Annotated in this window: 388 protein-coding genes, 1 tRNA gene, 3 pseudogenes and 1 riboswitch (1 of these 393 only partly in view); of the genes and pseudogenes, 219 read left to right on the plus strand and 173 right to left on the minus strand. The window is 70.2% G+C overall.

Translation table 11 applies throughout. The annotated features are described in order from the left end of the window. Window positions 1–119: 119 nt before the first annotated feature. Window positions 120–821: a B-4DMT family transporter gene (locus ACWDUM_RS19510; protein WP_450135227.1), complete on the minus strand. Its 702-nt coding sequence runs from the start codon at window positions 819–821 to the stop codon at window positions 120–122. Window positions 822–945: 124 nt separating this feature from the next. On the opposite strand from ACWDUM_RS19510, the gene ACWDUM_RS19515 reads away from it, so the two are divergent. The 20 genes from ACWDUM_RS19515 (at window position 946) to ACWDUM_RS19610 (ending at window position 22,835) form a co-directional block, all read left to right on the plus strand. Continuing rightward, window positions 946–2,052: an aminopeptidase P family protein gene (locus ACWDUM_RS19515; protein WP_450135228.1), complete on the plus strand. Its 1,107-nt coding sequence runs from the start codon at window positions 946–948 to the stop codon at window positions 2,050–2,052. Between the two features lie 16 nt (window positions 2,053–2,068). Then, window positions 2,069–2,632 carry an elongation factor P gene (gene efp, locus ACWDUM_RS19520; protein ID WP_450135229.1) on the plus strand — a complete coding sequence of 188 codons (564 nt, stop codon included), beginning with the start codon at window positions 2,069–2,071 and terminating at the stop codon, window positions 2,630–2,632. A gap of 1 nt (window position 2,633) precedes the next feature. After that, complete coding sequence (gene nusB / locus ACWDUM_RS19525; protein WP_450115632.1) at window positions 2,634–3,140, plus strand: transcription antitermination factor NusB; 507 nt, start codon at window positions 2,634–2,636, stop codon at window positions 3,138–3,140. Window positions 3,141–3,338: 198 nt separating this feature from the next. Then, the gene (gene pyrR, locus ACWDUM_RS19530) at window positions 3,339–3,959 is read left to right on the plus strand and encodes a bifunctional pyr operon transcriptional regulator/uracil phosphoribosyltransferase PyrR (protein WP_450135230.1); all 621 of its coding nucleotides are present in this window, start codon (window positions 3,339–3,341) and stop codon (window positions 3,957–3,959) included. Next, window positions 3,956–4,900, plus strand: a complete 945-nt coding sequence (locus ACWDUM_RS19535; RefSeq protein WP_450115634.1) for an aspartate carbamoyltransferase catalytic subunit — start codon at window positions 3,956–3,958, stop codon at window positions 4,898–4,900. The genes pyrR and ACWDUM_RS19535 overlap by 4 nt, the downstream gene beginning before the upstream one ends. Further along, window positions 4,897–6,198 carry a dihydroorotase gene (locus ACWDUM_RS19540; protein WP_450135231.1) on the plus strand — a complete coding sequence of 434 codons (1,302 nt, stop codon included), beginning with the start codon at window positions 4,897–4,899 and terminating at the stop codon, window positions 6,196–6,198. Before ACWDUM_RS19535 ends, ACWDUM_RS19540 begins: the two co-directional genes overlap by 4 nt. Beyond that, window positions 6,195–6,680, plus strand: coding sequence for a PH-like domain-containing protein (locus ACWDUM_RS19545; protein ID WP_450115636.1), 486 nt, complete (start codon window positions 6,195–6,197; stop codon window positions 6,678–6,680). Before ACWDUM_RS19540 ends, ACWDUM_RS19545 begins: the two co-directional genes overlap by 4 nt. Window positions 6,681–6,703: 23 nt before the next feature. Then, entirely contained in the window at window positions 6,704–7,870 is a 1,167-nt protein-coding gene (carA, locus tag ACWDUM_RS19550) for a glutamine-hydrolyzing carbamoyl-phosphate synthase small subunit (RefSeq protein ID WP_450115637.1), read from the plus strand. Beyond that, complete coding sequence (gene carB / locus ACWDUM_RS19555; RefSeq protein ID WP_450135232.1) at window positions 7,870–11,217, plus strand: carbamoyl-phosphate synthase large subunit; 3,348 nt, start codon at window positions 7,870–7,872, stop codon at window positions 11,215–11,217. Before carA ends, carB begins: the two co-directional genes overlap by 1 nt. Further along, entirely contained in the window at window positions 11,214–12,083 is an 870-nt protein-coding gene (pyrF, locus tag ACWDUM_RS19560) for an orotidine-5'-phosphate decarboxylase (RefSeq protein ID WP_450135233.1), read from the plus strand. The genes carB and pyrF overlap by 4 nt, the downstream gene beginning before the upstream one ends. 125 nt (window positions 12,084–12,208) lie before the next feature. Continuing rightward, complete coding sequence (gene mihF, locus ACWDUM_RS19565) at window positions 12,209–12,529, plus strand: integration host factor, actinobacterial type (RefSeq protein ID WP_050066004.1); 321 nt, start codon at window positions 12,209–12,211, stop codon at window positions 12,527–12,529. 74 nt (window positions 12,530–12,603) lie between these two features. Further along, window positions 12,604–13,170 (plus strand): guanylate kinase, encoded by a 567-nt coding sequence (gmk, locus tag ACWDUM_RS19570; RefSeq protein WP_450135663.1) that lies wholly within the window; start codon window positions 12,604–12,606, stop codon window positions 13,168–13,170. A gap of 51 nt (window positions 13,171–13,221) precedes the next feature. Continuing rightward, entirely contained in the window at window positions 13,222–13,515 is a 294-nt protein-coding gene (gene rpoZ, locus ACWDUM_RS19575; RefSeq protein ID WP_378506277.1) for a DNA-directed RNA polymerase subunit omega, read from the plus strand. Between the two features lie 58 nt (window positions 13,516–13,573). Then, window positions 13,574–14,869, plus strand: coding sequence for a bifunctional phosphopantothenoylcysteine decarboxylase/phosphopantothenate--cysteine ligase CoaBC (gene coaBC, locus ACWDUM_RS19580; RefSeq protein ID WP_450135234.1), 1,296 nt, complete (start codon window positions 13,574–13,576; stop codon window positions 14,867–14,869). A 158-nt stretch (window positions 14,870–15,027) separates the two neighbouring features. Continuing rightward, complete coding sequence (gene metK / locus ACWDUM_RS19585; RefSeq protein ID WP_450115641.1) at window positions 15,028–16,242, plus strand: methionine adenosyltransferase; 1,215 nt, start codon at window positions 15,028–15,030, stop codon at window positions 16,240–16,242. Between the two features lie 122 nt (window positions 16,243–16,364). After that, window positions 16,365–18,329: a primosomal protein N' gene (locus ACWDUM_RS19590; RefSeq protein ID WP_450135664.1), complete on the plus strand. Its 1,965-nt coding sequence runs from the start codon at window positions 16,365–16,367 to the stop codon at window positions 18,327–18,329. A 27-nt stretch (window positions 18,330–18,356) separates the two neighbouring features. Further along, window positions 18,357–20,054, plus strand: coding sequence for an alpha/beta hydrolase (locus ACWDUM_RS19595; RefSeq protein ID WP_450135235.1), 1,698 nt, complete (start codon window positions 18,357–18,359; stop codon window positions 20,052–20,054). Window positions 20,055–20,130: 76 nt separating this feature from the next. Then, a complete protein-coding gene (locus ACWDUM_RS19600) occupies window positions 20,131–20,769 on the plus strand; it encodes a pentapeptide repeat-containing protein (protein WP_450135236.1) in 639 nt (212 codons plus the stop codon). A 126-nt stretch (window positions 20,770–20,895) separates the two neighbouring features. Beyond that, window positions 20,896–21,744: a helix-turn-helix transcriptional regulator gene (locus ACWDUM_RS19605; RefSeq protein ID WP_450135237.1), complete on the plus strand. Its 849-nt coding sequence runs from the start codon at window positions 20,896–20,898 to the stop codon at window positions 21,742–21,744. 74 nt (window positions 21,745–21,818) lie between these two features. Further along, window positions 21,819–22,835 (plus strand): esterase/lipase family protein, encoded by a 1,017-nt coding sequence (locus ACWDUM_RS19610; RefSeq protein ID WP_450135238.1) that lies wholly within the window; start codon window positions 21,819–21,821, stop codon window positions 22,833–22,835. 41 nt (window positions 22,836–22,876) lie between these two features. Here ACWDUM_RS19610 and ACWDUM_RS19615 read toward each other — a convergent pair whose 3' ends face one another. Next, window positions 22,877–23,689, minus strand: coding sequence for a matrixin family metalloprotease (locus ACWDUM_RS19615; RefSeq protein WP_450135239.1), 813 nt, complete (start codon window positions 23,687–23,689; stop codon window positions 22,877–22,879). 350 nt (window positions 23,690–24,039) lie between these two features. On the opposite strand from ACWDUM_RS19615, the gene def reads away from it, so the two are divergent. Genes def through ACWDUM_RS19635 form a run of 4 tightly spaced genes read left to right on the plus strand, consistent with a single transcriptional unit; the run spans window position 24,040 to window position 27,406 of the window. Beyond that, window positions 24,040–24,558 (plus strand): peptide deformylase, encoded by a 519-nt coding sequence (gene def / locus ACWDUM_RS19620; RefSeq protein ID WP_450135240.1) that lies wholly within the window; start codon window positions 24,040–24,042, stop codon window positions 24,556–24,558. 1 nt (window position 24,559) lies between these two features. After that, window positions 24,560–25,498: a methionyl-tRNA formyltransferase gene (gene fmt / locus ACWDUM_RS19625; protein WP_450115648.1), complete on the plus strand. Its 939-nt coding sequence runs from the start codon at window positions 24,560–24,562 to the stop codon at window positions 25,496–25,498. Next, entirely contained in the window at window positions 25,495–26,979 is a 1,485-nt protein-coding gene (locus ACWDUM_RS19630; protein WP_450135241.1) for an RsmB/NOP family class I SAM-dependent RNA methyltransferase, read from the plus strand. Before fmt ends, ACWDUM_RS19630 begins: the two co-directional genes overlap by 4 nt. 55 nt (window positions 26,980–27,034) lie before the next feature. Continuing rightward, entirely contained in the window at window positions 27,035–27,406 is a 372-nt protein-coding gene (locus ACWDUM_RS19635; protein WP_450115650.1) for a hypothetical protein, read from the plus strand. 21 nt (window positions 27,407–27,427) lie between these two features. Here the strand turns inward: ACWDUM_RS19635 and ACWDUM_RS19640 are convergent, their stop codons facing one another. The 7 genes from ACWDUM_RS19640 to ACWDUM_RS19670 all read right to left on the minus strand — a co-directional run bounded on the left by ACWDUM_RS19640 (window position 27,428) and on the right by ACWDUM_RS19670 (window position 34,438). Further along, entirely contained in the window at window positions 27,428–27,796 is a 369-nt protein-coding gene (locus ACWDUM_RS19640) for a hypothetical protein (protein ID WP_450135242.1), read from the minus strand. Between the two features lie 107 nt (window positions 27,797–27,903). Next, window positions 27,904–29,088 (minus strand): MFS transporter, encoded by a 1,185-nt coding sequence (locus ACWDUM_RS19645; RefSeq protein ID WP_450135243.1) that lies wholly within the window; start codon window positions 29,086–29,088, stop codon window positions 27,904–27,906. Continuing rightward, window positions 29,085–29,672, minus strand: a complete 588-nt coding sequence (locus tag ACWDUM_RS19650; RefSeq protein ID WP_450135665.1) for a Chromate resistance protein ChrB — start codon at window positions 29,670–29,672, stop codon at window positions 29,085–29,087. The genes ACWDUM_RS19645 and ACWDUM_RS19650 overlap by 4 nt, the downstream gene beginning before the upstream one ends. A 23-nt stretch (window positions 29,673–29,695) precedes the next feature. Further along, a complete protein-coding gene (locus ACWDUM_RS19655; protein ID WP_450135244.1) occupies window positions 29,696–31,054 on the minus strand; it encodes a hemolysin family protein in 1,359 nt (452 codons plus the stop codon). Between the two features lie 174 nt (window positions 31,055–31,228). Next, window positions 31,229–32,245, minus strand: coding sequence for a hemolysin family protein (locus ACWDUM_RS19660; RefSeq protein WP_450135245.1), 1,017 nt, complete (start codon window positions 32,243–32,245; stop codon window positions 31,229–31,231). Continuing rightward, on the minus strand, window positions 32,242–33,609 hold the full coding sequence (locus ACWDUM_RS19665) for a hemolysin family protein (protein WP_450135246.1): 1,368 nt from the start codon (window positions 33,607–33,609) through the stop codon (window positions 32,242–32,244). The genes ACWDUM_RS19660 and ACWDUM_RS19665 overlap by 4 nt, the downstream gene beginning before the upstream one ends. A 178-nt stretch (window positions 33,610–33,787) precedes the next feature. After that, complete coding sequence (locus tag ACWDUM_RS19670; protein WP_450135247.1) at window positions 33,788–34,438, minus strand: hypothetical protein; 651 nt, start codon at window positions 34,436–34,438, stop codon at window positions 33,788–33,790. An 86-nt stretch (window positions 34,439–34,524) separates the two neighbouring features. Between ACWDUM_RS19670 and ACWDUM_RS19675 the strand changes: the two genes are divergently transcribed. The 14 genes from ACWDUM_RS19675 to tpiA all read left to right on the plus strand — a co-directional run bounded on the left by ACWDUM_RS19675 (window position 34,525) and on the right by tpiA (window position 47,978). After that, complete coding sequence (locus ACWDUM_RS19675) at window positions 34,525–34,881, plus strand: MmcQ/YjbR family DNA-binding protein (protein WP_450115657.1); 357 nt, start codon at window positions 34,525–34,527, stop codon at window positions 34,879–34,881. A 10-nt stretch (window positions 34,882–34,891) separates the two neighbouring features. Further along, a complete protein-coding gene (gene rpe / locus ACWDUM_RS19680; RefSeq protein WP_450135248.1) occupies window positions 34,892–35,575 on the plus strand; it encodes a ribulose-phosphate 3-epimerase in 684 nt (227 codons plus the stop codon). A gap of 1 nt (window position 35,576) precedes the next feature. Next, window positions 35,577–36,614: a bifunctional diaminohydroxyphosphoribosylaminopyrimidine deaminase/5-amino-6-(5-phosphoribosylamino)uracil reductase RibD gene (gene ribD / locus ACWDUM_RS19685; RefSeq protein WP_450135249.1), complete on the plus strand. Its 1,038-nt coding sequence runs from the start codon at window positions 35,577–35,579 to the stop codon at window positions 36,612–36,614. Between the two features lie 60 nt (window positions 36,615–36,674). Further along, window positions 36,675–37,283: a riboflavin synthase gene (locus tag ACWDUM_RS19690; protein WP_450135250.1), complete on the plus strand. Its 609-nt coding sequence runs from the start codon at window positions 36,675–36,677 to the stop codon at window positions 37,281–37,283. A 115-nt stretch (window positions 37,284–37,398) separates the two neighbouring features. Beyond that, on the plus strand, window positions 37,399–38,652 hold the full coding sequence (locus ACWDUM_RS19695) for a bifunctional 3,4-dihydroxy-2-butanone-4-phosphate synthase/GTP cyclohydrolase II (RefSeq protein WP_450115661.1): 1,254 nt from the start codon (window positions 37,399–37,401) through the stop codon (window positions 38,650–38,652). Beyond that, a complete protein-coding gene (gene ribH / locus ACWDUM_RS19700; protein ID WP_450115662.1) occupies window positions 38,649–39,134 on the plus strand; it encodes a 6,7-dimethyl-8-ribityllumazine synthase in 486 nt (161 codons plus the stop codon). The genes ACWDUM_RS19695 and ribH overlap by 4 nt, the downstream gene beginning before the upstream one ends. Before the next feature lie 51 nt (window positions 39,135–39,185). After that, window positions 39,186–39,584: a PH domain-containing protein gene (locus ACWDUM_RS19705; RefSeq protein ID WP_450135666.1), complete on the plus strand. Its 399-nt coding sequence runs from the start codon at window positions 39,186–39,188 to the stop codon at window positions 39,582–39,584. A gap of 64 nt (window positions 39,585–39,648) precedes the next feature. Next, the gene (gene uvrC / locus ACWDUM_RS19710) at window positions 39,649–41,859 is read left to right on the plus strand and encodes an excinuclease ABC subunit UvrC (RefSeq protein ID WP_450135251.1); all 2,211 of its coding nucleotides are present in this window, start codon (window positions 39,649–39,651) and stop codon (window positions 41,857–41,859) included. Next, window positions 41,856–42,752, plus strand: a complete 897-nt coding sequence (rapZ, locus tag ACWDUM_RS19715) for an RNase adapter RapZ (RefSeq protein WP_450135252.1) — start codon at window positions 41,856–41,858, stop codon at window positions 42,750–42,752. Before uvrC ends, rapZ begins: the two co-directional genes overlap by 4 nt. After that, complete coding sequence (locus ACWDUM_RS19720; protein ID WP_450135253.1) at window positions 42,749–43,813, plus strand: gluconeogenesis factor YvcK family protein; 1,065 nt, start codon at window positions 42,749–42,751, stop codon at window positions 43,811–43,813. Before rapZ ends, ACWDUM_RS19720 begins: the two co-directional genes overlap by 4 nt. Then, on the plus strand, window positions 43,804–44,787 hold the full coding sequence (whiA, locus tag ACWDUM_RS19725; protein WP_450115666.1) for a DNA-binding protein WhiA: 984 nt from the start codon (window positions 43,804–43,806) through the stop codon (window positions 44,785–44,787). The genes ACWDUM_RS19720 and whiA overlap by 10 nt, the downstream gene beginning before the upstream one ends. A 166-nt stretch (window positions 44,788–44,953) precedes the next feature. Beyond that, complete coding sequence (gene gap / locus ACWDUM_RS19730) at window positions 44,954–45,973, plus strand: type I glyceraldehyde-3-phosphate dehydrogenase (RefSeq protein WP_450115667.1); 1,020 nt, start codon at window positions 44,954–44,956, stop codon at window positions 45,971–45,973. 5 nt (window positions 45,974–45,978) lie between these two features. Beyond that, a complete protein-coding gene (locus tag ACWDUM_RS19735) occupies window positions 45,979–47,190 on the plus strand; it encodes a phosphoglycerate kinase (protein WP_450135254.1) in 1,212 nt (403 codons plus the stop codon). A 2-nt stretch (window positions 47,191–47,192) separates the two neighbouring features. Then, complete coding sequence (gene tpiA / locus ACWDUM_RS19740) at window positions 47,193–47,978, plus strand: triose-phosphate isomerase (RefSeq protein WP_450135255.1); 786 nt, start codon at window positions 47,193–47,195, stop codon at window positions 47,976–47,978. A 78-nt stretch (window positions 47,979–48,056) separates the two neighbouring features. Here tpiA and ACWDUM_RS19745 read toward each other — a convergent pair whose 3' ends face one another. Both ACWDUM_RS19745 and ACWDUM_RS19750 read right to left on the minus strand, forming a co-directional pair. Then, window positions 48,057–48,539 carry a nuclear transport factor 2 family protein gene (locus ACWDUM_RS19745; protein WP_450135256.1) on the minus strand — a complete coding sequence of 161 codons (483 nt, stop codon included), beginning with the start codon at window positions 48,537–48,539 and terminating at the stop codon, window positions 48,057–48,059. 103 nt (window positions 48,540–48,642) lie between these two features. Then, window positions 48,643–49,548, minus strand: a complete 906-nt coding sequence (locus ACWDUM_RS19750) for a tyrosine-protein phosphatase (RefSeq protein WP_450135257.1) — start codon at window positions 49,546–49,548, stop codon at window positions 48,643–48,645. 165 nt (window positions 49,549–49,713) lie between these two features. Between ACWDUM_RS19750 and ACWDUM_RS19755 the strand changes: the two genes are divergently transcribed. Continuing rightward, entirely contained in the window at window positions 49,714–50,157 is a 444-nt protein-coding gene (locus ACWDUM_RS19755) for a nitroreductase family deazaflavin-dependent oxidoreductase (RefSeq protein ID WP_450135667.1), read from the plus strand. An 18-nt stretch (window positions 50,158–50,175) separates the two neighbouring features. Here the strand turns inward: ACWDUM_RS19755 and speG are convergent, their stop codons facing one another. Beyond that, on the minus strand, window positions 50,176–50,697 hold the full coding sequence (speG, locus tag ACWDUM_RS19760; RefSeq protein WP_450135258.1) for a spermidine N1-acetyltransferase: 522 nt from the start codon (window positions 50,695–50,697) through the stop codon (window positions 50,176–50,178). Between the two features lie 118 nt (window positions 50,698–50,815). On the opposite strand from speG, the gene ACWDUM_RS19765 reads away from it, so the two are divergent. Both ACWDUM_RS19765 and ACWDUM_RS19770 read left to right on the plus strand, forming a co-directional pair. After that, window positions 50,816–51,418, plus strand: a complete 603-nt coding sequence (locus tag ACWDUM_RS19765) for a TetR/AcrR family transcriptional regulator (RefSeq protein WP_450135259.1) — start codon at window positions 50,816–50,818, stop codon at window positions 51,416–51,418. A 7-nt stretch (window positions 51,419–51,425) separates the two neighbouring features. Then, the gene (locus ACWDUM_RS19770) at window positions 51,426–53,084 is read left to right on the plus strand and encodes an FAD-binding dehydrogenase (protein WP_450135260.1); all 1,659 of its coding nucleotides are present in this window, start codon (window positions 51,426–51,428) and stop codon (window positions 53,082–53,084) included. Between the two features lie 69 nt (window positions 53,085–53,153). Here ACWDUM_RS19770 and ACWDUM_RS19775 read toward each other — a convergent pair whose 3' ends face one another. Then, a complete protein-coding gene (locus tag ACWDUM_RS19775) occupies window positions 53,154–54,077 on the minus strand; it encodes a tyrosine-protein phosphatase (RefSeq protein WP_450135261.1) in 924 nt (307 codons plus the stop codon). 297 nt (window positions 54,078–54,374) lie between these two features. On the opposite strand from ACWDUM_RS19775, the gene secG reads away from it, so the two are divergent. From secG to ppc, 3 genes are read left to right on the plus strand one after another with little or no spacing between them, the layout of a single operon-like run. After that, a complete protein-coding gene (gene secG, locus ACWDUM_RS19780; protein ID WP_450115676.1) occupies window positions 54,375–54,608 on the plus strand; it encodes a preprotein translocase subunit SecG in 234 nt (77 codons plus the stop codon). A 1-nt stretch (window position 54,609) separates the two neighbouring features. Next, a complete protein-coding gene (locus ACWDUM_RS19785; RefSeq protein WP_450135262.1) occupies window positions 54,610–55,020 on the plus strand; it encodes a PPOX class F420-dependent oxidoreductase in 411 nt (136 codons plus the stop codon). A 43-nt stretch (window positions 55,021–55,063) separates the two neighbouring features. Further along, window positions 55,064–57,922, plus strand: a complete 2,859-nt coding sequence (ppc, locus tag ACWDUM_RS19790; protein ID WP_450135263.1) for a phosphoenolpyruvate carboxylase — start codon at window positions 55,064–55,066, stop codon at window positions 57,920–57,922. Window positions 57,923–57,932: 10 nt separating this feature from the next. On the opposite strand, the gene ACWDUM_RS19795 is transcribed toward ppc, so the two are convergent. Beyond that, a complete protein-coding gene (locus ACWDUM_RS19795) occupies window positions 57,933–58,826 on the minus strand; it encodes a glycoside hydrolase family 25 protein (protein ID WP_450135264.1) in 894 nt (297 codons plus the stop codon). 88 nt (window positions 58,827–58,914) lie between these two features. Between ACWDUM_RS19795 and ACWDUM_RS19800 the strand changes: the two genes are divergently transcribed. Then, a complete protein-coding gene (locus ACWDUM_RS19800; RefSeq protein ID WP_450135265.1) occupies window positions 58,915–60,108 on the plus strand; it encodes a DUF4185 domain-containing protein in 1,194 nt (397 codons plus the stop codon). Beyond that, window positions 60,105–60,275 carry a hypothetical protein gene (locus ACWDUM_RS19805; protein ID WP_450135266.1) on the plus strand — a complete coding sequence of 57 codons (171 nt, stop codon included), beginning with the start codon at window positions 60,105–60,107 and terminating at the stop codon, window positions 60,273–60,275. Before ACWDUM_RS19800 ends, ACWDUM_RS19805 begins: the two co-directional genes overlap by 4 nt. 267 nt (window positions 60,276–60,542) lie before the next feature. Here ACWDUM_RS19805 and pgl read toward each other — a convergent pair whose 3' ends face one another. The 5 genes from pgl to tkt all read right to left on the minus strand — a co-directional run bounded on the left by pgl (window position 60,543) and on the right by tkt (window position 67,134). Beyond that, a complete protein-coding gene (gene pgl / locus ACWDUM_RS19810; RefSeq protein WP_450115682.1) occupies window positions 60,543–61,289 on the minus strand; it encodes a 6-phosphogluconolactonase in 747 nt (248 codons plus the stop codon). 76 nt (window positions 61,290–61,365) lie between these two features. Next, window positions 61,366–62,274 (minus strand): glucose-6-phosphate dehydrogenase assembly protein OpcA, encoded by a 909-nt coding sequence (gene opcA / locus ACWDUM_RS19815; protein WP_450135267.1) that lies wholly within the window; start codon window positions 62,272–62,274, stop codon window positions 61,366–61,368. A 67-nt stretch (window positions 62,275–62,341) separates the two neighbouring features. Further along, the gene (gene zwf / locus ACWDUM_RS19820; protein WP_450115684.1) at window positions 62,342–63,910 is read right to left on the minus strand and encodes a glucose-6-phosphate dehydrogenase; all 1,569 of its coding nucleotides are present in this window, start codon (window positions 63,908–63,910) and stop codon (window positions 62,342–62,344) included. A 3-nt stretch (window positions 63,911–63,913) separates the two neighbouring features. Beyond that, window positions 63,914–65,026, minus strand: a complete 1,113-nt coding sequence (tal, locus tag ACWDUM_RS19825; protein WP_450135268.1) for a transaldolase — start codon at window positions 65,024–65,026, stop codon at window positions 63,914–63,916. Between the two features lie 5 nt (window positions 65,027–65,031). Then, window positions 65,032–67,134 carry a transketolase gene (tkt, locus tag ACWDUM_RS19830; RefSeq protein WP_450135269.1) on the minus strand — a complete coding sequence of 701 codons (2,103 nt, stop codon included), beginning with the start codon at window positions 67,132–67,134 and terminating at the stop codon, window positions 65,032–65,034. 404 nt (window positions 67,135–67,538) lie between these two features. Between tkt and ACWDUM_RS19835 the strand changes: the two genes are divergently transcribed. Next, a complete protein-coding gene (locus ACWDUM_RS19835) occupies window positions 67,539–68,519 on the plus strand; it encodes a heme o synthase (RefSeq protein ID WP_450135270.1) in 981 nt (326 codons plus the stop codon). Window positions 68,520–68,594: 75 nt separating this feature from the next. Here the strand turns inward: ACWDUM_RS19835 and ACWDUM_RS19840 are convergent, their stop codons facing one another. After that, complete coding sequence (locus ACWDUM_RS19840) at window positions 68,595–69,560, minus strand: quinone oxidoreductase family protein (protein WP_450135271.1); 966 nt, start codon at window positions 69,558–69,560, stop codon at window positions 68,595–68,597. 33 nt (window positions 69,561–69,593) lie between these two features. Between ACWDUM_RS19840 and ACWDUM_RS19845 the strand changes: the two genes are divergently transcribed. Continuing rightward, the gene (locus tag ACWDUM_RS19845) at window positions 69,594–69,959 is read left to right on the plus strand and encodes a hypothetical protein (RefSeq protein WP_450135272.1); all 366 of its coding nucleotides are present in this window, start codon (window positions 69,594–69,596) and stop codon (window positions 69,957–69,959) included. 84 nt (window positions 69,960–70,043) lie between these two features. On the opposite strand, the gene ACWDUM_RS19850 is transcribed toward ACWDUM_RS19845, so the two are convergent. The 6 genes from ACWDUM_RS19850 to mptB form a co-directional block, all read right to left on the minus strand. Further along, window positions 70,044–70,532, minus strand: coding sequence for an SRPBCC family protein (locus ACWDUM_RS19850; protein WP_450113796.1), 489 nt, complete (start codon window positions 70,530–70,532; stop codon window positions 70,044–70,046). 84 nt (window positions 70,533–70,616) lie between these two features. Further along, window positions 70,617–71,597, minus strand: a complete 981-nt coding sequence (locus tag ACWDUM_RS19855) for a COX15/CtaA family protein (protein ID WP_450113795.1) — start codon at window positions 71,595–71,597, stop codon at window positions 70,617–70,619. Window positions 71,598–71,690: 93 nt separating this feature from the next. Continuing rightward, window positions 71,691–73,121 (minus strand): hypothetical protein, encoded by a 1,431-nt coding sequence (locus tag ACWDUM_RS19860; protein WP_450135668.1) that lies wholly within the window; start codon window positions 73,119–73,121, stop codon window positions 71,691–71,693. Between the two features lie 54 nt (window positions 73,122–73,175). After that, the gene (locus ACWDUM_RS19865) at window positions 73,176–73,970 is read right to left on the minus strand and encodes an ABC transporter permease (protein WP_450135273.1); all 795 of its coding nucleotides are present in this window, start codon (window positions 73,968–73,970) and stop codon (window positions 73,176–73,178) included. Between the two features lie 2 nt (window positions 73,971–73,972). Beyond that, entirely contained in the window at window positions 73,973–74,911 is a 939-nt protein-coding gene (locus tag ACWDUM_RS19870; protein ID WP_450135274.1) for an ABC transporter ATP-binding protein, read from the minus strand. Beyond that, window positions 74,908–76,632 (minus strand): polyprenol phosphomannose-dependent alpha 1,6 mannosyltransferase MptB, encoded by a 1,725-nt coding sequence (gene mptB, locus ACWDUM_RS19875; protein ID WP_450135669.1) that lies wholly within the window; start codon window positions 76,630–76,632, stop codon window positions 74,908–74,910. Before mptB ends, ACWDUM_RS19870 begins: the two co-directional genes overlap by 4 nt. 220 nt (window positions 76,633–76,852) lie before the next feature. On the opposite strand from mptB, the gene ACWDUM_RS19880 reads away from it, so the two are divergent. The 9 genes from ACWDUM_RS19880 to ACWDUM_RS19920 all read left to right on the plus strand — a co-directional run bounded on the left by ACWDUM_RS19880 (window position 76,853) and on the right by ACWDUM_RS19920 (window position 85,147). Then, window positions 76,853–77,521 carry a helix-turn-helix transcriptional regulator gene (locus ACWDUM_RS19880; protein ID WP_450113802.1) on the plus strand — a complete coding sequence of 223 codons (669 nt, stop codon included), beginning with the start codon at window positions 76,853–76,855 and terminating at the stop codon, window positions 77,519–77,521. 107 nt (window positions 77,522–77,628) lie between these two features. After that, window positions 77,629–79,083, plus strand: a complete 1,455-nt coding sequence (gene sufB / locus ACWDUM_RS19885) for a Fe-S cluster assembly protein SufB (protein ID WP_450113792.1) — start codon at window positions 77,629–77,631, stop codon at window positions 79,081–79,083. Continuing rightward, on the plus strand, window positions 79,083–80,303 hold the full coding sequence (sufD, locus tag ACWDUM_RS19890; RefSeq protein WP_450113791.1) for a Fe-S cluster assembly protein SufD: 1,221 nt from the start codon (window positions 79,083–79,085) through the stop codon (window positions 80,301–80,303). Before sufB ends, sufD begins: the two co-directional genes overlap by 1 nt. A gap of 49 nt (window positions 80,304–80,352) precedes the next feature. Then, window positions 80,353–81,159, plus strand: coding sequence for a Fe-S cluster assembly ATPase SufC (gene sufC, locus ACWDUM_RS19895; protein ID WP_450113790.1), 807 nt, complete (start codon window positions 80,353–80,355; stop codon window positions 81,157–81,159). A 4-nt stretch (window positions 81,160–81,163) separates the two neighbouring features. Next, window positions 81,164–82,468, plus strand: a complete 1,305-nt coding sequence (locus ACWDUM_RS19900; protein ID WP_450135275.1) for a cysteine desulfurase — start codon at window positions 81,164–81,166, stop codon at window positions 82,466–82,468. Between the two features lies 1 nt (window position 82,469). Further along, complete coding sequence (gene sufU / locus ACWDUM_RS19905) at window positions 82,470–83,039, plus strand: Fe-S cluster assembly sulfur transfer protein SufU (RefSeq protein ID WP_450135276.1); 570 nt, start codon at window positions 82,470–82,472, stop codon at window positions 83,037–83,039. Further along, window positions 83,036–83,440 carry a metal-sulfur cluster assembly factor gene (locus ACWDUM_RS19910; protein WP_450113787.1) on the plus strand — a complete coding sequence of 135 codons (405 nt, stop codon included), beginning with the start codon at window positions 83,036–83,038 and terminating at the stop codon, window positions 83,438–83,440. The genes sufU and ACWDUM_RS19910 overlap by 4 nt, the downstream gene beginning before the upstream one ends. 133 nt (window positions 83,441–83,573) lie before the next feature. Then, the gene (locus tag ACWDUM_RS19915; protein ID WP_450135277.1) at window positions 83,574–84,692 is read left to right on the plus strand and encodes an NAD(P)-dependent alcohol dehydrogenase; all 1,119 of its coding nucleotides are present in this window, start codon (window positions 83,574–83,576) and stop codon (window positions 84,690–84,692) included. After that, window positions 84,689–85,147: a DUF4334 domain-containing protein gene (locus ACWDUM_RS19920; protein ID WP_450135278.1), complete on the plus strand. Its 459-nt coding sequence runs from the start codon at window positions 84,689–84,691 to the stop codon at window positions 85,145–85,147. Before ACWDUM_RS19915 ends, ACWDUM_RS19920 begins: the two co-directional genes overlap by 4 nt. Before the next feature lie 52 nt (window positions 85,148–85,199). Here the strand turns inward: ACWDUM_RS19920 and ku (ACWDUM_RS19925) are convergent, their stop codons facing one another. Then, on the minus strand, window positions 85,200–86,042 hold the full coding sequence (ku, locus tag ACWDUM_RS19925; RefSeq protein WP_450135279.1) for a non-homologous end joining protein Ku: 843 nt from the start codon (window positions 86,040–86,042) through the stop codon (window positions 85,200–85,202). A gap of 59 nt (window positions 86,043–86,101) precedes the next feature. On the opposite strand from ku (ACWDUM_RS19925), the gene ligD reads away from it, so the two are divergent. Both ligD and ACWDUM_RS19935 read left to right on the plus strand, forming a co-directional pair. After that, on the plus strand, window positions 86,102–87,988 hold the full coding sequence (gene ligD, locus ACWDUM_RS19930; protein WP_450135280.1) for a non-homologous end-joining DNA ligase: 1,887 nt from the start codon (window positions 86,102–86,104) through the stop codon (window positions 87,986–87,988). Window positions 87,989–88,115: 127 nt separating this feature from the next. Further along, the gene (locus tag ACWDUM_RS19935; protein WP_450113783.1) at window positions 88,116–88,925 is read left to right on the plus strand and encodes a metal-dependent hydrolase; all 810 of its coding nucleotides are present in this window, start codon (window positions 88,116–88,118) and stop codon (window positions 88,923–88,925) included. Here ACWDUM_RS19935 and ACWDUM_RS19940 read toward each other — a convergent pair. Then, window positions 88,888–89,940 (minus strand): TIGR03617 family F420-dependent LLM class oxidoreductase, encoded by a 1,053-nt coding sequence (locus ACWDUM_RS19940; protein ID WP_450135281.1) that lies wholly within the window; start codon window positions 89,938–89,940, stop codon window positions 88,888–88,890. The two genes, ACWDUM_RS19935 and ACWDUM_RS19940, sit on opposite strands and share 38 nt — an antisense overlap. Beyond that, a complete protein-coding gene (locus ACWDUM_RS19945) occupies window positions 89,937–91,076 on the minus strand; it encodes a lycopene cyclase family protein (protein WP_450135282.1) in 1,140 nt (379 codons plus the stop codon). The genes ACWDUM_RS19940 and ACWDUM_RS19945 overlap by 4 nt, the downstream gene beginning before the upstream one ends. A gap of 85 nt (window positions 91,077–91,161) precedes the next feature. On the opposite strand from ACWDUM_RS19945, the gene ACWDUM_RS19950 reads away from it, so the two are divergent. The 3 genes from ACWDUM_RS19950 (at window position 91,162) to ACWDUM_RS19960 (ending at window position 93,535) form a co-directional block, all read left to right on the plus strand. Beyond that, on the plus strand, window positions 91,162–91,512 hold the full coding sequence (locus ACWDUM_RS19950; protein WP_450113780.1) for a DUF1622 domain-containing protein: 351 nt from the start codon (window positions 91,162–91,164) through the stop codon (window positions 91,510–91,512). Between the two features lie 66 nt (window positions 91,513–91,578). Further along, on the plus strand, window positions 91,579–93,210 hold the full coding sequence (locus ACWDUM_RS19955) for an ABC-F family ATP-binding cassette domain-containing protein (RefSeq protein WP_450113779.1): 1,632 nt from the start codon (window positions 91,579–91,581) through the stop codon (window positions 93,208–93,210). 97 nt (window positions 93,211–93,307) lie between these two features. Further along, window positions 93,308–93,535 carry a helix-turn-helix domain-containing protein gene (locus ACWDUM_RS19960; protein ID WP_450135283.1) on the plus strand — a complete coding sequence of 76 codons (228 nt, stop codon included), beginning with the start codon at window positions 93,308–93,310 and terminating at the stop codon, window positions 93,533–93,535. Window positions 93,536–93,588: 53 nt separating this feature from the next. Here ACWDUM_RS19960 and ACWDUM_RS19965 read toward each other — a convergent pair whose 3' ends face one another. The 3 genes from ACWDUM_RS19965 to acnA all read right to left on the minus strand — a co-directional run bounded on the left by ACWDUM_RS19965 (window position 93,589) and on the right by acnA (window position 98,781). Then, window positions 93,589–95,229 carry an NAD(P)-binding protein gene (locus ACWDUM_RS19965; protein ID WP_450135284.1) on the minus strand — a complete coding sequence of 547 codons (1,641 nt, stop codon included), beginning with the start codon at window positions 95,227–95,229 and terminating at the stop codon, window positions 93,589–93,591. Between the two features lie 87 nt (window positions 95,230–95,316). Next, window positions 95,317–95,883, minus strand: a complete 567-nt coding sequence (locus tag ACWDUM_RS19970) for a TetR/AcrR family transcriptional regulator (protein ID WP_450113776.1) — start codon at window positions 95,881–95,883, stop codon at window positions 95,317–95,319. A gap of 99 nt (window positions 95,884–95,982) precedes the next feature. After that, window positions 95,983–98,781: an aconitate hydratase AcnA gene (gene acnA, locus ACWDUM_RS19975; RefSeq protein ID WP_450113775.1), complete on the minus strand. Its 2,799-nt coding sequence runs from the start codon at window positions 98,779–98,781 to the stop codon at window positions 95,983–95,985. Window positions 98,782–99,137: 356 nt separating this feature from the next. Between acnA and ACWDUM_RS19980 the strand changes: the two genes are divergently transcribed. The 11 genes from ACWDUM_RS19980 to ACWDUM_RS20030 all read left to right on the plus strand — a co-directional run bounded on the left by ACWDUM_RS19980 (window position 99,138) and on the right by ACWDUM_RS20030 (window position 110,839). Next, window positions 99,138–99,653 (plus strand): Rv1476 family membrane protein, encoded by a 516-nt coding sequence (locus tag ACWDUM_RS19980; protein WP_450135285.1) that lies wholly within the window; start codon window positions 99,138–99,140, stop codon window positions 99,651–99,653. 369 nt (window positions 99,654–100,022) lie between these two features. After that, on the plus strand, window positions 100,023–101,687 hold the full coding sequence (locus ACWDUM_RS19985; RefSeq protein WP_450135286.1) for an NlpC/P60 family protein: 1,665 nt from the start codon (window positions 100,023–100,025) through the stop codon (window positions 101,685–101,687). Between the two features lie 49 nt (window positions 101,688–101,736). Next, window positions 101,737–102,891 (plus strand): AAA family ATPase, encoded by a 1,155-nt coding sequence (locus tag ACWDUM_RS19990; RefSeq protein ID WP_450135287.1) that lies wholly within the window; start codon window positions 101,737–101,739, stop codon window positions 102,889–102,891. Beyond that, complete coding sequence (locus tag ACWDUM_RS19995; protein ID WP_450135288.1) at window positions 102,888–103,868, plus strand: DUF58 domain-containing protein; 981 nt, start codon at window positions 102,888–102,890, stop codon at window positions 103,866–103,868. Before ACWDUM_RS19990 ends, ACWDUM_RS19995 begins: the two co-directional genes overlap by 4 nt. Next, window positions 103,865–104,845: a VWA domain-containing protein gene (locus ACWDUM_RS20000; RefSeq protein ID WP_450135289.1), complete on the plus strand. Its 981-nt coding sequence runs from the start codon at window positions 103,865–103,867 to the stop codon at window positions 104,843–104,845. Before ACWDUM_RS19995 ends, ACWDUM_RS20000 begins: the two co-directional genes overlap by 4 nt. Window positions 104,846–104,942: 97 nt before the next feature. Next, entirely contained in the window at window positions 104,943–105,665 is a 723-nt protein-coding gene (gene fabG1 / locus ACWDUM_RS20005) for a 3-oxoacyl-ACP reductase FabG1 (RefSeq protein ID WP_450135290.1), read from the plus strand. A 55-nt stretch (window positions 105,666–105,720) separates the two neighbouring features. Continuing rightward, window positions 105,721–106,545: an NADH-dependent enoyl-ACP reductase InhA gene (gene inhA, locus ACWDUM_RS20010; protein WP_450135291.1), complete on the plus strand. Its 825-nt coding sequence runs from the start codon at window positions 105,721–105,723 to the stop codon at window positions 106,543–106,545. 16 nt (window positions 106,546–106,561) lie between these two features. Continuing rightward, window positions 106,562–107,632, plus strand: coding sequence for a ferrochelatase (locus tag ACWDUM_RS20015; RefSeq protein ID WP_450135292.1), 1,071 nt, complete (start codon window positions 106,562–106,564; stop codon window positions 107,630–107,632). Between the two features lie 137 nt (window positions 107,633–107,769). After that, window positions 107,770–109,047: a PucR family transcriptional regulator gene (locus ACWDUM_RS20020; RefSeq protein ID WP_450135293.1), complete on the plus strand. Its 1,278-nt coding sequence runs from the start codon at window positions 107,770–107,772 to the stop codon at window positions 109,045–109,047. Between the two features lie 98 nt (window positions 109,048–109,145). Further along, window positions 109,146–110,423, plus strand: a complete 1,278-nt coding sequence (locus ACWDUM_RS20025) for a cytochrome P450 (protein ID WP_450135670.1) — start codon at window positions 109,146–109,148, stop codon at window positions 110,421–110,423. 116 nt (window positions 110,424–110,539) lie between these two features. Continuing rightward, entirely contained in the window at window positions 110,540–110,839 is a 300-nt protein-coding gene (locus ACWDUM_RS20030; RefSeq protein WP_450135294.1) for a hypothetical protein, read from the plus strand. Between the two features lies 1 nt (window position 110,840). Here ACWDUM_RS20030 and ACWDUM_RS20035 read toward each other — a convergent pair whose 3' ends face one another. Next, the gene (locus tag ACWDUM_RS20035) at window positions 110,841–112,139 is read right to left on the minus strand and encodes a glutamine synthetase family protein (RefSeq protein WP_450135295.1); all 1,299 of its coding nucleotides are present in this window, start codon (window positions 112,137–112,139) and stop codon (window positions 110,841–110,843) included. Between the two features lie 139 nt (window positions 112,140–112,278). On the opposite strand from ACWDUM_RS20035, the gene ACWDUM_RS20040 reads away from it, so the two are divergent. The 6 genes from ACWDUM_RS20040 (at window position 112,279) to ACWDUM_RS20065 (ending at window position 118,768) form a co-directional block, all read left to right on the plus strand. After that, window positions 112,279–112,614, plus strand: coding sequence for an acyl-CoA thioesterase domain-containing protein (locus ACWDUM_RS20040; RefSeq protein WP_450135296.1), 336 nt, complete (start codon window positions 112,279–112,281; stop codon window positions 112,612–112,614). Beyond that, window positions 112,587–113,027, plus strand: a complete 441-nt coding sequence (locus ACWDUM_RS20045) for a hypothetical protein (RefSeq protein ID WP_450135297.1) — start codon at window positions 112,587–112,589, stop codon at window positions 113,025–113,027. Before ACWDUM_RS20040 ends, ACWDUM_RS20045 begins: the two co-directional genes overlap by 28 nt. Before the next feature lie 118 nt (window positions 113,028–113,145). Then, on the plus strand, window positions 113,146–115,611 hold the full coding sequence (locus tag ACWDUM_RS20050; RefSeq protein ID WP_450135298.1) for an ATP-dependent Clp protease ATP-binding subunit: 2,466 nt from the start codon (window positions 113,146–113,148) through the stop codon (window positions 115,609–115,611). Window positions 115,612–115,744: 133 nt separating this feature from the next. Then, a complete protein-coding gene (locus ACWDUM_RS20055) occupies window positions 115,745–116,983 on the plus strand; it encodes a DUF2235 domain-containing protein (protein WP_450135299.1) in 1,239 nt (412 codons plus the stop codon). Window positions 116,984–117,150: 167 nt separating this feature from the next. Further along, the gene (locus tag ACWDUM_RS20060) at window positions 117,151–118,041 is read left to right on the plus strand and encodes a class I SAM-dependent methyltransferase (RefSeq protein ID WP_450135300.1); all 891 of its coding nucleotides are present in this window, start codon (window positions 117,151–117,153) and stop codon (window positions 118,039–118,041) included. Window positions 118,042–118,126: 85 nt separating this feature from the next. Further along, a complete protein-coding gene (locus ACWDUM_RS20065) occupies window positions 118,127–118,768 on the plus strand; it encodes a dihydrofolate reductase family protein (protein ID WP_450135301.1) in 642 nt (213 codons plus the stop codon). Between the two features lie 28 nt (window positions 118,769–118,796). Here the strand turns inward: ACWDUM_RS20065 and ACWDUM_RS20070 are convergent, their stop codons facing one another. Further along, window positions 118,797–119,609: a hypothetical protein gene (locus ACWDUM_RS20070; protein ID WP_450135671.1), complete on the minus strand. Its 813-nt coding sequence runs from the start codon at window positions 119,607–119,609 to the stop codon at window positions 118,797–118,799. Window positions 119,610–119,661: 52 nt separating this feature from the next. Between ACWDUM_RS20070 and ACWDUM_RS20075 the strand changes: the two genes are divergently transcribed. Genes ACWDUM_RS20075 through ACWDUM_RS20085 form a run of 3 tightly spaced genes read left to right on the plus strand, consistent with a single transcriptional unit; the run spans window position 119,662 to window position 122,203 of the window. Beyond that, window positions 119,662–120,486, plus strand: coding sequence for a DUF3097 domain-containing protein (locus ACWDUM_RS20075; protein WP_450113756.1), 825 nt, complete (start codon window positions 119,662–119,664; stop codon window positions 120,484–120,486). Between the two features lie 51 nt (window positions 120,487–120,537). Continuing rightward, window positions 120,538–120,969: an NfeD family protein gene (locus ACWDUM_RS20080; protein WP_450113755.1), complete on the plus strand. Its 432-nt coding sequence runs from the start codon at window positions 120,538–120,540 to the stop codon at window positions 120,967–120,969. A gap of 52 nt (window positions 120,970–121,021) precedes the next feature. Next, window positions 121,022–122,203 (plus strand): SPFH domain-containing protein, encoded by a 1,182-nt coding sequence (locus ACWDUM_RS20085; protein ID WP_450113754.1) that lies wholly within the window; start codon window positions 121,022–121,024, stop codon window positions 122,201–122,203. Window positions 122,204–122,237: 34 nt separating this feature from the next. On the opposite strand, the gene ACWDUM_RS20090 is transcribed toward ACWDUM_RS20085, so the two are convergent. Next, window positions 122,238–122,963 carry a TVP38/TMEM64 family protein gene (locus tag ACWDUM_RS20090; protein ID WP_450135302.1) on the minus strand — a complete coding sequence of 242 codons (726 nt, stop codon included), beginning with the start codon at window positions 122,961–122,963 and terminating at the stop codon, window positions 122,238–122,240. Then, window positions 122,957–123,790 (minus strand): PaaI family thioesterase, encoded by an 834-nt coding sequence (locus ACWDUM_RS20095; RefSeq protein WP_450135303.1) that lies wholly within the window; start codon window positions 123,788–123,790, stop codon window positions 122,957–122,959. The genes ACWDUM_RS20090 and ACWDUM_RS20095 overlap by 7 nt, the downstream gene beginning before the upstream one ends. Window positions 123,791–123,914: 124 nt before the next feature. Between ACWDUM_RS20095 and ACWDUM_RS20100 the strand changes: the two genes are divergently transcribed. The 3 genes from ACWDUM_RS20100 to meaB are packed head-to-tail and all read left to right on the plus strand — an operon-like array spanning window position 123,915 to window position 129,027. Further along, a complete protein-coding gene (locus tag ACWDUM_RS20100; protein WP_450135304.1) occupies window positions 123,915–125,795 on the plus strand; it encodes a methylmalonyl-CoA mutase family protein in 1,881 nt (626 codons plus the stop codon). Continuing rightward, window positions 125,792–128,026, plus strand: a complete 2,235-nt coding sequence (gene scpA / locus ACWDUM_RS20105) for a methylmalonyl-CoA mutase (RefSeq protein ID WP_450135305.1) — start codon at window positions 125,792–125,794, stop codon at window positions 128,024–128,026. The genes ACWDUM_RS20100 and scpA overlap by 4 nt, the downstream gene beginning before the upstream one ends. Before the next feature lie 5 nt (window positions 128,027–128,031). Next, entirely contained in the window at window positions 128,032–129,027 is a 996-nt protein-coding gene (gene meaB / locus ACWDUM_RS20110) for a methylmalonyl Co-A mutase-associated GTPase MeaB (RefSeq protein WP_450135306.1), read from the plus strand. Window positions 129,028–129,078: 51 nt separating this feature from the next. On the opposite strand, the gene ACWDUM_RS20115 is transcribed toward meaB, so the two are convergent. The 8 genes from ACWDUM_RS20115 to ACWDUM_RS20150 form a co-directional block, all read right to left on the minus strand. Next, window positions 129,079–129,855, minus strand: a complete 777-nt coding sequence (locus ACWDUM_RS20115) for a BPL-N domain-containing protein (RefSeq protein ID WP_450135307.1) — start codon at window positions 129,853–129,855, stop codon at window positions 129,079–129,081. Continuing rightward, the gene (locus tag ACWDUM_RS20120; RefSeq protein WP_450135308.1) at window positions 129,852–131,078 is read right to left on the minus strand and encodes a heparan-alpha-glucosaminide N-acetyltransferase domain-containing protein; all 1,227 of its coding nucleotides are present in this window, start codon (window positions 131,076–131,078) and stop codon (window positions 129,852–129,854) included. The genes ACWDUM_RS20115 and ACWDUM_RS20120 overlap by 4 nt, the downstream gene beginning before the upstream one ends. Then, the gene (locus ACWDUM_RS20125) at window positions 131,075–131,761 is read right to left on the minus strand and encodes a BPL-N domain-containing protein (RefSeq protein WP_450135309.1); all 687 of its coding nucleotides are present in this window, start codon (window positions 131,759–131,761) and stop codon (window positions 131,075–131,077) included. Before ACWDUM_RS20125 ends, ACWDUM_RS20120 begins: the two co-directional genes overlap by 4 nt. Next, window positions 131,758–135,753: a Pls/PosA family non-ribosomal peptide synthetase gene (locus tag ACWDUM_RS20130; RefSeq protein ID WP_450135310.1), complete on the minus strand. Its 3,996-nt coding sequence runs from the start codon at window positions 135,751–135,753 to the stop codon at window positions 131,758–131,760. The genes ACWDUM_RS20125 and ACWDUM_RS20130 overlap by 4 nt, the downstream gene beginning before the upstream one ends. A gap of 569 nt (window positions 135,754–136,322) precedes the next feature. Then, on the minus strand, window positions 136,323–137,456 hold the full coding sequence (locus ACWDUM_RS20135) for a BPL-N domain-containing protein (protein ID WP_450135311.1): 1,134 nt from the start codon (window positions 137,454–137,456) through the stop codon (window positions 136,323–136,325). Between the two features lie 74 nt (window positions 137,457–137,530). Then, on the minus strand, window positions 137,531–138,568 hold the full coding sequence (locus ACWDUM_RS20140; protein WP_450135312.1) for a nucleoside hydrolase: 1,038 nt from the start codon (window positions 138,566–138,568) through the stop codon (window positions 137,531–137,533). Between the two features lies 1 nt (window position 138,569). After that, window positions 138,570–139,055: an OsmC family protein gene (locus ACWDUM_RS20145; protein WP_450135313.1), complete on the minus strand. Its 486-nt coding sequence runs from the start codon at window positions 139,053–139,055 to the stop codon at window positions 138,570–138,572. Between the two features lie 21 nt (window positions 139,056–139,076). After that, window positions 139,077–140,411 (minus strand): CoA transferase, encoded by a 1,335-nt coding sequence (locus ACWDUM_RS20150; protein ID WP_450135314.1) that lies wholly within the window; start codon window positions 140,409–140,411, stop codon window positions 139,077–139,079. A gap of 34 nt (window positions 140,412–140,445) precedes the next feature. Here ACWDUM_RS20150 and ACWDUM_RS20155 point away from each other — a divergent pair, with 34 nt between their 5' ends. Then, window positions 140,446–141,261 (plus strand): lysoplasmalogenase, encoded by an 816-nt coding sequence (locus ACWDUM_RS20155; RefSeq protein WP_450135315.1) that lies wholly within the window; start codon window positions 140,446–140,448, stop codon window positions 141,259–141,261. Here the strand turns inward: ACWDUM_RS20155 and ACWDUM_RS20160 are convergent. The 3 genes from ACWDUM_RS20160 to ACWDUM_RS20170 form a co-directional block, all read right to left on the minus strand. Beyond that, window positions 141,220–142,455 carry a saccharopine dehydrogenase family protein gene (locus ACWDUM_RS20160; protein ID WP_450135316.1) on the minus strand — a complete coding sequence of 412 codons (1,236 nt, stop codon included), beginning with the start codon at window positions 142,453–142,455 and terminating at the stop codon, window positions 141,220–141,222. The two genes, ACWDUM_RS20155 and ACWDUM_RS20160, sit on opposite strands and share 42 nt — an antisense overlap. 35 nt (window positions 142,456–142,490) lie before the next feature. After that, on the minus strand, window positions 142,491–143,984 hold the full coding sequence (locus ACWDUM_RS20165) for a glutamate-cysteine ligase family protein (protein ID WP_450113737.1): 1,494 nt from the start codon (window positions 143,982–143,984) through the stop codon (window positions 142,491–142,493). Between the two features lie 99 nt (window positions 143,985–144,083). After that, window positions 144,084–145,526 carry an SDR family NAD(P)-dependent oxidoreductase gene (locus ACWDUM_RS20170; RefSeq protein ID WP_450113736.1) on the minus strand — a complete coding sequence of 481 codons (1,443 nt, stop codon included), beginning with the start codon at window positions 145,524–145,526 and terminating at the stop codon, window positions 144,084–144,086. A gap of 224 nt (window positions 145,527–145,750) precedes the next feature. Between ACWDUM_RS20170 and ACWDUM_RS20175 the strand changes: the two genes are divergently transcribed. Next, window positions 145,751–146,893 carry a S8 family peptidase gene (locus ACWDUM_RS20175; RefSeq protein WP_450113735.1) on the plus strand — a complete coding sequence of 381 codons (1,143 nt, stop codon included), beginning with the start codon at window positions 145,751–145,753 and terminating at the stop codon, window positions 146,891–146,893. Between the two features lie 96 nt (window positions 146,894–146,989). Here the strand turns inward: ACWDUM_RS20175 and ACWDUM_RS20180 are convergent. Next, a tRNA-Leu gene (locus ACWDUM_RS20180) sits at window positions 146,990–147,075 on the minus strand. Window positions 147,076–147,255: 180 nt separating this feature from the next. Here ACWDUM_RS20180 and ACWDUM_RS20185 point away from each other — a divergent pair. Continuing rightward, on the plus strand, window positions 147,256–148,626 hold the full coding sequence (locus ACWDUM_RS20185) for a M20/M25/M40 family metallo-hydrolase (RefSeq protein ID WP_450135672.1): 1,371 nt from the start codon (window positions 147,256–147,258) through the stop codon (window positions 148,624–148,626). A 21-nt stretch (window positions 148,627–148,647) separates the two neighbouring features. Continuing rightward, window positions 148,648–149,187, plus strand: a complete 540-nt coding sequence (locus tag ACWDUM_RS20190) for a YbhB/YbcL family Raf kinase inhibitor-like protein (RefSeq protein ID WP_450113734.1) — start codon at window positions 148,648–148,650, stop codon at window positions 149,185–149,187. Window positions 149,188–149,281: 94 nt separating this feature from the next. Here the strand turns inward: ACWDUM_RS20190 and ACWDUM_RS20195 are convergent, their stop codons facing one another. From ACWDUM_RS20195 to ACWDUM_RS20230, 8 genes are all read right to left on the minus strand, one after another. Continuing rightward, the gene (locus ACWDUM_RS20195; RefSeq protein WP_450113733.1) at window positions 149,282–150,352 is read right to left on the minus strand and encodes a quinone-dependent dihydroorotate dehydrogenase; all 1,071 of its coding nucleotides are present in this window, start codon (window positions 150,350–150,352) and stop codon (window positions 149,282–149,284) included. Window positions 150,353–150,405: 53 nt separating this feature from the next. Further along, window positions 150,406–151,440 carry a YncE family protein gene (locus ACWDUM_RS20200; protein WP_450135317.1) on the minus strand — a complete coding sequence of 345 codons (1,035 nt, stop codon included), beginning with the start codon at window positions 151,438–151,440 and terminating at the stop codon, window positions 150,406–150,408. Between the two features lie 130 nt (window positions 151,441–151,570). Further along, entirely contained in the window at window positions 151,571–152,419 is an 849-nt protein-coding gene (locus ACWDUM_RS20205; RefSeq protein ID WP_450135318.1) for a heme ABC transporter ATP-binding protein, read from the minus strand. After that, the gene (locus ACWDUM_RS20210) at window positions 152,416–153,426 is read right to left on the minus strand and encodes a FecCD family ABC transporter permease (RefSeq protein WP_450113799.1); all 1,011 of its coding nucleotides are present in this window, start codon (window positions 153,424–153,426) and stop codon (window positions 152,416–152,418) included. The genes ACWDUM_RS20205 and ACWDUM_RS20210 overlap by 4 nt, the downstream gene beginning before the upstream one ends. A 59-nt stretch (window positions 153,427–153,485) precedes the next feature. Further along, the gene (locus tag ACWDUM_RS20215; protein WP_450135319.1) at window positions 153,486–154,493 is read right to left on the minus strand and encodes a heme/hemin ABC transporter substrate-binding protein; all 1,008 of its coding nucleotides are present in this window, start codon (window positions 154,491–154,493) and stop codon (window positions 153,486–153,488) included. Between the two features lie 20 nt (window positions 154,494–154,513). Next, window positions 154,514–155,197 (minus strand): biliverdin-producing heme oxygenase, encoded by a 684-nt coding sequence (locus ACWDUM_RS20220; RefSeq protein ID WP_450135320.1) that lies wholly within the window; start codon window positions 155,195–155,197, stop codon window positions 154,514–154,516. A 51-nt stretch (window positions 155,198–155,248) separates the two neighbouring features. Further along, entirely contained in the window at window positions 155,249–155,686 is a 438-nt protein-coding gene (locus ACWDUM_RS20225) for a TIGR03668 family PPOX class F420-dependent oxidoreductase (RefSeq protein WP_450135321.1), read from the minus strand. 33 nt (window positions 155,687–155,719) lie between these two features. After that, the gene (locus tag ACWDUM_RS20230) at window positions 155,720–156,637 is read right to left on the minus strand and encodes an aldo/keto reductase (RefSeq protein ID WP_450135322.1); all 918 of its coding nucleotides are present in this window, start codon (window positions 156,635–156,637) and stop codon (window positions 155,720–155,722) included. A gap of 228 nt (window positions 156,638–156,865) precedes the next feature. Here ACWDUM_RS20230 and ACWDUM_RS20235 point away from each other — a divergent pair, with 228 nt between their 5' ends. The 8 genes from ACWDUM_RS20235 (at window position 156,866) to ACWDUM_RS20270 (ending at window position 162,686) form a co-directional block, all read left to right on the plus strand. Further along, window positions 156,866–157,708: an undecaprenyl-diphosphate phosphatase gene (locus tag ACWDUM_RS20235; RefSeq protein WP_450135673.1), complete on the plus strand. Its 843-nt coding sequence runs from the start codon at window positions 156,866–156,868 to the stop codon at window positions 157,706–157,708. A 24-nt stretch (window positions 157,709–157,732) separates the two neighbouring features. Next, entirely contained in the window at window positions 157,733–158,443 is a 711-nt protein-coding gene (locus ACWDUM_RS20240) for a histidine phosphatase family protein (RefSeq protein ID WP_450113726.1), read from the plus strand. Window positions 158,444–158,508: 65 nt separating this feature from the next. After that, window positions 158,509–159,096: a DUF3090 domain-containing protein gene (locus tag ACWDUM_RS20245; RefSeq protein WP_450113725.1), complete on the plus strand. Its 588-nt coding sequence runs from the start codon at window positions 158,509–158,511 to the stop codon at window positions 159,094–159,096. Window positions 159,097–159,099: 3 nt separating this feature from the next. Beyond that, on the plus strand, window positions 159,100–159,933 hold the full coding sequence (locus ACWDUM_RS20250) for an SCO1664 family protein (RefSeq protein ID WP_450113724.1): 834 nt from the start codon (window positions 159,100–159,102) through the stop codon (window positions 159,931–159,933). A 62-nt stretch (window positions 159,934–159,995) separates the two neighbouring features. Then, complete coding sequence (gene mshC, locus ACWDUM_RS20255) at window positions 159,996–161,237, plus strand: cysteine--1-D-myo-inosityl 2-amino-2-deoxy-alpha-D-glucopyranoside ligase (RefSeq protein ID WP_450135323.1); 1,242 nt, start codon at window positions 159,996–159,998, stop codon at window positions 161,235–161,237. 144 nt (window positions 161,238–161,381) lie between these two features. Then, window positions 161,382–161,660 carry a hypothetical protein gene (locus ACWDUM_RS20260; protein ID WP_450113722.1) on the plus strand — a complete coding sequence of 93 codons (279 nt, stop codon included), beginning with the start codon at window positions 161,382–161,384 and terminating at the stop codon, window positions 161,658–161,660. A 161-nt stretch (window positions 161,661–161,821) separates the two neighbouring features. Continuing rightward, window positions 161,822–162,391: a type 1 glutamine amidotransferase domain-containing protein gene (locus ACWDUM_RS20265; protein ID WP_450135324.1), complete on the plus strand. Its 570-nt coding sequence runs from the start codon at window positions 161,822–161,824 to the stop codon at window positions 162,389–162,391. A 55-nt stretch (window positions 162,392–162,446) separates the two neighbouring features. Then, window positions 162,447–162,686, plus strand: coding sequence for a hypothetical protein (locus tag ACWDUM_RS20270; protein ID WP_450135325.1), 240 nt, complete (start codon window positions 162,447–162,449; stop codon window positions 162,684–162,686). 34 nt (window positions 162,687–162,720) lie between these two features. Here ACWDUM_RS20270 and ACWDUM_RS20275 read toward each other — a convergent pair whose 3' ends face one another. Then, the gene (locus ACWDUM_RS20275) at window positions 162,721–163,155 is read right to left on the minus strand and encodes a hypothetical protein (RefSeq protein ID WP_450135326.1); all 435 of its coding nucleotides are present in this window, start codon (window positions 163,153–163,155) and stop codon (window positions 162,721–162,723) included. Between the two features lie 161 nt (window positions 163,156–163,316). Continuing rightward, window positions 163,317–163,787 carry a DUF4383 domain-containing protein gene (locus ACWDUM_RS20280; protein ID WP_450135327.1) on the minus strand — a complete coding sequence of 157 codons (471 nt, stop codon included), beginning with the start codon at window positions 163,785–163,787 and terminating at the stop codon, window positions 163,317–163,319. A gap of 243 nt (window positions 163,788–164,030) precedes the next feature. Here ACWDUM_RS20280 and ACWDUM_RS20285 point away from each other — a divergent pair, with 243 nt between their 5' ends. Next, complete coding sequence (locus ACWDUM_RS20285) at window positions 164,031–191,132, plus strand: non-ribosomal peptide synthase/polyketide synthase (protein WP_450135328.1); 27,102 nt, start codon at window positions 164,031–164,033, stop codon at window positions 191,130–191,132. Window positions 191,133–191,154: 22 nt separating this feature from the next. On the opposite strand, the gene ACWDUM_RS20290 is transcribed toward ACWDUM_RS20285, so the two are convergent. From ACWDUM_RS20290 to ACWDUM_RS20360, 15 genes are all read right to left on the minus strand, one after another. Continuing rightward, window positions 191,155–192,528: a flavin-containing monooxygenase gene (locus tag ACWDUM_RS20290; RefSeq protein WP_450135329.1), complete on the minus strand. Its 1,374-nt coding sequence runs from the start codon at window positions 192,526–192,528 to the stop codon at window positions 191,155–191,157. Between the two features lie 139 nt (window positions 192,529–192,667). Then, complete coding sequence (locus ACWDUM_RS20295) at window positions 192,668–194,059, minus strand: FAD-binding oxidoreductase (protein ID WP_450135330.1); 1,392 nt, start codon at window positions 194,057–194,059, stop codon at window positions 192,668–192,670. A 90-nt stretch (window positions 194,060–194,149) separates the two neighbouring features. Then, window positions 194,150–197,116: an ATP-binding protein gene (locus tag ACWDUM_RS20300; RefSeq protein WP_450135331.1), complete on the minus strand. Its 2,967-nt coding sequence runs from the start codon at window positions 197,114–197,116 to the stop codon at window positions 194,150–194,152. Window positions 197,117–197,192: 76 nt separating this feature from the next. Continuing rightward, entirely contained in the window at window positions 197,193–198,818 is a 1,626-nt protein-coding gene (locus tag ACWDUM_RS20305; protein ID WP_450135332.1) for an ABC-F family ATP-binding cassette domain-containing protein, read from the minus strand. A 407-nt stretch (window positions 198,819–199,225) separates the two neighbouring features. Continuing rightward, the gene (locus ACWDUM_RS20310; protein ID WP_450135333.1) at window positions 199,226–203,380 is read right to left on the minus strand and encodes a TIGR02680 family protein; all 4,155 of its coding nucleotides are present in this window, start codon (window positions 203,378–203,380) and stop codon (window positions 199,226–199,228) included. 13 nt (window positions 203,381–203,393) lie between these two features. Next, window positions 203,394–204,764 (minus strand): TIGR02678 family protein, encoded by a 1,371-nt coding sequence (locus ACWDUM_RS20315; protein ID WP_450135334.1) that lies wholly within the window; start codon window positions 204,762–204,764, stop codon window positions 203,394–203,396. Further along, a complete protein-coding gene (locus ACWDUM_RS20320; RefSeq protein ID WP_450135674.1) occupies window positions 204,761–206,221 on the minus strand; it encodes a TIGR02677 family protein in 1,461 nt (486 codons plus the stop codon). Before ACWDUM_RS20320 ends, ACWDUM_RS20315 begins: the two co-directional genes overlap by 4 nt. 209 nt (window positions 206,222–206,430) lie before the next feature. Then, on the minus strand, window positions 206,431–207,162 hold the full coding sequence (locus ACWDUM_RS20325; protein ID WP_450135335.1) for an MspA family porin: 732 nt from the start codon (window positions 207,160–207,162) through the stop codon (window positions 206,431–206,433). A 219-nt stretch (window positions 207,163–207,381) separates the two neighbouring features. Next, window positions 207,382–208,116, minus strand: coding sequence for a respiratory nitrate reductase subunit gamma (gene narI / locus ACWDUM_RS20330; protein WP_450135336.1), 735 nt, complete (start codon window positions 208,114–208,116; stop codon window positions 207,382–207,384). Then, window positions 208,113–208,820 carry a nitrate reductase molybdenum cofactor assembly chaperone gene (gene narJ / locus ACWDUM_RS20335; RefSeq protein ID WP_450135337.1) on the minus strand — a complete coding sequence of 236 codons (708 nt, stop codon included), beginning with the start codon at window positions 208,818–208,820 and terminating at the stop codon, window positions 208,113–208,115. Before narJ ends, narI begins: the two co-directional genes overlap by 4 nt. Then, window positions 208,820–210,451: a nitrate reductase subunit beta gene (narH, locus tag ACWDUM_RS20340; RefSeq protein WP_450135338.1), complete on the minus strand. Its 1,632-nt coding sequence runs from the start codon at window positions 210,449–210,451 to the stop codon at window positions 208,820–208,822. Before narH ends, narJ begins: the two co-directional genes overlap by 1 nt. Window position 210,452: 1 nt before the next feature. Further along, entirely contained in the window at window positions 210,453–214,154 is a 3,702-nt protein-coding gene (locus ACWDUM_RS20345) for a nitrate reductase subunit alpha (protein ID WP_450135339.1), read from the minus strand. A 47-nt stretch (window positions 214,155–214,201) separates the two neighbouring features. Next, the gene (locus tag ACWDUM_RS20350) at window positions 214,202–214,522 is read right to left on the minus strand and encodes a Rieske (2Fe-2S) protein (protein ID WP_450116667.1); all 321 of its coding nucleotides are present in this window, start codon (window positions 214,520–214,522) and stop codon (window positions 214,202–214,204) included. After that, window positions 214,519–217,017, minus strand: a complete 2,499-nt coding sequence (nirB, locus tag ACWDUM_RS20355; protein WP_450135340.1) for a nitrite reductase large subunit NirB — start codon at window positions 217,015–217,017, stop codon at window positions 214,519–214,521. Before nirB ends, ACWDUM_RS20350 begins: the two co-directional genes overlap by 4 nt. Window positions 217,018–217,224: 207 nt before the next feature. Next, a complete protein-coding gene (locus ACWDUM_RS20360) occupies window positions 217,225–217,572 on the minus strand; it encodes a YidH family protein (RefSeq protein WP_450135341.1) in 348 nt (115 codons plus the stop codon). A gap of 196 nt (window positions 217,573–217,768) precedes the next feature. Here ACWDUM_RS20360 and ACWDUM_RS20365 point away from each other — a divergent pair, with 196 nt between their 5' ends. After that, window positions 217,769–217,954: a hypothetical protein gene (locus ACWDUM_RS20365; protein ID WP_450135342.1), complete on the plus strand. Its 186-nt coding sequence runs from the start codon at window positions 217,769–217,771 to the stop codon at window positions 217,952–217,954. Window positions 217,955–218,051: 97 nt separating this feature from the next. On the opposite strand, the gene ACWDUM_RS20370 is transcribed toward ACWDUM_RS20365, so the two are convergent. Continuing rightward, window positions 218,052–218,726 (minus strand): hypothetical protein, encoded by a 675-nt coding sequence (locus tag ACWDUM_RS20370; RefSeq protein WP_450135343.1) that lies wholly within the window; start codon window positions 218,724–218,726, stop codon window positions 218,052–218,054. 119 nt (window positions 218,727–218,845) lie between these two features. Here ACWDUM_RS20370 and ACWDUM_RS20375 point away from each other — a divergent pair. The 3 genes and pseudogenes from ACWDUM_RS20375 (at window position 218,846) to ACWDUM_RS20385 (ending at window position 222,096) form a co-directional block, all read left to right on the plus strand. Then, window positions 218,846–220,326: pseudogene (locus tag ACWDUM_RS20375) on the plus strand (FAD-dependent oxidoreductase). After that, complete coding sequence (locus ACWDUM_RS20380) at window positions 220,323–221,756, plus strand: ATP-binding protein (protein ID WP_450135344.1); 1,434 nt, start codon at window positions 220,323–220,325, stop codon at window positions 221,754–221,756. Before ACWDUM_RS20375 ends, ACWDUM_RS20380 begins: the two are co-directional and overlap by 4 nt. Beyond that, window positions 221,749–222,096, plus strand: coding sequence for a UBP-type zinc finger domain-containing protein (locus tag ACWDUM_RS20385; protein WP_450135345.1), 348 nt, complete (start codon window positions 221,749–221,751; stop codon window positions 222,094–222,096). Before ACWDUM_RS20380 ends, ACWDUM_RS20385 begins: the two co-directional genes overlap by 8 nt. A gap of 77 nt (window positions 222,097–222,173) precedes the next feature. On the opposite strand, the gene ACWDUM_RS20390 is transcribed toward ACWDUM_RS20385, so the two are convergent. Genes ACWDUM_RS20390 through ACWDUM_RS20400 form a run of 3 tightly spaced genes read right to left on the minus strand, consistent with a single transcriptional unit; the run spans window position 222,174 to window position 225,161 of the window. Continuing rightward, complete coding sequence (locus tag ACWDUM_RS20390) at window positions 222,174–222,992, minus strand: alpha/beta fold hydrolase (RefSeq protein ID WP_450135346.1); 819 nt, start codon at window positions 222,990–222,992, stop codon at window positions 222,174–222,176. Beyond that, a complete protein-coding gene (locus tag ACWDUM_RS20395) occupies window positions 222,989–223,429 on the minus strand; it encodes a MaoC family dehydratase (protein WP_450135675.1) in 441 nt (146 codons plus the stop codon). Before ACWDUM_RS20395 ends, ACWDUM_RS20390 begins: the two co-directional genes overlap by 4 nt. Before the next feature lie 55 nt (window positions 223,430–223,484). Then, a complete protein-coding gene (locus tag ACWDUM_RS20400) occupies window positions 223,485–225,161 on the minus strand; it encodes a PHA/PHB synthase family protein (RefSeq protein ID WP_450135347.1) in 1,677 nt (558 codons plus the stop codon). Between the two features lie 218 nt (window positions 225,162–225,379). Here ACWDUM_RS20400 and ACWDUM_RS20405 point away from each other — a divergent pair, with 218 nt between their 5' ends. Together ACWDUM_RS20405 and ACWDUM_RS20410 are read left to right on the plus strand one after the other, a co-directional pair. Continuing rightward, window positions 225,380–226,720: a PucR family transcriptional regulator gene (locus ACWDUM_RS20405; protein WP_450135348.1), complete on the plus strand. Its 1,341-nt coding sequence runs from the start codon at window positions 225,380–225,382 to the stop codon at window positions 226,718–226,720. A 128-nt stretch (window positions 226,721–226,848) separates the two neighbouring features. Then, window positions 226,849–227,334, plus strand: coding sequence for a hypothetical protein (locus tag ACWDUM_RS20410; protein WP_450135349.1), 486 nt, complete (start codon window positions 226,849–226,851; stop codon window positions 227,332–227,334). Between the two features lie 33 nt (window positions 227,335–227,367). Here the strand turns inward: ACWDUM_RS20410 and ACWDUM_RS20415 are convergent, their stop codons facing one another. From ACWDUM_RS20415 to ACWDUM_RS20430, 4 genes are all read right to left on the minus strand, one after another. Next, complete coding sequence (locus ACWDUM_RS20415; RefSeq protein WP_450116678.1) at window positions 227,368–227,577, minus strand: three-helix bundle dimerization domain-containing protein; 210 nt, start codon at window positions 227,575–227,577, stop codon at window positions 227,368–227,370. Between the two features lie 124 nt (window positions 227,578–227,701). Next, window positions 227,702–228,448: a hypothetical protein gene (locus tag ACWDUM_RS20420; protein WP_450135350.1), complete on the minus strand. Its 747-nt coding sequence runs from the start codon at window positions 228,446–228,448 to the stop codon at window positions 227,702–227,704. 61 nt (window positions 228,449–228,509) lie between these two features. Next, window positions 228,510–229,625 carry an MFS transporter gene (locus tag ACWDUM_RS20425; protein ID WP_450135676.1) on the minus strand — a complete coding sequence of 372 codons (1,116 nt, stop codon included), beginning with the start codon at window positions 229,623–229,625 and terminating at the stop codon, window positions 228,510–228,512. Between the two features lie 59 nt (window positions 229,626–229,684). After that, a complete protein-coding gene (locus ACWDUM_RS20430) occupies window positions 229,685–230,581 on the minus strand; it encodes a PAC2 family protein (RefSeq protein ID WP_450116680.1) in 897 nt (298 codons plus the stop codon). Window positions 230,582–230,632: 51 nt separating this feature from the next. Here ACWDUM_RS20430 and metH point away from each other — a divergent pair, with 51 nt between their 5' ends. From metH to hisG, 10 genes are read left to right on the plus strand one after another with little or no spacing between them, the layout of a single operon-like run. Continuing rightward, window positions 230,633–234,202: a methionine synthase gene (gene metH, locus ACWDUM_RS20435; RefSeq protein ID WP_450135351.1), complete on the plus strand. Its 3,570-nt coding sequence runs from the start codon at window positions 230,633–230,635 to the stop codon at window positions 234,200–234,202. After that, complete coding sequence (locus ACWDUM_RS20440; protein WP_450135352.1) at window positions 234,195–234,893, plus strand: HAD family hydrolase; 699 nt, start codon at window positions 234,195–234,197, stop codon at window positions 234,891–234,893. Before metH ends, ACWDUM_RS20440 begins: the two co-directional genes overlap by 8 nt. A 4-nt stretch (window positions 234,894–234,897) precedes the next feature. Then, the gene (gene trhO, locus ACWDUM_RS20445) at window positions 234,898–235,749 is read left to right on the plus strand and encodes an oxygen-dependent tRNA uridine(34) hydroxylase TrhO (RefSeq protein ID WP_450135353.1); all 852 of its coding nucleotides are present in this window, start codon (window positions 234,898–234,900) and stop codon (window positions 235,747–235,749) included. A 6-nt stretch (window positions 235,750–235,755) separates the two neighbouring features. Continuing rightward, entirely contained in the window at window positions 235,756–236,688 is a 933-nt protein-coding gene (locus ACWDUM_RS20450; RefSeq protein WP_450135354.1) for a pseudouridine synthase, read from the plus strand. Beyond that, complete coding sequence (locus ACWDUM_RS20455; protein ID WP_450135355.1) at window positions 236,685–238,184, plus strand: ABC transporter substrate-binding protein; 1,500 nt, start codon at window positions 236,685–236,687, stop codon at window positions 238,182–238,184. Before ACWDUM_RS20450 ends, ACWDUM_RS20455 begins: the two co-directional genes overlap by 4 nt. A gap of 3 nt (window positions 238,185–238,187) precedes the next feature. Then, the gene (locus ACWDUM_RS20460; RefSeq protein WP_450135356.1) at window positions 238,188–239,135 is read left to right on the plus strand and encodes an ABC transporter permease; all 948 of its coding nucleotides are present in this window, start codon (window positions 238,188–238,190) and stop codon (window positions 239,133–239,135) included. Continuing rightward, window positions 239,132–239,983, plus strand: coding sequence for an ABC transporter permease (locus ACWDUM_RS20465; RefSeq protein ID WP_450135357.1), 852 nt, complete (start codon window positions 239,132–239,134; stop codon window positions 239,981–239,983). The genes ACWDUM_RS20460 and ACWDUM_RS20465 overlap by 4 nt, the downstream gene beginning before the upstream one ends. A 13-nt stretch (window positions 239,984–239,996) precedes the next feature. Further along, window positions 239,997–241,643: a dipeptide ABC transporter ATP-binding protein gene (locus tag ACWDUM_RS20470; protein WP_450135358.1), complete on the plus strand. Its 1,647-nt coding sequence runs from the start codon at window positions 239,997–239,999 to the stop codon at window positions 241,641–241,643. A 45-nt stretch (window positions 241,644–241,688) separates the two neighbouring features. Next, the gene (locus ACWDUM_RS20475; protein ID WP_450116689.1) at window positions 241,689–241,952 is read left to right on the plus strand and encodes a phosphoribosyl-ATP diphosphatase; all 264 of its coding nucleotides are present in this window, start codon (window positions 241,689–241,691) and stop codon (window positions 241,950–241,952) included. 52 nt (window positions 241,953–242,004) lie between these two features. Continuing rightward, window positions 242,005–242,856 carry an ATP phosphoribosyltransferase gene (hisG, locus tag ACWDUM_RS20480; RefSeq protein ID WP_450116690.1) on the plus strand — a complete coding sequence of 284 codons (852 nt, stop codon included), beginning with the start codon at window positions 242,005–242,007 and terminating at the stop codon, window positions 242,854–242,856. 73 nt (window positions 242,857–242,929) lie between these two features. Here hisG and ACWDUM_RS20485 read toward each other — a convergent pair whose 3' ends face one another. Together ACWDUM_RS20485 and ACWDUM_RS20490 are read right to left on the minus strand one after the other, a co-directional pair. Then, entirely contained in the window at window positions 242,930–243,739 is an 810-nt protein-coding gene (locus tag ACWDUM_RS20485) for a thioesterase family protein (protein WP_450135677.1), read from the minus strand. A gap of 7 nt (window positions 243,740–243,746) precedes the next feature. Beyond that, a complete protein-coding gene (locus tag ACWDUM_RS20490) occupies window positions 243,747–244,661 on the minus strand; it encodes a RecB family exonuclease (RefSeq protein WP_450135359.1) in 915 nt (304 codons plus the stop codon). Window positions 244,662–244,746: 85 nt separating this feature from the next. On the opposite strand from ACWDUM_RS20490, the gene ACWDUM_RS20495 reads away from it, so the two are divergent. After that, the gene (locus ACWDUM_RS20495) at window positions 244,747–245,598 is read left to right on the plus strand and encodes a tRNA (adenine-N1)-methyltransferase (protein WP_450116692.1); all 852 of its coding nucleotides are present in this window, start codon (window positions 244,747–244,749) and stop codon (window positions 245,596–245,598) included. Window positions 245,599–245,661: 63 nt separating this feature from the next. Here the strand turns inward: ACWDUM_RS20495 and ACWDUM_RS20500 are convergent, their stop codons facing one another. Then, entirely contained in the window at window positions 245,662–246,150 is a 489-nt protein-coding gene (locus tag ACWDUM_RS20500; RefSeq protein WP_450135360.1) for a nuclear transport factor 2 family protein, read from the minus strand. 168 nt (window positions 246,151–246,318) lie between these two features. On the opposite strand from ACWDUM_RS20500, the gene arc reads away from it, so the two are divergent. After that, complete coding sequence (arc, locus tag ACWDUM_RS20505; protein ID WP_450135361.1) at window positions 246,319–248,094, plus strand: proteasome ATPase; 1,776 nt, start codon at window positions 246,319–246,321, stop codon at window positions 248,092–248,094. Between the two features lie 99 nt (window positions 248,095–248,193). Here arc and ACWDUM_RS20510 read toward each other — a convergent pair whose 3' ends face one another. Then, complete coding sequence (locus tag ACWDUM_RS20510) at window positions 248,194–248,727, minus strand: NUDIX hydrolase (RefSeq protein WP_450135362.1); 534 nt, start codon at window positions 248,725–248,727, stop codon at window positions 248,194–248,196. A gap of 35 nt (window positions 248,728–248,762) precedes the next feature. Here ACWDUM_RS20510 and ACWDUM_RS20515 point away from each other — a divergent pair, with 35 nt between their 5' ends. From ACWDUM_RS20515 to ACWDUM_RS20575, 13 genes are all read left to right on the plus strand, one after another. Next, window positions 248,763–249,149, plus strand: coding sequence for a nitroreductase family deazaflavin-dependent oxidoreductase (locus ACWDUM_RS20515; RefSeq protein WP_450135363.1), 387 nt, complete (start codon window positions 248,763–248,765; stop codon window positions 249,147–249,149). A gap of 94 nt (window positions 249,150–249,243) precedes the next feature. Further along, complete coding sequence (locus tag ACWDUM_RS20520; RefSeq protein WP_450135364.1) at window positions 249,244–250,509, plus strand: hypothetical protein; 1,266 nt, start codon at window positions 249,244–249,246, stop codon at window positions 250,507–250,509. A 200-nt stretch (window positions 250,510–250,709) separates the two neighbouring features. Next, complete coding sequence (gene dop, locus ACWDUM_RS20525) at window positions 250,710–252,209, plus strand: depupylase/deamidase Dop (protein ID WP_450116349.1); 1,500 nt, start codon at window positions 250,710–250,712, stop codon at window positions 252,207–252,209. A gap of 151 nt (window positions 252,210–252,360) precedes the next feature. After that, window positions 252,361–252,555 carry a ubiquitin-like protein Pup gene (locus tag ACWDUM_RS20530; protein WP_450116350.1) on the plus strand — a complete coding sequence of 65 codons (195 nt, stop codon included), beginning with the start codon at window positions 252,361–252,363 and terminating at the stop codon, window positions 252,553–252,555. Further along, window positions 252,552–253,436: a proteasome subunit beta gene (gene prcB, locus ACWDUM_RS20535; protein ID WP_450116351.1), complete on the plus strand. Its 885-nt coding sequence runs from the start codon at window positions 252,552–252,554 to the stop codon at window positions 253,434–253,436. Before ACWDUM_RS20530 ends, prcB begins: the two co-directional genes overlap by 4 nt. Beyond that, the gene (gene prcA / locus ACWDUM_RS20540) at window positions 253,433–254,230 is read left to right on the plus strand and encodes a proteasome subunit alpha (protein WP_450135365.1); all 798 of its coding nucleotides are present in this window, start codon (window positions 253,433–253,435) and stop codon (window positions 254,228–254,230) included. The genes prcB and prcA overlap by 4 nt, the downstream gene beginning before the upstream one ends. Window positions 254,231–254,425: 195 nt before the next feature. Further along, window positions 254,426–255,784: a Pup--protein ligase gene (pafA, locus tag ACWDUM_RS20545; protein WP_450116353.1), complete on the plus strand. Its 1,359-nt coding sequence runs from the start codon at window positions 254,426–254,428 to the stop codon at window positions 255,782–255,784. Window positions 255,785–255,810: 26 nt separating this feature from the next. Beyond that, a complete protein-coding gene (locus ACWDUM_RS20550; RefSeq protein WP_450135366.1) occupies window positions 255,811–256,797 on the plus strand; it encodes a helix-turn-helix transcriptional regulator in 987 nt (328 codons plus the stop codon). Continuing rightward, window positions 256,794–257,762, plus strand: coding sequence for a helix-turn-helix transcriptional regulator (locus ACWDUM_RS20555; protein WP_450135367.1), 969 nt, complete (start codon window positions 256,794–256,796; stop codon window positions 257,760–257,762). Before ACWDUM_RS20550 ends, ACWDUM_RS20555 begins: the two co-directional genes overlap by 4 nt. Window positions 257,763–257,834: 72 nt before the next feature. After that, window positions 257,835–258,089 (plus strand): Sec-independent protein translocase subunit TatA, encoded by a 255-nt coding sequence (gene tatA, locus ACWDUM_RS20560; RefSeq protein WP_450135368.1) that lies wholly within the window; start codon window positions 257,835–257,837, stop codon window positions 258,087–258,089. Window positions 258,090–258,163: 74 nt separating this feature from the next. Beyond that, complete coding sequence (gene tatC, locus ACWDUM_RS20565) at window positions 258,164–259,087, plus strand: twin-arginine translocase subunit TatC (protein ID WP_450135369.1); 924 nt, start codon at window positions 258,164–258,166, stop codon at window positions 259,085–259,087. 110 nt (window positions 259,088–259,197) lie between these two features. Further along, the gene (locus ACWDUM_RS20570; protein ID WP_450135370.1) at window positions 259,198–261,888 is read left to right on the plus strand and encodes a DEAD/DEAH box helicase; all 2,691 of its coding nucleotides are present in this window, start codon (window positions 259,198–259,200) and stop codon (window positions 261,886–261,888) included. A 112-nt stretch (window positions 261,889–262,000) separates the two neighbouring features. Then, entirely contained in the window at window positions 262,001–262,879 is an 879-nt protein-coding gene (locus ACWDUM_RS20575; RefSeq protein ID WP_450135371.1) for a DUF4333 domain-containing protein, read from the plus strand. Between the two features lie 9 nt (window positions 262,880–262,888). On the opposite strand, the gene ACWDUM_RS20580 is transcribed toward ACWDUM_RS20575, so the two are convergent. Further along, window positions 262,889–263,836 carry a 5'-3' exonuclease gene (locus ACWDUM_RS20580; RefSeq protein ID WP_450135372.1) on the minus strand — a complete coding sequence of 316 codons (948 nt, stop codon included), beginning with the start codon at window positions 263,834–263,836 and terminating at the stop codon, window positions 262,889–262,891. A 38-nt stretch (window positions 263,837–263,874) separates the two neighbouring features. Between ACWDUM_RS20580 and ACWDUM_RS20585 the strand changes: the two genes are divergently transcribed. Beyond that, window positions 263,875–265,008 carry a M24 family metallopeptidase gene (locus ACWDUM_RS20585; RefSeq protein WP_450135373.1) on the plus strand — a complete coding sequence of 378 codons (1,134 nt, stop codon included), beginning with the start codon at window positions 263,875–263,877 and terminating at the stop codon, window positions 265,006–265,008. Window positions 265,009–265,084: 76 nt separating this feature from the next. Then, window positions 265,085–266,041, plus strand: coding sequence for a R2-like ligand-binding oxidase (locus ACWDUM_RS20590; protein WP_450135374.1), 957 nt, complete (start codon window positions 265,085–265,087; stop codon window positions 266,039–266,041). 7 nt (window positions 266,042–266,048) lie between these two features. Here the strand turns inward: ACWDUM_RS20590 and ACWDUM_RS20595 are convergent, their stop codons facing one another. Further along, complete coding sequence (locus ACWDUM_RS20595; RefSeq protein ID WP_450116363.1) at window positions 266,049–266,498, minus strand: hypothetical protein; 450 nt, start codon at window positions 266,496–266,498, stop codon at window positions 266,049–266,051. 79 nt (window positions 266,499–266,577) lie between these two features. Further along, window positions 266,578–266,991 carry a pyridoxamine 5'-phosphate oxidase family protein gene (locus ACWDUM_RS20600; protein ID WP_450135375.1) on the minus strand — a complete coding sequence of 138 codons (414 nt, stop codon included), beginning with the start codon at window positions 266,989–266,991 and terminating at the stop codon, window positions 266,578–266,580. A 45-nt stretch (window positions 266,992–267,036) separates the two neighbouring features. Here ACWDUM_RS20600 and ACWDUM_RS20605 point away from each other — a divergent pair, with 45 nt between their 5' ends. Genes ACWDUM_RS20605 through ACWDUM_RS20620 form a run of 4 tightly spaced genes read left to right on the plus strand, consistent with a single transcriptional unit; the run spans window position 267,037 to window position 270,537 of the window. Continuing rightward, window positions 267,037–267,774: an SDR family NAD(P)-dependent oxidoreductase gene (locus ACWDUM_RS20605; protein WP_450135376.1), complete on the plus strand. Its 738-nt coding sequence runs from the start codon at window positions 267,037–267,039 to the stop codon at window positions 267,772–267,774. Continuing rightward, window positions 267,774–269,048, plus strand: coding sequence for a precorrin-6y C5,15-methyltransferase (decarboxylating) subunit CbiE (gene cbiE, locus ACWDUM_RS20610; protein WP_450135377.1), 1,275 nt, complete (start codon window positions 267,774–267,776; stop codon window positions 269,046–269,048). The genes ACWDUM_RS20605 and cbiE overlap by 1 nt, the downstream gene beginning before the upstream one ends. Beyond that, window positions 269,045–269,794: a precorrin-4 C(11)-methyltransferase gene (gene cobM / locus ACWDUM_RS20615; protein WP_450135378.1), complete on the plus strand. Its 750-nt coding sequence runs from the start codon at window positions 269,045–269,047 to the stop codon at window positions 269,792–269,794. The genes cbiE and cobM overlap by 4 nt, the downstream gene beginning before the upstream one ends. Continuing rightward, complete coding sequence (locus ACWDUM_RS20620; protein ID WP_450135379.1) at window positions 269,794–270,537, plus strand: cobalt-precorrin-6A reductase; 744 nt, start codon at window positions 269,794–269,796, stop codon at window positions 270,535–270,537. Before cobM ends, ACWDUM_RS20620 begins: the two co-directional genes overlap by 1 nt. Here the strand turns inward: ACWDUM_RS20620 and ACWDUM_RS20625 are convergent. Both ACWDUM_RS20625 and ACWDUM_RS20630 read right to left on the minus strand, forming a co-directional pair. After that, on the minus strand, window positions 270,523–271,758 hold the full coding sequence (locus tag ACWDUM_RS20625) for an RNA polymerase sigma factor (RefSeq protein WP_450135380.1): 1,236 nt from the start codon (window positions 271,756–271,758) through the stop codon (window positions 270,523–270,525). The genes ACWDUM_RS20620 and ACWDUM_RS20625 overlap by 15 nt on opposite strands. A 109-nt stretch (window positions 271,759–271,867) precedes the next feature. Continuing rightward, window positions 271,868–272,224 carry a YciI family protein gene (locus tag ACWDUM_RS20630; RefSeq protein WP_450135381.1) on the minus strand — a complete coding sequence of 119 codons (357 nt, stop codon included), beginning with the start codon at window positions 272,222–272,224 and terminating at the stop codon, window positions 271,868–271,870. Between the two features lie 220 nt (window positions 272,225–272,444). Here ACWDUM_RS20630 and ACWDUM_RS20635 point away from each other — a divergent pair, with 220 nt between their 5' ends. Further along, complete coding sequence (locus tag ACWDUM_RS20635; protein WP_450135678.1) at window positions 272,445–275,762, plus strand: protein kinase domain-containing protein; 3,318 nt, start codon at window positions 272,445–272,447, stop codon at window positions 275,760–275,762. A 40-nt stretch (window positions 275,763–275,802) separates the two neighbouring features. On the opposite strand, the gene ACWDUM_RS20640 is transcribed toward ACWDUM_RS20635, so the two are convergent. After that, window positions 275,803–278,088: a TIM-barrel domain-containing protein gene (locus tag ACWDUM_RS20640; protein WP_450135382.1), complete on the minus strand. Its 2,286-nt coding sequence runs from the start codon at window positions 278,086–278,088 to the stop codon at window positions 275,803–275,805. Window positions 278,089–278,213: 125 nt separating this feature from the next. Here ACWDUM_RS20640 and ACWDUM_RS20645 point away from each other — a divergent pair, with 125 nt between their 5' ends. Continuing rightward, entirely contained in the window at window positions 278,214–279,539 is a 1,326-nt protein-coding gene (locus ACWDUM_RS20645) for a flavin-containing monooxygenase (protein WP_450135383.1), read from the plus strand. Continuing rightward, window positions 279,536–280,324 carry an SDR family NAD(P)-dependent oxidoreductase gene (locus ACWDUM_RS20650; RefSeq protein WP_450135384.1) on the plus strand — a complete coding sequence of 263 codons (789 nt, stop codon included), beginning with the start codon at window positions 279,536–279,538 and terminating at the stop codon, window positions 280,322–280,324. The genes ACWDUM_RS20645 and ACWDUM_RS20650 overlap by 4 nt, the downstream gene beginning before the upstream one ends. Window positions 280,325–280,484: 160 nt before the next feature. On the opposite strand, the gene ACWDUM_RS20655 is transcribed toward ACWDUM_RS20650, so the two are convergent. Both ACWDUM_RS20655 and ACWDUM_RS20660 read right to left on the minus strand, forming a co-directional pair. Beyond that, on the minus strand, window positions 280,485–280,835 hold the full coding sequence (locus ACWDUM_RS20655) for a zinc ribbon domain-containing protein YjdM (RefSeq protein WP_450135385.1): 351 nt from the start codon (window positions 280,833–280,835) through the stop codon (window positions 280,485–280,487). 214 nt (window positions 280,836–281,049) lie between these two features. Continuing rightward, entirely contained in the window at window positions 281,050–282,213 is a 1,164-nt protein-coding gene (locus ACWDUM_RS20660; RefSeq protein ID WP_450135386.1) for a steroid 3-ketoacyl-CoA thiolase, read from the minus strand. A gap of 295 nt (window positions 282,214–282,508) precedes the next feature. Between ACWDUM_RS20660 and ACWDUM_RS20665 the strand changes: the two genes are divergently transcribed. The 7 genes from ACWDUM_RS20665 (at window position 282,509) to ACWDUM_RS20695 (ending at window position 289,455) form a co-directional block, all read left to right on the plus strand. Further along, window positions 282,509–282,874 (plus strand): ArsR/SmtB family transcription factor, encoded by a 366-nt coding sequence (locus tag ACWDUM_RS20665; RefSeq protein WP_450135387.1) that lies wholly within the window; start codon window positions 282,509–282,511, stop codon window positions 282,872–282,874. An 84-nt stretch (window positions 282,875–282,958) separates the two neighbouring features. After that, entirely contained in the window at window positions 282,959–283,822 is an 864-nt protein-coding gene (locus ACWDUM_RS20670; RefSeq protein ID WP_450135388.1) for a hypothetical protein, read from the plus strand. An 86-nt stretch (window positions 283,823–283,908) separates the two neighbouring features. Continuing rightward, window positions 283,909–285,780, plus strand: a complete 1,872-nt coding sequence (locus ACWDUM_RS20675) for a phosphoenolpyruvate carboxykinase (GTP) (RefSeq protein WP_450135679.1) — start codon at window positions 283,909–283,911, stop codon at window positions 285,778–285,780. 183 nt (window positions 285,781–285,963) lie between these two features. Continuing rightward, complete coding sequence (locus tag ACWDUM_RS20680) at window positions 285,964–287,706, plus strand: SulP family inorganic anion transporter (protein ID WP_450135389.1); 1,743 nt, start codon at window positions 285,964–285,966, stop codon at window positions 287,704–287,706. A 3-nt stretch (window positions 287,707–287,709) separates the two neighbouring features. Continuing rightward, window positions 287,710–288,105: a DUF5313 family protein gene (locus ACWDUM_RS20685; RefSeq protein WP_450135390.1), complete on the plus strand. Its 396-nt coding sequence runs from the start codon at window positions 287,710–287,712 to the stop codon at window positions 288,103–288,105. A 44-nt stretch (window positions 288,106–288,149) separates the two neighbouring features. Beyond that, a complete protein-coding gene (locus ACWDUM_RS20690; RefSeq protein ID WP_450135391.1) occupies window positions 288,150–288,977 on the plus strand; it encodes an alpha/beta fold hydrolase in 828 nt (275 codons plus the stop codon). A 178-nt stretch (window positions 288,978–289,155) separates the two neighbouring features. Further along, on the plus strand, window positions 289,156–289,455 hold the full coding sequence (locus ACWDUM_RS20695; RefSeq protein ID WP_450116381.1) for a hypothetical protein: 300 nt from the start codon (window positions 289,156–289,158) through the stop codon (window positions 289,453–289,455). Window positions 289,456–289,481: 26 nt separating this feature from the next. Here ACWDUM_RS20695 and cobJ read toward each other — a convergent pair whose 3' ends face one another. The 3 genes from cobJ to cobG are packed head-to-tail and all read right to left on the minus strand — an operon-like array spanning window position 289,482 to window position 292,812. Next, window positions 289,482–290,999, minus strand: coding sequence for a precorrin-3B C(17)-methyltransferase (gene cobJ, locus ACWDUM_RS20700; protein ID WP_450135392.1), 1,518 nt, complete (start codon window positions 290,997–290,999; stop codon window positions 289,482–289,484). Continuing rightward, window positions 290,999–291,625, minus strand: a complete 627-nt coding sequence (locus ACWDUM_RS20705) for a precorrin-8X methylmutase (protein ID WP_450116383.1) — start codon at window positions 291,623–291,625, stop codon at window positions 290,999–291,001. The genes cobJ and ACWDUM_RS20705 overlap by 1 nt, the downstream gene beginning before the upstream one ends. Window positions 291,626–291,654: 29 nt before the next feature. Beyond that, window positions 291,655–292,812, minus strand: coding sequence for a precorrin-3B synthase (gene cobG, locus ACWDUM_RS20710; protein WP_450135393.1), 1,158 nt, complete (start codon window positions 292,810–292,812; stop codon window positions 291,655–291,657). 9 nt (window positions 292,813–292,821) lie between these two features. Beyond that, window positions 292,822–292,958, plus strand: a riboswitch (cobalamin riboswitch). A 35-nt stretch (window positions 292,959–292,993) separates the two neighbouring features. Between cobG and cobN the strand changes: the two genes are divergently transcribed. Beyond that, window positions 292,994–296,635 carry a cobaltochelatase subunit CobN gene (cobN, locus tag ACWDUM_RS20715; protein WP_450135394.1) on the plus strand — a complete coding sequence of 1,214 codons (3,642 nt, stop codon included), beginning with the start codon at window positions 292,994–292,996 and terminating at the stop codon, window positions 296,633–296,635. A gap of 53 nt (window positions 296,636–296,688) precedes the next feature. Here the strand turns inward: cobN and rox are convergent, their stop codons facing one another. Continuing rightward, window positions 296,689–298,116, minus strand: a complete 1,428-nt coding sequence (rox, locus tag ACWDUM_RS20720) for a rifampin monooxygenase (RefSeq protein ID WP_450135395.1) — start codon at window positions 298,114–298,116, stop codon at window positions 296,689–296,691. A 274-nt stretch (window positions 298,117–298,390) separates the two neighbouring features. Continuing rightward, complete coding sequence (locus ACWDUM_RS20725; RefSeq protein ID WP_450135680.1) at window positions 298,391–299,752, minus strand: MFS transporter; 1,362 nt, start codon at window positions 299,750–299,752, stop codon at window positions 298,391–298,393. Window positions 299,753–299,976: 224 nt separating this feature from the next. On the opposite strand from ACWDUM_RS20725, the gene ACWDUM_RS20730 reads away from it, so the two are divergent. Beyond that, window positions 299,977–300,357 (plus strand): PPOX class F420-dependent oxidoreductase, encoded by a 381-nt coding sequence (locus ACWDUM_RS20730; RefSeq protein ID WP_450115974.1) that lies wholly within the window; start codon window positions 299,977–299,979, stop codon window positions 300,355–300,357. 191 nt (window positions 300,358–300,548) lie between these two features. Then, a complete protein-coding gene (locus tag ACWDUM_RS20735) occupies window positions 300,549–301,475 on the plus strand; it encodes an esterase/lipase family protein (protein WP_450135396.1) in 927 nt (308 codons plus the stop codon). 78 nt (window positions 301,476–301,553) lie between these two features. Here ACWDUM_RS20735 and ACWDUM_RS20740 read toward each other — a convergent pair whose 3' ends face one another. The 14 genes from ACWDUM_RS20740 to ACWDUM_RS20805 all read right to left on the minus strand — a co-directional run bounded on the left by ACWDUM_RS20740 (window position 301,554) and on the right by ACWDUM_RS20805 (window position 313,669). Continuing rightward, window positions 301,554–302,459 (minus strand): hypothetical protein, encoded by a 906-nt coding sequence (locus tag ACWDUM_RS20740; RefSeq protein WP_450135397.1) that lies wholly within the window; start codon window positions 302,457–302,459, stop codon window positions 301,554–301,556. Between the two features lie 104 nt (window positions 302,460–302,563). Next, the gene (locus ACWDUM_RS20745) at window positions 302,564–302,944 is read right to left on the minus strand and encodes an RNA-binding S4 domain-containing protein (RefSeq protein ID WP_450135398.1); all 381 of its coding nucleotides are present in this window, start codon (window positions 302,942–302,944) and stop codon (window positions 302,564–302,566) included. Window positions 302,945–302,965: 21 nt separating this feature from the next. Beyond that, on the minus strand, window positions 302,966–304,396 hold the full coding sequence (locus tag ACWDUM_RS20750; RefSeq protein ID WP_450115978.1) for a lipase maturation factor family protein: 1,431 nt from the start codon (window positions 304,394–304,396) through the stop codon (window positions 302,966–302,968). 41 nt (window positions 304,397–304,437) lie between these two features. Next, window positions 304,438–305,055 (minus strand): AMIN-like domain-containing (lipo)protein, encoded by a 618-nt coding sequence (locus tag ACWDUM_RS20755; protein ID WP_450135399.1) that lies wholly within the window; start codon window positions 305,053–305,055, stop codon window positions 304,438–304,440. Beyond that, complete coding sequence (locus ACWDUM_RS20760; protein ID WP_450135400.1) at window positions 305,052–305,231, minus strand: hypothetical protein; 180 nt, start codon at window positions 305,229–305,231, stop codon at window positions 305,052–305,054. Before ACWDUM_RS20760 ends, ACWDUM_RS20755 begins: the two co-directional genes overlap by 4 nt. A gap of 199 nt (window positions 305,232–305,430) precedes the next feature. After that, a complete protein-coding gene (locus tag ACWDUM_RS20765) occupies window positions 305,431–305,976 on the minus strand; it encodes a putative immunity protein (RefSeq protein ID WP_450135401.1) in 546 nt (181 codons plus the stop codon). A 16-nt stretch (window positions 305,977–305,992) separates the two neighbouring features. Continuing rightward, window positions 305,993–306,382 (minus strand): YchJ family protein, encoded by a 390-nt coding sequence (locus tag ACWDUM_RS20770; RefSeq protein WP_450115982.1) that lies wholly within the window; start codon window positions 306,380–306,382, stop codon window positions 305,993–305,995. After that, window positions 306,379–307,743: a metallopeptidase TldD-related protein gene (locus ACWDUM_RS20775; protein ID WP_450135402.1), complete on the minus strand. Its 1,365-nt coding sequence runs from the start codon at window positions 307,741–307,743 to the stop codon at window positions 306,379–306,381. The genes ACWDUM_RS20770 and ACWDUM_RS20775 overlap by 4 nt, the downstream gene beginning before the upstream one ends. Then, entirely contained in the window at window positions 307,740–309,254 is a 1,515-nt protein-coding gene (locus ACWDUM_RS20780; RefSeq protein ID WP_450135403.1) for a TldD/PmbA family protein, read from the minus strand. The genes ACWDUM_RS20775 and ACWDUM_RS20780 overlap by 4 nt, the downstream gene beginning before the upstream one ends. Before the next feature lie 26 nt (window positions 309,255–309,280). Continuing rightward, complete coding sequence (locus ACWDUM_RS20785; RefSeq protein ID WP_450135404.1) at window positions 309,281–310,048, minus strand: TSUP family transporter; 768 nt, start codon at window positions 310,046–310,048, stop codon at window positions 309,281–309,283. A gap of 59 nt (window positions 310,049–310,107) precedes the next feature. Continuing rightward, on the minus strand, window positions 310,108–311,439 hold the full coding sequence (locus ACWDUM_RS20790) for a sensor histidine kinase (protein WP_450135405.1): 1,332 nt from the start codon (window positions 311,437–311,439) through the stop codon (window positions 310,108–310,110). Further along, window positions 311,436–312,146: a response regulator transcription factor gene (locus ACWDUM_RS20795; RefSeq protein ID WP_450135681.1), complete on the minus strand. Its 711-nt coding sequence runs from the start codon at window positions 312,144–312,146 to the stop codon at window positions 311,436–311,438. The genes ACWDUM_RS20790 and ACWDUM_RS20795 overlap by 4 nt, the downstream gene beginning before the upstream one ends. A 22-nt stretch (window positions 312,147–312,168) precedes the next feature. Next, a complete protein-coding gene (locus ACWDUM_RS20800) occupies window positions 312,169–312,468 on the minus strand; it encodes a hypothetical protein (protein ID WP_450135406.1) in 300 nt (99 codons plus the stop codon). Between the two features lie 136 nt (window positions 312,469–312,604). After that, window positions 312,605–313,669, minus strand: coding sequence for a tyrosine-type recombinase/integrase (locus tag ACWDUM_RS20805; RefSeq protein ID WP_450135682.1), 1,065 nt, complete (start codon window positions 313,667–313,669; stop codon window positions 312,605–312,607). 382 nt (window positions 313,670–314,051) lie between these two features. On the opposite strand from ACWDUM_RS20805, the gene ACWDUM_RS20810 reads away from it, so the two are divergent. From ACWDUM_RS20810 to msrA, 4 genes are all read left to right on the plus strand, one after another. Then, entirely contained in the window at window positions 314,052–314,804 is a 753-nt protein-coding gene (locus ACWDUM_RS20810) for an alpha/beta hydrolase (protein WP_450135407.1), read from the plus strand. Between the two features lie 505 nt (window positions 314,805–315,309). Continuing rightward, on the plus strand, window positions 315,310–316,371 hold the full coding sequence (locus ACWDUM_RS20815; protein WP_450135408.1) for a hypothetical protein: 1,062 nt from the start codon (window positions 315,310–315,312) through the stop codon (window positions 316,369–316,371). A gap of 140 nt (window positions 316,372–316,511) precedes the next feature. Beyond that, entirely contained in the window at window positions 316,512–316,886 is a 375-nt protein-coding gene (locus ACWDUM_RS20820; RefSeq protein WP_450135409.1) for a nuclear transport factor 2 family protein, read from the plus strand. Window positions 316,887–317,052: 166 nt separating this feature from the next. Next, on the plus strand, window positions 317,053–317,565 hold the full coding sequence (msrA, locus tag ACWDUM_RS20825; RefSeq protein WP_450115993.1) for a peptide-methionine (S)-S-oxide reductase MsrA: 513 nt from the start codon (window positions 317,053–317,055) through the stop codon (window positions 317,563–317,565). 3 nt (window positions 317,566–317,568) lie between these two features. Here msrA and ACWDUM_RS20830 read toward each other — a convergent pair whose 3' ends face one another. Further along, complete coding sequence (locus tag ACWDUM_RS20830) at window positions 317,569–318,195, minus strand: class I SAM-dependent methyltransferase (RefSeq protein WP_450135410.1); 627 nt, start codon at window positions 318,193–318,195, stop codon at window positions 317,569–317,571. Between the two features lie 219 nt (window positions 318,196–318,414). Here ACWDUM_RS20830 and ACWDUM_RS20835 point away from each other — a divergent pair, with 219 nt between their 5' ends. Then, window positions 318,415–318,930, plus strand: a complete 516-nt coding sequence (locus ACWDUM_RS20835) for a hypothetical protein (RefSeq protein WP_450135411.1) — start codon at window positions 318,415–318,417, stop codon at window positions 318,928–318,930. A gap of 12 nt (window positions 318,931–318,942) precedes the next feature. On the opposite strand, the gene ACWDUM_RS20840 is transcribed toward ACWDUM_RS20835, so the two are convergent. Both ACWDUM_RS20840 and ACWDUM_RS20845 read right to left on the minus strand, forming a co-directional pair. After that, window positions 318,943–320,130 (minus strand): NAD(P)/FAD-dependent oxidoreductase, encoded by a 1,188-nt coding sequence (locus tag ACWDUM_RS20840; RefSeq protein ID WP_450135412.1) that lies wholly within the window; start codon window positions 320,128–320,130, stop codon window positions 318,943–318,945. Between the two features lie 81 nt (window positions 320,131–320,211). Then, window positions 320,212–321,156: an RNA polymerase sigma-70 factor gene (locus ACWDUM_RS20845; RefSeq protein ID WP_450135413.1), complete on the minus strand. Its 945-nt coding sequence runs from the start codon at window positions 321,154–321,156 to the stop codon at window positions 320,212–320,214. 138 nt (window positions 321,157–321,294) lie between these two features. Between ACWDUM_RS20845 and ACWDUM_RS20850 the strand changes: the two genes are divergently transcribed. From ACWDUM_RS20850 to ACWDUM_RS20865, 4 genes are read left to right on the plus strand one after another with little or no spacing between them, the layout of a single operon-like run. Then, window positions 321,295–321,858 (plus strand): FxsA family protein, encoded by a 564-nt coding sequence (locus ACWDUM_RS20850; RefSeq protein ID WP_450115998.1) that lies wholly within the window; start codon window positions 321,295–321,297, stop codon window positions 321,856–321,858. Between the two features lie 6 nt (window positions 321,859–321,864). Next, window positions 321,865–323,442: an amidohydrolase gene (locus ACWDUM_RS20855; RefSeq protein ID WP_450135414.1), complete on the plus strand. Its 1,578-nt coding sequence runs from the start codon at window positions 321,865–321,867 to the stop codon at window positions 323,440–323,442. After that, a complete protein-coding gene (gene lnt / locus ACWDUM_RS20860) occupies window positions 323,432–325,090 on the plus strand; it encodes an apolipoprotein N-acyltransferase (protein WP_450135415.1) in 1,659 nt (552 codons plus the stop codon). The genes ACWDUM_RS20855 and lnt overlap by 11 nt, the downstream gene beginning before the upstream one ends. Then, complete coding sequence (locus ACWDUM_RS20865) at window positions 325,087–325,863, plus strand: polyprenol monophosphomannose synthase (protein ID WP_450116001.1); 777 nt, start codon at window positions 325,087–325,089, stop codon at window positions 325,861–325,863. Before lnt ends, ACWDUM_RS20865 begins: the two co-directional genes overlap by 4 nt. A 94-nt stretch (window positions 325,864–325,957) precedes the next feature. On the opposite strand, the gene ACWDUM_RS20870 is transcribed toward ACWDUM_RS20865, so the two are convergent. Next, the gene (locus tag ACWDUM_RS20870) at window positions 325,958–326,296 is read right to left on the minus strand and encodes an RNA polymerase-binding protein RbpA (protein WP_450116002.1); all 339 of its coding nucleotides are present in this window, start codon (window positions 326,294–326,296) and stop codon (window positions 325,958–325,960) included. Window positions 326,297–326,609: 313 nt separating this feature from the next. Between ACWDUM_RS20870 and ACWDUM_RS20875 the strand changes: the two genes are divergently transcribed. Both ACWDUM_RS20875 and ACWDUM_RS20880 read left to right on the plus strand, forming a co-directional pair. Further along, window positions 326,610–326,942 carry a hypothetical protein gene (locus tag ACWDUM_RS20875; RefSeq protein ID WP_450116003.1) on the plus strand — a complete coding sequence of 111 codons (333 nt, stop codon included), beginning with the start codon at window positions 326,610–326,612 and terminating at the stop codon, window positions 326,940–326,942. 321 nt (window positions 326,943–327,263) lie between these two features. After that, window positions 327,264–354,248, plus strand: coding sequence for a non-ribosomal peptide synthase/polyketide synthase (locus ACWDUM_RS20880; protein WP_450135416.1), 26,985 nt, complete (start codon window positions 327,264–327,266; stop codon window positions 354,246–354,248). Window positions 354,249–354,550: 302 nt separating this feature from the next. Here the strand turns inward: ACWDUM_RS20880 and ACWDUM_RS20885 are convergent, their stop codons facing one another. Beyond that, a complete protein-coding gene (locus tag ACWDUM_RS20885) occupies window positions 354,551–354,997 on the minus strand; it encodes a hypothetical protein (protein WP_450135417.1) in 447 nt (148 codons plus the stop codon). A 482-nt stretch (window positions 354,998–355,479) separates the two neighbouring features. Continuing rightward, window positions 355,480–356,148, minus strand: coding sequence for an SDR family NAD(P)-dependent oxidoreductase (locus tag ACWDUM_RS20890; protein WP_450135418.1), 669 nt, complete (start codon window positions 356,146–356,148; stop codon window positions 355,480–355,482). Between the two features lie 144 nt (window positions 356,149–356,292). Between ACWDUM_RS20890 and ACWDUM_RS20895 the strand changes: the two genes are divergently transcribed. The 4 genes from ACWDUM_RS20895 to ACWDUM_RS20910 all read left to right on the plus strand — a co-directional run bounded on the left by ACWDUM_RS20895 (window position 356,293) and on the right by ACWDUM_RS20910 (window position 358,731). Then, entirely contained in the window at window positions 356,293–356,679 is a 387-nt protein-coding gene (locus tag ACWDUM_RS20895) for a winged helix-turn-helix transcriptional regulator (protein WP_450135419.1), read from the plus strand. 133 nt (window positions 356,680–356,812) lie between these two features. Beyond that, window positions 356,813–357,433 (plus strand): hypothetical protein, encoded by a 621-nt coding sequence (locus ACWDUM_RS20900; protein WP_450135420.1) that lies wholly within the window; start codon window positions 356,813–356,815, stop codon window positions 357,431–357,433. 9 nt (window positions 357,434–357,442) lie between these two features. Next, entirely contained in the window at window positions 357,443–358,078 is a 636-nt protein-coding gene (locus ACWDUM_RS20905; protein WP_450135421.1) for an RES family NAD+ phosphorylase, read from the plus strand. Window positions 358,079–358,200: 122 nt separating this feature from the next. Continuing rightward, a complete protein-coding gene (locus ACWDUM_RS20910) occupies window positions 358,201–358,731 on the plus strand; it encodes a hypothetical protein (RefSeq protein WP_450135422.1) in 531 nt (176 codons plus the stop codon). Between the two features lie 140 nt (window positions 358,732–358,871). Here the strand turns inward: ACWDUM_RS20910 and ACWDUM_RS20915 are convergent, their stop codons facing one another. The 7 genes from ACWDUM_RS20915 to ACWDUM_RS20945 all read right to left on the minus strand — a co-directional run bounded on the left by ACWDUM_RS20915 (window position 358,872) and on the right by ACWDUM_RS20945 (window position 366,359). Next, window positions 358,872–359,702 (minus strand): oxidoreductase, encoded by an 831-nt coding sequence (locus tag ACWDUM_RS20915; protein WP_450135423.1) that lies wholly within the window; start codon window positions 359,700–359,702, stop codon window positions 358,872–358,874. 68 nt (window positions 359,703–359,770) lie between these two features. Next, window positions 359,771–360,718: a diiron oxygenase gene (locus ACWDUM_RS20920; protein WP_450135424.1), complete on the minus strand. Its 948-nt coding sequence runs from the start codon at window positions 360,716–360,718 to the stop codon at window positions 359,771–359,773. Next, window positions 360,715–361,560, minus strand: coding sequence for a prephenate dehydrogenase/arogenate dehydrogenase family protein (locus ACWDUM_RS20925; RefSeq protein ID WP_450135683.1), 846 nt, complete (start codon window positions 361,558–361,560; stop codon window positions 360,715–360,717). Before ACWDUM_RS20925 ends, ACWDUM_RS20920 begins: the two co-directional genes overlap by 4 nt. A gap of 17 nt (window positions 361,561–361,577) precedes the next feature. Beyond that, window positions 361,578–363,653, minus strand: a complete 2,076-nt coding sequence (gene pabB / locus ACWDUM_RS20930) for an aminodeoxychorismate synthase component I (RefSeq protein WP_450135425.1) — start codon at window positions 363,651–363,653, stop codon at window positions 361,578–361,580. A 9-nt stretch (window positions 363,654–363,662) separates the two neighbouring features. Further along, entirely contained in the window at window positions 363,663–364,040 is a 378-nt protein-coding gene (locus tag ACWDUM_RS20935) for a chorismate mutase family protein (protein WP_450113556.1), read from the minus strand. A gap of 101 nt (window positions 364,041–364,141) precedes the next feature. Next, the gene (locus ACWDUM_RS20940; RefSeq protein WP_450135426.1) at window positions 364,142–364,918 is read right to left on the minus strand and encodes an MBL fold metallo-hydrolase; all 777 of its coding nucleotides are present in this window, start codon (window positions 364,916–364,918) and stop codon (window positions 364,142–364,144) included. Continuing rightward, window positions 364,905–366,359, minus strand: a complete 1,455-nt coding sequence (locus ACWDUM_RS20945) for a flavin-containing monooxygenase (RefSeq protein WP_450135427.1) — start codon at window positions 366,357–366,359, stop codon at window positions 364,905–364,907. The genes ACWDUM_RS20940 and ACWDUM_RS20945 overlap by 14 nt, the downstream gene beginning before the upstream one ends. An 88-nt stretch (window positions 366,360–366,447) precedes the next feature. Here ACWDUM_RS20945 and ACWDUM_RS20950 point away from each other — a divergent pair, with 88 nt between their 5' ends. The 3 genes from ACWDUM_RS20950 (at window position 366,448) to ACWDUM_RS20960 (ending at window position 370,883) form a co-directional block, all read left to right on the plus strand. Then, a complete protein-coding gene (locus tag ACWDUM_RS20950) occupies window positions 366,448–368,478 on the plus strand; it encodes a phage holin family protein (protein ID WP_450135428.1) in 2,031 nt (676 codons plus the stop codon). A gap of 40 nt (window positions 368,479–368,518) precedes the next feature. Then, the gene (locus ACWDUM_RS20955; protein ID WP_450135429.1) at window positions 368,519–369,775 is read left to right on the plus strand and encodes a hypothetical protein; all 1,257 of its coding nucleotides are present in this window, start codon (window positions 368,519–368,521) and stop codon (window positions 369,773–369,775) included. A 94-nt stretch (window positions 369,776–369,869) separates the two neighbouring features. After that, window positions 369,870–370,883 (plus strand): iron-containing redox enzyme family protein, encoded by a 1,014-nt coding sequence (locus ACWDUM_RS20960; protein WP_450135430.1) that lies wholly within the window; start codon window positions 369,870–369,872, stop codon window positions 370,881–370,883. Here ACWDUM_RS20960 and ACWDUM_RS20965 read toward each other — a convergent pair. Both ACWDUM_RS20965 and ACWDUM_RS20970 read right to left on the minus strand, forming a co-directional pair. Beyond that, window positions 370,836–371,102 carry a CDGSH iron-sulfur domain-containing protein gene (locus ACWDUM_RS20965; protein ID WP_450135431.1) on the minus strand — a complete coding sequence of 89 codons (267 nt, stop codon included), beginning with the start codon at window positions 371,100–371,102 and terminating at the stop codon, window positions 370,836–370,838. The genes ACWDUM_RS20960 and ACWDUM_RS20965 overlap by 48 nt on opposite strands. After that, entirely contained in the window at window positions 371,086–371,778 is a 693-nt protein-coding gene (locus ACWDUM_RS20970; protein ID WP_450135432.1) for a methyltransferase, read from the minus strand. The genes ACWDUM_RS20965 and ACWDUM_RS20970 overlap by 17 nt, the downstream gene beginning before the upstream one ends. 141 nt (window positions 371,779–371,919) lie before the next feature. Between ACWDUM_RS20970 and ACWDUM_RS20975 the strand changes: the two genes are divergently transcribed. The 13 genes from ACWDUM_RS20975 to ACWDUM_RS21035 all read left to right on the plus strand — a co-directional run bounded on the left by ACWDUM_RS20975 (window position 371,920) and on the right by ACWDUM_RS21035 (window position 378,568). Then, window positions 371,920–372,297 carry a hypothetical protein gene (locus tag ACWDUM_RS20975; protein ID WP_450135433.1) on the plus strand — a complete coding sequence of 126 codons (378 nt, stop codon included), beginning with the start codon at window positions 371,920–371,922 and terminating at the stop codon, window positions 372,295–372,297. Between the two features lie 124 nt (window positions 372,298–372,421). Then, window positions 372,422–372,760: a DUF6292 family protein gene (locus ACWDUM_RS20980; protein WP_450135684.1), complete on the plus strand. Its 339-nt coding sequence runs from the start codon at window positions 372,422–372,424 to the stop codon at window positions 372,758–372,760. A gap of 204 nt (window positions 372,761–372,964) precedes the next feature. Further along, window positions 372,965–373,348: an STAS domain-containing protein gene (locus ACWDUM_RS20985; RefSeq protein ID WP_450135434.1), complete on the plus strand. Its 384-nt coding sequence runs from the start codon at window positions 372,965–372,967 to the stop codon at window positions 373,346–373,348. A gap of 105 nt (window positions 373,349–373,453) precedes the next feature. Next, window positions 373,454–374,101 (plus strand): hypothetical protein, encoded by a 648-nt coding sequence (locus ACWDUM_RS20990; RefSeq protein ID WP_450135435.1) that lies wholly within the window; start codon window positions 373,454–373,456, stop codon window positions 374,099–374,101. 95 nt (window positions 374,102–374,196) lie between these two features. Next, entirely contained in the window at window positions 374,197–375,180 is a 984-nt protein-coding gene (locus tag ACWDUM_RS20995) for an SRPBCC family protein (RefSeq protein WP_450135436.1), read from the plus strand. Next, complete coding sequence (gvpJ, locus tag ACWDUM_RS21000) at window positions 375,177–375,587, plus strand: gas vesicle protein GvpJ (protein ID WP_450135437.1); 411 nt, start codon at window positions 375,177–375,179, stop codon at window positions 375,585–375,587. The genes ACWDUM_RS20995 and gvpJ overlap by 4 nt, the downstream gene beginning before the upstream one ends. Then, complete coding sequence (locus ACWDUM_RS21005; RefSeq protein WP_450135438.1) at window positions 375,587–376,369, plus strand: GvpL/GvpF family gas vesicle protein; 783 nt, start codon at window positions 375,587–375,589, stop codon at window positions 376,367–376,369. Before gvpJ ends, ACWDUM_RS21005 begins: the two co-directional genes overlap by 1 nt. A 3-nt stretch (window positions 376,370–376,372) precedes the next feature. Beyond that, window positions 376,373–376,609 (plus strand): gas vesicle protein GvpG, encoded by a 237-nt coding sequence (locus tag ACWDUM_RS21010; RefSeq protein ID WP_450113570.1) that lies wholly within the window; start codon window positions 376,373–376,375, stop codon window positions 376,607–376,609. 6 nt (window positions 376,610–376,615) lie between these two features. Beyond that, window positions 376,616–376,906, plus strand: coding sequence for a gas vesicle protein GvpO (locus tag ACWDUM_RS21015; RefSeq protein WP_450135439.1), 291 nt, complete (start codon window positions 376,616–376,618; stop codon window positions 376,904–376,906). Beyond that, on the plus strand, window positions 376,903–377,283 hold the full coding sequence (locus tag ACWDUM_RS21020) for a gas vesicle protein (RefSeq protein ID WP_450135440.1): 381 nt from the start codon (window positions 376,903–376,905) through the stop codon (window positions 377,281–377,283). Before ACWDUM_RS21015 ends, ACWDUM_RS21020 begins: the two co-directional genes overlap by 4 nt. Next, the gene (locus ACWDUM_RS21025) at window positions 377,276–378,058 is read left to right on the plus strand and encodes a GvpL/GvpF family gas vesicle protein (RefSeq protein WP_450135441.1); all 783 of its coding nucleotides are present in this window, start codon (window positions 377,276–377,278) and stop codon (window positions 378,056–378,058) included. The genes ACWDUM_RS21020 and ACWDUM_RS21025 overlap by 8 nt, the downstream gene beginning before the upstream one ends. Further along, entirely contained in the window at window positions 378,055–378,264 is a 210-nt protein-coding gene (locus ACWDUM_RS21030; RefSeq protein ID WP_450113574.1) for a gas vesicle protein, read from the plus strand. The genes ACWDUM_RS21025 and ACWDUM_RS21030 overlap by 4 nt, the downstream gene beginning before the upstream one ends. After that, complete coding sequence (locus ACWDUM_RS21035; protein ID WP_450113575.1) at window positions 378,257–378,568, plus strand: gas vesicle protein K; 312 nt, start codon at window positions 378,257–378,259, stop codon at window positions 378,566–378,568. The genes ACWDUM_RS21030 and ACWDUM_RS21035 overlap by 8 nt, the downstream gene beginning before the upstream one ends. A 26-nt stretch (window positions 378,569–378,594) precedes the next feature. Here ACWDUM_RS21035 and ACWDUM_RS21040 read toward each other — a convergent pair whose 3' ends face one another. Further along, window positions 378,595–379,440, minus strand: coding sequence for an alpha/beta fold hydrolase (locus ACWDUM_RS21040; protein ID WP_450113694.1), 846 nt, complete (start codon window positions 379,438–379,440; stop codon window positions 378,595–378,597). A 394-nt stretch (window positions 379,441–379,834) separates the two neighbouring features. Here ACWDUM_RS21040 and ACWDUM_RS21045 point away from each other — a divergent pair, with 394 nt between their 5' ends. Continuing rightward, complete coding sequence (locus ACWDUM_RS21045; protein WP_450113576.1) at window positions 379,835–380,365, plus strand: hypothetical protein; 531 nt, start codon at window positions 379,835–379,837, stop codon at window positions 380,363–380,365. Then, complete coding sequence (locus ACWDUM_RS21050; protein WP_450135442.1) at window positions 380,362–380,985, plus strand: RES family NAD+ phosphorylase; 624 nt, start codon at window positions 380,362–380,364, stop codon at window positions 380,983–380,985. Before ACWDUM_RS21045 ends, ACWDUM_RS21050 begins: the two co-directional genes overlap by 4 nt. 238 nt (window positions 380,986–381,223) lie before the next feature. Here the strand turns inward: ACWDUM_RS21050 and ACWDUM_RS21055 are convergent, their stop codons facing one another. The 11 genes from ACWDUM_RS21055 to ACWDUM_RS21105 form a co-directional block, all read right to left on the minus strand. Next, window positions 381,224–381,832: a PAS and ANTAR domain-containing protein gene (locus ACWDUM_RS21055; RefSeq protein WP_450135685.1), complete on the minus strand. Its 609-nt coding sequence runs from the start codon at window positions 381,830–381,832 to the stop codon at window positions 381,224–381,226. A 39-nt stretch (window positions 381,833–381,871) separates the two neighbouring features. Next, the gene (locus ACWDUM_RS21060; protein WP_450135443.1) at window positions 381,872–382,270 is read right to left on the minus strand and encodes an ATP-binding protein; all 399 of its coding nucleotides are present in this window, start codon (window positions 382,268–382,270) and stop codon (window positions 381,872–381,874) included. 23 nt (window positions 382,271–382,293) lie between these two features. Beyond that, a complete protein-coding gene (locus ACWDUM_RS21065; RefSeq protein WP_450135444.1) occupies window positions 382,294–382,719 on the minus strand; it encodes an STAS domain-containing protein in 426 nt (141 codons plus the stop codon). Between the two features lie 145 nt (window positions 382,720–382,864). Then, complete coding sequence (locus ACWDUM_RS21070) at window positions 382,865–383,059, minus strand: CsbD family protein (protein ID WP_450135445.1); 195 nt, start codon at window positions 383,057–383,059, stop codon at window positions 382,865–382,867. 125 nt (window positions 383,060–383,184) lie between these two features. Beyond that, window positions 383,185–384,333, minus strand: coding sequence for a carboxylate-amine ligase (locus tag ACWDUM_RS21075; protein WP_450135446.1), 1,149 nt, complete (start codon window positions 384,331–384,333; stop codon window positions 383,185–383,187). 75 nt (window positions 384,334–384,408) lie between these two features. After that, window positions 384,409–384,963, minus strand: a complete 555-nt coding sequence (locus tag ACWDUM_RS21080; protein ID WP_450135447.1) for a DUF2231 domain-containing protein — start codon at window positions 384,961–384,963, stop codon at window positions 384,409–384,411. After that, window positions 384,944–385,213 (minus strand): DUF7218 family protein, encoded by a 270-nt coding sequence (locus ACWDUM_RS21085; RefSeq protein ID WP_450135448.1) that lies wholly within the window; start codon window positions 385,211–385,213, stop codon window positions 384,944–384,946. Before ACWDUM_RS21085 ends, ACWDUM_RS21080 begins: the two co-directional genes overlap by 20 nt. 74 nt (window positions 385,214–385,287) lie before the next feature. Next, window positions 385,288–385,806 (minus strand): DUF6328 family protein, encoded by a 519-nt coding sequence (locus tag ACWDUM_RS21090; protein WP_450135449.1) that lies wholly within the window; start codon window positions 385,804–385,806, stop codon window positions 385,288–385,290. 2 nt (window positions 385,807–385,808) lie between these two features. Next, window positions 385,809–386,009 carry a hypothetical protein gene (locus tag ACWDUM_RS21095; RefSeq protein WP_450135450.1) on the minus strand — a complete coding sequence of 67 codons (201 nt, stop codon included), beginning with the start codon at window positions 386,007–386,009 and terminating at the stop codon, window positions 385,809–385,811. A gap of 91 nt (window positions 386,010–386,100) precedes the next feature. Next, window positions 386,101–386,856, minus strand: a complete 756-nt coding sequence (gene surE, locus ACWDUM_RS21100) for a 5'/3'-nucleotidase SurE (protein WP_450135451.1) — start codon at window positions 386,854–386,856, stop codon at window positions 386,101–386,103. Then, the gene (locus ACWDUM_RS21105; RefSeq protein ID WP_450135452.1) at window positions 386,853–387,827 is read right to left on the minus strand and encodes a PfkB family carbohydrate kinase; all 975 of its coding nucleotides are present in this window, start codon (window positions 387,825–387,827) and stop codon (window positions 386,853–386,855) included. Before ACWDUM_RS21105 ends, surE begins: the two co-directional genes overlap by 4 nt. Before the next feature lie 82 nt (window positions 387,828–387,909). Here ACWDUM_RS21105 and ACWDUM_RS21110 point away from each other — a divergent pair, with 82 nt between their 5' ends. Together ACWDUM_RS21110 and ACWDUM_RS21115 are read left to right on the plus strand one after the other, a co-directional pair. Then, window positions 387,910–388,401 carry a CinA family protein gene (locus ACWDUM_RS21110; RefSeq protein ID WP_450135453.1) on the plus strand — a complete coding sequence of 164 codons (492 nt, stop codon included), beginning with the start codon at window positions 387,910–387,912 and terminating at the stop codon, window positions 388,399–388,401. A gap of 82 nt (window positions 388,402–388,483) precedes the next feature. Beyond that, window positions 388,484–388,915, plus strand: coding sequence for a cupredoxin domain-containing protein (locus tag ACWDUM_RS21115; protein WP_450135454.1), 432 nt, complete (start codon window positions 388,484–388,486; stop codon window positions 388,913–388,915). A gap of 261 nt (window positions 388,916–389,176) precedes the next feature. On the opposite strand, the gene ACWDUM_RS21120 is transcribed toward ACWDUM_RS21115, so the two are convergent. The 4 genes from ACWDUM_RS21120 to ku (ACWDUM_RS21135) form a co-directional block, all read right to left on the minus strand. After that, complete coding sequence (locus tag ACWDUM_RS21120; RefSeq protein ID WP_450135455.1) at window positions 389,177–389,605, minus strand: STAS domain-containing protein; 429 nt, start codon at window positions 389,603–389,605, stop codon at window positions 389,177–389,179. A 223-nt stretch (window positions 389,606–389,828) separates the two neighbouring features. Beyond that, the gene (locus tag ACWDUM_RS21125) at window positions 389,829–390,107 is read right to left on the minus strand and encodes a hypothetical protein (protein ID WP_450135456.1); all 279 of its coding nucleotides are present in this window, start codon (window positions 390,105–390,107) and stop codon (window positions 389,829–389,831) included. Window positions 390,108–390,162: 55 nt separating this feature from the next. Next, on the minus strand, window positions 390,163–392,292 hold the full coding sequence (locus ACWDUM_RS21130; RefSeq protein WP_450135457.1) for a catalase: 2,130 nt from the start codon (window positions 392,290–392,292) through the stop codon (window positions 390,163–390,165). Between the two features lie 142 nt (window positions 392,293–392,434). Beyond that, on the minus strand, window positions 392,435–393,385 hold the full coding sequence (gene ku, locus ACWDUM_RS21135) for a non-homologous end joining protein Ku (protein ID WP_450135458.1): 951 nt from the start codon (window positions 393,383–393,385) through the stop codon (window positions 392,435–392,437). 197 nt (window positions 393,386–393,582) lie between these two features. Here ku (ACWDUM_RS21135) and ACWDUM_RS21140 point away from each other — a divergent pair, with 197 nt between their 5' ends. After that, window positions 393,583–394,497: a universal stress protein gene (locus ACWDUM_RS21140; protein WP_450135459.1), complete on the plus strand. Its 915-nt coding sequence runs from the start codon at window positions 393,583–393,585 to the stop codon at window positions 394,495–394,497. Window positions 394,498–394,555: 58 nt separating this feature from the next. On the opposite strand, the gene ACWDUM_RS21145 is transcribed toward ACWDUM_RS21140, so the two are convergent. From ACWDUM_RS21145 to ACWDUM_RS21155, 3 genes are all read right to left on the minus strand, one after another. Beyond that, a complete protein-coding gene (locus ACWDUM_RS21145) occupies window positions 394,556–394,684 on the minus strand; it encodes a hypothetical protein (protein WP_450135460.1) in 129 nt (42 codons plus the stop codon). A 10-nt stretch (window positions 394,685–394,694) separates the two neighbouring features. Further along, entirely contained in the window at window positions 394,695–394,862 is a 168-nt protein-coding gene (locus tag ACWDUM_RS21150) for a hypothetical protein (protein WP_450135461.1), read from the minus strand. 106 nt (window positions 394,863–394,968) lie between these two features. After that, the gene (locus tag ACWDUM_RS21155; RefSeq protein ID WP_450135462.1) at window positions 394,969–397,251 is read right to left on the minus strand and encodes an APC family permease; all 2,283 of its coding nucleotides are present in this window, start codon (window positions 397,249–397,251) and stop codon (window positions 394,969–394,971) included. A 316-nt stretch (window positions 397,252–397,567) separates the two neighbouring features. Here ACWDUM_RS21155 and ACWDUM_RS21160 point away from each other — a divergent pair, with 316 nt between their 5' ends. Then, on the plus strand, window positions 397,568–397,849 hold the full coding sequence (locus ACWDUM_RS21160) for a DUF211 domain-containing protein (protein ID WP_450135463.1): 282 nt from the start codon (window positions 397,568–397,570) through the stop codon (window positions 397,847–397,849). Then, window positions 397,846–398,388: a hypothetical protein gene (locus ACWDUM_RS21165; protein WP_450135464.1), complete on the plus strand. Its 543-nt coding sequence runs from the start codon at window positions 397,846–397,848 to the stop codon at window positions 398,386–398,388. Before ACWDUM_RS21160 ends, ACWDUM_RS21165 begins: the two co-directional genes overlap by 4 nt. A gap of 1 nt (window position 398,389) precedes the next feature. Here ACWDUM_RS21165 and ACWDUM_RS21170 read toward each other — a convergent pair whose 3' ends face one another. From ACWDUM_RS21170 to ACWDUM_RS21180, 3 genes are all read right to left on the minus strand, one after another. Continuing rightward, window positions 398,390–399,046 carry an endonuclease gene (locus tag ACWDUM_RS21170; RefSeq protein WP_450135465.1) on the minus strand — a complete coding sequence of 219 codons (657 nt, stop codon included), beginning with the start codon at window positions 399,044–399,046 and terminating at the stop codon, window positions 398,390–398,392. A gap of 52 nt (window positions 399,047–399,098) precedes the next feature. After that, complete coding sequence (locus ACWDUM_RS21175; RefSeq protein ID WP_450135466.1) at window positions 399,099–399,857, minus strand: GAF and ANTAR domain-containing protein; 759 nt, start codon at window positions 399,855–399,857, stop codon at window positions 399,099–399,101. 74 nt (window positions 399,858–399,931) lie between these two features. Then, on the minus strand, window positions 399,932–400,648 hold the full coding sequence (locus tag ACWDUM_RS21180) for a GAF domain-containing protein (RefSeq protein ID WP_450135467.1): 717 nt from the start codon (window positions 400,646–400,648) through the stop codon (window positions 399,932–399,934). A gap of 256 nt (window positions 400,649–400,904) precedes the next feature. Between ACWDUM_RS21180 and ACWDUM_RS21185 the strand changes: the two genes are divergently transcribed. The 6 genes from ACWDUM_RS21185 to ACWDUM_RS21210 all read left to right on the plus strand — a co-directional run bounded on the left by ACWDUM_RS21185 (window position 400,905) and on the right by ACWDUM_RS21210 (window position 407,426). After that, window positions 400,905–401,276 (plus strand): cupredoxin domain-containing protein, encoded by a 372-nt coding sequence (locus ACWDUM_RS21185; RefSeq protein ID WP_450135468.1) that lies wholly within the window; start codon window positions 400,905–400,907, stop codon window positions 401,274–401,276. A gap of 27 nt (window positions 401,277–401,303) precedes the next feature. Next, entirely contained in the window at window positions 401,304–401,879 is a 576-nt protein-coding gene (locus tag ACWDUM_RS21190; protein WP_450135469.1) for a hemerythrin domain-containing protein, read from the plus strand. A gap of 96 nt (window positions 401,880–401,975) precedes the next feature. Beyond that, window positions 401,976–404,165, plus strand: coding sequence for an acyltransferase family protein (locus ACWDUM_RS21195; RefSeq protein ID WP_450135470.1), 2,190 nt, complete (start codon window positions 401,976–401,978; stop codon window positions 404,163–404,165). 108 nt (window positions 404,166–404,273) lie between these two features. Then, on the plus strand, window positions 404,274–404,516 hold the full coding sequence (locus ACWDUM_RS21200) for a hypothetical protein (protein WP_450135471.1): 243 nt from the start codon (window positions 404,274–404,276) through the stop codon (window positions 404,514–404,516). Window positions 404,517–404,573: 57 nt separating this feature from the next. Next, entirely contained in the window at window positions 404,574–406,382 is a 1,809-nt protein-coding gene (locus ACWDUM_RS21205) for a glycoside hydrolase family 15 protein (protein WP_450135472.1), read from the plus strand. A gap of 6 nt (window positions 406,383–406,388) precedes the next feature. Then, window positions 406,389–407,426, plus strand: a complete 1,038-nt coding sequence (locus tag ACWDUM_RS21210; protein WP_450135473.1) for an SDR family oxidoreductase — start codon at window positions 406,389–406,391, stop codon at window positions 407,424–407,426. 2 nt (window positions 407,427–407,428) lie between these two features. On the opposite strand, the gene ACWDUM_RS21215 is transcribed toward ACWDUM_RS21210, so the two are convergent. Then, entirely contained in the window at window positions 407,429–408,556 is a 1,128-nt protein-coding gene (locus ACWDUM_RS21215) for an enolase C-terminal domain-like protein (RefSeq protein WP_450135474.1), read from the minus strand. A gap of 82 nt (window positions 408,557–408,638) precedes the next feature. On the opposite strand from ACWDUM_RS21215, the gene ACWDUM_RS21220 reads away from it, so the two are divergent. Then, window positions 408,639–409,172 carry a hemerythrin domain-containing protein gene (locus ACWDUM_RS21220; protein WP_450135475.1) on the plus strand — a complete coding sequence of 178 codons (534 nt, stop codon included), beginning with the start codon at window positions 408,639–408,641 and terminating at the stop codon, window positions 409,170–409,172. A 38-nt stretch (window positions 409,173–409,210) separates the two neighbouring features. Here ACWDUM_RS21220 and ACWDUM_RS21225 read toward each other — a convergent pair whose 3' ends face one another. Further along, window positions 409,211–411,004: a thiamine pyrophosphate-requiring protein gene (locus tag ACWDUM_RS21225; RefSeq protein WP_450135476.1), complete on the minus strand. Its 1,794-nt coding sequence runs from the start codon at window positions 411,002–411,004 to the stop codon at window positions 409,211–409,213. A gap of 155 nt (window positions 411,005–411,159) precedes the next feature. Between ACWDUM_RS21225 and ACWDUM_RS21230 the strand changes: the two genes are divergently transcribed. The 4 genes from ACWDUM_RS21230 (at window position 411,160) to ACWDUM_RS21245 (ending at window position 416,895) form a co-directional block, all read left to right on the plus strand. Further along, window positions 411,160–414,138 (plus strand): FAD-binding and (Fe-S)-binding domain-containing protein, encoded by a 2,979-nt coding sequence (locus ACWDUM_RS21230; protein WP_450135477.1) that lies wholly within the window; start codon window positions 411,160–411,162, stop codon window positions 414,136–414,138. Beyond that, window positions 414,066–414,623 carry a type 1 glutamine amidotransferase domain-containing protein gene (locus ACWDUM_RS21235; RefSeq protein WP_450135478.1) on the plus strand — a complete coding sequence of 186 codons (558 nt, stop codon included), beginning with the start codon at window positions 414,066–414,068 and terminating at the stop codon, window positions 414,621–414,623. Before ACWDUM_RS21230 ends, ACWDUM_RS21235 begins: the two co-directional genes overlap by 73 nt. Window positions 414,624–414,694: 71 nt before the next feature. Next, window positions 414,695–415,858: an AI-2E family transporter gene (locus ACWDUM_RS21240; RefSeq protein WP_450135479.1), complete on the plus strand. Its 1,164-nt coding sequence runs from the start codon at window positions 414,695–414,697 to the stop codon at window positions 415,856–415,858. A 188-nt stretch (window positions 415,859–416,046) separates the two neighbouring features. After that, window positions 416,047–416,895, plus strand: a complete 849-nt coding sequence (locus ACWDUM_RS21245) for an SDR family oxidoreductase (protein ID WP_450135480.1) — start codon at window positions 416,047–416,049, stop codon at window positions 416,893–416,895. A 24-nt stretch (window positions 416,896–416,919) separates the two neighbouring features. On the opposite strand, the pseudogene ACWDUM_RS21250 reads toward ACWDUM_RS21245, so the two are convergent. Continuing rightward, a pseudogene (locus ACWDUM_RS21250) lies at window positions 416,920–418,382 on the minus strand (aminotransferase class I/II-fold pyridoxal phosphate-dependent enzyme). 74 nt (window positions 418,383–418,456) lie between these two features. Continuing rightward, window positions 418,457–419,071: a flavodoxin family protein gene (locus ACWDUM_RS21255; RefSeq protein WP_450135481.1), complete on the minus strand. Its 615-nt coding sequence runs from the start codon at window positions 419,069–419,071 to the stop codon at window positions 418,457–418,459. Window positions 419,072–419,228: 157 nt separating this feature from the next. Between ACWDUM_RS21255 and ACWDUM_RS21260 the strand changes: the two genes are divergently transcribed. Together ACWDUM_RS21260 and ACWDUM_RS21265 are read left to right on the plus strand one after the other, a co-directional pair. Next, on the plus strand, window positions 419,229–420,191 hold the full coding sequence (locus tag ACWDUM_RS21260; RefSeq protein WP_450135482.1) for a TIGR03557 family F420-dependent LLM class oxidoreductase: 963 nt from the start codon (window positions 419,229–419,231) through the stop codon (window positions 420,189–420,191). 70 nt (window positions 420,192–420,261) lie between these two features. Then, window positions 420,262–420,420, plus strand: a complete 159-nt coding sequence (locus ACWDUM_RS21265; RefSeq protein WP_450135483.1) for a hypothetical protein — start codon at window positions 420,262–420,264, stop codon at window positions 420,418–420,420. A gap of 40 nt (window positions 420,421–420,460) precedes the next feature. On the opposite strand, the gene ACWDUM_RS21270 is transcribed toward ACWDUM_RS21265, so the two are convergent. Next, on the minus strand, window positions 420,461–421,525 hold the full coding sequence (locus ACWDUM_RS21270) for an NAD-dependent epimerase/dehydratase family protein (protein WP_450135484.1): 1,065 nt from the start codon (window positions 421,523–421,525) through the stop codon (window positions 420,461–420,463). A 45-nt stretch (window positions 421,526–421,570) separates the two neighbouring features. Further along, entirely contained in the window at window positions 421,571–422,749 is a 1,179-nt protein-coding gene (locus ACWDUM_RS21275) for a zinc-dependent alcohol dehydrogenase (RefSeq protein ID WP_450135485.1), read from the minus strand. A 142-nt stretch (window positions 422,750–422,891) separates the two neighbouring features. Between ACWDUM_RS21275 and ACWDUM_RS21280 the strand changes: the two are divergent. After that, window positions 422,892–423,310, plus strand: a pseudogene (locus ACWDUM_RS21280) (ChaB family protein). A gap of 59 nt (window positions 423,311–423,369) precedes the next feature. Beyond that, window positions 423,370–424,308 (plus strand): glycosyltransferase family 2 protein, encoded by a 939-nt coding sequence (locus tag ACWDUM_RS21285; RefSeq protein ID WP_450135486.1) that lies wholly within the window; start codon window positions 423,370–423,372, stop codon window positions 424,306–424,308. A gap of 146 nt (window positions 424,309–424,454) precedes the next feature. Here the strand turns inward: ACWDUM_RS21285 and ACWDUM_RS21290 are convergent, their stop codons facing one another. Both ACWDUM_RS21290 and ACWDUM_RS21295 read right to left on the minus strand, forming a co-directional pair. Further along, window positions 424,455–424,895 (minus strand): STAS domain-containing protein, encoded by a 441-nt coding sequence (locus ACWDUM_RS21290; protein WP_450135487.1) that lies wholly within the window; start codon window positions 424,893–424,895, stop codon window positions 424,455–424,457. A gap of 900 nt (window positions 424,896–425,795) precedes the next feature. Further along, a complete protein-coding gene (locus ACWDUM_RS21295; protein ID WP_450135488.1) occupies window positions 425,796–426,215 on the minus strand; it encodes an Hsp20/alpha crystallin family protein in 420 nt (139 codons plus the stop codon). A gap of 149 nt (window positions 426,216–426,364) precedes the next feature. On the opposite strand from ACWDUM_RS21295, the gene ACWDUM_RS21300 reads away from it, so the two are divergent. The 5 genes from ACWDUM_RS21300 (at window position 426,365) to ACWDUM_RS21320 (ending at window position 428,327) form a co-directional block, all read left to right on the plus strand. Then, complete coding sequence (locus tag ACWDUM_RS21300) at window positions 426,365–426,823, plus strand: MerR family transcriptional regulator (protein ID WP_450135489.1); 459 nt, start codon at window positions 426,365–426,367, stop codon at window positions 426,821–426,823. Window positions 426,824–426,828: 5 nt separating this feature from the next. Next, entirely contained in the window at window positions 426,829–427,032 is a 204-nt protein-coding gene (locus tag ACWDUM_RS21305) for a hypothetical protein (protein ID WP_450135490.1), read from the plus strand. Window positions 427,033–427,087: 55 nt separating this feature from the next. Next, window positions 427,088–427,210, plus strand: coding sequence for a hypothetical protein (locus ACWDUM_RS21310; RefSeq protein ID WP_450113603.1), 123 nt, complete (start codon window positions 427,088–427,090; stop codon window positions 427,208–427,210). A 256-nt stretch (window positions 427,211–427,466) separates the two neighbouring features. Then, window positions 427,467–427,931, plus strand: a complete 465-nt coding sequence (locus tag ACWDUM_RS21315; protein WP_450135491.1) for an Hsp20/alpha crystallin family protein — start codon at window positions 427,467–427,469, stop codon at window positions 427,929–427,931. A 42-nt stretch (window positions 427,932–427,973) separates the two neighbouring features. Further along, window positions 427,974–428,327, plus strand: coding sequence for a J domain-containing protein (locus ACWDUM_RS21320; protein ID WP_450135686.1), 354 nt, complete (start codon window positions 427,974–427,976; stop codon window positions 428,325–428,327). 94 nt (window positions 428,328–428,421) lie between these two features. Here ACWDUM_RS21320 and ACWDUM_RS21325 read toward each other — a convergent pair whose 3' ends face one another. Both ACWDUM_RS21325 and ACWDUM_RS21330 read right to left on the minus strand, forming a co-directional pair. Further along, the gene (locus ACWDUM_RS21325; protein WP_450135492.1) at window positions 428,422–428,610 is read right to left on the minus strand and encodes a hypothetical protein; all 189 of its coding nucleotides are present in this window, start codon (window positions 428,608–428,610) and stop codon (window positions 428,422–428,424) included. Window positions 428,611–428,639: 29 nt separating this feature from the next. Continuing rightward, complete coding sequence (locus ACWDUM_RS21330; protein ID WP_450135493.1) at window positions 428,640–428,918, minus strand: hypothetical protein; 279 nt, start codon at window positions 428,916–428,918, stop codon at window positions 428,640–428,642. A 387-nt stretch (window positions 428,919–429,305) separates the two neighbouring features. Here ACWDUM_RS21330 and ACWDUM_RS21335 point away from each other — a divergent pair, with 387 nt between their 5' ends. Both ACWDUM_RS21335 and ACWDUM_RS21340 read left to right on the plus strand, forming a co-directional pair. Continuing rightward, on the plus strand, window positions 429,306–430,115 hold the full coding sequence (locus tag ACWDUM_RS21335; RefSeq protein ID WP_450135494.1) for an HAD family hydrolase: 810 nt from the start codon (window positions 429,306–429,308) through the stop codon (window positions 430,113–430,115). After that, on the plus strand, window positions 430,112–432,880 hold the full coding sequence (locus ACWDUM_RS21340; RefSeq protein ID WP_450135495.1) for a cation-translocating P-type ATPase: 2,769 nt from the start codon (window positions 430,112–430,114) through the stop codon (window positions 432,878–432,880). The genes ACWDUM_RS21335 and ACWDUM_RS21340 overlap by 4 nt, the downstream gene beginning before the upstream one ends. Here the strand turns inward: ACWDUM_RS21340 and ACWDUM_RS21345 are convergent. From ACWDUM_RS21345 to ACWDUM_RS21385, 9 genes are all read right to left on the minus strand, one after another. After that, window positions 432,867–433,358 carry a hydrogenase maturation protease gene (locus ACWDUM_RS21345; RefSeq protein WP_450135496.1) on the minus strand — a complete coding sequence of 164 codons (492 nt, stop codon included), beginning with the start codon at window positions 433,356–433,358 and terminating at the stop codon, window positions 432,867–432,869. The genes ACWDUM_RS21340 and ACWDUM_RS21345 overlap by 14 nt on opposite strands. Then, window positions 433,355–434,647, minus strand: coding sequence for a Ni/Fe hydrogenase subunit alpha (locus ACWDUM_RS21350; protein WP_450135497.1), 1,293 nt, complete (start codon window positions 434,645–434,647; stop codon window positions 433,355–433,357). The genes ACWDUM_RS21345 and ACWDUM_RS21350 overlap by 4 nt, the downstream gene beginning before the upstream one ends. Further along, a complete protein-coding gene (locus ACWDUM_RS21355) occupies window positions 434,640–435,431 on the minus strand; it encodes an NADH-quinone oxidoreductase subunit B family protein (RefSeq protein ID WP_450135498.1) in 792 nt (263 codons plus the stop codon). Before ACWDUM_RS21355 ends, ACWDUM_RS21350 begins: the two co-directional genes overlap by 8 nt. Continuing rightward, window positions 435,431–436,240: an FAD/NAD(P)-binding protein gene (locus ACWDUM_RS21360; RefSeq protein WP_450135687.1), complete on the minus strand. Its 810-nt coding sequence runs from the start codon at window positions 436,238–436,240 to the stop codon at window positions 435,431–435,433. Before ACWDUM_RS21360 ends, ACWDUM_RS21355 begins: the two co-directional genes overlap by 1 nt. Window positions 436,241–436,265: 25 nt before the next feature. After that, entirely contained in the window at window positions 436,266–436,754 is a 489-nt protein-coding gene (locus ACWDUM_RS21365) for a cyclic nucleotide-binding domain-containing protein (protein ID WP_450135499.1), read from the minus strand. Next, entirely contained in the window at window positions 436,751–437,923 is a 1,173-nt protein-coding gene (locus tag ACWDUM_RS21370; protein WP_450135500.1) for a 4Fe-4S dicluster domain-containing protein, read from the minus strand. The genes ACWDUM_RS21365 and ACWDUM_RS21370 overlap by 4 nt, the downstream gene beginning before the upstream one ends. A 276-nt stretch (window positions 437,924–438,199) precedes the next feature. Continuing rightward, window positions 438,200–441,856, minus strand: a complete 3,657-nt coding sequence (gene otsB / locus ACWDUM_RS21375; protein ID WP_450135688.1) for a trehalose-phosphatase — start codon at window positions 441,854–441,856, stop codon at window positions 438,200–438,202. 96 nt (window positions 441,857–441,952) lie between these two features. Next, window positions 441,953–443,671, minus strand: a complete 1,719-nt coding sequence (locus tag ACWDUM_RS21380; RefSeq protein WP_450135501.1) for a sensor histidine kinase — start codon at window positions 443,669–443,671, stop codon at window positions 441,953–441,955. 34 nt (window positions 443,672–443,705) lie between these two features. Next, window positions 443,706–444,350 carry a response regulator transcription factor gene (locus ACWDUM_RS21385; protein WP_450113615.1) on the minus strand — a complete coding sequence of 215 codons (645 nt, stop codon included), beginning with the start codon at window positions 444,348–444,350 and terminating at the stop codon, window positions 443,706–443,708. 110 nt (window positions 444,351–444,460) lie between these two features. Here ACWDUM_RS21385 and ACWDUM_RS21390 point away from each other — a divergent pair, with 110 nt between their 5' ends. The 3 genes from ACWDUM_RS21390 (at window position 444,461) to ACWDUM_RS21400 (ending at window position 446,413) form a co-directional block, all read left to right on the plus strand. Beyond that, window positions 444,461–444,955: an N-acetyltransferase family protein gene (locus ACWDUM_RS21390; RefSeq protein ID WP_450135502.1), complete on the plus strand. Its 495-nt coding sequence runs from the start codon at window positions 444,461–444,463 to the stop codon at window positions 444,953–444,955. Between the two features lie 10 nt (window positions 444,956–444,965). Then, on the plus strand, window positions 444,966–445,844 hold the full coding sequence (locus tag ACWDUM_RS21395; protein WP_450135503.1) for a universal stress protein: 879 nt from the start codon (window positions 444,966–444,968) through the stop codon (window positions 445,842–445,844). 113 nt (window positions 445,845–445,957) lie between these two features. Then, window positions 445,958–446,413, plus strand: coding sequence for an Hsp20/alpha crystallin family protein (locus tag ACWDUM_RS21400; protein WP_450113618.1), 456 nt, complete (start codon window positions 445,958–445,960; stop codon window positions 446,411–446,413). A gap of 51 nt (window positions 446,414–446,464) precedes the next feature. Here ACWDUM_RS21400 and ACWDUM_RS21405 read toward each other — a convergent pair whose 3' ends face one another. Beyond that, on the minus strand, window positions 446,465–448,057 hold the full coding sequence (locus ACWDUM_RS21405) for an MBL fold metallo-hydrolase (protein WP_450135504.1): 1,593 nt from the start codon (window positions 448,055–448,057) through the stop codon (window positions 446,465–446,467). Between the two features lie 24 nt (window positions 448,058–448,081). Further along, the gene (locus tag ACWDUM_RS21410) at window positions 448,082–448,600 is read right to left on the minus strand and encodes a flavodoxin family protein (protein WP_450135505.1); all 519 of its coding nucleotides are present in this window, start codon (window positions 448,598–448,600) and stop codon (window positions 448,082–448,084) included. 275 nt (window positions 448,601–448,875) lie between these two features. Between ACWDUM_RS21410 and ACWDUM_RS21415 the strand changes: the two genes are divergently transcribed. Continuing rightward, window positions 448,876–449,133, plus strand: coding sequence for an SHOCT domain-containing protein (locus tag ACWDUM_RS21415; RefSeq protein WP_450135506.1), 258 nt, complete (start codon window positions 448,876–448,878; stop codon window positions 449,131–449,133). Between the two features lie 47 nt (window positions 449,134–449,180). Further along, window positions 449,181–450,629, plus strand: a complete 1,449-nt coding sequence (locus ACWDUM_RS21420; protein WP_450135507.1) for a wax ester/triacylglycerol synthase domain-containing protein — start codon at window positions 449,181–449,183, stop codon at window positions 450,627–450,629. Here ACWDUM_RS21420 and ACWDUM_RS21425 read toward each other — a convergent pair. Then, on the minus strand, window positions 450,601–451,164 hold the full coding sequence (locus tag ACWDUM_RS21425) for a CBS domain-containing protein (protein WP_450135508.1): 564 nt from the start codon (window positions 451,162–451,164) through the stop codon (window positions 450,601–450,603). The two genes, ACWDUM_RS21420 and ACWDUM_RS21425, sit on opposite strands and share 29 nt — an antisense overlap. 191 nt (window positions 451,165–451,355) lie before the next feature. On the opposite strand from ACWDUM_RS21425, the gene ppsA reads away from it, so the two are divergent. Then, window positions 451,356–453,677 carry a phosphoenolpyruvate synthase gene (gene ppsA / locus ACWDUM_RS21430; protein WP_450135509.1) on the plus strand — a complete coding sequence of 774 codons (2,322 nt, stop codon included), beginning with the start codon at window positions 451,356–451,358 and terminating at the stop codon, window positions 453,675–453,677. A 22-nt stretch (window positions 453,678–453,699) separates the two neighbouring features. Here the strand turns inward: ppsA and ACWDUM_RS21435 are convergent, their stop codons facing one another. Both ACWDUM_RS21435 and ACWDUM_RS21440 read right to left on the minus strand, forming a co-directional pair. Next, window positions 453,700–454,656 (minus strand): 1-phosphofructokinase family hexose kinase, encoded by a 957-nt coding sequence (locus ACWDUM_RS21435; protein WP_450135510.1) that lies wholly within the window; start codon window positions 454,654–454,656, stop codon window positions 453,700–453,702. Then, window positions 454,653–456,179 (minus strand): bifunctional aminoglycoside phosphotransferase/ATP-binding protein, encoded by a 1,527-nt coding sequence (locus ACWDUM_RS21440; protein ID WP_450135511.1) that lies wholly within the window; start codon window positions 456,177–456,179, stop codon window positions 454,653–454,655. The genes ACWDUM_RS21435 and ACWDUM_RS21440 overlap by 4 nt, the downstream gene beginning before the upstream one ends. A 168-nt stretch (window positions 456,180–456,347) precedes the next feature. Between ACWDUM_RS21440 and acsA the strand changes: the two genes are divergently transcribed. The 5 genes in view from acsA to ACWDUM_RS21465 are tightly spaced (at most 12 nt apart) and all read left to right on the plus strand, a layout consistent with a single transcriptional unit that may run on beyond the window. Then, window positions 456,348–458,132 (plus strand): acetate--CoA ligase, encoded by a 1,785-nt coding sequence (acsA, locus tag ACWDUM_RS21445; protein ID WP_450135512.1) that lies wholly within the window; start codon window positions 456,348–456,350, stop codon window positions 458,130–458,132. Then, complete coding sequence (gene pdhA, locus ACWDUM_RS21450; RefSeq protein WP_450135513.1) at window positions 458,129–459,130, plus strand: pyruvate dehydrogenase (acetyl-transferring) E1 component subunit alpha; 1,002 nt, start codon at window positions 458,129–458,131, stop codon at window positions 459,128–459,130. Before acsA ends, pdhA begins: the two co-directional genes overlap by 4 nt. Continuing rightward, on the plus strand, window positions 459,127–460,101 hold the full coding sequence (locus ACWDUM_RS21455) for an alpha-ketoacid dehydrogenase subunit beta (RefSeq protein WP_450135514.1): 975 nt from the start codon (window positions 459,127–459,129) through the stop codon (window positions 460,099–460,101). Before pdhA ends, ACWDUM_RS21455 begins: the two co-directional genes overlap by 4 nt. A 12-nt stretch (window positions 460,102–460,113) precedes the next feature. Next, entirely contained in the window at window positions 460,114–461,217 is a 1,104-nt protein-coding gene (locus tag ACWDUM_RS21460) for a dihydrolipoamide acetyltransferase family protein (protein ID WP_450135515.1), read from the plus strand. 10 nt (window positions 461,218–461,227) lie between these two features. Beyond that, window positions 461,228–461,373, plus strand: partial view of an acyl carrier protein gene (locus ACWDUM_RS21465; protein WP_450113631.1) — the 5' portion only. It continues 103 nt past the right edge of the window; 146 of the gene's 249 nt are visible here — the first part of the coding sequence; the start codon lies at window positions 461,228–461,230; the stop codon falls past the right edge of the window.

Below are 461,373 nucleotides of genomic sequence, written 5' to 3' on the forward strand. Positions count from 1 at the left end.
ATGCCCTGCTGGCCGACGGCGAGAGGGGCGTCCTGGTCGGGGCGGAGGGCGAGTGCGCGTGGATGTGTGCCCCGCAATGGGCCCGCGGGGGAAGGTCGCTCACGACGGCGTGGTTCTCGTTACTCCTTCGGGGGCTGGACGGCGCGGAACACCTCGGTGTCGGCGGACGCGTCGTCTGTGTGATGGCGGCCCTGCTCGTCGCCATGGCCGGCCGGCCGGAAGATCTCCGTCGGGTTGTCGTCCGAGTAGGGGCCCTCGGCAAACCCGTACCCGTCGCCGCTCTCGTCCGACCACTGATCCTCGTGCGCCCACTGATCGGTCGCCTCGGCGGCACCCGCCGCGCCGACCGCGACCGGCACCTGGGCCGGGGCGGCGACGGCCGCCCGCTCGCCCTTCTCCGCGTCCCGGTGGGCGATGAACCGGCCCACGGCGACCGCGAGCATCGCGGGTACGAACACGAGCAGCAGGGTGAACGCGGCGCCGGAGGTCAGCTCGAAGAACAGCGAGTTCTCGCCGAGCGCGATGTCCGAGACGGCGCCGACGAGCCAGCAGACCGCGCCCGAGAGCAGTCCGGCGACCGCCGCGGCCTTGAGCCACCGCATCGTCAGGTCCGCCTCGTCGCCCTCGGCCGGATGCGCCCGGGCGTCGCGGATGCCGTCGATGCCCGCCCAGACGAGGGCCGCGAGAACGACGACGATGATGCCGAGCCACCGCATCAGGGAGCCGTGCAGGGGCCACGCGGTGATGGCGATTCCGAGCACGACGCGCGTCACGACGTGCACGAAAGCCATACCGAGACCACGAACAATCCAGGGGTTCATGCGGACAGCGTAACGAGCATCACGTTCGCGTTGTGACCCAACCGACACTCGAGGTGACAGACATCCGGCGAATCGGACGATCGCCCTCGTCCGGATCGGGCTCGACCTGTCGTACGTTGAACACATGTCCTCTGCCGACCATGCGGCGCGACGTGCCGCCCTGCGCCACCTGCTCGCCGACCGCGACCTCGACGTTCTGCTGGTCACCGACCTGCTCAACATCCGCTACCTGACCGGGTTCACCGGCTCGAACGCGGCGCTGATCGTCGACCGCGGCGACGAGCGGGGCGCGGAGGACGGCACGATCATCTGCACCGACGGTCGCTACGTCACCCAGGTCGGTGAGCAGGTGCCGGACCTGCGTGCCCTGATCGACCGGTCGAGCGCCGGCGCGCTGGTCCGCAGCCTCGCCGAGCGGGACGGGGTGCGGGTCGGTTTCGAGAGTCACGTGGTGACCGTCGACGCCCTCGCGGCGTGGCAGTCCGCGGCGCCCGACCTGACCCTGACCCGCAGCCCGGGCCTGGTCGAACGGCTGCGTGAGGTGAAGGACGAACACGAGATCGGTCTGCTGCGTCGGGCCTGCGCAGCGGCGGACCTGGCCCTGGCGGTGCTGATCGAGCGCGGGGGCCTCCGGCCGGGTCGGACCGAGCGGGAGGTCGGCCGGGAGCTCGAGTTCCTGATGCTCGAACACGGCGCCGACGGCATCTCGTTCGAGACGATCGTCGCGGCCGGGGCGAACTCGGCGATCCCGCACCACCGGCCCACCGACGCGGTGCTGGCGTCGGGGGACTTCGTCAAACTCGACTTCGGTGCGACCGTCGCGGGGTACCACTCCGACATGACCCGTACCTTCGTGCTCGAGTCGGCGGCGGCCTGGCAGCGCGACGTGTACGACCTGGTGCTGCGCTCGCAGGCGGCAGGCCGGGCGGCGTTGGCGCCGGGCATCGAGGTGGGCGCGGTGGACGCTGCGTCCCGTGCGGTGATCGAGGAGGCGGGCTACGGGGAGCTGTTCCTGCACGGTCTCGGACACGGCGTCGGCCTCGAGATCCACGAAGCGCCGGGGATCGGCAAGGGCGGCACCGGTACACTGCTAGCCGGTGCTGCGGTGACCGTGGAGCCGGGGGTGTACTTCTCCGGGCGCGGAGGCGTCCGGATCGAGGACACCCTCGTGGTTCGCGAGCAGGAGCCGGAGCTCCTCACGCTCACCAGCAAAGATTTGACAATCGTCTAAAGGAGACGCGAAGCCAGTGGCTGACACCAGTGATTTCAAGAACGGGCTCGTGCTGAAGATCGAGGGCCAGCTCTGGCAGATCATCGAGTTCCAGCACGTCAAGCCGGGTAAGGGCCCCGCGTTCGTCCGCACCAAGCTCAAGAACGTGCTCTCCGGCAAGAACGTGGACAAGACCTTCAACGCCGGCGTCAAGGTCGAGACCGCGACCGTCGACCGCCGCGACATGACGTACCTGTACCACGACGGCAGCGACTACGTCTTCATGGACGGCGACACCTACGACCAGATCTCGATCGGCGAGGCCACCGTCGGTGACGGCCACCGCTTCCTGCTGGAGAACATGCAGGTCCAGGTCGCCACGCACGAGGGCGAGCCGCTGTTCGTCGAGCTCCCGGTCACCGTCGAGCTGCTGGTCCAGCACACCGATCCCGGACTGCAGGGCGACCGCTCCACCGGCGGCACCAAGCCCGCAACCCTGGAGACCGGTGCCGAGGTGCAGGTCCCGCTGTTCATCAACACCGGCGACAAGCTCAAGATCGACTCCCGTGACGGCAACTACCTGGGTCGCGTGAACTCGTAGCGTGACCGACAGCAAGAAGAAGTTCGGGGCCCGGCACAAGGCCCGCAAGCGCGCCGTCGACTTCCTGTTCGAGGCGGAGGCGCGTGACCTCGACCCGGTGAACCTCGCGGCCGAGCGTGTCGAGCTGTCCACCAAGGACGACACCGTCGCGCCCGTCAACCCGTACACGGTGACCGTGGTGACCGGCGTCGCGGAGAACCTGGACCGGCTGGACCGGGTCATCTCGGACCATCTGCAGGACTGGACGCTCGACCGGCTGCCCGCCGTCGATCGCGCCATCCTGCGGATCGCGGTCTGGGAACTGTTCCACGCGACCGACGTGCCGCCGGTGGTGGCCGTCGACGAAGCGGTCGAGCTCGCCAAGGAACTGTCCACGGACGAGTCGCCGGGGTTCGTCAACGGCATCCTCGGGCAGGTCGTCCTGGTCGCACCCCAGGTGCGGGCGGCGGCGGCGGCGACCGCGCAGTCTGCCTCGCCGCAGCAGTCGGCGAACACGGACGACGCCTGATCCGAACACCTCGGCTCCGCCTGGCCGAAGGGCACCTTCGTACGGTCCGACCGTACGAAGGTGCCCTTCGGTCGTTCCGGGTGTTGTGGCTGAGCACACCCCGTGCGGGTGCGGGTGATCGAGGCCCGCGCTGATAGGCTGAGCGACGTCAGACATCCTTTAACGACCCGTCCCGAGAGGCGGAGAAGGAGGTCCAGTTTGTCCACGCCTGCCGACTCCTCGGCGCACGAAGAACCCGGGGCGCCCAAGCCCTCCGGCCGCGAGTTGCTCTCCGCAGCCGACGTCGGTCGCACGATCGCCCGGATCGCGCACCAGATCATCGAGAAGACCGCGCTCGACGCGGAGACCGATCCACCTCGGGTGGTGTTGATCGGGATCCCGACCCGCGGCACAACGCTCGCTCACCGCCTCGCGGCGAAGATCGAAGAGTTTTCCGGGATCCGGCCACCGGTCGGTTCCCTCGACATCACCCTCTACCGCGACGACCTGCGTACCAAGCCGCACCGGCCGCTCGAGCGCACCTCGGTGCCGGACGGCGGCGTGGACAGCGCGCTGGTGATCCTCGTCGACGACGTGCTCTTCTCCGGCCGCTCGGTGCGGTCCGCGCTGGACGCGCTGCGCGACCTCGGTCGCCCGCAGGCCGTGCAGTTGGCGGTTCTCGTCGACCGCGGCCACCGCGAACTGCCGCTGCGCGCCGACTACGTCGGCAAGAACGTGCCCACCGCGCGCAGCGAGGACGTCCAGGTGCTGCTGGTCGAACAGGACGGCGTCGATGCCGTCACGCTCAGCAGCGGAGAGAATGAGGGAACCGCCCAGTGAAGCATCTGCTCTCGGTCACCGACCTGACCGCGGAGTCGGCCACCGCACTGCTCGACGAGGCCGAACGATTCCAGCAGGCGCTGCTCGGCCGTGAGGTCCGCAAGCTGCCGACCCTGCGCGGTCGCACCGTGATGACCGTGTTCTTCGAGAACTCCACCCGCACCCGCGTCTCGTTCGAGGTCGCCGGCAAGTGGATGAGCGCGGACGTGATCAACGTCAGCGCCTCGAGTTCGTCGGTGAAGAAGGGGGAGTCGCTGCGCGACACGGCGCTGACCCTGCACGCCGCCGGCGCGGACGCGCTGATCGTGCGACACCCCGCGTCGGGTGCGGCGCACCGGATCGCGGAGTGGACGGGCGCCGACGGCGACGGACCCGCGGTGATCAACGCCGGTGACGGCACCCACGAGCACCCCACGCAGGCGCTGCTCGACGCACTGACCCTGCGTCAGCGGCTCGGCGAGATCGCCGGCAAGCGGATCGCGATCGTCGGCGACATCCTGCACAGCCGGGTGGCCCGCTCGAATGCCTTCCTGCTGGCCATGCTCGGTGCCGAGGTGGTGCTGGTCGCGCCGCCGACCCTGCTCCCCGTCGGGGTGTCCACCTGGCCCGTCTCGGTCTCGCACTCGCTCGACGCCGAACTGCCCGGCCTGGACGCCGTGCTGATGCTGCGGGTGCAGGCCGAGCGGATGAACGGCGGGTTCTTCCCGTCGCCCCGCGAGTACTCGGTCACCTACGGGCTGTCCGAGAAGCGCATGGCGCAGCTGCCCGAGCACGCGGTCGTGCTGCACCCCGGTCCGATGCTCCGCGGCATGGAGATCTCGTCCGCCGTCGCAGATTCACCGAAAACTGCTGTACTGCAGCAGGTTACGAATGGAGTTCACATCCGCATGGCCGTGTTGTTCGGATTGCTGGTCGGAACCGAGGAGGGGGCGGCGCTGTGAGCTCTCCCGAAGTCCTCATCACCGGTGCCCGGATCTACGGCGAGGGCGAGCCGACCGACGTGCTGATCCGCGGTGGCGAGATCGCCGAGATCGGTGCAGGCCTCGAATCACCCGAGGGCGCGACCGTCGTCGACGCCGCGGGCCAGATCCTGCTGCCGGGCTTCGTGGACATGCACACGCACCTGCGCGAGCCCGGCCGTGAGGACACCGAGACCATCGAGTCCGGGTCGGCGGCCGCCGCGCTCGGCGGTTACACCGCGGTGTTCGCGATGGCCAACACCAATCCCGTCGCCGACTCCGTGGTCGTCACCGACCACGTGTGGCGCCTCGGGCAGGAGGTCGGCCTCGTCGACGTCCATCCCGTCGGAGCGGTCACCGTCGGTCTCGCGGGCAAGCAGCTCGCCGAGATGGCGATGATGGCCGGCGGCGTCGGGCAGGTCAAGATGTTCTCCGACGACGGCCACTGCGTCGACGACCCGCTGATCATGCGCCGCGCCCTCGAATACTCCAGTGCGCTCGGCGTCCTGATCGCCCAGCACGCCGAGGAGCCGCGGCTGACCGTCGGTGCCGTCGCGCACGAGGGCCCGACCGCCGCCCGTCTCGGCCTCGGCGGCTGGCCGCGCGCCGCGGAGGAGTCGATCGTCGCCCGGGACGCACTGCTCGCCCGGGACGCGGGCGCCCGAGTCCACATCTGCCACGCGTCCACCGCGGGCACCGTCGAACTGCTGAAATGGGCCAAGGGGCAGGGCATCTCGATCACCGCCGAGGTCACCCCGCACCACCTGCTGCTCGACGATTCGCGGCTCGAGACCTATGACGGCGTGAACCGGGTGAACCCGCCGCTGCGCGAACGCTCCGATGTGGAGGCACTGCGCGCGGCGCTCGCCGACGGCACCGTCGACTGCGTCGGCACCGACCACGCCCCGCACGCCGAGCAGGACAAGTGCTGCGAGTTCGCGCAGGCGCGGCCCGGCATGCTTGGGCTCGAGACCGCGCTGTCGATCATCGCGCAGACCATGGTCGAGCCCGGCCTGCTCGACTGGCGTGGCGTCGCGAAGGTGATGAGCGAACGCCCCGCGGAGATCGTCGGACTGCCCGACCAGGGCCGTCCGATCGCGGTCGGCGAGCCGGCCAACCTGACCCTGGTCGACCCGAGCCGCGAATGGATCGTGCACGGGCCCGACCTCGCCTCGATCGCGAACAACACCCCCTACGAGGCGATGACGTTCGGCGCCAAGGTCACCGCCACGCTGCTGCGCGGCAAGCCGACCGTGCTCGACGGGAAGGTGCAGCGATGAGCCGGGTGCTGATCACCGTCGGGTTCATCGCGGTGTGGGTGCTGTTCGTGGCACTGATGTACTGGGGCTGGAAGGGCCGGGCCAAGCGCCAGCAGGATCGGGTCGGGGAACTGCCCGCGGTGCCGGCCGACCTCGGTGCCCAGCTGATCGCCCCGAGCACCGGGCTGTACGTCGGCAGCACGCTCGCGCCGAGCTGGCAGGACCGGATCGCGGTCGGGGACCTCGGGTTCCGCGCGACCGGACAGCTCAGCCGCCACGAGCGTGGTGTCCTGCTGGAACGCGACGGGGCATCGGCGATCTGGATCCCGCAGGAGTCGATCCGTGCGATCCGCACCGAGCGCGGCCTGGCGGGCAAGGTCATGAGCAAGGACGGCGTCCTGGTGATCCGGTGGGAGCTGCCCACCGGAACGGAGATCGACACCGGATTCCGTGGAGACGACAAGACCGTGTACCCGGTCTGGGTGAACGAAGTGAGCCAGTGATGGCTGCTGAACGGAGAGAAAGCGTGAGCATCGTGCATGGTGGGCCCGCGGCCCTGGTCCTCGAGGACGGACGGATCTTCCGCGGCGTCGAATTCGGCGCCGTCGGACAGACCCTCGGCGAGGCGGTGTTCTCCACCGGCATGACCGGCTACCAGGAGACGCTCACCGACCCCAGCTACCACCGCCAGATCGTGGTCGCCACCGCGCCGCAGATCGGCAACACCGGCTGGAACGGCGAGGACGGCGAGGCGCTGTCCGCCGGACCGCAGGCGTCCGGCGAGTCGAACAAGATCTGGGTCGCCGGCTACGTGGTCCGTGACCCGTCCCGCCGCACCTCCAGCTGGCGATCGACCGGGTCGCTGCAGGACGAGCTGGTCGCCCAGGGCGTCGTGGGCATCGCCGGAATCGACACCCGCGCCCTGGTCCGGCACCTGCGCACCCGCGGCTCGATGCGCGCCGGTGTCTTCTCCGGCAGTGCGCTCACCGATGACGCCACCATGCTCGCGGCCGTCCAGGGCCAGCCGTCGATGCTCGGCGCCGACCTGGCCCGCGAGGTCAGCACCGATGCCGGCTACGTCATCGAACCGATCGGTGGCGAGGCACGGTTCACCGTCGCCGCCATCGACCTCGGCATCAAGACCAACACCCCGCGGATGTTCGCCGAGCGCGGCATCCGCGTGCACGTGCTGCCGTCCACGGCGAGTCTCCAGCAGATCCTCGACCTGAACGCCGATGGAGTGTTCCTGTCCAACGGCCCCGGCGACCCGGCGACCGCGGACGGTGCGGTGCACCTGACCAAGGAGGTCCTCGGACAGGGCCTGCCCCTGTTCGGCATCTGCTTCGGCAACCAGATCCTCGGCCGCGCACTGGGACTGAGCACCTACAAGATGAAGTTCGGTCACCGCGGCATCAACATCCCGGTGGTCGAGCACGAGACCGGCCGGATCGCGATCACTGCGCAGAACCACGGGTTCGCACTCGAGGGCGAGGCCGGTCAGGAATTCGACACCCCGTTCGGTCGCGCCCAGGTCAGCCACACCTGCGCCAACGACGGCGCGGTCGAGGGTGTCCGTCTGCTCGACGGCTCCGCCTTCTCCGTGCAGTACCACCCCGAGGCCGCGGCCGGCCCGCACGACGCCGCGTACCTGTTCGACCGCTTCACCAGCCTGCTCGAAGGAGCCAAGAACTAATGCCACGCCGCACAGATCTTCAGCACATCCTGGTGATCGGTTCCGGACCGATCGTCATCGGCCAGGCCTGCGAGTTCGACTACTCCGGCACCCAGGCGTGCCGCGTGCTCCGCGAGGAGGGCCTGCGGGTCTCGCTCGTCAACTCCAACCCGGCCACGATCATGACCGACCCGGAGTTCGCCGACGCCACCTACGTCGAGCCGATCACCGCCGACTTCGTCGAGAAGGTCATCGCCCGAGAAGCCGAGCAGGGCAACAAGATCGACGCCGTGCTCGCCACTCTCGGCGGGCAGACCGCACTGAACACCGCCGTCGCGCTGCACGAGCGCGGCATCCTCGCCAAGTACGACGTCGAGCTGATCGGCGCCGACTTCGACGCCATCCAGCGCGGTGAGGACCGGCAGAAGTTCAAGGACATCGTCGCCAAGGTCGGCGGCGAGTCGGCCCGCTCGCGGGTCTGCTTCACGATGGAGGAGGTGCGCGACACCGTTGCCGAGCTCGGCTACCCGGTCGTCGTGCGGCCGTCCTTCACCATGGGCGGCCTCGGCTCCGGCATGGCGTACAACGAGAAGGACCTCGAGCGCATCGCCGGTGGCGGCCTGGCCGCGTCCCCGACCGCGAACGTCCTGATCGAGGAGTCCATCCTCGGCTGGAAGGAGTACGAGCTCGAGCTCATGCGCGACGGCCGCGACAACGTGGTCATCGTCTGCTCGATCGAGAACGTCGACCCGGTCGGTGTGCACACCGGTGACTCGGTGACCGTCGCCCCGGCGATGACGCTCACCGACCGCGAGTACCAGAAGATGCGCGACCTCTCGATCGCGATCCTGCGCGAGGTCGGCGTCGACACCGGCGGCTGCAACATCCAGTTCGCGATGGACCCGGCCGACGGCCGCCTCGTCGTCATCGAGATGAACCCGCGCGTGTCCCGCTCGTCGGCGCTGGCGTCGAAGGCGACCGGCTACCCGATCGCGAAGATGGCCGCCAAGCTGGCCATCGGGTACACCCTCGACGAGATCGTCAACGACATCACCAAGGAGACCCCGGCCTGCTTCGAGCCCACGCTCGACTACGTCGTGGTCAAGGCCCCGCGCTTCGCCTTCGAGAAGTTCCCCGGCGCCGACGGCACCCTGACCACCACGATGAAGTCGGTCGGCGAGGCGATGTCCATCGGCCGCAACTTCACCGAGGCGTTCGGCAAGGTCATGCGCTCGCTGGAGACCAAGCGGGCCGGCTACTGGACCGGCCCCGAGGTCGAGGCCGAGAGCCTGGAGGCCCTGCTGAAGGACCTGTCGGTCCCGCAGGACGGCCGCATGTACGGCATCCAGAAGGCCTTCGCGCTCGGCGCGACCGTGGAGCAGCTGTTCGACGCGACCAAGATCGATCCGTGGTTCCTCGACCAGTTCCAGCAGATCCACGAGCTGGGCGAGCAGATCCGCGCCGCCGAGAACCTCGACGAGCCGACGCTGCGCCAGGCCAAGTACCACGGCCTGTCGGACCGCCAGATCGCCGCACTGCGCCCCGAACTCGGCGACGACCGGGCCGGGGAGGACGCCGTTCGTGCGCTGCGCGACGAGTTGAAGGTGCACCCGGTCTACAAGACCGTCGACACCTGTGCCGCCGAGTTCGAGGCCAGGACCCCGTACCACTACTCGACGTACGAGCTGGACCCGAACGCGGAGACCGAGGTCGCCGAACAGCGAGACAAGCCGAAGGTGCTGATCCTCGGCTCCGGCCCGAACCGCATCGGCCAGGGCATCGAGTTCGACTACTCGTGCGTGCACGCGGCGCTGACGCTGTCCGAGGCCGGATACGAGACCGTGATGGTCAACTGCAACCCGGAGACCGTCTCCACCGACTACGACACCGCGGACCGGCTGTACTTCGAGCCGCTGACCTTCGAGGACGTGCTCGAGGTGTTCCGCGCGGAGTCGGCGTCGGGCACCGTCGCCGGCGTCATCGTGCAGCTCGGCGGCCAGACCCCGCTGGGTCTGGCGCGGCGGCTCAAGGAGGCCGGGGTCCCGATCGTCGGCACCAGCCCCGAGGCCATCGACCTGGCCGAGGACCGCGGCGAGTTCGGTCGCGTGCTCACCGAGGCCGGCCTGCCCGCGCCGAAGTTCGGCACCGCCACCACCTTCGACGGCGCCCGCGACATCGCCGCGGGCATCGGGTACCCGGTGCTCGTGCGTCCGTCGTACGTGCTCGGCGGCCGCGGCATGGAGATCGTCTACGACGAGCAGTCGCTGCGGGACTACATCTCCCGTGCCACCGAGATCTCCGACGACCGCCCGGTCCTCGTCGACCGGTTCCTGGAGGACGCCGTCGAGATCGACGTCGACGCGCTGTGCGACGGCACCGAGGTGTACCTCGGTGGCGTGATGGAGCACATCGAGGAGGCAGGCATCCACTCCGGTGACTCGGCCTGTGCGCTGCCGCCGATCACTCTCGGACGCGCCGACCTGGAGAACGTGCGCCGCTCCACCGAGGCCCTCGCGAAGGGCATCGGCGTCAAGGGCCTGCTCAACGTGCAGTACGCGCTCAAGGACGACATCCTCTACGTGCTCGAGGCCAACCCGCGCGCGTCGCGGACCGTGCCGTTCGTCTCCAAGGCGACCGCGGTGCAGCTGGCGAAGGCGTGCGCCCGGGTGATGCTCGGCGAGTCCATCGCCGACCTGCGGGCCTCCGGGGTGCTGCCCGCGAAGGGCGACGGCGGTACCACGCCGGACGGCGCGCCGATCGCGGTCAAGGAGGCGGTGCTGCCGTTCAACCGGTTCCGTCGCGCCGACGGCACCGGCATCGACACCCTGCTGAGCCCGGAGATGAAGTCGACCGGCGAGGTGATGGGCATCGACAAGGACTTCGGTACCGCGTTCGCCAAGAGCCAGACCGCGGCCTACGGGTCGCTGCCGACGAGCGGCCGGGTGTTCGTCTCCGTCGCGAACAAGGACAAGCGGTCGCTGATCTTCCCGGTCAAGCGGCTCGCCGACCTCGGTTTCGAGATCCTCGCGACCGAAGGGACAGCGGATGTTCTGCGCCGCAACGGAATCGAGTGCGAGCAGGTGCACAAGCACTCCGGGGAGACCCTGCCCGAGGGCGCGCTGACGATCGTCGACCAGATCAAGGCCGGCGACGTCGACATGGTGATCAACACGCCGTACGGCAACTCGGGACCGCGCGTCGACGGGTACGAGATCCGCAGCGCGGCGGTGTCGGCGAACATCCCGTGCATCACCACCGTCCAGGGCGCCTCCGCGGCCGTCCAGGGCATCGAGGCGGGTATTCGCGGTGACATCGGGGTGCGTTCGCTGCAGGACCTGCACGCCGTGCTGCGCGAGCAGACCTCGTGACCGAACCCGCTTGGGGCGACCGGCTCCGGACCGCGGTCCGGAGCCGGGGTCGGCTGTGCGTCGGCATCGACCCGCACCCGCCGCTGCTCGAGGCGTGGGGGCTGCCGCGGAGCGCCGCGGGACTCGGGGCGTTCGCCGAGATCTGCGTCGAGGCGTTCGCAGGCGAGGTGGCCCTCGTGAAGCCGCAGGTGGCGTTCTTCGAGGCGTACGGCTCCGCAGGCTTCGCGGTGCTCGAGAGCACGATCGTGGCGTTGCGGGAGGCGGGCACCCTGGTGGTCGCCGACGCCAAGCGCGGCGACATCGGCTCGACGATGTCGGCCTATGCGCAGGCATGGCTCGGCGACGGCTCGCCCCTGGCTTCGGACGCGGTGACGGTGTCGCCGTACCTCGGTTTCGGGGCGCTCGATCCGGCGGTCGCGCTGGCCACCGAGACCGGCAGGGGACTGTTCGCGCTGGCCCGCACCTCCAATCCCGAGGGTGGGGTGTTGCAGGGCGCCAGGACCGCCGCTGACGGCGTTTCCGCTGGGCAGGGTCCGTCCGGTGCCGGGCAGGGGCCGTCGGTGGCCCAGTCGATCGTGGACGCCGCAGTGGCGCAGAACCGTGACGGCAACGACACGGTGGGCCTGGTCGTCGGGGCGACCCGCGGCCATGGCCTGGATTTGTCGGAGTTTTCCGGCCCGATCCTCGCTCCCGGCCTCGGCGCGCAGGGCGCCACCGTGACGGATCTCGCAGAGATTTTCGAAGGATCGCGAGAGTTGTTGCTGCCCAACACTTCTCGAGACGTCCTCAAGCACGGTCCGTCCGTGACCGGGCTGCGAGGGGCGGCGCAGCGGGTCCGCGACGAGGTCGAGGCGGGCCTCGCATAGCCGACCCGGTTCGACGCCGCCGTCCCGGGGGTGGGTTAGCAATCGGCGCCCGGCGTGAGTACGGTCGCTATCGCCCCTGGTTATCCGGGGGTTGTAGACATTGCACACGACGAGACGGAGGAACCGTGGCCCTTCCCCAGTTGACCGATGAGCAGCGCGCTGCTGCTTTGGAGAAGGCGGCTGCCGCCCGTAAGGCCCGGGCTGAGCTCAAGGAGCGCCTCAAGCGCGGCGGCACCGACCTCAAGCAGGTCCTCAAGGATGCCGAGAACGACGAGATCCTCGGCAAGATGAAGGTCTCGGCCCTGCTCGAGGCCCTGCCCAAGGTGGGCAAGGTCAAGGCGCAGGAGATCATGACCGAGCTGGAGATCGCCCCGACCCGCCGCCTGCGCGGCCTCGGCGATCGCCAGCGCAAGGCCCTGCTGACCAGGTTCGATTTCGAGGCCTGAGTTCACAGGTGGCTGACGCATACAACGTGTCAGACCGCGAGACCACCCCGCCGCCCGCGGCGGGGGAGAACGCAGTGCGGAGGGGCCGGCTGGTGGTACTGGCCGGCCCCTCCGCCGTCGGTAAGTCGAGCGTGGTGCGCAAGCTCCACGACCGGCTCCCCGACCTGGTCTTCAGCGTGTCTGCAACGACGAGAGACCCGCGACCCGGCGAGGTCGACGGCCGTGACTACCGGTTCGTCACGCCGGCCGAATTCGATCGGATGATCGCAGACGGCGACCTGCTCGAGTGGGCAGAGATCCACGGCGGACTGCAGCGGTCGGGAACCCCGGCCGCCCCGGTGCGGGCCGCGATGGAGGCCGGACACCCGGTGCTGGTGGAGGTCGACCTGGCCGGCGCCCGCGCCGTCCGGGCCGCGATGCCGGAGGCGGTGCTCGTGTTCATGGCGCCGCCCAGCTGGGAGGAACTGGTCTCGCGGCTGACCTCCCGCGGCACCGAATCCGAGGAAGCCGTCGCGCGGCGATTGGAGACCGCGCGTGTCGAACTCGACGCCCAGGACGAGTTCGACGAGGTGATCGTGAACCACGACGTCGACCGAGCCTGCGACGAGTTGGTATCCTTGTTGGTCGGCAACAAGCGATAGCACCTCTTGTCGTAATTTCGTCTGTTCTCAACCGCACCACCAGGAGACCTAGTGAGCGCAACCACCGTCGCGACCGATCGTCACGGCATCCCGGCCTACGACACCCCGCTGGGCATCACGAACCCGCCGATCGACGAGCTGCTCGAGCGCACCTCCTCGAAGTACGCTCTGGTGATCTACGCGGCCAAGCGGGCCCGGCAGATCAACGACTACTACAACCAGCTCGGCGACGGCATCCTCGAGTACGTCGGCCCGCTGGTCGAGCCGGGCCTGCAGGAGAAGCCGCTGTCCATCGCGATGCGCGAGATCCACTCGGACCTGCTCGAGCACACCGAGGGCGAGTGACCCGCTCCTCTCACAGCGGAGTGACCCACTCCGCCAGCCCCGCACACGTGCGGATACTGTGACGTCCGTGACGGATTCACATTCCGATACCGCCGGTTCACCGCGACGCATCGTCGTCGGGGTGAGCGGCGGTATCGCCGCATACAAGGCATGTTCGATCATCCGCAGCTTCACCGAGGCAGGTCATCACGTCCGCGTGGTGCCGACCGCGGCGGCGTTGGAGTTCGTCGGCAGGGCCACGTTCGAGGCCCTGTCGGGCAACCCGGTGGACACCGAGGTGTTCGCCGACGTACCACAGGTCCCGCACGTGCGGCTCGGGCAGGAGGCCGACCTGGTCGTCGTCGCGCCCGCCACCGCCGACCTGATGGCGCGCGCCGCGCACGGCCGCGCCGACGACCTCCTGACCGCGACCCTGCTCACGGCCCGCTGCCCGGTGCTGTTCGCGCCGGCGATGCACACCGAGATGTGGGAGCACCCCGCCACCGTCGACAACGTCGCCACCCTCCGGTCGCGCGGGGTCGTCGTCATCGAACCGGCGTCGGGCCGGCTGACCGGGAAGGACACCGGCGCGGGCAGGCTGCCCGACCCGGACGAGATCGTCGCGCTGGCGAACCTGCTGATGGAGCGCGCGGACGGGCTGCCGCGCGACCTGGAGGGCAAGCGGATCGTGGTCTCCGCGGGCGGCACCCGCGAGCCACTCGACCCGGTGCGGTTCCTCGGCAACCGGAGCTCGGGCAAGCAGGGCTACGCGATCGCCCGGCTCGCCGCCCAGCGTGGCGCCCAGGTCACCCTGATCGCCGGCTACACCGCGGAGCTGGCCGATCCGGCCGCCGTGGACGTGGTCCGGGTCAAGACCGCGCAGGAGATGAAGGTGGCGGTCGACAGAGCTGCCGGGATCGGCGCCGCCGCCGGTGCTGCAACCGCCGCCGACGCGGTCGTGATGGCCGCCGCGGTGGCCGACTTCCGGCCGTCGACGGTGGCGGCCGCCAAGATCAAGAAGGGCGCCGACGAGCCCGACGTGATCCCGCTGACTCGCAACGACGACATCCTCGCCGGACTGGTCCAGGCCCGCCGCGACGGTGACCTGCCCGCCGGTATCCGGATCGTCGGGTTCGCCGCCGAGACCGGGGACGCGCAGGGCGACGTCCTCACCCATGCCCGGGCCAAGTTCGCCCGCAAGGGCTGTGACCTGCTCGTCGTCAACGCCGTCGGTGACGGCAAGGCGTTCGAGGTGGACAGCAACGACGGCTGGCTGCTCGCCTCGGACGGGTCGGAGCACGCGCTCGCCCACGGCTCGAAGGCGCTGATGGCGAGTCGGGTGCTCGATGCGGTCACCGACCTGCTTTCCGGCTAGCCACGCGGGTTGCGGGTGCCGGGTGAGCCGGATACTCGTACTGTGAAGTCATACGCGGCAACCGGTGCCCGGTTGCCTGATTCGAATTGTTCTTATCCGTACAGCCAGGCACTAGGGTCGTGTCCGGTACACAACGTCAGTTGGTGAGAGGGAGATCTGTGAGCAAGTCCGGTAGTCGGCTATTCACCAGTGAGTCCGTGACCGAGGGTCACCCCGACAAGATCTGTGACGCGATCAGCGACTCCGTCCTCGACGCCCTGCTCGAACAGGATCCGCGCAGCCGCGTCGCAGTCGAGACGCTGGTGACGACCGGCCAGGTGCACGTCGCGGGTGAGGTCACCACCTCCGCCTACGCGGACATCCCGAAGATCGTGCGCGACAAGGTGCTCGAGATCGGCTACGACTCGTCGGCGAAGGGCTTCGACGGCAACTCGTGCGGCGTGAACATCGCGATCGGCGCGCAGTCCCCGGAGATCGCGCAGGGCGTCGACCATTCGCACGAGGCGCGGGTCGAGGGCAGCTCCGACGACGACATCGACCGTCAGGGCGCCGGTGACCAGGGTCTGATGTTCGGGTACGCGTGCACCGACACGCCCGAGCTGATGCCGCTGCCGATCGCGCTCGCGCACCGGCTCTCGCGCCGCCTCACCGAGGTCCGCAAGACCGGCGTGCTGCCGTACCTGCGTCCGGACGGCAAGACCCAGGTCACCATCGAGTACGACGGCGACCGGCCGGTCCGCCTCGACACGGTGGTCGTGTCCACGCAGCACGCCGCCGACATCGACCTGGACAACCTGCTCACCCCGGACATCCGGGAGAAGGTGCTCGGCTCGGTGCTCACGGATCTCGCCAGTGAGACCCTCGACACCTCGAACGTCCGCCTGCTGGTCAACCCCACGGGCAAGTTCGTGCTCGGCGGCCCGATGGGCGATGCCGGCCTGACCGGCCGCAAGATCATCGTCGACACCTACGGTGGCATGGCCCGCCACGGCGGCGGCGCCTTCTCCGGCAAGGACCCGTCGAAGGTGGACCGCTCGGCCGCGTACGCGATGCGCTGGGTGGCGAAGAACGCGATCGCCGCGGGCCTCGCGGACCGCATCGAGGTTCAGGTCGCGTACGCGATCGGCAAGGCCGCCCCGGTCGGGCTGTTCGTCGAGACGTTCGGCACCGAGAAGACCGACCCGGCCCGCATCCAGGCCGCGATCTCGGAGATCTTCGACCTGCGTCCCGGCGCGATCATCCGCGACCTGGACCTGCTGCGCCCGATCTACGCGCAGACCGCGGCGTACGGCCACTTCGGCCGCACCGACGTCGACCTGCCGTGGGAGCACACGGACCGCGCCGAGAAGCTGCGCGCGGCCGCCGGGCTGTAAGTGATCTCTGCGTCGAGCCGCTCACCGATCCCGGTGGGCGGCTCGCGTCTTTGTGCCCGGTGGGGCGCGTGACCGCCGCCCGTGAGGCCGCGGCCGAGCTGCCGGTCGCGCGGGTGCTGCCGATGCTGCCGCTGCCGCACCTGGACCGGGTGTTCGACTACCTGGTCCCGCGCGAGATGGACGAGCAGGCCGAGCCGGGGGTGCGGGTGCGGATCCGGTTCTCCGGGCGCCTGGTCGACGGTTTCCTGCTCGACCGCGCCGCCACGAGCGAGCATCCCGGCAAACTGGGTTACCTGGAGCGCGTGGTGTCGTCCGAACCGGTGCTCACGCCCGAGGTCGCGACCCTCGTCGACGCCGTCGCCGCCCGGTACGCGGGCACCCGCGCGGACGTGCTGCGGCTCGCGATCCCGCCGCGCCACGCGCGGGTCGAGGCCGAACCGGCGCCCGAGCCCGCCGAGGTCACCGCGGACCCCGTGGACCCGCACCCGTGGACGGCGTACCGGCACGGCGACAGCTTCCTGACCGCCCTCGGTGGTGGTCGCGGACCGCGGGCCGTCTGGCAGGCGTTGCCGGGGGAGGACTGGCCGCGGCGGCTCGCCGAACTCGCCGCCGTGGTCGCGCAGGGCGGCCGGTCGACGGTGCTCGTGGTCCCCGACCAGAAGGACCTCGACCGGGTCGCGCAGGCGTGCGTGGACATCCTCGGCGACGATCTGGTGGTGCCGCTCGCGGCGGGCCTGGGACCGGCCGTGCGCTACCGCCGTTGGCTCGCCGCGCTGCGGGGCACCGCGAAGGTGGTGGTCGGCACCCGGAGCGCGGTGTTCGCGCCGGTGCCCGATCTCGGGCTGATCGTGGTGTGGGACGACGGCGACGACCTGCACGCCGAGCCGCGGTCGCCCTACCCGCACGCGCGTGAGGTGGCGTTGCTGCGCGCCCACGGTACCGGCTGTGCGGCAGTGGTCGCCGCACACTCGCGGACCGCGGAGGCGCAGGCCCTCGTGGACACCGGCTGGGCGAACGACCTGGTCGCCGACCGGGCCGTGGTGCGGGCGCGGGCCCCGCAGGTCACCGCGCTCGCCGACAGCGATCACGCGCTCGCGCGGGACCCCGGTGCGAGGGCTGCGCGGCTGCCCGCGATCGCGTTCTCGGCCGCTCGTGAGGCCCTCTCCGCCGGTGCCGGTGTGCTGGTGCAGGTGCCCCGGCGCGGGTACGTCCCCTCGCTCGCCTGCGGCAAGTGCCGCGCTCCGGCCCGGTGCCGACACTGCAACGGTCCGCTCTCGCTGCCTGCCGCCGCCGGGCCGGACGGGGCGGGGACCCCGAGCTGCCGCTGGTGCGGCGTCGCCGACGCGACGCACCGATGCGGCGCGTGCGGTTCGCGGCAACTGCGTGCCGTGGTGGTCGGTGCGGGTCGCACCGCGGAGGAGCTCGGTCGCGCGTTCCCCGGCGTGCCCGTCCGGACCTCCGGGGGTGGCGACGTCCTAACCACGGTGAAACCCGGTGCGGCGCTGGTCGTCTCGACGGTGGGGGCGGAACCGGTGATGCCCGGCGGGTACGGCGCCGCACTGCTGCTCGACGGGTGGGCGCTCCTCGGCCGCGCAGACCTGCGCGCCGAGGAGGAGACCCTGCGCCGGTGGATGACCGCAGGGGCGCTGGTGCGACCGGCCTCCGAGGGTGGCCGCGTGGTCGTGGTCGCGGACGCGTCGATCCCGGTCGTTCAGGCACTGGTGCGCTGGGACCCGGCCGGCGCGGCGCAGTCGCAGCTGGACCAGCGTGCCGAGGTCCGCTTCCCGCCGACCGTGCACATGGCGGCAGTCGACGGCGGACATGCGGCGATCGAGAGTCTGCTCGCGGCGGCGGCGCTGCCGGACGAGGTGGAGGTCCTCGGGCCGGTGCCGCTGCCACCGGGGGAGCGGTTGCCGCTGCACGGTGACGACCCCGAACCGGACGAGGTCGAGCGGATGCTGCTGCGGGTGCCGCGCGGGGCGGGCGGCGCACTGGCGCGGGCGCTCGCACAGGCCCAGTCGGCGCGCAGCGCGCGCCGGGAGCCCGGATCGGTTCGGGTGCAGATCGATCCGCTGCGCGTCGGATGACGCCCGGACCGTCTAGTCTTCTCGACCATGACCACTGCTCTGGACACTGTCGTCGACGACGAGGTCCCCGCGCCCGCCTCGCCGGGCCGCTGGGATCGGTTGCGGCGCTATCTTGGTCGCCTCCATCCCGTTGGGCTCGCGACGGCGCTGCTGTTCTTCACCTGGTCGATGAGCCCGTCGCTGCTGCCGCGGGCCTGGTATCTGCAGGGTCTCGCGACCGGGATCTCGGTGGCGATCGGCTACGGAATCGGCTGCCTCGCCGCCTGGTTGGTGCGCGGCTGCGGCGTGAGCCCCGCGTGGTCGCCGCGCACCCGCCGGATCGGCTGGTGGCTGCTCGGGGCAGCCGCGGTGATCACCGTCCCGGTGCTCCTCGTCCTGGGCGGTGTGTGGCAGAACCAGGTTCGCGATCTGGTGTCCGTGGAGCACACCGAGAGCGGTCACGCGCTGTTCGTGTTCGTCGTCGCGGTGGTGGTGTGGTTCGTGCTGCTGTCGGCTGCCCGCGGTATCCGCGCAGGCACCATTCGCATGAGCCGGTTCGCCAGGCGGTACGTGCCTCGTGCTGCCGCGAACGTCGCAGGTCTGATCGCGGCGGTCGTGCTCGCTGTGCTGGTGATCAACGGCGCTCTGTACAACGGCTTGATCGCGTTCGCCAACTGGAGCTTTTCGGGGGCCGACACCGCAACGGCCGAGGGCGTCACGGAGCCCACGGCACCCGAGCGCAGCGGGTCACCGGCGTCCGCTCAGGCCTGGGACACCCTCGGCCAGGAGGGCCGGACCTTCGTCGGACGCGGTCCGGACGCCGCCGCCATCACCGCGGTCACCGGACGCCCGGCACTGGAACCGATTCGCGTCTACGCCGGCCGCGAGTCCGCGGACTCGGTCGCCGAGGTCGCGGACCTGGTGGTTGCCGAACTCGACCGCACGAAGGCATGGGAACGAAAGGTGTTGGCGGTCAACACCACCACGGGTCGTGGATGGGTGAACCAGAACGTCGCCTCCTCGCTCGAGTACATCGAGGGTGGCGACACGGCGATCGCGTCGATGCAGTACTCGTTCCTGCCGAGCCCCTTGGCCTTCATCGCGGACCGGCAGACGCCGCAGGTCGCGGGCCGGGCGCTGTTCAACGCGGTGTTCGCGCGCTGGATCGACCTGCCGACGGAGACTCGGCCGAAGCTGGTCGTCTTCGGCGAGAGCCTCGGCTCCTACGGCGGCCAGAACGCGTTCGCGGGCTATCAGGACATGGCCACCCGCGTCGACGGGGCGCTGTGGGTGGGAACGCCGAACTTCACCCCGCAGTGGCAGGAGGTGACGGCGGACCGTGACGCCGGTTCGACCGAGATCCTGCCGGTGATCGACGGGGGTCGGGCAGTGCGGTTCGCGTCCGACCCGCAGGATCTCGACCTGGGAACCGAGTGGGGACCCCGACGGGTCGTGTACTGGCAGCACGCCAGCGATCCGATCGTGTGGTGGTCGCCCTCGCTGCTGTTCAACAAGCCGGACTGGCTCGAGGAGCCGCGGGGCCGCGACGTGGATCCGAACATCAGCTGGATGCCCCTGGTCACGTTCTGGCAGGTGACCCTCGACATGGTGTTCTCGGCGGACGTGCCGGCCGGCCACGGCCATGCCTACGGCCCCGAGGCGGCCGACATGTGGGCGCAGATCCTGTCGCCCGCGGGCTGGACGCAGGCGGACACCGACCGGGTGCGGGCGGCGCTGACCGGGTAATGAGTGGCCTCACACCCGTGTGGTGACCGGCCGCGGAATGCGCGGTTTCGCTGCAGGCGGCCGTTAGCATGCGGCCATGCGCCTGAACGAGTCGAAGCGAACGCGGCCGCGGCAGGAGTCGGTCGCGCGTTCGTCCCGGTCGTGGGCGGACCTGGAGCGCGAGGCTGAGGAGCAGGAGGAGCAGGCCGAGGCCCAGGAAGAGGTCCGGAGCTGGGTGCGCGAGATCGTCGTCGGCCTGGTCGCCGGCGCGGTGGTCAGCGTCGGCACCCTGGTGTTGCAGGCCCGGATCGACGACCAACGACAGGCGGCCGCGGAGCGGGTGGAGAATCTCCGATTCGTCCGTGACCGCAGTGTCGACCTCACTCTCGACCCTGACGGCAACCCGATCCGCAACGCCTTCCAGGGCATCGACCTCGCGGGCCAGAATCTGTCCGGCCTCGATCTGTCCGGCGACAACTTCTTCGAGGCGATCCTCTCCGAGACCGACCTGAGCAGCGTCAGGTTCCAGGGCAGCAACCTGGCCCGCGCCGACCTGTCCGAGTCCGATCTGTCGGACGCGGTCCTCGGGCAGGCGGTCTTGACGGGGGCCAACCTCGCCGGCGCGAACCTCACGGGGGTGGCGCTGACGGATGCAGTGCTCGACGGCATCTGTCACGACGACCGCACGCGCTGGCCCGAGGGCTTCGAGCCGCCGGAGAGCGCCGGGGACTGCTGAGCTGTGAGTTGAACCACTTCGTGGGTTGTCGTAGACCTATTGCCGATATATCGTGGACGTGTCGATATGGACGCGGTCGAGGCGAACGTACGCCCCGTGGTCCGAATTACGAGAGGAACATCCAACATGGAGAACTTCCAGCGAGATTTCGATCGCCGAGGGCGTGGCAGGCGGCCGGGCCGCATCGGTCGCGACGCTCGACGCGACTTCGGGCCATCTACAGGTGGCGCCCCCGGTCCTGACGAATCGGGCTCCGGTGCAGCCGATTTCGGTCCCCGAGGAGACTTCGGTCCGCGTGGTGACTACGGTCCGCGAGGGGATTTCGGTCCCCGTGGTGACTACGGCCCCCGGGGCGACTACGGCCCGCGAGGGGATTTCGGTCCCCGCGGGGACTACGGCCCGCGAGGGCACTACGGTCCCGGCTTCCGGCGCGGAGCCCAGGACCCGGCAGGCGAGCGGGTCGGCCGCGGTCGAGGCCGCGGCGGCCGCGGTCGACGCGGCGACGTCCGGTCGGCGGTTCTGCTGCTGCTCGGGGAGGAGCCGATGCACGGCTACGAACTGATCCAGCGCATCGCCGAACGCAGCAACGGCGTGTGGAAGCCGAGCCCCGGTTCGATCTATCCGGCGCTCGCGCAGCTCGAGGACGAGGGTCTGGTGCTGATCGAGAAGGTCGCCGGCCGCAAGACCGCGCGCCTGACCGAGGCCGGGACGGCGTACGTCGAAGAGCACCGGGCCGACCTCGGCAACCCGTGGGATGAGGTTCGCGCGGCGGTGGGCAGGCCCGCCCAGGAGTTGCGGGCACTGCTCGGTCAGCTGACCAGCGCGGTCCGGCAGGTCGGCTCCGCCGGAACCTCCGAACAGGCCGCGGCCGCGGGCGAGGTGCTCGCCGAGGCGCGTCGCTCGATCTACCGCATCCTCGCGGAGGATCCGGCGCCCCGCTCGGCCACCGCCGCCGAGCCCGACATCGCGGACTGAGCGCCTTTTGCTGTGAATCTCCTGGTAACTCGGCGATGATGGACGACACCATTTGGGTCGGGAGGGGAAACGCAATGTTCAGGAACGTGGTGGCGGCAGCGCTGACGTGTGTCGGTGCGCTGGGGGTGTGGCCCGCCGCGGCGGTGGCAGCGCCGGATCTCGGCAGCGTGGCGGGCTCGGCGGATCCGGGCAGCGTGGGTCCGCCGGTCGGGACCCCGTCGGTGTCACAGACGCCGACGGTGCCGGGCCCTGTGCAGACGACCCACGCCGCAGCCGCCGACTACGCCGACGCCCACCCCGGCAGCGTTCCGCCCGGAACCAACGACTTCGGGTGCCTGCCAACCGATCGCCACCCGAACCCGGTGATCCTCGCGCACGGCAGTGATTCGAACTCCTACTCCGACTGGGCCGCCATCGCCCCTCGGCTGAAGGCCGACGGCTACTGCGTGTTCGCCGTGAACTACGGCGGAGCTCCGGGCGCAGATACGTTCGGCACCGAGGACATGTACCTCAGCGCGGATCAGGTCGCCGAGTTCGTCCACCGCGTGCGCGGTGCGACCGGCGCCGAGAAGGTGGACCTCGTCGGCTTCTCCCAGGGCGCGACGGTGACTCGCTACTTCGTGAACAAGCTCGGCGGCGCGGCGGTCGTGGACCGGTGGGTCGGAGTGGCCTCACCCAGCTACGGGGGCATCTTCTACGGCCTCGTCCCCGTGGCGGACGCGGTCCCCGGAGGGCGCCAGGTGGTCAGCCTGTTCACCACCACGGCGGTCGAGCAGCAGGCGCAGGGCTCGGACTTTCTCGCCGGACTCAACGGCGGTAGCGACACGGTGCCCGGGGTGCAGTACACGACGATCGGCACCCGCTACGACGAGATGATCCAGCCGTACACCAACATCGCGCTGCGCGGTGCGGGCGCGACGAACATCCTGATCCAGGACATGTGCCCGCAGAACAAGACCGGCCACATGAACATGGTCTACGACGCGTTCACCGTCGGCCTCGTCCGGCAGGCACTCGACCCGGCGGCTCCCGCGCCGGCGTGCGTACCGGTACCGCTCGGCACCGGCATGATCGGCATGATCGGGCGCTGACCTCGTGGGGTTTCTCGGCGCGAGAGTGCGCAGGGCACCTCCTACCGTGCTCCGATACTGCTGAACGGCACCGTCAGTTGAATAGGAGTTCCATTGATCGCCGACAGTTCACCGCTCCACGCAGCCTGGTACAGGCTTTTCAGATCAGCTTTGTCGTCATCGGTCAACACACTCTGGCTGCCGTAGTTCATGATGGTGAGTGGCTTGTGCTTCCCGAACAGTTCGCTGGGCCAGGCGGTCTCGCTGATGTTCGCGAAGAAGTGCCGAAGACCGAAGGTGTGACCTATTTCATGAACCAGGGTCTCCACTTGTTCGTTCTCACTCTGCGTGAACATTCGGGGATAGATCACCAGTTCGTGGCGGCCCGGGTCGGGAAAGAAGGCGCTCGCCAGGACACACCCGTTGACGCTGCATCGATCGGACTCCCTCACCACTATCTCGAAGTCCCAGGCGTCGTTTCGCTCGGTGAATTTGACCGGAGCTGCGTCACCCCACGCCAATAGCGCTTTCCCGAACAGCTTCTTGACAGCCGTTCTGGCGGAATCCGGGTTCTCGAAGAGGAGCATGGATCGTTCCTGAAATCGCCACCGCAGGGTGACGTCTTTCGCCCAAAGTGGAATGAACCCCTCCGGCGCATTGATGATGAGTTCGGCCGGTGATCGGTTTCCCGGAGTCGGGAATCCTCGGGTATCGGTGTCGCAAATGGCGCCGGGCCCGTAGGCGTGGACCAGCGGTTCGGCCTCGCGGGCCGCATCATCGCGGTTTCGCGGCCGAAACGGATCGGTGTTCGGCTTGACTTGTGTCGAGTAACCACCACCGGTGGTCAAAGTCGCGGCCTCCGTCTTTCCTGACATCGTGGCCCCCTCCTCCTGGATCCTTGGGTGATCAGTAGGTGCTGAGAATGCGTGAACAACGTCGCTGTGTTCGCAGCCGTGACGCCTCGACCTCGCCGGCCGATCGGTCGAGGTGTTGGCAAGAACCGCCGCCGCGCAGCAGGCTCCGTGTCCACCCGTCCAGATTGATGTCCCCGGTGCGGGAACACACGAGTAGCCGACTACCCGACTTCGAGGTCAGCCATCCGCACCGGGAACTGCGTGTTCCTTCACCCGCTTGTCGCCCCGCTCGTCGTCAGTCGGTTCGGGATGGCCCGCGCGCATCCTTAGACTGTTCACGACACCGCATCGAGTTCCCCGGGAGCAGCCACGTGAGTATCCAGCCCGTTCGCCTCTTCGGCGATCCCGTCCTCCGGACCCGAGCGGACGAGGTGGTCACCTTCGACCGCGAGCTGGAGCAACTGGTGACGGACCTGTTCGACACGATGCGTGATCGCGGCGGCGTCGGGATCGCGGCCCCGCAGATCGGAGTGTTGCTGCGGGTGTTCGCCTACGACTGCGACGGCATGGTCGGGCACCTGGTCAACCCCACCTACCAGGTGCTCGGTGGCGAGGAGCACGTGCGGAGCGAGGGGTGCCTGTCCATTCCCGGTGTGCGCGGCGACGTCCGGCGGGCGATGGATGTCCGCGTCTCCGGCGTCGACCAGCACGGCGAGCCGGTGTCCTTCGAGTACAGCGGGCTCATGGCGCGGTGCGTCCAGCACGAAACCGACCACCTCGACGGGGTGCTGTTCCCGTCCCGGATGGAACCCGAGGCGCGCAAGGTCGCGATGCGGACCATCCGCGAATCCGACTGGTTCCGTGCCGGTGTCACGGTCGGGGGCCGCTGACATGCGCATCGTCTTCGCGGGCACCCCGGAGCCCGCAGTCCCGTCCCTGGCCCGGCTGCTCGCCTCGCCGCGCCACGAGGTGGTCGCCGTGGTGACGCGCCCCGACGCCGTCGCCGGTCGCGGCCGCAAGGTCACCCGGTCACCCGTCGGCCTGCTCGCCGACGAGCACGGCATCGAAGTCCTCACCCCGGCCCGCGCGTCGGATCCCGACTTCCTGTCGCGGCTGCGTGAACTGGCGCCGGACTGCGCCCCCGTCGTCGCGTACGGCGCGCTGCTCCCGCGTCCGGTGCTCGACGTCCCGAAGTACGGCTGGGTGAACCTGCACTTCTCGCTGCTGCCCTCGTGGCGAGGCGCGGCTCCGGTGCAGGCGTCGATCGCGGCCGGTGACGACATGACCGGCGCCAGCGTCTTCCAGCTCGAGGAGGGCCTGGACACCGGGCCGGTGTTCGGGGTCGCCACCGAACGTATCCGGGACACCGACACCACCGGTGACCTGCTCGGCAGGCTCGCGGACAGCGGCGCCGTGCTGCTCGAGTCCGTCCTCGACGGCATCGAGGACGGTGCGCTGACCGCCGTGCCGCAGCCCGTCGACGGCGTCTCACACGCCCCGAAGGTCACCGTGGAGTCGGCGCGGATCCGCTGGGATGCCCCGGCGCAGGCGGTGGATCGCCTGGTCCGCTCGGTGACACCCGCGCCCGGCGCGTGGACGCAGGTGGGGGAGTTGCGGCTCAAGGTCGGCCCGGTGACCCCGGTCCCGGACGGCACACTGCCCGAGCCGCTGGAGGCCGGACAGTTCCTGGTTCGCAAGGACGGCTGCTACGTCGGGACCGCGACGACCGCGGTCCGGTTGAGCCAGGTTCAACCACAAGGAAAGAAGCTCATGGCGGCAGCAGATTGGGCGCGTGGAGCGCGCCTCGACCCCGAGGTGCGTGCACAGTGACCGAGTCCCGTCGTCCCTCCCGTGGCCATCGCGGCGGACCCCGTGCCGGGGCCGAATCCGGGCAGAAGCCCGGGTCCGGGAACCGGAACGCCAAGCGGCCCAACACTCGTCCGCGCCAGGCCAAGCGGCCCGACGGTGCCGGTGTCGATCGGCCCCGGCTCGCGGCGCGGGACGTGCTGCGCGCGGTCCGCGAACGCGACGCCTACGCCAACCTGGTCCTGCCCGCGCTGCTGCGCGAACGGGGCATCGACGGCCGGGACGCGGCCCTGGCCACCGAACTCACCTACGGCGCCTGCCGGGCCCAGGGCCTGCTCGACGCGGTGATCTCCGCCGGTGCCGGCCGGCCGGTCGACGAGATCGACGGCCCGCTGCTCGACGTGCTGCGCCTCGGTGCGTACCAGTTGCTGCGCACCCGGATCTCGGCGCACGCCGCCGTCGACACCTCGGTGGACCTGGTGCGCACCGAATTCGGTGGTGGCCGAGCCGGATTCGTCAACGCGGTGCTCCGTCGCGTCGCGGAGAAGTCCGAGGACGAGTGGGTGACCGCGCTCGCCCCCGACGCCGCGCGGGACCCGGTCGGGCATCTCGCGTTCCGGTACGCCCACCCGGTGTGGATCGCGCAGGCGTTCGCGGACGCGCTCGGCGCGGACGCCGCGGAACTCGAGCAGGTCCTCGCCGCCGACGACGCCCGCCCCGCCGTCCACCTGGTCGCGCGGCCAGGGGAGATCTCCGCCGAGGAGCTGGCGCTGATCACCGGCGGCGAGGTCGGCCCCTACTCGCCGTACGCGGTGCACCTCGACGGCGGCGACCCCGGCCTGCTCGAACCGGTCCGGGAGGGCCTGGCCGCCGTGCAGGACGAGGGCAGCCAGCTCGTGGCTCGCGCCCTCACCCTCGCGCCGGTCGTCGGTGCGGACGGCGGGCGATGGCTGGATCTGTGCGCCGGCCCCGGCGGCAAGGCCGCCCTGCTCGGTGCGCTCGCGGACATCGACGGTGCCCGCGTCGACGCCGTCGAACCCGCGCCGCACCGCGCCGACCTCGTCCGCAAGACCACCCGCGGGTTGCCGGTCGACGTGCACGTCGCCGACGGTCGCGATCCCGGCCTGACACCGGGATTCGACCGGATCCTCGTCGACGCCCCGTGCACCGGTCTCGGTGCGCTGCGGCGCAGGCCCGAGGCACGCTGGCGACGCCGCCCCGAGGACGTCACCGGACTGGTCACCCTGCAGCGTGAGCTGCTGGCGTCGGCGATCAACCTGGTCCGGCCCGGCGGCGTGGTGCTGTACTCCACCTGTTCGCCGCACCTGTCGGAGACCGTCGCGGTGGTCGCCGACGCGGTCCGCAGGCACGGGGTGACGCAGCTGGACACCCGCGACTTCGTCCCGGACGTCCCCGGACTCGGCGCCGGCCCCGGCGTGCAGCTGTGGCCGCACCGGCACGGCACCGACGCGATGTTCATGGCGGCGCTGCGCAAGCCGGAGTGACAGCGGGCGTCGGCCCGCGTGGCGAGGAGCGCCGTCACGGGGCAGACTCGGCGCCATGAGTGCATTCTCGCGAGCGGCGGCGTTCGCCAACAGGCTGGTCGTGCCTGCCCTTTCCCTTCCGGTCGTCGGGCGGATGCTCGGGCGGGGGATCGTCGTCGTCGGCTACACCGGGCGTCGGTCGGGTTCGAGGGTCGAGCTTCCCGTCTCCTACCGGCGCGAGGGGGACGAGCTGCTGATCCGGGTCGCGATGCCCGACCAGAAGTCGTGGTGGCGCAACTTCACCGGAGACGGTGGGCAGATCGAGGTGCAACTGCCCGAGGGGACGCGAACCGGGCACGCCGTGAGCAGCCGGGACGCGGCCGGGGCGGTCACGGTCGCCGTCGATCTCGATCCGGATCGGGCCGAATCCGAGCGAGGACGCCGGTAGTCCGGTGCCGGGTCGGCGCCGTCAGGCGGGGGCCGACATCGTGTCACCGTCGACGCGGCGGGACGGTTCGATGTCGCGCCGTTTGACGACGAGGACGGGCACGAACCACGCCCAGCGGTTGACGGGGCGGTCGTCGGTGATGGCCGGACGCCACCACCCCAGAGCCGCGATGGCACCGTAGGTGAACGCCAGGGCGAGTCCGAGCGGGATGAGCATGGTGAAGACCACCCCGCGGGTGGTCAGGATGTCGTCCTCGTCGGCCCAGCCGGCGATCAGGTGCCCGCCGAACTGGATGATCGCCAGGTACACGACCACGATCCCGGCAAAGGCCAGGTAGGAGAGGTGCCGACCGGTGATGCGGGGCGACGCTTCGTGATTCGGGGTGTCCACGACGCCAGACCAGGGGCGTGTCGGGCGATTGCGCGCACACCGCGCCCCGTGTCGGCTTCGGTGTCGGGTCGTCGCCGAGGCCGACGACCCGACAGCTGGCGGGGTCGCTACCGTGACCGGTCCACGGTGCTGCTTGCGCCGCGTCGCAGCCCGGTCGCCGACAGCGCCGCCACGACCGCCGCGAGCGCGGCGAAGCCCGCCGTGAGGGTTGCGGCCGCCGCGACGCCGGCCACCAGCAGCGGGCCGCCGGCGTCGCCGAGTTCGCGTCCGAGTTCGGCGGCGCCCATCGTCTGGCCGATGCGTTCCGGCGGGGTCGACGACGCGAGCGCGGCGAACCCGAGCGGTGTGATCACCCCGGTGCCCACACCGATCCCGACCGCGGCGAGCAGCACCCCGGCCAGGCCGGGGACCATCGCGAACGCCAGACCCGCGGCGGTGATCACCATTCCGGTGGTCATCCCCGCCGAGGCCGAGAAGCGTCCGGCGTCGAGGGCACGCCCGACGCGGGGCTGCACCACCGCCGCGGTGGCGGCGAGCACCGAGACCGCGGCACCCGTGGCGACGGGGCCGAGTCCGGCGGCGGCGCCGGACACCGGCAGGAAGCCGACGCCCACCGAGAGGGCGGCGGTCGCCGCGGCGAGTGCGGTCGTCGGTCCGAGGAACGTCCGGTCGCTCAGACGGCGCGCCAACCCGAGCAGCGTCTGGCGCGACTTGGGCAGCGGCGGCACCGTCGGGACCGCGAGCGTCGCCCACACCGCGGTCGCGGCGGCGACGAAGGTGAGCACGACGAACAGTGCGGGCAGCCCGCCGAGCCAGACGATCACACCGCCGAGCAGAGGGCCGAGGGTGTAACCGAGGCTCTTGTAGAAGCCGTAGCTCCCGAACGCGCGGCCGTGCGACGCGCTCGGATTCAGCCGCGCGACCAGCGCGCCTGCGGCGGGGGAGAACGCCGACGCGGCCGCACCCTGCCCCAGTCGCGTGACCCACAGCCAGGCGGTGTCGTCGGCGGCCACGAACACCGCCGAACACACCGCGAACGCGATCAGGCCGCCGATCATCACCGGCCGTGCCCCGATCCGGTCCGCGAGCGTGCCGAACACCGGCTTGAGCACGACTTCGGCGCCGTCGTACAGGGCCAGCAGCAGGCCCAGGTACAGCAGCGACGTGTGCAGGTCGCTGCCCTCCGACCCGAGGCTGGCTGCCACCGAGTGCGCTCCGAACGCGGTGGTGAACCCCGCCGCGTACAGCGGCCACAGCTGCCACCGCGTCGCGGCCGTCTGCGGTGCGTTCATGCCCGCGCCTCGTCCCCGTCGGTGGTCGCCGAATCGGCGCCGTGGAGCGCCTCGAACACGCGCTCGGTGTAGTCCTGGAGTCGCTCGGTGCACACCCGCAGTCGTTCGGTGGCGGCGGCGGCGCTCGGTGCGCCGAACACGTCCCTGGCCTTGATGTCGCGATGCCAGCGGCGCAGGCGGTCGAGGCTCTGCTCCTCCTCGTCGAGCTCGGCGAGCGTGAACTTGGCCGTGCGGATCTCCTTGTCCAGCTCCGCTTCGTACTTCCCGCAGTCGGCCAGGAACTCCGACCAGTCGTCCTCGCGTGCCGCGGTGAACATCGCCTCGAATCGGTCGCCGTCGTCGTCCGTGACACCCGAGGCCCGCAGCATCACGGTCTCGCCGCCGGCCCGATCGGTGAGTTCCCGCGCCCGCGTGAGTCCGGGCGCGAACACCGGCACGTCGGGCACCGCCCAGACGCCCTGCCCCAGGGACAGGGCGCCGACCTTGCGTAGTTCACGCCACACCGCGACACGGTGCCGCGACGGCTGTGCCGCCAGCTTCACCATCAGCACCATCCATCGCGACCGCGACGTTTCGGATTCCATCACACAGGGAAAAGTAGCAGGCGTTACATCTTCTTCTGTGTCGAGTCCTGCTCGCGCGGATCGCGGTGACGCAGGGAGCCGCGCGTCTGCGCCGGTGGACGACCGGGCGCGGCGACGTGGATCCGGGCGATGCGATGGCCGTCGAGCTCGCTCACGGTCAGCCGGTGGCCCGCAACGGTCACCTCGTCGCCCACCCGGGGGAGGCGCTGCAACCGGTGCAGCAGGAAGCCGCCCGCCGTGTCGTACGGTCCGGGCGGCAGGCGGACACCGGTGCTCTTCTCGAAGTCGGCGACGACGAGCAGGCCGTCGACGGTGTGGCTGTGTTGCCCGGCGGCGTCGGGGACGGCGGGCGATGTGCGGTCGAACTCGTCACCGATCTCGCCGACGACCTCCTCGACGATGTCCTCGAGCGTCGCGATGCCCGCGGCGCCTCCGTACTCGTCGATGACGAGGACCATCTGCTCGTGGTCCCGGCGCATCTCGGCGAGTGCGGCCAGCGCCCGCTTGCTACCGGGGAACTGGAGCAGCGGCCGGCACAGGTCGGCGACGATGGACCCGCGGCCGGGATCGGCGCGCAGCAGGTCGCGGACGTGGACGAAGCCGACGACGTCGTCGAGCGAACCGCCGACGACGACCGGAAACCGGCTGTGTCCGAGTGTGATCGCCTGTTCGCGGGCGTCGTCGACCGTGGTGTCCGCCTCCAGGCAGTCGACGTCCGTGCGCGGCCGCATCACCTCGGTGAGGGAACGTTCGCCGGCGTCGAACACCTCCGACAGCACGCGGCGTTGTTCCTCGGGCAGTGCGCGGTGGCCGGTGACGAGTTCGCGCAATTCCTCGGGTGTGACGTCCTCCGACTTGCGGGCCGGGTCGCCGCCGAGCATCCGGACAAGGAGGTCGGTCGTGCCGGACAGCAGCCAGATGACCGGTCGCACCAGGGTGGCGAACCGATCCAGGGGCGGCCCGGTGGCGAGTGCGACACCAGTCGATCGTTGCAGCGCAATGCGTTTCGGCACCAGCTCGCCCAGGACCAGCGACAGGTACGCGACCATCAGCGTGGTTCCGATCAGGGCCGCCGCATCGGCCGCCTCGCCCGGCAGACCCCAGTCCCGCAGGGTGGGTGCGAGATCGGGGGCGATCGTGGAGGCTCCGTACGCCGCCGAGAAGAACCCGGCCACGGTGACGCCGATCTGCACCGCGGACAGGAACCGGTTGGGATTGCGGGCGAGACGGGCGGTCCGGGCACCGCGGCGGCCGCGCCGGGACAACGCCTGGAGCTGGCTCTCTCGCATCGACACCAGCGCGATCTCCGTCGCCGCGAACACGCCGCCGATCAGGACGAAAGCCAGTACGAGGGCGACGTTGAGTGCGGTGCCCGCGTTCACGAGATCCACCCGGTGGGAATCGGGCGGCCCGGTCTGTCGTGGCCGTCCATGCCTTTCACCTCACACCCCGGCCGACCATCCCGGGTATGTGGTCAGTCTAGGCAGGCGCGGCGGCCCACGACAGGTCCGTGGCGGCGGACGACCCGAGGGCCGTTCCCGCCGCCACGGGCCGGGTCAGGTCGCGACGCCGTTGGTCGGCAGCAGGCGGGCGAGGACGTCGGCGAGGGTGATCAGGCCGACCAGCCGATCGTCCTCGCCGCGCACCACGGCGATGTGGCTGCGGGTCTCGCGCATCGTGGCCAGTGCCTCGTACACCGGCGTCCCGACGTCGAGTGCCAGCACCGGCCGCATCAGGTCGCGGGCACGGAGGCCGGTCGGCGCTCGCACGCTGTCCCGCACGTGCAGCACGCCCTCGATGGCGTCGGCGCCGCGGACCAGCAGCCGCAGGTGCCCGCTGCGGTCGGCGACGGCACGGATCTCCTCGACCGTGGCATCCCCGTCGACGCTGCTCGGGTCCGCGTTCGGGCGGACGATGTCGCCGACGGTGAGCGACTCCAGCTCGAGTGCGCTGGTGAGGTGACCGTGGTACCGCTCGTCGAGCGTGCCGACCGTCGCGGAGTGCTCGACCAGGTGCCGCAGCGCCTCCGGGTCCTGTCCGGACCCGACGTGGTCGACCGGCTCGACACCGACCTTCTCCAGCAGCCGGTTCGCCATCCGGTTGAGCCACGTCAGCAGGGGCCGGGTGAGCCACATGAAGCCGCGCATCGGGATCGCCAGGATCGTCGCGGACCTCTCCGGGTGTGCGATGGCCCACGACTTCGGTGCCATCTCGCCGACCACCAGGTGCAGGAAGGTCACGATGAGCAGGGCCAGGACGAAGCCTGCGACGTCGGCCAGCCACGCGGGTGCGCCCCAGTCGGCGAAGAGTGGGGTGAGCCAGTGGTGCACGGCGGGTTTGGTCACCGCACCGAGGGCCAGGGTGCACACGGTGATGCCGAGCTGCGACCCGGCGAGAAGCACCGACAGCTCGGAGGCGCTGCGCAGCGCCGCCCGTGCCGACCGGCTCGTCGGGGCCGCGTCCTCGAGCCGGTGCCTGCGGGCCGCGATGAGCGCGAACTCGACCGCGACGAAGAACGCGCTCGCCGCGATCAGGGCGACGGTGACCGCCAGGACGATCCACGGATTGCTCATCGGCTCGGCTCCTCTCCGTCGGTGCGGACGGTCACGAACAGTGACGACGGCACGTGCTTCTCCACGGCCCGCACCTCGACGTGCAGTGACGTCGGCGGGGGCGGTTCGTCGGCGACCAGATCGGCCGGGTCGACGGGCAGTCGGATGCTCAGCGTGTCCCCGGCCCGGGGGAGCCCGCCGAACTCGGCGATGACGAGACCGGCGAGGGTCTCGTAGTCGTCGTCCTCCGGCAGATGTTCGTCGAGGATGCGCGCGACCTCGTCGACGTGGACCCCGCCCGGGATCAGCCAGCCGCCGTCGACGGCCTCGACCGCGTTGGCCTCGCGGGCCGGGTCGTGCTCGTCGGCGATCTCCCCGACCAGTTCCTCGGCCATGTCCTCGACGGTGACCACGCCGGCGAACCCGCCGTACTCGTCGATGACGAGCGCCATCTCGTCCCTCGCGGTGGTGAGCTGCGTGAGCACGTCCGGCAACGGCAGCGTGGTGGGCACGATCACCGCCGGTCGAATGTGGGCCTCGGCGGTGCCGTCGGGTTCCGGCCCGAGCAGGTCGTGCAGGTGGATCACGCCGAGCAGGTCGTCGCTGGAGGATCCGACCACCGGGTAGCGGGTGTGACCCGAACCCATCCGGGCGAGCACGGTCTCGATCGGGTCGTCGGCGCGGACGGTGTCCACCCGGGCCCGCGGGATCATCGCGTGTTCGGCGGTGCGGGTGGGGAAGTCGAGGACGCGGTCGAGCAACGCCGACAACTCTCTCGGCAGCTCGCCCGTGTCCCGGGACTCGGCAACGATGTGCTCGAGATCGCGCGGGGTCGCCGAATGTTCCACATCGTGGACCGGTTCGATCCGCAGGGCCCGCAGCAGCAGGTTCGACGACTGGTCGAACAGCCGGATCAGCCACCCGAACAGCTTGAGGTAGATCGTCGTCGACAACGCCAGGCGTCCGGCGACGGGTTCCGGGCGGGCGATCGCGAGGTTCTTCGGGAACAGTTCACCGAAGAGCATCTGCACGATCGTGGAGAACAGCACCGCCAGGACGGCGCCGACCGTGACACCCACCGCGGTGGGGATGCCGATCCCGCCGAGCGCGTCGCCGAGTCCGCGCCCGATGAGTGGCTCGGCGACGTAACCGACGAGCAGTCCGGTGACGGTGATGCCCAGTTGGGCGCCGGACAGCATGAACGAGGTGCGGCGGGTGACGGCAAGGGCGCGGGTGGCGGTGGCGTCGCCGGCTTCGGCGCGGGCCTTGAGCCGCGACCGGTCCACGGCCATGAACGCGAATTCCTGAGCGACGAAGTAGCCGGTCAGGGCGGTGATCAGCAGGACGACCACGATGCCGAGGAGGATGCTCAGGGCGGTCAGCACGGGCTCACTCCCGGTGCGGGGAGGGCGCCGTGATCAGTGCGGGGCGGGACGGGTCTTCGAGGTGTGCGCGACGCGCGTCTCATGAACTCTCTCTGAGGGTGTGGTGACAAGGGCGCACCCGAGAATAGGGCAAATCGCCCACGCTGCCGGTGTCGGCGGCCGGGACGGTGCGGCCCGGTCAGGGCACGGCGGCCCGTGCCGCGCCCGGGTGGATCGAGCGTCGGCTCAACAACGCTGCGGCGAGGAAGCACAGGGCGCCGAGGAAGGTGCCCAGGTTCGCCCAGAACGAGCTGACGAGGTCGTCGGTCGCGGGAAGCGTGTACGCGCCGACGGCAGAGAAGGCGAAGAAGACGGATCCGAGCATGTTGAGCCAGGTGCCGTGCCACGTCCGGGCCCGCGTGTCCCAGAGTGTGTGGCGATCCCTGGTGGCGACGACCGCGAGGCCGCCGGCGACCAGGAAGCAGATCGAGCCGACGGCGTCGGGTCGCCAGCCGTCGGACAGGCGTGTCTCGGTGTCGACGGCCGTGATCAGGGCGTCCGTCGTGCTCACGTTGAAGCAGAGCGTGCCGCCGAACTGGACGGCCGCAGCCCACCAGTCGGCCCGGTCCGCCGGGTTCGTGTGGCGCCGGGGCGCCCGTCTGCCGCTGAGGGCGAGCTGGATCAGGGCGGCGACGGTGAAGAAGACGGCGCCGACGAAGAACGTGAGGTTGGTGAGGACGGGCCCGACCGCCTCGGCGTACTGCGGCACCGCCCCGACCGCGAACAGGACCGATCCGATGGCGAATCCCCACGCCTCACGCCGCAGGCGGACGATGCGATCGGGCGTCACCGGTCGAGCGTAGCCGCGAGGGGCCCGCCGCGCGCGGTTCCCGTTCGTCCAAGCTTGCCGGGTCGCGGTGGCGCACACTCGATTCCATGCACACCTGGGACGACGTGGTGGCCCTCGCGAGCCGGCTGCCGGAGGTCGAGGAATCCACCTGGTACCGCACGCCCGCGCTGAAGGTGGCGGGGAAGGGCTTCGCGCGGCTGAGGTCGGAGGCGGAGGGCGGACTGGTCCTGATGTGCGGACTCGACGAGAAGGAGGCGCTGCTGGCCTCCGGTGATCCGGCGTACTTCACCACCGCGCACTACGACGGACACGGCGCGATCCTGGTCGATCTCGACATCGTCGACCGCGATCGATTGGTGGAGCTACTCGCCGAATCATGGCGCCTGAAGGCCCCGAAGCGCTTGCGCGCCAGCCGCGGCGAGGACGATCCGGGCACCCACTAAACTCGCAGGTGTGGCTCACCCGATGATCGCTCCGTCCATCTTGTCCGCCGATTTCGCTCGACTCGCCGACGAGGCCGCCGCCGTGGCCGGCTCCGACTGGCTGCACGTCGACGTGATGGACGCGCACTTCGTGCCCAACCTGACGCTTGGACTGCCGGTCGTGCAGTCGCTGCTCAAGGCCACCGACATTCCGCTCGACTGCCACCTGATGATCGAGAACCCGGGCCGCTGGGCGCCGCCGTACGCGGAGGCCGGCGCGCACAACGTCACTTTCCACGCCGAGGCCACCGACGACCCGATCGGCGTGGCCCGCGACATCCGCGCCGCGGGCGCGAGGGCCGGCCTGTCGGTCAAGCCGGGCACCCCGATCGAGCCGTACCTGGAGATCCTCAAGGAGTTCGACACGCTGCTGGTGATGAGTGTCGAGCCCGGCTTCGGCGGCCAGTCGTTCATCCCGGAGGTGCTGAGCAAGGCGCGCGCGGTGCGCAGGCTGGTCGACTCCGGTGAGCTCACGCTGATCGTCGAGATCGACGGCGGCATCAACACGGACACCGTCGAGGCCGCCGCCGAGGCGGGTGTCGACTGCTTCGTCGCAGGCTCCGCCGTCTACGGCGCCGCCGACCCGGGCGAGGCGGTCCGGAAGCTGCGCGCGCAGGCGGCGTCGGTGTCGCCGCACCTGACCCTGGCCGTGTGACGTGCCGGATTCGGCGCAAGAGCTGACCGCGCTGGAGGTGGCGGTCGACGCCTCCGAACGGGTGCGCGGGACCACCAGCCCGAATCCGCCGGTCGGTGCTGTGATTCTCGACACCGACGGTGCGATCGCCGGGGTCGGCGCGACCAGTCCGGTCGGCGGGCCGCACGCCGAGGTGATGGCATTGCGCGCCGCCGGTCCCCGCGCCCGCGGCGGCACCGCGGTCGTCACCCTCGAGCCGTGCAACCACGTCGGTCGCACCGGACCGTGCGCGGACGCGCTGCTCGAGGCCGGGATCGCCCGCGTCGTCTACGCCGTCGCCGACCCGAACCCGCAGGCCTCGGGTGGCGCGGCCACCCTGCGTGCCGCCGGTGTCGACGTGGCCGGGGGAATCGGGGCCGAACTCGTCGCGTCCGGGCCGCTGCGCGCGTGGCTGCACCGGCAGCGCACCGGCCGAGCCCACGTCACCTGGAAGTTCGCGGCCACCCTCGACGGCCGCAGCGCCGCCGCCGACGGAACCAGTCAGTGGATAACCGGGCCGGCCGCCCGTGCCCGCGTGCACGCCGACCGGGCGAAGCTCGACGCGATCGTCGTCGGTACCGGCACCGTACTCGCCGACGACCCGTGGCTGACCGCCCGCGAACCGGACGGCACCCTCGCGGCGCGGCAACCGCTCCGGGTCGTCGTGGGCGAACGCGAGATCCCGCACTCGGCCCGGATTCTCGACGACGCCGCCGAAACGCTGGTGCTGCGCACCCGCGACCCGCACGAGGTGCTCGCCGCGCTCACCGACCGGCCGGACGTACTGCTGGAGGGCGGTCCGCGACTGGCGGGGGCGTTCCTTGCCGCCGGGCTCGTCGACCGCGTTCAGGCATTCCTCTCACCGGTACTGCTCGGTGCGGGCGCCGCGGCCGTGGAGGATGCTGGGGTCGGCACCATCGCGCAGGCGTTGCGGTTCGAACGCGAGTCGGTCGAGACCCTCGGACCCGACTTGCTGCTGACCCTGCGCCCGGAACGGCCCGACGGCCCCGAACGTCCCTGACGATCCCGGCTTCCGACAATCGAAGACGCGTCACCCACCACACGAGGAGATACAGAGACTGTGTTCACCGGCATCGTCGAAGAACTGGGCGAGATCGTCGCCAAGGAGGACCTGGCCGACGCGGCCCGCTTCACGGTCCGTGGCCCACTGGTGACCTCCGACGCCGGCCACGGTGACTCGATCGCGGTCAACGGCGTCTGCCTGACCGTCGTCGACGTCGTCGACGGCGACTCCTTCACCGCCGACGTGATGGCCGAGACGCTCAACCGGTCGAGCCTCGGCGCCCTGGTCGTCGGCAGCAAGGTGAACCTCGAGCGTGCGGCCGCGCTGAACAGCCGGCTCGGCGGCCACCTGGTGCAGGGGCACGTCGACGGCACCGGATCGATCGTCAGCCGCGCGCCGTCCGAGAACTGGGAGGTCGTGCGGATCTCTCTGCCTGCCTCGATCTCGCGGTACGTGGTGGAGAAGGGCTCGATCACCGTCGACGGAGTCTCGCTGACGGTGTCCGCGCTCGGCGGCGAGGCGGATCGGGAGTGGTTCGAGATCTCGCTGATCCCGACCACGCTCGCGCTGACGGTCCTCGGGACAGCCACACCCGGCACGCTGGTGAACCTCGAGGTCGACGTGATCGCCAAGTACGTCGAGCGGCTGCAGAACGCCGGCCGGTAGGGCCTGGTGGGTACCGCCCGGTAGGACACGGTGACGGCCTCACACGGAGGGGGCCGTACTGTTGAGGTGCACCTCAAGGGTGCACGACGCATTCGAGAATGATGGAGCGCAGGACGTGACCAGGTTCGACAGTATCGAGCGCGCAGTCGCCGATATCGCGGCAGGCAAGGCGGTCGTCGTGGTCGACGACGAGGACCGCGAGAACGAGGGCGACCTCATCTTCGCCGCCGAGAAGGCGACACCCGAACTGGTGGCCTTCATGGTCCGCTACACCTCCGGGTACCTCTGTGTTCCGCTGGACGGCGAGGACTGCGACCGGCTCGGGCTGCCCCCGATGTACTCGTCCAACCAGGACAAGCACGGCACCGCGTACACCGTCACGGTCGACGCGAAGGAAGGCATCGGCACCGGCATCTCGGCGTCCGACCGGGCCGCCACGATGCGACTGCTCGCCGACCCGAACTCCGGCGCGGGCGACTTCACCCGCCCCGGCCACGTCGTGCCGCTGCGCGCCAAGGAGGGCGGCGTGCTGCGCCGGCCCGGCCACACCGAGGCCGCCGTCGACCTGGCCCGGATGGCGGACCTGCGCCCGGCCGGCGTGATCTGCGAGATCGTCAGCCAGAAGGACGAGGGTCACATGGCCCAGACCGACGAGCTGCGCGTCTTCGCCGACGACCACAACCTCGCGTTGATCTCCATCGCGGACCTGATCGCGTGGCGCCGCAAGCACGAGAAGCACGTCGTGCGGATCGCCGAGGCGCGGATCCCCACCCCGCACGGCGAGTTCAAGGCCGTCGGCTACCAGAGCATCTACGACGAGGTCGAGCACGTGGCCCTGGTCAAGGGCGACCTCGCCGGCCCCGACGGGGACGGCGGCGACGTACTCGTCCGGGTGCACTCCGAGTGCCTGACCGGTGACGTGTTCGGTTCGCTGCGCTGCGACTGCGGCCCGCAGCTCGACGCCGCGCTCGAGATGGTCGCGGCCGAGGGGCGGGGCGTGGTGCTGTACATGCGCGGGCACGAGGGCCGCGGCATCGGCCTCATGCACAAGCTGCAGGCGTACCAGCTGCAGGACGCCGGCTCCGACACCGTCGACGCCAATCTCGAGCTCGGACTGCCCGCCGACGCCCGTGACTACGGCATCGGTGCGCAGATCCTCGTCGACCTCGGCATCACGTCGATGCGGCTGCTGACCAACAATCCGGCCAAGCGCGTCGGCCTGGACGGCTACGGGCTGCAGATCCTCGAGCGGGTGCCGATGCCGCTGCGCGCCAACGCCGAGAACCTGACCTACCTGCGCACCAAGCGGGACCGGATGGGCCACGACCTGGCCGGACTCGACGAGTTCGAGCAGGGCGGCGCGCTGTGAGCGGACAGGGACTGCCCGACCTGCAGCTGGGCCAGGCGAAGGACCTCACGCTCGCAATCGTCGCCGGCTCGTGGCACCCCGAGATCTCGGAGGCGCTGATCGCCGGGGCGAAGCGGGTGGCGAAGCAGGCGCAGATCGAGGACGTCACCCTGGTCCGGGTGGCCGGCGCGATCGAACTCCCCGTCGTCGCGCAGCAGCTGGCCCGCACCCACGACGCCGTGGTGGCGCTGGGTGTCGTGATCCGCGGCGGCACACCGCACTTCGAGTACGTGTGCGACGCCGTGACCTACGGACTGACCCGGATCGCGCTCGACGAGGGAACCCCCGTCGCGAACGGGGTGCTGACCACGGACAACGAGCAGCAGGCCCGGGACCGGTCCGGGCTGCCCGGCTCCGTGGAGGACAAGGGTGGGCAGGCGTGCGCCGCGGCGATCGACACCGCGGTCACCCTCAAGAACCTGCGCGAGCGAGCGGGGAACTGAGTGGCCACCTGGGACCTCGACGTCCGCTGCCGCAAGTCGGCCAGAGCGGCGATGATCGTGGCCGCCGCCTGCGTGGTCCTGTTCGTCGTGCTCGGCATCTTCCTCCGGAGTTCCGCGACCGGGGTGTACTTCCGGCTGATCGACCAGTTGGCGATGGTCGGCATCGGCGTCCTGCTTGCGGGCCTGGTTCTGCTGCTCGCCCGGCCGCGGCTGCGTGCGAACGCGGACGGTGTCCTGGTCCGCAACGCGTTCGGCGAGCGCCGGGTGGAATGGGACCTGGTGCGCGGCCTGTCGTTCCCTGACGGGGCCGCCTGGGCCCGGATCGAGCTGCCCGACGACGAGTACATCCCGGTGATGGCGATCCAGGCCAACGACCGCGATCACGCCGTCTCTGCCGTGCGGTCGTTCCGGACGCTGGCCGCCAGGTACGCACCCGACGATCGGGGCTGACCCCGACGTGCGCCGCGGACTCGCCGGTCCGCGGCGCGTCGGAGCATCCGACTAACCTGGATTCGTGCCCGATCCCGCCACCTATCGTCCCGCCACCGGAACCATTCCGACGCAGCCGGGCGTGTACAAGTTCCGCGATCCCCACGGCCGGGTCATCTACGTCGGCAAGGCGAAGAGCCTGCGGAGCCGGCTGAACTCGTATTTCGCGGACGTCGCCTCGCTGCATCCGCGGACCCGGCAGATGGTCACCACGGCGGGCAGCGTCGAGTGGACGGTGGTCGGCACCGAGGTCGAGGCGCTGCAGCTCGAGTACAACTGGATCAAGGAGTTCGACCCCCGGTTCAACGTCCGCTACCGCGACGACAAGACCTACCCGGTGCTCGCGGTGACGCTGAACGAGGAGTACCCGCGGCTGTTCGTCTACCGTGGCCCGCGCCGCAAGGGCGTCCGCTACTTCGGTCCGTACTCGCACGCCTGGGCGATCCGCGAAACCCTCGACCTGCTGTTGCGGGTGTTCCCGGCGCGCACCTGCTCGGCGGGAGTGTTCAAGCGGCACAACCAGATCGGCCGCCCCTGCCTGCTCGGCTACATCGACAAGTGTTCCGCGCCGTGCGTCGGGCGGGTCAGCGCCGCCGAGCATCGGCGCATCGTCGAGGACTTCTGCGACTTCCTCGCCGGGCGCACCGACAAACTGGTCCGTGAACTCGAGCACCGTATGCAGCGTGCCTCCGACGACCTGGACTTCGAGAGCGCGGCCCGGCTCCGCGACGACCTGGGGGCGCTGCGCAAGGCGCTGGAGAAGCAGGCCGTGGTGCTCGGCGACGGCACCGACGCCGACGTCGTCGCGTTCGCCGCGGACGACCTCGAGGTGTCCGTGCAGGTGTTCCACGTGCGCGGCGGCCGGGTCCGCGGACAGCGCGGCTGGGTCGTCGAACTCACCGGCGACAGCGACGACAACGCGGACGGCGGGTTGGGGGACCTCGTCGAACAGTTCGTCACCCAGTTCTACGGCGAACAGGCCGCGCTCGCCGACCAGCCCGGACTGCAGGCCGACAAGGTGACCGTCGTGCCGCGGGAGGTGCTGGTGCCGGTGCTGCCCGCCGACGTGGACAAGTTGCAGGAGTGGCTCAGCGGGCTCCGCGGGTCCGCAGTGTCGCTGCGGGTCCCGCAACGCGGCGACAAGAAGACCCTCGCCGAGACCGTCGAACGCAACGCGAAAGAGGCTCTCGCGCAACACAAGCTCAAGCGGGCGGGTGACCTGACGTCGCGCTCGGCGGCCTTGCAGGGCATCCAGGAGGCGCTCGACCTGGACGAGGCGCCGTTGCGCATCGAGTGCATCGACATCAGCCACGTGCAGGGCACCGACGTGGTCGCCTCCCTCGTCGTCTTCGAGGACGGCCTGCCGCGCAAGTCCGACTACCGGCACTACTCGATCAGGGAGGCCGCCGGGGACGGTCACTCCGACGACGTCGCCTCCATCGCGGAGGTGACCCGGCGGCGGTTCCTGCGGCACGCGCAGGACACGGCGGCGGTGCCGCCCGTGGACGGGGCACCGCTGACCGGTCAACCGGCGGAGTCGGATGCCCGCGTCGGCGCCCTCGCGGCGGAATCCAACGGCGGCGATCTCGCGCCGGCCGCGGCGCTGGACCCGCAGACGGGCCGGCCGCGGCGGTTCGCGTACCCGCCGAACCTGTTCGTCGTCGACGGCGGCAAGCCACAGGTCACCGCGGCCGCGGCGGTCCTCGACGACCTCGGCATCACCGATGTCGCGGTCGTCGGCCTCGCGAAGCGTCTCGAGGAGGTGTGGGTACCGGGGGAGGAGGACCCGGTGATCCTGCCGCGCACCAGCGAGGCTCTGTTCCTGCTGCAGCGGGTCCGGGACGAGGCGCACCGATTCGCGATCACCTTCCATCGCAGCAAGCGCTCGCGCCGGATGACCGCGTCCGCGCTCGATTCGGTGAAGGGTCTCGGCGAGACCCGCCGCACCGCGCTCGTCACCCACTTCGGTTCCGTCGCGAAGCTCAAGGAGGCGACGGTCGAGGAGATCACCGCCGTTCCCGGAGTCGGGATCACGACAGCCAGGGCGGTACTCGCGGCGCTCGGCGGGGACGCGCCGGCGGAGAACGCGGGCGGCACTGCGGTGAAGATCATCGGTGACACCGCTGACACCACGGCGGAGGAAACCGACGATTCGGTCCGCGTGGGGGATGATGATCCGCGATCGATGATTACCGAATCGAGAACCGCGGAGTCGAGAAGGGCAGGAGTCGAGTGACCGAGAACGCCCGCGAACAGCTGGACATCGACGTGGCCCTGGTGACCGGACTGTCCGGTGCGGGCCTGAGCACGGCCGCGAAGGTGCTCGAGGACATGGGCTGGTACGTCGCGGACAACCTGCCCCCCGAGCTGATCACGCGGATGGTCGACCTCGGGTTGTCCCCGACCTCGCGGATCCCGAAACTCGCGGTGGTCATCGACGTGCGCAGCCGGCGCTTCACCGGCGAACTGGCGACGGTCGTCAAGGAGGTCGCCGAGAAGGCGACCCGCACCCGGGTGCTTTTCCTCGAGGCCAGCGACGCCGTGCTGGTGCGCCGATTCGAGCACAACCGGCGCAGCCATCCGCTGCAGAGCGAGGGCAGCGACGGGACGCTGATCGAGGGCATCGCCGCCGAGCGGGCCCGGCTGGCGCCCGTGCGCGCCGATGCCGACCTGGTCATCGACACGTCCTCGCTTTCTGCGCACGAGCTGCGACACCGGGTGGAGGCCGCGTTCGGCGGCGGGAACGCCGCGTCCGTCGCGGTGACCGTGCAGTCGTTCGGATTCAAGTACGGGTTGCCCATGGACGCGGACCTGGTCTGCGACGTACGGTTCCTGCCCAACCCGCACTGGATCCCCGCATTGCGCGAACACACCGGCCGCGAGGACTCCGTGCGTGACTACGTCCTCGGCCAGGAGGGCGCGCAGGACTATCTCGACACCTACCATCACGTCGTCGAATTGACGACGAACGGATACCGCCGGGAGGGCAAGCGCTACATGACGATCGCGGTCGGATGCACCGGCGGCAAACACCGCAGTGTCGCGATGACCGAGGCCCTCGCGGCCCGGCTCGCGGCGGACACGGGCATCACGGTGAAGGTCGTGCACCGCGATTTGGGGCGCGAATGACGGTGCCGGAACGGGACGGGCGGGGTCCGTCGATCGTCGCGCTCGGCGGCGGGCACGGACTGTACGCGACACTCAGCGCGGCACGGCGGCTCAGTGACGACGTGACGGCGGTGGTCACGGTCGCCGACGACGGTGGCTCGTCGGGCCGGTTGCGTTCCGAACTCGGCGTCATCCCGCCTGGTGATCTGCGGATGGCTCTCGCCGCCCTCGCCGCCGACGAACCCGACGTGCGGACCTGGACGTCGACGCTGCAGCACCGTTTCGGCGGCACCGGCGCGCTGGCCGGTCACTCCGTCGGCAACCTGATCCTGGCGGGCCTCACCGAGGTGCTCGGCGACACCGTCAGCGCGCTCGACGAGATGGCCCGGGTGCTGCGCATCCGCGGCCGGGTCCTGCCGATGTCGCCGATCCCGCTCGCCATCGAGGCGGACGTGGTGGGGCTGGAGGCCGATCCGCGGGTGTGCCGGACCATTCGCGGGCAGGTCGCGGTCGCGACGACGCCCGGTCAGGTGCGTCGGGTCCGGCTCGTGCCGCCCGATCCTCCGGCCACCGCCGACGCGCTCGCCGCGATCGGGCGGGCGGATCTGGTGCTGCTCGGGCCCGGCTCGTGGTTCACCAGCGTCATCCCGCACGTGGTGGTGCCCGAACTGGCGGCAGCGCTGCGGGAGACGAGAGCGCGCAAGGCGCTGATCCTCAACCTCGCACCGGAACCGGGGGAGACCGCGGGCTTCTCCGCCGAACGGCACCTGCACGTCCTCGCGCAGCACGCGCCGGACCTGCGGGTCGACGACGTCCTCGTCGATGCGGAATCGGTCCCGGCCGGACGCGAACGCGAACATCTGTGCCGCGCGGCCGGGCGCCTCGGCGCCACCGTCGGCTATGCCGACGTCGCGCGACCCGGAACCGCCACACATCACCCGGGCAAACTCGCCGCCGCACTCGACGACATCGCGTCGGCGGCGCTCGCGCGGGGGGATCGGCACGGCTGTGCGGCCGGAGACACCGACGACCGCGAAGCGGAATCGACACACACGGGAAGGGAGCCCAGTTCGTGGCAATGACAGCAGAGGTCAAGGACGAGCTGAGTCGGCTCGTGGTGACCCAGGTGTCCGCACGCAAGGCGGAGGTGTCGTCGTTGCTGCGTTTCGCAGGCGGACTGCACATTGTCGCCGGCCGGGTCGTCGTCGAGGCCGAGGTGGACCTCGGCTCGACCGCCCGCCGACTGCGGGGCGAGATCCACGACCTCTACGGCTACGGCGCCGAGGTGCACGTGCTCGGCGCGGGTGGACTGCGCAAGAGCGCCCGGTACATCGTGCGGGTGAACAAGGACGGGGAGGCCCTCGCGCGTCAGACCGGGCTGCTGGACATGCGGGGCAGGCCGGTGCGCGGACTGCCCGCCCAGGTCGTCGGCGGCAGCATCGTCGACTCGGAGGCCGCCTGGCGGGGGGCGTTCCTCGCCCACGGTTCGCTGACCGAACCGGGCCGCTCGTCGGCGCTGGAGATCAGCTGCCCGGGTCCGGAGGCCGCCCTCGCACTGGTCGGTGCGGCGCGGCGCCTCGGGGTGTCGGCGAAGGCGCGTGAGGTACGCGGTGCGGACCGGGTCGTCGTCAGGGACGGTGACGCCATCGGCGCGCTGCTGACCCGGATGGGTGCCCAGGACACGCGGTTGACCTGGGAGGAACGGCGGATGCGCCGGGAGGTGCGGGCCACCGCGAACCGGCTCGCCAATTTCGACGACGCCAACCTGCGCCGGTCGGCGCGGGCCGCGGTCGCGGCCGCGGCCCGGGTCGAGCGGGCGCTCGACATTCTCGGCGAGGACGTGCCGGACCACCTCGCCGCAGCGGGCAGCCTGCGGGTGCAGCACCGCCAGGCGTCGCTCGAGGAGCTGGGCCAGCTGGCCGACCCGCCGATGACGAAGGACGCGGTTGCCGGGCGGATCCGCCGGCTGCTTTCGATGGCGGATAGGAAGGCCAAGGAGACGGGCGTCCCGGACACCGAATCCGCGGTCACCGCGGACCTGCTCGACGAGGCATAGTCGTCACGGAAGCTGGTGCCGCGCACCACCGCGAAGCGCCCGCGCGCCGGGGTGGGGTTTCTCATTGAGCCCGTCCGGGGGAGTGGTGGGCGCCACCGAGTGCGCCCACTAGGCTGTGGCACACATCTGATCACTGCACATGAAAACTGGTCAAAAGGAGCGAATTGTGACTGTCCGGGTAGGCGTCAACGGCTTCGGCCGTATCGGACGTAACTTCTTCAGGGCCGTCGATGCGCAGAAGGCGCTCGGCACCACCGACATCGAGATCGTGGCGGTCAACGACCTGACCGACAACGCGACCCTCGCTCACCTGCTCAAGTACGACTCCATCCTCGGCCGCCTGCCGCACGACGTCTCGCTCGAGGGCGACGACACCATCGTCGTCGGCGACAAGAAGATCAAGGCGCTCGCGCACCGCGGCCCGCTCAACGAGCTGCCGTGGGGCGACCTCGGTGTCGACGTCGTCGTCGAGTCCACCGGCATCTTCACCGACGCCGCCAAGGCCAAGGGCCACCTCGAGGCCGGCGCCAAGAAGGTCATCATCTCCGCGCCCGCCAAGGGCGAGGACATCACCATCGTGATGGGCGTCAACGACGACAAGTACGACGGCAGCCAGAACATCATCTCCAACGCCTCGTGCACCACGAACTGCCTCGGCCCGATCGCCAAGGTGCTCGACGACGAGTTCGGCATCGTCAAGGGCCTGATGACCACGGTCCACGCCTACACCCAGGACCAGAACCTGCAGGACGGCCCGCACAGCGACCTGCGTCGTGCCCGCGCCGCCGCGCTGAACGTCGTCCCGACCGGCACCGGCGCCGCCAAGGCCATCGGCCTGGTCCTGCCGCAGCTGCTCGGCAAGCTCGACGGTTACGCGCTGCGCGTGCCGATCCCGACGGGCTCGGTCACCGACCTGACCGCGAACCTGAAGAAGACGGCGTCCATCGAGGACATCAACGCCGCGATGAAGGCCGCCGCCGAGGGCCCGCTCAAGGGCATCCTGAAGTACACCGAGGCGCCGATCGTCTCCTCGGACATCGTCACCGACCCGCACTCGTCGATCTTCGACGCCGGGCTGACCAAGGTCATCGACGACCAGGTCAAGGTCGTCTCCTGGTACGACAACGAGTGGGGCTACTCCAACCGTCTCGCGGACCTCATCGGTCTCGTCTCGAAGTCCCTCTGATCGCGGTGGGAGTCAAGACGCTGAAGGACCTGCTGGACGAGGGGGTCGCCGGTCGCGCCGTGCTGGTGCGCTCGGACCTCAACGTCCCGCTGGACGGAGACACCATCACCGATCCGGGCCGCATCCTGGCCTCGGCGCCGACCATCTCGGCGCTGGCCGAGGCCGGGGCCAAGGTCATCGTGATGGCGCACCTGGGTCGCCCGAAGGGCGAGCCGGACCCGGCGCTGTCGCTGGCGCCGGTCGCCGCAAAGCTCGGCGAGGTGCTCGGCCGCAACGTCCAGCTCGCCGGTGACGTCGTCGGCCAGGACGCGCTCGCGCGGGCCGAGGGCCTCACCGACGGAGACGTGCTGCTGCTCGAGAACATCCGCTTCGATCCGCGTGAGACCAGCAAGGACGACGCGGAGCGGCTCGCGCTGGCGAAGGCGCTCGTCGAACTGACCGACATGAACGGCGCGTTCGTGTCGGACGGGTTCGGTGTCGTGCACCGCAAGCAGGCGTCCGTCTACGACGTCGCGACGCTGCTGCCGCACTACGCGGGCACCCTCGTCGCGACCGAGGTCGAGGTCCTGCAGAAGCTGACGCAGGACTCCGAGCGGCCGTACGCGGTCGTGCTCGGCGGTTCGAAGGTCTCCGACAAGCTCGCCGTGATCGAGGCGCTGGCCACCAAGGCCGACACCCTGGTCATCGGCGGCGGCATGTACTACACCTTCCTTGCCGCGCAGGGGGTTTCGGTGGGCAACTCGCTGTGCGAGGAGTCGATGATCGAAACCTGCAAGTCGCTGCTGGAGCGGTACGCCGACGTCATCCACATCCCGCAGGACGTGGTGATCGCGGACTCCTTCTCCGCCGACGCGGAGGCCCGGACGGTGTCCGTGCTGGAGATCCCGGACGGCTGGATGGGCCTGGACATCGGACCGGAGTCGGTGGAACGCTTCGCGGCGATCCTGTCCGGCGCCAAGACGGTGTTCTGGAACGGGCCGATGGGCGTGTTCGAGTTCGAGAAGTTCTCCGCCGGCACCAAGGGGGTCGCCGAGGCGATCATCGGTGCCACCGGCAAGGGCGCGTTCAGCGTCGTCGGCGGCGGCGACTCGGCGGCCGCGGTGCGGCTGCTCGGCCTCCCGGAGGACGGCTTCTCGCACATCTCCACCGGCGGCGGCGCCTCCCTCGAGTACCTCGAGGGCAAGACGCTGCCCGGCCTCGAAGTGCTGGAGGCGTAGACATGGCACGCAAGCCGCTCATCGCAGGCAACTGGAAGATGAATCTCAACCACCTCGAGGCCATCGCCCTGGTGCAGAAGATCGCCTTCTCGCTGCCCGAGAAGTACTTCGACAAGGTCGACGTGACGGTGATCCCGCCGTTCACCGACATCCGGTCCGTGCAGACCCTGGTCGAGGGCGACAAGCTCCTGCTCACCTACGGTGCGCAGGACGTCTCCCAGCACGAGTCCGGCGCGTACACCGGTGAGATCAGCGGGTCGATGCTGGCCAAGCTGGGTTGCACCTACGTCGTGGTCGGGCACTCGGAGCGTCGCCAGTACCACGGCGAGACCGACGAGATCGTGCTCGCCAAGACCAAGGCGGCGCTGGCGAACGGGATCACCCCGATCGTCTGCATCGGCGAAGGTCTCGACATCCGAGAGGCCGGCGACCACGTCGCGTACAACGTCGCGCAGCTGAAGGGCTCGCTCGCGGGCCTCTCGGCGGAGCAGATCGGCAAGATCGTCATCGCGTACGAGCCGGTGTGGGCCATCGGCACCGGCAAGGTGGCTTCGGCCGCCGACGCGCAGGAGGTGTGCGCCGCGGTGCGCGCCACCCTCGCCGAGCTGGCCTCCGCCGAGGTCGCAGCGGACGTGCGGGTGCTCTACGGCGGCTCGGTCAACGCCAAGAACGTCGGTGAGCTCGTCGCTCAGTCCGATGTCGACGGCGGCCTCGTGGGCGGAGCCTCGCTCAAGGCCGACGAGTTCGCGACGCTCTCCGCGATCGCCGCCGGGGGACCTCTCCCGTGATCTAGTGTCACCGAACGAACGCCGGTGGGCGCGTTGACCTTTCGAGGACGACGCGCCCACCGGCGTTTCGGGCTCGGTTCAGTCGTGCTGCTCCAGCTCCCGGAGGCGGGCGTCGAAGGCCGCGATCCGGGTGGTGTCCTCGAAGAAGTCCTCCTGCTCGACGACGCGTCCCCACCTCGTGCGCAGCAGGAGAACGGAGCGGTTCCGGTACAGGACTGCACCGTCGGGTCCGATCGCGTGGTCGTCGAAGCGGGCGACGATGGTCAGCCGCCACGGCGCGCCGCCGAAGTAGGCCTCGACGATCTCGCCCTGGAGTCCGGCTCTGACGAAGCTCTCGAGGAAACGCTCGATCGCCGGCCGGCCCCGGTGTACGCCCGCCCAGCGGTGATCGCCGTCGGCGAAACGGAGGACGGCGTCGGGGTGATACGAGCCGAGCAGCGGGCGATGGTCTCCGGCGTTGAGCGCGGCGAGGTCTCCGCGGAACTTGCGCAGCAGCGCGCGGAGCAGCAGATACCGTCCGGCGATCACCGTCGCCGCACCCAGGGGGAACCAAGCCCTCATCACTCCAGTGTCGCGGATCCGGCCGAACTTGGCAGTGCGGCGACGAATCCGGTCCCCGGACGGGCGCGCCGATACCTGGATCGACGCGCCCGTCCGAACTCGACTACCCGACCAGAAGCTTGAACTTCAGCTTGGCGATCGTCACTGGCGAGAGTCCGAGGCCGTCGACGAGGTACCGGTCGAAGGTGCCGTAGTTCTTCTCGACCTCGGCGAACGACGCCTCGAGGTAGCTCGCGTCGACGCCGAGGAGCTCCCGGTAGACCGCGGCAGCCGCCTCGCCCTTCGTCGCGGCAACGCGGTCGATCGAGGCCTGGATGGTCGCGGCGGAATACTCGTTGCTCAGCAGGTAGTCCTGCACGATGGTCTCGCGTGAGACGCCGGCGATGCTCAGCAGCAGCGCGGTGGCCCAGCCCGTGCGGTCCTTGCCCGCGGTGCAGTTGAAGACCTGCGGCCCAGAGGTCTCCGCGAGTGCCGTCAGCAGTTGTCCGTAGCCGGCCCGCGCCACGGCGTCGTTCGCGGTGTCGCGGTATCCGCCCTGCACGTAGGCGCGAGCCTGCTCCGGGGTCTCGAGGGACGCGATGTCGGCGCTGGGGTCGGCGGCGAGGACCGAGATCCGGGTGTAGGCGGCCCCGGTGGGCACGGTCTCGGGCTTGGCGGCAACCTCGGCCTCGGTGCGCAGGTCGTACACCGCCGTCAGGCCCAGGCTCTCCAGCGCGGCGAGATCTGCCGCGCTGGGGGTGAGGACGTTGGACCGGTAGAACAGCCCCCGGCGGACATGTAGGCCCCCGGTGCCGACATAGCCGGAGTCCGGTCCCGCGATGTCACGGAAGTTGTTCACCGAGGACAGGCGCGGAGTCGCCGCCGGTGACGTGCTGGTGGATCCGAGATCGGCGAGGCCGAAGGTGGCGGGCTCGGCGTGCGCAACGAGAGGGCCGGTGACCAGAACGGCGCCGGTCAATGCGACAGCGGCAAGGGCGTGGCGACGGATCCTCCTGGAGGACAAGCTCATTGGGGTCCTTTCCTGTGGTTTGGGCATTCCGGGACGGTAGTGCGGCGAGGGCGCCGGCGTCGGTTCTGTCCCGATCAGTGGGTGCCGGATGTGATTTCGGTCGCCCTGGCCGGGTCCGGCCTCGTTACGCTTGGTCACACACAATCCGGAGGTGGTGTCGTGAAGATCGAGGAGAACCCGATCGTCCAGAAGGCCGGAGTGCAGGTGCTGCGTTTCCACCAGTGGGTGTACGAGCGCACGAACGGCCGGATCGGCCACCGTATCCTCGGGGTGCCGTGCCTGCTGCTCGACACCGTCGGCGCCAAGACGGGGCAGCCGCGCGTCAGCAGCCTGACGTACGTGCGGGACGGCGAGGACTACGTCGTCGTGGCGTCCAAGGGTGGTGCCCCGCAGTCGCCGGGGTGGTACTTCAACCTGAAGGCGCACCCGGAGGCGTCGATCCGGGTCGGCACGACGAGGATTCCGGTCACCGCTCGGTTGCTCGGCCCCGACGACCCGGACTACGCGCGTCTGTTCGCCGCCGCCGATGCCAACAACGGTGACCGGTACAGCGCGTATCAGCGGCACACCACCCGCCCGATCCCGGTCGTGGTGCTCGCCCCGCGCTGAGCGCCGGGTCGTTCGGGCCTACTGCGCGAGGAAGTCGCGCTGGAAGATTCCCATCCGGGTGGCGTCGCGATACCTGCCCGCGGCGAAGAACTCCTCGCGCAGTACGCCTTCGACGGTGAAGCCGACCTTCTCGTAGATGTGCACGGCCGCGTGGTTCTCGGTGTCGACGAGAAGGTAGACCTTGTGCAGGTTGAGCACGCCGAACGCGTGGGCGAGCACCTTGCGGGTCGCGATGCCGGCATAACCCTTGCCCTGGTGCCCGGGCGCCACGATGATCTGGAACTCGCAGTTGCGGTGGATGTAGTCGATTTCCACCAGTTCGACGAGGCCGACCGCGCCGTCGTCCACCTCGATCACGAAGCGTCGCTCCCGTTCGTCGTGGACGTGCCGGTCGTACAGCTCCGTCAGTTCCGCGAGGGACTCGTACGGTTCCTCGAACCAGTAGCGCATCACCTGCGAGTCGTTGAACAGCCGATGCACGAACGGCAGGTCGGATCGTTCCAGGGGGCGCAGGTTCGCCGTCGTCGAGTTGTCGGCCATGAAATCGAGCGTATCGCCGACGGGTCGTGCCCGGCCGCTGTCGCGGCGGTGTGGCGCGGACTCGGACGGTTGCCCGGATCGACCCCACCGGACCGTTCGATACATTAATGTATCGAACATGCCGAGGAGTCGAGCACAGACGCGGGAGCGGTTGCTTGCCGCCGCCCTCGACGTGTTCGCCGAGGAGGGGTTCGGTCGATCGACCGTCGAGCAGGTCTGCGAGCGGGCCGGATTCACGCGCGGGGCGTTCTACTCCAACTTCGACTCGCTCGACGAGTTGTTCCTCGCGATGTGGGAGCAGCGGTCGGCCGCAATGCTCGCCGACATCCGGGACGCGGTGGCAGCGGACGAATCGGCCGACGAGTTCGACCTCGACCTCGACCGCGCCGCCGCCCGCATCCTCGCCGCGATCCCGGTCGAGGACCGCTGGTACCGGATCACCGCAGAGTTCACGGCGCACGCCCTCCGGAACCCGGCACTGAAATCGGTGATGGCGGCCAGGGAGGCTGCCATCCAGGCGACGATCCTGCCGGTCGTGGAGAACGCACTGGCGCGCGCCGGGCGCCGCATCACCGACCCGCAGGCGCTCGGCCGTGCGTTGGTCGCCGTCCACGACGGCACGTCCGTCCAGGTCCTGATGGAACCCGACGACGCCCGGATCGTCCGTGCCCGAACCGACCTGTTCGTCCACGTCCTCCGTAGTTACAGCGAAAACAAGTGAGGTGCAGATGTCCGAGACAGCCGATGTCATCGTCGTCGGAGGTGGGCTCGCCGGCCTGGTCGCCACCTACGAACTGACCAGGGCGGGCAAGTCCGTCGTCGTCGTCGAGCAGGAGAACGAGGCCAACCTCGGCGGGCAGGCGTTCTGGTCGCTCGGCGGCCTGTTCCTCGTCGACAGTCCCGAACAGCGCCGCATGGGGATCAAGGATTCCTACGAGCTCGCGCTGCAGGACTGGCTGGGCAGTGCCGGATTCGACCGCGAGCGCGAGGACCACTGGCCGCGGCAGTGGGCCCAGGCGTACGTGAACTTCGCCGCCGGGGACAAGCGCTCCTACCTGCACGAGCTGGGCCTGCGGGTGATGCCGAACGTCGGGTGGGCCGAACGCGGCGGCGGACTGGCCACCGGGCACGGCAACTCGGTGCCGCGCTTCCACATCACTTGGGGCACCGGCCCCGAGGTGGTGCGGGTCTTCCGCGAACCGGTGCTCGAGGCCGCGGCCCGCGGGCTGGTCACCTTCCGGTACCGGCACCAGGTCGACGAGCTGATCGTCGAGAACGGTGCGGCGGTCGGTGTCCGCGGCACCGTGCTCGCCCCGTCCCACGAACCGCGCGGCGTGAAGTCCAATCGGGACCGCGCCGGCGAGTTCGAGCTGCGCGCGCAGGCGGTGATCGTCACCTCCGGCGGCATCGGCGGCGACCCCGACCTGGTCAAGAAGAACTGGCCGACCGAACGGCTCGGCCGGGTCCCGGAGCGGATGATCACCGGTGTGCCCGCGCACGTCGACGGCCGGATGCTCGGCATCACCGAGGACGCGGGCGGCAACATCGTCAACCGCGACCGCATGTGGCACTACACCGAGGGCATCGTCAACTGGGACCCGATCTGGCCGAATCACGCCATCCGGATCATTCCGGGCCCGTCGTCGCTGTGGCTCGACGCGACCGGACAGCGCCTGCCCGTCCCGCTGTTCCCCGGATTCGACACCCTCGCGACGCTCAAGCACATTCTCGGCACCGGACACGACCACACCTGGTTCGTCCTCACCCAGTCGATCATCGAGAAGGAGTTCGCGCTCTCGGGCTCCGAGCAGAACCCCGACATGACCGGCAAGGACCTCAAACTGCTGCTCGGCCGCGTCAAGAAGGGCGCGACCGGACCCGTCGAAGCGTTCAAGCAGCACGGCGAGGACTTCGTCGTCCGCGACAACCTGCGCGACCTCGTCGACGGGATGAACGCCATCAACCCCGGTCCGCCGCTGGACTTCGCGCAGGTGGAACGCGAGGTCGTGGCCCGGGACCGGGAGGTGGACAACACGTACTCCAAGGACATGCAGATGATGGCCGTCCGCAATGCCCGCACCTACCCGGCGGACAAGGTGATCCGCGTCGCCAAGCCGCACAAGCTGCAGGATCCGGCGCACGGTCCGATGATCGCGGTTCGGCTGAACCTGCTGACGCGCAAGACGCTCGGTGGGCTCGAGACGAACCTCGACGCGCAGGTGATCCGACCGGACGGTGCCGCGTTCGACGGGCTGTACGCGGCGGGCGAGGTCGCGGGCTTCGGTGGCGGCGGCGTCCACGGCTACAACGCGCTGGAAGGCACCTTCCTGGGCGGCTGCATCTTCTCCGGCCGCAGCGCCGGACGCGCGCTGGCGCGCCGGCTGTAGCGACTCCGTGGCCCGTGCGTGGTGGTCACCCCGATCGGGGCGACCACCACGCACGGGCGTCTCCGGTGATCAGCCGACCAGCTTGGCCTTCAACAGGCCGACGGTGCCGGCGGACAGACCGAGCCCCTTGGTGAGGTACGCGTCCAGGGTGCCGTAGTCGGCCGTCAACTGGTCGATGCCCGCCTGCAGGAAGCTGGGCTCCACCGACACCAGCGGCGCCATGTTCACTGCGGCATCGCCGAAGAGGCGCTGCAGGGACTCGAGATTCGCGGCGATCGAGTTCTTCGCGTACTCGTTGGTGAGCAGGTAGTCGTCCATGATCGTCTCGGAGTTCACCCCGGCGATGGACAGGAGCAGGTAGGTCGTCCACCCTGTCCGGTCCTTGCCTGCGGTGCAGTGGAATACCATCGGCCCCGACGCGGTGGCCATGTCGGTGAGCATCGCGCCGAACATGGCGCGTTCGTTCTCACCGGTGACGAATTGCCTGTTCATCGACTGCATGAAGATGCGCGAGTCGTCGGGGGACTTGATCCGCGACAGCTCTGTGCTGAAATCCCCCGCTCCGATCGGCAGATGGGTGTAGGTGACGCCGTCGGGAAGCACGTCGGGCTTCTTTGCGACCTCGGCGTCGGTGCGCAGGTCGAAGACGGTGGACAGGTTGAGTCCCGCGAGGGTGGCGAGATCGGCCTCGTTCGGGACGATCGCGTTGGAGCGGTAGAACACGCCCTTGTTCACGTGCGACAGGCCGAAGACCGCCGAGTACCCGTCGCCCGTACCCGCGACGTCACGGAAGTTGTCGACGCTCGCGAGGCGGGGCGCATCGGCCGCCGGAGCGGCACTGCCGAATCCGCCTGCGGACCCGGTGTCGAGGGCATCGGCGATGACCACCGGGACTGCAGGGGCGGCCTGCACGACTCCAGTGGTGACGAGGGGTGTGAGCAGTGCAACGGTCGTGACGGCGAGGAGGCCGGTCACCTTGCGGGACTGTGCCATCGAGGGCCCTTCTGACGGAGGTGCGTGCGCTTCCGGAGTGGAAGTGAGACGAGGGTCACAGGGAAAGGGTCGATGGCGGCGAAACGGTCCCGTTGGGCGGGAGATTCCACGTGAATGTGATTCACATCACAGTCCGATCGATGATCGGCGGCCGCACGAGGCGAGCGCTCGCGCTGAACGAGCGCAATTCCGGGCAGTCTCGAAAAACGACCAGATGTCGTCGGCGGTGCGGCCGTGCGGGTAGGCTGGGACGACTTGTGGCCACAACCGTTTCGTGAAGGGCAGCGTACCGCCGAGATGAGACTTTTCCTGGACATCCTGCTGATCGTGACCAGCCTCCTGCTGGTCCTGCTGGTGCTGCTGCACCGCGGCAAGGGTGGCGGCCTGTCCAGCCTCTTCGGCGGCGGCGTGCAGTCCAGCCTGTCCGGGTCCACCGTCGTCGAGAAGAACCTCGACCGGCTGACGGTCTTCACCGCCGCGTTGTGGCTGATCGCCATCGTCGGCATCGGCCTCGAGATCAAGTTCAGCTGACGTGGCGGACCTGATCCGATCCGCGGTCCTTCCCGACGCGGGTGCCGCGCTGATCGACGCACCCGAGTTCGCGACCCTCGCCACCGTCGAGCCGTCCGGGCAGCCGCAGCTGTCGGTCATCTGGGTGCAGCGTGACGGCGGCGACGTCCTCTTCTCCACCGTCAAGGGTCGCCGCAAGACCGACAACCTCGAACGCGACCCCCGGGCGACGCTGCTGGTGTACCCCGCGGCTCGGCCCTACAGCTACCTCGAGGTGCGCGGCACGGTGACCTTCACCGACGACCCGGACGGGTCGCTGATCCACACCCTCGCCACCAAGTACACCGGCGCCGAGCGCTGGGAGTTCGATGCCCCCGGCACGCCCCGGGTGATCGGCAGGCTCACGCCCGACGCGGTCGTTTTCAAGGCCTGACGCTCGCACTGCGGGAGCTCGTCGTCGCCCCGATACTGGGGCGATGACGACGTCGCAGCCCAGCCCCGACCCGTCCCGGCCCGGCGCGCAGCGCGGCGGAGCCGCCGAATCCGGAGGTGCCGCGCAGCGCGGCGGAGCGGTCGAGTCCGGACGGGCCGCCACCGAGCCGTTGCGCGAGGACATCCGCCTGCTCGGCGGCATCCTGGGGCGGGTCGTCCGTGAACAGGCCGGTGCCGAGGTGTTCGACCTGGTCGAACGCGCGCGGGTCGAGTCGTTCCGGGTGCGCCGTTCCGAAGTGGACCGCGCCGAACTCGCCGACCTGTTCGCCGAAACACCGGTCGATCAGGCGATCCCGGTGATCCGGGCATTCAGCCACTTCGCGCTGCTGGCGAACCTCGCCGAGGACCTGCACCGCGAGCGGCGCCGTGCAGTCCACATCCGGGCGGGGGAGCCGCCGCAGGACAGCAGCCTTGCCGCGACCTACGCGAAACTCGACGCCGCGCAGCTGGATTCGACCGTGGTCGCGTACGCGCTCGCCGGCGCGCAGGTGGTGCCGGTGATCACCGCCCATCCCACCGAGACGCGGCGCCGTACCGTCTTCGAAACGCAGAACCGGATCACCGACCTGATGCGGCTTCGGGACCGGACCGTGCTGGACGCCGCGGAGGCCGCCGAGGTCGAGGGCGGGCTGTACCGGCAGATCCTCACCCTCTGGCAGACCGCGCTGATCCGGTTGTCCAGGTTGCGGATTCAGGACGAGATCGAGGTCGGGCTGCGGTACTACGACGCCGCGCTGTTCGAGGTGGTTCCGAGGATCAATGCGGCGCTGCGCCGGGAGTTGCGGACGCGGTGGCCGGATGCCGGTCTGCTGCCGGAACCGATGCTGCGCACCGGGTCCTGGATCGGCGGCGACCGGGACGGCAACCCGAACGTCACCGCCGACGTGGTGCACCGGGCCACGCACCGGGCCGCGGCCACCGCCCTCGACCGGCACCTGCACGACCTCGAGGCCCTCGAGCAGGAACTGGCGATGTCGGTGCGCCTGGTGACCGTCTCGGCCGAACTGGAGGCCCTGGCCGCGGCGTCCGGGGACGACGCGCCGTCGCGGATGGACGAACCGTACCGGCGGGCGCTGCGCGGGATGCAGGCCCGGCTCACGGAGACCGCAATCGCGGTGCTCGGCGACGACCTCGCCCGCACCTCGTCGGCCGCCCTCGCCGACTCCGGGCTCGCGCCCTACGGGACCGCCACCGAACTGCTCGCCGACCTGGCGGTCCTCGACGCCTCCCTACGCGGACACGGCGACGGCGTCCTCGCCGACGACCGGCTCGCGACGATCCGGGAATCGGTGGAGGCGTTCGGATTCCACCTGGCCGGCCTGGACCTGCGGCAGAACTCGGAGGTGCACGAGGAGGTGATCGCGGAACTGTTCGCGTGGGCGGGGGTGCATCCGGACTACCGGTCGCTCGGCGAGGACGAGCGGGTCACCCTGCTGGCCGCGGAACTGCGCACCCGGCGCCCGCTGACCCGTCCCGGCGCCACGTTCGGTGAACGCACCACTTCGGAGCTGGCCATCTTCGCGGCCGCCGCCGACGCGGTCGCCGAACTCGGCGCCGCCGCCGTCCCGAACTGCATCATCAGCATGTGCACCTCCGTCAGCGACATGCTCGAGGCCGCGGTGCTGCTCAAGGAGGTCGGGCTGCTGGTTCCGGGGGAACCGGACCATCGCGGACCGAACGTGGTGCCGCTGTTCGAGACCATCGAGGATCTGCGCGGGGGAGCGGCGACGCTGCGCGCCGCTCTCGCGGTGCCGGAGTACCGGTCGCTCGTCGACGCCCACGGCGGGCTGCAGGAGGTGATGCTTGGCTACTCGGACTCCAACAAGGACGGCGGCTACCTCGCCGCGAACTGGGCGCTCTACCGCGCCGAACTCGACCTCGTGGAGGCCGCCCGCGACACCGGAATCCGATTGCGGCTCTTTCACGGTCGCGGCGGCACCGTCGGCCGCGGCGGCGGACCGAGCTACGAGGCGATCCTCGCCCAGCCGCCCGGCGCGGTCGCCGGGTCGCTGCGGATCACCGAACAGGGCGAGGTGATCGCCGCGAAGTACGCCCAGCCCCCGATCGCGCACCGCAACCTGGAGACACTGCTCGCAGCCACCCTGGAGTCGTCGCTCCTCGACGTCGAGGGACTCGGACCCGACGCCGACGACGCCTATCTGCTGCTCGACGACCTCGCCGAACGGGCCCGCGTCGCGTACGGGGAACTCGTCCACGACACACCGGGTTTCGTCGAGTACTTCACCACCTCCACCCCGGTCGCGGAGATCGGGGCGCTGAACATCGGGTCCCGGCCCACCTCCCGCAAGCCCACCCGGTCGATCGCCGACCTGCGTGCCATCCCGTGGGTGCTGTCCTGGAGCCAGGCGCGGGTGATGCTGCCCGGCTGGTACGGCACCGGCACCGCGTTCGAATCCTGGGTCGGTGGCGACGCGGACCGGCTGGCCCGGCTCACCGACCTGTATCGGCGGTGGCCGTTCTTCCGGACTGTGCTGTCCAACATGGCGATGGTGATGGCCAAGTCCGACCTCGGACTCGCCGCGCGCTACGCCGAACTCGTCCCCGACGCAGCGCTGCGGGAGCGGGTCTTCGGGATGATCGCCGCCGAACACGCGCGGACCGTGGCGATGTACCGCGCGGTCACCGGAAACGACTCGCTGACCGCGGACAACCCCGCGCTGGAACGGTCGATCTACAACCGATTCCCGTACCTCGAACCCCTCAACCACCTGCAGGTCGAACTGCTGCGCCGCTACCGCGCCGGCGACGACAGCGACCTCGTCCGCCGCGGCATCCAGCTGACCATGAACGGTTTGGCCACCGCGCTGCGCAACAGCGGGTAGCCGGCGCCGCTCACCGCTCGGCCTTGGTGTCGCTGAAACCGGGGATGTTCAGTGCCGCACCGACGGCGGCGATCGCGTCGGTGTCCGTGCGACCACCGGTCTGTGGCCAGCCGCCGAACCGGTGATCCGGGCCGACCAGCTGGTCGAGGATCACCGCGCAGGCGTCGACCAGTGTGCGGTTGCCCAATTGCGGCCAGCCGTTGCCGTTCGGACCCATCAGCTGGGTCCAGATGTCCCTGAGCTGCTGTGCCTGCTCGGGTGTCATGCCGTCCCCCTCCTGTCGCGGTGCGGGTGAGATCAGCGCAGCGAGTTCCTCCCGGGTGCCGCGGAACGCGTCGGCGTCCACCTTCTGACCGGCCACCAGGGCCGACGAAGTGAACTGCAGGATGTCGACGCTCTTGCCGCCGTACCCCGTCCACCGGTAGGAATCGTCCCCGGGGTAGAGCACACTGGCGTAACCGGTCCCGACGACGTAGCTGGACTGGATCAGCCCCGGCACCTGGGACAGGTCGGGCCTGCCGATCTGCTGCCAGTACCAGCGCGGGATGTAGGACAGCGCGACGTGGACGCCGAGGGCGTCGATCGCGTTCGCGACCGCCCAGAACACTTCCATGTCACCGGAATCGGCCTCGAAGTCGAGCATCGCGGGAATCGTGGCGTCGCCGAGGTGCTCGACGAACGTCCGGGCCTGTGCGTCGGCGGAGGAGTCGGCGCGCACGTAGTGGTAGCCCGCGAGGAGCAACCCGTTCGCGCGGGCGGCGTCGCGGAATCCCGGCCATGTGGGATCGCGGTAGTGGATGCCCTCCGACACCTTGGCCCAGACGAATTCGAAGCCCTCGGCGCGGACCGCGGCGAGATCGAGTCCGGCCTGGTAGTTGGAGATGTCGATGCCGTAGAGCGTCATGAGCACTCTCCGTCTGCGGTGGCTGGCGACCGATCGGGTGGTTTCACTATATGGCCCGGCCGGTTCGGGCCGCGCCTAAACTGGGAGCGTGGTCGCGGTGGGCGTACCCAATCCGTTCGATCCGGGCCGGATCACCGGTCCCGGCGTCACCACCCGTTTCGGCTTCGAGGGCACCGACCTGTGCTTCATGTGGCGCAATGCCAAGGGCTACACGCACTCGCTGCACGGGGACACCTTCGACAACCACTGCCCGGAGCCGGGCTGGAACGGCGGCGGCTGGCGCAGTCCGGTGTCGCTGCGGACCTCGAACGCGGACCTGCTGCGTGGCATTCGCTGGGACAACGCGGTCGGTGGCGCTCGCGCAGCGCAGATCATTCCGTATCGGCACGTCACCGAACCGGTGCCGGCGCCGGCGGGCGAGGCGTTCACCCACATCCCGAACAGCGGGCTGCAGTTGCCGAACGGTGACACCGTGGTCAGCACCTTCGCCGTCCGCGACTGGGCCACCGACCCCGCGACCACGACGTGGTCCACGAACTTCGCCGCGCTGTGGGTGTCCCACGACCCCGATGCCGAGTGGTATCAGCCGAGCCCGATCATCACGTTTCCCAGCACCCACCCGTGGTACCGATTCTTCCAGAACCAGTCGATGATCTTGTGGGGCAACCACGTCCACGTCTTCGGTACTCCCGCGGGGCGGTCGAACGACGGCGGCATCCACCTGATGCGACATCACTGGGCCGGGCTCGCGGTCGAGAACGGCTGGGAGTTCTGGGGATACACCGGCGGAGCGTGGCGGTGGGGGCGGCAGTCACCCACGCCGATACTGCTCGCCGCGGACAACTCGGTGCCGGGCAACAAGATCGGCGAACTGAACGCCCAGATCGTCCAGGGTCGGATCGTGTTGATGTACACCGACTACTCGATCGGGTCGACGGTCTCGCGGATCGCGTCGGCGCCGGACGCGCCGTGGACCCCGGCCCAACCCCAGGTGTCCCTGGCCGTGGCACCGCTGCACTACGCGCCCGGCATCCACCCGCTGTCCACCCTTGCCGACGTCCACTTCGGGTTGTCGCAGTGGATCGCGCCGGGCCTGACGCCGCCGACCGGCTTCGTCATGTCCGCGTGCGGCAGTGGCACGCGTCCGTGGTGGGGCCGATCGCGCCCTTCGCCCACTACGCCTCACTCGCCGACAGCGGCGTCGCGCAGGCAGTCGCGCGCCTGTCCGGCGATCCGGGGTCACCTCCGGCGGGCCCGGGTGGCGACGAGCTGGCCGGCGTGAATGAGGCGGATCGGGCTTCGGTGCTCGCCGACCTCGCGTGCGGCGAGGCCGGCGCCGACGAGATGACCGAATGCCTCGCGCTGGTGCGTGCCGGCGAGGCATCGCCGCCGAAGCCCGGTCAGGTGCGACCGGCCGATCGCCGTCGCCGCGGGGGTGCGCGGCCGTGAAGCGTCGGTGTCCGGCCGGAGGCATGCCGGATCGCCCTGGAACCGGGCCGAGGTCCCGCGCGTCCAACTCAGCACAGGATGCGAGAGGGAGTCCCACGATGATCCGGTGCACTGGAACGCACGACTGGCGCGGCGGCGTCCGCGGGCTCGCGACGACGCGGGCGACGCCCCGCAGTCACGCCCTCCTGCACGGCAGGCGGGTGGATCCCACGCCGCGAGAGACGAATCCCCGCCCCACCGACGAGGGAACGGCCGGCGAGTGACCGGTCAGGCCGGCAGGTTCGCCGAGGCCGCCCGGTCGAGGAACCACACGGTCTCCTCCACCCCGAGTGCCCCGGCGGCCGGAATGTCGAGCGGGTTCGCGCCTGCGACCGCCGCGGCCACGGCCTCCGCCTTGTCCGCACCGGCGACCAGCAGCCACACCCGGCGTGCCCGGCGCACAGCGGGCAGCGTCAGCGTGACCCGTTCGGCGGGCGGCTTGGGGGAGTCGGTGATGCCGACCACGAAACGGGTGTCCTCGCGGACCGCGTCGGTGTCGGGGAACAGCGAATTGACGTGTCCCTCACCGCCCATGCCGAGCAGGTGCACGTCGAAGTCGGGGATCGGGCCGCCGTTCGCGTGTGCGGCGAGCAGATGCTCGTAGGCGTGCGCGGCCGCGTCGGGATCGCCGGCGTACGCGCCGTCCCCGTACGGCATCGGGTGCAGCCGCGCCGCCTCGACCGGCACGTGGTCGAGCAGCGCCTCGTGGGCCTGCACCTCGTTCCGGTCCGGATGCCCGGCCGGTACGAAACGCTCGTCACCCCAGAAGACGTCGACCTTCGACCAGTCGATCGCACCGGAATCGGCACGCAGCTTGCGGAGCAGACCGATTCCGTTGCCGCCGCCGGTGAGGACGATCGAGGCGGAGCCGCGCGCGGCCTGCGCCGCGACGATCACGTCGATGAACTTCCGGGCTGCCGCCGAGGTGAGGGCGTCGGCGTCGTCGTACGTCTGCACGGTCACGGAATCAGTCATGGGTCTCACCCTATGTGTTCCGGACCGATCCGTGGAGGACCGTTATCCAGTCGAATGATTATTCCCAGTCGACGGACTATTCGTAGACGACCCGGCCCAGTCCGGCCAGCGCGGCGTGATAGATCTCGTCCGGATCGAGACGGCGCAGGTCCTCGGCGAGGCAGTCGCGGGTTTCCCTGCGCGCCAACGACACCAGCGAATCCGGTGCTCCCGTGCGGCTGAGGGTCGCGGTCTTCCCCGTCTGCGGCCGGCTCAGCGCGATCGTGCCGGTCTCGCGGTGCATCTCGATCCGCAGCTCCCCGGCCAGACGGCGCACCGGGCCGTCGATCCGGCTGGCCAGCCACCCGGCGATCAGGTCGACCGCGGGCTCGGTGGCCAGCCCGGACACCGTCGCCGACAACAGCGGCTCGTGCGGCGGCTGGTCGAGTGCCGAGGTCAGCAGCGCGCGCCACGGGGTGGCTCGCGCCCAGGCCAGGTCGGTGTCGCCCGCGGTGTACGCCTGCAGTCGCGACTTGATGGTCGCCGCCGGGTCGGGGGCTCCGGTCGCGTCGGTGATCCGGCGGATGGCCAACTGTCCCAGAGGATTTCGTGCGGGAACGGCAGGCGGCCTGTCCGGCCACCAGGCCACCACGGGGGTGTCCGGCAGCAGGAACGGGATCACCACGCTGTCCTCGTGTCCGGCGAGCTCACCGTAGAGGCGCAGCACCACGACCTCGGATGCGCCCGCGTCCCCACCGACCCGGATCTGCGCGTCCAGGCGGGACTCGCCGTCCCGGTCCCCGCGGGTCACCACGATGACGCGACACGGGTGCTCGCGGCTCGCCTCGTTGGCGGCCTCGATCACCGACTCTGCGTTCTCGTCGTCGTCGGTGCTCACCACCAGGGTCAGCACCCGGCCCAGGGTGACCGCGCCGCCCGTTTCCCGGAGTTCGACCAGACGCTTGTTGACGGCGCCGGTGGTGGTGGCGGGAATGTCGATGATCACGAGTGGAATTCTCCCATCGTCACGGTCGCCCCCGACAACGTCGTCATGGTCGTGTCCGACGACGTCGTCACGGCCGTCTCCATTCGCGCCCGGTGCGGCGCAGCATCTCCAGTGCCGAATCCGGTCCCCAGGTGCCCGCCTCGTACGGGTCGGGGCGACCGTTCGCCGCCCAGCGCTCGAGCACCGGATCGAGGATCTTCCAGGACAATTCGACCTCGGCGTTCACCGGAAACAGCGACGGTTCGCCGAGGAGCACGTCCAGGATCAGCCGCTCGTACGCCTCGGGGGAGGACTCGGTGAAGGCCTGCCCGTAGCTGAAGTCCATGTTGACGTCCCGGACCTCCATCGAGGATCCGGGCACCTTGGAGCCGAAACGCATCGTGACGCCCTCGTCCGGCTGCACCCGGATCACCAGGGCGTTCTGGCCCAGTTCCTCGGTCATGGTCTGGTCGAAGGGCAGGTGCGGGGCGCGCTTGAACACGACCGCGATCTCGGTCACCCTGCGCCCCAGACGCTTTCCGGTACGGAGGTAGAAGGGGACACCGGCCCAGCGCCGGGTGTCCACCTCGAGGGTGATCGCGGCGAAGGTCTCGGTGGTCGAATCCTTGGAGAAGCCCTCCTCGTCGAGCAGGCCCACCACTTGGCGACCGCCCTGCCAGCCGCCCGCGTACTGGCCGCGGGCGGTGGTCTCGTCCAGGGGTTCGGCGAGCCGGGTCGCCGAGAGCACCTTGATCTTCTCCGCCTGCAGCTCGGACGGTTCGAAGCTGACGGGTTCCTCCATCGCCGTGAACGCGAGCAGCTGCAGGAGATGGTTCTGGATCACGTCACGGGCGGCGCCGATACCGTCGTAGTACCCGGCACGTCCGCCGAGTCCGATGTCCTCGGCCATCGTGATCTGCACGTGGTCCACGTAATGGGCATTCCAGATCGGGTCGAACAGCTGGTTCGCGAACCGCAACGCCAGGATGTTCTGGACCGTCTCCTTGCCCAGGTAGTGATCGATACGGAACACCGAGTCCTCGGGGAAGACCGTGTTCACGACCGCGTTGAGTTCCTTCGCGGATTCCAGGTCGTGACCGAACGGCTTCTCGATGACCACCCGTCGCCACTGGCCCTCGACCGGCTTGGCCAGCCCGGACCTGGACAGCTGCTCGCACACCGTCGGGAAGGCGACGGGCGGAATGGCCAGGTAGAAGGCGTGATTGCCGCTGGTACCGCGCTCGGCGTCGAGCGCGGCCAAGGTGCGAGTCAGCTCGGCGAACGCGGCGTCGTCGTCGAAACTGCCCTGCACGAAGCGGATTCCCTCGGCAAGGCGGTCCCACACCTCTTCCCGGAACTCGGTGCGCGCGTGCTCGCGGACCGCGTCGTGCACGACCTTGCCGAAGTCCTCGTCCGCCCAGTCCCGGCGGGCGAACCCGACCAGGGCGAAACCGGGCGGCAGCAGCCCCCGGTTCGCCAGGTCGTACACCGCGGGCATCAGCTTCTTGCGCGCCAGGTCACCGGTGACCCCGAAGATCACCAGGGAGCACGGGCCCGCGATTCGCGGCAGTCTCTTGTCTCGCTCGTCGCGGAGTGGATTGATCCACGCGTCGGCGGTGCCGGTCCTGCGCTGCGACGCGGTGCCCGTGCTCCCCATCGATCAGGACGCCGCGGTGAGGGACGCGGCGGTGGCCTCGAGGAGTTCGTTCCAGGAGACCTCGAACTTGTCGACGCCCTCGGTCTCGAGCTTGTCGAAGACATCGGTGAGGTCGACGCCCGCGCCGGCGACCGCGTCGAAGACCTGCTGGGACGCCGCGGCGGTCCCGGTGATGGTGTCACCGGTGACGGTGCCGTGATCGGCGACGGCGTCGAGAGTCTTCTCCGGCATGGTGTTCACCGTGTTCGCCGCGACCAGCTCGGTGACGTACAGGGTGTCCGGGTACTCGGGGTTCTTCACACCCGTCGACGCCCACAGCGGACGCTGCACGCGCGCACCGGATTTCGCGAGCTCCGCGAACCGGTCACCGGACTCGAAGACCTCCTGGTAGGCCGCGTACGCGAGGCGGGCGTTGGCCACACCGGCCTTGCCGCGCAGCGCGAGGGCGGCGTCGGTGTCGATCTTCTCCAGCCGGGCGTCGATCTCGGTGTCCACCCGGGACACGAAGAACGACGCGACCGAGTGGATCGTCGACAGGTCGTGCCCGGCGGACTTAGCGGCCTCCAGGCCGGCCAGGTAGGCGTCGATGACCGCCTTGTGCCGCTCCACCGAGAAGATCAGCGTGACGTTGACGCTGATGCCCTCGGCGATCACCCGGGTGATCGCGGGCAGACCCGCGAGGGTGGCCGGGATCTTGATCAGCAGGTTCGGCCGGTCGACGATCTTCCACAGCTCGATCGCCTGCGCGACCGTGCCCTCGGTGTCGTGCGCCAGGCGCGGGTCGACCTCGATCGAGACCCGGCCGTCGACGCCGGCACTGGCCTCGTACTGCGGGGTGAGCAGGTCGCACGCCTCACGGACGTCGTCCGTGGTGAGCGCGCGGACCGTGTCGTCCACGTTCGCGCCGCGGCCGGCGAGCTCGTGCAGCTGTGCCTGGTACTCCGGACCCTTGAGCGCGGCCTGGAAGATCGACGGGTTCGTGGTCACGCCGACGACGGACTTCTCCGCCACCAGCTGCGCCAGGTTGCCCGTCTGGAGGCGTCCACGCGAGAGGTCGTCGAGCCACACCGACACACCGGCGGCCGACAGGTCGGCGAGATTCTGATTCTGTGCCATGGCGATCAGCCCTTCACTCGATCGAGGGTGCGACGGGCCGCGGCGGTGACATTCTCGGCCGTGAACCCGAACTCGCGGAACAGCGTCTTGTGGTCGGCGGAGGCGCCGAAGTGCTCGATGGAGACGGCCTCACCGGCGTCGCCGAGCAGACGCCACCACGGCATCGCGATACCGGCCTCGACGGAGACGCGGGCACGGACGGCGGGCGGCAGCACCTCGTCGCGGTACGCCTGGTCCTGCTGGTTGAACCAGTCGAGGCAGGGGACCGACACCACGCGGGTGCCGATGCCGTCGGCCTCGAGGGCCTTGCGGGCCTCCACGGCCAGGTACAGCTCGGAACCGGACGCGAGCAGGATCACCTGCGGGGTGCCGGTCGAGGAGTCCTCGAGCACGTAGGCGCCGCGCTTGACGCCCTCGACCGCCTTGTCCGCGGTGCCCTCGAGCACGGGGATGTCCTGACGGGTCAGCGCCAGCGCGGTCGGGCCGGTGGTGTTCTCCAGCGCGTACCGCCATGCCTGCGCCGTCTCGTTCGCGTCGCCCGGCCGGATCACCGACATGTTCGGGATGCCGCGCAGCGCCGCGAGGTGCTCGATCGGCTGGTGCGTCGGGCCGTCCTCGCCCAGACCGATCGAGTCGTGCGTCCACACGTAGATCGACGGGACGCCCATCAGCGCGGCCAGTCGGACCGCCGGACGCATGTAGTCGGAGAACACGAGGAACGTGCCGCCGTACGGGCGGGTCGGACCGTGCAGCGCGATGCCGTTGAGGATCGACCCCATCGCGTGCTCGCGGATGCCGAAGTGCAGCGTGCGGCCGTACGGCTGCGCGGTCCAGTCCTTCGTCGAGATCGAGGGCGGGCCGAACGAGTCGGAACCGTCGATGGTGGTGTTGTTGCTGCCCGCGAGGTCGGCGGAACCGCCCCACAGCTCGGGCAGGATCGGACCGAGCGCGTTGAGCACCTTGCTCGACGCCTTGCGGGTCGCGGCGCCCTTCGTGTCCGGCTCCCACGTCGGGAGGACGTCGGTCCATCCCTCGGGGAACGCGCCGGCGTCCAGTCGGTCGAACAGGGCCTTGCGCTCCGGCTCCCGGGCCGCCCAGGCGTCGAACGTCTGCTGCCACTCGGCGTGCGCCGCGGCACCGCGGGCCTTCACCTCACGGGCGTGCGCGAGGGCGGCCGGGTCGACGTCGAAGTTCTTCTCCGGGTCGAAGCCGAGCGCCTTCTTCACACCCGCGACCTCGTCGGCGCCGAGCGCGGCGCCGTGCACGTCGCCGGTGTTCATCTTCGTCGGCGCCGGGTACCCGATGATGGTGCGCAGGACGATGATCGACGGCTTGTCCGTCACGGCCTTCGCGGCCTCGACCGCGTCGAGCATCGCGGAGACGTTCTCGCCGCCCTCGACCCGCTGCACGTGCCAGCCGTACGCCTCGTAACGCTTGGCGACGTCCTCGCCGAACGCGATGTGGGTGTCGTGCTCGATGGAGATCTCGTTGTCGTCGTAGAAGACGATCAGGTTGCCGAGCTGCTGCACGCCGGCGATCGAGGACGCCTCGGAGGTGACGCCCTCCTGCAGGTCGCCGTCGGAGGCGATCACGTACACGTGGTGGTCGAACGGGCTGGTGCCGGCCGGGGCGTCCGGATCGAACAGGCCGCGCTCACGCCGCGCCGCCATCGCCATGCCGACCGCCGACGCCAGGCCCTGGCCGAGCGGACCGGTGGTGATCTCGACGCCGGTGGTGTGCCCGTACTCGGGGTGGCCCGGGGTCAGCGAACCCCAGGTGCGCAGCGACTCGAGGTCGGACAGCTCGAGGCCGTAACCCGACAGGTACAGCTGCAGGTAGAGGGTGAGGCTGGAGTGCCCGCAGGACAGGACGAAGCGGTCGCGACCGACCCACTCGGCGTCCGAGGGGTCGTGGCGCATGACGCGCTGGAAGAGGGTGTAGGCGAGGGGCGCGAGGCTCATCGCGGTGCCGGGATGGCCGTTGCCGACCTTCTGCACGGCGTCGGCGGCGAGGACACGTGCGGTGTCGACCGCCTTGGTGTCCAGGTCGGTCCAGTCGGCGGGATGCACGGGCTGGGTGAGGACGCGGATCTCGTCTGTGGTCGACACGAGCTTGAAGTCTCCTGACATCGGTGAGCGGCACGGTGACGGCGGGACGAACGATGGGTGCGGTGGACCCGACGTCGGTTCCGACACACCAGCGTAGTGCCGACCCAACCCTAGTGCTCGTGCGCGTGCCGGTCGATCCGGCGTCCGTCCTGCGCGTCGGGAGTGTCGCGGTCGCGGTGGGTGTCCGATTCGGACCATTCGACCCGTGCCCGGTTCGGTTCTGCTCGGCGAGCCGTCTACCATCGGGTGTAGTAGTGCTCGGGTCCCCGGTCGCGGCGCAGCGATCGCGGCTGCCCCATGATCCGGTGGACCACTGAAGCGGTAGTCGTACGCGCGGCGCCGGCCCCTGTGGGTCGAGCCAGTCAACCGGGCCCATCGGCGGGGCCCGAGAAGTAGGAGTAACGGTGCGGATAGTGGAGCGTGGCGGACACGGTCTCGCTGGTGCCCCCGATGCCACCCCCGCCAGTGGGTCGGACTCCCTCTGGGGTCGAATCTCCGGGACGCTCCTCGCGTACCTGGCGTTGACCAAGCCTCGGGTCATCGAACTCCTGCTCGTCGCGACGATCCCGGCGATGCTCCTCGCGGACCGCGGCACCGTCGACTTCCCGCTCATCCTGGCGACGCTGTTCGGCGGCTGGATGGGCGCCGCGAGCGCGAACACCCTCAACTGCGTGGTCGACGCCGACATCGACAAGGTGATGAAGCGCACGGCCCGGCGCCCGCTGGCTCGGATGGCGGTGCCCACGTCGCACGCACTGATCTTCGGCCTTGCCCTTGGTGTCGCGTCCTTCGGATGGCTGTGGTGGGCGACGTACCCGCTGGCCGCGATCTTGATCGCGCTGACCATCGCGTTCTACGTACTCGTCTACACCATGGTGCTCAAGCGGCGGACCTGGCAGAACGTCATCTGGGGCGGCGCCGCAGGCTGCATGCCCGTGATGGTCGGCTGGGCTGCGGTCACCGGCAGCCTCAGCTGGGAACCGATCGTCCTGTTCCTGGTGATCTTCTTCTGGACGCCGCCGCACACCTGGGCAATGGCCATGCGGTACAAGGAGGACTACAAGGCCGCGGGCGTGCCGATGCTCCCGGTTATCGCGACCGAGGAACGCGTCACCAAGCAGATCCTCGTCTACACCTGGCTGACCGTACTGACCACACTGGTCCTGGTGCCCGCCGCGGGCGTCATCTACGCGGCGGTTGCGCTGGTCGCCGGTGCCTGGTTCCTGCTGATGGCGCACCAGCTCTACACCGGCGTGCGCCGTGGTGAGCAGGTCAAGCCCCTGCGCCTGTTCCTGCAGTCGAACAACTACCTCGCCGTCGTCTGCCTCGGTCTTGCCATCGACTCGGTCCTCGGCTGGGACACGATCGCCAGCTTCTTCTCCTGACCCGACACCGTCGGGCGGGTGACAAGGACCGTTCGGGTCCTCCGGGAACCCGAACGGTCCTTCACTCTTTCCCGGTCACGGCACCAGGACGATCGATCCGGTCGTCTTGCGGGCCTGCAGGTCGCGGTGCGCCTGCGCGGCGTCGGCGAGACGGTGGGTCGCGCCGACCCGGATCGTGAGCGTGCCGTCGGCGATCGCGGCGAACACGTCCCCGGACCGCCACAGGAGCTCCTCGCGGTCCCGGGTGTAGTGCGCAAGCGTGGGCCGGGTCAGGAACAGCGAGCCGGCGGCGTTGAGGCGCTGCGGGTCGAACGGCGGCACCGGTCCGCTGGCCGCCCCGAAGAGGGCAAGGGTGCCACGGATCCTCAGCGACGCCAGGCTGGCCTCGAACGTGTCGGCGCCGACACCGTCGTACACGGCCGCGACGCCCTCGCCGCCGGTGAGTGCGCGAACCTGCTCGGCCAGATCGGCGCCGTAGCGCAGCACCTCGGCGGCCCCGCACTCGCGCGAGAGCGCCGCCTTCTCGTCGGTCGACACCGTGGTGATCACCCGCACCCCGTGCGCGGTGGCGAGCTGCGTCAGGATCTGGCCGACGCCGCCGGCGCCCGCGTGCACGAGCACCGTGTCACCGGGCTGCGCCGGGTACACCGAGTGCAGCAGGTAGTGCGCGGTCATGCCCTGCAGCAGCGCCGACGCGGCCTGCGGGGCGGGGACGCCGTCCGGGACCGGGACGGCCTTCGCGGCCGGGACCACGACCAGCTCCGCGTAACTCGACGGCGCGTCGGACCATGCCACGCGGTCACCGGGTCGCAGGTCCGTGACATTCGAGCCGACCGCCTCGATCACGCCGGTGCCCTCGGCGCCGGCGACGTACGGCAGGTCGATCGCGTACGCGCCGGTGCGGAAATAGGTGTCGATGTAGTTGACGCCGATCGCCTCGGTGCGGACCAGCACTTCGTTCTCACCCGGAACCGGGTCCGGGATCTCGGTGTACTGCAGGACGTCGGGGCCGCCGAACTCGGCGACGGTGATTGCGCGCATGGCGATGATTCTGCCCTGTCGTATCCTGAGCGCATGAGTGTGGACACCCAGGATTCCGGCGCGGCCGCCCCGTCCGTCGTCGCACCGCCGCGGACCGTCACCGCGGTGCGCAATTTTGTCGCCGAGCACGGCGGCTCCGCCACCGCTGTCGTACAGCCGATCGGTCTGGACGGCGTCCGGATCACCCTCGTTGGCGCTGACGGCGTCCTCGGCGACCAGGTCGTCGACGACCTCGCCACCGCGAAGGCCGTCGTTGCTGCGGTCGAGGGTCTCGGCACCTCCGGCTGGGAGCGCTCGGTCACCAGCATCGTCACCCCGCGGGTCGGCCACTGGCAGAAGATGGCCGGCTGGGTTGCCAACCAGACTCGTTTCCCGAAGGCCCGCAACGGCCTCGGCTGACCCTTCCGCGGCGCACACGAATCGGGCCGGCTCACCGTCAGGGTGAGCCGGCCCGACGTCTTTGTGTCGGCTGGAGAGAGAAGGTCAGCCGGCGAGCTGCTTGAGCACTGCCAGGTTGGCCGTCATCCCGTCGCGCCACACCGACATCCGGTGATCGAGGATCGCGGCCTCCCGGTCCGGGTGCCGGTCGATGAAGTCGGCGAGCGGCGACCGCCCGGTGCCCACCTTGGCCCACTGCCGGACGAGGGCGCCGTCACCGTCGGAGTCGACCTCGAAACCCCAGTGGGCGAACGGCTCGTCCGCCGGACCCACCCGCCACACCCAGCGTCGGCCGTCCTCGACCTCGACGACCTCCGACTCGGTGTGCCACTCGCCCATCTGCGCGTTCGCGTTGTACCCGCGGAACCGGGCGCCGACGGCGACGACGGTCGCGCCGTCCAGCCACTCCGTCCGCTGCAGTTCGCCGTCGGCGCGGGTCGGCAGATCGATGTCGATCACCAGTGTCCAGGCACGCTCCGGGCTGCAGGTCAGACGTTCGGTGACCTCGACGGTCGGGGTGTCGCGCAGACGCATGACGGCTCCTTCGGCTCTCGATTCGGTGGGTGACGCGTGCCGAATGCTATGCCGAGCCGATTCGCGATCAGGAGCGGGTGCCGGTCAGTCGACGGTGACGCCGGTGGCGGCCGGCGTGGCCGGTGTGGGCGCGGGTTCGCGGACCCGGCCCGCGGCGTAGAGGGCCGCGGTCGCGGCGGTGCACGCACCGGCCAGGGCGACGTGGATGGTCACCAGGACGGCGGGGACGTGCGTCCAGAACTGGACCAGGCCGACGCAGGCCTGCAGGGCGACGAGGGCGACGACCACCTTCATGCGCAGCTTCACCGCGTCGCGCGCCCCGACCGCGTACAGCGCGAACCCGAGGCCGACCAGCAGCGCCAGGTAGCCGACCAGAAGTTCGGCGTGCAGATGCACGAGGTTGGTGATGTCCAGGCCGAGGCGCTCGACGGTGCGTTCGGGATTCTTGTCACCGGCGTGCGGTCCGGCGCCGGTGACCATCGTGCCCGCGACCAGGGTGCCGGCCAGCGCCACCCCGGACAGCGCGGTCAGCCAGCGCAGCTGCCTGGGCAGCACGATCACGTCGACGCCGTCGTCCGGCTGGTCGATCTTGTGGAACAGGATCACGGACAGCCACACCATCGCCATCGACACCAGCATGTGCACGGCGACGGTCCACCACAGCAGTCCGGTGAGCACAGTGATGCCCCCGATCACCGCCTGCAGCACCGTCGACAGCGGCATCAGCCACGCGTAGAACAGCACCTCGCGCCGACGGGCGGCCCGGGTCACCGCGATGACCGCCGCCGCCGCGGTCGCGATCACCAGGAACGTGAGCAGTCGGTTGCCGAACTCGACGGCCTGGTGAAACCACGGCGCGGTCGAGTTGCCGGTCGGGACGAAGCTGCCCGGGTGACACTGCGGCCAGGTGGTGCAGCCGAGGCCGGACGCGGTGACCCGGACCACCGAGCCGGTGACCGCGATGCCGCCCTGCGACAGGATCACCGCGAACGCGATCCACTTCTGGACCGCCAGGGAGGGCAGGGGGAGACGGTTGACCAGGCTCACGAAGCCGCGATACAGCACGGGTCCGATGGTAGAGCCCGGTCAACTACACGGTGTCGTTGGGGCGGCTCGCCGCCGTGTCGTTGGGGCGGCTCGCCGCGGTCGTTGGGGCGGTCAGCTCCCCGAACTGCCCGCGCTGCCGATGCTGCCGCTGTCGCCTGCCCGGACCCGGACCAGCCCGGTGATCGTGCCCTGCAGGTAGTCGCCCCGCGAGGTGATCAGCGCCGACATCTGCAGGGTGTCGTTGGCGATGGTGCCGGGCTGACCGGACTCGGAGACGACGGCGCCGGTGGCGGGGTCGATCACCGCGAACGCGAATCCGTCGAGGGGAGTCGTGTTCGGCTGCCCCTTCCGGACCACCGTGTACAGGTTGCCGTCCGCGGTCGACAGGTGCGGAACCGCCGAGCTGCGCACCGCGTTGTCCCACACCACGTGGCAGCCGGAACCGTCGATGTCCACCCGGGTCATGCCGCCGGTGAACGGCGCGGACGACGGCACCGCCGGACCGGCACCGTCCGGCACCGTCGGGTACGGATACCCGTAGGTACCCGCCACGAACACCGAGTTGCCGACGCCGATCGGGGAGTTCTCACTGCCCGGGCCTCCGGTGGCCAGTACCGGCGCCTGGCACACCTCGTCGCCGGTGTCGGCGCGGCGCACGATCAGATTCACCCGGGTGTCCGCGTTGTCGACGATCGCGACGTACTCGTGGCCGGTGCCGGGGCCGAAGAAGGTCGGCGTCGAGCCGGTGCCCCAACTGAGCTGGCCCGGCTTGCGGGCGGACCCGCGATCGTAGGTGTGCCGCCAGTCGATCGTCGGGGCGGCGTCCGCACCCGCGGACAGCTGGTACAGGGCGTGGGTGGTGGCCACGGACACCCCGGTGGGGGAGCTGGAGATGCTGTTCTGCACCTGCTCGCCAGCGGGCAGCCGGAGGGTGCGTGCGGTCCCGGCCGGATCGAGCGTGCCCACCACGCCGCCTCCGGTGGCGAACCAGACGTTGCCGGACCAGTCCGGAACCAGGCCGGTCACCGCGTCGCCGTCGGGAACCGCTCCGGACAGGTCGACCGTGGAGTCGACGAACAGGGCGTCGGCGGTGTGGCCGATGCGCTGCAGCTGCCGGTTGCCGTCGACGGCGACGAGGCGGTTCTGATCGTCGAGGAAGGCGTAGACGCCGCCGAGCAGGCTGCCTTTCGCCAGCTCAAGTGATGCCACCGACCGGGAATTGCCTGCGTCGAGCAGATGGACCGTCGGCTTCCGGCCGAGGACGGCGGTGCACAACGCGACCACCCGCCCGTCGGACCCCTCGAGCAGGGTCGGGCACGCGGACAGCAGCGGGATCTCGGTGGCCCCGACCGCTCCGGTGCCGGGGCCGGCGAGCGGGGTGGCATCGGACGACCCGGCGTCCCCGTGCATGGTGGCCGTGCCGACCGGTCCCAGGTGCGGGTTCGGCGGCGCCAGCGGCCCCCAGGCCGGCTGTGCGAGCGCGGGAGGGGCCGTGACCGCGAGGGTGACGGCGGCGAGGAGCGGGACGAGGGTCGGGCGCATGATCGGCACCGATGAATGATGGCCGCGGACCGGCCCGCCTGTCCGGAGTTTCGGTCAGGTGAACTTGAACCAGCGGGTTGCCAGCCACGCCGCGACCGCGCCCCACACGATCAGCACCACGATCGCGAACACGTCCACCGACCCGGAGACGGCGTGGTCGAGGGCCTCGGCGAGCGCCCCGGACGGCACGAGCCGGGCCAACGTGTGCAGCGCGTCGGGGATGCCGTCGCCGCCGAACACGACCGAGCCGATGCCCGCCATCACGAACCACAGCACGTTCGCCAGCGCCAGGACGATCTCGGCCTTCAACGTGCCGCCGAGCAGCAGGCCGAGTGCCGCGAACATCGCGGTGCCGAGGGCGATCACGACCGCACCGAGCAGGAGCCCGGCCGGGTCCGGTCGCCATCCGAGCGCGAATCCGATCGCACCGAGGAGGGCCATCTGGATCGCGACCACGATCACCACCGCCGCGCTCTTGCCCGCGATGATGCCCCATCGTGGAAGTGGCGTGGCGCCGAGCCGTTTCAACGCGCCGTAACGGCGGTCGAACCCGACCGCGATGGCCTGCCCGGTGAATGCGGTCGACATCACCGCGACCATCATCACCGCGGGCATCACCCGGTTCACCCGGGGATCCCCGAGGTCGCCCAGCGGCAGCAACGTGAGGCCGATCAGCAGCGTGATCGGGATGAACATCGTCAGCAGCAGCTGCTCCCCGTTGCGCAGGAGCAGGGTCAGCTCGAGCCGGGTCTGCGCGGTGAGCATCCGCAGCGGCGGTGCGGGTCGCGGGTTCGGCGCGAAGGTGCCGGGTGTGAACCGGTTGTCGGCGAGACGGTCGGTGTTGGACATGGTCAACCCCGCAGCTCCCTTCCGGTGAGGTCGAGGAACACGTCCTCGAGGCGGCGCTGGTCGACGCGGATCTCGGTGGCGAGCACGTCGAGTTCGGCGCACCAGGTGGCGACCGCGACGAGCACGGCCGGGTCGATGTCGCCTTCGACGACGTAGTTGCCTGCGGTCGGCTCGCTCGGGGTGAAGCCCGCGGGCAGGGCCGCGGCCAGCCGGGTCAGGTCGAGGTGTGCGGGCGCGGTGAACTGGAGCCGGCCGGCGGCGCCGTGCCGGGTCAGTTCGCTCGGGGTGCCCTCCGCGACGATGCGGCCGTGGTCGATGATCACCAGCCGGTCGGCGAGTGCCTCGGCCTCGTCCATCAGGTGGGTGGTCAGCAGCACCGAGACGCCGTCGCGGCGCAGCGCCTCGATCAGTTCCCACACCATCAACCGTGCCTGGGCGTCGAGGCCCGCGGTCGGTTCGTCCAGGAACACCAGTTCGGGGCGTCCGACGAGGGCACACGCGAGCGCCAGGCGTTGCTGCTGGCCGCCCGACAGCCGACGGTACGGGGTGCGGACGGCGTCGGTGAGGCCGAGTTCGCGCAGCAGCCATTCGGGGTCGAGGGGGTCGGATGAGTAGGCGGCGACCAGGTCGAGCATCTCGCCGGCCTTGGAGCCCGGGTAGGCGCCGCCGCCCTGGAGCATCACTCCGATGCGGGCGCGCACGTCGCCGGAGGCGACGGCGGGGTCGAGGCCGAAGACCCGAACGGTTCCGCTGTCCGGTCGCTGGAATCCCTCGCACATCTCGACGGTGGTGGTCTTCCCGGCGCCGTTCGGTCCGAGCAGGGCCAGCACCTGGCCGCGGTCGAGGGTCAGGTCGAGACCGTCGACGGCGACGGTGCCGTCGAACGCCTTCACCACACCGCTGAGTCGGAGCACGGGTTGTTCGGACACGGAAGAACTCACGGGACCTCAGAGTAGGCGTCGGGGGTTGCGGTCCTGTCCGACGCCCCGCTGTTCGAGGCCTCGGTCTCGACCCGCCACGGCAGCCGGTTGCGGGTGATGACGATGAAGGAACCGCAGACGAGGACGGTGGCGATCGCGGCCTGCACGATGACGAACGGCGGGTACTCGCCGCCGTTCGGCATGACGATCAGGCTGACCACCGACGACAGCGCGATCGCCGGGATGCGGAACACCGGCCGGGTCGCCCACGCGGCGAGGGGGATGACGGCCCACAGCAGGTACCAGGGCTGCACGACCGGGAACAGGAGCACCAGGAATCCGAGGGAGACACCGAGCGCGCCGATCGGGTGGATGCGGCCGAGGAGGACAGCGACGAGCATCCGCAGTGCAACGAATGCCGCGGCCAGTGACGCGATCGGCCGGGTCAGGCTGAGCACGGCGGTGGTGTGGTCGCCGAGGCCGAGCAGCACTCCGGCCAGACCGGTTCCCAGGCCGAGCAGGGTCGGCAGCGACATCCAGCTGCGCACCTCGTTGGCCGTGCCCAGGGTGTCGGGGCTCAGCCAGCCGAATCCGAGCCCGCTGATCAGGCTGACCGCGAGCACCACGACGATCGTGACCGCGGCGAGCAGCGCCGCGGCAGCGCACACCGACCGGAACGTCCCGCCCCACCTCCTGGCGAGGGCCATGCCGATGAATCCGAGGGCAAGCAGGGTGGGGATCTTCACCGTCGCGGACAGCGCGATGAGCCCGGACCCGGCCAGGAGCAGGGCGAGGCTGCGTCCCTCGCGGATGCTGAACCGGATCGGGTCCGCGCCCTCGATCGCGCGGAGTGCGATCTCGATGCCTGCGAGCATCAGGCCCAGCATGAGGGCCTCGTTGTGGATGCCGGCGACCAGGTGGAACAACAGCAGGGGATTGACGGCGCCGAGCCACAGTGCGGTCACGCTCGCGACCCCGCAGCGGCGCGCGAGCCGGGGCAGGGCCCACACGATCAGCGCGACGCCCGCGAGGGCGAGCAGGCGGTGCAGGAAGATGCCCGCGACGATGTTGTCGCCGGTCAGGGCGGAGATGCCCTTCCCGATCCAGATGAACAGCGGGCCGTACGGGGCGGGTGTGTCCCGCCAGATCGTCGGGACGGTCCGGGTCAGGATGTGGTCGACGCCGAGCGCCTGCGCGGGACCGATGGCGTAGGGGTCGAGGCCCCGGGCGGCGATCTCCGACTGCGCGAGGTACGAGTAGACGTCCTTGCTGAACATCGGCGGGGCGATCGCGAGCGGGACCACCCAGAGCAGCAGGGTGCGATCGAGCTGGGACCGGGTCAGCCGTCGCACGGCGGAACCCTCGCGGAAGCTGCCGACCGCGAAGCGGCCGAGCAGCAGCCAGGCCAGCACGACCATCGCGCTGCCGGTCAGGGTGATGGTCATGGCGACGCTCGGCATCCGTGCGGGCAGGCCGAGGAGGCGCAGTCCCTGGACCGGGTTCTGCAGCACGGGCTGCGCGCCCGAACCGAGAGCGCCGAGTGCCATCAGCAGGGCGCCCGTCGCGCCGAAGCGCCGGACGCCACGCAGCTGTGCGGTCTCGCGGGCGTTGAGCCCGGGCGCCTCGGGTTCGTCGCCGTGCAGGCTGGAGACGGCGAAACCGTCGCGGGGTCCGTTCAGTCCGAGGGCACGGCTGAGGAGGGTCTGCGACCGAGAGAGCAGGGCAGTGCCCCGTCGGGACAGGGGCCCGGCGGTTGCGCTGTCACCGGACTCCGGTGTGTCGTCGGTCTGCGGCACAGGATGCAGCGTAGCGGTGTTACACAGGGCACCCTTGGTGGACCGTCGGGTCGAATTCCGTCACACTGGTGTTGTGAAAACGGCAGACATCCGCCCCGAGCATCGCGAAAGCGCAGGTCCTGAGCCTGTTGCCGCGTCTCGTTCGGCGCTGCCGTCGGGCACCGCGATGGGTCACGAGGGTCACACCCGCGCGGCCGTCGTCAAGCTGCTGCTCGAACAGGGGCCGATCACCGCCACCGAGATCGGCGCCGAGCTGGGTCTGAGTGCCGCCGGGGTGCGTCGTCACCTGGAGGCGCTGATCGACGCCGGCGAGGCCCGTGCGACGCGGTCGGCGAGCTGGCAGCAGAAGGGGCGGGGCCGGCCGGCCAAGCAGTTCCAGCTCACGGCCGCGGGCCGCTCGCGGCTCGGGCACTCGTACGACGACCTGGCCGGAGCCGCGATGCGTCAGCTTCGCGAGATCGGCGGCGAGGCGGCGATCGTCGAATTCGCGCGGCGCCGCGTCCAGACGATCGTCGCCGACATCGATCCCGCGACCGGAGGTGACACCGCCGAGGTGGAGCAGACCGCCGACGCGATTGCCGACGCCTTCACGTCCGCCGGGTTCGCGGCCACCACCCGGCCGGTCGGCAACGGTGTGCAGATCTGCCAGCACCACTGCCCGGTCTCTCACGTCGCCTCCGAATTCCCCGAGCTGTGCGAGGCGGAGACGCAGGCGTTCGCGGAGCTCCTCGGCACCCACGTGCAGCGGCTCGCGACCATCGCCAACGGGGATTGCGCGTGCACCACCCACGTACCTCTGGTCGCACCCGGTGCCGTGCACCAGGAAGCGACCTGACCACCGAGCGACGAACTCCGCCCTCCCACGAACATCGCGTCGTCGGTGCCCAGCCCGCGCCGCGCACGCAACACGACTCACGTAACAAGACTCCGGAAGGAGCTCGCATGACCGTCACCCAGGATCAGGCAGCCGGCCGCCCCGACCAGCCGACCCTGACGCAGGACGAGGCCATCGCCTCGCTCGGCCACTACGAGTACGGCTGGTCCGATGCCGACGTGGCAGGTGCCAGCGCACAGCGTGGCCTGTCCGAGGCCGTCGTGCGGGACATCTCCGCGAAGAAGAACGAGCCCGAGTGGATGCTCGACATCCGGCTCAAGGCGCTCCGGACCTTCGACAAGAAGCCGATGCCGCACTGGGGGTCGAACCTCGAGGGCATCGACTTCGACAACATCAAGTACTTCGTGCGGTCCACGGAGAAGCAGGCCGAATCCTGGGAAGATCTGCCCGAGGACATCAAGAACACCTACGACAAGCTGGGCATCCCCGAGGCGGAGAAGCAGCGTCTCGTCGCCGGTGTCGCGGCGCAGTACGAGTCCGAGGTCGTCTACCACCAGATCCGCGAGGACCTCGAGGCCCAGGGCGTGATCTTCCTGGACACCGACACCGGACTGCGTGAGCACCCGGAGATCTTCAAGGAGTACTTCGGCTCCGTGATCCCGGCCGGGGACAACAAGTTCTCGGCGCTGAACACCGCGGTGTGGTCGGGCGGCTCGTTCATCTACGTGCCGCCGGGCGTGCACGTCGACATCCCGTTGCAGGCCTACTTCCGGATCAACACCGAGAACATGGGCCAGTTCGAGCGGACCCTGATCATCGTCGACGAGGGTGCCTCCGTGCACTACGTCGAGGGTTGCACCGCGCCGATCTACAAGTCCGACTCGCTGCACTCGGCGGTCGTCGAGATCATCGTCAAGAAGGGCGGCCACTGCCGCTACACGACGATCCAGAACTGGTCGAACAACGTGTACAACCTGGTGACCAAGCGCACCAAGGTCGACGCGGGCGGGTCGATGGAGTGGATCGACGGCAACATCGGCTCGAAGGTCACGATGAAGTACCCGGCCGTGTGGATGATGGGCGAGCACGCCCGCGGCGAGGTGCTCTCCGTGGCGTTCGCCGGCGAGGGCCAGCACCAGGACACCGGCGCGAAGATGCTGCACCTGGCGCCGCACACGTCCTCGACGATCGTGTCGAAGTCCGTCGCCCGCGGCGGTGGCCGTGCCTCCTACCGTGGCCTGGTCCAGGTCAACAAGGGCGCGCACGGCTCGAAGTCGACCGTCAAGTGTGACGCGCTGCTGGTCGACCAGATCTCCCGGTCGGACACCTACCCGTACGTCGACATCCGCGAGGACGACGTGTCGATGGGTCACGAGGCGACAGTCTCGAAGGTCTCCGACGACCAGTTGTTCTACCTGATGAGCCGCGGCCTCACCGAGGACGAGGCAATGGCAATGGTGGTGCGCGGCTTCGTGGAGCCGATCGCCAAGGAGCTGCCGATGGAATACGCCCTCGAGCTCAACCGCCTGATCGAACTGCAGATGGAAGGGGCCGTGGGTTAGTGGCCAACGCAAGCGAGGCGACGGGCGTGAAGGCTGCCGTCGCCGGTGAGAACCCTGCGACGAATGCGCAGGCGGCGCCAGCCACCAATAAGGGCGAGGTCTTCACGTCGTTCGATGTGAATGCGTTCGAGGTGCCCGCCGGTCGCGACGAGGCGTGGCGATTCACCCCGCTGCGCAGGCTGCGCGGCCTGCACGACGGCTCTGCGGTCCGCTCCGGTTCCGCGACCGTCGAGGTGACGGCGGTGGACGGGGTCACCGTCGAGACGGTCGGCCGCGACGACACCCGGCTCGGTCAGGGCGGTGTCCCGGCGGATCGGGTTGCCGCGCAGGCGTACTCGGGCTTCGAGACGGCCACCGTGGTGACCGTCGGCACCGAACGCGAGATCGCCGACGCGATCAACGTCGTCGTCACCGGTCCCGGCGAGGGACAGGTCGGCTACGGGCACATCCAGATTCGTCTGGAGGCCTTCGCCTCGGCGACCGTGGTGCTCGACCAGAAGGGCAGCGGAACCTACGCGGAGAACGTCGAGTTCGTGCTCGGCGACAGCGCGAAGCTGACAGTGGTCGCGGTGCAGGACTGGGCCGACGATGCCGTGCACGTCGCCGCGCACCACGCCCGCATCGGTCGCGACGCGGTGCTGCGGTACACGGCGGTGACGCTCGGCGGCGACGTCGTCCGCGTCACTCCGGTGGTGAAGTACGACGGTCCCGGCGGCGACGCCGAGCTGCTCGGTCTGTACTTCGCGGACGCCGGCCAGTTCTTCGAGCACCGGCTGCTGGTGGATCATTCACAGCCGCACTGCAAGTCGAACGTCGTCTACAAGGGCGCGCTGCAGGGCGTCGCCGGCGCCGAGGCGCACCAGCCCGACGCGCACACCGTCTGGGTCGGCGACGTGCTGATCCGCGCGGCGGCCGAAGGTACGGACACCTACGAGATGAACCGGAACCTGGTGCTCACCGACGGTGCCCGGGCGGACTCGGTGCCGAACCTGGAGATCGAGACCGGCGAGATCGTCGGTGCCGGACATGCCAGTGCCACCGGCCGGTTCGACGACGAGCAGCTGTTCTACCTGCGCTCGCGGGGCATCTCGGAGGAGCAGGCCCGCCGCCTGGTGGTTCGGGGCTTCTTCCACGAGATCATCGAGCGCATCGCCGTCCCGGAGGTGCGCGAGCGCCTCGAAGCGGCCATCGAGGTCGAGCTCGCCGCGGTCGGCGTCTGAATTCCGGCGAGTCAGCCGCCGGCACAACACTTCTCAAAGGACTCATTGAATGACTACCCCCGAAACCCCCGCCGCCGAGCCTTCCGTGCTGGAGATCAAGGATCTGCACGTCCGGGTCGCGCAGACCGACGAGAACGCCGAACCGATCAACATCCTCAAGGGTGTGAACCTGACGGTGCGGTCCGGTGAGACGCACGCGATCATGGGCCCCAACGGCTCCGGCAAGTCCACCCTCTCCTACGCGATCGCCGGTCACCCCAAGTACGAGATCACGTCCGGCAGCATCACCCTCAACGGTGAGGACGTCCTCGCGATGAGCGTCGACGAGCGGGCCCGCGCCGGCCTGTTCCTCGCGATGCAGTACCCGGTCGAGGTGCCGGGCGTGTCGATGTCGAACTTCCTGCGCACCGCCGCCACCGCCGTCCGTGGCGAGGCGCCCAAGCTGCGGCACTGGGTCAAGGAGGTCAAGGAGGCGATGAGCGAGCTGGAGATCGATCCGGCCTTCGGTGAGCGCTCCGTCAACGAGGGCTTTTCCGGCGGTGAGAAGAAGCGCCACGAGATCCTGCAGCTGGGCCTGCTGCAGCCGAAGATCGCGATCCTCGACGAGACGGACTCCGGTCTGGACGTCGACGCGCTGCGGATCGTCTCCGAGGGTGTGAACCGCTACCAGGAGCGTGAGCACGGCGGCGTGCTGCTGATCACCCACTACACGCGGATCCTGCGCTACATCAAGCCGCAGTTCGTGCACGTGTTCGTCGGCGGTCAGGTCGTGGAGTCGGGCGGCCCCGAGCTGGCCGACGAGCTCGAGGCCAACGGCTACGTCCGCTTCACCCAGGCAGCGACGGCGGGAGCCTGATTCCATGACCAGCACCGTGCGCGCGCTCGACGTCACGAGCATCCGCCGGGACTTCCCGATCCTGAGCCGCACGGTGCGGGACGGAAAGCCGCTGGTGTACCTGGACTCCGGGGCCACCTCGCAGCGTCCGGTCCAGGTGCTCGACGCCGAGCGTGAGTTCCTCACCACCTGCAACGCGGCCGTGCACCGCGGAGCGCACCAGCTCGCCGAGGAGGCGACCGACGCCTACGAGAACGCCCGGGTGGCGATCGCCCGGTTCGTCGGCGCGGACCCGGACGAGCTGGCGTTCACCAAGAACGCGACCGAGGCGCTGAACCTGGTCACGTACGTGCTCGGCGACGATCGGTTCGATCGCCACGTGGGGCCCGGTGACGAGATCGTGATCACCGAGCTCGAGCATCACGCGAACCTGGTGCCGTGGCAGGAGCTGGCCCGCCGGACGGGCGCGACGCTGCGCTGGTACGGGGTCACGGACGACGGCCGGATCGACCTCGACTCGCTGGAGTTGAGCGAGAACGTCAAGGTCGTCTCGTTCACCCACCAGTCGAACGTGACCGGCGCCGTTGCGCCGGTCGAGGAGCTGGTGCGGCGGGCGCGGGCGGTCGGTGCGCTGGTGGTTCTCGACGCGTGCCAGTCGGTGCCGCACATGCCGGTCGACTTCCACGCCCTCGACGTCGATTTCGCGGCGTTCTCCGGGCACAAGATGCTGGGCCCGTCCGGGGTCGGCGTGCTGTACGGCAAGCGGGAGCTGCTGGCGGCGATGCCGCCGTTCATCACCGGCGGGTCGATGATCGAGACGGTCACGATGGAGGCGACCACCTATGCGGCGCCGCCGCAGCGGTTCGAGGCAGGCGTGCCGATGACCTCGCAGGTGGTCGGGCTCGGTGCGGCCGTGGAGTACCTCGACGCGATCGGGATGGACGCCGTCGCGGCCCACGAACACGAGCTGACCGAGCTGGCGCTGGACCTGCTCGGCGCGATGCCCGGGGTCCGGATCGTCGGACCCGTGACCGCCGAGAATCGTGGTGGCGCGGTGTCGTTCGTCGTCGACGGTATCCACGCTCACGACCTGGGCCAGATCCTCGACGACGAGGGCGTGGCGATCCGGGTCGGGCACCACTGCGCGTGGCCGCTGCACCGGCGGTTCGGCATCGCGGCGACCGCGCGGGCGTCGTTCGCGGTCTACAACACCGCCGAGGAGGTGCACGCCCTCGCCGCCGCGATCCGGCGGGCGCAGGAGTTCTTCGGCACCCATCAGGTTCTCGAGCCGCTGCGCGAGGACGACGGCACGATCGACGGGGCGTCCTGACATGCGGATGGAGCAGATGTACCAGGAGGTGATCCTGGACCACTACAAGCACCCGCACGGCCGAGGACTACGCGAACCGTTCGGCGCCGAGGTGCATCACGTCAACCCGACGTGCGGGGATGAGATCACGTTGCGGGTCGCGATCACCGACGACGGTCGCGTGGGTGACGTGTCGTACGACGGTCAGGGCTGCTCGATCAGTCAGGCCGCGACATCGGTGCTCACCGACCAGGTGACCGGCATGGCGGTGACCGACGCGCTCGACGTGGTCGAGGCGTTCAACGAGATGGTCACCAGCCGCGGCACCGTCGAGGGCGACGAGGAGGTGCTCGGCGACGGCATCGCGTTCGCGGGTGTCGCGAAGTATCCGGCGCGTGTGAAGTGTGCGCTGCTGGGATGGATGGCATTCAAGGACGCCGTTGTTCAGATAGTTGACACCGAGGACGCGCCAGCGGCCTCGCATGTGACCGAGGACGCGCCAGCGGCCTCGCGTATGACCGAGGACGCGCCTGCGGCCTCGGGTGACGGGGCCGGCACCGTGCCGGCGGTGACCGGAGGATCTGCATCATGACCGAAACCCAGGCGGGCACGCCCGACGAGGCCGTCGCGACCGACACGACGCCGGCGCAACCGGCGGTCGAGCTGACCCCGGAGCAGCAGGCATTCGTCGACGACCTCGAGGAAGCGATGCGCGACGTCGTCGACCCCGAACTCGGCATCAACGTCGTCGATCTCGGCCTGGTCTACGGCATCGCCGTGGACGACGAGTCGGTCGCGACGATCGACATGACGCTGACGTCCGCGGCTTGCCCGCTGACCGACGTCATCGAGGAGCAGGCCCGCGGTGCGCTGGTCAAGAGCGGCCTCGTCGAGGAACTGAAGATCAACTGGGTCTGGATGCCGCCGTGGGGTCCGGACAAGATCACCGAGGACGGCCGCGAGCAGCTTCGGGCGCTCGGTTTCACCGTCTGACGCACCCTTCCGAAAAACCCCGCCGACCCCCTGTATCGGCGGGGTTTTCGCGTCTACACTCGCGCAGGAAGTTAATCACGATTCTCATCCGGTGTCGACGATGGCGGGCGAGTGCGGACCTTCGGGGGTGTGGGTGGGAACACGAGCACGTGCGGCGGTGCTGAGCGGATTCGGCGACCCGTTCGAGATCAGGGACGTCGAGGTCGACGCCCTGCAGGAGGACGAGGTCCTGGTACGGATCGCCGGGGTCGGCATCTGTCACACCGACCTGACCGCCGCGGCCGGCGGCATCCCGATCCCGGTGCCGGCCGTACTCGGTCACGAGGGTGCCGGGGTGGTCGAGGCGGTCGGTACCGAGGTCGACACGCTCGCACCCGGTGACCGGGTCGTGCTGAGCTACTCCGCGTGCCGCGGCTGCCGCAACTGCGACGAGGGCCGCCCCGCCTACTGTGAGCACTTCGCGGTCCGGAACCACTCGGGCCGGCGACCCGACGGCTCCACCACACTGCGCCTGGACGGGACTGCGCTGCACGGCAACTGGTTCGGGCAGTCGTCGATGGCCACCCGAGCCGTCGTTCGTGCCGCCGACGCCGTCCGGGTCGACGGTGATCTGCCGATCGAACTCCTCGGACCGCTGGGGTGCGGTGTCCAGACCGGTGCCGGGGCGGTGCTGCGCGTGCTGCGTCCGCGGCCGGGAGCCTCGATCGTGGTGTTCGGCGGCGGTGCGGTCGGTCTCGCCGCGGTGCTGGCCGCGGTGGTCGCCGAGTGCGCGACGATCGTGGTCGTCGACCCGGTGCCCGCACGCCGTGAACTGGCACTCGCCCTCGGCGCGAGCACCGTGATCGACAGCGCGGAACCGAATCTGGCGCGCCGGATCCGCGCGGTGACCGACGGCGGAGCCGACCACAGCGTCGACACCGTCAGCACCGCAGAGGTGCTCGGCACCGCGGTGTCGGTGCTGCGCTCGCCCGGCAGCTGCGCGACGGTCGGCCTGCGCGGACAGCGGAACCCGGTCACGCTCGACCAATCCGCACTCCTGCTGGGGCGCAGTGTCACCGGCGTGATCGAGGGCGACGCCGACCCGCAGCAGTTCATCCCCGAGCTGATCTCGTTGTGGCGGGCCGGCAGGTTCCCCTTCGAGAAGCTGATCACGACGTTCGCGTTCGACGACCTCGCCGCCGCGCTGGACGCCGCCCGTTCCGGTGCGGTGGTCAAGGCGGTCCTCACGTTCACTCAGGAAGGCGCATCATGACTGTTCACGACCATGTCGAGAAGCTGCTCGCGGCGGAGACCGTGGATCCGCGGGAGCTGGACCGGCTGTGGGACGAACTGCCGGTGGTCCGGGTCGACGAGCTGTCGGGGAGCTGGCGCGGTCGCGGCATGCGGACCGGGCACCGCACCGGCCGGTTGCTCGACCGGACGCGCTGGTACGGCAAGACGTTCGGCTCCCGGTTCGACGTGCAGCCGCTGATCTGCCGCGACGCGGACGGGAACCTGTTCTCCGACGTCGAGGCGGGCAACGGCGAGGCGAGCCTGTGGATGGTCGAGTTCCGGGGCGAGTCGACCGCGACGATGGTCTACGACGGAATGCCGGTGTTCGACCACTTCAAGCGGGTCGGCCCCGGCACCCTGCTCGGGGTGATGAACGGCAAGAACGTCCTCGACGGCGGCGAACACTTCTGGTTCGTCCTCGATCGCGACGACTGACGTTCGACCGTGACGACCGACGCGCGATCCTGACGACCGACGTCTGGGGCCGTCAGCCGGTCTTGGCCTTGCGCCCGGGCGACGCCTTCGCCGGGCCCTTCTTCGCACCGTCGGTCTTCTTGGCCTCGTCGACGCTGCGTTGGAGGGCCGCGACGAGGTCGACGACCTCGGCATCGGCCTCGCGCGCGGCGCCCGACGGCACGGTGACCTTCTCGCCGCCGTTCGCGATGGCCTCGTCGAGAAGCTTCTGGAGTTGGACCTGGTAGTCGTCGGTGTAGGACTCCGGGTGGAAGTCCTCCGACATCGAGTCGACCAGCATGGTGGCCATCGCGAGTTCCTTCTCGCTCGGCGAGGTGCCCTCCTCGAGCGACTCGAATTCCGCGGCGCGGACCTCGTCGGGCCACAGCAGGGTCTGCACCACCAGAATCCCGTCGCGTACCCGCAGTGCCGCCAGCCTGGTGCGTTGCCGCAGGGTGAAATGTACGAGCGCGGTGCGGTCGTTGCCGACGAGTGTCGAGGCCAGCAGGTTGTATGCCTTCGGGGACGCGGAGTCGGGTTCGAGGAAGTAGCTCTTGTCGAACAGGATCGGGTCGATCTGGTCGGAGGGCACGAACTGCAGGACCGGGATCTCGTGCTTCTCGGCGGCCGGGAGCTTGTCGAAGTCCTCGTCGGTGAGTACCACCTGCGCGCCGTCCTCGGACAGGTACGCCTTGTCGATGTCGGCGTACTGGACGATCTCGCCGCACTCGGAGCAGACCCGGTTGTACCTGATGCGTCCGCCGTCCTTGCCGTGGACCTGGTGGAACTTGATGTCGTGGTCCTCGGTGGCGGAGTACACCTTCACCGGGACGTTCACCAGACCGAACGCGATGGAGCCTTTCCATATCGACCGCATCACACCATGATGGTCCATACTCTGGGATCAGGCCAGGTGAAAGCCAAGGGCGGATGCGGATGACTCACAACGCGGCTGTGCGTGTCGGAAACCGGCGCCTGACCCTGACCAACCTCGACAAGGTGCTGTACCCGGAGACCGGCACCACCAAGGCCGAGGTGCTGCAGTACTTCACGGAGGTCGGTCCGGTGCTGTTGCCGCTGCTCGCCGGCCGGGCGCTGACCCGCAAGCGGTGGCCCGACGGCACCGCGGCGGAGCCGTTCTTCCAGAAGAACGTCGAGGCGGCGACCCCCGACTGGGTGCCACGGCACACCCTGACCCAGGGCAGGCGCACGGTCGACTACCCGGAGGTCACCGAACTCGCGGCGCTCGTCTACTTCGCGCAGTCCGGGGCACTGGAGTTCCATGTCCCGCAGTGGCGATTCGCGCCCGACGGCAGTCCGGCCGATCCCGACCGTCTCGTGATCGATCTCGACCCGGGGCCGGGTGTCACCCTCGACGAGTGTGCGTCGGTGGCGGTCCGCGTCCGCGAGCGGCTGCGCGCCCGTGGACTGGACGCGTTGCCGGTTACCAGTGGCAGCAAGGGAATTCACCTCTACGCCGGCGTCCCGCCGGGGTGGACGTCGAGGCGGTGCAGCGAGGTCGCGAAGGAGATTGCGCGCGAACTCGAACGGCAGACGCCGGATTCGGTCACCGCGACGATGACCCGGTCGCAGCGGACCGGGAAGGTGTTCGTGGACTGGAGCCAGAACTCGGCCTCCAAGACCACGATTTCGCCGTACTCGCTCCGGGGAACGGCCCGGCCGTATGCGGCGGCCCCACGCACCTGGGACGAGCTCGAGCAGCCGGGCCTGGCGCAGCTGGAGTTCCGTGAGGTGCTGGCCCGGGTGCGGGCGACGGTCGCGCCGGCGGTCGTGCCGAAGCCTGCGCCGGCCGAGGGCCGGTCGGCCACACACGTGCCGACGCCGTCGCCCATGCTGGCCACCGCGACCACCGCGGACGAGTTCGCGCGGCGGGCAGACCCCGCGGTGTGGGCGTTCGAGTACAAGCTGGACGGGATCCGGGCGTTGGTGCACTTCGCGTCCGACGCGGATTCCGGGACGAGCTCGGTGCGACTGGTCAGCCGCAACGGCAACGACCTGACCGCCACCTATCCGGAGCTGCTGCAGATCCCGGCCGGGCTGCACGGGCACTCGGGGGTGCTCGACGGGGAGATCGTCGCGTACGGCGCGGACGGCGCGCCGAGTTTCGCGCGGCTGCAGCGGCGGATGGGGCGCAGCAGGCCGCGGGACGTGGCAGCGGTTGCGGAGGCGAATCCGGTGGCGCTGCAGGTGTTCGACATCCTCGAACTCGACGGCACCACGCTCGCGGGCAAGTCCTATCGGGACCGGCGCACGGTGCTCGACGCGATCCGGTTCGAGGAGGACGGCCCGTGGCGGCCGACCGAACCGGCTCCCGACGATTTCACGGCCGCGCTCGAGGCCAGCGCCGAACGGCACATGGAGGGACTGGTCGCGAAGCGCCGGGATTCGGCATACCGATCGGGGAGGTCGTCGAACTGGCTCAAGATCAAGCACTTTCGCAGCTGCGAAGTGGTGATCGGCGGTTGGCAGCCGGGGGAGGGCGGTCGCGCCCGGGGGATCGGGTCGTTGCTCCTGGGAATCCCCGACGGAGTGGGCGGGCTTCGTTACGTCGGCAAGGTCGGCAGTGGTCTGACCGGCGCGATCCTGGCGGAACTCGAGGAGGCGGCCGCCGCACTGGCGACGGACGAGTCGCCGTTCGGCGCGATTCCCGCCCCGGATGCGCGGTCGGCGCACTGGATGCGTCCCGAACTCGTTGCGGAGGTGCGGTTCTCCGAGGTCACCGGGGACAGCAGGCTGCGGCATCCGGTGTGGCGCGGGCTGCGGCCGGACAAGTCGGTGGCCGACGTCGACGGCCTGACGTGATCGTGCGCACCGACCCCACGGGCAGGTGTGCGGGTCGTGTCGGTGGCGGTTGATAGATTTCGGTCCGTAGTGGGCGGCTCGCTTCGGGCAGCGCTCTTGTCGTTCTGTCCGAAAGGTTTTCGCTGTCATGGTGATGGGTGCGACCCACGCTGTCTCCGGTGCCGTCGCGGGTCTGCTGGCCGCCCAGGTACTTCCGCCCGAGTGGGGTGGCCCGACGTCCACCGCCGAGGTGTTCACCTTCGCCGGGGTCTGCGCGGGCGCCGCGTTGCTGCCCGACCTCGACACCACGCAGTCGACGGTGGCCCGATCCTTCGGACCGGCGAGCTGGGTTCTGGCCAAGGGCGTCGACACGGTGTCGCTGGGCTACTACCGGATCACCCGCGGACGGCGCGATCCGAAACGTCGCGGCGGCCACCGAACCCTCACCCACACCGCGCTGTTCGCCGTCGCGATCAGTGCGGCGGTGTCGTCGCTGATCGTCGCGTTCGGGCAGCCCGCGATCATCGGCGTCCTGTTCCTGACCCTCGGTCTGGCGTTGCGTGGGCTCGCGGGCGGCTGGGCGAAACGCAACGGCTGGATCGCGGTGACCCTGGTGGCGGGCGTGCTGTCGGCGCTGACATGGACGTGGTACCCGGACGAGGTGGGATCGCGTGCGCTCGGTGTCGCGGTCGGGCTCGGGTGCGCCGTCCACTGCCTCGGCGACGCCGTGACCAAGGAGGGCGTGCCGTTCCTCGCGCCGCTGCTGCCGTGGGGCGGGCGCCGGTGGTGGGAACTGCAGCTGCCGTCGTGGTTGTCGATCCGCGCCGGCGGCACATTCGAACGGGCGATCCTCGGTCCACTGCTCACCCTCGTCGCGGTCGGACTGGCACTGTGGGCGCTGGACGGGGTGCCCGCCGCCGTCAGCGACGCGCTGGCGGAGTTCCAGGCGCTGCGCTGACCGCCGACGCGGTGCCGAGCGCTGCCACGAGGTCGCGGACGTGGCCGAGATCGACGTCGTAGCCGGGGAAGTAGCAGCACACCCGGTCGGCCTGGTCGCCGAATCTGCGCAGGATCTCGGCGGCGCACTGCTCCGGGGTGCCGCGCACGGCGAGGGTGTCGACCAGCGAGTCGTCGACCAGCGCCATCATCTCGGCGATCGCACCCCGCTTCGACAGCGCGTTCAGCGGGTCCTGCAGGTCCGCCCGGCCCTCGGCCTCGAGCACCGGACGGTACGCCGGTGTGGACCCGTAGAACGCGAGCAGCGCGCGCACCCCGGTGGTCGCGGCCGAGAGCTCGGCGTCGGTGCGGCCGGTCGCCACGATCACCTGCGGCACGATCTCGAAGTCGGTGCGATCGCGGCCCGCCCGGTCGAGTCCCTGTGCGACCGCGGGCAGCGTTCGCTCGTGGAAGTGCCGCTCGCTGTTGAACGGCATCACCAGCAGTCCGTCCGCGACCTCCGCGGCGGTGCGGGTCATCACCGGTCCGAGCGCGCCGAGCAGGATCGGCGGAGGACCGAACGGGTTCGGCCCGGGCACGAACGTCGGCGGCATCAGCGTGTGGGTGAAGAACTCGCCACGAAAGTCCAACCGCGACCCACCCTCCCAGGCGTCGAGGATCGCCCGCACCGCCAGCACCGTCTCCCGCATCCGGGCGGCGGGCCGCGACCAGGGCGCCGAGTAGCGCTTCTCGATGTGGGGACGGATCTGCGATCCCAGCCCGAGCCGGAACCGGCCACCCGACATCGACTGCAGGTCCCAGGCCGCGTGTGCGAGGTGCATCGGGCTGCGCGGCAGTGCGATCGCGACGTTCGTGGCCAGGTCCACGTCGACGACCGGCGCCGCCGCGACCAGCGGGAAGAACACGTCGTGCGGGCCCTCGAACGTGAACAGCCCGGCCACCCCGGTCGCGGCGAGTTCGGCCGCCCGGCGGGCCGCGTCGGCGGGTGCGGCGTCGAGTTGGATCTCGACCTTCATCGGGGTCTCCTCGGGTGGATCGGCAGCGTGGCGCCGATCAGTGTGCGCCGCACCGGCATCGGCGCGCGGCGAAACAACGTCCACATGGTCGCGGAAACCGCTCGCGGATCCGTGCGATCGGACAGGTAGGCGCGCTGCGCCGGCTGCGGCAGCGCGAAGAAGCTGTCGAAGAACTCCGGAACCCGGGCCGGTGGCAGCGCGAGCAGGGCCCGCAGCCCGACCTCGCGCAGTGCCCGCACCGCGCGAGCGGGCCGGGGCCACAACGCCTCCACCGGGTCGTCGCCGGCGACCAGGGCGTCCACCACCGCGTCGACCGCCGCGAGCGACGCTGCGACGCTGTAGCCGGTGCCCGGATGGGAAAGTCCGGCGCGGGCGCCGAACGTGACCGTGCCCGGTGCCGGGCGTGGCGCCTGAACGGGAAACCGCACCCGCTCGGCCGGGGCGTTCGCGGGCACGGCGACGCCGCGCGCGGCGAGTCGGGCCCGAAGTCGTGCCCGCAGCACCGGCAGGGGAAGTGCCGGGCGGCCCACCAGACAGGTCTCCTCGAGCAGCACTCGCTCGCCGTCGAGCGGCACCGCGTACAGGAAGGACGGTGACGCGTCCGCGGGGGCGCCGTTGTCGCGGCGCCAATCCATGAAGAGCGCGGCAGCGCCACCGAGCGCAGGCAGCGCGTCGGCGCGGGGTAGGACGACTCCGTACGCCGTCTGTTCGGCGAGTGCGGGGGAGCGGGTGAGACCGCGTGCGTCGACGACGGTGCCTGCGCCGACCGTGGTTCCGTCGTCGAGGGTGACGTCGCCGCCGCCGACGACCTGTGCGCGGCCGCGCAACACCCGCACCCCGGTCAGGTCGAGCGCGTTCCGCAGCCCGGCGTTGTCGAGCACCGAGTACTCCCGGTCGAGGGTGCGCGCCCGGCGCGTCCACACGGTCGGGCGCGCGACGCCGGCCGCGATCGCCCCGCTCCCCAGCCACGAGGGCAACTCGTCCGCCCATGCGGCGTAGGTCGGCGTCCAGCACCGGTCCGGTGCGGGGTCGACGGCGACCACGTCGAGACCGGCCGTCGCGGCGCGGTGGGCGAGCGCCCGGCCCGACGGACCCAACCCGACCACGGCGAGGTCGGGGACGCGGCGCTCACTCATGGACGACCACGCTAGCCGCGCCTGCGCGCCCGATCGCGGTGAACCTGCCACGCTGGTGTCAGCCGACCGGGAAGGCAGGGGCCGCATGCAGCTCGAGTCCGTCATTTCCACCGTCGGATCCGTCGTCGACGTCGTCGGGGTCGCGGTCATCGTGATCGGCGCCGCCGTTGCCAGCTGGATCGCGCTGTCCACGAGCCGGACCGCGCCGGGGACGCCCGTGTACGCGCCGTACCGGCGCAACCTCGGCCGGTCGATCCTGCTCGGCCTCGAATTCCTGGTGGCCGCGGACATCATCAAGACCGTCGCCGTCACCCCCACCTTCACCTCGGTCGGCGTACTCGCGCTGATCGTGCTGATCCGCACGTTCCTGAGCTGGTCGCTGCAGCTGGAGATCACCGGCCGGTGGCCGTGGCAGGAGGAGGCGGGGTCGCGATGAGCGTCACACCCCGGCCGGGGTGACCCCGGCGTGGGCACGCCCGGATCTCGGGTAAGCTGGCTCGTCGTGATTACCGCCACCGACCTCGAAGTTCGTGCCGGTGTGCGAACCCTCCTCTCGGCACCCGGATCCGCCCTGCGTGTGCAGGCCGGTGACCGCATCGGTCTCGTCGGCCGCAACGGTGCGGGCAAGACCACCACGCTGCGCATCCTCGCCGGTGAGGGCGAGCCGTACGCGGGCACCGTCGTCCGCAGTGGTGACCTCGGCTACCTGCCGCAGGACCCCAAGGAGGGCAACCTCGACGTGCTCGCGAAGGATCGGGTGCTGTCGGCGCGGGGTCTCGACGAGATCATCCGCAGCATGGAGAAGCAGCAGGCGATCATGGCGGAGGCCGTCGACGACGACGCCCGCGACAAGGCCGTCCGCAAGTACGGCTCGCTCGAGGATCGTTTCGCCGCCCTCGGCGGGTACGAGGCCGAGTCGGAGGCGGCGCGGATCTGCAGCAGCCTCGGTCTGCCCGACCGCGTGCTTGCGCAGCCGTTGCGCACCCTCTCCGGTGGTCAGCGTCGCCGCGTCGAGCTGGCCCGGATCCTGTTCGCGGCCTCCGACTCGTCTGGCGGCAAGTCCAACACCACCCTGTTGCTCGACGAGCCGACGAACCACCTCGACGCGGACTCCATCACCTGGCTGCGCGGCTTCCTGCAGAATCACGACGGCGGCCTGATTGTGATCAGCCACGACGTGGACCTGCTGAACGACGTCGTCAACAAGGTGTGGTTCCTCGACGCGGTGCGCGGCGAGGCCGACATCTACAACATGGGCTGGAAGAAGTACCTCGACGCCCGCGCCACCGACGAGCAGCGCCGCCGCCGCGAACGTGCGAACGCGGAGAAGAAGGCGTCCGCGCTGCGGCAGCAGGCCGCCAAGCTCGGCGCCAAGGCCACAAAGGCGACGGCCGCGCAGAACATGGCCAAGCGCGCGGACAAGCTGATCGCCGAGCTCGACGACGTCCGGGTCGCGGACAAGGTCGCGCACATCCGGTTTCCGGAGCCCGCGCCGTGCGGCAAGACGCCGCTGATGGCGAAGGAACTGACCAAGGTGTACGGGTCGCTGGAGATCTTCACCGGTGTCGACCTCGCGATCGACCGCGGCAGCCGGGTCGTCATCCTCGGCCTGAACGGTGCAGGCAAGACCACCCTGCTGAAACTGCTTGCGGGCGTGGAGAAGCCGGATCTCGGTGAGTTGGTGCCCGGGCACGGACTGAAGACCGGGTACTTCGCGCAGGAGCACGACACCCTCGACGACGAGGCGTCCGTGTGGGAGAACATCCGGCACGCCGCACCCGACGCAGGGGAGCAGGACCTGCGGGGTCTGCTCGGTGCGTTCATGTTCACCGGCCCGCAGCTCGAGCAGCCGGCAGGCACCCTGTCCGGTGGTGAGAAGACGCGACTGGCCCTGGCCGGGCTCGTGTCGTCGGCGGCGAACGTGTTGCTCCTCGACGAGCCCACCAACAACCTCGACCCGGTCTCGCGTGAACAGGTCCTCGACGCGCTGCGCAGCTACACCGGCGCCGTCGTCCTGGTCACCCACGACCCGGGTGCCGCGGAGGCGCTGAACCCGGAGCGGGTCATCCTGCTGCCCGACGGCACCGAGGACCACTGGTCGCAGGACTACCTGGACCTGATCCAGCTGGCCTGAGCCGTGACGCCGGCGGCGCCGGCACCCCGCCGGGGGACCGATCTGTACTAGCCTGAAGTCCGGAAAGTGATGTGCATCACACTCCGGAGGATTGGTGATGGCAGAGTTCGACACGGTGCGCAAAGGGGTACGGATATCGGGCGGTGCGCGGGATGCGATGCAGACCGAACTGCGCGACCGGTATCTCGGGGGCGCCAGCATCCGATCTCTGGCCGAGGCGACCGGTCGGTCCTACGGATTCATCCGGACACTGCTCACCGAAGCCGGTGTCGAACTTCGCGGGCGCGGCGGTCCGAACCGACGCCGGGCCGTGCACGGGACCTGAACGCAGTACGCGGCAGGTCCGCCGTGGGGAGGGCCTGCCGCGCAACGGGATTGTCAGCGTCGCGCCAGGAACCTGGCCAGCGTGCGTTCGGCGAGTGCGGTGATGGTGAGTGAGGGATTGACCAGACCCACTGCGCCGGGGGCGAAGGCTCCGTCGACGACGTAGAGGTTGTCGTAGCCGAGGATCTCGCCGTCCATGGTTGCCGCATGGTTCATCACCACGCCACCGAGGCCGTGATACGTGCTCGCCGAGCCGAATCCGACCGCCCGGGAGTAGATCGGTATGCCGCTCAGCGGGCGCCCGTGCCGGATCTCGGCGCGCTCGCGGAAGTGCTCGGCGAATGCGGCCCCGCGGCGGTCGAGTGCGTTGCCCTCCGGATGGGGGTAGTTGAGGACCGCGGCGCCGGTCGCGTGGTCGAAGTCGATGGTGCCCCGCTCGTCGCTGTGCACCTGGATCAGGTTGGTGGTTACGGCTCGTCCGAGCGGCGAGGGCAGCGGGGTCGAGTGGTAGACGATCGACGCCGGACCGCCGGGCAGGTCGTCCTCGTAGAGGCGTCCGAATCCGGGACCGCCCTGGATGTCCCCGTAGTCGTCGGACAGGGCGGTGCGGGCGGTGAGGAAGTCCCCGTTCGCGCCGAAGCCCTCGCCGATGCGCGACGACAGGTTCGGGAGGGTGCCCTTGGCGCGGGCCTCGACGAGCATCCGGGTGGTGTGGAAGGAGCCGGCCGCCATGAACAGGTAGTCGGCCTCGGCGGTGACGGTGCGGACAGTGCGCTGCTGGTCGTCGATGACGCGGGCGGTCACCTCGAAACCGCGGCGCCGTGCGCGCGGGCGGATCTCGAAGACCTCGTGCATGGCGTTGATCGTCACGTTGCCGGTGCGTTCCGCCGCGGGCAGGTAGTTCCGGTCGACGGAGTTCTTGGCGCCGCTGTTGACACCGAATCCCAGCTCGCCGTTGGTGACCGAGGCGACCGCTCGCCCCTCGAGCTCGGCGCGCACGATGTCCCAGTCGATGGCGTAGTCGAAGGCGACTGCTTCCCTGCCGTATCGACGCGCAGTCGCCTGCCAGGACCGGGTGCCGATGTAGCGCGGATGGGCCATGATGTCCGCAGGCAACGGCGAGGCGCCGAGCATCGCCTTCGCGCGCGGGTAGTAGGTGGCTGTCAGTTCGGCGAAACCGGCGCCGCCGGGGAAGACCTGATCGAAGTCCTGCTTGCGGGGGATCGCGGAGAAGGCGCCGAACGCCAGCGAGCCGCCGCCGACCCCGGCGCCGTACACCGAGTCGATCCCGTTGCCCTTCACCCGGTCGAGGAGTCCGGGATAGCGGCCCACCGGGATGCCGACCGAGGCGGTGACACCGACCGTGTCACTGAACCACGCCGCTCGGCCGTCGGGGCTGGTGAAGGTGGCAAAGGTGTTGCCGTCCGGGCGGATCGGCCAGTGGCGTCCCCGCTCGAACACCGTCGTCCTGATGCCCGCCTCGCCGAGTCGCAGTGCGGCGACCGCGCCGCCGAAGCCGGTTCCGACCACGATCGCGGTCTCCTGCTCGGCTGCCGCGGCGGCCGTGCCAGGTCGCGCGAGCGAGGCGGTACCGAGCGCGCCCAGCGCACCGGCGCCGACGGCCGCCCGTAGAACGGCTCTCCTCGACAGGGACGGGAGCGATGCGGCGGCTGATTGTCCGGTGGGTGTGGTCACGGTCGCGAAAGTAGCGCTTTCAACTACCTCCCGGTGCACCCACCTTTGTGATCCCCGTCACTCTGTGTGTCGGCGAGTCGATTGCGATCAGTCCTGCCGCCGCACCGACTCCTCGACGAGATCGAGGACGGCGGAAAGGTTTTCGCCGCCGTGGCCGGAGGCGATCCGGGCGATCAGCCCGTCGAGGACCAGGTCTAGATAGCCGACGAGGACGTCGGTCGGCAGGTCCTCCCGAAGCCGGCCGGCCTCCTTCTGCCGCTGTAGTCGCCCGACGGTGGCCTCGGTGAGCTCGACGCCGCCTTCGCTCCATTCCCGGGCGAACTCGGGATCCGTGCGCAGACGGCGGGAGATCTCCACCCGCGTGGCGAGCCAGTCGAACTCCTCCGGCTTCGCGAGCATGTCCCGCATCACCTGGACCAGACCCTCCTCGGCGGCCACGTCCGCCATCCGGGTCGCGTCCTGCTGGGCCAGCGCGAGGAACAGGCCGTCCTTGTCCTTGAAATGGTGGAAGATCGCACCCCGGGACAGCCCTGTGGCGTCCTCGAGGCGGCGGACGGTCGCACCCTCGTAGCCGTACTCGGCGAAGCAGCGGCGCGCACCGTCGAGGATCTGCCTCCGACGTGCGGCCAGATGGTCCTCACTGACCTTCGGCACAGCCGACATCCTTTCGTACAAAAGGGGGACGGCGGGCCCGAGACGCGAGGTCCCGAGCCCGCCGTCAGCGCACTACGCAGGTCACACGACCGAGACTGATCAGCCCCGGATCATGTTGCGCAGCACGTACTGCAGGATGCCGCCGTTGCGGTAGTAGTCCGCCTCACCGGGGGTGTCGATGCGGACGACCGCATCGAACTCGACCTTGCTGCCGTCGCCCTTGGTCGCGGTGACCTTGACCGTCTTCGGGGTGACGCCTTCGTTGAGCTTCGTGATGCCGGCGATGTCGAAGACCTCGGTGCCGTCCAGGCCCAGCGACGCGGCCGACTGGCCGGCCGGGAACTGCAGCGGCACAACGCCCATGCCGATCAGGTTCGAGCGGTGGATGCGCTCGAACGACTCGACGATGACGGCCTTGACGCCGAGCAGGCTGGTGCCCTTGGCGGCCCAGTCACGCGACGAACCGGAGCCGTACTCCTTGCCGCCGAGGACGACGAGCGGGATGCCGGCCTTCTGGTAGTTCTGCGAGGCGTCGTAGATGAACGACTGCGGGCCACCCTCGAGGGTGAAGTCGCGGGTGTAGCCGCCCGAGACGTCGTCGAGGAGCTGGTTGCGCAGGCGGATGTTCGCGAACGTGCCGCGAATCATCACCTCGTGGTTGCCACGACGCGAACCGAGCGAGTTGTAGTCCTTGCGCTCGACACCGTTGGCGTCCAGGTACTGGGCGGCCGGGGTGCCGGGCTTGATCGGGCCGGCCGGGCTGATGTGGTCGGTGGTGACCGAGTCGCCGAGCAGGGCGAGCACGCGCGCACCCGAGATGTCGGTGACCGGGGTGGTCTCCATCGTCATGCCGTCGAAGTACGGCGCCTTGCGGACGTAGGTCGACTTCTCGTCCCACGCGAAGGTGTCGCCCTCCGGGGTGGCCAGGTTCTGCCAGCGCTCGTCGCCCGCGAAGACGGAGGCGTAGGACTTGCGGAACATGTCCTGGCTGATCGCCGACTTGATGGTGTCGTCGATCTCCTGCGCGGACGGCCAGATGTCCTTGAGGAAGACGTCGTTGCCGTCCTGGTCCTGACCGAGGGCGTCGACCTCGAAGTCGAAGTCCATGGTGCCGGCCAGCGCGTACGCGATGACGAGCGGCGGGGACGCCAGGTAGTTCATCTTCACGTCGGGGGAGATGCGACCCTCGAAGTTGCGGTTACCGGAGAGCACCGCGGTGACCGACAGGTCGTTCTCGTTGATCGCCTTGGAGATCTCCTCCGGCAGCGGGCCGGTGTTGCCGATGCAGGTGGTGCAGCCGAAACCGCCCAGGTAGAAGCCGAGCTTCTCCAGGTACGGCCACAGGCCGGCCTTCTCGTAGTAGTCGGCGACGACCTGCGAGCCGGGCGCCATGTTGGTCTTGACCCACGGCTTGGTGGCCAGGCCCTTCTCGACCGCGTTGCGGGCGAGCAGCGCGGCACCGATCATCACCGACGGGTTCGACGTGTTGGTGCAGGACGTGATGCCCGCGACCGCGACCGCGCCGTGGTCGAGGACGAACTCGCCACGCTCGGACTTGATCTTCACCGGCTTGCTCGGGCGACCGTGCGAACCGTTGGCGGCCGACGGAACGGTGGCCTCGTCGTTGGCGGTCGACGTCTCGACCGGATCGGACGCCGGGAAGGACTCCTCGACGGCCTCGTCCAGGGCGGAGTGCGCGGCGTCGGCGCCGTTGGTCACGTAGGTCGCGATGTCGCGACGGAACGCGGCCTTCGAGTCCGACAGCAGGATGCGGTCCTGCGGGCGCTTCGGGCCGGCGATCGACGGCACGACGGTGCCGAGGTCCAGCTCGAGGTACTCGGAGTAGGCGGGCTCGTTCGCGGCGTCGTGCCACATGCCCTGCTCCTTGGCGTACGCCTCGACGAGCGCGAGCTGCTCGTCGCTGCGGCCGGTCAGGCGCAGGTAGTTGATGGTCTCGCCGTCGATCGGGAAGATCGCTGCGGTGGAACCGAATTCGGGGCTCATGTTGCCGAGGGTGGCGCGGTTCGCGAGCGGAACCTCGGCGACGCCGGCGCCGTAGAACTCGACGAACTTGCCGACGACGCCGTGCTTGCGGAGCATGTCGGTGACGGTGAGCACGACGTCGGTGGCGGTCACGCCGGGCTGGATCTCACCGGTCAGCTTGAAGCCGACGACGCGCGGGATCAGCATGGAGACCGGCTGGCCGAGCATCGCGGCCTCGGCCTCGATGCCGCCGACGCCCCAGCCGAGCACGCCCAGGCCGTTGACCATCGTGGTGTGCGAGTCGGTGCCGACGCAGGTGTCGGGGTAGGCCTGACCGTTGCGGGTCATGACGGTGGGCGCCAGGTACTCGATGTTGACCTGGTGGACGATGCCCATGCCCGGGGGGACGACCTTGAAGTCGTCGAACGCGCCCTGGCCCCAGCGCAGGAACTGGTAGCGCTCGCCGTTGCGCTGGTACTCGAGGTCGACGTTGCGCTCGAGGGCGTCGGCGCGGCCGAACACGTCGAGGATGACCGAGTGGTCGATGACCATGTCGGCGGGCGAGAGGGGGTTCACCTTGTTCGGGTCGCCGCCGAGGGTGGCGACGGCCTCACGCATGGTGGCGAGGTCGACGACGCAGGGGACGCCGGTGAAGTCCTGCATGATGACGCGGGCCGGGGTGAACTGGATCTCGACGCTCGGCTCGGCCGAGGGATCCCAGTTCGCGATCGCGCGGATGTGGTCGGCGGTGATGTTCGCGCCGTCCTCGGTGCGCAGCAGGTTCTCCGCCAGAACCTTCAGTGCATAGGGCAGCTTCTCGGTGCCGGGCACGGCGTTCAGGCGGAAGATCTCGTACGAGTTCTCTCCGACCTCCAGCGTTCCCTTGGCGCCGAACGAATCAATACTGGTGCTCACGTCAGCTCCACTCGTCTTTGAGGTTCGCCGTCGACGGGGCTGTGCCGACGGCAAGCGAGGCTCGTCGCGGCGACCAGTCAGGTGTCATGACGGGAAGCTGCCATGTGGTCGACTCAGTCGAGACCGACCCGGTAGGTCGCGCCGAATAACCTCGCGGTGATTCTAACAGTACGCTTGTCCTGTGAAATCTGCGGCATCCGCATGGCCTGCGGGTCGCACACCAGAGATCCTTGTCCGTCGCGACCGCGATCGCAACGCGGGAGCGACATCGCCGGGTTGCCGCGTCGCGGTCCCGTAAGGTGCGGGGCGGTCACCGACCACGCCACCGCCCATTCCCCTGATGCACCGGACGAGAGATGCCTGCCGCTCACACCATCGCGTTCCTCCCGGCGCCCGCCGACATTCCGCCGGGCGTCGACATCGACACCGTCCTCGCGGACCTGGCGGACGACGGCGTCTCCGCGCCCTCCGACGACGTGGCCGGACTGCAAGCCGTTGTGGCACGGGCGCAGGAGCACGGCCTGAACCTGCGGGTCGTCGTGCTCGCCGAGAACCCCGGGCGGGACTCGCAGTTGCGGGACATCGCCACCGAGGTCGGTGTCCATGACGGCGGCACGGTGCTGGTGCTGAGCCCGAGCTGGGTGGGGACCTACAGTGATTCGCTGCCCCGGGTGAGTGTCGAGGACGCCCAGGATCGCGCCTACACGGGCAACGCGGTGGACTCGGCGAACCAGTTCCTGGACACGGTGATCCGGCCGGACGCGCCGTACGGGTTGATCACGATCGCACTCGTGCTCGTCGTCGGCGGTGGTGCGGCCGCGACCTGGATGCTCCGCACCCGCCGCCTCGGCGCAGGCCACGCGGACTCCTGAGCGGCCGCCCGGATTTCCGGTCCGTGGGCCGGGTGTCCTGACTCGACTCGCGCCGAGCTGCAATCGGCTCGGCACGCCGGGCCGATCGGCGAAAACGTCACGCGGTAAATCTGTTTCACGCTACGGGCGATTCCCTCCACTACATGCGGCATTTGTACGGTGTAATTACGCATGTGTCGTTTGTGACTGAAGTTTCGTCAGTGCGCGAAGTGTCGTACGGTGCCATTGACGCTTTTGGGGAAGAAGTGTCGCTGTGGGCAGGGTTGCCACGAGAGTGGCCCCTGCACGCCGGAGTCCACGGGTGAGCAGTCCTGTGGTCGCCTTCGGCACGCGTCTTCCCGGGACTGTCGCGGACCGAGGGAGACAACTGTGAGGCGAAGGGCACCGAGCGGCACCCACCGCCGCGGATTCTCGCGCAGGCGATCTCGCGGCGCGCAGGTACTCGTCGGATTCGGCATCGCACTCTCCCTGGTTGCGACCAACCCGGGCGTCGCGGGCGCGGTGCCGCCGCCGCCACCGAACCCCAGCGACGGTCAGTTGCAGCAGGCGGACACGGACGTGGCGGCACGCGTCGGCCAGGTCGGCGCCCTCATCAACGAGGTCGCCAGTGCCGACCAGCAACTCCGCGCACTCGACGACGCGGTCGCGATCAAGCGCGAGGACGTCAACCGGGCGCTCGTCGACCTGCAGAACGCGCGGGACGCGGCGAGTGCTGCCGCCGGCGCCGTCGGTGCGACGCTCCAGGCGCTGAAGGACGCGGGCGCACAGATCGACGCAGCGCAGCTCCGGTTCGACGAGTTCGCCGCCAACACCTATCGGCAGGGCACCGGCGTCGCGTCGTTCGCGTCGTTCATCGGATCCCAGGGCCCCGGCGACGTTCTCGATCGCGCGCAGCTGATGCGCGTGCTCGCGACCAACAAGAACGCCGTGCTGGACGCACTGCAGCGCGCCCGCACCGCCGAGGCCAACAAGAACTCGGCGGCCCGGGAGGCGAAGCAGCGAGCCGACGACGCCGCCTCGGCGGCCGAGTCACGCAAGGCCGACGCGGAGAACTCGATCGCCGTCGCGCGGGCAGCGCTGGCCGAGCAGGCGGGCAAGAAGGCGGCCGTCGAGGCGCAGAAGGCGTCCGCCGAGGCGCAGCTCGCCGCGGCCCGCGACAACGTCGCCGGCCTGCAGAGCCAACGGCAGGCGTTCGTCAACTGGGACACCCAGCGTGCGGCCGAGCAGGCCGCAGCCGCGGCGGCAGCGCAGGCCGCGCGGGAGGCGTCGGCCCAGGCGGCCGCCCGCGTCGCCGCCGACCAGGCGGCGCGTGACCGCGCCCGCGCACTGGCCGAGGGGCAGCGCAGTCACACCCAGATCGACGACGATCCCACCGAACTCCCGTCGTGGAGCGTGCCCGACGATCCCGATGCCACGGAGCCGGACGGCACCGACACGGACACCTCGGAGTCCACCGACACGGACTCGGAGACGTCGGAGTCCACCGACACGGATTCGGGGACCTCGGACTCGGACACCGACTCCACGCCGACGACGACCGCGAAGCCGAAGCCGACGACGACGAAGCCGACGACACCGAAGCCGTCGAAGCCGAAGCCGTCGATCAGCGGCAGCGCAGCAGTCGAGACCGCCATCGACCGGGCGATGTCCCAGCTCGGCGTCCCCTACGCGTGGGGTGGCGGCGACGAGAACGGGCCGACGCTCGGCATCCGCGACGGCGGGGTCGCCGACAGCTACGGCGACTTCAACAAGGTCGGGTTCGACTGCTCCGGCCTGATGATCTACGCGTTCGCCGGCATCGGGATCTCGTTGCCGCACTACACCGGCTACCAGTACACCGCGGGCGAACAGGTGCCCACCTCGCAGATGAAACGCGGCGACATGGTCTTCTACGGGCCCAATGCCAGCCAGCACGTCGCGCTGTACCTTGGCAACGGGGAGATGCTCGAAGCTCCGCAGTCGGGATCGTTCGTGAAGATCTCGCCCCTGCGCTGGGACGGCATGACCCCGTACGTGGTCCGGATGGTGTCCTGACCCGGCGCACACCGCCGGATTCGGGGGAGTGGAAAGCGGTGGATTCTTGGTGACGTCACAGGGCGCGGACGGCGGCACGGCGAGCAGCGGCGACACCGCGAAGGCCGACGGCGGCACCGCGAACGCCAACGGCGGGGCCGCGGCGGGTGCGGGCACCGCGTCCGGCGTGCAGTCCGACGCGCAACTGCTCGAGAAGGTGATCTACGAGGTCAAGCGCGTGATCGTCGGCCAGGACCGGCTTGTCGAACGGATTCTGGTCGGCCTGCTCGCCAAGGGACACGTGCTGCTCGAGGGCGTGCCCGGCGTCGCCAAGACCCTGGCCGTCGAGACGTTCGCGACGGTCGTCGGCGGCTCCTTCTCCCGGGTCCAGTTCACCCCCGACCTGGTGCCCACCGACCTCGTCGGCACCCGGATCTACCGGCAGGGCCGCGAACAGTTCGACATCGAACTCGGTCCCGTCGTGGCGAACTTCCTGCTCGCCGACGAGATCAACCGGGCCCCGGCCAAGGTGCAGTCCGCGCTGCTGGAGGTCATGGCCGAGCGGCATGTCACCATCGGCGGCAAGACCTTCCCGATGCCCGAACCGTTCCTCGTGATGGCCACCCAGAACCCGATCGAGAACGAGGGCGTCTACCCGCTGCCGGAGGCCCAGCGGGACCGCTTCCTGTTCAAGGTGCTCGTCGACTACCCGTCGATCGAGGAGGAGCGCGAGATCGTCTACCGGATGGGGGTCGCCGCGCCCGAGCCGCGCCAGGTGCTCGGCCCCGACGACCTGATCCGGCTGCAGAAGACGGCCGGTGGGGTGTTCGTGCACCACGCGCTCGTCGACTACGTGGTCCGGCTCATCGCCGCGACCCGCACCCCGGACGCCTTCGGGCTCACCGATGTCGCCGGCTGGATCTCCTACGGCGCCTCACCCCGCGCGACCCTCGGCATCATCTCCGCAGCGCGCGCGCTGGCCATGCTGCGCGGCCGCGACTACGTGGTCCCGCAGGACATCCTCGACGTGGTCCCGGACGTGCTGCGGCACCGTCTCGTGCTGTCCTACGACGCCCTCGCCGACGAGGTCAGCCCCGACGACGTGATCACCCGGGTGCTGCAGACCGTCGGGTTGCCGCAGGTCGCCGCGCAGCCCGTCGCACCCGCGCCCGTTCCGCAACCCACGGCCACTCCGGCGGCGCCGGTCGGGGGCGCACCGCGGTGACCACTCCCGGCTCCGCCGGGGCGACCTCGACCGGGTCGTCGCTGCCGTCGCTGCGTTCCGGTCAACTGCGGGACCCCGAGCTGGCGGCGGCTTTGCGCACGCTCGAACTGACCGTGCGACGGCGGCTCGACGGGGTGTTGCACGGTGAGCACCTCGGCCTGATCCCCGGGCCGGGCACCGAGCCCGGGGACGCGCGGATGTACCAGCCCGGCGACGACGTCCGGCAGATGGACTGGTCCGTCACCGCCCGCACCACCCACCCGCACGTGCGGCAGTCCGTCGCCGACCGCGAACTCGAGACCTGGCTGGTCGTCGACCTGTCCGCGAGCCTCGACTTCGGCACCACCGGTGCGGAGAAGCGGGACCTGGCGGTCGCCGCCGCCGCGGCGGTGGCCCACCTGACCAGCGGTGGCGGCAACCGGATCGGCGCGATCGTCGCGACCGGACACCACAGTGTCCGGATCCCGGCCCGCGGCGGCCGCCTGCACGCGCAGGCGATGCTGCGCACGATCGCGACCACACCGCACGCCCCCGACGGTGTCCGGGGTGACCTCAAGGGTGCGATCGAGGCGTTGCGCCGGCCGCAGCGCAGGCGGGGCCTCGCGGTCGTCATCAGCGACTTCCTCGGCCCGTTGGACTGGGAACACTCCCTGCGCGCCGTGTCCGGTCGGCACGACCTGCTCGGAATCGAGGTGCTCGACCCGCGGGATCTGGAACTGCCCGACCTCGGCGAGGTGGTGTTGCACGATCCCGAGACCGGCCGCACCCGCGAGTTCACCACCACCCCGCAGTTGCGCGCCGACTTCGCCGCGGCCGCGCAGGCGCACCGCGAGACGGTCGAGCAGACGCTGCGGCGCTGCGGGGCGCCGGTCCTGGGACTGCGGACCGACCGGGACTGGATCGCGGACATCGTCCGCTTCGTCGCCGCCCGCAGGCACAGTTATGGTTCCCGGGTGAATCGAGTGCCGCGCCGGTGAGCCCGACCCAGTTCGCGTCGCCGTGGTGGCTGGCGTTCCTCCTCGTGGTCGCCGCGCTGGCGGGCGGGTACGTGCTCGCCCAGCGCCGCCGCCACCGGAACCTGCTGCGGTTCTCCAACCTGGAGATGCTGGAGAAGGTCGCGCCGGCGCGGCCCGGGCGGCTGCGGCACCTCCCGACGGCGCTCGTCCTCGTCGGACTCATGTTGCTGACCGTCGCGCTCGCCGGGCCCACCACCGACAAGCGGGTGCCGCGGAACCGGGCCACCGTGATGCTCGTGATCGACGTGTCGCTGTCGATGAAGTCGACCGATGTCGCACCGACCCGGCTCGCCGCCGCCCAGGAGGCCGCGAAACAGTTCGCGGACGGACTCACCCCCGGCATCAACCTCGGACTGGTGGCGTTCGCGGGCACCGCCTCGGTGCTGGTGTCGCCGACGGTCAACCGCGAGGAGACCAAGGCGGCGATCGACCACCTGACCCTCGCCGAGCGCACCGCGACGGGTGAGGCCATCTTCACGTCGCTGCAGTCCATCGAGACCCTCGGTGCGATCCTCGGCGGCGGCGACCAGGTACCGCCGGCGCGGATCGTGCTGCTCTCCGACGGCAAGCAGACGGTGCCGGACAGTCCCGACGACCGTCGCGGCGCCTACACGGCGGCCCGGCAGGCGAAGGAACAGGGAGTGCCGATCTCCACGATCTCGTTCGGGACCTCGTACGGCACAGTCGACATCGGCGACGAGCGCATCGCGGTGCCGGTCGACGATCCCTCCCTGCGCGAGATCGCCAACCTCTCCGGCGGCACCTTCTTCACCGCGTCGAGCCTCGAGGAACTGAACAAGGTCTACGACACCCTCGAGGAGCAGATCGGGTTCGAGATCACCCGCGGAGATGCGAGCCGGATCTGGCTGGTGCTCGGCGTGCTCGCCACGGCGGCGGGCCTGGGCGCGGCTCTGGTTCTGCGCCAACGCCTGCCGTGACACTCACGCTGCTGTCACAATGTGCTGCCGGCCGATCGCCGTAACGCCACAGACCCGCAAGACGAAGACCCTGACACCCAACAGATAGGTTTATCGAATGTCGAACGCGTCCACCCCGTCCCGCTCCGTGCTCGTGACCGGAGGCAACCGGGGCATCGGCCTCGCGGTGGCCCAGCGTCTCGCCGCGGACGGTCACAAGGTGGCGGTCACCCATCGTGGTTCCGGTGCGCCGGACGGACTGTTCGGCGTGCAGTGCGACGTCACCGACGCCGAATCGGTGGACCGGGCGTTCACCGAGGTCGAGGAGCACCAGGGCCCGGTCGAGGTGCTGGTCGCGAACGCAGGCATCACCGACGACACCCTGCTGATGCGGATGACCGAGGAGCAGTTCACCAACGTCATCGACGCCAACCTGACCGGTGCGTTCCGGTGCGCCAAGCGCGCGAACCGGGCGATGCTGCGGGGCCGGTGGGGCCGGATGATCTTCCTCGGCTCCGTCGTCGGTCTCGCGGGTCAGGCGGGGCAGATCAACTACGCGTCCTCGAAGGCCGGCGTGATCGGCCTGGCCCGTTCGGTCACCCGCGAGCTCGGCTCGCGATCGATCACGGCCAATGTCGTCGCGCCCGGCTTCATCGAGACGGACATGACCGCCGAACTCTCCGAGGATCTTCGCGACACGGCGAAGAAGTTCATCCCGCTGCAGCGACTCGGCAAGCCCGAGGACGTGGCCGCGGTGGTCAGCTTCCTCGCCTCGGAGGACTCCGCGTACGTGTCGGGCGCTGTGATTCCCGTCGACGGCGGCATGGGCATGGGGCACTGACCCGGCTCGATCCCCTCTCGCACGCAACGACTTTCACACCAGGAGGAGTACAACCATGGGCGGACTGCTCGAAGGCAAGACAATTCTCGTCACCGGCATCATCACCGACGCGTCGATCGCGTTCCATGCGGCCGCTATGGCGCAGGAGCAGGGCGCGAAGGTGATCATCACCGGGTTCGACCGGCTGCGCCTGATCGACCGGATCGCCCAGCGGCTGCCGAAGCCGGTGCCGCCGGCGATCGAGCTGGACGCCACGAACGAAGAGCACCTGGCCGCGCTCGCGGACCGCGTCCGCGAGGTTGCCCCCGAGGGCGTCGACGGCGTGCTGCACTCGATCGCCTTCGCGCCCAAGACGCTGATGGGGCCCGAAGCCAAGCCGTTCCTCGAGGGGCCCGGCCCGGACGTCGCGAAGTCGTTCGAGATCTCCGCCTGGAGCTACGCCTCGCTGGCCCGCGCCGTGCTGCCGGTCATGAACGAAGGCGGCTCCATCGTCGGCATGGACTTCGATCCGCGCACCGCGATGCCGTACTACAACTGGATGGGTGTGGCCAAGGCCGCGCTCGAGTCCGTGAACCGCTACGTCGCGCGTGAGGTCGGCGAGGCGAAGAAGATCCGCTCGAACCTCGTCGCCGCAGGTCCCATCAAGACCCTCGCCGCGAAGGCCATCGCCGGCACCGCCACCGACGACGCCAAGAAGATGAACCAGCTCAACGAGTACTGGGACGCCGCGTCGCCCATCGGCTGGAACTTCAACGATCCCACCGCGGTCGCGAAGTCCGTGGTCGCGGTGCTGTCGGACTGGCTGCCCGCCACCACCGGATCGATCATCTACGTCGACGGCGGAGCCAGCCACAACACCTGGCTGCCCGAGAACCTGTGACCGCCTGACGATTTCGATGACCTACGACGCCCTGCTCCTGCTCTCCTTCGGTGGTCCCGAGAAGCCCGCCGACGTCCGGCCGTTCCTCGAGAACGTCACCCGGGGCAGGGGAGTGCCGCCCGAACGCCTCGACGAGGTGGTCGAGCACTACCTGCACTTCGGCGGGGTGTCGCCGATCAACGCGCTCAACCGCGACATCATCGCCGCGGTCGAGGCCGAATTCGCGACTGCGGGAACCGAACTGCCGGTGTATTTCGGCAACCGCAACTGGCATCCGATGGCCGAGGACACCGTCGCTCGCATGCGCGACGACGGTGTCCGCTCGGCGCTGGTGTTCCCGACGTCTGCGTGGGGTGGGTACTCGGGGTGCCGGCAGTACCACGAGGACGTCGCCCGTGCCCGCGCCGCGGTCGACGGGGCGCCGGAGCTGACGAAACTGCGTCAGTACTACGACCATCCACTGCTGATCGCGGCCTTCGCCGATGCGATCACCGCCGCCCGCGCCGACCTGCCCGCCGAGCAGCGGGACGGCGCCCGGCTGGTGTTCACCGCGCACTCGGTGCCGGTGGCGGCGGACGCAACCGGCGGTCCGCCCGCGGACGGCGGCCGGCTCTACAGTCGGCAGGTGGCCGAGGCCGCACGATTGTGCGCGGCGGCGGTCGGCGTCGGCGAGTACGACCTGGTGTGGCAGTCGCGGTCCGGGCCGCCGCAGGTGCCGTGGCTCGAGCCGGACATCTGTGACCACCTCGACACCGTCGCGACGTCCGGCGCCGACGCGGTGATCGTGTGCCCGGTCGGGTTCGTCTCCGACCACCTCGAGGTGATCTGGGACCTCGACACCGAGGCACGGGACAAGGCGGCGGAACTGGGTCTCGGGTTCGTCCGCGCCGGCACCCCGGGCACCGATCCGCGGTTCGCGCGACTCGTCGCGGAACTGGTCGCCGAGCAGACCACCGGTGCGCCCGCCCGGCGCCTCGGTACCGAGCCGCTGTACGGCGCCGGAGTCAACGGCGGTCTGTGCGCGGTGGACTGCTGCCGCCCCGCCCGGCGCCCCGCCCGGCCTGCATCGGCTCGACCCGGCGTGTGACGCCCGAACCCATCGTTCCTCGACGCGCTCGTGGAGGAACCGCTGAGCCATCTCCGCCATCGCCTCGCCGGTGCAGGGCTACTGTGGGCGGGCAGTCAGGGCAAGAGCCAAGCAGCAGCTGATCGGCTGGGGGACGGATGGAGTCACCGAGCACGGCAGAAGTGGGCGAGTGGATGCGCGCCTATGTCGCGGACAGCCTTTCGCGCGCCGACCTCGAGGCGTTCATCGACGATGTCGCCACGTCGATGGGTGCGGACGTTCCGGAACTGTCCACGGATGCCGACGTTCAGCGGGACCTCCATCTGGCCGTTCGCAGCCAGTTCCGCTTGTTCCTCTCGATCGGGCAGCGCGCGGCGCGGCGGTCCGTTCCCGTCGCGGAGGAGGCGCATTCGCTGGCCCGGACGATCGCGCGTCGTGGACTCGAGCTGCGCGTTCTCTCCCAGCTGTATCACGCCGGCCACCGCGCGGTGTGGCGCTTCGTGACGGCGTTCGTCGACGATGCGGACGTGCCTGCGGAGTTCAAGGTTCGGCTCGTGGTGATGATGTGGGAGCAGACGAGTGAGGTCATGAACTCGATGCTCGAAGAGTTGGCGGCGACGTACACCCGTGAACGGGAGGGGATGCTCAGCGGGACCTTCTCGATGCGGGTGAACACGGTCCGCGAGATCCTGGACGGCAGCCTGAGCGGCGAGCCGGAGGCGTCCGCGCGGCTCGGCTATCCGGTGCACCGGGTCCACACCGCGGTGGCGTTGTGGACGACCGAGCACGCGATCTCGTTCGACGCCCGGATCTTCGAACCGCTGCTTCTCCGGCTCGCCCGCGCCGCATCCGCGACCGAAACGCTCTGCGTCCCATCGGGTTCACGAGGGCTGTGGGCGTGGTTGATCACCCGGGAGGGCGAAGAACCCGCGATGGATCCCACCCTGGTGCCGCCGGGTGTGCGGGTTGCGACGGGCCGACCGGGGCAGGGCATCGACGGATTCCGGCGGACGCACCGAGAGGCGCTCGCGGCGCAGGACATCGCGACGCGAGCGCGACGACCCCGCGCCGTCACCACCTACCGCGAGGTCGAGCTGGTCGCCATGCTCGCCGCCCGGCCCGACGCGCTGAACACACTGGTCCACCGTGAGCTCACCGGGCTGACCGGTGACGACGACGTGTCCGTGCGACTTCGTGCGACATTGCGTGCCGTGCTGAGCAACCCCGGCAATCTGGAGGCCGCTGCCCGGCGCCTGAGCGTGCACAAGAACACCGTGCGGTACCGGATGCAGCAGATCGAGGAACGTCTGGGTCAGCGGATCGAGCGCCGAGCCCTGCACCTCGAACTGGCACTCGACTGTTTCGACACCTTCGGGGTCGAGCCCGACCCCGGTGTGCCGACCGCACAAATCGTGAGACGGCGGTTGGACAAGTAGACCAAACCGCGGGGCATGCCCGGTTGGAAGGCTTCGACACACCAGCGACGACAAAGGAGCGCCCAGTGTCAGTGCCCATGCGACCGGAGTCGGTGCCCATGCGACCGGAGTCGGTGCCCACCCGACCGGAGTCGGTGCCCACCATCCCCGCAGGATTCGATCCCACCGACCCGGACATCTACGCGACGCACGTGCCGCACGCCGAGTTCGCCGAGCTCCGCCGGACCGCTCCCGTCTGGTGGTGCCCGCAGCCGCCGACGACCGGCGGGTTCCAGGACAACGGCTACTGGGTCGTCACCCGGCACGAGGACGTCAAGGAGGTGTCACGCGACAGCGACGTCTACTCCACCTGGGAGAACACCGCAATTCCGCGCTTCGAGGACGACATGCCCCGTGACGCCGTCGAGCAGCTGCGGCACATCATGCTGTTCAAGGACGCACCCGAGCACACGGCACTGCGCAAGATCATCGCGCGAGGCTTCACACCGCGAGCCGTCAACAGCCTGAAGGCGGCGCTTTCCGAGCGTGCGGCCGGGATCGTGAGCGAGGCCCTCTCCGCCGGCGCCGGTGACTTCGTCACCCACGTCGCGAGCGAACTTCCACTGCAGGCCATCGCCGAGCTGATCGGTATTCCGCAACAGGACCGTGGCAAGGTCTTCGACTGGTCGAACCAGATGACCGGCTACGACGATCCCGACTTCGAAGGTGAACCCGAGGCCGCCTCGATGGAGCTTCTCGGATACGCGTACCAGCTGGCGGAGGAGCGCAAGCGGTGTCCGGCCGACGACATCGTCACCCAGCTCCTGCAGGCCGACGTCGACGGTGACGCGCTCAGCGCGGAAGAGTTCGGGTTCTTCGTCCTCATGCTCGCGGTCGCGGGCAACGAGACGACGCGGAACGCCATCACCCACGGAATGATCGCGTTCCTCGAGAACCCGGACCAGTGGGAGAAGTTCAAGGCGGAGCGGCCGCCGACCACGGTCGAGGAGATCGTGCGCTGGGCGACCCCCGTCACGGCGTTCCAGCGGACGGCGCTGGTGGACACCACGCTGGGTGGCCAGAGGATCCGGCAGGGGGACCGGGTCGCCATGTTCTATGCGTCGGCGAACTTCGACGAGGAGGTCTTCGACGATCCGCTGACGTTCGACATCACCCGCGATCCGAATCCGCACCTGGGATTCGGCGGAACGGGGGCGCACTTCTGCATCGGCGCGAATCTCGCGCGTCTCGAGATCGAACTGATCTTCAATGCCATCGCCGATCACATGCCCGACATCACCAGGCTCGGCGACCCGAAGCGACTGCGCTCCGGGTGGCTCAACGGCATCAAGGAACTCGAGGTCGACTTCACCGGAGGATGCCCGGTCGCCCACTGAGCCCGGCAGGCCGGTCCCGATCGGGGCGGGAGTTGACGCTTCACCCTGGTGCGGGGGTGGGGATCGGGGGAGGATGAGACCTGTCTTCCCTCGGTCCCATCGGGAGGGGTCGTTCCATGATCCGTCGTACCACCGCGTTCGTCCTCGTCGCGTTCGCCTCCACCGCCCTCCTCGTCGCCGGACCCGCCACGTCCGCCGAAGCCGCCACGGCACCCCCCAAAGCAGGGCCCGGCGACCGGTACGTCAGCAATCCGCCCGACGACAATCAGCTCGTCGGCTACTGCTCCGACCAGGCGCAACTCGCGAACAACCTCGAAATGCAGGGCGATCACGATCGCGCACTGAACGTCGTCGGGGCCGCGAACATGCGCGGCTGCCGCATCTACACCTTCGAGGCCAGCTGGGGTGCGCAGTGACTCACGCGGTCCACGCGTAGCGGAGCCGCTCGGCGACCTCGTCGACGGGCCGGTTCCGGTATTCGGCGAGCTCGTACCCGCGGACGGCACGCAGCGCCTCGTGGATCAACGGGTCGAATAGCTGATCGGCGAGCCGTGAGTCCGTGAATCTGCCGAGCATGTCCGCGGGCTTCGTGGGGAGCAGCGTCACCCCCGCGCCGGCCCGCTCCGCGTCGCTCAACCGGGCCGGATTGATCGTCACCTCGGGAGGCAGTGGCAACGCCTCGGTCAGACCGGTCTGCACCGCACCGAGCAACACGGTGGACGCCAGATAGGGGTTCGCGGACGGATCGATCGGCTTGACCTCGACGTGGGCGCCGTGCGGATTTCCCGGGGTGTCTGCGCACAGCCGCACCGCCGCCTCCCGGTTCTCCAGCCCCCAGCAGCAGTGCGCCCCCGCCCAGCTGTTCGGGCGCAGCCGCAGGTGGGAGAGCGCGGACCCGGACAGCACCAGCATGAAGTCGGGCAGCACCGCGACGAGGCCGGCGAGCGCGTGGCAGCCTTCGTCGGTGAGCGCGTGCGGGCCGTCGCCGCCCGAGAACAGCGGCACGCCGCCCCGGCTCAGTGAAAGGTGCTGGTGGGCGCCGTTTCCGGCGCCTCCCGGGGTCGGCATCGGGGAGAACGACGCCGTCAGCGCGTGAGCGCGTGCCGCCCGGCAGATCAGGATGCGGGCGAGGACCGCCTGGTCGGCGGCGTGGACGGGGGCGGCCGGTGGCAACGACACCTCGAACTGGGCCGGACCGTACTCCGCGTGCACCTGTTCGATGCGCAGTCCCGCCCGATCCGCCGCGGCCTGCAGATCAGCGATGAAGTCCCTCCGGCGCAGCACGGAATCGAGTCCGTACGCGGACCAGGTTCCGGGATCGTCGCCACCGAACAACGTGAACTCGAGCTCGTGCCCGATCAGCGCGTCCAGTCCCGACTCGCCGAGCACGCCGACGGCGGTTTCGAGGGCCCGGCGCGGGCATCCGCCCCACGGCGCGCCGTCCTGGTCGGTCAGGTCGGCCGGTGCCCACCAGGTGTCCGCGCCGAGGTCGCGCAGGTCGTCCCGGTCGATCCGCAGGCGCAGGTCCCCGACCACGGACAGGTTCTCGGTGAACGCGAGGTGATTGTCCGCGCAGAACACCATCCAGCAGACCGAGGCGCCGGCGCCCGCGGTGACGAAGTCGTCGAGCCGATCACCGGGCATCGCCTTCGCCCGCGCCACCCCGGCCATGTCCACGACGGACCCCACGATCAGTCCCGGATGTGTCGTCAGCATCGCCTTCTCCGCGCATTGCCGTCTCCGCGCATTGCCGTCTCCGTACCGTCGCGGTTCGTGTCATGGCCGGCCGAGGTTCAGTCTGACACCCGACGAGACCCCGGCACGTCCCGAAATCGAGATTGGTCACAATTGGATCGTGAGCATTGCCGGCTACTTCGTCAGGGTCGACGACCACCGCTACCGCCCGACCGCGCTGACCGGAGGGGCGTGGACCGAGGCGGAACAGCACATCAGCCCGCTGAACGGGCTGATCGTGCACGCGATCGACCGCTTCGTCGCGGCCCGTGGAGCCGACGACCTGGAGATCGCACGGATCAGCATCGACATCCTCGGCGTGCTGGCGATCGAGGACTTCGACATCGCCGTCGAGGTGCTGCGCCCGGGTCGCACCATCGAACTCCTCGAGGCGACCGTGACCGCCGCCGGACGGCCCACACCGCCGCGGTGGCAGGAGGCCCCTCGCAGGCACTGACCCCGCCGGAGGAACTGCCGACCTGGCCGATGTCGGACCTGTGGCCGGGCGGATTCATCGCCTCCCTCGACGTGCGGACCGTCGGGGCGCCGCAGCCCGGCCGCACCACGGCCTGGATCTCCACGTCGACGGCGCTCGTCGCCGACGAACCGGTCGGGGCGCTGGCGCGCTACGTCGCGCTCGTCGACACCGCCAACGGGATCGCGGTGCGCCAGCCGCCCACCGAATGGATGTTCCCGAACCTGGACCTGACCATCCACTTCGCCCGGCAGCCGCGCGGGGACTGGGTCGGCCTCGACACCACCGTCACCTTCGGGCCCGACGGGCACGGGCTCACGTCCAGCGTCCTGCACGACCGGCACGGCCCGATCGGGCAGGCCAACCAGATCCTCACCGTCCGCGCGCTCGGCTGAGTCGGCGGCCGCCGGGCGGCACGGTTCGGGTGCGGGGCGGCCGCGGCTGCGTGATGATGGGTGACGGCCCGATACGCACGCGGCCGCTCCGGCCGCACCCGGACAGTCGAGGTATGCGATGACCGACAGTTGGATCCATTCGCGCGATCCGTTCGACGACATCTTCAACCGATTCTTCGGTTCCGGATCCGCGCCCCGATCACCCGTGCAGCGCGTCGACCTGGGGCGGCTGCTGAACGACGACGCGAAACAGCTTGTCGCACTGGCCCGTCAGGCCGCCGACGACTGGGGGAACCCGGAGATCACGCCCGAGCACCTGCTCTATGCCGCGACCTTGGCCGACCCGACCCGCGGGGTGATCAGCGGACTGAACCTGGACCCGGACACGGTGGCCGAGCAGATGCAGGCCGCGATCGGGAAGGGCGACGGCGCGGGGGACGGACAGATCACGCTGAGCCCGGCGGCCAAGTTGGCGCTGCGCACCGCGCAACGCGAGGCGGGGCAGGCCGGGATCAGCTACATCGGTCCCGAACACATCCTGTTCGGGATCGCGTCGAACCCGGAGAGCCCGGCGGCGCGCGCGCTGGCCGGCGCCAAGCTCGAGGCCGCCACGGCCGGGGCGCAGGCGCAGAGCACCACCCCGACCCTCGACGAGTACGGCCGCGACCTGACCGCCGAGGCGCGGGAGGGACGGGTGGACCCGGTGGTCGGCCGCGCCGACGAGATCGCGCAGACCGTCGAGATCCTGTCCCGGCGCCGCAAGAACAATCCCGTGCTGATCGGCGATCCGGGAGTCGGCAAGACGGCCATCGTGGAGGGGCTCGCGCAGCGGATCGTCAACGCCGACGTGCCGTCCACCCTCGCCGACCGCCGGGTGATCGCGCTCGACGTCGGATCTCTGGTCGCGGGCAGCAAGTACCGCGGCGAGTTCGAGGAGCGGCTGACGAAGATCCTCGACGAGGTACGCGAGCACTCGGACGAGCTGATCGTGTTCATCGACGAGCTGCACACCATCGTCGGGGCCGGCGCGGGCGGCGAGGGGGCGATGGATGCGGGCAACCTGCTCAAGCCGGCCCTGGCCCGCGGCGACCTGCACGCGATCGGCGCCACCACCATCGACGAGTACCGCCGGTACATCGAGAAGGACGCCGCGCTCGAGCGGCGCTTCCAGCCGGTGATGGTCTCCGAACCGTCCGTCGACGACACCATCGAGATCCTGCGCGGCCTGATCGACGTGTACGAGGAACACCACCAGGTGCACTACACCGACGAAGCGCTGGTCGCGGCCGCGGAACTGTCGGATCGCTACATCACCGACCGGTTCATGCCGGACAAGGCGATCGACCTGGTGGACCAGGCCGGTGCCCGGGTGCGGCTGCGCACCAAGACGCCGGACGCCGACACCCGGTCCGCCGAGGACGAACTCGCGCGGCTGCGGCGGGAGAAGGACTCCGCGGTGTCCGCGGAGGACTACGAGCGCGCGAACGAGCTCAAGAAGCAGATCACCGAGCAGGAGGAGTCGCTCGGCGCGGCGGCCACCGGCGCGACCCCGGAGGTCGAGGTCGTCGACATCGCCGAGGTGATCTCCCGCCAGACCGGCATCCCGGTCGCGGACCTCACCAGCGAGGAGCGCGCGCGACTGCTCAAGCTCGAGGAGGTGCTGCACGCCCGCGTGATCGGGCAGGAGGAGGCCGTCACCTCGGTCGCGGAGGCGGTGCGACGGGCCCGCGCCGGTCTCGCCGACCCGAACCGGCCAACCGGGTCGTTCCTGTTCCTCGGCCCGACCGGTGTCGGCAAGACCGAGCTGGCCAAGGCGCTCGCCGACGCGGTCTTCGGCGACGAGGACCGGATGATCCGATTCGACATGAGCGAGTTCCAGGAGAAGCACACCGTCTCCCGGCTCGTCGGCGCCCCGCCCGGGTACGTCGGCTACGAGGAGGCCGGTCAGCTCACCGATCGGGTGCGCAGGCAGCCGTACTCGGTGATCCTGTTCGACGAGGTGGAGAAGGCGCACCCCGACGTCTTCAACATCCTGCTGCAGCTGCTCGACGACGGCCGCGTGACGGACGCGCAGGGCCGCACGGTGGACTTCAAGAACACCATCGTGATCATGACCAGCAACCTCGGCTCCGACCTGATCCTCGGCGCCGACAGCGACGATCTCGAGGCGCTGATGCCGCAGCTGATGGAACGCCTGCACGCGCACTTCCGTCCCGAGTTCCTCAACCGGATCGACGAGACCGTCGTCTTCCACCGCCTCGACAAGGAGCAGCTGCACCAGATCGTCGGGCTCATCCTGGACCGGACGCGGCGGCTGCTGCGCGCCCAGGACGTCGAACTCGACATCACCGACGGCGCGGTCGACTGGCTCGTCGACACCGGTTTCGAACCGCGCTTCGGTGCCCGGCCGCTGCGGCGGACCGTGCAGAAGGAACTGGACAACAAACTGTCCAACCTGTTGCTTGGCGGGGCCGTTTCCGGCGGCGACACCGTGCGGGTGGACGTCGACGAGGCCGGACTGATCCTCGAACGGGTCGCGCCCGACGGCACCGAGGGGACGGTGGACGTGGCGCCCGCGGACTGACCCCCGACATCTGGGTCCCCGACACCCGGGTACGGGTGCCGCCGGAACTCGGGTAGTCCACTACTCGTTTCCACCGCCACGTCCGCCGATAGCGTCGAGACGACCCAGCGGCCGTGGCCAGGGAGGCGAAGTCATGCGGGAGAACAATCCTGTCCCGAAGATGTCCGGATGCGCCGGTACCGACGGTCCCGATCGCGGCGGACCGGCACCGGGGGTCGCTCCCCGAAAGAACATCGTCATCTGTCTCGACGGCACCGGCAATCGCATCCGCGCCTCCGGGAACACCAACGTGATCAGGCTGTTCCGGGCGCTCGAGAACACCGCGGGCCGGCAGATCGTGTACTACGACCCCGGCGTCGGCACCTTCTCGTCCGCCGGCGCATGGACCGCGATCGGGCGGTGGTGGTCTCGCATGCTCGGACTGGCTTTCGGTGTCGGGGTGAAAACCAACCTGGCGGAGGCCTACACCTTCCTGATGAACCACTGGGAACCCGGTGACCGGATCTACCTGTTCGGGTTCAGCCGGGGTGCGTTCACGGCGCGGGCGCTGGCCGGGATGCTGCACCGGATCGGCATTCCCCGGCCGTCGTCCGAGAATCTGGTGCAGTATGCGATCGCTGCATACTCGCGTCGCCGCGCCTGGACCGTCGACGACCGCGAGGAGGCCAAGGAGTTCTCCAGTACCGTCTGTCGAGCAGTCGACGGCGCGGGCAAGGGCCGCTTCTCGGTTCCCGTCCACTACCTCGGGGTGTGGGACACGGTCAGTGCGCCAGGGATATTCCGGCGGGCCCTGCGGTTCGAGAGCACCCGGCGCCTGAAGAACGTGCGGGCCGGCCGCCACGCCGTCTCGCTCGACGAGAAGCGCCGTCCGTACCGGCTGTACCGGGTCGACAATCCCCGGATCGACGAGGTGTGGTTCTCGGGTGTGCACTCGGACGTCGGCGGCGGCTTCTCCGACGACCACAGGCTCGCCGACATCTCGCTGATGTGGATGCTGGACGGTGCGTACCGTCACGGCCTGCTCCTGCGTGAGCGGCACGAGCTACGCGAACTGCCCACCGTGACTGCCGGTGACGCCGTCGGCAAGGTGCACCGGATGTCGTGGTTGTGGGCATTCGTGGGGCGCGGCAGCCGCAAGCCGGGTCCGGGTGCACGGGTTCACGACAGCGTGCGGCTCCGGCGCGAGGAGAGGCCGGACGAGAAATGCGTGCGGTTGCAGCAGCCGGTCTGGGTGGACCCGGGCTGGTGCGGGCCACATGTCTACGGGCACGCCCGGACGCCCAGCCTGGTCGGTCAGTACGCCTCGCCGAACGGAGGCAGGCGTGCCGGCAGGGCCCGCGCCGCGTCGAGCCGTGCTGCGCATCGGGGCTGAGGTGGTTCGCGCGCACGGGTTGCGCTGACAGGCCGGGACGCGAGGTCACGCGCGGTGTCCGCCCTGTCGGCCCAGCTTCGGTCGAACTGGATCACTGAATCGACCCGGAGCGGTGATCGCGCGGTGGCGTAGTGTTCGGGGCGTCGGAACTGGAGGTGCCGGGGTCGATGCGAGCCGACGGGGATTCGTGGGACATCGTGAGCGGTGTGGGCCGCACCGCGTTGGGTGTGGCGACCTTTCGCGCGCTGGAGACCGAGCGCCCGGACAACCTGATCACCGACGAGTACGCGCGCTGGTTCGTCGAGGCCGCCGGCGACCCGCACTTCACCGGACTGTTGGCAGACCCGTCGCCGCTGCAGGATCTGCCGTTCTTCTTCCCCGGATTCATGGGCCTTCGGACGAAGTTCTTCGACGAGCACTTCCTGTCCGCCGCAGCCGGCGGGGTGGTGCAGGCTGTGATCCTGGCCGCCGGGCTCGACGCCCGGGCGTACCGCCTCGACTGGCCGGCGGGGACGGCGGTGTTCGAGGTCGATCAGCCGAAGGTCCTCGAATTCAAGGCCGAGGTGCTCGGCGCGCACGGCGCCCGACCGAAGGCCGATCGGCGGCCGGTCGCCGTCGACCTCCGCGACGACTGGCCCACAGCGCTCGTCGCCGCCGGTTTCGACTCGGAACGTCCGACCGCATGGTCGGCGGAGGGGTTGCTGCCCTACCTGCCGGGCCCGGCGCACGACGCCCTGTTCACCCGGATCGACGAGTTGTCGGCCGCGGGCAGCCGCATCGCCGTCGACGGCTTCGGTGGAAGCGCCGACATTCGTCGGTTCATTGCATTGCGGGACAAGTACTTCGGCAACGAGGCATTCGGCGGAATCGACGTCGCGCAGTTGTTCTACGACGACGAGCGTGCCGATCCGGCGCAGTGGTTGACCGATCGCGGCTGGACGGTGCGGCGATCGACCCCCGTCGACCTTGCCGCGGCATACGGCGTGCAGGTACCCGAACTACCCGACGACCTGGCCGATCTGGCGCGAACCCCGGCCTACCTGGTGGGCGGGAAGTAGGCGGCGCCGGCGCGAACCGATTACTTTGGCCGACCGGACGAGTCTCAACTCCCGTATCACCATCATCGGACAGCGAGGGAGCACAGTGAACCAGCTATTGCGAGTCCAGAACTTCAACGTCTCGAGCGACGGGATCGCCGCCGGGGAGAACCAGAGCTTCGAGAGCCCGTTCGGCTTCGACCACGGCGCCATGTTCGCCTGGGCCGGTGCGACGGCCAGCTGGCCCAACCGCACCGACCCCGGCGGCAGCCGCGGCCTCGACGACTACTTCACCCGAGACTTCGCCAACAACATCGGCGCCGAGATCATGGGCCGCAACAAGTTCGGGCCCCAACGCGGACCCTGGCACGATCTCGAATGGCTCGGCTGGTGGGGCGACGAGCCGCCGTTCCACACCCCGGTGTTCGTGATGACCCATCACAAGCGCCCCTCGTTCACGCTCTCGGACACCACGTTCCACTTCGTCGACGGCGACCCGGCCACCGTCCTCGAGCAGGCCCGCGCGGCGGCGCAGGGCAAGGACGTCCGGCTCGGCGGCGGCGTCACCACCATCCGGCAGTTCCTCGACGCCGACCTCGTCGACACCATGCACGTGGCCGTTTCGCCGTTCGAGCTCGGGTCCGGACTGAAACTCTGGGAGACACCGGAGGAGCTGACCGACCGGTTCCACCTCGAGATCGTGCCCAGCCCGAGCGGCGTGACGCACCACCTGTTCTGGAGAAAGTGACTCGCGCGCGCAGGGGGGTGCTCACCGGTCAGGGGCGGGGTTGCCCGGCGCCCACGCACGACGTCACCGCTGCCACCCGTGCGGTCCGCACCGCCGTCCACAGCGGTCGCAGGGTGTCGTCCCGGGCGCTGGCGCCGCTCGCGGACTGCGCCCGGCCCGAGGACTCGCCGGCGACGGTGAGGATCGCCGCGACCTGATCGGCGGTGTCGAGGATCCGCAGCGCCCGTGCAGACGTGCCGTCCGGTGTCGTGTGCCGCGAGAGGTCCGCCAGTGCATCCGCGATCCGCGCCCGGGGATCGCCCTGCCCGGGATCGAACCCGCCGTGCATCGACGCGAGCGCGTCGGCGGCCTCCCGGACCGCCTCCCGCAACGCGTACTCCGCCTCGCCGAGACCGAACTGCTCGACCGGACGCGGAATCTCGGGGACCGAGTACACCGTCCACCGCAACACGTCCGGGCCCTCGACGGTCGGCACCACCCCGATTCCCGGGGATCCGGGCGCACCGATCATCACGCCCTGGCCTGCGGCCAGCGCCGCCGCGGCGAACTCGGTTCGGGCGGGCAGCCCGCGGACGTCGCCCGCGGCGGGCAGCACGAGAATCGGCGCCGCCCCGGGATCGGCGGTGGTGACCGCTCGCACCGCGCGCAGCAGTGTCACCGGACCGGCGTCGGTGGGATCGGGCCACGGCAGATCCCACTGCAGCGCGACCTCGGCGTCCGCGGAGGCGATCAGGTGCATCGGGGCCCACGCCCGGACGGCGTCGATCGCGTCGTCGGGTGAACTCGCGCCGGCGAGCCACGCGGCGGACCAGAGAGTGAAGCTGATGCTGGGGCAGGACACGGTAGTCAAGCTTAGGACGGTGCGGCGCGGAGTGGCACTAGCCTGGTCGGTCGTGAGTGGACGCGACATGTACGGCGGGAACATCTTCGACGGGCACACCCGGCGGCGGGCCCGCGAGTACCCGAAGGTGCCCGCCGACCGTGGCCTGGTCGTCGAGGACGCCGCCACCGGATGGTGCGGTGCGGTGGTCGGCATGGAGAAGACCTACGACGGCGACTACGTCCGCCTCGAGGACGGCCGTAAGCAGACCCGGCTGTTCGCGATGCGCGAGGCCGCGTTCCTGATCGACGGCAAACCGGTCACCCTGACCCGGCCGACCGCGAAGAAGCCGGCCGCCGCCACCCGCTCGGCGTCCGGTTCGACCCGCGTCGAGGGATTGAAGGCCCGCACCGCGCTGCCCAGCCGGATCTGGGTGGAGGGCGTGCACGACGCCGCGATCGTGGAACGGGTCTGGGGTCACGACCTCCGGGTCGAGGGAGTCGTCGTCGAGCAGCTCGAAGGTCTCGACAACCTGCCCGAGCGGCTGGCCGAGTTCGGTCCCGGCCCGGGCCGCAAGGTCGGGGTCCTCGCCGATCACCTGGTCGAGGGGTCGAAAGAGACCGCGCTGACCCGGGGCCTCGGCCCGTACGTCATGGTCACCGGGCATCCCTACATCGACGTGTGGGAGGCGGTGCGCCCGAAGGCGGTCGGCATCGACGCCTGGCCGAAGATCCCCCGGGGGCAGGACTGGAAGACCGGGGTGTGCCGCGAACTCGGTTGGGGCACACCGCAGGACGGCTGGCGTCGCGTGTACGGCGCGGTGTCCTCGTTCCGGGACCTGGAGGCCCCGCTGATCGGCGCGGTCGAGCGGCTGGTCGACTTCGTGACTGTCGACTGATCCCGCTCGCGCGCACCGCCGCCGCGGGCATCCGGGTGGTTAGATGGTGGCGTGGCGGCAGTGATCTGGTTGGTTGCGGGTGTCCTGCTCGCCGCCGCGGAAGCGGCGACGGGCGACTTCTTCCTGCTCATGCTCGCCGGCGGTGCGCTCGCCACGGCCGGGGTGAGCGCCGTGACGGACTTTCCGGTGTGGATCGACGCCGTGATCTTCGCGCTGGTGTCGCTGGTCCTGATCCTCGGTGTCCGGCCGGCCCTGCTGCGGCGATTCGCGACGCCACCGGTGTTGCCGACCAACACGGCCGCCCTGCCGGGCAAGCACGCGCTGGTGCTCGAAGAGGTGTCCGAGCATCAGGGCCAGGTGAAACTGGGCGGTGAGGTGTGGACCGCCCGCCCGCTCGACCACACCGAGGTGTATCCGCCGGGTACCACCGTCACGGTCATGGAGATCGACGGCGCGACCGCCGTCGTGTGGCGGGGACCGTAGACGCCGGGATCTGCAGGCACTCTGTACGGACAAACGCAGGAGGGGATTGGGGATGGCCGCACTGATCGTGCTGGCGGTGATCGTTGTACTCGTGGTGATCGTGGTGGCGAAGTCCGTCGCGCTGGTGCCGCAGGCCGAGGCCGCGGTGATCGAGCGTCTCGGCCGCTACCAGCGCACGGTGTCCGGACAGCTGACGCTGCTGGTGCCGTTCGTCGACAAGATCCGCGCGAAGGTCGACCTGCGGGAACGGGTGGTCTCGTTCCCGCCGCAGCCGGTGATCACCCAGGACAACCTGACGCTCAACATCGACACCGTCGTGTACTTCCAGGTGACGAACCCGCAAGCCGCGGTGTACGAGATCAACAACTACATCGTCGGTGTCGAGCAGCTCACCACCACCACGCTGCGCAACGTGGTCGGCGGGATGACCCTGGAGGAGACGCTGACCTCCCGCGACTCGATCAACGGCCAGCTGCGCGGGGTGCTCGACGAGGCCACCGGCCGGTGGGGTCTGCGGGTGGCGCGGGTGGAGCTCAAGAGCATCGATCCGCCGCCGTCGATCCAGGAGTCGATGGAGAAGCAGATGAAGGCGGACCGCGAGAAGCGCGCGATGATCCTCACCGCCGAGGGCAGCCGCGAGTCCGCGATCAAGACCGCCGAAGGCGCCAAGCAGAGCCAGATCCTCGCGGCCGAGGGCGCCAAGCAGGCCGCCATCCTGACCGCCGAGGGCGAGCGGCAGTCCCGGATCCTGCGCGCGCAGGGTGAACGCGCCGCGAAGTACCTGCAGGCGCAGGGGCAGGCGAAGGCCATCGAGAAGGTGTTCGCCGCCATCAAGTCCGGCAAGCCGACACCGGAACTGCTTGCCTACCAATACCTTCAGACCCTTCCGCAGATGGCGCAGGGTGATGCGAACAAGGTGTGGCTGGTGCCGAGCGACTTCGGCGACGCGCTCAAGGGTTTCGCGAAGACCCTCGGCGCGCCCGGCGAGGACGGGGTGTTCCGCTACGAGCCCAGCGCCGAGGAACCGGTCGCGCCGGTGGACGACTCCGACGAGGTCGCGGACTGGTTCGAGTCCAAGACGGACCCGTCGGTCGCGAAGGCCGTCGCGGCCGCGGAAGCCGTGGCGCGCACGCCGGTCGAGACGTCGCTGATCCCCGAGCACGAGCTGCCCGGCGCACCCGGCCAGCACACGTTGCCGACACCGCCGCTGCCGGAGGGGGAGCAGCAGCTCTAGGCGAGCAGCGGCCTGGATCAGGGCCGGTCAAGGTTCACGGATCGACTGGAGTTGTTCCGGTTCCGGGGCGTGACGAGCGCAGTTGGTCGAGGGTCTGCTCCGGACCGGCGGGCACGCCGAGCCGGGCATCGATCACGAGCCCGACGACCCCGATCCCGAGGCAGAGCGCCGACACCGCGAGCAGCGCGGGGGAGGTCCCGCCCCCGATCGCGTCGCCGAGCACCACCACGCCGATCGTGCCGGGGATGATGCCGACGATCGTCGCCAGGATGTACGGAACGAACCGGATCGACGACAGCGCCGCGCAGTAGTTCGTGATCGAGAACGGCATCGGGGCGATCAGCCGCAGCGATCCGACTGCGAGCCAGCCGCGCCGGGCCAGCCGGTCGTCGATCTTCTGCACCGCCGGATGGGTCAGGCGGGCGGCGACCACGTCCCGGCCGAGCGCACGCACGAGCACCAGCGCGATCGCCGCGCTCACCGTCGTCGCGGCGATCGCGATCATGATCCCGGTGACGGCGCCGAACAGGACGCCCGCGGCGAGGGTGAACACGGTGCGGGGGACCGGGGCGACCGTCACGATCGCGTGCACCGCGAAGAACGCCAGCGGAAACGCCGGGCCCAGCGAGTCGGACCATTCGCGCATCTGGTCGATCGACGGATGCGGCACGAACAGCGCGACCGCGGCCAGCGCCGCGAGCACCACGATCAGGCCGATGGCCTTCGGGCTGCGCAGCCGGCGGACCGCCGCCGTCAGCACGACGCCGAGGCGTCGGTGTCGCGCCGGTCCGTGGCGGGGGCTCCGGCGGCGCGCCGGCAGGTGACGGTGGCGACGGAGCAATCGCGGCCGGCGTGGTCGCGGACGGTGACCCGGACCACCGACACCCGCCGGCCCGCCCGCATCACCTCGGCGTCGAACACCGTCGGCCCGTCGAGTGGCACCGGGCGGAAGAAGTTGGCCCGGAGCGCCGCGGTCCGCATCGAAGGCCCGGCGGCGGTGCTGCCCGCCAGGTCGAGCGCGCAGGTCTGGATTCCGCCGTGCATCATGCCGAGCACGTTCGACAGAGCCGGGTTCACGGGCACCGTCAGTCGGGACCCGGTTCCGGTCTCCTCGATCCGGCCGCCGAGAAGGTCGAGCGGCGGCGCCGACGGGCCGTCGGCCATAGGTTCGGGTGCGGTCGCGGTGAGCACCGGACGGTTCTCGCTGACGCCGTCGACGAACGATCCCCACAGGGTTCCGGTCGCGATCAGGGTCCCTGCCGAATCGACGACGCGGGTCGAGCTGAGGCCACCGTCCTCGTCGAGGGTCTCCACCCGCGCCTCCGACGCCAGGTGGGGCCCGCGCCAGCCCGTGGTCGGGGCGAAGTCGACGGACAGGGCGGCACTGACGAGTCCGGCCCGGTCGCCGCGCCGGTGGTACAGGGTGAACCCGAGAATGTCGTCGAGCAGAACGCCGAGGGCGGCGGTGGAGTCCGGGAACCCGGCTCCGAGTGTCATGGACGACCGGTTGACGTGACCGTCCCGGACCGGCCTGCTCACCCCGAACAAGGCCTGCGGGGTCTCGTGCAGATCGGTCGCAATGGTCATGCGGTGAGGTTACCGAAGGGTAGGTGGTCCAGCGGAAAGGGCCCGACGGCACCGGGCTAGCATCACAGGCGGAATGACCATGTCCGAATACCGAGAGGAAGCTGACACCGTGTCACAAGCTCCAGTGCCACGCGCTTCACAGACCGAGGAAGCTGCCCGCGACTACGCGGCGTGGCAGCAAGCGGTGGCTGCGGTGCTCGCGAAGGCCCGCAAGGTCGACGTTTCCGAGCTGCCGGCCGACCCGGAACACCTCCTCGACACCACCACGTACGACGGTGTCACCGTCACCCCGCTGTACACCCGGCGCGAGGAAACCCCCGAGGCCCCGCTGCCCGGTGTGTTCCCGTTCGTCCGTGGTCGCGACGCGCACCGCGACGTGAACAGCGGCTGGAAGGTCAGCGCCGCGTTCGGCGCGGGCGAGAACGATCCGAAGCTGGTCAACGAGGCCGTCCTCGACGGACTCGAGAACGGTGTCAGCGCGATCTGGCTGAGTGTCGGCGGCGCCGGGCTGTCCGCCGACACCCTCGGTGTCGCGCTGGACGGCGTGCTGCTCGACCTCGCGCCGCTGACGCTGGACGCGGGCGCCGACGTCGCCGCGGTCGCCGAACGGCTCTACGCGCTGATCGACGAGCGCGCCGCCGCCGGTGACGGCGTCGCCGACCGGTCCGCGATCACCGTCGGCCTCGGCGCCTCCCCGCTCACCGACGGGTTCGCCGGTACCGACGGTGTCGATCTCGCTGCGGCGGTCGCGCTCGCCGCCGCCGCCACGGCGCGCCCCGAGACCGTCCGCGCGATCACCGTGGACGGCACCGCCTTCCACAACGCCGGTGCCTCGGACGCCGAGGAGCTCGGCGCCGCCGTCGCGGCCGGACTCGAATACCTTCGTGCGCTTGCCGGATCGGACGTCACGATCTCGAAGGCGTTGGGGCAGATCGAGTTCCGCTTCGCCGCCACCGACGACCAGTTCCAGACCATCGCCAAGCTCCGTGCCGGCCGCCGCCTGTGGGCGCGCGTCGCGCAGGTGTGCGGCGCCGGCGAGTTCGGTGGCGCCCCGCAGCACGCGGTGACCTCCGCCGCGATGATGGCGCAGCGCGACCCGTGGGTGAACATGCTGCGCACCACCCTCGCGGCCTTCGGTGCCGGTGTCGGCGGCGCCGACGCGGTGACGGTGCTGCCGTTCGACGTCGCGGTGCCCGAGGGCACCCTCGACACCTCCAAGTCGTTCGCCGCCCGCATCGCCCGCAACACGCAGTTGCTGCTGCTCGAGGAGTCGAACCTCGGCCGCGTGCTCGATCCGGGCGCCGGCTCCTGGTACGTCGAGGACCTCACCGAGCAGGTCGCGGCCAAGGCGTGGGAGTTCGTCCAGCAGATCGAGGCCGCAGGCGGGTACACCGCCGCGCTCGAGTCCGGCGTGATCGCCGACCGCATCGGTGCCACCCGGGCCAAGCGCGACTCCGACATCGCACACCGCAAGACCGCGGTCACCGGTGTCAACGAGTTCCCGAACCTCGCCGAGGCCCCGCTGGCCGAGGGCCCCGCACCGCTCGAGGGCGTCGCCCGCTACGGCGCGGCCTTCGAGGCGCTGCGCGACCGCTCCGACCGGTTCCTCGCCGAGCGCGGCCACCGGCCCAAGGTGCTGCTCGCGGCGCTCGGCCCGGTCGCCGAGCACAACGGCCGCACCACGTTCGCCGCCAACCTGCTCGCCTCCGGCGGCATCGAGGCGGTGAACCCCGGCACCCTCGATCTGGCGACCGTCGCCGGGGTCGTGACGGAGTCCGAGACCACCATCGCGGTGCTCTGCGGCACCGACAAGCGGTACGGCACCGACGGGGTGCCCGCGGTCGACGCGCTGCGCGCCGCAGGCATCGAGACCGTCCTGCTGGCCGGACCGGAGAAGACGTTCGCCGACGCGCAGGGCGCGGACCGGCCGGACGGCTTCCTGACCGCTCGTATTGACGCAGTGTCGGCCCTGACCGGTCTGCTCGACACCCTGGGAGCGAAATGAGCATCAAGCACACGATCGGCAGCTTCGCCGACGTGCCGCTGACCGACCCGGACTTCCCGGCGCCCGCGGCGCCGACCGAGGCCGACGTCACCGCGCACATCGAGGAAGCGGCCCAGGCGAACAACTACGAGGCCGACCAGGTGGTCTGGTCGACGCCCGAGGGCATCGACGTCAAGCCGGTGTACACGAAGGCCGACCGGGACGCCGCCGAGGCGTCGGGCTACCCGCTCGACAGCTTCCCGGGTGCCGCTCCGTTCCTGCGTGGGCCGTACCCCACGATGTACGTCAACCAGCCGTGGACGATCCGTCAGTACGCCGGCTTCTCCACCGCCGCCGAGTCCAACGCCTTCTACCGGCGCAACCTTGCGTCCGGCCAGAAGGGCCTGTCGGTCGCGTTCGACCTCGCGACGCACCGCGGCTACGACTCGGACCACCCGCGCGTGCAGGGTGACGTCGGCATGGCCGGTGTCGCGATCGACTCGATCCTCGACATGCGGCAGCTCTTCGACGGCATCGACCTGTCTCAGGTGTCGGTGTCGATGACCATGAACGGCGCGGTGCTGCCGATCCTGGCGCTGTACGTCGTCGCCGCGGAGGAGCAGGGCGTCACGCCCGAGCAGCTGGCCGGAACCATTCAGAACGACATTCTGAAGGAGTTCATGGTCCGCAACACCTACATCTACCCGCCGAAGCCGTCGATGCGGATCATCTCGGACATCTTCGCCTACACCAGCGCGAAGATGCCGAAGTTCAACTCGATCTCCATCTCCGGCTACCACATCCAGGAAGCCGGTGCGACCGCCGACCTGGAGCTGGCGTACACCCTCGCCGACGGTGTGGAGTACATCCGCGCCGGACTCGACGCGGGCATGGACATCGACAAGTTCGCGCCGCGACTGTCGTTCTTCTGGGCGATCGGCATGAACTTCTTCATGGAGGTCGCCAAGCTGCGCGCCGGGCGTCTGCTGTGGAGCGAGCTGGTCGCGAAGTTCGACCCGAAGAGCGCCAAGTCGCTGTCGCTGCGCACCCACTCGCAGACCTCCGGCTGGTCGCTGACCGCGCAGGACGTGTTCAACAACGTCGCGCGCACCTGCGTCGAGGCGATGGCCGCGACCCAGGGCCACACCCAGTCGCTGCACACCAACGCGCTCGACGAGGCGATCGCGCTGCCGACCGACTTCTCGGCCCGCATCGCGCGCAACACCCAGCTGCTGCTGCAGCAGGAGTCCGGCACCACCCGGCCGATCGACCCGTGGGGCGGCTCGCACTACGTCGAGTGGCTCACCAACGAGCTGGCCAACCGGGCACGCGCACACATCGCGGAGGTCGAGGAGGCCGGCGGTATGGCGCAGGCCATTTCCGAGGGCATCCCGAAGCTGCGCATCGAGGAGGCCGCGGCCCGCACCCAGGCCCGCATCGACTCGGGCAGGCAGCCGCTGATCGGCGTCAACAAGTACGTGCCGGACGAGCCGGACAGCATCGAGGTGCTCAAGGTCGACAACACCAAGGTGCGTGCCGAGCAGCTGGCGAAGCTGCAGCAGCTGCGCGCCGATCGGGACGAGACGGCCACGCAGGCCGCGCTCGCCGAGCTGACCCGCGCCGCCGCCGCGACCGAGGGCGGCATGGAGAACAACCTGCTCGCCCTGGCCGTGAACGCGGCCCGCGCCAAGGCCACCGTCGGGGAGATCTCCGACGCGCTGGAGAAGGTGTACGGGCGCCACCAGGCCGAGATCCGGACCATCAGCGGGGTGTACCGGGACGAGGCCGGAAAGTCGGAGAACATTTCCACCGCAACCGAACTCGTCGAGAAGTTCGCGGAGGCCGAGGGTCGCCGTCCGCGAATCCTCGTCGCGAAGATGGGTCAGGACGGTCACGACCGAGGCCAGAAGGTGATCTCCACCGGCTTCGCGGACCTCGGATTCGACGTCGACGTGGGACCGCTGTTCCAGACCCCCGAGGAGGTCGCCCAGCAGGCGGCCGACGCCGACGTGCACATCGTCGGTGTCTCCTCCCTCGCCGCAGGCCACCTCACCCTGGTGCCTGCGCTGCGGGAGGCCCTCGCGGAGGTCGGCCGCCCCGACATCATGGTCGTGGTCGGCGGCGTCATCCCGCCCGGTGACTTCGACGAGCTGTACGAGGCGGGCGCCGCGGCGATCTTCCCGCCCGGTACGGTCCTCGCGGACGCGGCGGTCGGGCTGCTGACCAAGCTGTCGGATCAGTTGGGACACTGATCGGATTGGCGCCGGTTAAGCGTCCACCGCTGGACTTGACCGCCCTCGGCGATGCGGTGCTGGCGGGCCGGCGGGGGGAGATCGCGAAGGCGATCACCCTCGTCGAGTCCACCCGCACCGACCATCGGGAGCAGGCGCAGCAGCTGCTGCTGCGCCTGCTCCCGCACGCCGGTGGCGCCATCCGTGTCGGCATCACCGGTGTTCCCGGGGTCGGCAAGTCCACCACCATCGAGGCCCTCGGGATGTACCTGATCTCGTTGGGGCACAAGGTCGCCGTCCTCGCGGTCGACCCGTCGTCCACGCGGACCGGCGGCTCGATCCTCGGCGACAAGACCCGGATGCAGAACCTGTCGGTCGAGCCGAACGCGTTCATCCGGCCGTCGCCGACATCGGGCACGCTGGGCGGTGTCGCGAAGGCGACCCGCGAGACGATGGTGCTGATCGAGGCCGCCGGCTACGACGTGATCCTCGTCGAGACCGTCGGCGTCGGGCAGTCCGAGGTGACGGTCGCGAACATGGTCGACACGTTCACCTTCCTGACCCTGGCCCGCACCGGGGACCAGTTGCAGGGCATCAAGAAGGGCGTCCTCGAACTCGCGGACATCGTCACCGTCAACAAGGCCGACGGCAAGCACGAGCGGGAGGCCAAGGCCGCGGCCCGCGAGCTGGCCGGGGCGCTGCGGCTGATCTACCCGCACGACGCGCTGTGGAAGCCCCCGGTGCTGACGATGAGCGCACTCGAGAACGTCGGCGTCGACAAGTTCTGGGACGAGGTGCTGCGGCACCGGAAGGTCCTGGGCGACGCGGGCGAACTCGAACGCAAACGCCACCAGCAGCAGGTGGACTGGACGTGGTCGATGGTCCACGACCAGCTGCTGCGCCGCCTCGACACCGATCCGGCCGTCAAGGCCATCCGCGGCGACGTCGAACAGCAGGTGCGGGACGGGTCGTTGACCGCCGCCCTCGCCGCGCACCGCATCCTCGAGGCGTTCGACAAGTAGGCGCCGGAGGCACCCGTGAGTACTTCCGGCCCGCACCCGGGCCGGAAGTACTCACGGGCGTGCCAGCGCGGTTTCGATCAGGTCGTGGCCGAGGTCGAAGCGGATGCCGTCCGGGTTCGTCAGACCCGGTCCGCGGTACCAGGATTCGTCCGCCTCCGGGTGCGGGCCGACCAGTCCGACGCGGCCGTTGCCGTACGGCGTGACCACCGCGGCAACCGTGTCGTTGGGATAGCGGGCCAGGACCGTGGCTCCGACGGCGGAGAAGTCGTCATCGGCGACCCGAAACGTCGCGCCGTCCTGGAAGTACATGTGCCGCCGCTGATCCCGCCAGGTCACCTCGACGACCGCGTCCTCGGTGTCGTCGACGGTCGCGCCGTCCGTGCCGATGTACTGCCGCACCCGGCCGGGGAACAGACCGTACCCGGGGTCTCCTCCCGCCAGGTAGGCGCCGAGACAGAACCCGAGATAGGTGCCGCCGCCGGACACCCAGTCCCGGAGCGCAGGCGCGTACGAGCGGGTGTGCCGCCAGGCCGACTTCAGCGTTCCGCCGCCCGGTTGGGCGTACACCACCGCACCGGCGAGGGATTCGGCGGTGACGTCGATGTTCTCGTCGGGGCCCGCGTACACCGGCCGCAGTGGGGTCGGTGCCGACTCGAGCAGGCTCGCCACCGACTCAGCGCACCCCGAACAGGTCGCGGGACCGCGGTAGACGAGGGCGACCGGGCGGTCGTCCTCGAGCCAGCGGGGCAGGGCCACGGCGGCGGTTGCGCCGACCGCGCCGACACCGACCGCGCCAAGCAGCAGCCTGCGGCGGCTGACGGGGCTCACGACTGGGCCTGCCGGGCAGTGGCACGCGCTTCGACGATGCGCCGGACCCGGGTGGTGATCGACCGGACGAGACCCTCCAGTGGTCCGCGGCCGGCCGTGGCCCGCCACGCGACCGCGGCGACCGCCATGACGAGCAGCTGGCGCAGGTAGCCGTCCCACGGTCCGTACACGTCGAAGTCGGAGTTGACGAACATGATGTGCCCGACGTACGCGGTGAGCGACATGGTCCCGATCGCGACGACCGGGGCCGTGACGATCCGAACGACGCGCAGCGCCGTGCCTCCGACGTGGAACAGCAGCAGACACAACCCCAGTACCAGCAGGGAACTGCCGGTCGTGGACATCAGGTCGAAGGTGGTTCCGGTGTGCGGTGCCGACACCGTCAGCCACCACCCCGAATCGGTCGGCACCCAGCCGTCGGACCCGAACGCGAGGATTTCGTCGACGATGTCGGCGCCGGACGCCTCGACGAGTCGGTCCAGGCCCTCGAATGGGTGCAGGAACATCCACGAGATCACCGACGCCGCGAGCACGAGCGCCGCCCCGACCCCGGCGAGAGTGGCGGCGATGCGCGGCGACCGCAGGTCGAGCCGCCCGATCACGAGACCGGCGCAGACGTACGTCATCCACACCAGGGCGGGGAACTCGCCGGTGAACAGCAGGTCCGCGACCGTGGCGAAGGGTTTGTGCAGCAATGTCTCCCACGACAGCTGGCGGGTGAGGCCCTCGGACAGGTGGGGGCGCACCAGCTGGCTCACGACCGGCATCAGCAGCGCGTTCGCCGCCCCGATCACCGCGACGGTGCGGGTGCTCAGGAAGATCAGCGGGATCGCGAGCAGGAACATCACGCCGTAGTAGCCCAGGATCACCACCCCGTAGTCGATGTTCGTGTAGCCGAGGGTGAGGCCGATCGCCCCGATCACGGCGGCGCGGGCGGCGATGCCGGCGGACATGCCGTACGCGCGCGGGCCGGGACGTTGCCGGGCGCGTCCGGACAGGAAGGCGATCGACACGCCGGCCAGGACGGCGAAGATCGCCGCGGCGTGCCCCGCCGAGATCCGGTAGATCAGCGTCGGCTGGTCGTCGTCGCCGTAGGGGATCAGCGAGTGCACGGCCACCATCCCGATGACGGCGATGCCGCGGGCGAGGTCGACACCGGTCAGCCGGTACGGACGGGTGCGGGTGCCGCGCGTCTCGGCGGCGGTCGTGGTCTGCGTGCTCATCGGGTCATCACCGCATCGATCAGGTCGAGGCCGGCGGCGGTGCCGACGTCGGCGGGGGTGGGCAGTCCGGAATCGGTGAACCAGGCGGCGTCCGCTTCGGGGTGGGGGCCGACGACTCCCACGCGGCCTTCGCCGAAACGGGCGGTCAGGGCGGCGACCTCGCCGTTCGCGTACGCGGCGAGCACGTGCATCCCGGGAGGGAAGTGGGGCGGCAGCGCGAAGGTCGGCCCGTCCTGGAAGTACATCGGCTGGGGTCGTCCCCGCCAGCGCACGTCGACCACTCTGGCCTCGGTGCCGGGAACCTCGGACCGCGCCGTGGCGATGTACTGGTCGGTGTCGCCGGGCAGCAGGTCGAAGCCGGGGGTGGCGCCGGCGAGGTAGCCGCCGAGGCAGAACCCGAGGTACCGGCCCCCGCCGCGGACGTAGTCCCGGACGACGGGGCGGTGCCGGCGCATGCGGCGCCAGGCCGGGACCAGCTCGTCGCCGCCGGGCTGGGCGTACACGGTCGCGCACCCGAGGACCTCCGGGGTGAGGTGGAGGTACTCGCGTGGGCCGACGTAGTGCACGTCGAAGTTCCAGCGGCTCCGCCGCAGGAGCGCGGCAACCGACTCGGCGCTGCCGGGCAGGGTGGCGCCGCGGCCGCGGTACACGAGGGCGAGGGGGCGGTGCCGGGAGTACCTCACGCGGGCACCGCCTGTGCCGGAATGCCTTCCCAGCGGGTGTCGGCGGGCAGTTCGTCGCCCTTCATCAGCAGCGACAGCGCTCCGAGTTCGGCGTGCGGCCCGACGATCGCGTCGTAGAGCACCACCGCGCGGGTGCCGACGGTCGCTCCGGCGCCGACGGTGACCGTCGACATCTTCATCACTCGGTCCTCGAAGAGATGGGTCTGCAGCGACACCCCGGCGCCGATCTCCGCGTCGTCCCCGACCCGCACGAGGTCGAACTCGGTGAGGTAGGTGGTGCCGATCCACACCCGTTTGCCCATCCCGGCCCCGAACCAGCGCAGGATCATCGGCAGGAAGGGGGTCCCGGTGAGCTGGTTGAGCAGTACCGGCACGGCGGCGGATTCGTACATGCCGGTCGCGAACTCGGAGCGGCGGACGAACTTGGCCCAGAGCGGCTCCACCCGCGGACGGTAGGTGCCGACCAGGTTGCTCTTCACCGCCGCGGCGAAGAGCACCACGCCGAGCGCGGTCAGCAGGGCGAGCCCGGGCGCGGCCAGGATGGTCCAGGTCAGGGTGCTGCTGCGGGCGATCAGCGACAGGCCGAGCAGGTAGAAGTACAGGCTGACGCCGATCACCGTTGGCGGCAGCACGATCCGGAAGAACTCGATCCACCACCGGTGCGCGACGACGGAACTGCTGGGCGCGAACGTCTCCTCCTCGGAGTACTCGCCACTGTCCTGCCGGGCGGGCAGATAGAACGCCGGGTTCCCCAGCCACGACGTGTCGGGCGGCACGCCCTCCGCGGGCGGCACGGTGAGCACGCCGACGAGGGAGCCGTCTCCCGTGCGCATGCCACTGGGCAGGACCGCGGCGTTGCCGATGAACGCCCGGGTGCCGACCTCGGTGGGTGCGAACGTCATCCGGCCGTTGCAGTACGTGCTGCCGCCGAGGCTGGCCATGTCGGCGACGAAGCTCTCCTCGCCGATGGTGAGCAGGTCGGGGTCGATGTGCGAGACGGTGGAGACCTCGGCGCCGCGACCGACCCGGGCGCCGAGGACGCGCAGCCACGGCACGGTGTACAGCGTCGCGTACAGCGTGTTCGTGTAGAGCAGGCTCATCTCGAACAGTTTGTCGGTGACCCATTTCTTGACGCCGAGGGTCGACGCGGCGGGGAAGGTGCCGACCGGTAGCGACGGCAGGATCAGCTTCTTGCCGAGCGCGACCACCGCGCACACGCTCGCCACGTAGACCGCGCCGGATGCCAGAGTGGCGAGCAGTGACGCGATCATGCCGTACTCGAGCAGCACCGCCCACACCAGCACGAGGCTGGGCACGATGGTCGCGATGGCCAGTGCCTCGAGGGTGACGACGCCGAAGGCGGTCAGCAGCAACGTCATCGGGGCCCAGCCGGGCGCGGGCTCGTCGGCGGCCATCGCCTCGACCCGCGGATCGAGGGTGCGGACGCGCTGCGGCGGCGATCCGGTCCACCGTGTGCCGGGCGGGAGCGAGGCGCCGTCGGCGAGCACCGACTGGTCGCCGAGCATCGCTCCGTCACCGACGGCGGCCCCCGGGTCCAGGACGCAGTTGGCGGCGACGTAGGCATGGTCGCCGACCGAGATCGGGGCGACGACCACCTCGCCGCCGGCCACCCGCCACGGCCGGATGTCGGTGTTGGTCCCGATGGACGCGCCCGCGCCGATGTCCACGAGTGCAGGGAACGAGACGATGGACGTCCCGATGTGGGTGTCGGAGCCCACCCGCGCTCCCAGCGCGCGCAGGAACGGGGCCATCAGCGGTGACCCGCTGAGCACCGGCATCGGCGCCAGCATCATCAGGTGGTCGACCATCCACAGCCGCAGATAGGTTGCGCCCCAGAGCCGGTAGCGGCCGGGTCGGATACCGGCGGACAGCGGTCTGATCGCGATGACGGGCAGCACCCAGCGCACGCCGAGATAGGAGGGGATGGTTGCGATCAGCAGGTCGACGAGCGCGTCGAACGACGGCTGGCCGTCGTGCGCCCGGTAGACGATGGAGACCGGGATGGTGACGACCAGCAGCACCACCAGGACGAACAGTGCCTGGACCGTGCCGGCGCGGCGGACGGCGGCGTTGCCGATCGGTTCGCGGCCGGCGCGTTCGACAGGCGGGATCGGGGGTGGGGGACCGCCTCCCGCCGCGTGCGGGCCCATGCCCGGTGGTAGGGCCCCGGCCATCGCGCGGATCGTGGGATTCGCGTACACGTCCCGGATGCCGGCGCTCGGATGCAGTCCGCTCTCTCGCAACCGGGTGACCAGTTGCGCGGCGGCGAGGGAGTGGCCACCGAGTTCGGTGAAGAAGTCGGCTTCGACGGACACCTCGCCGGCAGGAAGGCCGAGCAGGTCGGCCCACAGTCCACGCAGGTCGTGTTCGACGTCGGTACCCGCGGCGACGACCGGGCCGCTGGGGCCGGACAGCCGGCGCCCGGTCGGCGCGGGCAGGCGAGGGCGGTCGACCTTGCCGCTGGGCATCATGGGCAGCTCGTCGACGATGTCGATGAACGTCGGGACCATGTAGTCGGGCAGTCGCCGGGAGGTTTCCGCGTCGAGCCGTGCGAGGAGGGCGTCGACGGCCAGGGGGCCCGCGTCCGTGCCCGGCATCAGCACCACCCAGGAGGCGAGCTGCTCGACGTCGGCGACCGTCACCAGCGACACCACGGCGCTGGCGACGTCCTCGTCGACGAGGAGCACGCTCTCGATCTCACCGAGATCGACTCGGTGACCGCGGATCTTGACCTCGCTGTCCGCGCGGCCGAGATACTCGATCTCGCCGTACTCGGTCCAGCGCGCGAGGTCACCGGTCCGGTAGATCCGGCCGGCGATGCCGCTCTCCGGAAGGTCGAGAAACTTGTCCGCCGTCAGATCGGGGCGCCCGATGTAGCCGCGTGCGACCCCGGGGCCGCCGATGCAGAGCTCACCGACCTCGCCGTCCGGGACGACGCGTCGGTCCTCGTCGAGGATGACGCACGAATAGGTCGGCAGCGGGACACCGATCGTGACCGGGCGGCCGGGAACCAGCTCGCACCAGGTGGCGGTGACGGTGGCCTCGGTGGGGCCGTACGTGTTCAGGATCCGGCGCCCCGGGCGGCCCCACCGCTCGACGAGTTCGCGGGGGCATGCCTCGCCGCCGACGAGAATGTTGCGCAGCAGTGGCAATTCGCGCGGAATCGTCGCGAGCAGCGTCGGAACGCAGTAGAGCACCGTGACGCCGTTGCCTTCGAGGAAGTCAGCCAGTTCACCGCCGAGGCGACCGGCGCCGGTCGGCCCGGCGACCAGGGTGGCGCCCACCGCCCACGTCGGCCAGATCTCCTCGATGGAGAAGTCGAAGGAGATCGTCATGCCCTGGTAGACGCGGTCGGTCGGTTGCACGTCGTAGACGGTGGGCACGATGTCGAGGAAGTTGCAGATGCTGGACTGCGCGACCTCCACACCCTTCGGTCGCCCCGTCGAACCCGATGTGTAGATGATGTAGGCGGCCGGATCGCGGTGTGCCACCTGGAAAGTCGGGCGGGTGACCGGCTGGGTGGCGATCAGGTCCGCCTCGCCGTCGATCTCCGTCCACGGGACGCCGAGCGGTTCGAGAAGGCCGGCGAACGATGCGCTGGTCAGGACGAGGTCGACGCCCGCGTCATGGGTGATGTAGTCGACGCGGTCGGCGGGGGAGGCCGGGTCGATCGGGACGAACGCGGCGCCCGCCTTGAGCACGGCGAGCAGGGCGACATAGGTGTGCGGTGAACGCTCGAGCAGGATCGCGACCCGTGCGCCGACGCCCGCGCCCACGTTGATCAGGTGGTGCGCCAGCTGGTTCGCTCGCCATTCGAGATCGGCGTAGGTGAATGCGGCTTCCTCACAGAGGAGGGCGGTCGCGTGCGGGGTCCGGTCACAGGCCGTTTCGAAGACGTGCTCGAGGCGGCGCGGCCGGGTGCCGGTGCCGTGAGTGTGGTCCGCTGACGGGTGCGTCTGCGCGCCTGACATCGACATCCTTCGGAGCTAATTACTGGCTAATTGACTTTCGAGTGCCACAGTCAATCACGCTCCCGAAATTTCTGGACGATTGTCCATGACGGCGGGTCGGGCCGCGACGGCGGGGTCCGGAAATGACCTTTTTGTTCCGTTCGTGCTGGACATTTCGGCGATTCTCGCCCCGGGAATCCTGGGCGGCGGGGGTGGCGTGCGACATCCTTCGGTGCACGTCGTTCGGGACATTTCACCCTCGGGTTCACCCGTGCTTCCTGTTAGGAAGTGGCGGCGGTCACAGTCGGGTGCGCGCGCATGGGAGGGCCGCTGGACACCCGGAGGCTAATCCGGACACCGTGGGCGCGGTGTTGACCGCCCTGGTGGGGTCCCGTGGGCTGCCGAATGTCGACGCTCGTCGTCGACATTCGGCTGTACGCCCGGCCGGAAGCTCGCGCGAAAGCGGGTGCCCGCGCCGGAGTCCGCGTCGGCGCAGACGGACCGGACCGAGGCGAAGGTCGAGCTGATCGCGTTGTGTGCCGGAGACCGCGCGGCGCCGGGGTCCGGCCGCACCCCGGCGCCGCGGCCTTCTACGGTGCGGGCTGTGGCACCGGCGCCGCAGTTGCGTCGTAACCGGTCAGGAACGGTTGCAGGAAGGGCACTTCCGAGAGCCGGTCGAACGGCCACGGCAGCGTCGGGCGGGTCGGCGTCGTGGTGGCCGGCAGCGGGGTCGAAGTGGTCGGGGCCGGCGGTGTGGTCGTCGTCGTGGGTGCGGGCACGGCAGGGGCGGTGACCTGGGGTGCGACCGGCGCAGGAGCCGGAGCGGCGGGCGCGGCGGGTGTGGTGGTGATCGGTGCCGCGACCGTCGTCGCCGGGACGGCAGTGGTCGTCGGTGCCGGGACGGCGGTGGTCGTCGGGGCGGTCGTGGTAGTCGTTGCCGGCGGGGTCGTGGTGGCGGTCTTGTTGCCGCGCACGGTGGTTTCGATCAGGTCGTACGCGAGCTGCGGGTTCACCGCACCGTCCGGGGACAGCCCGTCGTCGACGAACCAGCTCTTGTCGGCCTCGATGTGCGGGCCCACGACGCCGACCCGGCCCTTGCCGTAGTCGGTGGCGAGCGCGGCCACCTCGCCACCCTTGTACGTGCCGAGGATGGTGGCGCCGTGCCCGGCGTTGAGCTCGAAGGCCGGCGGATCCTGGAAGTAGGTCGTGTACTCGGTTCCCCGCCAGACGATCGTCGACCGCGCGGGCTTGGTGTCCCACACCGTCGCGCCGCGCTTCGCGCTGTACTGGGAGGTGTCACCGGGCAGCAGATTGTACCCCGGTGTGGCACCGGCCAGATAGCCGCCGACGCAGAAGCCGAGATAGTTGCCGCCGGCCGCGATCCAGTTCTTGATCAGCGTGGAGTACGGCTTCATCGCCTTCCATGCGGTGCTCAGGCTCGGTCCGCCGGGCTGGGCGAAGACGGTGGCGCGGGCCAGGGTGGCCGCGGTGATCGGGGTGTCGTTCGGGCCGACGTATTCGATCCGGAACTTGGACGGTGAGTTGCGCAGCACCACGGCAACGGATTCTGCGGTGCCCGGCACCGACGCCGGACCCCGGTACACCAGCGCGAGCGGCTGGGCCGGTGGGACCGGCGTGGTGGTCTGGGCGGCGGCCAGCACCGGCACGCCCAGCAGAGCCAGCACCACGGCCAGGACCACAAGTACCCGTCGGTGATTGCGCATGGCACCCCGCTCTGTTCTCTCGTCGCTCGCTGTCGGCGAGAACCGACGGCGCGGTTGACATTACAATGATGCGCTCAGATATCCGCCGTTTGACACAGGCGGGACCCGATGCGGTCGATCAGGTCGTCGAAGAACGCCTCGGGATCGGTGTCCACCGCGATGTCGGCGTTCGGTGCACGTCCCCACATACCGTGCCAGTCGGCGACCGTGCAGCCGCGGGTCAGCGTCCCGGTGAGTTCGACGTCCACGGTCGCGGGCCTGGTCGTCGCTCGGGCCGGGTCGAGGGCGAGGGCCGCCGCGAACGGATCGTGCATGTGCGCCAGAAATCCCTGCCCGTGGTCGCGGTGGAACTCCAGGTAGAAGCGGATGGCATCGGACAGCGCGCGGAGGACGGGATTGGCTGTACGCGAGCGTGTTCCGGGAGGATCCTGCTCGGTGATCAGCTCGACCGGCGTGCTGCCTGCGGCCTCGGCGAGCCGGCGTAGATGGGTCGGTCGCATCTCGATGGTCTCGGTGATGTCGAGCGGGCACACCAGAGGCCTGCGGTCGGGCGGTGCCGCGCTGAACGCGTCGAACACCACCTTCGCGGCCTCGGGGTCGACGGAGATGTTCCACTCCGCCTTCGGTGTCGTGTTCCCGGGATGGTTGAACGCGCCACCCATGACGACCAGCCGGTTCAACAGCAGCGGCAGTTCGGGCTCCATCCGCAGCGCCAGCGCGAGATTGGTCATCGGTCCGGTCACCAGGCCCGTCACCTCACCGGGGCGCGAGCGGGCGATCTCGACCCACGCGGTGGCCGAGTCACGCTGGGCGAGCGCGCGTGTCGACGGTGGCAGCACCGCGTAGCCGAGCCCCTGCGGTCCATGGGTGTCCTCGGTGGTGCGCAGGTCGTCGGTCAGCGGCACCGGTGAACCCAGCGTCACCTCGATGTCGGGCCTGCCGCACAGGTCCAGCCAGGCCAGATTGTTCGCAGCGACCTGTGCGGTGGGCACATTGCCCGCCGTGCTCGCCACGGAGAGGATCTCGGCATCCGGACTGGCGACCAGGTACAGCAGTGCAAGAGCGTCGTCGATCCCGGTGTCGACGTCGACGAACAGGGGAGTCGGCGCCACGTCAGTCCTCGATTCGCGTCGTCGGGTCGTGCCGGACGGGGAAGTTGACGGAGCGGGCGATGAAGCACGTCTCGTGCGAACGCCGGTGCAGGTCCGCGACCGCCGCGATCACGTCCCCCGCGTTCCCGGAACTGCGCGCGACGACCACCTCGGGCCGAAGGGTGACGGACGTGAACTGCCCCGCCCCGCCCGCCTCTTCGACCATGGTTCCGGTCGGACGGTCGGTGTACTCCGTGACGACGATGCCGTCCGCGGCGGCAAGGCCGAGAAACCAGAGCATGTGGCATTCGGAGATGGAAGCGACGAGCAGTTCCTCGGGGTTCCAGCGTCGTGGGTCACCACGAAATGCCGGATCCGAACTGGCGAGGACCGGCGGTTTGCCGTCTGCGGCGACATGATGGTCCCTGCTGTACTTCGTCGGGGACGAAGTACCCGAGCCGAGATTCCCGGTCCACGCCACCTCGAGGCCGTAATGGTGTTCACGCACGGACAGATCCTCTCACCCCCCTCAAACCCAGTGCGGCGCATCGGCACCCCAGTCGTGAGCCGGGAACGGGTACTCGGCACGTCCGGGAAGTGCGGGACGCGCAGAGGTGATCGCGCCGTGGGTGACGGTCGCGGACGCGCCGGGCGCGAGTGGCGCCGGAGGCTGCTCCACCCGCCCCGGAGCGCCGAGGAGGGAATGGGCGGTTCGTGCCAGCGACACCGAAACCGAACGCCCCAGGCCGTCGCCGACCCGCAGCGCGACTGCGTCGACGATGCCAGCCGCCAGCAGGTAGCCGCTCGCATGATCGAGGGCCTGGACCGGTAGCGCACCGGGACGCTCACCGCCCTCGACGAGCGCAATTCCCGACGCGGCCTGCACGATCGAGTCGAAGCCGCGTCGCCGAGCCCACGGGCCGCTCGTGCCCCATGCACTCACCGACCCGTGCACCAGTCCCGGCCGCTCCGTCAGCCCGAACCGGTCGAGCGCGCCCGGGCGATAGCCGGTGACGAGCACGTCCGCGGTCTCGAGCAGTGCGCGCATCGCGAACAACTCCTCGTCGAGCGTCAGATCGAGCAGCGTCGTCCGCTTGCCCTGCCCGGTGTCACGGTGCTGCCAGTCGATCTCGTGCAGGTGAGGCGAATCGACGCGCAGCACCTGGGCGCCGAGAATGGCCAGCGCGCGGGCCGCGACCGGACCGGCGAGCACCCGCGTCAGGTCGAGTACCCGCAGGCCCGCAAGCGGGCGGGTGGGGTCGGCGACCGACAGCACCGCGCCCTCGTGCCATCCGTCCGCTGTCGTCATCGTCACCAGCGGCCCGCGCGCAGCCTCCAGTCCCTGTGGGTGCGTGGCCCATTCGTCCTCGCTGCGAACCCGAGCCGCAACCGCGTCCGCCTCGGCGCACCGGTCCTCGACCTCCTGCGCGGTCAGTTCACCGACCCGGGTCGACAGCATGCCCGGATCGGCGTCGGCAGGAAGGTCGAGTGCCGCGAGCAGCCGCAGCCGATGGTGCGGATAGTTCGCGTGCGTGCGGACCCACCCGTCCGACGCCGCGAAGAACCCCGACATCGGCGCGAACCCGGCGACGGGCTGCCCGTCGATCCGCAGCACCTTCTCGCCCGCGAACGACGCCGCGATCCGTTCGGAATCGAGAAACCACGGATGCGGCTCACGGCCACGGGCCACGAGCAACCGATTCACCGCCGACGCGAGCGCACCGACCGAACCCGACGCCAGCGCGGTCGTCGGCAGCCGGGACGTCAGGAACCCCGACGGCGCCGGATGGTGCACCCACCCCGGATCCGAGGACAGGGCGCACCCGCGCTCGTATTCGTCGTGGAACCGCTGCGCTGACGCCACATCTGCACCGTACCCCGCGCTCTACGATGGCCCGATGATCTCAGGTGCGAAGCGCAGCGGAGCCACCCGTCACGCCGACCGGAAGTCCACCGGTACCGCGACGGTCGCCGCGGCGGCATTCGGCGTCGTCGCAGTCGTCCACCTCGTCGCCCAGCTGGCCGGGGCAGGCACGGTGGACCGGATCAGTCAGTACCTGCTGATGCCGCTGCTGGCGGCGACGCTCGCGCTGTCGACCGATGCTCCGCGTTCGCGGCTCGTGCGCACGACGCTGCTGGCACTGGGCTTTTCCTGGCTCGGTGACTCCGCCCCGTCCTTCTTCGACGGCGACACCGCGTTCCTGGTGATGATCGGCTTCTTCCTGCTCGCGCAGATCGCCTACATCGTCGCATTCTGGCCGTATCGGTCCCGGGCACTCGCGACCCGCCCCGCCCTCGCGGCATGCGCCGTCGCGATCGTGCTGCTGGTCGTCGCATGCGCCCCCGGCGCCGGGGTTCTGCTGGCGCCGGCGCTGGTCTACGGACTGTGTCTGGGCTCGATGGCGGTGCTCGCCACCGGGCTCGGCCGCATCGCCGCGTGGGGCGGCGCACTGTTCCTGCTGTCCGACTCGATGATCGCGCTCGGCGCGTTCGCGGACTGGTTCAACCCACCCGCCAAGGGTTTCTGGGTCATGCTCACCTACATAGCGGGGCAGACGCTGTTGGTCGCGGGTGTCCTGTCCGTCGACCGCGCGGCCGGACCGCGTCCTCCGGACGGTGACCTCGCGCCGGACCGACTACGTCCTCCGGACGGCGACCTCGCGCCGGAACGACTACGTCCTCCGGACGGTGATCTCGAACCCGGCGTCGCGTAGCCGATCCACCAGGCGGTCGCCGATCGCCGTCGCGGGTGTGAGCACGCCGGCCGCGTCCGGCAGTGCGCCCCGGTCCAGGGCCAGGGCGAGGGCGGACTCGCCCAGCATGACCGCGGTGGCGGCGTACCCGGGGTCACCCTGCGCCCGGATCCGCGACACGTACCGGGCGCCCGTGGTCGTGGTCGTGTGGACGTCGCTGGTGAAATGCCCTGTCCTCCGCGTCTTCTCGCTCGGGCCCTCGCCCGGCTTCGGCAGCACCCGGTCGAGCGCCCAACGGGTCGGGGGAAACGACAGTCCGGCGATCAGCGCGCCGAGGCCGGCGGCGACTCCCGCCGCGAGCACCGGCGACAGGGGAGACGTGCCGACACTCATCACCTCCCGATACCGGAACGTGCGCCCGTACGCCCAGTCCCGCAGCGCATTGCTGCGCCGCACCACCCGGGTGTTCGTCGATCCCATGACGAACGGCGCCGTCACGCCCTTCAGATCCGGCGAGATGTCCGAGCCCTTGACCAGTTCGGTGTCGGGCTGACGGCCCAGGTCCGGTTCCGCGGCCACCTCGGGGCTCAGTGAATACGGTTGCAGCGCAATCGAACGGGCCCGCTTGTCGGACTTCACGGTGTCGACGAGGGTGCGCATCGAGTCGATGGTGCCGCCGCTCACGCCGCCGCGCAGCGATGCCACCAGCGTCGTGTCGGTGAGGGTGCCTTCTCCGTCCGCGGCCACCTGTTCGTGCAGCACGTGCACCCCGAGGTCGGATGGGATCGAGTCGTACCCGCAGGCGTGCACGATCCTGGCGCCGGTCCCCGCGGCGACGTCGTGGAACCGGTCGATCGACTCGCGTGCGAACAGCACTTCGCCGGACAGGTCGGCGTAGTCGGTGCCCGCCTCGGCGCAGGCACGGACCAGGTCGATGCCGTACTTGGCGTAGGGGCCGACCGTGGTGACCACGACATGGGTGGCGTTCGCCAGTGCCGTCAGTGAGTCCGCGTCGTCGGCGGACGCGATCAGCAGCGGCCACTCCGCCGCCCCGGGCAGGCCCTCACGCACCCGCACGAGCCGTTCGCGGGACCGGCCGGCCAACCCGATCCGGGTGCCGGCGGGGGCGTGTCGGGCGAGGTACTCGGCGGTGAGCCTGCCGACGAAGCCGGTGGCGCCGTAGACGACGACGTCGAGGTCGCGGGTGCGGGTCATGGGCCGACACTACTCGGAGGTAGGTGGTGCCGGGCTCAATCCCAGGTGTGGACAGGCGACGCCGAATGCATGCGATCGAGGTAGTCGGAGAGCATCGAGCTCAGCGCCGCGTCCCGGCTTTCGCCCGCGTTCTCCCGCGCCGCCACCGCCGCGCGCTGCCAGTTCGCGCCGTTGCGGCGGCCGCGGCAGCGTTCCTCGACGATTCCCAGATAGGTGTCGCGGACATCGGGCGCGACCCCGAGGGCGTCCAGGCCGTCGTGTGCCAACGGCAGGAGTGTCTGCAACACCAGCTCGTGCGGGGCGACCGCGCCGATGTCGGGCCAGAACAGGCGCGCCTCGAACCCACGCCGTGCGCCGGCCTGGAGATTGGCGGCGGCCGCCTCGAACGGCATGCGCGACCACGAGGGGCGTTCCGCATGCGCCAGCGAGTGCACCGCGCCGTAGTAGAAGGCCGCGTCCGCGACGGTGTCGCGGACGGTGGGACCGCACGGCAGCACCCGATTCTCGAGGCGCAGATGGTGGTCGGTGGCGGTGGTGTCGTAGATCGGGCGGTTCCAGCGATAGATCGTCCCGTTGTGCATGCGCAGTTCGGCAAGTTCGGGGGTGCCCCCGGCAGCGACCACGGCGCGGGGTTCCTCGTCCGTGCACTCCGGGAGCAGGGCCGGGAAGTACCGGGAGTTCTCCTCGAACAGATCGAAGATCGACGAGATCCACCGCTCTCCGAACCAGACCCGCGGACGCACACCCTGATTCTTCAGCTCCAGCGGACGGGTGTCGGTCGCCTGCTCGAACAGCGGGATGCGGGTCTCGTGCCACAGCGCCCGGCCGACGAAGAACGGGGAGTTCGCGGCGATCGCCACCTGCACTCCCGCCAGCATCTGCGCCGAGTTCCAGTGGGCACCGAATTCGCTGGGCGAGACCTGCAGGTGGAGTTGGGTGGACGTGCACGCGGCCTCCGCGAGGATCGTGTCGGTCACCGTCGCGAGGCGCTCGGTGTCCTGACGGCCCGGCAGCGGCACCCCCGTGATGTCGAGTTCGATGTCCTCCCCGCGGGCCGCGAGGATCTGCTGGGCGAGCGCCGTGTACCGCGGGTCCGACGACATCCACCGCTGGTCGAGGTGCCGCTTGCGCAGGGTCGGCAGGATGCCGATCATCGCCAGCCGGCCTCCACCGGCGCGGGCCCGCTCGTTGGCCTGGTTCAGTGTGGTCCGCAGCTCGTCCTCGAGCTCCGCCAGATTGGTGCCGTCGAGCCGGCGCGGAGCGACGTTGACCTCGATGTTGAACTGGCCGAGCTCGGTCTGGTACGCCGGATCGGCGATGGCGTCGAGCACGGATGCGTTCACCATCGCCGGCTCCCGGTGGGTGTCGACGAGATTCAGTTCGAGTTCGAGTCCCACGGTCGGTTCGCCGTCGGGCGCCTGCTCACCCGCCAGCAGATCCGCGAGGGCATCGAGGCAGTTGTGCACCTTCTCTCGGAACACCTGCCGGTCCTTGCGGGTGAACACCACACGGGTGACCTCGCGGCCCATGCGCGTCTCCCTCGGTCGACATCACATGTCGAATCCAAGTATTCCCGAGGGGGCGCCGCGATGCGCGGTGATGCCATCTCGGCGACGGGCCGCCCGAGATCACCAGGGTGAGGGTACGAAGTCCTTGAGGAAGCAGCCGTACAGGTCCACGCCGGCCTCGCCCTGCACGATCGGGTCGTAGACCCGTGCCGCGCCGTCGACGAGGTCGAGGGGCGCGTGGAAGCCCTCCTCCGCGAGCCGCAGCTTGGTGTAGTGCGGGCGCTCGTCGGTGATCCATCCGGTGTCGACGGCGGTCATCAGGATGCCGTCCTGCTCGAGCATCTCCTTCGCGCTGGTGCGCGTGAGCATGTTGAGTGCGGCCTTGGCCATGTTGGTGTGCGGATGGCCGGGGCCCTTGTACTGGCGCGAGAACTGGCCCTCCATCGCGGAGACGTTCACCACGTACTTGCGGCGTGCGGGTGACGCGGCCATCGCGGGTCGCAGACGGTCGACGAGGATGAACGGCGCCACCGAGTTGCACAGCTGGACCTCGAGCAGCTCGATCGGGTCGACCTCGCCGACCGCCTGCACCCAGCTGTTGGTGTGCGCGAGGTCGGGCACCAGGCCGCCCGCGTCGATCGCGATTCCCTGCGAAATGCGTTCGGGGGTGGCCGATCCCGCGACCAGGGCCAGTTCGCTGACCTGGTGGACGATGGACTGCGTCGCGGCGGGCAGCGAGCTCGCCAGCGCGGCCGGGTGCGCGTCGCTCGTCTTGCCGAACGTCACGACCTCGGGCAGTTCGCCTGCCGGCAGAGGACCGGACTCCGCCTCGGCGAGCGCCGAGTACGCGCCCGGCGAGCGGCGGACGGTCTGGGCGGCGTTGTTGATCAGGATGTCGAGCGGGCCCTGCGAGGCCACGTCCTCGGTCAGCGCCACCACCTGGGCGGGGTCGCGCAGGTCGATGCCCACCACGCGCAGTCGGTGGATCCAGTCGCCGCTGTCCTCCATCGCCGTGAACCGGCGGATCGCGTCGTTCGGGAACCGGGTGGTGATCGTCAGGTGGGCGCCGTCACGCAGCAGACGCAGCGCGATGTACATGCCGATCTTCGCGCGACCGCCGGTGAGCAGGGCGCGGCGGCCGGCCAGGTCGGTGCTCGCGTCTCGCTTGGCGTGGCTGCGGGCCGCGCACTCGGGGCACAGCTGGTGGTAGAAGGCGTCGACGACGGTGTAGCGCTGCTTGCAGATGTAGCAGGGCCGCGGCCGGATCAGGGTGCCCGCGGTGGCGCCGGCGGTCGGTGAGGAGATCAGCACGCCTGCGGTCTCGTCGTCGATCCGGTTCGGGGAACCGGTCGCCGTGGCCGCGACGACCGCACGATCGGCGGCGTTCTTGGCGTCGCGTGTCTCGATCCGCTTGCGGCGCTTGAGTCGCTTGAACATCTTGCCGCTCGCGCGTTGCAGTGCGATCGAGTCGGGGTGCTCGGCGTCGAGTTCACCCGCAGCGGCGAGGACCTTCAGACAGGTCTCCAGGTCGGCGGGGTCGATACCGGTCGTCGGTTGTGCCATCGGTGTGGTGCTCAGTCCTGAATCTCGTCACCCCGGCGGGCCGGGCAGTCTGTCCGTGCAGTCGTCGCCCGAGTCTACCGACCGCCTCGCGACCAGCCGATTCGGCCGTGTCACGGGTGGTGACATCCGGTCCGGGCGCGAGGAGGATTGCCGGTGTCGGGGGAGTGGGATCGGTCGGGGGATCGTCGGGCCGGGCCGGCCCGACCGGACGAAAGGCCAGCATCATGGACAAGTCGGAACGGCGGCCGTCCACCGGATTGGCGACGATCGTGACCGCGGCCACCGTCGTACCAGTGGAGCGACCTGTACAGAAGGACGGACCGTACCTGCCCGAACTGACGGACCTGGACCAGTTGGTCCGGGTACCCGAGACACGCCGGGACTTCAACGTGTCCGGCTCGGGGGTCACCGTCGCGATCCTCGACACCGGGCTGCGGGCGACCCACGCCGATTTCTCGGGGCGGGTGCTGGCGGGGCACAACTGCACGGGCGGTGACCCGGACGACACCGGGGACCGGTACGGGCACGGCACGAGTGTCGGAGGGATCGCGTGCGCGGGCCGCATTCACACGGGGGTCGCCCCGAACGCCCGGATCGTGCCGGTGAAGGTGCTCGGTGACGACGGCGGCGGCACGCTGGCGCACGTACGGGACGGACTGGAATGGGTGCTCGGGCACTGGGCCCAGCTGGGCATCTCGGCGCTGTGCATGCCGTTCGGCACCGCCGACAACCGGACCAGTGACACCGACCTCGCCGGCGACGAGATCGGTTCGCTGCTGCAGCAATTGACCGAGCGCGGCGTCGCCTGCGTGGTCGGGTCGGGTAACGAGTACTACGCGCACGGCGGCGTGCAGGGCATGAGCTACCCGGCGATCATCCGGCACTGTCTGAGCGTCGGTGCGGTCTACGACGCGGACGAGGGGCCGTTCCGCTACCCGGACGGGGCGAAGGCGTTCTCGACGGCGCCGGACCGGATCACCCCGTACTCACAGCGGCTGCACCACAAGATCGGCGGGCCGTGCGCGACCGACCTGTTCGCGCCGGGGTCGCCGGTGACCTCCACCGGGGTGCGCAACGACACCGGGGAGTCGCTGCAGTACGGCACCAGCCGGGCCGCGGCCGTCACCACCGGAGTGATCCTGCTCCTGCAGTCGTACTACCTGCGTGCCACGGGAGAGTTGCCGACGGTGGCGGACGTCAAACGCTGGCTGTTGCGTGGGGCGACCGTCATATACGACGGCGACGACGAACACGACAACGTCGCGCACACGGGTCTGACGTTCTCACGGCTCAGCGCGCCCGGGGCGCTGTTCGCATGCGCGAAGGAACTGGCGATGCACGAACTCACGTCGGCGCAGAGGATGTGAGCACTCGACGAAATCACTCCACGAAATCGCAAGGGCGACAACGAGAAAAACCCCGGACCGTGGTCCGGGGTTTTTCTCGTCTGTCTCAACTCAGAGTGCGCGAGGGGGGACTTGAACCCCCACGTCCATTAGTAGGACACTAGCACCTCAAGCTAGCGCGTCTGCCATTCCGCCACTCGCGCTTGCACACTCTTTGTTTCGCTCGCCGCTCTCGCTGCGTGCTGGAAAAGATTAACCCAGGCAGACCCAAACACCAAAATCGCCCTGTTTCCGCAGGTGAAAGGGGGTGTCCGACGATCATCGACGCGATATTCGGTGACCGCCGGTGGTAGGAAAGGGTGGTGCCCCACATCGACAACCCGATCAATTCGGGGGAATCCGCCCGCAACAGCCCCGAACCGACCGCCCGCACTCGTGCAGAGAACGAGGTCGTGGATCTCGTCAGCGCCCTGATCCGTTTCGACACGTCGAACACCGGCGAACTCGCCACCACCAAGGGTGAACGCGAATGCGCCGAATGGGTGGCCCGCAAACTCGAGGAGGTCGGGTACGAGACGGTCTACGTCGAGTCCGGGCAGCCGGGACGAGGCAACGTCTTCGCGCGACTGCCCGGTGCCGACCGCAGCCGCGGGGCGCTGATGATCCACGGCCACCTCGACGTCGTTCCCGCCGAACCGGCCGACTGGAGCGTGCACCCCTTCTCCGGCGCCGTCGAGGACGGGTACGTGTGGGGTCGGGGTGCCGTCGACATGAAGGACATGGTCGGGATGACCCTGGCGCTGGCGCGCCAGTTCAAGGCGGAGGGCACGGTGCCGCCGCGGGACCTGGTGTTCGCCTTCCTGGCCGACGAGGAGGCCGGAGGCACCTGGGGATCGCAGTGGCTGGTGAAGAACCGGCCCGATCTGTTCGAGGGCGTCACCGAGGCGGTCGGAGAGGTCGGCGGCTTCTCGCTGTCGGTGCCGCGCCCGGACGGCAGCGACGCCCGCCTGTACCTGGTGGAGACCGCCGAGAAGGGACTGGGCTGGATGCGGTTGACCGCGAAGGCCCGCGCCGGCCACGGCTCGTTCCTGCACGAGGACAACGCGGTGACGATCCTCGCCGAGGCGGTCGCCCGGCTCGGCAAGCACACCTTCCCACTGGTGGTGCCCGACTCGGTTGCGGAATTCCTCGCCGCCGTCGGTACCGAGAGCGGGCTGGAATTCGATCCGGGTGCGGCGGATCTCGACACCGCACTCGGGAAGCTCGGCAGCATCTCCCGGATCATCGGCGCCACCCTGCGCGACACCGCGAACCCGACCATGCTCGACGCCGGTTACAAGGCGAACGTCATCCCGCAGACCGCGACCGCCGTGGTGGACTGCCGGGTGCTGCCGGGCCGGCAGGCCGCGTTCGAGCGCGAGGTCGACGAGCTGATCGGTCCGGACGTGACCCGGGAGTGGATCACCAAACTCGATTCGTACGAGACCACCTTCGACGGGCACCTCGTCGACGCCATGAACGCCGCGATCCTCGCGCACGACCCGAACGGCCGCACGGTGCCGTACATGCTGTCCGCGGGAACCGATGCAAAGGCGTTCGCCACGTTGGGGATTCGCTGCTTCGGGTTCGCGCCGCTCCAGCTGCCGCCGGAACTGGACTTCACCGCGCTGTTCCATGGAGTCGACGAGCGGGTGCCGGTCGACGCACTAGAGTTCGGCACGCGCGTACTCGAGCACTTCCTGTTGCACAGCTGAGAACTCACGAGAGGACACCCCATGGCTCATGACCACGATCCGTACGGCCCGCTGCCGGACCTGCCGACCTTCACCCTGACGTCGGAGCAGATCACCGAGGGCGGCGAGGTGCCCGCCGATCAGCGCAGCGGCATCTTCGGGGTGCCCGGCGGCAAGGACATCTCGCCGCAGCTGTCCTGGTCGGGGTTCCCGGCGGAGACGAAGAGCTTCGTCGTCACGATGTACGACCCGGACGCCCCGACCGCGTCGGGCTTCTGGCACTGGGCGGTCGCGGACATCCCCGCCTCGGTGACCTCGCTCGCCGCGAACGCGGGCGACGACGGCGGCGCCGGACTGCCCGACGGCGCGATCACGCTGAAGAACGACGGCGGCGGCCACCGGTACCTCGGCTCGGCCCCGCCGGTCGGCCACGGCCCGCACCGCTACATCTTCGCCGTGCACGCGCTGAGCGTGGAGAAGGTCGACGGCCTGACCACCGACTCGACGCCGGCCTTCCTCGGCTTCAACCTGTTCAGCCACGCGATCGCCCGCGCGACCCTCACGGCCACCTTCGGCCGCTGACCCCCGCCAAGGGCTGAAGGTGGCCTTCGTTCGGTCAGGCCGAACGAAGGCCACCTTCAGCCATTTGGGGGAGCGGGTGGGGTGGTGAAGTCTCTCAGGCGCGGGTGGCGGCACCGACGGCGTCGGCGAGCGAGGCGTATCCGCCCTCCCGGACCTTCCGGGCCAGACCCTTGTGAATCTTCTTCATCCAGAACGGGCCGCCGTAGATGAATCCGGTGTACCCCTGGATCAGCGAGGCGCCTGCCAGGATCCGTTCCCACGCCTGATCGACGGTCTCGATGCCGCCGACCGAGATCAACGCGAGCCGATCGCCGACCCGGGCGTACAGCCGGCGCAGCACCTCGACCGACCGGTCCGCGACCGGTGCGCCGGAGATGCCGCCGGCACCGAGAGCCGACACCTCGTCGGCGGGGGTGCGCAGGCCGTCCCGCGAGATGGTGGTGTTGGTGGCGACGATGCCCGCCAGCCCGAGCTCGACGGCGAGGTCCGCAACCGCGTCGATGTCCTCGTCGGACAGATCCGGAGCGATCTTCACCAGTACAGGCACCTCCACGCTGGCGAGAACCGCGGCGAGGATCGGTCGCAGCGATTCCACCGCCTGCAGGTCCCGCAGGCCGGGGGTGTTCGGGGAACTGACGTTCACGACCAGGAAGTCGGCGAGCGGGCCGAGCAGGCGGGCGCTGGTGGCGTAGTCGTCGGCGGCACCTTCCGCGGGCACCACCTTCGTCTTGCCGATGTTCGCGCCGATCGGCAGTGCCGTGTGGCGGCGTCGCAGCTGATTCGCCGCGTCACCCGCACCGTGGTTGTTGAAGCCCATCCGGTTCAGGAGCGCGCGGTCCGCGGGCAGCCGGAAGAGGCGCGGCGCCGGGTTGCCGGGCTGGGCCTGCGCGGTGACGGTGCCGACTTCGGCGTACCCGAATCCGAGGGCACCCCAGGTGTTCACGCCGGTGGCATTCTTGTCGAACCCGGCGGCCAGGCCGAGCGGGGCGGGGAAGTCGACGCCGAACACCCGCGTGCGCAGCACCGGGTCCGGCACGGTGAGCACGCGCGCCACCAGGGAGCGCAGCGGCCCGAAGAACGTCACCGCCCGCATCGCCCCGAAGGCGAGGTGGTGCACCCGTTCCGGCGAGATGAGGAACAGCAGGCGCAGCAGCAGGTTGTACACGGAAGATCTCTCCTCGATGGTCGCGGAGCGGGAGTCGGAGTCGGAGTCGGGACTCAGTGGCCGGCGACGTCGATGCGCTGCACGCCGTCCCCGGTGGCCGAGGCGACGAACACGGTCCCGGTGTCGGAGTCGACGGCCACCGAATTCGGCTGGCGGACGGTCGGATAGCGGTGCTTCTCCACCGGAATTCCGGTGGACAGGTCGAATCCGATGACCTCGTTGGTGCCGGTGACGGTGACCCACACCAGTCCGGACTTCTCGTCCACCGCCACTGCATACGGCGAGTTCGCGACGGGATAGCGCTGGTGCATCATCAGCGGGTCCATGGTGAACGACAGCAGTTCGCCGCCGGTGGTGTCGGCGACGATCACGCGGCCGAATCCGTCGGTGACCAGGTTGGTGGCACCCTCGCCGGCACGCAGCGCCATACCCCGCTTGCCGTCGGCCAGATCGATCTCGGTCAGCGACGTCTGCCGCCGGTCGAGGGCGCTGAGCTCGGCCCCGGTCAGCCCGAGCGCGTCCACCGACACCAGCCCGTCGACCCGATGCGTCACGCTGCCCGCCGAATCCAGTTCGAGCACTTCGCCGTCCGCGGTTCCGACCGCCACGCGGCCCTCGCCGAGCAGCGCCGCCGATCGCACCTCCGCGTCGACCGGGATGGTGGAGACCGTGCCGTCGGACAGGTTCACGGTCGACACCCCGCGGCCCGAGGGGACCGCGACGACGCCGTCGCGCGGGGCGGACAGCGACGCCACCCCGCCGGGCAGCGTCACGTCGCGGCGCGGGAAGTCGGACATCGTGCCGGGGGGCATCCCGGGGACGGTCGCGGGTACGAGGATCAGCCCGCGGGCGTCGGGTGTGAGCATGGCCACGGTGTCGCTGGTCGGGTCGAACACGGTCGCCGCGACGGCGGTGCCGAGCGTGATCACCCCGCCGGCAGGAGTGTTCGACACCGCCGGGGACACCGCGGCGGTGGCCGCGTCGATGGTCTGGATCTTGTCGTTGCCGCTGTCCGTGGAACAGCCGGTGACCAGCAGTAACAACGCTCCCGACAGTACGGTCGCGGTGCGTGCGCGGTGTCCCGGCATCTTTCGTCTCCTCAGGGTGCTGCGTCGACTGGCGGCGTTCGGGTGAACGATGTTCCCTCCAGCATTCCCGATCGCCGCCGACTTCCCGAATCCGCATGGCCCTTTCGGGCGAGGGGCGGGCCGATCGGTGTCAGGCCGGCCCGCGTCGCGGGAGGACGAGCTGCGCACCGGTTCGCGGATGGGCGAGCACCTCGACGGGGTGGCCGTACACCCGTCCGAGCAGGTCCTCGGCCAGAACGTCCCGGGGTGTGCCGAACGCGGCGAGACCGCCGTCGGCGAGGACCGCGACGGTGTCGGCATAGGCGGCGGCCAACGCCAGATCGTGCAGCACCACCACCACCGCGGCCCCGGCCCGCGCGCGGTCGGCGGCGAGGTGCATCACCGCCTCCTGGTGGCCGAGGTCCAGGGCGGCGGTCGGCTCGTCGAGGAGCAGGGTCGCGGTCCGCTGCGCGAGGACGCGCGCCAGGGCGACGCGGGCCTTCTCGCCGCCGGACAGTGCCGCGAAGGGGCGGTCCGCGAACCGTTCGACGTCACAGGTGGCCATCGCTTCGGTGACGGCGGCATCGTCCTCGTCGCGCAGCGTGGTGCGGGCCCACGGGGTGCGGCCCATCCGGACCACCTCACGGGCGGTGAAGGAGAAGCCGACGGTGTGCTGCTGGGGGAGTACCGCGCGGTGCCGGGCCATCTCGGGTCGGTTCCACTCACCGAGCGGTCGTCCGTCGAGCTCGACGTGACCGGACGCGACGTCCGTGTCCGCGGACAGGGCGGCGAGCAGGGTGGACTTGCCCGCCCCGTTGGGGCCGACCAACGCGAGCACCTCACCGGCCCGCACGTCCAGGGTCACCGACTCGAGAACGCGACGGCCGCCGCGGTCGACGCTGACGTCCACCGCCCGCATCGTCACCGCGCCCGGTTCGGGCCACTCGGGCGCGGGCAGGTCGCGGGCCAGCAGTTCCCGCACACGGGCGGACAGGTTCATGCCCAGCCTCCCTGCTGCCTGCGGGTGCGGCGGAGCATCCAGAAGAAGAACGGTCCACCGATGAGGGACGTCAGCATGCCCAGGGGCAGGTCGGCGTTGGGGACCAGGGTGCGGGCGCCGAGATCGGCGGCGAGCAGCACGATCGCGCCGCACAGCACGCTGGCGGGGATCAGCAGCCGGTGCCCGGGACCGACGATCATCCGCATCAGGTGCGGAACCACCAGGCCGACGAACAGGATGATGCCGGTGAACGCGACCGACGCCGACACCAGCAGCGCGACGACCAGGACCGCCACCTGCCGCAGCCGCTCGACGTTCACCCCGAGATGGGCGGCCGCGGACTCGCCGAGCGCGAGCAGATCCAGTTTGTGGGCGAGCAGCATCGTGACCGCGATGCCGATGACGGCCATCGGCGTGACCACCGCGACCGCTTCCCAGGTGGCGCCGTTGAGGCTGCCGAGCTGCCAGAAGACGATCTGGTCGCGGGCAGCGGGATCGGCGGCGAACGTGAAGAAGGCGATCAGGCCGCCGGCGAACGCGTTGATCGCGACGCCGGTGAGCACCAGGGTGACCACCTCGGTGCGGCCCTCCGCCCGGGCCAGCAGGTACACCAGGACCGTGGTGACGAGGCCGGTGACGAACGCCGCCGCGGCGACCGCGGTACCTGCGACGAAGGCGCCACCGGTGAGGATGACGGCACAGGCCCCGACGGCCGCACCGGACGACACCCCGATGACCCCGGGTTCGGCGAGCGGGTTGGCGAACACGCCCTGCAGCAGCGCACCCGCACAGGCCAGGCCGGCGCCGACGACGATCGCCAGGATCACCCGGGGAAACCGGACCTGCCAGAGTGTCACCTCACCGCTGGGGTGGGCGGGCATCGGGCCGATGTCGAGACCGATCCGATGGGCGATCGACCCGAGCACTTCGGCGGGCGAGGTCGGCACCTGACCGACACACGCGGAGATCAGCGCGAGCGCGAGCAGGCCGAGCGCCAGTGCCACCAGTACGCCCGTCGCGCGCGGGCGGCGGGACGTGCCGGTGCCGGCGGTGTCGGTGGCCGCGGTCACTGCGTGTCGGTGCCGTACAGGGCGACGGCGAGGGAGTGCAGCACGTCGCCGGTACGGGGGCCGAAGCTGAGCAGCACGCCGTCCTTCATGTCGACCACCCGCTGGTTGCGGCCGGCCGGGGTCTGTGCGATGCCGGGGATCCTCGCCAGGCCGTCGAGCCCGCCGATGGAGTCCAGTCCGTTCGTCATCATGAGGAACACGTCCGGGGCCGCCGCGATCATCGCCTCGCTGGTGATCGGGGTGAACTGCTGGGTCAGCCCGGATGCGGTGCCCGCGTCGACACCTCCGAGGGCTTCGATCAGCGAGTCGGCACCGGAGCCGGGGCCGGCCAGCATGGTGATCGAGGTGCCCCGCATGTAGAGGAACGCGATCTTCGGCGCGGTGCCGTCGGTGGGGGCGAGCCCCTTCGCGGCGTCGATCTGCGCGGTGGTGCGGTCGGCGAGGGCCTTGCCCTGGTCGGGCACACCGAGCGCGGCGGCGACGGCCTCGATCTGACCGGGCACGCCCTCGAGGGTGCGGGTGGGGTCGAAGAACACCACCGGAATCCCGGCCGCCCGCAACTGGTCCTGCACCGCCCGTGGTCCGATGCTGGTGTCGGTCAGCACGACCGTCGGGTGAAGGTTGAGGATCGCCTCCGCCGACATCGAGTGTCCGGACGGGGTGATGTCCGGCACCGCCTCGACCGCCGGGAACTTCGCGGCGGTGTCTCGGCCGACGAGCCGGTCCCCGAGGCCGAGGGCGTACACCGTCTCGGTGAGGGTTCCGTACTGGTCCGCGGCGACGATGCGACTGGTGTCGGTGACCGTGACATCGGTCCCGTCGAAGCCGCGGACGGTCACCGGCAACGTCGACTGGGCGCCCTGCGTGATCGGGGTCGGGTCGAGACTGTCGAGGGTGGCCGTGGTCCGGCCGGATTGGCCGTCGGACGCGGCGGGGTCGTCGGCCGCGGAGCAGCCTGCGGTCACCAGCGCCGCGGCGACCAGTGCGACGGCCGTGCGGAGCATCGTGCGAGTGCGCAACGGGATCACTTGACCAGGTAGCTGTCGATGTCGTTCTCGAGGTCGGCGAACAGGGCCCCGTTGAGGTCGTAGGCGAGGTTGACCTCGTCGATCAGCCGCTGCTGGTCCTCGGCGGACAGCGGGGCGTCGTCGAGCTTGGCGCGGTAGTCGTCCTTGTACAGCTTGGGCTTCTCGATCCGGTCGAAGATGTAGAACCGCAGGCCGTCCGTGGTGTACCCGTAGGCGCGCTCGAGCATCCGGCGGATGATCTGACCGCCGGACAGGTCACCGAGGTAGCGGATGTAGTGGTGCGCGACGAACCCGGCGGGCCAGTCGAACGCGACCTCGTTGAGGCGGTCGATGTACCGCTGTGTCGCGGGCAGCGCGGTGACCTGCTCGCGCCAGTCTGCGCCGACCAGGAACTCGAGGTCCGCTTCGAGGGCGTCGGTGCGGAGCAGTTCGTCACCGAGAAAAGGTGCGACCACCGGATTGTCCGCATGAGCGCGCCCGGCCTCCTCGAGCGTGCGATAGACCAGGTACGTCTGGCCGATCAGCGCGGCGTGGGCGGCGGGGGTCAGTTTGCCTGCGAGCAGTTCCCCGACGAAACGGGACTGCTCGGTGCGTCGGTGGGCCGCATCGGTCTGCGTCTTGATCCGCTCGGCGAGGCCGGGTGCGGTCGCGGTCGCGGCTGCGGTGTCGAGCGCTGTCATCACTACCCCTGTTCATGGAAAACGATGTCGAAAAAGCGGATCTCCAACAGGTTAGCCTGGCCTTGCTCCGTGGTGCTCGTGGGCGGCCCATGACGCCCAGTGCCGCGGCCGAACGACGATCACCGGACCTCCGGGGGTATTCGCGTCGTACTGCGGATACTTGTCCACCAACGCCCGGATTCCGGCGTTCCCGACCGCCGAGGTGGCGTCGACCACGTTCGCGTCGCCGTCGACACGAATCCACCACAGTCGCGTCCAGTCCTCGTCGTACCCGTCCACCAGCAGACTCACCCGGCCGGTCGACCGGATGTTGTCGAGACGGCGAAGCCGACGCGTCGACTTCGGTTTGTCGTCGACAGCCGAATACACGACGTCACCGGCGAGGGCGAACACCACCGGCACCAGGTGTGGTGCACCGTCGGCGGTCACGGTGCCGAGAGTCGCCACCCGTGCCCGCGCGAACCTGCTCTGCCGCTCCTGTTCGTGCATCCAGACCAGGCTAGAACACGCCGCGGCCGGGAGTCAGGCGCTGACGTCGTCCAGCGCCGCAGCGATGGCATCGGGCAGTTCGAGCTCCTCGGTGGCGAGTACGCCGGTGTGCTGGGCGTAGTCGCGGGCACCGACGATCGCGCTCGCGACCCCGGGCCGGTCCCGCACCCACGCCAGTGCCACCGCCAGCGGAGACGCCCCCAGGCCGTCCGCCGCGGTGACCACGGCGTCCACCACCCGGGACGTCTCCTGGGTCAGGTAGCCGCTGACGTCGTCCGCGCCGGATTCCGAGGCGCCGCGGGAATCGGCGGGGATGCCGTCGCGGTACTTGCCGGTCAGAACCCCGCCCGCGAGGGGCACCGCGGCGAGCACTCCGACGCCGTGGTGCGCGGCGGCGGGCACCAGCTCGTCCTCGACGCCGCGGGCCAGCAACGAGTACTCGGCCTGCGTGGCGGTCAGGGGCGACACCGACGATGCGGTGGCCAGCTGCCAGCCCAGGTAGCCGCGCGCGCCGACGTACCGGACCCGGCCGGTGTCGACGGCGTGGGTGAGCGTGGCGGCGACCTCGTCGACCGGGGTCTGCGGATCCCATGCCGCGACCTGCCACAGGTCGAGGTGATCGGTGCCGAGTTCGCGCAGGGTCGCGTCGAGTTGCGTGAGCAGGGACCGTCGGGAACAGTCCACGCCGCCCGACCCCGGGTGAATCCCGCTGGTGCTCGAGATCACCAGATCGGTGCGGGGGATGACGTCGTCGAGCAGTTCGGCGAGGATCCGCTGCGCCGCCCCGCATCCGTAGAACGGTGACGAATCGACAAGTGTGCCACCGGCTTCGACGAACCCGAGCAATTGTGCCGCGGCCTCGTCCCCGTCGGTGTCCCGTCCCCACGACAGGGTGCCGAGACCGATCCGGGACACCCGTAGACCGCTGCGTCCGACCGTGCGCTGCTTCATTGTTCGACCACCACAAGTCCGGAAGCGTAGTGCCGCAGCGCTGCGCAGCACAGTGACTCGCCGGTCGTGCCCGCCGCGGGGACCCTCCGGTGACGTACGCCGCACGCCCGGCGCAGCGTGGCGAGGAGGTCCGCCGGGTACGGTGCAGTCCGTGATGCGTCGCCCAGCCACGTCGTTGGCCTCCCGATCGAAGACCTCTGCACCCGGCGACGGCGGGAGCACACGGTGATCGGGGAGTCCATGACCTGGCTGCAGGCGATCGTCCTCGGCGTGGTGCAGGGCCTGACCGAGTTCCTGCCGATCTCCTCGTCCGGCCACCTGCGGATCGTCTCGGAAGTGTTCTTCGGGGAGGACGCCGGGGCCTCGTTCACCGCCGTGACCCAACTCGGCACCGAGGCGGCCGTGCTGGTCTACTTCGCCCGCGACATCGGCCGGATCGTGATGGCCTGGCTGCGGGGTCTCCGCGATCCGGACAAGCGGGGTCACGACTACAAGATGGGCTGGTACGTCATCATCGGCACCATCCCCGTCGGCATCCTCGGGTTCCTGTTCAAGGACCAGGTGCGCACCGGTGCCCGCAACCTGTGGCTGGTCGCGACGATGCTGATCGTCTTCGCGCTGGTGATCGCCGCCGCCGAGCACTACGGCCGCAAGCAGCGGCCGATCGAGCAGCTGACCCTCAAGGACGGTGTGATCATGGGCTCGGCGCAGGCGCTGGCTCTGATCCCGGGTGTCTCCCGCTCCGGCGGCACGATCAGCGCCGGCCTGTTCCTCGGCCTGACGCGCGAGGCCGCCGCGAGGTACTCGTTCCTGCTGGCGATCCCGGCGGTGACCGCGGCGGGCCTGTTCTCGCTCCCGGACGCGTTCGAGCCGGCCGGCGAAGGACTGAACGCCAGCGGCGCCCAGTTGATCGTGGCGACCGTCATCGCGTTCCTCATCGGCTACGCCACCATCGCCTGGCTGCTGCGATTCGTCGTCAACCACTCGATGTACTGGTTCGTCGGGTACCGGATCATCCTCGGCGTCGTGCTGCTGGTGTTGCTGGGCACCGGTGTCGTCGCGGCGACCTGACCCGATCCGCCCTACTCTGAATCCATGACGGTGATTCTGGTCCGGCACGGCCGGTCGACGGCAAACACGTCGGGCGTCCTCGCCGGGCGTGGTTCCGGCATCGATCTCGACGAGCTCGGCCGCGAACAGGCGGAGTCCCTCGTCGGCAGGCTCGGCGGCCTGGACGTGACCGCGATCGTGCGTTCCCCGCTGCTGCGGTGCGAACGCACGGTCGCACCGCTTGCCGACAAACTCGGGCTGATGCCGGTCGTCGACGACGCGCTCGCCGAGGTGGACTACGGGCAGTGGACCGGCCGGTCGATCAAGGAACTGCTCGACGAGCCGCTGTGGAAGGTCGTGCAGCAGCATCCGTCGGCGGCGGTGTTTCCGGACGGCGAGGGGCTCGCACAGGTCCAGGCCCGCGCGGTGGCCGCGATCCGGGCCCACGACACCCGGCTGGCCGCCGAACACGAGCGGGACGTGTTGTGGGTGGCGTGCAGCCACGGGGACGTGATCAAGTCGGTGCTCGCCGATGCGCTCGGCACGCACCTGGACGGATTCCAGCGCATCGTCACCGAACCGGCGTCGATCAGCGTGATTCGCTACACGGCGACCCGGCCGTTCGTGCTGCGGATGAACGACACCGGCGCCGACCTGTCCGGTCTGGGCGGCTCCGGTGCCGCGAAGCCGGCCGGTGTCGGAGCGTCCGAGGCCGTCCCCGGCGGCGAGGTGGGAACCGCCGGAAAGGGCGGATAATGGGACCGGGCGGAGACCGGAACACGACCCGACTGTGTGACGACCCGATCACGTGGAGGTGCTGAATGTCCCGAGCGATTCACGTCTTTCGCACCCCCGACCGCTTCGTCGCGGGCACTGTCGGTGAGCCGGGGGACCGCGCGTTCTACCTGCAGGCGGTCCACGACACCCGCGTGGTGAGCGTGCTGCTGGAGAAGCAACAGGTGCAGGTTCTCGCGGACCGGATGGGCCTGCTGCTCGACGAGGTGCACCGCCGGTTCGGCACCGCGGTCCCGCCGCACGAGGCCGAGCCCAGCGACACCAGTCCGCTGGTGATGCCGATCGACGCCGAGTTCCGGGTCGGGACGATGGGATTGGGTTGGGACTCCGACGCCGGTGCCGTCGTCGTCGAACTGCTGGCGGTGTCCGAGTCCGAGATCGACGAGTCGGTGGTGCTCGACGACGTGGAAGAGGGCCCGGACGCCGTGCGCGTGTTCCTGACTCCGGAACAGGCCCGCGAGTTCGCGGTGCGGTCCGAACGGGTGATCTCCGCGGGCCGGGCGCCCTGCCCGCTGTGCGGCGAGCCGCTGTCGCCGGAGGGGCACGTGTGCGTACGGACCAACGGCTACCGGCGGGGTGCGACTTTCGCCCGCCCCGACGACGGCGAGAGCTGACCGTTGACCACCTCGTATCCAGACACCGGAGAATCCCGTTCCGACGGCGTCGACCTGCTCGCGTCCGGTGAGCTGACGGTCCTGGGCCGGATCGTGTCGGCGAGCAACGCGACCCTGGTGTGCGAGGCGACGGCGGACGGCCGCAGTGAGCGCTGTGTCTACAAGCCGGTCCGGGGCGAGCGCCCGCTGTGGGACTTCCCGGACGGCACCCTCGCCGGCCGGGAGGTGGCGTCGTATCTGATCTCGGAGGCACTGGGCTGGGGAGTGATCCCGCGGACCATCCTGCGCGACGGCCCCTACGGGCCGGGCATGGTTCAGCACTGGGTGGAGACGCCGGATTCGGCGGGTGAGCGCGGCGAACGTCTCGACCTGGTGGACATCTGCCCGCCGGACCGGGTACCGGACGGCTGGTTCCAGGTGCTGCTCGCCTACGACGGGGAGGGTGAGGAGGTCGCGCTCATCCACGCCGACGATCCGCGGCTGCTGCGGATGGCGGTCCTCGACGTGCTGCTCAACAACGCCGACCGGAAGGGCGGGCACGCGTTGGAGGGCACCGACGGATCCGTGTACGGCGTCGACCACGGCATCTGCCTGCACACCGAGAACAAGCTGCGGACCGTGCTGTGGGGCTGGGCCGGCCAGCGGATCGGTGGGGACCTGCTCGCCGACATCGCGGGATTCGAGCAGACGCTGGGCGGTGAGCTCGCCGACCGGCTGGCCGAACACGTCACCGTCGCCGAGGTGCGGGCACTGCGCGAGCGGACGCGCGCGCTGCTCGCCGATCCGGTGATGCCGCAGCCGAGCACGCACCGGCCGATCCCGTGGCCCGCGTTCTGATCTCGCCCGTCTGACCTCGCCCATCGGGGGAGCCGGATGACGCTTCGGATAGGCTCGGCAGCATGCAGTCCTGGTCCGACATCGCCGTTCCGCCCGTACCCGGTCAGGGGCCGCCGTTGCGGCTCTACGACACCGCGGACCGCCGCGTGCGGCCCGTCACTCCGGGCCCGACGGCCACGATGTACGTGTGCGGCATCACCCCGTACGACGCCACGCATCTCGGGCACGCCGCGACATACCTCGCGTTCGACCTGGTGAACCGGATGTGGCGGGACTCCGGACACGACGTCCACTACGTGCAGAACGTCACCGACGTCGACGACCCGCTGTTCGAGCGTGCGGAGCGCGACGGTGAGGACTGGGTGGTGCTCGGGATGCGCGAGACCGCGCTGTTCCGGGAGGACATGGAAGCGCTGCGGGTGCTGCCTCCGCGCGACTACATCGGTGCCGTCGAGTCGGTGAACGAGGTCGTCGAGATGGTCGGCAAGATGCTGGCCGCAGGCGCCGCGTACGTCGTCGACGACGCCGAGTACCCGGACGTGTACTTCCGTGTCGACGCCACCGAACAGTTCGGCTACGAATCCGGCTACGACCGCGAGACGATGGAGCGCTTCTTCGCCGAACGGGGCGGCGACCCCGACCGGCCCGGCAAGCAGGACCGCCTCGACGCCCTGGTGTGGCGGGCGCAGCGACCCGGTGAGCCGTCGTGGCCGTCACCGTTCGGTGCGGGCCGGCCGGGCTGGCACGTCGAGTGCTCGGCGATCGCACTGAACCGCATCGGTTCCGGATTCGACGTCCAGGGCGGCGGCAGCGACCTGATCTTCCCGCACCACGAGTTCTCCGCCGCGCACGCGGAATCGGTTGTGTGCGAACGCAGATTCGCGCGGCACTACGTGCACACCGGCATGATCGGCCTGGACGGCGAGAAGATGTCCAAGAGCCGCGGCAACCTGGTGTTCGTCTCGAAGCTGCGTGGCGAGGGCGTCGACCCGATGGCGATCCGGCTCGGGCTGCTGTCCGGGCACTACCGGCAGGACCGGGCCTGGACCGGTGACGTGCTCGCCGCCGCCGAGGAGCGGCTCGCGCTCTGGCGGCGGGCGGCGGCGCTGCCCACCGCCCAGAACGTCCTGGACACGGTCGCCCGGCTGCGTCAGCACCTCGCCGACGATCTCGACACCCCGAAGGCGCTCGACGCGCTCGACGGCTGGGCCCGCCGGGCCGTCGATCACGGCGGCTCCGACGCCGCGGCGCCGGGCCTGTTCTCCGACGCCGTCGACGCGCTGCTGGGAGTGACGCTGCGCTGAGGCGCCGCGGTGTCACCCGCCGCGTGTCCGTCGACGGGCCCCGGGTGCGCGGTCGAGACCGCTCCCCGGGGCCGCGTCGTTCATCGTGCACGCCGTTCGTCGGACACGGCGTTTGGCGGCGCGCGCACCGGGTAACCCGATGCCATGAAGAATGTGTGGATCGGATTGGTCATCGGAGCGCTCACCGGTGCGGTGGTGGGGGCTGTCGCCAACGCCGTGCGGGGCGCCGAACGCCGGGTCCAGGAAGCGGACTTCGGCACTCGCGCGCACGATGCGGCGACGAAGCTGGCGTCGTCCGTCGCCGAGTCCCCTGTCGGTGAGATGGGGAAGCAGGCCGGGCATCTCGTCGCCGACACCGCCCGCCGCGCGGAGAAGTTCGCGGAGGAGCACGTGCCCGTGGGCGGGAACCGTCGGGCGAACTGAGAGACCGGGTTCGGAGGACCGGCGTCGACCCGCCGCGCGCGACTGCGGCCTCCGCTCGTCACCGGGCCGAGGCCGAGGACCGCTCGCGGCGAGACGCGGGTACTCCATCGATGCCGTGCGACGCGGGAACGGGCCGCATCATTCCGACGCGAGGAGTGGTCATGGCGAACAGTCTGCGGGACAAGAGAATTGCCTTTCTGGTCGCGCCCGAAGGGGCCGAGCAGGTGGAACTGACCGAACCGTGGTCGGCGGTGTCCGACGCAGGCGCGTCGCCGGTCCTGGTGTCGACCCGGCCGGGACGGGTCCGGGCCTTCCGGCACCTGGACCGCGGTGCGTCCTTCCCGGTCGACGCGGTCGCGGGCGAGGTCCCGTCGGCGGATTTCGACGCACTCGTGCTTCCGGGCGGATTGGCGAACCCCGACCACCTTCGGACCGTGTCCGAGGCGGTCGACTTCGTCCGTGGGTTCTTCGACGAGGGCAAGCCGGTGGCCGTCATCTGCCACGGACCGTGGACGCTCGTCGAGGCCGGTGTACTGAGTGGACGCACACTGACCTCGTGGCCGAGTCTCCGGACGGACATCCGCAACGCGGGCGGCCGGTGGATCGACGAGCCGGTGGTGGTGTGCAGGCAGGCGCCGAGTGTGCTGGTCTCGAGTCGGAGGCCCGCCGATCTCCCGGACTTCTGTCGCAGTCTCGTCGAGGTCTTCGCCGCTGCGTCCGCGCCCGCGTGAACCTCCAACCCGCTGAACTTCTACCCGCCTGAAACATCTACCGGAGGTGCAACTCATGGGAACGTGCACGACGTGCGGAAACGACTATGACAAGGTGTTCACCCTGACGATGGGGGACAGGACGGGCACGTTCGACAGCTTCGAATGTGCGATCCAGGAGATGGCGCCGGTGTGCGCGCACTGCGGGTGCCGGATCCTCGGTCACGGTGTCGAGACCGGCGACGCCGTCTACTGCTGCGCGCACTGCGCCCGCAGGTCCGGGCACGACGAACTCGTCGATCGCGGTGCCGGCTGAGCCGACCTCAGGTGAGTCCGGGTGCTGCCGGCTGCTAGGCGTCCCGGTGCTTCGCGCCCGTGTCCGCGGCCCCGTGCTCGGTGGATTCGGGGTGCTCGGTCTCGCCGGATTCGTCGCCGGTCCGGAGGTCCGGATCGATCCCGTCTGCGCGTCCCCACTGGTCGTCGACCTCGGCACGCGCCTCGTCCGCGTCGGACCGGGTGGCAGCGGCCCGCTGCCGCAGGCGTTCGGATTCTGCCTGCTTCGCGTCCGCCTCGGCGCTCGCGATGCGGGCCTTGGCCGCGGTCTCGCTCGCGAGGGCTTCCTTCTCGCCGACATCGAACGACTGCTGACGCGCGTCGGCGCGGATCCGCTCGGCCTCCTCGCGCCGGCGTTCGGTCCGCCTGCGCATGAGCAGGACAACTGCCGCGGCGACGAGCAGCACCACGACGACGGCGACGACGATCCACACGATGGTTGCGGTGTTCATTTCGACTCCTCGTTTGCAGGCCCGCGACCGCGGGGCAGTTCCGAGTTCCCCGCTCGGGGGAGGTCGAAACCTCGGACGCCGCGGACACGGTGCGGACGCAGAACAGCTTGTCCGTCAAGGCTTCTCGTTCATCAGGTGTGGCCTGTTCAGGTGTGGCCTGTTCAGGTGTGGCGTGCCCGGTAGGCGCCCTGCCCGACGGCCACCCGGCCGAGAACGAGCCCGAGCGCGAGCATGCCGGCGCCGAGTCCGAGGTGCAGCCAGTTGTCCGCGGTGTTCACGGGCACGAAGTTCGCTGCGGAGTGCTGGTCGACGAGCATCCCGTACACCCACAGCGCCAGGTACACGATGCCGCCGCCGACGAGGAACAGTCGCGCCGCCGCGGCCGTGCGTGCCATCGCGAGTCCGGCGACACCGAAGATCAGGTGCACGATGTTGTGCAGCACCGACACGGTGAACGTTCCGAACAGGGCGGCGCCCGATTCGTGTCCGGCGAACGTGAGTGCGTCGTAGTTCGTCGTGATTCCGGGGATGAAGCCGAGCACCCCGACCGCAAGGAACACCCCACCCACCACCAGCGCCGTCATCTGGATCGGTGACCGTGTCAGCGTGGACTTCTCTCGTTGTGCCTGCATCGCCAATCGCCTCCTGCCTCGGGTGAGGGTGTCGGGGTACCCGAGGGCCGCAGATCCAAACCTGCGGAACCAGGCAGGGTGAGCGGCAGGCGCGGCGCCCGTCATTCGGTCGCCGTATCGCGGCGAGTACCGACTCTTCGGTATCGAGCGCGTCACGGACGACGACTGCCGAGTCCCGATATCATGAACAGGCAGCCCACGCCGCTCCGACGACGGAGCGACGACATCTGCGTGAAGGTTCGGATGAAGGATTTCTCATCGCCTGATCCACACCGAGACGCCGCGCAGCCGCAGGCCGTCGCACACCACCCGGACGGCTCGTCGGATGCGTTTCCGTTGTCTGCGGTCCAGAGACGGGTGTGGTTCGGTCAGCAACTGATCCCCACGGCCCCCATCTTCATCGCCCAGTACGTGGAACTGCACGGCGACCTCGACGTCCAGCGGTTGCGTGCGGCGGCGGTGACCGCGGCACGCGAGTTCCAGTCTCCGTTCCTGCGCCTGGTGGACGTCGACGGGGAACCACGCCAGATGGTCGACCATTCCATCGACACCACGATCGAGTTCTTCGACTTCAGGCGGGAGGCGGACCCGATCGGCGCCGCGCACCAGTGGATCGACAACGACTACGTCACCCCGATCGATCTGACGCGGGACCGCCTGGTGGAGATGACGATTCTCCGGGTCGGAGACAGGGACCATCTCTGGTACACGCGAATCCACCATGTCGCGCTCGACGGCTACAGCGGGATGACGATGGTGAACCGAATCGCGGCCCTGTACACGGCAGCCGCCACGGGGACCGAGCCGGAACCGAACCGCGCTCTCGACCTGTACACGCTCTACGAGCTGGATCAGAAGTACCGCTCGTCGAGCCGGTTCGCGGCAGACCGGAGGTACTGGGCCGAGCACGTGCGCGGGATCGAAGCCGGTACCACTCTCGCGCACCGCGACGGCCCCGCCGCGGCCCGCAGCCGTCTCGAGAGCGCGCCCCTGAGCGATGTCGCGCTCGATCGGCTGAACTCCTCCGGCGTGCTTGTCGGCGCCACGCCCGCGGCGGTGCTCGTCGCGGGATTCGCCTGTTATCTGTCGAGGATGACGGGCGACCGTGACGTCCTCGTGAACATACCCGTGTCGGCGCGCACCACGGCGCCACTGCAGCACTCCGGTGGCATGCTCGTCAACGTCGCCCCGCTCAGGATCACCGTCGATCCCGACGACACGGTTGCCGACCTCGTCCGGCGGGTGCAACTGGAAATGATGGGTGCACTGCGTCACCAGCGGTGCAGCCTCGAGGACATTCGGCGCGATGCCGGGTTCACCGGGCCACGGGAGGGACTGTCCGGGCCGATGGTGAACGTGATGCTCTTCCGTCAGGAGATCACCCTCGGAGAGATCGTCGGCGAGTACCGCATCGTGACCTCCGGGCCCGTCCAGGACCTGCTGGTCAACATCTATCAGAGCGGCTCGCCGGCCCGAACGCTGGTCGACTTCCGCGGCAACCCGAACAGATACGACGCGGACGAGCTGCGCACCCATCACAGGCGCTTCGTCGAGTTCCTCGAGGCGTTGCTCGCGGCGGAGCCGACGACCGCGCTGGCGGCCATCCATGCCGAGTCGGCATCGATCGGGACGCGGATGCTGCGGGAGAGGGCCGAGCTGGCGTTCTGGACGGACGAGCTGTCCGGGCAGCCGGCATCGGCGGTGTTGCCCCGGGCGGGCGCGACGCCGACCGGCCGGGCCGGACGGGACTCGGTGGTACGTGGGCTCGACCGAGACCTGCACGGTGCCGTCACGGCGCTCGCCCACGGATTCGGCACCGGACCGTTCACCATGTTGCACACCGCGCTGGCCGCGGTACTGAGCAGGCTCACCGGCATCGACGACGTCGTCGTCGCGGCCACCGTGCCGTACGGGGCCGACGAGCACCACCGTCCGGTGGCCACGACCGTGGCCCTGCGCACCCGGATCGACCCGTCCGCCGCGTTCGCCGATCTGGCGCGCGAGACCGGCGACCGCGAGCGTCGCGCCTTCGCGCACCTGGAGATCCCGTTCGATCAGGTGATCGAGACCCTGGGCGCTCCCCGTCCACGCGTGGCCTTCGGCGTCCACACCGCGGAGTCCGCCGCGATCGTCCCGGAGGACACCGATCTCACGGTCGACCTCACCGAGCGCTTCACCGCGCGCGGCACGCCTGCCGGCATCGATGCACGGCTCACCTTCGACGACGCCGTGCTGGACAAGGACACCGTCGCCGCCCTGATCGACCGGTTCGAGCGTCTGCTCGCCGCGGTCACCGAGGATCCGGACCGGCCCGTCGGGGACGTGTCCGTCCTGAGTGCAGCGGAGTCCGCGGGGCTGACCCCGGTACAGGGTCCGCGCGCCGCCGCCCCGAGGACCCTCGCCCAGATTCTCGCCGACGCCGCGGCCGTCGATCCGGACCACGAGGCGGTCGTTGCGCCCGACGGGCGCCGGTTCACCTATCGCGAACTCGACGAACTCGCCGGCGGACTGTCACGGCGCCTGCTCGATCACGGAGTGGGCCCGGATTCCGTTGTGGCCCTGGCAATTGCGCGTTCGATCGAATCGGTGGCGGCGATCTGGGCCGTGGCTCGCACCGGAGCCGCCTTCCTGCCGGTCGACCCGAGCTACCCGCCGGAGCGAATCATGCACATGCTCACCGATTCCGGCGCCGCTCTCGGGCTGACGGTCCGCGCCCACCGCAGCCGGTTGCCCGACACCACCGTGTGGTTGGTCCTCGACGACCCGATCGTCACGCCGCAGCCCCCTGCCACTCGCGGCGCGGCGGTCCGCCCGGTGCACCTCGACGACGCGGCCTACCTGATCTACACGTCCGGCTCGACGGGACGGCCCAAGGGGGTGACGGTCACCCACCGCGGGCTGGCGAACCTCGCCGCGGAGGAACGGGAACGGTTCGCGGTCACCGCGGACTCGCGCACCCTGCACTTCTCCTCGCCGAGTTTCGACGCGTCCGTGCTCGAACTGATGATGGCCGCGGGAGCCGGCGCAACGATGGTCGTTGCCCCGCCGAACATGTACGGCGGTGAGGAACTGGCGGACCTCCTGCGCCACGAGCGGGTCACGCACGCCTTCGTCACCCCAGCCGCGCTGGCATCCGTCGATCCCGCCGGACTCGACCGCCTCGAATGCGTGGTCACCGGCGGTGACGTGTGTCCGCCCGCCCTGGTCCGACAGTGGGCTGCACCGGCCTCCCCGAGTTCCCGCGGGGCGCCAACATCCCCGAGTTCCCGCGAGGCGCCGACATCCCCGAGTTCCCGCGGAGCGGGTCGCCGGATGTTCAACGCCTACGGCCCGACCGAGGCCACCGTCGTCGCCGGCATCAGCACCGCGTTGCGGCCCGGTGCCCCCGTCACCATCGGCGGGCCGTCCCGCGGGTGCGGTGAAATCGTCCTGGACGCCCGGTTGCAGCCGGTGCCGGTGGGTGTCGTGGGGGAGCTGTACCTGACGGGCGACGGTCTGGCCCGCGGATACCGTCACCGGCCTGCGCAGACCGCGGACCGTTTCGTGGCGAACCCGTTCGGCGCGACCGGTGAGCGGATGTACCGGACCGGCGACCTGGTGCGGTGGACGCGGGTGAGTGGCGCGACCACGACAGGCCTCGAGCTCGAGTACCTGGGCCGCAGCGACTTCCAGGTCAAGATACGAGGCTTCCGGATCGAGCTGGGCGAGGTCGACAGCGTGCTCCGGTCGCACCCGAGTGTCGCGTTCGCGGCGACACTCGCGCGGCCCCGTCCCTCCGGTGACCTCGCGCTGGTCGGCTACGTGCTGCCCGCGGCAGGCGCCGCGATCGACGAGGCCGGGCTCCTCGCGCACGCGGCCGAGTCGTTGCCCCCGCACATGGTGCCCGCAGCCCTCGTCACGCTCGACCGGGTGCCGCTCACCCCCGCGGGCAAGCTGGACCGACGGGCGTTGCCGGAGCCGCGCTTCGGTGGGGTCGCCGCCGGGTACCGGGCGCCGCGCACCGCGACGGAGGAAACGATCGCGGCGGTGTTCGCGGACCTGCTCGGCGAGGCGCAGGTCGGTGTCGACGACAGCTTCTTCGATCTCGGCGGCGACTCCCTCGTCGCCACACGCGTGATCGGACGGCTGAATGCCGCGCTGCCGCTGCAGCTGAGCGTGCGTGACCTCTTCGCGGAACCGACCGTCGGGGGGCTGGCGCTTCGCGTCGACCGAATGCTCGAGAGCGGGGACACCGGTCGGCCGGTGCCGGACCGTCCCGCGCTGGTGCCCAGGGAGCGCCCGGACCGGCTCCCGCTGTCCCCGGCGCAGCGGCGAATGTGGCTGGTCAACCAGATCGACACCGCGTCGCCGGCCTACAACATTCCCTTCGCGGTGACGTTGACCGGTGAACTCGACCCCGCCGCGCTGCAGGCGGCGCTCGGAGACGTGATCGGGCGGCACGAGACCCTGCGCACGGTGTTCCCCTCGGATGCGGGGGGACCGTACCAGGCGATCCTGCCTGCGTCGGATGCACCGGTGGACCTGACACCGGTCGCGGTGGATCCGGAACGGGTGGCGGAGTCGCTCGCGGCGATGGCCGCCGTCGGCTTCGACGTCCGCGACCGGGTTCCGCTGAGAGTCACCCTGTTCCGGACCGGGCCGCGCCGGCACGTCCTGGCCGTCGTGTTGCACCACATCTCGGCGGACGGGCAGTCCGCCGGAGTGCTGGCCCAGGACGTGGCGGCGGCGTACGCGGCGCGGGCTGCCGGGGGCGCGCCCGAGTGGAATGCACTGCCGGTGCAGTACACCGACTACACCCTGTGGCAGCGCGAACTGCTCGGCGCCGAGGAGGATCCGCACTCGCTCGCCGCCCGGCAACTGGCCTACTGGGGTGACCGGCTGGCCGACCTTCCGGCGGCGATCGCGCTGCCGCACGACCGCTCGCGGTCGCCGCGCACCACAGCGGCCGGAGACCGGGTCGAGTTCGACGTCGAGGCCGGGATCCACCGCGACCTCGTCCGGATCGCCCGCGAACACGGCTGCACCCTGTTCATGGTCCTGCACGCCGCGCTCGCGGTCCTGCTCGCGCGGCTCGGCGCGGGGCGCGACGTCGCCGTGGGCACCCCGGTCGCCGGTCGCGGCGAGCCCGAGCTGGACGAGCTCGTCGGCATGTTCGTCAACACGCTGGTCCTGCGCAGCACGGTCCGGCCCGAGGCCACGTTCGGCGATCTCCTCGCGCAGGTGCGCGAGACCGACCTGGGCGCGCTCGCGCACGCCGACCTGCCCTTCGAGCGACTGGTCGACGAGTTCGCCTCGGACCGGTCGCCCACACACGCGCCGCTGGTGCAGGTGCTGCTCGAGTTCCAGCACGGCGCGCCCACGACGGTGGCGATGCCGGGACTGTCCGCCGAGGCCGTCGAAGTGGATCCGGGTGTCGCCAAGTTCGACCTCCAACTGGGAGTGCGGGAACGGTTCGACGACTCGGGCCGCGCCGCCGGCCTGTCCGTGTCCCTCCAGTACGCGACGGACCTGTTCGACCGCGCCACGGTGACCGGGATCGGCGATCGGCTGGTGCGGGTCCTCGCCGCGGCGGCCACCGATCCGACCGCGGTGGTGGGCGACATCGTGATCACCGGCGAGCGGGAAACTGCCCTCGCGACGCGGGAGCCGCCCCGCCGCGTGGTGCCGGCGGCCACCCTGCCGGAGCTGTTCGCGAGTGCCGCGGCGCGAAACCCGGACGCGTGCGCGGTCGTCGGCGGGGCCACCCGCGTCCGCTACTGCGAGCTGGCCGCGCGCGCGAACAGGTTGGCCCGCTTGCTGATCGGCCACGGAGTGGGACCGGGCTCTCTGGTCGCGGTCGCGATGGCGCGTTCGGACGATCTGCCGGTCGCCCTCCTCGCGGTCCTCACGACCGGCGCCGCCTACGTTCCCGTGGACGTGGACTATCCGGCGGACCGCATCGCCTACATGATCGCCGACGCGTCCCCGGTGTGCGTGCTCGTCGACGGCGCCGCGACCGGTACGGCTCTGCGTCGCACCGACGTTCCGGTACTCGACCTCGGTGATCCCCGCGTGGCGACCGCGCTCGGCGAACAGTCGCCGGCGCCGGTGACCGACGCCGACCGAGGAGCGCCGCTGTACCCGGACTCGCTCGCGTACGTGATCTACACCTCCGGGTCGACCGGACGGCCCAAGGGAGTGGCGGTGTCGCACCGAAGTGTGACCACACTGTTCACCAATGCGGCCGAGTACTTCCGATTCGGTGGCGACGACGTCTGGACGATGTTCCATTCGTACGCTTTCGATTTCGCGGTGTGGGAACTGTGGGGCGCGTTGATCCACGGCGGCACCGTGGTACTGGTCGACCCGACCACGGCCCGCACGCCGCACGACCTGCTGCGGTTGCTGGAGGCCGAGGCGGTCACGGTCCTGTGCCAGACCCCGAGTGCCTTCCGCCAGCTGGCCGAGGCCGACCGCGCCCGCGCACGGGACGGCGACGCCGCGGTGCTGGGACTGCGGTACGTGATCTTCGGCGGCGAGGCGCTGGACCCGGGTCAGCTGGCCGAATGGCTCTCCCGCCACGGGGATTCGGATCCGCGGTTGGTGAACATGTACGGGATCACCGAGACCTGCGTGCACGTGACCCACTGCCCACTGTCGCGGGCACCGGGGGGCGGGGCGTCCGGGGCATGGGGTCGACGGTCGATCGGCCGCGCGTTGCCGGGGCTTCGGGTGCGCGTGCTCGACGAGCGACTGCACGTGGTCCCCCCCGGCGTGGTGGGGGAGCTGTACGTGTCGGGCGCCCAGCTGGCACGCGGCTACCCGCGTCTGGCCGGGGAGACCGCGACGCGGTTCGTCGCCGACCCGTCGGGGTCCGGAACCCGGATGTACCGCACCGGCGATCTGGGCCGGTGGCGGGTGGACGGCGAGCTCGAGTACGCCGGCCGCAGGGACGACCAGGTGCAGGTACGCGGATACCGGGTGGAGCTGGGCGAGCTGGAGGCGGCGCTCGCAGCGGTGCCGGGAGTGGCGTCCGCGGTCGCGCTCGCCGACGAGGGACCCGTCGGGATCCGGCTGGTGGGCTACGCCGTGCCCGCCGGTGGTGCGGCACTCGATCCGGACGAGGTGAGAGCGTCCGTCGCCCAGTCCCTTCCCGGCTACATGGTGCCGTCGACGGTGATGATCCTGGATCGACTTCCGGTCACCGCGCACGGCAAACTCGATCGCGCGAGCCTGCCGCTCCCCGGTGACGTCGGGGACGCCTACGTCGCGCCGCGCAACCCGATCGAGGAGATCGTGGCGGGGGTGATCGCCGACCTGCTCGGGGTGGATCGGGTCGGTGTCGCCGACGGATTCTTCGCACTCGGCGGCAACTCGCTGGTGTCGGCGCAACTGGTTGCCCGGATCAACGACGCGACCGGCTCCGCGCTCGGCATTCGGGACGTGTTCGACGGCCCCACCGTCGGTGAACTCGCCCGGCGAGTCGGCGGGGAGGGCAGCGGCGTGCGGCGGCCTCCGCTGGGTCCGCGCGTCCGGCCGGCCCGGATCCCGTTGTCCCCGGCGCAGCAGCGGATGTGGTTCGTCAACCAGTTCGATCCGCAGTCCCCGGCGTACAACATCTCGTTCTCGCTGCAGTTGGCGGGCGAGCTCGACGCACCGGCGCTGCGGGCCGCGCTCGGCGACGTCGTCGCCCGGCACGAATCCCTGCGCACGGTGTACCCGCTCACCGACGACGGGCCCTGCCAGCAGATCCTGCCGGTCGGGCTCGCGGAGCCCCGACTCGAGGTCGTCACGGTGCGCGACGCCGACGACCTGCGCGCCCGGGTGCGAGCGACGCTGACACGCGGCTTCGACGTCGCGGAGCAGATTCCGCTGCGGGCACGCCTCTTCCGGGTCGACGAGACGCACCACGTGCTCACCGTGGCGATGCACCACATTCTCGCGGACGGCTTCTCGCTGAATCCGCTGGCGCGGGACGTGGCCGCGGCGTACGCGGCCCGCCTGCACGGTTCCGCGCCGAGGTGGCCGGCGCTGACCGCGCAGTACGCGGACTACACACTGTGGCAACGCGACTGGCTCGGCGGCGAGGACGACGGGTCGTCGCCGCTCGCCCGTCAACTCGAGTACTGGGCCGGCACGCTGTCGGGCCTGCCCGCGGTGCTGGACCTGCCGAGCGACCGGCCGCGGCCCGCGGTCCGCTCGCCCTCCGGCGGACGCGTCGAGTTCACGGTCGGCGAGCGGCTGCACCGGAGCCTGATCGCGCTCGCCCACCGGCACGACGCCAGCGTGTTCATGGTGGTGCACGCGGCGTTCGCTGCGTTGCTGTCCCGGCTCACCGGCTCCGACGACATCGCGATCGGCACCCCGATCGCCGGGCGCGGAGCCGCGGCGCTCGACGACATGGTCGGGATGTTCGTGGGAACCCTCGTGCTGCGATGCGACATCGGTGGAGCGTGCTCGTTCGGTGAGCTGATGCAGCGGATCCGGGAGGCGGACCTGGGCGCGTTCACGCACGCGGACATCCCGTTCGAACGGGTCGTGGAGGCGCTGGACCCGCCGCGCTCGCCCGCACACACCCCGCTGTTCCAGGTGATGCTGGAGTTCCGCACCATCACGCGGCCGGAGCTCGCGCTGCCCGATCTGCGGGTGGGGGACTTCGATCCGGGCGACGCGGTCGCCAACTTCGACCTGCAGCTCACCATGGCCGAGGAGTTCGACGCCGCGGGCGGCGCGGCCGGAATGTCGGCCGGCCTGGTGTTCGCGACCGACATGTTCGACGAGGCCACCGTGCGGACCTTCGCCGCCAGGTTCGTGCGGATCCTGGAGGCGGTCGCCGAGACCCCGGACATGCCGGTGGCGGACATCGACATCCTGGGCGCTGCCGAGCGCGCCGCGCTCACCGCGGTACGGGGCGCGCCCGGCGCAGCGCCGCGCACGCTTGCCGCGATCCTCGCGGCGGGCGCGGCGATCGATCCGCAGCGGGCCGCCATCCGGATCGACGGCCACGACATCTCCTACCGCGACCTCGACCACTCGTCGACCAGGCTCGCCCGCGAACTGATCGCCGCCGGCGTCGGACCCGGATCGGTGGTGGCGCTTGGCATGCCCCGCAGCGCCGAGTACGTCCTCGGCCTGTGGGCCGTCGCGAAAACCGGGGCGGCCTTCCTCCCGGTCGACCCGGCGCACCCACCCGACCGCATCGCGTTCATGCTCGGCGATTCGGGTGCGGTGCTCGGCCTGACCGTCGCGCGGTCCCGGAAAGCCCTGCCCGACGAGCCGAACTGGTGGGTGCTCGACGACCCTGCGACAGCGATCGTCGACGCCGATGCGACACCGATCGTCGACACCGATGCGACACCGATCGCCGACACCGAACGGACCGCGCGGATGCGCCTCGACCAGGCGGCCTACCTGATCTATACCTCCGGGTCGACGGGAATACCGAAGGGCGTCACGGTCACTCACCGAGGTCTCGCGTCGTTCGCCGACCACGCCCGGCGGCTGGGCCGGACGACACCGCGCTCCCGGACACTGCACTTCACCTCGCCCAGCTTCGACGCCTCGATCCTCGAGTTCGTCCTCGCGTTCGGTGTCGGGGGCACCCTGGTGATCGCGCCGCCCACCGTGTACGGCGGCGACGAGCTGAGGGAGCTGCTCGTGGCCGAACGCGTGACCCACTGCTTCCTCACTCCCACGGCCCTCGCGGCGACGGACCCGGCCGGACTCGACGACCTCGCGTGCGTGGTGACGGGCGGCGAGGCGTGCCCGCCCGGTGTGGTCGCCCGCTGGGCCCCGGGACGGCACCTGTACAACGCGTACGGTCCGACGGAGGCGACCATCGCCGCCAGTGTCAGCGATCCGATGTCCCCCGGCGATCCGATCACGATCGGCGGCCCCGCACCGGGATTCCGGCTGCGGGTGCTCGACCGCAGGCTGCAGCCCGTGCCGGTCGGCGTGCCCGGCGAGCTGTACCTCGCGGGCCCGGCGCTGGCCCGCGGCTACCACCGGCGTCCGGGGCTGACGGCCGGCCGCTTCGTCGCCGACCCCGGCGGCGATCCAGGCGAACGCATGTACCGCACGGGTGACGTCGTGCGCTGGACCGCCGACGGCCCGCTGGTCTACCTGGGGCGCGGCGACCGGCAGGTCAAGGTCCGCGGCACCCGCATCGAGCTCGGTGAAGTCGAATCGTGCCTGACGGCAGACGGATCCGTCGCACACGCTGTGGCCGACGTGCGCGCGGTCGGGCGCGGGGGCGACCGGCTGATCGGGTACGTGGTGGCCGCCCGCGGAGCCGTGGTGGACACCGCGCACCTGCACGAGGCCCTCGCCGCGCGGCTGCCCGCGTACATGGTTCCCGCGCACATCGTGGTGCTCCCCGAACTTCCCATGACCGTGCACGGCAAGCTCGATCGGACCGCGCTGCCGACGCCCGATCTCGCAGTGGAGGCGTCCGCCGGCCGGTCCCCGAGGAATGCGGCCGAGGAGAACCTGGTGCTGCTTTTCGCGGAAGTTCTCGGACTCGACACGGTCGGCGTGGAGGACTCGTTCTTCGCGATGGGCGGAGACAGCATCATGTCCATCCAACTGGTGGCGCGAGCGAAGTCGGCGGGACTGCTCCTCACACCGAGGGACGTGTTCGACCACCCGACCGTCGCCGGGCTCGCCGCGGTGGCGGACTCGCACACCGCCACACGCCACCCGACCCTCGACGAGCTGCCCGGCGGTGGCGTCGGGGAGGTGCCGATCACCCCGATCCTCGCGTGGATGCTCCGCCGCAGCGCGGGCCGGATCGGCCGGTTCTCCCAGTCGGTCCTGCTGGTACTGCCCGACGGGGTCGACCGGCCCACGCTCGAGGCCGCGGTGCAGGCCGTCCTCGACACGCACGACATGCTCCGGGCCCGGCTCGGACCGGACAGCGGCACCGACGGTGACACACCCCGTCGCTCCGCTCGCCCGGATGACACTCCCCGTCGCTCCGCTCGCCCCGGTGGCTGGCGGATGACGGTTCCCGGCCCCGGCAGCGTCACCGCCCAGGACGTTCTGGCGCGGATTCCGGTGGATTCGGTGGACGACGAGGAGTTCGACGCCCTCGCGGCCGCGGCGGCCGAGGCCGCGGCCGATCGCCTGGATCCGGCCACCGGCACGATGGTGCAGGCCGTGTGGTTCGACGGGCCGTCCGGCACCGGACGACTGCTGCTGGTCATCCACCACGCCGTCGTCGACGGAGTGTCCTGGCGCGTGCTGGTGCAGGACCTGGCCTCGGCGTGGGCGCAGGCGTCGGAGGGGCGGGTGCCCGAGTTGCCCCCGGTGGGCACGTCGATGCGGCGATGGGCCCTCGCGCTGGACGAGGCCGCCCCACAGCGAGTCGGCGAACTACCGCTGTGGGAGCGGATCCTGGGCGGCGTCGCGGATCCGCCGATCGGGTCGCGGCCGCTCGATCCGGCGCGGGACGTCGCTGCCACCAGCGAGGTGGTCACCAGCGAGGCGCCACCAGAGGTCACCGAGGCCGTGATCACGGCGGTGCCGGAGTCGCTCCACGCAGGCGTGCTGGACGGGCTGCTCACGGCCCTCGCGATGGCAGTGGTCCGCTGGCGCAGCGAGCGAGGCGTCGCGCGGTCCGACGTCCTGCTCGGAGTCGAGGGGCACGGGCGGGAAGAGGAAGCGGTCCCCGGTGCGGACCTCACCCGGACGGTCGGCTGGTTCACGACGCTGTCGCCGCTGCACCCGGATCTGTCGTCGATCGACCTCGGCGCGGCATTCGCCGGGGGGCCGGCGGCCGGTGCGGCGGTCAAACTCGTCAAGGAGGCGCTGCGGGCGATCCCGGATCGGGGCATCGGGTACGGCCTGCTCCGCGAACTCGCCGGAGAACAGGGCGCCACGGTGCGCGGGTGGCGCGACCCCCAGATCGTCTTCAACTACCTGGGCAGGATGGCGGGCGTCGACCGGACGGCCGCGGGGGCCGGCGACGATCCGCAGGCGTGGCGGCCCAGCGCGCGGCACGGGCTCGGCGGCGGCCACGACCCACGGATGCCCGCGACGGCCGTCGTCGACATCTCGGCCGGTCTCGTGCAGCGGCCGGGAGGCGCGGTCCTGCAGTCGTCCTGGACATTTCCGGCCGGGGTGCTCGACGCCGACGCAGTGCACCGGCTCGCCGACCTGTGGCACCGCGCGCTGGGAGCGCTCGCGGTGTACGCCCATACGCCCGGTGCGGGCGGGCTCACCCCGTCGGACGTCGATCTCGTCCCGCTCGGCCAGTCGACGATCGACGCCCTCGAGGCACGACGACCCGGGCTGACCGATGTGTGGCCGCTGACCCCGCTGCAGGCGGGACTGCTGTTCCACGCGCAGCTCGCGGAGCATTCGGTGGACGCGTACACGGTCCAGCTCGTCGTCGGGTTGCACGGCAGGCCGTCGCGCGAACGGATGCGCCGCGCCGCGGGGACCCTGCTCGATCGCCACCCGAACCTGCGGGCGTGCTTCGTCGACGACGACGAGGGCGACGTGTACCAGGTCGTCGCAGGCCGAGTCTCGGTGCCGTGGCGTGAGATCGACCTGTCCGGGCTCGACGGGCCCGCGGCCGGGGAGCGGTGGCGGGAGCTGCTCGCGGAGGATCGGGCGACGCCCTTCGCGATGGACCGTGCGCCGCTGCTGCGCTTCACGCTGATCCGGACGGGCGCGGACGAGCATCGGCTCCTGCTCACCCACCACCACATCCTGCTGGACGGCTGGTCGACGCCGCTGCTGCTCGCGGAGCTGCTCACGCTGTACGGCACGGAAGGCGAGCCACCGTCTGGCACGCACGGCGCGCCTGCGCCGGTGGGCGACTACCGCGACTACCTCGCGTGGCTGACCGCGCAGGACCACGAATCCGCCCTCGGCGCCTGGAACAGCGCCCTCGCGGGCGTCGACGGGCCGACGCTGCTCGTGTCGCAGGCCGAGCCGGTGCACGCTCCGCAGGCGCCGCTCGACGCCGCGGTGAGTGCGGCCGAGCCCCGGGAGGTGCGGCTGACACTGCCGGCCGACGAGACCGCGGCGCTGGTGGCGGCGGCCCGCGAACGCGGGGTGACGGTCAACACCGTCGTGCAGGTCGCCTGGGCGCTGGTGCTCGGCACGCTGACCGATCGCACCGACGTGGTTTTCGGTGCGACGGTCTCGGGTCGCCCGCCGCAGGTACCGGGGATCGAGTCGATGATCGGACTGTTCATCAACACCGTGCCGGTGCGGGTCCGGTTCGACCCCCGCGAAACCGTCGGTGAACTGCTCGACCGTGTGCAGGCCGAGCAGGCGGCGATGCTCGACCACCACCACATCGGGCTCGCCGAGATCCAGCGGGCGGCGGGTCCGGCGGCGACGTTCGACACCCTGACCGTCTTCGAGTCGTATCCCGTCGACCGCTCGGCCCTGGCACGTGACAGCGGCACCGACATCGCCGGACTGCGGGTGACGGGTGTCGAGGGCTTCGACGCCACGCACTACCCGCTGACCGTGCTGGCGAGCGTGGACGACCGCCTGCGAATGACCCTGAAGTACCGGCCCGACCGCCTCGGCCCCCTCGAGGTGGAATCGATCGCCGACCGGTTGCGGATCGCGCTCGCGACCGTCACCGACGAGACGGCGCGTCCCGTCGCCCGGGTCGACCTACTGTCCGCCCGCGAGCGCCACACCGCCACGCCGATTCGTGGCGGCGAAGCGAGCCCGCCACGTCTGCTGCCCGAGATCCTGGTCGCCGGTGCCGCGGTCGAGCCCGACCGGGTGGCAGTTCGGGCGGGGGAGGTGCAGCTGTCGTACCGGGAACTCGAGGCGGAGTCGAATCGGCTGGCGCGGTACATGATCGGTGCGGGAGTGGGGCCGGGCACGGTGGTCGCGATCGCCCTGCCGCGGTCGGCGCGGTCGGTGACGGCGGTGTGGGCGGTCGCGAAGACCGGTGCGGCGTTCGTGCCCGTTGATCCGACCTACCCACTCGACCGCGTCCGGCACATGCTCACCGATTCGGGCGCCGCGCTGGGGCTGGCCACCGCCGCCGATCGCCACCGTCTGCCGGACGGTGTCCGCTGGCTGCCGGTCGATGATCCCGGCTGCGAGGCGGACGTCGTCGCGCTTTCCGCCGAGGGCGTCGACGACGCGGAGCGGACGGGTGCCCTGCACGTCGACGACGTCGCGTACCTGATCTACACCTCGGGATCGACCGGCCGGCCGAAAGGCGTGAGCGTCACACACCGCGGCCTGTCGGCCCTGCTCGCAACGCAGCGTGACCGTTACGCGATCCCGGCGACGGCGCGGTGCCTGCACGTGTGCTCGCCGAGTTTCGACGTCTCGGTGCTCGAACTGTTGCAGGCCGCGACCGCGGGCGCGACCCTGGTGATCGCGCCGCCCGGCGTGTACGGCGGCGCCGAGCTGGCCGAACTGCTGCGCCGCGAGCGGATCACCCACGCCTGCATCACACCTGCCGCACTGGCCACCGTCGATCCCGACCGGCTCGACGCCCTCGACGTGCTTGTCGTCGCGGGCGACGCCATCGGTCCCGAACTGGTCGCCGACTGGGCGACGGGACGCACGATGCTCAACGGATACGGGCCGACCGAGTCGACGATCCTGACGACGATCAGTGTGCCGCTGGTGCCCGGAGCGCGGGTGCCGATCGGGGCGCCGGTGCGCGGCACCGACCTGCTCGTCCTCGACCGCTTCCTGCGGCCGGTTCCGGCCGGGGTGCCCGGCGAGTTGTACATCGCGGGAGCGGGATTGGCCCGCGGATACCACCGCCGGGCCGCGCTGACCGCCGCGCGATTCGTGCCGGATCCGCGTGGCGGGCCCGGCGCCCGGATGTACCGCACCGGTGACGTCGTCCGGTGGCGGCCGGACGGAACACTCGACTATCTGGGACGCAACGACTTCCAGGTCAAGGTGCGGGGACTGCGCATCGAGCTCGGGGAGATCGACGCGGTGGTCGCCGCTCACCCCGGGGTCGGGTTCGCCGTCACGGCAGCGCGATCACGGGAAGCCGGCGACCCGATGGTGGTGACCTATGTCGTGCCGAATTCCGCGGACGGTGTCGACGTCGCCGACGTCATGGACTTCGCGGGCAGGAGCCTGCCCGCGCACATGGTGCCGACGACCGTGGTGACGCTCGACGAGGTGCCGCTCACCCCGGTGGGCAAGCTTGACCGCGCGGCGTTGCCCGAACCGGACTTCGCCTCGTTGACACCGCGATTCCGGGAACCGGGCAACGCAACCGAGGCGGGGTTGGTCACCGTGTTCGCCGACGTGACCGGTGTCGACCGGGTCGGAGTCGACGACGACTTCTTCGTGTTGGGCGGAAACTCTCTCAGCGCGACGCGGGCCGTGGCCCGCATCAACCGGGTGCTCGCCACCGGGATCGGGGTGCGCGACCTTTTCGAGTGCCCGACCGCGTCCGCGCTCGCGCCGCGGTGTGCGCGCGCTGTCGCACGGCCCACGGACGAGTTGCGCACGGGCGTACGGCCCGACCGCATCCCGCTGTCGCTGGCGCAGGAACGCATGTGGTTCGTCAACCAGTTCGATCCGGCGTCCGCCGCATACAACGTGCCGATGGTGCTGCGGTTGTCGGGGAGCCTCGACGCCGCGGCCCTGCGCCGCGCGCTGATCGACGTGGTGGAACGCCAGGAAGCGTTGCGGACGGTGTTCCCGTCCCAGCCGGCCGCAGGCCTGTCCCAACCGGCTGCAGGCCTGTCCCGGCATGCTGCCGGACCGGTCCAGGTGATGGTGCCCGCGCCCGGTGTGGTCGGGGACCTGACGCCGGAGCCGGTCCCCGCGGATCGGGTGGCCGCCCGCATCGACGAGATCGTGCACGAGGGATTCGATGTGGCACACGAGGTTCCGGTGCGGGTCCGTCTGCTGCGCACCGCGGCGGACGAGCACGTTCTCGTGCTGGCGGTCCATCACATCGTGGCGGACGGCTTCTCGATCGGCCCCCTGGCTCGTGACGTCGCGACGGCGTATGCGGCACGTGTCGGCGGCGGCGCCCCGAACTGGGGGACGCTGCCGGTCCAGTACGCGGATTTCGCCGTGTGGCAGCGCTCGACACTGGGGTCGCCCGGCGACCCGGACTCGCGCATCGCCGGCGAGCTCGCCTGGTGGGAGGGCCGGCTGGCGGGGGCGCCGCCGGTGACCGGGTTGCCGTTGGACCGCCCACGGGAGATCCGGCGCTCGACGCGCGGCGGACGGGTCCGGCTGTCGGTGGGTCCCGGCGTCCACCGCGCGCTCGTCGCCCTCGCCCGCAGGCACGATTCGACGGTGTTCATGGTGGTGCACGCCGCGCTCGCCGTGCTGCTGTCCCGGGTGGGGGCGGGCCGTGACGTTGTGGTCGGCACCCCGGTCGCCGGGCGCGGCGAGGCCGAATTGGACGACCTGGTCGGCATGTTCGTGAACACCCTGGTCCTGCGAACCCCGGTCGATCCCGCGGCGTCGTTCGATGCGGTGCTCGCCGGGACACGAGACGCGGACGTGGACGCGTTCGCGCACGCCGACGTGCCGTTCGAGCGGCTCGTGGAGCGGGCGAGTTCGGCGCGGTCGACGTCGTACGCTCCGCTGTTCCAGGTGATGCTCGAGTTCCGCAACGTCGACCGCCCCGACGTGCGGCTGCCGGGACTGACGGCCCGGGTGGTCGACGTCGAGATGGGAGAGATCAAGTACGACCTGCAGTTCGGAATCGGGGAGCGGTTCGACGGCTCCGGGGCGGCGGCGGGACTGACGGGCGACGTGCTGTTCGCCGCCGACGTGTTCGACGAGGCCACTGCGACGGGCCTGGCGGACATGTTCGGTCGGGTGCTCGCGGCCGTCGCGGCCGATTCGTCCGTCCGTGTCGGCGACATCGACGTCACGGGCGCGTTTGCACGCGAGGTGGTGGCGAAACTTGCGTCCGGGCCGGAACTCGCCGCACCTGCGGAGGGGACGCTGCCGGCGGTGCCGGCGGAGGGGACGCTGCCGGCGGTGCCTGCGGAGGCGACGCTGCCGGAGCTGTTCGCCGCGGCGGTCACTGCAGGCCCGGACGCGATCGCCGTGGTCGATGGGGGCACGCGGGTGACGTACCGAGAACTGGACGAGCGTTCGAACCGGTTGGCGCGCTGGCTGATCGATCGGGGCATCGGACCGGAGTCCGTGGTCGCCGTGATGATGGGACGGTCGGCCGACCTGGTGGCCGCGCTCGTCGGGGTCGCGCGGTCGGGTGCGGCCTACCTGCCGGTTGACCCGTCGTATCCGGCGGCGCGCATCGGGTTCCTGCTCGACGATGCGGCACCGGCCTGCGTGCTGGTCGACGCCGGTGTGCCGCCGGATCTCGTGGACGGGAGCGTCGGCGGCGCCGGGGCTCCGGTGGTGCGTCTCGACCGCCCGGAGATGCGTGCACAGCTGGATGCCCTGGACGCCGCGCCGGTGACCGATGCCGACCGGACCGGTCCACTGCACGCGGATTCAGTCGCGTACGTGATCTACACGTCAGGGTCGACCGGCAGGCCGAAGGGCGTCGCGGTGTCCCACCGGAACGCGGTGACGCTGCTGACCGGCGCGCGCGCCGTGCTCGGCTTCGGCGGGGCCGACGTGTGGACGATGTTCCACTCGTTCGCGTTCGACTTCGCCGTGTGGGAACTGTGGGGGGCGTTGGGTTTCGGTGGCCGGTTGGTGGTCGTCGACCACGACACCGCACGATCCCCGGACGAGCTGAGGCACCTGCTGGTGTCGGAGTCGGTGACGATGCTCAGCCAGACGCCGTCGGCCTTCCACCAGTTCGCGCAGGCCGACGCCGCTGCCGATGCCGAGGGCGGAACCCTCGCACTGCGCTGGGTCGTGTTCGGCGGCGAGGAACTGGACGTCACCCGCCTCGCGGGATGGGTCGAGCGGCACGGTGCCTCGGTGCCGGCGCTGGTGAACATGTTCGGGATCACCGAGACCTGCGTGCACGTGACGTGGCGGGTGATCGACGAAGAGACGATCGTCGGGCCGCGCCACGCCGGATCCGTGATCGGTCGCGGGCTCCCCGGGGTGCGGGTGTGGGTGCTCGACGACCGCCTGCGGCCGGTGCCGATCGGGGTGGCGGGCGAACTGTACGTGTCCGGCGCACAGGTGGCGCGCGGCTACCGGGGACGACCGGGCCTGACCGCGGGACGCTTCGTCGCCGACCCGTTCGGGGCGTCGGGCCGGATGTACCGCACCGGCGATCGCGCACGCTGGAACTCGCACGCCGAGCTCGAGTTCCTGGGGCGCGGCGACTCCCAGGTCCAGATCCGAGGGTTCCGGGTCGAGCCGGGGGAGGTCGAGTCGGCGCTGTCCGCGGTTCCGGGTGTCGCCTCCGCCGTGGTGCTCGCGCGGCCCGGGCCCGTCGACGGCGCCGCACGCCTGGTGGCCTATGTGGTCCCCGAATCCAGTGCCGACCTCGATCCGGCTGCGGTCACCGAGGCCGTCGGCCGTCGGCTGCCCGGACACATGGTGCCGTCCGTGACGACGGTCCTCGCGGAGTTCCCGATCACCGCACACGGCAAGGTCGACCGCACCGCACTTCCCGAACCGCGACCCGAGACCGTCGGCGGGCGAGCACCCCGCACCGGCACCGAGCACGTGCTCGCGACCCTGTTCGCGGAGATCCTCGGCGTCGAGTCGGTCGGTGTCGACGACTCGTTCTTCGGGCTCGGTGGCGACTCGATCATGTCCATCCAGCTGGTGTCCCGCGCGAAGGCCGCGGGGGTCACCTTCACACCCCGCGACGTGTTCGAGAGCCGCACCGTCGCCGGCCTCGCCGCGGTCGCCGACCTCACCGATTCCGAGCGCGTGGTCGTGCTGCCGGAACTGCCGGGCGGCGGCGTCGGCGACCTGCCGCTCACCCCGATCATGCGATGGATGATCGAGCGCGGTGGCGACTTCCGCCGCTACTCCCAGTCGGTTCTGCTCGCCGTGCCCGGCGGAATCGACGGTGACACCCTCACCCGCGCGGTGGGCGCCGTCCTGGACCGGCACGACATGCTGCGGTCCCGGCTGCGCCCGGACGCGCGTTCGGTGTGCGGGTGGCGGCTCGAGGTGCGGCCGACGGGGGCGGTGCGCGCCGACACGGTGGTGCGGCGGATCCCGCTCGACTCGGTTGCCGGAGCGGACTTCGCCGCGTCCGTCCGCGGCGCACTCGAGGAGGCCGCCGACCGGCTGGACCCGGAGTCCGGCGCCATGATCCAGCTGGTGCACTTCGTCGGGCGCGACGCGGCCCGGCTGCTCGTCGTGGCCCACCATCTCGTGATCGACGGGGTCTCGTGGCGGATCCTGATTCCCGACCTCGCGCTCGCCGCTGCGCAGGCCGCGGACGGCGCGGAGCCGGATCTGCCTGCGACCGGCACGTCGATGCGCACCTGGGCGGCCGGGCTGGTGCAGGCGGCGCAGGGCCGCACCGGCGAGCTGGCACTGTGGCGGTCGGCCGTCCCCGGAACGTCGGCGGTACGCGTTGTGGGTGAACTCGATCCGTCGGTCGACGTCGTCGGCACCCTCGACCGCGTCGAGGTGGAGCTGCCTGCCGACGTGACCCGAAGCCTGACGACGACGGTGCCGCGGGTGTTCCACGGATCCGTCGACGACGGACTGCTCACCGCGCTGGCCCTCGCGCTCGTGCAGTGGCGGCGCGGCCGCGGTGTGGAGACCGACGACGTCACGGTGGCAGTGGAGGGACACGGCCGGGAGCCTCAGGTGGTGCCCGGCGCCGACCTGTCCCGCACGGTGGGGTGGTTCACGTCGATCCACCCGGTGCGGCTGGACCTGTCGGGCGTCGACATCGACGAGGCCCGCAGTGGTGGTGCCGCGGCCGGTGCGGCGGTCAAGGCGGTCAAGGAACAGCTGCGCGCGGCACCGGACCACGGGATCGGGTACGGCCTGCTCCGGTACCTCGGCGACGAGACCCGGCCGGAACTGGACGGTTCGCCCGAGCCGGAGATCAGCTTCAACTACCTCGGTCGGCTCGATCGCGGCTCCGATCCGCGCGGCGACGGACACTGGCTCCCGGTGACGGAATCCGGCCTGTCCGACGCCGCGGCGGCGACCATGCCGGTGGCCTTCGCGATCGACGTCAACGCGATGACGGTGCCCGGCCCGGACGGCCCCCGGATCAAGGTCACGTGGGCCTTCCCGCGCCGCGTGCTCGATGCGAACGAGATGGAACGGCTGGCGCAGGAGTGGATCGTCGCTGCCCGGGCGATTGCCGCCCAGGCGAACGCGCCGGGTGCGGGCGGGCGGACGCCGTCGGATCTGGCCCTGGTGCACCTGGACCAGTCCACGATCGAGCGGTTCGAGGAGCGGTTCCCGTCGCTGTCCGACGTGTGGCCGCTGACTCCGATGCAGCGCGGCATGTTCTTCCACGCCGAACTCGCCGACACCTCGCTGGACGCGTACCTGGTGCAGCTGCTCCTCACCCTCGGCGGCGACGTCGACTCCCGGCGCCTGCAGCGAGCGGTCCAGGCCGTGGTCGACCGGCACGCGAACCTGCGGACGGCGTTCGTGCGCGCCCCGGACGGGGAGGCCGTGCAGATCGTCCAGGACGGCGTGGCCGCGCCGTGGACGGAGACGGATCTGCGCGCGTCCACCGACCAGTCGGCGGCGGCGCGGTTCGGTGAGATCCTCGCCGAGGACCGCACCCGTCCGTTCGCCATGGCGACACCGCCGCTGCTGCGAATCCGTCTGGTGCGCTTGCCCGACGGAACGTGCCGGCTGGTGCTGACCAACCACCACATCCTGCTCGACGGGTGGTCGACACCGCTGCTGCTCGCGGAGCTCGTCAGCCTCTACGCCACCGACGGCGACCCGTCCGCGCTGCCGCCGGTACGGCCGAACCACGGCTATCTCGCATGGCTCGCGGCGCAGGACCGCTCGGCGGCGCTGCACGCGTGGGCCGACGCCCTCGGCGGACAGGACGAGCCCACTCTGCTCGTCCGTGAGGGCTCCGCCACGACCGCACAGTCCACCCCGTCCCTGGACGTGCCGTACGAGTTGGACGTGGCGGCGACCGGGCGACTGCGCGCCCTCGCGCAGGAACGCGGGGTGACGCCGGCCACCGTCGTCTCGGTCGGATGGGCGATCGTCCTCGGACTCCTCACCGGCCGCGACGACGTCGTGTTCGGCGCCACCGTGTCCGGGCGGCCCCCGCACGTGCCCGGCATCGAATCGATGATCGGATTGTTCATCAACACGGTGCCGGTCCGGATCCGGCTCGATGCCGCGGAGACACTGGGTGCGCTGCTCGACAGGGTGCAGGCGGAGCAGGCGTCTCTGCTCGATCATCACCACGTCGGGCTCACCGACATCCAGCGTGAATCGGGACCGGGTGCCGTCTTCGACACGCTCACCGTCTTCGAGTCCTACCCCGTGCCCGGCGAGCTGTCCGCGACCACCGACATCGCGGGGATGCACGTGATCGGCATCGAGGTCCGCGACTCCGCCCACTACCCGCTGAGCGTGGTCGCGTCCGCGACCGACCGGCTCCGCCTGACGATGAAGTTCCGCCCGGACCTCGTGGGCCGGACCGTGGTCGACGCCGCCGCCCGCCGGCTCCTGCACGTCCTGCGCGCGATCGGTGCCGATCCGGGTCGGCGCCTGGCCGCGCTGGACCTGCTGACGGCCGGCGAACGCCGGATGCTGGCGCCGGTACGGGGAGCGCCGCGCAGCGCCGCCCGTACCCTTCCGGAGATCCTCGCGGACGCGGCGGCCCGCAACCCCGACGCGGTCGCGCTGGTGTCCGGGGACCGGAGGCTCACCTACGCGGACCTCGACGCCCGGTCCAACCGGCTGGCGCGGGCGCTGACCGCCCGCGGTGCGGGACCGGAAACCTATGTGGCACTAGGAATTCCCAGGTCCATCGAGTCGGTCCTCGCGATGTGGGCGGTGGCCCGGACCGGGGCCGCATTCGTCCCGGTGGACCCGGACTATCCCGCCGAGCGGGTCGAGCACATGCTCGCCGACTCCGGTGCCGGCGTCGGGCTCACGGTCGCTGCCCATCGGCACCGGCTGCCCGACACGCTGCCGTGGCTGACGCTCGACGACCCCGCGTTCGCGGCGGACTGTGAATCCAGATCGGCGGCGCCGGTGACCGATGCGGAGCGCACGGCGCCTCTGCGCATCGACAATCCGGCGTACCTGATCTACACGTCCGGCTCCACGGGCCGGCCGAAGGCGGTCACGCTGACCCATCGGGGCCTGGCGAACTACGCGGACGAACAGCGGGATCGGTGCGCGGTGACCGGGGACTCCCGGACGTTGCACTTCTCGTCGCCCAGCTTCGACGTCTCGCTGCTCGAATACCTGCTGTGTTTCGCGGCCGGCGCGACCATGGTGATCGTGCCCCGCACCGTGTACGGCGGTGCGGAACTGACCGCGGTGCTGAGGGAGCAGCGCGTCACCCACGCCTTCATCACGCCGGCCGCCCTCGCCTCGATCGACCCGACCGGGCTCGACGACCTGCAATGCGTGATGGTCGGCGGGGAGGCGTGGCCGCCGGATCTGATCACGGACTGGATGCCGGGGCGGCGCGTCCTCAACGTGTACGGGCCGACCGAGACCACGATCGTCGTGAACGCCGAGGACTGTGTGCCGGGGGTCGCACCGATTCCGCTGGGCGGGCCGATCCGCGGCGTCGCCGAGGTGATCCTGGACGCCCGACTGCAGCCGGTGCCGGTGGGTGTCGAGGGCGAGGTCTACATCGCCGGTCCCGGTCTGGCCCGCGGCTACCACCGCCGGGCCGCGACGACCGCCGGTCGATTCGTCGCCGACCCCTTCGGCGCGGCGGGCGGGCGGATGTACCGCACCGGCGACGTCGGTGTGTGGACCGGGGACGGGAGGCTCGAGTACCGCGGGCGCAGCGACTTCCAGGTGAAGGTCCGGGGGTTCCGCATCGAACTCGGCGAGATCGACGCCGTGCTCGCGGCACACCCCGACGTGCGCTTCGCGGTGACACTCGGCCGCCCCGGGCCGGGCGGTGAGACCGTCCTGGTCTCCTATGTCGCCGCCGCCGACGGCCGGGACGTCACCGTCGACGAGCTCCGGGCCCGGTTGTCCGCGCACGTCCCCGACTTCATGGTGCCGACATCGATCGTGGTGCTGGACGACATCCCGCTCACCCCGACCGGGAAGCTCGACCGCCGCGCGCTGCCCGATCCCGCGTCGGGCCGGACAGCGGCCGAGTTCAGGCCGCCGACCAACCCGGTCGAGGAGGCGGTGACCGCGGTGTTCGCGACGGTGCTCGGGGCGGACCGCGTCGGGACCGGGGACGACTTCTTCGAACTCGGCGGCAATTCACTGTCCGCGACCCGTGCGGTCGCGCGGCTCCGGGAGACCCTGGGCATCGAACTGGGTGTCCGCGAGCTCTTCGCGGCACCCACCGCGGCGGCACTCGCCGAGCGCATCGAGCACGGGGCGGCGGGCGCGTCCGGTCGGCCCGTCCTGGAGGCGACCGGACGGCCCGACGAGATCCCGCTGTCGCCGGCGCAGCAGCGGATGTGGTTCATCAACCGGTTCGACCCGGCCTCGCCCGCCTACAACGTCCCGCTCGTGGTGCGACTGTCCGGTGCCCTCGACGCCCCGGCCCTCGATGCGGCCCTCTCCGACGTCGTCGACCGGCACGAGTCGTTGCGCACCGTGTTCCCGGTCGGGCGCGACGGCCCGGTGCAGCGGATACTCCCGGCGGCCGAGGCCGTGCCGGTCCTGCGGCCGGTGCCGGTCGCAGGCGAGGAGGAGCTGGCCCGGCGGATCCACACCGAGGTGTCCGCCGGGTTCGACGTCACCGCCCGCGTGCCGGTCCGCGGGGCGCTGTTCGCGCTCGGTGCCGAGGAACACGTCCTGGTCCTGGTGGCGCACCACATCTCGGTCGACGGATTCTCGGTGGGACCGCTGTCCCGGGACCTGGTCCGCGCGTATGCGGCGCGGGCGGCGGGCCGCGCACCCGAATGGTCGCCGCTGGCGGTGCAGTACGCCGACTACACGCTGTGGCAGCGCCGGCTGCTCGGCGACGCCGACGACCCCGGGTCGCTGGCCGCCCGGCAGCTCGACCACTGGACGTCGACGCTCGCGGGGGCACCCGATCTCCTGGGTCTGCCGACGGATCGCCCGCGCCCGCTCCAGCAGTCGTTCCGCGGCGCCCGAACGGGTTTCGCGATCGAGCCGCAAGTGCACCGCAGGCTCGAGGAGTTCGCGCGGCGTCACGGCACGAGCGTGTTCATGACCGTGCACGCGGCGCTCGCGGTGTTGCTGAGCCGTCTCGGCGACACCGACGACATCGTGATCGGCACCCCGATTGCGGGCCGTGGCGAACCGGCGCTCGACGACCTGGTCGGCATGCTGGTCGGCACGCTCGCGTTGCGCACCCGGATCGATGCGGCGCAATCGTTCTCCGATCTGGTGGCCGCGGTGCGCGAGGTCGACCTGGGTGCGTTCGGGCACGCCGACCTGCCGTTCGAACGCGTGGTGGAGGCGCTCGATCCGCCGCGGTCGACGGCATACTCTCCGATCTTCCAGGTGGCGCTGGAGTTCCAGAACGACACGAGGACCCGCCTCGACCTGCCCGGGCTGACGGTCGAGGGCCTCGCCACACCCTCCGGTGTGGTGAAGGAGGACCTCGAGTTCGTGCTCGCGGAGCAGTTCGACGCGGCGGGCGCCCCGGCCGGCATCGCCGGGAGCATCGAGTACGCGACCGATCTGTTCGACGGCGACACGGTGCGAGGTTTCGCCGAACGGTTCCTCCGGACACTCGAATCCGCGCTCGCCGATCCCCGCGCCGCGGTCGGGGACATCGCGATCCTGCGCGACGACGAACTGCGCGACCTCGCTCCGGCCCAGGGCGCCCCCGACGCCCCGGAGCTGCTCCTGCCCGGACTGTTGACGGACGCCGCGCACGACCCGGACACGGTCGCGGTCGCCGGCGACGGCATCGAGGTGACTTACGGAGAGCTGGATCGGCGGTCCAACCGGTTGGCGCGGCTCCTGATCGGCCGCGGCGTGGGTCCCGAGCGCTATGTCGCACTGGGGCTGTCGCGGTCGCCCGAGTCCGTGCTCGCGGTGTGGGCGGTCGCGAAGACCGGGGCGGCGTTCCTTCCGGTCGATCCGGGATACCCGGCGGAGCGGATCGAGCACATGCTCGGCGATTCCGGGGCCGTGCTCGGGGTGACCGTGGCCGGAGCGCGCGATCGGCTGCCGGACGGCGTCGACTGGGTGGTGCTCGACGATCCCGGCACGGTGAGGTCCGTCGCGGCCCTGCCGGACGCGCCGATCGCCGACGCAGAGCGGACCCGGCCCGTCCGAGTCGACCACCCCGCGTACCTGATCTACACGTCGGGGTCGACCGGCATCCCGAAGGGCGTCGTCCTCACCCACAGTGGTCTGGCGAACCTCGCCCGCGAGGAGCGCACCCGTCTCGGCGTCACCCCGGACGCCCGCACCCTGCACTTCGCGTCCCCGAGCTTCGACGCATCGGTGTTCGAGATGGTGATGGCGCTGAGCGCGGGCGCGACGACGGTGATCGTCCCGCCCGACGTCCACGGGGGCACCGAGCTGGCCGAGGCCCTCGAAACCGGGCGCATCACACATGGTTTCGTCACCCCGACCACCCTGGCGTCGGTGGAGCCCGCGGGGCTCGGCACGCTCCGCGCGCTGGTCGTCGCGGGTGAACCGTGCCCGCCGGAACTGGTGGAGCAGTGGGCTCGGGACCGCACCATGCTCAACGCATACGGCCCCACCGAGACCACGATCATGGCGAACATCAGCGAACCGATGGTTCCCGGTGCGCCGATCACGTTCGGTGGACCGATCCGCGGTGTGTCCGAGATGGTCCTCGACTCGCGTCTGCACCCGGTGCCGTCCGGTGTGGTCGGCGAGCTGTACGTCGCGGGGCGGGCACTCGCCCGCGGCTACCACCGCAGGCCCGCGCTGACATCCGGCCGGTTCGTCGCCGACCCGTTCGGCAGGCCGGGGGAGCGGATGTACCGCACCGGCGACCTGGTCCGCCGACGGACCGACGGCACGCTCGAGTACATCGGCCGCAGCGACTTCCAGGTGAAGATTCGCGGCTTCCGCGTCGAACCCGCCGAGATCGATGCGGTTCTCGCCGCGCAGCCGGGCGTCGGGTTCGCGGTGACGATCGCGCGCACCGGACCGGCAGGGGACACGCTGCTGTGCTCCTACGTGCGTGCGATCGGGACCGCACGCACCTCACCCGCTGAACTCCGCCGCGCTGTGGCACAGCGACTTCCGCGCCACATGGTCCCGGCGACGGTCACGGTGCTCGACCGGATCCCGACCACCGCCACCGGCAAACTCGACCGGGACGCGCTGCCGATGCCGCAGTTCACCTCGGCCGCCTACCGGGAGCCCGCCGGTCCGGTGGAGGCGGCGGTCGCAGGTGCGTTCGCCACCGTGCTCGGAGTGGAGAGAATCGGCGCCGACGACAGCTTCTTCGACCACGGCGGCAACTCGCTACTGGCGACCCGTGTGGTGACCGATCTCCGCGAGTCCCTCGGACGGGACGTCCCGTTGCAGATGCTCTTCCTCGATCCGACGCCGGCAGGACTCTCGCGCCGAATCGGTGAGACGGCCGCCGCGACCGTCGAGGACGCGCTCCGGATCGTGATCCCGCTGCGCGGCACCGGAACCGGCCGCCCGCTGTTCTGTGTTCATCCCGGAATCGGGTTGTCCTGGGGGTACACCGGGCTGGTCCGGTACCTGCCCGCCGAACGACCCGTGTACGGCCTGCAGCTGCCCGCGATCACCGGAGGTCCGGCCTACGGATCGATCGAGGCGCTCGCGCGCCGGTACGTCGACGAGATCCGCGCCATCGCGCCCGAGGGGCCGTACGACCTGCTCGGCTGGTCCCTCGGCGGCGTCCTCGCGCACGCGATGGCCGTCGAACTGCAGCGGCAGGGTGAATCCGTCTCGACCCTGGCGCTCATGGACAGCTACCCGGACGACGGCTCCGACCCGCTGCTCGGACGGCTCGAGCTGGGCGACCTGCTGCGTGGTCTCGGGCTGGACGTCGGTGCGACCGAGGAGCGCCTGACCTACGAGTCCGCGGCGCGTCTGCTGGGCGAGTTCCTCGGCAGCGCTGGGATCACCGCGGCGCACCTGGAGCGGATCAACGACGGCTACGCGAACTCGCGGCTGCTGGTGCACCGCTTCGTACCCGGCGTGTACGACGGCGACCTGCTGGTGTTCCCGGCCGGGCGCGGTCAGGACGGGAGTACCGTGCGATCGGCGCAGGAGTGGCGGCCGCTCGTCACCGGTGACATCGACGAGTGCCCCGTCGACTGCGGGCACAACGAGATGATCGAGCCGCAGTCGCTGGCCGTGATCGGTCCGGCGCTGGCCGCCCGCCTCGAAGGTCGAACCTGAGCCTCGGGAGCGGCCGCCCGGATCACCGCGCGTGGGCGCGGCGGGCGCCTCGCTTTCGTTCCCGGGCAAGGTCCCAGAGGTAGTGGTCGAAGTCGACCTCCATCGTGTGGCGGGGCGAGGCGTAGAACTGCCGCTTGTTGCGTTCGTGCTCGGCCGTCATCTGTGCGCGGATCTCGCCCTCCGGCGGCGGCAGGTACCGGCCGGTGAGGATCTCGGTGATCCACGCGCTCTGGGCCTCGGCGAGCGGCATCACCGCGCCGACCGGTTGCAGGAGCCCCAGGAAGTACAGGCCCGGCAGGTCCGGGTGCACGGTCCGCTTCCACAACGGCAGATCGTTGTCGCGGGCCCGGATCAGATCCGGGTCGAGGAACGGGAAGCTCACCCGGTAGCCGGTGGCCCACACGATCAGGTCCGCTCGCGATCTGCTTCCGTCGGTGAAAACCACTGTGTCACTGTCGAATCGGGCGATCCCGGGGCGTGGGGTGATCGCGCCTGCCTTCAGGCGCGCACGCAGTTGCTCGGACTGCACCGGATGCGCCTGACCCGGCCGGTGTGCCGGCCGCGGCAGGCCGTACCGGGTGAGGCTCCCGGACGCGACCGCGCCGATCCGCAGCCTGGCCGCCGTCACCCACCACGGCATCCAGCCGGGCAGCGCGACCTGGTCGGCCGCCCGGCCGAACAGCATCTTGCGCAGCACCCAGTGGCTGCGGCGCACCGACAGCGTGGTGCTCCTGCCCACCCTCGATGCGTCGACCGCGATGTCCAGGCCCGAGTTGCCCATGCCCACGACCACGACGTCCCGGCCGGTGAGCTGGTCGGCGCTGCGGTAGTCGTGGGAATGGATCTGCGTTCCCGTGAAGGTGCCCGGATAGGCGGGATCGGGCCACCGCGCGTCCCAGTGGTGGCCGTTCGCGACGAGGACGGCGTCGTAGGTGCCGACGTGTTCGCCGGCCGGACCGGTCGTGTGCACCGACCAGGTACCGTCCGGGTTGCGCGTGACGTGCCGGACGGTGGTGTCGAAGGTGATGGTGTGCCCGAACCCGAAATGGTGGACGTACGAGTCGAAGTAGGCGCGGACCTGGTCGTGTCGCGCGTACGGCGGGTAGTGGGCCGGCATCGGGAAGTCCGAGTAGGCCATGCGCGGGCAGGAGGTGTTGATCTCCAACGATTCGTAGCAGGCGGACTGGTCGTTCGGGTTGTCGTAGACCCAGTTGCCGCCGATCACGCTGCCCTTCTCGAAGCAGTCGAACGGGATCCCGGCGAGATAGAGGGCCTTCGCCGCGGCGATGCCCGACGATCCGGCACCGATGACGCAGACGCGGGGGAGAGTCTCGTCGGCCGGGACGGGAGCGGTCACCGGCGGGGCGCGATGTCCGGGTTTCACCAGGTAGGCCACGAGGACCATGGTGACACGAGAGGCGCGGCCCGGACACGGCTTCGGGCCGTTCCGGGGCCTCGCGGGCCTGTGGGTCGCGCACCGGGGCGCGCGGTCCTGTGGAGCAGACTGTGCGCCCCGCGCGAGGCCCATCGGCCGTTCAGTTCGCCGCCGGCGTGATGTTCTGGTTGACGTGGAAGACGTTTTCCGGGTCGTAACGGCGCTTGACCTGGGCCAGCCGGTCGTAGTTGCCGCGGTAGGCGGCCCGGACACGGTCCCGGCCCTCGTCCATCAGGAAGTTGACGTAGGCGCCGCCCGCGGACGTCGGGTGCAGGTCCGTCCAGTAGTCCTTGGCCCACCTGGTGATGGTGTCGGCGTTCGCGGGGTCGGGATCGACGCCGACGATCACGCCGGCCCAGCCGCCGTCCCGGTAGGCGAACGAGGTGTCGTCGTCGGAGACGCGGGCGGCGGCGCCGTCGATCGGGTACATGTGCATCGTCGAATGCCCGGTCGGGAGCTGTGCGCCGAACCTCTCGTGCACCCCGATCGCCGTGTCGCTGATCTCCTGGAAGAAGTCTGCCCGCCAATACCACTGCAGCCCAGCGGGATACAACGCGTCGAAGGCGCTCTGCAGTGCGGTGAAGGGCAGCTCGTGCACGCCGACCAGCATCGGGTCACCGAAGCTGCGGACCGGTTCGAGAACCTGGTCGGCGCGATCGTGCGGACCGGTGTAGCACCACACGATGCCGCACGCCTTGCGACCCCACAGTTCCTCCGGGAACGGCGGCGCAGGCGGGACGGTGAGCACCGAGATCCAGCCGCTGAGCTCCTCGGGCAGCGCGGGCATCAGTTCCCGATACCAGCGCATCACGGCGTCCGTGTCGGCGATGTCGTAGAGGACGGGCCCGCCGATGACGATGCCGTGTTCGCCGATGTCGTGGCAGCGGAACGTGAACGAGGTGACGACCCCGAAGTTGCCGCCGCCGCCGCGCAGGGCCCAGAACAGGTCCGGGTGGTTGTCGGCGTCGGCGTGGACGAAGGTGCCGTCGGCCAGGACGACGTCGGCGCCGAGCAGGTTGTCCACGGTGAGGCCGAACCGCCGGGACAGGTAGCCGATCCCGCCGCCGAGGGTCAGTCCGCCGACACCGGTCGAGGCGAGAAAGCCGGACGGGGTGGCCATCCCGAACGCGACGGTCGCGTGGTCGACGTCGCCCCACACACAACCGCCGTCGACACGGACGGTGTGGTGCTCGGGATCGACGGTGACGCTGTGCATCTGCGACAGGTCGATGACCAGCGCGTCGTCCCACACGCCGAGACCGCCGGCATTGTGGCCGCCGCCGCGGACGGCGAGTTCGAGTCCGTTCTTCCGCCCGTACCGCACGCAGGCCACGACGTCCGCGGCGTCACGGCAGTACGCGACGGCGGCGGGCCTGCGGTCGATCATCGCGTTGTAGACGGCGCGGGACCGGTCGTAGTCGGGATCGGTCGGGGTGACGAGCCGACCACGGAGCGCGGCCGCGAGTTCGGAGTGGTCGAGTGTGGTGGTCATGACGAATCGGTCCTTCGGGGTGGGGTGTCCGTGGGTCGGACGCCATGTGACCGACGCTAGGAAGCCGGCGTTCGCGGAGCGTTCGGGCCGTCACGGCCGGTCCCGAACGGTGCGTTCGAGTTCGTCCCGCCGGCGCAGCACCTCCGGCACCCACCACAGTTCGCTCCGGGCGCGGGCCGCAGTCAGCGCGGCGTCGATCACCGCGTGCGCCGAGTCCAGCCGCCCCGCCCGGACGTGCAGGTCGGCGAGGAGGGAGAGCCAGTACGGCATCCGCGCGAACGCCCCGGTCGCACGCAGACGGTCGATGCCGTCCGTCGCGAGGTCCAGCCGCGACCGCGACCACCCGTCGAGGACCAGTGCCCACTCCCGGTAGTAGGCGAATCCGTACCGCTCGCACAACGACCGCAGTTCGGTGACCGTCTCGCGAAGCGCGGTCGTGTCGCGGCACAACTGGGCGGTGACCGCGCCGTACGCCAGCGCCACCGCCAGGCTATACGGCTGGTCGACGTCGCGGGCCAGTGCGATCGCCGAGGCCGCCGCCTCCCGTGCCTCGACGCAGCGCCCCTGTAGTGCCTGGGCGTGCGCGGACCAGGCCCGGGCGTGCACGTCGAATCGGGCCCCCACCCACAGGGTGCGCGCCCCGCCGCTCAGTTCGTCCGCCGCCGCGAAGTGCCGCAGGGCCTCGTCCGGGTGCGCGAGTGTCACCGCGGCCCCGCCACACGCGAAGTGTGCGGCGCCGGAGGCGTCGGGATCCGCGAGGTCCTCGGCGATCGTGAGCGCCCGTGCCGCGACCGCAGCGGCCTCGGGATTGCGCCCCTGCACGAAACGCGACGACCACAGCCCGACCAGCCCTGCGACGAGCGACGCCCGGTGACCGAGACGCTCAGCGAGGGCCACCGCGCGTTCGAGGACCTCCTGCAGTTCCGGCGACGCGTAGCCGCGGGAAGCGGTCAGCGGCGCCGCCGACGCCTCCAGGACCATCAGCTCCCGGCGCCGTGTCGCCGCGCTGTCCGGCGCGGCCCGGACGGCCGCCGCCGCGGACCGGTGCAGCCGGATGGCCTCCTCGTACGAGAAGGTCGCCGACGCGATCTCGGCCGCCCGCAGATAGTGGGGGACCGCGCGGTCGGGTCGGCCGCCGAGGTGGTACTGGCGCGCGAGCTGGGCACTGAACGGGTCTGGGTCGTCGGCGTGCAGCAGTTCGAGCCCCTGCGCGAGGCGCCGGTGCAGCAGCCACCGGTGCGGTGGGTCGATCCGCGCGTAGGCGGCGTCCCGCAGGAGGTCGTGGGTGAAGTCGTAGCCACGTCCGGTCTCGCGCAGGATCCGATGCCGCCACAGGGCGTCGACCGCGCGGACCACGGCGGGCGGGTCGAGGTCACCGGCCTCGACCAGCAGGTCGAGGGTGACGTCCCGGCCGGCGGCTGCGGTGAGCCCCGCGATCGCCTCGGCGTCCGGACCGGCCCGGGTCAGCCGGGCGTCGAGGACCTCACCCAAACGTTCCGCGGGCACGGTGGAGGTCCCGCCGGACGTCGGTCCACCCGCGCGCATCGCCTCCACGAGGTAGAGCGGGAACCCCCCGGTGCCGGCGTGGAGCAGGGCATGGTCCGTGTCGGACAGGTCGCGGCCTGCGAGGGCGTCCGCGAGCCGGGCGCTCGCGTCGGGGCCGAGCGGGGCGAGGGCGAGTTCGGTGACCGGGATGCCGTCCCGCAGCCGGGCGAGCCGATGCGCGAGTTCGGGCGGTTCGCCGCGTGTCGTCGCGGCGACGAGCAGCGGTGCGTGCGGATTGGCCGTGACGAGATACCCGAGAAAGTCGAGGGTCTCCGGGTCGCACCACTGCAGGTCGTCGACGACGAGCAGGGTCCGGCGCCCACCGGCGAGCAACGCCAGGGCCAGGGCGTCGACGAACCGGTGCCGTCGCCACGCGTCCGCCATCCCGATCGGGGTGTTCGTGGCCGCACGGTCACCGGTACCGGTCAGCCGATCGACCTCGCCGCGCACCCCGGGGTCGAGGCCGGCCACCCGGCCCGCGATCGCCGGTTCCCGCAGCCAGTCCGCGACCGGAGCGAGCGGCAACCTGCCTGCGGCCGCGAAGCACCGGCTGCGGGCGACCAGCGTGCCCTGCCGGCGCACCCGACGCGTCAACTCGGCCACGAGGCGGGTCTTTCCGACCCCGGCGTCACCCCGGACCACGACGAGTTCGGCGTGCCCGGCGCCGGCCCGCTGCCACACCGCGTCGAGGTCGGCGAGTTCGGTGTCGCGACCGACGAGCGGTGCCGCACGGCTTCCGGTGGGCGGCGGTGCGCGATCCGGTTCGCCGCGCTCGGCCCGTGGACCCAGCAGCCGCTCGAACGACGACCGGGTGGCGGGGTCGGGATCGACGCCCAGTTCCCGCTCGAGGACGGCCGCGCAGCGGTGGTACGTGCGGACCGCGCCGGCGCGGTCACCGAGTTCGGCCTGCAGCGACATCAGCGTCCGGTACCCGGATTCCTCCAGGGGCCGCAGCGCGACCCGCCGGCGCGCGATCTCGATCGCCCCGGGAAGGTTCCCGGTGCGGGCGCGGACGTCGACCAGCAGGTCACACAGCTCGACGCACCGCTGTTCCAGGTCGTTCCGCGTGTCGGCGGCCCAGTCGCCCTCGCCTGCGGGCAGGAAGGGCCCCCGGTACAGGTCCACCGCCGTGGCGGCGTGCGCGTCGATGGCGTCGTCGTCACCGCGCTCGGCCGCGGCCCGGGCCGCGCGGGATTCGCGAGCGAACACGCGGGCGTCGACGCGCACGCCGTCGGTGTCGCGCCAGCACAGGTCGGTGGCGGACACGACCAGGGACGGCGCGTCGTGCAGCGTGCGGCGCAGGTGGTGCAGTTCGCGGCGCAGGTTCGTCAGTGCCTGACCGTCCGGGGAGTCGGGCCAGAACGTCGCCGCGATGCGCTGTCGCGGCTGCGGAATCCCGGCGTGTGCGACCAGATACGCGAGCAGCTCCACCGCGCGCGGCGACCTGGACACGGCGTCCCCGGACTCCGTGTCGATGATCGCCTGTTCGCCCAGGAGGGCGACGTGCAGCATGGCGCAGCCTCCTGGGAGTTCAGGGTAGCCGCGCCGCCGCCCGCACACCCCGGCCCCGACGCACGGGATTCGGCGATCACCTCACGGCGTCGGAACCGGGACGCGGCGCGTCACGACGACCGATGCGTCCGTTCCGGTCGAGCTCCAGGGTGACGTCGACACCGAGCCCGTCCAGAAACTCGTCGTCGTGGCTGACGACCAGAATCGCACCGCGGTAGCCGTCGAGTGCCTCGGTGAGCTGCTCGACGCTGGAGATGTCGAGGTTGTTCGTCGGCTCGTCGAGAATCAGCAGTTGCGCGGGTGGCTCGGCCAGCAGCAGCGTGGCGAGTGACACGCGAAAGCGTTCACCACCGGAGAGCGTGGCGACGGGCCGGTCGACGCTGTTACCGCGGAGCAGCAGGCGGGCGAGCTGATTGCGGATCGTGGCGACGGGTGTTCCGGGCGCGACCTCCCGAACGTTCTCCAGTGCGCTCGCGGCTTCGTCGAGGTTGTCGAGTCGCTGAGGCAGGTACCCGAACCGGTCGGTGAGCAGCGCACCGTGCGCGCGCCCCGAGAGTTCGGCGGTCCCGCGGACGAGTTGTTCGAGCAGGGTCGACTTCCCGGCGCCGTTGGGGCCGACGAGCGCGACGCGCTCGGGTCCCTGGATCACGATCGTCCGGTCTCCGTCGTGGAACTCGGCGATGCGCCGGCTCCGCGGCACGTCCGGGTCGGGGAGTGTGAGGTGGATGTGTTCGTCTCGCCGCACACGAGCGCCGGCCGCATCGGCGGCCGCCTGTGCGGCGGCGACCTTGTCGTCGAGTGTCGAACGCATCGCCCCGGCGGATGCCTGTGCCCTGCTCGCGCGGTTTCCGGCGAGGATCCGGGGGATACCGCCGTCCTTCTGGGTCTTCTTCGCAGTGCGTTCGCGTCGGGCCAGCTTGGTCTCCGCCTCGGTTCTCTGACGTCGCTCGACCTTGAGTGCCTGCTGGGCCGAGCGGGCTTCCTGCACGGCGGCGGCCTGCTGCTGCTCGACATGCTCCTTCCACGCGCTGTACGGGCCGCCGAACGTCTCGAGATCGGCGCTGTGCAGTTCGGTGGTGCTCTCCATGCGTTCGAGCAGTTCCCGGTCGTGGCTGACCACGACGAGAGTGCCGGGCCACGAGTCGACGAACTCGGCGAGCTTCGCGCGGGTGGGACGGTCGAGGTTGTTCGTGGGCTCGTCGAGCAGGGTGATCGGAGTGCGGCGGATCCGCAGGCCGGTGACGGCGATGAGCATTGCCTCCCCGCCGGAGACCTCGTCCACGCGACGGTCGAGATCCGCAGCGGTGAAGCCGATCTCGTGCAGGCCCTCGTCCGCACGCGACTCGATGTCCCAGTCGTCGCCGATCGTGCGGAAGTGCCGCTCGTCGACGTCGCCGGACTCGATCGCGCGGAGGGCGGCGCGGATGCCGTCGATTCCGAGGAGTTCCGCGACGGTCGCGTCCTTCCCCAGCGTCAGCGTCTGCGGCAGGTAGCCGACGTCGCCGGCCGTGTCGATCCGCCCCGACGTGGGAGCGAGGCGGCCGGCGACGAGGCGAAGCAGGGTGGACTTTCCGGCACCGTTGCGGCCGACGAGGCCGGTGCGTCCGGGCGTGAAGGTGCCGCTCACGTTGTCGAGAGCGATTGTGCCGTCCGGCCATTGGAATGTGACGTTCTTCAGGGTGACGGCGGACTTCGTGGACATGATCGGGGATCTCCTTCGGCGGCTGTGGCTGATCAGCAGTGCTGATGGAAGCGACCGATCACGGGACGTCGTGGAGGAACCGGGCACATGCCCGGCCGCGCACGCCGACAACGCAAGCCGAACGGAACCGTCGTGGCGCGACACAGCCGGACGGCCCGGGACAGCCGACATCGTTCGGTGGCAGGACGTGACCGATGATCGGTGCGACGCGAACGTGCCGGGGTGGCCCGGTCAGAAGGGAACGGCAAGGACCGCAGGGTGCGGTTCGGGAACCCCTGACGAATGGGTGAGGTCATTCACTGCGGGCGCACTCGGCGCCCTCTTCGCGTGAAAGCCACCGGCAGTTCGGTGGCTAGATTCTGTCGACCTCGATGTCCATGGGCGCCAATATAACAGCCGGTTCCGGCTCACACCCCCGCCAGGTCCAGCCCGCCCGGCTCGAGCGCTCGCCGCCGGAGCGGGGATCCGAGTGCGCGGGCGAGGTCGGTGCCGTCGTGCTCGGACAGCAGGGTGCCGCCGTCCCACACCATCAGCGTTGCGCTGACCGAGTGCTCGGGCGTCGAGTGGGACAGGTCGTAGTGCGCGCACCCCGGCACGCCGGCGTAGGTGACCCACAGGTCGTAGCCGGTCATGAACAGGTCCAGGTCGAACTGGACGCTCAGCCCGAGCAGTTCGCTGCGGCCGTTGTCGTCGACGCCGGCGAACGCCTCGTCCAGACCGAGCAGGCGCGGGGCATGCGGATCCGCCGACGAGAGCATCACGTGCGCGGCCGCGAACAGCGGCAGGTGCAGCGACACCGACTGCTCGCCGCCCGACAGCGCACCGTGCCGGGCGACGGTGAGCTTCTCCTCGGTGCCGTCGCCGGCGATCAGGCTGAACGAGAACACTCGCCAGCGCCGGTAGTCCAGCGCCTCGGTGAGGATCTCCGGGTAGGCCCGCTCCGGATGCGCGGCGCGCAGCGCCCGGATCCGGGCGGCGAAATGCCCACGGATGGTGGCCAGTTCGTCTGGGCCGAGCGCGGACGCGTCGCGGTCGAGGAGCTTGGACACCGCGCGGGCGCTGTCGTCGAGGTTGTCGGCGAGGACCCAGTGCACACCGATCGTGTTGCCCGACGACATGCGCCGGCCGCGCATCTCCGCGGACATCTGCGCGATCAGGTCGCGAGCGTCGACGGTGCGTTCGTGGATCTGCTGCGCCAGCCCGGTCAGCAGCGCGTCCTCGAGGATCCGGCGTTCGGACTCGGTGAGCAGTTGCTGCTGGTCGTCGCGGCGCGCGGCGATCATGGCCGCGAAGGCGCCGATCGAGGAGTGCCCCTCGTCGTGCTGGACGGTGACGGTGGTCAAACCGTCTGCGTCCCAGCGCAGTCGGTAGTCCTGGCCGGCGGCGGCGAGGCGCGCGTCGAAGTCCTGGAGCGCTCCGGTGAGGGCGGAGCGGGTCGACTTACCCGCGGCCTCGGACACCTTGACGCCTGCGGTGGCGGCCTCGAGGGCCTCGTGCAGGGCGGAGACCTCGGCAGGCACCACCGGGGCGGGCTGATCGGCATCGGTCTGGATCCGGTACACCAGCTGGTCGCTGGTCAGCCACGCGGCATCCGAGGCGGGCCACGCGTGGGAGCCCTCGACACCGAGCAGTTCGAGGAGGTCACGGCGCGCATACGGAGCCAGACGCTGTGCGTCCGAGCGGGTCTCGGTCACCGCACCGCGCAGCGACTCGACCGCGGCGCCGTGTGCGCCCTCCGCCTTGCCGATCGCCACCACGGCCGCCTCGTGTGCCTTGCGGGCCGCGCGCTGCTCGGCGGTGCACGCGTCGATCCGGGCGCGAGCACGTTCGATCTCGGCGTCGATGTCCTCGGCGCTCGCGCCGAGCGCCTCCCGCAGGGTCTCGAGCCGCTGCACCTGCTGTTCGAGCTTCTCCTGCTGGGCCACCGTCTCTTCCGCGAACTCCTCGGCGACGTCCCGGGCCTCGGCGTGCCGGTCCTCGGCCTCGCGCAGCCGCTCGTGTTCCTTCTCCCGGTCGCGCCGGCAGCGGACGACGAGGTCGCCCTGCTTCTCGAAATGGCGGATCGCTGCGGCGAGGGCGTCGAGGTCCCGCGCCGGGTCGCCGACCCGGTGCCGGGCGGCGGTCTCGCGGAGTCTGCGGTCCTGAGTGGCGAGGTCGGCGATCGCCTGGTCCAGTTCACGCTGGACAGTCGTCGCGGCCTCCTGCCGGGTGCGGAGCGCACCCGCCGCCTCCGCGACCGAACGCAGCGCGGCGAGCACGCCGGTGGCGCGGGGCAGTGCCTTTCCGGCGGCGACGAGCGATGCGTACCGGTCCGCGGCGGCGGACTGCTCGGCGAGCGCGTCCTGCCGCCGCCGGTGCGCCTGCTCGATCGCCGCGTCGAGTTCGGCGATGCGCAACTCGCGGCGCCGCTGCCGCGCGGTGGCGCCGATGTACTCGGCGTCGGGCTTGGTGTGCCGGCCGAGCTGGATGCCCTGCCGGAACCCTCCGTCGGAGCCGACCGCCACGAGCGAGTCCGAATGGGTGTGCAGCGCAATGGAAGCCAGTAGCGCCGCCACCCGCTCCTCGGGCACGGCGGTGTCCGGTTCCGGGACGAGGACGTCGGCGAGTGTGGCGCCCTCCGGCCGGTTGCCCGCGGGCAGCGGCGCCAGGAACAGTTCGGAATCGTGCGCGGGCAGCGGACCGTCCGCGGGCAGCACCCAGCCGTCGAGCAGGTTCGCGGCCGCGAGTGCGGATTCGAGGCCGGCGGCGTCCGCGGCGGGGACGCCGTCGGCGAAGCGGACCAGCCGCCAGAACGGCGCGCCGGGCAGGCCGTCGCGATCGCCGGTGCGTTCCGGGTGCGGCGGCGGCGCGTCGTCGTGCTCGGCGGCGACGCGGGCCCGGTCCGCCGTGAGATCGGCGGCGAGGGCCGCGGACTCCGCGGCTTCGGACTCGGCCCGCGACCGGCGCGCGCGGACGGTGTCGAGGGGGTCGGTGACGTGGTCGGCGAGCAACTCGGGGAAGCCGACGCCCTCGTCGTCGCCGATCGTCTGGACCGACTCGTGCAGCGCGACGAACAGATCGCTCGAGACCCCGACCGTCGCGTACAGCGACGAGTGGGCCGTCCACCACCGGCGGATCGTGGTCTCGCACTCGCTGCGCGCGAGTTTCGCCGCCGCCGCGGCCTCGGTGACCGCCGTGGTCGACGCCTCGAGCAGTTCCCGGCCCCGATCCGCGGCCCGCTCGGCGCGTGTTCGCTCGGTGGTGGCCTTCTCGACGCCGACCATCGCGTCGCGCACGGCCCGCACGTCCCCGGAGCGCTCCTCGGCGTGGCCGCGCACCGCGGAGGTGATCTGGTCGCCTCGGGCGGTGTCGGGCAGCGCGGCCCACTCGATGCCGGCATCCACGGCGGCGGCCTGCAGGTCGTCCTCGGCGCGGGAGAGCGCGTGGGTGGCCTGCTCGACCCGGGTCGTGGACTGGGCGGATTCCTCCGCCCGCTGGGCGAGGCTGGCCTGTGCCTTGCGGGCCTTGTCGGCCTGCTGCTCGGTGGACCTGCGCAGGTCCGCGACGGCGGCACCGAGGTCGTCGAGTTGCTGCTTGCCCTCGTAGGCGCTGGACCGCTGCAGGGTCTCGAGTTCCGCGCGGGCGAGGTCGAGGGCTCGTTCGGCCGCGGTGGCGCGCTCCTCGGCCTCGACCCGTTCCTGCTGCCGTCGGGTCTGCGCGACGGCGGTGTCCCCGACGGCGGTCACGGCGGCGTCGACCGTCTCCAGCCGCCGCGACACCTGTTCGACATCCGTGCGGGCCTGCTGCCGCAGGTACTTCGTGTACACCCCGACGAACGATCGGGTCGCCTGATCCGCCTCGGTGAGCCCCTCGAGGGCCCGGCCGACCTCCTCCATGTCGCTGAACGAGCGCGCCGCCTCGACCACCAGATGGTCGTCGAGCGGGCGCAGGCCGTCGGTCAGCGCCTGCGACAGGCCCTTCGGGTCGAGGTTCTTCGCCAGCTGCGGTCGGCGCAGCGTCAGGATCAGGGTGATCAGCTGGTCGTAGCGCTGCGCACCGAGCCCGAACAGGCGCGCGTCGATCGCCGCCCGGTAGTCCACCGGACGGTCCGTGATCGCGTCGCCGCCGATCTGTTCGGCGAGCTGCTTCTTGGTCAGCGGCTGGTCACCGGCCCCGATGAGCGAGAAGTCGACGCCGACGCGGCCGTCGGCGACGAAGTGCCAGCGGGTGACCTTGTCGTTCTGCCGGGTCGCGCGCATGCCGATCCCGACGGTCACCGCCTCCGGGTCGTCGTCGTTGCCGCGGGCGAACTCCATCCACACGTACGAGTGGGCGCTGTCGTCGCCGCGGTAGAGCAGGTTCGACTTCATCGTCCGTTCCTCGCCGGCGAACGGGTTCAGCCGGCGCGGTTCGATGCGGCCGTCGAGGACGAACGGGAACAGGACCTCGAGTGCCTTCGTCTTGCCGGAACCGTTGGGGCCGCGGAGCACGAGACGGCCGTCGGCGAACGAGAACTCCTGGTCCCGGTAGTCCCACAGGTTGACGATCCCCGCGCGGGTCGGTCGGAAACGCGCACTCGCCATGCGTAATCAGCCTCTACTTCTCGGTGGAAACGACCGGGGTCGGGACGGGATCGGTGGACAGGTCGAGTTCGGGGGCACGCTCGCGCACCGTCACCGTGACACCGCGGTAGCGGGCCAGTGCCGGCAGCACGAGCACCCCGCCGGCGACGATGTGCACCAGCCGCTGGCCGTCGAGCAGGTCCACGGCGCGCCGCCGCAACCCGGCGGTGTCGGCCTGCCACTGCGCGGCGAACGTCCGCCCGAAGCGCTCGACGAGGTCCGTCACGGCGGTCTCGATCCAGCTGTCCTCGACGAACGGGTACAGCGCCGGTTCGATCGGCGCCGATACCGGGGCAGCCGGGGCCGGGTCGGGCGCCGCGTCGCTGAGCTCGGGGAGCAGGCTCGCCTGCGGAATCGCCGAGTCGAGCTGGGTGACCAGATCCGCGGTCCGGGCCATCGGGACCGGGAGCCGCAGCGGTTCGGGGGCGTCGACGTCGAGGATCCGGTCCGCGATCTCTCCGGCCAGCAGGAGCGCCACCTGCGCGATCGTGCCCGTGCCGGGGAACCGGACGTCCGAGAGCCTGCCGGACGCGTCGATCAGGGCGATGCCCTCCGCACGGCGCTCGGCGACCAGCCCGGTGAGCAGCTCGACGTCGGCGGCGGTGCGCGGCAACGCCAGCTGCAGGCGCTCGTCGTCGTCGAGATCGTCCGCGTACACGACCGGCTGCTGGACCAGTGCCCGGCGCACCCGGCGTGCGGTCTCGCGGGTCGCGGACTCCTCGGTCGGCGTGGCGAGCAGGCCCCGGACCGAGGACAGGTGCTGCAGTGCCCGTGGCGGCCGGAACAACGCCACCACCACAGAGCGGTTGATGTCGTAGAGCGCTTCTCCCGCTTCGGGATTCGACGCCCAGCCGGCGGCGTCGCCGTCCGCGATGGCGATCGCCCCGCGGGCGGACAGCCAGCCTGCGGCGTCGACGAACGCGTCCCGGTCCGCGGCCCGTTCGGTGGACAGTTCCACCGACGGCACCTGTGTGGCCTCCGCGGCGACGTGGTCGGCGAGTTCGGAGAGGGTGATCTGGTTGCCCGCCCGTCCGAGTGCGGCGAGCGCCAACGCCAGATAGGCGTAGCGACGACGGTCGAAGGGGCGCCCGTTGGCGGTGCGGGCAGGCATCGTCGCGTCGAGGCGGTCCGCGGCGGTGAACAGGCGCGCGGTGGTCTCGGTGATCTCGAGCCGGTACCCGAACAGCTCGAGCAGGTCGTCGCGCAGTTCGGTGGCCCATCGGCGCACCAGCGGCAGCGCCAGCGGGTCGGGATAGGTGGTCGTGACCAGATGATTGGCCAGCACCACCCGGGCCGCCCGCTGGTACGACTCGATCATCAGCGGGGAGATCTCGCGTGCCCTCACCGCACACTCACCCGCAGCCGGTCCAGGTGCAGGCGTCCGCGCGTGGTCTGCACCGTCGTCGACACCTCGTGGGGCTCGAGGGTCAGCCGGACGCCGTTCGCCGATCCCGTCGAACTGCGGACGGTGCCGCTGACCGGCACCCGTGCCGTCAGTGCGGCGGTCAGCAGGCTCAGCAGCACCTCGGTCTCCTCGTCGTCGAGCGTGCGGTCGTACGCACCGCCCGCGGCGAGGGAACGCGCGGCCTCCGCCCGGGCCCGCTGCGCGGCGAGCTGGGCGTCGCGCAACCGGCGGATGCTCGCGTCGTTGCGTTGCAGGCGGCTCGGCGCCCCGACCGCGGCGTCCCGGCCGGTCTCGGCGAGGGTGCGGGAGATCTCCACCGGTGGCGCCTCCCACCACGACCGCGAGTCCGGGATGATGTCCGCGTCCGGGTGCACGGTGGACAGGTGCCGCGGCCGGCCGAGGTCGAACACCGCCTGGAACAGGGCGTGCGCGGAGTCCTCGGTGGGGGCGGCGGCGAACCAGCCGGCCAGGTGCCGCAGCTGGCTCTCCCGGCTGACGCCACCGCGCCGGGTCTCGGTCACGCGGCGCAGCAACGACAGCACCGCCGCGATCGCGCTCATCGTGCCCTCCCGCAACCGGTCGGACTCGCTGAGCCCGCCATGGGAGTGGCCGTCACCGCCGGCGGGGGCGACGAACCACTGCGTCAGGCCGGCCCACCGGGACGCCCAGTCGGCTTCCCGGTCGGCGACGGACAGGAACAGGCGCTCGTCGCTCGTCGCCGCGCGGGCCAGCAGTGCCGGCACTCCCGTCGACTCGACGGCCGCGATCGCCGCCGCGAGCTTCGGTGCGTACCGGGCCAGATCGGAACTGAACTCACGCATGTGGGTCAGCAGCGCGTCCTTGTGGACGAGGAACTCCTCGGGCGTGATCTCGGTGGTGCGGACCAGGTCCCCGAGCGTGAGATAGAACTGCGCGGCGCGCGTCGCCATGTCCGAGAGCGTGTCGTCGAGGCGCCGCAGCTTGCGGTAGATCAGGTCGCTGTCACCGACGCGGTTCGCGTCGGCCAGTTCGTGCAGGTCGGCGAGCAGGTCGGGCAGCGCCAGCCGGGACAGGGCCGCCTCGTCGAGGCGGGCGCCGATCACGTCCTCGACGGCGCGGAACGCCTGGTATCCGAGCCGGCTGAACTGGTAGACGAAGTGCCGGTTGCGGTACTCGGCGAGCGTCGCCGCCCGCGATCCGTCGTAGCTGCGTTCGAGCACACCCCACTGGTGCAGCTGGTCCAGGAGCGGCGCGATGTCGGGGGACTTCAGCGCGGAGTGGCCGAGCCGGTTCAGCGTCTGCTCGACCTCACCGGCGTGCAGCAGCACCACGTAGTTCGCCCGGGCGTGGTCGAACGCGCGCAGTACCCAGCGGTAGTCGATGCGCTTCTCCGCGGTCGCGAACGCGAACAGCCGCAGCCGGTCGCCCAAGGCGAAGTCGTCCGTCTCGCCTCGGTTCGCGAACGCGTCTCCTGCGTCGGGTGCCGGACCGGAATCGTTCACCGTGACAGGGTAGGGGAGCGGGACCGGGTCACCTAGCCGACCGGCCGAACGCGAGCGGCGCCCGCGCGTGATATCCACCGCTGTCGGGTGGACGTCGTGCGCGGGCGCCGCAGGCGCAGGAGGGATCAGACGGGGACGGGTGCTCCGTATGTCATGACGATGTCGCCGGACGCGGTCTCCAGTCGCGCGTACGGCCGCAGGGTGACCGGACCGATCGCGCCGGAGACGCTGCCGTGGACGCCGCTGATTCGGATCTTCGCGCCCGGTCCGCTGAACTCCTTGGCGTCGACGATCGGGACGTCGGTGATGCCACCCGGCTGCAGATCGAACGTGAAGTTCTGCTGCGGGATGATGTCGCCGAGCAGTTCGGCCCTGCCTCCGACCGCGAGGTCGAGGTCGGGGGCGGTGAGCAGGTTGGTGAGTGCGAGGCCGTTGGTGCCCTCGACTTCGAAGCCGAGTGCGGGCGTGTTCAGTTGGATCGTGGCGCCGGTCAGCGCGATCGGATACCCGACCTGGTAGCCGAACGAGAGCTTGCTGCCCTCCATCGCATCGGCCCCGGGGCCGGTGATCCTGGCCTCCGCGTATCCGCTGTGGAAGAACTCCCGGCTGAGCGGTGAGCTGTCCAGCGGAGGCACAGAGGTGATCTGCGTGTCACCCTGGCTGACCTCGATGGTGTTGTTCTGCGCGTCGATGATGCTGCTGGCGTTGTTCACGACGGCTCCCGCCGTGCCCGTACCGAGCGTGAGGCCGAGTGCTGCGACCCCGGCGACCGCGAGCGCCTTCTTCGAATGCGTACGCCGGTGTCCCCCCGACGTGGAGGCCTGCTGAGAACGACGGGCCCTGCGAATCTCGGTCATGAAATACCTCATCCGTTAGGTCGTTACCAGGTCACGTGCTCGTGCCCGGTCACCGGCTGGGCGCTGATATCCCGATCCACTGCAGACGCTAGTGGATTACACTGCACAATGCGGCGATTTCTCGTGGGTCGATACATGGTGTTCACGAATGATGCACGTTCTCGCGCAACCATGTTCACGTGCAACCGTGCTCAGGAATTGGCTCGCGAGGAGATCGGTTCAGGCACGACTGCGGTTCGCGGTTTCCCAGGCGCGGTCGTAGCGATTGCCTCCGGGCCGCTTCGGATCCTTGCTGCGGTAGACGACGTACGGCCTGCCCAGGTATCCCAGCGGGGCGCTGAACACGTGGACCAGGCGGGTGTACGGCCAGATCGCCAGCAGCGCCAGCACGGTCAGACCGTGCAGCTGGAAGCTCCACGGGACGCCGACCATCAGATCCGGCTGCGGGTTCAGCGAGAAAAGGCTGCGGAACCACGGAGACACCGTCGACCGGTAGTCGTAGTGGCCGAGGACCAGGTTCTCGCCGAGGGTGTTGTACATGCCGGTGGCGATCACCGCGACGAACAGCACGTACATGATCTTGTCGCTGGTGCTGCTCGCCTTGCGCACGCTCGGAACGGTGATCCGCCGGTAGACCAGGATGGCCAGTCCGGCCACGGTCGCGAGACCGGCGGGAACCCCCATCCCGACCGCGGCCACGTGGTACAGCGTGTCCGAAATGCCCAGCGCCGCCGTCCAGCTCGCCGGAATGAGGACACCGCCGACGTGGCCGGCGAGCACCGCGAGAATGCCGAAGTGGAACAGGGGACTGCCCAGGCGAAGCAGCCGCGACTCGTACATCTGCGACGAGCGGGTGGTCCAGCCGAACTGGTCCTTGCGGTACCGCCACACATGGCCCACCACGAACGAGGTCAGGGCGATGTACGGGAGGGTCAGCCAGAGCAGCGTGCTCAACGGGGAACTCCGATCGGGGGGTAGTCGTCGATGTGCGGGTGCAGCGCCGGATCGAGTGCATACGTGTCGAGCCCCACGGTGTCCTCGGGCGGACCCTCGGCCGCGAGCTTGACCACCTGCGCACGGTCGTCGGTGTCGAGGTCGGGCAGCGTCGCGCACAGCGCGTCCAGCACGCTCGCGTACGCGGATCCACCGTCGTGCAGGGACAGTCGCAGCACCTCGACGACGGCGCGGTGGTTGATCAGCAGTCGCAGGCCGCGCGCCGGGTCGGCGGTGGCCGCGAACTCGAGAACCACCGGCAGGAAGTCCGGCAGTTCGTGGTCGCCGAGTTCGAGGCCCGCATTGCGGTACGCGGTCTTGAAGCGCAGCAGCGCCATTCCCCGGTTCCTGGTGTCGCCGTATGCGTAGTACGACAGGTGCAGGCTCGACCGCCGGCGCAGGTCGAACGTTTCGACGTAGCGGGCCGCCAGCGCGATCGGGTCCTGTTCGCGCATGTGGTCGATGCAGGCGCACAGGCCCTCGCCCGCCGGTGCGGGAAGGTCGGAAGCCGCGGCACGCAGGTCGTCGAGCAGATCCAGCGTCGACTGGTGTGGATAGTCGAGGACCAGGGCCGCGATCCGCCACACCAGGCGCTGCTGGGTCTCGGACATCGAATCCGCGACCGGAGCGGCCCGCCGCGACCGCCGCATGCCGAGCACTCCCATCACGAATCCTCCCGCGAGCCGGCAGGGACGAGGCCCTCCGTGCTGCGTCCGTCCCAGTTGAGGAGGTTGATTCGCCGTTCCTTGTTCTCCGGCGCCGCACCGTTGGAGTCCTCCCCGACGAGGTGGAACTTGTCGGCGACGACGTCGAGGGCGGTCATGCCCGGCCCGCCCATCCCCGGGCCGCCGTCGTCGTCGAGGCTGCACCCGGTGGCCAGGGCGTCGAGCCGGTGCGCGTCGGAACCCGCCCCCGTCGGGATCACGTACCGGTCCTCGTACTTGGCCAGCGCGAGCAGCCGGTACATCGCCGTCAGCTCGTCCGGCGTCAACCGGACCGCCGCCGCGACCTCCGGACGGATCGACTCGCCGAGGTTCACCTGACGCATGTGCGCGCGCATCGCGGCGAGCCGCTGCAACGAGGCCCGGACCGGTCCGATCTCGCCGGCGGTGAACAGTTCGGCCAGGTACTCGATCGGGATCCGCAGCGAGTCGATGGCGCCGAACAGGTTGTCGGCGGACTCGCCGTCGTGCCCGGTGTCCGACAGTGCCTCGACCATCGGGGACAGCGGCGGGATGTACCAGACCATCGGCATGGTCCGGTACTCAGGATGCAGCGGCAATGCCACCTGGTAGTCCACGATCAGCTTGTAGACGGGCGAACTCTGCGCGGCCTCGATGAACTCGGCGGAGATGCCCGCCCGCTCGGCCTCGGCGACCACCCGCGGGTCGTGCGGATTGAGGAACACCCCCAGCTGCGACGGGTAGAGGTCCTCGTTCTCGGTGACCGACGCCGCATCGAGCACGGCATCGGCGTCGTAGAGCATCACCCCGATGTAGCGGAGCCGGCCGACGCACGTCTCCGAGCAGATGGTCGGGATCCCGACCTCGATCCGCGGGTAGCAGAACGTGCACTTCTCGGCCTTGCCGGTCTTGTGGTTGAAGTAGATCTTCTTGTACGGGCAGCCGGTGACGCACTGCCGCCAGCCGCGGCACTTGTCCTGGTCGACGAGGACGATGCCGTCCTCGGACCGCTTGTAGATCGCGCCGGACGGGCAGGACGCCGCGCACGCCGGGTTGAGGCAGTGCTCGCAGATTCGCGGCAGGTAGAACATGAACGTCTGCTCGAACTCGAGCTTGACCTTGTCGGACACCTTGGCCAGCAGCGGGTCCCGGCCGACCTGGTCCGGACCGGAGCCGAGGTCGTCGTCCCAGTTCGCGCCCCAGGTGACCTTGGTGTCCTCGCCGGTGAGCAGTGACTTCGGCCGGGCCACCGGGGTGGTGTCCATCGGCGCCGATGCGAGCAGGTTGTCGTAGTCGTACGTCCACGGCTCGTAGTAGTCGGTGATCGTCGGCAGGTCCGGGTTCGCGAAGATGTTCAGCAGCCGCTTGAACCGCGATCCCGACTTCAGGGTCAGCTTGCCGCGCTTGTTCAGCGTCCAGCCGCCCTTCCACTTCTCCTGGTCCTGGTACTGCCGCGGATAGCCCTGTCCGGGGCGGGTTTCCACGTTGTTGAACCACGCGTACTCCACGCCGCCACGGTTGGTCCACGCCTGCTTGCAGGTGACGCTGCAGGTGTGACAGCCGATGCACTTGTCCAGGTTCATCACCATGGCCATCTGCGCCATAACCCTCATGTCAGTACGTCACTTCCTGGTCGCGGCGGCGGATCGTGGTGACCTCGTCGCGCTGATTTCCGGTGGGGCCGTGGTAGTTCAGGGCGAACGACTGCTGCGCGTAGCCACCGATCAGGTGGGACGGTTTGATCATCACGCGGGTCAGCGCGTTGTGGATGCCGCCGCGCTTGCCGGTGCGTTCGGTGCGCGGCACGTCCACCGCCCGGTCCTGGGCGTGGTACATGAACACGGTTCCCTCGGGCATCCGGTGGCTGACGATCGCGCGGGCCACGACGATCCCGTTGCGGTTGGTCGCTTCGATCCAGTCGTTGTCGGCGACCCCGATCTTCGCGGCGTCCACGTCGGACATCCAGATCGTCTGGCCGCCCCGGGACAGGGTGAGCATGTGCAGGTTGTCCTGGTACGCGGAGTGGATCGACCACTTGGAGTGCGGGGTGAGGTAGCGGACCGTGACGCTGCCGCCCACGCCGTTGCCGTGTGTCTCGCCGACCGCGGGCTCCGCGAACAGCGCCGTCATGTCCAGCGGCGGGCGGAAGATCGGCAGCTGTTCGCCGAGTTCGGCCATCCAGTCGTGGTCGAGGTAGAAGTGCTGCCGACCGGTCAGGGTGTGCCACGGCTTGAGCCGTTCGGTGTTGATCGTGAACGGCGAGTAGCGGCGGCCACCGGTCTCGCTGCCCGACCACTCCGGCGACGTGATCACGGGTACCGGTCGGGCCTGGGTGTCGGAGAACCGGATCCGGGTGCCCTCGTTCTCCGCCGCCAGGTCGACGAGCTGGGTGCCGGTGCGTTCCTGCAGGTGTTCGAAACCCTGGGTGGCGAGCCTGCCGTTGGTGGTGCCGGACAGCGCGAGGATCGCCTCCGCGGCGTGCCGGTCCTTCGCCAGCGACGGCCGACCCGCCGCGACACCGGACAGGGCGGTGCCGTTGACGGCGCGCAGGTACTCGACCTCCTCGGTCGGATGTGTGGTGACGCCCTTCGTCGTCAGGCCGAGTTCCTCGACCAGCGGGCCGAGCGCGCCCATCTTCTCGGCGATCGTGGTGTAGTCGCGTTCGACCACCACCAGCTTCGGCATCGTCTTGCCCGGAATCGGTTCGCACTCGCCGCGTTTCCAGTCCAGGACCTTGCCGCCGGGTTGCGCGGTCGCGTCGACGGTGTCGTGCAGCAGGGGGACGGCGACGATGTCGCGCCGGGTGCCCAGGTGCTTCTCGGCGAGCCAGCTGAACCCGCGCGCGATCCGGTGGAAGGCCTCGAAATCGGTTTTCGACTCCCACGGCGGCGAGATCGCCGGCGAGAACGCGTGCACGAAGGGGTGCATGTCGGTGGACGACAGGTCGTGCTTCTCGTACCAGGTCGCCGCGGGCAGCACCACGTCCGAGAACAGGGTGGTGCTGGTCATCCGGAAGTCCAGCGTGGTCAGCAGGTCCAGCTTGCCGTTCGGCGCCTCGTCCCGCCACACCAGCTCCTCCGGGTGCACGCCCGTCGAATCGGACGCCCGCAGGTTCGACCCGGCCCCGAGGAGGTGCTGCAGGAAGTACTCGTTGCCCTTCGCGGACGAGCCGAGCAGGTTCGAGCGCCACACGATCAGGGTGCGGGGGAAGTTCTCCGGTGCGTCCGGGTCCTCCACCGCGAACTGCAGGTGCCCGGTCTTGAGTCCGTCGACGACGTGCTCGGCGGCGTCCTTGCCCAGCCGGGCCGCCTCATCGGCGAGATCGAGCGGATTGCGATTGAACGTCGGGTAGCTCGGCATCCACCCGAGCCGCGACGCGAGCGCGATGTTGTCGGCGGCGGTGCGGCCGGCGAACGCGCCGCTCGCGAGCGGCGACGCCATCGCCTCGGACGTGAACGGGTCGTAGCGCCACTGGTCGGTGGCCAGGTACCAGAACACGGTGCCCTGCATCTGTCGCGCGGGCCGGGCCCAGTCGGAGCCGAACGCGAGGGTGGACCAGCCGGTGACGGGCCGGCACTTCTCCTGCCCGACGTAGTGCGCCCACCCGCCGCCGTTCACGCCCTGGCAGCCGGTGAGCAGGGTCAGCGTGAGGAACGACCGGTAGATCTGGTCGGAGTGGAACCAGTGATTGGTGCCCGCGCCCATCAGGATCATCGACCGGCCGCCGGACCGGTCGGCGTTGTCGGCGAACTCGCGCGCGACCCGCGCCGCCGACGCCGCGGGGACGCCGGTGATGCCCTCCTGCCAGGCCGGGGTGTACGGCTCGTCGGCGTCGTCGTAGCCGGACGGCCAGGTGCCGGGAAGCCCGTCGCGGGCGACACCGTACTGGGCGAGCATCAGGTCGAACACGGTGGTGACCAGTCGGCCTGCGACCGTGCGTACGGGCACGCCGCGGTGCAGGACGCCGGGAGTGTTGGTGTCGTAACGGGGGAGGTCGATCAGGGCGGTGTCGGTGCTGCCGTGGAGGCTGAGGACGGGGTCGACTCCGTCGAGGTCGAGGTTCCACCTGCCCTTGCCGGATTCGGTGAACCGGTCGCCGAGGGAGCCGTTGGGGACGACCGGTTCGCCGGTCGCGGAGTCGAGGAGCACGGTCTTGAACTCGACCCCCTCACCCGTGTGACCGAGGTCGGCGGCGGTGAGGAACTTGCCGGGCACACACGACGGGCCGTGACCGTTGGTCGTCGCATCGGGCGTGCGCGGTTCCAGTGTCACCAGGTACGGCAGGTCGGTGTACGCCTTGACGTAGTCGAGGAAGCGGGGGACCTGCTTGCGGACGAAGAACTCGGTGAGGATCACGTGTCCCATCGCCATCGCCAGCGCGCCGTCGGTGCCGGGCCGGGCGGGCAGCCATTGGTCGGCGAACTTCGTGTTGTCGGCGTAGTCGGGGGAGACGACGACGACCTTCTGGCCGCGGTAGCGGGCCTCGGTCATGTAGTGCGCGTCCGGGGTCCGGGTGACGGGCACGTTCGAGCCCCACATGATCAGGTAGCCGGCGTCGAACCAGTCCGCGGACTCGGGGACATCGGTCTGGTCGCCGAACACCTGCGGCGACGCCTCCGGCAGGTCGGCGTACCAGTCGTAGAACGAGAGCATCGCGCCGCCGAGCAGCGAGATGAACCGGGCGCCGATCGCGTGGCTGACCATCGACATCGCCGGGATCGGCGAGAACCCGGCGACCCGGTCCGGGCCGTACCGCTTGATGGTGTGCACGTGGGCGGCCGCGACGATTTCCGCGGCCTCCCACCACTCGGCGCGCACGAAGCCGCCCTTGCCCCGTGCGGCCTTGTAGGTCTTCGACTTCTCCGGATCGTCGGCGATGTCCGCCCACGCCAGGACCGGGTCCTTGAGGCGTGCCTTGGCGTCGCGGTACATCTCGAGGAGCACGCCGCGCACGTACGGGTAGCGCACCCGCGACGGCGAATACGTGTACCAGGAGAACGACGCGCCTCGGGGGCAGCCACGCGGCTCGTACTCCGGCTTGTCCGGCCCGATCGACGGGTAGTCCGTCTGTTGCGCCTCCCAGGTGATGACCCCGTCCTTGACGTAGATCTTCCACGAGCAGGACCCGGTGCAGTTGACACCGTGCGTGGAGCGCACCACCTTGTCGTAGGACATCCGGTCCCGGTAGAAGTCGTCGGAGGTGCGGCCGCCGATCTGGTGCAGGGTGCGCAGGTCGGCCGACGCCTCGCCGCGCTGGAAGTGCTTGCCGAACCGCAGGAGCGCGTCCGCGTCCAGTTTGCCGGTGGTCTGGGACATATGAGCCTCTCGAAAGGTGAAGTGCGACAGTGCAGGTGGGGTGTCCATCAGATCCGGACGAGGACGGCCCCGTCCCGCACCTCGGCCGGGTACACCCGGACCGGTGCGACGGTGTCGGTTGTGCAGGCCCCGGTGTCGAAGCGGAAGGCGTACTGGTGCAGCGGGCAGGTCACGACGGCGCCGTCGATCTGGCCGTCGGCGAGCGGCCCCGCCCGGTGCGGGCACACCGCGTCCATCGCGCGCACCGTGCCGTCGGCCAGCAGGAACACCGCGATCTGCCTGCCGTCGACCACGTACGTCCGGCCCTCGCCCGGGGTGAGGTCCGAGACCTGCCCCACCGCCACCTCGCGGTCGGTCAGCGCCGTCATCGGACCGGCACCTGGGGAAGCGGCAGCAGGGGGAGCGACGGCTGGAACTGTGCGGCCGACTTCGGCGCGCTGCGCTCGCGCCACGGGTCCCGGTACCCCGCGACCGCGATCGCCATCCTCTCGTCCAGTCCGTTCACGATGCCCTCCTCGTCTCGAATCAACAACGCCTGCAGTCGTTCCAGGCCGACCCGTGGCACCCAGTCGTAGGTGCGTTCGAGCCACTTCGCGTCCTCGCGGTAGTGCTGGATGAACCGGCCCGCGAGCTCGACCACCGCGGCGGCCGAGTCGACGGTGGCGAGCAGATCGCCCTTGCGGATGTGCGCGCCGGCGGCGCCGCCGATGTAGACCTCCCAGCGGCCGTCCCCGACGGCGACGACACCGAGGTCCTTGCACAGGGCCTCCGAGCAGTTGCGGGGGCACCCGGCAACGGCGAGCTTGAGTTTCGCCGGGGTCTCCAGCCCCTGGAACCGTTCCTCGAGCGCGATGCCGAGGTTCGTGGAGTCGCCGAGCCCGAACCGGCAGAAGTCGCTGCCGACACACGTTTTCACGGTTCGCATGCTCTTGCCGTAGGCGTAGCCGGACGGCATGTCCAGATCACCCCACACCTTCGGCAGGTCCTCCTTCTTGATGCCGAGCAGGTCGATGCGCTGACCACCGGTGACCTTGACCAGCGGCACCGCGTACCTGTCGGCGACATCGGCGATGCGCCGCAGCTGGTCGGGTGTGGTGACACCGCCCTTCATCTGCGGGACCACCGAGAAGGTGCCGTCACGCTGGATGTTCGCGTGCACCCGGTCGTTGATGAACAGGGCGCCGCGCTCGTCCACCCAGTCCGGACCCCAGATCGTCCGCAGCAGGGATGCGAGGGGCATCTTCGCGGTCGCGACCTCGACGCCACCCTCGGCGAGCTCCGCGAACACCCGTGACACCGCGCGCAGGTCCCGCTCGCGGATCGCGGCGATCAGTTCCGCCTTCGTCATGGGGATGCACGGCACGTACCAGTCGGCCGCCGGATCCGCCTTCAGGTCCCCGCCCGCGGCGCAGGCGACGATGTCCGCGACCAGGGCCTTGCACGAGCCGCAGCCCTTGCCTGCCCGGGTCTTCGCGCACACCTCGGTCAGCGTCTGCGCGCCGGAATGCAGGCACGCCACCAGATCCCCCTTGGTGACGCCGTTGCAGTTGCACACCTGCGCGTCGTCGGGCAGATCCGCGGCGGCCGTGGCGCCGGCGGTTCCGGCGAGGTCGAACAGCAGCGAGAGCCGGTCCTCGGGCAGCTCCACCTTGCCGTCGAACACCTGGGTCAGCAGCGCGGCCTTGCCGGTCTCACCCATCAGCGTGGCACCGACGAGCTTGCCGTCGCGCACCACCACGTTCTTGTACACGCCGGTGCGGGAGTCGTAGAACTGGACGAACTCGTCGCCGTCGAGTTCCGGTCCCTTGACGCCCATCGCGGCGACGTCGAGTCCGGCGACCTTGAGCTTGGTGGTCGACGACGAACCCCGGTACGCCGCTTCGGGATTCGCGCCGGTGAGGTGTTCGGCGAGGACCACGGCCTGTTCCCAGACGGGCGCGACGAGACCGTACAGTTCGCCGCGGTGCTGGGCGCACTCGCCGACGGCGAACACCGAACCCTCGTCCTCGCAGCGCATCTGGTCGTCGACGACGATGCCCCGTTCGACGACGAGGCCGCCGGCGCGGGCCAGTTCGGTGTTCGGGCGGATGCCCGCCGTGACGACCACCATGTCGGCCGGCAGGCTGGTGCCGTCGGTGAACGCCACCCCGGTCACCGCGCCGAACGGGTCACGCAGCACCGCGGTGGTGCGCATGGCGGTGTGCACACCCACTCCGAGGCCCTCGATCTTCGCGCGCAGCACCTCGCCGCCGCGCTCGTCGAGCTGCTGGTTCATCAGGTGACCGGGGGAGTGCACGACGTTGACGGCCAGTCCCTGGGTGCGCAGCCCGTATGCGGCTTCGAGTCCGAGCAGTCCGCCGCCGATCACGACCGCGGTGACCCCGTCCCGGGACTGCGCCATCTGCAGCATCCCGTTGGTGTCCGCGATGGTGCGAAATCCGAACACGCCGCGGCCGAGCCGTCCGTCCGCTTCGCGCAGACCGTCCATGTTCGGGAAGAAGGTGTTCGACCCGGTCGCGACGACGAGGATGTCGTAGTCGACGACGCGGTCGCTCTCGCAGGTGACGGTCTTGGCGAACCGGTCCAGCCGCACCGCCCGGTCGCCCGCGTACAGGGTGACGCCGTTCTCGCGGTACCAGCTCATCGGGTTGAGGATGATGTCGTCGCCGTCCGCGGCCGCCTCACCTGCGAGGACGTGGGAGAGCATGATGCGGTTGTAGTTGCCGTACGGCTCGTCGCCGATCATGGTGATGTCGAACATGTCCCGGCCGCCGCGCGCGAGGATCTCCTCGACGGTGCGGGCGCCGGCCATGCCGTTGCCGATCACCAGCAGTCGCCTCTTCACGTCACCTGTGCTCGCCATGCAACGAGGGTGCGGCGCCGTGGTGACGCGATGGCTGCCGGGACGTTACGCGGCAATCAGGAACTGCTCACCTGAGCGGAGGGCACGCTGTCAGGGTTCTGTCATCGGGTGGACTCACCGGGTCGGCGACACCCGCGACAGCGAGTCTTCGAGTGTGGATCGAAGGACCTGGGGGAGATGGCGGCCCGTCGGCGGGCAGGGCCGGGGTCAGAGCAGGACCACCACCGCGACGAGGGCGAGCAGGGTGACGATGGTCGAGGTGACGATCGCGGTGAACGTGGCCGGTGCGAATTCACCGGACTCGATCTGCCGGCTGATGGCCCGGTATCGGAAGGTGCCGTACAGGGACACCAGCAGCCCCGCCGCGATCAGGATGATTCCGGCGGCCACGGCGTGGCCGCCGCGGTTCGGTGCGAACTTGGCGACCGCCACGCCGAGTGCGGCGACGCTGATCCCGGTTCGGTGCCACGCGAGATAGGTGCGCTCGTTCGCGAGGTGGTCGCGAGCGGTGCTCCCGGTGTTCGGCTGAGCGGGACCGAAGATGTTGCGGATCATGCGCCCTCCCGAGCCCCCGTTCCCTCATTGTCCGGTATCCGTGGCGTGCTGTCGTCCGGTAACGCCTCCCGGAGCGCTCGATTTCCCGCCCGCGAGGCAGGGGAGTGGCCGTTGCGCTGTCGACGGTGACGGGCGGAGGATGAATGGGAGCCGCGAGTCGGCTCGAAGCCCCTACTTTCGCTCGAAGGTTCGCACCATGTCCACCAAGATCATGTCCACGAAGATTGCCCCTGTTCTCGCCGCGACCGCCGTCACCCTCTCGCTCGGCGTTCTCGTACCTCCCGTCGCGTCGGCGAGTACGGCCGCGACCCCGGCCCTCGGGTCGGTTGCCCTCTGCTTCTCGGTCCCCGTCGGGTCCGCCGCCCTCGTCTGGTGCATCTGAGACCCGGACCGAAGTCTGACGGATTCTCCACCGCCACAAACCGATTCCCGCCGCGCGATTGCGCCCGCGAGATACCGGTGTGAGTGACGCGCGCTCCTCACCGGTCCTCACGGTGAGAGTCGGTCGGGATGCTCGATCGAGCCCGGTCCGTGGCGAGAATGTAGGCGCTGATCACCACGACCCACGCCGGGAACACCAGGGTCACCCAGAGGTTGAAGCTCACGACCACCAACAGAAGCACCGCGAACAGGTAGGTGGAGATAGCCAGCCATCGCGGCATCAGTCCGGTGCGCAGCCAGATGGTGCCGAGGGAGATCATGAACACCGCCGCCATGCGCACGCCGTAGACGTTGTTGACGTGCAGCATCACCTCCCGTCCGAAATACACCAGCCCGTCGGACGGCGGGGTCGACTCCGCGGACACCGCGAGTAGCCCGCCCGCGAGGGCCATCGACACGAACATCGTCGCGAGAAACAGCAGTCCGCTGCCGAGGAAGACGGTCGCGAAGAACCGGTCCTCGAGTTCCCCGAACCTGTCCCGGACGACGCCGATGAACCACAGGAAGGCGATACTCGCGAAGGGGGCCAGGATCAGGGCGAAGGTGATCTGTGACCGGTGGTGTAACCACGGTCCGCCGGTCGCGCCGGGTATCGCCGTGCGCAGCAGGGCGATGCTGGCTGCGAACAGGACACCGAACACGACGCCGGCGACCGCGGCTGCGCGTGGCGTCCGCAGCCGACCGGCCGCGGCCTCGCCCCGCGTATCGGCCATGGATCAATGGTCGCCGAAGTCCCGCCGCGGCACCAGGCATCCGTTCACGCGCCGCGCGGCATCGACATCGGCGGCATACTCGATACGAAGGCGCAGCGGCCGCTACGGAGGGGAGACCGATGGCACAGCCTGCGATTCTCAGCGTCGACGACGACCCGAGGGTTTCGCGCGCCATCGCCAGGGACCTGCGCAAACGCTACGGGGAGAAGTACCGGATCATCCGGGCGCAGTCGGGGGGCGAGGCCCTGGATGCGCTCAAGGAGATGAACTTGCGCGGCGACCCGGTCGCAGTTCTGGTCGCAGACCAGCGGATGCCGGGGATGAGCGGTATCGAGTTCCTCGAGAGCGGCATGGATCTGTACCCCGCCGCGAAACGGGTCCTGCTCACCGCCTACGCCGACACCGACGCCGCGATCGACGCGATCAACGTCGTCGACCTGGACCACTACCTGCTCAAGCCGTGGGATCCTCCCGAGGAGAAGCTCTATCCCGTGCTCGACGCCCTGCTCGACGCCTGGGTGACGTCCGACCGCAGGCCGGTGACGGAGACCAGGGTGGTCGGACACCGGTGGTCGGCACGGTCGTCGGAGGTGCGGGAGTTCCTGGCCCGTCCGACTTCTACGATCTCGTCGTCATCGGGGGCGGGCCCGCCGGGCTCGGCGCGGCCGTGTACGGCGCGTCCGAGGGCCTGCGCACCGTGCTGATCGAGCGTACGGCCACCGGCGGCCAGGCCGGGCAGAGCTCCCGGATAGAGAACTATCTCGGCTTTCCCGACGGACTGTCCGGTGCCCAGCTCGCGGACCGGGCGCGCAGGCAGGCCGCCAAGTTCGGTGCCGAGGTGATCACCACGCGCGACGTCGTTGCCCTGGAGGTGAACGGATCCGCGCGCACCGTCCGGTTCGCGGACGGCGCATCGCTGGACGGGCACACCGTGATCCTCGCGACCGGCGTCTCCTATCGGCAGCTGGCGGCCCCCGGTCTCGCCGAATTCACCGGCCGCGGTGTGTATTACGGGTCCGCGGTGACGGAGGCCGCGCGATGCAGCGGGCAGGACGTGTACATCGTCGGCGGGGCCAACTCGGCGGGGCAGGCAGCGGTCCACCTCGCCCGGGGCGCCCGGTCGGTCACCATCGTGGTGCGGGCGCGGTCTCTGGACGACTCGATGTCGCACTATCTGATCGGGCAGATCCGGCAGAACCCGAGGATCACGGTCCGGGCCTGCACCGAGGTGGTCGGCGTCGAGGGTGCCGACCACCTGGATCGGATCACGTTGCGTGACAACACCACCGGCCGCGACGAGATCGTCGACGCACATTGGCTTTTCCTGTTCATCGGGGCCGCGCCGCGCACCGACTGGCTCGACGGCGTCGTGGTGCGCGACGACCACGGCTACGTCGTGTCCGGCCCGGACCTGGTGGTCGACGGCAAACCGCCACGCGGCTGGGCACTCGAACGCCTGCCGGAGCATCTGGAGACCAGCGTTCCCGGGGTGTTCGCAGCCGGCGACGTGCGCGCCGACTCCGCGAAGCGGGTGGCGTCGGCGGTGGGGGAAGGCGCCATGGCCGTGATGCTGGTGCACCGATACCTGGCGAAGCCGTGAACGCGCGGCCGATCTGCTCGCCGGAGGAACTGCGCACGCTGTTCCTCTTCGAGAAGCTCGACGACGATCAGCTCGGGCAGTTGTGCCGCGCCGGGCGGGTCGAGGTGATCGAGCCGGGCCCGGTGTACCGCGAGGGCGACCCGGCGACCTGCTTCTACGTCCTCGTCGAGGGGGTGGTCGTGTTGACGAAGCTCTCGGGCGGACAGGACGTGGAGATGGTGCGCACCTCCCACCGAGGGGCGTACGCGGGCGCGTGGACCGCCTACATGGGCGACCGGGTACCGCAGGTCTACAGCGGCTCGATGACGGTCACCGAACGGTCCACCTTCTTCGTCCTCGACGCGAAGGATTTCGCACACTTCATGGCGGAGTGGTTCCCGATGGCGCTGCACCTGCTCGAGGGGCTCTTCTTCGGCAACCAGAGCTCCCGCGAGATCCTCGACCAGCGGGAGCGGCTGCTCGCGCTCGGTTCGCTCTCCGCCGGGCTGACACACGAGCTGAACAACCCGGCCGCGGCCGCGGTCCGGGCGACGTCCTCGTTGCGGGACCGGGTCGCCGGGATGCGACACAAGCTCGGGATGATCGCCTCGGGCACGTACGAACCCGCAACCCTCCACGCGCTGATCGGGATCCAGGGAGAGGCCGTCGACCTGGTCGCGAAGGCCCCGGTGCTGAGCCCCCTCGAGGCGGCGGACCGCGAGGACGTGCTCGGCGAATGGCTCGAGGATCACGGCATCGCGGGCGGCTGGACTCTCGCGCCGACCTTCGTGCAGGCCGGGCTCGCCGTCGACTGGCTCGAGCGGGTCGCGGCCGCGGTCGAGGCGGACGTCCTCCCCGGGGCCGTCACCTGGCTGAACTACACGGTCGAGACCGAACTGCTGATGGACGAGATCGCGGACTCCACCTCTCGGATCACGGCTCTCGTCGGTGCCGCCAAACAGTACTCGCAGATGGACCGCGCCCCGTTCCAGGTCGTGGACGTGCACGAACTGCTCGACAGCACTCTGGTGATGCTCGCCCGCAAGATCGGCGACGACATCGAGGTCGTCAAGGAGTACGACCGCGGTCTGCCGCGCGTCCCGGCGTATGCCGCCGAACTCAACCAGGTCTGGACGAACCTCATCGACAACGCCGTCGGTGCGATGGGCGGCGGCGGCACCCTCACCGTCCGCACCCACCGGGACGGCGACCACCTGGCCGTGGGGATCGGGGACACGGGGACCGGTATCCCGGAGGACATCCGCGGCCGCATCTTCGAGCCGTTCTTCACCACCAAGGGGGTCGGGGAGGGCACCGGGCTCGGGCTCGACATCTCGTGGCGAATCGTCGACAAGCACCAAGGCGACATCCGTGTGGAGTCACGGCCGGGGCACACCGAGTTCGTGGTCCGCATTCCGCTGACCGCGCCGGAAGGAGATCACGATGGCTGAGATCGAGGGGATCGACCCTGACGTGCCCCCGAGTGGGCCGGGCTGTGCGGAGTGCGACGCCGACGGGGGATGGTGGTTTCATCTGCGCAGATGCGCGCAGTGCGGTCACATCGGATGCTGCGACTCGTCACCCGCGCGGCACGCCAGCGCACACGCCGCGGCGACGGGGCACCGGTTCATCCAGAGTTTCGAGCCGGGAGAGGACTGGTTCTTCGACTATCGGACCGAGCAGATGTACGACGGCCCCGACCTCGCCCCGCCCCGGCACCACCCGACCGACCAGCCGGTTCCGGGGCCGGCAGGCCGGGTGCCCGACGACTGGGAGGGCCGCGTCCACTAGCGCCGACCGGTACCGCGGGTGGTTCGCCATTCCCGACGAGGCTGCCGGGATCCCGTCCCGCCGAGTCGTCACCGGCATCACGGTGCGCTGAGAAAGCCCTCGATCGTCGCGCCGAACAGTTCGGAACGGGTGAGGAGGTCGAGGTGGCCGCCGTCATGGAGGTCGAGAGTGGCGTGTGGCAGCAGCCGATGAAGGATGCGGGCGTTGGCGATCGGGACGAGCGGATCGTCGGTTCCGGCGATGACGAGGGTGGGTTGCCGGATCGCGGGCAACACGAACAGGCTCGTCCACAGCGCGCCTGCGGCGAGTTGGTAGAGGTATCCCCGCGTGGATCCGCCGAGGTGGTGCCGGGTGAGAAGGCCGGCCAGGTCGGCGTTGTCGCCGGCGATGGTGCCGCCGTAGAGACCGGGACCGATCTCGGTCAGGTGGTCGGGATCGGTGAACCGGCGCCGGCTCGTCATCCTCGTCAGTACCGATGGGCGCGCCGGAATCATCAGGGCACCGGTGCCCGTCGAGGCCAGTACCAACCGCCGGCATCGTCGAGGGTTCTGGAGGGCGAACTGCTGGGCCAGGCCGCCACCCCACGAGTAGCCGAGCACGTCGACCCGATCGTGGCCGAGGGCGTCGAGCAGACGGCCCAGCAGGCAGGCGAGCTGGGGAAGGGTTCGCGGTAGGACGCCGAGAGGCGACCCTCCGGCCCCCGGGACGTCGAATCGGATGACGGTGCGGTGCGGGGCCAGGTGGTCGACCAGGGGATCGAGCGCCTCCAGCGGAGCGCCGATTCCGTTGCACAGGACCAGTGGGATGCCGGTCCCCGCGCGCACGGCGACGCGAAGTGGACGTCGACCGACGCGCATCGTTCGGGGCGCGCGGACACCGTCGGCGGCCGCGCTCATCGGTAGATCACCACACACTCGGCGACGCACGCGGGCCGATCCGATCCGGCTGCCTCGAAGGTCAGCCCGATCACGGCCTCGACGCCGTGATCACGCCGCCGGGCCGACACGATGCGGGCGGTCGCGCGGACCTTCGATCCCACTGCGACCGGCGCCGGAAAGCGCACCCTGTTCACCCCGTAGTTGACGGCGGCGCCGAGGTTCTCGATGGTCAGCACGTCACCGATGGCCCGGGCAGCGAGTGACAGCGTCAGGTAGCCGTGCGCGATGGTGCCCCCGAACGGCCCGGCCGCGGCACGTTCGGGGTCGGTGTGGATCCACTGGTGGTCGCCGGTGGCGTCGGCGAACAGGTTCACCCGGTCCTGCGTGATCGGGTACCAGTCGGTCGTGCCGAGGGTCTGCCCGGTGAGGTCGAGGAGGTCTGCGGGGTGCTGCACGGTGGTCGTCTTGGGGGTCCTTCCGTGGTCGTGACGGTTGCGGGTCGAGGTGCGGTCAGCGTTCACGGACGTACGAGCCCGGTGCCGGGGCCACCGGGGCGAACCCGGCGCAGCCCAGCGCTGTGGGAGCGGCCTTCTCGGGTCCGCTGCGGTCGGCGAGCCAGGCCGCGTAGTGGGGCCACCACGAATCCGAGTGCTTCTCGGCTTCGGAGGCCCACCGCTCCGGGTCCGGGGTGTCGGGGCGCGCGACCCGGTACGACGCGCGCGGGTTGCCGGGCGGGTTGACCAGGGCCGCGATGTGGCCGCTGGTGGACAACACGAATTCGGTGTCGCCGCCGAGCAGTCGGGCGCTGCGAAAGCCGGCCTGCCACGGGCTGATGTGGTCCGCCACCCCCGCGATCACATACGAGTCCGTGGTGATCGTCGACAGGTCGACCGGAGTGCCGAGCATGGTTGCCCGGCCGGGGGTCGCGAGGGCGTTGTCGAGCCCGGCCTGCACCATGTCGCGATGCAGGGCGGCACTCATCCGGGTGGTGTCGGCGTTCCAGAACAGGACGTCGAACGGGGCCGGGGTCCGTCCCTGGATGTAGTTGTTGACCCAGTACCGCCACACCAGGTCGGTCGGGCGCAGCCAGGCGAACACCTCCGCGAGTGAGCGGCCGTCGAGGTATCCGCGGGCGGCGGACCGGCGCAGAGCTTCCTTCGCGGTGAACCTGTCCAACGCTGCCGAGGCGAAGCCGGCGTTCCGCTGGTCGAGCACGGTCACCGCCAGCGCCAGCCCTGCCACCCGGTCGCCCTGCCCGATGCCGGACAGGTGCGCGGCGACCATCGCCGCGAGCATGCCTCCCGAGCAGGTCGCGAACAGGTGGGTTCGATCGGTGCGGGTGACCGCTTCGATCGCGTCGAGTGCGTCGACGACGGCCTGGCCGTACGTGTCGAAACCCCAATCTCGCTGCTGTGCTGTCGGATTCCGCCAGGAGATCGTGAAGACCTGCTGGCCCTGATCGAGGAAGTACTCGACCAGGCTGCGCCCCGGAGCAATGTCGACGGCGTAGTACTTGTTGATCACCGGAGGCACGATCAGCAGCGGTGTCGTGCGGACCCTCGTGGTCCGCGGTGCGTACTGGATCAGCTCGAGCACCGGTGAGCGGAAGATCACCGAACCCGGTGTCGCGGCGACCGTCCCACCGACGGAGAACGCGTCGGGTTCCACCATCGTGGGGATCCGCGGCACGGTGGCGAGGTCGCCGACCAGGTTCTTCACGCCACGGACGATGCTGGCGCCACCGGTGTCGATGACCGCCTTGTATCCGAGCGGGTTGAGCAGTGGATTGTTCGTGGGCGCGGCCGCCTCGACGAGGTTGTCGACGACGAACTGCACGCGTTCCCGGTCGCGCCAGTCCAGGTCGGCGTCGGCCACCAGCCGATCGGCGGTGTCCGCCGCCGCGAGGTACGCCTGCATGATCCGGCGCAGCACGGGGTTCGCCGACCAGGCCGGGTCGGCGAACCGCTTGTCGGCGCGTGCGGGTTGCCGCGTCGAGGTGCCACGCGCGGTGCCGGCCAACTCGCCCGCCAGCCCGCACCCCCGGCCGATGAGAGAGCGAGGGGACCTGGCCAGGCTCGTGGACAAACGCAGCCACGAGAGGGCGTGCGGTGTCCGCCGGGGCGGTTCCGGAGCGGATGCGGCCTGCAGCCGGGTGACGTCGGAGGTTGTCGATGCGGTGGAGGTCATGAAGTGGTCCTTCGATGGGGTCGGTGGATGTGGGTGACGGCGTCGATGTGGGCCAGAGGTGGTCGTCGATCGGCCGGTGCCTGCAACGCTATGAGCGGGGTCGGCAGTGAACCATGTCGCCGGTGAACCAACTGTCGGCGCGCACATGTCCTGCGGGGACAATGCCTGACCTGCGCAAAGTCCTTCCGATGACAGCGGCGGCGGCCTACTCTCGATCCATGGCCGGAATGTCCGCCCACGCTGTCGACGCCGATGTCGACGCGCGGGTGTCCGCCATCGCGACCGTCATGCAGTCGCGGCTGCCGCAGATCACCGCGACCATCCGCGAGGTGCTCGCGGCCGAGATCGGCGAGCTTCGTGATCCGCCGATGCTCGAGATGCTCGACGGGAGCATCGAGGGCAATGTCGAGACCGTCCTGCAGACGTTGCGATACAACATCTCCGCCGCCCACCTCGAGGCTTCGGCGTCGGCAATGGAATACGCGCGGCGACTCGCCCGGCACGACGTTCCGGTCAACGCGCTCGTCCGTGCCTACCGGCTCGGGCAGACCGTTCTGGTGGACACGGCACTCGGTGAAATCGACGGTTCCGCAGAGGATCCCGAGATGGTACTTCGGATCGCGCGGCGGATCGTGACCGTGATCGCGGCCTACGTCGACTGGATCTCTCAGCAGGCCGTCCAGATGTACGAAACCGAACGAGAACGCTGGCTGCTCAACCGCAACCGGGTCCGCGCCCTTCGCGTCCGCGAGCTCATCGCCGACGAGAACGCGGAGTCGCTGTCGATCGAGTCCTCCATCGGATACCCGTTGCGGCACAACCATCTCGCGTTGATCCTCGGGCTCTCCGAGGATCTGGAGGATGACGAGGGGCCCGCCCGGCTCGAGCAGTGTGCGCGTCGCATCGCGCGGCTGCTTCGCTCCCGCGGCGAACCGCTGTTCGTGGCCGCCGACCGGAACACCGGTTGGGCATGGATACCGCTGGGGGAGGGTGTGGACGCCGCCCGCGCCGTCACCGCGATCCGGCAGTTCGCCGACCGGGACCGGCCCGCCCGCATCGCAGTCGGCGGCCCCCTCCCCGGGGTGTCAGGGTTCCGCAGATCCCACATCCAGGCGGATGCCGCCAGGCGGGTGGCGGTCGCGGTCGGGCCGGCCGGACCCACGGTCACCGCCTTCACCGACCCCGGAGTCGCGACCACGGCACTGCTCGTGCAGGACCTCACCGCGACCCGGCGCTGGGTGCGGTACTTCCTCGGCGGACTCGCTGCCGACACCCCCGGAAACGACCGGCTGCGCGAGACGCTTCGGGTCTTCCTGGAGACCGGGGCGAGCAACAAGGCCGCGGCCGAGAGGTTGACGCTGCACTACAACACCGTCAAGTACCGAGTGCAGCGGGCGCAGGTCGAGCGGGGACGCCCGATCGGAACCGACCGTCTCGAGGTCGAACTCGCCCTCCAGGTCTGCCACCTGCTCGGGGACGTCGTACTCGCCGAATCCGGCGAGATCAACAGTGGTCCCGGGCCGCCGCTGCGACAAGGCCGACCGGGCCGTCCCGCCTGAGTGGTCGTGCGCGACCTCCGCGTCAGCGGTGCGCAGGATGCCTCACCCCCCGGCCGCCAGGACCGGTCGGCGGAGCGTCCAGCATGCTGTCCGGCCAGATCATCCACCTTGCGAGGGAAGGAAGCCAGATGTCCACGATCCATCTGAACGAGACGACCACCGCCACACCCGAGCAGTTCGTCGCCGGGCTCACCGACTTCGGGCCGCGCCGCCACGAGATCTTCGGCAACAGCGCCGACAGCTACCTGAAGGTGCACAAGAAGGGCCCCCAGGACGCCGACGTCACGGAGGGGTCGAACGGCATCTGGGAACGCCTGCACTACGACTGGTCCGACCCCCGCCACGTCGTCATGACGACGACCGACTCCAACCTGTGGGGAGGCCACTCCGGCCACACCTACACGCTCACGCCCCAGGCCGACGGGAAGACCGATGTGGACGTCGTAGTGGTTCGCGACGGCAAGAACCTCAAGGGACGGTTGCTGGCGGGCGTTCTCGCGGTGTTCGGCAAGGTCGTCCTGGGAAGCACGTTCAAGAAGTCCGTCAGGGCGATCGAAGCCCGCAACAGCGGTGCCGGCGGCGGTGGGCTCGGAGACACGGGGAAGGAGACCTGACGGACTTCCGGGTGGGCGGAACCGCCGGGTGCGTCACGCGTCGAGCCGGGTGGCAGCGGCCAGTTCTCTCTCCGCGTGCCGCTCGACGAGCAGGGGGACGAAGTCCCGGATCGGCCGGTCGGCGAAGTGATCGCGCGCGCGGGCCACGGCCGCGGCCACTGTTTCGATCGGAAGGTCCGAGTGCTTGTCGGCGAGACGTCGGGTCGCCAACGCGATCAGATGCCGTTCTTCGCTGGGCAACATGAGGCAGTGTGACTCCGTGGGGGCTGCACGTCAACAGGTACGGTGTACTTGCGGCATGCTTGCGGAAACATCAGTGGCGCAGTCGAATCCGGTGCGGGTGTCGCACCGGCGGGGTGCACTCCGCTCAGCCGGCGGTCTCGCTGGACAGCACCGTGCGGTGACGGGCGGGATCGAACGACTCGAAATCCGCGTTGCCGACCGCGAACATGCCGCGCTGGGGAAGCCAGAAGTCGCCGAGGCGGTCCTGGTGGGACAGCGGCCCGGGGGTGCCCAGGTCGGTGCCTCGCAGGTGGGCCTCGCTCGCGGTCACCGCCCACAACATCTGTGGTGCGACACCGAAACGCTGCCCGTTGGGGACCGTGCCGCAGAGGCCGATTCGACCGGTCCGAAGCAGTGGGCGCGCGGTGCGCCCCATCATCTTCAGGAACGGTTCGTTGCGCCAGACGGCGACGGGCAGCCGGCGACCGATCGCCGACATCATCGCGGTGGCCGGGGTCGACGCGAGCCCGATCCGCCACGCGAGGACCTCGGGGATCGTGACCCGCAGTTCGTACGGCCCGTCCCATTCGAGGTCGATGTTCGTGTGGACGGTGTGCGTGGTGGTGGAGGAGGCGAAGTAGCGCGGACAACTCTGCTCCGGCTCCGCCGTCGAGAAGAACGTCCACTCGCCGTCCGGGTCCCGGTGCCACACGGTGCGGTACGCGGGTCCGATCGTGGTGGCCGGGAAGTGCCGCAGGGCGAGGTAGTGGCCGCTGTCGAACGGCAGTCCCATCACGCCGTAGCCGGTGAGCCGTTCGTCGGTTCCCGGCCACAGCGGTGCATCGCGCACAGTGGCGAGGGCAGCCTGTTCAGGGGTGCTGTAACTGGTCATGACGCAATCCTCGGCCGCTCGCCGCGGCTCGGCATGGGGCATCCGCCCCAATTTCGGCGGATCAGTTGCCGCGGACGGGACGCGGCATGAGCAGTGGCGCCGCGATCGCGAGCATCAGTGTCGGCAGCACGAACGCCGCGATCGGGTTGACCGCGTACAGCGGTGTCAACGTCATCGGCGCCAGCGCGGCCCCGCCGAACCGCAACGCCTGCACCACCGAGACCGCGCCTGCGCGGTTGGCGCCCTCCGACATGAGGATCGCCGAGTTGACCCCGACCAGCACGAACTGCCCGGCGACGCCGGCCAGCGCCCAGGTCACCGCGACCGCGCCGACCGAGCCGAGCAGCCCTGTCGCCGCGACCAGGACCGCGCCGCCGACCGCGCCGGTGATCACCGCGGCGCGGGCGCCGAACCGGTCGATCGCGATTCCGACCGGCCGCGCGGCGAGCATCCCCGCCACACCGAACCCGGTCAGCAGCAGGCCACGGTGGGCGGAGTCCAGGCCGAGGGTGTCCTCGGCGTGGAACGCGACCAGGAAGTTCAGCCCACCGAGCGCGCCCCAGCCGAGCAGGGCCACCAGACCGACCCGCAGCACGGTCGGGCGCAGGGCGTCGCGCAGCCGGGGCGGCGTACCCGCCGGCCCCGCCCCCCGCGAGGGCGGCAGGCCGAGCGCGCCGAGCAACACCGCGACCACCGCGATCACCACGAACGCGAGCCGCCAGTTGACCTCCGCCGCGAGCCCGCCGACCAGCGGGGCGGTCGTCTGCCCCGCGGCCTGTAGCGCGCCGAACACCCCCAGCGCCCGGCCGAGGCGCGCCTTCGGTGTGACCGCCGCCAGCGCGGCCAGCAGCAGAGGCGTGGTGAACGCGTTGGCGCAGCCCTGCACCACCCGGCTGACCTGGAACACCGCGAACGTCGGTGCCAGGACCGCGAGCGCCGCGGCCACCGCGTACACGCCGTATGCGATGCGGACGGTGCGCAACCCGCCCCAGCGGGCGCCGTAGGTGCCGGAGACGAGCATCAGTGCCGCGAACGGCAGCAGGTAGGCGGTCAGCGCCGACGCGGCCTGCGCGGTGCTCACCCCGAGCGAGTCACCGAGCTCCGGCAGCATCGACGTGACGACACCTCCGCCGAACGGACCCAGAAATCCACCGGCGTACAGCGCGCCGCGCTGCATCCGGGACCGCACACCCGCCACGTCAGATGCCCTGGCGGGATCTCACCGTGGCGCGCCGCTCAGACGCCACCGAAGCTGCCGGGGCCGCGCCGGCGCAGATAGCGCTCGAACTCGGCGGCGATGGCGTCGCCGTCGATCTTGGAGATCACGTCGGAGATGTCCACCTCGGCGTCGCCGCGTTCCTCGAGCGAACGCACGTACTCGGAGATCTCCTCGTCCTCCTCGGTCATCTCGGTGACGGTCTGCTCCCAGTCCTCCGCCTGCCCCGGCAGTTCGCCGAGCGGGACCTCCACGTCGAGCACGTCCTCGACGCGGCGCAGCAGCGCGACGGTCGCCTTCGGATTCGGCGGCTGCGAGACGTAGTGCGGGACGGCCGCCCAGAACGAGATGGCGGGGACGCCGGCCTTGACGCACTCGTCCTGCAACACCCCGGTGATGCCGGTCGGCCCCTCGTACCGGGTCTGTTCCAGGTTGAACGCCTGCGCGGACTCGGTGCTGTAGGCGGTGCCGGTGACCGGCACCGGACGGGTGTGCGGGGTGTCCGCGAGCAGGGCCCCGAGGATGACCACCGTGGTGACGCCGAGTTCCTCGATGATCTCGAGGAGGTCGTCGCAGAAGCTGCGCCAGCGCATGTTCGGTTCGATGCCGCGCAGCAGCAGCACGTCCCGTTCGCTGCCGGGGGGCGAGCACACCGAGATCCTGGTCGCGGGCCACTGGATCTCCCGGGTCACGCCGTCGACCTGCCGGACCTGTGGACGGTTGACCTGGTAGTCGTAGTAGTCCTCGGAGTCCAGTTCGGCGAGTGGCCTGGCATCCCAGATCAATTCGAGGTGCTCGACCGCGCCGCTGGCGGCGTCTCCGGCATCGTTCCAGCCCTCGAACGCGGCCACGAGAATCGGGTCACGGAGGGTGGGGACGTCGTCGTCGGGCGTCTCGGAGTGTTCGGTTGGACTCACCTGCCCAGCCTACGGCCAGGGCGGTCCGACCCGCCCACTACTCTGGTGGGCATGTCTGCCCCATTCCATTCCGCCCTGTTGGATGCGCTGTCGAAGCGCGTTGTCATCGGCGACGGTGCCATGGGGACGATGCTGCAAGCCGCGAACCTCACCCTCGCCGACTTCCGCGACCTCGAGGGCTGCAACGAGATCCTCAACGAAACCCGCCCCGACGTGCTGCGCGAGATCCACGCGGCGTACTTCGAGGCCGGTGCCGACGCCGTCGAGACCAACACCTTCGGCTGCAACCTGCCGAACCTCGCCGACTACGACATCGCGGACCGGATCAGGGATCTCTCCGAGCGCGGCACCCGCATCGCCCGTGACGTCGCCGACGAGATGGGGCCGGGCCGGGACGGCATGGCCCGGTTCGTGCTCGGGTCGATGGGACCCGGAACCAAGCTGCCGACCCTCGGCCACGCCCCGTTCGCGGTGCTGCGGGACGCCTACACCGAATCGGCCCTCGGCATGATCGACGGTGGTGCCGACGCGATCCTGGTGGAGACCTGCCAGGACCTGCTGCAGGTGAAGGCCGCGATCATCGGCAGCCAGCACGCGATGGACAAGGCCGGCCGCCGCATCCCGATCATCACCCACGTCACCGTCGAGACCACCGGGACGATGCTGCTCGGCTCCGAGATCGGTGCCGCGCTGACCGCCCTAGAACCGCTCGGCATCGACATGATCGGGCTGAACTGTGCCACCGGTCCGGACGAGATGAGCGAGCACCTGCGGCACCTGTCCAAGCACTCGCGGCTGCCGGTGTCGGTGATGCCGAACGCCGGGCTCCCGGTGCTCGGACCCAACGGCGCCGAGTACCCGCTGTCGGCGGAGGATCTGGCCGCGGCGCTCGCCGGGTTCGTCACCGAGTTCGGCCTCTCGCTGGTCGGCGGCTGCTGCGGCACCACCCCCGAGCACGTCCGCCAGGTCGCGGACGCGGTCCGGCAGGTCGAGCGGGCACAGCGCACGCCGCAGCCGGAGGACGGCACCTCGTCGCTGTACGCGTCGGTTCCGTTCGACCAGGACGCCTCGATCCTGATGATCGGTGAACGCACGAACTCCAACGGCTCCAAGGCGTTTCGCGAGGCGATGATCGCCGAGGACTACCAGAAGTGCATCGACATCGCGAAGGACCAGACGCGCGACGGCGCGCACATGCTCGACCTCAACGTCGACTACGTCGGTCGCGACGGGGCCGCGGACATGGCGGCACTGGCGAGCCGATTCGCGACGGCGTCGACGCTGCCGATCATGCTCGACTCCACCGAACCCGACGTGCTGCGCGCGGGCCTCGAACACCTCGGCGGCCGGTGCGCCGTCAACTCCGTCAACTACGAGGACGGTGACGGCCCGAACTCGCGGTACCAGCGGATCATGCGGCTGGTGAAGGAGCACGGCGCCGCGGTGGTCGCGTTGACGATCGACGAGGAGGGGCAGGCGCGCACCGCCGAACACAAGGTGCGCATCGCCGAGCGGCTCATCGAGGACATCACCACCACGTGGGGTCTGGCCGAGGCCGACATCATCATCGACGCGCTGACCTTCCCGATCTCCACCGGTCAGGAGGAGGTGCGGCGCGACGGCATCGAGACGATCGAGGCGATCCGCGAGATCAAGCGCAGACACCCGGAAGTGCACTTCACGCTCGGCATCTCGAACATCTCGTTCGGCCTCAACCCGGCCGCGCGGCAGGTGCTGAACTCGGTTTTCCTGCACGAGTGCACCGAGGCAGGCCTCGACACCGCGATCGTGCACGCGTCGAAGATCCTGCCGATGGCCCGGATCCCGGACGAGCAGCGCGAAACGGCGCTCGACCTGGTCTACGACCGCCGCCGCGACGGTTACGACCCGCTGCAGAGGCTGATGGAGCTGTTCGAGGGCGTTTCGGCGGCGTCGGCGCGCGCGTCCCGGGCCGAGGAGCTGGCCGCGCTGCCGCTGTTCGAGCGGCTCGAACGGCGCATCGTCGACGGCGAACGGGCGGGCCTCGACGCCGACCTCGACGCCGCCATGCTCGAGCGCCCGCCGCTCGAGATCATCAACGAGACCCTGCTGTCCGGCATGAAGACCGTCGGCGAGCTGTTCGGCTCCGGGCAGATGCAGCTGCCGTTCGTGCTGCAGTCCGCCGAGGTCATGAAGGCCGCGGTCGCGTACCTCGAACCGCACATGGAGGCCACCGACGAGGCGGGCAAGGGCCGGATCGTGCTCGCCACCGTCAAGGGCGACGTCCACGACATCGGCAAGAACCTCGTCGACATCATCCTGTCCAACAACGGCTACGAGGTCGTCAACATCGGCATCAAGCAGCCGATCGCGACCATCCTCGACGTCGCCCTCGACAAGCGCGCCGACGTCATCGGCATGTCGGGTCTGCTCGTGAAGTCGACCGTCGTGATGAAGGAGAACCTCGAGGAGCTCAACGCCAAGGGCGTCGCCGAGCAGTTCCCGGTGCTCCTCGGTGGCGCCGCGCTGACCCGGTCGTACGTCGAGAACGACCTCGCCGAGGTCTACCAGGGCGAGGTCTCGTACGCCCGCGACGCGTTCGAGGGCCTGCACCTGATGGACACCATCATGGCCACCAAGCGCGGCGAGGGTCCGGACCCGGACAGTCCGGAGGCGATCGCGGCCCGCGAGAAGGCCGCCGAACGCAAGGCCCGGCACGAGCGGTCGAAGCGGATCGCGGAGGCCCGCAAGGCCGCCGAGACGCCGGTCGAGGTGCCCGCGCGATCCGACGTCGCCGCCGACCTGCCGGTGCCGACACCGCCGTTCTGGGGTACCCGCATCGTCAAGGGCGTGGCACTGGCCGAGTATTCCGGCCTGCTCGACGAGCGCGCCCTGTTCCTCGGGCAGTGGGGTCTGCGCGGCCAGCGCGCCGGCGACGGACCCACCTACGAGGAGCTCGTGGAGACGGAGGGCCGTCCGCGGCTGCGGCACTGGCTGGACCGCCTCGCGACCGAGGGCATCCTCGCGCACGCCGCCGTGGTGTACGGCTACTTCCCGGCCGTGTCCGAGGGCGACGACGTCGTCGTGCTCGAGTCGCCCGATCCGGATGCGCAGGAGCGATACCGGTTCACGTTCCCGCGCCAGCAGCGGGACCGCTTCCTCTGCATCGCCGACTTCATCCGGTCCCGCGAGGATGCCCGCGCGTCCGGCCAGGTGGACGTGCTGCCGTTCCAGCTCGTCACCATGGGACAGCCCATCGCGGACTTCGCCAACGAGCTGTTCGCGGCGAACAACTACCGCGACTACCTCGAGGTGCACGGCATCGGCGTCCAGCTGACCGAGGCGCTCGCCGAGTACTGGCACCGGCGGGTCCGCGAGGAGCTGACCATGCCGGGCGGCGATGCGGTCGCCAACGAGGACCCGGCCGACGTGGAGGAGTTCTTCAAGCTCGGATACCGCGGCGCCCGTTACTCGTTCGGTTACGGCGCGTGCCCGGAGCTGGAGGACCGGCGCAAGATGGTCGAACTGCTCGAACCGGAGCGGATCGGGGTGACCCTGTCCGAGGAGCTGCAGCTGCACCCGGAGCAGTCCACCGACGCCTTCGTGCTCACGCACCCGGAGGCGAAGTACTTCAATGTCTGATATCGGCACCGCCGAGGTGTCTGGGCACTTGCAGGCCGTCCTGTGGGACATGGACGGCACGCTGCTGGAGTCGGAGAACCTCTGGGACATCGGTGTCCGGGAGCTGTCCGAGCACCTCGGCGGCACGATGTCCGAGGAGACCCGCGAGGCGACCATCGGATCCTCGACGCCGTTCGCGCTCGCGACGATCTTCGACTCGCTGGCACTGGAGAAGACCCCGGAGGCGTTGGCGCAGGCCAAGTCCTGGCTGTACGCGCGGATGGCGGAGATGTTCACCGCCGGACTGCCGTGGCGGCCGGGCGCACGGGAGGCCCTCGGTCTGGTCCGGTCGCTCGGACTCGGGTCGGCGCTGGTGACCAACACCGAGCGGGAGCTGTGCGAGTACGCCCTCGACACCCTGGGGCGCGGGCACTTCGACCACTCGGTGTGCGGCGACGAGGTCGCGGCGGGCAAACCGGATCCGGCACCGTACCTGCGGGCCGCCGAACTGCTCGGCCTCGAACCGGAACGGTGCCTGGCCGTGGAGGATTCGCCCACCGGCGCCGCGGCGGCCGAGGCCGCGGGCTGCACGGTGCTCGTGGTGCCGTCGCTGGTCGCGGTGCCCTCGGGTCCACGGCGGATGTTCCGGGACAGCCTCGTCGGCCTGGGTGGCGACGACCTGCACTCGCTGCACGCCCTCGTGACGGTCTAGGGCGGTGTCGATTCCGAAGATCGTCCTGTTCTACCGGTTCACGCCGCTCGCGGATCCGGAGGCGATCCGGCTGTGGCAGCACGCACTGGCCTCGGCGAACGGGCTCACCGGCCGAATCCTGGTGTCGGAGCACGGTATCAACGCGACGGTCGGCGGTGACGTCGCGGCGGTCAAGCGGTACGTCCGCGGCACCCGCGAGTACCCGCCGTTCGCCGACGCCGACATCAAATGGTCCGACGGAACCGGTGCCGACTTCCCCCGTCTGTCGGTGAAGGTGCGCCCGGAGATCGTCACGTTCGGTGCGGCGGACGAACTGCGGGTCGACGCGGACGGCGTCGTGGGCGGCGGCACCCACCTGTCTCCCCACGATCTGCACGATCTGGTCGATCGACGCGGCGACGATGTGGTGTTCTTCGACGGTCGCAATGCCTTCGAGGCCGAGATCGGCCGGTTCCGTGACGCGGTGGTTCCCGACGTCGCGACCACCCGCGATTTCGTGTCCGAACTCGAAAGCGGACGATACGACCACCTCAAGTCCAAGCCGGTCGTCACCTACTGCACCGGCGGCGTCCGGTGCGAGGTGCTCTCGGCGTTGATGCGGCGGCGCGGATTCGAGGAGGTCTACCAGCTCGACGGAGGGATCGTCCGCTACGCCGAGACCTTCGGCGACGACGGTCTGTGGGACGGATCGCTGTACGTGTTCGACGGCCGCAAGAAGGTCGAGTTCTCCGACCACACCGCGATTCTCGGCCGCTGCACGCGCTGCGGCGCGCCGACCTCGCGGCACGTCGACCACGGCACCGCCGAGGGACGCGCGCAGACCCTGCTCTGCGCGGCCTGCGTTCCGGACGACTGAGCGGCGATGACGCGCCGGCGGACGGCGACCCGTCCACCCCTGCCGTTGCGGGACGGCCTCGGCCCCGACCGGATCCGGGTGTCCGACGACCACCCGGCGCCGACGCTGGGTGCGTACCTGTCCGCCGTCGCGCCCGCGGACGACTGGGACGCCCGATTCGCCGCCGGCGAGGTCGTCGACCGGTCGGGCCGGCCGCTCGGACCCGACGATGCGTGTCGGCCCGGACAGTTCGTCCACTTCTATCGGGAGCCGCCCGCCGAGGAGCCGGTGCCGTTCGAGGTGGACGTGCTCCATCACGGTGACGGTCTGCTCGTCGTCGACAAACCGCACTTCCTGGCCACGATCCCGCGCGGACGACACATCCGCGAGTCCGTGGTGGTGCGGATGCGCCGCGAGTTGGACCTGCCGGATCTGGTGCCCGCTCATCGACTCGACCGGATGACTGCGGGCGTGCTCGTCTGCACGACCGATCCGGCGCTGCGCCGGCCCTATCAGCAACTGTTCGAGCAGCGCAGGGTGGTCAAGGAGTACGAGGCCCTGGCCGCGCACGCACCGGGCCGTGAGTTCCCGACCACGGTGCGCAGCCGCATCGACAAGCGACACGGGGAGCCGACGGCACGGGAAGTTCCCGGAGAACCGAACGCGCACACCGAGATCGACGAGATCGAGGTGCTCGGCGACCACGCCCGCTATCGGCTGCTGCCCACCACCGGACGTACCCACCAGCTGCGGCTGCACATGTGGTCACTTGGCCTGCCGATCCTCGGCGACGACTTCTACCCGGCACTGCGGGACCGGGAGCCCGGCGACTTCACCGATCCGCTGCGCCTGCTGGCCCGGAGCGTGCGGTACGACGACCCGGTCACCGGCGAAACACGCGTGTTCAGCAGTAGGAGGACGCTGTCCGTCGGCAGCGCCGTGGCAGGATCGCTGCCATGATCTCTCGTCTCGGCCGGGCCGTCGCGCTGGCCGCCGTCACCGCGCTGGCGGTGGCCGGATGCGCGGCCGGGGCCGGGCTGTCCGGGACCGGGGGACCCGACACCCTCACCGTGGCACTGACCGCGAAGCCCGACAATCTCGACTTCACCCGGACCGCGGGCGCGGCGATCCCGCAGGCGTTGCTGGACAACGTGTACGAGGGCCTCGTGCGGCTCGACGACTCCGGTGCGATCGTGCCACTGCTCGCGGACTCGTGGACCGTCAGCCCCGACCGCACCGTCTACGAGTTCGCCCTGCACCCGGACGTCTCGTTCAGCAACGGCGCCCCGTTCACCTCCGACGACGTGAAGTTCAGCATCGACCGGGTCAAGAGCGACTGGACTGCGAACACCCCGGGCGCGATGGCGGTCGTGGACCGGGTCGAGACCCCACGCCCGGACCTGGCGCGGGTCGTGCTCAGCCGGCCCAGCAACGAGTGGCTGTTCGCGATGACGGGACCGATCGGGGCGATGTTCAGCCCGACCGGAGTCGCCCAGCTGGCGAGCACCGCCATCGGAACCGGCCCGTACACCGTGTCCCGCTGGAATCCCGGTTCGGAGCTGCAGCTGAGCGTCAACCGCCGGTACTGGGGTCCGGAGCCCGCGATGAAGCAGGTCCGGCTGCGGTACTTCGCGGATGCGACCGCACAGGCCAACGCGCTGCGCAGCGGCGGCGTCGACGTGATCTTCGGGCTCGGTGCGCCGCAGCTGCTCGGTCAATTCACCGCCGATCCGCGATTCACCGTCAAACAGGGCACCACCAACGGCGAGGTGGTGCTGTCGATGAACGGCTCCGTCGCCCCGTTCGACGACATCCGGGTGCGGCGTGCGGTGATGTACGCCGTGGACCGGAAGGCGGTGCGCGACACCGCATACGCCGGCTACGGCGAACTGATCGGGTCGATGGTGCCGCCGACCGACCCCTGGTTCGAGGATCTGACCGGGGTGTACCCGTTCGATCCGGACCGGGCCCGTGCACTGCTCGCCGAGGCGGGGACGCCGAACCCGGCGGTGCGCTTCGACGTCCCCAACCTGCCGTACGCGACCGCGTCCGCGCAGGTCGTCGCCTCCCAGTTGCAGCAGGTCGGCTTCCGGGTGCAGATCAACCCGGTCGAGTTCCCCGCGGTCTGGCTGGACCAGGTGTTCACCCGGCACGACTATCAGATGTCGGTGATCCAGCACTCCGAGCCGCACGACATCGTCACCTTCGGCAATCCGAAGTTCTACTGGGGCTACGACAATCCCGCGGTGACCGCGCTGCTCGCGGAGGCCGACGCCGCCGACACCGCCGACCACGTGGCGAAGATGCGGCAGGTCGCCCGCACGATCACCGACGACGCCGCCGCCGACTGGCTGTTCCTGTTCCCGCTTCTCGTGGTGGCGGATTCGGATCTGACCGGCCTGCCGCGCAACGCCACCAGCCTGGCGATGGACCTGTCCCGGGTGCGGCGGGGGTAGGCGATGCTGGTGACCATCGCCCGCAGGCTGGGCATCTTCGCGCTGACCGCCGCCGTCGCGTCGGTGCTCGTCTTCGCGATGCTGGCCGTGCTCCCCGGCGACCCGGCGCGGATCGCGTTGGGGGTGCAGGCATCCGAGGAGGACGTCGCCAGGGAGCGGGTGGCGATGGGACTCGACGCACCGCTGCCCGAACGGTACGTGACCTGGGTGTGGGCGATGCTGCGCGGTGACATGGGGAACTCGTACCTGACCCGGCAGCCGGTCGGCCCGGAGATCCTGGACCGGCTGCAGGTGACGCTGTGGCTGGTCGGTGCGGGCATGGTCGTCGCGTTGCTGATCGCGCTGCCCCTCGGGGTCGCCGCGGCCGTGCGTGCGGGGAAGCCGGACGGGACGCTGATCGGCGGAATCAGTCAGGTGGGCATCGCGATCCCCGCGTTCCTCGCCGGAGTGCTCCTGTCGACGGTCTTCGCCGTCGAACTCGGGTGGCTGCCGTCCAGCGGCTGGCAGGCCCCGATCGAGGGCATCGGCGGGTTCCTGTCCTACCTGGCGCTGCCCGCGTTGGCGCTGGGACTCGTCCAGGGTTCCGTGCTGACCCGTTACGTGCGTTCCGCCATTCTCGACGAACTGGGGGAGGACTACCTGCGCACCGCGCGCGCGAAGGGGCTGACCCGCACGCGGGCACTGTTGCGGCACGGTCTGCGCAACGCCGCGGTCCCGGTGATCACGGTGGCAGGGGTGCAGTTGAGTGCGCTGCTGATCGGAGCCGTCGTGATCGAGCGGGTGTTCGTGGTCCCCGGGCTGGGCAGCCTGCTGCTCGACAAGGTGAGCCAGCGGGACATGGGTGCGGTGCAGTCCATCGTGATGGTGCTGGTGCTGATGGTGCTGCTGCTGAACGTGGTGGTGGACCTCCTCTACACGGTCATCGACCCCCGCTTGAGGAGTGGCACATGACGCGGCCCGCGGAGCGCAGCGGGAAACGGCGAGAGGCGCCGCGGATACCCGGCACCCTCGTCGTGGGTGGGGTGCTGGTCGCGTTGGTGGTGGTCGCGGCCGCGGTCTCGCTGGTGTGGACGCCCTTCGACCCGACCGTCGTCGACCCGTCCGCCCGGCTGCTGCCGCCGAACGGCTCGCACTGGCTCGGCACCGACGACTTCGGCCGCGACATCGTCAGCATCCTGCTGGTCGGTGCGCGCACGACGCTGCTGGTCGGCCTGGTCGCGGTCGCGGTGGCCGCCGTCATCGGGATTCCCCTCGGGGTGAGCGCCGGAATGAGGGCAGGCCCCGCCGACGAGATCCTGATGCGCGGCAACGACGTGCTGCTCGCCTTCCCCGCGCTGCTCCTCGCGATCATCTTCGCCGCGATCTGGGGCGGTTCGACGGTGACCGCGATGGTCGCGCTCGGCATCGGGGCCGCGCCGGGATTCGCGCGGGTCGCGCGCGCAGGCACCCGCCAGGTGATGGCGCAGGACTACATCCTCGCCGCGCGGGCCAGCGGCCGCAGCCGGGGTTCGATCGCGGCCCGGCACGTGCTGCCGAACATCTCGAGCGAGCTGATCGTGCAGGCGTCGGTGACGTTCGCGCTCGCCGTGCTCGCCGAGGCGGCGCTGTCGTACCTGGGGTTCGGGACCCCGCCGCCGACACCGTCGTGGGGCCGGATGCTGCAGGAGACGCAGCCGTACCTGTACCTGGAGCCGATGGTGATGCTGTGGCCGGGTCTGGCCATCGCGGTGACCGTGCTCGGCTTCAACCTGCTCGGCGACGGCCTGCGGGACCGTCTCGACCCCAAGGTGGCGCGATGACGGGGGTGGCGCGATGACCGCGCCGCTGCTGGAGGTGACCGGGCTCGGCGTCCGGGCCGGCGAGCGGACACTGCTTTCCGAAGTCGGCTTCCGGCTGGATGCGGGGGAGCGGCTCGGGCTGATCGGCGAGTCGGGCTCCGGGAAGTCGCTGACCGCCCTGAACCTGATGGGCCTGCTGCCGGACCAGCTGACCGCGTCCGGGTCGGTGCGTCTCGACGGCACCCCCGGCAACCTGCTCGACCTGTCCGAGCGGGAGTGGACGCGACTGCGCGGCGACGACGTCTCGATGGTCTTCCAGGAGCCGATGAGCGCGCTGAACCCGTTGATGCGGGTCGGCAACCAGGTCGGGGAGGTGCTGGCACTGCACCGTGGCAATTCGCGGCACGGCCGCGGCGACCTGAGCCGCCGAGCGCGCCGCGACGTGGTGCTCGACCTGCTGGCCGCGGTGAACCTGCCGGATCCCGCGCGGATCGCCCGGTCGTATCCGCACGAGTTGTCGGGCGGGCAGCGGCAACGCGTGCTGATCGCGATCGCCATGGCGAACCGGCCCCGGCTGCTGATCTGCGACGAGCCGTCCACCGCGCTCGACGTCACCGTGCAGGCCCAGATCCTCGACCTGATCGACACCACCGTCCGCGAGCACGACACCGCCCTGCTGCTGATCACCCACGACCTCGCGGTCGTGTCGCAACTGTGCGAACGGGTGCTCGTGATGCGCGACGGCGAGATCGTCGAGTCCGGCCCGATCGACGACGTGTTCGGCGATCCGGCGCATCCGTACACCCGGTCCCTGCTCGAGGCGTCCCGGCTCGGTCACGGGGAGTCCGCCGACACCGGCCACGCATCCGGGGCGGCGCCGGTCTTCAACGAGCAACCCGACCCGCTGATCTCGGTGCGCGGCCTCTCCCGCACCTACCGCGGGAGCCGCGAGTCGCTGTGGCGCAGGCCGGAACCCGTGCACGCACTGGCCGACGCGTCGTTCGACGTCGCGGCCGGGCAGCGTTTCGGGATCGTCGGCGAGTCCGGCAGTGGCAAGTCCACGCTGATCCGGTTGCTGTGCGCGCTGGACACCCCGACCGCCGGCTCCATCCGGGTCACGGGGCGGGAGATCGTCGGCGCGAGGGAACGTGACCTGAGCTTTCTGCGCCGGGATGTCTCGATCGTCTTCCAGGACCCGATGGGCTCCCTCGACCCGCGGATGCGGGTCGCCGACATCGTCGCCGAACCGCTCACCGACCGGACCGGTGCCGATGCCCTGGTGGCGGCCATGCTCACCGACGTCGGGCTGGACCCGGACGCCGCGCGGCGGTATCCGCACCAGTTCTCGGGCGGACAGCGGCAGCGGATCTCCATCGCCCGCGCCCTGATCACCCGGCCCCGGATCCTGATCGCCGACGAACCGGTCAGCGCACTCGACGTCTCGGTTCGCGCGCAGGTCCTCGACCTGCTTGCCGGGCTGGTCGCCGAGCACGATCTGACCCTGCTGCTCGTCTCCCACGACCTCGCGGTGATCCGCCACGTGTGCGACGTCGTCGCGGTCATGCATCGCGGCCGGATCGTCGAGTGCGGGCCCACCGAGGACGTCTACGAACGCCCACTCGATCCGTACACCCGGACGTTGATCGCGAGCGCTCCGACGCTCACCCGACCGGAAGGCTGAGTGCGCCAGCAGTGCCGGTCCGGCGCTGTGAAACAATTGCGACCCGTGAAGACCTTCGATTCGCTGTTCGCCGAGCTGTCCGACCGCGCCGTCACCCGTCCCGAGGGTTCCGGCACCGTGGCCGCGCTGGACGCCGGTGTCCATGCCCAGGGCAAGAAGGTGATCGAGGAGGCCGGCGAGGTGTGGATCGCCGCCGAGTACCAGAGCGACGAGGAGCTCTCGGAAGAGATCTCGCAGCTGCTGTACTGGGTGCAGGTCTTGATGATCGGCCGCGGACTGAAGCTCGAGGACGTCTACCGACATCTGTGAGTCGCCCCACCTCGACTCCCTGACACCCCTCGCCTTCGAAGGAAGGAACACCATGCTGCGCGTTGCAGTGCCCAACAAGGGCTCCCTGTCCGAATCCGCCGCCGAGATCCTCACCGAGGCCGGCTACCGCCGCCGCACCGACTCCCGCGACCTGACCGTCCTGGACCCGACCAACCAGGTGGAGTTCTTCTTCCTGCGGCCGAAGGACATCGCGATCTACGTCGGGTCCGGTGAACTGGACCTCGGCATCACCGGCCGTGACCTGGCCCTGGACTCGGGTGCTGCTGTCGCCGAACGACTTTCGCTCGGATTCGGCCGCTCCAGCTTCCGGTACGCGGCTCCTGCAGGCAAGACCTGGACGCCCGAGGACCTGGCCGGGCTGCGGATCGCGACCTCGTACCCGAACCTGGTGCGCGCCGACCTCGCGCGCCGCGGCGTCGACGCCACCGTCATCCGGCTCGACGGGGCCGTGGAGATCTCCATCCAGCTCGGTGTCGCGGACGCGATCGCGGACGTCGTCGGCTCCGGTCGCACCCTGCGCCAGCACAACCTCGTCGCGTTCGGCGAGTCGCTGTGCGACTCCGAGGGCGTGCTGATCGAGCGTGAGGGCTCCGACCAGGACGACAAGGCCCGCAACCAGCTGATCGCCCGCGTGCAGGGCGTCGTGCGTGCGCAGCAGTACGTGATGCTCGACTACGACTGCCCGCGGGCGAGGCTCGCCGAGGCGGTCGCCATCACCCCGGGTCTCGAGTCGCCGACGGTCGCGCCCCTCGCCGACGAGGAATGGGTGGCGATCCGGTCGATGGTGCCGCGCAAGGGCAGCAACGACGTGATGGACCGTCTCGCGGAGATCGGCGCCAAGGCGATTCTCGCGACCGACATCCGGACCTGCCGGGCGTTCTGACCCGAGCCGCTCGTGCACCGCGGCCCACCACGATGATTCGTGGTGGGCCGCGGTCGTCGTCCCGGGGATTGCGTCAGCGTGCCCGCACCTGCACGGTCTGTGTCACCCTGGCCACCGGGCCCGAATCGTCGTGCAGGACGCCGGACGACATCGCGACGCCGTCCGGGCCGTACGAGGTTTCCGCGGACACCCCGATCCAGTCCCCGTCCGGAACGCGGAACAGGTGCACGGTCACGTCCGTGTTCAGGAACGTCCACTCGGTTGGGTTGATCTTCGTCCCGACTCCGTTCGCGGTGTCCGCGATGAGGAACAACCGGTCGACGGGGTCGAGCGGTTCCCCGTCCACCAGATCGGGATGCGGCTTGCCCCAGGCGAGCCCGACACCGGGCGCACCGATCGGGGTCAGCCAGTTCCACTCCACCGAGTCGATGAAGCCGGTGCGCCAGAAGTGGCCCTCCGGCAGGGGCGGCGCATCCGCGGCGCGTGGTGGAATCGTCGGGTCGGCGGCATGTGCGATGGCGGTGGTGTCGGCCGTCTGCAGCCGCCAGCCGGTTCCTCGCGCGACGGCCCGCCAGGTGCCGTCCGGGCCGGCCGCGGACAGTTCGGCGACCACGAGTTCGATTCGGCGACCGGGACGTTCGATCCACGACCGCACCCGGATCTCCGTCAGCGGGATCGGTCCGAGGATCTCGATCACGACCCGTGTCAGCCGGGTGTCCGGCCGGGCGTCGCAGCGTCGCACCGCCCGCGCGAGCAGCGCCGACGGGGGAGAGCCGTGCTGCATGTCGTCGGACCAGGTGCTCAGGGTGTGCCCGGTGGGCTGGAAGCGCTCGGTGCCGTCCGGAAGTGGCTCCAGTGCAACAAAATAGGCCGAATCGTGCAGGGCGGCGTCAGTCACCGGCGAACTCCTCGTTGTCGAGCGGCCAGCCGGGATAGGGTGGCGGCGTGCCCCCGAAGACGGGGCAGTGCAGCTTATGATCGCAGAATCTGCACATGCGCCCCGGGCTGGGTTCGAACTCCCCGGTCGCGGCGGCGTCGAGGATGGCCCGCCACATCGCACTCAACGTCCGTTCGAATCGGCGCAACTCGTCGTGATCGGGTGTGTACGTGAGGATCTCGCCGCCGGTGAGGTACAGCAGGCGCAGCTGGGCGGCGACGACGCCACGGGTCTGCAGCAGCATCAGCGCGTAGAACTTCATCTGGAACAGGGCCTGCTGCTCGAATCCCTCCCGCGGCGCCCGGCCGGTCTTGTAGTCGACGATGCGCACCTCACCGGTCGGTGCGACGTCGATCCGGTCGACGAACCCGCGCAGCGGGACGCCGTCGTCGAGGTCCGTCTCGATCCGCAGCTCGCACGACTCCGGGTCGAAGGCCGTCGGATCCTCGAGCAGGTAGTAGTTCTCGACGATCCGGCGGGCGTCGTCGAGGAACCCGGACAGGTCGGCCTCCGGCACCACCTCGGCGGCGGTCGGGGTCTGCGCCAGCAGCCGGTCCCAGGCCGGCGCGACGAGGGAGACGGCGGCCGACCGGTCCCGCCGGGGTGCGGGTAGCGCGTAGAGCGCCTCCAGCACGGCGTGCACGAGCGTCCCCTTGACCTGGGCGGTCGTCCCGGTCTCCGGGAGCCGGTCGATGGCGCGGAAGCGGTACAGCAACGGGCACTGCCGGAAGTCGCCGGCCCGGGACGGTGACAGCGCGGGCCGGGACCCCTGCCGCGGTGCGGTCTGTCCGTCCGGCCGGGGTGCGGTCTGGCCGTCCGGCCGCGGTGCGGCCGGTTCGGTGGGGTGCGTCGTCGCGGGGCTGCTCACGCCTGGCAGGGTATGCCCCGGGCCCGACACCGCCGTCGGGGCCGGCGCCAGGGTCGCCGGACACAACAACAGAGGAGTTTGCGAGATGTCAGCGCTGCAGGGTCGACCGACGGGACCGTTCCGGGTCGGTGACCGCGTCCAGCTCACCGACGCGAAGGCACGTAAGTACACGGTCGTGCTCGAGCCGGGCAAGGAGTTCCACACCCATCGCGGCGGCATCCTGCACGACGACCTGATCGGCACCCCCGAGGGCAGCGTCGTCACCTCCACCAACGGCACGCCGTATCTGGCGTTGCGGCCGCTGCTGATCGACTACGTGCTGTCGATGCCGCGCGGTGCGCAGGTGATCTACCCGAAGGACGCCGCGCAGATCGTGCACGAGGGTGATGTGTTTCCCGGTGCGCGGGTGCTCGAGGCCGGAGCCGGCTCCGGCGCCCTGACCTGCTCGCTGCTGCGCGCGGTCGGCCCTGAGGGCAAGGTGCAGTCCTGGGAGGTGCGCGAGGACCACGCCGAGCACGCCGTGCGGAACGTGGAGACCTTCTTCGGCGGCCGCCCCGAGAACTGGGATCTGACCATCGGCGACCTCGCCGACTACGACTCCGACGTGCACGGTCAGGTCGATCGCGTCGTGCTCGACATGCTGGCGCCGTGGGACGTCCTGCCCGCGGTGTCCAAGGCACTCGTCCCCGGCGGTGTGCTGATCGTCTACGTCGCGACCGTCACACAGCTGTCGAAGGTCGTCGAGGCGATGCGGGAGCAGGAGTGCTGGACCGAGCCGCGGTCCTGGGAGTCGATCGTGCGCGGCTGGCACGTCGTCGGGCTGGCGGTCCGGCCCGAGCACCGGATGCAGGGCCACACGGCCTTCCTGGTGAGCGCCCGACGCCTCGCGGAGGGAACCGTCACCCCGAAGCCGCAGCGCCGACCCAGCAAGGGCTGACGCCCCGCGCGTGGATCTCCACCCCGGTCGGGGTGGAGATCCACGCACCGGCGGCGCGGGCGCCTACTTGACGCAGGCGAGCCGTCCCATGCCGAAGAGGGTGCAGGCGGCGTCGTCGGAGATCACCCAGGTGCCGTTCACCGAGTCGAAGGTGACGTCCGTCGGGGCACCGCCGTGCGGGCCGGCCATCGTTGCGGTCGCGGTGACGGTGTCACCGTCGACGGCGACCACCTTGGTGACCTCGGCGGTGAGCGGGTAGCCCTGCAGCACGCCGTTGAACTGCTCGACGACGGCAGCCTGCTCGCGGCCGTCCTCGATCAGTGCGATCTTGTCGGCCGCAGGCACCGCCGGGTCGAAGAAGGTGGCGAGGGTGGCCTGCAGTTCCTCGGACGTCGGGGTCGCGGCCGCGGCTGCGGCGCTGGTGGCGGCCGCGCCGGTGGTGACCGCGGCGGCCGAGGTGGTCGCGGTCGTGGTGTCGTCGGAGCCACACGCGGTGAGGCCGAGTGCGACGAGAACTGCTCCGGTGGCGATGAGTGACGTGCGGGTGATCACGGGTGACCCTTTCCTCGGCAAACGGCGGTGAATGTAGGTGAGGCTAACATGGGTTGGGAGGGGTCGAGTTCGGCCCGATTTCTCAGAGTGTGCGACGTCGCAAGTGTCGCAACACACTTTCGCCCGCACGGCGGTAGCGTTGGGGGATCGAACTGGGAGGAGTCGCACATGAGCGCAACAGAGAATCCGGACTCGCTGGCTGCCAGGGCGGAACTCGAGGCCCTCAAGCTCGAGGCCGCTGCACTTCGCCGACAACTTGCCCAGTCACCCGAGCAGGTGCGTGAACTCGAGTCACGGGTGGATTCCCTGTCGATCCGCAACTCGAAGCTCATGGACACGCTCAAGGAGGCGCGTCAGCAGCTGATCGCGCTGCGCGAGGAGGTCGACCGGCTCGGTCAGCCGCCGAGCGGGTACGGCGTGCTGATCCTCGCTCACGACGACCAGACGGTCGACGTGTTCACCTCCGGGCGCAAGATGCGGCTGACCTGTTCGCCGAACATCGACACCGAAGAGCTCAAGCCGGGACAGACGGTCCGGCTGAACGAGGCGTTGACGGTGGTCGAGGCGGGATCGTTCGAGCGGATCGGGGAGATCTGCGCCCTTCGCGAGGTCCTCGACGACGGGGAACGGGCACTGGTGGTCGGGCACGCCGACGAGGAGCGGGTCGTCTGGCTCGCGCATCCGCTGGCGGTGGCCGCGTCGGACACCACGCTGCACCCCGACGACGAGGACATCGACTCGCCGACCCGCAAGCTGCGGCCCGGCGATTCGCTGCTGGTCGACACGAAGGCCGGTTATGCGTTCGAACGGATCCCGAAGGCCGAGGTCGAGGACCTCGTGCTCGAGGAGGTCCCGGACGTCGACTACGGCGACATCGGCGGGCTGGGCCGTCAGATCGAGCAGATCCGGGACGCCGTGGAGCTGCCGTTCCTGCACAAGGATCTGTTCCACGAGTACGCGCTGCGGCCGCCGAAGGGTGTCCTGCTGTACGGCCCGCCGGGCTGCGGCAAGACGCTGATCGCCAAGGCCGTCGCCAACTCGCTCGCGAAGAAGATCGCGGAGGCCAGGGGACAGGATGCGAAGGACGCCAAGTCGTACTTCCTGAACATCAAGGGCCCCGAGCTGCTCAACAAGTTCGTCGGTGAGACCGAGCGTCACATCCGGATGATCTTCCAGCGTGCCAGGGAGAAGGCGTCCGAGGGCACCCCGGTGATCGTGTTCTTCGACGAGATGGACTCGATCTTCCGGACCCGCGGTTCGGGCGTCTCGTCCGACGTCGAGACCACCGTGGTGCCGCAGTTGCTCAGCGAGATCGACGGTGTGGAGGGGCTCGAGAACGTCATCGTGATCGGTGCGTCGAACCGCGAGGACATGATCGACCCCGCGATCCTTCGTCCCGGCCGGCTCGACGTGAAGATCAAGATCGAACGCCCGGACGCGGAGTCCGCGCAGGACATCTTCTCGAAGTACCTGACCGAGTCGCTGCCGGTGCACGCCGACGACCTGGCCGAGTTCCACGGAGACCGGGCGCTCTGCGTCAAGGCGATGATCGAGCGCGTCGTGGACCGGATGTACGCGGAGAGCGACGAGAACCGATTCCTGGAGGTCACCTACGCCAACGGGGACAAGGAGGTCCTGTACTTCAAGGACTTCAACTCGGGTGCGATGATCCAGAACATCGTGGACCGGTCGAAGAAGTACGCCATCAAGGCCGTGCTCGAGACCGGTGCCCCGGGCCTGCGGGTGCAGCACCTCTTCGACTCGATCGTCGACGAGTTCTCCGAGAACGAGGACCTGCCCAACACCACCAATCCCGATGACTGGGCACGGATCTCGGGCAAGAAGGGTGAGCGGATCGTCTACATCCGCACGCTGGTCACCGGCAAGAACGCCAGCGCCAGCCGCGCGATCGACACCGAGTCGAACACCGGTCAGTACCTGTAGTCACGGGTGCGGCGGTGGGGTGCAACGGGAATCCCGTTGCACCCCACCGCCGTCTGTGCCGCACGACGGTCGCGGGAACGTCATCGCCGAACGCGTGCCTCACCACACCGTTCCGGTCAGCAGCGCGCGGGTGTCCGGCACGAACGGCCACGACGGGTCCGTGAGATGGGCGCGCAGTTGCGCGTCGGTCCACCACCAGCCGTCCACGATTTCGCTCGGCTGGTGCACGACGGGGCCGTCCCAGCGGCCTTCGAACGCGTACAGGTGGCAGCGCAGGGGCTTTCCGTTCCACACGCCGTCCCAGGAGACCTGAGCCAAGGGAGAGAGCGCGATGTCCCGCACCCCCAGCTCCTCGCCGAGTTCGCGGGCAGCGGTCGCCGCGGGTGTCTCGCCCGGGTCGACGACGCCGCCCGCGAGGCAGTCGTGCATGCCTGCGAAGACCGCCTTGTCGGGGGATCGGCGGTGCACGTAGAGCCGGGCGCCGTCGAGTGAGCGCAACAGCACCCCTGAGCTCGCGTGCCACAGCCCCTCTGCGTACACGCGGGACCTCGGCGCGGTACCGGTTTCGTTGCCGTCGGCGTCGTACACGGTGACGATCTCGTCGCGGGGGAGATCGTCGATCGCCTGATCCATCGTTTCATCGTGTCACGTGGCGTTAGGCTGGCCGAGTGCCACTTCCGAGAAGGCTCGCCCGTATCAACCGGGTGGTGACCAACCGCCTGGTACTGCCGGTCGCCGGCTGGCTGCCGGGATTCGCGATCGTGCTGCACCGCGGCCGCCGGACGGGCCGGCTGTACCGGACTCCCGTCAATTGCTTCCGGTACGGCGACGGTTACCGCTTCGGCCTCAGCTACGGTGCGGACAGTGACTGGGTGCGCAACATCCTCGCCGCAGGCCACGTGGACATCACCACCCGGGGACACCTGAAGAGCCTGGTCGAGCCTCGACGGGGGAGCGACCCGCGCGCGGACTGGGCGCCCCCGCCGGTGCGAGTGGTGTTGCGCGCGATCCACGCGGACGCGTACCTGCAGTGTCGCCTCGAGCCGAGGTCGTGAGGGCGGGACCGCCCGAAACCCGAATCGGGCCACGGCCCGCGCGCTACGGTTGACGGGCGCGTGTTCTGCTCGCTTCGGAAGAAGGTGCAGCTCGATGAGATCGCACGGTCGAGGAGCAGGTGTGATCGGCGCGGTGCTGTTGGCGTGCGCCGCATTCGTCGCGGTGCCGCCGCCGTCCGCGCAGGGGTTCGCCGAGGACGTCTGCTACACGGAGGACGGCACTCCGGTCCACAACTGTGGTCCGCTGCCGCCGCCCTGCCCGATCGACGATCCGTACGCGCCGGTGTGCGGCCTGCAGGCGTTCGGGGTGTATGGATACACCTTGCGGCGGCCGCTCGGTGGCCGGAGCCTGGTGCACACGGACTCGACGTACATCATCGCCCGCAGCGTCGGGTTCTCGGATCGAGACGCGTACTGGATCGCGGCGTACGACGAGGCGACCGATCTCGGGTCGTTCGCGCCCCGGGACGTCGACGGCAGGCTCGTTCCCGACGCCGGCGCTCTCACCACCAGGGACATCAGTGGCCTCGTGCGGACACATTTCGCCACCGGCGGGTTCCTGTTCCACTTCCTGCCGACGATGCGCGGTCCGTCCGACCCGGTACCCGACGGCTTGCATCCCGACGTCGGTGATCCGCGGCACGAGGTCATGCTGACGCACCTTCGTCGCTGGGCGATGGCGGGGCCGGGAAGTGACGCGCCACTGTGCACGGGCGGTTTCACGAACCCGTCGGCAGGCGGCGACTACGCCACTGGTGCAACGTGTTACGGAGACGCGCAGCCGGCACCGATCAACGGTGAGTACAGCGTGGTGACGCCGGCCGCGATCCCGTTCACCAACGAGACGGGGGAGCAGGTCGTCTCCGGCACGGTCCGGTCGTCGCAGTTCGACTCGTGGATCGGCGACAACGCCTGGAATGCGCGGGTCGGTGTCTATCTCCACGCGCTCGGTGATCGCATCTCGCACCACGCCTGCACCGACGTGGGGACGATCATGCCGCCGGGACCGGATCTGCCGGGGTTCCGCATCGATCTGAACGTACCCAACTGCGACCAGGGGCCACACGCGCTGCGGCACGAGTACGAGACGGGTGTGGACTTCGCCGGGCTCGAGCCGGGGGACAGGACGACCGAGGCGACCCTGTCGATGGTGTACGACGAACTGGTGGCGTTCGCGCGGGTTCGCGGCACGCTCGACCAGCGCGCGACCGCGCCGGAGGCCAAGGCCGCGCTGGTGGCCGACGGGTTGGTGCCTGCGCTCGAGATCCGCGACCCGGTCGCACGGTTGACCGCGGTGGTCGGCGTCGGTTGCAGGGCAGGCGTTCCGCCCTTCCCGGGCAACCCGGCGTGCCGCGCGTGAGCACGTGGGGAATACCACCGCAGACCTCGTGCGCTCATCACCTTGCCAGACAATCCACCAGCAATAATGTCATAAGGCAACTTATCGGCATTTAACCCGGCGCCGGACCGCAGGTCATCTCACCTCGTGCAGAAACCTCGACCGGGCGGGTTGGGTGGGCACTCCGGTGCGGAGAGCGCTGACGATCTAGGCTCGACGCCATGCAGCGGATCATCGGTATCGAGGTCGAGTACGGAATTTCGTCCCCGTCGGAGCCGACGGCGAACCCCATTCTGACCTCAACGCAGGCGGTGCTCGCGTACGCGGCGGCGGCCGGCGTCCCGCGGGCCAAGCGAACTCGCTGGGACTACGAGGTGGAGTCGCCATTGCGCGACGCACGAGGTTTCGACCTCGGGCGGTTCAACGGCCCGGCGCCGGTGATCGACGCCGACGAGGTCGGTGCCGCCAACATGATCCTCACCAACGGTGCCCGGCTGTATGTGGACCACGCGCACCCCGAGTACTCGGCCCCGGAGGTCACCGATCCGCTGGACGCGGTGATCTGGGACAAGGCGGGGGAGCGAGTGATGGAGGCCGCGGCCCGGCACGCCTCGAGCGTCCCCGGCGCGCCGCGCTTGCAGCTGTACAAGAACAACGTGGACGGCAAGGGTGCGTCGTACGGCACCCACGAGAACTACCTGTGCTCGCGGGAGACGCCGTTCACGGCGATCATCGCCGGCCTGACACCGTTCTTCGCCTCCCGTCAGGTGATCTGCGGATCAGGCCGCGTCGGCGTCGGGCAGTCCGGTGACGAGGCCGGTTTCCAGCTCTCGCAGCGGGCCGACTACATCGAGGTCGAGGTCGGGCTGGAGACGACGCTCAAGCGCGGCATCATCAACACCCGCGACGAGCCGCACGCCGACGCCGAGAAGTACCGCCGCCTGCACGTGATCATCGGTGACGCGAACCTCGCCGAATGGTCGACGTATCTCAAGGTCGGCACCACCGCCCTTGTTCTCGACCTGATCGAGGCCGGGGTCGACCTGTCCGATCTCCAGCTCGCGCGGCCGGTCACCGCGGTGCACCAGATCAGCCACGATCCGACGCTCCGGCAGACGGTGGCGCTCTCCGACGGTCGCGAGATGACCGGTCTTGCACTGCAGCGGATCTACCACGAGCGGGTGGCCTCGTTCATCGAACGGGAGGGATCCGACGATCCGCGTGCCGCGGACATCCTCGCCAAGTGGGCGACCGTGCTCGACCTGCTCGAGCGGGATCCGATGGAGTGCGCGCACCTGCTGGACTGGCCGGCGAAACTGCGGATCCTCGAAGGCTTCCGCAACCGTGAGGGACTGGCCTGGTCGGCGCCCAAACTGCACATGCTCGATCTGCAGTACTCGGACGTCCGCCTCGACAAGGGCCTGTACAACCGGCTCGTCGCACGCGGATCGATCGAGCGGCTGGTCAGCGAACAGCAGGTGCTGGACGCGATCCACAACCCGCCGACCGACACCCGCGCCTACTTCCGGGGCGAGTGCCTGCGCAGATTCGGTGCCGACATCGCGGCGGCGAGCTGGGACTCCGTGATCTTCGACCTGGGCCGGGACTCCCTGGTTCGGATCCCGACCCTGGAACCGCTGCGTGGCAGCAAGGCGCACGTCGGGGCGCTGCTGGAGGCGGCGGATTCGGCGGCGGACCTCGTGGATCAGCTGACGACCTGACAATCGCCCGAAGACGCGACGGAGAAACGTCGCGGTGTCGTGGACGTGAAGCGTCACAGTGTCGTGCGCGATCGGTAGGGTGAAGGTCCGAGCACGAGCGCACACTGGGTGTGCGGGATGCAGTGCAAGAGCAACGAGGAGGTCGGCGGCTATGGCGCAGGAGCAGACCAAACGCGGCGGCGGTGGCGACGACGACGATGCCCCCATCGGTGACGGTGGTGCGGGACAGGAACGTCGGGAGAAGCTCGCAGAGGACACGGACGACCTGCTCGACGAGATCGACGACGTGCTGGAGGAGAACGCCGAGGACTTCGTGCGCGCGTACGTGCAAAAGGGCGGCCAGTGACGCCGGATTCCCCGGCGACGCGTACGACGATGGGGGGCGGGGTGCTGCGGTTCGATTCGCAGCTGTCCTCGTTCACCGAGCATCTGCGTGTCCATGCGCCGGAACTGTTGCCGGAGAACCGATTCGATCTCGGGGCAAACGGAGGTAGGGGTGAGCCGATGACGGGTCGTCCGGACATCGCCCCACACGGCACGACGATCGTTGCGCTGACCTTCGCCGGCGGTGTCCTCATCGCCGGCGATCGCCGCGCGACGATGGGCAACCTGATCGCCAGCCGGGACGTCGAGAAGGTGTACGTCACCGATGACTACTCCGCCGCCGGGATCGCCGGTACGGCGGGCATCGCGATCGAGCTGGTGAGACTGTTCGCCGTCGAACTCGAGCACTACGAGAAGATCGAGGGCGTTCCGCTCACCTTCGACGGCAAGGCCAACCGGCTGTCGTCGATGGTCCGGGGCAATCTCGGAGCCGCGATGCAGGGGTTGTCCGTGGTGCCGCTTCTCGTCGGATACGACCTCGACGGAGCGGAACCGGCCAAGGCCGGGCGGATCGTGTCCTACGACGTCGTCGGTGGACGGTACGAGGAGAAGGCCGGGTACCACGCGGTCGGTTCGGGTTCGCTGTTCGCGAAATCGGCGCTGAAGAAGATCTACGATCCGGACGCCGACGAGGCGGGTGCCATGCGGGCAGCCGTCGAAGCGCTCTACGACGCAGCCGACGACGACTCCGCGACGGGTGGACCGGATCTGACCCGTGGCATCTTCCCGACCGCGGTGGTGATCACCGACGCCGGCGCCGTGGAGGTTCCCGAGAGCCGGCTCGCCGAATTCGCCCGCGCCGTCATCGCCGACCGCACCAAGGAAGCAGGTGACACGCCGTGACGATGCCGTACTACGCCTCCGCCGAGCAGATCATGCGGGATCGCTCGGAGCTGGCGCGCAAGGGTATTGCCCGCGGTCGCAGCGTCATCTCGCTGACCTATGCGGACGGTGTGCTGTTCGTGGCGGAGAACCCGTCGTCGTCGCTGCACAAGGTCAGCGAGCTGTACGACCGGCTCGGTTTCGCCGCCGTCGGGAAGTACAACGAGTTCGAGAGCTTGCGGCGCTCGGGCATCATGCATGCCGACATGCGCGGCTACTCGTACGACCGCCGCGACGTCACCGGTAGATCCCTGGCCAATGCGTACGCGCAGACGCTCGGCACGATCTTCACCGAGCAGCCGAAGCCGTACGAGGTGGAGCTCTGTGTCGCCGAGGTCGGGCGGGCGGGGCAGGACCACCACGCGCAGCTGTACCGGATCACCTACGACGGCTCGATCGTCGACGAGCAGCAGTTCGTCGTGATGGGTGGCGCGACCGAGCCGATCGTGACCGCATTGAAGGAGTCGTACCGGCCGGGCCTGCCGCTGGCCGAAGCGGTCGCGGTCGCGGTCGACGCGTTGCAGGTCGGGACCGCGCCGCCCGGCAACGGTGAGGCCGAACGGCGGCGCATCGGGGTCGGTGCCCTCGAGGTGGCCGTGCTGGACCAGACCCGCCCGCGGCGCGCGTTCAAGCGGATCACCGGGGCGGCGCTGTCGGCACTGCTGCCCGCCGAACCCGCGGCACCGGCTGCCGAGGCCGCGCCGGAGCCGGGAACGGAAGCCACGGGACCGGCGGCGGGCCCCGACGCGGGCTGACCCGACCCCTCGAACGTTTCGGCCCCGGTGGATCACCGCCGGGGCCGAAACGCGTCCGGACCGCCCGGTCTTTCGTCACGGGTCGTGTCTGTACCGAGACATCACCGAAATGCACGGCGGCAGCGGCGAAGTCACGCGGAATGTCGATGGCCGGTGCACCGGCCGCGGAGGGCTTCGGCGTTGTACTGTCGAAGTGTGCAGCGACGAATCATGGGAATCGAGACCGAGTTCGGGGTGACGTGTACTTTTCACGGTCACCGTCGACTCAGCCCGGACGAGGTGGCGCGATACCTGTTCCGGAGGGTCGTCTCGTGGGGGCGGAGCTCCAACGTCTTCCTCCGCAACGGTGCCCGGTTGTATCTCGACGTGGGATCGCATCCGGAGTACGCGACGGCCGAGTGCGACGGGCTGGCCCAACTCGTCACGCACGATCGCGCCGGTGAGCGTGTCCTCGAGGATCTTCTCGTCGACGCCGAACAGCGGCTCACCGAGGAGGGCATCGGTGGGGACATCTACCTGTTCAAGAACAACACCGACTCGGCAGGCAATTCGTACGGCTGTCACGAGAACTTCCTGGTGGTCCGCGCGGGGGAGTTCTCCCGAATCTCGGACGTCCTGCTCCCGTTCCTGGTCACGCGGCAGCTGATCTGCGGCGCGGGCAAGGTTCTGCAGACTCCGAAGTCGGCGACCTTCTGCCTGTCCCAGCGTGCGGAGCACATCTGGGAGGGTGTGTCCTCGGCGACGACCCGTTCCCGCCCCATCATCAACACGCGCGACGAGCCGCACGCGGATGCCGAGAAGTACCGCCGGCTCCACGTCATCGTAGGTGACTCGAACATGTCCGAGACCACCACGATGCTCAAGGTCGGCTCCGCGGCGCTGGTGCTGGAGATGATCGAGGCCGGGGTCTCGTTCCGTGACTTCGCGCTCGACAACCCGATCCGCGCGATCCGCGAGGTCAGCCACGACCTGACCGGCCGCAGGCCCGTCCGCCTCGCGGGCGGCAGGCAGGCGAGCGCGCTGGACATTCAGCGCGAGTACCACGCGCGCGCGGTCGAGCACCTGCGCAACCGGGAACCCGACGCTCAGGTCGAGCAGGTCGTGGAACTGTGGGGACGGGTGCTCGACGCCGTCGAGTCCCAGGACTTCGCGAAGGTCGACACCGAGGTCGACTGGGTGATCAAGCGCAAGTTGTTCCAGCGGTACCAGGACAAGCACAACCTGGATCTGGCCGATCCGCGGATCGCCCAACTCGACCTCGCCTACCACGACATCAAGCGTGGACGTGGTGTGTTCGATCTCCTGCAGCGCAAGGGCCTGGCCAAGCGGGTCACCGAGGACGAGCAGATCGACGCCGCGGTGAACACGCCACCGCAGACCACTCGCGCGAAGCTGCGCGGCGACTTCATCGCCGCGGCCCAGGACGCGGGACGCGACTTCACCGTCGACTGGGTGCACCTCAAGCTCAACGACCAGGCCCAGCGGACGGTGCTGTGCAAGGACCCGTTCCGGTCCGTCGACGAGCGGGTCGAGCGCCTGATCGCGTCGATGTAGTGGCGGTGCCGTTAGGCTGCTGATCCGTGGCGACCAGCAAAGTCGAACGGCTGATGAACCTAGTCATCTGCCTGCTCTCGACCCGGCAGTTCCTGACGGCGGACAAGATCCGTCAGAGCGTTGCGGGCTACAAGGAGTCGGTGAGCGACGAGGCGTTCAGCAGGATGTTCGAGCGGGACAAGAACGAACTGCGTGATCTCGGGGTTCCGCTCGAGACGGGACAGGCATCGCGGTTGGGCACCGTCGAGGGCTACCGGATCAGCCCCGAGGCGTACGCACTGCCGGAGATCGACCTCACCAGCGAGGAGTCGGCCGCGGTCGCCATCGCTGTGCGACTGCTCGAGTCCCCGGAACTGACGTCCGCCGCGCAGGGCGCCGTCCTGAAGCTGCGGGCCGCGGGCGTGGCGGTGGACCAGGAGTCGGCGTCCTCGTTGTTCACGGCACTGCCCGCGCGGGTCCGTGGCTCCGAGCCGGCACTCGAATCGGTGCTGGCCGCCATCGAGGCCGGTCAGGCGATCCGCTTCGAGCACCGGTCTGCCCCCAACGCGCCGCTGCGTACACGGACCCTCGAGCCGTGGGGTGTGGTCACCCACGACGGCCGGTGGTATGTGGTCGGTCACGACAAGGACCGCGATGCCACCCGCACGTTCCGGCTGTCCCGGATCGGCGAGCAGATCACCGCGTTCGGTCCCACCGGCGCCGTCCGCAAACCCGAAGGCACGGACCTGCGCGACATCGTCGGTCGCGCGGTCGGCACGGCGGGCGTGTCCGGCACCGCGACGGTGTGGGTGCGCGACGGCCGAGCGCAGGAACTGCGTCGACTCGGTCAGCAGACGAGGGCCATGACGATCGGCGACCGGGCGGGTGCGGTGCTGGAGGTACCGGTCCGCTCCCGCGAATGGCTCGCACGATTGATCACGGGATACGGGGAGGATGCAGTGGCGCTGGCACCCGAGGCCCTGCGCGCGGACGTCGTCGCGCGGCTGACCGTCGCGGCGGGTGAGGCGCGATGAGCCAGCGACTGTCGCAGCGGCTGTCGCGGCTGCTCAACATGGTGCCGTACTTCGTCGCCAATCCCGGGATCACGAAGAGTGAGGCCGCGGCGGAACTGGGGGTCACGGTCACGCAGCTGACCACCGATCTGAACCAGTTGTGGGTGTGCGGGCTGCCGGGCTACGGCCCCGGAGACCTGATCGACCTGTCCTTCGAAGAGGAGACCGTCGCGGTCACGTTCTCCGCCGGGATCGACCGTCCCCTGCGGCTGACCTCGACGGAGGCGACCTCGATGCTGATCGCGCTGCGTGCGCTCGGGGACCTGCCGGGCACCGCGGATCCGTCGTCGGTCCAGGGCGCAATCGCGAAGATCGAGTCCGCGGCGGGAGTTGCGGCCGCCGGTGCGGTGACGCAGGCGGTCTCGGACCCGGGTCCGGAGAGTCCGGTGGTCGCGGCGGTGCGGTCCGCGGTCCGCCACGGGCGCGCACTCGACATCACCTACTTCTCGGCATCCCGGGACGCGGTGACCAGGCGGGTCGTCGATCCGATCCGGGTCGTCGCGGTCGACAATCACAGCTATCTGCAGGCGTGGTGCCGGCAGGCGGACGGTGTCCGGCTGTTCCGCTACGACCGGATCGACGCGGCCACCGAACTCGACGAGCCGGCGCGCGTTCCGGAGGACGCATACGACGAGTCCTCGGCGCTGGACCTGTTCCACGACGACGCAACTCTGCCCCAGGCACGACTGCTGATCGCCCCGGACCACGCCTGGGTGATGGACTACTACCCGATGACGGACGTCGTGGTGGCCGCGGACGGGTCGGTCGAGGCATCGATGCGGTACGCGTCGCTGGACTGGATGGCCCGGCTGATGGCGGGGTTCGGCACCGGGGTACAGGTACTGGGTCCGACGGAATTGTCCGAATCCATCCGGGCCCGTGCGCACGCCGCCCTGGAGATGTACCGGCAGCCGCTCGACAGCTGACTCCCAGCATTTGGGCCCGACGGGACCCCCGATGTCCGGTAGCATCGAGCCAACTGATCTCTGGAGGTAAAAATGGGTGCAATGAGCCCCTGGCACTGGGCCATTGTGGCGCTGGTCGTCGTGATCCTGTTCGGTTCGAAGAAGCTCCCCGACGCTGCCCGTGGTCTGGGCCGGTCCTTGCGGATCTTCAAGAGCGAGGTCAAGGAGATGCAGAACGACGGCGCGCCCGCCGCTGCCGCCCCGGCCCCGCCTGCGCAGTTGCCCGCGACGCCGGAGGTGCAGGCCACCGTGGTCGAGACCCCGCAGACCGAGACGAAGGCCTCGTAGGACGAACCACCGTGTGACCCCGGGGTGCATGGGCATCCCGGGGCGCAGCTGAGCAGAACCAAGGGCCCGAATCAGTGCGTATCCCCTTCGACCCGCGGCGCAGTCGGCGCCGGGTCAACCCAGACGGCACCATGTCGCTGGTCGATCATCTCTACGAGCTGCGGACACGGCTGCTGTGGTCGATCCTCGCGATCTTGGTCACAACGGTGTTCGGCTTCTTCTGGTACTCGCACCAGATCCTGGGCATCGACAGCCTCGGCGAGATCCTCCGCGGACCGTACTGTTCGCTGCCGCCGGAGTCTCGGGCCGCGCTCACCGAGGACGGCTCGTGCCGGCTCCTCGCGACAGCGCCGTTCGAGCAGTTCATGCTCCGCTTCAAGGTGGCGCTGACCGCCGGCATCGTCCTCGCGTGCCCCGTCTGGCTGTACCAGTTGTGGGCTTTCATCACGCCGGGTCTGTACTCCAAGGAACGCCGGTACGCCATCGGGTTCGTCTTCTCCGCCGCCGCCCTGTTCGTGTTCGGTGCGGTGCTCGCCTACCTCGTGGTGTCCAAGGCGCTGCACTTCCTGCTCACCATCGGCGGTGACGTCCAGGTCACCGCTCTCAGCGGTGCCGAGTACTTCGGCTTCGTGATCAACCTGCTGATCATCTTCGGTGTCAGCTTCGAGATCCCGCTGCTGATCGTGGCGCTGAACTTCGTCGGCATCCTGCCCTACGCCAAGCTCAAGGCGTGGCGGCGCGGCCTGATCATGGCGATGTTCGTGTTCGCGGCCATCGCCACCCCGGGGCAGGACCCGTTCTCGATGCTGGTGCTCGCAGTGGCGCTGACCGTCCTGCTGGAGATGGCCATCCAGATCGCTCGCCTCAATGACAGGCGGAAGGCTCGTAAGGACTCCGAGGGGTGGGGTGCCCTCGACGACGACGAGGCGTCCCCACTCGACGCCGCCACCGACATCGGCGCACCCAGCCGGGTCAACGACTACTCGGACACGTTGTAGGTCCCACTCGTTCGGGCGCACCGCGCGGCTCTGGCCCGCGGTGCGCCGGTCGGCGCGCCCATGCGGGCGGGTGAATTCCTGCGGACGGTCTCTGTCGATAGCCTTGCGGGGTGGAACTCGACGTATTCGCCGCCCAGCTGAGCTTCCCGCTGGACGGATTTCAGGTGGAGGCGTGTCGGGCACTGGAGGCCGGTCACGGAGTGCTGGTGTGCGCCCCGACCGGGGCGGGCAAGACGGTGATCGGCGAGTTCGCAGTGCACCTCGCGCTGGTGTCCGGGCACAAGTGCTTCTACACCACGCCGATCAAGGCGCTGAGCAACCAGAAGTACGCCGACCTGGTGGAGCGCTACGGCAAGGCATCGGTCGGCCTGCTCACCGGCGACGTGAGCATCAACTCGGACGCCCCGGTGGTCGTGATGACCACCGAGGTGCTCCGGAACATGCTGTACGCGGACTCGCCGACCCTGCGCGGACTGTCGCACGTCGTGATGGACGAGGTCCACTTCCTCGCCGACCGCTTTCGCGGCGCGGTGTGGGAGGAGGTGATCCTGCACCTGCCGGAGGACGTGCGCCTGGTCAGCCTGTCCGCGACGGTCAGCAACGCCGAGGAGTTCGGCGCCTGGATGGGGACCGTCCGCGGCGACACCGAGATCATCGTCGACGAGGTGCGACCGATCCCGCTGTGGCAGCACATGATGGTCGGCCGCCGAATGTTCGATCTGTTCGACACCACCGCCCAAGGCGCCGATCCGACGGCCCGGCTGGTCATCGACCGGGATCTGGTCCGGCACCTCAAGGAACGCCAGGCCCTCGACCGGTACGACACCTGGCAGCCGCGCGGACGTGGTCGCGGTTCGGCGCCGAGTTCGGCGAACCGTCCGCTGCCGCGCCCGGAGGTGATCGCCCGCCTCGACGCGGAAGGGCTGTTGCCGGCGATCACGTTCATCTTCAGTCGGGCCGGGTGCGATGCCGCGGTGACGCAGTGCCTGCGGTCGCGGCTGCGGCTGACCACCGAGGACCAGGCCGACGAGATCGCCGCGATCATCGACAAGCACACCGGGGACCTGCCGAAGCACGATCTGTCGGTGCTCGGGTACTGGGAGTGGCGCGAGGGCCTGGAGCGGGGCATCGCCGGCCACCACGCGGGCATGCTGCCTGCGTTCCGGCACACGGTCGAGGAACTGTTCGTCAAGGGCCTCGTGCGCGCGGTGTTCGCCACCGAGACGCTCGCACTCGGCATCAACATGCCGGCCCGGACCGTCGTCCTCGAGCGACTCGTGAAGTACAACGGCGAGACCCACGCCGAGCTGACCCCGGGGGAGTACACCCAGCTCACAGGCCGGGCGGGGCGGCGCGGCATAGACATCGAGGGGCATGCGGTCGTGCTCTGGCAGCCCGGGGTCGAGGCCACCGAGGTCGCCGGCCTCGCGTCGACCCGAACCTTCCCCCTGCGCAGTTCGTTCCGGCCGTCCTACAACATGTCGATCAACCTGATCGACAGGATGGGCGCCGTCGAGGCGCGCTCGCTCCTGGAGCGATCCTTCGCGCAGTTCCAGGCGGACCGCTCGGTGGTCGGTCTGGTCCGGTCGATCGAGCGTGACGAGCAGGGACTCGTCGAGCTGCGTGACCAGTTGGGCGGGGAGGACAGCGAGTTCTTCGAGTACGCGCAGCTGCGCGAGCGGGTCAAGAACCGGGAGCGGCAGCTCGAACGGCAGGGCCGCACGGACCGTCGGCAGGACGCGGTGACCGCACTGACGGCGCTGCGCCGCGGTGACGTGATCGCGATCCCGACCGGACGCCGGTCCGGTCTGGCGGTCGTCCTCGAGACGGACACCGATCCCCGTGATCCGCGGCCGCTGGTGCTGACCGAGGACAAGTGGGCGGGCCGGATCTCGGCGGCCGACTTCCCGTCGCCGGCGAGGTCACTCGGCAGTATGCGGCTGCCGCGACACGTCGAGCACCGCACCGCCCGCACCCGCCGCGATCTGGCCTCGGCGCTGCGCAGCACCGGGATCGTCGCGCCCGGACGCTATTCGAAGCGGAAGTCCCCGGCGGCGAGCGACCGCGAGCTGGCGGCGTTGCGGCGTGCACTGCGCTCGCATCCCTGTCACACCGATCCGGACCGTGATCGGCTCAGCAGGATCGGCGAGCGGTACAACAAGCTGGCGCGGGAGATCGACAGCAAGCGGCAGAAGGTGGCGGCGACGACGAATTCGCTCGCCCGCACCTTCGACCGGATTCTGCGGCTGCTCGCCGAACGGGGATACACCGGATCCGACGGCGCGGTCACCGAGCAGGGGCACCGTCTGATGCGGCTGTATTCGGAGAGCGACCTGCTGGTTGCCGAGTGCCTGCGCAACGGGACGTGGAAGGGGCTTGCCCCGGCGGAACTGGCCGCGGTCGTCTCGGCGTTGGTGTTCGAGTCCCGGCAGGACGCGGCCACGGCGGATCGTGGTCCGACGGCGCCGATCCGCCACGCGCTCGGCGAGACGGTCCAGTTGTGGTCGGCGCTGCGCACCGACGAGGTCCGGCACAAGCTGCCGCTGACCCGCGAACCCGACTTCGGGTTCGTGTCCGCGATTCACAAGTGGGCGAGCGGTGGACCGCTCGTCGACGCGCTGCTGGCCGCGGGCGATCGGGGGCAGGCGTTGTCGGCGGGCGACTTCGTGCGGTGGTGCCGTCAGGTGATCGACCTGCTGGACCAGGTGCACCAGACCGCGCCGGATGCCGAGGTGCGGTCGGCGGCGGCCAAGGCGGTCGGCGCGATCCGCCGCGGCGTGGTGGCGGTCGACGCAGCTTGATCGGCGGTTGTGTGGTTGGATTCGCTCGCGCTCTGCCGCCACCCGGGGGTTGTTTGTCGCGGGGTGGACACGGGGGATCGACAGTGCGGGCAGCGACGAGTGGAGGCAGCAGATGAGTGGCCTGGAGAGCGGCGGCGACACGGTTGGTGACCGGCCGAGCGCGGACGCCGATTCCGGTCGGGAGGCGGCGCCGCCGGCCGAGGCGGGCCAGGACGAGGCTCACCTGCCGGTCGAATTCCCTCCGGCGCCGCAGTCTGCGCCGTCGGCGACGACCGTGCTTCCGCAGCAGCCGTCACCGCAATGGGGGCAGCAGGCGTGGAGCGCGCCGCAGCAGTACGTACCGCCCCAGTATTCGCAGCAGCAGCCCGGGTATCCGCAGGGCCAGTATCCGGAAGCCCAGTACCAGCAGCAGTACCAGTATCCGACCGGACAGTACCCGCAGCCGGCGCAGTACCCGGGGCAGCAGCCGTACGGGCAGTACCCGCAATACCAGCCGGCGCCGACCTCGGGGCAGTTCCCGCAGGCCGGATACCAGGCCCCGTATCCGCAGCCGGCGCAATACCCGCAGGGAGCCCAGTACCCTCAGGGCGCCCAGTACCCGGGGCAGTATCCGCAGCCCGGGTATCCGCAGGGGCAGTTCCCGCAGCCGGCCGCGGCCGCCCCGAAGTCCAAGTTGCCGTTGTGGATCGGGATCGGCGTCTTGGCGGTGGTCGCAGTGATCGGCTTGATCGGCCTGTTCACTCGCGGCTTCGGCCTGGGGCTGACGACCACCCTGGACCGGTCGGCCGCGGAGAAGGGCGTCGTGCAGGTGCTGACCGGGACGTACGGACTCACCGAGGTCGATGACGTCGTGTGCCCGGCAGGCCAGGAGGTCGTCGAGGGCGGCACCTTCACCTGCACGCTCACGGTGAAGGGCCAGCCTCAGAAGGTGACGGTGACCTTCACCGACGAGGACGGCACCTACGAGGTGAGCCGGCCCACCTCGCGGTGACCGCTCGCCTCACCGGGATGCCGCGAGTGCGGTCGTGAGGCGACCGATCGACGCGCCGATCTTCAGTTCCTCGGCGAGGGCGGACAGCCGGTCGGGGTCCGCAGGTGCCGTCGGCAGGGTGTCGGGCCCGGACAGTTCGACGGGTGCGTCGACCGCCACGCGCACCACCGGCAGTGCCGCGTCGAGATAGTCGGCGGACGCGGTGAGCTTGCCGCGCATCCCCTTGGCGAGGCCGGACGCCGGGTCGTCGACCGCGGCGCGCAGGGCCGCGACGGAGCCGTACTGGAGCAGCAGGGTGGACGCGGTCTTCTCGCCGACCCCCTTGACGCCGGGCAATCCGTCCGACGGGTCGCCGCGCAGCAGTGCGAGTTCGGCGTAGCCGGGGCCGGGCCGGTCCGCGGGCACACCGTACTTTTCGGCGACCTCGGCGGGGCCGAACAATTCGGCCTTCGACAGCCCCCGGCCGACGTACAGCACCCGCACCGGAACCGGGTCGTCGGAGACCACCTGCAGCAGGTCCCGGTCGCCGCTGACGACGACGGTGGTGTCGTCGCGTTCGCGGGCGGCGAGGGTTCCGAGCACGTCGTCGGCCTCGAACCCGACGGCGCCGCCGGTGGCGATTCCCGCGGCGGCGAGCACGTCCATGATCATGTCGACCTGCGGGGTCAGGGTGTCGGGCACCTCTTCGACGTCCGGTCCGGCGTCGAGTTCCTCGGCGACCCGGTGCGCCTTGTAGGAGGGCACCAGGTCCACCCGGAACTGGGGACGCCAGTCGAGGTCCAGGCACACGACCAGTCGGCTCGGCTGGTGGCGGGTGATCAGCGCGGCGACCATGTCGGTGAATCCCCGGACCGCGTTGACCGGTCGCCCGTCGGCGGCCGTGAACGATTCGGGGAGCGCGTAATACGCGCGGAACCACAGGCTCGCGCCGTCGAGGAGTAGCAGGGGTCCGGTCATGGCGCCCATCCTGCCAAAGACCACTAGCCTTGACTGTCATGAGTGCACAGAGCGAGTCCGCAGCACGCTTTCCGACCACCGTCTACGCCGAGCGGTTGCGCCGGGCCGCCGAGCTGACCGCGGCGTCCGGTCTGGACGCACTGCTGATCACACCGGGCCCCGACCTGAAGTACCTGGTGGGTTCGGGGGCGGCATCGTTCGAACGCCTCACCTGCCTGGTCATCCCGGCGGACGGCACCGCGGCCTCGGTGGTGGTGCCGACGCTGGAGCTGGCCGGTCTGGCGGACTCCGCGATCGCGGATCTCGGCCTGGCCGTGCACGACTGGGTGGACGGCGTCGACCCGTACGCCCTCGTCGGGTCGCTGCTCCCAACTCCGGGTCGCACGGCGGTCGCGGAGGCGATGCCGGCGCTGCACGTGATTCCGCTGACGACCGCACTCGGGGCGCCGCCGGTGCTCGCGACGGGGGTGTTGCGGGAACTGCGAATGGTCAAGGACGAGGCGGAGATCGAGGCGTTGCGGAGGGCGGGTGCGGCGATCGACCGGGTGCACGCCCGGATGGGTGAGTTCCTGCGCGCCGGCCGCACCGAGGCCGAGGTGGCCGCCGACATCGCCTCGGCGATCGTCGAGGAAGGCCACACCGCACCGGAATTCGTGATCGTCGGGTCGGGGCCGCACGGCGCGGACCCCCACCACGAGGTGTCCGACCGTGTCGTCGAGTCCGGGGACGTCGTGGTGATCGACATCGGTGGTCCCGTCGCGCCGGGCTACAACTCGGACAGCACCCGTACCTACAGCATCGGGGAGCCGTCCGCGGAGGTCGCGGCGAAGTTCGCGGTCCTGGAGCGGGCGCAGCAGGCGGCGGTGGACGCGGTCCGGCCGGGGATCACCGCCGAAGCGGTGGACGCCGCGGCGCGGGACGTACTCGCCGCGGAAGGGCTCGCGCAGGTGTTCGTGCACCGTACGGGGCATGGCATCGGGTTGTCGGTCCACGAGGAGCCGTACATCGTCGCGGGCAACCGGATCGAGCTGGCGGAGGGCATGGCGTTCAGCATCGAGCCGGGGATCTACTTCCGTGGCGACTGGGGTGCCCGGATCGAGGACATCGTGGTCGTGACCGCGGATGGGTGCGAGTCGATGAACACCCGGCCGCACGGACTCACAGTGCTGTAGTCGGCTCCCGGCGGCACGGCACAGGCATAGGGTGTGACTCAGGTCACCAATCCATCCGTCGTGAGGACGTGCCGCCATGACCGCTACACCGCTCACCAGGCAGGGCTTCGGATCGATCAGGTCCGGCGGGCTCAACTGGGACGCCTTCCCGCTGCGCCTGTTCGCCAAGGGCAACGCGCACTTCTGGGATCCGGTGTCGATCGACTTCACCCAGGACGCGAAGGACTGGCAGGGCCTGACCAGCGAACAGCAGCGCAGCGCCACCTACCTGTGCACGCAGTTCATCGCCGGTGAGGAGGCTGTCACCGAGGACATCCAGCCGTTCATGAAGGCGATGTCCGCGGAGGGCCGGCTCGGCGACGAGATGTACCTGACGCAGTTCTGCTTCGAGGAGGCCAAGCACACCCAGGTGTTCCGGCTCTGGATGGACGCGGTCGGCCTGACCGGGGACCTGCACCCGTTCGTCGCCGAGAACCCCTACTACCGGCAGCTGTTCTACGAGGAGCTGCCCGGCTCCCTGCGGATTCTCGAGACGGATCCGAGCCCGGCGAACCAGGTGCGCGCGTCGGTGACCTACAACCACGTCATCGAGGGCAGCCTCGCGTTGACCGGGTACTTCGCGTGGCAGAAGGTGTGCACCGAATGGAACATCCTGCCCGGCATGGTGGAGTTGATCCGGCTGATCGGCAACGACGAGCGCAGGCACATGGCGTGGGGCACGTTCACCTGCCGCAGGCACGTGGCCGCGGACGACGGCAACTGGGATGTGGTCCAGCAGAGGATGGCGGAGCTCATGCCGCTTGCCCTGGGCCTGATCAACTGGGTCGACGACCAGTTCGAGGTGCAGCCCTTCGGTCTCGACAACGACGAGTTCGTGGCCTACGCGGCAGACCGCGCGCAGCGGCGTCTCGGGGCGATCGAGTCGGCGCGCGGTCGCCCGGTCGAGGAGATCGACCTCGACTACACCCCAGAGGTGCTCGAGGAGCGCTTCGGGGCCGAGGACGCGGCGGCGTTCGAGGAGGCCGCCAAGTAGTGACGCGTCAGACGATGAAGTTGCCGAACGTCGGGTTCGTCTGGCACAGCGGCAGGCTGCCGAGGTCGATCGTGCCGAACACCGTCGCCATCACCCTGCCGTGCCCGGTGTACACGGTCTTCGAGTAGTACGGGTAGGTGCCCTCGAGGTTCGCGATCCCGTTCTGGCCGGTGTCGTAGTTGACCCACGCGACGGTCACCTGGCCGGCGGCCGGGATCGGCGGCGCGGCGGGGAAGCTCTGGAACCGGATCTCGCCGGGGTTGATTCCGGGTTCGGGCCCGGACTGCCCGGTGGCCCCGGTCAGCGACATGAGGCTGCCCTGGTTGGCGCAGCCGATGGTCAGGGCCGGCGGCCCGAACGGGTGTGGCGGCAGGGCCTGCGCCGCCGGGACCGACGCGAGGAGCGCGGCTGCCGCCGCCCCCACCAGGATCGAAACTCGAGTTGCTGTGCGTGTCATGACTGCCCCTCGGCTCGGGTGCCCCCGTAATCCGTACAACACTAGGCGCGGTTCCGGGGCGCCGTCGAGGGCCTGAGGCTCAGCGGCCGAGGAGCCCGGCCACCCCCAACGCACGCCGGACGTTGATCTCGATGACCACCCGGGTCGGGTTCTCGCGCGGCGGTCGGTACCGGCGCGTGTAGCGGGCGACGGCCTCCGCGACGTCGTCCGGGTCCGAACTGACCCGCGTGGTGCCTTCCAGGGTCAACCAGCGGGGTCCGTCGATCTGCGTGACCGCTCCGTACCCGCCACGCTCGGCATTGAGTGCCTTCTGCGATCCGGCGTTCGTGATCACCCGGGCCAGCAATCGCTCCGGATCCCAGGTGAACCCGACCGCGACCACGTGCGGGGTGCCGTCCCGGCGCAGGGTCGTCAGCGACGCCAGGTGGCGATCGGTGAGGAACGCGAGCGCTTCGGCGGTCAGGTCGGCGGGATCGAAGGGAGGGCGGGCCATACCCCGACGTTAGGACACCGCGCCACAGTCGAGCACACTGGATGCATGAGTGTCGGATCGGTGGTCGTTCTCGGTGGACGCAGCGAGATAGGTCTCGAGGTCGCGACGCGACTGGCGCCCGGCCGCCCGGTGGTGCTGGCGGCGCGGCGCAGCGGCGACCTGGAGGCCGAGCGGCGAGCGGTGCAGGCCGCGGGCGCGAGCGAGGTGCACACCGTCGAGTTCGACGCCGACAAGGTCTCCGATCACGCCCGGGTGCTGTCGGAGATCGCCGAGCTCGGCCCGATCGACACCGTGGTGCTCGCGTTCGGGGTCCTCGGCGACCAGGCGCGCGCCGAGACGGACGCCCAGCACGCGGTGAACGTCATCCACACCGACTACGTCGCGCAGGTGTCGGTGCTCACGCACCTGGCGCAGCTGCTGCGCGCGCAGGGTGCGGGCCGGATCGTGGTGTTCTCGTCGGTGGCCGGGGTCCGGGTGCGGCGCGCCAACTACGTGTACGGGTCCGCGAAGGCCGGCCTGGACGGGTTCGCGAGCGGGCTCGGTGACGCCCTGCACGGCAGCGGGGTCTCGCTGCTGCTGGTCCGGCCCGGGTTCGTGATCGGCCGGATGACCGAGGGGATGAGCCCGGCGCCGATGTCGAGCACTCCGGGTCAGGTCGCGGACGCGGTGGTCGCGGCGCTCGGGAAGGGCCGCGAGCGGGTGGCGGTCCCCGGTCGGCTCCAGTTGGTGTTCTTCGTGATGCGGCTGCTGCCGCAGGCGATCTGGCGCCGGATGCCGCGTTGATGGGACATCACACAAATGTGCTGACGGGCGCTCCGGTCAGTGTCGTCGGGATCGGTGCCGACGGCTGGGACGGCCTGTCTCCGAACTCTCGGCGCGCGATCGAGGACGCCGAGGTGCTGATGGGGTCCGCGCGTCAGCTCGACCTCGTACCCGGTGACTCGAACCGGCTCCGGGTGCCGTGGCCGTCGCCGCTGGTGCCGGCGTTGCCGGGCCTGTTCGGTGAACACGATGGTCGGCGCATCTGCGTCCTGGCGAGCGGCGACCCGATGTTCCACGGCATCGGAGTCACCCTGGTCCGGCTGCTCGGGGCGGATCGGGTTCGGGTGCTCGCGCATCCGTCGTCGGCGTCGTTGGCCTGTGCACGCCTGGGTTGGGCACTCCACGAGACGGCGGTGGTGTCGCTGGTGACGGCGCCGCCCGAGGCGCTGATCCCCGACCTCGCCCACGGGCGACGGCTGCTGGTGCTGAGTCGCGATGCGCACACCCCAGCGACGGTCGCGGAACTGCTGCGCGACAACGGTTTCGGGGACACCACGATCACAGTCCTCGAACAGCTCGGCGGCCCCGCCGAGACGGTGGTGTCCGGCACCGCCGCCGGCTGGGACCGCGCCCCCGGGGACGCTCTGAACCTGCTGGCCCTGCACTGTCTGCGCACCGCGGGCGCGGTGCGACACACGCGCGTGCCCGGCCTGCCGGACGACGCCTTCGAGTCGGACGGCCAGCTGACCAAGCAGGAGGTCCGCACCCTGACGCTCGCCGCACTGGCCCCCGAACCGGGGGAACTGCTGTGGGACGTCGGCGGCGGCTCGGGCAGCATCGCCATCGAGTGGATGCGCACCGACCCGACCTGCCGGGCGATCGGGTTCGAGCGTGACGACCGCCGCCGCGACCGGATCGCCGCGAACGCCTCCCGGCTCGGTGTCCCCGGGCTCGGCGTCCGCGGCGCCGCACCGGAGTCGCTGACCGGCGCGCCGATCCCGGACGCGATCTTCCTCGGCGGCGGCGTGACCGCGCCCGGCGTGTTCGAGACCTGCTGGGCGGCGTTGCCGGTCGGCGGGAGGATCGTCGTCAACGCCGTCACCGCCGAATCGGAAGCCCTCCTGCTGGCCTGGCACGCCGAGTACGGCGGCAGGCTGCGCAAGTTCCAGATCTACCGCGGCAGCGCACTCGGCGGTTTCACCGCGTGGCGCCCCCACCTGCCGGTCGCCCAGTGGATCGCCACGAAGACGCCCCCGAACGCGACCCCGATCCAGTCACCAGAGGAGCTTTCGTGACCGTCCGTTTCATCGGCGCCGGACCCGGTGCCGCCGACCTGATCACCCTGCGCGGCGCGCGGATCATCGAGCAGAGCCCGGTGTGCCTGTACGCGGGCAGCCTGGTGCCGGCCGAACTGCTCGACCTGTGCCCGGTCGGCGCCGAGATCGTCGACACGGCGCGGTTGAGCCTGGATCGGATCACCGAACTGCTCGTCTCCGCGCACCGCGAGGGCAAGGACGTCGCGCGGCTGCACTCCGGCGATCCGTCGATCTACAGCGCGGTCGCCGAGCAGGTCCGCAGGCTCGAGGCCTCTGGGGTGGACTACGAGATCGTGCCCGGCGTCCCGGCATTCGCGGCCGCCGCGGCCACCCTCGGCCGTGAACTGACGGTCCCCGGGGTGTCCCAGTCCATCGTCCTGACCCGCGTCTCGACCCTGTCGACGGCGATGCCGGAGGGGGAGGACCTGGCCACGCTCGGCGCGAGCGGCGCGACGCTGGTGATCCACCTGGCCGCGCACCGCATCGACCAGGTCGTCGACGAACTGCGCGGCCCCTACGGCGGCGACTGCCCGGTGGCGGTGGTGGCGTTCGCCAGCCGTCCGAACGAGATCGTGCTGCGCGGCACCGTCGACTCGATCGCGGCGCAGGTGCACGAGGCCGGTGTGACGAAGACCGCGGTGATCATCGTCGGGCGGGTGCTCGGTGCGGCCGGGTTCCCGGACAGCTACCTGTACTCGGCGAGCCGCGCCCGCGTCACCCACTGATGCGGCGCGTCCTGATCCTCGGGGGCACGTCCGAAGGGCGTGCGCTGGCCGCCGCGCTGGTGAGCGAACCGGGGATCGCGGTCGAATCCTCGCTGGCCGGCCGGGTGCGGAATCCGCGACTGCCCGACGGCGAGGTCCGCGTCGGCGGTTTCGGCGGCGTCGACGGCCTTCGGGAGTACCTGCGCGCGAACAGGATCGACGCGATCGTCGACGCGACACACCCGTTCGCATCCCGGATCACCGCCAACGCCGCGACCGCAGCCGCCTCCGCGGGTGTGCCGCTGCTGATCCTGCGCCGCCCCGCGTGGACACCGGCACCGGAGGACAACTGGACACAGGTCGACTCGCTCGCCGCCGCGGCCGCCGCCCTTCCCACACTCGGCCGTCGCGTCTTCCTCACCATCGGCCGTCAGGGCGTCGACGCGTTCGCCGGGTCGGACGCCTGGTTCCTCGTCCGCGCCATCGATCCCCCCGAGGGGCCGGCACCCGCGGCCACGACGCTGCTGCTCGACCGCGGCCCGTTCGGGCTCGACGCCGAGCGGGAACTGCTGCGCGACAACCGGATCGATGTTCTGGTGACCAAGAACAGCGGGGGCGCGCTCACCGAGGCGAAGCTGACCGCCGCCCGTGAGCTGGGGGTCGCGGTGCTGATGGTGTCGCGGCCCCCGCTTCCCTCCGGGGTGCCGGTGACGTCCGACGTCGCGGCGGCGGCCGCGTGGGCACTCGAGTCAGTCGCCGACTGACTCGGCGCGTTGCAACAGCAGGTCGCGTTCGCGGAGGTTCTGCGTCAGCGCCGCGGCCCGGGTGAACTCGGTGCGGGCATCACCGCCGCGGCCCAGCTGGGCGAGCAGGTCGCCGCGGACACTCGGCAGCAGGTGGTAGTCGCGCAGCATCGGATCGTCGGCGAGGGCATCGACGAGAACCAGTGCGGCCTCCGGGCCGTCGGCCCGGGACACCGCGACGGCACGGTTCAGTGCCACGACCGGCGACGGGGTCAGCGTGTACAGGCGTTCGTAGAGCGCCGCGATGGTGGCCCAGTCGGTGTCCTGGTACGTGGCGGCCCGCGCATGGCAGGCGGCGATCGCCGCCTGGAGCGAGTACGGGCCGGTGCCGGCGCGCAGCAGGGCCTCCATGCCGAGCCGGATGAGGAGCCGGTTCCAGCGGGCCCGATCCTGGTCCGCGAGCAGCACCGGCGCCCCGTAGGCGTCCACTCGCGCGGCGGTCCGGGAGGCCTGCAGGCTCAGCAGTGCCAGCAGTCCGTGCGTTTCGGGTTCGCGGGGCATCAGCGCGGCCAGGACCCGCGCCAGGCGCAGGGCGTCCTCGCACAGTCCGGGGCGGAGCAGGTCGTCACCGGTTGTCGCGGAGTAGCCCTCGTTGAACACCAGGTAGACCACCTCGAGGACCGACGACAATCGGGCGGCCCGGTCCGGTCCGGTGGGAACCTCGAACGGCACCTGCCGGGCGGCGAGGGTCCGTTTGGCGCGCACGATGCGCTGCGCGACCGTCGATTCCGACGCCAGCGTCGCGCGGGCGATCTCGGAGGTGGTCAGGCCGCCCACCAGGCGCAGCGTCAACGCGATCCGCGCCGGGGTGGACAGCACCGGATGGCAGGCAACGAAGATCAGCCGCAGCAGGTCGTCGTCGATCTCGTCCGGGTCCGGTGGCAGGTCGGGCGCCGCTGCCACATCGAGACCGCGGCCGATCTCGGCGAGCTTGCGGGTGTAGTTCTGCTGTCTGCGCACCAGGTCGACCGCCCGATTCCGGGCGGTGGCGATCAGCCACGGGCCCGGCCGGTCCGGAATCCCGGTCTGTGGCCACTGTTCGAGGGCAGCGACCAGCGCGTCCTGGGCCAGTTCCTCCGCGGTCCCCACGTCCCGCACGATCCGGGCCGCGGCCGCGATGATCCGCGGCGACTCGATCCGGAACACCGTCTCGATCGCCTCGTCGACCGACTGCGACCCCACGGGTCCGATGACAGCAAACCCGTGGGGCCCGGTCAAGGCGAGTCCGGCGGCCCTGTTGTTCGAAATCAAGGTTGTTCGAGATCAAGGCCGTTCGGAATTCGGGCGACGGTCACTCCTCGGCGATCTGGCGCAGTTCGAGGGTGACGGTCCAGTAGTCCTCGTGGACCCGCAGGAACCGCCGCGACCACTCGAGGGCCTCGGCCTTGTCCTTGCACTGCATGATCGCGTAGCCGCCGACCACTTCCTTGCTCTCGGTGAAGGGGCCGTCGGTGTAGCTGAGCTCGCCTCCCGACCAGGTGATCCGGGTGCCCTCCGAGCTGGGGGTCAGGCCCTGCGTGTCGAGCATGACGCCGGCCTTGGTGACCTCCTCGAGCAGGGCGCCCATGCGTTCCATCAATTCCGGGCTGGGGCCGTCGGCGGGGGCGGTGCGCTCGTCGACCCGGATGAGCGACAGGTAGCGGGGCATGGTGACTCCTCGGGTTGCTCGGCGGGGCCGTTCCCCGCCGCTACCTGTGAGTCGATCGGCGAGGCCCGGAATCGACACCTTCCGGGATTTCTTTTCCAGAGGTCCTCACCACGGCGGCGATATCCTGGATGCCAGTCCTTCCGAGGTGAGCGCATGGTGCATGTGCACGGGTCGTGCCGGCCCGGTGCGGAGTTCGGAGCAGTCAGGGCGGCGCAGCGAGATGGCCGACCGTGATCCGCTCGAGACGCAGCGTGCCGTGGTTCCTTCCGTCGCGGCGGAGTTGAGCGCCGCCGGATTCGACGAGGCACGCGAAATCGGGCGCGGAGGATTCGGCGTGGTCTACCGCTGCGTGCAGTCCTCGCTGGAACGCAACGTGGCCGTGAAGGTCCTCAACGCCGACCTCGACGAAGAGGCCCGAACACGGTTCGTCCGCGAGCAGCGGGCGATGGGCCGCCTGACGGGACACCCGAACATCGTCGGCGTCCTGCAGGCCGGCGCAACCGCCAGTGGTCGGCCCTACATCGTGATGCAGTACCACCCGCGCGATTCGCTCGAAGCCCGGATCCGCCACGACGGCCCACTCGCACTCGCCGAGGCGCTTCGCCTCGGCGTGAAGATGGCCGGCGCCCTCGAGACGGCACACCGTCTGGGTGTCGTCCACCGCGATGTCAAACCAGCGAACATCCTGTTCACCGAGTACGGAGAGCCGGCGCTCACCGACTTCGGCATCGCCCACATCTCCGGCGGATTCGAGACCAGGACCGGCACCGTCACCGGATCGCCGGCGTTCACGGCCCCCGAGGTGCTCAGGGGGAACCCGCCGAGCGCCGCCTCGGACATCTACGGTCTCGGCGCAACCCTGTTCAGCGCCCTCACCGGGCACGCCGCTTTCGAACGCCGGGCCGGCGAGCAGGTGGTGGCACAGTTCCTGCGGATCACCACCGAGCCCGTCCCGGATCTGCGTGAACGGGGTGTCGGTGACGACGTGAGCGCGGTCGTCGAACGGGCGATGTCCGCCGATCCGGACGAGCGACCCGCCACCGCAGCGGATCTCGGGGACGAGCTGCGCCGGGTCCAGCTCGCCAACGACCTCACCGCCGATGACATGGCCCTGTTGCCCGACTCGGTCGGCCGACGACGAGAAGGAGCGCCGCCTCGTCCGCCGTCGGTCCGCGGCTCGAGCTCGTCGGCCCGACGACCCACCGTCGCCGTACCGACCGTGCCGAGTACCACAGGGGAGCTGCCGCTCGAGCTCTCCAGTTTCGTCGGTCGCCGCCGGGAACTGACAGAGGTCAAGGAGAGCCTGTCCGTGTCGCGTCTGGTGACGTTGACCGGGATCGGCGGGGTGGGGAAGACGCGACTCGCGTTCCACGCGGCAGCGGACATGCGGCGCGGGTTTCGGGACGGGGTGTGCCTGGTCGAGCTGGGCGAGTTGCGCGACGGTTCGTTGCTCGTGGACGTGGTGGCCGCCGCCCTGGGAATGCGGAATCCGTCCGCGCGGACGTTCGAGGACGTGGTGGTGGAGTTCCTCACCCCCCGGCACCTGCTGCTGGTACTGGACAACTGCGAGCAGGTAGTCGACGCGGTCGCCACGCTGGCCGGTACGCTGCTTCGCCGCTGCCCGGAGCTTCGGATCCTGACCACGAGCCGCGAGCCGTTGAACATCGGCGGGGAAACGGTACTGCCGGTCCCACCGCTGGCGGTTCCCGACACGGACGCACCTCCATCCGTGCGGAGCGCGCCATGGTACGACGCGGTGACCCTGTTCGCGGAACGGGCCGCCACGACGGTGCCGGGATTCGAGCTCACCGAGGGCAACCGAGCCACGGTGGCCGAGATCTGCCGCCACCTCGACGGCCTGCCTCTGGCGATCGAGCTGGCGGCGGCGCGACTGCGGGCGATGTCGCCCGAGCAGGTCCTGGAGCGGCTGGCCGACCGGTACTCGCTGCTGACCCGCGGCCCCCGCACCGTGCCAGCACGCCAGCAGACGTTGCGGCTGTCGATCGACTGGAGTTGGGAGCTGTGCACGCCGCAGGAACAGCGGTTGTGGGCGGGCTTGTCGGTGTTCGCAGGCAGCTTCGAACTGGATGCGGCGCAGGACATCTGTGCGGAAGACCTGGATCGGGACGACCTGATGGACACCGTCGCGGCGCTCGTCGACAAGTCGATCATGACGCGCGAGGAGACCGGCGACACGGTGCGCTACCGGATACTCGAGACTCTGCGCGCCTACGGCCGGGAGAAGGCACAGCAGGCCGGTGAGTACGTGGCGCTGCGCTGCCGGCATCGCGACTGGTACCTGCTGATGGTCTCGGATGCGGAGGCCGGCTGGATCGGGCCCCGGCAGTTGGAGTGGATAGAGCGTCTGGACCGGGAGCAACCGAACCTGCGTGAGGCGATGGAGTTCGCCTTGACGGACTCGGGTGACGGCGAGAGCGTGGCCGGGCTACGGATCGCCGTCGGCCTGTTCCCCTTCTGGGTGTCGCGCGGTCGGCTCAGCGAAGGACGGCACTGGCTCGACCGCGCCCTGGCCCACCGATCCCTCCCACCGGCCGCGGAACGCATCAGAGCCCTGTACGCCGACGCTCTGCTCGCCGGAATGCAGGGCGACCTGCCCGCGGGGATCGCCCTCGTGGAGGAGGGACAGGCGCTGACCGAGCAGACGCCCGACCCCGCGAGCAATGCCCTGGTCGCTGCCGGCGCCGGAATGCTTGCGCTGTACAGCGGTGACCTTCCCCGCGCGCACACCCGGCTGAGCGAGGCCCACGAGTGGTTCGACGCCCAGGACGAGGTTTCCCGAGTGGGGATTGCGGTCCTGCAATCGCTCGGATGGACTCTGGAACTGCAGGGTGACGCCACGCGGGCCGCGGCCTGCCACGAGCGGGTGCTCGAGATGACGAAATCGCGTCACGAATCGGTGTATCGGTCGTATTCGCTGTGGGCCACAGGTGTCGCGGCGTGGAGGCAGGGTGATGGCACCCGCGCCGTTCGGCTGATGGAACAGGTCCTGCGACTGACCAGGCTGGTGGACGACCCTCTCATCGCCTCCGCGGGTCTGGAGGCACTGGCGTGGATCGAGGGCGACGGGCGCGACGCGCAGCGGGCCGCGACCCTGCTCGGAGCAGCCGAGTCGCTGCGCCGAGCCGTGGGCACCTCCACCCTCCTGTACCTACACCTGCTCGTCCACCACGAGCAGTGCGAGCGTCAGATCCGCGGCGCGATCGGGGAGCGGGCGTTCGAGACAGCCCACCGCAAGGGCCGGGCGCTGAGTTTCGCCGACGCGGTCGCCTACGCACTCCGAGAGCCGTCCGCGGCCACGTCGACCAACGCGGACACCGAGGCGACCCTGACGAAACGCGAACGGGAGGTTGCCGGCCTGGTGGCGAAGGGACTGACCAACAAGGCGATCGCCGCCCAACTGGTGATCTCGCGGCGGACCGTCGAGGGTCACGTCGAGCACACACTGATCAAACTCGGTTTCACATCGCGGGCTCAGATCGCCGCCTGGGTCGCCGGGCAGGCGGACGACGAATCCTGACGCGTGCGAGCGGCCACCTGCTCCCACATTCGGTCCGGACTCAGACCTGGACGTCGCACTGCCGGTCGGTCGCGGATTCGACCCAGACGGGCGCGCGATCGCCGACCCGGACCTCGACGGTGCGGCGGGCGGGTAGCCCGGGGAAGCCGCCGACCACGGGCTCGACGCTCAGCGTCCCGGAGTTCTCGTCCCACCGGATCGTGGTCCGGGCGAACGCACCGTCGCCGTACTCCAGTCCGGCGCCGGCGTCCTCGTACAGCGTGAACCGTGCGTCCGCCCCGGGGAACACCGACACGACGAGATGATCGAGCTGTCGCTGGTCGTCGGAGCCCTGGTACGGGCGACGGATCACGATCGACCCGGCTCTGGCGTACACCGGCGCCCGCTCGAGCGGGACGGTCACCGGCTCGACACCGGGTCCGCTGCGCCGCTCGCCGGTGAAGAAGTCGATCCAGTCACCCGGCGGGAACCAGACGGTCCGGGTGGCGGGGTCGCCGGGCGTCGCCACCGGCGCGACCAGCAGGTCGGACCCGAGGGTGTACTGCCGGTCGTGGACGTACGCGTCCTCGTGATCCGGCCACTGCAGGTACATGCCGCGGGCGAGGGGCAGTCCGGTGTCGTGGGTCTCGCGGGCGAGGGTGTACAGGTACGGGACGAGCTCGCCGCGCAGCCGCAGGAAATCCGCGGCGACGGTGCGGGCCTTGCCTCCGAACTCCCAGGGCAGGCGCCGCGTGTCGCCGTTGTTGGAGGAGTGCAGGCGCAGGATCGGCCCGAACGTGCCGGACTGGATCCACCGGGTGTACAACTCGTCGTCCAGGGTGCCCTGGAATCCGCCGATGTCGTGCGAGACGTAGGGCAGTCCGGCATTGCCCTCGGCGACGGTGAAACGGGTCTGGAAGTCGAGCATCTCCCACGTCGAGCGCGCGTCACCGGTGAAGTGGATCGTCGATCGGTGCTCGCCCCACGGTCCGGGCCGGTCCCCGGCCCAGTCCTGCCAGGAGCCGCCGACGCGCGACAGTGTCGGCCACCTGCTGCCGCGGGCACGGGTCCGGCGGGTGTACTGCGAGTTGATCCACGCGTCTCCCGACATCGAGCCGTCCGGTGGACCCGCCGTCGACCCCTCGCAACACCAGTCCAGCCACCAGAAGTCGGCGCCGTCCTCTTCGAACGCGGTGTGCAGGTCCATGTACGCGTCGAGTTGCCGCGGATCGGCGAAGTCGAAGCCGTGGTGCACATCGATCACGCCGCCGGGGTCGGACTGGATGCTGATCAGATTCGGCATCACCACCGGGGCCAGTCCGCCCCCCGCGGCGTCGGTTTCGGCGAACCGGGCGTCGCCGCGGGCGATGGACGGATGCACGTTCAGGCCCACCGCGAGCCCCTCGTCGTGCGCCCAGCGGAAGAACCGACGCGGATCCGGGAACAGGTCGGTTCGCCACTCCCAGCCGTTCCACCGGTGCGGGGCCTTGAAGTCGGTGTCGACCATCAGCACGTCCAGCGGTACCCGTTCGGCCCGGAACGCGGGCAGCAGCTCGTCGCGGTACGCCTGCTCACTGTACGGGTGGTAGCGGGAGAACCAGACGCCCAGCGCCTTTCGCGGGGGCAGCGGCGCGGCACCGGACAGCAACCGGTAGTCGGCGAACGCGGCGGTCAGCTCGGTGCCGTACCCGAACAGGTAGCCGTCCTGGTAGGCGCCGGTGCGGGCGGGGCGGGGCGAGCGGGTGGCGCCGTCGTCGCCGAGCAGGACGCTGTGCGAGTCGTCGAGGAACGTCCAGCCGGCGCGGGAGAGCAGTCCGTCGTGCAGTGGGACGGGTCCCGAGCGGCTGTCCAGGCTGCGCAGCCAGCCCCCGAGGTTGCCGGGGGTTCCGGGTTCGGCTGTCGCGAGCCCGAGGTAGCCGGCCATCCCGGCGCCCGCCGGGCTCGGGGTCGCAATGGGGGACTGCCATGCCGGGGACGCGAGCACGTCGGAGTCGTCGCGTCGCACCGTGATTCGCAGGTTGTCGGGTCCGAACGGACCGCTGCCGCGCCGGTATGTCACGGTGACGCGCCCGGTACGGAGCACCAGGTCGTCACCGGACGTCTCCCGGGAGAAGCTGGGCGCGGGAGTGTCTCGCCGGTACGCGAGCATCGTCGGACGATCCTCGAACCGGCCGTCGTCGGCGTACTCGAGCCGGATCAGTGTCGGGCTGAGCACCTGGAACCGGGCCCGCCCGTCGGCCACCACCCCCTCCGCGGGTGCAGCGCCTGCAGGCCCCGCTCCCAGTGCGCCTGCACCGATCCCGGCCGCGGCGACCACGAGAAAGCGGCGCCGACTCAGTTCGACCATCGTCCACCCCTTTTCGCGTGGCCTGACCGGCGACACGGTACCGCCGAGCAGGTCAGGAGGAGGCGATTCCCGGACATCGGGGGACCGGGCGGGTTGAATGTGCGGCGAGGAGAAGGGGACTGGACATGGATCGAGTGTGCATCGTCGGTGCCGGGCCGGCCGGACTGTCCGCCGCGCGGGCGCTGCGGCGGCTGGGTGTCGAGTACGACCAGTTCGAACGGCACAGCGACGTCGGCGGGATCTGGGACATCGACAATCCCGGCACGCCGATGTACGAGTCCGCGCACTTCATCTCGTCCCGCACGGTGTCGGGGTTCTTCGACTTCCCGATGCCGGACTCGTTCCCGGACTACCCCGGGAACCGGCAGATCCTCGACTACACCCGCAGCTTCGCCCGCGCGTACGGCCTGTACGACGCGATCCGGTTCGACACCGGGGTGGACGAGGTGACCCCCGCCGGCGACGGGTGGTCCGTGCGGCTGTCGACGGGTGAGGTGCGCCGCTACCGGGCGGTGGTGTGCGCGACCGGGGTGACCTGGCAGCCTCGGATCCCGGAGCACCCGGGCAGTTTCGACGGCGAGGTGCGGCACGCGGTCACCTACCGCGACCTCGACGAGTTCCGCGGCAAACGGGTGGTGATCGTCGGTCTGGGCAACTCCGGCGCCGACATCGCCTGTGACGCCGCCGCAGCGGCCGTCCGCACGCACGTCAGCGTGCGTCGCGGCTACCACGTGATTCCCAAGCACATCTTCGGCACGCCGACCGACGTGTTCGCCGAACGCGGCCCGAAGCTGCCGCTGACGCTCGAACGGCCGCTGCTGACCGGATTGCTCCGACTGCTGCAGGGCGACCTGACCCGCCTCGGCCTGCCGCGACCCGACCACAAACTGCTCGAGTCGCACCCGCTGCTCAACAGCCAACTGGTGCACCATCTTCAGCACGGGGACGTCGAGATCGTGCCGGACATCGCGCGATTCGACGGCCCCCGGGTCGAGTTCACCGACGGATCGCACCGGGACGCGGACCTCGTCCTGTATGCGACGGGCTACGACTGGGCGATCCCGTACGTCCCGCAGGACTGCTTCGACTGGGCGGCGGGCCGACCTCGGCTGTATCTCACGGCCTTCAACCCGAAGCGGCCCACCCTGTTCGGCGTCGGATACCTGGAGACCAACTCGAGCGCGTACACGCTGTTCGACCAGGTGACCAATCTGCTCGCCCACTACCTGCACGACCAGCAGCACAACCCGGCCCGGGCGGCGGCCTTCGACCGCAGGATCGCCACCGACCGGCCGGACCTGAGCGGCGGGATCTCGTTCATCGGCACCGACCGGCACAGCGCGTACGTCGACTCGCACGCGTTCCGTGACCACCTGGCCCGGGTTCGGGCCGAGCTCGGCTGGGCGGACCTGACGCCGGGGATGTTCGACCGCGTCAAGGTCACGGTGTGAAGCGCGCACTGGTCACCGGGGCGGCCGGAGCCATCGGGTCGGCGATCTGCCGGGGACTCGCCGCGCGCGACTTCGACGTCACCGCAGTCGATGTCGACGCCGCCCGCGCGAACGCGCTCGCGGACTCGGCTCCGGGACGGATCCGGCCGCACCCGTGCGATCTGGCCGACCCCGCACAGCTGGAGGCGTTGACCGCGTCGATCGACACCTGTGACCTGCTCGTGCACGTTGCGGGAATCGTTGTCACCACACCCTTCGAGCGGGTGACGGCGGCAGAGGTCGATCGTGAACTCGGGGTGAACCTGCTCGCCCCGATCCAGCTCACCAGGGCGCTGTACCCGAGGCTGCAGGACCGGGGCGGCCACGTGATCGCGGTTGCCTCGATCGGCGGGATGCTGCCGCTCGCGGAAAGTCCCGGTTACAGCGCGTCGAAGTTCGGGCTGCGCGGCTTCCTGCTCTCGCTCGCTGCCCGTCACCCGGAAACCGGGGTGCGCGTCAGCATCGTCAACCCGGGGTCGGTCGACACCCCGATGCTGCGGCACGAGGCTGCAAACGGGGGATCGCCGCTGAACTTCCTCGGCGCTCCGCTCGCGCCGCAGGCCGTCGCCGACCGGGTGCTCGCCCTCGTCGCCCGTCCCCGGGTCGAGGTCAACCTCCCTCGCTCGGACGGCTGGATGGTCAAGGCGGGCATGCTGATTCCCGGTGCCACCCTACGGGCACTGCCGTGGATCGGCCGGCTGGCCGGGCGCAATCTCGACCGGTACCGGACCCGCCACCGACTCTGATCGGCGGCCGGTCCGAGGTCCCGGGTCGATCAGCCCTGTCCGGCGGTCCGGAGGGTCGAGATGACTTCGCTCGTGGGTACCGATGCAATGGGCAACCTTCGACCAGTCACCTTGCGCCGCCATACGATCAGAGTCGGCACAGTGCTTCCACTGCCGCGCCTCAGACCTTCTTGACGACGCTCGACTTCAGTTGCATGGGGCCGATGCCGTCAACCTTGCAATCGATGTCGTGGTCACCGACACCGGCGACGAGGCGAATATTACGCACCTTCGTCCCGGTCTTGATTCCTGTGGGGCTGCCCTTCACCTTGAGGCTCTTGATGACAGTGACCGTGTCTCCATCAGCGAGGACATTGCCGACGGCGTCCTTGATCACCGGACCGTCCGCATCGGTCGTCGGCTCGGAGATTGGTTCCCATTCATGTGCGCATTCCGGACACACCATCAATGCGCCCATCTCGTAGGTGTACACACACGAGCACTGGGGGCACGGGGGAAGTGGCTGGTCCATTCGAGGCATCGTATTCGAGACGGTGAACGAGTCCATCACCTGTCGTCCTGGGCTCAGGCTGCTGCGGAGCACCGATGCCGCGGAGTCGGCGCCTCTCAGGTGAACCGACTCGCCTCTGCGGTCTCATTTTCGACGGCCCCACATCCGAGGGGCACTCCGCGACGAAACGGTGCCGGCCTTCGGCGGATGGGTCCGATGGCCGACACCGAGGCGGTCAGATCCGCTCGATGATGGTGCCGGTGGCCAGCGCGCCGCCGTTGCACATCGTGATCAGCGCGGTCGAGCCGTCGCGACGCTCGAGCTCGTGCAGGGCGGTGGTGATCAATCGGGACCCTGAACTGCCCACGGGATGTCCGAGTGCGATCGCGCCGCCGTTGACGTTCACTTTGTCCATGTGCGGCCCGTGCACCTGCGCCCACGACAGCGCGACGGAGGCAAATGCCTCGTTGACCTCGAACAGGTCCAGGTCGCCGATCTTCATGCCGGCCTTCTCGAGCACCCGGGACGTGGCCTGGACGGGGCCGTCCAGGTGGTACTCGGGTTCGGCGCCGACGAGGGCCTGGCTGACGATGCGGGCGCGGGGCGTCAGCCCGAGTGAGCGGGCGCGGTCGGAGTCCATGAGCAGGACGGCGGCGGCCCCGTCGGAGATCTGCGATGACGTGCCCGCGGTGTGGATACCGCCCTCGAGGACCGGCGTGAGCTTGGCGAGAGACTCGGCGGTGGTGTCGCGCAGGCCCTGGTCGCGGCTGACGACGTTCATCTCCGACGTCGGCTGCTTGTCGTCACCGATGACCGGCGCGGTGACCGGGACGATCTCGCGGTTGAAGCGGCCCTCCTCCCACGCCTGCTTCGCGAGGGCCTGCGAGCGGACACCGAGGGCCTCGATGTCGGCGCGGATGATGCCGCGGCGGCGTGCAATGCGCTCGGCGGCCTCGAACTGGTTGGGCATGTCGATGTCCCACGATGCCGGGCGGCGCGGGCCTGCGTCGGTTCCGACGTTGGCGCCGAGCGGGACCTGGCTCATGGACTCGACACCGCACGCGATGCCGATGTCGATCGCACCGGTCGCGATGAGGCCGGCGATGAGGTGATTGGCCTGCTGTGCGGAGCCGCACTGGCAGTCGATCGTGGTGGCGCCGGTCTGCCACGGGAGCCCGGCTGCGAGCCACGCGGTGCGGGTGACGTTGTTGGACTGGGCGCCGGCTTGGGTGACACATCCGCCGATGACCTGTTCGACCAGCAGCGGATCGATGCCCGCGCGGTCAACGATGCCCTTCTGTGCGGTACCGAGAATCTCGGCCGCGTGCAGGCCAGACAGCCAGCCGCCGCGCTTGCCGATGGGGGTACGCACTGCCTCGACGATCACTGGTGTGCCCATGGTCAACAACCTCCACTGTTTTGGTTAGAACAGGTTCTTACTATCAGCGAAGCATGAAAAAGTCGACACACCAACCATTTTCGAATTTCGCTCGACTGAAACTGAAACACGGACATGGGTACCGCAGGGCGCGAGACGTGCGACCGGGGGAAGCTGGCAGCGCAGAGACTAGCAAATTGCTAAAATTCGCAAGTGACGCCTTCCGTGTGGGATGATCCCGCGAAAGCGAGGGTGCATGACCACGTCGCTACGAGCGAAGACGACCACTCCCGCAACGGAGACGACAGGAGGCGCAATGGCCACGAGCGCGCGCCAACCGCTGTATCAGATGAAGGCGGACTTCTTCAAGACGCTGGGGCACCCGGCACGCATCCGGGTCCTCGAGTTGCTGAGCGAGCGTGATCACGCCGTCTCGGAGATGCTGCCCGAGGTGGGGATCGAACCGGCGAACCTGTCTCAGCAGCTGTCGATCCTGCGTCGCGCCGGGCTGGTCACGGCCAGGCGGGAAGGTCTGTCGGTGTCCTATACGCTGACCTCGCCGAAGGTCGCGGATCTGCTGGCGATCGCCAAGGGGATTCTCACGGGCGTCGTCGCGGGGCAGGCCGAGCTGCTCGAAGAACAAGCGGAGTCGGCAGCGCTGGTAGGAGAGGCCGCAGGCTGACCGAACGAGCGCCGGCCGGGTTTACTCATACCCACTGATTGCAGACTTTCTTAAATATGCATCTTGCATGAATGGACGACGAGGGTGACTGACGAAGACGACGACACGCGCGGACCCACCGGCGGCACGGGTGTTCAGCTCCAGGGGATCACCGCCGCCGTTGTGACTGTCGGCGCATCCCGTCGCGACCGTTCTCCGGCCGAGCCGCAACGCTCGCCCTGGATGGTGATGGAGATGTACGCGGATCTGATTCGCCGCCGCACCCCGATTCGGGTGCTGCGGCTTCCCATGGCCACCGGGGACTCCCGGCTTGTCGCAGCGCGGATCGCCTCGGCATCACCGCGTGTGTCGGTTGCGTTCGTGACCGGCATCGGGGCGGGGGAGTCCTCCCGGATCGCAGACGACGTGGATGCTCGTGGCGGACCCGTGATCGTCACCGAACTCGATGTGCTGACCGCCGCACTGGCGGCAACCACGATCTCCCTTCTTCGTCGCGGCGGTGCCGCACCCCGTTCGGGACGCGTCGTGATCAACGGCCCCGAACGCGCACCCCTCCTCGGTCCGGTCCTGTTGAAGTCCGGAATCGGCGAGGTGATCAACTGGAGCAGAGTTGACGCACATGCGTTCCCCCTGCGGCGATTGATGCAGCGCCACGATGTCCTGATCGATCTCGCCGGCACCGCGACCGACACCGACGCGCCCGGCCGCACCGTGGCCTGGCCGACCGACCGCTTCGCGCTGGGACGGTTGGTCGTGCCGGGCCTGATGAGCGCTCTGTGTGGGCACGACACGACGAAGGTGACCGCTGAGATCCTCGCCGCGTGCGCACGAGCCCTGGCGTTGACCACACCCCCGGGGCAGACACTGCCGTCGTCGGACGACGGCCTCGTCACCCCGGCCATAGCCCGGCACGTCGGCCGCGCCATCGCCTTGTCCACCAACCAATAGCCACACATGACACGCCACGTCCGCAGGTATCCGTGAGGAGAACACTCGTGACCACACCCGCAACCGGTATCGGGGCCGCCCCGACAATGCGCGAGGAGATCGTGTCCTGGGTCGTCGACGTCGCCGACCTCACGAGCCCCGACGCCGTGGTGTGGTGCGACGGATCCGCCGACGAATGGGACCGCCTGACGACGCAACTGGTCGACAAGGGTACGTTCGTCCGACTCGAGGGCAAGCCGAACTCCTTCTGGTGTGGGTCCGATCCGGAGGACGTGGCCCGGGTGGAGGACCGAACCTTCATCTGCTCCAGACTCGAGGCCGACGCAGGGCCGACGAACAACTGGATGGACCCCGTCGACATGAAGACGGTCATGACCGAGCACTACCGCGGCGCGATGTCCGGTCGCACGATGTACGTCATCGCCTTCTGTATGGGCCCGCTGGACGCAGCCGAACCGAAGTTCGGTGTTCAGGTCACCGACTCCGAGTACGTGGCCGTCTCGATGCAGATCATGACCCGATCCGGGGCCAACGTATGGGACAAGCTCGCTGCCGGAGCCGAATTCGCCAGATGCCTGCACTCGGTCGGCGCCCCGCTCCGTCCGGGCGAGGCGGATTCCACGTGGCCGTGCGATCCCACCAAGTACATCTCCCACTTCCCCGAGGAGCGGATGATCTGGAGCTACGGCTCCGGCTACGGCGGCAACGCACTGCTCGGCAAGAAGTGCTACTCGCTGCGCATCGCCTCGAAGATGGCCAAGGACGAGGGCTGGCTCGCCGAGCACATGCTCATCCTCAAACTCACCTCCCCCGAACAGGAGGTGCACTACATCGCCGCGGCGTTCCCATCCTCGTGCGGGAAGACGAACCTCGCGATGCTCGAGCCCACACTCGACGGGTGGACCGCCGAAACGCTCGGCGACGACATCGCCTGGATGCGCTTCGGTGAGGACGGGCGACTGTACGCGGTCAACCCCGAGGCGGGGTTCTTCGGCGTCGCCCCCGGCACCGGCGCCCACACGAACCCGCACGCGATGGCCACCATCGAGCGGGGCAACTCGATCTTCACCAATGTCGCGCTCACCCACGACGGCGACGTCTGGTGGGAGGGGATGACAGACAAGCCGCCCGCCCACCTGACCGATTGGCTGCGCCGGGACTGGACCCCGAACTCGGGCGAGCGTGCGGCGCACCCGAACTCTCGGTACTGCACCCCGATCGCGCAGTGCCCCACCGTGGCCCCGGAATGGAACGACTCTGCCGGCGTCCCGATCTCGGCGATCTTCTTCGGGGGCCGCCGGGCCACGACCGTTCCACTGATCACCGAGTCGCTGAGCTGGCAACACGGAGTGTTCCTCGCCTCCACGCTGTCCTCGGAGACCACCGCGGCGGCGGCCGGCAAGGTCGGTGTGGTGCGCCGCGACCCGATGGCGATGCTGCCATTCCTCGGCTATCACGTCGGCGACTACTTCGGGCACTGGCTGGACATCGGGGCGAAGGCGGATCCGGCGAGATTGCCGAAGATCTTCTACGTCAACTGGTTCCGGCGCGGTGACGACGACGAGTTCCTGTGGCCGGGGTTCGGAGAGAACGTCCGGATCATGAAGTGGGCACTCGAGCGGATCGAAGGTCAGGGGGTGGCGGAGTCGACGCCGATCGGATACGTGCCAGCGGTCGACGCACTCGACTTGACGGGCCTGCAGCTCGACCACACCAAGATTGCCGCCGCCTTGAAGGTCGATGTCGACGAGTGGCTCGCCGAGACTCTGCTGATCGACGAGTGGTACGCCGCCATCGGCGGCAATACCCTGCCCGATGTCCTGCGCGAGGAGCTCGGCGCCCTCAGGCTCCGGCTGAGTGCTCCCGCCCTCGCCGATCTGTTTCCCGGCAAACCGGCCACCACACGAGACGCCGACTTCCGTCGCGTCCGGGGCCGCACCCGTCGCCGCGAAGCCTGACATCCGCCGCACCGGGTGCTGGACTCGAGCACCGAGATCGCACTCCTCCGCGCACCGCAACATTTGTCCCCGACAGTCGGCTGAACGGTGTCACACGCATCGTCCAACCTTCCCTTTTGTGGATTGCCAACATTCGCAACCAGGCGAGATGGCGAGACTCTCGGCATACCGAGGAAGCTGCACATGTCTGAACTGGGAAACCCGAACGGGCCCGCGAACGCGACCGGCCCCGCCTGTGGCCGCGGCCCCGGCGCTGTTCGGACGGTCGCCGAACTCCTCCCCAGGTGGAGCGAGTGGAAACCCGCGGTCCGCACACCCGGCGCCGATCTGCTCTCCGGCCTCATCGTGGCGCTGGTCGCGCTGCCACTGGCGTTGGGCTTCGGTGTCAGCTCCGGCCTCGGCGCCGCCGCGGGTCTGACGACAGCGGTCATCGCCGGAGCGGTCGCGGCAGTGTTCGGAGGTTCCCGCTTCCAGGTGTCCGGCCCAACCGGCGCGATGACAGTGGTCCTGGTGCCGATCGTGGCCGAGTACGGTCCTGAGGGCGTGCTTGCGGTCGGGTTGATCGCGGGGGTGGTTCTGGTCGGGTTGGCGTTTGCGGGCGTAGGCCGAGCCGTCCGATACATGCCCGCCCCCGTCATCGAAGGATTCACCGCGGGTATCGCCATCGTCATCGCTCTCCAGCAGGTGCCGGCCGCCCTGGGAATCACCGGTGCCGAGGGCGAGAAGGTGTGGCAGTCTGCGTTCGATGCCGTGCGCAAGTTCGTGGCGGATCCGTCGATCTTGGCGCCGTCCATCGCGCTGGTGGTCGCCGTGGCGATTCTCATCGGCGGACGCTACTTCCCGAGGGTCCCGTTCTCCCTCTTCGCGATCGCAGTCGCGACAGTCGTCGCGCAGCTGTTCGGTTTGGACATCGCGCGCATCGGCGCCATTCCGTCCGGCTTCTCCGCGCCGACTCTGAGCTTTCTACACCTGGGAAATCTCGCCTCGCTGCTTGCGCCGGCCCTCGCCGTGGCAGCACTCACGGCACTCGAGTCGCTCTTGTCGGCGACCGCCGCCGATTCGATGGGAGTCGGCACGCGCCACAACCCCGACCGGGAGCTGCTCGGGCAGGGCCTGGCGAACATCGCCGCACCGCTGTTCGGAGGCGTCCCGGCAACCGGCGCGATCGCCCGGACCGCGGTCAACGTCCGCTCCGGCGCCCGCACCCGGCTCGCGGCCCTGACCCACGCACTCATCCTCGCCGCGATCGTGTACCTGGCCGCAAGTCTCGTCGCCGACATCCCTCTCGCCGCCCTCGCCGGGGTGCTCCTGGCCACCACCGTCCGGATGGTCGAAGCTGCCTCGATCCTCGCCATCGCCCGAGCCACTCGCGCCGACACCATCGTGATGATCGCAACGTTCCTCGTCACCGTCGTTTTCGATCTGGTCACCGCGGTCGCCGTGGGCGTCGGATTCGCCGCGATCCTCGCATTGCGGGCGGTCGCCAAGGCAGCGCGGATCGAGCAGGTGCCACTGGAGCAGGACGAGCACCTGGTCGAGGAACACGAACTCCTGCGCGAGCACATCGTCGCCTACCGCATCGACGGCGCGTTGTTCTTCGGAGCGGCCCACCGATTCCTCCTCGAACTTGCGGAGGTCTCGGAGGTGAAGGTCGTGATCCTGCGCATGTCGCGGGTGACAGCCCTCGACGCCACGGGCGCCATGGTCCTCAAGGATGCCATCACCAAACTCGAACACCGTCACATAACCGTGTTGATCTCGGGCATCAGGCCAGAACATGTGCGCCCACTCGAAGCCCTCGGCGTGTTCACCACCACAGACAGCGAGGACCGGCACATCTTCGACACGACGCCACGCGCCATCAGCTATGCGCGGATGCTCGTCCTTCCCGACAGCCACTACGCCTCCACCAGTACAGAGGACTGACCGATGCCAGGAATCCAATCCACCACCGACACACCGACGATGCGCCAGTATCTCGGTTACCTCACCGGCCGCACCCTGCCGCCACACCTCCACGACTGGGTCGTCCACGACGTCACGGGGCCCGGCTCAACCCACCGCTACGTGATCCGCTGCGTCGTCCCCCTCGTGCCCGTTCTCGCGGCCCTGATGCTGATCCCCGGTCCGTGGGTGATCCGAATCGGCATGGTCCTTCTGCTGTTCCTCCCGTTCGTCTACTTCCTGTTCGCGCTGAAGAACATCTACCTGCGTCACCGCCTCGTCAGCCACGGCCTCGATCCGCAGCTCCTCGACAAGCACAAGCAGCAGCGGCTCGACAAGGAACGCGAGGGATACGAGACCCGATACCGATCTGCCCCCTAGCCGACGGCCACCCGCCACCCACGATGACAAGGAGTCACTCGGAGATGCCCATCGCCACCCTCAACGGAATCCGACTCAACTACACCGTCACAGGCACCGGTCCACTGGTTGTGCTGGTCATGGGGAGCGGCAGCCCGGGCCGCGTCTGGAACACATACCAGGTCCCAGCCCTGGTGAAGGCCGGATTCCGGGTCGTCACCTTCGACAACCGCGGGATCGCTCCCTCGGACGAGGGCACGGACAACATGAGCATCGACGATCTGGCAGCCGATACGGCCGCACTGATCGAACACCTCGGCGGGGCGCCTGCACATGTCGTCGGGGTCTCGATGGGAGCGCGCGTGGTCCAGGAACTTGCGATCGCGCGTCCGGACCTGGTTGCGAAGGCTGTCATGCTCGCCGCCACCGGGAGACCGCATCCGGTCGAGACCACCCTCAATCTGGGGCGGCAGGCCCTTCACGACCAGGGAGTGGAACTGCCACCGAAGTATGCCGCAGCAGTGAACGCACTCTTGCACCTGTCGCCGCGGACACTCTGCGACCCCGACAAGGCGCAGGAGTGGCTGGACATCTTCGAATTCTCCGCCGCACCGCGAACCACGGCGGGCGTGCGCGCCCAGCTCGGCATGGACCGATCACGCAATCGGCTCGGCGATTGCGCCAGTATCACCGCGCCCACCCTGGTCATCGGCTTCGCCGACGATCGCATGACGCCGCCCGCCCATGGCCGCGAGGTTGCCGACGCCATTCCCGGCGGCCGCTACGAAGAGATCGCCGACTGCGGCCACTACGGATACCTCGAGAGGCCCGACGAGATCAACCAGCGACTCGTGGACTTCCTGACAGGTGTCGGGCCATCGACAGCCGGATGAAAGCATCGCTCACCGGAGGCCGGTCGGTGTGCAAGAGGTCCGCGGCACCCAATCGGCATTCAGCAGGCAACGGCGCGGGGGCGCGGCTGGTTCCGGTGTCGGTCGTGTTGTGGCGCCCGTCACCGCGGTCTAGCTTCGAGTGGGGACGTCCTGACGTCGATCCGGGAGGAAGTGTCCTGTGACGCAATCCGAGCATCACCCTCACACCGATCACGACCACGAGCACGGGCCCGGCTGCGGGCACGTCGCGGTGCCGCACGGCGACCATGTCGACTACGTCCACGACGGACACCTGCACCGCGTGCACGCCGGCCACGTCGACGAGTGCGAGACCGCGGAGCACTCTGTGCACGGCAGCCACGAACACCACCACGGCGAGGGCTGCGGCCACGTCGCGGTACCGCACGGCGACCACGTGGACTACATCCACGACGGCCACCGGCACGCCGAGCACGGCGATCACTACGACGAACACTGACGCCGCGTCGGCGGCGCGGGTACCGGTCAGCCGGGGTAGCGCCGCGGCGTGAACACCTTCCGCTCACCGCCGGAGTCGACGATCGTCGTCTGCGAAGAGCCGACGATCAGCAGCGTGCGCATGTCCACCTCGGACGGCTCGAGGTCGCCGAGCGGAACGATCCGCACGCTCTCCTCCGGCCCGGCGACGTCGCGGCCGACGATCACCGGGGTATCGGGGGAGCGGTGTTCGAGCAACAGGTCCTTCATCGCCGCGACCTGCCAGGTCCGGGACTTCGACGCCGGGTTGTAGACGGCCATCGCCATGTCCGCGGCGGCGACCGCGGAGATCCGCCGCGCCACCACGTCCCACGGCTTGAGCCGATCGGAGAGGGAGATCATCGCGTAGTCGTGGCCGAGTGGGGCGCCGACGCGGCTGGCGACGGCGTTCGCGGCGGTCATGCCGGGCAGGACCCGCACGGGCACGTCGCGCCACTGCTCGTCGGCGGCCATCTCGATCACGGCGGCCGCCATCGCGAACACGCCGGGATCGCCCGACGACACCACGGCGACGCGAGCCCCGCGCTTGGCGAGATCCAAAGCCATTGCGGCGCGCTCGGATTCGACCTTGTTGTCGCTGGAGTGCCGGTTCTGTCCGGGCCGCACCGGTACCCGGTTCACATAGGTGGTGTAGCCGACGACATCGGTCGCCAGAGCAAGCTCGTCGCGCACCTCGGGGGTCGTCCACGCGTCGTCGCCGGGCCCCAGCCCGACGACCGTGACACACCCCGTCGCTCCGCTCGCCCCGGTCACGCTGCCGGCTTCCGAGTCACGCTGCGCCGCAGGATTGTTCGACGGGCTGGGCACGATGGCGATGGAGAAGTACGGCACCTGCGACTCGTCGACGTCGGCGGCGCGCAGGACCCGCTGCTTGTCGGTGCTGGCGCGTTCGACGTACGAGGCCTCGCCGAGGCGGCCGGAGTCCGCCAGCGCCTGCCGCACAGCGGGGAAGGTGCGGCCGAGCTTCAGGATCGCGGCCGAGTCGGTTTCCCGCAGCCGCCTCGTGAGCTCCTCGGCGGGCAGCGTCCCGGGCAGCACGGTGAGCACCTCGTCCCGTTCGACCAGCGGCACCCCGAGCGCCGCGGATGCCGCGCTGATGGAGGTGACGCCGGGGATCACCTCGGCGTCGAAGCGGTCGCACAGTCGCTTGTGCATGTGCATGTAGGAGCTGTAGAAAAGCGGATCCCCGGCGGCGAGCAGGGCGACCGTCCGGCCCGCAGCGAGATGCGCGGCGAGGGTCTCCGACGCCTCCGCGTAGAAGTCGTCGATCGCGCCCTGGTAGCCGCCGGGATGGTCGACGGTCTCGGTGGTCACCGGGTAGACCAGGTGCTCCTCGAGCTGTCCCTCGTGCATGTACGGGGCGGCGACGGCGCGGGAGATGCTGCGGCCGTGACGGGCGCTGTGGAACGCGATGACGTCGGCCTCGCCGATGATCCGCGCGGCCTTGACGGTGACCAGTTCCGGGTCGCCGGGGCCGAGACCGATGCCGAAGAGTTTGCCCGCCATCACTCGACCTCGCTGGCGATCGCGTTCAGTGCGGCGGCGGTGATCGCGCTGCCGCCACGGCGTCCCCGCACCACGATGTACTCGATGTCGCCGGCGCGGAGGATCAGGTCCTCCTTGGACTCGGCGGCACCGATGAATCCGACCGGGCAGCCGATGATCGCCGCCGGCTTCGGTGCGCCCTGGTCGATCATGTCGAGCAGGTGGAACAGCGCGGTGGGGGCGTTGCCGATCGCGACGACCGCACCTTCCAGCTTGGGCCCCCACAATTCCAGCGCCGCCGCCGAGCGGGTGTTGCCGAGACGGTCGGCGATCACCGGCACCCGCGGATCGCCGAGCATGCACACGACATCGTTCCTGGCGGGCAGGCGCTTTCGCGTCACCCCCGACGACACCATCGTCGCGTCACAGAAGATCGACGCCCCGTTGCGGAGGGCGGCGCGGGCCGCGGACACCACGCCGGGCGTGAACGCGACGTCGTCGACGAGGTCGACCTGACCGCAGGCATGGATCATCCGCACGACGGCCTGTGAGACGTCCGCGGGGAACCGGGTGAGGTCGGCCTCGGCCCGGATCGTGGCAAAGGACTGACGGTAGATCTCGGCTCCGTCGCGGATGTAGTCGGTCATGGCTCCCCACGATATGGGGCGATCCACGCTCAGCGTGCGGGTGGGTCCACCCGGTAGCCGTCGCCGGTGGCGACGACGTCGGTCACCTCGCCACGCGGCCGGCCGCACCGCCGCTCACACCCGGACCAGTGCTGGCGGCCCTCCGCGGGAAGTCGACCGGACCGGACGGCGTCGGTCGCATCGCCCCGCACGTCCGCGAGGGACTTCGCGCAGCCGGGCAGGCCCGTGCAGGCGCTGACCTGCAGCCACGGCGAGTTCGCGTCGAAGATCAGGCCCATCGGGGCGAGGACGCGGACGACCTGTTCGGCCACGCCCTCGTCGAGGTCGTGCAGCAGGATCGACCGCCACGAGGTGACCGTGATCGGTGCCTCCACGGCGACCAGGAAGTCCGCCAGCCGCGCAGGCAGCACCCCGAACCGCACACCGGCGGCGAGGGTGACCCCGCCGTCGGGCTGATCGAGCCAGCCGATCGGACCCGCGGACTCGGGTCCGGTCAAGGCGATCGGCTCGGCGGTCGCCCCGAGGCCCAGCCGATCGAGCAGCCGCCGCGGTCCGGCGTCGATCTCGTGCAGACGCCACCGCGTGCCGCGGATCTCGTGCAGCGCCCGCGCCGCGTCCAGCAGCATCGCGACCCCGTCGTCGGCGGGCAGCCGCACCCCGTGGTCGGCGCCGGCGAGCACCAGCGCCACCTGGTCCGGGGAAACCGCATGGAGCCCGAGGTCGGCGCTCAGCGCGGAGACGTCGCCGCGGCCGTCGTCGAGGGTGAAGAGCACCCGGCCCGGCAGGTCCGCGAGGCGCGGGTCCCCGCACAGCCCGGCGTCCAGCGCCCGCACCCAGCCGCGGACGTCGACGAGTCCGCCGATCCGCCCGGACAACGGGGTGGCGAGGATGTTCCGCACCCGTTCGTGGGTAGGCGACGGCAGCAACCCCGACTCACGGAGCCGGCCGGCGAACGCGTCGGGGTCGGCGACCGCGCGGAGCTGGATGTTGCCGCGGGAGGTGAGTTCGAGCTCCCCGTTGCCGAGGTCGCGGGACGCGTCCGCGAGGACCTGCAACTGAGCTGCGGTGATCGCGCCGCCGGGCAGCCGCACCCGGGACAGGGCGCCGTCGGCGGCCTCGTGCACCTGAAGGGCCCCCGGACAGGCGTCGGGACGGGACCGGGCAGGTGCGGATTCGGTATCGGACATCACCCACCAGCCTACGGGGGCCGTGCCGGTAGCATCAGCGGCGATTGCGGCAGCTCGTGAGGAAACCGGTGCAAATCCGGTGCGGTCGCGCCACTGTGACCCGGGTGTTCCCGGGGAGTCAGACCCTCCGACGCTGCCCACCGAACCGAGTGGGGCGCGAAACCCCGAGGAGGCCAGCCCTGTGATCCTGTTGCTGTCGACGTCCGACACCGACCTGCTCAGTGCGCGAGCCAGTGGCGCCGACTACCGGTGGGCGAACCCCGCCCGGCTGCTCGTCGACGACGTGCCCGGGCTGATCGACGGCGTCGACCTGGTGATCGTCCGCATCCTCGGCGGCCGCCGGGCCTGGGAGGAGGGCCTGGACGCGGTCCTCGCCGCCGGGAAGCCCACCGTCGTGCTCGGCGGCGAACTCGCACCGGACGCGGAACTGATGGAACTGTCCACGGTGCCTGCCGGGGTGGCGGCGCAGGCGCACACCTATCTCGCCGAGGGCGGCGCGGCGAACCTGGCGCACCTGCACGGGTTCCTCTCGGACACGGTGCTGCTGACCGGCGTCGGGTTCGAGGCCCCGGCGCACACCCCGACATGGGGACACCTCGACCGTCCCGGGTTCCCTGATGTCACATCGGGTCACCTGACGACCCCCAATGTGACATCACGGAACCCGACCGTGGCGGTGCTCTACTACCGCGCGCAGCATCTCGCCGGGAACACCGCCTACGTCGAGGCGCTCTGCCGCGCGATCGAGGACCGCGGCGCCCGGGCCCTGCCGATCTTCTGTGCCTCGCTGCGCACCGCGGAACCGGAACTGCTCGACGTCCTGGGCACCGTCGACGCGATGGTCGTGACGGTGCTCGCGGCCGGCGGCAGCAGGCCTGCGGGCGCGTCGGCGGGGGAGGACGACGAGTCGTGGGACGTCAGCGCGCTCGCCGCGCTGGACGTGCCTATCCTGCAGGGCCTGTGCCTGACCGGCAGCCGGGAGGCGTGGGAGTCGAACGACGACGGCCTGTCCCCGATGGATGTCGCGACGCAGGTCGCGGTGCCGGAGTTCGACGGCCGGATCATCACGGTCCCGTTCTCGTTCAAGGAGATCGACGAGGACGGACTGACCACCTACGTACCGGACGCGGAGCGTGCCGCCCGGGTGGCCGGGATCGCCGTCCGGCATGCGCGGCTGCGGCACGTTCCCAACCGGGACAAGCGGATCGCGCTGATGCTGTCGGCGTACCCGACCAAGCACGCCCGGATCGGCAACGCCGTCGGATTGGACACCCCGGCCAGCGCGATCGCGCTGCTGGCCGCGATGCGCGAGGCCGGATACGACCTCGGCCCGGCGGACGGGGAGGACGCGCTGCCCGGCCTCGCGGCCGGTGACGGTGACGCGCTGATCCACGCACTGATCGCGGCCGGCGGACAGGACCCTGACTGGCTGACGGCGGAGCAGTTGGAGGGCAACCCGATTCGCATCTCCGCGGCCCGTTACCGCGACTGGTTCGCGACTCTGCCCGCGGACTTCCGCGAGGCCGTCGAGGAGCACTGGGGCGCGGCGCCCGGCGAACTGTACGTCGACCGGACGTCCGACCCGGACGGCGAGATCGTGATCGCGGCGCTGCGGGTCGGCAACGTGGTGCTGATGGTGCAGCCGCCCCGCGGGTTCGGGGAGAACCCGGTCGCGATCTACCACGACCCCGACCTGCCGCCGAGCCACCACTATCTGGCGGCGTACCGCTGGATCGGCGCCTCGGCCGAGCAGGGCGGGTTCGGCGCGGACGCGATCGTGCATCTCGGCAAGCACGGCAACCTGGAGTGGCTGCCCGGCAAAACCCTCGGCATGTCCGCCTCGTGCGGCACCGACGCCGCGCTCGGCGAGCTGCCGCTGATCTACCCGTTCCTGGTCAACGACCCGGGCGAGGGCACCCAGGCCAAGCGCCGCGCGCACGCCACCCTGGTCGATCACCTGATCCCCCCGATGGCGCGCGCCGAGTCGTACGGCGACATCTCCCGGCTCGAGCAGCTGCTCGACGAGCACTCGAACATCTCCGCCCTCGACCCGTCGAAGCTGCCCGCGATCCGCCAGCAGATCTGGACGCTGATGCGGGCGGCGAAGATGGACCACGACCTCGGCCTGGCCGAACGCCCCGAGGAGGACGTGTTCGACGACATGCTGCTGCACGTCGACGGCTGGCTGTGCGAGATCAAGGACGTGCAGATCCGCGACGGGCTGCACGTGCTCGGGCAGGCGCCCGAGGGGGACGCCGAGGTCGAACTCGTTCTCGCGGTACTGCGCGCGAAGCAGATGTGGGGCGGCGAACGAACCGTCCCCGGACTGCGGGAGGCACTCGGTCTGAGCGAGGCCGGTGACGAGGCCCGCGGACGAGTCGACGAGATCGAGGAAATCGCCCACGGCCTGGTCGCCGCGCTGCAGCGGTCGGGCTGGGATCCCGCCGCCGCCAAGGAGGTCGGTGGCGAGCACGGTGCCGACGTCGTCCGGGTGCTCGAGTTCGCCGCCGCCGAGGTGGTGCCGCGGCTGCGCGGCACGGGCCGTGAGATCGACCAGGTGCTGCGCGCGCTCGACGGCCGGTTCATCGAACCGGGCCCCAGCGGTTCGCCGCTGCGCGGATTGGTGAACGTGCTGCCCACCGGCCGCAACTTCTACTCGGTGGACCCGAAGGCCGTGCCGTCCCGGCTGGCGTGGGAGACCGGGCAGGCGATGGCGGAGTCGCTGCTCGCGCGTTATCTCGCCGATCACGGCGAGTACCCGACGTCGGTGGGTCTGAGCGTGTGGGGCACCTCGGCGATGCGCACCTCGGGTGACGACATCGCCGAAGTGCTTGCGCTGCTGGGCGTCCGGCCGGTGTGGGACGAGGCGTCTCGCCGCGTCACCCGGCTCGAGGTGATCGAGCTCGCCGAACTGGGCCGGCCCCGCGTGGACGTGACGGTCCGGATCTCCGGCTTCTTCCGGGACGCGTTCCCGCACGTGCTGGCGCTGCTCGACGACGCCGTCCGGATGGTCGCGGCGCTCGACGAACCGGCCGAGCAGAACTTCGTCCGGGCGCACGCACAGGCGGATCTCGCCGAGCACGGCGACGAGCGACGCGCCACCACCCGCATCTTCGGGTCCAAGCCGGGCACCTACGGTGCCGGGCTGCTGCAGCTGATCGACTCGAAGTCCTGGCGCGGCGACGCCGATCTGGCGCAGGTGTACACCACCTGGGGCGGTTACGCGTACGGTCGCGGCCTCGACGGTGCCCCGGCCGCGGACGACATGCGGACGGCGTACCGGCGAATCGCGGTCGCGGCCAAGAACACCGACACCCGCGAGCACGACATCGCCGACTCCGACGACTACTTCCAGTACCACGGCGGCATGGTCGCGACCGTGCGCGCGCTGACCGGCAAGGACCCGGAGGCGTACATCGGTGACAGCACCCGACCGGACGCGGTGCGCACCCGCACCCTCTCGGAGGAGACGGCGCGGGTGTTCCGGGCGCGGGTGGTCAATCCGCGCTGGCTCGAGGCGATGCGCCGCCACGGCTACAAGGGCGCCTTCGAGATGGCCGCGACGGTGGACTACCTGTTCGGGTACGACGCCACCACCAACGTCGTCGCGGACTGGATGTACGAGAAGCTCGCGCAGACGTACGTCCTCGACGAGCAGAACCGCGAGTTCATGACGCAGTCGAATCCGTGGGCCCTGCACGGGATCGCCGAGCGCCTGCTCGAGGCTGTCGAGCGGGACATGTGGTCGGAGCCGGCGCAGGACGTCCTCGACGGGCTGCGACAGGTGTACCTGGAGACCGAGGGCGACCTCGAGGACCGCTGACACCGGGTCGGCACGTCACGGGCGACCACCCGTGACGTGCCGGCCGGGACCGCTCAGTCGGCGGCTGCGCCGAACCACCTGGGCAGGTGGCCCAGCAGATCCTGCTGATCGTCGCCGACCCACGCCACGTGACCGTCCGGCCGCAGCAGCATCGCGGGCACGTCCAGTTCGGCGTCGGTGTCGACGACGTGGTCGACCCGATCGGCCCAGCCCGACACCGACAGCCGGCCGGTCCGGTCGAGCAGCAGTCCGCGACCTCCGCGCATCAGCTCGTAGAGGCGCCCCCGGGTCAACCGCACGTCCCGCATCCGCCGCCCGAGGAGCCGGTGCCCCTCGCCGAAGTCGTAACGAACCCCGATCGCGGTGATCTTCTCGATCAGGTATCGGTTCACCTCGTCGAAGTCCATCAGCTCGGCCAGCAGCCGGCGCACCGCCTGGGCGCCCGGCGCGACGGACATCAGCTCCATCTGCGCACGGCTGTTGTCGAGCACGTCGGCCGCCACCGGGCGCCGTTCGGTGTGGTAGCTGTCCAGCAGCCCCTCCGGCGCCCAGCCCGCCACCTCGGCGGCGAGCTTCCAGCCGAGGTTGAACGCGTCCTGGATTCCGAGGTTCAGTCCCTGCCCGCCGGTCGGCGGGTGGATGTGCGCCGCGTCGCCGGCCAGCAGCACGCGGCCGCTCCGATAGCGGTCGGCGAGCCGGGTCGCGTCACCGAAACGGGAGAGCCACCGCGGGGAGTGCACGCCGAAGTCGGTGCCGGCGACCGCCTCGAGCTGCCGCCGCAGTTCCTCGAGAGTCGGCGCGGCGGTGCGATCCTCGGCCACCCCGGCCGCAGGCACGATCACGCGGTACAGCCCGTCCCCGAGAGGTGCGGCACCGAAGCGCAACTGGGACTTGCGGATCTCTGCCACCACGGCGGTGATCTGCTCCGGCTCCGCCGTGAACTTCACCTCGCCCAGCAGCGTCTCGACGCGGGAAGGTTCACCGGGGAAGCCGACGCCGAGCAACTTGCGCACCGTGCTGCGGCCGCCGTCGCACCCGACGAGGAAGCGCGCACTCAGCGCGGTGCCGTCGGACAACTCCGCGGTCACGCCCCGCTGGTCCTGACTCAGCCCGACAAGTTCGGTGCCGCGCCGGATCTCGGCGCCCAGTTCGGTGGCGTGCTCGGCCAGCAGACGGTCGGTGACCGGTTGCCGGATGCCGAGGACGTACCCGTGTGCGGTGTCCAGCCCGTCCGGCCACGGCTTGACGAGGCCGGCGAAGAATCCGCCGACCTCGTGTCGCGTGCCGTGTGCGAGGAAGCGTTCGAGCAGCCCGCGCTGATCCATCACCTCGATACTGCGCACGTGCAGGCCGAGCGAGCGGACCACCTTCGTCGGCTCCGGCTCCCTTTCCAGCACGACCACATCGACCCCGTGCAACCGCAACTCGCCGGCGAGCATCACGCCGGTCGGCCCGCCGCCGGCAACGATCACGTCACTCATGCACACCCCATTCGTCCACCTGGATTCCGGGCGACCGCGGAACCGCGTCCCGATCGCCTGATCGCCGCGGGTTCCGACCCGGACTGACGAGTCTGCAACGCACCCGGGGTCTTGCCGCAAGACCCGGGGTGCGCTGTACGTTGGAAGGGGGTGAGGGGTGTGCTCCGCTGTTGCCACCGAAAACCGCATCACACCGACAGCCACCCGAGACACGAGTGGGGCCGAACCGGAATCCGGTTCGGCCCCACTGGCTCTGCTCCTCGAGGTTCCCGTGTCAGTGCGAGGTGGCGCCCCGGCGGATCAGCAGCGTGAAGCCGATGGCCGCCAGCGACATCACGCTCAACATCACGATGACGGCATTGAGGCCGCTGATCGTGTTCAGGCCGCTGGCCAGGGCAGTGCTCGACAGCAGCATGGTCGCGATCGAGACGCCGATGCCGCTGCCGCCGGTGCGGACCACCGCGTTGGTGCCGGTGGCCTCGCTGGTGGCGTGCTCGGGGACCGCCTCGACGAGCAGGTTCGGCAGCGCCGTGTAGGCGAAGGCCGTGGCGACCGACACCGTGATGACCATGACCATCATCCCGGCGACGGAGTCGTGGACGAAGAAGAGCAGCACGTTGCCGATCAGGAACAGGACACTGCCGATGAGCATCGAGGTGCGGGCACCGACCGCCGCGGCGATGCGACCGCTGAGGGGGGTGCAGACGAAGCCGAACATCGAGCCGACGAACGAGAGCCACCCGGCGTTCGTCGGGGTCAGGCCCAGCCCGAACGGTGCGCTGGTGGGCGACTGGAGCACGATCGGAATGATCATCGTGGTCACGCCGATGGGGCCGATCGAGATCGCCAGGGTCGCCAGCATGGTGAGGGCGAACTTGCGGTCGGCGAACTGCCGGATGTTGACGATCGGGGACGTGGCCCGCAACTCCCACAGCACCCACAGCACCATCATCGCCAGGCCACCGAGCACCAGGCCGAGGGTCGCCGGGTCGGTCCATCCCCACGTCGTCGACTTGTTGACGCCGAGCAGCACTGCCGCGATCGCGGGCACGAAGGCGACCGCGCCGACGTAGTCCACCTTCTCCGTCGTGCCCTTCGGCGGGCGCCACGGCAGCACGAACGCGACCAGTGCGATGGCGCCGATCGCGTACACGGCCGCGACCACGAAGATCATGTGCCAGCTGGCGTGGTCGAGCATCACGCCGGCCACCAGCAGCGACGCGGAACCTGCGGCCACCGCGGAGCCGGAGATGATCGCGACCGCGACCGGCACCTTCGCCGCGGGCAGGTGCTCGCGGGCCAGGCCGATGCACAGCGGCAGGATCGCGCCCGCCACGCCCTGGATCGCCCGTCCGACGATGATGCTGCCGATGCTGTCGCCGACGGCACTGACGATCGACCCGGCCGCGGCGGCGAAGAGCAGCACGATCAGGACCCGTTCGCGGCCGTACATGTCGCCGAGCCGCCCGCACACCGCCGCCGACGCCGCCGCCACCAGCAGGAAGGCGGTCACGGCCCAGCCGACCGTGGCCGCGTTGCTGTTGAACTCCGCGATGAACGTGGGGATGGCGGCGTACACCATCGACGTCTCGAACGCGCTGATGATCTCCACCGCCACGAGAACCGCGATGATCACCCAGGCGGACCGTTGACGGTTGTATCGACCCTTCCGCGCGGTGCCGTCCGGCGCGTCGTCGACTCGGATGTGGTCTGTTGCTGTCACTGAAAACCCGTCTGCCGTCTACCGAATTCTGGCAAGCGAAAACGCCCCGCTCGCATGGCTGGAAACGGTAAAGTGCTCCGGAACTCCGAGCCCCGGACTGTCTCGGTGACCGGGACCACACCCCGTAGTCTGTTGTCATGCACTCCACATTCGGTGAAATCGGTGACGCGAAATACGTCCTGCTGACGACGTTTCGCAAGGACGGGACACCGGTGGCGACACCACTCTGGGCGGCACGGGACGAGGACCGGTTGCTGATGTGGACGGTCACCGACTCGTGGAAGGTCAAACGGATCCGCCGCAATCCCCGGGTGACGGTTGCGCCCTGCGACGTGCGCGGCAACCCGAAGGGCGAGGCGGTGGAGGCAACCGCGGAGATCCTCGACCCGCCCGGGACCGATCACGCTCGCGACGCGATCGCCAAGCGGTACGGCATCCTCGGCTGGCTCACGATGAAGGGCAGCCTGCTGCGTCGGGGGAAGGCGGGCACGGTCGGGTTGGCGGTCACCGCCGCATAGCGGCCGACACGAGTCCCCACCCGGCGGGACCTCGCCCCCGTCGTCCGGCGCACCGAGTTCGCCACGTCCACCGGTTACTTGCAGTTCGCAACTAGAGTCCCGGCTGAAGCGGTCGCCGGTGTCCACGTGGCGTCGGATGGACGGCCCACCGGTGTGAGCCGGCCGCGCCCGTCATGACGAAGGGAATCACGATGCCTCGCAGGACCATCCACGGCCTTGCCCGGAAGGGCGCGACACTGGCCGCGGCCGGGGTGCTGGCCGTCGCCGCGGCCGGGGCGGCCCACGCCAACGTTCCCGCCCCGCCCGCGGCGTCGACGCCCACCGCTGCGCCGGCAGGCGCGAACGACTGGAACTGCCGCCCCGCAGCCGCGCACCCGCGACCGGTGGTGCTGGTGCACGGCACCTGGGGCAACCAGAACAACTGGGACGCGCTCGCACCCGACCTCGCCGCGCAGGGCTACTGCGTGTTCACCCTCAGCTACGGGCAGGACACCTCCAGCCTGATGGGGTCGCAGCCCGGGTCATACGCCAACGGAGACATCCCGACCTCGGCGAGGGAGGTGGGCGCGTTCGTCGATCGGGTTCGCGCGGCGACCGGAGTCGCACAGGTGGATGTGGTCGCGCATTCCCAAGGCGGGGTGGTCGCCCGGCACTACCTGAAGTTCGAGGGTGGCGCCGCCGCCGACCCGGCGGAGAACAAGGTGCGCACCCTGGTGACCGTCGCCGCCACCAATCACGGCACCACCATGTCCGGACTCTCGGAGCTCGCGAAGACCTTCCCGCAGTTCACCGGAGACGTGGAGGGGATCGTCGGGAAGGCCGCGGTCCAGCAGCTGGTCGGCAGCCCGATCATCACCTCGCTCAACGACGGCGGGGACACCCTGCCGGGCATCGATTACACCGTGGCCGCCAGCCACGCGGACAGGATCTCCACCCCGCCGGAGGCAACCTTCCTGACCGCCGGGCCGGGCGCCACCGTGCGCAACGTGTGGCTGCAGGATCTGTGCCCGGCCGACATCACCGACCACGGCAGCCTGCCGAGCTCGCCGACCGTCGCGCACGTCGTCAAGTCCGCCCTCGACCCGTCCTACGTCGGCGACGCCTGCTCCGGGCGGTGACAGCGCCCTGGTGAGGGACCCGTCCAGCTCGGGCCGGACGTTCCCCTCACCAGGCGCCGAGATGCCGCGCCGGAGAGGTCAGGACTGGCTGCTGCCGAACAGGTCGGCGCTGCCGGAGCTGCCCGCGTCGGAACTGCCCGCGCTACCGGAATCGGAGCTGCCTGCGCTGCCGGTGTCCGAGCTGCCGCTGTCGGAGCTGCCACTCACGACGTACGCCGAATCGAAGGACACCTTGAGCTTGGCGCGATAGCCGGGCGAGGAGAGGCCGAGGGTGCCTCCGGCCGGAACCAGGGACGAGCCGCCTCCGCCGCCCGCGGTACCGCCACCACCGCCGTACAGGCCGCCGCCACCGCCGCCGCCGACGCCGCCGGATCCACCTGCGCCGAGCACCCCGGCAGTGCCGCCGAGACCCGCTGCGCCACCGGCACTGTCGGTGCCGGCGAGGCCGCCGCCGGTGGCGTCCGCCCCGGCGTCACCGCCGGCGCCGAGGCCGGCGCCTCCGCCGCCTCCCGCCACGACGAGACGACCCGCGAGCGCCGCCGCACCCTCGTCGAGCGAGGCGGTGCTGAGCGCGGAGTATCCGCCGCCGCGGTTCGTGCCGGTGCCGCCGCCGCTCCCGATCACCACGTACAGGGTCGAGCCGGGAGTGACCGCAATGTCACCCTCGACGAGTGCGCCTCGGCCTCCCCGTGCACCACCGCCGCTGCCTCCTTCCGCGACCACGTGCATGGTGGTCACGTCGTGCGGAACCTCCAGGAAGAACTCTTCGATTCCGGAGGAACTGTCGTATGCGCAGGTCGTGCTGCCGTTCGCCGACCCGCACCCGGTGCTCGCGGCAGGCTGCGCCGACACACCCCCAGCGCCCAGGAGTCCCGCGGAGGTACACGCGACGGCCACCACGGCGGCCATCCGCGCGGGCCTGCGCCCCCGCACCTGTTCCCGTCGACTGCCGACACGACCGATCATCAACCGCACCTCACTCATTCACGTCCATGCCGGAGCGGACGCCACCGGCGGCCGGAAGCATGACACGGAATGCCCTCGCGGACACCGTGAATCGGAATTGATGATTCGCCCAGATTGGTTAGCTAGTCTTCGTTAAACCCGCGAAGCCGATTGAGTTCTCGCCGTTCACGTTTCGTCGGACGGCCCGTCCCGCGGTCACGCTGGGGAACGGCCAGCAACACCTCTCGGGGCGGCGGAGGGGGAGACTTGTCGATCAGGCAGAGCGCGGCCTCGGGCGCGCCGACCCGCTTACGGACCAGCCGGGTGACGACGACGATCCGTTCCCGGCCGCCGACCCGCATCCGAATCTCGTCGTCGGCCCGGACGAGTTGCGCTGGTTTCGCGGAGACCCCGTTCACGCGGACATGCCCCGACCGGCAGGCCGCGGCCGCCGCCGATCGGGTCTTGAACAGCCGCACCGACCACACCCAGCTGTCGAGCCGCACACCCGAGGATTCAGACACGCCCACCAGGGTACCGAGGGCTCATGGCCTGCCGAAGCGTGCCAGGCTCACCGGCCGCATGCACATGCCGAGCAGCTCGCGATCCCACCATCGCCCGCTCGCGCGCCGGGTCCGCCGGTCGGTGAACCGGTACTCGTAGAGCCGGGCCCGCACGAACCGGGGTGGATCGTCAGGGAACGGGTTGCGGCGCAGCAGTTTCAGGGTGTCTCGGTCGTTCTCGAGCAGGCGGCGCACGAATCCCCCGAACCAGCGGTCACCGTAGCCGGGTGAGATCGCGGCGAACCACATCAGCCAGTCCAGACGCAGGTGGTACGGCGCGAACTGACGCGGCCTCCGAGCCGGGTCGCCGGGTTTTCCCTTGAATTCGTACTCGCGCCACTCGGAAGCCGGTGTGATCGCCTCGTCGGCGGTGCCCTCGACGACGATCTCGGTACGCACGCGGGTGACGGAACCGAACGCGCCGTAGGTGTTGACCAGGTGCCAGTGGTTGAACGACGCGTTCATCAACTGGTGGTGTCCGAGCATGTTGCGGACCGGCCACCAGCTCAGCACCACGACACCCGCCGTCAGAGCGAGGGTGGCGATCGTGAACCACAGTGGCGCCGGGGAGGTCTCGGGAATCTCGACGGGCAGCAGCCGATCCAGCATCGCGTCGGGCAGCACCGAGCAGGCGAGCACGATGGCCAGCCAGTTGAGCCAGGAGAAGTTCCCGCTCGCCACCAGCCAGAGCTGCGTCAAGATCATCACCGTCGCCGCGCCCGCCGCCACCGGCTGAGGCGCGAACAGCAGGAACGGCACCACCAGTTGGGTGACATGGTTGCCCGCCGCCTCGACCCGGTGCAGCGGCCGCGGAAGATGATGGAAGTACCAGCTCAACGGTCCGGGCATCGGCTGGGTCTCGTGGTGGTAGTACAGGCAGGTCAGGCGGCGCCAGCACGGATCGCCGCGGATCTTGATCAATCCGGCCCCGAACTCGAGCCGCAACAGCAGCCATCTCAGCAGCAGCATCACCACCACGGGCGGCGCGATCGCCGCATTGCCGACGAAGATCGCCAGGAACCCGGTCTCCAGCAGCAGCGACTCCCATCCGAAGCCGTACCAGAGCTGACCGACGTTGACGATCGACAGATACAGCACCCACATCAGCAGCCACACCAGCATGGACACCGGCAGCGGCAGCCGCGCGGTCACCCCGGCGACAGTGACGGCCGCCAACCCGGCACCCACCCAGGCCGCGGACGCATAGCAACGGTCGGAGTAGTACCAGTGGAAGATGCTCGGAGACCCGCGAAACGACGATGCGGCCAGGTAATCGGGGATGGGCAGCATTCCCTCGCTGCCCAGTAGTGCACGGAACTGGCTGGCCGCGGCGACGAAGGCGACGAGATAGATGACCGCGAGCCCTTCCGTGAAGAGCCATCGGCCGAGGTATCCGACTCCGAACCAGTCCATCACCGTCACCACGCCCAGATCGGACGGTACTCCGTCTGTGCTCAGGTGACGGAGACGACCAAACCGGGCGGATCCTCGACGGTGGTGACCGCGAACGGTCCGGGTGCGGTGGACAGTCCGATGAACGACTGGGTGACGGCGTCGGTACCCACACCGCGACCCGGAAGCAGGAACAGTTCGGTGACGACGGACCCCGGCGGTCCCGGCAGGGGATTCCGCCGGTCGTGGACGGGCGCGCCGGGTGGCGGTGCAGCAGCGGTGCCCATGATGTCCACCTGCAGGATGGCGCGCCCGGACACCGGAATCGGCGCGCCGCCACCGTGCGGAACGGCCTCGGCGACGTAGCCGACCTTCCAGAACAGGGTGCCGTCGCCGGCGAATCGGAGTACGACGCGATTCCCCTCGACCGTCACCTCGGCGACCGCTGCGGTCGAGACCCACGGCCCCGGATCGGCGGCATCGGGTCCAGAGGTCGGCACGACCACCGTCGGCGGCGACTCCGGCGCCGAGCCCACCCGGAGGTGACCGGACTGCTCGACGGGCGCGGGACTCACCCATCCGGGGTTGTCGGACCTGGGTGCGGTGTCCGCGCCGCACCCGACAACGCCGAGCAGACACGCCGCGACTGCGGCAAGCGCTGCGTCCCTGGTGCCCGTCACGGCTCCTGACCCCTGCCCACGAGAAGTACGCCGGCCACCCCGGCCATCGTGAACACCGCCGCGGACGCCATCGCCCACTGCCCGATGAGCAAGCCCCCGAACACGATCGATCCGAGGGTGCCGACGGCACCCACCCCGAGCAACACCACCCCGAAAACAGTCACCGGACGACTCATGGCCACCGCCCCTCCTCGTGTGCAGCAGATCGTAGCCATCCGGGAACAGGTGGCCGATCACCCCGGGCGTCATGATCGTTCGCGCGGTTGTCGGTGGCGCCTCCGCATCGACGGATCCGGGCACAGGCTCATCCCTGGACGGTACGCATCAGGACCGATGCCGATCCTCGACCAGCGGGCGCTGGACGTGATCGGGTCGCTACCTCCGGTGGGATGCGCGCAGCGACGTGTCCAGTGCGCTCATGAGCTGCGCCGTGCGGTTCCTGCCGGTCGGGGCGAGCGGATACCGGCTGAGCACGTCGACCAGGTGCGGCGTCGCTCGTTGCCGGACCTGCTCGATCACCATGTCCCCGATCGCAGGATCGCCGCCCGAGCTCAACTCGGCGACCCGCGCGGCACTCGCAGCCGCACGCAGGATGTGGCCGACCTGGGTGGCCTTCGCGATCGGGTGCAGGTAGGCGGCGGCAGCGGCGTCACCGGCGGCCCGGGCAGCGAGACGAGCGGCCTCGGTGCCCGCGTCCCCGGCCGCGCGGTGCGCGTCCAGCGCGGTGACGCGCTGCAGCCTGGTCCTGTTCGCGCCGTGAACGAATTCCCATGCCGCGTCGAGTGCCGCACGTGGGCGACGATCACCCGGTACGGCAGCCTCGAACACCGGGAGGACGTCGCCGGCGGACTCCGCCGCGAACCGCGCGACGACGCGCAGGTCGTCGATCGTCAACTCGAAGTCACCGGCCGCGTCGGGCATCGACTCGTCCGCCCGGTCAGCCCAGCGCGTCGACGTACAGCCAACGGCCGTGCTCGCGAACGAACCGGCTGTGCTCGTGCAGGGAGTCGCGTTCGCGTCCGTACCGGTAGTGGGCGACGAACTCGACGGTCCCGGCGGATTCGAGCGGGCTGCCGCCCGACCGGCCGAGAATGTCGAGGCGCACCCATTGCTGGTCGGGATCCAGGTCGAGGGATGGCGGGCGGGTGCTCGGATGCCAGGTACGCCGAAGGTAGTCGGCGTCGCCGACCGCGAACGCCGAGTACCGCGACCGCATCAGCGCTTCCGCGGTCGGCGCCTCGGCCGCACCGGAGTGGAACCGGCCGCAGCACGCCCCGTAGGTCTCCCCGCTCAGGCACGGACAGCGGGAACCGTCGGTGACGCTCACTGCGCGGCACTCACGGAGGACATGTGGAAGTCCGGGATCCGCAATGGCGGCATCGCGGTGCGGGTGAACCAGTCCTTCCACTCACGCGGCAGCGTCGGCTCGGTGGCACCCGCCTCGGTCACCCGGCGCAGCAAATCGAGGGGACTTTCGTTGAAACGGAAGTTGTTCACCGCGCCGGTCACCTCGCCGTCCTCGACGAGGTACACACCGTCGCGGGTCAGCCCCGTCAGCAGCAGCGTCGTCGGGTCGACCTCGCGGATGTACCACAGCGTCGTCAGCAACAGTCCCCGCTCGGTGCGTGCGACCATCTCGTCCAGTGTGCCCTCGCCGCCACCGCTGAGGAGCAGGTTGTCGCCCGGCACCGCCACCGGTGCGTCGAACTCGCGGGCCGCGTGCCGGGGATAGGCGAGCGCGTTGATCACGCCGTCGCGGATCCAGTCGACCCGGGACGCATCCATGCCGTTGTCGAACACGGACACCGTCTCGCTCGAGGTGGCGGTCGCGACGAACGGGGCGTACGCCAACCCGGGGGAGTGCGGGTCGGAGAACAGGGTGAGCGGGATGTCGGTGAGCCGTTCCCCGACACGGGTGCCGCCGGCCCGCGACAGGGCGGTGTGTCCCTCCTGCGCGCCGCGGCCCTCCATCGTCCACATCAGGTAGATCATCAGGTCCGCGACCGCGGAGGGAGGGAGCAGCGTCTCGTACCGTCCCGCGGGGAGCTGCACCGTCCGCTTCGCCCAATCCAGCCGGGTGCTCAACTGCGCCAACAGGTTCGACACGTCGACGTCGCCGAAGTCCAGGGTGCCCGCGCCCACCCAGGCGCTGGCGTCCCCGCGTTTGCCGTTGATCTCCACCGAACCGGTCGGCTGGGTGAACCGCCGGCGCACGCCCGTCGTGGTTCCGAGCCAGGTGGAATGCAATTGGTGGTGAGCGAACCCGTACAACCGGTCCGCACCGTCGAAACCAGCGGTCAGTGCGTCGGCGAGACCGGCGAACACCTCGACTCCGGTCTCCGCCGGACCGTCGGCCCAGCCGGCGTCGGTTCCGTTGCCGGGCTGCACGAGTTCCATCGCGTCCTCGGCCGGGCGGGCGCTGCGCGCCGCGTCCTCCGCCGCCCGCACCACGCCCCGGATCGAATCCGGGTCGACGCTCGACGAGGTCACCGATCCCACTCGCGCCCGGTCACCGTCCCGGACGATCGCGACGACGGTCCAGGTGCGTGAGCGGGAATCGCCGTTGGTCGTCATCGAATTTCCCGCCCACCGCAGTGCGGTCTCGGCGGCGTCGGTGACGATCACCATCGCCTCGTCGACGGTGACCAGCGACAACGCCTTCTCGATCAGTTCCTGAGCGGGGATCACCGGCCGGCCTCCTGACGGGTGTTGAGCACGTTCACGCCGCGGAACAGGGCCGACGGGCAACCGTGACTGACCGCGGCCACCTGACCCGGCTGCGCCTTACCGCAGTTGAAGGCGCCACCGAGTCGCCACGTCGAGGGTCCGCCGACGGCCTCCATCGCCCCCCAGAAGTCGGTCGTGGTCGCCTGGTAGGCGACGTCGCGGAGCTGGCCGTCCAGCTTGCCGTCCCGGATCCGGAAGAACCGCTGGCCGGTGAACTGGAAGTTGTAGCGCTGCATGTCGATCGACCAGCTCTTGTCGCCGACGACGTAGACGCCGTCCTCGACACGGGAGATCAGCTCCTCGGTGCTCACGTCCCGTTCCGGATCCGGTTGCAGCGACACGTTCGCCATCCGCTGGATCGGCACGTGGTGCGGGGAGTCCGCGTACGAGCAGCCGTTGGACCGTGCCAGCCCCAGCCGCGGCGCGAACACCCGGTCCAGCTGGTAGCTGACGAGAATCCCGTCGCGCACCAGATCCCACCTCTGGCCGGACACGCCGTCGTCGTCGTAGCCGACGGTAGCCAGACCGTGCAGCTGCGTGCGGTCCGCGGTCACATGCATGACCGGGGTGCCGTAGCGCAGGGTGCCGAGCTGGTCCGGGGTCGCGAACGACGTGCCCGCATACGCGGCCTCGTAGCCGATCGCCCGGTCGTATTCGGTGGCGTGGCCGACCGATTCGTGGATCGTCAACCACAGGTTCGTCGGATCGATCACCAGGTCCGTCGGGCCGGCGGTCACCGACGGCGCCTTCACCTTCTCCGCCAACCACTCCGGGATCCGGGCCAGCTCGGTGTCCCAGTCCCAGCCGTCGCCGCGCAAGTACTCCCAGCCGCGCCCCACCGGGGGCGCGAGGGTGCGCATCGTCTCGAAACTGCCCGCCTCCGCATCGACCGCCGTCGCCTCGAGTTCGGGATGCAGCCGCACCCGCTGCTGCGCGATCCGTGACCCGGCCAGATCCGCGTAGTACGTCTGTTCCTTGACCTGCAGCACGCTCGCGGTCACGTGGTCGACGCCGTCCGCCCCGGACAACCGTCCCGAGTACTCGGTCAGCAACTCGACCTTCTCTGCGGTCGGCACCGCGAAGGGGTCCACCCCGTACTCGGAGACCCACACCGCGTCCCGGTACACCGCTTCCTCGGCGAGGTCGACCGGGTCCCGGTTCAGGGAACGCAGCGCCCGCGCCACCTGCACCGCACGGTTCGCGGTGCGCGACGCGGCCTCCACAGTCAGCTCGGCATGCGACGCGAAACCCCAGGTGCCGTCGACGATCACCCGCACCGCCAGCCCGAGCTCGTCACCGTCGACCACGGATTGGACCGCGCCGTCGCGCAACCGCATCGACTGGGTCCGTAACCGGTGTACCCGCAGGTCGGCGTGACCCGCCCCGGCCGTGCGTGCGGCGGACAGTGCCGCGTCGGTGAGCGCCGCCAGTGGCAGCGCCAGGAAATCCGGATCGACGTCGTGTGTTCCCACCCGGTCAACCTAGCCGAGTCGACGTCCTAACCGAATTGTTGCCATCCGAGCCGGGTCACCATCACCACGACGACCGCCAGGAGCACGATCCGGATGAAGCCGGCGCCTCGCGCCAGCGCCATCCGCGCCCCGAGGACCGCGCCGATCACGTTGCACACCGCCATCGTCAGCCCGAGAGCCCACCAGACGTTGCCGGTGACCGCGAAGTACACCAGGGCACCGACATTGGAGCCGAGGTTGATCACCTTCGCCATCGCGGCGCTGCGCACGAACTCGGTGCCGAGCATCACCGCGAACGTGATGATCAGGAACGTGCCGGTGCCCGGACCGAAGAGGCCGTCGTAGAAGCCGAGTGCGCCACCGGCGACCAAGACGGTGGTGATCACCCTCAGTCGCGTCGGCCGGTGCTTCGCGAGGGTGGTGCCGACGGTCGGCCGCAGCGTCACGAACACCGCCACCGCCACCAGCAGCACCATGATGATCGGGATGAACAGGTCCTTGTCGATCAGCGACACCGTCGCCGCGCCGAGCGCCGAGAAGACTGCGGCGAGCAGTGCGGCCGGGACCAGCAGCCGCCATTCGAGCCGGACCTTGCGGGCGAAAGTGACCACGGCGGCCGCGGTGCCGTTGACAGCCGTCAACTTGTTGGTGGCCAGCGCTTCCTGCGGCGTCATCTGCGGCATGGTCAGCAGGATCACCGGCAGCAGGATCAGCCCGCCGCCGCCAACCACGGCGTCCACCCAGCCCGCGGCCATCGCCGCGGCCATCAGCACACCCCAGTCGGTCCACGGCACCAGGTCACCCAATCACAGACCCGGTCGCCACGTCGGTGCGGACGCACTCGGCCGATCCGTCAGGACGGTGCGCGGGGCAGCCTCAACACCAGCCGGACACCGCCGAGCGGACTGTCCTCGAACCATGCGGCGCCGCCGTGCAACTGCGCCTGCTGACGGATCAGTGCCAGGCCCAGCCCTGAGCCGTCCGGCGCCGCGGTGGTGCCGCGGCGGAATCGTTCGAACAGCGCCTCACGCTCATCCGTCGGTACACCGGTGCCGTCGTCGGTCACCGCGATGTACACCGCGTCGCGACCGTCCCGGGCGCCGATCTCGATCACCCGCGCCCCGCCGTGCCGGACCGCGTTGGAGACGGCGTTGTCCACGGCCAGCCGCAGCCCCGCGGGCAGGCCGATGACCGTCAGTGTCGACGGCACGTCCAGGCCGATGTCCACCCCGCTGTGGATGCGGGTCGCGTCCTGCGCGGCTCGGTCAAGCAACTCGGCCAGATCGACCGGCACGAAGTCGGCACCCGACGTCAGGTCACCGGCCGCGAGCCGTTCCAGCGCACCGAGAGTGGCCTCCGCCCGCCGCTGCGTACGCAACGTGTCGGCGAGGATCTCCTGGCGGGTGGACGCAGGCAGGTCCATCGTCGTCGCGACCTCGAGATTCGTGCGCATCGCGGTCAACGGGGTCCGCAACTCGTGGGCGGACGCGGCCGCGAAGTCACGGGCCGTCTCGAGCGCAGACTTGGTGCGGGCGCGCTCGGCCGCATTGGCCTCGAGCAGCTGCCGCAGCGCCGCGGCCAGCTCCTCGGCTTCCTGCGCCCCCGCCCCCTGTGGCGGTGGCGCCGCGGAATCGATGCCGAGCCGCCTCGTCTGTTCCGCGAGCTTGCGCAGCGGCGCGATCGCGATCCCGGCGAACAGCCACCCCAACGCGGCCGCCACGAGGACCGCGCCGACACCGACGACCACCGTCCACCGGTGCAGCCCGGTGATCGCCGACCGGGCCGGGGCGGTCGGCGCACCGACCGAGATCGTCGCACCGAGCCCACTGATCACCTCGACCGTCCGCACACGGTAGTGCGTCCCGTCCACCGTCGCGTCACTCCAACCTGCCTGCGACGGCGGCAGTGTCGCGGCGGTCGTCGACACCACCAGCCCGCCCGCGCGCAGCGTGCCCGCGTAATCCGGTGGCAGCGGCAGCGGCCCCTGCAGGACCCGCAGGCTGGTCAGGTTCGCCGCCGTCACCTGGGTGACCGAATCGAGCTTGGCGTCGAACTGCGAGGTGATCTGGCGTTCGATACCGATCCAGGCGACCCCACCGAGCAGCAACACGACCAGCGCGGTCCCGAGCGCTGCGGCCGCAGTCACCCGCAGCCGCAGCGAGACCGGTCCCCGGTGCGTGGTCATCCGTCTCGGAGGACGAACCCGACCCCGCGCACGGTGTGCAGCACTCGGGGTGCGCCGCCGAACTCCAACTTGCGCCGCAGGTAGCTGACGAACACGTCCACCACGTTCGTCTCGGTCTCGAAGTCGTATCCCCACACCGACTCGAGCAGGGTTTCCCGGCTGAGCACGATCCCACGATTCTCGGCCAGCGCCGCGAGCAGGTCGAACTCCCGCTTGGTCAGCTGCACCGTCGTGCCGTCGACGTCGACGCGGCGGCCCAACAGGTCGACCGTGAGCGGTCCGACGTGGACCGTCCCACCGGGGTGAGCGTCGACCGGACCCGGCCGCCGCCGCAGCAGTGCGCGGATCCGCGCGACCAGCTCGCCGAACTCGTACGGTTTCACCAGGTAGTCGTCCGCGCCTGCCTCGAGGCCCGCGATCCGGTCGCCGACCGCACTGCGTGCGCTCAGCACACACACCGGCACATCGTTCTTCATCGCGCGCAACGCGGTGACCACCCCAACCCCGTCGAGCACGGGCAGAGTGAGGTCGAGCACGATCAGGTCCGGATCGTGCGCGTCGACGGCCCGCAGAGCGGCCGCCCCGTCCGCTGCCGTGCAGACCGCGAAATCGGACAGTTCGAGTCCGCGCCGCAGCGCGGTCAGGACGTCCGAATCGTCCTCTACGATCAGTACCTTGTGGACGGCAACCACTTCCTCATCTTGCAGTGCCACGCCCGTCAGCGCCGGGCTATGCGGCCTCGGCTGCCGGCTGGGGGTTCAGCAGGCACTCGACCGCGTCGGACCACTCGCGGAAACCTTCGGTCCACTGCTGCGCCGGTTCGGTGGCGAAGAACAGGACATCGACCTCGACTTCGGGCGTGACACCGGGCAGCACGGATGCCATCCACCCGCGGCCGGGCTCGGTGACGAGCACCTCTCGGCAGTTCCGCTCATCCGCGACGATCACGGCCAGCCCTCGGCTGCGCAACTCGGCGGTGGTCGTGGTGATGCAGTGCCGGTCCCGGCTCGTCTTCAGAATGTTCGACATGACGCCTCCCTGCCTCGAAACATCTTTCCCTCCAAGGACGTTCGATTACCGAAGAGCCTGTGACACAAGGCTAGGTACGGAAGATGGGGGTTCGATTGCGGGCGATTGAGAACTTTGTGAGAGTCGGCGCCGCGCGTCAGAGCCCGAGCGCGGTCACGGCGTTGCCGTGCAGGCCCGCGTGCTGGCGCGAATAAAGGGCGATCATCCGCTGGTCGGTGTGCCCGCTCTGCGTCATGATCTGCTCGGCGCTGGCGGCGTTGCGGACCGCCTGGGTGACGAACCCGGCCCGCAGACTGTGCCCGCCGAGCATCGCCACGAACTCCTCGGCGTACCCTGCCTGCCGGGCCCGACGCTGGATCATCGACGCGACAGCCTGCCCCGACAGCGCCGCCGCGCCGAGAGCGCCGGTACGGTGCACCCGGCGGAACAGCGGGCGCGCCACCGACTCCGGGGTCCCGGTGATCCCGCGGCAGCGGTGCTCGGCGTGGTCGTCGTCGGGGCCGGACAGCAGCGCGGCGACACCGTCCCGGCCGGTGCCGTCCCACCCGTCCACGACCTCCCGCCACCGCCAGTACGCGCACACCGGGCACGTCACCGCCGACGCCCCGTAGGGCAGGGTGACGGTACGCCCGGCGGCCGCCTGGTCCGTCTTCGACCGGCGAATCGTCACGTAGAGCCCGTCGGCGCGGTGTGGCCGGACGTCGGAGACGAGCAGTCCCGCCAGCTCGGAACGGCGCATCGCCCCGGTCAGCCCGATCAACAGCAGGGCCGAGTCCCGACGCTCCGCGACGCGGTCCGACCAGGATCCGGCCGAGGACCCGGCGCGCATCTTCTCGACGATGATCCGAATGTCGTCCGTCAGCAAGGGTTCCCGGCGTGCGGGCGGGGTGGCGCGGGTGCGGGCGATGCCGCGCAGGATCTCCCGCACCGCGGCTGCCTGACCCGGCTTCGGGTGCCCGGCGAGCGAGTGGATCGTGTTGATCGACGCCACCCACCGCGTCAGCGTCGACGGCGCGTACGCGGGCCGCCCGTCCGGCCGAACCTCCGTCGACTTCTCGGTGAGGAACCAGCCGACCAGTTCCGGGGTCGCCGGCAGCGGGCGCTGCCCGACGCGTTCGCACCAACGGGTGAAGATCGTCCAGTCGCTGATCTGCGCGGCACGCGTGTTTGCGGACACCGACTCGGCCCGCAGGCGCTGCATTGCCGCCGCGACGTCCTCGGGAACCGGGGTCACCGTCGACGGCAGTGGGCCCGACCGCACCGGCGAGTCGCCGGCGCCGCCCATCCCATCCCACTTCTCTGGTTCGGCGGCGATCGTCACCTCGGTGACGATACGGGTTCGGGGTGACACGTGAGGGGAGCGTGCGGTCGCGTGGTGCGGGGTCGGTCAGCGGGCCGGAAATTCGTTGGACGAGCCTCGACCTTGGTTGATAACGTCCGCGAGACCGTGACATCACGCCAGGAGGTGAGACCCATGAACGCAGTAACCATGTGGGTGCTCCCACTCGTGTTCACGGTTCGGCGACCGGCGTAGGTGTCGCCGGGAGCGCCTCGACAACAAGGCACTCCCGAAAGGCAACACCATGCACTTCACCTCTGAGACATCGTCGAACGGCGTCGTCGAACGACACTTCACCCTCGATGACATCACCGGCGTGCTCTGGTCGCCCACATCTGGAACCGTGGGCGCACCACTGCTGCTGTCGGGGCACAGCGGCGGCATGCACAAGAAGGCCCCGGGGTTGGTGGCAGGCGCATTCCGCAGCGTGACCACCGACGGCTTCGCCGTGGCAGCCATTGACGCGCCCGGACACGGTGACCGCCCGCGAAACCACCAGGATCAACGGTGGGTCGAGGCGATCCACCGTGCCCGGGCAGCGCGCGAGCCGATCGCCCCGATCGTCATCGACTACAACCTGTCGCTCGCAGAGCGTGCGGTACCGGAATGGCAGGCCACCCTCGATGCACTCCAGGCGCTGCCCGAGATCGGCGCCGCAGCGCCGATCGGGTACGGCGGCATGACCTTGGGCGTGGTGACCGGACTGATGTTGACGCCGGTCGAACCCCGGATCGCCGCCGTGAGCTTCGGCGGGGTCTTCGTGACCGACAGCCTGATCGAGGCGGCGAGAAGGATCACGGTCCCGGTCGAGTACCGGATCCCGTGGGACGACGACGAACTCGACCGCGCGGCAGGGGTCGCGTTGTTCGACGCCTTCGCCTCGAAGGAGAAGACCCTGCACGCCCACCCGGGCAGGCACTACCAGGTGCCGGACCACGAGCGAGAAAGCTCGGCCCGGTTCTTCGCCCGCCACCTCGGCCGGGCCGCCGCGTCGTAGGAGTGACGTGACCGGTGTCGGAGGCCGACACCGGTCACGTTCCTGCCGGTCAGGGCCCGGGAAAGCACGTGGTTGTCGCGTCCGAACCGGACGTCGAGCCTGGTGAGACGGCTCAAATTCGAGCGCTGGTGCGTCACAGTGACGTTTCGGGCTGCGGTAAGTGGATGCAGTCCCGCCGATCCTGAGCGAGCGGGGACCACTCGCGTGGGATGCCCGGGAGAACGGTCGCCGGGGTCGCGTTGACGTGTGTCAACAGGGAACTGCGTCGACGTCCACGCGCCCGGAGCACCCGATCGCCGTGCGAATGCGTGGCGTCACTGCCCGCGGGCCACTTTTGCCACCGGGTCCGGGTCGGGATTTCGGCGGCATTCGCCGCGTGATCGAGCCCGGTTTCCTAACTCACCATAAGTGGGGATTATGACGATCAAGAATCACTGTTTCATTTCTTGAGGTGTTACGTATCCTGATACGTAACGTAATGAAAGCCAATTTGAAGGGTGACGCCGTGAAAACCGAACCGAACGAGAACGACGCGGCACAGGCCGGCGCCGCCGACGAGTCCCGGCCACGACCGGGCCGGCCCCGCAAATACGCGAGCGACGCGGATCGGGTCCGAGCGTTCCGAGCTCGACAGAAGGCCAAGGGCCAGGAGATAGATCTCGAAGCGGTCGCGACCGCCACCCCGAGCGAGGCGGTCGGCACCCTCGAACGCACCCTGACCGAACTGCGGACGGTCAGTGACGGCGCGCTCGAGCAGTTCTCGCTCGCGGCCCGTCAGATCACCGCCGCGGTCGACCGGCTGGCCGACCCCGCGGCACTCGACGGCGCACTGCACCGCGCGAATGTCGAACTCGCCCAGACGAAGGCCAAGTACGAGACCGAGCTGGCGGAGCTGCGTGCGACGCTCGACGCGGCCGTCGACGATCGCGCCAACGCGGACGCCGCCGTCGAGGCGGTGGACACCGAGCTGGCCGACGCCCTGAGGGCTCACCGGGCCGAGGTCGAACAGATCACCGTCGACCACCGGACCGAGATCGAGGACCTCGAACGGTCCCACCGAACCCGATTGGGGGAGACCGCCGAGCAGATCGCGGCGCTGGAGGTGGACCGCGACACCCGACTGTCTTCGGCCGCGGCCGAGATCAACGCGTTGCGAACTCAGCTGCGCGAGTCGGATTCGCGTGCCGAGTCCGCCGAACAGCGGGCCACGGTCGCCGAGCTCGCGGCGACCGCCGCGCAGCAGCGCGCCGTCGAGGAGAGCGAGACCGCCGCCCGCCACCTCGCTCAGGTCACGGCGGTGTCCGACCAGCGCATCGTGGATCTCCGGTCGGCCGCGGAGAGCGCGGCGACGGCTGCGGCGACCACGATCACGCGGCTCGAGCAGTCGGTCGAGCACGAACGCGCCGCCGCGGTCGATGCCCGGATGCGACTGGACACCCTCCGCGACGAACTCGAACGTTCCCGCGTCGAGGCAGGTCAGGCGCGCACCGCGGAGGCCGCGCTCCGCGATCAACTCGCCGCTCTCCGGGCAGCGCCGGCCGAGCCGGACTCACGCGCCTCGGACTGAGCCTGCCGCCTACCTCTCACCCCGATGGCCGAACCTGATCCAGGTCACGCGGCCGGTCACTGTCGGTGCTCCGACCACCGGTGTAGGTTCCGACGCGGGATGGACTTCCTGGCCGATGCGTCAGCGTGAAGGGACTTTCCATGACCAGATCTCCCGCCGAACTCATGCGGACCAATCTTCTCGAGGTCTTCAACGAACCCGACTCGGTCCGCCGGACCGCGGTCATCGCGGACAGTTACGCCGAAGCGGTGGTGTGGCATGAACCGGATCGGATCGTTCGCGGGCGAGAGGCTTTCGAACGCCGCGCCGACGAATTGCGCGCGGAACACCCGGACTGGGTGTTCCGCCCCCTCGGCGTTCCGTCGGAGCTGGACGATATCGGCCACCTCGGCTTCCAGTACGGACCTGTCGACAACCCCGCGGTAACCGGCATGGACATCGCTCGCACCGAGGAGGGCGTCATCGTCGAGCTGTACACCATCGTCACCGAGATCCATCGGTCATCCCAACCCTGACGCACCGCTCGTGAGGTTCTCGGCGAGTTCATCGAATCAGCCGGTCTCGGTGTCGACCGTGCGGAGGGAATTTCTCGTCGGCCTGCGGTGCTTCGGGATGGTGGACGGTACGGCTCCACATTCGGAGCCGACGCCGGCCCGGTGGGTGAATCACGAAGGAGAAGGAATGTCCGACACGCGTAAGGCGATTCTGGCAGGCGGATGCTTCTGGGGCATGGAGGACTTGATTCGCAAGCAGCCGGGTGTGGTGTCGACACGAGTCGGCTACACCGGAGGGCGCAACGATCACCCCACGTATCGCAACCATCCGGGTCATGCGGAGGCGGTGGAGATCGTCTACGACCCCGCACGAACGGACTACCGAGCGCTGCTGGAGTTCTTCTTCCAGATCCACGATCCGACGACGGAGGATCGTCAGGGCAACGACATCGGGACCTCGTACCGTTCGGCGATCTTCTACCTCGACGAAGATCAGAAGCGTGTCGCCGTGGACACCATCGTCGATGTCGAGGACTCGGGGCTGTGGCCCGGCAAGGTGGTGACCGAGGTGACCCCCGCGGGCACCTTCTGGGAGGCGGAGGCCGAGCACCAGGACTACCTGCAGCGCTACCCGGACGGCTACACCTGCCACTTTCCGCGACCGGACTGGAAACTGCCGAACCGCCGAGCCACCACCTGAGCCTCACCGGGTGCCCTGCCGGCGCGCGGCGATCGCGCCGTGCGGCCGGTGGCCGGTCCCCGTTCGCGTATGGGTCTCGACCACCTCGAAGCCGGCCGTGGCCAACTCCCGGCCGAGCTCTGCCGCCGGCCATCGATGGGCAGTGGTCACGGCATGGTCGAAGCTGTCCAGGGTTTCTCCCTCGAAGAAGCCCACCAGCAACCCACCGCCCGGCCGGATCACGCGTGCGAACTCGGCCATAGGCGTCCGGATGTCCTGAGGACTGTGGTGAACGAGGGAGTACCAGGAGAGCACGCCACCCAGTGATCCCGTCGCGGCGTCCAGTGCCTCGAAGCCGCCGACCTCGAAGGACAGGTCCGGATACTGCGTACGCGCGCGGTCGATGAACTCGGGCACCAGATCGATCCCGCGCGCGGCCAGTCCGCGCTCGGCCAGGAAGTCCGTCCACTGTCCCGGGCCGCACCCGGCGTCGAGCACGGGACCGGTCAGGGTGGCGGCCCAGCTGCTCACCAGGGCCCGATCGGACGGGTGTGTCGAAGCGATGCTGCCGAAGAGATCCACGTACTCCTGGGACCTGGCCGAGTACGACGCTCGGACGGTGTCGTCTCGCGGGGCGCTCGTGTTCGTCATCCGTCAAGGATCGTCGATGCGGTGCCCGCAGGGGGTGCGGTGGTGGACACGCCCGACGTCTGTCGGCGAGCCGGAGGGGGAGTGGCGTGCGGCCGCCGCATGTCACGGCAGGAAACGCGCGGCCTGCGGCGTGCTCGGCGGCGGTCGGCTGCACCGGCGGCGGGCCGCGGGTCGGGCAGGATCGCAACCGGAACTCAACCGGACGAAGAGGACACCCGTATGCGCGTGATCACCCGCGCCGCACTCGTTGCGGCAGCGTCGATTCCACTTGCCGTCGCCGCTCCTGCGCTGGCATCTGCGGCTTCCGCAGGCGACGTCAGCTACAGCTACACGGTCAACGGATCGACCGTGACGAACACGATCACCAACAACTCCGGTGTGACCCTGACCTGCGCTACGTCGCTCGCGGCCGCGCCGGGCGGGGTGTTGCCGCCGGTCGCCGACGTCATCGCCGGCGGTCAGACCCTCTACGACGCGGGCGAGGTACAGCCGGGGGTGTCGACCCAGGTCGTCTCCGACATCCCGGACGGCACCTACGTCGTCCTGGCCACGTGCGGACGCCACGACGACGACCCGACCATGTGGGTCTCGGCCTACCCGGGCGTCGAGGAGTACCTGGCGGTGTTCCCGGCCACCACGTTCACGGTGGAGCAGGCCTCGACGGTGGTGTCGATCCCCTCGACACCACCGGCCGCAGGCCTGCTTCCGGACCTCGGCGCGATCTTCAGCAGCTGACCGCGCCCGGCCTCACGGGGCGGCGAGGGGCTCGACCGTCCCTTCGGAAACGCGATGGCGCCGACGGCTCGGCACCATCGCGGTCGGGTGGGAGACGCCCCACGCGGCGCCTGCGCAGACGAACTCCTTGATCCGGGCGGCGGTGCGGCCGGTGACGGCGGTGGGCGTGGCCCGGTCGTCGGGGGTCACCCGCTGGATGATGCCGTCGCGCCGACCGAGGCTGATGCACTGGATGTTGTATCCGATGGTCGTCTCGGGAACCTTGCGACCGGTCAGACGGGCGGCGAGGGCGTCGGCGGCGAGCCATGCCATCGGGATTCCGGAGGCACAGGACATCCGCAGGGGCGTGCCGCCGGCGCCGTCGGCGAGTGCCGCGTCACCGACGGCGTAGACGTCGGGGTGCGAACGCGAGCGCATCGTGGCGTCGACGACGATCCGCCCGCCCTCGGACACTTCCAGCGTGGTGGCGGCGGCGATCGGGTGCACGGCGAAACCGGCGGTCCAGACGGTGACCTCGGCGGGGATCTCGCCGGCCGCGGCGGTGACCACCGCGTTTGCCTCGACGCGCGTGACGTCGGCGTGCTCGTGGACCGTGATGCCGAGTCGGTCGAAGACGCTGTGCAGGTGGCGCACGGCCTTGTCGCTCAGCCAGTCACCGACGCCGCCGCGGGCGACGATCGCGACCTCGAGGTCCGGATGGGCCTCGGCGATCTCGGCGGCGGCCTCGATTGCGGTCAGGCCGCCGCCGACGACGACCACCGTCCCACCCGGATTCAACTCGGTCAGGCGGGCCCGCAGCCGCAGCGCCGCCCGCTTCCCGGCGACGTCGTGTGCGTATTCCGTGACACCCGGGACGCCGTGGTCCGCGGCGGTACTCCCCAACGCGTAGACGAGGGTGTCGTAGGTGAGCGTCTCGGCACCCTGCTCGGCGGTGACGTCGACGGTGTGACGGTCCACGTCGACTTCGGTGACCCGCGCCGTCCGGACCCGCACTCCGGTGCCCGCAAGGATGTCGCGCAGCGGGCGGTGCGGCAGGTCCTGCCCGCTCGCGAGTTGGTGCATCCGCACCCGCTCGACGAACTCGGGGTGGGCGTCGACGAGGGTGATCTCGACGTCGTCGCCATGTATCCGCTTGGCGAGGCGTCCCGCCGTGATGGTTCCGGTGTATCCGCCGCCGAGAATGACAATGCGGTGCTTCATGGCTCGCTCCTGTCCGGTTGAGTGTCACTCCCTGAACCGGACAGCCGGGCGATCCCTGACAGAATCGAACTGTGATCTGGGTCACCAGATCTCGACGAGGGGGCGGTGGGGTCCTTCGGCCGCCCACTGACGCGTGATGCGCTCAAGCTTCTCGGGGTTGACCTGGGTGCGGATCGCTGCGACCCCGTCGGCGGTGGTCTCGAGGCAGAGGACTCCGAGGATCCGCTCGTCGACCTCGACCAGCACGGCGGGGCCGCCGTTGACGACGACGGCGTGGAGCGCCGGGCTGCCACCGGCCTGGGCCCGCCGGGCGTCCGTCGGCCGGAACAGGCCGCGCAGGAACCGTGCGATACCGAGCGCACCGACGATCGGGGTCTTGCGGGCCGGGATCCGGCCTCCGCCGTCGGCCACACTGACCGCGTCGTCGGTGAGCAGTCGGATCAGCGGCTCGGTGTCGCCGCTGAGTGCCGCGGTGAGGAATTCCTCGACGATCTTCGTCGCAGCGACCGAATCGACCTCGGTAGGGGGCCGGTCCGTGGTGACATGCCCCTTGGCGCGGCGGTAGATCTGCTGGCAGTTCGACTCGGTGAGGTCGAGGATCTCTGCAATCTCGCGGTGTGGGTACCCGAACGCCTCCCGCAGCACGTACACCACCCGCTCGTTGGGCGACAGTCGCTCCATGAGCGTGAGGATCGCCATCGAGACCGACTCACGCTGGACGGCGGTGTCGGCCGGACCGAGCATCGGGTCGCCCGCCAGGAGCGGCTCCGGGAGCCATTGCCCCACGTAGGTCTCGCGTCTGGCCCGCGCCGAGGTGAGCTGATTGAGGCAGAGATTGGTGAGGACCTTCGTCAGCCAGGCCTCGGGCGTCTCGATTCGCTCTCGGTCGGCCGCGTGCCACCGCAGAAACGTCTCCTGCACCGTGTCCTCGGCATCCCCGGCGGACCCGAGCAGCCGGTACGCGATCGCCTCCAGGCGGCCCCTGGAGCTCTCGAACAGATCGGCCTCGCGGTCGGTGAGCGACATCACCACATGGTCGGGGATGCGTGCCCGTCACGTCCAGCCGGCCAGGTGTGCGCGCCGGATTCATGTTCCGGAGCCGTCCGGGAGAAAATCGGACGTCCCGGACGTTGAACGGGCAGGGTTTCGACCGAAAGGACCGACATGTTCCTGGCACTTTTCGTGCTGTACCTCGTGGTGGAGATCGGGGCGGTGGTCTGGATCGCATCCATGATCGGGGTTGGGTGGACGATCGTGCTCTTCGCGGTCTGCTGGGCCATCGGACTCGCGCTCGCCTTCTCGCAGTTCCGCTCCGCCTTCGGTCAGTTCGTGCAGGCCGGCCGCGGGACCGGTTCGGTCGACCGTGCCATCGTCGACGGCGCACTGGTCGCCGCCGCATCCATCCTGCTGATCGTGCCCGGACTGGTGACCGGTCTGATCGGATTGTTGCTCGTGCTCCCGCCGACGCGGCGCCTCCTGCGCCCGGTTGCCACGCTGCTCGGCGGCAAGCGGCTGGCCGTGATCAGTGCGACCGGCATGGCCGGGGCCGGGGTCTACTCGCGCATGCGCCACCGCACCGTGGTCGACGGCACCGTGGTCGAGGACGTCATCGTCGAGACCGGCCCGGAAGCGAACACCACGCGGATCGTCGATCCGCTCGCCATCGAGGGCGAAGTCATACTTCCCGATCCCGGTGCGAACCGTCCCGACGGCGGGCGGGCAGACTGACGTCCCGTGAGTACCCAACTGTTGGTCGGCGGCCGGATCTACAGCCCGTCCGCACCGGATGCGACGTCCATGGCGATCACCGACGGCACCGTCGTCTGGGTCGGTGAGGACCGCCCCGGCCGCGCGCTTCACCCGGAGGCCGAGATCGTCGACCTCGACGGAGCCTTCGTCGCCCCCGGATTCGTCGACACCCACGTGCACACCACCGCGGCCGGACTCGCCCTCACCGGGCTCGACGTCGCCGCGGCCCGCTCCCTGCGCGAATGCCTCGACCTCGTGCGCGCGTACGCCGCCACCCACGACGACGCCGTGATCTGGGGACACGGCTGGGACGAGACCGGCTGGCCCGACGCCGACCGCGGACCCACCACCGCCGAGCTCGACGAGGCCGCCCCCGGCCGGGCCGTGTACCTGGCCCGGATCGACGCGCACTCCGCCGCCTGCTCGACTCCGCTGCGCACGAGCGCCGGAATCCCCGGCGACACCCCGGTCACCGCAGACGACCACCACCGCGCCCGCGCCGCCGCCCGTGACCTGCTCACCGTCGACCAGCGCGCGCGTGCCCGCGCCGCCGCACTGGAGCGGGCCGCCTCCTACGGCATCGTCGCCGTCCACGAATGCTCCGGACCGGACATCGCCGGCCGCACCGATCTCGACGAACTGCTCGCCACCGACCACGGTGTCCAGGTCCGGGCGTACTGGGGGCAGGCCGTCGGCAGCGCCGAGGAGGCCACCGCACTGCTCGCCGAGACCGGCGCGCACGCGCTCGGCGGTGACCTGTTCGTCGACGGCGCGATCGGTTCACGGACCGCGTGGCTGTCCGAGCCGTACGCCGACCGGCCGCACACCGGCACCTCCTACCTCGACGTCGACGCGATCGCCGCCCATGTGCGCGCCTGCACCCTGGTCGGGATCCAGGCCGGCTTCCACGTCATCGGCGATGCCGCGGTGGCCGCGGCCGTCGAGGGATTCGACCGCGTCGTCGCGGAGCTCGGCGGCCCGGCCGTCGCGGCGTGCGGGCACCGCCTCGAGCACGTCGAGATGATCGACGCCGAGCAGTCCGCCAAGCTCGCCGCCTGGGGCGTGGTGGCCAGCGTCCAGCCCGGCTTCGACGCCCAGTGGGGCGGCGCGGACGGGATGTACGCGCGCGCCCTCGGCGCCGACCGGGCGGTCGCGATGAACCCGTTCGCCGCGATGGCGTCCGCCGGGGTCTCCCTGGCGATCGGATCCGATGCCCCCGTCACCCCGCTGAACCCGTGGGACTCGCTGCGCGCGGCCGCACATCACCGCACCGAGGGCAGTGGCATCTCGCCCCGCGCGGCCTACGCGGCCGCCACCCGCGGCGCCTGGCGGGCCGGCGGGGTGCGCGACGGACTGGCAGGCACCCTCGTCCCCGGAGCCCCCGCGTCCTATGCCGTGTGGGACGCCGGCCAACTGGTCGTCACCGCCGCCAAGGACACGGTGCAGCGCTGGTCCACCGACCCGCGGTCCCGGGTGCCCGCGATGCCGCGCCTCGACGACGACGCACCGAACCCGGTGTGCCTGCGCACCGTGCACCGCGGCGCCACCATCTATGAACGCTGAGGCAGTGGCCGTCGAGGCGCCCGGTCGGTGGCGGCGGGCGGTGCCGGTCCTGAGGGACGGCGCGGCGGCCGTCGGCGCGGGTCTGCTGCTGTTCGCGAGCTTCCCACCGCGGCCGCTGTGGTTCCTCGCTCCCGTCGGCATCGGCCTACTCGTCCTGGTTCTCACCGGGTGGGGTCGCCGGCCGCGCACGTGGCGCGCCGGCTTCGGGTACGGCTACCTCGCCGGTCTCGGCTTCCTGCTGCCACTGCTGCCGTGGGTCGGCGAGTACGTCGGGCCGGTCCCGTGGCTGGCCCTGTCCGCCGTCGAGGCCCTGTTCGTCGGCCTGTTCGGTGCGCTCGCGATCGCGGTGTCGCGGCTGCCGCTGGCGCCGCTGTGGATCGCGAGCACCTGGTCGCTGACCGAATGGCTGCGCGCGTCCGTCCCGTTCGGCGGCTTTCCCTGGGGACGGCTGGCGTTCGGCCAGTCCGACGGACTGCTGCTGTCGCTCGCGAGCGTCGGCGGCTCGCCGCTGGTCGGTTTCGCGGTCGCGTTGACCGGCGCCGGTCTCGCCGCCCTGGTGACGGGTCTGACCGGTACCCCCCGGCGATGGGTGTCCGCAGCCGCGCTGACCCTGGTCGCGCCCGTCCTCGCCGCCGCCCTGTGGCCGACCCTGCCCGGAGCGGACTCCGCCGACAGCGATCTCACCGCGAGCGGCACGATCACCGTCGCCGCGATCCAGGGCGGCGTCCCGCGCCTGGGCCTCGACTTCAATGCCCAGCGCCGTGCCGTCCTCGACAACCACGTCCGCCAGACCCTCGACCTCGCCACCGACATCGACGCGGGCAGCACCCCGCGACCGGACATCGTGATCTGGCCGGAGAACGCCTCCGACATCGACCCCTACCGCAACGCCGACGCGGCCGCCGCGATCACCGCCGCCGCCCGCGCCGTCGGCGCACCGATCCTCGTCGGCACCGTCCTTGTCAGGGGCGACGGCACCACCACCAACTCGGTCATCGCCTGGGACCCGACCACCGGCCCCGGCGACCAGCACGACAAGAAGATCATCCAGCCGTTCGGCGAATACCTGCCGTACCGCGACTTCTTCCGACACTTCTCCGAGTACGCCGACCGGGCCGGCAACTTCGTGCCCGGCACCGGCGACGGCGTCGTGCACGCGGCCGGGATTCCCATCGGCATAGCCACCTGCTACGAGGTCGCGTTCGACCGGGCGTTGAACCAGTCGGTGCGGGCCGGTGCCCAGCTGATCGCGGTCCCCACCAACAACGCGACCTTCGGCGATACCGAGATGACGTATCAGCAGCTCGCGATGTCGCGGCTGCGCGCTGTCGAGCACGGCCGGGCCGTCGTCGTCGCCGCCACCTCCGGGGTCAGCGCGATCGTCGCGCCCGACGGCACCGTGCAGGAATCTTCGTCACTTTTCACGCCCACGACGCTGGTGGCGCAGGTGCCGCTGCGCGCCTCCACTACGCTGGCTACTCGGCTCGGCCCGATTCCGGAGTTCGCTCTCTGCATCGGAGCCGTGTTGGCCCTGCTCGCCGCAGCCCTGCACTCGGCAGCGCGGCGGCGCCGGCCGGCCGCACCCTCAAAGGACGGTGCGGATGTTCACGGAAAGAACCAGCCTCGGCTGGGGGAGAGGATCGAATGAGCGCGGGTACGCCGACAGGGGACAAGCCGAGCTCCCACACGCTGGTGATCATTCCGACTTACAACGAGCGGGAGAACATCGCACTGATCATCGGCCGCCTGCACGCGGCCCTGCCCGACGTCCATGTCCTCGTCGCCGACGACGGCAGCCCGGACGGCACCGGTGACATCGCCGACAAGCTCGCCGCCGACGACACCGACGGCCGCATCCACGTCATGCACCGCACCGAGAAGAACGGGCTCGGCGCCGCATACATCGCCGGATTCCAGTGGGCCCTCGAACGCGACTACCAGGTCGTCGTGGAAATGGACGCCGACGGCAGCCACGCCCCCGAGCAGCTGCACCGCCTCCTCGACAAGATCGACGCGGGCGCCGACGTCGTCGCCGGCTCCCGCTACGTTCCCGGCGGCAGCGTCGTCAACTGGCCGCGGCGCCGGGAGATCCTCTCCCGCGGCGGCAACATCTACTCCCAGCTCGCGCTCGGAGTGAAGATCAAGGACATCACCGGCGGCTACCGCGCCTACCGTCGCGTCGTGCTCGAGACCCTCGACCTGGGTGCCATCGAGTCGGCCGGCTACTGCTTCCAGATCGACATGGGCTGGCGGGCGCTGCAGGCCGGGTTCACCATGGTCGAGGTGCCGATCACCTTCACCGAGCGCGAATTCGGTGAATCGAAGATGTCCGGAAACATCATCACCGAAGCGTTCACCAAGGTCCTCGGCTGGGGCATGAAGAACCGGTGGGACAAGCTGCGATCCCTGATCGGGAAGTAGTACCGACACGAAAGCGCCCCGGAGGATGATCCTCCGGGGCGCTTTCGTCGATCCGACGCCTGTCCGCGTCCGCCGGCTCCGCGCCGCGGTACCGCTAGGCTCCGCGCCGCTTGGTCTTCAGCAGTTCCAGGCGCTCCTTGAGCAGCTCGTCGAGCTCCTCGACGGAGCGACGCTCGAGCAGCATGTCCCAGTGGGTGCGCGGCGGCTTCACCTTCTTGACCTCGGGTGCGGCGCCCTCCAGGAGCGTGCCCTCGAGGCCGTTCTTGCACAGCCAGGTACCGGGGATCTCGGCCTCGTCGGCGAACGGAACGTCGAACTCCTCGCCGTTGTCACAGCGATACCGGGCGATCCGTCGGGGCGCGAGATCGTGATCACGGTCCGTCTCGTAGCTCACCGCACCGAGGCGGCTCCCTCGAAGTACGCGATCTGCCATGGTGGTGATTCCTCTCCTCGGTCGTCACGCGAGCACGCCCGGCGGACCAGGCGTTCACTCTCTACAACGACACGTACTCCCGAATGGTTCCCGCGCCGAGCGCAGAAGCAACCACGCCATTCTACCGGTGGGGGTGTGGCGATCTCACCCCTAGGGTGACTCCCCGGCCGTGCGGGAATCCGGAACTCTCGACCGTGTCAGCAACTCCACGATCCACCGGAGCCACCATGAACTGCCGCAGCGACGGGCACCGGGCTCGCTCGCCGCACGCTCGCGTGCCGCCCACTTGCTTACCTCCTAGTAGGGTGAGGTCGTGCCCAGCCCCACCCGCCGACTCGAGTCCTGCATGTGGTGTGGTCGGGAGGTTCCCGACGCCGGGGTCGGCCGCCGACGCCGCTACTGCCGGCAGTCCTGTCGGCAGCGCGCGTACGAACAGCGAAGCGCGGTCAAGGGCACCACGATCGCACCGGACTCCACGATCCTCACCGCCGCGGAGGCGGAGGCCGCGATGGACCGGATGTTCGAGGTGCGCTGCGCCGCCGAGGACGTGGCCACCGCGGCCGCGGAGGGAGCGGGAGCGGACGAGATCGCGACCCTGTGCGACACGCTGGTCAAGCTGGCCCGAGACGCCGAACGTCTGCGTTGACCCTTCCATCTTTTCGTCGCCTGTAGAAAGATCGAACCAGGTAACGCCCTCGGGCGTGGTCTCGACTAAACGACAGACGCACAAATCCACAGACGGCAGGCAGAGGCGCCCATTACGCTGAACACAACGCCGAATCGTTGAGAACACGCCGAAACAGCACCGCAACTGTCCCTTTGCGTGAGGATTACGATGAAGGATTCTTCCTCTGTTGATCCCGGCCCAGACGCACCACGTACGCGGGATCCCCACACCGAAGGAACCGAACCACTCGACCAGACCGGGTCGTCCGGTTCATTTCCGCTGTCTGCCGTACAGCGGACGATGTGGTTCTCGCAGCAGCTCAACCCGACCGTGCCGACGTTCATCGCGCAGTACGTCGAGCTGCACGGCGAAATCGACATCCCGCTGCTGCGGGAGGCCGCCGTCACGGCCGCGCACGAGTTCCAGTCGCCGTTCCTGACCCTCGTCGAGATCGACGGCGAACCCCGCCAGATCGTGGACCCGTCGATCGACTCGAGTGTCGGCTTCTTCGACTTCCGTGGCGAACGGGATCCGATGGCGGCGGCGCACGCCTGGATCGACACCGACTACGTGACGCCGATCCGACTCACCCGAGATCGCCTGGTGGAGATGACGATTCTCCAGGTAGGCGATCGAGATTACCTGTGGTACACCAGAATTCATCATGTCGCACTGGACGGCTACAGCGGCATGACGATGGTCAACCGGATCGCGGCGCTGTACACCGCGGCCGCGAAGGGCGTCGAACCCGACCCGAGTCGGGCGTTGGACCTACGCAAGGTGTACGACCTGGACCTCAAGTACCGTGAGTCGAGCCGCTTCACGGCCGACCGTGAGTACTGGGCCGAACACATCAGGGGTATCGAATCGGGGTCCACCCTCGCCCAGCGTGAGGGCCCGGTTTCCGCCCGCAGCCGGCTCGAGAGCGCCGCCCTGACGCCCGCCGCCCTCGCGCGGCTCGGATCGTCCGACGACCTGTTCGGCGGGACGTCCGCGGCGGTGCTCATCGCGGCGTTCGCCTGCTACCTGTCCAGGATGACCGGTCGGCACGACGTGCTCGTCAACCTGCCGGTGTCCGCGCGCACCACCGCGCCGCTGCAGCGGTCGGGTGGCATGCTCGTCAACGTTGCGCCGCTGAACATCACCGTTGCCGCGGACGACACCGTCGGCTCGCTCGTCCAGCGGGTGCAGCTGGAACTGATGGGCGCACTGCGTCACCAGCGGTGCAGCATCGAGGACATCCGCCGTGACGCCGGACTGACCGGCGCCCGTCAGGGGTTGTCGGGGCCGATGGTCAACGTGATGCTGTTCCGGCAGGAGATCACGCTGGGTTCGGTGGTGGGGGAGTACCACATCGTCACCTCCGGGCCCGTGCAGGACCTGCTGGTGAACATCTACCAGAGTGGGTCTCCCGCCCGTACTCTCGTCGACTTCCGCGGCAACCCGAACCGATACGGGGCCGACGAGCTCCGCGATCACCACGACCGGTTCCTCGCCCTGGCGGAGGAGTTCCTCGCCGCCGGGCAGGACACCCCCGTCGCCGAAGTGCACGGCGAGTCCGCCGCTCTCGGCGAGGAGAACCTGCGCGCGTCCGCCGCGCTCGACTTCTGGCGCGCCGAACTGGCCGGCCTCCCCGCCGAACCCAGCCTGCCCGGCGCTCGTCACGAACGCCGCCAACCCGGTTACACCACAACCGAATTCGAGCTGGATCGCGACCTGTGGGCGAGGGTCCACCCGGTCGCCACCGGCCTCGGGGTGGACGATGCGGCGCTGCTGCACGGCGCGGTCGCGGTGCTGATCGGCCGCCTCACCGGCGCCGACGACTTCGCGATCGCCACGGCCGTCGCGCATGCCGCGGACAAGCCCCCGGACGCCCTCTTCCCGATCCGCACCGCGCTCGACCCCGCCACACCGTTCTCCGACCTCGCCCGCGCCGTGTTCGACCGCGAGCGCCGCGCCGCCGCCCATTCCCGAACGCCGCTGGCCCGCCTCGCCGAATCCCTGACGATTCCCTTCCTCCCCGTCGCGATCTCCGCGCCGGGCATCGATCCCGACTCCCATCCGGGCGGCGCCGACCTCGTCCTGCTGTTCCCCGACGCCGGATCCGGCCGGTCGCCCGCGCTGGTCGTGGACCACGCCAACGACGTGTTCGGTCCGGAGGCCGTCGCCGTCCTGGTCGCCCGCCTCGAACAGGTGCTGACCGCAATCCTCGACCGCCCGGACCTGGCTTGCGGGGACGTGCCGGTGATGTCGCCGACGGAGACGCAGGCCCTGACCCCGGTGTGGGGGCCGCCGCCGGTGCCGCCCCGCACTCTGGACCGCATCCTCGCGGACGCGGTCACCGCGGGACCGGACACGGATGCCGTCGTCGACGGCGACCGCACCCTGACGTACCGGGAGCTCGACTCGCGGTCCGGCCTCCTCGCCGCGCTGCTCGCCGCGCGCGGTATCGGGCCGGACTCCGTTGTGGCCCTGTCGATTGCGCGATCGATCGAATCGGTGACGGCGGTGTGGGCGGTCGCGAAGACGGGCGCCGCGTTCGTCCCTGTCGATCCGAACTATCCGGCGGACCGCATCGAACACATGCTGACCGACTCCGGCGCGGCCTTCGGCCTCACCACGCGGGCCCATCGGCACCAGGTCCCGGACCTCGTCGAGTGGCTCGCCGTCGACGAATTCGACCTGGTGTCGGGCACCGGGTACGTCCCGCTCCACGAGCCGCACCTCGACGACGCCGCCTACCTGATCTACACGTCCGGTTCGACCGGGGTGCCGAAGGGCGTTGTGGTCGGCCACCGCGGTCTGGCGAACTTCGCCGCGGAGATGCGGGAACGCTTCGGGGTCACGCCCCGTGCCCGCACCCTGCACTTCTCGTCGCCCAGCTTCGACGCGTCGATCCTGGAACTGCTGCTTGCCGTCGACGTCGGGGCGACAATGGTGATCGCGCCGCCCGGGATCTTCGGCGGCACCGAACTGGCCGACCTGTTGCGGCGGCAGCGGGTCACGCACGCGTTCGTCACCCCGGCCGCGCTGGCGTCCGTCGACCCGGCGGGGCTCGACGACCTCACCTGCGTGATCACCGGCGGCGACGTGTGCCCGCCGGAACTCGTCCGGCAGTGGGTCGGCACCGCCCCGGAGGACGACACCGGGCGCCGAATGTTCAACGCGTACGGCCCCACCGAGTCCACCGTCGTCGCCGGGATCAGTGCACCGCTGGATCCGCGGCTCCCGGTGACCATCGGCGGCCCGTCCAGGGGCAGCGGCTCGATGGTCCTGGACGACCGCCTGCGCCCGGTCCCGGTGGGCGCGATCGGCGAGCTGTACGTCACCGGCCCCAGCCTGGCACGGGGCTACCGGAACAGGCCCGGGGTGACCGCCGAACGGTTCGTTGCCGACCCGTTCACGGGGGGCCGGATGTACCGGACCGGCGACCTGGTCCGGTGGACCGACGCGGGGGAGCTGGAGTACCTGGGCCGCAGCGACTTCCAGATCAAGATCCGCGGCTTCCGGATCGAGCTCGGCGAGATCGACTCGGTGCTGCGCGCCGATCCGTCGGTCGCGTTCGCGGTCACCACCGGGTACGTCCGGTCGTCCGGGGATGTCGCCCTGGTCGGCTACGTCCTGCCCGTCGACGGGGCCACCGTCCGCGAACCGGAACTGCTGGCCAGGGCCGCCGAGTCGTTGCCGGCGCACATGGTGCCGGCGACAATCGTCGTCCTCGACCGGGTGCCGCTGACCCCGGCGGGCAAGGTGGACCGGAAGGCGCTGCCGCAGCCGCGGTTCGACGCGTCCGCAACCGAGTACCGGGAACCGGGCACCGACACGGAGGCCCGGATCGCGGCGGTGTTCGCCGACGTCCTGACAAACCCCCGCGTCGGTGCCGACGACAGCTTCTTCGATCTCGGCGGCGACTCCCTGATTGCGACGCGGGTGATCGCACGGACCAACGCCGCCCTCGGCACGTCCCTCGGCGTGCTCGACCTGTTCGAGGCGCCGACCGTCGCGATGCTCGCCGACCGTGCCGACGAGGCCGCCTCTGCACTCGCGGCCGGCGCCGGCGCGGCCGTCCCGGTCCCGTCCCGCCCGCCGCTGACGGTTCGTTCCTTCGGTGGTCCGGTTCCGGTGTCGATGGCCCAGCAGCGCATGTGGGTGGTCAACCAGCTCGACACCACCTCGGCGGTCTACAACATCCCGATCGCGGTGCGGCTGTCCGGGGATCTCGACGTGGACGCACTGGCCGCCGCGCTCAGCGACGTGATCGCGCGGCACGAGACGCTGCGCACCGTGTTCCCGAACACTCCCACCGGACCCGTGCAGCGGGTGCTCCCGGCCGCCGAGTCGGCACTCGACCTGACCCCGGTGGATGTCCCCGTCGACCAGTTGCGGCCGCGGGTGCGGGCACTGGCGACGGAGGGCTTCGACGTCACCGCGAGCACCGCGCTGCGCGCCACCCTGCTGCGCATCGAGCCCACCACCCACGTCCTGGTGCTGGTGGTGCACCACATCGCCGCGGACGGGCTGTCGATGGGCCCGCTGGCCCGTGACCTGCTGACCGCCTACGCCGCCCGGGTCGCGGGTGCACCCCCCGCCTGGGCGCCGCTGACCGTGCAGTACTCGGACTACGCGCTGTGGCAACGCGACCTCCTCGGGTCCGCGGACGACCCGGACAGCCTGATGTCCCGGCAGCTGCAGTACTGGACGACGGCCCTCGACGGCGCGCCCGAGGTGCTGGCACTGCCCGCCGACCGGCCGCGACCGGCGCGGGCGTCGATGCGCGGCGGCACCGTCGACGTGACCCTCGAGCCCGATCTGCACCGGCGACTGCTCGATCTCGCCCACGCTCACGGCACCAGCCTGTTCATGGTGCTGCACGCGGCACTGGCGGTGCTGCTGGCCCGGTCGAGCGGCGAATCGGACATCTCGATCGGATCCCCGGTGTCTGGTCGCGGCGAGGCCGGCCTCGACGACCTCGTCGGCATGTTCGTCGGCACCCTGGTGCTGCGGACCCGGATCGATCCCGGCGAACCGTTCGCCACCCTGCTCGACCGGGTCCGGGGCGACGACCTCGCGGCGATGAGCCGTACCGACCTGCCGTTCGAGGTGCTCGTCGACGCCATGCACCCGACCCGGACGACCGCGCACTCCCCGCTGTTCCAGGTGATGCTGGTGCTCCAGGGTGCGGTCGACGCCCATCTCGAACTGCCCGGCGTCACCGCGGACGTCCGGGACGTCGACACCGGAACCGCGAAGTTCGACCTGCAGGTGATCGCCACCGAACACACCGACAAGGCCGGCGACCCCGGCCCGTTGGAAACCCAGTTCGCCTACGCCAGAGACCTTTTCGACCACGCCACGATGTCGGCGATGATCGATCGTTTCGTCCGCGTGCTCGACGAGGTCACGGCCGATCCGGCGGCCCTGGTCGGTGATCTGGCCATCGTCGGGGAGGACGAGCGCCGGCGCGTCGTGCAGGACTGGAACGAGACCTTCGTCCCGCTCGACGGCGACGCCACGCTCACCGGACTGTTCCGTGAGCAGGTGGCCCGCACCCCCGACGCGGTCGCGCTCGTGTCCGGCGACCGGACCTGGACGTACGGCGAGTTCGCGGAACGGGTCGACGCCCTCGCACGGATCCTGATCGCCCGCGGAGTCGGCCCGGAGTCTCGGGTGGCGGTGGCGCTGCGCCGGTCCCCGGAACTGCTGGTCGCCATCTACGCGGTGATCCGGGCCGGTGCCGCCTACGTGCCGCTGGACCCGGATCATCCACCGGCCCGGGTCCGGCACGTCCTCGACAGTGCGGCCCCGGTGTGCGTGCTCAGCTCCGGGGTGCACCGGGCACTGCTGCCCGAGGACATCGACCTACTGGACCTCGACGTGGTCGACCTGTCCGGCTCCGGCGGCGCCCCGCTGCCGCTGCCGCATCCCGATTCGACCGCGTACGTCATCTACACCTCCGGGTCGACCGGCACCCCGAAGGGTGTGGCGGTCACCCACCGCGCCATCGTCAACCGACTGCGGTGGATGCAGGACACCTATCCGCTCGACGGCACCGACGTGGTGCTGCAGAAGACCCCGGCCACGTTCGACGTGTCGGTGTGGGAACTGTTCTGGCCGTTGCAGACCGGGGCGCGGCTGGTCCTCGCCGCCCCGGACGGCCACCGCGATCCGGACTACCTGTCCCGCGTCATCGCCGCCGAGCACGTGACCACCGTCCACTTCGTGCCGTCGATGCTCGCGACTTTCCTGTCCGCCGCCCGCCCCGACGACTGCACGGGGTTGCGCCGGGTGTTCTGCAGCGGCGAGGCGCTGCCCCCGTCCACCGCGGAGACGTTCCGCCGCTTCTGCACCGCCGCGCTGCACAACCTCTATGGCCCGACGGAGGCCGCGGTGGACGTGACCGCCTGGGAGACCTCCGACGCCGACGTCCACACGGTGCCGATCGGTGCCCCGGTGTGGAACACCCGCCTGTACGTGCTGGATTCGCGCCTGCACCCGGTTCCGGTGGGCGTGCGGGGCGAGTTGTACCTCGCGGGCGCGCAGATCGCGCGCGGCTACGTCGGGCGCCCCGATCTGACCGCGGACCGGTTCGTCGCGGACCCGTTCAGCGGCGAACCCGGCAGCCGGATGTACCGCACCGGTGACGTGGTGCGCTGGCTCGAACACCCGAGCCGGGCGCCGGGCCGGCCGAGCATCGGGGCACTGGAGTACGTGGGCCGCAGCGACTTCCAGGTCAAGTTGCGTGGGCAGCGGATCGAGCTCGGCGAGGTCGAGGCCGCGCTGCTGGCGGCTCCGGGCGTCGCACAGGCCGTGGTCGTCACCCATCACGACGACATCACCGGGGATTCGCTGGTCGGGTACGTGATCGGTGCACCGGGCGCCGCGGTGGACCCGGCCGCGGTCCGGACGCACGCGGCCACCGAACTGGCCGCGTACATGGTGCCGGCGCAGATCCTGGTCCTCGACGAGTTCCCGCTCGGCCCGTCCGGCAAGCTCGATCGCCGGGCGCTGCCCGAGCCCGAGTTCCTGGTCGCGTCGGCGGAGTTCGTCGCACCCCGCAACCCGGTGGAGGAGATTCTCTGCTCGATCGTCTCCGACCTGCTCGCGGTGCCCCGCGTCGGCGTGCACGACAACTTCTTCGACCTCGGCGGCAACTCGCTCATCGCGGCTCGGCTGGTGGCCCGCGCCAACGGGGCGCTCGGCGCCCATGTCGGCGTCCGCGAGGTGTTCGACGCGCCGACGGTGGCCACCCTGGCACTGCGCGTCGAGTCTGCGACCGCGGCCGCCGCGGACCGGCCGCCGCTGCGACCGGAGGCGCGCCCCGATCCGATTCCCGTCGCGCTGGCGCAGAAGCGGATGTGGTTCGTCAACCAGTTCGACACCACGTCCCCGGCCTACAACATCGCCATGGCGATCCGTCTGGACGGCAGCCTCGACGTCCCCGCCCTGCAGACGGCGGTGGCGGACGTGCTCGATCGGCACGAGTCCCTGCGCACCAGGTTCCCGCTGGTCGGCGCCGAGCCGACCCAGGACATCCTGCCCACCGCCGCGGTGGCCCCGGACCTGACCCCGGTCCCGATCAGCGAATCCGAACTGCCGGAGCAGATCGCCGCTCTGACCGACACCGGGTTCGACGTCACCACCGCCGCGCCGCTGCGGGCCCGGTTGCTGCGCGTCGCCGGCGACCGGCACGTGCTCGTGATCGTGGTGCACCACATCTGCGCCGACGGCTTCTCGATGGCGCCGCTGGCCCGGGACGTGATGGGCGCGTACGGCGCCCGCACCACCGGGCAGGTCCCACAGTGGGCCCCGCTGCCGGTGCAGTACGCCGATTTCGCGTCGTGGCAGCAGCGGGTCCTCGGCGACCCCGCCGACCCGGAGTCGCTGATGGCGCGGCAACTCGACCACTGGACCACCACGCTCGACGAGTTGCCGGACCTGTTGCCGCTACCGACCGACCGGCCCCGGCCTGCGACCCAGTCCCTGCGCGGTGCCGCGTCGACCTTCGACATCGACGCGGACCTGCATCGGCGGTTGATCGCGATCGCCCGGGACCGCGGCACCACCGTGTTCATGGCGATGCACGCCGTCCTGGCGGTGTTGCTGGCCCGGTCGTCCGGGACCGACGACATCGCGGTCGGCACCCCGATCGCGGGGCGCGGCGAACCCGAACTCGACGACATGGTCGGAATGTTCGTCAACACCCTGGTGCTGCGCACCGAGGTACCCGCGGAGCGCTCGTTCACCGATCTGCTCGCCGCCGTCCGCGACCGCGACCTGGAGGCGTTCCACCAGTCGGATCTGCCGTTCGAGCGGCTGGTCGAGGCCCTCGCCCCGGAACGCAGCACCGCTCACTCGCCGCTGTTCCAGGTGATGTTCGAGTTCCGCAACAACGAACGGCCGCGTCTCGAGCTGCCCGGCCTGACCGTCTCGGCACTGGACCTCGGCGTCGCGACCGCGAACTTCGACCTGCAGCTGACCTGCACGGAACGGTTCCACGGCGACGGCTCCCCAGCCGGCATCGACGCCGGGTTCACCTACGCCGCCGACCTTTTCGACCCCGCGACCATCGACGAGTTCGGGCGGCGGCTGGTGCGCATCCTCGACGCGGTGACCGCCGATCCCGACACGCCCGTCGGCGATGTCGCCGTCCTCGATTCCGACACCGCCCACGCCCTCGCCCCGGTGTGGGGACCCGGTACCGTGCCGCTGCGCACCCTGCCCGAGCTGCTCACCGCGGCCGCGGCGGGCAACCCGGACGGCACCGCCGTCGTCGACGGTCCCGACGCACTGACCTACCGCGACCTCGACGAGTCGTCGAACCGCTTGGCCCGCAGGCTGATCGGCCTCGGCGCCGGGCCCGAGACGGTGGTCGCGGTGGCGGTACCGCGCTCACTGCGCTCCGTCCTCACCGTGTGGGCGGTCGCGAAGACCGGTGCCGCGTTCGTGCCCGTCGATCCGCACTACCCGCAGGACCGGATCCTGCACATGCTCGAGGACTCCGGCGCCGCGTGGACCGTCACCCTCGCCGAACACCGGCACATCGTGCCCGACGGCGTCACCCCCGTCGTCCTCGACGCCCCCGACACGGAGGCGTCGATCGCCGCACTGCCGGGGGACGCGGTGACCGACACCGATCGCACCGGGCCGCTGCTCCTCGACCACTGCGCCTACCTGATCTACACGTCGGGATCCACCGGTGTCCCCAAGGGAGTCATCGTCACTCACCGCGGACTGGCCTGCTTCGCCGAGGACGTGCGGGCGCGCTACGGGGTCACCGCCGCGTCGCGGACCCTGCACTTCTCCTCGCCGAGTTTCGACGCGTCGATCCTGGAACTGTTCTTCGCCGTCGGCGCCGGCGCGACCATGGTGATCGCGCCGGCCGGGATGCTCGGTGGTGACGAACTGACCGAGCTGCTGCGGCGGCAGCGGGTCACGCACGGGTTCGTCACCCCGGCAGCGCTCGCCTCCGTCGACGCGGACGCGCTGCCCGATCTGCGGTGCGTGGTCACCGGCGGCGACACCTGCCCACCGGAGCTGGTCCGCCAGTGGGCGCGACCGGGCCGGTCGATGTACAACGCCTACGGTCCCACCGAGACGACCGTCGTCGCCGCGGTGTCCGGGCCGATGGACGCGGAGCGGCCGGTCACGATCGGGCGACCCCCGCTGGGCAGCGCGGCCGTCGTCCTCGACGACCGCCTCCACCCGGTCCCGGTCGGGGTCACCGGCGAGCTGTACGTGACCGGGCCGTCCGTGACGCGTGGTTACCGGAACCGTCCCGGCACCACCGCGGAACGGTTCGTCGCCGACCCGTTCACCGGCGGCCGCATGTACCGCACCGGCGACCTCGTGCGCTGGACCCTGACGAGCGCAGCGACGGGGGATGGCACACGGACGAGCGCAGCGACGGGGGATGGCACACGGACGAGCGCAGCGACGGGGGATGGCACGCGGACGAGCGCAGCGACGGGGGATGGCACCCTGACGAGCGGAGCGCCGGGGGGCGTCGCGGGGGTGGAGCTGGAGTACCTGGGGCGCAGCGACTTCCAGGTCAAGATCCGCGGCTTCCGGATCGAGCTCGGCGAGATCGAGTCCGCGCTGATGCGCCACGACGCGGTGGCCCGGGCCGTCGTCACCACGCACCAGGACAGTGCCGGCCGAGCCCGGCTGGTCGGTTACGTGGTGCCCCACGTCGGTGCCACCGTCGACAGCGCCGACGTCCTCGCGTTCGCCAACACGCTGCTCGCGCCCCACATGGTGCCCGCCGCGCTGGTGGTGCTCGACGACCTGCCCGTCACCCCGGTCGGCAAGCTCGACCGCAAGGGACTGCCCGAACCGGACTTCACCCCGCGCGCCGGTACCCGGCGCGCCCCCACCGGGCACACCGAGACGGTCCTCGCCGAGCTGTACGCCGAGGTGCTTGGTGTCGGGGAGGTCGGGGTCGACGACTCGTTCTTCGCGCTCGGCGGCGACAGCATCATGTCGATCCAGCTGGTGGCGCGGGCCAAGGAGTCCGGCGTCCACCTGTCCCCGCGGCAGGTGTTCGAGCACCGGACCGTGGCCGCGCTCGCGGCTGTCGCCCAGGCCGGGGACACCGGTCCGCAGGTCCTCGAGGAACTGCCCGGCGGAGGGGTCGGCGACATGCCGGCGACCCCGATCGTGCGCTGGCTGCTCGAGCGCGCCCGCGTCGGGGAGGCCGGTGCGGAACGGCGCTTCGACCGGATGTCGCAGGCCACGCTGCTTCGCGCGCCGCACGATTTGACCTCGCTCGCGCCGCTGGTGGCGACCGTGCAAGCGGTCCTCGACCGGCACGACATGCTTCGGGCGCGGCTGCGGATCGACGGCGCCGCAACATCGGGCGGCACCACCGCCGCCACTGGTGGTGCGGTGATGGAGGTTCGGCCCGTCGGCGCCGTCGACGCCGCCGGGTGTGTCCGGCGGGTCGCGGTCCAGGCGGCGCCGGGCACGCCGGAGTACGCGTCCGAGGCGCTCGACGCACTCGACGCGGCGCAGGACCGCCTCGACCCGCTCGGCGGCATCATGCTGCAGGTGGTTTGGCTCGACTCCACGACCGGGGACGGCCGGTTGCTGGTCGTGGTCCACCACCTGGCGGTCGACGGTGTCTCCTGGCGGGTGCTGGTCCCGGACCTGGCGATCGCCTGGGCGCACGTCGCGGCGGGGCAGACGGCGACGCTGCCCCCGGTCGGCACCTCGATGCGCCGGTGGGCCCATGCCCTCGTCGACGCCGCCGCCGAACGCCGCGACGAGCTCGCGATGTGGCGCGGGATGTCCACCGGCCCGGACCCGCTGCTCGGGTCACGGCCGCTGGACCCCGACGTCGACGTCGAGTCCACCGTGGCGCGACTGACCGTCGAACTGCCCGCCGACGTCAGCGCCGCGATCCTGACCGCCGTCCCCGAGACGTACCGGGGCGGCGTCACCGACGGACTGCTCACCGCACTCGCCATGGCCCTGACCCGGTGGCACCGCGGCCACGGCCGCACCGTCGACGGCGGCACCCTGGTCGCGCTCGAGGGGCACGGTCGCGAGGACCAGATCGTCACGGCACCGGATGCCCGAGGAGTACAGGACGCCCACGAGAGTCGCGCGGATCTGTCGCGGACGGTCGGCTGGTTCACCACGATCCACCCGCTGCGACTGCGCCTGCCCGAGATCGACCTCGACGCCGCGTTCACCGGCGGCGCCGCGACCGGTGCCGCGATCAAGGCCGTCAAGGAGCAGCTGCTCGCGGTCCCCGACAACGGCATCGGCTACGGGTTGCTGCGGTACCTCGACCCGGAGGGCGGCGCGGAACTGGCCGGGCTGCCGGCACCGCAGGTCGCGTTCAACTACCTGGGCCGGTTCGCGACCGACCTCACCGACGAGGGCGCGGAGACGGGCTGGACCCCCACCGCGGACGTGGACATGGAGCGAGCCCAGGACCACGACCTGCCGGTCGCGTCGGCGCTCGACATCAACGCGGTCACCACACAGGTCGACGGCCGGCCGGTGCTGCGGGCCACGTGGGCGTACGCGTCGGGTGTCCTGGACGCCGCGGACGTCCGGGAGATCGCCGGCCTGTGGACCTCGGCGCTGACCGCGCTCGCCGCCCACGTGGACGCGCCCGGCGCGGGCGGGCTGACCCCGTCCGACCTCGATCTGGTGGACCTGAGCCAGACGGCGATCGACGGACTCGAGTCGCGATACCCCGACCTGCAGGACATCTGGTCCCTGTCGCCGTTGCAGTCCGGCCTGCTGTACCACGCCGAGGCGGCCGGCACCCCCGACATGGAGGGGGACAAGCCCGTCGACTCGTACACGGTGCAGTTGACGCTCGAGGTGCGCGGCGCCGACCCGGTGCGGATGCGGCGTGCGGGCCAGGCGCTGCTCGACCGCCACCCGAATCTGCGCACCGCGTTCGCCGCCGACGACACCGGCCGCGCGCTGCAGATCGTGCACCGCCACGTCGAGCTGCCCTGGACCGAAGTCGACCTCACCGGACTGCCCGCCGCGGACCGCGGCCGGGCCCTGGACCGGCTGATGGCGGAGGATCGGGCCCGCGGATTCGAGATGGACACCGCGCCGTTGCTGCGGATGACGGCGATCCGCACCGGGCCGGACGAACAGCGCATCGTGCTGACGAATCACCACATCCTGCTCGACGGCTGGTCGATGCCCCTGGTCCTGCGGGATCTGCTGACCCTGTACGCGACCGACGGCGAGGACGACATCCTGCCGCCGGTGCGGCCGTACCGCGACTACCTCGGCTGGATGGCGCGGCGCCCGGTCGAGGAGTCATTGCACGAATGGCAGCGGGCACTGGCCGGGGCGACGGACGCCACCCTGCTCGGTCACGGTCGACCGACCGGGCCGACCTCGCACGAGGTGCGGGTCGCCCTCGACACCGACATCGCGGACGCGTTGCGGACACTGGCCCGTGGCCGCGGCACCACCATTTCCACCATGATCCGCGCGGCATGGGGAATCCTGTTGGGGGAGTTGACCGGTCGCGACGACGTGACGTTCGGTGGCACCGTGGCCGGACGTCCCCCGCAGGTGCCGGGCATCGAGACGATGGTCGGGCTGTTCATCAACACGCTGCCGGTGCGGGTGACCCTGGACCCGCACGAGACGCTTCTCGACCTCCTCGTCCGGTTGCAGTCTGAGCAGGCGACGCTGCTCGACCACCAACACGTCGGCCTCTCCGACATCCAGGCCGGCGCCGGCGCCGGCGCCGTGTTCGACACCCTGACCGTGTTCGAGTCCTATCCGATCGACCGGGACGCGCTGACCGCGGACACCGACATCGCGGGGATGCACGTCACCGGCGTCCACGACAACGCGAACACCGCGCACTACCCGCTGGCGTTGGTCGTCACCGACGACGACACCCTCACTCTGAAGCTGGAGTACTTCCCGGAACTGTTCGACCGGGAGCAGGTCGAACGGTTCGGGCACCGCATGGCCCTCGTGCTGACCGCCCTCGCCGAGACCCCGGATCTGCCGCTGTCCCGGCTGCGTCTGCTCGCCGACCGGGAGCACACCGACCTGGTCCCCGCCCGGGGCCTCCCGGCCGATCACCGGCGAACACTCCCGCAGATCCTCTCGGACGCGGCCGCGCAGGACCCGGACGCGGTCGCGCTCATCGCGCCGCCGGCCGATCCCGCGACCGGCGACCGCTCGGTCACCTACCGGGAGCTCGACGAGACGTCGAACCGGTTGGCGCGGCTGCTGATCGCCCGCGGCGCCGGACCCGACACCTCCGTCGCGCTGTGCCTGGCCCGCTCGGTGGAGTCGGTGACCGCGATGTGGGCGATCGCCAAGTCCGGGGCCGCGTTCATGCCGGCCGATCCGAACTACCCACCCGAGCGGGTCGCGCACATGCTCGCCGATTCCGGTGCGGTACTCGGCATCACGGACGCGGCGACCGTGGACCGGCTGCCCGACCAGGTGATCTGGCTGGTCCTCGACGGACCGGACGCCGCCGATCTGCTCGCCTCCGTCTCCGCGGCACCGGTCAGCGACGCCGACCGCCGGGCGCCCCTGCGCCTCGACCACGCCTCCTACGTGATCTACACGTCCGGATCGACGGGCACCCCCAAGGGGGTGGTGGTCCCGCACCGCGGCCTCGACAACTTCACCCACGAACTGCAGCAGCGGATGCGCGCGACTCCCGGCAGCCGCACCATGCACTTCGCGTCCCCGAGTTTCGACGGCGCGGTCTACGACTACCTGCTCGCCTTCGGTCCCGGCGCCACGATGGTGATCGTCCCGCCGACCGTGTACGGCGGAATCGAACTCGCCGACATGATCGCCCGCCAGCACGTCACCCACTCGTACGTGAACGTCGCCGGCCTGGAGACCGTCGACCCGACCGGCCTGGACGAGTTCACGACCGTGATGGTCGGCGGCGAGGCCTGCCCACCGGAACTGGCCGCCAAGTGGGCCGCGTTGGACAGCCGCCGGTTCTTCGACGGTTACGGGCCGACCGAGGCGACGATCATGGCCGACATGAGCGAGCCGCTGGTTGCGGGGGAGCCGGTCGGGATCGGGGGGCCCGTGCTCGGGGTCTCAGAGGTGGTGCTCGGCACCCGGCTGCAGCCGGTCCCGCTCGGGGTACCCGGTGAGCTGTACCTGTGCGGTCCCGGCCTGGCCCGCGGCTACCACGATCGTCCCGGCTTCACCGCGGGCCGGTTCGTCGCCAACCCGTACGGCGAGCCCGGGGAGCGGATGTACCGGACCGGGGATCTGGTGCGGTGGACGGAGCACACGAGCACGACGACCGGCGCGACCACGCTCGAGCTCGACTACCTGGGCCGCGCCGACTTCCAGGTCAAGATCCGCGGCTTCCGCATCGAGCTCGGCGAGATCGACTCCGCCGTCGCCGCCCACCCGGATGTCGACTTCGCGGTGACCCTCGCCCGCAGGACGGGCGAGGACACCCATCTCGCCACCTACGTGACGACCCCCGGGCCGCGACCGGCGGCGAGCGAGATCCGTGAGTTCGTCCGGGGCCGCCTGCCCGCACACATGGTCCCCGAGTCCGTGACCTTCCTCGACGAGATCCCGCTGACCCCGGTCGGCAAACTGGACCGCTCGGCGCTCCCGGAGCCCGAGTTCGTTTCGGCACAGTATGTTCCGCCGTCGAATCCGATCGAACAGACCGTCGCGGACGTCTACGCCGACGTCCTCGGCCTGGAGCGGGTCGGCGCCGAGGACGACTTCTTCGACCTCGGCGGCAACTCGCTGATCGCGACCAGGGTCGCCGCCCGGCTCGGTGCCACCCTCGGCGCGACCGTCGGGGTGCGCGCCCTGTTCGAGGCACGGACGGTGCGGGAGGTCGCACAGCTGGTCGCCGACACCGGCACCGGACCGGACCGGCCGCCCCTGGTCGCCGGCCCGCGCCCGGCGCGGCTGCCGCTCTCGCCGGCCCAACAGCGGATGTGGTTCCTCAACCAGTTCGACACCGCGTCGCCGGCCTACAACATCCCCCTCGCGGTGCGCCTGAGCGGCGACCTCGACGTCGATGCGCTGGCCGCCGCGCTCCGTGACGTGCAGACCAGGCACGAGTCGCTGCGCACCGTGTTCCCGCTCGGTGCGGACCGGGAACCGGAGCAGGTGGTCCTGACCGCGGACGAGTCGACCAGCCTGTCGGTCGAGACCGTCTCCGAGGCCGAGTTGCCCACCCGCCTCGCGGAATTCGTCGGCGCGGGATTCGACGTCACCGCCGGGGTCCCGATCCGGGTGTCGTTGCTCCGGCTGTCGCCGACCGAGCACGTCCTGGCGATCGTCGTGCACCACATCTGCGCGGACGGCTTCTCGATGGCGCCGCTGGCCCGGGACGTGATGGCCGCCTACGCCGCGCGCGCGGCGGGGGTCGCACCGGACCGGGAGCCGCTGGCCGTCCAGTTCGCGGACTTCGCACTGTGGCAGCGGGGCCTGCTCGGCGACCCCGCCGATCCGGCCTCCCGACACGCCACCCAACTCGACTTCTGGTCGAACGAGCTCGCCGGCCTCCCGGAGGTCCTGGCGCTGCCCACGGATCGGCCGCGTCCCGCCGAGCGCACCCTGCGCGGCGGGCGGATCCCGCTGACCGTGGACGCCGACACGCACCGGGCGCTCGCCGCCCTCGCCCGCACCCGCGGCGCGACGATGTTCATGACGATGCACGCGGCGCTCGCGGTGCTGCTGGCGAAGACCACCGGATCCGAGGACCTCGCGATCGGCACCCCGGTCGCCGGGCGCGGCGACGCCGCGCTGGACGAGATGGTCGGCATGTTCGTCGGGACACTGGTGTTGCGCAGCCCGGTCCCGCCGGAACGGTCGTTCCGGGATCTGATCGGCGACGTGCGGGCCCGGGACGTGGCCGCGTTCGAGCACACCGACCTGCCCTTCGAGGTGCTCGTCGACGCCCTCGCCCCGGACCGGTCGACCAGTCACACCCCGCTGTTCCAGGTCCTGATCGAGTTCCAGAACAACGAACTGCCGACCCTCACGCTGCCCGGCCTGACGGTCACCGCGCTCGAACCGGATCTGCCGGTGGCGAAGTTCGACCTGCAGTTGACCCTCGCCGAGACGTTCGCCGACGACGGCACCCCGGCGGGGATGACCGGTGCCCTGACCTACGCCACCGACGTCTTCGACAGCGGCACCGCCGCGACCCTCGCCGCCCGTTTCGAGCGCTTGTTGACGGCGGTCAACAGTCACCCGGATCGGCCGATCGGCGACCTCGACCTGTGCACCGCGGCCGAACACGCGGCGATCGACACCGAGTGGAATCTCCCCGGCCGGCGCGCCCCGCAGACCACACTGGCGGACGCGTTCGCGTCCGCGGTCGCCACGTACCCCGATTCGACCGCGGTCACCTTCGCGGACACCACCCTCACGTACGCGGAACTCGACGCCCGCGCCAACCGGCTCGCCCGCCTGCTGACCGAGCGCGGCGCGGGACCGGAACGGCTTGTCGCGGTCGCGCTTCCGCGTACCACCGACCTGGTCGTAGCGCTGCTCGCGGTGATCAAGTCCGGCGCCGGATACCTGCCGCTCGACGTCAGCTACCCACCCGACCGGCTGGCGTTCATGCTCGCCGACGCCGACCCCGTGTGCACGCTGTCGGTGTCCGCGGACGTCGCGCGACTGCCCGACAGCGATGTCCCGACGGTGCTGCTCGACGCCCCGGACGTCGCGGCCCGGCTGGCCGCGATGTCGCCCGCACCCGTCACCGACGCCGACCGCGCCGCGCCACTCGACCCGGCCGCGATCGCGTACGTCATCTACACCTCCGGCTCGACCGGGCGCCCCAAGGGCGTGCTCGTCCCGCACCGTTCCGTACTGACCCTGATCGAGAACACCCGCGACAGCTTCGACTTCGGACCGGCGGACGTGTGGACCATGTTCCACTCCTATGCCTTCGACTTCTCGGTCTGGGAACTGTGGGGGCCGCTGCTGCACGGTGGCCGGCTCGTCGTCGTCGACCACGACACGGCCCGATCCCCGCAGCAGTTCCTGCGCCTGCTCGAACGGGAACAGGTCACCGTCCTGAACCAGACCCCGACCGCGTTCTACCAACTGGCCGAGGCGGACCGCGAGGCCGGCGGCGCGGACCTGCTTGCGGCACTGCGGTACGTGATCTTCGGCGGGGAGGCCCTCGACTTCGCGCAGCTCGGGCGCTGGTACACCCGCCACGGCGGGGCGAGCGAAGCGACGGGGAATCTCACTGCAGGACCCGAACTGGTGAACATGTACGGGATCACCGAGACCACCGTGCACGTCACCCGGCTGCCGCTGACTCCGGAACTGGCCGCGACGTCGTCGGCGAGCGTGGTGGGCCGCGCGATCCCGGGTCTGCGGGTGTCGATTCTGGACCGCCGCCTGCGTCCGGTTCCACCGGGCGTGGTCGGGGAGATGTACGTCGCGGGCGACCAGGTCACCCGCGGCTACCTCGGCCGCCCGGACCTGACTACGGCCCGGTTCGTCGCCGACCCGTCCGGCGCGCCGGGCGCACGGATGTACCGCACCGGCGACCTGGCCCGCTGGGACCACACCGGGCACCTCGAATACCTCGGTCGCTCGGACATGCAGGTCAAGATCCGCGGCTTCCGCATCGAACTCGGCGAGATCGAGTCCGAGATGCTCGGCTTCCCCGGCGTCGCGGCCGCCGTCGCCACCGTCCACGACGACGGCGCCGGCCGGACGCGCCTGGTCGGCTACCTGGTCCGCGAGCCCGGCGTCGAGGTGGACCGGGGACGGCTGCGCGAGCACCTCGCCGCCGAACTCGCCTCGCACATGGTGCCGGCCGCGTTTGTCGACCTGGACCGGCTGCCGTTGACCGCGAACGGGAAGCTGGACCGGAAGGCGTTGCCGGAGCCGGACTTCGGGGCCCTCGCCGGTGCGGGCCGGGACCCGGCGAGCGAGGCCGAGGCACAACTCGCCGGGCTGTTCGCCGAGGTGCTCGGGCTCGACACCGTCGGCGGTGCCGACTCATCCCGCACCGTGGGCGTCGACGACTCGTTCTTCGCGCTCGGCGGCGACAGCATCATGTCGATCCAACTGGTCGCCCGGGCGAAGGACGCAGGCCTGACGCTCACCCCGCGGCAGGTGTTCGAGCACAAGACCGTCGCCGCGCTCGCGGAGATAGCGGAGGAGTCCACCGGCGAGGAAGTGCCGGTCCTCGAAGAACTGCCCGGCGGCGGGGTCGGCTCCTTCCCGGCCACCCCGATCGTGCGGTGGCTGCTCGACCGGGCCGGTGCGGGCGATCTGGGCCGGTACACGCAGTCGGCGCTGCTGACCCTGCCGGCGGGCGCCACCCGCGAGCATCTCGAACGCACCCTCCGCGCCGTGCTGGATCGGCACGACATGCTCCGGGCCCGGCTCGACCGCGCGACCGCGACGATGACGGTCGCCGCACCCGGGTCCGTGAGGCCGGCTCTGACCCGGGTGCCCGTCGACTCCGTGAGCGGTGCCGCTTTCGAGCGGATCGCCGCTGCGGAGCTCGCCGACGCAGCAGGCAGGCTCGACCCGGAAGCCGGGATCATGCTGCAGGCGGTGTGGTTCGACCCGGTCGGCGGGTCGGACCACACCAGGTCCGGCCGGTTGCTGCTGGTGGTGCATCACCTGGCGGTCGACGGGGTGTCGTGGCGGGTGCTGGTGCCGGACCTGGCGATCGCGTGGTCCCGAATCGTGCAGGACACCGAACCCGCGCTCGCACCCGTCGGAACGTCGATGCGCAGGTGGTCGCGCGCGCTCGCCGACACCGACCGCACCTCCGAGCTCGGGTACTGGACCTCGGTGCTCGCCGGACCTGATCCGGTGCTCGGCACCCGGGCCCTCGACCCCACGGTCGATGTCAACGCGACCGTGGAGCGGGTGCGGGTGGAGGTGCCTGCAGATGTCACCGAGGCGCTCCTCACCGCGGTGCCGGAGTCCTTCCACGGCAGCGTCAACGACGGACTGCTGACCGCGCTGGCGCTCGCGTTGACCCGGTGGCGGGCCGATCGCGGCGAGTTCCACACCGACGCGCTGATCAACGTGGAGGGGCACGGCCGCGAGGAAACCGGCGTCGGCGGTGCCGACCAGCCCGGAGCGGGCGGTGCCGCCCGGGCCGATCTGGCCCGCACGGTCGGCTGGTTCACCACCATCTACCCGGTGCGGCTCGACCTGGAGGGGGTGGACCTCGACGAGGCGTTCGACTCCGGTCCGGCCACCGGAGCCGCGATCAAGGCCGTCAAGGAGCAGTTGCTGGCGGTCCCGGACCACGGCATCGGGTTCGGGCTGCTGCGGTACCCCGCGGACGGGAAGAGCGCACTCACCGACGCCCGCACCCCGCAGGTCTCCTTCAACTATCTCGGCCGCCTCGGAGGCACGGTCACCGACACCGACGCCGGCTGGGTGCCCGTCGCCGACGTCGACCTCGACGACCGGCCGAGCCCCGACCTGCCGGTCGCGGCCGTCCTCGACGTCAACGCCGTCACCCTCGCCGGTGCCGACGGGTCGCGGCTGCAGGCGACCTGGGAGTTCCCGACCGGGGTGCTGTCGGCGGAGGAGGTCACGCTGCTCGCGGAACTGTGGGTGGAGGCGTTGACCGCCGTCGCCCGGCACGCCGCCGACCCGGCTGCCGGGGGTCTCACCCCGTCCGACGTGGACCTCGTCGACCTCGACCAGCGGGCCATCGACCGCCTCGAGGCCCGCTACCCGGACCTGTCCGAGATCTGGTCGCTCGGTCCGCTGCAGTCGGGGCTGCTGTTCCAGGCCCGCGTCACCGAGCACGCCGTCGATCCGTACGTGGTGCAGTTGACGCTGGACCTGCGTGGCGTCGTCGACGCCGACCGGCTGCGCCGCGCCGGCCAGGCACTGCTGGACCGGCATCCGAACCTGCGGGCCGCGTTCGCGGCGGATCCGGACGGCACCGCCGTGCAGGTGGTGCCCGCCCACGCGGTCCTGCCGTGGACCGAGACGGATCTGACCGGATGGGACCGCGGCGTCGCCGAGGCCGAATTCACCCGGATCCTCGACGCGGACCGGACCGCCGGCTTCGACATGACCGTCCCGCCGCTGCTTCGGTTGCTGCTGGTGACGATCGCACCGGGGGAGTACCGCCTGGTGCTCACCAACCACCACATCCTGCTCGACGGCTGGTCCACGCCGCTGATCCTGCGGGACCTGCTCACCCTGTACGCCACCGACGCCGATGCGTCGAACCTGCCGCGGGTGCGGCCGTACCGCGACTACCTGCACTGGCTGGCCGGACGTGACGGCGCCGCCTCGACGGACGTGTGGCGCGACCGCCTCGGCGACCTGGGGGAGCCGACGCTCCTGGCCCCGATCTCACCCGGGCAGCCGGCGCCCGCCGGGTCCCGCGAGTACGCGGTGTCGCTGACCTCCGAGGACACCGCCCGCCTGCGCGCGCTGGCCCGCGGCCGCGGCGTCACCGTCAACACCGTCGTGCAGGCCGCGTGGGGTGTCGTCCTCGGCGCGCTGACCGGCCGCGACGACGTGGTGTTCGGTGCCACCGTCTCCGGGCGTCCGCCGCAGATCCCCGGCATCGAGGAGATGGTGGGCCTGTTCATCACGACCATCCCGGTCCGGGTCACCCTCGACCCGCACGAATCCCTCGGCGAGCTCCTCGACCGGCTCCAGGTCGAACAGGCGAGCCTGCTCGACCACCACCTCCTCGGCCTGCCGGCCATCCAGCAGGCCGCCGGACCCGGATCGGTGTTCGACACCCTCACGGTGTTCGAGTCCTATCCCGTCGACCGGGCCGGGTTGAGCGAGGACACCGACATCGCGGGGATGCGGGTGGCAGCGGTCGGCGGCCGCGACTCCGCGCACTATCCGCTGGCGCTGGTCGCGTCGGAGGCGACCTCCCGGACGGGCGAGGAGTCGCTGCACCTGAAGTACGAGTACTCGGACGCCTTCGGTCGCGGCGAGATCGCCGTCATCGCCGATCGCGTGCACCGCGTGCTTCGCCTGCTGTCCACGAGCCCCGAGACCCGCGTCGCACAGGCCCACGCCCTCGACGCCACCGAACTGGCCGAACTGCTGCCGGTGGCCGGGCCCGCCGGACGGTCCCTGCGGACGCTGCCCCAGATCCTCACCGACGCAGCGGCACTCGATCCCGACGCGGTCGCGCTGAGCGCGGAGGGCCACGAGGTCCGCTACCGCGAGCTCGACGAACGCTCGAACCGGTTGGCCCGGGTCCTGATCGGGCTCGGCGCCGGACCGGAGACGTTCGTCGCGGTGGGTGTCGCCCGGTCGCTGTCGTCGGTGCTGTGCATGTGGGCGGTCGCCAAGACCGGTGCCGCGTTCGTCCCGGTGGACCCGAACTATCCGCCGGAGCGCATCACCCACATGCTCACGGACTCCGGTGCCACCGTCGGCCTGGCGCTGAACGCCCACCGCGGGACGCTGCCCGACTCGGTGCCCTGGTTGTACCTCGACGCCCCCGCCTTCGCGGACCGGTGCGCCGCCGAATCCGCCGAGCCCATCACCGACGCCGACCGGCTCGCCCCGATCGAACTGACCAACGCCGCCTACCTGGTGTACACGTCCGGGTCGACCGGCACCCCCAAGGGTGTCGTCGTCACCCACACCGGCCTGGACAACTTCGCGCGCGACCAGCTCGACCGGTTCGCCGCCGCACCCGGTTCCCGGACGCTGCACTTCTCCACACCCAGCTTCGACGGCGCGGTGTTCGAGTACCTGCAGGCGTTCGGGGCGGGCGCGACGATGGTGCTGGCACCGCCGACCGTCTACGGCGGAACCGAACTCGCGCAGCTGATCAAGTCCGAACGCATCACCCACGCCTTCGTCACCACGGCGGCGCTGGCCACCGTCGATCCCGGCGGGCTGGACGAGTTCCAGGACGTGGTGTTCGGCGGCGAGGCGTGCCCGCCGGACCTCGTCACCCGGTGGGCGCCCGGCCGGCTGCTGCACAACGCGTACGGACCGACCGAGACGACGGTGATGACGAACATCAGCGCGCCGATGACGCCGGACCGGCCGATCAGCCTCGGCGGCCCGATCCGCGGCGTCCAGGAACTGGTGCTCGGATCCCACCTGCAGCCGGTGCCCGTCGGCGCGCCCGGCGAGCTGTACATCTGCGGTGTCGGGTTGGCGCGCGGCTACCACAACCGCCCCGGTTTCACCGCCGGCCGCTTCGTCGCCAACCCGTACGCGCCGGGCGAGCGGATGTACCGGACCGGCGACATCGTCCGCTGGACCCGCACCGTCGGAACCGGCGAATACACGGTCGAGTATCTGGGACGCAGCGACTTCCAGGTCAAGATCCGCGGCTTCCGCATCGAACTCGGCGAGATCGACGCCGCGATCATGGCCCAGCCCGGCGTCGGGTTCGCCGTGACCGTCGCCGTTGACGGACCGTCCGGGGACACCGCGCTCGCCAGCTACGTCCTGCCCGCGACGGGGCATCGCCTCGATCCCGCCGAACTCACCGCGGGCCTGGCGCACCGGCTGCCGACACACATGGTGCCCGCGGCCGTCACCATCCTCGACGAGATCCCCCTGACCCCGGTCGGAAAGCTCGATCGCGCGGCACTGCCGAGCCCGCGGTTCGCCGGCCGCGGCGGCCGGTTCACCGCCCCGACGACCGCACTGGAACGGACCGTCGCGGACGTGTTCGCGGAGGTGCTCGGCCTCGACCGGATCGGCATCGACGACGACTTCTTCGAGGTGGGCGGAAACTCGCTGGTCGCAACGCGGGTCACCGCCCGGCTCGCCGCCGCGCTCGGCACCACCGTCGGGGTGCGGGCGCTGTTCGAGGCGCCGACGGTGCGGGCCCTCGCGGCGCGGATCGACGACTCGGAGCACGACCGGGGCCGCCCCGCACTGACCGCCGGACCGCGGCCGGAGCGGATCCCGATCTCCCTCGCGCAGCAGCGGATGTGGTTCCTCAACCAGTTCGACACCACCTCGCCGGCCTACAACATTCCCCTCGCGGTCCGCTTGACCGGAGACCTCGACGTCGCCGCGCTGCGCGGCGCGGTCGCCGACGTCCTGGACCGCCACGAATCGCTGCGCACGATGTTCCCGGTCGTCGACGGGGAGCCCACGCAGCGGATCGTCCGCACCGCGGACGCGTTGACCGAGTTCGTGGAGACCGAGACCACGGCTGGCGAATTGCCCTCCCGGATAACCGACTTCGCGTCGCGCGGTTTCGACGTGAGCGCCGGCGTCCCGATCCGCGCCGCCCTGTACGCACTCGCGCCGGACGACCACGCCCTCGTCGTGGTCGTCCACCACATCAGCGCGGACGGCGCCTCCCTCGCCACGCTGGCCCGCGACGTGATGGCCGCCTACCTGGCCCGCAGCGCGGGGCAGGCCCCGCAGTGGACGCCGCTGCCCGCGCAGTACGCCGACTTCACGCTGTGGCAGCACCGCGTCCTCGGCTCCGACGACGACGAGCAGTCGCTGATCAGCAGGCAGTGGCAGTTCTGGCGGGACGCGCTTGCCGGCCTGCCCGACGTCCTCGCCCTGCCCACCGACCGGCCCCGACCCCTGCAGCAGACGATGCGGGGCGACCGCGTCGAGTTCACCGTCCCCGCCGACCTGCACCGCGCCGTCGCCGACCTGGCCCGCGGGGAGGGCGCCTCCGTCTTCATGGCGGTCCACGCCGCCTACGCGCTGATGCTGGCCCGCCTCGGCGACACCGACGACATCGCGATCGGCACCCCGATCGCCGGTCGCGGGGACGCCGCGCTCGACGAGATGATCGGCATGTTCGTCGGCACCCTGGTGCTGCGCACCCGGATCGACGCCGCGGAGTCGTTCACCGAGTTCCTCGGCAGGGTCCGGGAATTCGACCTCGACGCGTTCGCGCACGCGGATCTGCCGTTCGAGTTGCTGGTCGAGAAGCTGAATCCGCCGCGGTCCACCTCGTACTCGCCGCTGTTCCAGGTCTCCCTCGAGTTCCAGAACACCGAGACCCCGCACCTGGAGCTGCCCGGCCTGGCGGCCGAGGCGATGGACCTGTCGACCCGCGTCGCGAAGGAGGACCTCGAACTCGTCCTCGCTGAACGCTTCGACGACGAGCAGAACCCGGCCGGGATGAGCGGGGCCTTCGATTTCGCCACCGACCTGTTCGACGCGGACACCGTGCGGGCGCTCGCGGACCGGTTCCTGCGGATCCTGCGCGCGGTGACCGCCGACCCGTCCGGTGCCGTCGGCGACATCGGCATCCTCGGTGCCGTCGAACTCGCCGAATACGCACCGGCGCAGGGCCCCGAAGGAGCCGCCCCCCAGCTGTGGCCGGACCTGCTCACCGCGGCCGCCGCCGTCGACCCCGAGTCGGTCGCCCTGACCTTCCGGGATCGCCGGGTGACCTATCGGGAGCTCGACGACATGTCCAACCGCCTCGCCCGCGCGCTGACCGCCCGGGGTGTCGGACCGGAAACCTTTGTCGCGCTGGGGATGTCCCGGTCGCTCGAGGAGATCGCCGCGATCTGGGCGGTCGCCAAGGCCGGCGCCGGGTTCGTCCCCGTCGACCCGACCTACCCGAGCGACCGCATCGACTACATGCTCCGGGACTCCGAGGCGGTGCTCGGCCTGACCGTCACCGACCGCCGCGATGCTCTCCCGGACACGGTGCCGTGGCTGGTCCTCGACGACCTGGAGGAGGAGCTGGCGGCCACGTCCGCCGCCCCGATCACCGACGCCGACCGCATCTCGCCCCTGCACCTGGCGCATCCGGCGTACCTGATCTACACCTCCGGGTCCACCGGTCTGCCGAAGGGCGTGATCATCACCCACCGCGGCATCGCGAACCTCACCGCCGAGGAGTACGACCGCTTCAAGGTCAGCCCGCAGTCGCGGGTCTCGCACCTGGCGTCCCCGAGCTTCGACGCCTCGGTCTTCGAGCTGATGATGGCGTTCAGCGCCGGCGCCCGCGTCGTGATCGTGCCGCCCACCATCTACGGCGGCACCGAACTCGCCGACCTGCTGCGACGCGAACGGGTCACCCACGCCTTCATCACCCCGACCGCGCTGTCGTCGATGGACGACACCGGTCTCGACGAGCTGAAGGTGCTCGCCGTCGCCGGTGAGGCATGCCCGCCCGAGCTGGTCGCCAAGTGGGCGCGCGGCCGCAGCATGTTCAACGGCTACGGCCCCACCGAAACCACCATCCAGGCCAGCGTCAGCGACCCGATGAGCGCCGACGAGGCCGTCAACATCGGCAGGCCCGCGATCGGATTCGAGGAGATGATCCTCGACACCCGACTCCACCCGGTCCCGGTCGGCGTCCCGGGCGAGCTGTACATCTCGGGACCGGGCCTGGCCCGCGGCTACCATCACCGCCCCGGGCTGACCGCAGGCCGCTTCGTCGCGAACCCGTTCGGCGAGCCCGGCTCCGAGATGTACCGCACCGGCGACATCGTCCGTTGGCGGACCACCACCGACGGGCCGGCCACCGTGGAGTATGTCGGCCGCAGCGACTTCCAGGTCAAGGTCCGCGGCTTCCGCATCGAACTCGGCGAGATCGACGCCGTGCTGGCCGGACACCCGGCGATCGGCTTCGCCGCGACCATCGGCTACACCGGACCGTCGGGGGCGACACTGCTCGCCGCCTACGTCGTCGGCGCCGACGGCATGCGGCCCGACCCGGGCGAGCTGCGCGCGTACGTGGCGGCCCGGCTGCCCGCGCACATGGTGCCCGCCGCGGTCACCGTCCTCGATTCCGTGCCGATGACCCCGGTCGGCAAACTTGACCGCCGGGCTCTGCCCGCTCCCGAGTTCGGTTCCCGCGCCGACCTGTACCAGCCGCCGCGCACCCCGACCGAACGCACCGTCACCGACGTGTTCGAGAAGGTCCTCGGCGTCGACCGGGTCGGGGTCGCCGACAGCTTCTTCGACCTCGGCGGCAACTCGATCGTCGCGACCCGCCTGGTCGGCGAGATCGCGTCCCGCCTCGACCGGAGGCTGCCGCTGCAGGCGGTGTTCCTCGACCCGACACCCCGCGGAATCGCCCTGGCCATCGACGAACCCGGCGGCGCGGCCCCCGTCGACCAGGCGCTGAGCGTGCTGATCCCGCTGCGCACCCAGGGCAGTAGGTCGCCGCTGTTCTGCATCCACCCCGGGATCGGGCTGTCGTGGGGCTACGCCGGTCTGGTGCGGCACCTGTCGGGTGACCGGCCCGCGTACGGCCTGCAGCTGCCCGTCATCAGCGGGGGCCCGCACTTCACCTCCGTCACCGAACTCGCGCAGCGGTACGTGCAGGAGATGCAGTCGGTGCAGGCGCACGGGCCGTACCACCTGCTCGGCTGGTCGCTCGGCGGCGTCATCGCCCACGCCGTCGCCGTCGAACTGCGCTCGCGCGGGGAAGAGGTCGCGACGCTGGCGATCATGGACAGCTACGTCGGCCTCGACGACGGCACCCCCGACACCCTCACGGTCGGGGAGCTGCTGCACGGGCTCGGTCTCGACCTACCCGCCGGCGACGGCGACACCCTCACCTACGAACGCGCCGTCGAACTGCTCGACGAATCGTTCGGGCAGAGCACCGGTTTGACCGCCGAGCACCTGCAGCGGATCAGTGCCGGGTTCACCGACTCGGCCCACATCATGCGCACCTTCAGCCCCGACGTCTTCGACGGCGACCTGCTGTTCTTCCGCGCGGCACGCTCCGCGGACGACGACCACTCGCCCGCGGAGTGGCGCGACGCCGTCACCGGCGGCATCCGGGAGATCGAGATCGACTGCGAACACAACCAGATGATCGAACCCGAGGTCCTCGCCGTCGTCGGCCCGGTGCTCGACGAGTACCTGACCAGCCACTGACGGGTCCAGTACCCCGAGCCTCACCTCCGGGTCGTCCTCGACGGTGACACCGGGCCGATGGGCAACGCTGACGAACGGACGCGATCGCGCGTCGTCGGGGTGCCGGACTGGCGAGCTCGCATTCAACTGTCGCGGGTTCGGGACATGTTCCAGTCGCCGGGGGACCGGAAGCGAAGCGTGGTGGCGTCCTGATCGGGTCAGGTGTTGCGACGTTCCGTGGAACCCAAGGACTCTGGATGGGGGCGCACCGTGTCGGTAGTGAGGCGACTACCCAGTTGAGGCCAACCTCCTGGCATGTTTCGTCAACTCGGGTGCTCACGCCGCAGGCTCGGATGGTGTATCGAGACGGTCTCGCCGCTGGCGAGTGTTACGACGACATTGGGGCTTTCCTTCCATCGCCCGCGGAGCACCGCCAGTACGACTCCATCGGCCCCGACGTCTCCGGTATCAGTGTCGACCGACGTCCGTACTTCGAACCTAGATACGCCTTCGGCGGCGATTCCAGCCAGCGACAACCATCCGAACTCTGGTTGTTCCCTGGCACTGGACGGATCGCCGGATTGATGGACGCTCAACCGCTCCAAGTACGAAGCGCGAAACGAGCGATCGAATCCGATTCGGGGGTTCGGTACCCCGACCAGGACGGTTGCCTTCTCCGAATCGTCGCCTGGCTGAACAAGAACCACCCAGCGGCTTGTGTCGCCCGCAAATACGACCGCGGTACCAGAATCGCGCTCGACGAGCCGCACTGGACCGAATCGCTCCTCGGTATCGCGGACTGCGGATGGGACTGCTTCTCGCGCAAGCCTCACCGCTGGGTGGGATCGTAGATCGTCGTCGATTCTGTCGCGAACCGGCGATAATGCGTCTCTCGGCTCGTCCGGCGTACTCGATATTCGGATATTCACGATCCCTCCAAGCCGGGCACTGGAACCACTTTGGGTGGATCAGCAGTACCACCGCGCGAGGCTGTTGACCGTCTGGTGATCGAAATTGCCGTGGTATCCAGTGCCTTCGAATTCTACGGTGTCGCTGGCGAACCGCACCGCCGAGAGGACCGGTGGGGTGAACTGACGCAGATACCCGTACGAGCTGTCGAGTGTGCGGCCAGGTGCCCGTGATCGCGCAGGAACTCCAGCTTCGCGCCCTCGGCCTCCACCGGCCCCGTCGCCAGCCACCGCGGCCGGGTCATCCCGATCGCCGGACGTGATGGCCGTTGGGGCGGGTCGGGTCAGGGAGTGAAGATCTTCTCGGCCTGGTCACGCTGGACGTGCAGGTCCCAGTACACCGGGGAGATCTGGTCTGCGGAGGCGCTGGGCGTGCCTTCCGGTGCGCGGTCGCCGATCCACGCCCCGATGGCGACGTGCGCGGCTTGGATGCCCTCGGGTTCGAGCTCCTTGTGCAGGTTCAGCACCCACGAGCGCAGGGCGGCGCCGGCGGTGTTGATGTCACCGAGCATCGGGGTGGGATCGACCGACCCGGCCCCGGTGGTGAACAGCAACGTGCCCGTGCCGGCCCGCCGCATCGCGGGCAGCACCGCGTTGGTGGCGGCGATCGCACCGTAGACCAGGTACCGCATCTGCAGATCCACGTCCGCAGCGGTGACCCGGGTGGGCGTGAGGAACTTCGGCTCGGGCCCGCCCGGGGAGTACTCGAGCACATCGATCCCACCGAAATGCTCCGCAGCATCCTCGAGGGCACCGGCGAGGGAATCTGTGTCCAGAACGTCGGCCGCGAATCCTCTGGCGGTGATGCCTTCCGAGGAAAGGGTCGCGGCGTGGGTATCGAGGTTCGCCTGGCTGCGGGACAGCAGCGCCACGTCGAATCCATGAGAGCCGAAGGTGCGGGCGATGGCGAGACCCATGCCGGGGCCGGCGCCGACAACAGTGATGGTGGGCACGAAGAGAACTCCTTCAGAAGACGGCCTCTGCCCTGGATGGGACAAGAAGCCAGCGGTTACCAATGGTTCCTTGGTAACTTTGAGTAACCACCTCTGAGTGGTCAAGAAGGCACTTTCGAGTGCCGTGGTTCTCCGGAGGTAACCATGCAGGCCAACGACGACATCGACCCGATCTGCGGACAGGGCGGAGCCCGGGCTCGCGAGGTCCTCGACCTGGTCTCGGACAAGTGGTCGCTCTACGTCGTGGCCGCCCTGGGTCAGGGCCCGCTGCGGTTCAGTCAGGCCCGCCGGGTCGTGGCCGGGATCAGCCAGCGCATGCTCACGGTGACCCTGCGCCGCCTCGAGCGTGACGGGCTGGTCTCACGCACCGTGAACCCCACGGTGCCGCCGCAGGTCACCTACTCGCTGACCGAGACCGGACACGGTCTTCGCCTGGCCGTCCAGCCGTTGATCGACTGGGCTTCGGCCACCGTCGACGACATCGACGCCGCCCGGGCGGCCTACGACGCCCGGACCGCAGAGCAGGCATGACCCCAGCTGTCGTGGATTGCCACAAATCGACGCCACGCGCCGCACGGTCGGTCCGCGACCCGGTGGCCGCCCCACCCGCTCCGCGCTATCATCGATTTGCACCCGGAAATCGACGAAAGGCTGGGTGGTTGTGGTGAAGGACGCAGCAAGCGTGGAGGCCCGCTACCTGCGAGGAGACCTCGACTTCGAGGACGCCCTGCGCGAAGTGACCGGCGCCGACATCGGCCGCGACGACCTCGTCCAGATCCTGCACAGCCTCGACTCCCGCAACCCGGGCACCCCCGCACTGTCCGAGCACGACGCTCAGGTGCTCGCCGACGCCGGGTTCACCGCCGATCCCGCCACCGCCACGGCGGCCCGGGTGGACCGCGACATCCGCATGCTGAAGCTGGTCGGGACCTCCCTGTCGATCACCGACGCCGCGGCGCGCCTGGGTGTCACCCCCGCCCGGGTCCGGCAACGCATCGCGACCGGCACCCTGTGGGCGTTCGACTCGGGCCGCAACCGCCTGCTGCCCCCGGCCCAGTTCACCGACACCGGAGCGGTGCCGCACCTCGAGAAGGTGCTCCCGCTGCTCGCGAAGGACCTGCACCCGCTGACGGTGCAGGCGCTGCTGACCCGCCCGCAGCCGTCGCTGATCGTCGACGGTCGCCCGGTGTCGATCGTGACGTGGCTGAACGGCAGTGCCGGCTCCGCCGCCGACCTCGCACCGGTCACCGACGTGCTCACCGCGGCCGAGTGGGAATCGGCGTAGATGGGGGCGATGCTCCCGCCACCCCCGCCGGTCCCCGAACTCCGCGCGGCGGGACTGCTCCCCAGGGAGGTCGTCGAGTGGCAACCGACCGAGCTGACGTGGCGGGTGCACCGCACCGCCGGGCTGCACGTCCTGCCGTGGAACGAGCTGCGCACGTTCGGGCCGATCCTGCGGTTCGACCACCACCCGGTCCCGCGCGGCGCGCATCCCGACCACGGCGTCTGGTACGGCGCATCCAGTCCCCGTGGTGCGCTGGCCGAAGCGTTCCAGTCGGCGCGGGTCATCGACCGACACCGGGGTGACCCGTATCTGACGGGACTGCGGTTCACCCGTCCCCTGCGGCTGCTCGACGTGGCCGGAATCGGCGGCGGCGCCTGGGCTACCCGCGTCGGCGGCAACCACGCCCTCGACTCGGCACCCCACGGTCTCTCACAGCACTGGGCGCGCACCATCCACTGCGCCCACGCCGCCCTCGACGGGATCATCTACCGGGGCCGGTTCGCGGGCAGCACGTCTGTCGCCGTCGTCGAACGCGCCGCCGACGCGTTCCCCCCGCGGCCGGAACTGTCGCTGCCCCTGGCGCATCCGGCCCTGGCCGGCGCCGTCGACACCTCCGCCCACGAACTCGGCTACACCATCGCCTGAGCGCTGCCTGTGGCACGATCTGTAATGAATTCCGTTGCGCCACCGAATAACCTGATGGGCGTTGTACGTCCCATTTCTCACGTTTGATGTCCAAGGGGTTTCATGTCCACGGGGAGGAAGTCATGAAGAACGAGAATGTGCGTCGAATGTTCACTGCGGTGCTCGCGACTGTCGGTCTGACCACCGGCGTCGCGGTGGGTGGAGGCGCTGTCGCGAATGCGGAGCCCGCGCCGCCGACGTCTACGACGATGACGTGTTCGAGTGCGAATCCGCTCTTCTGGGCGCCGGCGTTCACGTGGAACGTACGCGCCGCGTCGGGGGCGGCGGCGCCAAACGACGGGCCACTCGAGCCGGCGATCCTGCTCAGCGGCGGTAACGAACTGCCCATACCCACCTCGTTCGAGTTCGGGGTGAACTGGTACGGCACACGGGTGCTCGTCGACTGGCACAACCAGACGACCGGCGCGTCCGGCCGCAGCGTCAGCGACGAACCGGCCCTGCAGCAGTATCCGGGCATCCCCATCAACCGCACCTGGACCGGGACCGGGACGGTGGACTTCACCGTCACCGTGCAGACCGGCGCGGGATGGTGGTTCGTCAACCCGCAGAACGCCGTCTGCCGGGGGACCATCTCGGTCGTGCCCATGGACTGATCCTGGGTCCAGGTGGGAACCGGGCAGCAACAATCAATTACCTGTAGCTGCCGGTCAGCGGCCTCCTCGGCTCCGGAGCCGAGGAGGCCGCTGCGGTCGCGCATGACCTTTGGCGATGGCCCACCTCTTGTGCATGTCTCTCAATCGCGAACGCCGGTGGCGCGTTTGATGATCGCGTCGAAGGCGCGGTCGGGCAGTAACCATTTCGCGAAGATCAACGGCTTGGCTCCGAATCCGACGGTGTAACGGGTCTTGGGGCGGCGCGCAGTGACGGCCTTGCCGATCGTGTCGGCGATCACCTGCGGTGGCGAGTTACGTTTGGCGTTGGCGTCGGAGCCGAGCAAGGTGGCCACGGCTCGGGCCTGGACGGAGTAGGCGGTGTCGCCGGAGACTTTGCGCAGGTGCTCGGCGGCGATGCCGCCCCATTCGGTAGCGATACCGCCCGGCTCGATCACCACGACGTCGACCCCGAAAGGCCGCACCTCGAGGCGCAGGCAGTCGCTGAGTCCTTCCAGGGCGAATTTGGTGCCGTGGTACCAGCCCCCGAGGGGTGTGTAGATCTTGCCGCCCATGGAGGTGATGTTGACGATGGTGCCGCTTCCCTGGGCACGCATGTGCGGCAGGACCAACTGGGTCAGGCGCGCGGCGCCGAACACATTGACCTCGAACTGGTGGCGGGCCTCACCCAAGGGCACGTCCTCGATCGCGCCGTAGGAGCCATATCCGGCGTTGTTGACCAGCACGTCGATGCGGCCGGTCTCGGCGATGATCCGGTCGATTCCTGCGGTCGCCGACGGGTCGTCGGTGACGTCCATCGCCAGCGGTCGGATGCCGTGGTCCGTGAGTTTCTGCAAGCGGTCGGTGCGCCGCGCCGCGCCGTAGACGGTGTAGCCGAGGTCGGCCAGTGTGCGTGCGGTGGCTTCGCCGATACCGGAGGAGGCGCCGGTGACGAGCGCTGTCTTGGTTGTCATATCGCCCCACTACGACACCGAACCGACGTTCGTGTCCTCTTCTGAGCCGTCGCCACCGGAACCCGACCTCACTGCGAATCGGACTGACCGAAGCGCGCCAGCAGGCGGTCGATCGCGCTGCAGTCCTGCAGGAACCGGCGGCGCTCGGGGTCGGCGGCGACGTCACGCAGCATCGCGTCGCCGCCGTCGACGTGCTCGGCGGACAGGATCGCCGACCACACCATCAGATCCGTCGATGTGAATGCCTCGACCCCCTCGCGCAGCGCCGCCGCGAGGGTGTTCCGGTCGCGTTCATCGAGTTTGTCGTGGACCAACGCGATCATCTCCGTGGCCACCGAGGCGTGCGCGCACTCGTCGCGGCGGTGCAGCGCGACCGTCGCCTGGTGCACCGGCTGAATGCTGTGGTCGTTCGCGATCAGGGCCAGATAGTCGCCGATCGAGGTCTCCGCGACCGTTTCGTACGCCAGCGTCGTCAACGCGGCGTCGCGTGGAGTCTCCGCCCGCGCCACCGCATCGCGGTGCCCGCGCACCATCGCAGTCGGGGGCAGTGTGCCCTCACCCAGTGCCCAGCCGCGCCGGCGCCGGGTCAGTGCGGACGCGTTGAGGTGCATCAGCGTGTGGTACTCCTCGTCGACCATCGCCTGGACCACCGCCGCCCGCGCGGTGTCGGAGAAGCCGGTGTCGAACGCATCCCGGAACAGCAGGCCGAAGCCCGGAGTCACCACGTCCTGTTCGACGTCGATCACGCTCCGGTTGTAGGAGATCCACGCCCACGCCCGAATCCGGTCTCGGACGTCCTCGCCCTGCTTCTCGTACGCCGGGTGGCCGGCGAACGGCAGCAGGGCCTCCGGGTAGTCGATGCGATCGGCGTCGAACAGCTCGTCCATCGTCGGTCCCTCGAGCTCGGGTTCGGTGCGCCGCACCGTCGCCCGGCGCGGCCAGCTGCGCACCAGACCGCGGATCACCGCCGTCTCCACCGGGTCGGTGGGATCGTGCTCGGGTAGGCGGCCGGTCACCGGGGCAGTCCTTCGAACAGGCCCGCGCACAGGTCGGCGTAGCCCCGGGCCCGATCGCCGAGGGGCGTGGCGGCGTCGGCGAGCATCTCCGCGAACGCGCTTGCATCGGCGGCGCAGGCGTCCGACATCCGGGACACCGCCAGCGCCAACGCCTCCCGCGCCGCCGGCGCGTACGGGTTCGCGGTCTGGACGTCCCGGTACACCTCGGGTGTGCCGCGGGCGATCCTGGCGAGCAGCGCGGACAGGGCGGTGAACGGGGGCGGGGCGAGGGCCGCGGTCTCGTCCGCGTCGACATCGAGATCCGCCAGGGCCAGCCCGAACGCCAGCACCGCCGCGTGGGTGAGCGCCTGCATCGCCGCGCACATCCGGTCGTGCCGGTCCGCGGTCGTCACCCGCACCCGTGCACCCCAACCGCGGATCTCGGCGACCACCGCGTCCGCGGCGGCCCCGTCGCGGTGGATCACCGCCGCCACCGCGCGGCCGGGCAACCCCAGTGCCGGCGCGAACATCGGGTTCACCCCGACCACCGCGGCCGCGACCTGCGCCCCGGCAACCGCCTCCGCGAACCTCGATTTCACCGACAGGGTCTCGACCAGCACGGCATCCGGCCGCAGCATCGGTCCCACCGTCGCGACCGCGGTCAGCGCCACGCCTTCCGGCACCGCCAGCACCACCACATCGGCGCTATCGATCAGTTCCGTCAATTCGCCCTCGGGACAGCGTATGTCGATGCCGGACGCGACGTCCGCGACGGTCACCGCGGCACCGGATCCACGCCACCTGTCGACGAGCATCGCGCCGACCGCGCCCGCACCACCGGCCACGACGACCGATCGCGGCATCCCGGTGGCCGGTGTGGTCACGGCTCGCTCTCACCGGCCATGGACAGGCAGCGCCGCATAGACAGTGCCTTGACCATCGTTTCCTCGAACTCCTCGTCCGGGTCGGACAACGCGACGATCGCCCCGCCGACACCGAAGGTCACCGAGTCACCGGCCGCGACCATCGTGCGGATCACGATCGACAGGTCGGCGGTGCCGGTCAGCGAGAAGTAGCCGATCGCGCCGGAGTACACGCCACGCGGGCCGGCCTCGAGCTTGTCGATGATCTCCATCGTCCGCACCTTCGGCGCCCCCGTCATCGAACCGCCGGGGAACGCCGCCCGCACGCAGTCCACCGCCGACTGGTCCTCCCGTAACCGTCCGCGCACCGTCGACACCAGCTGGTGCACCGGCGCGTACGTCTCGACGTCGAACAGCAAGGGCACGTGCACCGATCCCGGCACGCACACCCGGGACAGGTCGTTGCGCACCAGGTCGACGATCATCAGGTTCTCCGCGCGGTCCTTCTCGCTCAGCAGCAGATCACGCCGCAACGCCAGGTCCCGGTCCGGGTCGTCGGACCGCGGCCGGGTGCCCTTGATCGGCTTCGACTCGACGGTCCGGTCCGCGTGTACGCGCAGGAACCGCTCCGGGGACGCGCTGAGCACCGACAGTCCGGTGAACTGCAGCAGCGCGCTGTAGGGCACCGGGCTGATCTCCCGCAGGCAGGCGTACCCGGCCAGCGGGTCGAGCCGTTGGTGCACCGTCGCGGCGTTCGTCAGGCACACCTCGTAGGACTCGCCGGAGCGAATCTCCGCGAGACAGTGCTCGATCAGCCGCAGGTACGTCTGCTGGTCGTGCCGAAACGTCATCGGCACGTCCGCGTGGTGGGGCACCAGCGGGGGAGCGGTCGCCGCCGCCGACCCGGCGCCGTCCTCGAGCTCCCGGAGCGCGGCCGCCGTCTCCTGCATCCAGCGCGTGGTGGCCGGATCGTCGGGCCCGTCGGCGAGCTCGAGCGCGAGCAGGTGACAGCAGCCGGCCGTGTGGTCGATCACGAGGGCCCGATCCGCGAACACCAACGCCGCGTCCGGCTGCTCGGACGCGTGAGCCAGCTGTCCGCCCGTGTCCGCCTTCAACTCGTAACCCAGGTACCCCACATAGCCGAGGCAGAAGCCGAACGGCAGGTCCGACCGCGGCGCGACCGCGCGTGCACGCAACTGCTCGTCGAGGTAGTCGAACAGGGGGCTGCGAATCTCGTGCGAGGACCCGTCGGACCGGGACACCCGTACCGTCGTCTCCGGCACCCGGTACGTGACGTACTCCGCCCGCGGGCCCGCACAGTTGCCCATCACCGAGAACCGGCCGTCCGCCGCGGTCGCCGCGGACCCGTCCAGCCAGTACCCGTTCGGTCCGCCCGCGAACAGCCGCTCGTACACCGCCTGCGGGTCGACCGCGCGATCGACCCGCGCGGTCCGCACCCGGTACCGGTGCGCCGGCTCCTCGGCGGCCACCGGTGCCGCGGGTGGAGCGGGACGACGGGACCGCACCGGCGTCGACGACACGAAGTTCTCCACCAGTTCGCGGCCGTACTCGGTGCAGATCGACTCCGGGTGGAACTGCACCCCCCACAACGGGCGCTCGCGGTGCCGCACCGCCATCAGCACCCCGTCATCGGCCCACGCCTGCGCCTCCAGATCGGCGGGCAGGTCCTCCACGGCCAGCGAGTGGTACCGCACCGCCCGGAACGGGGAGGGGATGCCGGCGAACAGGCCCCGGCCGTCGTGCCGCACCGCGCTGAGCCGACCGTGTCGCGGCTCCGGTGCCGGGACCACGCCGCCCCCGAACAGGTGACAGAGTCCCTGATGTCCCAGGCACACCCCGAGCACCGGCAGCCCGCTCTCCGTCAGCGCCTGTTTGCTGATCCCGAAGTCCCGAACACGGTCGGGTCGTCCCGGACCGGGCGAGATCACGATGTTGTCGTAGTCGGCCAGCCGCACCGACGCCCAGGGCGTGTCGTTCGTGACCACCGTCGGGGTGCACCCGTTGACCTCCGTCAACAAGGCGTACAGGTTGTAGGTGAACGAGTCGTAGTTGTCGATCAGCAGCGTCCGCACGGTGCCCCCTCAGTTCGCCTCGTCCTCCGCCGTCGGCACCGCGATGATCTGGTCCTCGACCCGACAGGTCTCGGCGATCAGCAGGTCGTACACGTCGTGCAGGAACTGCGGGGACAGGTCGTGGTCGAGCGCGTACGAGTGCGCGTGCTCGTGCACCGCCCCGACCCGACGCGGCTGCATCATCGGGATCGCGTGCCGGCGTTTGACCAGGGCGATTCGGCTGCAGATCTCGATCCGGGCACGGATGTCGTCGAGGAGCCGGTCGTCGATGCCGTCCAACTCCGCGCGGAGGCCCTCGAGCTCGTGCCCTCTCGGATCCCGGCGCTCAGGCTCGGGTACCTCGGTGCTGATGCTGCCGATCCGGGTGCTGCCGGTCGAATCGTCCATGCTCGGTACCACCTTGAACTGTCCGAAACTGTGTCCCCGACTTGCCCTTCATGGTCCCACCGTCGCGGGGTCCGGCAATACGGTTCGCCGATGTTCGCAGGTCACGATTGATCAACGGCGGCCGCGCTGCCCGGGGCCAGTTCCACCGCGCGCAGCCCCGCCGCCTCGGCCCGCCGCACGAACTCGCCGCCCGGACCGTGGAACCGGCGCGGCCGCACCGCGTCGAAACCGATCGGCCACAACGTCCCGAAGTGCACCGGCACCGAGGTGCCCGCCGACACCAGTTCCGCCGCCCGTGCCGCCGCCTCCGGATCCATGTGCCCGGGACCCAGATTCGGCCCCCACCCGCCGACCGGCAGCAGGGCCACGTCACAACGCGGCACCCAGTCCGCCATCGCCGGGTCCAGCGCGGTGTCCCCGGCGAAGTAGGTGGTCGCCGAGCCCGTCACCACGTATCCCACCGCCTGAGCCCGCGCCCCGCGCGGCCACCGCCTGCCGTCGTGATCGGCGGGCACCGCCCGCACCGTCACGTCGCCGATGACCGTCTCGTCCCCGGCGCCCAGCTCGATCAGCCGGTCGCCGAACCGGCGCAGGCCGGCGAACGCGTCGACCGCACCGCGCGGCACCACGATGGGTGTCTCACCGTCGAGCAGCAGCAACGACGGAATGTGGGTGTGGTCGGCATGCAGGTGCGAGAGCAGCACCGCGTCCGGCCGGGGAAGCTCCACGAGGGGGTCCGGGCCCCGGCGCCGACGCAGGTGGCCCACCCGAGCGGTGAGGACCGGATCGGTCAGGACCGTCGTCGCGCCGTCGGTGATCGACACCGTCGCGTGACCCAGCCATTCGACACGCACCGGGTCCCGGTCAGCGCCCGTCACGGGAGAACACCATCGACTCGTCCGCCAGCGACCCGAAACGCAGCGCCACGATGTCGAGCGGATAGTTCTGATGCAGCCGCCACGGCGTCCGCCCACCCTGTCGAGGGAACCGGTGGATGCCCCGCCGGACATAGCCGGAACTGAAGTCGATCGCGGGCAGCCGCGGCATCGCCGGGTCGGAGTTGCGTGGCGTGCACTGCCGGTAGCCCCTCTCGTCCATGTACTCCAGCAGCCGACACACGTAGTCGCACGTCAGATCGCACTTGAGCGTCCACGACGCGTTCGTGTAGCCGATGCAGAAGGCCAGATTCGGCACCCCCTCGATCATCATGCCCTTGTAGGCCAACATCTTCGACAGATCCACCGCGGCCCCGTCCACCGACAGCGCCATCCCGCCGAGTGGCAGCAGTTCGAGCCCCGTCGCCGTCACCACCACATCGGCGGGCAGCTCCGCACCCGACGTCAGCTGGATCCCGGTGGGAGTGAACGACTCCACTGCGTCGGTGACCACCGTGGCCGCCCCCGAGCGAATCGCCGAGAACAGGTCACCGTCGGGCACGAAGCACATCCGCTGATCCCACGGGTCGTACCGCGGGGTGAAGTGCCGTAGGTCGTACGTCGCCCCCAGCTGTGTGCGGACGCCCTTGTGCAGCAGGCGCTTCACCAGTTCCGGCCGCCGCCGGCTCAGCTCGAAGAACACCATGAAACGCAGCACGTTCTTCCACCGAATGAGCTGGTACACCCACCGCGCGGGCAGGGCCCTGCCCAGCGTCCGCGCCAGCGCATCACGCGACGGCAGCGACAGCACGTAGCTGGGCGAGCGCTGCAGCATCGTCACATGGGCCGCGGTTGCGGCCATCGCAGGCACCAGCGTCACGGCGGTGGCGCCGCTTCCGATGACCACGACCCGTTTGCCCGAGTAATCGAACTCGGTGTCCCAGTGCTGCGGGTCCAGGATCTGCCCGCCGAACGTGTCGACACCGGCGAACTCGGGACGATAGCCGTGCCCGTAGTCGTAGTAGCCGCTGCAGACGAACAGGAAACCGCAGGTGATCTGCACGCGATCGCCGCCCCGGTCCGCGGTCACCGTCCACCGGGCCTCGTCCGAACTCCACCGGGCCTCGACCACCCGGTGCCCGAACCGGATCCAGCGCGCCACGTCGTACTCGGCCGCCGTCTCCCGCACGTAGTCCAGGATCGACGGCCCGTCCGCGATCGCCTTCGCGCCTCGCCACGGCCGGAACGCGTAGCCGAGGGTGTACATGTCGGAGTCCGATCGCACCCCCGGATACCGGAACTGGTCCCACGTGCCGCCCATGCGGTCCCGCGCCTCGAGAATCGCCACCGTCGCGGCCGGGCGGCTCCGCCGCAGGTGACACGCCGCCCCGATACCGGACAGCCCTGCTCCCACGATCAGCACATCGACGTGTTCGGTTGACATGTCAGTCACCACCGGTGGGGGGTTCGTCGTGCCTCGACAGTATCACCGCACTTCACCCCTACGATCCGTAGCAAAGGGAGGTACGTCGATGCGCGTTGTGGGATCCGTCGCCCGGTCCGCCACCGAATTCCTGGTCCTGTGGCTGATCTCGGCCCTGGCACTCGTGCTCACCGACCTCGTGCTCCCGGGCGTCCGCCTCGACGCCGTGCCGGGCGGCGGATGGTTCGCGACGGTACCCGCGGCCCTGGCGCTGGCGTTGGTGTTCGGCATCCTGTCGGTGATCCTGTGGCCGCTGCTGGTGCGGGCCATGCTGTGGGCGGGCCCGGCACTGCTGTTCATCGGAGCCTTCGCCGGGAACTGGCTGATCATGATGCTCGCGGTGAGGCTGGTTCCGCTCGCAACCGTCGACCGGGCCCGCGACCTGCTCGCGCTGTCGGTGGTGCTGTCGCTCGTCGGCTCCGCCGTCGCGGGCGCGATGGCGGCCCGCCGCGACGACACCTACCGGATGATGCTGGTGCGGCGCAACCGGTCCCGGCTGCGTCGCACCGGACAGTCCGCCCCCGTCGACACGGAAGGCCCGGGGCTGCTCTGCATTCAGATCGACGGGCTCGGCCACGGCGTACTGCAACGCGCGATCCGGGACGGCATCGTCCCCGTGCTCGCCGATCTCGTGCGGGACCGCTCGCACCTTCTGGTGCCGTGGCACACCGACTGGAGCAGCCAGACCGGCGCCAGCCAACTCGGAATCCTGCACGGCGACAACCACAACGTCCCCGCGTTCCGCTGGTACGACAAGACCCGCGACGCCGTCGCCGTGTTCAGCAACCCCGCCGACAATGCCGCCCGCGAAACCGAACGCGCGCACCGCGACGGGCTGCTCAGCGGCGGTCGCGGCGCCAGCCGCGGCAACCTGTTCACCGGCGGCGCCGAGGACAACGTGCTCGTCGTCAGCCGGATGCGCGGCGCCCGGATGGGTGGCGGCGCGGCCGGTTACGCCCACTACTTCGCCGATCCGGCCAGCGCCCTGCGCACCAGTATCCGGCTCGTCGCCGAGGTGCTCCGGGAGATCCGCCAGGCCTACGGGCAACGCCGCGCCGACGTCACGCCCCGGATCCGCCGCGGCGGCCTGTACCCGCTGGTCCGCGCGTTCACCACCGTCGTCGAGACCGACGTCGTGGTCTCCGCCGTCATCGGCGACCTGATCGCCGGGCGTGGGGCGGTGTACGTCGACCTGGTCGGATACGACGAGGTCTCCCACCACTCCGGCGTCGAACGACCCGAAACCCGCGACGTTCTGCGCAAACTCGACGCCGAGATCGGCATGATCGTCGCCGTCGCCGCCCAGGCCCGGCGGCCGTACCGGATCGTCGTGCTCTCCGATCACGGGCAGAGCCAGGGCGCCACCTTCAGCCAGCGGTACGGCGAGGCCCTCGAGGATCTCGTGCTGCGGGCCTGCGGCGAGCAACCCGGGACACCACCGCCCTCGCAGCCACGACCGGGCCACCACGTGCACGCGGCGACGACGGGCACCCGCGGGCGCGGTGCGGAGGGACTCGGGTACGCCGAAGCGAGCCTGCGCACGACCGCGGTCGACACGACCGCACCGGGGGAGCCCGGCAAACCGGTGGTCCTGGCCTCCGGGAATCTCGGACTGGTCAGCTTCCCCCGGGTTCCCGGCCGCGCGACCCTGACGTGGATCGACGAGCACCATCCGGGACTCCTGCCCGCGCTGACCGGGCATCCCGGCATCGGGTTCGTGCTCGTGGCCCGCGAGGGCGGCGGCTCCGTCGTCCTCGGCCGCGACGGCAGCGTCGACGTCGAGTCCGGCGAGGTGACGGGCCGGGATCCGCTGGCCGACTTCGGTCCCTGCACCCTCTCCCGGATCCGCCGCACCGACAGTTTCGACAATGTCGCCGACCTGATGATCAACGGACGGTACTGGCCCGACACCGACGAGGTCGCCGCCTTCGAGGAACAGGTCGGCTCGCACGGCGGTCTCGGCGGCCCGCAGACCACCCCGTTCCTGCTCTACCCGTCCGACCTGCCCGCGCCGCCGCAGCCGCTGCACGGCGCCGAGGCGGTGCACCGGGTCCTCGTCGGGTGGCGTGACCAGGGCTGAGAGGTTTGTGCGTGAGGACGACGGGTCTTACGGTGTAACCATGCGCCTGCGGGCCAGGACGTGCGCGGCACTCGGGGCCCTCGCCGTGGCCGGCGGGGTGTTGACCGCCGTCCCCGCCGCGGCGGTCCCGGAGATCGGGTGTGCCTGGCAGTTCATGTCGAACTCCACGGCGCTGAACATCGCGTTCCCCGACGCCAACGCCACCTATTGGGTGCTGCCGTACGCGCTCGTCGACGGTGACCGGATCAACCTGAGCGGCTGGTACCCCTACGCCCGGTACATGTCGCTGAACACGTACGGCACGAACTTCGACACCGTGGACACCCTGCGCGACAACCAGATCGCGCCGGATCCCGGCAGCGGCAACCCGTTCGCCGACACCGCGGACGCCGATCTGCCGGCGCCGCAACGTCGTTGGCACGCGAGTGTGGTCACCGGCGCCGCCGATCACGGCAGCAACGAGATCTCCGCGCTGCCCACCGGTTCCGGCGCCCAGCGCGCACCGGTCGGGTTCCTGATCATCCGGGTGTACGTACCGGACGACGCATCGTCACCCACCGGGGGAGTCCCGCTGCCCGAGGTGAGCCTGACTCGCGCCGGCCGCACCGTCGACATCAACACGTGCGCAGCCCCGTTCGACCCCGCGACCGTGACCGCCGGACCGCTCGGTGGCGCCGCGACGACCGCCTTCGACAGCGTGATCGCCTCCGCCGCGGCCGGCGCGTTTCCCGGTGACGTCCCCGAGGCGACGTTCGTCAACCCGGCCAGTACGTCCGGGTTGTTTCCCAACGGCGACAACAAGTATGTCGGCGCGGGACTGACGTATCAGCCGGGCCGGATCGTGGTGGTCCGCGGCCGCGCCCCCACCTTCCCCGACACCCGCGCCGGGGTGCCCGCGGCCGAACCCGGCACCGATGTCCGGTACTGGTCGATGTGCCAGAACGACCTGGTCTCGCCGTACCCGGTGGTCGCGTGTGCCGCGGATTTCCAGACCCGCGTGGATGATTCGGGGTTCTACACCTACGTCCTCGCCGCGCCGGGCGACCTACCGAGCGAAGCCGCCTCCGATCCGGGGGTGACCGTGCTGCCATGGGGTTCGACGGACGTCGCGAAGAAGGTGCTGTTCCTGCGACACATGCTGCCGAGCAGCCGGTTCTATCCGCATTCGGTGCAGGCGTCACAGGACCGGCACACCGCCCCGGCGACCACGATGGACGACTACTATCCGCGGGCCACGTACTGCGCCGCGCAGACGTACCGATCCGGCGGATGGCGGTCCTGCTTCGACGCGACGTGACCAGGGAACGCCGGCATGCCCGGTTGTCCGAACCGGGCATGCCGGGAGGGGCCGAGGGTGTTTGCGCGGAGTCCGTCGGAGGCATACTTGTCACGTGCCGGTGCCGACGCCCGCTCTTCCCGTCCCGCGCGGACCCATCTCGTGCGAGATCATCAGCGCCTTGTCCGATTCGCCGCAGTCGATGCGGCGACCGCCCCCACTCGGGCACGCGGACCCGCTCGGCGGAGACGTACAGCTCGCGCTACACGTCTGTTACGAACTGCACTATCGAGGGTTTCGCGGAGTCGACCCCGACTGGGAATGGGATCCCGAGCTGATCCGGGCGCGCAGCGCCATGGAACGTGCGTTCCTGGCGCGCGTGCGCGCCGAGATCCCCGGCGGCGCGGACGTCGAGGGTGCGCTCGACGAGGTCGCGGCGGACACACCCGAATCGGGAGGCGTCAGCGCCCACCTGGAACGAGCGGGCACCTGGGATGAAATGCGCGAGTATTTCGTGCACCGGTCGATCTACCAACTCAAGGAGGCAGACCCACAGGCCTGGGTGATTCCGCGACTGCGAGAGGGCGCAAAGTGCGCGCTGGTGGCGGTGGAGTTCGACGAGTTCGGCGCCGGCCACCCGGAGCGCGTGCACTCCACCCTGTTCGAGAACCTGCTACGCGCCGCGGACCTGCACACCGGGTACCTCGGCTACCTGGACTGCGTGCCACCCGAGACGCTTGCGACGGTGAACCTGACGTCACTGTGCGGGCTCCGTCGCGGATTGCGGGGCGCCCTCGTCGGGCAGTTCGCGGCCGCCGAGATCTCGACCCCTCCCAGCGCGCGCCGCCTCGTCGCCGCCCTCGAGCGGATGCACGCGCCTGCGCCGTGTATCCATTTCTACGCGGAACACGTCGAGGCGGACGCCGTACACGAACAGGTTCTCCGGACCGATGTGGTCGGGGGAATGCTCGAACAGGAGCCCGAACTGGCGGCGGACGTCGTGTTCGGGATTCAGGCCGCCGCACTTCTCGACAGTCGCCTCACCGACCTACTGCTGTCCAGCTGGCGCCACGGCGTGAGCTCACTGCTCGCCGTCGGCCGCCGGCCCGAACCCGCCGTCTCCCACTGAGCGGCGACGCAGGGACCGATGACTGGTGTCGCACAGCGGGAAGATCGTGCTGCGGCGGCATCGGCACACCGCGACGACGAACCGCTCGCACACGATCACCTGACCGTCGGGCCGCGTCAGGCGCACCGGGCCGCGCACCAGCGCGGGACCGCCGGGCACCCGCCGCACGAGCTGCGCGGCAGGCGAGTCCCATGCCGGGGGATCAGGCCGGTCGATCACCACGAATCACCACCAGTCGCTCGGTGACCTGCCCCGGTGCCGTCAGACCGCGGGCCGCCAGATACCCGGCCCTGCTGCGCAGCACCGGTCCGTACGGGATGTCGACCCGGGCCGCGACCTCCGCGCGCAGCCCGGACTCCCGCAGGGCCGCCAGCGTGCCTCCGGGATCCGCGAGTTCCGACTGCACGAGCAGGAGGCGGCCTTCCGGTCGCAGCAGCTGCCGGGCGTGGGCGCACAGCGGCCCGAGGACCGCGCGGCCGTCCGCGCCGGCATCCCACGAGATCGAGCGGCACGGCAGCGTGGGCCCGGGTTCCCGGGCGCCCGGGGCCGGCACGTACGGCGGGTTCGCGAGCACCAGGTCGTAGGGGCCTTCGGCGAGAGCGACGCCCATGCCGCCGCGACGAACCCGGATGTGCAGGCCCCGCAGCATCCCGTTCGCACGCGCGGACAGCACCGCCCGCGCCGAGACGTCCACCGCTGTCACCTCGGCGGCGCCCAGCGTTGCCGCGGTGAGTGCCAGAGTTCCGCTGCCGGTGCAGAAGTCGAGCACCCGTGTCGTCCGCGGCAGCGGACGCCGACCGAGCACCGCCGCCAGCAGCCAGGTGTCGTCCTGGGGCCGGTAGACACCCGGCAACCGGAGGACCCGCGGCGCAGCACGGCGACCGGCTGCGAGCAACGACGGTCCACAGTCGACCGGCCCGACCGGGTCCGTCGTCCTCGTGAAGGGATGCATGGTGTCTTCACATACCCGGGTGGGGGCGAACCGAAACGCGATACACGTGTTTGAGCCACGCGGCGGGCGGGCACAGCCGTGGTCATGAGGAATTCGATTGCACTGACCATCGCCGCGGCCGGGGTGCTGGCGTTCGCCGGCTGCGGCGACGACGGCAACGACGACAACATGCCGAGCGAGCACACGGGCGGCATGGTCACGAGTGTGGAATCCGGGGTCGACCAGGCCAAGCTGACTGCCTTCGTCGCCTCCTTCCGCACCGGCTATTCGGAACTGGCGGAAGGCCGCAGCGACGAGGACATCGAGAAGATCGTCACCAAATCCTGCGACCAACTCGCGACCGGGGCGTCCAAGGAGGCGGTCACCGTCCAGATCGAGACGCTGGCCGCCAACGGCGACACCAAGCCGACCCCGGAACAGGCGGAGAACATCTACAACCTCGTGTCCCCGGCCTGCCCGTAGTCCCGATCGGTGCTGCCGTCGCGGTCTCGCCTCGGGTACGCCCGGGGACCGGCCGGGGTTTGCTCTGGTCCGGTCTGGGCATACCGTGGCCATGGACGGTCGAAAAGGTCCGGCGACAGTGGTGATGGACTACGAAATCTCGACGGAGTCCGGTTTCCGGCGGTACGTCGAGTCGGTGAGTGCGGCGGTGGGCGCCGCGCACGGCGATGTGCGCTGGCAGTTCTGTGCGTCGGGACCCGCATCGGAGGCATACATCCCGTTGCCCCGTGACGACGCGTTGTTCCCGGGCCGGGAACTGGCGCTGATCTGGCTGGACTCGGGTGGCTGGAGACTCGCGGTCGAGACCCGTTCGGGCGAGGACATGATCACGCTCGGCAGCACCACGGGCGCACCCGTTCCGCATCCCGAATCAGTTGTCGCGCTATGCAATTCGTGCCTTCAGGCGCACAGAAGCCCGCCCTGAACGCGCAGGTCCCGGGCCCGCCGCTCCCGGCAGGGTGTACAGGACTGCCGCAGTGTGGTAGCAAGAGATGCGGTTGAGATGACAGCCGACGCGGTTCGTGTCCGATTCGGGCTCATCGAATTGCCAGTCCCACCTCTCCCGTTTTGGTGGCGAGGTCAGGTTGTCGGCGTGCGAACCATCCCGATTGTTTCTGGGAGGTTCGTCATGCTTGCAACCGCCACACTGGAGCGCCGGTTCGTGGGATCACGGCTCGGACGCGATCCGCTGGCCGAAGACACCAGGATGTCGGCGGGTTGTCACACCGCCGTGGTTATCGTCGTGGGCGATCTGGACGCCGCACTGCTCCCCACATTCCTCGACGTACTCGACCGCGCCCTCACCATCAGTCGCCACTCGGTGGTGATCGATCTGTCTGCCGTGCAGTTTCTCAGCGCGGCGGCGGCACTGGCACTGGGTCCGGCGCGGGAGAGGGCCTGGCTTGATCACCTCGACCTGAGCGTCCTCGTGGAGTCGCGCGGAGTCGAACGCGCACTCGAGGTGACCGGAATGCGCAACCTTGTGCGCTGCGACCCAAAGCGCCGACGGTGAATTTGTTCGCCCGGACTGATTGAGCAGGCGGGCTCGGGGGTAGTCGAGACAAAACGCACTTTCCGAGTCGGCACGTGCGTCAGATCTTCTGATGAGGAATTGGCGATGAATACCAAAATGCAGGTGGGCCTCGCGGTAGGGGCCGGATATCTGTTGGGCCGGACGCGCCGGATGAAGACCGCGCTCATGCTCGCCGGCGCGGGTCTGACCGGTCGGTTCCCGGCCGCGCCGAGAGATCTTCTGGAACGGGGTGGCAAGGCCCTCGCCGCCTCACCGGAGGTCGCGAAACTGGGGAAGTCGATCCGAGGTGAGCTGCTGACCGCCGCGAAGACGGCGGCGACGACGGCGGCCAGCGGCCGGATCGATGCACTCAGCAACCGGCTCCAGTCCGGCGGTAAGGGAGTCGTCGAGGGTGGAGAAGATCTGCTCGAGGGCGTCGGCGAGGGCGTCGGCGAGGTCGTGACGGGAAAGAAGCGCAGGCGCGCGGAGCCGGAACCCGAGCCGGAGAACGAATACGACGAGGAGGACGAGGAGTACGACGAGGACGAGGAGGAGCCGGAGGAGGAAGAGGCGCCCCGAGCACGGAAGCGTCCCGCCGCGAGGCGCCGGAGCGAGGAGGGTTCGTCTCGGTCCACCCGGTCCCGGTCGTCCGCCAAGGCAGACGACGACGAGGACGAGGCTCCGGCACGGCCCAGGAAGACACGTGCGCCGGCATCGAGTGACACCGCGCCGGTACGCCGGACCCGGAAGTGATCACGATGACTGACAAATCCAACGGCGAGACGAGCCGTGGCACCTCGGAGGAGTTGTCGCCACTGCAGGAGTCGGTGCAGCGACTGGTTTCCACCGTGACCGACAAGGCGGTGTCGACGCTGTCGAACAAGGTGCTCGACGCGACCGGGCGGCTCAACGACTACGCCGCTCAGGAAGGCGGTCCCGGCCTGCTCGCGGCCGTCACCGGCGCCGAGAAGCTCGGCGAAGGCAAGTCGCCGGTCAAGGCCGCGATGGGCGCGGGGATGGCCGCGGTGAAACAGGGAGTGAAGGACAAGCTGTCCGCAATCAAGGATGCGTTCACCGGCGGCAAGGGCAAGGGTAAGGGCAAAGGCAAGAAGATCATCAACATCGTGGAGTCCATCGATGTCGGCGTTCCGGTGCAGGTCGCGTACGACCAGTGGACGCTGTTCGGAGAATTTCCCCAGTTCATGAAGAAGCTCGAGAAGGTCGAGCAGGTGTCGGACGAGAAGCTGAGCTGGAAGGCGCAGGTCTTCTGGTCTCATCGAACCTGGGAGTCGACGATCGTCGAGCAAGTTCCCGGCGAACGTATCGTGTGGCGGTCCAAGGGCGCCAAGGGTTTCGTCGACGGTGCGGTGACCTTCCACGAGCTCACGCCCGACCTCACCCGCATCCTCGTCGTCCTCGAGTATCACCCGCAGGGGTTCTTCGAGAAGACGGGCAACATCTGGCGGGCGCAGGGAAGGCGAATGCGCCTCGAACTCAAGCACTTCCAGCGTCACGTCATGACCCAGACCATCCTTCACCAAGAAGAAGTGGAGGGATGGCCGGGCGAAATTCGCGACGGCAAGGTCGTCGAACCCGAGGAGGAACCCGAGGAAGGCGAGGAACCCGGCGAACCCGAAGCCGAGGAGGGCGAGGAGACGGGGGAGCGAGGTTCCGGTGAGCGCGAAGAGGGCGAAGGCGAAGAGGACGAATACGAGGAGGAGGACGAGGAGTCCGAACCTCCGCAGAAGACACCGCGACGCCGCCAGGCCGGCCGTACCCGTAAGGAAGCGGCAGCGAGCGGGCCGCGCCGAAAGCAAGGAGCACGTACATGACCACCGCCATACAACCCGCAGGTAGCTCCGGAGGGGTCGCGGGGCGTCCCAATTCGAGCGGCCTCGCCGACGTCATCGACACGATCCTCGACAAGGGACTCGTCATCGACGCGTACGTGCGGCTTTCGCTGGTCGGCATCGAGCTGGTGACCATCGACGCACGCATCGTCGTCGCGAGCGTCGACACCTATCTCCGGTTCGCCGAGGCCGTGAACCGGCTCGAGATCTCCGGAAGCCAGCCGAAGGGCCTGACCGACATCGTCGGCAGCGTGACCGAATCCGGCGCGAAGGGGAAGACGAAGGGCGCCATCGAGGCCGCAGGCGAGAAGCTCGGCCAGTTCCTCGCCGGCGACGAGGCTCCCGAGCGCGAAGGCGCGTCGCGGAAGTCCAGCCGAGGTGATCGGTGATGTCTGCCGAGCAGACCACGGACAAGACCGAAACCAGCGGCATCTACGTCTACGGGATAGTTCCTGCCGACGTGGAAGCCGAGAACGACGCCGTCGGAGTGGTGGATTCCGACATCAGCGTCGTCAAGGAGGGCGACATCGCTGCGCTCGTGAGTGAACTGTCGGTCGACCGCCCACTCGGGGAACCGGAGGACCTGCGGGCACACGCCCGCGTGCTGGACGGAACCTCGCGCGTCGCGCCGATCCTGCCGCTGCGGTTCGGCGCGGTTCTCACCGACACCGATGCGGTGAAACAGGAGTTGTTGTCGGCCCACGCGGACGAGTTCGCGGCGGCCCTCGCGGAACTCGAGGGCAAGGCCCAGTACGTGGTGAAGGGCCGCTACGTCGAGCACGCCGTCCTGCGGGAGGTGATCGCCGAGAACGACGAGGCCGCCCGGCTGCGGGACGCGATCAGCGGCACGTCCGAGGATGCCACCCGGGACGCGCGCATGGCGCTCGGCGAGCTCGTCACCAACGCGATCTCCGCCAAACGCGATGAAGACACCCGCAGGGCGGTCGAAGCGCTCGACGAGCTGTCCGCCGCCGTCAACATCCGCGAACCCACGCACGAAAGGGAGGCCGTTCACGTTGCACTCCTCGTCGACGTCGGCCGGCAGGAGGAACTCGAAGAAGCTGTGGGGAAGCTCGCGGACGAATGGGAGAACCGCGTCGAGATGCGCCTACTCGGACCGCTGGCGCCGTACGACTTCGTCGTCACCGCGGAACCGGCCGACCAGGGCTGAGCCGTGGGGATTCTGTCGTTCATCGCGACTCTGCCGCTGCGACCGGTGACCGGGGTGATCTCGCTCGCCGAACTCATTCAGCGGCAGGTCGAGCAGGAGCTGCATGATCCCGCCCGAGCGCGCCGCGCGCTCGAGGAGCTGGACGAGGCACGCGAGAGGGGCGAGATCACGCCGGAGGAAGAGGAGCAGGCCGAGCAGGCGATCCTCGACCAGCTGACGAGACGTCCGCGGAAGGAGTGAGAGGTCATGGCAGAGGAGGAGCGGCCCCCGCTGCCGGCCCCCGAGATCGCGCAGCTGGCGCTGCGGGACATCACGGAGCTGACGGGCCGAGAACCCCTCGGCGCGACGGCGGTGCTTCCGTCGGACGACGGCTGGACGGTCGAGGTGGAGGTGGTCGAGGACCGGCGCGTGCCCTCGTCCACGGACCTGCTCGCGACCTACGAAGTGGTGCTCGACCTGGATGGCGAACTGCTGTCGTACAAGCGGACCCGCCGGTACACCCGCGGGGTGAGCGACGATCGGAGTGGACTCCCATGACCGTTGTCGGGCCCGGAAACGCGAATCTGCCTCAGTCCGCCGGGGGACCTCACTCCACCAATCTCGGCGACATCCTCGAACGGGTACTCGACAAGGGGCTGGTGATCGCCGGAGACATCCAGGTCAACCTGCTCGACATCGAACTGCTCACCATCAAACTGCGGTTGGTCATCGCCTCGCTCGAAACCGCGAAGGAGGTTGGCATCGACTGGTGGGAGCACGACCCGTGGCTCACCGGCCGAAGCAGCGACCTCGAACTCGAGAATCGGAAGTTGAAGGAGCGGGTTGCCGAACTCGAGTCGGACCACTCGGTGCGCTCGGCGAGCGGGGACGGCAGGCAGCCGGAAGTCGAATCGCGGTCGACACCCGATGACTGACGGAGTGTGGCTGTACGGCATCACCCTGGACGGTGTCGACACGTCGGGCCTCGCCGGCGTGAAAGGAGTCGGCGGCGAACAGGTCCGGACCGTGCGGGCCGGCGGTCTGGTCGCCGTGGTCGGTTCGGTCGATCTCGACGAGTTCGGGGAAGCCGCGTTGCAACGCAACCTCGACGATCTGGACTGGCTGGCGCGCACGGCAAGGGCACACGATGCGGTGGTGGCGGCGCTCCTGCACTGCGGTCCGACGGTGCCGCTGCGGCTGGCGACGCTCTACCACGGCGACGAGCCGATCACCGATCTGCTCGCGGAGCGGAGCGACGAATTCGCCGCCGTGCTGCGCATGGTGACGGATCGCAGCGAATGGGGAGTCAAGGCCTACGGTGACCGCAAGGCGATGGCGGCATCGGCAACAGACGAGGAACGCGAACAACGAGCGGCCGGAACCGGAACCGCCTACCTGCTGCGGCGACGAGCCGAACTCGCCGCACAGGCCGACGTCGAGAAGCGTGCCGCCGCTCACGCGAGCGACATCCACGATCGGCTCTGCCGCGTCGCGGTCCACGGGCGCAGACAGCGGATCACCGACCCGGTCCTCACCGGCCGACACGCGTGGATGATCCACAACGGCACCTATCTGGTGGACACCGCCCGCACCGACGAGTTCGCCGCACTGGTCGCGGAACTCGACGCCGAACACCCCGGCGTCACAGTCGAACTCACGGGGCCGTGGCCCCCGTACTCGTTCACCGGCAACGACCGGGCGGCCCCATGAACGAACCGTTGCCGAACGAGCCGCTGCCGACGGACGAGTACCGCCGCATCGCCCTCGTCGATCTCCTCGACCGCGTGCTCGCGGGCGGTGTCGTGATCTCCGGGGAGATCACCCTGTCGCTCGCCGACATCGACATGGTGCAGATCTCCCTCCGCACGCTCGTTTCCTCGGTGAGTGCACTCCTGCCGGCCCCCGACGATGACTGAGCAGCGACCGGATCGCGACCGCCGGGGACTTCCACGTCGCATCGACGCCGATCCCGAGTCGGTGGAGAAGGGTCTGGTCAGCCTGGTGCTCACGATCGTCGAACTCCTGCGGCAACTGATGGAACGCCAGGCCATCCGCCGGGTAGAGGTCGGTGATCTCAGCGAGGCGCAGATCGAACGGATCGGCACCACCCTCATGCTGCTCGAGGAGAGAATGGCGGAACTACGGGATCATTTCGGGTTGACCGCCGACGACCTGAACATCGACCTCGGGCCACTGGGACCGCTCCTGGCCGACGAGTGATGGCAGCGGGACACCCCGCCCCGTGGTTACCGTCTCAGCGAAAGCATCGCCGCCGCCACCTCGCCGGTGGCCGCATCGGGGATCGCGGTCGCTGCATTCTCTATCACGAGTAGCCGGGCCTCGGGGATCTCCCGCGCGCACGCCTCGCCATTACCGACAGGAAAGAACGGGTTGCGCCTGCCGTGCACCACGAGTGCCGGCATCGCGAGTTCGGGCAGACGTTCTCGCCAGCGCGGCTCGCAGTCGAGCTTGGAGAACACCATTCCCAGCTGATTGGCCATCTGGATCGCGGGGTCGGTGCCCGGCGTGCGGTCCCAGATTCGTTCGGCGGTCACGCGCGCGGCTGCGGGGTCATTGCCAAGGATCTCGGCGCCGGCGGCGGCGAACTCCGCCACGCTGGCGCGGTCGGACCAGTCCGGCTTTGGACGCGCGAACGCCCTGGCCATGGTCGGCCCGTCATGGTCAGGCAGGTCGTCGTCGACCGGACCTGGAGCGACGGGCCTTGTTCCGACGAGCGTGAGCGCGCTGAACGCCTCCGCATGGTCAAGCGCGGCGACCTGGGCGACCATCCCGCCGACACCAATGCCCGCCAGGTGCGCCGGCCTGGAGTCAAGCTCGTGGGCGAGCGATGCGGCGTCCGATGCCAGATCGCGCAGCGTGTAGGCCGGCGACTCGGGATCGACGGTGGTCGATGCCCCCGAATCGCGCAGGTCATACCGCACGACGTGGCGCCCGCCGTGGGCGAGAGCAGCGCACAGGGCGCTCGGCCACGAGAGCATGGTGGTTCCGCCCACTAGGAGAACCAGCGGCGCCGTCGCGTCCCCGAAGTGCTCCACCCCGAATGTGATGCCGCCAGCGTCGATCGTTCTCATCACGTCTGCCATTAGGGTCTCCTCCCGGTCATTGTCTGCACGGTCCGGCCAGTGAACTGGCCCGTAAGCCGCTCGTGCACAGATAGACCCATGGCGAAGCCCAAAACTATCGGTCGGGCCTGACCGAAGAGGTCGAGTCTCCTGCAGCGCCTCGCAGCGTCCAGGACCGCCAGGGTTGAAACTTGGGTACCCAACCCACCTTCTGTAGCTGGGCTACCTTCACCAGCTGGGGTGGGTAGGCAAGGTAGGGCAGGCCGAGTAGCCAAAACCCAGGTCCCCTGTTTCGTTGCGGGGGCACGGATGGCCGGGAACAACCGGCCCGACCGGCTGGTTGACACGGTTGACGCAACCGAGAACACTGAGGTTGACGAGGTTGACCCCCAGGAGGATTTCCATGAACACCCCCACCCTGGTCGAGCAGGAACGTGAGCTCCTGGACCTTCTCACCCGCCGCGTCCACGAGACGTTCGCCGACGCCCGCGCGGCCGGCGTCCCCGCCGAGGCCTTCGGCGACGTCGAGGCCATTGCCGCGGCCATGGCCGCCGCGCTGCCCACCACCCACGTCTACGACCAGCTGGTCGGCCCGTTCTACGACACCGGCGGCCTCACCCGGTGGTGGGACGTGAGCCGACAGGCCGTCAACAAGGCCGTGGCCGCCGGCACGGTGATCGCCTGCCGGCTCGCCGACGGCCAGTGGGTCTACCCCACCTGGCAGTTCACCGCCGAGGGGACGGCGCACCCGCACCTGATCACCCTGTGGAAGCTGCTCCGCGCCGCCGCCGACCCGTGGACCTGCGCGGTGTGGTTGCGCAGCCCGCAGCCCGGGCTCGGTGACCGCAGCGCCGTCGACTGGGTCACCGACGGCCACCCGATCGACACGGCCCTGGAGTTGGCCCGCGCCGACGCGGCGCGGTGGGCCGCGTGACCCGAGACTCTGTCGCCCTCCGTCCCCCGGCCCTGCCGCTGCAGCAGTTCCCCGGCTGCGAGCTCACCGCAGCGCAGCCGCTCGTCCGCGGGCACCGCGCCGCGAACAGCCCCTGGTGGTTCTCCTCCTCCGGCGGCGGCCGGTTCGACCTGACGCCGCCGCGGGGTACCTGCTACCTCGCGTTCGACGAGCTCACCGCGATCCGGGAGACCGTCGGGGAGGCACTGGCGACCACCGGGGTCATCACCGAGGAGTTCGCCTCAGACCGTCAGCTGTCGACCCTGGCCGTGCCGCACGCGCACAACCTGGCCGACACCTGCGCAGACAGGGCCGCCGACTTCGGCCTCACCCGAGAACTGGCATCGATGACCCCGTACGCGGTGCCGCAGGAGTGGGCCGCAGCGTTCGCCGCCGTCAGCTTCGACGGGCTGCGGTACCAGACCCGGTTCACCACCGGGCCGAACCCGAACGCGGTCGGCCTGTTCAACGAGGCGGGCGAGGCCGCGACCTGGCCGACCGACCCGAACCCCGAGCCGCTCACCGCAGCTGCTCGACGGTGCGGCCTCACAGTCGCCGGCCCGCCGCGGTCGGTTCGGATCGTCTCGCCGCCGACGCACTGATCCCGGCCGCACCACCAGAACCCGCACTCTGCCCTCACCGGCAGGTTCGCGGCGGTGGCAGGCCCCCGGTCTTCGATGCGGTCGATTATCGCGGCCGCAATGTGGTCGAGCGCCGGTTCTGCCACCTGAAGCAGTGGCGTGGGTTGCCTACGCGGTACGACAAACTCGCGATCTTTCACCGCGCGGCGGTGATGCTGAATGCCGTCATCGCCTGGGTCAGGCATTTGTCAGACGTGCTCTAACTGCCGGCGGTGAGCAGGAGGTGATCGAACCGACCACGAAGGTCGGCGGGCATGTCCACCGAGGTGGGAAGGGCGGCGACGAGCTGCTCGGCGATCACCCGCAGTTTGACGTTCGATTCCTGAGAACGCCAGGTCAGTACGTCGAAGGCGCGGTCGGCGTCTATTCCGTAGACCACCATCAGCGCACCCTTGGCCTGTTCGATGACGGCCCGGGATTTGACGAGACCCGGCAGCGTCTCCGTGATCGTTCGGTGAGTGTCCGCCTTGACCGAACTGGTGACGTCGACGTAGAACCCGGCGGTGCCGACCGGGCGGTCGCCCTCCATGATGCGGTGCCCGACGACCACCACGTGCCGGACGCGTCCCGCGGTGTCGATAATCCGGTGCCGGCTGCTGAACGGCTCGCCGTCGTGCAGGACACGCTGCAGCAGGCCTGCGACGCCGTCGCGATCGTCCGGATGTTTGTGCTCGAGCAGCAGCTCCGTGGTGGGGGTGACCTCGCCGGGTTCGTAGCCGTGCATCCGGGCCACCGCGTCCGACCACTCCCACCGTTCGCCGTCGAACAGGAAGCGGAAACTGCCGACCCGTTCGAGTCGACCGGACATCAACACTTCACGGAAGCTGTCGTCAGCCGTCGTCACCTGTCAAGTCTGGCACCTGCCCGATGCGCTTTCCACCCGCTTCGTGAACTCCACCACGAGCACGTGATGCGTCTCCGTGTCGCGTCCGCGCCGGATCGACAGCCCCTCGACCATCGACCGGAGCACATGCCAGCCGTAGCCGCGTTCCGACCACCTGGTTTCGTCGGGCGAGCCGACTCTGGCGGTGGCAGTGAACCGCAGGCGACGAGGCCCCGCGCTGAAACGACAGACCAACGACGTCCCCGGAAGCGCGGCACGAATCAGCCGCGTACAGGTTTCGTCGACCGCCATCTGCAGCTCGGCGATCGCGTCGTCGTCGAATTCGTGCTGCTCCGCGAGCGCGCTCGCGACCGCCCGAATCTCTTTCACCTGCCCCGCATTGGCGGGCACCCGCAGCTCCACCGGCTGTCCGGACTCCTCGTCGCCTACAGACACACGGCCGAGCCGACTGGAGCGACGGCGGTCGCGCCACGCGCGCGGTCGACCGTGTCGAAGATGCGGAACCGCTGGAGTATGCCGGTTGCCGCCAATGCACGCCGTACCTGCCGATCTGGCGCCACCAAAGCAACTTCCACGCCGTCGTATCCGGCTCGCCACTGGGCGTCGGCGAGGATGAAACAGGCTGTGATGGAAAGAAATCGGTTGTGCGAGAGGTCGACGATCAGCGCGTGGCGAGCTGCACTCAGGCCGTCATTGAGAAGGACGGTGAAGCTGTCGATGCTGGCGGCGTCGACGTCATCGGCCACGCGGACCACTGGCGTACCGTTCGCCGGTGTCTGCCGTCTCGTGGTCGAACCGGTGGTCGGATCGGAAAGGGAAAGGAGGAGGTGAAGCACACGGGCCCCTGACATCGTCGTAAGCGATGTGGCTGTTGGCTCAACCGCGTCCCTTTCTACCAGAAGATTTCCCGGCGTGTCGTGTGGTCGTGCACAGTCGTGCACTCACAGCTGCCCGCCGCCACCCGGCCACTGGGCGGGCGGCGGCGGGAACCGGCGATCAGTCCTTGAAGGCGTCCTTGACCTTCCCTCCGGCGTCCTTGACCTTCTCACCGGCCTGCTTGAAGTTGCCCTTGGCCTGGTCGGCATGGCCCTGGGCCTCGGTGTCCTTGTCCCCGGTCGCCTTGCCCAGCTTCTCCTTGGCCTTCCCGGCCAGCTCTTCGGTCTTGTTCTTTGCCTTGTCGACGGCACCCATGAGTTCTCCTTCGGGGTTCGGATCCGCCGCGGAACCCGCGACGGGCGGCCACTTCGGGTTCTCTCGACCACCGTGCGGCCCACTACTCGGATGCCACTCTCGCCCCGGTTCCAAACCTGAACGCGTCACCGAAGGTCGGGGGCGTCCTGGAGCGTGCGGTGCGCGGACCGTTCCACCACCGCCTCGAGCGTGCCGCATTCGTGCCAGGTGCGGCGTTGCCACTGCGCACCGTTGCCGGTCGCCAACTGCCGGCGCAACAAGCGGTCGACGCGGGGATACTCACCGAACTCGTCGAGAGCGTCCCGGACATGCGCGATCAGCGCATCGATCATCGGCAGCGGCGCCGAGGGCGTATCGGAACGCGGGTCGATCGCCCGACCCGCCAGGCCGTCGCGGGCCGCGATCCACGTTGCCGCACGCAGCGTTTCGAGGTCGACGTCGGGTGCCGCCGCACCGGCCGCGACAACCCGCGTGGACGTTGCCACCAGTGCCCGGATCAACGTGGCCAGCAGAATCGCCTCGTCCACGGTCGGCTGCACGTCGGCGATCCGGATCTCCACCGTCGGCAGGTGACAGGACGGCCGGATGTCCCAATAGACCATGCGCTCGTCCATCAGCAGACCGGAATCGACGAGCGTGTCGACCATCCGGTCGTAGTGCTCCGCCGACCGGAAAAACGGCGGCGGCCCGGACGTCGGCCACCGGGACCACACGACGGACCGCCAGCTCGAGTACCCACTGTCGGCGCCGCGGTGCAACGCACTGTTGGCGCCGAGCGCCAGCAGCGTCGGCAGCCACGGGCGCACGTGATTGCAGACCTGGACAGCGAGTTCGCGATCGGGGACGTCCACGTGCACATGGCAGCCACAGACTGCCTGCTCGATCGTGAGGACCCCGAAGCGGTCGGCCATCCGCTGGTAGCGCTCGGCATCGCTGATCGGGATGCGCCACGGCCCGAGTATCGGGGTCCCCGCTGCCACCAGTCGACAGCCCTCCGAACGGGCCGCCGCGGCAACCTGTGCACGGGAGGAGAGGAGGTGGTCACGGAGGGTGGGGGTGTCCCAGCAGACCGGCGAGTTGGTCTCCACCTGACATCGCGACAGCTCCAGCTGCAGGTCCAGCCCCGACCGCTCGGCCGCGGCCACCACCGCGTCGTTGCACAGGCTAGGTTGCCCGGTCTCCGCGTCGACCAGCAGGAATTCCTCCTCGACCCCGAACGAGGGGCGCGCCGGATCGTCGGGCCGAGGCGGGGAGGGGACGGCTTCGGTGCTCACGGGCGGAGGATGCCCGGTACGCCGCGCAGGAAACACCGACCCGCGCCGGAGCTCGCGCGACGAAACCGGGCGGGTTCAGCGGTCGGCAGGGTTGCCGGGCGTACGACCGAACGAGATGTGGCCGCCGAGCGCGCCGCCGGCGCCGACGGCGAGGACGGCGACGAGGCTGGTCGCCTCGGCACGCGCGGTCGGCCCGTTCCTGCGCTGCCGGTAGGACGACACCATCGCCAGTGCGGCGAGGTTGACTCCTGCCGCATGCACCAGCCCGGCGCGCCGTTCCGTGGCGTCGCGGGTGGACCAGTCCGCCCAGCCCGTCAGGGCGGCGAACGGCACGGCGAGCAGTCCGAGACCGATCAGCCTGCGGGCCGCGCAATGATCACGCAGGAAGCTCTCGAGCAGGACCGCGGAAGTCCACGCGCCGATCGGAATGGTCACCACGATCGGGTGCACCGGGTGCCCGAGCCAGGAGCCGCGCAGGGCCGCTCCGACCCGGCCGCCGAAGGCCTGCTGGAGGCGAGCGTGCAGGGGGTCGCCGACCTGGTCGAGTGCGGTCAGCGACTCCGGGATCGCCAGCACCTCTCGAACGCCGATGGTGTCGGGCCCTGACGGATCAGTGGTTGCGGAGCGCATCGACGAGTTCCCCCTTGTTCATCTTCGAATAGCCGGTGAGGCCGATTTCCTTGGCGCGCTTGCGCAGTTCGGGGACCGTGCGGTCCTCGTAGGAGTCGCCATGTCCACCCTTGCGGCCGACGCTGCTTCGTCCCCGATTGGCGGCGGCGTTCGAGATGCGCGCCGCTTTCTCCTTCGAGTCGCCCTGCTTGCGGAGCTCCTCGTACATCTCCTGGTCCTTCAGATGCGGATCGGAACCCTTTCTGGGCATCCCGTTCTCCTTCCGTCGGCGTCCACGTCGGGTACCCCCGGCCCGCTCCGGCGAAACAGTCGCGCCCGGGGCTCTCACCGGACTCGGGGAGTGTGCCTGAGTAGCAGCCACGGCCACACCAGCCAGAAGAACGCGAACATGGTTGCCGCGAGGGCCCCGGCCAGGATCCCGAATCCGATCCCCACCACCGCACCGACCGTGAGGACGACGACACAGGAGAGGGCAACGCCGAGCAGGATGCCGCCGGCGATCGCGCAGCCGTGCGCGGTGGCCACGAGGGTCGCCAGACGGTGCCGGCGGAACAGGATTCGGTGCATTCCGACCGGGGTCACCAGCAGCAGGGTCGACGCGACCGCGGACAGCACTGCCACCAGATACACCCCCTGCTCGACGCCGGACAACGTGTCGAACTTCGGCTGGAACGGCAGGATCAGCAGGAACCCGGTCAGCAACTGGACTCCGGTCTGGGTCACGCGGAGTTCCTGCAACAGGCTGGCCCAGTTCCGGTCGAGGCGTTCGGTGGGCGTCTCGTGCCGCGCGGCACGGTCCCAGCCGTCGTCTGCGGCAGCGTGATCGACCGGAGACCCTCGCATGGTCACGTACTCGGTTGGGGGAGTTCGCAGTCGGTGACCTTCGGATTGACACCGACGTAGTTCAACGGTCCCGCGACGACCGTCACCGCGGTCGTGCCCGCGCCGGCACAGTCGCCGGGTGCGTTCTCGAAGTAGCCCCGTTGGTAGGCGGCGACCGCGCCGATGACCAGCCAGATCACCGCGACGAGCAGAACGATCCTCATGGCACACCTCACTCGAGTGGAGGATGCCCCGCGGGGCGGAGTATCAAACGCGCGCAGAAAGTCGGCCCGTCGTGCTGCCGTCCGGCCGTGTTCATCCCGGCGAGAGCCCGTCCACGTCGACATCCGTCGCCTCGGCGGGCGCCCGGAGGACAGTCGCGGTCGCCCAGCCCTGTTGCAGCAGGCCGGCATCCGTGGTGTCGGACTCGCTCGCGCGCACACCGGTGAACGCCACCGCCAGGTGCGAGCTGGACGTTTCCTCCACGACCGCCTGGACGGCGCCGAAGGCGGCGAGCGAGGCGCAGCGAATCCCCCGACAGGATGCGGGGGGCACATCCGGGATGTTGATGTTCAGGACCGTACCGTTCACCCCACTCGCGATCAGCCAGTCGATCGCCGACCGGGCCACCACCTCGGCGGTCGCCCAGTGCTCCGGTACGGCGGCGTCCATCGACAGGGCTGCGGCCAGCACGCCCTGGTTGGCGCCAGTGAAGGCGGCGCCGACGGTCCCCGAGTGCAGGACTGCCTGCCCGGTGTTCGGCCCGTGATTGATCCCCGACAGCACCAGGTCCGGTCTGGCACCGAATGCGCCAGAGGCGGAGAGGAACACGATCATCGCAGGGGAGGATTCGACCGCCATGACCTCGACACCGGGAAGGTCGGGGTACTCGCGGTGATCGACCACCAGCCGACCGTGCTCCTCGAGGCGCGTCAGTGCGGCACTCGAACCGCTGCTGTCCGAGGAGGGTGCCGCCACCACCACCTCGAGCCCGGCGTCCCTCGCCACCCGGGCGAGCACGCCAATGCCGGCGGAGTCCACCCCGTCGTCGTTGACCACCAGCGTCCTCATCGGCCCGGGTCCCCGGTACAGCGCCGAACGACGACCGTGTCCGCGAGCCTGGCCACCACGGCGCGCTGTCCCGTGGCCAGGCCGTGCCGTGTGACGTTCGCGGCACCTGCGGCGGCACCGAGTTTGAGTGCGCCCTCGATCGGGTCGCCGCGGGCCAGCCCGACCGCGATTCCCGCTGTCATGGAGTCCCCGGCACCGGCCGGGTCGGTGACGCGCAGGGGCGGCGAGACGACCTCCGAGAACTCCCCGCCGGACAGGACCAGTGCCGGGTCCGCCGCCCGGGACACCACGATCGTGCCCGTGCCCTCCTCGGCCAGTGAGGTCATGGCCTCGGCCAGATGCGATTCGGCGGCCGAGTCCACGTGCCCACATCCGAGAAGATCCTCGTGGCTGACCTTGAGCACCGTCAGCCCTGCGGACGCGGCGGCGGCCATGGTGTCCCCGGACAGGTCGGCGACCACGGGGATTCCCAATCCGGACAAGTCGGCGGTCAGCCGGGAGAACACGTCGGTGGGCACGACGCCGCCGCTCCTCGTGCCCCCGAGCACCATCACGTCTGCCGAGATGGCCGCGCCGAGCGCGATGCCGAACAGGTCGTCGGCCTCGTGCCGACTCAACGCCATGGGTTCGATGTCCGCGATCGTCCGCCGGTCGCCGTCCGCGCCGCGGCGGTCGTGAATGTAGGCGCCGTTCGGTCCGCGCGTCCGAACCGAGTGCACCTCCAGCCCGGACCGAGCGATCACGTCGTGCAGCACGGTGCCCGTCTCACCGCCGAAGGCTCCGCACAGGCTCACCCGCGCGCCGAGGGTCCGGGCCATGCGGGCTATCCAGAATCCCTGACCACCGGCGTGCACGTGCAATTCGCTGCTCCCGTCCGGGAGGTCCTCGAGCGTGATCGTCAGCACCGGATCGGGCGCGAAGACACAGATCCGCGGGGTACGCTCGGCTGTCGAACGGCGCGGCTCACTCATCTGTGCCCGCATACCCGCCGGGCGGGCCGGGGAAACCCGCCGTCGACGTGCAACGCTCCGGGTCGTCGGGTATTCAGGACCTGTGCCCGAGGATGTCGCCGAGGGATCGGACCGATCCCGCGCGCTCGCCGACCGGCTGGCCGAGATCGTCATCGGCCGGCAGCTGACGGTCGGCTGCGCGGAGTCCCTCACCTCCGGGGCGGTCGCCTCACGGCTCGGCGCCACTCGCCGCGCGGCCGAGTGGTTCCGCGGCGGCGTCGTGGCCTATTCGCGAGAGGTGAAGCACTCCCTCCTGAAGGTGCCGGAAGGCCCAGTCGTGTGTGCGACGGCAGCACGGGTGATGGCCGAATCCTGCGCGGCCGTGCTGGGGGCGGACCTCGCGGTCGCCGTGACCGGCGTGGGAGGCCCGGGAACCCAGGACGGACGGCCCGCGGGCACCGTGTGGTTCGGGGTCGCGGGCCTGGGGCACACCCACGTCGAGGAGCAGAGGTTCGGCGGAGACCCAGTGGCCGTGCTCGAACAGACCGTGGTGCGGGCACTGGAACTCCTGATCGTGCAGGCGCGAACCCCCTGACTGCGCGACCGTGTCCCGCCCGCGGTTTCGGCTCGCGCCGAACCGGGTATCACACGCGAACACCGACGGTCAGGAGCACGAGATGAATCGAACCGCGGGCGCAACCGTGGCCGGTGCCGCACTGGTCCTGTTCACGATGGCGGGATGCGGCGACAACGAACCGACCACGCCGGAGGCGCCGCAGACCTCCTTGCCCGGACCACACGGTGACAACGACACCGCCGAGGCACAGGACACCGTCGACGAGATCCCGGACAGTCCCGCCGGGCAGGCGGTGGTCACCGTTCAGAATTTCGCCTTCTCGACTCCGGCGACGGTGCGGGCGGGGTCGGAGGTGACAATCGACAACCGCGACGGCGCCGAACACTCCGTGACGGCGGACGCGGCGGGCGCGTTCGACGAGGACGTCGACGGGAACGCCGCCGCGACCTTCCGCGCGCCGACGACCGCCGGGACCTACCGGTTCCACTGCAAGTACCACCCGGAAATGGTGGGGACCCTCGTCGTCCAGTGACGGTGTCCAGATCCACGACCGCCGCGCCTTCGCGACCGACGCGTCGGCACCGTATCAGGGCCTGCTCCCAGGTCCCAGTGCCGTCACGGTCCGCGGCCAGCGGTCCACCGCTCTCAATTCCCCTGCCTGAACGATGTTGCGTCCTGGTCGGCAGCGGCATTGCGAGGCCGCTGGAGCGCACACCAGCTCCAGCGGCCCCTCGGATCGGGCGCGGAATCGGCAAGTGGTGCTTCCGTTTGCGCCCGATGGCCTCCACCTCTTTCAGGCGGGCCGAGGTTTCACATGTACCTTGTCGAGACCAGCGTGCGCGGCGAGTTCGGTTCGACGTGCGTCGATGGCCGAGCGGACCGATGGGAACGAGTGGAAGTGGTTCGCCATGCCCGTCACCTCGAGTGGTCGGCTCAGTACCGGCCCGTCGTGCACGAGGAGCATCGCGAGTCCTTTGCAGTTGGCGCGGTCCTGCGCGTCGGCGAGGGCCTGCACTCCCGAGATGCTGACGAAATCCACGCGCGAGAGGTCGACAATCACGGTCCGCTCCGCCTCGCGGATGGCTCGATTGATCGTGTCCACGAATCCCGGTACGGCCGGTAGGTCCAGGTCGCCGCTCAAGGTGGCGATCGTGGGACCGACGGCGCCACCGACGCGGCTGCGCGCAGTGGCGGTCTTGGAGTGATGTAGGTGGATGCGCACGGCGAACCTCCAACGGAGTGGTCAAAACGCAGCTGTGTGCTCAACCGTCGTCAGGTTTCGTGGGTGGGAACATCGACCGACAGCGAGGTCCGGGCCGTCAGCGTCAAGGTCGGAACCCACCTATGTGTTTAACACCACTGGCCGCCGGTCACAACTCAACGGGCGTCCAGTCCGTTCTACGGAAGAACGGATCTCGACAGAGATGTCCGGTGCCGGCCCCGGGTCACGACTCCGGGCGTCCGCCTGGGTCGACCTCGATGTCGTCGGCCGGGGGGTCGACGTCGGGCTCCTCCTCACGCAGGCGCTCGTCGAGCGACTCACCGCGGCGTGCCTCCGCCTCCGTGGTGCCGAAGCGGTCGGCCTCCGCCCAGCGGTCGGGCGCGTCGTAGCCCTCGTCGAGCGGATCGGCGCCCAGGCGGTCCTCGTCCAGGGACTCCGCACCCGAGGCGGCTCGCTCTTCTTCCTCGATGTTGTCGGCTGGTTCACGTCGTGGTTCGGTCATGGATGGCCTGTGCCCGCACACGGGCCCGCCGAAACGCGCCGGCGGTCCGCGTTCGTCACGCCGGCACCGGGTCGGTGTCGCGATCCCAGCACCGGTGCCGCGCGACCGCGTCGGCGAACTCGGCGAACAGCGCGCTCGGAAGCGCATCGGACGCCGCGGCCGAGGAGATCACGCCGTGCGAGACGACCACGTCGGCCCGATCGGCCAGCTCCTCACGAATCCCCGCCGCCCGCAACAGATCCAGACCCACTCCGAACGCGGCGATCGGTTTGGCGTGCTTGTACGCCTCGGTGACGAAGTGCACGGCGGCCCCGTCCGCGGCCAGGGTCGCGTTGCTCGACGGCCCGCACGGGACCACCACCGCGTCGTAGAGAGCCGATCCCATCGTGTTGATCGCCCGATCCGCGGTGAGTGAGCCGCCGGATCCGCCGAGCATCGCGCCCTCCGTCGGGCCGAGAAGTTCGATCACCGCCCCCAGACCCTCGAGCGTCTCCTGCAGGCGCTGCACTCCGACGACATCGACTCCGTCGGCCACCAGGACCGCGATCTTACGGGTTGCGATCCCGGCCGGTTCCTGGCCGAGCTGAGAGAGCGCGGGCGAGGCGACGCCGTCACCGATCATCAGGTCGTGCGGGGGCGAGGCCATGCCGACGAGGGGCGCGACCTCGGACGCCAGGGTGTGCGAGAGGACGTTCAGCTGCGCGAGCACCCGGCCTCGGACGTCCACTGACCGCACCTTGCCCAACTCGAATCCGAACGCGGCCACGATGTGCCTGCGTTCGACCTCGGACATGCTGTTCCAGAACATCCGGGCCTGGCTGTAGTGATCGCGGAAGCCGTCCGCACGGATCCGAACCTTCGCCCCTTCCACTCGCTCGGCGCGATGCCGGTACCCGTCCTCGCCGGCGAGCGCGGGGCACCCGCCGCCGAGCGTGTTCTCCGTGTACGCGGTCCGGCCCTGGGGGATCCGATGCTGACCGTATCCGTCCTGCTGGTTCGTCCGGACGTCCGCGAGCGGCCGGTTCACCGGCAGCTGCGCGAAGTTGGGGCCGCCGAGCCGGATGAGCTGGGTGTCGAGATAGCTGAAGTTCCGTGCCTGCAGCAGGGGATCGTCCGTGAAGTCGATGCCGGGAACCACGTTCGCGGTGTGGAAGGCGACCTGCTCGGTCTCGGCGAAGAAGTTGTCCGGGTTGCGGTTGAGCACCATCCGCCCCACCGGGAGCACCGGCACCACCTCCTCCGGAATCAGTTTCGTCGCGTCCAGGAGGTCGAACGCGAAGGCGTTCTCGTCGGACTCGGGCACCAGCTGCACGCCGAGCTCCCACTCGGGGAAACTGCCGGATTCGATGGACTCCCACAGGTCGCGCCGGTTGAAGTCGGGATCCTTGCCTGCGATCTGCTGGCACTCCTCCCACAGCAGCGAGTGCACCCCGAGCAGGGGACGCCAGTGGAACTTCACGAACGTGCCCCGCCCGTCGTGGTCGACCAGCCGGAAGGTGTGCACCCCGAAGCCCTGCATCATCCGGTAGCTGCGCGGCAGTGCCCGGTCCGACATCAGCCACATCACCGTGTGCAGCGTCTCGGGTTGCAGGGCGACGAAGTCCCAGAACGTGTCGTGTGCCGACTGCGCCTGGGGGATCTCGTTGCCGGGCTCGGGCTTGACTGCGTGGATCAGGTCCGGGAACTTGATGCCGTCCTGGATGAAGAACACCGGAAAGTTGTTGCCGACCAGGTCGTAGTTGCCCTGCGCGGTGTAGAACTTGGTCGCGAATCCGCGTACGTCACGCACGGTGTCCGCAGATCCCCGCGACCCGACCACCGTCGAGAAACGCACGAACACAGGGGTTTCCACGTCCGACCGGGTCAGGAACCCGGCGGAGGTGTAGGCGGACAGCCGGTCGTCGTAGGGTGCGAACACGCCGTACGCGCCTGCGCCGCGGGCATGCACCACGCGCTCGGGGATCCGCTCGTGGTCGAAATGGGTGAGCTTCTCCCGGAAGTGGAAGTCCTCCAGCAGCGTCGGGCCGCGCTCACCGACCGTCAGGGAGTCGTCGGTGTGTGCGACGGGCACGCCCTGCTGCGTGGTGAGGTGGCCGGTCGACCGGTCCACCCGTGCCGAGTCGAGTTGGCCGTCCTTGGGGTCCCCCTTTCGGGGCTCCTCCCGGCGCGACGAGCGTTCCGCCATTTCGAGCACCTCCACACGTGTCCATCGGGTACCGATGTTCCGAACCGGGTGGCGAAGCGGGCGCCGGCGAGGGCGGACCGATCCGCACGCCTTCGGTCCTGCTGGTACCCGGTCGGCCCGTGTGGCAAACCCGGGGGAGGCCTCACCCCTGCGAACGGGCGCGGCGACGGCCGCCGGTTCCTCCCGTTCGGGACGAGGACTTCGTGGTGCGCCTCTTCGGGCTCGAGGCCTTCTCCTCGCCGGAACTTGTCGCCCTGCTCGAACTCTTCTCCTTGGTGGTGCGCTTGCCGGTGGTCCGCTTGCTCCCGCCCGACGACCGGGACGCCTCGATGCTGCTCGACAGTGCCTCGAGGAGGCTGGTGACATCCGCGTCGGGGGCCTGGGTCGCCGCCGGTGGCTCGACCGTCTCGTGCCCCTCGATCTTCGCCTCCACCAGTTCCTTGAGTGCCTTCCGGTAGTCGTCGTGGTATTCACCCGGGTCGAACACCGGCTCGGACAGCGCGTCGATGAGCTGGGCGGCCATCTTCATCTCCTTCGCACTCACCTGCGGAGGATCGGCGGCGAGGAAGTCGAAATCAGGGGACCTCACCTCGTCCGGCCAGAGCATGGTGTCGACCATGATCACGTCACGATGGACGCGCAGCAGGGCGAGCGACTCGCGCTGGCGGATCGCGATCTTCGTCACGGCCACCTGGCCCGACTTGTTCATCGCGTCGCGGAGCATCACGAACGGCTTCACGGCCGACTTCTCCGGCTCGAGGAAGTAGCTCCTGTCGAAGTAGATCGGATCCACCGATTCGATGGGAACGAACGCGAGAACCTCGATGGTGTGCGCGCTCGGCAGGGGCAGATCCGCGAGATCCTCGTCGGTCAGCACGACGACCTGTCCGTCCGCCGTCTCGTAGCCCTTCCCGATCTCGTCGAAGGGAATCTCCTTGTCCTCGGCCGCACAGAACCTTCGATGCCGCACACGGCTGCCGTCCTCGACGTGGACCTGGTGGAACGCCAGGTTCTGGTTCTCGGTTGCCGCGTACAGCCGCACCGGGACGGCGACCAGCCCGAACGCGATGGTTCCCTTCCACATCGACCGCATCGACACCACACTCCCGGGCTCGAGTTCGCTTCGTGGCATACCCGGCCGGGGCGTGGGCAAACCTCGCGGACGGCGCGCGGAGATCACCGCTGGGTCTCGCCGACGCCCGCGCATCACGAGTTGGGGACCTTCGGCCCTACCCCGATTCCGCGGGGCCGGTCCACGATGGGAACGTTCGAGGTCGTGGAGGTCTCACCGTGGATGCTGTCGGGACGAGTGCGCCGGTAGTGGTCGGCGTCGACGGATCCACCACTTCCTTCGCCGCCGTCAGCTGGGCCGCCCGCGAGGCCCAACTCCACGGATGCCCGCTGCACATCGTCTCCGCGCTCGGCGCCGTCACCGCGACCGGGAACGGAATCCGCCTGCCGCCGAGCTATTTCACCGACCGGGACCGCGTGGTCCGCGCCAACCTCGACGAGGCCGCCGCGATCGCCCGCACCACGGACACCTCGAAGTCCGTCACCGACGTCGTCACGTGCGTTCTCGACGGACCTGAACGACCCGCCCTGCTCGAGGCGTCCAAGTCTGCCCGGATGGTCGTCGTCGGCAACCGCGGACTGAGTCAGATCACCACGGCGCTCGCCGGATCGGTCGCCGTCGCCCTCGCCACCCACGCCCACGGCCCGGTGGTCGTCATCCGCGGCCACGCCGGGCAGACGTCCGGCACCGGCACCGTCGTGGTCGGAGTGGACGGCAGCGAGAACAGCAGACCTGCGCTGGCGACGGCGTTCGAGGAGGCGTCACTGCGCGCGACCGGCCTCGTCGCGGTCCACACCTGGTCGCAGTTCGCGCTGTCCACGGCCTTCGACCGTCACCTCGATCTGCCGTGGGACGAGGTCGAGGTGGCCGAACAGGCGACACTCGCCGAGAGCCTTGCCGGCTGGCCCGAGCGGTACCCGGAAACGCCCGTGACGCGGACCGTGACCCGGGGACATCCGGCGAAAGCACTTCGGGATGTGGCGGTCGATGCGGAGCTTCTGGTGGTCGGCAGCCACGGTCGCGGCGGATTCGCGGGCATGCTGATGGGTTCGACCAGCATGGAACTGCAGCACACCGCGGAGTGTCCGCTCATGATCGTCCGCACCGATCGATCGGGCGGCGTCACGGGGTAGGCACCGTGGAACCGGGGACCCGGCAGACGTGACGGTGCCGGCTCGGGGCAGAACTCGTTCAGACGATCTCGTTGACCAGCGCGATCAGAACCAGGCCCAGCACGAAGAGCAGGATGACGGTTCCGCCGAGCCGCAGCAGGTGCGGCCAGCTGTCGTCGTATCCGCGTGAGCGCCCGCGCCGGGTCACGGTCAGCGGATCACGGGGCGGGCCGTCTCAGCACGTTCTCCCACCAGGAGTCCAACGGGCTGGGGTCCGGCCAGACGATCACGATTCCACTCTCGGCATCCACCGTCGGCTCGGTGGGCGTGCGGTCCTGCGCGACCCCACCCGTCTCGTCACCGGCGGACGTCCTGTCGACACTCATCGCGACCTCCTCTGCGGCGCCGCACCAACGCGGCCCGCATTCGCGAGTGCCGGATACCCACCGGGGGATATCGCAAACCTCGCAGTGAATCGGATTCCGTCGACACTCACTCTGCTGGATCGGACCGCTCCGACACCAGCCGACAGGCCGGGTCGACCATCACGAACTCGGCGGCGGTATCGGCTGTCTCCGCGCTCTGCTGCGCGACCCCGGTGACCCGAAGCAGTTGACCCACCTCGAATTGCCGTTGGTCCCCGGGAGCGCCGGTCAGGTGCAGGAGGAGCGTCCCGGAGTCGTCGCCCAGGCTGATGGTCTGCCCGTGCGGAACGTCCTCGTCGATCTCGTCGATCCGGCCCTCGACCACGGTGCGTGCACCGACGGTCAGCCGACCGATCTGGGTGGCGGCGCCGGACGGCGCGGGATGCTCGTACGACTCGATCCGGCGACGGTCCGCATCGACGATCCGGGACTGCCACCGATCCAGCAGCCGACGCAGGCGATGCGGTGGTGACCGCCGGATCCGGGCCCGGACGTCGAAGGGGACGACCGTCGCGACGGCGCCGGGGACCCGCGACACCGCACGCGCGATGGCGTCGCCGGTCCGCCCGTGCAGCAGCCGGCCGAGTATCGGGGAGTTCACCCGCCGCGGCAGCAGCACCGTGACGTGGGCGTGGGGCTCGCGGTCGAGCAGATCGAGCACGTAGTCGCGGGCGGCGGGTCCGATTCGGCGGTCGGGGCAGTCGACGATGTGCAGCGGGGTGTCGATCTCGCGGTCGTCCCAGCGCTGTCGCAGCCGGTCCGCGTGGTCGGTGTCTACAACGAGGTGCAGCGCGAACAGCCTGTCCGGGGCGAGGCTGCGCCCGTATTCGAGGGCCCCGAGCGTGGCCAGGTCGAGCACGTCGGCACAGACGATCACGTGATGCTCGGCGGGCGTGTCGCGACGCCGTGCGTCCGAGGGCAGGCGGTCGAGGATCGCCGCCTCGGTCCGGTACTCGTGGTTGATCCCGATCAGGACCCACACGAGGAGGGGGAAGACCACAACGATCAGCCAGGCACCTTCCGTGAACTTCGCGACGGCGAAGATGGCCACCACCAGCGCCGAGACCAGCCCGGCGGCCAGGTTGATCGCCAGGCGACGGCGCCAGCCATGCTCCCGGCGGGACAGGTGGTAGCGCGTCATGCCGAGCCCGGCCATCGCGAATCCGGTGAACACCCCGATCGCGTACAGCGGCACCAGCGCGTCGACCGAGCTGCCGGTGACGATCAGGAGGATCACCGCCAGCGCGGCGAGCACGACGATGCCGTTCGAGAACACGAGCCGGTGCCCGCGCCGCGCCAGCTGGCGCGGCAGGAAGCGATCCTCCGCGACGAAGTCCGCCAACGCCGGGAACCCGTTGAAGCTGGTGTTGGCGCCGGTGAACAGGATCGCGGCGGTGGCCACCTGCACCAGGAGATAGAGGATCCGCCCGAGCGTGCCGTCACCGAAGACCGCTCGCGCGATCTCCGACAGCACCGAGGGGTACCCCGATCGATACGGCGTCGCGTGCGTGGCGAAGGCGAGGTAGGAGACTCCGGCGACGAGGAACCCGAGGATCGACGCCATCACCGTCAGGACCAGACGCGCGTTGCGGCCCTCGGGCGGGCGGAACGACCGGATCGAGTTGGAGATCGCCTCGATGCCGGTGAGGGAGGACCCACCGTTGGCGAACGCCCGCAACAGAATCAGCACGCTCGCCCCCATCACCAGCCCGTTCCCCTGCTGGACGGGTACCGCACCCGCGAGCTGCTCCGGGTCGTACCGCGGCAGGCCGGTGAGCAGCTGCCTGCCGACCCCGACGACGATCGTCAAGGTCAGCATCGAGACGAAGAAGTACGTCGGCACCGCGAACAGTCGACCGGCCTCGCGGACGCCACGGAGGTTGACGTACAGCATGATCAGGACCGAGGCGACGGCGATCTCGACGCTGTACGTGCCCAGTGACGGCAGCGCCGACACGACCGCGACGGTGCCTGCCGCGGACTGGACGGCGACGGTGACCACGTAGTCCACGAGCAGCGCCGCGGCCGCGATCTGCGCGACGCGCGGCCCGAAATTGTCCCGCGCCACCACATACGAGCCGCCTGCCCGGGTGTACGCGGTGACCACCTGACGGTAGGACGCGGTCACCAGGATCAGGATCCCGAGGATCACCCCCGTCACCGGCAGCAGCAACACGAACGCTGCCAGTCCCGCATACGGGAGCAGTTCGAGCAGGATCTCCTCGGTGCCGTACGCCGAGGACGAGATCGCGTCGGGAGACAGCACCCCGAGTGCCACCGGGTTCGACAGCCGTTGCCGCCGGATCTGCCGGGTGATCAGGGGCCGCCCCAACAGCAGTCGCTTGAGCACGTAGACAGACGACTCACCGGTGGCGGCCGCCTGCCCGCCGTCGCTCACGACGCGGCGGGCGGACCCGCTACGGGGACAGGACCGCCCACGGTTCCGGACCAGGTCACGACCATGAAATCCGGGTTCCCCGACCGCGTCCCCGGAAACATCCGGGTCGCGGCGTCCCGTTCCCGTGACAGGCGGGCTCGCGGGTTTGCGCTGCCTCCCTCCGGGGAATTCGGGCATCACAGCCTGTCGGCGTGAAGCGGAGGTCGGATGTGATCGTTCCCGGAAGAATCGCGGTCGGCGGGCGGCGACCCCACCGGCCTACGCGGCGATGACGATCCGCAGGCTCGAGCTCGACGTCGACACGACTGTCGACGGTCCGGCGATGGTGGAGCTGGCTCGCCGTCTCGAGGCGGTGCGAGGCGTGGAAGGGGTGACCCTGACGGTCCGGGAGATCGACATCGAGACGGTCGGGTTGAACGTCGCCGTCGAGGGTCCGGACATCGAAGTCGACCTGCTGTTCGGCGCGATCGAGAAGTCGGGGGCGGTGTTGCACAACATCAACCAGGTGCGTGCCGGGGAGCATTCGGTCGAGCGGGCGACCACCAGATGACCGTGTGGCGCCCTGAGCCGAGGGTGCCGATCCTTCCGCTGGTACTCGGATTGACCGACGGCCTCGCCAACTCCTTGATCCTGGCCGGTGCCGCCATTCTCGGCCACGGCAACGAGGTGACGCTCGGGTTGGCTCTTCGCGTGGGGGCGGTCGTGTTCGTCACCGCTGCCTTCTCTGTGTTCGTCGCCGACTACGCCGAGCGCCGGCAGCGGCTCCTCCAGGTCGGGCGGCATCTCCACGCGGGCAGGCGGCCGCGTCTGGCGGAGACCGATCTCGGGCGGCGAGCGATCCGTGAGTCGCTGCGGGCCATGACGGTCGCCTCGCTCGCCAGCCTTGTCGGGTCGTCGTTGCCGTTGATGCTGGGCACGCTGCTTCCCAGATCCGCGTGGATCGTGTTCGCGCTGGCCGTCGGGGCGATGACCGCGCTGGGGGCGATCCTCGGGGTGCTGTTGGACGGGAACGTGGTCCGCTGGGCCCTCGCGCTGGGAGCGAGCGGGATCGTCGTCTCGGCGATCGGCATCGAACTGCGCATCACCTGACTCATTCGTGTCGAATACTCTCCCGCAGATCGGCATCCAGGGACACCCGGACCAGGGCCGCGGCGAGCGGGGCGCTTTCGTCGCCGCCGGTGAGCGCCACGAGATCCCGCGGTTCCGTCGGCAGCCCCAGATCATGGGCGGCACCGCGTGCCCGCTCGTCGAAATACGGTCTGGCCCAGGTCCACACGTCCTGAACTTCCCGAACGAAGATCGCGGCTCCGACCGGCCCGATGCCGGCGAAATCCTCGAGCAGCGCCAACGTGGATTCGACGTCGCGCCCGCTCTCGTCGGCGAGATCTCGCAGATCACCGCGATATCGGTCACGGGCCAGTTCCGCATTCTCGCGCAGCCGCGTCGCGGTGCTCTCGTCGTAGCGGCGGTAGTGCGCACGGCCCAGCGCGGCGATCACGGTTCGCCGGTCGCCCTGGGCGACGGAATCCGCTGTGCGCAGGCCCGCGGAGAACAACTCCGCGGCGGCACCGACCGCGATGTGCGCGGAGATGCGGGTGCTGAGCAACAACGAGAGGGTCAGCAACTGGAACAGTGGCATCGGCCGATCCGCCAGCGTGATCCCCGATTCGTCCGCGTATGTCCTTCCTGCCTGATCGAGCAGGCGCGAGACCGTCTTCCGGCGGCCTTCGTCCGAGTCGCGAGTCATGCCGGAACCCCTTTCGAGGTCGAACTGGAACCCGAAGCGAAAGTGCTCCCGGTCACCGGGCGCCGGGCGACCGCACGGTCTCGGCAAGCAGGGCGGCCGGCTCCACCGCGCCGGTGACCAGGTCATGGGCGATGGACGAGAGGCGGATTCCGGTGTTGCGGCTGTGGTCGCGCAACACCTCGAATGCCTGCCCCATCTCGAGGTCGCCTGCCTGTGCGAGGATGCCCTTCGCCTGCTCGATCGTGACCCGGTTGTTCAGTGCCGTCTGCAACTGCTCGGTCAGCACCTCGGCCCGCCGGATCGCGCGTTCCTGGAGGATGCCGATCGTCGCGGCATCCGCGAGTGCTCTCGCGACCTGCACGTCACGCGAACTCAGGGTGCCGGTCTCGGTGCCGAAGAGGTTCAGCGCCCCGATGGTCTGCTTCCGCAGCCGGAGCGGCACCGCATGCACCGACCGGAACCCCTGCTTGAGCGCCTCCGGTGCAAAGCGTGGCCAGCGCGCCGACTCATCGGACAGGTCTGCCGCGGTCACCGTCTCGCCGCTGCCGAATGCCTCGAGGCAGGGGCCCTCGTCGACCTGGAGCTGGAACAGCTCCAGCAGTCGCGTCCGCTCGGTGGAGGACGCCAGCACCTGCAGCCCACCTCGCTGATCGGAGAGCATCAACCCGGCCGCCGCCGCCCCGAGAAGGTTCACACAGTGATTGACCAGCAGGTGCAACAGATCGGCCACGTCGTAGTCGTCGACCAACGTGTCGGCCATGTCGACGAACGCCTGCAACAGCTGTGTTTCGCGTTCGGCACTCGAAGGCACCTGAATCTCCTGCCTGTCGGTCCCTCGGAACCTCAGCGTAGTCGTCTGTGCCGCGTACGGGGGGTCGGCTTCGGTCATGTGTCGATGTCCCCGAGGGGGAGTTGTCGGGTGGTCAGATCCCGGGCGACCTCCTCGACGAGGCGCCCGGCCACGAACGCGTAGGCACGCAGCCGCGCGAGGGCGGCACTCGCCGGGATCCGGTAGTGAGCCACGAGCATGCCGGTGGCCTGATGGACCACGTCGATGTTGCGGGGTGCATCGCTGAGCCATCGGCGATCGGGTTCGACCGTCGCCAGCCCGAGCAGCGCCACGGTGATCACGTCGCCCACGCGCAGTGCGGTGGCGAGTTCGTCACCGTCGAGCAATCCCGGGCTCTCCCGATACAGGCCCAGCGAACCCAGCGCGATCGCGCCCGCCTGCAGCGGGAAGGCGAAGATCGCGGCCACGCGCAGCGAGGCGAGTTCGGTGACGAAAACCGGCCACCTGTCGGAAGATTCGGCCAGATCGGGGACGAGCACGGGGCCACGGTCCGCGACGGCGTCGATGTACGGTCCCTCCCCGAGAGTGAACTGCAGCGCCTCGATCCGTTCGACGACCGGGTCGCTCGCGAAGATCGTCTGGCGGTGCCCGGAACTCGTCGACAGCGCGATGGACATCCCGTCCGCGGCAAGGATCTCGAGGCAGGCACTGCAGGTGTGCAGCAGTGCCTCCAGCGGGTCGGTCCGGGAGCGGAGTGCCTGCAACAGCGACGCCCTGATGGCGGCGACCGGATCCTCGTCACGCGTGCTCATGGCAGCCGTCCAGGGTGACCGGGACACGACGCAACGACTGCATCGTCCTTTCCTCCTCGAGTCACCCCGCTTCCACCAGGTGATGCCCGCGATCGATCCGGCGCAAACGACGGCAGCGGCAGCCGCCACGGCACGCACCGCGCCGCGGCCGGGACGGGGCAGCGGTTTCGGCGGCGGAGAGTCCGGGAACCCCCTGTGGCGACGCAGAACAGCGGCGGTCGAAGTCCGGCAGTCGGCGGACACCCCGGAGGAGAACGTGGATCGGAAGAATGTCGCCATCTGGGCAGCCTCCGCTGCTGTGACGGTGGCGCTGGGCACCGGCTGCTATTCGCCCCGAGGTGTCGAAATCACCGATGCCGGAACACCGACGCGTGCCGCTGCGCTGGTCATCTCCATCGAGAACCACGCGTACGTCCCGACGACACTCACCGTGCGCCCCGGGGTCGAGGTGACGGTCGGCAACGGCGACGACGTCGAGCATTCGGTGACATCGGACGACCCAGGGGAATTCGACCAGGACGTCCGTGGCCGATCGACCACCACCTTCGCCGCACCGATGGCACCGGGAACCTATCCGTTCCACTGCACTTTCCACCCGACGATGCACGGCACCCTCGTCGTGCAATGACAACGTGCTCAGGAGAAGGGAACTCCAATGACCACCCAACAGCAGGACGTCATCGACATCCTGACCCACGACCACCGCGAGGTGGAACGAATGTTCGCCGAACTGGAGGCGCTGCACGGCCAGGAGACCGAGCAGGCCCGCACGCGTCGCAAGGACCTCACCGATCAGGTGACGATCGAGTTGGTGCGGCACTCGGTGGCCGAGGAGGCCGACGTGTATCCCGCGGTGAAGAAGAAGGTCAGCGAATCCGAGGCCGAGCACGCCAAGGAGGAGCACAAGGAGGCCGAGCGCACGATGAAGCGGCTCGAGCGCCTGCAGCCCGACGATCCGACGTTCGAGGCCGAACTGACCACGCTGATGCAAGAGGTCCGTGAACACGTCGCCGAGGAGGAAGGCGAGATGTTCCCCCACATGCGCCAGATCTTCAGCGCCGAAGAACTCGTGGACCTGGGGGAGAAGGTGGAGTCGACGAAGAAGCTCGCGCCGACCCGGCCGCACCCCTCGGCCCCGGACCAGCCACCGGGCGACAAGATCCTCGGCCCGGTCACAGGGCTCCTCGACAGGATGCGGGATGCGGTGACCCATCGCGGCACCGAGGACTGATCCTTCGCCCGAGGGTGTCACCGGCAGAAGCCGCGCTCGCACCGAGAAGCACGGTTTTCCCGCCACGCGAGTCGTGCCTCTGCCAAGATGGCGCGAATGAATTCGGTTGGCATCGCGGAACGCTGGCGCCGCCCGGGCCGCGACCGCCTCGCCGATTCCGACGGTGCGGCGTCCACGCCGGAAGCGACCTTTCGCCCGGACATCGAGGGCCTGCGGGCCGTCGCGGTCCTGGCCGTGGTCCTGTTTCACGCGGGCGTACCCGGCTTCGGCGGGGGATTCGTCGGCGTCGACGTCTTCTTCGTCGTCTCCGGGTTCCTCATCACCGGCCTGTTGTGGCGGGACGTGACCGCCACCGGTTCCGTCCGGATGGCCCGCTTCTACGGCGCCCGTGCCCGCCGGCTGCTCCCGGCCGGCGGTCTCGTGCTCGTCGCGACGGCGGTCGGTTCGGCACTGCTCCTGCCGCCACTGCAGGCACGGGACGCGCTCGGCGACGGGATCGCCAGTGCGCTCTACGTCGGCAACTACCGGTTCGCGATGCGCGGCACCGACTACCTCGCCGCCGCCGCACCCCCGTCACCGTTCCAGCACTTCTGGTCCCTCGGCGTGGAGGAGCAGTTCTACCTGGTGTGGCCGGCGCTGATCGTCGCGGTCGCCTGGGTGGTGCGGCGACGCTCCCGGGCCCGGACCGAGCCCTCGGCGCTGCCGTACCTGCTGGTCCTGGCGGGGGTGGCCGCCGGATCGTTCGCGGTGTCGCTGGCCTGGACCCACACGCAGCCGCCGTGGGCGTTCTTCTCGCTGCCGTCGCGGGCCTGGGAGTTGGCCGTCGGCGGCCTGGTGGCACTGTCCGTCCCGCTGTGGCGCCGGCTGCCCGCACTGCCCGCGGCCTTCGCCGGGTGGGGCGGACTGGGACTGATCGCCCTCGCCTGTGTGCGGTTGGGGGAGACGACACCCTATCCCGGTACCGCCGCCCTGTTGCCGGTGCTCGGCACCGCGCTGGTGATCGGCGCCGGCTGCGCGGTGTCCCGGTGGGGCGTCGGTCGCGGCCTGTCGCTCGGACCGATGCGGGCGATCGGCAGGACGTCCTACTCCTGGTACCTGTGGCACTGGCCCCTGCTGATCCTCGCGCCGGAGCTCGTCGGCCACGAGCTGGGCCTGTCCGGCCGACTCGGTGCGGTGGCGGTGGCCGCCGGGCTCGCGATCCTCACGCTGAACCTGGTCGAGAACCCCGTCCGATTCGCGGCGTCCCTGCGCCGCTCGTCGGTGCGCAGCCTCGCGCTCGGCGGCGCCGTGACCGCGGTCGCGGTGGCGACCTGTCTGGTGCTGCTGATGGTGCGCCCCGTTCCGGTCGGACACGGGCAGGAGGCCGCGGCCTTGACGGTCACCGCACCGACGCAGGTTGCGGCGCCCACCGCCGACCCGCATGACCTCGCGGTGCAGGAACTGACCGCCCAGGTGCAGGCCGCGGTCACTGCGTCGGCCGGATTGGGTCCCGTCCCGTCGAATCTGGCTCCGCCACTGGCCGACGCGCCAGCGAGCAAGCCGGAGGTGTTCCTCAACGGCTGCGTGCGCTCGTGGCTGGAGGTCGGGCAGGATGAATGCGCGTCCGGTGACATCACGTCGCCGACCACCGTGGCCCTGGTCGGCGACTCGCACGCGGCGATGTGGAGCCCGGCGTTCGAGCCGGTCGCCGAGCAGCGGCGCTGGCGACTGCAGACCATGGGCAAGGTCACCTGCCCGCTCCTGGATCTGCCGTTGACCAGCCCGTATCTCGGTCGCGCGTACACCGAATGCGACCAGTGGCGCGGCGAGGTCGTCGCCCGGCTGCAGGCCGAGCGACCGCAACTGATCGTGCTGAGCATGTCCCGCCGGTACGGCGGCGACTTCGGTTTCGCCATGTACGGCCCGGAGTATCTCCGCAGCCTCACCGACATGGTCGCGCAGCTCCGGGCGACCGGCGCGCGAGTCCTCGTCCTCGGGCCGGTTCCGGATCCACACGGTGTCGTGCCGGTGTGCCTGTCCGAGCACCTCGACGACGCCGCCGCGTGCTCGCCGCAGCGGCCGGCGGCGCTCAGCGCGCCCGGCATCGCCGCCGAGGCCGCGGCCACCACAGCCGGAGGCGGCGAGTACGCCGACCTGTCCGAGCTGTTCTGCACGGCCGGCCGCTGCCCGGTCGTGGTCGGCAACGACCTGGTCTTCCGCGACGACAACCACCTCACGATCGAGCACGCCCGGGCGCTGGCACCGGTCGTCGGCGCACTCGCGGACCGCGCCCTCGCCCCGCGCTGACGCGTCCGGATCGGCCGATCGAACGGTCGTCGATCCGGATGCCGGAGATTCGTGATCGCTGTTTCGGGGTATGCCGGTGGCGTAAGGCCAACGGAAGGAAGGGACCTCGTGACCGACGAACACATCGAAGGATCGAACACCGCCCGCGAACACGCCGGTGAGGCGGTGCGCGATGTACGAGGGTGGCCGGGATACGGAGGTGTGATGGGCGGTGTCGTCCTGATCGCGCTGTGTGTGCTCGCCGCCGGCTACGGATACGAGGGCTGGGCGTGGATCAGCGGTCTCGCCGGTGCCGTGGTCCTGATCCTGGGAATCGTCGCGGTCGTAGCCGTGAACCGGCGGAACCATTAGCAGCCGACCCGGCCGGCGTCGGCCACGTGTTCCGACCGCACCGATCGGATGAATGACATGGCGGGCCACGACGAGAACTCGCGCGGAGGCGGCGCGATTGCGGTCGACCTGGGGCATGCGCTGTTCGCTCCGCGGGTCCTGCGCGAGTATGCCCTGCTGGCCGACGGCGAGAGGGGCGTCCTGGTCGGGGCGGAGGGCGAGTGCGCGTGGATGTGTGCCCCGCAATGGGATTCCGAGTCCGTCTTCGCGGCACTGATCGGCGGCGCGGGGGGATATGCGATCACCCCGGCGGCGCGGTCGGTGTGGGGCGGCTACTACGAGCCCGGGTCCCTGATCTGGCGGAGCCGCTGGGTGACGGACGTGGGAATCGTCGAGTGCCGCGACGCGCTGGCCTACCCGGGGGACCGGCATCGCGCAGTTCTGCTCCGCCGGGTGCTGGCCGTCCAGGGCGATGCCCGGGTCCGGGTGGTCCTGGACTGCCGCGCCCGCTTCGGCCACCACCGCATGGCCCGGCTCGAGTGCCGGCACGGACGATGGACGGCCCGGGCCGGCGACCTGCGGATGCGGTGGTCCGGCGCGGAGTGGACGACGCGGCGCGATTCGGGCCCACTCGACGGGGAGCTCACCGTCCCAGAGGGCCGGCATCACGACTTCGTTCTCGAACTGGCCGACCGGCCCCTCGGCGAGAGACCGACCGCCGACGAGCTGTGGGAGACAACCGAACACACCTGGGCTCAGGCCGTGCCGCCCGTCTCGGAGTCGATCGCCCCCGACGACGCACGGCACGCCCACGCCGTCCTCCGCGGGCTGACCAGCACCACAGGCGCGATGGTGGCTGCGGCGACCATGTCGCTGCCGGAACGCGCGGAACAGGGACGCAACTACGACTACCGCTACGCCTGGATCCGCGACCAGTGCTTCGCCGGGCAGGCGGTCGCGGTGACCGGCGCCCACGGCATCCTCGACGACGCGGTGCGGTTCGTCGGCGAACGCCTGCTGGCGGACGGCCCCGGACTCGAGCCGGCGTACACAGTCGACGGCGGCCGGGTCCCCGACGAATCCGATCTCGGTCTGCCGGGCTATCCCGGCGGCGGGGCGCGCACCGGGAACTGGATCACCGACCAGTTCCAGCTCGACACCTTCGGTGAGGCGCTTCTCCTCTTCGGGGCGGCCGGCCGACTCGAACGACTCGACACCGACCACTGGCACGCCGTCGAGCAGGCCGTCGCCGCCATCGAAAGGCGATGGGCCGAGCCCGACGCCGGGATCTGGGAGCTGCACGACGCCAGGTGGGCCCACTCGAGGCTGACCTGCGCCGCGGGTCTGCGCGGCGTGGCGGGGATCGCCTCGCGTACCGACGCCGCCCGGTGGACCGCACTGGCCGACGCGCTCGTCGCGGACACCGCCGCAACCTGCACTCACCCGTCCGGGCGCTGGCAACGCGCGAACGACGACCCCCGCGTCGACTGCGCACTGCTCGCCGCGGCGATTCGCGGTGCGGTACCCGAGGACGACCCGCGGAGCGTCGCGACATACGACGCGGTGCGTGCCGAACTGGCCCACGACGGCTACGTGTACCGCTTCCGGCAGGACGAGCGACCACTGGCCTCCTCCGAGGGGGCGTTTCTGCTGTGCGGGTTCCTGATGGCCCTCGCCGCACACCAGCAGGGACACGAGAGCGAGGCGATGCGGTGGTTCGAGAGGAACCGGGCCGCCTGCGGTCCACCCGGGCTGTTCACCGAGGAGTACGACGTGCAGCAGCGTCAGCTGCGCGGAAACCTGCCGCAGGCGTTCGTCCACGCACTGATGCTCGAGGCGTCGGCCCGCCTGGCCCAGCCGTGGACAGCGGTTCGACACTGGAGGTGAGACGAGATGATTCGTCGGGGCAGCCATCACGATCCGGACCCGCAGGTGGTCGTGGTCACCGGCGCAAGCGGCGGCGTCGGACGCGCCACCGCCGAGGCGTTCGGTGCCCGCGGTGCCGCCGTCGCCGTGCTGGCCCGGGGCGCCGAGGGTCTGCGCGGCGCAACCGACGACGTGAAGGCGGCCGGCGGAACAGCGCTGCCCATCGTCGCCGACGTGGCCGACGCCGACGAGGTCGACGCCGCCGCGAGCGGGATCGAGGCGGAACTCGGTCCGATCGACGTGTGGGTCAACGCGGCGTTCGCGTCGGTGTTCGCCACCTTCGAACACACGACGGCGGCGGAGTTCACCCGGGTGACACAGGTGAGCTATCTCGGGTACGTGTACTCGACGATGGCCGCGCTGGCCCGGATGCGTCCCCGCAACCGCGGCGCGATCGTGCAGGTCGGCTCGGCCCTGGCCTATCGGGGCATCCCCCTGCAGTCCGCCTACTGCGGCGCGAAACACGCCATCCAGGGCTTTAACGAGTCGCTGCGGTGCGAGCTGCTGCACGAGGGGAGCGCCGTGCGAACCACGATGGTCCAACTGCCCGCGATCAACACCCCCCAGTTCTCCTGGGTGCTGTCCCGATTGCCCCGCCAGGCACAGCCGGTGCCTCCGATCTACCAACCCGACGTCGCGGCCCGTGCGGTCGTGTTCGCCGCGGATCACCCGCGACGGCGCGAGTACTGGGTCGGGGGGAGCACCGTGGCCACGCTGATCGCGAACGCGGTTGCGCCAGGCCTGCTCGACCGATACTTGGCGGCAACGGGATTCGACGCGCAGCAGGCCTCCGATCCACGTCCGGTGGACCAGGCGGCCAACCTGTGGGAGCCGGCGGACGGGCCGGACGGCCACGACTACGGGGCCCGGGGGATCTTCGATTCGCGGGCGACCACCCGGTGTCCGCAACTGTGGGCCACCCAGCATCGGGGGGTGGTCGGCGCCGCCTCGGCCGCGGTCATCGGCGGTGCGGGCCTCGCCGCCGGACTCATCCGGCGGCGGTGAGGTCACAGCGCACGAAACCCTTCGATGTCGTTGGTGCGCAACGTGAGCCCGGTGCCGGGCGCACTCGGATCCGGGGTCACGCTACCGCCCGTGGGGTCGAGCACGCCGTCGAAGAACATCGACTCGATCCGAACGTGGTCGTGAAACCACTCCAGATGTCGGATGTTCGGAGTCGCGGCGGCGACGTGCGCGTGCAGGTGCGGCGCACAGTGCGCCGAGACCTCGAGTCCGTGCGCCGCCGCGATCGCGGCCACCCGGGTCCATTCCGTGATTCCGCCGCACCGCGATGCGTCGACCTGGAGGCAGTCGACCGCCTCCGCGTCGCACATCCGCTGGAAGTAGAACGGTTCGCAGCCGTACTCGCCGGCCGTGACATCGGGCTGCACCGCGTTCCGGACCTCCCGCAGCCCGGCCAGGTCGTCGGAACTGACGGGTTCCTCGAACCAGCTGATCCGGTGCTCGCCCGCGCTGTGCGCCACGCGGATCGCCTGCTTGCGGGAGTAACCGCCGTTGGCGTCGACGTACAGCTCGGCGCGATCCCCGACGACCTTGCGGGCCCGGGCGATCCGGGCCAGATCCCGCCCGGTGCGGGTGCCGCGGTCCTGGCCGATCTTGATCTTCACCCGGGGGATGGCCTGCCCGTCGACCCAGCCCGCGAGCTGGTCGCGCAGCCGGGTCTCGTCGTAGTTGACGAGACCGCCGCTGCCGTACACCGGAACCGAGTCGTGAATCCGGCCGAGCAGGGCGCACAGCGGCACACCGAGAATCCGTGCCTTCAGGTCCCACAGTGCGGTGTCCACCGCCGAGATCGCGAAGCCGACGGCGCCCGGGCGGCCGTCGTTGCGTACCGCCCGAATCATCCGGTCGAACACGCCGCCGACGTCCATCGGGTCCGCACCCCGGACCAGTGCAGCGAGTTTCGATTCGACGTACATCGCGCACGCGGCCGGGCCATAGGTCCAGCCGATCCCGATGGCGTCGGCTGCGCGCGCCTCCACCAGCACGATGGTGGTGCTGTCCCATTCGAGCGTGCCGTCGGCCTCCGGGGTCTCGGTGGGGACCGTGTACGCGCGAGCGCGAACGCTCCGGACGACATCACCCGTCGTCGTGTCGGCGGCCGGTCGTGACATGGGGCAGAAGTACCCGCTGTCGGATCCCCGAAACCCGCCATGGCCGTGTTTCGGGTGACTCCCGCCCGGGTAGTTCGCCAGCATGACGACACCGATCCGTTCCACCGACGAAGTCATGCAGTATCTGATCGACCAGCACGCAAGGATCGAGGCACTGTTCGACGACGTGCTCACCGCGCCCGCGGACGCGCGCGATCGCCCGTTCGCGGATCTGCGTCGGATCCTGGCGGTGCACGAGGTTGCGGAGCAGACGGTGGTCCACCCGCGAGCCAGACGAGACCTCGACACGGGTGCCGCAATGATCGACCAGCGCCTCGCGGAGGAACACAAGACCGAGCAGATCCTCACCGAACTCGAGAACATGAACGTCGGATCCGATGAATTCGCGCGTGGCGTCGCCGACCTGAAGGCCGCCGTGATGGTGCATGCGCGACGGGAGGAGGACGGCGAGTTCGACCGGCTGCGCGAGGCGCTGACCGACCAGGAGCTGGAGCGGATCGCGAACTCCGTCCGCCTCGCCGAGACCGTGGCCACCGGGCGGTCGCGGGATCGGGGGCCCGCGGTCCCCTTCGCGGAGATGCTCGCGCAGTTCCGCGGCGAGATCGACCAGCGCTGAACCGGACCGCGACAACCCCTGCGCTCGATCGCCGCCGTTCAATCGCCCCCGTGCGGCAGAAACTCCTGCGCCTTCGCCTTCACCCCGATCTTCACGAGATCCCACGCGTCCTCGTCGCCCTGCAGGACGGCCGCGGCGGTCTTCTTGGCCTGATCAAGGGTGGCGTGCGGTGGGATCGGCGGCATGTGCGGGGAGCAGTGCACGTCGAGGAGACAGGGTCGGTCCGCGGCCAGTGCCTGATCGCAGGCCGCCCCGACGGCGTCGGCGTCCTCGACCGTGATGCCGTCCAGCCCGAGACTCGCGGCGAAACCGGCATAGTCGACATCCGGAAGAGTCTGCGACTCAACGAATTTCGGCGCACCGCTCATGGCCCGCATCTCCCAGGTCACCTGGTTCAGGTCGTCGTTGTGCAGCACGGCCACGATCAGGCGCGGGTCGTCCCATTCACGCCAGTACCGTTTGACGGTGATCAGTTCGGCGAGCCCGTTCATCTGCATCGCGCCGTCGCCGACGAACGCGACGGCGGGTCGGTCGGGGTGGCCGAACTTCGCGCCGATCGCGTAGGGGACGCCCGGGCCCATGGTGGCGAGGTTGCCCGAGAGCGACCCGCGCATCTCGCCGCGCATGGTGATGTTGCGGGCGTACCAGTTCGCCGACGATCCCGAATCGGCGGTGACGATCGCGTTGTCGGGCATCCGCTGGGAGAACTCGTCGAACAGGCGCATGGGGTTGACCGGTTCGGCCTCGAGCATTGCCTGCGCGTGCATGGTCTGCCACCAGCGGTCGACGGTCGACTCGATGTGCTCCCGCCAGGAGCGATCCTCCTGACGGCGGAGCAGTGGCAGCAGCGCCCGCAAGGTTTCGCGGGCGTCGCCGACGAGGTTCACCTCGTAGGGGTAACGCATACCGATCATCCGCGGATCGACGTCGATCTGGACGGCCCTGGCCTGGTCGTAGTCCGGCATGAACTGTGTGTACGGAAAGCTGGATCCGACCGTCAGCAGGGTGTCGCAGTCGGCCATCATCTCGTAGCTCGGGCGGGTTCCGAGCAGGCCGATGGAACCGGTCACCCAGGGTAGGTCGTCGGGCAGGACGTCCTTGCCGAGCAACGCCTTCGCGACGCCCGCGCCGAGCACGTCCGCGACCTCGGTGACCTCGGGGACGGCGTCACGGGCCCCGACCCCGACGAGCATCGCGACCTTCGACCCGCTGCCCAGCACGTCCGCGGCGCGGCGCAGGGAGTCGTCGTCCGGCCTGGCGGTGGGCTGTTCGACGCCCAGGCTCGACGGGACCATCTTGAACTCGTGTCCCGGCGGCTCGTAGTCGAGTTCCTGCACGTCGGCCGGCACGATGACCGCGGTCGGCGCCCGCTGCGTGACCGCGACCCGGATCGCGCGGTCGAGGACGTTCGGCAGCTGCTCCGGGACGGTGACCATCTGCAGGTACTCGCTGGCGACGTCCTTGTACAGGCTCATCAGGTCGACCTCCTGCTGGTAGGAGCCGCCCATGGCGCTGCGGTTGGTCTGACCGACGACGGCGAGCACCGGCACGTGGTCGAGTTTGGCGTCGTAGAGGCCGTTGAGGAGGTGGATGGCGCCCGGGCCCGAGGTCGCGAAGCAGACCCCGAGTCTGCCGGTGAACTTGGCGTAGCCGACGGCTTCGAAGGCCGCCATCTCCTCGTGCCGGGCCTGCACGAACTTGGGCTTGTTGTCCGCGCGGCCCCACGCCGCGAGGATTCCGTTGATCCCGTCACCCGGATAGCTGAACGTGACCTCGACGCCCCAGTCCCGCAGACGTTCGAGGATGTAGTCGGAAACCTTGACGCTGCTCATGAACCGTCCTCCTCCGCACGTGCGCCGGTCACCTGGCGAGGTACCCGAGCCCAGGTCCGGGTAAACGGCCCGGCATTCCACCGGTTTGACACCGACACCGTCGGGTAACCCCTCCGCGGTGGACCGCCACCCGTTCCGACGAGAGGACCGCGTCGATGTCGACCATCTACCAGGCGCTGGAGAGGGCGCTCCGCGGTCAGGTTCGCGGAGAGGTCCGGTTCGATCCCGGCAGCCGGGCGGCCTATTCGACCGACGCGTCCAATTACCGTCAGGTCCCCATCGGCGTGGTCGTGCCCACGACCCCCGACGACGCGGCGGCGGCCGTCGCGGTGTGTCGAGAGCACGACGTTCCGGTGCTTTCCCGCGGGGGTGCCACCAGCCTGGCCGGGCAGTGCTGCAACACCGCGGTGGTGCTGGACTGGACCAAGTACTGCACGCGGGTCGAGTCGGTCGACCCGGACCGCGGAATCGCCGTGGTACAGCCCGGGATCGCGCTCGACCGGCTCAACGACCGGCTTGAGCGCGACGGATGGATGTTCGGCCCGAAACCGTCCACCCATGTCAGTTGCACGATCGGCGGCATGGTGGGCAACAACTCCTGCGGCTCGACCGCGCAGGCCTACGGCAAGACGGCCGACTCCGTGCGCCGACTGGAGGTCCTCACCTACGACGGCCTGCGGATGTGGGTGGGGGAGACGTCCGACGAGGAGTACAACCGGATCCTCGCCGGAGGAGGGGCGCGAGCGGAGACGTACCGCAGGCTGCGCCGGCTGCGCGACACGTATGCGGACGACATCCGCCGCGCCTATCCCGACATTCCACGCCGCGTGTCCGGCTACAACCTCGACTCCCTGCTCCCCGAGCACGGCTTCCACGTCGGACGGCTGCTCGTCGGCTCGGAGAGCACCCTCGTGACCGTCCTGCGGGCCGAACTCGACCTGGTGCGCGTCCCGAACGCGCGGAGCCTCGCGCTGCTCGGGTTCGACGACATCTGCGCCGCCGCGGACGCGGTGCCCGCCGTGCTCGCACACGACCCGGCCGCGCTCGAGGGCATCGACCACCGCCTGGTCCAGCTCGAACACAGCCAGCGGCTCGCGGAGGCGGCGCTGCGCGAACTGCCACCGGGCACTGCATGGTTGATGGTGCAGTTCAACGGCGACGACAGGGACGACGCCGACCGGAAGGCACGGGCGATGATCGACGACCTGCAACGGGAGGTCACGCCGCACACCGAGATCCTCGACGATCCCGCCCACGAGGACCAGGTGTGGGCGGCCCGCGAGGCGGGCCTGGGTGCGACCGCCTATCCGCCGAACGAGCCCGAGACACACGAGGGCTGGGAGGACGCGGCCGTTCCGCCCCGCCGGCTCGGCGACTACCTCCGCGACTTCCGTGCCCTTCTCGACCGCTACGACTACGGAACCGCCTCGCTCTACGGGCATTTCGGGCACGGCTGCGTGCACACCCGCATTCCGTTCGACCTGCGCACCGCCACCGGCATCGCGCGCTACCGGGCGTTCGCACTGGACAGCGCCCGGCTCGTCGTCCGTCACGGCGGCTCCCTGTCCGGCGAGCACGGCGACGGTCAGTCCCGGGCCGAACTGCTGCCGATCATGTTCGGTGCCCGGCTCGTCGGGGCGTTCGAGGAGCTCAAGGCGGTGTTCGACCCTCAGGAGCGGATGAACCCGGGCAAGATCGTGCACCCCTACCGGCTCGACGAGAACCTGAGGCAGGGCGCGAACTACCTGCCCCTAGAACCGGCCACCCACTTCGCCTACCCCGACGACCACCACCGCTTCAGCCGTGCCGCGGCCCGTTGCGTGGGGGTCGGCAAGTGCCGCGGCCACGAATCCGGAGTGATGTGTCCGAGCTACCGCGCCACCGGGGAAGAGGAGCACTCCACCCGGGGCCGTGCCCGGCTGCTGTTCGAGATGCTGCAGGGCGAGGTGATCACGGACGGGTGGCGATCGACGGAGGTGGGCGACGCACTCGATCTGTGCCTGGCCTGCAAGGGATGTCTCAGCGACTGCCCTGTGAACGTCGACATGGCAACGTACAAGGCCGAATTCCTCGCCCACCACTACCGCCGCCGGATCCGTCCGCGGTCGCACTACTCGATGGGATGGCTGCCGCTGTGGGCGCGCGCGGCGGCGGTCGCTCCCGGTGCGGTGAACGCGGTGGCCCGCGCTCCCGGGCTGTCGGCGGCGATCAAGACGGTCGGCGGCGTCGACCGCCGCCGAACGCTGCCGAGGTTCGCGGCGCGGCGGTTCACCGACTGGTACCGGCACCGGCCACCGCCGCGTCACCGCACCGATCGCGGACCGGTGCTGCTGTGGCCGGACACCTTCACCGACAACTTCGACCCGCAGATCGCCCGAGACGCCGTCGTTGTGCTGGAGGCGGCCGGGTTCGAGGTGCGGATCCCACCGCGAACCGCGTGCTGCGGCCTGACCTGGATCTCCACCGGACAGCTGGACACTGCCACCCGCGTCCTGCACCGTACCCTGGTGACACTGCGCCCCGCCCTGCGCACCGGCGAACCAGTCGTTGTGCTCGAACCGAGCTGCGCCGCGGTGTTCCGCAGCGACGCGACCGCCCTGCTGGCAGGCAACGAGGACGCGCGCCGGCTCGCGAAACAGACGGTCACGCTCGGAGAACTGCTGCGGGACAGGGCGCCCGACTGGCAGCCGCCCCACTGCGGGGGCGCCGCGCTGGTCCAGCCGCACTGCCACCAACACGCGGTGCTCGGCACCAGCGCCGACCGCGCGATACTCGAGGACGTGGGCGTTCGCGCGCAGGTGCTCGACGCCGGTTGTTGCGGGTTGGCCGGGAACTTCGGCTTCGAACGTGGCCACTACGACATTTCCGTCGCGTGTGCCGAGGACAAGTTGCTGCCCGCGGTGCGCGCCGCCGACCCCGGAACTCTGCTCGTCGCCGACGGTTTCAGCTGCCGCGCCCAGCTGCGCGAGCTCGACCCCGGATCGGCACCTGTCCACGGCGCACAGGTCCTCGCCGCCGCACTCGAGCGGCGACCCGTCCACGACAACCGGAAGGAACCCTCATGGCACCGTCACCGAAGGACAAGAAGATTGCGTTTCTCGTTGCGATGGAAGGCGTCGAGCAGGTCGAACTGACCGAGCCATGGCAATCCGTCGTCGATGCGGGCGGCGAGGCCGTCCTCGTGTCCACCGAGCAGGGCAAGGCACAGGCCTTCAATCACCTGGACCGAGGAGACAGCTTCGACGTCGACGTGACCGTGAACGACACGTCCGCAACCGATTTCGATGCTCTGGTGCTTCCGGGAGGGGTCGCGAACCCGGACCAGTTGCGCACGAATCCCGAGGCCGTCGACTTCGTGCGCGGGATCGTCGACACCGGCAGGCCGGTCGCCGTGATCTGCCACGGACCGTGGACGCTGGTCGAGGCGGACGTGCTGCGGGGACGGACACTGACATCGTGGCCGAGCCTGCGCACGGACATCACCAACGCCGGCGGACACTGGATCGACGACGAGGTCGTGACCTGCACCAACGGACCCAACATCCTGATCTCCAGCCGCAAACCCGCCGACCTGCCCTCATTCTGCGATCGCCTTCTCGACGTGTTCTCGTCCGCGTAGGACCGGTCGACCGCACAACTCGACTTCGGGACGACGGGACGACGACGAGAGGGCGGACTCCAGGAGAGGACATGGCGGACCGAGAGCACCAGCACGACGCCGGCGTGGGACTGCCGCACACGCCCGCCGAGAGCGAACCGATCCGCGTGGCGGAGGCCCGCGCCGCCGGCCTCGGCTCGCGCGAGCATCCGCGGGGCGTGCCGGGGCCGCCGTTCAACCGCCGGTCGCCGTTCCTGGTCGGCATGGCCGCCGCGGCCGGCGTGGTGGTCGTCCTTGCCGGCGTCGAGGTGATCATCTCCACACGCCAGATGCTGCTGCTGATCGCGCTCGCCGTGTTCCTCGCGATCGGTCTCGAGCCCGCGGTGTCCTGGCTCGTGCGTCGCGGGTTTCCCCGATGGGCAGCCGTGACGACGGTGTTCGTGGTGGCACTGGGGCTGGTCGCTGGGTTCCTCGCCCTGGCGATACCACCGCTGATCAACCAGGGCGGCGCCCTCGTTCAGAGCGCCCCCGACCACCTGCACGACCTGGAGCGCAGATACCCGGTCATCGACCGGCTCAGCAGCCGCCTTCACATCCAGGACCAACTCGAGCACGCGCTCGACCAGTCGGGGTTCGGCCTGGTCGGCGGGCTCGTCGGGGCCGGACGTGTGGTGTTCGGAGCGGTGAGCGGCAGCGTGATCGTGACGGTCCTGACCGCCTACCTGCTGGCGGACTTCCCGCGTGTGCGCGCCTCCCTGTACCGGCTCGTCCCGAGCGCCCGCCGGCCCCGCACCATCCTGATCGGCGACGAGGTCCTCGCCAAGGTCGGCGCCTACGTCCTCGGCAATCTGCTCATCTCGCTCATCACGGCCGCCGCCACCTTCGTCTGGCTCGTCGCGTTCGGCGTGCCGTACGCCCTGCTCCTCGCCGTCCTGGTCGGCGTCCTGGACCTGATCCCGATCGTCGGCTCGACCCTCGCGGGGATCGTCGTCGCCCTGGTCGCGTTGTCCGTCTCCCTGTCGGTGGCGATCGCCACCGTGGTCTTCTTCCTGGTGCTGCGACTGCTCGAGGACTATCTCCTCGTCCCGAAGATCATCGGTCGCAGTGTCCGGGTGCCGCCCCTGGTGACGGTGGTCGCGGTGCTCGTCGGCGGCGCCCTCCTCGGCATGCTGGGAGCGCTGCTCGCGATCCCGGTCGCCGCCGCGGTGCTGCTGATCGTCCAGGAGACCGTCCTGCCCCGACTCGACAGCGAGTAGCGGCGGGTGAGAGTGCTCGGTGGCTGCCGCGGAATACGGCGGAGCGGGTCACAGGGTTGTGTCCACGATCCGCATTCCGTGCTTTGCCGGGTTCGCGCTGACCGGATGACCTCGCCGGCCTCCGTCCGCCTCTGCTCGGGGTTGCTTGCTGCCCGTTTGAGGTGCCCTCCACGAGGTACCCGACGGACATGAGCGAACACGCACCCCACACGATCGACTACCCCGGCCACACCTCGGAGATGGCAGAGCAACCCAGAGACGAGATGCGCGCCTACCGCGGCAGCAATCTGCTCGCGGGGAAGAAGGCCCTCGTCACCGGCGGTGATTCCGGGATCGGCCGTGCGGTCGCGGTGGCGTTCGCGAAGGAGGGCGCCGATGTTGCGATCGCCTATCTCGAGGAGGACCGGGACGCGGCCCACACCGCCGAACTGGTACATGCGGAGGGCCACGCCTGCCGCACCTACCGCGGCGACCTGGCCGATCCGCGGCTCTGCCGCGAGACTGTCGAACGCGCCGCCACCGAACTCGGTGGCCTCGACATCGTGGTCAACAACGTGGCCTATCAGGCGCCGGTGGACGACTTCCTGGAACTGTCCGAGGAGCAGTGGCGTCGCACCTTCTCGGTGAACATCGACAGCTTCTTCCACGTCACCCAGGCGGCCGTTCCCCACCTCGCCCCGGGGTCGGCGGTGATCAACACCGGATCGGTGAACGGGTTGCGGGGCAACAAGTCACTGATCGACTATTCCGCCACGAAGGGAGCGGTGACAGCCCTGACATACGCTCTCGCGCAGTCCCTCCTCGATCGGGGAATCCGGGTCAACTGTGTGGCCCCGGGCCCGGTGTGGACGCCGCTTATCCCGGCGACGATGGACCGGGAGAAGGTGGCCGACTTCGGGAAACAGGCGCCGTACGGGCGCGCTGCGCAACCCGACGAGATCGCACCGTCGTACGTCTTCTTCGCAGCCGGCCAGCTGTCGTCGTACTACTCGGGCGAGGTGCTGGCGCCACTCGGCGGCGAAACCCTGCCCGGCTGAGGCCCACCCACTGCTGAGGGCCATTCACGCGCTGACCACCCGCACCGTGTCGAGGGCGGGATCCGTCGCGTCGGGTACTGCCATCCCGGCACGAAGCCCGCTACGCAGATAGTCGAGCACCGCGCGGTCGAGCCGCTCGCCGGGCACGACGGCGGGGATACCGGGCGGGTAGGGCGTGAGCTGTTCGGCGGCGACCCTGCCCACTGCCCGGTCGGCGGACACCGACTCGGCCGGACCGAAGAACGCCTCACCCGGCGTCATCTCGGAGTTCAGCTGCAGCTCCTCGGGAGAGGGCAGGTCACGGCCGGCGCCGAAGGAAAAGACCCTGCGGCCGAACTCAACTCGGACAGTGCATGCACCAGACGATCGGCGGTGCCCTCGTCGTCGGCCATCGACATCGTGGCCAGGATCCGCCGGTGGTCGGACAGCCCCACGTCCACACCGCAGTGGTCGCGGAGCCAGTCCGCGCACTGGTAGCCGGACGCCCCTGTGCCAGTGACGTCGATCAGGACCTGCAACAGGTCCAGATCATGCGAGGCCTCCTTGCCGCACAGCCGGTCCTCCAGCACGGACATTCCGTCGATCCCGGCAATCCGGTCGCGTGTCCGCCGGGCCAGCGTCAGCGCCGACCCCAACAACCGGCCGCCGCGTTCGACCATCTGGCGGCGCCAGCCGTCGAGGGCGCAGTAGATCATCACATTCGGGCTCGTCGTCATGAGCAGGTCCGCGCAGGCCGAGAGGTGGTCACCGTCGATGAGGTCACCCTGCCGGTGCAGCACCGAACCCTGCTCGAAACCGGCGCCCATCTTGTGGACGCTCACCACACAGACATCGGCACCGGCGTCCATCGCCCAGGTGGGCAGGTCGTCGTGGAACGGAAAGTGCGCTCCCCATGCCTCGTCGATGATCAGCGGTTTGCCCCGCTCGTGGCACACTTCGGCGATCCCGGCGATGTCCGCGCACGTGCCGTAGGGGCTCGGGCTGACCACCAGCGCACCCGCGGCATCCGGGTGGCGCTCCCACCCGTCCCGTACCTGGTCCGGTGACGGGGGGTGGGACAAATGCATGTCGGCGTCCCAGCGAGGAGTGATCCATCGGGGCATCACGCCGCTGAAGATCAGCCCCGCGACCACCGACTTGTGGGAGTCCCTCCCGAGCAGCAACCCGCCCGGGTCGTTACCCGCGACCGCCATCATCGCGGCCTTCACCGACAGCGAGCTGCCGCACGTGGAGAAGAACGCCTGCTCGGCGCCGACCGCATCGGCCATCAGCTCCTCCGCGTCGGCCAGATACCGGTGGCTGGATCGCCGGTCGTCGAGACCGGACGCGGCGAGCACATCTGATCGGAACGGCTTCACGCCGAGTACCTCGGTCACTCGGGGGTCTGCGCCCCGGCCTTGCCGGTGCCCGGGCGGGGTGAATCCGTATCGGCCGCGGCGGTGATGGTCCGCCAACGCCTCCAGCATCGGTGCGCGCGACTGATCCATGCCTCTGGGGTACCCGGCGTCGCACCACGTCAACCCGGGGGCGCATCCTGTGTCGACAGATTCCGACGCGCAGGTCAGTCCGGGTAGGGCGGGTACCCGTTATCGCGCAGCAGCGCGCTCACCGTGGCGGCGTTGCGTGCCGCGGTCGCGGTGGTGCGGGCCACGGCCTCCGGGACCGCGTCGAGATCCCGATAGTCCACACCGGACATCGCCTCGCCGTTCCAGTAGGTGCAGCCCTGGGCGGGGATGGTGAACCCGATGTCGTCGAGCGACTGGAACACGTCCGCCACGATCTTGTGCGCGCCGTCCTCGTTGCCGACCACCGCGACAATCCCGACCTTGCCGAGCATCGCCGGGCGCCCCTCGTCGTCGGTGTTGCCCAGCTCTGCATCGAGGCGTTCGAGCACCCGTTGGGCCACGCTGGACAGGTGCCCCAACCAGGTGGGCGTCGCGAAGACCAGAATATCCGCGGCCAGGATCCGGTCCCGCAGTTGCGGCCACTGGTCGCCGTCGCCCATGTCCGCCTCGACGCCTGGGCGAATGTCGTAGTCGACCGGCCGCAGCACGTCGCCGTGCAGGCCGTGCTCGGCGAGACAGGACATCACCTGCCCCGCGAGCAGATCGGTGCTCGACGGCGCCGGGCTCGGTTTGAGCGTGCACGAGACTGCGAGAGCGCGTGAAGTGGTCATGAGCGGTGGCATACCCGGGCCTGGCCGCGCTCAATCGCCGTTGGGCGGGGCCGCCGACAGGTGCAGGCAGAGCGCATCGCGCCGTGTGAGCCGGCGTGATCGGGGGTAGTCCGCAGAGACCGAGCCGCACGCCCGACCGCGACCTCAGGAGGCTGGAATGGAGATCGGATACAAGCTCTTCGCGGAGGGCTATTCGCCGACGGATCTGCTGCGCCAGGCCGAGCGTGCCGAGGAGGTCGGCTTCGACTTCGTCGAGATCAGCGATCACTTCCATCCATGGCTGGATTCGCACGGCCACTCGGGCTTCGCCTGGTCGGTGCTGGCCGCGATCGCGGCCAGCACCGAACGCCTCGGGCTGGCGACCGGGGTCACGTGCCCGTTCCTGCGCTATCACCCCGCGGTGATCGCGCAGGCGGCCGCGACGACCGCGCTGCTGTCCGGTGGGCGGTTCGTGCTCGGCCTCGGATCCGGGGAGCGGCTCAACGAGCACGTCGTCGCCAGGGGCTGGCCGCCGGTCGACATCCGGCAGGAGATGCTGCGGGAGGCGGTCGAGATCATGCGCCTGCTGTGGTCCGGCGGGTACCACTCGTACCGCGGCACCCACCTGCAACTCGAGGACGCGCGGGTGTTCGACCTTCCGGCCGAGGCGCCGCCCGTCGTCATCGCGGCCGGCGGCGCCGCGGCGGCACGGCTGGCCGCCGAGCACGGCGACGGACTGTTCGCGACCGAGGCGAGCGAGGACCTCGTGCGCGACTACACCGGGGCGGGCGGCGCGGGACCGCGCTACGCGGAGGTCTCGTTGTCCTGGGCTCCGTCCGAGGAGGCGGCCGCCGAATCCGCCCGCGAGATGTTCCGGTTCGGGGCGCTCGGCTGGCCCGTACAGGCCGAACTGCCGAACCCCTCGGGATTCGAATCCGCCTCCCGCTACGTCACCGTCGACGACATGCGCTCATCCTTCGGGTGCGGGCCGGACGTCGACGCGCATGTGGCGGCCGTGCGCCGGTACGTCGACGCCGGGTTCGACCATCTGGTGCTGACCAACGCCGGCCCCGACCCTGACGGGTTCTTCGACTTCTTCGCCGCCGAGCTCGCACCCGCGATCGGGAAGCTCACCGACTGACCGAGACCAGGCTGGCCGGGTCGGCGCGGGTCGGGTTTCGCGTCACCACGGCCGGGGCACCCCGAGGCTCATGAGCGAGAAGCGCATGCCGTCGAACTCGTCCACCGAGCCGTACGATGCCCGGCTGGATCCGGACTCGGACCCGGAGATGATGACCAGCAAGGCGCCCCGGCAACCGAACCAGGCCGAAGGCGCGGACGATCCAGAGGAGACGACCCCAGCTTCCTGATCGTCTCTCTCGAAGCCTCGAGTCGATCGGCGCCGCGTGCTCACGCGCGCTGCCCGACCCCACCGGCGACCTCGTGCAGACGACGCCGAACGTTGTCCTCGGCGAGCGGGGCCGTCGGCATTCCCGCGCCGTCGTGCAATCCGCCGAGGAACTCCTCGAGCGTGGCCTCGGGCGTGTGCGACGGCTCCCATCCCAGTACGGTCCGCGCCCGGGTCGAGTCCAGCAGCGGTATCCGCACTGCGGTGTCGAAGAGTCCCGGTGAGGCGGGGACCATGTGCAGGTGCCAGGCGGCGGCGAGCGCGGTCCGCGCCGCTCCGCGCGCGGTCGGCACCCGCCGCGCGCCCATCATCTCCGCCAGCGCAGACCCGTCGAGCGGCGGATCGGTCGCCAGGTTGAACGGGCCACGAACCTCGCGCAGCACGGCCCGCGCGTACGCGTCCGCAGCGTCGTCGGTGTGCAGTACCTGCACACGCAGCCCGTCGATGGAGGGGACGACGGGGATCCGTCTCGGTGTCGCCACACGGCCGGGCACCAGGGGCCCGAGGGACAGCCGCCGCTGAGAGGTCGCCGATTCCCGCTTGAACAGGAAACACGGCCGCATCCTGACCACTCGGACCTCGGGGTGGATCACCTCGAAGGTGTCGAGCCAGCGCTCGAGGTACGCCTTCTCCCGCGGGTACGCGGCGCCCGGCCAGCCGTGTGTGGGCCACTGCTCGTCGACCGCATGGTCGGACGGACCCGGCGAATACGCCGCCACCGACGACGCGTGAACGAGGGCGGGCACCTCGTGGCGGGCGACCGCCTCGAAGACCCGGATCGCACCGAGCACGTTGTTGTTCCACGTCGTTTCGGTCCGGCGGGTCGGTTGGAAGAGCCACGCGAGGTGGACCACCACGTCGGCCCCGCGAACCACCTCGTCGAGGTCGTCCGACGCGACATCCGCCTGCATCAGCGTCGTCTTCGGCGGCCGCCACTCGGTCTGCCGACGGGCGACCGCGACGATCGACCCGACCTCGCCGGCCCGGCCGAGCGCCTCCACCACGCTCGTCCCGACGTTGCCGGTGGCTCCGACAACCACGACCCGCAGGCCGGAATTGTGCACCATTGCCATCTCCTCGAATCCGATCGGAGTGCGCCGAATGCCGCCTACTCACGGCTTCAGCAGGATCTTGACCGCGCCGTCGTGCTTGTTCTGGAAGATGTCGTAGGCGTGCGGTGCGTCGTCGAGCGGCAGCTCGTGGGTGGCGAACGAGTCGACGCCGAGCGGGTCGTCGTCGCTCAGCAGTGGCAGGATGTCGTCGGCCCATCGCTTCACATTGGCCTGGCCCATCCGGAGCTGTATCTGCTTGTCGAACAGCGTGAACATCGGCAGGGGATCCAGTGCGCCCCCGTACACGCCGACGAGGGAGATCGTGCCGCCGCGACGAACGACGTCGATCGCGGTGTACAGCGCGTGCAGGCGATCGACCCCGGCGTGCGTCATCAACGGCCGCGCCACCCGGTCCGGCAGGACCGCGGTTGCCTGTTGGAGAAGCCGGACACCGGGGGAGCCGTGCGCCTCCATCCCGACTGCGTCGATCACCGAATCGGGCCCACGCCCGTCGGTGAGATCACGGATCGCGTCTCCCGGGTCCGGGGAGTCGTCGATGTCGACGACCTCGATGCCGCGCGACCGCGCCCGGTCCAGACGCTCGGGCACGAGGTCGACGCCGATCACGCGGGCCCCGCGGTGCGCCGCCACCCGCGCCGCCATGTCACCGATCGGTCCGAGACCCAGCACCACCACCGAGCCGCCATCCGGGATCGCGGCGTACTCCACGGCCTGCCAGGCGGTGGGCAGGACATCCGACAGATACACGAACCGGGAATCCGGCGGACCCTCCGGAACCGAGATGTGGGTGTACTGCGCGTGCGGCACCCGCAGGTACTGCGCCTGCCCGCCGGGAACCTGGCCGTACAGCGCGGAGTAACCGAACAGCGCGGCGCCGCAGCCCTGCTCACGGACCTGCGTGGTCTCGCACTGCGTGGGCAACCCGCTCCGGCACATGTGGCAATCTCCGCACGCGATCTGGAACGGAACCACCACACGGTCACCTTCGTGCAGGCCGGTCACCTCACCACCGACCTCGCGCACCACCCCCATCGGTTCGTGCCCGAGCACGTCACCGGCCGTCATGAACGCGCCGAGCACCTCGTACAGGTGCAGATCCGACCCGCAGATACCGGTCGTCGTGACCTCTACGATCGCGTCGGTCGGTTCGACGATCGCGGGATCGGGCACGGTTTCGACGCTGACCTTCCGCTTGCCCTGCCACGTCACGGCCCTCATGTCATCTCCTCGGTTCGCGGTTTCTCCCCGAGTGCCCACACAGGCCAGGGTTCACCCCCCCCGTTTCGAGGCCGGCCGCTGCGGGTAACTCGCCTGCGGACGGTCTCCGGTGAGACCGGCGCACACGAAAGGACGAGCCAGGATGCCGAAGACGACGAAGAGCGGAGCGCCGAAGCAGAGCGAGTTGCCCAGCACCCTGCGACGGTCCGACGACAAGGCGCAGCGGACATTCGCCGAGGCGCACGATGCGGCACTGGAGCAGTACGGCAGCGAGCAGCGCGCCCACCGCGTCGCCTACGCGGCGCTCAAGCACAGCTACGAGAAGGTCGGCGACCACTGGGAACGCAAGGGCCACCGCGGTCCGTCCGACGAGCGCGCGGAAAGCGGCGGCCCGAACGCCCGTGGGCGCAGCCGCGGCGGGGTCGATGCCCACGCCGGCAAGGACCACCTGATGGGCATCGCACGCCGACTCGACATCCGCGGCCGGCGAGGATGCGCAAGGCCGAACTTCTCGACGCCATCGAGGAGGCCAACCGGCGCGCGACGGCGGCGTCCCGCTGACGGATTCATGGGGGCGTCACCGGGTTTGCCGCGCGGGCGCCGCGGGTAGCCACCACGCCATGGCCGCCCAGGTGACTTCACTACACGGAAGGACCACAGTCGTCATCGCCACCCGCAACCGTGCGCTGGAACTCCAGCACACGCTTGCCGAACTCCGCAGATTGCGACCCTCGCCGCCGGTCATCGTCGTCGACAACGCGTCGACCGACGCAACCGTGGAAGTCGTCGACGCCGTCAACGAACACGGTGCCTGGAGCCCGCTGATCAAGCGCGTCGCGTTGAGCCGCGACCTCGGGTGCGCGGCCCGCAACGTCGGGGCCGAGTTGGCCTCGACGCCCTACATCGCATTCTGCGACGACGACTCGTGGTGGGAACCAGGAGCACTGGAACGGGGCGAGCACGTCCTCGACTCGCACCCCACCGTCGGGCTCCTCGCGGCCCGCATGGTGACGATGCCGGACGAGCGCGACGATCCGGTCTCGGAGGGCCTGGAGTGCAGTCCGCTGGGACGCCGGCCGGACCTGCCGGGCGTGTCGGTGCTCGGTTTCCCGGCATGCGCGGCGATGGTGCGTCGAGACGCCTACCTCGAGGTGGGCGGGTTCAACAAGCTCCTACAGTTCGCCGGCGAGGAGGACCTGCTCGCGATCGACCTGTCCCGGCACGGATGGGACCTGTGCTACCTGCCGGACCTGGTGGTGTATCGCAAGCCGATGCGTATCCGTCTGCACCGCGGAGCGCGCCTGCGGCGCGAGGAACGCAACCGGATCCTCACCGCCGTCATGCGGAGGCCCGTCACACACTGCGCCCGGCTTGTCCGGAAGCTACTGGCCGAAACCGCACACGACCCGCGAAATCTGGCGCTGTGGGTGTCGCTCGCGCGGCGGGTGCCCGCGGCGGCGTGGAGGCGGGCCCCGATCGCCGCCGAACTCGAGAGCCGAGTTCGACTCGTCGAGGCCGAAGCCGAGCACCGGGCCCGCGGTGGCGCGGAGCGGCTCTGATCGCCGACGCGACACCGTCCGCACGTTCAACCCCGGTGCTCGTCGATAGCGAGGCCGCCGGAGCGCACACTCAGCTCCGGCGGCCCCTCGGATCGGGCGCGCACCCTCGAGAAGCCCCGCACGCCCGATGGCTTCATCTGGCTCGGTTACTGCCGCGACCGGACGAGCACGTAGTCGAGATCGACGTGCGCGGAAAGCTCCGCACGTCGAGCCTCCACGGCCGCACGAACGCTCGGGAAACAGCGGAAGTGCTGGTCCGCGTCGACGACCTGCAACACCCGCCGGGAACTCTCGTCGGGGACGAGGAGCATCGCCAGGCCACGGAGATCCGCGTGGAGCTGAGCCTCAGCGAGGGCCTGCACACCCGCAATCGACACGAAGCCGGCGTGCGAGAAGTCGACTATGACGGTGCGACGTGCTTCGCGGAGGGCCTTGTCCAGGCCCTTGACGAAGTCGGCGATCACCCGCGCGTCAACGTCGCCGACCACTGAGGCAATGGTCGGGCCCGGGCCACGGACACGACAACGCCCGGCGCCGTTGACGGATTCGACGAGCGGGTGGGCCAAGCAATGAATATGAACGCGCACGGCGAACCTCCAACGTGGTCGAACGCAGCTGTTTGCTCAACCGCCGAATGGATTGGGTGGGCCGCGGGGAGTGTCGACCGACAGCGAGGTCCGGGCCGTCAGCGTCAAGGTCGAATCGAAACCCACTACCGGTCTAGCACTCCGCGACAGCCACGGCAACGGACCAATTGTCCAGTCAGGCCGGGCCAAGACTGGACAGGTCGTTGCAGACAGACAGTCTCCCTCACGGCCCGACGCCCCCACCTCCCTCACACGGATGCCGGGGGGTCGCCTGCCTCAAGGCGTGCACGCGCACTCCCGACGACGACGCTCCGGGGCCGAGAGGTTTTGGCCTGGCCAGCGGATGTGGGTGCGCACGGCGAGACGTCCGCGGGGGCCGGTCACGGCTGCGGGGCAGCTCGCAACGTGGTGTCACGCCGTACGGGCGCAGTGCGCAGAGCCGGAAGTGTTCGGCTCGTTGTGCCGGCTACGAAGAAAATCGATGCGAGCGGCCCCGCAGGGGACTCACCGTATTGAATCAGGTGCTGTATCACCTCCTAGATCAATGGCACGGGGGAGCTACGGCACGCGGTGCCGGCGGTCGGGGGGAGCGCGTTGGGGACCGCCCCTGCCGGCTTGACGTAGACGCTCCGACGTGGCCTGTCCCACCCCCGTCTGTCCTGTGTCACTCGGGACCGGCCGAGGTGAAGGTGGCCGCCGCGCCGTGAGCGTGCACGGCGGCCCTTCCGGCGGAGTGCGCGAAAAGGGCATCTCGCCAAAGATGTCGTCAATTACGCTGGCCAGCCATGCCTCGTCGGCGACAAGGCATGACGCCTGGCCCGCCTCGGGGGGAGCGTCGAACACGCGGTCCGTGGTGATCATCTGTCTCATCTCCTGAAGCGCGCTCGCAGTGCGCCGGACTCAGGCCGTGATCGCTTCCTGACCAGCGGTGGTGTTGATTTCGATCTTTCGCGGCTTGGCCTTCTCTGCCACCGGAATCGTCAACCTGAGAACCCCGTCGGCGTACTTGGCTTCAATCCGATCGGCGGCGAGGTTCTCGCCGAGGAACAACTGGCGGCTGAACACCCCCCGAGGACGTTCGGAAGCCACCATTTCGACGTCCGCGTCACGCACGGGCCGCTCTGCATGCACAGTCAGTACATTCCGCTCGACGTCCAGGTTCAGCGAATCGGCCGACACCCCCGGGAGGTCGAACTCGACAACGAACTGGTCACCTTCGCGCCAGGCGTCCATCGGCATCGCCGCCGGCCGGGCGACCGTTCCCAGCACCTGCTGGGTCCAGCGGTCGAGCTCACGGAACGGATCAGTGCGCATCAACATCGTGGCCACCTCCAACAAACCCTTCCAGTCTCGGTTCTTCCGATGATCCTTCCAACAATCACCACGTTATCTGCATTCCGTGGTATAGATTAGATATAGCACTTGAGTAAGAGTGCGGCAAGGGTCGAGAGCTGAAAACGGAGATGTCGATGACGAAGGAATCGTCCGCGCGGGAAGGGCGCGGGGTTTACGGCATCTCGGTCGCCGCGGAGCTGTCCGGTGTGGGGCCGCAAGCCTTGCGGCTGTACGAACGCAAGGGGTTGCTCACCCCTGCTCGCACCGACGGGGGCACGCGACGGTACAGCGACGAGGACATCAACCGGCTGCACCGGATCGCCGAGCTCATCGAGAGCGGGGTGAACCTCGCCGGCATCGCCCAGATCCTGCATTTGGAGAGCCGCAACGCCGAACTGCAGACGGGTAGTAGCTGGCTCAGGTCCACCAACGCCCGCTTGAAATCCGACAATTCTCAGCTCACGTCCGACAACGCACAGCTCACGTCCGACAACGCACAGCTCACGTCCGACAACGCGCGGCTGACTTCTGACAACGCGCAGCTCACGTCCGACAACGCTCAGCTACGGCAGGAACAACGCAACAGGAGGTAGCGCTCATGACCACTGACACGAACTCGGCCCTGACGGTCGTCAGCGAAGCGGACCTGATCGAACAGGGCCTCGATGTCGTCGATCAACATGAACCGAACCTGGAGGAGGTGGCGCCGCAGGTGGCTGCTACCTGGGACGCCTCCGAAGCCGACCGGATCGACCAGGTCCTCCCCGTGCCGCTGGACGACGCCGAGGGGTATGGAAGCTGAACGTGGACGCCACGGCTGTTCCGTTCATGGCTTGGAGATCATTTCGGGAGGGAAGATGACCGAACCGTCAGCGCAGCGACCCGCTGCAACGTCCTCGAGCTTGAGTACCGAGGAAATCAAGCGCCGGATCGAGCAGATGTTCGCCGGCCGCCCTCCGGGCGGGCAGCAGAGCGGCTGAACGCCGCCGCGCCGCACCACCCCCGGTTGGTGGGCCTCAGCGCTGGGCACGCGGGTGTCGTTCGACCCCGACACCGTCCCAGTTGCGCTCGCCGGGAGAGCAGCGAGGTTCATAGATCTTTTCCAATCAGTACAGATTACCTATACTAGACGATACGCGTTGGGGGCTCGGCGGGCGCCAGACCCGGTTACTCGACGGATTGAACGCGCCGCAAGGACATCACCGAGCCGCCACACGAGGACCAGGAGGCGAAACCGTGTTGGGATTCGATCCGTTCCGCGACATCGATCAACTCACCGAACGGATGCTGGGAACGAGGGCAGGATCGGAGAGGGTTCCGCGGTTCATCCCGATGGACCTGTACCGCTCAGGGGACCACTACGTGCTGCACGCCGACCTGCCGGGCGTGGATCCGGGCTCGATCGAAGTCAGCGTGGAGAACGGTGTTCTGACTCTGACGGCAATGCGTAGCGAACGCACCGAACACGATGTGGAATGGATGACTTCGGAGAGGTTCGCCGGGCGCTTCGTACGCCGACTTCACCTCGGCGAGGGAATCGACGCGGACAACATCAGCGCCACCTACCAAAACGGCGTGTTGACGGTCACGCTTCCGGCGCAGGAGCAAGCGAAGAGGCGTCGCATCACCGTCGCATCCCGCGGCCAACAGAAGGCGGTCGACGCGAACGCGCCGGACGATCCTGAACAGTCCACAGAGTAGCGACGACGCCAGGACCCGGCCGGTCGACAGGAGGCGTGGGTGATGGAGTACCGCCCCGAGCGAGAGGACTGGTATCAGGTCTTGGGGGTGGATCCCTCCGCCAGCCAGGATCAGATCGGCCATGCGTTTCGCCGACTCATCCGCGCCCACCACCCCGATACACGGTTCCGGTCGGACCCTGTCGAGGATGAATGCCTTGGCCGGATCATCGCCGCCTACCGGGTCCTCCGAGATCCACGACGCCGGACAGAATACGACCGCGACCATCCCGATCCCGCGCCAGTTACACCTGCACGGAGCACCGGAACGCCTGTCGACATCCCCGTAACCCAGAAAGCGGCCGACGCCCGGCGACGGTCCCCGCTGTGGGCTGGACCTGTACGTTTCGGGAGGTGACCGCGGGACCGGACGTCGATATCAGCGCCCGTGATGTGGAGGGCAACGGGCGGCAGGCGTGCGAGGCGGTAGCGAGATCGGGGCGTGAACTCCATTAGGTGGCCATGCGGCCGACTGGGGCAGCCAGTGCCACGGTTCCCGCTTGGACGCGGAACGGATCCAGCTCACTCCGCTGACTCTCGGCGCGCTCGATCAGCTCGTCGAAGTAGATGTTGGGAAGCCGCCGGTCCAGGCCCGCAATGTCGCGCAGGGTGGTCCACAACTGTTTCTTGGCTTCGCCCATCGTGAGGAATTCCAACTCACTGAACCGGCTCAGTGGCGAATAGCCATGTGCTCGTCCGTTGAGTTTGAGTCGTCCCAGTCGTTCTGCGCCCATTGCCAGGCCGGTCTTGAGGGGTTTTCCCGGATGCCCAAGCGGTGCATCATCGTGCGACAGGTCTCGACATCTTCGGCAATGCCTGCCGAAACCCGCGCGAGCGCAGCACCGAGGTCGGTATCGCGGTTCTCGCGTTCAGACCTTCGAGCCATCTCCCGCCAAAGAACACCGAGGGCGAGCTGATCGTTGAGGTAGATGCGAAGTTGCTTCTCCATGCCGCCTCGACTACCCCCGAGTACACAGGAAGAATCCTCTCCCAAGTGCGGATCGCTGCTGGCCCGCCCGCATCCGGCAACGATTGGTCCCCCAGGGACTGGAGATCCCCTCCAGGGAGAAGGACCCATGCCACAGTTCTCGCGTCACGGGGACCGTTCCGCTCCCGGACGACGGCGGGTTCCATAGCCGGACCCAGAGCCCGTCATCTGCCAAGATGGGTACGCGGCGACGCAGATCAGAATCAGAAGGCCCCACGACTCCACGGCAATGGGCTACCCACGGAATCGACCTGTCACACAGCACCAACTTCACCGCATCCCGCCGCCCTTGGACGGCGACGCAAACAGGCAACGCGGCCGAAGCTGTACAAGACGGGAGGACTGAACGTGAAACCGACCGACGCGGGTGGCGCCTCAGCTGACCCCTGTGTGCGGGTGCGCGGCCGGGAGTTCCGCGCGGTGATCTTCGACCTCGACGGGGTGATCACCGACACCGCGACCCTGCACCGCCGAGCATGGGCGGCGGTGTTCGACGACTTCCTCACCCGATGCCACCCTGCACAGCCGGCCTTCAGCGCGCAGGACTACCTGTCCTACGTCGACGGGAAGAATCGGGCCGACGGGGTGCGGTCCTTCCTCGCCTCGCGCTCGATCATCCTCCCGGAGGAGCCCGCCACACGCGGTGGGCGCGAGGTCGAGACCGTGTCCGGGCTGGCGGAGCGCAAGGACCGGATGTTCCACGACCTGCTCGACGCGGAGGGACCGCACCCGATCGCACCGACCGTGGACCTCATCGACCGGCTGGGCCGCGCGGGGGTGCAGGTCGCGGTCGTCAGCGCCAGCCGGAACGCCGCCGCCGTGCTGGACCGCGCGGGACTGACCGACGCGATCGACAGCCGGGTCGACGGGAACGACGCCCACCGGCTCGCGCTCCCGGGGAAACCGGACCCGGCGCTGTTCCTCGAAGCGGCGCGGCGACTGCGGCTGCACCCGGGCGACGCGGTCGTGGTCGAGGACGCCGAATCCGGTGTCACGGCCGCCCGCCGCGGCGGATTCGGCCTCGTCGTCGGTCTCGCTCCCGCGGCACATGCGGCAGCGCTTCGGCGCAGCGGCGCGGACGTCGTCGTCCCCGCCGTCGACGCGCTGTCCTGGACGTTCGAGACCACGAGTGCCGGCGATCGGACCGGCCACGCGTGAGCCGGTCGGCGCACCACTCCTACCTCCATTCGTCGACCACCACGGTGGCGGGGCCACCACCGTCCGCCGATCCCCAGGAGGCACTGGACCGCCTCCTGCGTGACCTGCGGTCGCGTCGCGAAGGGCTGTCCGGGCGCGAGGCCGAGCGGCGGCTGACCGTGACCGGGACCAACGAACTGGTGCGACAGGCCGGCGAGCCGTGGTGGCGGGAACTGCTCCGCCAACTCGTCCATCCGCTCGCGCTGCTGCTGTGGTTGGCCACCGTCCTCGCCGCGCTGTCCGGCTCGGGACCGCTGGCCGTCGCGATCGTCGTCGTGATCCTCCTGAACGCGGGCTTCGCCTTCGCCCAGGAACGCCATGCGGAACAGGCGGTCGAGGCGCTGTCGGCCTACCTGCCCCCGCATGCCCGGGTCCTCCGCGACGGTGCGGAACGGCAGATCGACGCGCGTGAGCTCGTCCCCGGAGACGTGATGGTCGTCGGCGAGGGGGACCGGGTGTCCGCCGACGCCAGGTTGCTCACGGGCTCGCTCGAGGTCGACACGTCCACACTGACCGGGGAATCCGCACCGGTCGCGGTGGCCGTCGACATCGCGGACAGTCACGTCCCGCTCATCCGGGCCAGGGACATCGTCTTCAGTGGAACCACCTGTACCGCGGGCGAAGCCACCGCGGTCGTGTTCGCCACCGGGATGCGCACCGAACTCGGCCGTATCGCCGCGCTCTCCCAGCGCGTGCGACACGAGGAGAGCCCACTGGAGCGGCAGGTGAAGCGGGTCGCCCGGCTCATCGCCGTCGTCGCGGTCGGGATGGGGATCGCGTTCATTCCTCTCGGCACCCTGGCGGCCGGACTGTCGTTCGGCGACGCCGTCACCTTCGCGATCGGGCTCCTGGTCGCGAACGTCCCCGAGGGCCTGCTGCCGACCATCACGCTCGCCCTTGCGGTCGGTGTGCGTGCCCTGGCCCGGCAGGGAGCGCTGGTCAAACGGATCTCGGCGGTGGAGACCCTCGGATCGACGAGCGTGATCTGCACCGACAAGACCGGCACCCTCACCCTCAATCGCATGCGGGTGGACCGGATCCGGACCACCGACGGTGTCCTCGACTTCGACCGGACGATCGACGCCGTCGCCCCGGGCTCGGCCCCGGACCGCCTCGCTCGGGCCGCCGTGTCCTGCAGCAACGCCGAACCGGCCGGGCCGGGCGGCGACGAGGTCGGTGACCAGACCGAGTTGGCGTTGTTGCACGCCGCCGAGCAGCTCGGCGTCGATCCCCGCAGCGATCACCGCGATCGGATCGCGCACTTCCACTTCGACCCGAACCTCCGGCGCATGTCCACCATCGACGCGACCGACGACGGGGCGCGGGTGCACACCAAGGGTGCGCCGGAGGAGGTGCTCGCGCGCTGCACCCGGATCGCCGTCGGCCGGGACGCCGACCGTGCACTCACGGACGCCGACCGCGCCGACATCGACGCGTCGGTGACGCCCTGGGCCCGGCAGGGCCGGCGGCTGCTCGCGCTGGCGGACCGGCGCCTCGACGCCGCCACCGCGGCCGGGCTCGGCCGTGACGAGGCGGAACGCGATCTGGTTCTCCTCGGGGTCGCGGCCATGGTCGACCCCCCGCGGCCGGAGGTCGCCGACGCCGTCACGCGCTGCCACACGGCCGGGATCCGCCTCGTCGTGGTGACGGGAGATCACGCGTTGACCGCGCGGGGCATCGCGGAGGGCGTGGGCATCGGTCGGGGCGGTCTCCGGGTGATCGGCGGACACGAGATGGACCGGATGTCCGATCACGAACTCGACGCGATGCTCGCCACGGAGGGTGAGCTGGTCTTCGCGCGCAGTTCACCGGAATCGAAACTGCGCATCACCGATGCGCTGCAGGCGCAGGGACACATCGTCGCGATGACCGGCGACGGCGTCAACGACGCACCCGCGCTCCGCAGCGCCGACATCGGTGTCGCCATGGGTCGTTCGGGTACCGACGTCGCGCGGGAAGCGGCCACCATGGTGCTCACCGACGACAACTTCGCGACCATCGTCAGCGCCGTCGAGGCCGGCAGGCAGGTCTACGACAACGTGCGCAAGTTCATCGTCTACATCTTCGCGCACGCGACGCCGGAGGTCGTGCCCTTCCTGATCTACGCCCTCACCGGGGGCGCGGTTCCGCTGCCGCTGACGATCATGCAGATCCTCGCCATCGACCTGGGCACCGAGACCCTGCCCGCGCTCGCGTTGGGGCGCGAACCCGCGGAACCCGGGCTGATGGAGCGCGCACCGAGACCGCGGTCCCAGCCGGTGATCGACGGTCCGATGCTGTTGCGCGCGTGGGGCGTCCTCGGAGGCGTGTCGGCGGTTCTGGTGATGGCCCTGTTCGTCGCGACGCTCGTCGCGGGCGGGTGGACCGTCGGGGCCGACGTCGGGTCGGGGCCGCTGCATCACACCTGGCAGCAGGCCACCACGATGACCTTCCTCGGGATCGTCGCCTGCCAGATCGGCACCGCCACCGCCGCACGCACCCGACGGGCCTCGCTCGCCCGGATCGGGTTCGCCACGAATCCGCTGTTGTTGTGGGGCATCGCTTTCGAACTGTGTTTCGCCGCGCTGGTCGTCACGGTCCCGTTCCTGCAACGCCTCTTCGGAACAGTCGCCCCGCAGCCCTGGCAGGTGGCGGCGCTGCTGCCGCTGCCGTTCATCGTGTGGGGCGTCGACGAGGCCTTGCGCTGGCTGGCGCGCCGGAGGGCGGCACCGGTCACCGATCGGTGACACCGGCGACCGGACCCGGGTGGTCCCGGCGGGGCTCGGCGTCCGCGGACAGCGCCGCGGCGACCGCGCGCGCGACCGCGGGGACGGCGGCGGCGACGGCGGGCGACAGGCCCCGGCCCGGCGCGACGTCGGCGACCTCCACGGCGACGATCACCAGCCGGGCCGGCGTGCGGCCGAGGGCCCCGCCCAGGGCGATCGCCGCGCCCAGGTCGAACCCGTGGGACCCGGAGGGGGCGACGGGCAGATCGGCGGCGGCGAGCACGTGCACCCGTCCCGGTCGCGGGTGCGGCATCCGCAGCGCGTCGAGCACGACGGCCACCCGGGCACCGCTCCACGCCTCGATCAGCTCGATCGGGTCACCGGGCGAGATCACGGTCCGGGCGGGAACGCCGTCCCGGTGCAGGCTCCGGGCCACGGCCGGTCCCACGCCGTCGTCGCGGCGGAACTCGTCGCCCAGCGCGATCAGCACCGCGCTCATCGACGATCCACCGTGAGGTCGAGAAAGTGCGTGGCGCAGGAGATGCACGGGTCGTGGTTGCGGATCGTCCGCTCGCACAGGGCGGTCAGCTCCGCGTCGTCGAGGTCGAGGTGCCGTTCAACGACACCCGCGAGCTCGTGCTCGATCGCCGACTGGTTCTGCGAGGTCGGCGGGACGATGACCGCATCGCGGATGACGCCCTCCCCGTCGAGGTCGTACCGGTGGTAGAGGAGTCCGCGGGGGGCCTCGCTGACCCCGTGACCGGTCGCCGCCCGGGGGCGGACGTCGCGCGCCGGCCGCGCAGGCCGCTCGTAGGACGCGATCAACCGCAGCGCCTCGTCGACCGCGTAGACCACCTCGACGGCCCGGACGACGATGCTGCGGAACGGGTTCCGGCACACGTCGCCGAGTCCCGCCGCCGCGGCGGCCTGCCGCGCGGTCACCGACAGCCTCGCGCTGCCCAGCGAGTACCGGGCGAGCGGCCCGGCCAGGACCCGTTCGCCGTCCAGCCGGGCGTGCAGCGCGGTGGAATGCGGAACCTGATGTTCGACGACGTGGGCCGGGAAGTCCGCGGCCGGGAACCGGGCACCGGACGAGGTGTGCACGGTCCCGGACTCGATGGCGTACCGGTCGGGCTCCGTCAGCGCGATCATCTCGTAGGGGAGTTCGCGATCGGGGAAGTCGAAGCCGGCGGCCCAGGCGACCGTGTCGAGGGCGTCGTCGAGGGCGCGGCGCAGCTGCTCGGCGAGCGGTGCGAGCTCGTCGCGGGTGGGTGTGCGGTAGAAGCCGCCGACGCGGACGTTGACCGGGTGGATCGGGCGACCGCCGAGCTGTTCGAGGATCGCGTTGCCCGCCTTCTTGAGCCGCAGTCCGGTCTCGACCCGGGCACGGTCGGTGCGGGCGAGCGCGATCGAGTCCGCGACACCGGCGAAGTCCGGGGCGTGCAGGAAGTAGATGTGCAGCACATGGCTGGCGATCCACTCTCCGCAGTAGAGCAGCCGGCGCAGCCGGACCACGGCGTCGTCGGGAGGCGCCGCGCACGCGTCCTCGATGGCGTTGCACGCACTGACCTGGTAGGCGACCGGGCAGATCCCGCAGATCCGGGAGGTGAGATCCGGCGGCTCGCGAAAGTCCCGGCCGCGCAGGAACGATTCGAAGAACCGGGGCGGTTCGTAGATGTTCAGCTCGGCCCGTTCGACCCGGCCGCCCTGGACCGTGACCCGGAGCCTGCCCTCGCCCTCGACGCGGGCGAGGGCGCGCACGATCAGTCGCCTGTCCTCGTCACCCATCGCCGGCCCCCGGCCGGTCGACCTCGCCGTGGGTGTAGGCGGCGAACTCGGGTGCGGCGACGTTGAAGGTGGCCAGCACCCGGTCGATGGCCGCGTCGTCCATGCCGCAGATGCGCAGCCAGGCCGCCATCGAGGCGAGGTTCGGCCCCTTCATCGGGCCGAAACACCCGTAGCAGCCGCGGTCCTGAGCGGGGCACAGCGCACCGCAGCCGGCGTGGGTGACCGGACCGAGACACGGCGTCCCGTCCGCGACCATCACACAGGTCAGGCCGCGGCGCTTGCATTCGTTGCAGACGCTGGTCGCGGGGGTGTCCGGACGCCGGCCGGCCAGGAACGCGGTCAGCACCTCGAGGAGCTGGCGCCGGTCGATGGGGCAGCCGCGGAGCTCGTGGTCGACGTGCACGTGGGCGGCGATCGGCGTTGACGTCGCGAGGGTGTCGATGTACTCGGGTGAGGCGTAGACGTGGGACGCGAACTCCTCGACGTCGGCGAAGTTGCGCAACGCCTGGATCCCGCCCGCCGTCGCGCAGGCCCCGATCGTCACCAGCATCCGGGACCGGTCCCGGATACGGTGGATCCGGTCCACATCCGTGGCGGTGGTGATCGATCCCTCGACGAGCGAGAGGTCGTAGGGCCCGTCGACAGTCGCGCTGGAGAACTCCATGAAGTGGGCGATGGTCACCTCCTCGGACAGTCCGAGCAGTTCGTCCTCGCAGTCGAGCAGCGAGAGCTGGCATCCGTCGCAGGACGCGAACTTCCACACCGCCAGGGTCGGTTTCGTCATCACAGCTCCCGCACGTGGAGAAGTGGCCCGGCAACGGTGTAGTCGACGACCGGGCCGTCGCGGCAGAGCAGGAGCTCGCCGAGCTGGCAGTGCCCGCACAGGGCCGTGCCGCACTGCATGTTCCGTTCCAGCGAGACGCGGATGTCCGCCGCGGCCACCCCTTTGCCGATCAGCACCCGCGCCGCGAACCGCATCATCGGTTCCGGGCCGCACAGCAGGGCCGTCGTCCGGCCCGGGTCCAGACGCAGCCGCCCGAGCGGTTCGGTGACGAACCCGACCGGGCCGTCCCAGTCGCTGCTCGGCCGGTCGACGGTGGTCTCCACGTCGATGGCCCCGGCGGCGGACCACGCGCCCAGTTCGCGCCGGAACAGGAACTCGTCGGACCCACGGGCACCGACGACCAGAACGACCCGGCGGAAGGCGTCACGCGCCGCGAGGATCGCCAGGACCGCGAACCGCACGGCCGCCAGCCCGACACCACCGGCCACGACGACCACGTCGCGGCCGCGGCACGAACCGAGCTCCCATCCGGTGCCGAACGGGCCCCGCACGCCGAGGGTGGAACCCACGGGGGCGTCGTGCAGAGCGCGACTGACCGCACCGACCGCGCGGACGGTGTGCTGAAGTTCCCCGCCGCCCGGCGCGCCGCTGATCGAGACCGCGACCTCGCCGATGCCGGGGGCGGCGAGCATCATGAACTGCCCGGGCGTGGAATCGGGCAGCGGCGCACCGACCGGGACGAGGGAGAGGGTGACCGAATCGTGGGTCTCGGTCACCCGGTCGCGCACCAGATACCGGGTGGGCACCATCGGATCCGTCGCGGTCCTCACGTCGTCACCGCGTGCCCCGGTCGGTGCGAGGCGGTGACGCCTGCGGTTCGCCGTACAGGTCCAGCAGCCGGGCCCGGGTGGCCTGGAGCCGGTCGACCAGCGCACCGGACAACGCGCACGCGACCGCGTACCCGAACACCGGGTCCACCGCGCTCGCCTCGCGCAGCAGCTCCGCATCGATCTCGTGTGCGCGCGCAGCGGACCGCGCGGTGGCGGCGAAATGCCACCGGTAGGGCGCGGTCATCCACGACCAGCCCAGCACGTCGCCGACCCCGAGCGTCTCGATGGGGACGTCGCCGCGCCCGGGAACATGGGTGTGCAGCAGGACCCGACCGCCTCGCACCAGCCAGAGCCGCTCCGCGAGGTCGCCCTCCCGGAAGACGTTCTCCCCGGCGGCGAACTCCACCAGCCGCGACAACCCCAACAGCGCTCGCAGATGCTCCGGATCCAGCCCGGCCAACATCGGAACCTGCTCGGGTGCAGTGGAATTCATCCCGATCCCCGGGTGGGATCCGCGCCGACGGCCGGGAACGCCTCGGCCAGGCGAGCGGCCTCCTCGGTGATGTCGATGCCGACGGGACACCAGTCGATGCACCGCCCGCAACCCACGCACCCCGACGAGCCGAACTGGTCGTACCAGGTGCCGAGCTTGTGGGAGATCCACTGGCGGTAGCGGCTCTGCCCCGATTCCCGGACGTCACCCCCGTGCAGGTGGGAGAACTCGGGTTCGAAGCACGAGGCCCACCGCTGCCAGCGTTCGGAACCCGTTCCGGTGAGGTCGGTGACGTCCTCGACGCTCGTGCAGAAGCACGTCGGGCACACCATCGTGCAGTTGCCGCAGGTCAGGCATCGGGACGCCACGTCGTCCCACACGTCGGCATCGCGGGCGGTGCGCAGCAGCTCGCGGAGATCGACGTCGGGCATCTGCCGGCCCATCCGGTCCGCGGCCGCGCACACCTCCTGCGCGGCGCGGTCGACCTCCTCGGGTGCGGCGGGCGCGTGCGGCACCCGCGCCAGCACCTCCGCGCCCCGACTCGTCCCGACGTCGACGAGATAGTGCGGAGCACCGTCGGCCAGGCGTTCGGTCAACCGCAGGTCGTAGTCGCCCGCGGCTCCGGGACCGGTGCCCATGGACGCACAGAAGCACACCCCGCCCGGCTCCGTGCAGTCCACCGCGACGACGAACAGCCGCGCGAACAGCGCCGCGGTCCGGCCGTCGCCGCCGCCGGCCAGGACGGTCCGCAACGTACGAATGGCCGCCAGGTCACAGCCTCGGACACCGAGGAACGCGTAGGACACCTCCTCGTCGGGTGGCGGACGGAACTCGTCGTCCCCGCTCGTCGACCACAGCTGCCTGCGCGGCGGATGCAGGTACTGCTTCCACGACTGCGGCCCCGACGAGTGCCCGAACACCGCCCCGTCGTCACGCCGGTGCACGCGGTACCGGCCGGGCGCCGTGGTGACGCCCCACCCGTCCGGGAGTTGGTCACCGTTCTCGAGCTCGCCCAGGACGATGGCGTTGTCGTCGAAGGTCGGGCCGATCACCCGATAGCCGTCGCCACGCAGCACCGTGACCAGGTCGTCGAGTCCGCGCCGGTCGAGCACCGCTCCGCCCGGTGCGGGGTCGGGCTGCTGCTGATCGGGATGCCGGGTGCCCTCCACAGGCCCCTCCTCGCGTCGCGAGCGGACCGTCTTGCGCCGCTCGATCTCCGCCGTTGGTTCGGCCGTACCGGTGAATCCCCAGTATCGGCGGTGCCATCCCGTCGGTCAATCGCCAGGGCATGTCTCCCAATCCCTCCCGGATGCACCCGGCGAAGCAATCGTCGTCCTGGAAGGCGGAGGAGAAGCCGATACCGGGGTTGTATCGGCGCCGACGACAACGCAGCAGGGCGGCGATTGGGCGCCGGGGGCGCCGAAACGGGGATTGGGAGAGATGCCCTAACTGAGCCTGACGGTGGCACCCGGCCGCAGTTCGACGATCTGGCCGCGGCACTCGATCTCGATCGGTCGCTGATTGCCGGCCGCGGCCCGCACCTCCACGCTGCGCCCGCTCACCGTCAACCACAGCTGGTGACCGCGGTAGAAGATCGGAAACTCCAGCGCCCCCATGGACTCCGGCCACTGCGGGCCGAGAACCAGCCTGTCGCCGCGTGTCTCCAGGCCGGTGAAACACCGCTGCAGCAGGTCCACGCTGCCGGCCATCGCCGCCAGGTGGATCCCTTCGGCCGTCGTACCACCCTGGATGTCGGTGATGTCGGAGGCGAGCACGCTTTCGAAGAACGCCATCGCCTTCTCGCGGTTGCCGCGGGCGAGCACCCAGGAGTGCACCACCGCGCTCAACGTCGAGCCGTGGGACGTCCGGTCGAGGTAGTAGTCGACCGTCCGCGGAATGTCCTCGGGATCGAGCCGATATCCCAGCCTCCCGAACAGGTCTCGCAGTTCGTCGGCGGAGAGGAGGTAGAACAGCATCAGCACGTCCGCCTGCTTCGACGCGCGGTAGCGGTTGACGTCGTCGTCCTCGGCCTCGAGGATCCGGTCGAGCCGCCGGATGTCCCCGTACCGCCGCCGGTAGCGGTCCCAGTCGAGTTCGCTCAGATCGCCGTACCCCTCGAACTGGCTGATCACCCGATCGTGGAAGGGCACGAACATGCGGCGACTGATCTCCTCCCACCGGGCCAGCTCCGGTGCATCCAGATGGAGACGGTTGACGAGTTCCGTTCGGTCCGGCTCGGTGACCGCATCCAATGCGTCGAAAGCGCGCAAGATCACCCACACCGCCATGACATTGGTGTAGGCGTTGTTGTCGATCCCGTCCTGGGGCGCATCCGGGTAGCCGGAATGGAACTCGTCCGGCCCCATCACACCCCGGATGACGAACCGGGACCGTGACCGGTCGTACGACGCCACACTGGCGAAGAAACGGGCGATCTCGATCAGCATCTCGGCGCCGAAGTACGCGAGGAACTCGACGTCGCCGCTGATCTGGTAGTACTGCCACACGTTGTACGCCACCGCGATGCCGATGTGGCGTTGCCGCCAACTGGTGTCCGGAAGCCACCGGCCCGACCGCGGGTTCAGATGCAGCTGCTGGCTCTCCTCGCGGCCGTCGCTGCCCGACTGCCACGGGAACATCGCGCCGCGGTGGCCCGCCGCCCGGGCAGCGCGGCGGGCCTCGGGCAGCCGGCGAAACCGGTACAGCAGCAGAGACCGCGTCAATGCCGGCCCCCGCAGCGTCAGCACCGGGAAGACGAACAACTCGTCCCAGAAGATGTGACCGCGATATGCCTCGCCGTGCAACCCGCGGGCCGGGATACCGACGTCCAGATCGGCCGTGATCCGGGAGACCGTCTGCAGCAGGTGCAGGAAGTGGAACCGCAGGATCCGCGACGCTTCCACCTGCCCCGCGATGTCGATACCGACCCGGTCCCACAGGTGCTCCCAGGCCAGGGCGTGCCCGGCCAGCAGGCTGTCGAATCCACGGAGCCCGGGCAGCAGGCGCGCCGCCTCGTCGGCGGGGTCGGAGACCGCGTGGTCGTGTCCGGTGAAGAGGGTCACCGTCTTCTCCACCGTGACGGATTGACCGGCCGCGAGGTGGACGACGATGTCGTGGCCGACGACACCGTCGGTGTCGAACCACCGGCGCCCGCCTTCGCACAGTTCACCGTCGCGTCGCACCGTCGTTCGGGCCGCCATCGCCACCGGGACGCGCGACTGGTTGGTTTGGACGGTCAGCAACACCGAGTCCGGCGCCAGCTCCACCGCCTGGACCCGTTCGAGGTGGGTGCCTGCGAGATCGCGATAGCGATCGACCAGGCTGTTCCGGACCGAACCGTCCAGAGCCGACCGCACTTCGACGGTCCCGGACCAGTCCTCGGCGACGATGACCGTCTGCAGCGCGCAGACGTGCGGACTGTGCATCGCCACGAACCGCCGCTGGAGCAGCGTCGTCGTCCGGCCCGCCGCGTCGCGGCAGCGGATCCGCCTCGTCAGCACAGCCCGTCTCAGGTTGAGGTCCTGCCGGTGCTCGAGCAGGTCGACCGTGTCGACGTCGAACCACGGCCCGCCGTCGACGCGGAACGTCGTCGGCAGCCAGTTCGGCGCGTTCACCAGGCTCTCGTTCGAGATGACCACACCCGCACGTTCGTCGCCCAGGCGGTTGTAGAGGCCCGCCACGTAGGTGCCCGGGTAGTGCCCGCGGCCGGCCACCGATTCGGGTGCACACCCACGGCTGGCGAAGTACCCGTTGCCGACCGTGCAGATCGCTTCGCGCAGTTTCTCGGCCGCCGGGTCGTAGCCGTCGAAGTGGAGAATCCAGGCCCCGTCCCTCGGCGCGGTCGGGGAGTCGAGTTCCGCGATCTCGGCCAGTCGCTCGAGCAGCTCGCGGACCTCGACCGGGCCGTCCACCGCGAAGCGCGCCGCCGACCACCGATTTCCGGATTCCGGGCTCCGCACCACGATGCCGGCGGCCCGGTTCGGCAACGCATCGAAGGCATCCTCGTCGGTGAGGTCGTCTCCGACGTAGATCGGAAGAATCGCCCCGGTGTCGACGTCCCGATCGACGACGCGCTCGAGGATCCAGCGCAACGCCCGGCCCTTGTCCCAGTCCAGATTCGGACGGAGTTCGATCACCTTGCGGCCACTGGAGATTCGGAGCGTGGCCTCACCGCCTGCCACTTCGGACACCACGGCCACGACCTCGCCGACGTGGTCGTCGCCCACGTTCCGGTAGTGCACCGCGACCGCGAACCGCTTGTGCTCGACGAACACCCCGGGGATGTGTCGCAGACGCTGCTCGAGCTGCCGGACCACCCGATCGAGCACGGGGATCGCCGCGAGCGCGTCCGAATTCTCGTACCGCTGACCCGCGGGCCCCACGAGTTCGAGACCGTGGCTTCCCCCGTACCAGATGCCGGGCACCCCGACCCGCGCCCGAATGTCGGCGAGATCGCGTCCGCTGATCACCGCCACCGGGCACTCGGCCACGAGCCGCGTCAGGGCGGCCGCCACGCCGTCGACCGGCACGGCCGCCGCCGGGTCCGGCACCACCTCGGACAACGTGCCGTCGAAATCGAGGAACACGGCGGGCCGGCACACGCGAAGCGGCGCGGTGAGCGCGCGGCGCTCGGTCAGGGCACCGGGAATCTCGCTCAGTCGCCGGTCACCGACCCGAAGTTCGATCTCGGCGGCGTCTCGCACGACCACGTCCGCGCCGCGGCGCAGCAGCTCGTCGCCGCGCTCCGCCCGGTCGACGGCGACGACGAGGGCGAATCCGGCACCGCGCGCCTCGGCCACGACATCCTCACCAGAGGCGACGAACACTGCTCCGGTCAGCGCGACGCCGAGTTCAACCGCGGCGTCCTGCGGCGTCGCATCACCGATCCTCACCGGAAACCACCTGCCGATTCCGGCTGCCTCGCACCGGCCGAGCGTCTCACCGCTCGCGACCACCGCACACAGGACGCCGGCGCCGTGCAACCGTTCCGCCAGTGCGACAACGGATTCGGCGCACCGCGTCGGGTCGGCCGGGTCCACCACCACGTCGGCGGCGAAAATGACGGCACGGTGATAGCGCAGATCGATGACCGGGCGGATCACCTTCTCAGTATCCACGTCGCGCACGCGTTTATCCCTGTTCCCGAACAGAGAACGAGATCCGGCCGGGGTGTGCAGGCCCGGTGGGGAAGTGGGCCGTCAGCGCACCGGGGCCCGCCAGCGGACGGTGGTGCCCTCCATCGCTGTGCTGTCGACCGTGACCGTTCCACCGGCAGCCTCGGCGCGCGAGTGGAGGTTGTCGAGACCGCGCCCGGGTTCGCCGCGCGCGATTCCCCTTCCGTTGTCGGAGATCTCGAGGAGCAGGCCGTCGTCGACGGTGACGGTGACGGTGACCGCGGTGGCCTTGGCGTGGCGGACCACGTTGCTCAGCGCCTCTCGTAGCACCGCCTCGGCATGGTCGGCCAGATCCGGTGCCAGGGCGGAGAGCGGACCCGACATGTGCACAGTGGTCCGGAGGCCGGAATCGGCGGTGACGTCGGCGATCACCTGGTGCAGTCGACTCCGGAGCCGAGTGACCCCGGCCTCGCCCTCGTGCAGGTCGAAGATCGCCGAACGGATGTCCTCGATGATCTCCTGGAGTTCGTCCACGGTGCCGAGCAGCCGCCTGTGTACGTCCGGAGACTTTGCGCGCTGCACGGTTCCCTGCAGCGACAAACCGGCGGCGAACAGGCGCTGGATGACATGGTCGTGGAGGTCACGGGCGATGCGATCGCGGTCGGCCAGCACGTCGAGCTCACGCATCTGGCGTTGCGCGTTCGCGAGCGTGAGCGCCACCGCGGCGTGATCGGCGAACGCCGACATCCGCGACAGCTCGTCCGCGTCGAACGGTTCGCCGTGTGTGCCGCGAAGACACACGAGCACGCCGGAGACCGCGTTCGCGGCGCGCAGCGGGAGCGCGAGTGCCGCACCGGGCAACGTGACCGCGTTCGGGCCGGGGTCGAGCGTCAACCGATCGGCGCACACGGGTCGCCGGGTGCGGAACGCCTCGCCCAATCCCGGTCCGGGCAGCGGAATCCGGCGGCCGACGACGTCGACCGGTGTCGTCCCGGCCGCCACGCTCACCACCAACTCGGTCACCGACTCCTGCTCGGCGTCGGGATCGTCCGGGACCGCGAGCAGGACGCAGGACGACCCGGTCAGTTCCAGCATCTTGTCCGCGACGACCTGGAGGACCACCGGTGGCTCGTTCCCGGCCAACAATGCCAAGGTGATCTCGCGGGTGGCTTCGAGCCAGGACTGCTTGGTCTGGGACAGTGCGTACAGCCGGGCATTCTCGATCGCGATACCCGCCGCGGCGGCCAGGGCTTCGAGGACGACCTCGTCGTCGGCGGTGAACTGCTTCCCGTCCGCCTTCTCCGTGAGATACAGGTTCCCGAACACGGTGTCGCGTGTCTGCACGGGAACACCGAGGAACGTGCGCATCGGCGGGTGGTGGGCGGGGAATCCCACCGCCGCCGGGTGGGTCGACAGATCCGCGATCCGAATCGGTTCGGGATCGGTCGTCAGGACGCCGAGAACGCCGCGGCCGCGGGGCAGGTCGCCGATCAGCTCGCGGGTTTGCTCGTCGATCCCCTCGTAGATGAACTCGACGAGTTCGTCCCCGGGGCCGAGCACACCGAGCGCGCCGTACCGCGCGTCCACCAGGCCGATCGCCGCGTGCACGATGGTGCGCAGGGTGTCGTCGAGATCGAGCCCGGAGGCCACCGCCAGGATCGCACCGAGCAGGCCGTCGACATTCTGTCTCGCGCGCGCGATCTCGAGCACCCGGCCCCGGACGTCCGACGGGGTCGAGCGAGCGTCCCTCGTGAGGTACCCCAGCACCAGGTCCGCGCTCCCGTCCCGGGCCTTCCCGGTCACGGCTCACCTCCTGTCACGGATCGTGGTGCGGCGGTCACGAGCGTGCCCGGGGTTCCACCTTCGCCGCCAGCACGGCGGCCTGCGTGCGCCGTTCGACGCCCAGTTTGGTGAGCAGACGCGAAACATAGTTCTTGACGGTCTTCTCGGCCAGGAACATGCGGGCCGCGATCTGCCGATTGGTCAGGCCCTCCCCGAGCAGCTCGAGCAGCGTCCGCTCCTGGTCCGAGAGGCCGGAGAAGGGACCGGTGTCCTCCGCCTCCGACGCCCGTAGCTTCGACATCAACGCGGCGGCGGCGTTGCTGTCGAGCATGGACTTGCCCGCGCCGACCTCGTGCACCGCCCTGACCAGTTCGAATCCCTTGATGTCCTTGACCACGTAGCCGCTCGCGCCGGCCAGGATCGAACTGAGGATCGCCTCCTCGTCGGTGAAGGAGGTCAGGATCAGGCAGTGCAGCATGGGCAGTCGGGCCATCAGTTCGCGGCACAGCTCAATGCCGCTGCCATCGGGTAGTCGCACGTCGAGCACCGCCACGTCCGGTCGCAGAGCCGGTATCCGGGCCAGTGCAGCGGCACAGGTCCCCGCCTCGCCGACGACCTCCAGTTCGGGATCCGAGGCCAGTAGTTCGACCAATCCCCGGCGCACGACCTCGTGATCGTCGACCAGGAAGACCTTGATCATGCGGAAACCTCCCGCTCCCGGGTATCACCGTACGTCAGTTCCGGCCGCCGGGTGCAGGGTCGACACCGGTGAGGCTGGGCAACCGAAGCGGTCGGGACTACCGTCGTCGCATGACGGACGTCGAGCGAGCGATCGCCCCGATCCGGATCCGGGCCCTGACGGCCGACGACGCCCCGGCGGTCGTCGAATTGCACGAGTCCGTGGACCAGCACGACGGATATCTGCGGTTCCTCGCCGCGCGGCCCAAGAATCTCGCGCCACTGGTGTCCAGGCTCGCCGCGGTCGACCGGCGGCACGGCGCCGTCGGCGCATTCGACGCGGGCGAGTTGGTCGGCGTCGCGAATCTCGTGGTTCTCGACGACCCGGAAACCGCGGAGATCGCCATGATCGTCAGGCACGATCACCAACTCCACGGCATCGGCACCACGCTGCTGGCGCGCCTCGCCGAGATGGCCCGGGAGCGTGGCATCCGCACGCTCGTCGCGGAGGTGCTGCTCGAGAACGTCACGATGCTGAAGGTCATCGACGAAACCGGTCTGCCGACGAAGCGTTCGCGGGAGGGGAGCGTCGTGCACGTCGAGATCGCGCTGTCGAGATCGCACTGAGGAGAACGTCATGAACACGCACGCTCCGATAGTGGTGGGAGTGGACGGGTCCGACTCCGCCTACGACGCGGTCAACTGGGCGGCGCGCGCTGCGGTGCGACGCTCGGCGCCGCTGCACCTGATCTCGACCGTGTTCGTCGCGGGCAAGCACGGGGTGCCCGCCGGTCTGCCGCAAGCATTCGTCGACGATCACGAACGCGAGGGCAACCGCCTCCTGTCGCACGCGCTCGAGGTGGCACGCGCGGCGGCGGAACCGCACCCGCTGGACATCGACGCAGAGCTGACGTGGGGTCACCCCGCCGGCATCCTGCTCGAGCGCTCCGCCACCGCGGGCCTGCTGGCCGTCGGCTCACGCGGGCTCGGCGACGAGGCGGGTGACCGTCCGCGTTCGGTCGGTCCCGCGGTCGCCGCACACGCCCGCTGTCCGGTCGCGGTGATCCCAGAACGCGCCGAACCCGAATGCGGCCCGGTTGTCGTCGGTGTCGACGGCACCCGGAACAGCGAACCAGCGCTCGCGGAGGCATTCACCGAGGCGTCACTGCGCGGCGTCGAACTCGTCGCGGTCCACGCATGGTCGGACACCAACCTCGCGAGTTTGCTCAACGCGGACCGCGGACTGGACTGGAAGTCGATTCACCAGCGGGAACACGCGCAGCTCGCGGAGCGCCTCGCGGGTTTCGGCGAGAACTTTCCCGACGTCCGCGTCCGCCGGGTCGTGGTCAAGGACAAGCCCGCACGAGAGCTCGCCGAGCAGTCGGCACAGGCGCAGCTGGTGGTGGTCGGAAGCCGGGGCCGCGGTGGATTCGCCGGCCTGCTGCTCGGCTCCACGAGCCGGGCACTGATACACACCGTGACCTGCCCGCTGCTTGTCGTGCACGCACCGCACTGAGCGGGCGGCGGTGACATGGGTCCCCGGCCCGACGACACTCGGCCCTATCGCCCGCCGGCCCCGGGGTGTGACGTGAAGGGGTCGGAACAGTGTTGTCGCGCAAGGAGGAAATCATGGGCATGCTGTCGCCACACCGTCCCACCCAGCCACCGTCGATCTGGCCCGCGATGCCGGACTGGTCGGACCTCGTGGCCCGGTTCGAGTCGATGTCGCCATGGACGGCGATCGAGGGTCACATGATCCGGGTCGAGGAGCATCTCGCCGAGGGCCGGTACACGTTGCGTGCCGAACTGCCCGGGGTGGATCCGGCCAAGGATGTCGACATCAGCGTCCGGGACGGCCAGCTGACCATCAAGGCCGAACGCACCGAAAGGCAGGAAGAGGGCCTGCGGTCGGAGTTCCACTACGGCAGCTTCTACCGTTCGATGCCGTTGCCTGCGGGCGCGAACGAGGACGCCATCGACGCGACCTACGCCGATGGGATCCTCACGGTGACGGTTCCGGTGGCCGAGGCCCCGGCCCCGGCGAAGCACGTCGAGATCAAGGCAGGCGGAGAGGCGGGGAAGTAGGGTCGAGCGGTACCTGCGCAGCGCGCCCTGCGGCTGGAACGCCGTGCGTGATCAGCCGTGGGCCCGCGTGCGCCGCTCGGCGTATCCGTCGAGTATCTTCCGCATCTCGGCGATGGCCGTTTGCCGATCCTCGGGGTCCTCGATCAGAGCCAGGTGCTGTTTGAGTGTCACCGTGAAATCCGCGTAGTCGTTCTGCCAGTCCCGGCCGACCAGTTGCGCCGCGTCCGAACGGGCGGTCTGGACCAGCGTCGCGGGGGTTCCGGGCCGTAGCCGGTAGCCTTCGCCGATCTCCGGGGTGACGACTTTCAGGGACGGGTCCGCCTCCGCAGCGAGTTGGGCCAGCGCCGCCAGCGCCGTCGGCTCACCATGGGTCAGGAAGAGGCTGCCCGAGATCGGCTTGCGTTCCCTGATCCAGTCCTGCAGCTCGGTCTGGTCGGCGTGTGCGGAGTAGCTGTCGATCCGTCGAATCCGAGCCCGCACGTTGATGTCCGTGCCCGAGATCCGCACTCGCCGCGCGCCGTCGAGGATCACGCGACCGAGCGACCCCTGAGCCTGGAACCCGACGAACAGAACAGTGGAATCCTGCCTGGGCAGATTCTGCACGAGGTGATGGCGGATGCGCCCCGCCTCGCACATACCCGAGGCCGCGATGACGATCACTCCCGACATGTCGTTTATCCGTGCGGAGGCGGCGGCGTTGTCCACGTAATGAATCGCGGGATGGTGGAAGATGTCCCTCCCACCGAGATCCTCGAGTTCCCGCGCATGCCTGGCGAACACCCGGGTGGCGTGGGTCGCCAACGGTGAGTCCACGAAAACCGGCACTTTGGGAATTCGGTTCTCGTCGACCAGGCATGCGATGTCGAGCAGCAGTTCCTGCGTCCGCTCGAGGGCGAACGCAGGAATCAACAGATTGCCGCCGCGAGCGATCGCCCGGTTGACCTCGTCCTCGAGCAGGCCGCGCCGTTCGGCGATGGTCAGCCGTGCCCGTGCGCGGCCGCCATAGGTGGATTCACAGACAACGTGATCCACACCGGAGGGCCCCGCGGGCCCGGTGTGAAAGGCCTTGTTCCGCGGACCGAGGTCGCCGGAACAGAACACGCGGACACCGGCCAGTTCGACCTCCGCCGAACTGGCTCCGAGAATGTGTCCCGCATTCCACAGCCGAACCCGTGCGCCGGGTGCGGGAGCGAACCACTCGCCGAGCGGCACCGGGCGCGTCCGCTGCCATGTCATGACGGCGTCTCGTTCGGTGTACAGCGGGGTGAAGGAGTCCTCGCCGACGCGATCACGCCGACGGTTTCGGCGGGACGCCTCGAACTCCTGGATTCGTCCGGCATCGGCAGGCATGTACTCCAGCAGATCCGCGGTCTGGTCGGTGCAGAAGATCGATCCGCCATAACCTCGGGCCACCAGTTTGGGCAGGAGCCCGCAGTGGTCGATGTGGGCATGGGTCACGACAACCGCGTCGATCTCGTGCGGGTCGAACGCGAACGCGCTGTGGTTCAGCGTCTCGAGGCTGCGTGACCCCTGGAACAGACCGCAGTCGACCAGGATCCTGGTCCCGTTGGTGGAGAACTCCATGCACGAGCCGGTCACCGTCTTCGCCGCCCCGTGAAAGGTCAGATTCACGTGATCCGTCATCGAGGTCTCCGATCCTGACCGGTGTCAGGGTTGCTGGGCGAGCGAGCGGCCCCACTGCTCGGCTCGGTCCTCCTCGCCCGTCTCCAGGTGCGACTCCTTGTCGACGAGGAAGCTCTCCGACTCCGCTACGAGGTCGTATCCCAGGTGCCGAAGCTTCTTCCCGATTCCCTTCGACGCCCTTCCGGTCAGGAACGCGGGCGCGTCCCCGCGGGTGTCGAACGTGGCCGCGTGGCCGTGCGCGGGCGACAACGACGAGAGCCACTCGCGGATGCCCTCGCTCTCCGCGTCCGGTTCGAGTTCCACCTCGCTGTCGGGTTTGGCGGCCGTCTTCTCCGCTCCGCGACGCGTCGACGGGCGACTCATCCCGTGTGCGTGCGTCGGACCGCCGACAACCAGCAGGTCGTAGCCGGACAGATCCTCCTGATCGGCGCGCGACGCCGCGACGGTCTTCACCTCGCCCGAGGCGCCGATACCCCGGGCGATCGCCTCCGCCACGTGACGAGTGTTTCCGAACATCGACTCGTAGACGACGAGTGTGCGCATGACGATTCCTCCCTCGAGAATCCCGTGGCGCGTCGTTCAACTCCAACGTGTGCACGCCTCTGCCTGCCATCGAACCCGCCGGGCCCGGGTCGGGCTAGGGCCGAACGACCCCATACACACTCCCGCGGCATCGTCACCGGACGAGCACCCGCCCCCGGGTTGGGCCGAAAGACCCTGTGGCGGACGACGGGGACGCGGGACACTGAACAAGCGGGGTGCAGTGGGCTGTACCCGGTCCCGGCGCAGCGACGTGCAGAGTGGGAGGCCTGGCTGTGATGTACATGTACGGACCCGGTGGATGGGGGTGGGGCTATGCGCTGATGCTGATCGGCATGGCGCTCTTCTGGGGGGTGCTGGCTCTGGCTGTCGTCGCGCTGATCCGCTATGCGGGCCACAACCCACCCCCGGCGCCCCCACCCGTTTCGGGCGGCGCAGCCGAACAGGTTCTGGCCGAGAGGTTCGCACGCGGAGAGATCGACACGGCGGAGTACCAGGAGCGCATGCAGACGTTGCGGGCCGAGCAATCACCGTGATCGCCGGTCGCAGCCACCATCGCGAGTGAGGCGGTCGGATGAACCACATGACGCAGACGGATCACCTGTCGTGGCGGATGGAAGCGGACCCGATCCTGCGTTCGACGATCGTCGCCGTCGCGCTGCTCGATCGGCACCCCGACTGGACGCGTTTCGTCGAGATGATGGAGCGGGCGACACGGCAGATCCCGATCTTCCGGCGCAAGGCGGTCAGAGACCGGTTGAGTCCGGCCCCGCCCCGCTGGGTGGACGACCCCGACTTCGACCTGCACTGGCATCTGCGCCGACTCGCCGTGCCGGAGCCGGGTGGCTGGGACGGCGTGCTCGACTTCGCGCGGGTCGCCGCGATGACGGCGTTCGACAAGGACCGTCCGCTGTGGGAGTTCACCCTGCTGAGCGGGCTCGACTCCGGCCGTACCGCCCTCGTGATGAAGGTGCATCACAGCCTCACCGACGGGGTCGGGGGCATGCAGATCGCCCGGGAGATCGTGGATTTCACCAGGGAAGGCGGACCGCACGACGCGTCCCGCGTCGCTGCGCCTGCCGCAACGGACGCGGCGACATCGCATTTCCCCGGCGGGCTCGACTGGTACCGGGACACCGCGGGCCGGCTGGTTCGGCAGGCGTCGACGACGCTGGCCAGACAGAGTGTGGGATTCGCGCGGCACCCGGCAGGCACGCTGCGCGACAACGTCACCGCGGTGATGTCGACGACGCGGTTCACGCGTCCGATCCTGAGCACGCTGTCCCCGGTGATGACCGCTCGCAGCACCCGGCGACGACTCGCGGTGCTCGACGTCTCGATGCAGGCGCTCGACCGGGCTGCCGCGGCGGGCGGCGGCTCCGTCAACGACGGATTCCTCGCATCGGTGTTGCTGGGTATGGCGCGATACCACCGCCATCACGGGGCGGACGTGCACGAATTGCGGCTGACCATGCCCATCAGCCTGCGCACAGACGAGGACCCCCTGGGCGGCAACCGGATCACGCTCGCGCGATTCGCGTTGCGCACCGATATCGACGATCCCGCCGATCTGATCCACCACGTCCACTCGGTTGTCGACCGATTGCGACACGAGCCCGCGGTGGCGCACTCACCCGCCATCGCCGGCGCTCTGAACCTGCTCCCTGCATCGACGTTGGGCAACATGCTCAAGAACGTCGACTTCCTCGCCTCGAATGTGCCTGGTTCACCGATACCGCTGTTCACGGCCGGAGCCGAGGTGCTCCGTTACTACGCGTTCAGCCCCACCCTGGGTTCGGCCTTCAATGTCACGCTGCTGTCCTACACGTCCTGGTGCGGTGTCGGGATCAACGCCGACACCGCTTCCGTCCCCGACCTCGGTACGCTCACCGAATCGCTCGCCGGCGGATTCCGGGACGTGCTCGCGCTGTGCCCGGACACCCCGGGCACAGCCGTGGTTCTCGATCCGATGAGGGCCACCGGCCCCGGCGGATCCGCGCGGCTCACGCCTGGGCGAACCGAACCTCGGTGACACCGGGAACGGTCTCCGCCAGCGCCGTGACGACCCCCAGTTCCGGATCGGCGTCGGTCAGGCCGGCGATCTCCGCTCTGCCCTCGGCGACCGCGACCGTCCAGCGTCGGGTTCCCGCGTACACGTCCAGCCGGTGCTGCACCTCCCGCTGAATGTGACCGTCGTCCATTGCCAGCACGCCGATCAGATCCCGCCGGGTCACGATCCCGACCACGTCGTGGTCGTGGACGATGGGTATCCCGCGCAATCCCGACCGCAGCATCGCGGAGGCGAGGTCGCTGACGTCGGCGTCCGGGGTCATCGCGACCACCGGACTCGTCATCGCCTCCGCGACGGCCTCGTCGACCGGGCGCGGCGTGCGGAACTTCTCGCGGAGGAGGTCGCCCTCGGAGACGATGCCCACCAGCTTCTGGGCGTCGTCGACCACGGGCAGGACGGTGTATCCGAACTCCTCGACGAGACGGAGGCATTCGCCGACCGATGTCGCCGGTGTCACGGTGGTGACCGGACTGCTCATGGTGTGCCGCGCATGCATCACGACTCCTTCCCTCGAGATCCAGCGTCACCACCCGACGTGTCCGCCGAAAGGGCCATTCGGCCCTTCCTGACCGTCCCGACGACCCGCGAGCGAGCCGCCGGGTGGCCGGGGGCCGGCAGCGGTGACTTTCGGCCCTGTGCGACCGGCCTGCCTCGGTGTTGGCTGGTGGGAAACGGTGAGGAGTTCCGATGGCCACCACCCCAGCAGTAGTCGAGAACCGGTGGGTGCGCCCGATCGACCGGATCGGTCTGCCCGACACACCCAGCGTGGGCGGCAAGGCGGCGAATCTCGGCGAGCTGACGCACGCCGGCTTCCCCGTCCCCGCCGGATTCGTCCTGACCAAGGACGCCTACCTGGACACGATGGCGGAGGCCGGCGTGCGGGACACTTTGCGCGCCAGGAGCGTTCCCGCCGCCGGGACCGGGGAGGACGAACTCACCGCCGCCGCGCGCGAGTTGCGCGCGCTCGTGCTCGGCGCACCGGTGCCCGACGAGCTTCGCGCCCGCATCGTGTCGGCCTACCACGACCTCGGCGACGCGGTACGGGTCGCGGTACGTTCATCGGCGCCGGGGGAGGACGCCGCGGACACCTCGTTCGCGGGCATCCACGACAGCTTCACCAACGTCGTCGGCGCGGATGCCCTCGTCGAGGCAGTCCGCAAGTGCTGGGCGTCGTTGTGGTCGGAACGGGCCCTGACCTACCGCAGTGTCCAGGCGTACGACGCGGAGCCGGCGATCGCGGTGGTCGTCCAGACCATGGTGGACTCCGAGAGTTCGGGAGTCGCCTTCACCGCCGACCCTCGCAGTGGGGACCGTGATCGCGTGGTCGTGGAGGCCGCCGCCGGCCTCGGGGAGGTCGTGGTCGGGGGCCAGGTGGAGCCGGACACCTACGTCGTGGCGAAGGACGGGCTCCGGGTCCTCGACACACACATCGGGTCGCAGGCCTTCGCCATCACGGCCGACGCAGGCGGCGAGCACCGCACCGAAATCGCGCCGGCCGACCGCGGCAAGCGGGTGCTCACCGACGACCAGCTCGAAGGACTCGCACGCCTCGCCGTGTCGGTGGAGCAGCACTACCAGGCGCCGCAGGACCTCGAGTTCGCGTTCGCCGGCGACGACCTCTGGCTCGTCCAGACCCGCCCGATCACCACCCTCGGGGGCCACCCGGAGCGGGCCGAGACAGGCCCGTCGGCCCCGACCGGGCGGATCCTGGCACAGGGACTCGGCGCCAGCCCGGGGACCGTGTCCGGGCCGGTTCGCGTGCTCCTGTCGGTCGCCGACGCGCACCTGCTGCACGACGGCGACATCCTCGTCGCCCCGATGACCCGGCCCGACTGGCTTCCCGTGCTGCGCCGCGCGGCGGCGATCGTCACCGACGGGGGCGGCATCACGTGCCACGCCGCGATCGTCGGTCGCGAACTGGGCCGCCCCGTCATCGTCGGGACCCGGACCGCCACGACCACTCTCGTCGACGGGACCGTCGTCACCGTCGACGGCGACGCGGGCACCGTGTCGGAGGGCGCCGCGGCCACGCCAACGCGCCCCGCGGCGCCCTCAGTTCCGCCCGATCGAGGTGGGACCACGTGGATGGAGACGACCGCGACGGCGGTGTACGCCAACCTGGCGACGCCCGAGGCCGCCGAACGCGTCGCGGCAACCGATGTCGACGGGGTCGGTCTCCTGCGCGCCGAGTTCATGATCATGGACGCGCTGCAGGGGATGCATCCCGCGAGACTGCTCGCCGAGGGCAGGCGCGACGAGTACGTCGCGAAGATGGCGGACGGCGTCCACCGCATCGCCGCGGCCTTCGCACCCCGGCCGGTCGTATACCGGGCGATCGATCTGCGCACCAACGAGTTCGCGAACCTGTCCGGCGGGGACGTCGAACCCTCCGAGGACAACCCGATGATCGGCTACCGCGGCTGCTACCGGTACGTCCGCGAACCGGAACTGTTCGGACTCGACCTCGACGTGGTCCACACCGTCCGGCAACGCAGCCCGAACGTGCACCTGATGATCCCGTTCGTGCGCACCAGGTGGGAACTCGAGAGCTGCCTCCGGCACCTCGACGCGCATCCACTCGGATCGGACCGGCGGATGCACCGCTGGATCATGGCCGAGGTCCCGTCCGTCGCCTACTGGATCCCGCACTACGCGGCCCTCGGCATCGACGGTGTCTCCATCGGCACGAACGACCTGACCCAGCTCGTCCTCGGCGTCGATCGCGACTCCGAGATCTGCCGGGACCTGTTCGACACGATGGACCCGGCCGTGCTCGACGCCATCGGCACGATCATCGAACGGGCCACCCGCGCCGGAATGACAACGTCACTGTGCGGTCAGGCGGTGTCGACGAACCCGGCCCTGGCCGAGCACCTCGTCCGACAGGGGATCAACTCGGTCTCGGTGACACCGGACGCGGTCGCTCACACCCGGCGCGTGATCGCCGCCGCCGAACGCCGGATCCTGCTCACCCGCGCCCGCGCACCGGAGCCCCGACCGGACAGCTGAGCGGCCGGCGTCCGCCCTGCCGTCACCGCTCGACCGCGCCGCCCACCGCGATGCGGCGGATCAACTGCTCGTGGCAGCGATCGATGTCCGCCCGAGTACACAGTGCGGTCCCGGGACTGCCGAGCGTCGCCGCACCGGCCGCGACGCCGTACCGCACCGCGTCCCGCAACGCCCACCCCCTGACCAGGCCGAACACGATGCCCGCCACCAGGCTGTCACCCGCCCCGACGCCGCTGACCACAGGCACCTCGACGGACGGGCAGTACTCGGCGTCGTCGGCCGTCACGTGTACCGCACCCTCCGCGCCCAGCGACAGCACCACCACAGCGCAGACGCCCCGATCGACGAGATCCCGCGCGGCGGCGACCTGGTCGTCAACCGATCGCAGGTCCCGCCCGACGCAGTCACGTAACTCGCGGATGCTGGGTTTGAGGAGATATACCCCGCGACGGAGCGCGCGCAACGGCGGCCCCGACGTGTCCAGGACCAGGCGCGTACCCAGATCCGACACCGCGTCGGCGACGGTCTGATAGAAGTCCACCGGCACCCCAGGGGGCAGGCTTCCACTCGCGACGACGTATCGCGCACCCGCCGCCGCGGAGGTCAACCGGTCGAGGCACGAATCGACCTCGAGGGAAGTGAGGGTCGGTCCGGGCAACACGAACCGATACTGCAGCCCGGTCCGCTCCTCATTGACGGTGAAGCACTCCCGGGTCGATCGCCGCATCGTGACGGTCCGACTGTGGACCCGCTCGGAGGCCAGGAGATCCTCCAGCGCGCGGCCGCTGTGCCCGCCGGAGGGGAACACCGCAAGCGCGGGTTCGCCGAGCACCGTCAGGACCCGGGCGACATTGATTCCGCCGCCGCCAGGGTCCCGGCGCGGCTCGCCGCAACGCATCTTGTCCGTCGGGACGACCCGCCCGGTGGTGGTCGCGATGTCGAGGGCCGGATTCATGGTCAGCGTGACGACGTCGGTCATCCGGGGCCTCCTGACGGCGGGTCGCCGGCCCGCCGGGCCGGATCGTGCTGTGGCTCCTCCGGTGCATTCCATCGAGCCAGGGCGGCGTCCGTCGCCGCACGCAGCTCGGTCGTCGTGTCGATCCGGGTCGCCGCCGGCCGATGCCGGAGGCGCGCCGCCATCGCGTCGTACACCTCGGCGTTCGCATCCGACTCACCACGTGGCCGCCCGGCGACCCGCTCCAGGGCAACGGACCGCGGCGCCACGCACTCGATCTCTATCAACTCGCTCCGCGTGCGGCGCGCAACCGACTGCGCCCACTCGGTGTACCTCGGATCGATCCACGAGGCGTCGAGCACAACCGACATGCCCCGGCCGAGCAGTTCCGACGCCCGCCCGAGCAGTTCTGTGTAAGTCCGATCGGTCATCTCACGCGTGTACAGGCCGTGCCCGTACTCGGCCGGGCAGGACTGCCGCGGGTCCACGCCCGCCAGCTGCTTCCGTACCTGGTCACTGGACAGGACGGCCGCACCGGCGTCCTCTCCGAGAGCACGCGACAGCGTGGACTTTCCGGTGCCCGGCAAGCCGCCGACCAGGCCCAGCCGCACAGTGCCCCGCCGGAGGTGGCGCACTGCCAGGCCACAGTGCCTGCGGGCATCCGGCCGCGCCGTCGGGGCGCCCTGTGTGTGGCGCAGGGCCGCGACCTTGGCCCGCACGAACGCCCGATACGCGACGAAGTGATTGACCAGCGACCGCGGCGGATCGTCGCTGGACTCCGCCCGAACGCGAGCGAGGAGACCCGCCCCCAGATCCGCCCGGCCCAGATACTCCAGATCCATCGCCAGACAGGCGAGGTCATCGATCACGTCGAGATGACGGAGGCGATCATCGAAGTCGAGGCAGTCGAGGATCCGCGGACCGTCCGGGAGACAGAAGATGTCCTCGGCCAGCAGGTCGCCATGGCCGTCGACGATCCGTCCATCGGCGATCCGCTCGGCGAACAGGTCACCGCGACCGGCCAGATAGTCGTGCGCGCGACGCTCGATCTCGTCGATCTCCGCCCGTGGGAGGAGGTCCGCATCGTATCCCCGAACCTCGTCGAGGTTGTCCCGCCAGCGCGTGAGGACGGCGTCCCGCGTCGCGTCCCGGTCGACGTCGGCGCCGCGCCGGCACCGACGGTGGAATCGGACCAGCAGGCGGGCGAGGGCATCCAGGTGCACCGCGGGGTCCTCCCCGCCGGCGATCATCGTCGCCAGCCGCCGGTCGTCCGGCATCCGCCGCATCTTCACCAGCGGCTCCGGCGGGCCGCCGTTCGGGTCGGTCAGCTCGGCGACACCCAGATACACGTCGGGACACAGTCTCCGGTTCAGGTCCACCTCCCGGTGGCACGCCGCCGCCCGCAGCTCCGCCGTGCCGAAGTCCAGGAACGCAGTCCGCACCGGCTTCTTCGCCTTGAAGACCACGTCGCCGACCATGAACACATATGCGGTATGGGTTTCCCGCACAGCCGCCGGTGGCGGCGCCGGGTCGGTCGCGCGCACCATTCGCCTCACCTGATCCGTCGATGCCGTCGGTGGAATTCAAACCGGCGTCGCGGACCCCGCCCAGAGTAATTGGTCACCGAAAATGGTCCTTTGCCTCTATCCGCTCCGGCTCCGACGCGCCCATGCTGGACCCGACCCTCGCCTCCGCAGCCGAGCAGGACAACCCGCATGGTCACCATTTCCCACGAACCCGCAGGAACCGGAATCGCCCCGAACTTCACCGACTACGAGGGCGAACGCGCACGCTTCCGTTGGACCGAGGTGGAGCGAGAACTGGGTGAGGCGCCCGGCGGGTGCAATATCGCCCACTATGCGGTAGACCGGCACGCCGCCGGTCCGCTGGCCGACACCGCCGCGTTCCGGTTCGTCTCACCGGGGGGACGCGGTACCGGCGCACCGACTGCCGACACCCTCACCTTCGCCGAGTTCGGCAGGCGTGCACGAACCTTCACCAATGTCCTGCGAAATCTCGGGGTGAAGAAGGGAGAGCGGGTGTTCGTCCTACTGGGACGGATCCCGGAACTGTACGTCACGGTCCTCGGCGCACTTCGCAACGGCTGCGTCGTCGCCCCACTGTTCTCCGCCTTCGGTCCGGAACCACTGGCCACCCGAATCCGCCTCGGCGACGCCCGGGTCCTGGTGACCACCGAGCGAATCTACCGCCGCCGCGTTGCGAGGATCGCCGACCAGCTGCCCTGCCTGCGTCACATCCTGATCGTGGGCGACGTGGACGAGCGCCCACCGACGCCGGGGACGGTCGACTTCCGAACCGCGATGGCGGAAGCCGATGACGATGCCGACATCACCCCGACGGGCCGGGAGGACCCCGCGCTGCTCCACTTCACGAGCGGGACGACCGGCACCCCGAAGGGAGCGATCCACGTTCACGGGGCGGTGGCCACACACTTCGCGACCGGACGCTACGCGCTGGACCTGCATCCCACGGACACCTTCTGGTGCACCGCAGACCCGGGCTGGGTGACCGGAACCTCCTACGGGGTGATCACCCCGCTCCTGCACGGCGTCACCTCGGTCGTCGACACCGCAGAATTCGACGCCGAGCACTGGTACCGAATACTGAGCGACCAATCGGTGACCGTCTGGTACACCGCCCCCACCGCCATCCGGATGCTGATGAAGGCAGGGCCCCAACTCGCCGACAAGCACGCGTTTCCGCGATTACGGTTCATCGCCAGTGTCGGCGAACCGCTGAACCCCGAAGCAGTGCTGTGGGGGCGCGACAACCTGGGACATCCGATCCACGACAACTGGTGGCAGACCGAGACCGGCGGAATCATGATCGCCAACACACCGGGCTTCGACATCAAACCGGGGTCGATGGGCCGACCACTACCCGGCGTCGACGCCTGCATCGTCACCCCACCGCGCGATGGGCGCAGAACCGACGACGTGGCGGTCATCGACTCCCCGAACGTGGAAGGCGAACTGGCGCTGCGCCGGGGGTGGCCGTCGATGTTCCGCGGCTACCTGAACGAGGAGGAACGCTATCGCCAGTGCTTCTCCGGCGACTGGTACCTCACGGGCGACCTCGCCAAACGGGACGCCGACGGCTACTTCTGGTTCGTCGGGCGCGCCGACGACGTCATCAAGTCCGCCGGCCACCTCATCGGGCCGTTCGAGGTCGAGAACGTCCTCATGGAGCATCCCGCGGTCGCGGAGGCGGGCGTGATCGGGATCCCGGACCCAACGGTCGGGCAGGTGGTCAAGGCATTCGTCACTGTCAAGAGCGGCTGCACCGCCGACGACGGGCTACGCAGGGAGCTGCTCGGCCACGCCCGCACCGCATTGGGGGCCGCTGTGGCACCGAAGGACGTCGAATTCGTCGAGACCCTGCCTCACACCCGCAGCGGAAAGATCATGCGCAGGGTACTCAGGGCTCGCGAACTCGGACTGGCCGAGGGGGACACCTCGACGCTGGAGGCAGGCGGATGACCGGAACCGACTTTCCATACGACAAGGCGTTTGCTGTCGCACTTCTCACCGACATGCTGCGTATCCGTCGGCTCGAGGAGAAGGCGGCAGAACTGTACGGCGCAGCGAAGATCCGCGGCTTCCTTCACCTGTACATCGGGGAGGAAGCCGTCGCCGTCGGCGCCCTGCACGCACTCGACCCGGGAGAGGCCGTGGTCGCCACCTACCGCGAGCACGGGCATGCGCTCGTGCACGGAGTCCCGATGAACGCGATCATGGCGGAGATGTTCGGCAAACGCGAGGGTTGCTCGCGAGGACGCGGTGGTTCCATGCACCTGTTCGACGCCACGACCCGCTTCTATGGGGGCAACGCCATCGTCGCGGGCGGCCTGCCGCTCGCGGTCGGGCTGGCCCTGGCCGACAAGATGCAGGGCGTTCAGCGAGTCACCGCCTGCTTCTTCGGCGAAGGAGCAATGGCCGAAGGCGCGTTCCACGAGTCGATGAATCTGGCGTCCCTGTGGCGGCTTCCCGTGCTGTTCTGTTGCGAGAACAACCTGTACGCGATGGGGACCGCTCTGGCCAGATCCGAGTCGCAGACCGACCTGTGTGTCAAGGCCTCCTCCTTCGATGTCCCCACGCTCCGCGCCGACGGGATGGACGTGATCGCCAGCCTCGAAGCCGCCCGGGCCGGGGCCGCGCACGTCCGCACGACCGGACGCCCGTTCTTCATCGAGTTCCGGACCTACCGATTCCGCCCCCACTCGATGTTCGATCCCGAGCTGTACAGAGACAAGGCCGAGGTGGACGCGTGGAAGGAGCGCGGTCCGATCCACACCTTCTCGGCCCGGCTCAAGGAACTCGGCTTGTTCACCGAAGCGGAGTTCCTGCGCATCGACGCCGCGGTGGGCGCGGAGGTGGAGGCCGCGGTCGCGTTCGCCGAGGCCGGCGCCGCCGAGCAACCGGCAGAACTCCTGCGAGACGTGATCGCGCCGATCGACACGGTCGGGGAGGCGCGGTGAAGACCAGCTATCGCGAAGCCGTGCGAGACGCGATCCGGGAGGCTATGCAAGCCGACCATCGGGTCTTCCTCATGGGAGAGGACGTGGGCCGCTACGGAGGCACCTATGCCGTCTCACGGGGACTGCTGGACGAGTTCGGGCCCGACCGGATCCGCGACGCGCCGCTGTCGGAACTCGGATTCGTCGGGGTCGGCATCGGCGCGGCAATCGGCGGGATGCGACCGATCGTCGAGATCATGACCGTCAACTTCAGCCTGCTCGCGCTGGATCAGATCGTAAACACCGCGGCGTCGCTCCGCCACATGTCCGGAGGCCAGTTCTCCGTGCCAGTCGTTATCCGAATGGCAACCGGTGCAGGGCGCCAACTCGCCGCGCAGCACTCCCACAGTCTCGAGAACTGGTATGCGCACATACCCGGAATCCGGGTACTCGCCCCGGCCACCGTCGCAGACGCCAGGGGCATGCTCACACCCGCACTCGAGGATCCGGATCCGGTGATCATGTTCGAGCACGTACGGCTCTACAACACGACCGACGACCTGACACAGACACAACCGGTGGACATCGACACCGCCCACATCCGTCGTGCCGGTACAGACGTCAGCCTCGTCTCGTACGGGGGGTCACTGCCGAAGGTGATGGCCGCGGCAGACGTGCTCGCAGACCTGGGGATCGACTCCGAGGTCATCGATCTGCGGGTGTTGCGGCCTCTCGACACCGAAACAATCGTCGGGTCCGTGTCCAGGACTCGACGCGTCGTCGTCGTCGACGAAGGATGGCGCAGCGGCAGTCTCGCCGCGGAGGTGATCGCCCGGATCGTGGAGTCCGCGTTCTACGAACTCGACGCTCCACCACAGCGGGTGTGCAGCGCCGAGGTTCCGGTTCCGTACGCCAAACATCTGGAGGAGGCTGCGCTACCGCAAGTGGAGACGATCGTGTCCGCGGTACGAGCCGCCGTCGGAGTCCGGTGACCGGGAGGCCCGATGTTCGAGTTCACACTGCCTTCGCTGGGGTCAGACATGGATGAGGGCACGCTCACCGACTGGCTCGTTGCACCAGGCGACGAAGTGGAGCGCGGCCAGGCCATCGCAACCGTCGACACCGTCAAAGCCGCCGTCGACGTCGAGATCTGGCGTCCAGGCACCGTTCGTCAACTTCTCGTCGAGCCCGGTACCACGGTGTCGGTGGGAACACCCCTCGCGTCATTGCTTGAACCGGGGGAGCAACCGCCAACCGGACCGGCACCGCCCACCCGCGTACACATCACCCCGGCTGCACGCCGGGAAGCCGACACGCGGGGGATCGACCCGGCGACGCTCACCGGGACGGGTCCGGAATCGGTTGTCACCCTGAGCGACGTGCTTCACGCCGCCGACGACGGCCGCGGCACCGTTGGAGCCAAACCCGGTCCGACCGGGGAGCGGGTCCGCGACATGCGCGGGGCGATCGCCGCTGCGATGAGCCGTTCGAAACGGGAGATCCCGCACTACTACCTCGCCGAGGACATCCCGCTCCGAACCGCGACCGACTGGCTCGAGACCGAGAATGCCGGACGCCCGGTGACCTCGCGAATCCTGATGGCCGCCCTGCAACTGAAGGCCGTGGCACTCGCCGCCGTACAGTTCCCCGAAATCAACGGAGTCTGGCGGGACGGCGAGTTCCGGTCGCCGACGTCCGTCCACGTCGGGGTCGCAATATCCCTGCGGCAGGGCGGACTGGTCGCGCCCGCGATCCACGACACCGCGGACAAGCCCCTCGACCAGCTGATGCGAGAACTCACCGATCTCGTCGCCCGCGCCCGTGCCGGATCACTGCGCAGCTCCGAGATGTCCGACCCCACGATCACGGTGACCAACCTCGGCGAGCAGGGCGTGCACACTGTCTACGGGGTGATCTACCCACCGCAGGTCGCGCTGGTCGGTTTCGGCAGACCCGGTCACCGCCCATGGGCCGTCGACGGGACGCTGTCCGTGGTACCCGTGGTCACCGCCACCCTGGCCGCCGACCACCGGGTCTCCGACGGACACCGCGGCGCGCAGTTCCTCGCCGGGATCCGAGATCGTCTGCAACGCCCGAACGACCTGTGAGGAGCCGAACGTGGATGCTGCCGAGATAGAGTCCGCCGTGGTGACCGCACTCGAGGACATCGCCCCTGAGGTCTCGGGGCAGGAACTGGCCCCGGACTCCCCGCTCCGCGATCAGGTCGACCTCGACTCGATGGACTGGCTGAACCTTCTGGTCCG

This window comes from Rhodococcus sp. NPDC003322, assembly GCF_053589555.1.

Coding starts and splice junctions, on each gene's coding strand:
- ACWDUM_RS19510 (WP_450135227.1), bottom strand. CDS start 821: ATGAACCCCTGGATTGTTCGTGGTCTCGGTATGGCTTTCGTGCACGTC.
- ACWDUM_RS19515 (WP_450135228.1), top strand. CDS start 946: ATGTCCTCTGCCGACCATGCGGCGCGACGTGCCGCCCTGCGCCACCTG.
- ACWDUM_RS19545 (WP_450115636.1), top strand. CDS start 6,195: ATGAGCCGGGTGCTGATCACCGTCGGGTTCATCGCGGTGTGGGTGCTG.
- carB (WP_450135232.1), top strand. CDS start 7,870: ATGCCACGCCGCACAGATCTTCAGCACATCCTGGTGATCGGTTCCGGA.
- ACWDUM_RS19590 (WP_450135664.1), top strand. CDS start 16,365: ATGCTGCCGCTGCCGCACCTGGACCGGGTGTTCGACTACCTGGTCCCG.
- ACWDUM_RS19595 (WP_450135235.1), top strand. CDS start 18,357: ATGACCACTGCTCTGGACACTGTCGTCGACGACGAGGTCCCCGCGCCC.
- ACWDUM_RS19600 (WP_450135236.1), top strand. CDS start 20,131: ATGCGCCTGAACGAGTCGAAGCGAACGCGGCCGCGGCAGGAGTCGGTC.
- ACWDUM_RS19605 (WP_450135237.1), top strand. CDS start 20,896: ATGGAGAACTTCCAGCGAGATTTCGATCGCCGAGGGCGTGGCAGGCGG.
- ACWDUM_RS19610 (WP_450135238.1), top strand. CDS start 21,819: ATGTTCAGGAACGTGGTGGCGGCAGCGCTGACGTGTGTCGGTGCGCTG.
- ACWDUM_RS19615 (WP_450135239.1), bottom strand. CDS start 23,689: ATGTCAGGAAAGACGGAGGCCGCGACTTTGACCACCGGTGGTGGTTAC.
- fmt (WP_450115648.1), top strand. CDS start 24,560: ATGCGCATCGTCTTCGCGGGCACCCCGGAGCCCGCAGTCCCGTCCCTG.
- ACWDUM_RS19635 (WP_450115650.1), top strand. CDS start 27,035: ATGAGTGCATTCTCGCGAGCGGCGGCGTTCGCCAACAGGCTGGTCGTG.
- ACWDUM_RS19645 (WP_450135243.1), bottom strand. CDS start 29,088: ATGAACGCACCGCAGACGGCCGCGACGCGGTGGCAGCTGTGGCCGCTG.
- ACWDUM_RS19650 (WP_450135665.1), bottom strand. CDS start 29,672: ATGGAATCCGAAACGTCGCGGTCGCGATGGATGGTGCTGATGGTGAAG.
- ACWDUM_RS19660 (WP_450135245.1), bottom strand. CDS start 32,245: ATGAGCAATCCGTGGATCGTCCTGGCGGTCACCGTCGCCCTGATCGCG.
- ACWDUM_RS19675 (WP_450115657.1), top strand. CDS start 34,525: ATGCACACCTGGGACGACGTGGTGGCCCTCGCGAGCCGGCTGCCGGAG.
- ACWDUM_RS19705 (WP_450135666.1), top strand. CDS start 39,186: ATGATCGTGGCCGCCGCCTGCGTGGTCCTGTTCGTCGTGCTCGGCATC.
- ACWDUM_RS19720 (WP_450135253.1), top strand. CDS start 42,749: ATGACGGTGCCGGAACGGGACGGGCGGGGTCCGTCGATCGTCGCGCTC.
- tpiA (WP_450135255.1), top strand. CDS start 47,193: ATGGCACGCAAGCCGCTCATCGCAGGCAACTGGAAGATGAATCTCAAC.
- ACWDUM_RS19745 (WP_450135256.1), bottom strand. CDS start 48,539: ATGAGGGCTTGGTTCCCCCTGGGTGCGGCGACGGTGATCGCCGGACGG.
- ACWDUM_RS19750 (WP_450135257.1), bottom strand. CDS start 49,548: ATGAGCTTGTCCTCCAGGAGGATCCGTCGCCACGCCCTTGCCGCTGTC.
- speG (WP_450135258.1), bottom strand. CDS start 50,697: ATGGCCGACAACTCGACGACGGCGAACCTGCGCCCCCTGGAACGATCC.
- ACWDUM_RS19765 (WP_450135259.1), top strand. CDS start 50,816: ATGCCGAGGAGTCGAGCACAGACGCGGGAGCGGTTGCTTGCCGCCGCC.
- ACWDUM_RS19770 (WP_450135260.1), top strand. CDS start 51,426: ATGTCCGAGACAGCCGATGTCATCGTCGTCGGAGGTGGGCTCGCCGGC.
- ACWDUM_RS19775 (WP_450135261.1), bottom strand. CDS start 54,077: ATGGCACAGTCCCGCAAGGTGACCGGCCTCCTCGCCGTCACGACCGTT.
- secG (WP_450115676.1), top strand. CDS start 54,375: ATGAGACTTTTCCTGGACATCCTGCTGATCGTGACCAGCCTCCTGCTG.
- ppc (WP_450135263.1), top strand. CDS start 55,064: ATGACGACGTCGCAGCCCAGCCCCGACCCGTCCCGGCCCGGCGCGCAG.
- ACWDUM_RS19795 (WP_450135264.1), bottom strand. CDS start 58,826: ATGACGCTCTACGGCATCGACATCTCCAACTACCAGGCCGGACTCGAT.
- pgl (WP_450115682.1), bottom strand. CDS start 61,289: ATGACTGATTCCGTGACCGTGCAGACGTACGACGACGCCGACGCCCTC.
- zwf (WP_450115684.1), bottom strand. CDS start 63,910: ATGGGGAGCACGGGCACCGCGTCGCAGCGCAGGACCGGCACCGCCGAC.
- tal (WP_450135268.1), bottom strand. CDS start 65,026: ATGGCACAGAATCAGAATCTCGCCGACCTGTCGGCCGCCGGTGTGTCG.
- ACWDUM_RS19840 (WP_450135271.1), bottom strand. CDS start 69,560: ATGCGCGCAATCACCGTCGCCGAGTTCGGCGGCCCCGACGTCCTGCAG.
- ACWDUM_RS19845 (WP_450135272.1), top strand. CDS start 69,594: ATGAGTGTGGACACCCAGGATTCCGGCGCGGCCGCCCCGTCCGTCGTC.
- ACWDUM_RS19850 (WP_450113796.1), bottom strand. CDS start 70,532: ATGCGTCTGCGCGACACCCCGACCGTCGAGGTCACCGAACGTCTGACC.
- ACWDUM_RS19860 (WP_450135668.1), bottom strand. CDS start 73,121: ATGCGCCCGACCCTCGTCCCGCTCCTCGCCGCCGTCACCCTCGCGGTC.
- ACWDUM_RS19865 (WP_450135273.1), bottom strand. CDS start 73,970: ATGTCCAACACCGACCGTCTCGCCGACAACCGGTTCACACCCGGCACC.
- ACWDUM_RS19880 (WP_450113802.1), top strand. CDS start 76,853: ATGGGTCACGAGGGTCACACCCGCGCGGCCGTCGTCAAGCTGCTGCTC.
- sufB (WP_450113792.1), top strand. CDS start 77,629: ATGACCGTCACCCAGGATCAGGCAGCCGGCCGCCCCGACCAGCCGACC.
- sufC (WP_450113790.1), top strand. CDS start 80,353: ATGACTACCCCCGAAACCCCCGCCGCCGAGCCTTCCGTGCTGGAGATC.
- ACWDUM_RS19900 (WP_450135275.1), top strand. CDS start 81,164: ATGACCAGCACCGTGCGCGCGCTCGACGTCACGAGCATCCGCCGGGAC.
- sufU (WP_450135276.1), top strand. CDS start 82,470: ATGCGGATGGAGCAGATGTACCAGGAGGTGATCCTGGACCACTACAAG.
- ACWDUM_RS19910 (WP_450113787.1), top strand. CDS start 83,036: ATGACCGAAACCCAGGCGGGCACGCCCGACGAGGCCGTCGCGACCGAC.
- ACWDUM_RS19920 (WP_450135278.1), top strand. CDS start 84,689: ATGACTGTTCACGACCATGTCGAGAAGCTGCTCGCGGCGGAGACCGTG.
- ku (WP_450135279.1), bottom strand. CDS start 86,042: ATGCGGTCGATATGGAAAGGCTCCATCGCGTTCGGTCTGGTGAACGTC.
- ligD (WP_450135280.1), top strand. CDS start 86,102: ATGACTCACAACGCGGCTGTGCGTGTCGGAAACCGGCGCCTGACCCTG.
- ACWDUM_RS19935 (WP_450113783.1), top strand. CDS start 88,116: ATGGTGATGGGTGCGACCCACGCTGTCTCCGGTGCCGTCGCGGGTCTG.
- ACWDUM_RS19940 (WP_450135281.1), bottom strand. CDS start 89,940: ATGAAGGTCGAGATCCAACTCGACGCCGCACCCGCCGACGCGGCCCGC.
- ACWDUM_RS19945 (WP_450135282.1), bottom strand. CDS start 91,076: ATGAGTGAGCGCCGCGTCCCCGACCTCGCCGTGGTCGGGTTGGGTCCG.
- ACWDUM_RS19950 (WP_450113780.1), top strand. CDS start 91,162: ATGCAGCTCGAGTCCGTCATTTCCACCGTCGGATCCGTCGTCGACGTC.
- ACWDUM_RS19960 (WP_450135283.1), top strand. CDS start 93,308: ATGGCAGAGTTCGACACGGTGCGCAAAGGGGTACGGATATCGGGCGGT.
- ACWDUM_RS19980 (WP_450135285.1), top strand. CDS start 99,138: ATGCCTGCCGCTCACACCATCGCGTTCCTCCCGGCGCCCGCCGACATT.
- fabG1 (WP_450135290.1), top strand. CDS start 104,943: ATGTCGAACGCGTCCACCCCGTCCCGCTCCGTGCTCGTGACCGGAGGC.
- inhA (WP_450135291.1), top strand. CDS start 105,721: ATGGGCGGACTGCTCGAAGGCAAGACAATTCTCGTCACCGGCATCATC.
- ACWDUM_RS20015 (WP_450135292.1), top strand. CDS start 106,562: ATGACCTACGACGCCCTGCTCCTGCTCTCCTTCGGTGGTCCCGAGAAG.
- ACWDUM_RS20020 (WP_450135293.1), top strand. CDS start 107,770: ATGGAGTCACCGAGCACGGCAGAAGTGGGCGAGTGGATGCGCGCCTAT.
- ACWDUM_RS20025 (WP_450135670.1), top strand. CDS start 109,146: ATGCGACCGGAGTCGGTGCCCACCCGACCGGAGTCGGTGCCCACCATC.
- ACWDUM_RS20030 (WP_450135294.1), top strand. CDS start 110,540: ATGATCCGTCGTACCACCGCGTTCGTCCTCGTCGCGTTCGCCTCCACC.
- ACWDUM_RS20035 (WP_450135295.1), bottom strand. CDS start 112,139: ATGCTGACGACACATCCGGGACTGATCGTGGGGTCCGTCGTGGACATG.
- ACWDUM_RS20050 (WP_450135298.1), top strand. CDS start 113,146: ATGACCGACAGTTGGATCCATTCGCGCGATCCGTTCGACGACATCTTC.
- ACWDUM_RS20055 (WP_450135299.1), top strand. CDS start 115,745: ATGCGGGAGAACAATCCTGTCCCGAAGATGTCCGGATGCGCCGGTACC.
- ACWDUM_RS20060 (WP_450135300.1), top strand. CDS start 117,151: ATGCGAGCCGACGGGGATTCGTGGGACATCGTGAGCGGTGTGGGCCGC.
- ACWDUM_RS20085 (WP_450113754.1), top strand. CDS start 121,022: ATGGCCGCACTGATCGTGCTGGCGGTGATCGTTGTACTCGTGGTGATC.
- ACWDUM_RS20095 (WP_450135303.1), bottom strand. CDS start 123,790: ATGACCATTGCGACCGATCTGCACGAGACCCCGCAGGCCTTGTTCGGG.
- scpA (WP_450135305.1), top strand. CDS start 125,792: ATGAGCATCAAGCACACGATCGGCAGCTTCGCCGACGTGCCGCTGACC.
- ACWDUM_RS20120 (WP_450135308.1), bottom strand. CDS start 131,078: ATGAGCACGCAGACCACGACCGCCGCCGAGACGCGCGGCACCCGCACC.
- ACWDUM_RS20130 (WP_450135310.1), bottom strand. CDS start 135,753: ATGTCAGGCGCGCAGACGCACCCGTCAGCGGACCACACTCACGGCACC.
- ACWDUM_RS20135 (WP_450135311.1), bottom strand. CDS start 137,456: ATGCGCAATCACCGACGGGTACTTGTGGTCCTGGCCGTGGTGCTGGCT.
- ACWDUM_RS20155 (WP_450135315.1), top strand. CDS start 140,446: ATGATCTCAGGTGCGAAGCGCAGCGGAGCCACCCGTCACGCCGACCGG.
- ACWDUM_RS20160 (WP_450135316.1), bottom strand. CDS start 142,455: ATGACCCGCACCCGCGACCTCGACGTCGTCGTCTACGGCGCCACCGGC.
- ACWDUM_RS20165 (WP_450113737.1), bottom strand. CDS start 143,984: ATGGGCCGCGAGGTCACCCGTGTGGTGTTCACCCGCAAGGACCGGCAG.
- ACWDUM_RS20170 (WP_450113736.1), bottom strand. CDS start 145,526: ATGGCACAACCGACGACCGGTATCGACCCCGCCGACCTGGAGACCTGT.
- ACWDUM_RS20175 (WP_450113735.1), top strand. CDS start 145,751: ATGGACAAGTCGGAACGGCGGCCGTCCACCGGATTGGCGACGATCGTG.
- ACWDUM_RS20190 (WP_450113734.1), top strand. CDS start 148,648: ATGGCTCATGACCACGATCCGTACGGCCCGCTGCCGGACCTGCCGACC.
- ACWDUM_RS20200 (WP_450135317.1), bottom strand. CDS start 151,440: ATGCCGGGACACCGCGCACGCACCGCGACCGTACTGTCGGGAGCGTTG.
- ACWDUM_RS20205 (WP_450135318.1), bottom strand. CDS start 152,419: ATGAACCTGTCCGCCCGTGTGCGGGAACTGCTGGCCCGCGACCTGCCC.
- ACWDUM_RS20215 (WP_450135319.1), bottom strand. CDS start 154,493: ATGCTCCGCACGGCCGTCGCACTGGTCGCCGCGGCGCTGGTGACCGCA.
- ACWDUM_RS20220 (WP_450135320.1), bottom strand. CDS start 155,197: ATGACAGCGCTCGACACCGCAGCCGCGACCGCGACCGCACCCGGCCTC.
- ACWDUM_RS20225 (WP_450135321.1), bottom strand. CDS start 155,686: ATGCACGAACAGGAGCGGCAGAGCAGGTTCGCGCGGGCACGGGTGGCG.
- ACWDUM_RS20230 (WP_450135322.1), bottom strand. CDS start 156,637: ATGAAGCAGCGCACGGTCGGACGCAGCGGTCTACGGGTGTCCCGGATC.
- ACWDUM_RS20240 (WP_450113726.1), top strand. CDS start 157,733: ATGACGGTGATTCTGGTCCGGCACGGCCGGTCGACGGCAAACACGTCG.
- ACWDUM_RS20245 (WP_450113725.1), top strand. CDS start 158,509: ATGTCCCGAGCGATTCACGTCTTTCGCACCCCCGACCGCTTCGTCGCG.
- mshC (WP_450135323.1), top strand. CDS start 159,996: ATGCAGTCCTGGTCCGACATCGCCGTTCCGCCCGTACCCGGTCAGGGG.
- ACWDUM_RS20260 (WP_450113722.1), top strand. CDS start 161,382: ATGAAGAATGTGTGGATCGGATTGGTCATCGGAGCGCTCACCGGTGCG.
- ACWDUM_RS20265 (WP_450135324.1), top strand. CDS start 161,822: ATGGCGAACAGTCTGCGGGACAAGAGAATTGCCTTTCTGGTCGCGCCC.
- ACWDUM_RS20270 (WP_450135325.1), top strand. CDS start 162,447: ATGGGAACGTGCACGACGTGCGGAAACGACTATGACAAGGTGTTCACC.
- ACWDUM_RS20275 (WP_450135326.1), bottom strand. CDS start 163,155: ATGAACACCGCAACCATCGTGTGGATCGTCGTCGCCGTCGTCGTGGTG.
- ACWDUM_RS20280 (WP_450135327.1), bottom strand. CDS start 163,787: ATGCAGGCACAACGAGAGAAGTCCACGCTGACACGGTCACCGATCCAG.
- ACWDUM_RS20285 (WP_450135328.1), top strand. CDS start 164,031: ATGAAGGATTTCTCATCGCCTGATCCACACCGAGACGCCGCGCAGCCG.
- ACWDUM_RS20295 (WP_450135330.1), bottom strand. CDS start 194,059: ATGACCACCACACTCGACCACTCCGAACTCGCGGCCGCGCTCCGTGGT.
- ACWDUM_RS20300 (WP_450135331.1), bottom strand. CDS start 197,116: ATGCTGCACGTCGCCCTCCTGGGCGAACAGGCGATCATCGACACGGAG.
- ACWDUM_RS20305 (WP_450135332.1), bottom strand. CDS start 198,818: ATGTCCACGAAGTCCGCCGTCACCCTGAAGAACGTCACATTCCAATGG.
- ACWDUM_RS20310 (WP_450135333.1), bottom strand. CDS start 203,380: ATGGCGAGTGCGCGTTTCCGACCGACCCGCGCGGGGATCGTCAACCTG.
- ACWDUM_RS20325 (WP_450135335.1), bottom strand. CDS start 207,162: ATGACCGAGATTCGCAGGGCCCGTCGTTCTCAGCAGGCCTCCACGTCG.
- narJ (WP_450135337.1), bottom strand. CDS start 208,820: ATGGGAGTGCTCGGCATGCGGCGGTCGCGGCGGGCCGCTCCGGTCGCG.
- narH (WP_450135338.1), bottom strand. CDS start 210,451: ATGAGGGTTATGGCGCAGATGGCCATGGTGATGAACCTGGACAAGTGC.
- ACWDUM_RS20345 (WP_450135339.1), bottom strand. CDS start 214,154: ATGTCCCAGACCACCGGCAAACTGGACGCGGACGCGCTCCTGCGGTTC.
- ACWDUM_RS20350 (WP_450116667.1), bottom strand. CDS start 214,522: ATGACGGCGCTGACCGACCGCGAGGTGGCGGTGGGGCAGGTCTCGGAC.
- nirB (WP_450135340.1), bottom strand. CDS start 217,017: ATGGCGAGCACAGGTGACGTGAAGAGGCGACTGCTGGTGATCGGCAAC.
- ACWDUM_RS20360 (WP_450135341.1), bottom strand. CDS start 217,572: ATGATCCGCAACATCTTCGGTCCCGCTCAGCCGAACACCGGGAGCACC.
- ACWDUM_RS20365 (WP_450135342.1), top strand. CDS start 217,769: ATGTCCACCAAGATCATGTCCACGAAGATTGCCCCTGTTCTCGCCGCG.
- ACWDUM_RS20370 (WP_450135343.1), bottom strand. CDS start 218,726: ATGGCCGATACGCGGGGCGAGGCCGCGGCCGGTCGGCTGCGGACGCCA.
- ACWDUM_RS20385 (WP_450135345.1), top strand. CDS start 221,749: ATGGCTGAGATCGAGGGGATCGACCCTGACGTGCCCCCGAGTGGGCCG.
- ACWDUM_RS20390 (WP_450135346.1), bottom strand. CDS start 222,992: ATGAGCGCGGCCGCCGACGGTGTCCGCGCGCCCCGAACGATGCGCGTC.
- ACWDUM_RS20400 (WP_450135347.1), bottom strand. CDS start 225,161: ATGACCTCCACCGCATCGACAACCTCCGACGTCACCCGGCTGCAGGCC.
- ACWDUM_RS20405 (WP_450135348.1), top strand. CDS start 225,380: ATGGCCGGAATGTCCGCCCACGCTGTCGACGCCGATGTCGACGCGCGG.
- ACWDUM_RS20410 (WP_450135349.1), top strand. CDS start 226,849: ATGTCCACGATCCATCTGAACGAGACGACCACCGCCACACCCGAGCAG.
- ACWDUM_RS20415 (WP_450116678.1), bottom strand. CDS start 227,577: ATGTTGCCCAGCGAAGAACGGCATCTGATCGCGTTGGCGACCCGACGT.
- ACWDUM_RS20420 (WP_450135350.1), bottom strand. CDS start 228,448: ATGACCAGTTACAGCACCCCTGAACAGGCTGCCCTCGCCACTGTGCGC.
- ACWDUM_RS20425 (WP_450135676.1), bottom strand. CDS start 229,625: ATGCAGCGCGGCGCGCTGTACGCCGGTGGATTTCTGGGTCCGTTCGGC.
- metH (WP_450135351.1), top strand. CDS start 230,633: ATGTCTGCCCCATTCCATTCCGCCCTGTTGGATGCGCTGTCGAAGCGC.
- ACWDUM_RS20440 (WP_450135352.1), top strand. CDS start 234,195: ATGTCTGATATCGGCACCGCCGAGGTGTCTGGGCACTTGCAGGCCGTC.
- ACWDUM_RS20450 (WP_450135354.1), top strand. CDS start 235,756: ATGACGCGCCGGCGGACGGCGACCCGTCCACCCCTGCCGTTGCGGGAC.
- ACWDUM_RS20455 (WP_450135355.1), top strand. CDS start 236,685: ATGATCTCTCGTCTCGGCCGGGCCGTCGCGCTGGCCGCCGTCACCGCG.
- ACWDUM_RS20460 (WP_450135356.1), top strand. CDS start 238,188: ATGCTGGTGACCATCGCCCGCAGGCTGGGCATCTTCGCGCTGACCGCC.
- ACWDUM_RS20465 (WP_450135357.1), top strand. CDS start 239,132: ATGACGCGGCCCGCGGAGCGCAGCGGGAAACGGCGAGAGGCGCCGCGG.
- ACWDUM_RS20470 (WP_450135358.1), top strand. CDS start 239,997: ATGACCGCGCCGCTGCTGGAGGTGACCGGGCTCGGCGTCCGGGCCGGC.
- hisG (WP_450116690.1), top strand. CDS start 242,005: ATGCTGCGCGTTGCAGTGCCCAACAAGGGCTCCCTGTCCGAATCCGCC.
- ACWDUM_RS20495 (WP_450116692.1), top strand. CDS start 244,747: ATGTCAGCGCTGCAGGGTCGACCGACGGGACCGTTCCGGGTCGGTGAC.
- arc (WP_450135361.1), top strand. CDS start 246,319: ATGAGCGCAACAGAGAATCCGGACTCGCTGGCTGCCAGGGCGGAACTC.
- ACWDUM_RS20510 (WP_450135362.1), bottom strand. CDS start 248,727: ATGGATCAGGCGATCGACGATCTCCCCCGCGACGAGATCGTCACCGTG.
- ACWDUM_RS20520 (WP_450135364.1), top strand. CDS start 249,244: ATGAGATCGCACGGTCGAGGAGCAGGTGTGATCGGCGCGGTGCTGTTG.
- dop (WP_450116349.1), top strand. CDS start 250,710: ATGCAGCGGATCATCGGTATCGAGGTCGAGTACGGAATTTCGTCCCCG.
- ACWDUM_RS20530 (WP_450116350.1), top strand. CDS start 252,361: ATGGCGCAGGAGCAGACCAAACGCGGCGGCGGTGGCGACGACGACGAT.
- ACWDUM_RS20555 (WP_450135367.1), top strand. CDS start 256,794: ATGAGCCAGCGACTGTCGCAGCGGCTGTCGCGGCTGCTCAACATGGTG.
- tatA (WP_450135368.1), top strand. CDS start 257,835: ATGGGTGCAATGAGCCCCTGGCACTGGGCCATTGTGGCGCTGGTCGTC.
- ACWDUM_RS20575 (WP_450135371.1), top strand. CDS start 262,001: ATGAGTGGCCTGGAGAGCGGCGGCGACACGGTTGGTGACCGGCCGAGC.
- ACWDUM_RS20580 (WP_450135372.1), bottom strand. CDS start 263,836: ATGACCGGACCCCTGCTACTCCTCGACGGCGCGAGCCTGTGGTTCCGC.
- ACWDUM_RS20585 (WP_450135373.1), top strand. CDS start 263,875: ATGAGTGCACAGAGCGAGTCCGCAGCACGCTTTCCGACCACCGTCTAC.
- ACWDUM_RS20590 (WP_450135374.1), top strand. CDS start 265,085: ATGACCGCTACACCGCTCACCAGGCAGGGCTTCGGATCGATCAGGTCC.
- ACWDUM_RS20595 (WP_450116363.1), bottom strand. CDS start 266,498: ATGACACGCACAGCAACTCGAGTTTCGATCCTGGTGGGGGCGGCGGCA.
- ACWDUM_RS20600 (WP_450135375.1), bottom strand. CDS start 266,991: ATGGCCCGCCCTCCCTTCGATCCCGCCGACCTGACCGCCGAAGCGCTC.
- ACWDUM_RS20605 (WP_450135376.1), top strand. CDS start 267,037: ATGAGTGTCGGATCGGTGGTCGTTCTCGGTGGACGCAGCGAGATAGGT.
- cbiE (WP_450135377.1), top strand. CDS start 267,774: ATGGGACATCACACAAATGTGCTGACGGGCGCTCCGGTCAGTGTCGTC.
- ACWDUM_RS20620 (WP_450135379.1), top strand. CDS start 269,794: ATGCGGCGCGTCCTGATCCTCGGGGGCACGTCCGAAGGGCGTGCGCTG.
- ACWDUM_RS20630 (WP_450135381.1), bottom strand. CDS start 272,224: ATGCCCCGCTACCTGTCGCTCATCCGGGTCGACGAGCGCACCGCCCCC.
- ACWDUM_RS20635 (WP_450135678.1), top strand. CDS start 272,445: ATGGCCGACCGTGATCCGCTCGAGACGCAGCGTGCCGTGGTTCCTTCC.
- ACWDUM_RS20640 (WP_450135382.1), bottom strand. CDS start 278,088: ATGGTCGAACTGAGTCGGCGCCGCTTTCTCGTGGTCGCCGCGGCCGGG.
- ACWDUM_RS20645 (WP_450135383.1), top strand. CDS start 278,214: ATGGATCGAGTGTGCATCGTCGGTGCCGGGCCGGCCGGACTGTCCGCC.
- ACWDUM_RS20655 (WP_450135385.1), bottom strand. CDS start 280,835: ATGGACCAGCCACTTCCCCCGTGCCCCCAGTGCTCGTGTGTGTACACC.
- ACWDUM_RS20660 (WP_450135386.1), bottom strand. CDS start 282,213: ATGGGCACACCAGTGATCGTCGAGGCAGTGCGTACCCCCATCGGCAAG.
- ACWDUM_RS20665 (WP_450135387.1), top strand. CDS start 282,509: ATGGCCACGAGCGCGCGCCAACCGCTGTATCAGATGAAGGCGGACTTC.
- ACWDUM_RS20675 (WP_450135679.1), top strand. CDS start 283,909: ATGCGCGAGGAGATCGTGTCCTGGGTCGTCGACGTCGCCGACCTCACG.
- ACWDUM_RS20680 (WP_450135389.1), top strand. CDS start 285,964: ATGTCTGAACTGGGAAACCCGAACGGGCCCGCGAACGCGACCGGCCCC.
- ACWDUM_RS20685 (WP_450135390.1), top strand. CDS start 287,710: ATGCCAGGAATCCAATCCACCACCGACACACCGACGATGCGCCAGTAT.
- ACWDUM_RS20690 (WP_450135391.1), top strand. CDS start 288,150: ATGCCCATCGCCACCCTCAACGGAATCCGACTCAACTACACCGTCACA.
- cobJ (WP_450135392.1), bottom strand. CDS start 290,999: ATGGCGGGCAAACTCTTCGGCATCGGTCTCGGCCCCGGCGACCCGGAA.
- ACWDUM_RS20705 (WP_450116383.1), bottom strand. CDS start 291,625: ATGACCGACTACATCCGCGACGGAGCCGAGATCTACCGTCAGTCCTTT.
- cobG (WP_450135393.1), bottom strand. CDS start 292,812: ATGTCCGATACCGAATCCGCACCTGCCCGGTCCCGTCCCGACGCCTGT.
- rox (WP_450135395.1), bottom strand. CDS start 298,116: ATGAGTGACGTGATCGTTGCCGGCGGCGGGCCGACCGGCGTGATGCTC.
- ACWDUM_RS20730 (WP_450115974.1), top strand. CDS start 299,977: ATGCACTCCACATTCGGTGAAATCGGTGACGCGAAATACGTCCTGCTG.
- ACWDUM_RS20735 (WP_450135396.1), top strand. CDS start 300,549: ATGCCTCGCAGGACCATCCACGGCCTTGCCCGGAAGGGCGCGACACTG.
- ACWDUM_RS20740 (WP_450135397.1), bottom strand. CDS start 302,459: ATGAGTGAGGTGCGGTTGATGATCGGTCGTGTCGGCAGTCGACGGGAA.
- ACWDUM_RS20750 (WP_450115978.1), bottom strand. CDS start 304,396: ATGGACTGGTTCGGAGTCGGATACCTCGGCCGATGGCTCTTCACGGAA.
- ACWDUM_RS20760 (WP_450135400.1), bottom strand. CDS start 305,231: ATGAGTCGTCCGGTGACTGTTTTCGGGGTGGTGTTGCTCGGGGTGGGT.
- ACWDUM_RS20765 (WP_450135401.1), bottom strand. CDS start 305,976: ATGCCCGACGCGGCCGGTGACTTCGAGTTGACGATCGACGACCTGCGC.
- ACWDUM_RS20790 (WP_450135405.1), bottom strand. CDS start 311,439: ATGACCACGCACCGGGGACCGGTCTCGCTGCGGCTGCGGGTGACTGCG.
- ACWDUM_RS20800 (WP_450135406.1), bottom strand. CDS start 312,468: ATGTCGAACATTCTGAAGACGAGCCGGGACCGGCACTGCATCACCACG.
- ACWDUM_RS20805 (WP_450135682.1), bottom strand. CDS start 313,669: ATGCAGCGCCTGCGGGCCGAGTCGGTGTCCGCAAACACGCGTGCCGCG.
- ACWDUM_RS20810 (WP_450135407.1), top strand. CDS start 314,052: ATGCACTTCACCTCTGAGACATCGTCGAACGGCGTCGTCGAACGACAC.
- ACWDUM_RS20820 (WP_450135409.1), top strand. CDS start 316,512: ATGACCAGATCTCCCGCCGAACTCATGCGGACCAATCTTCTCGAGGTC.
- msrA (WP_450115993.1), top strand. CDS start 317,053: ATGTCCGACACGCGTAAGGCGATTCTGGCAGGCGGATGCTTCTGGGGC.
- ACWDUM_RS20830 (WP_450135410.1), bottom strand. CDS start 318,195: ATGACGAACACGAGCGCCCCGCGAGACGACACCGTCCGAGCGTCGTAC.
- ACWDUM_RS20835 (WP_450135411.1), top strand. CDS start 318,415: ATGCGCGTGATCACCCGCGCCGCACTCGTTGCGGCAGCGTCGATTCCA.
- ACWDUM_RS20840 (WP_450135412.1), bottom strand. CDS start 320,130: ATGAAGCACCGCATTGTCATTCTCGGCGGCGGATACACCGGAACCATC.
- ACWDUM_RS20845 (WP_450135413.1), bottom strand. CDS start 321,156: ATGTCGCTCACCGACCGCGAGGCCGATCTGTTCGAGAGCTCCAGGGGC.
- ACWDUM_RS20850 (WP_450115998.1), top strand. CDS start 321,295: ATGTTCCTGGCACTTTTCGTGCTGTACCTCGTGGTGGAGATCGGGGCG.
- lnt (WP_450135415.1), top strand. CDS start 323,432: ATGAACGCTGAGGCAGTGGCCGTCGAGGCGCCCGGTCGGTGGCGGCGG.
- ACWDUM_RS20865 (WP_450116001.1), top strand. CDS start 325,087: ATGAGCGCGGGTACGCCGACAGGGGACAAGCCGAGCTCCCACACGCTG.
- ACWDUM_RS20870 (WP_450116002.1), bottom strand. CDS start 326,296: ATGGCAGATCGCGTACTTCGAGGGAGCCGCCTCGGTGCGGTGAGCTAC.
- ACWDUM_RS20880 (WP_450135416.1), top strand. CDS start 327,264: ATGTGGTTCTCGCAGCAGCTCAACCCGACCGTGCCGACGTTCATCGCG.
- ACWDUM_RS20895 (WP_450135419.1), top strand. CDS start 356,293: ATGCAGGCCAACGACGACATCGACCCGATCTGCGGACAGGGCGGAGCC.
- ACWDUM_RS20905 (WP_450135421.1), top strand. CDS start 357,443: ATGCTCCCGCCACCCCCGCCGGTCCCCGAACTCCGCGCGGCGGGACTG.
- ACWDUM_RS20910 (WP_450135422.1), top strand. CDS start 358,201: ATGAAGAACGAGAATGTGCGTCGAATGTTCACTGCGGTGCTCGCGACT.
- ACWDUM_RS20915 (WP_450135423.1), bottom strand. CDS start 359,702: ATGACAACCAAGACAGCGCTCGTCACCGGCGCCTCCTCCGGTATCGGC.
- ACWDUM_RS20925 (WP_450135683.1), bottom strand. CDS start 361,560: ATGCCGCGATCGGTCGTCGTGGCCGGTGGTGCGGGCGCGGTCGGCGCG.
- ACWDUM_RS20935 (WP_450113556.1), bottom strand. CDS start 364,040: ATGGACGATTCGACCGGCAGCACCCGGATCGGCAGCATCAGCACCGAG.
- ACWDUM_RS20945 (WP_450135427.1), bottom strand. CDS start 366,359: ATGTCAACCGAACACGTCGATGTGCTGATCGTGGGAGCAGGGCTGTCC.
- ACWDUM_RS20950 (WP_450135428.1), top strand. CDS start 366,448: ATGCGCGTTGTGGGATCCGTCGCCCGGTCCGCCACCGAATTCCTGGTC.
- ACWDUM_RS20955 (WP_450135429.1), top strand. CDS start 368,519: ATGCGCCTGCGGGCCAGGACGTGCGCGGCACTCGGGGCCCTCGCCGTG.
- ACWDUM_RS20975 (WP_450135433.1), top strand. CDS start 371,920: ATGAGGAATTCGATTGCACTGACCATCGCCGCGGCCGGGGTGCTGGCG.
- ACWDUM_RS20980 (WP_450135684.1), top strand. CDS start 372,422: ATGGACTACGAAATCTCGACGGAGTCCGGTTTCCGGCGGTACGTCGAG.
- ACWDUM_RS20985 (WP_450135434.1), top strand. CDS start 372,965: ATGCTTGCAACCGCCACACTGGAGCGCCGGTTCGTGGGATCACGGCTC.
- ACWDUM_RS20990 (WP_450135435.1), top strand. CDS start 373,454: ATGAATACCAAAATGCAGGTGGGCCTCGCGGTAGGGGCCGGATATCTG.
- gvpJ (WP_450135437.1), top strand. CDS start 375,177: ATGACCACCGCCATACAACCCGCAGGTAGCTCCGGAGGGGTCGCGGGG.
- ACWDUM_RS21005 (WP_450135438.1), top strand. CDS start 375,587: ATGTCTGCCGAGCAGACCACGGACAAGACCGAAACCAGCGGCATCTAC.
- ACWDUM_RS21015 (WP_450135439.1), top strand. CDS start 376,616: ATGGCAGAGGAGGAGCGGCCCCCGCTGCCGGCCCCCGAGATCGCGCAG.
- ACWDUM_RS21020 (WP_450135440.1), top strand. CDS start 376,903: ATGACCGTTGTCGGGCCCGGAAACGCGAATCTGCCTCAGTCCGCCGGG.
- ACWDUM_RS21025 (WP_450135441.1), top strand. CDS start 377,276: ATGACTGACGGAGTGTGGCTGTACGGCATCACCCTGGACGGTGTCGAC.
- ACWDUM_RS21030 (WP_450113574.1), top strand. CDS start 378,055: ATGAACGAACCGTTGCCGAACGAGCCGCTGCCGACGGACGAGTACCGC.
- ACWDUM_RS21035 (WP_450113575.1), top strand. CDS start 378,257: ATGACTGAGCAGCGACCGGATCGCGACCGCCGGGGACTTCCACGTCGC.
- ACWDUM_RS21040 (WP_450113694.1), bottom strand. CDS start 379,440: ATGAGAACGATCGACGCTGGCGGCATCACATTCGGGGTGGAGCACTTC.
- ACWDUM_RS21045 (WP_450113576.1), top strand. CDS start 379,835: ATGAACACCCCCACCCTGGTCGAGCAGGAACGTGAGCTCCTGGACCTT.
- ACWDUM_RS21055 (WP_450135685.1), bottom strand. CDS start 381,832: ATGTCCGGTCGACTCGAACGGGTCGGCAGTTTCCGCTTCCTGTTCGAC.
- ACWDUM_RS21065 (WP_450135444.1), bottom strand. CDS start 382,719: ATGTCAGGGGCCCGTGTGCTTCACCTCCTCCTTTCCCTTTCCGATCCG.
- ACWDUM_RS21070 (WP_450135445.1), bottom strand. CDS start 383,059: ATGGGTGCCGTCGACAAGGCAAAGAACAAGACCGAAGAGCTGGCCGGG.
- ACWDUM_RS21080 (WP_450135447.1), bottom strand. CDS start 384,963: ATGCGCTCCGCAACCACTGATCCGTCAGGGCCCGACACCATCGGCGTT.
- ACWDUM_RS21085 (WP_450135448.1), bottom strand. CDS start 385,213: ATGCCCAGAAAGGGTTCCGATCCGCATCTGAAGGACCAGGAGATGTAC.
- ACWDUM_RS21090 (WP_450135449.1), bottom strand. CDS start 385,806: ATGCGAGGGTCTCCGGTCGATCACGCTGCCGCAGACGACGGCTGGGAC.
- ACWDUM_RS21095 (WP_450135450.1), bottom strand. CDS start 386,009: ATGAGGATCGTTCTGCTCGTCGCGGTGATCTGGCTGGTCATCGGCGCG.
- surE (WP_450135451.1), bottom strand. CDS start 386,856: ATGAGGACGCTGGTGGTCAACGACGACGGGGTGGACTCCGCCGGCATT.
- ACWDUM_RS21105 (WP_450135452.1), bottom strand. CDS start 387,827: ATGAGTGAGCCGCGCCGTTCGACAGCCGAGCGTACCCCGCGGATCTGT.
- ACWDUM_RS21115 (WP_450135454.1), top strand. CDS start 388,484: ATGAATCGAACCGCGGGCGCAACCGTGGCCGGTGCCGCACTGGTCCTG.
- ACWDUM_RS21125 (WP_450135456.1), bottom strand. CDS start 390,107: ATGACCGAACCACGACGTGAACCAGCCGACAACATCGAGGAAGAAGAG.
- ACWDUM_RS21130 (WP_450135457.1), bottom strand. CDS start 392,292: ATGGCGGAACGCTCGTCGCGCCGGGAGGAGCCCCGAAAGGGGGACCCC.
- ku (WP_450135458.1), bottom strand. CDS start 393,385: ATGCGGTCGATGTGGAAGGGAACCATCGCGTTCGGGCTGGTCGCCGTC.
- ACWDUM_RS21150 (WP_450135461.1), bottom strand. CDS start 394,862: ATGAGTGTCGACAGGACGTCCGCCGGTGACGAGACGGGTGGGGTCGCG.
- ACWDUM_RS21160 (WP_450135463.1), top strand. CDS start 397,568: ATGACGATCCGCAGGCTCGAGCTCGACGTCGACACGACTGTCGACGGT.
- ACWDUM_RS21165 (WP_450135464.1), top strand. CDS start 397,846: ATGACCGTGTGGCGCCCTGAGCCGAGGGTGCCGATCCTTCCGCTGGTA.
- ACWDUM_RS21170 (WP_450135465.1), bottom strand. CDS start 399,046: ATGACTCGCGACTCGGACGAAGGCCGCCGGAAGACGGTCTCGCGCCTG.
- ACWDUM_RS21180 (WP_450135467.1), bottom strand. CDS start 400,648: ATGAGCACGCGTGACGAGGATCCGGTCGCCGCCATCAGGGCGTCGCTG.
- ACWDUM_RS21190 (WP_450135469.1), top strand. CDS start 401,304: ATGACCACCCAACAGCAGGACGTCATCGACATCCTGACCCACGACCAC.
- ACWDUM_RS21195 (WP_450135470.1), top strand. CDS start 401,976: ATGAATTCGGTTGGCATCGCGGAACGCTGGCGCCGCCCGGGCCGCGAC.
- ACWDUM_RS21205 (WP_450135472.1), top strand. CDS start 404,574: ATGGCGGGCCACGACGAGAACTCGCGCGGAGGCGGCGCGATTGCGGTC.
- ACWDUM_RS21210 (WP_450135473.1), top strand. CDS start 406,389: ATGATTCGTCGGGGCAGCCATCACGATCCGGACCCGCAGGTGGTCGTG.
- ACWDUM_RS21215 (WP_450135474.1), bottom strand. CDS start 408,556: ATGTCACGACCGGCCGCCGACACGACGACGGGTGATGTCGTCCGGAGC.
- ACWDUM_RS21220 (WP_450135475.1), top strand. CDS start 408,639: ATGACGACACCGATCCGTTCCACCGACGAAGTCATGCAGTATCTGATC.
- ACWDUM_RS21225 (WP_450135476.1), bottom strand. CDS start 411,004: ATGAGCAGCGTCAAGGTTTCCGACTACATCCTCGAACGTCTGCGGGAC.
- ACWDUM_RS21230 (WP_450135477.1), top strand. CDS start 411,160: ATGTCGACCATCTACCAGGCGCTGGAGAGGGCGCTCCGCGGTCAGGTT.
- ACWDUM_RS21235 (WP_450135478.1), top strand. CDS start 414,066: ATGGCACCGTCACCGAAGGACAAGAAGATTGCGTTTCTCGTTGCGATG.
- ACWDUM_RS21240 (WP_450135479.1), top strand. CDS start 414,695: ATGGCGGACCGAGAGCACCAGCACGACGCCGGCGTGGGACTGCCGCAC.
- ACWDUM_RS21245 (WP_450135480.1), top strand. CDS start 416,047: ATGAGCGAACACGCACCCCACACGATCGACTACCCCGGCCACACCTCG.
- ACWDUM_RS21255 (WP_450135481.1), bottom strand. CDS start 419,071: ATGACCACTTCACGCGCTCTCGCAGTCTCGTGCACGCTCAAACCGAGC.
- ACWDUM_RS21260 (WP_450135482.1), top strand. CDS start 419,229: ATGGAGATCGGATACAAGCTCTTCGCGGAGGGCTATTCGCCGACGGAT.
- ACWDUM_RS21265 (WP_450135483.1), top strand. CDS start 420,262: ATGAGCGAGAAGCGCATGCCGTCGAACTCGTCCACCGAGCCGTACGAT.
- ACWDUM_RS21270 (WP_450135484.1), bottom strand. CDS start 421,525: ATGGTGCACAATTCCGGCCTGCGGGTCGTGGTTGTCGGAGCCACCGGC.
- ACWDUM_RS21275 (WP_450135485.1), bottom strand. CDS start 422,749: ATGAGGGCCGTGACGTGGCAGGGCAAGCGGAAGGTCAGCGTCGAAACC.
- ACWDUM_RS21285 (WP_450135486.1), top strand. CDS start 423,370: ATGGCCGCCCAGGTGACTTCACTACACGGAAGGACCACAGTCGTCATC.
- ACWDUM_RS21295 (WP_450135488.1), bottom strand. CDS start 426,215: ATGTTGATGCGCACTGATCCGTTCCGTGAGCTCGACCGCTGGACCCAG.
- ACWDUM_RS21300 (WP_450135489.1), top strand. CDS start 426,365: ATGACGAAGGAATCGTCCGCGCGGGAAGGGCGCGGGGTTTACGGCATC.
- ACWDUM_RS21305 (WP_450135490.1), top strand. CDS start 426,829: ATGACCACTGACACGAACTCGGCCCTGACGGTCGTCAGCGAAGCGGAC.
- ACWDUM_RS21310 (WP_450113603.1), top strand. CDS start 427,088: ATGACCGAACCGTCAGCGCAGCGACCCGCTGCAACGTCCTCGAGCTTG.
- ACWDUM_RS21320 (WP_450135686.1), top strand. CDS start 427,974: ATGGAGTACCGCCCCGAGCGAGAGGACTGGTATCAGGTCTTGGGGGTG.
- ACWDUM_RS21325 (WP_450135492.1), bottom strand. CDS start 428,610: ATGGGCGAAGCCAAGAAACAGTTGTGGACCACCCTGCGCGACATTGCG.
- ACWDUM_RS21330 (WP_450135493.1), bottom strand. CDS start 428,918: ATGGAGAAGCAACTTCGCATCTACCTCAACGATCAGCTCGCCCTCGGT.
- ACWDUM_RS21345 (WP_450135496.1), bottom strand. CDS start 433,358: ATGAGCGCGGTGCTGATCGCGCTGGGCGACGAGTTCCGCCGCGACGAC.
- ACWDUM_RS21350 (WP_450135497.1), bottom strand. CDS start 434,647: ATGGGTGACGAGGACAGGCGACTGATCGTGCGCGCCCTCGCCCGCGTC.
- ACWDUM_RS21355 (WP_450135498.1), bottom strand. CDS start 435,431: ATGACGAAACCGACCCTGGCGGTGTGGAAGTTCGCGTCCTGCGACGGA.
- ACWDUM_RS21360 (WP_450135687.1), bottom strand. CDS start 436,240: ATGGTGCCCACCCGGTATCTGGTGCGCGACCGGGTGACCGAGACCCAC.
- ACWDUM_RS21365 (WP_450135499.1), bottom strand. CDS start 436,754: ATGAATTCCACTGCACCCGAGCAGGTTCCGATGTTGGCCGGGCTGGAT.
- ACWDUM_RS21385 (WP_450113615.1), bottom strand. CDS start 444,350: ATGATCAAGGTCTTCCTGGTCGACGATCACGAGGTCGTGCGCCGGGGA.
- ACWDUM_RS21390 (WP_450135502.1), top strand. CDS start 444,461: ATGACGGACGTCGAGCGAGCGATCGCCCCGATCCGGATCCGGGCCCTG.
- ACWDUM_RS21395 (WP_450135503.1), top strand. CDS start 444,966: ATGAACACGCACGCTCCGATAGTGGTGGGAGTGGACGGGTCCGACTCC.
- ACWDUM_RS21400 (WP_450113618.1), top strand. CDS start 445,958: ATGGGCATGCTGTCGCCACACCGTCCCACCCAGCCACCGTCGATCTGG.
- ACWDUM_RS21405 (WP_450135504.1), bottom strand. CDS start 448,057: ATGACGGATCACGTGAATCTGACCTTTCACGGGGCGGCGAAGACGGTG.
- ACWDUM_RS21410 (WP_450135505.1), bottom strand. CDS start 448,600: ATGCGCACACTCGTCGTCTACGAGTCGATGTTCGGAAACACTCGTCAC.
- ACWDUM_RS21415 (WP_450135506.1), top strand. CDS start 448,876: ATGTACATGTACGGACCCGGTGGATGGGGGTGGGGCTATGCGCTGATG.
- ACWDUM_RS21420 (WP_450135507.1), top strand. CDS start 449,181: ATGACGCAGACGGATCACCTGTCGTGGCGGATGGAAGCGGACCCGATC.
- ACWDUM_RS21425 (WP_450135508.1), bottom strand. CDS start 451,164: ATGCATGCGCGGCACACCATGAGCAGTCCGGTCACCACCGTGACACCG.
- ppsA (WP_450135509.1), top strand. CDS start 451,356: ATGGCCACCACCCCAGCAGTAGTCGAGAACCGGTGGGTGCGCCCGATC.
- ACWDUM_RS21435 (WP_450135510.1), bottom strand. CDS start 454,656: ATGACCGACGTCGTCACGCTGACCATGAATCCGGCCCTCGACATCGCG.
- ACWDUM_RS21440 (WP_450135511.1), bottom strand. CDS start 456,179: ATGGTGCGCGCGACCGACCCGGCGCCGCCACCGGCGGCTGTGCGGGAA.
- acsA (WP_450135512.1), top strand. CDS start 456,348: ATGGTCACCATTTCCCACGAACCCGCAGGAACCGGAATCGCCCCGAAC.
- pdhA (WP_450135513.1), top strand. CDS start 458,129: ATGACCGGAACCGACTTTCCATACGACAAGGCGTTTGCTGTCGCACTT.
- ACWDUM_RS21460 (WP_450135515.1), top strand. CDS start 460,114: ATGTTCGAGTTCACACTGCCTTCGCTGGGGTCAGACATGGATGAGGGC.